323 protein-coding genes, 1 tRNA gene and 2 pseudogenes are annotated in these 378,769 nt (G+C 41.7%); 144 read left to right on the forward strand and 182 right to left on the reverse strand.

The annotated features are described in order from the left end of the window. Positions 1 to 287: 287 nt before the first annotated feature. The 4 genes from P2W71_RS16890 to P2W71_RS16905 are packed head-to-tail and all read right to left on the reverse strand — an operon-like array spanning position 288 to position 4,637. Entirely contained in the window at positions 288 to 1,556 is a 1,269-nt protein-coding gene (locus P2W71_RS16890) for an adenylosuccinate synthase (RefSeq protein WP_276372472.1), read from the reverse strand. 10 nt (positions 1,557 to 1,566) lie between these two features. Then, complete coding sequence (locus tag P2W71_RS16895; protein ID WP_276372473.1) at positions 1,567 to 1,899, reverse strand: STAS domain-containing protein; 333 nt, start codon at positions 1,897 to 1,899, stop codon at positions 1,567 to 1,569. After that, entirely contained in the window at positions 1,896 to 2,378 is a 483-nt protein-coding gene (locus tag P2W71_RS16900) for a transcriptional repressor (RefSeq protein WP_276372474.1), read from the reverse strand. The genes P2W71_RS16895 and P2W71_RS16900 overlap by 4 nt, the downstream gene beginning before the upstream one ends. A 45-nt stretch (positions 2,379 to 2,423) precedes the next feature. Beyond that, on the reverse strand, positions 2,424 to 4,637 hold the full coding sequence (locus P2W71_RS16905; RefSeq protein WP_276372475.1) for a RelA/SpoT family protein: 2,214 nt from the start codon (positions 4,635 to 4,637) through the stop codon (positions 2,424 to 2,426). 237 nt (positions 4,638 to 4,874) lie between these two features. On the opposite strand from P2W71_RS16905, the gene P2W71_RS16910 reads away from it, so the two are divergent. The 4 genes from P2W71_RS16910 (at position 4,875) to clpX (ending at position 8,665) form a co-directional block, all read left to right on the forward strand. Continuing rightward, a tRNA-Leu gene (locus P2W71_RS16910) sits at positions 4,875 to 4,959 on the forward strand. Between the two features lie 78 nt (positions 4,960 to 5,037). Continuing rightward, positions 5,038 to 6,384 (forward strand): trigger factor, encoded by a 1,347-nt coding sequence (locus P2W71_RS16915; protein ID WP_276372476.1) that lies wholly within the window; start codon positions 5,038 to 5,040, stop codon positions 6,382 to 6,384. Between the two features lie 256 nt (positions 6,385 to 6,640). After that, the gene (locus P2W71_RS16920; RefSeq protein ID WP_276372477.1) at positions 6,641 to 7,336 is read left to right on the forward strand and encodes an ATP-dependent Clp protease proteolytic subunit; all 696 of its coding nucleotides are present in this window, start codon (positions 6,641 to 6,643) and stop codon (positions 7,334 to 7,336) included. 93 nt (positions 7,337 to 7,429) lie between these two features. Then, positions 7,430 to 8,665, forward strand: coding sequence for an ATP-dependent Clp protease ATP-binding subunit ClpX (gene clpX / locus P2W71_RS16925; protein ID WP_276372478.1), 1,236 nt, complete (start codon positions 7,430 to 7,432; stop codon positions 8,663 to 8,665). Positions 8,666 to 8,703: 38 nt separating this feature from the next. Here the strand turns inward: clpX and lpxB are convergent, their stop codons facing one another. From lpxB to P2W71_RS16995, 14 genes are all read right to left on the reverse strand, one after another. Further along, a complete protein-coding gene (gene lpxB, locus P2W71_RS16930; protein ID WP_276372479.1) occupies positions 8,704 to 9,810 on the reverse strand; it encodes a lipid-A-disaccharide synthase in 1,107 nt (368 codons plus the stop codon). 55 nt (positions 9,811 to 9,865) lie between these two features. Continuing rightward, positions 9,866 to 10,285 (reverse strand): 6-carboxytetrahydropterin synthase, encoded by a 420-nt coding sequence (locus tag P2W71_RS16935; protein WP_276372480.1) that lies wholly within the window; start codon positions 10,283 to 10,285, stop codon positions 9,866 to 9,868. A gap of 65 nt (positions 10,286 to 10,350) precedes the next feature. After that, on the reverse strand, positions 10,351 to 11,457 hold the full coding sequence (locus tag P2W71_RS16940) for a DUF4249 family protein (protein WP_276372481.1): 1,107 nt from the start codon (positions 11,455 to 11,457) through the stop codon (positions 10,351 to 10,353). A gap of 3 nt (positions 11,458 to 11,460) precedes the next feature. After that, positions 11,461 to 14,118, reverse strand: a complete 2,658-nt coding sequence (locus tag P2W71_RS16945; RefSeq protein ID WP_276372482.1) for a TonB-dependent receptor — start codon at positions 14,116 to 14,118, stop codon at positions 11,461 to 11,463. Between the two features lie 168 nt (positions 14,119 to 14,286). Continuing rightward, positions 14,287 to 15,882: a SusD/RagB family nutrient-binding outer membrane lipoprotein gene (locus tag P2W71_RS16950; protein ID WP_276372483.1), complete on the reverse strand. Its 1,596-nt coding sequence runs from the start codon at positions 15,880 to 15,882 to the stop codon at positions 14,287 to 14,289. 19 nt (positions 15,883 to 15,901) lie between these two features. Continuing rightward, on the reverse strand, positions 15,902 to 19,168 hold the full coding sequence (locus P2W71_RS16955; protein WP_276372484.1) for a SusC/RagA family TonB-linked outer membrane protein: 3,267 nt from the start codon (positions 19,166 to 19,168) through the stop codon (positions 15,902 to 15,904). A gap of 158 nt (positions 19,169 to 19,326) precedes the next feature. Then, positions 19,327 to 21,252: an OmpA family protein gene (locus tag P2W71_RS16960; protein WP_276372485.1), complete on the reverse strand. Its 1,926-nt coding sequence runs from the start codon at positions 21,250 to 21,252 to the stop codon at positions 19,327 to 19,329. Positions 21,253 to 21,431: 179 nt separating this feature from the next. After that, entirely contained in the window at positions 21,432 to 22,028 is a 597-nt protein-coding gene (locus P2W71_RS16965) for an aminotransferase class IV (protein ID WP_276372486.1), read from the reverse strand. Continuing rightward, positions 22,012 to 22,986, reverse strand: a complete 975-nt coding sequence (locus P2W71_RS16970) for an aminodeoxychorismate synthase component I (protein WP_276372487.1) — start codon at positions 22,984 to 22,986, stop codon at positions 22,012 to 22,014. The genes P2W71_RS16965 and P2W71_RS16970 overlap by 17 nt, the downstream gene beginning before the upstream one ends. Before the next feature lie 55 nt (positions 22,987 to 23,041). Further along, positions 23,042 to 23,668 (reverse strand): 7-carboxy-7-deazaguanine synthase QueE, encoded by a 627-nt coding sequence (locus tag P2W71_RS16975; protein ID WP_276373334.1) that lies wholly within the window; start codon positions 23,666 to 23,668, stop codon positions 23,042 to 23,044. A 48-nt stretch (positions 23,669 to 23,716) separates the two neighbouring features. Beyond that, positions 23,717 to 24,610 (reverse strand): bifunctional 5,10-methylenetetrahydrofolate dehydrogenase/5,10-methenyltetrahydrofolate cyclohydrolase, encoded by an 894-nt coding sequence (locus P2W71_RS16980; RefSeq protein ID WP_276372488.1) that lies wholly within the window; start codon positions 24,608 to 24,610, stop codon positions 23,717 to 23,719. 107 nt (positions 24,611 to 24,717) lie between these two features. Next, entirely contained in the window at positions 24,718 to 26,502 is a 1,785-nt protein-coding gene (lepA, locus tag P2W71_RS16985; RefSeq protein ID WP_276372489.1) for a translation elongation factor 4, read from the reverse strand. Positions 26,503 to 26,727: 225 nt separating this feature from the next. Next, positions 26,728 to 28,002, reverse strand: coding sequence for an amidohydrolase family protein (locus P2W71_RS16990; protein WP_276372490.1), 1,275 nt, complete (start codon positions 28,000 to 28,002; stop codon positions 26,728 to 26,730). Between the two features lie 29 nt (positions 28,003 to 28,031). Then, positions 28,032 to 28,430, reverse strand: a complete 399-nt coding sequence (locus tag P2W71_RS16995) for a TerB family tellurite resistance protein (protein WP_276372491.1) — start codon at positions 28,428 to 28,430, stop codon at positions 28,032 to 28,034. 106 nt (positions 28,431 to 28,536) lie between these two features. Between P2W71_RS16995 and P2W71_RS17000 the strand changes: the two genes are divergently transcribed. Together P2W71_RS17000 and P2W71_RS17005 are read left to right on the forward strand one after the other, a co-directional pair. Beyond that, positions 28,537 to 29,124 carry an ACP phosphodiesterase gene (locus P2W71_RS17000; RefSeq protein ID WP_276372492.1) on the forward strand — a complete coding sequence of 196 codons (588 nt, stop codon included), beginning with the start codon at positions 28,537 to 28,539 and terminating at the stop codon, positions 29,122 to 29,124. A gap of 25 nt (positions 29,125 to 29,149) precedes the next feature. Then, the gene (locus P2W71_RS17005; protein WP_276372493.1) at positions 29,150 to 29,515 is read left to right on the forward strand and encodes a hypothetical protein; all 366 of its coding nucleotides are present in this window, start codon (positions 29,150 to 29,152) and stop codon (positions 29,513 to 29,515) included. 53 nt (positions 29,516 to 29,568) lie between these two features. Here the strand turns inward: P2W71_RS17005 and thiL are convergent, their stop codons facing one another. Beyond that, entirely contained in the window at positions 29,569 to 30,600 is a 1,032-nt protein-coding gene (thiL, locus tag P2W71_RS17010; protein WP_276372494.1) for a thiamine-phosphate kinase, read from the reverse strand. A gap of 126 nt (positions 30,601 to 30,726) precedes the next feature. Between thiL and P2W71_RS17015 the strand changes: the two genes are divergently transcribed. Then, a complete protein-coding gene (locus tag P2W71_RS17015; RefSeq protein WP_276372495.1) occupies positions 30,727 to 30,891 on the forward strand; it encodes a hypothetical protein in 165 nt (54 codons plus the stop codon). On the opposite strand, the gene mce is transcribed toward P2W71_RS17015, so the two are convergent. Further along, a complete protein-coding gene (gene mce / locus P2W71_RS17020) occupies positions 30,888 to 31,286 on the reverse strand; it encodes a methylmalonyl-CoA epimerase (protein WP_276372496.1) in 399 nt (132 codons plus the stop codon). The two genes, P2W71_RS17015 and mce, sit on opposite strands and share 4 nt — an antisense overlap. A 72-nt stretch (positions 31,287 to 31,358) precedes the next feature. On the opposite strand from mce, the gene P2W71_RS17025 reads away from it, so the two are divergent. After that, positions 31,359 to 31,769 (forward strand): hypothetical protein, encoded by a 411-nt coding sequence (locus P2W71_RS17025; protein ID WP_276372497.1) that lies wholly within the window; start codon positions 31,359 to 31,361, stop codon positions 31,767 to 31,769. A 17-nt stretch (positions 31,770 to 31,786) separates the two neighbouring features. Next, positions 31,787 to 32,113, forward strand: a complete 327-nt coding sequence (locus tag P2W71_RS17030) for an iron-sulfur cluster assembly accessory protein (RefSeq protein WP_276372498.1) — start codon at positions 31,787 to 31,789, stop codon at positions 32,111 to 32,113. A 32-nt stretch (positions 32,114 to 32,145) separates the two neighbouring features. Here the strand turns inward: P2W71_RS17030 and P2W71_RS17035 are convergent. From P2W71_RS17035 to P2W71_RS17050, 4 genes and pseudogenes are all read right to left on the reverse strand, one after another. Then, positions 32,146 to 32,684 (reverse strand): annotated as a pseudogene (locus tag P2W71_RS17035) (Uma2 family endonuclease). A 103-nt stretch (positions 32,685 to 32,787) separates the two neighbouring features. Continuing rightward, positions 32,788 to 33,201 (reverse strand): Rid family detoxifying hydrolase, encoded by a 414-nt coding sequence (locus tag P2W71_RS17040; RefSeq protein ID WP_276372499.1) that lies wholly within the window; start codon positions 33,199 to 33,201, stop codon positions 32,788 to 32,790. Continuing rightward, a complete protein-coding gene (locus tag P2W71_RS17045) occupies positions 33,201 to 34,001 on the reverse strand; it encodes a DUF4198 domain-containing protein (RefSeq protein ID WP_276372500.1) in 801 nt (266 codons plus the stop codon). The genes P2W71_RS17040 and P2W71_RS17045 overlap by 1 nt, the downstream gene beginning before the upstream one ends. A gap of 90 nt (positions 34,002 to 34,091) precedes the next feature. Beyond that, positions 34,092 to 35,387, reverse strand: a complete 1,296-nt coding sequence (locus P2W71_RS17050) for an aminopeptidase P family protein (protein WP_276372501.1) — start codon at positions 35,385 to 35,387, stop codon at positions 34,092 to 34,094. Between the two features lie 45 nt (positions 35,388 to 35,432). Between P2W71_RS17050 and P2W71_RS17055 the strand changes: the two genes are divergently transcribed. Next, positions 35,433 to 36,800: an alpha-L-fucosidase gene (locus P2W71_RS17055; RefSeq protein ID WP_276372502.1), complete on the forward strand. Its 1,368-nt coding sequence runs from the start codon at positions 35,433 to 35,435 to the stop codon at positions 36,798 to 36,800. 6 nt (positions 36,801 to 36,806) lie between these two features. Here the strand turns inward: P2W71_RS17055 and P2W71_RS17060 are convergent, their stop codons facing one another. Beyond that, a complete protein-coding gene (locus P2W71_RS17060) occupies positions 36,807 to 37,412 on the reverse strand; it encodes a DinB family protein (RefSeq protein ID WP_276372503.1) in 606 nt (201 codons plus the stop codon). Between the two features lie 273 nt (positions 37,413 to 37,685). After that, a complete protein-coding gene (locus P2W71_RS17065; RefSeq protein WP_276372504.1) occupies positions 37,686 to 38,153 on the reverse strand; it encodes a DUF4199 domain-containing protein in 468 nt (155 codons plus the stop codon). A 212-nt stretch (positions 38,154 to 38,365) separates the two neighbouring features. Here P2W71_RS17065 and P2W71_RS17070 point away from each other — a divergent pair, with 212 nt between their 5' ends. Then, positions 38,366 to 38,653: a hypothetical protein gene (locus P2W71_RS17070; protein WP_276372505.1), complete on the forward strand. Its 288-nt coding sequence runs from the start codon at positions 38,366 to 38,368 to the stop codon at positions 38,651 to 38,653. Here P2W71_RS17070 and P2W71_RS17075 read toward each other — a convergent pair. Further along, positions 38,650 to 39,618 (reverse strand): zinc dependent phospholipase C family protein, encoded by a 969-nt coding sequence (locus P2W71_RS17075; protein WP_276372506.1) that lies wholly within the window; start codon positions 39,616 to 39,618, stop codon positions 38,650 to 38,652. The genes P2W71_RS17070 and P2W71_RS17075 overlap by 4 nt on opposite strands. 163 nt (positions 39,619 to 39,781) lie before the next feature. Here P2W71_RS17075 and rpsT point away from each other — a divergent pair, with 163 nt between their 5' ends. The 13 genes from rpsT to P2W71_RS17140 all read left to right on the forward strand — a co-directional run bounded on the left by rpsT (position 39,782) and on the right by P2W71_RS17140 (position 56,177). Next, complete coding sequence (gene rpsT / locus P2W71_RS17080) at positions 39,782 to 40,036, forward strand: 30S ribosomal protein S20 (RefSeq protein ID WP_276373335.1); 255 nt, start codon at positions 39,782 to 39,784, stop codon at positions 40,034 to 40,036. 126 nt (positions 40,037 to 40,162) lie between these two features. Beyond that, positions 40,163 to 40,858: a DNA repair protein RadC gene (gene radC, locus P2W71_RS17085; protein WP_276373337.1), complete on the forward strand. Its 696-nt coding sequence runs from the start codon at positions 40,163 to 40,165 to the stop codon at positions 40,856 to 40,858. A 228-nt stretch (positions 40,859 to 41,086) separates the two neighbouring features. After that, complete coding sequence (locus P2W71_RS17090) at positions 41,087 to 42,277, forward strand: serine hydrolase domain-containing protein (RefSeq protein WP_276372507.1); 1,191 nt, start codon at positions 41,087 to 41,089, stop codon at positions 42,275 to 42,277. Continuing rightward, on the forward strand, positions 42,274 to 42,891 hold the full coding sequence (locus tag P2W71_RS17095; RefSeq protein WP_276372508.1) for a DUF1684 domain-containing protein: 618 nt from the start codon (positions 42,274 to 42,276) through the stop codon (positions 42,889 to 42,891). The genes P2W71_RS17090 and P2W71_RS17095 overlap by 4 nt, the downstream gene beginning before the upstream one ends. Before the next feature lie 124 nt (positions 42,892 to 43,015). Then, on the forward strand, positions 43,016 to 45,430 hold the full coding sequence (pheT, locus tag P2W71_RS17100) for a phenylalanine--tRNA ligase subunit beta (protein WP_276372509.1): 2,415 nt from the start codon (positions 43,016 to 43,018) through the stop codon (positions 45,428 to 45,430). 77 nt (positions 45,431 to 45,507) lie between these two features. Further along, on the forward strand, positions 45,508 to 45,804 hold the full coding sequence (locus P2W71_RS17105; RefSeq protein ID WP_276372510.1) for a hypothetical protein: 297 nt from the start codon (positions 45,508 to 45,510) through the stop codon (positions 45,802 to 45,804). 21 nt (positions 45,805 to 45,825) lie between these two features. Continuing rightward, entirely contained in the window at positions 45,826 to 46,113 is a 288-nt protein-coding gene (locus P2W71_RS17110; protein WP_276372511.1) for a cell division protein ZapA, read from the forward strand. A gap of 69 nt (positions 46,114 to 46,182) precedes the next feature. Then, positions 46,183 to 47,751 carry a ribonuclease Y gene (gene rny / locus P2W71_RS17115; protein ID WP_276372512.1) on the forward strand — a complete coding sequence of 523 codons (1,569 nt, stop codon included), beginning with the start codon at positions 46,183 to 46,185 and terminating at the stop codon, positions 47,749 to 47,751. Between the two features lie 123 nt (positions 47,752 to 47,874). Next, on the forward strand, positions 47,875 to 48,615 hold the full coding sequence (locus P2W71_RS17120) for a hypothetical protein (RefSeq protein WP_276372513.1): 741 nt from the start codon (positions 47,875 to 47,877) through the stop codon (positions 48,613 to 48,615). Between the two features lie 3 nt (positions 48,616 to 48,618). Next, entirely contained in the window at positions 48,619 to 51,381 is a 2,763-nt protein-coding gene (locus P2W71_RS17125; RefSeq protein WP_276372514.1) for a TonB-dependent receptor, read from the forward strand. 3 nt (positions 51,382 to 51,384) lie between these two features. Beyond that, a complete protein-coding gene (locus P2W71_RS17130; RefSeq protein ID WP_276372515.1) occupies positions 51,385 to 52,527 on the forward strand; it encodes a DUF4249 domain-containing protein in 1,143 nt (380 codons plus the stop codon). Positions 52,528 to 52,558: 31 nt separating this feature from the next. Then, entirely contained in the window at positions 52,559 to 54,952 is a 2,394-nt protein-coding gene (locus tag P2W71_RS17135) for a hypothetical protein (protein ID WP_276372516.1), read from the forward strand. A gap of 94 nt (positions 54,953 to 55,046) precedes the next feature. Continuing rightward, positions 55,047 to 56,177 carry an MFS transporter gene (locus P2W71_RS17140; RefSeq protein ID WP_276372517.1) on the forward strand — a complete coding sequence of 377 codons (1,131 nt, stop codon included), beginning with the start codon at positions 55,047 to 55,049 and terminating at the stop codon, positions 56,175 to 56,177. On the opposite strand, the gene P2W71_RS17145 is transcribed toward P2W71_RS17140, so the two are convergent. The 8 genes from P2W71_RS17145 to ssb form a co-directional block, all read right to left on the reverse strand. Further along, positions 56,178 to 57,209 (reverse strand): tetratricopeptide repeat protein, encoded by a 1,032-nt coding sequence (locus P2W71_RS17145; protein WP_276372518.1) that lies wholly within the window; start codon positions 57,207 to 57,209, stop codon positions 56,178 to 56,180. A 129-nt stretch (positions 57,210 to 57,338) separates the two neighbouring features. Then, on the reverse strand, positions 57,339 to 58,304 hold the full coding sequence (locus P2W71_RS17150) for a glycosyltransferase (protein WP_276372519.1): 966 nt from the start codon (positions 58,302 to 58,304) through the stop codon (positions 57,339 to 57,341). 158 nt (positions 58,305 to 58,462) lie between these two features. Beyond that, a complete protein-coding gene (locus P2W71_RS17155) occupies positions 58,463 to 59,494 on the reverse strand; it encodes a glycosyltransferase family 2 protein (RefSeq protein WP_276372520.1) in 1,032 nt (343 codons plus the stop codon). Between the two features lie 6 nt (positions 59,495 to 59,500). Then, positions 59,501 to 60,037: a DUF4199 domain-containing protein gene (locus tag P2W71_RS17160; RefSeq protein WP_276372521.1), complete on the reverse strand. Its 537-nt coding sequence runs from the start codon at positions 60,035 to 60,037 to the stop codon at positions 59,501 to 59,503. Positions 60,038 to 60,049: 12 nt separating this feature from the next. Beyond that, on the reverse strand, positions 60,050 to 60,568 hold the full coding sequence (locus P2W71_RS17165; protein ID WP_276372522.1) for a DUF4199 domain-containing protein: 519 nt from the start codon (positions 60,566 to 60,568) through the stop codon (positions 60,050 to 60,052). Between the two features lie 33 nt (positions 60,569 to 60,601). Then, positions 60,602 to 61,861 carry a dihydroorotase gene (locus P2W71_RS17170; RefSeq protein WP_276372523.1) on the reverse strand — a complete coding sequence of 420 codons (1,260 nt, stop codon included), beginning with the start codon at positions 61,859 to 61,861 and terminating at the stop codon, positions 60,602 to 60,604. Positions 61,862 to 61,971: 110 nt separating this feature from the next. Then, positions 61,972 to 63,966 carry a VWA domain-containing protein gene (locus P2W71_RS17175; RefSeq protein ID WP_276372524.1) on the reverse strand — a complete coding sequence of 665 codons (1,995 nt, stop codon included), beginning with the start codon at positions 63,964 to 63,966 and terminating at the stop codon, positions 61,972 to 61,974. A gap of 180 nt (positions 63,967 to 64,146) precedes the next feature. Next, positions 64,147 to 64,482 carry a single-stranded DNA-binding protein gene (gene ssb, locus P2W71_RS17180; RefSeq protein WP_276372525.1) on the reverse strand — a complete coding sequence of 112 codons (336 nt, stop codon included), beginning with the start codon at positions 64,480 to 64,482 and terminating at the stop codon, positions 64,147 to 64,149. Between the two features lie 167 nt (positions 64,483 to 64,649). On the opposite strand from ssb, the gene P2W71_RS17185 reads away from it, so the two are divergent. Then, a complete protein-coding gene (locus tag P2W71_RS17185; protein WP_276372526.1) occupies positions 64,650 to 65,015 on the forward strand; it encodes a hypothetical protein in 366 nt (121 codons plus the stop codon). A gap of 464 nt (positions 65,016 to 65,479) precedes the next feature. Next, positions 65,480 to 66,052: an NUMOD4 domain-containing protein gene (locus P2W71_RS17190; RefSeq protein ID WP_276372527.1), complete on the forward strand. Its 573-nt coding sequence runs from the start codon at positions 65,480 to 65,482 to the stop codon at positions 66,050 to 66,052. 37 nt (positions 66,053 to 66,089) lie between these two features. Here the strand turns inward: P2W71_RS17190 and P2W71_RS17195 are convergent, their stop codons facing one another. Both P2W71_RS17195 and P2W71_RS17200 read right to left on the reverse strand, forming a co-directional pair. Further along, positions 66,090 to 66,464: an Hsp20/alpha crystallin family protein gene (locus P2W71_RS17195; RefSeq protein ID WP_276372528.1), complete on the reverse strand. Its 375-nt coding sequence runs from the start codon at positions 66,462 to 66,464 to the stop codon at positions 66,090 to 66,092. A gap of 138 nt (positions 66,465 to 66,602) precedes the next feature. After that, positions 66,603 to 69,701: a caspase family protein gene (locus P2W71_RS17200; RefSeq protein WP_276372529.1), complete on the reverse strand. Its 3,099-nt coding sequence runs from the start codon at positions 69,699 to 69,701 to the stop codon at positions 66,603 to 66,605. 381 nt (positions 69,702 to 70,082) lie between these two features. On the opposite strand from P2W71_RS17200, the gene P2W71_RS17205 reads away from it, so the two are divergent. Then, complete coding sequence (locus P2W71_RS17205; RefSeq protein ID WP_276372530.1) at positions 70,083 to 71,777, forward strand: S8 family peptidase; 1,695 nt, start codon at positions 70,083 to 70,085, stop codon at positions 71,775 to 71,777. A 263-nt stretch (positions 71,778 to 72,040) separates the two neighbouring features. Further along, positions 72,041 to 72,955 carry an aspartyl protease family protein gene (locus P2W71_RS17210; protein ID WP_276372531.1) on the forward strand — a complete coding sequence of 305 codons (915 nt, stop codon included), beginning with the start codon at positions 72,041 to 72,043 and terminating at the stop codon, positions 72,953 to 72,955. On the opposite strand, the gene P2W71_RS17215 is transcribed toward P2W71_RS17210, so the two are convergent. The 14 genes from P2W71_RS17215 to P2W71_RS17280 all read right to left on the reverse strand — a co-directional run bounded on the left by P2W71_RS17215 (position 72,952) and on the right by P2W71_RS17280 (position 83,046). Beyond that, a complete protein-coding gene (locus P2W71_RS17215; RefSeq protein ID WP_276372532.1) occupies positions 72,952 to 73,665 on the reverse strand; it encodes a TerC family protein in 714 nt (237 codons plus the stop codon). The two genes, P2W71_RS17210 and P2W71_RS17215, sit on opposite strands and share 4 nt — an antisense overlap. Before the next feature lie 3 nt (positions 73,666 to 73,668). Then, a complete protein-coding gene (locus tag P2W71_RS17220; RefSeq protein ID WP_276372533.1) occupies positions 73,669 to 74,646 on the reverse strand; it encodes an MlaD family protein in 978 nt (325 codons plus the stop codon). Positions 74,647 to 74,656: 10 nt separating this feature from the next. Continuing rightward, complete coding sequence (locus P2W71_RS17225) at positions 74,657 to 75,433, reverse strand: ATP-binding cassette domain-containing protein (RefSeq protein ID WP_276372534.1); 777 nt, start codon at positions 75,431 to 75,433, stop codon at positions 74,657 to 74,659. Then, positions 75,430 to 76,185 (reverse strand): ABC transporter permease, encoded by a 756-nt coding sequence (locus tag P2W71_RS17230; RefSeq protein ID WP_276372535.1) that lies wholly within the window; start codon positions 76,183 to 76,185, stop codon positions 75,430 to 75,432. The genes P2W71_RS17225 and P2W71_RS17230 overlap by 4 nt, the downstream gene beginning before the upstream one ends. Positions 76,186 to 76,324: 139 nt before the next feature. Then, complete coding sequence (locus P2W71_RS17235) at positions 76,325 to 76,840, reverse strand: low affinity iron permease family protein (protein ID WP_276372536.1); 516 nt, start codon at positions 76,838 to 76,840, stop codon at positions 76,325 to 76,327. Positions 76,841 to 76,901: 61 nt separating this feature from the next. Continuing rightward, positions 76,902 to 77,939, reverse strand: coding sequence for a DNA topoisomerase IB (locus P2W71_RS17240; RefSeq protein WP_276372537.1), 1,038 nt, complete (start codon positions 77,937 to 77,939; stop codon positions 76,902 to 76,904). A 288-nt stretch (positions 77,940 to 78,227) separates the two neighbouring features. Further along, positions 78,228 to 78,581 (reverse strand): hypothetical protein, encoded by a 354-nt coding sequence (locus P2W71_RS17245; RefSeq protein WP_276372539.1) that lies wholly within the window; start codon positions 78,579 to 78,581, stop codon positions 78,228 to 78,230. A gap of 238 nt (positions 78,582 to 78,819) precedes the next feature. Continuing rightward, positions 78,820 to 79,392 (reverse strand): ferritin-like domain-containing protein, encoded by a 573-nt coding sequence (locus P2W71_RS17250; protein ID WP_276372540.1) that lies wholly within the window; start codon positions 79,390 to 79,392, stop codon positions 78,820 to 78,822. 161 nt (positions 79,393 to 79,553) lie between these two features. Further along, positions 79,554 to 80,036 carry a pyridoxamine 5'-phosphate oxidase family protein gene (locus tag P2W71_RS17255; RefSeq protein WP_276372541.1) on the reverse strand — a complete coding sequence of 161 codons (483 nt, stop codon included), beginning with the start codon at positions 80,034 to 80,036 and terminating at the stop codon, positions 79,554 to 79,556. 16 nt (positions 80,037 to 80,052) lie between these two features. Then, on the reverse strand, positions 80,053 to 81,258 hold the full coding sequence (locus tag P2W71_RS17260) for an FAD-dependent oxidoreductase (protein WP_276372542.1): 1,206 nt from the start codon (positions 81,256 to 81,258) through the stop codon (positions 80,053 to 80,055). A gap of 69 nt (positions 81,259 to 81,327) precedes the next feature. Then, a complete protein-coding gene (locus P2W71_RS17265) occupies positions 81,328 to 82,020 on the reverse strand; it encodes an OmpA family protein (protein ID WP_276372543.1) in 693 nt (230 codons plus the stop codon). Positions 82,021 to 82,027: 7 nt separating this feature from the next. Further along, entirely contained in the window at positions 82,028 to 82,474 is a 447-nt protein-coding gene (locus tag P2W71_RS17270) for a hypothetical protein (RefSeq protein WP_276372544.1), read from the reverse strand. A 74-nt stretch (positions 82,475 to 82,548) separates the two neighbouring features. Next, complete coding sequence (locus P2W71_RS17275; protein WP_276372545.1) at positions 82,549 to 82,734, reverse strand: CsbD family protein; 186 nt, start codon at positions 82,732 to 82,734, stop codon at positions 82,549 to 82,551. A gap of 39 nt (positions 82,735 to 82,773) precedes the next feature. Further along, positions 82,774 to 83,046, reverse strand: a complete 273-nt coding sequence (locus P2W71_RS17280) for a YtxH domain-containing protein (protein WP_276372546.1) — start codon at positions 83,044 to 83,046, stop codon at positions 82,774 to 82,776. A 381-nt stretch (positions 83,047 to 83,427) separates the two neighbouring features. Here P2W71_RS17280 and P2W71_RS17285 point away from each other — a divergent pair, with 381 nt between their 5' ends. The 7 genes from P2W71_RS17285 to P2W71_RS17315 all read left to right on the forward strand — a co-directional run bounded on the left by P2W71_RS17285 (position 83,428) and on the right by P2W71_RS17315 (position 92,969). Continuing rightward, positions 83,428 to 83,868 carry a hypothetical protein gene (locus P2W71_RS17285; RefSeq protein WP_276372547.1) on the forward strand — a complete coding sequence of 147 codons (441 nt, stop codon included), beginning with the start codon at positions 83,428 to 83,430 and terminating at the stop codon, positions 83,866 to 83,868. Between the two features lie 58 nt (positions 83,869 to 83,926). Continuing rightward, complete coding sequence (locus tag P2W71_RS17290; RefSeq protein ID WP_276372548.1) at positions 83,927 to 84,094, forward strand: DUF1328 family protein; 168 nt, start codon at positions 83,927 to 83,929, stop codon at positions 84,092 to 84,094. Between the two features lie 119 nt (positions 84,095 to 84,213). Then, positions 84,214 to 84,432, forward strand: coding sequence for a hypothetical protein (locus P2W71_RS17295; protein ID WP_276372549.1), 219 nt, complete (start codon positions 84,214 to 84,216; stop codon positions 84,430 to 84,432). Positions 84,433 to 84,479: 47 nt separating this feature from the next. Further along, on the forward strand, positions 84,480 to 89,447 hold the full coding sequence (locus P2W71_RS17300) for a translocation/assembly module TamB domain-containing protein (protein ID WP_276372551.1): 4,968 nt from the start codon (positions 84,480 to 84,482) through the stop codon (positions 89,445 to 89,447). Further along, a complete protein-coding gene (locus P2W71_RS17305; protein WP_276372553.1) occupies positions 89,431 to 91,824 on the forward strand; it encodes a BamA/TamA family outer membrane protein in 2,394 nt (797 codons plus the stop codon). Before P2W71_RS17300 ends, P2W71_RS17305 begins: the two co-directional genes overlap by 17 nt. Positions 91,825 to 91,887: 63 nt before the next feature. Beyond that, on the forward strand, positions 91,888 to 92,343 hold the full coding sequence (locus P2W71_RS17310; RefSeq protein WP_276372554.1) for a response regulator: 456 nt from the start codon (positions 91,888 to 91,890) through the stop codon (positions 92,341 to 92,343). A 164-nt stretch (positions 92,344 to 92,507) separates the two neighbouring features. Continuing rightward, positions 92,508 to 92,969, forward strand: a complete 462-nt coding sequence (locus tag P2W71_RS17315; protein ID WP_276372555.1) for a hypothetical protein — start codon at positions 92,508 to 92,510, stop codon at positions 92,967 to 92,969. Positions 92,970 to 92,986: 17 nt separating this feature from the next. On the opposite strand, the gene P2W71_RS17320 is transcribed toward P2W71_RS17315, so the two are convergent. The 4 genes from P2W71_RS17320 to P2W71_RS17335 all read right to left on the reverse strand — a co-directional run bounded on the left by P2W71_RS17320 (position 92,987) and on the right by P2W71_RS17335 (position 98,364). Beyond that, positions 92,987 to 93,982, reverse strand: a complete 996-nt coding sequence (locus tag P2W71_RS17320) for a glycosyltransferase family 2 protein (protein ID WP_276372556.1) — start codon at positions 93,980 to 93,982, stop codon at positions 92,987 to 92,989. Positions 93,983 to 94,228: 246 nt separating this feature from the next. Beyond that, positions 94,229 to 95,677 carry an ATP-binding protein gene (locus P2W71_RS17325; protein ID WP_276372557.1) on the reverse strand — a complete coding sequence of 483 codons (1,449 nt, stop codon included), beginning with the start codon at positions 95,675 to 95,677 and terminating at the stop codon, positions 94,229 to 94,231. Positions 95,678 to 95,691: 14 nt separating this feature from the next. Continuing rightward, positions 95,692 to 96,135, reverse strand: a complete 444-nt coding sequence (locus P2W71_RS17330) for a response regulator (RefSeq protein ID WP_276372558.1) — start codon at positions 96,133 to 96,135, stop codon at positions 95,692 to 95,694. Positions 96,136 to 96,156: 21 nt separating this feature from the next. Then, positions 96,157 to 98,364 (reverse strand): CHASE3 domain-containing protein, encoded by a 2,208-nt coding sequence (locus tag P2W71_RS17335; RefSeq protein WP_276372559.1) that lies wholly within the window; start codon positions 98,362 to 98,364, stop codon positions 96,157 to 96,159. A 133-nt stretch (positions 98,365 to 98,497) separates the two neighbouring features. On the opposite strand from P2W71_RS17335, the gene P2W71_RS17340 reads away from it, so the two are divergent. Beyond that, positions 98,498 to 99,139: a porin family protein gene (locus P2W71_RS17340; protein ID WP_276372560.1), complete on the forward strand. Its 642-nt coding sequence runs from the start codon at positions 98,498 to 98,500 to the stop codon at positions 99,137 to 99,139. A gap of 56 nt (positions 99,140 to 99,195) precedes the next feature. Here P2W71_RS17340 and P2W71_RS17345 read toward each other — a convergent pair whose 3' ends face one another. Continuing rightward, positions 99,196 to 100,581, reverse strand: a complete 1,386-nt coding sequence (locus P2W71_RS17345; protein ID WP_276372561.1) for a sigma-54 dependent transcriptional regulator — start codon at positions 100,579 to 100,581, stop codon at positions 99,196 to 99,198. 24 nt (positions 100,582 to 100,605) lie between these two features. Further along, complete coding sequence (locus P2W71_RS17350; protein WP_276372563.1) at positions 100,606 to 100,965, reverse strand: response regulator; 360 nt, start codon at positions 100,963 to 100,965, stop codon at positions 100,606 to 100,608. A 436-nt stretch (positions 100,966 to 101,401) separates the two neighbouring features. On the opposite strand from P2W71_RS17350, the gene P2W71_RS17355 reads away from it, so the two are divergent. Together P2W71_RS17355 and P2W71_RS17360 are read left to right on the forward strand one after the other, a co-directional pair. Then, positions 101,402 to 101,554: a lmo0937 family membrane protein gene (locus P2W71_RS17355; protein ID WP_276372564.1), complete on the forward strand. Its 153-nt coding sequence runs from the start codon at positions 101,402 to 101,404 to the stop codon at positions 101,552 to 101,554. A 48-nt stretch (positions 101,555 to 101,602) separates the two neighbouring features. Continuing rightward, positions 101,603 to 103,168, forward strand: a complete 1,566-nt coding sequence (locus P2W71_RS17360; RefSeq protein ID WP_276372566.1) for a DUF748 domain-containing protein — start codon at positions 101,603 to 101,605, stop codon at positions 103,166 to 103,168. A 16-nt stretch (positions 103,169 to 103,184) separates the two neighbouring features. Here P2W71_RS17360 and P2W71_RS17365 read toward each other — a convergent pair whose 3' ends face one another. From P2W71_RS17365 to P2W71_RS17380, 4 genes are all read right to left on the reverse strand, one after another. After that, positions 103,185 to 103,511: a hypothetical protein gene (locus P2W71_RS17365; protein WP_276372567.1), complete on the reverse strand. Its 327-nt coding sequence runs from the start codon at positions 103,509 to 103,511 to the stop codon at positions 103,185 to 103,187. A 104-nt stretch (positions 103,512 to 103,615) separates the two neighbouring features. Then, positions 103,616 to 104,266, reverse strand: coding sequence for a sterol desaturase family protein (locus tag P2W71_RS17370; RefSeq protein ID WP_276372568.1), 651 nt, complete (start codon positions 104,264 to 104,266; stop codon positions 103,616 to 103,618). Between the two features lie 2 nt (positions 104,267 to 104,268). Continuing rightward, positions 104,269 to 105,477 carry a DUF748 domain-containing protein gene (locus tag P2W71_RS17375; RefSeq protein WP_276372569.1) on the reverse strand — a complete coding sequence of 403 codons (1,209 nt, stop codon included), beginning with the start codon at positions 105,475 to 105,477 and terminating at the stop codon, positions 104,269 to 104,271. A gap of 5 nt (positions 105,478 to 105,482) precedes the next feature. Further along, positions 105,483 to 106,460, reverse strand: coding sequence for a YihY/virulence factor BrkB family protein (locus P2W71_RS17380; protein ID WP_276372571.1), 978 nt, complete (start codon positions 106,458 to 106,460; stop codon positions 105,483 to 105,485). Between the two features lie 243 nt (positions 106,461 to 106,703). Here P2W71_RS17380 and P2W71_RS17385 point away from each other — a divergent pair, with 243 nt between their 5' ends. The 6 genes from P2W71_RS17385 (at position 106,704) to P2W71_RS17410 (ending at position 116,688) form a co-directional block, all read left to right on the forward strand. Then, positions 106,704 to 107,783: an AI-2E family transporter gene (locus P2W71_RS17385; RefSeq protein ID WP_276372572.1), complete on the forward strand. Its 1,080-nt coding sequence runs from the start codon at positions 106,704 to 106,706 to the stop codon at positions 107,781 to 107,783. Positions 107,784 to 107,845: 62 nt separating this feature from the next. Then, a complete protein-coding gene (locus P2W71_RS17390) occupies positions 107,846 to 108,091 on the forward strand; it encodes a YtxH domain-containing protein (RefSeq protein WP_276372573.1) in 246 nt (81 codons plus the stop codon). A 23-nt stretch (positions 108,092 to 108,114) separates the two neighbouring features. Beyond that, positions 108,115 to 108,462 (forward strand): phage holin family protein, encoded by a 348-nt coding sequence (locus P2W71_RS17395; protein ID WP_276372574.1) that lies wholly within the window; start codon positions 108,115 to 108,117, stop codon positions 108,460 to 108,462. Continuing rightward, entirely contained in the window at positions 108,449 to 108,781 is a 333-nt protein-coding gene (locus tag P2W71_RS17400; protein ID WP_276372575.1) for a hypothetical protein, read from the forward strand. The genes P2W71_RS17395 and P2W71_RS17400 overlap by 14 nt, the downstream gene beginning before the upstream one ends. 242 nt (positions 108,782 to 109,023) lie before the next feature. Continuing rightward, on the forward strand, positions 109,024 to 115,455 hold the full coding sequence (locus tag P2W71_RS17405; protein WP_276372576.1) for a HAMP domain-containing protein: 6,432 nt from the start codon (positions 109,024 to 109,026) through the stop codon (positions 115,453 to 115,455). A gap of 6 nt (positions 115,456 to 115,461) precedes the next feature. Further along, positions 115,462 to 116,688 carry an ATP-binding protein gene (locus P2W71_RS17410; protein ID WP_276372578.1) on the forward strand — a complete coding sequence of 409 codons (1,227 nt, stop codon included), beginning with the start codon at positions 115,462 to 115,464 and terminating at the stop codon, positions 116,686 to 116,688. A gap of 1 nt (position 116,689) precedes the next feature. On the opposite strand, the gene P2W71_RS17415 is transcribed toward P2W71_RS17410, so the two are convergent. The 4 genes from P2W71_RS17415 to P2W71_RS17430 all read right to left on the reverse strand — a co-directional run bounded on the left by P2W71_RS17415 (position 116,690) and on the right by P2W71_RS17430 (position 121,462). Further along, positions 116,690 to 117,082 carry a response regulator gene (locus P2W71_RS17415; RefSeq protein WP_276372579.1) on the reverse strand — a complete coding sequence of 131 codons (393 nt, stop codon included), beginning with the start codon at positions 117,080 to 117,082 and terminating at the stop codon, positions 116,690 to 116,692. A gap of 243 nt (positions 117,083 to 117,325) precedes the next feature. Further along, positions 117,326 to 117,799 (reverse strand): hypothetical protein, encoded by a 474-nt coding sequence (locus P2W71_RS17420; protein WP_276372580.1) that lies wholly within the window; start codon positions 117,797 to 117,799, stop codon positions 117,326 to 117,328. 48 nt (positions 117,800 to 117,847) lie between these two features. Then, positions 117,848 to 118,825, reverse strand: a complete 978-nt coding sequence (locus tag P2W71_RS17425) for a BON domain-containing protein (protein ID WP_276372581.1) — start codon at positions 118,823 to 118,825, stop codon at positions 117,848 to 117,850. A gap of 477 nt (positions 118,826 to 119,302) precedes the next feature. Further along, positions 119,303 to 121,462 (reverse strand): alpha-glucuronidase family glycosyl hydrolase, encoded by a 2,160-nt coding sequence (locus P2W71_RS17430; protein ID WP_276372583.1) that lies wholly within the window; start codon positions 121,460 to 121,462, stop codon positions 119,303 to 119,305. A gap of 354 nt (positions 121,463 to 121,816) precedes the next feature. On the opposite strand from P2W71_RS17430, the gene uxuA reads away from it, so the two are divergent. Then, a complete protein-coding gene (gene uxuA, locus P2W71_RS17435) occupies positions 121,817 to 122,980 on the forward strand; it encodes a mannonate dehydratase (RefSeq protein ID WP_276372585.1) in 1,164 nt (387 codons plus the stop codon). Between the two features lie 41 nt (positions 122,981 to 123,021). Here uxuA and P2W71_RS17440 read toward each other — a convergent pair whose 3' ends face one another. Then, on the reverse strand, positions 123,022 to 124,053 hold the full coding sequence (locus P2W71_RS17440) for a LacI family DNA-binding transcriptional regulator (RefSeq protein ID WP_346659965.1): 1,032 nt from the start codon (positions 124,051 to 124,053) through the stop codon (positions 123,022 to 123,024). Positions 124,054 to 124,503: 450 nt separating this feature from the next. On the opposite strand from P2W71_RS17440, the gene P2W71_RS17445 reads away from it, so the two are divergent. Then, positions 124,504 to 127,767, forward strand: coding sequence for a SusC/RagA family TonB-linked outer membrane protein (locus P2W71_RS17445; protein WP_276372588.1), 3,264 nt, complete (start codon positions 124,504 to 124,506; stop codon positions 127,765 to 127,767). A 19-nt stretch (positions 127,768 to 127,786) separates the two neighbouring features. Continuing rightward, positions 127,787 to 129,583: a RagB/SusD family nutrient uptake outer membrane protein gene (locus P2W71_RS17450; protein WP_276372589.1), complete on the forward strand. Its 1,797-nt coding sequence runs from the start codon at positions 127,787 to 127,789 to the stop codon at positions 129,581 to 129,583. A 14-nt stretch (positions 129,584 to 129,597) separates the two neighbouring features. Here the strand turns inward: P2W71_RS17450 and P2W71_RS17455 are convergent, their stop codons facing one another. Then, positions 129,598 to 130,953, reverse strand: coding sequence for a hypothetical protein (locus tag P2W71_RS17455; RefSeq protein ID WP_276372591.1), 1,356 nt, complete (start codon positions 130,951 to 130,953; stop codon positions 129,598 to 129,600). Between the two features lie 122 nt (positions 130,954 to 131,075). Here P2W71_RS17455 and P2W71_RS17460 point away from each other — a divergent pair, with 122 nt between their 5' ends. Next, complete coding sequence (locus P2W71_RS17460; RefSeq protein WP_276372592.1) at positions 131,076 to 131,705, forward strand: hypothetical protein; 630 nt, start codon at positions 131,076 to 131,078, stop codon at positions 131,703 to 131,705. Positions 131,706 to 131,754: 49 nt separating this feature from the next. On the opposite strand, the gene P2W71_RS17465 is transcribed toward P2W71_RS17460, so the two are convergent. The 8 genes from P2W71_RS17465 to P2W71_RS17500 all read right to left on the reverse strand — a co-directional run bounded on the left by P2W71_RS17465 (position 131,755) and on the right by P2W71_RS17500 (position 140,689). Further along, positions 131,755 to 132,900: a DUF3179 domain-containing (seleno)protein gene (locus tag P2W71_RS17465; RefSeq protein ID WP_276372594.1), complete on the reverse strand. Its 1,146-nt coding sequence runs from the start codon at positions 132,898 to 132,900 to the stop codon at positions 131,755 to 131,757. A gap of 47 nt (positions 132,901 to 132,947) precedes the next feature. Beyond that, positions 132,948 to 133,496, reverse strand: coding sequence for a peroxidase-related enzyme (locus P2W71_RS17470; protein WP_276372596.1), 549 nt, complete (start codon positions 133,494 to 133,496; stop codon positions 132,948 to 132,950). Further along, positions 133,496 to 134,044: a peroxidase-related enzyme gene (locus P2W71_RS17475; RefSeq protein WP_276372598.1), complete on the reverse strand. Its 549-nt coding sequence runs from the start codon at positions 134,042 to 134,044 to the stop codon at positions 133,496 to 133,498. The genes P2W71_RS17470 and P2W71_RS17475 overlap by 1 nt, the downstream gene beginning before the upstream one ends. A 1-nt stretch (position 134,045) precedes the next feature. Beyond that, positions 134,046 to 135,266 carry an MFS transporter gene (locus tag P2W71_RS17480; RefSeq protein ID WP_276372599.1) on the reverse strand — a complete coding sequence of 407 codons (1,221 nt, stop codon included), beginning with the start codon at positions 135,264 to 135,266 and terminating at the stop codon, positions 134,046 to 134,048. Further along, a complete protein-coding gene (locus tag P2W71_RS17485) occupies positions 135,254 to 138,049 on the reverse strand; it encodes a TonB-dependent receptor (RefSeq protein ID WP_276372600.1) in 2,796 nt (931 codons plus the stop codon). Before P2W71_RS17485 ends, P2W71_RS17480 begins: the two co-directional genes overlap by 13 nt. Before the next feature lie 37 nt (positions 138,050 to 138,086). After that, positions 138,087 to 138,659, reverse strand: coding sequence for a peroxidase-related enzyme (locus P2W71_RS17490; RefSeq protein ID WP_276372601.1), 573 nt, complete (start codon positions 138,657 to 138,659; stop codon positions 138,087 to 138,089). A 551-nt stretch (positions 138,660 to 139,210) separates the two neighbouring features. Then, positions 139,211 to 139,753, reverse strand: coding sequence for a hypothetical protein (locus tag P2W71_RS17495; protein WP_276372602.1), 543 nt, complete (start codon positions 139,751 to 139,753; stop codon positions 139,211 to 139,213). A gap of 324 nt (positions 139,754 to 140,077) precedes the next feature. Further along, positions 140,078 to 140,689 (reverse strand): cadmium resistance transporter, encoded by a 612-nt coding sequence (locus P2W71_RS17500; RefSeq protein ID WP_276372603.1) that lies wholly within the window; start codon positions 140,687 to 140,689, stop codon positions 140,078 to 140,080. A 115-nt stretch (positions 140,690 to 140,804) separates the two neighbouring features. Here P2W71_RS17500 and P2W71_RS17505 point away from each other — a divergent pair, with 115 nt between their 5' ends. From P2W71_RS17505 to P2W71_RS17520, 4 genes are all read left to right on the forward strand, one after another. Beyond that, positions 140,805 to 141,299, forward strand: a complete 495-nt coding sequence (locus P2W71_RS17505) for a GNAT family N-acetyltransferase (RefSeq protein ID WP_276372604.1) — start codon at positions 140,805 to 140,807, stop codon at positions 141,297 to 141,299. Between the two features lie 59 nt (positions 141,300 to 141,358). Next, entirely contained in the window at positions 141,359 to 141,871 is a 513-nt protein-coding gene (locus tag P2W71_RS17510; RefSeq protein WP_276372605.1) for a sigma-70 family RNA polymerase sigma factor, read from the forward strand. Positions 141,872 to 141,937: 66 nt separating this feature from the next. Next, the gene (locus P2W71_RS17515; RefSeq protein ID WP_276372606.1) at positions 141,938 to 142,486 is read left to right on the forward strand and encodes a sigma-70 family RNA polymerase sigma factor; all 549 of its coding nucleotides are present in this window, start codon (positions 141,938 to 141,940) and stop codon (positions 142,484 to 142,486) included. A gap of 50 nt (positions 142,487 to 142,536) precedes the next feature. Then, positions 142,537 to 143,487, forward strand: a complete 951-nt coding sequence (locus P2W71_RS17520) for a phosphatase (RefSeq protein ID WP_276372607.1) — start codon at positions 142,537 to 142,539, stop codon at positions 143,485 to 143,487. A 440-nt stretch (positions 143,488 to 143,927) separates the two neighbouring features. Here the strand turns inward: P2W71_RS17520 and P2W71_RS17525 are convergent, their stop codons facing one another. The 10 genes from P2W71_RS17525 to P2W71_RS17570 all read right to left on the reverse strand — a co-directional run bounded on the left by P2W71_RS17525 (position 143,928) and on the right by P2W71_RS17570 (position 151,956). Then, complete coding sequence (locus tag P2W71_RS17525; protein WP_276372608.1) at positions 143,928 to 144,500, reverse strand: sigma-70 family RNA polymerase sigma factor; 573 nt, start codon at positions 144,498 to 144,500, stop codon at positions 143,928 to 143,930. Beyond that, complete coding sequence (locus tag P2W71_RS17530) at positions 144,497 to 145,648, reverse strand: MFS transporter (RefSeq protein ID WP_276372609.1); 1,152 nt, start codon at positions 145,646 to 145,648, stop codon at positions 144,497 to 144,499. Before P2W71_RS17530 ends, P2W71_RS17525 begins: the two co-directional genes overlap by 4 nt. Then, positions 145,649 to 146,992, reverse strand: a complete 1,344-nt coding sequence (locus P2W71_RS17535; RefSeq protein ID WP_276372610.1) for an NAD(P)-binding domain-containing protein — start codon at positions 146,990 to 146,992, stop codon at positions 145,649 to 145,651. It abuts the gene before it with no gap. Positions 146,993 to 147,062: 70 nt separating this feature from the next. Further along, the gene (locus P2W71_RS17540) at positions 147,063 to 147,524 is read right to left on the reverse strand and encodes a DoxX family protein (protein WP_276372611.1); all 462 of its coding nucleotides are present in this window, start codon (positions 147,522 to 147,524) and stop codon (positions 147,063 to 147,065) included. Between the two features lie 17 nt (positions 147,525 to 147,541). Continuing rightward, positions 147,542 to 147,895 (reverse strand): nuclear transport factor 2 family protein, encoded by a 354-nt coding sequence (locus tag P2W71_RS17545; RefSeq protein ID WP_276372612.1) that lies wholly within the window; start codon positions 147,893 to 147,895, stop codon positions 147,542 to 147,544. A 93-nt stretch (positions 147,896 to 147,988) separates the two neighbouring features. After that, positions 147,989 to 148,567 (reverse strand): Crp/Fnr family transcriptional regulator, encoded by a 579-nt coding sequence (locus tag P2W71_RS17550; RefSeq protein WP_276372613.1) that lies wholly within the window; start codon positions 148,565 to 148,567, stop codon positions 147,989 to 147,991. 206 nt (positions 148,568 to 148,773) lie between these two features. Then, positions 148,774 to 149,355: an HPP family protein gene (locus P2W71_RS17555; RefSeq protein WP_276372614.1), complete on the reverse strand. Its 582-nt coding sequence runs from the start codon at positions 149,353 to 149,355 to the stop codon at positions 148,774 to 148,776. Between the two features lie 141 nt (positions 149,356 to 149,496). Next, positions 149,497 to 149,943, reverse strand: coding sequence for a nuclear transport factor 2 family protein (locus P2W71_RS17560; protein ID WP_276372615.1), 447 nt, complete (start codon positions 149,941 to 149,943; stop codon positions 149,497 to 149,499). 112 nt (positions 149,944 to 150,055) lie between these two features. After that, positions 150,056 to 151,204: a Gfo/Idh/MocA family oxidoreductase gene (locus P2W71_RS17565; RefSeq protein ID WP_276372616.1), complete on the reverse strand. Its 1,149-nt coding sequence runs from the start codon at positions 151,202 to 151,204 to the stop codon at positions 150,056 to 150,058. Positions 151,205 to 151,680: 476 nt separating this feature from the next. Beyond that, a complete protein-coding gene (locus P2W71_RS17570) occupies positions 151,681 to 151,956 on the reverse strand; it encodes a hypothetical protein (protein WP_346659966.1) in 276 nt (91 codons plus the stop codon). A 405-nt stretch (positions 151,957 to 152,361) separates the two neighbouring features. On the opposite strand from P2W71_RS17570, the gene P2W71_RS17575 reads away from it, so the two are divergent. Beyond that, positions 152,362 to 152,772: a hypothetical protein gene (locus P2W71_RS17575; protein WP_276372618.1), complete on the forward strand. Its 411-nt coding sequence runs from the start codon at positions 152,362 to 152,364 to the stop codon at positions 152,770 to 152,772. A 16-nt stretch (positions 152,773 to 152,788) separates the two neighbouring features. Beyond that, positions 152,789 to 153,616, forward strand: a complete 828-nt coding sequence (locus P2W71_RS17580) for an MBL fold metallo-hydrolase (protein ID WP_346659967.1) — start codon at positions 152,789 to 152,791, stop codon at positions 153,614 to 153,616. Between the two features lie 85 nt (positions 153,617 to 153,701). On the opposite strand, the gene P2W71_RS17585 is transcribed toward P2W71_RS17580, so the two are convergent. The 8 genes from P2W71_RS17585 to P2W71_RS17620 form a co-directional block, all read right to left on the reverse strand. Continuing rightward, positions 153,702 to 154,994 carry an adenylate/guanylate cyclase domain-containing protein gene (locus tag P2W71_RS17585; RefSeq protein WP_276372620.1) on the reverse strand — a complete coding sequence of 431 codons (1,293 nt, stop codon included), beginning with the start codon at positions 154,992 to 154,994 and terminating at the stop codon, positions 153,702 to 153,704. A gap of 26 nt (positions 154,995 to 155,020) precedes the next feature. Next, complete coding sequence (locus P2W71_RS17590) at positions 155,021 to 156,139, reverse strand: ABC transporter permease (RefSeq protein ID WP_276372621.1); 1,119 nt, start codon at positions 156,137 to 156,139, stop codon at positions 155,021 to 155,023. Next, entirely contained in the window at positions 156,136 to 157,242 is a 1,107-nt protein-coding gene (locus P2W71_RS17595; RefSeq protein ID WP_276372622.1) for an ABC transporter permease, read from the reverse strand. Before P2W71_RS17595 ends, P2W71_RS17590 begins: the two co-directional genes overlap by 4 nt. 10 nt (positions 157,243 to 157,252) lie before the next feature. Next, positions 157,253 to 157,990 carry an ABC transporter ATP-binding protein gene (locus tag P2W71_RS17600; protein WP_276372623.1) on the reverse strand — a complete coding sequence of 246 codons (738 nt, stop codon included), beginning with the start codon at positions 157,988 to 157,990 and terminating at the stop codon, positions 157,253 to 157,255. 3 nt (positions 157,991 to 157,993) lie between these two features. Next, positions 157,994 to 158,905, reverse strand: a complete 912-nt coding sequence (locus P2W71_RS17605) for an ABC transporter ATP-binding protein (RefSeq protein ID WP_276372624.1) — start codon at positions 158,903 to 158,905, stop codon at positions 157,994 to 157,996. A gap of 3 nt (positions 158,906 to 158,908) precedes the next feature. Next, positions 158,909 to 159,799, reverse strand: a complete 891-nt coding sequence (locus tag P2W71_RS17610; RefSeq protein ID WP_276372625.1) for an HlyD family efflux transporter periplasmic adaptor subunit — start codon at positions 159,797 to 159,799, stop codon at positions 158,909 to 158,911. Between the two features lie 27 nt (positions 159,800 to 159,826). After that, positions 159,827 to 161,089 (reverse strand): TolC family protein, encoded by a 1,263-nt coding sequence (locus tag P2W71_RS17615; RefSeq protein WP_276372626.1) that lies wholly within the window; start codon positions 161,087 to 161,089, stop codon positions 159,827 to 159,829. Positions 161,090 to 161,155: 66 nt separating this feature from the next. Then, on the reverse strand, positions 161,156 to 161,767 hold the full coding sequence (locus P2W71_RS17620; protein WP_276372627.1) for a TetR/AcrR family transcriptional regulator: 612 nt from the start codon (positions 161,765 to 161,767) through the stop codon (positions 161,156 to 161,158). Positions 161,768 to 161,903: 136 nt separating this feature from the next. Between P2W71_RS17620 and P2W71_RS17625 the strand changes: the two genes are divergently transcribed. From P2W71_RS17625 to P2W71_RS17640, 4 genes are all read left to right on the forward strand, one after another. Next, positions 161,904 to 164,150, forward strand: coding sequence for a cation:proton antiporter (locus tag P2W71_RS17625; RefSeq protein WP_276372628.1), 2,247 nt, complete (start codon positions 161,904 to 161,906; stop codon positions 164,148 to 164,150). A gap of 68 nt (positions 164,151 to 164,218) precedes the next feature. Then, entirely contained in the window at positions 164,219 to 165,010 is a 792-nt protein-coding gene (locus P2W71_RS17630; RefSeq protein WP_276372629.1) for a DUF2490 domain-containing protein, read from the forward strand. A gap of 50 nt (positions 165,011 to 165,060) precedes the next feature. Beyond that, entirely contained in the window at positions 165,061 to 165,837 is a 777-nt protein-coding gene (gene pgeF / locus P2W71_RS17635; protein WP_276372630.1) for a peptidoglycan editing factor PgeF, read from the forward strand. Positions 165,838 to 165,887: 50 nt separating this feature from the next. Next, positions 165,888 to 166,760: a zinc-dependent peptidase gene (locus tag P2W71_RS17640; protein ID WP_276372631.1), complete on the forward strand. Its 873-nt coding sequence runs from the start codon at positions 165,888 to 165,890 to the stop codon at positions 166,758 to 166,760. A gap of 83 nt (positions 166,761 to 166,843) precedes the next feature. Here the strand turns inward: P2W71_RS17640 and P2W71_RS17645 are convergent, their stop codons facing one another. After that, positions 166,844 to 167,710, reverse strand: a complete 867-nt coding sequence (locus tag P2W71_RS17645; protein ID WP_276372632.1) for an EamA family transporter — start codon at positions 167,708 to 167,710, stop codon at positions 166,844 to 166,846. 123 nt (positions 167,711 to 167,833) lie between these two features. Between P2W71_RS17645 and P2W71_RS17650 the strand changes: the two genes are divergently transcribed. Then, positions 167,834 to 168,376: an OmpH family outer membrane protein gene (locus P2W71_RS17650; RefSeq protein WP_276372633.1), complete on the forward strand. Its 543-nt coding sequence runs from the start codon at positions 167,834 to 167,836 to the stop codon at positions 168,374 to 168,376. 7 nt (positions 168,377 to 168,383) lie between these two features. Here P2W71_RS17650 and P2W71_RS17655 read toward each other — a convergent pair whose 3' ends face one another. Beyond that, positions 168,384 to 169,703 carry an amidohydrolase family protein gene (locus P2W71_RS17655; protein ID WP_276372634.1) on the reverse strand — a complete coding sequence of 440 codons (1,320 nt, stop codon included), beginning with the start codon at positions 169,701 to 169,703 and terminating at the stop codon, positions 168,384 to 168,386. A 273-nt stretch (positions 169,704 to 169,976) separates the two neighbouring features. Between P2W71_RS17655 and P2W71_RS17660 the strand changes: the two genes are divergently transcribed. After that, positions 169,977 to 170,969 carry a helix-turn-helix domain-containing protein gene (locus P2W71_RS17660; protein WP_276372635.1) on the forward strand — a complete coding sequence of 331 codons (993 nt, stop codon included), beginning with the start codon at positions 169,977 to 169,979 and terminating at the stop codon, positions 170,967 to 170,969. A 119-nt stretch (positions 170,970 to 171,088) separates the two neighbouring features. On the opposite strand, the gene P2W71_RS17665 is transcribed toward P2W71_RS17660, so the two are convergent. Continuing rightward, positions 171,089 to 171,487: an SWIB/MDM2 domain-containing protein gene (locus P2W71_RS17665; protein WP_276372636.1), complete on the reverse strand. Its 399-nt coding sequence runs from the start codon at positions 171,485 to 171,487 to the stop codon at positions 171,089 to 171,091. Between the two features lie 446 nt (positions 171,488 to 171,933). Further along, positions 171,934 to 172,695, reverse strand: a complete 762-nt coding sequence (locus P2W71_RS17670) for a DUF4382 domain-containing protein (protein ID WP_276372637.1) — start codon at positions 172,693 to 172,695, stop codon at positions 171,934 to 171,936. 297 nt (positions 172,696 to 172,992) lie between these two features. On the opposite strand from P2W71_RS17670, the gene P2W71_RS17675 reads away from it, so the two are divergent. The 4 genes from P2W71_RS17675 to P2W71_RS17690 all read left to right on the forward strand — a co-directional run bounded on the left by P2W71_RS17675 (position 172,993) and on the right by P2W71_RS17690 (position 176,315). Further along, a complete protein-coding gene (locus tag P2W71_RS17675; protein WP_276372638.1) occupies positions 172,993 to 173,922 on the forward strand; it encodes a PHB depolymerase family esterase in 930 nt (309 codons plus the stop codon). Positions 173,923 to 173,974: 52 nt separating this feature from the next. Beyond that, positions 173,975 to 175,042 carry a histidine kinase gene (locus tag P2W71_RS17680; protein ID WP_276372639.1) on the forward strand — a complete coding sequence of 356 codons (1,068 nt, stop codon included), beginning with the start codon at positions 173,975 to 173,977 and terminating at the stop codon, positions 175,040 to 175,042. Further along, entirely contained in the window at positions 175,039 to 175,800 is a 762-nt protein-coding gene (locus P2W71_RS17685; RefSeq protein ID WP_276372640.1) for a LytTR family DNA-binding domain-containing protein, read from the forward strand. The genes P2W71_RS17680 and P2W71_RS17685 overlap by 4 nt, the downstream gene beginning before the upstream one ends. 113 nt (positions 175,801 to 175,913) lie before the next feature. Next, on the forward strand, positions 175,914 to 176,315 hold the full coding sequence (locus P2W71_RS17690) for a hypothetical protein (protein ID WP_276372641.1): 402 nt from the start codon (positions 175,914 to 175,916) through the stop codon (positions 176,313 to 176,315). 120 nt (positions 176,316 to 176,435) lie between these two features. On the opposite strand, the gene P2W71_RS17695 is transcribed toward P2W71_RS17690, so the two are convergent. The 11 genes from P2W71_RS17695 to P2W71_RS17745 form a co-directional block, all read right to left on the reverse strand. Further along, positions 176,436 to 176,666 (reverse strand): DUF2892 domain-containing protein, encoded by a 231-nt coding sequence (locus P2W71_RS17695; RefSeq protein ID WP_276372642.1) that lies wholly within the window; start codon positions 176,664 to 176,666, stop codon positions 176,436 to 176,438. 172 nt (positions 176,667 to 176,838) lie between these two features. Continuing rightward, positions 176,839 to 177,042: a DUF2892 domain-containing protein gene (locus P2W71_RS17700; RefSeq protein WP_276372643.1), complete on the reverse strand. Its 204-nt coding sequence runs from the start codon at positions 177,040 to 177,042 to the stop codon at positions 176,839 to 176,841. A gap of 24 nt (positions 177,043 to 177,066) precedes the next feature. Then, positions 177,067 to 177,381: a hypothetical protein gene (locus P2W71_RS17705; RefSeq protein WP_276372644.1), complete on the reverse strand. Its 315-nt coding sequence runs from the start codon at positions 177,379 to 177,381 to the stop codon at positions 177,067 to 177,069. A gap of 11 nt (positions 177,382 to 177,392) precedes the next feature. Next, positions 177,393 to 180,599, reverse strand: coding sequence for an efflux RND transporter permease subunit (locus P2W71_RS17710; protein ID WP_276372645.1), 3,207 nt, complete (start codon positions 180,597 to 180,599; stop codon positions 177,393 to 177,395). 50 nt (positions 180,600 to 180,649) lie between these two features. Then, a complete protein-coding gene (locus tag P2W71_RS17715; protein WP_276372646.1) occupies positions 180,650 to 181,765 on the reverse strand; it encodes an efflux RND transporter periplasmic adaptor subunit in 1,116 nt (371 codons plus the stop codon). A gap of 10 nt (positions 181,766 to 181,775) precedes the next feature. Then, positions 181,776 to 183,095 (reverse strand): TolC family protein, encoded by a 1,320-nt coding sequence (locus P2W71_RS17720; RefSeq protein WP_276372647.1) that lies wholly within the window; start codon positions 183,093 to 183,095, stop codon positions 181,776 to 181,778. 253 nt (positions 183,096 to 183,348) lie between these two features. Beyond that, the gene (locus P2W71_RS17725) at positions 183,349 to 183,981 is read right to left on the reverse strand and encodes a DUF3365 domain-containing protein (RefSeq protein ID WP_276372648.1); all 633 of its coding nucleotides are present in this window, start codon (positions 183,979 to 183,981) and stop codon (positions 183,349 to 183,351) included. A 20-nt stretch (positions 183,982 to 184,001) separates the two neighbouring features. After that, the gene (locus P2W71_RS17730) at positions 184,002 to 184,187 is read right to left on the reverse strand and encodes a DUF6132 family protein (RefSeq protein ID WP_276372649.1); all 186 of its coding nucleotides are present in this window, start codon (positions 184,185 to 184,187) and stop codon (positions 184,002 to 184,004) included. Between the two features lie 90 nt (positions 184,188 to 184,277). After that, positions 184,278 to 185,693, reverse strand: a complete 1,416-nt coding sequence (locus P2W71_RS17735; protein WP_276372650.1) for an MBL fold metallo-hydrolase — start codon at positions 185,691 to 185,693, stop codon at positions 184,278 to 184,280. 89 nt (positions 185,694 to 185,782) lie between these two features. After that, positions 185,783 to 186,580, reverse strand: coding sequence for a sulfite exporter TauE/SafE family protein (locus P2W71_RS17740; RefSeq protein ID WP_276372651.1), 798 nt, complete (start codon positions 186,578 to 186,580; stop codon positions 185,783 to 185,785). 67 nt (positions 186,581 to 186,647) lie between these two features. Next, positions 186,648 to 187,271, reverse strand: a complete 624-nt coding sequence (locus tag P2W71_RS17745) for a Crp/Fnr family transcriptional regulator (RefSeq protein WP_276372652.1) — start codon at positions 187,269 to 187,271, stop codon at positions 186,648 to 186,650. Positions 187,272 to 187,428: 157 nt separating this feature from the next. On the opposite strand from P2W71_RS17745, the gene P2W71_RS17750 reads away from it, so the two are divergent. Then, a complete protein-coding gene (locus tag P2W71_RS17750; RefSeq protein WP_276372653.1) occupies positions 187,429 to 187,941 on the forward strand; it encodes a class I SAM-dependent methyltransferase in 513 nt (170 codons plus the stop codon). Positions 187,942 to 188,006: 65 nt separating this feature from the next. Here P2W71_RS17750 and P2W71_RS17755 read toward each other — a convergent pair whose 3' ends face one another. Continuing rightward, positions 188,007 to 190,271, reverse strand: a complete 2,265-nt coding sequence (locus P2W71_RS17755) for a helix-turn-helix domain-containing protein (protein ID WP_276372654.1) — start codon at positions 190,269 to 190,271, stop codon at positions 188,007 to 188,009. Positions 190,272 to 190,543: 272 nt separating this feature from the next. Here P2W71_RS17755 and P2W71_RS17760 point away from each other — a divergent pair, with 272 nt between their 5' ends. After that, positions 190,544 to 192,076: an ADP-ribosylglycohydrolase family protein gene (locus P2W71_RS17760; RefSeq protein WP_276372655.1), complete on the forward strand. Its 1,533-nt coding sequence runs from the start codon at positions 190,544 to 190,546 to the stop codon at positions 192,074 to 192,076. Positions 192,077 to 192,123: 47 nt separating this feature from the next. Here P2W71_RS17760 and rbsK read toward each other — a convergent pair whose 3' ends face one another. The 4 genes from rbsK to P2W71_RS17780 all read right to left on the reverse strand — a co-directional run bounded on the left by rbsK (position 192,124) and on the right by P2W71_RS17780 (position 194,968). Continuing rightward, on the reverse strand, positions 192,124 to 193,038 hold the full coding sequence (gene rbsK / locus P2W71_RS17765; protein ID WP_276372656.1) for a ribokinase: 915 nt from the start codon (positions 193,036 to 193,038) through the stop codon (positions 192,124 to 192,126). A 128-nt stretch (positions 193,039 to 193,166) separates the two neighbouring features. Next, positions 193,167 to 193,787 (reverse strand): hypothetical protein, encoded by a 621-nt coding sequence (locus P2W71_RS17770; protein WP_276372657.1) that lies wholly within the window; start codon positions 193,785 to 193,787, stop codon positions 193,167 to 193,169. 171 nt (positions 193,788 to 193,958) lie between these two features. Next, complete coding sequence (locus tag P2W71_RS17775; protein ID WP_276372658.1) at positions 193,959 to 194,642, reverse strand: hypothetical protein; 684 nt, start codon at positions 194,640 to 194,642, stop codon at positions 193,959 to 193,961. Next, a complete protein-coding gene (locus tag P2W71_RS17780; protein ID WP_276372659.1) occupies positions 194,639 to 194,968 on the reverse strand; it encodes a T9SS type A sorting domain-containing protein in 330 nt (109 codons plus the stop codon). The genes P2W71_RS17775 and P2W71_RS17780 overlap by 4 nt, the downstream gene beginning before the upstream one ends. Positions 194,969 to 195,309: 341 nt before the next feature. Here P2W71_RS17780 and mgtA point away from each other — a divergent pair, with 341 nt between their 5' ends. Beyond that, complete coding sequence (mgtA, locus tag P2W71_RS17785; RefSeq protein WP_276372660.1) at positions 195,310 to 197,826, forward strand: magnesium-translocating P-type ATPase; 2,517 nt, start codon at positions 195,310 to 195,312, stop codon at positions 197,824 to 197,826. 176 nt (positions 197,827 to 198,002) lie between these two features. Here the strand turns inward: mgtA and P2W71_RS17790 are convergent, their stop codons facing one another. Further along, positions 198,003 to 199,928: a tetratricopeptide repeat-containing sensor histidine kinase gene (locus tag P2W71_RS17790; RefSeq protein WP_276372661.1), complete on the reverse strand. Its 1,926-nt coding sequence runs from the start codon at positions 199,926 to 199,928 to the stop codon at positions 198,003 to 198,005. A gap of 446 nt (positions 199,929 to 200,374) precedes the next feature. Between P2W71_RS17790 and P2W71_RS17795 the strand changes: the two genes are divergently transcribed. Continuing rightward, entirely contained in the window at positions 200,375 to 203,125 is a 2,751-nt protein-coding gene (locus P2W71_RS17795; protein WP_276372662.1) for a sugar-binding domain-containing protein, read from the forward strand. A gap of 116 nt (positions 203,126 to 203,241) precedes the next feature. Here P2W71_RS17795 and P2W71_RS17800 read toward each other — a convergent pair whose 3' ends face one another. The 4 genes from P2W71_RS17800 to P2W71_RS17815 form a co-directional block, all read right to left on the reverse strand. Beyond that, a complete protein-coding gene (locus tag P2W71_RS17800) occupies positions 203,242 to 205,323 on the reverse strand; it encodes a DUF3857 domain-containing protein (RefSeq protein WP_276372663.1) in 2,082 nt (693 codons plus the stop codon). A 34-nt stretch (positions 205,324 to 205,357) separates the two neighbouring features. Beyond that, positions 205,358 to 207,247 (reverse strand): transglutaminase domain-containing protein, encoded by a 1,890-nt coding sequence (locus P2W71_RS17805; RefSeq protein WP_276372664.1) that lies wholly within the window; start codon positions 207,245 to 207,247, stop codon positions 205,358 to 205,360. 334 nt (positions 207,248 to 207,581) lie between these two features. After that, positions 207,582 to 209,948: an ABC transporter permease gene (locus tag P2W71_RS17810; protein ID WP_276372665.1), complete on the reverse strand. Its 2,367-nt coding sequence runs from the start codon at positions 209,946 to 209,948 to the stop codon at positions 207,582 to 207,584. A gap of 176 nt (positions 209,949 to 210,124) precedes the next feature. Beyond that, complete coding sequence (locus tag P2W71_RS17815) at positions 210,125 to 211,195, reverse strand: acyl-CoA desaturase (RefSeq protein WP_276372666.1); 1,071 nt, start codon at positions 211,193 to 211,195, stop codon at positions 210,125 to 210,127. Between the two features lie 421 nt (positions 211,196 to 211,616). Between P2W71_RS17815 and P2W71_RS17820 the strand changes: the two genes are divergently transcribed. The 4 genes from P2W71_RS17820 to P2W71_RS17835 all read left to right on the forward strand — a co-directional run bounded on the left by P2W71_RS17820 (position 211,617) and on the right by P2W71_RS17835 (position 215,170). Next, positions 211,617 to 211,973: a hypothetical protein gene (locus P2W71_RS17820; RefSeq protein WP_276372667.1), complete on the forward strand. Its 357-nt coding sequence runs from the start codon at positions 211,617 to 211,619 to the stop codon at positions 211,971 to 211,973. 19 nt (positions 211,974 to 211,992) lie between these two features. Further along, a complete protein-coding gene (locus P2W71_RS17825; protein WP_276372668.1) occupies positions 211,993 to 212,448 on the forward strand; it encodes a cold shock domain-containing protein in 456 nt (151 codons plus the stop codon). Between the two features lie 127 nt (positions 212,449 to 212,575). Further along, positions 212,576 to 213,568 (forward strand): nucleoside hydrolase, encoded by a 993-nt coding sequence (locus P2W71_RS17830; RefSeq protein WP_276372669.1) that lies wholly within the window; start codon positions 212,576 to 212,578, stop codon positions 213,566 to 213,568. 246 nt (positions 213,569 to 213,814) lie between these two features. Next, positions 213,815 to 215,170, forward strand: coding sequence for a DUF6600 domain-containing protein (locus tag P2W71_RS17835; protein WP_276372670.1), 1,356 nt, complete (start codon positions 213,815 to 213,817; stop codon positions 215,168 to 215,170). Positions 215,171 to 215,300: 130 nt separating this feature from the next. On the opposite strand, the gene P2W71_RS17840 is transcribed toward P2W71_RS17835, so the two are convergent. The 6 genes from P2W71_RS17840 to P2W71_RS17865 all read right to left on the reverse strand — a co-directional run bounded on the left by P2W71_RS17840 (position 215,301) and on the right by P2W71_RS17865 (position 219,306). Next, positions 215,301 to 216,164, reverse strand: coding sequence for an RNA polymerase sigma factor RpoD/SigA (locus P2W71_RS17840; RefSeq protein ID WP_276372671.1), 864 nt, complete (start codon positions 216,162 to 216,164; stop codon positions 215,301 to 215,303). A gap of 28 nt (positions 216,165 to 216,192) precedes the next feature. Then, entirely contained in the window at positions 216,193 to 216,537 is a 345-nt protein-coding gene (locus P2W71_RS17845; protein WP_276372672.1) for a hypothetical protein, read from the reverse strand. Between the two features lie 53 nt (positions 216,538 to 216,590). Further along, positions 216,591 to 216,851: a hypothetical protein gene (locus tag P2W71_RS17850; RefSeq protein ID WP_276372673.1), complete on the reverse strand. Its 261-nt coding sequence runs from the start codon at positions 216,849 to 216,851 to the stop codon at positions 216,591 to 216,593. A 44-nt stretch (positions 216,852 to 216,895) separates the two neighbouring features. Then, the gene (locus P2W71_RS17855; protein WP_276372674.1) at positions 216,896 to 217,966 is read right to left on the reverse strand and encodes a ketoacyl-ACP synthase III; all 1,071 of its coding nucleotides are present in this window, start codon (positions 217,964 to 217,966) and stop codon (positions 216,896 to 216,898) included. After that, positions 217,966 to 218,220: an RNA-binding protein gene (locus P2W71_RS17860; protein ID WP_276372675.1), complete on the reverse strand. Its 255-nt coding sequence runs from the start codon at positions 218,218 to 218,220 to the stop codon at positions 217,966 to 217,968. The genes P2W71_RS17855 and P2W71_RS17860 overlap by 1 nt, the downstream gene beginning before the upstream one ends. Positions 218,221 to 218,580: 360 nt before the next feature. Beyond that, on the reverse strand, positions 218,581 to 219,306 hold the full coding sequence (locus tag P2W71_RS17865) for a carboxypeptidase-like regulatory domain-containing protein (RefSeq protein WP_276372676.1): 726 nt from the start codon (positions 219,304 to 219,306) through the stop codon (positions 218,581 to 218,583). A gap of 180 nt (positions 219,307 to 219,486) precedes the next feature. Here P2W71_RS17865 and P2W71_RS17870 point away from each other — a divergent pair, with 180 nt between their 5' ends. Beyond that, positions 219,487 to 219,771, forward strand: coding sequence for a hypothetical protein (locus P2W71_RS17870; RefSeq protein WP_276372677.1), 285 nt, complete (start codon positions 219,487 to 219,489; stop codon positions 219,769 to 219,771). A 267-nt stretch (positions 219,772 to 220,038) separates the two neighbouring features. Here P2W71_RS17870 and P2W71_RS17875 read toward each other — a convergent pair whose 3' ends face one another. The 3 genes from P2W71_RS17875 to P2W71_RS17885 all read right to left on the reverse strand — a co-directional run bounded on the left by P2W71_RS17875 (position 220,039) and on the right by P2W71_RS17885 (position 223,342). Then, complete coding sequence (locus P2W71_RS17875) at positions 220,039 to 220,884, reverse strand: energy transducer TonB (RefSeq protein ID WP_276372678.1); 846 nt, start codon at positions 220,882 to 220,884, stop codon at positions 220,039 to 220,041. Between the two features lie 114 nt (positions 220,885 to 220,998). Beyond that, entirely contained in the window at positions 220,999 to 222,288 is a 1,290-nt protein-coding gene (locus P2W71_RS17880; protein WP_276372679.1) for an aminotransferase class V-fold PLP-dependent enzyme, read from the reverse strand. Positions 222,289 to 222,487: 199 nt separating this feature from the next. Beyond that, complete coding sequence (locus P2W71_RS17885; protein ID WP_276372680.1) at positions 222,488 to 223,342, reverse strand: energy transducer TonB; 855 nt, start codon at positions 223,340 to 223,342, stop codon at positions 222,488 to 222,490. Between the two features lie 222 nt (positions 223,343 to 223,564). Here P2W71_RS17885 and P2W71_RS17890 point away from each other — a divergent pair, with 222 nt between their 5' ends. Continuing rightward, on the forward strand, positions 223,565 to 223,768 hold the full coding sequence (locus tag P2W71_RS17890) for a hypothetical protein (RefSeq protein ID WP_276372681.1): 204 nt from the start codon (positions 223,565 to 223,567) through the stop codon (positions 223,766 to 223,768). Between the two features lie 178 nt (positions 223,769 to 223,946). Here P2W71_RS17890 and P2W71_RS17895 read toward each other — a convergent pair whose 3' ends face one another. From P2W71_RS17895 to P2W71_RS17905, 3 genes are all read right to left on the reverse strand, one after another. Continuing rightward, entirely contained in the window at positions 223,947 to 224,336 is a 390-nt protein-coding gene (locus P2W71_RS17895; RefSeq protein WP_276372682.1) for a GxxExxY protein, read from the reverse strand. A gap of 641 nt (positions 224,337 to 224,977) precedes the next feature. Further along, positions 224,978 to 227,674: an ABC transporter permease gene (locus P2W71_RS17900; protein ID WP_276372683.1), complete on the reverse strand. Its 2,697-nt coding sequence runs from the start codon at positions 227,672 to 227,674 to the stop codon at positions 224,978 to 224,980. A 4-nt stretch (positions 227,675 to 227,678) separates the two neighbouring features. After that, entirely contained in the window at positions 227,679 to 228,020 is a 342-nt protein-coding gene (locus P2W71_RS17905) for a helix-turn-helix transcriptional regulator (protein WP_276372684.1), read from the reverse strand. Positions 228,021 to 229,581: 1,561 nt separating this feature from the next. Between P2W71_RS17905 and P2W71_RS17910 the strand changes: the two genes are divergently transcribed. The 5 genes from P2W71_RS17910 (at position 229,582) to P2W71_RS17930 (ending at position 241,426) form a co-directional block, all read left to right on the forward strand. Further along, the gene (locus P2W71_RS17910) at positions 229,582 to 236,247 is read left to right on the forward strand and encodes a carboxypeptidase-like regulatory domain-containing protein (protein WP_276372685.1); all 6,666 of its coding nucleotides are present in this window, start codon (positions 229,582 to 229,584) and stop codon (positions 236,245 to 236,247) included. Positions 236,248 to 237,132: 885 nt separating this feature from the next. Next, complete coding sequence (locus P2W71_RS17915; protein ID WP_276372686.1) at positions 237,133 to 237,960, forward strand: sugar phosphate isomerase/epimerase; 828 nt, start codon at positions 237,133 to 237,135, stop codon at positions 237,958 to 237,960. An 854-nt stretch (positions 237,961 to 238,814) separates the two neighbouring features. Then, entirely contained in the window at positions 238,815 to 239,615 is an 801-nt protein-coding gene (locus P2W71_RS17920; RefSeq protein ID WP_276372687.1) for a hypothetical protein, read from the forward strand. Positions 239,616 to 239,626: 11 nt separating this feature from the next. Next, the gene (locus P2W71_RS17925) at positions 239,627 to 240,598 is read left to right on the forward strand and encodes a hypothetical protein (RefSeq protein ID WP_276372688.1); all 972 of its coding nucleotides are present in this window, start codon (positions 239,627 to 239,629) and stop codon (positions 240,596 to 240,598) included. Between the two features lie 282 nt (positions 240,599 to 240,880). Further along, entirely contained in the window at positions 240,881 to 241,426 is a 546-nt protein-coding gene (locus tag P2W71_RS17930) for a hypothetical protein (protein WP_276372689.1), read from the forward strand. A gap of 516 nt (positions 241,427 to 241,942) precedes the next feature. Here P2W71_RS17930 and P2W71_RS17935 read toward each other — a convergent pair. Further along, entirely contained in the window at positions 241,943 to 242,671 is a 729-nt protein-coding gene (locus tag P2W71_RS17935) for a carboxypeptidase-like regulatory domain-containing protein (RefSeq protein WP_276372690.1), read from the reverse strand. A 547-nt stretch (positions 242,672 to 243,218) separates the two neighbouring features. On the opposite strand from P2W71_RS17935, the gene P2W71_RS17940 reads away from it, so the two are divergent. Beyond that, positions 243,219 to 244,430, forward strand: coding sequence for a site-2 protease family protein (locus tag P2W71_RS17940; protein ID WP_276372691.1), 1,212 nt, complete (start codon positions 243,219 to 243,221; stop codon positions 244,428 to 244,430). Positions 244,431 to 244,460: 30 nt separating this feature from the next. Here the strand turns inward: P2W71_RS17940 and P2W71_RS17945 are convergent, their stop codons facing one another. Then, complete coding sequence (locus P2W71_RS17945; protein WP_276372692.1) at positions 244,461 to 245,204, reverse strand: carboxypeptidase-like regulatory domain-containing protein; 744 nt, start codon at positions 245,202 to 245,204, stop codon at positions 244,461 to 244,463. Between the two features lie 274 nt (positions 245,205 to 245,478). After that, positions 245,479 to 245,712, reverse strand: a complete 234-nt coding sequence (locus P2W71_RS17950) for a hypothetical protein (protein ID WP_276372693.1) — start codon at positions 245,710 to 245,712, stop codon at positions 245,479 to 245,481. Positions 245,713 to 246,109: 397 nt separating this feature from the next. Between P2W71_RS17950 and P2W71_RS17955 the strand changes: the two genes are divergently transcribed. From P2W71_RS17955 to P2W71_RS17965, 3 genes are all read left to right on the forward strand, one after another. Then, positions 246,110 to 247,141, forward strand: a complete 1,032-nt coding sequence (locus P2W71_RS17955; protein ID WP_276372694.1) for a helix-turn-helix domain-containing protein — start codon at positions 246,110 to 246,112, stop codon at positions 247,139 to 247,141. A 118-nt stretch (positions 247,142 to 247,259) separates the two neighbouring features. Continuing rightward, the gene (locus tag P2W71_RS17960) at positions 247,260 to 247,748 is read left to right on the forward strand and encodes a (2Fe-2S)-binding protein (protein ID WP_276372695.1); all 489 of its coding nucleotides are present in this window, start codon (positions 247,260 to 247,262) and stop codon (positions 247,746 to 247,748) included. 3 nt (positions 247,749 to 247,751) lie between these two features. Continuing rightward, positions 247,752 to 249,926: a molybdopterin cofactor-binding domain-containing protein gene (locus P2W71_RS17965; RefSeq protein WP_276372696.1), complete on the forward strand. Its 2,175-nt coding sequence runs from the start codon at positions 247,752 to 247,754 to the stop codon at positions 249,924 to 249,926. A gap of 54 nt (positions 249,927 to 249,980) precedes the next feature. Here P2W71_RS17965 and P2W71_RS17970 read toward each other — a convergent pair whose 3' ends face one another. Further along, entirely contained in the window at positions 249,981 to 250,139 is a 159-nt protein-coding gene (locus P2W71_RS17970) for a hypothetical protein (RefSeq protein WP_276372697.1), read from the reverse strand. Positions 250,140 to 251,049: 910 nt separating this feature from the next. Between P2W71_RS17970 and P2W71_RS17975 the strand changes: the two genes are divergently transcribed. Next, the gene (locus P2W71_RS17975) at positions 251,050 to 253,062 is read left to right on the forward strand and encodes a RecQ family ATP-dependent DNA helicase (RefSeq protein WP_276372698.1); all 2,013 of its coding nucleotides are present in this window, start codon (positions 251,050 to 251,052) and stop codon (positions 253,060 to 253,062) included. After that, positions 253,059 to 254,198: a DNA-processing protein DprA gene (locus tag P2W71_RS17980; protein WP_276372699.1), complete on the forward strand. Its 1,140-nt coding sequence runs from the start codon at positions 253,059 to 253,061 to the stop codon at positions 254,196 to 254,198. The genes P2W71_RS17975 and P2W71_RS17980 overlap by 4 nt, the downstream gene beginning before the upstream one ends. A 34-nt stretch (positions 254,199 to 254,232) precedes the next feature. Here the strand turns inward: P2W71_RS17980 and P2W71_RS17985 are convergent, their stop codons facing one another. The 7 genes from P2W71_RS17985 to P2W71_RS18015 form a co-directional block, all read right to left on the reverse strand. Beyond that, complete coding sequence (locus P2W71_RS17985) at positions 254,233 to 254,940, reverse strand: SprT family zinc-dependent metalloprotease (RefSeq protein WP_276372700.1); 708 nt, start codon at positions 254,938 to 254,940, stop codon at positions 254,233 to 254,235. Then, positions 254,940 to 257,972 carry an HsdR family type I site-specific deoxyribonuclease gene (locus tag P2W71_RS17990; protein WP_276372701.1) on the reverse strand — a complete coding sequence of 1,011 codons (3,033 nt, stop codon included), beginning with the start codon at positions 257,970 to 257,972 and terminating at the stop codon, positions 254,940 to 254,942. Before P2W71_RS17990 ends, P2W71_RS17985 begins: the two co-directional genes overlap by 1 nt. Then, a complete protein-coding gene (locus P2W71_RS17995; protein ID WP_276372702.1) occupies positions 257,969 to 259,228 on the reverse strand; it encodes a restriction endonuclease subunit S in 1,260 nt (419 codons plus the stop codon). Before P2W71_RS17995 ends, P2W71_RS17990 begins: the two co-directional genes overlap by 4 nt. Next, entirely contained in the window at positions 259,219 to 261,708 is a 2,490-nt protein-coding gene (locus tag P2W71_RS18000) for a type I restriction-modification system subunit M (protein ID WP_276372703.1), read from the reverse strand. Before P2W71_RS18000 ends, P2W71_RS17995 begins: the two co-directional genes overlap by 10 nt. Positions 261,709 to 261,771: 63 nt before the next feature. Beyond that, positions 261,772 to 262,452 (reverse strand): hypothetical protein, encoded by a 681-nt coding sequence (locus P2W71_RS18005; protein ID WP_276372704.1) that lies wholly within the window; start codon positions 262,450 to 262,452, stop codon positions 261,772 to 261,774. Between the two features lie 217 nt (positions 262,453 to 262,669). Further along, positions 262,670 to 263,803 (reverse strand): PD-(D/E)XK nuclease family protein, encoded by a 1,134-nt coding sequence (locus P2W71_RS18010; RefSeq protein WP_276372705.1) that lies wholly within the window; start codon positions 263,801 to 263,803, stop codon positions 262,670 to 262,672. Between the two features lie 131 nt (positions 263,804 to 263,934). After that, positions 263,935 to 265,749 (reverse strand): ATP-dependent DNA helicase, encoded by a 1,815-nt coding sequence (locus tag P2W71_RS18015; protein WP_276372706.1) that lies wholly within the window; start codon positions 265,747 to 265,749, stop codon positions 263,935 to 263,937. 223 nt (positions 265,750 to 265,972) lie between these two features. Here P2W71_RS18015 and P2W71_RS18020 point away from each other — a divergent pair, with 223 nt between their 5' ends. Then, on the forward strand, positions 265,973 to 266,608 hold the full coding sequence (locus tag P2W71_RS18020) for a DUF6090 family protein (protein ID WP_276372707.1): 636 nt from the start codon (positions 265,973 to 265,975) through the stop codon (positions 266,606 to 266,608). 213 nt (positions 266,609 to 266,821) lie between these two features. On the opposite strand, the gene P2W71_RS18025 is transcribed toward P2W71_RS18020, so the two are convergent. Further along, positions 266,822 to 267,475 carry a Yip1 family protein gene (locus tag P2W71_RS18025; RefSeq protein WP_276372708.1) on the reverse strand — a complete coding sequence of 218 codons (654 nt, stop codon included), beginning with the start codon at positions 267,473 to 267,475 and terminating at the stop codon, positions 266,822 to 266,824. Positions 267,476 to 267,528: 53 nt separating this feature from the next. After that, positions 267,529 to 268,245 carry a hypothetical protein gene (locus P2W71_RS18030; protein WP_276372709.1) on the reverse strand — a complete coding sequence of 239 codons (717 nt, stop codon included), beginning with the start codon at positions 268,243 to 268,245 and terminating at the stop codon, positions 267,529 to 267,531. Between the two features lie 397 nt (positions 268,246 to 268,642). On the opposite strand from P2W71_RS18030, the gene P2W71_RS18035 reads away from it, so the two are divergent. From P2W71_RS18035 to P2W71_RS18045, 3 genes are all read left to right on the forward strand, one after another. Continuing rightward, positions 268,643 to 269,455 carry an AraC family transcriptional regulator gene (locus P2W71_RS18035; protein ID WP_276372710.1) on the forward strand — a complete coding sequence of 271 codons (813 nt, stop codon included), beginning with the start codon at positions 268,643 to 268,645 and terminating at the stop codon, positions 269,453 to 269,455. Positions 269,456 to 269,507: 52 nt separating this feature from the next. After that, the gene (locus P2W71_RS18040) at positions 269,508 to 270,008 is read left to right on the forward strand and encodes a DUF1772 domain-containing protein (protein ID WP_276372711.1); all 501 of its coding nucleotides are present in this window, start codon (positions 269,508 to 269,510) and stop codon (positions 270,006 to 270,008) included. Between the two features lie 842 nt (positions 270,009 to 270,850). Then, the gene (locus tag P2W71_RS18045; RefSeq protein WP_276372712.1) at positions 270,851 to 273,889 is read left to right on the forward strand and encodes a T9SS type A sorting domain-containing protein; all 3,039 of its coding nucleotides are present in this window, start codon (positions 270,851 to 270,853) and stop codon (positions 273,887 to 273,889) included. A gap of 1,160 nt (positions 273,890 to 275,049) precedes the next feature. On the opposite strand, the gene P2W71_RS18050 is transcribed toward P2W71_RS18045, so the two are convergent. Beyond that, complete coding sequence (locus P2W71_RS18050) at positions 275,050 to 276,033, reverse strand: WYL domain-containing protein (protein WP_276372713.1); 984 nt, start codon at positions 276,031 to 276,033, stop codon at positions 275,050 to 275,052. A gap of 692 nt (positions 276,034 to 276,725) precedes the next feature. On the opposite strand from P2W71_RS18050, the gene P2W71_RS18055 reads away from it, so the two are divergent. The 4 genes from P2W71_RS18055 (at position 276,726) to P2W71_RS18070 (ending at position 280,130) form a co-directional block, all read left to right on the forward strand. Further along, positions 276,726 to 277,166, forward strand: coding sequence for a hypothetical protein (locus P2W71_RS18055; RefSeq protein ID WP_276372714.1), 441 nt, complete (start codon positions 276,726 to 276,728; stop codon positions 277,164 to 277,166). A 251-nt stretch (positions 277,167 to 277,417) separates the two neighbouring features. Then, on the forward strand, positions 277,418 to 277,645 hold the full coding sequence (locus P2W71_RS18060) for a hypothetical protein (RefSeq protein WP_276372715.1): 228 nt from the start codon (positions 277,418 to 277,420) through the stop codon (positions 277,643 to 277,645). 242 nt (positions 277,646 to 277,887) lie between these two features. Beyond that, the gene (locus tag P2W71_RS18065) at positions 277,888 to 279,117 is read left to right on the forward strand and encodes a hypothetical protein (protein ID WP_276372716.1); all 1,230 of its coding nucleotides are present in this window, start codon (positions 277,888 to 277,890) and stop codon (positions 279,115 to 279,117) included. Between the two features lie 137 nt (positions 279,118 to 279,254). After that, positions 279,255 to 280,130, forward strand: coding sequence for a hypothetical protein (locus P2W71_RS18070; RefSeq protein ID WP_276372717.1), 876 nt, complete (start codon positions 279,255 to 279,257; stop codon positions 280,128 to 280,130). Positions 280,131 to 280,626: 496 nt separating this feature from the next. Here P2W71_RS18070 and P2W71_RS18075 read toward each other — a convergent pair whose 3' ends face one another. Continuing rightward, positions 280,627 to 281,373, reverse strand: coding sequence for a DUF1080 domain-containing protein (locus P2W71_RS18075; RefSeq protein WP_276372718.1), 747 nt, complete (start codon positions 281,371 to 281,373; stop codon positions 280,627 to 280,629). A 22-nt stretch (positions 281,374 to 281,395) separates the two neighbouring features. Continuing rightward, positions 281,396 to 284,125, reverse strand: a complete 2,730-nt coding sequence (locus P2W71_RS18080) for a SusC/RagA family TonB-linked outer membrane protein (protein ID WP_276372719.1) — start codon at positions 284,123 to 284,125, stop codon at positions 281,396 to 281,398. Positions 284,126 to 285,130: 1,005 nt separating this feature from the next. Here P2W71_RS18080 and P2W71_RS18085 point away from each other — a divergent pair. From P2W71_RS18085 to P2W71_RS18095, 3 genes are all read left to right on the forward strand, one after another. Then, entirely contained in the window at positions 285,131 to 285,547 is a 417-nt protein-coding gene (locus P2W71_RS18085; protein ID WP_276372720.1) for a DoxX family protein, read from the forward strand. Between the two features lie 468 nt (positions 285,548 to 286,015). After that, positions 286,016 to 287,122 carry a DUF2911 domain-containing protein gene (locus P2W71_RS18090; RefSeq protein ID WP_276372721.1) on the forward strand — a complete coding sequence of 369 codons (1,107 nt, stop codon included), beginning with the start codon at positions 286,016 to 286,018 and terminating at the stop codon, positions 287,120 to 287,122. 785 nt (positions 287,123 to 287,907) lie between these two features. After that, complete coding sequence (locus P2W71_RS18095) at positions 287,908 to 288,303, forward strand: four helix bundle protein (RefSeq protein WP_276372722.1); 396 nt, start codon at positions 287,908 to 287,910, stop codon at positions 288,301 to 288,303. Positions 288,304 to 289,075: 772 nt separating this feature from the next. Here P2W71_RS18095 and P2W71_RS18100 read toward each other — a convergent pair. Next, positions 289,076 to 290,359: an MFS transporter gene (locus tag P2W71_RS18100; RefSeq protein ID WP_276372723.1), complete on the reverse strand. Its 1,284-nt coding sequence runs from the start codon at positions 290,357 to 290,359 to the stop codon at positions 289,076 to 289,078. 512 nt (positions 290,360 to 290,871) lie between these two features. On the opposite strand from P2W71_RS18100, the gene P2W71_RS18105 reads away from it, so the two are divergent. Further along, entirely contained in the window at positions 290,872 to 291,801 is a 930-nt protein-coding gene (locus P2W71_RS18105) for a prolyl oligopeptidase family serine peptidase (RefSeq protein WP_276372724.1), read from the forward strand. A gap of 62 nt (positions 291,802 to 291,863) precedes the next feature. Here the strand turns inward: P2W71_RS18105 and P2W71_RS18110 are convergent, their stop codons facing one another. The 6 genes from P2W71_RS18110 to P2W71_RS18135 form a co-directional block, all read right to left on the reverse strand. Then, positions 291,864 to 293,363, reverse strand: coding sequence for a tail fiber domain-containing protein (locus P2W71_RS18110; protein WP_276372725.1), 1,500 nt, complete (start codon positions 293,361 to 293,363; stop codon positions 291,864 to 291,866). Positions 293,364 to 293,606: 243 nt separating this feature from the next. Then, entirely contained in the window at positions 293,607 to 294,683 is a 1,077-nt protein-coding gene (locus P2W71_RS18115) for a kelch-like protein (protein ID WP_276372726.1), read from the reverse strand. Positions 294,684 to 294,888: 205 nt separating this feature from the next. Continuing rightward, positions 294,889 to 295,524, reverse strand: a complete 636-nt coding sequence (locus P2W71_RS18120; protein ID WP_276372727.1) for a response regulator transcription factor — start codon at positions 295,522 to 295,524, stop codon at positions 294,889 to 294,891. 42 nt (positions 295,525 to 295,566) lie between these two features. Next, a complete protein-coding gene (locus P2W71_RS18125) occupies positions 295,567 to 297,543 on the reverse strand; it encodes a tetratricopeptide repeat protein (protein WP_276372728.1) in 1,977 nt (658 codons plus the stop codon). Between the two features lie 250 nt (positions 297,544 to 297,793). Further along, entirely contained in the window at positions 297,794 to 298,327 is a 534-nt protein-coding gene (locus P2W71_RS18130; protein ID WP_276372729.1) for an OsmC family protein, read from the reverse strand. A 110-nt stretch (positions 298,328 to 298,437) separates the two neighbouring features. Further along, entirely contained in the window at positions 298,438 to 298,878 is a 441-nt protein-coding gene (locus P2W71_RS18135; RefSeq protein ID WP_276372730.1) for a helix-turn-helix domain-containing protein, read from the reverse strand. Positions 298,879 to 299,022: 144 nt separating this feature from the next. Between P2W71_RS18135 and P2W71_RS18140 the strand changes: the two genes are divergently transcribed. After that, a complete protein-coding gene (locus P2W71_RS18140) occupies positions 299,023 to 299,907 on the forward strand; it encodes an NAD(P)-binding domain-containing protein (protein WP_276372731.1) in 885 nt (294 codons plus the stop codon). A gap of 629 nt (positions 299,908 to 300,536) precedes the next feature. Here P2W71_RS18140 and P2W71_RS18145 read toward each other — a convergent pair. Beyond that, positions 300,537 to 302,393, reverse strand: coding sequence for a DUF3857 domain-containing protein (locus P2W71_RS18145; RefSeq protein ID WP_276372732.1), 1,857 nt, complete (start codon positions 302,391 to 302,393; stop codon positions 300,537 to 300,539). A 975-nt stretch (positions 302,394 to 303,368) separates the two neighbouring features. Between P2W71_RS18145 and yiaA the strand changes: the two genes are divergently transcribed. Further along, entirely contained in the window at positions 303,369 to 303,767 is a 399-nt protein-coding gene (yiaA, locus tag P2W71_RS18150) for an inner membrane protein YiaA (protein ID WP_276372733.1), read from the forward strand. A gap of 203 nt (positions 303,768 to 303,970) precedes the next feature. Here yiaA and P2W71_RS18155 read toward each other — a convergent pair whose 3' ends face one another. The 3 genes from P2W71_RS18155 to P2W71_RS18165 form a co-directional block, all read right to left on the reverse strand. Beyond that, positions 303,971 to 304,198, reverse strand: coding sequence for a hypothetical protein (locus tag P2W71_RS18155; protein ID WP_276372734.1), 228 nt, complete (start codon positions 304,196 to 304,198; stop codon positions 303,971 to 303,973). A 333-nt stretch (positions 304,199 to 304,531) separates the two neighbouring features. Further along, positions 304,532 to 305,785, reverse strand: coding sequence for a cation:proton antiporter (locus tag P2W71_RS18160; RefSeq protein ID WP_276372735.1), 1,254 nt, complete (start codon positions 305,783 to 305,785; stop codon positions 304,532 to 304,534). A gap of 417 nt (positions 305,786 to 306,202) precedes the next feature. Further along, positions 306,203 to 306,601, reverse strand: coding sequence for a DoxX family protein (locus P2W71_RS18165; protein ID WP_276372736.1), 399 nt, complete (start codon positions 306,599 to 306,601; stop codon positions 306,203 to 306,205). Positions 306,602 to 307,015: 414 nt separating this feature from the next. Here P2W71_RS18165 and P2W71_RS18170 point away from each other — a divergent pair, with 414 nt between their 5' ends. Then, entirely contained in the window at positions 307,016 to 309,430 is a 2,415-nt protein-coding gene (locus tag P2W71_RS18170; protein ID WP_276372737.1) for an ABC transporter permease, read from the forward strand. A gap of 245 nt (positions 309,431 to 309,675) precedes the next feature. Here the strand turns inward: P2W71_RS18170 and P2W71_RS18175 are convergent, their stop codons facing one another. Together P2W71_RS18175 and P2W71_RS18180 are read right to left on the reverse strand one after the other, a co-directional pair. Further along, entirely contained in the window at positions 309,676 to 310,620 is a 945-nt protein-coding gene (locus P2W71_RS18175) for a DUF1080 domain-containing protein (protein WP_276372738.1), read from the reverse strand. A gap of 208 nt (positions 310,621 to 310,828) precedes the next feature. After that, positions 310,829 to 312,067, reverse strand: a complete 1,239-nt coding sequence (locus tag P2W71_RS18180) for a DUF1015 family protein (protein WP_276372739.1) — start codon at positions 312,065 to 312,067, stop codon at positions 310,829 to 310,831. 161 nt (positions 312,068 to 312,228) lie between these two features. On the opposite strand from P2W71_RS18180, the gene P2W71_RS18185 reads away from it, so the two are divergent. The 3 genes from P2W71_RS18185 to P2W71_RS18195 are packed head-to-tail and all read left to right on the forward strand — an operon-like array spanning position 312,229 to position 314,117. Continuing rightward, positions 312,229 to 313,110: a sigma factor-like helix-turn-helix DNA-binding protein gene (locus P2W71_RS18185; RefSeq protein ID WP_276372740.1), complete on the forward strand. Its 882-nt coding sequence runs from the start codon at positions 312,229 to 312,231 to the stop codon at positions 313,108 to 313,110. A 45-nt stretch (positions 313,111 to 313,155) separates the two neighbouring features. Continuing rightward, positions 313,156 to 313,740 carry an NAD(P)H-dependent oxidoreductase gene (locus P2W71_RS18190; RefSeq protein ID WP_276372741.1) on the forward strand — a complete coding sequence of 195 codons (585 nt, stop codon included), beginning with the start codon at positions 313,156 to 313,158 and terminating at the stop codon, positions 313,738 to 313,740. 5 nt (positions 313,741 to 313,745) lie between these two features. Further along, positions 313,746 to 314,117: a nuclear transport factor 2 family protein gene (locus P2W71_RS18195; RefSeq protein ID WP_276372742.1), complete on the forward strand. Its 372-nt coding sequence runs from the start codon at positions 313,746 to 313,748 to the stop codon at positions 314,115 to 314,117. 561 nt (positions 314,118 to 314,678) lie between these two features. Here P2W71_RS18195 and P2W71_RS18200 read toward each other — a convergent pair. The 3 genes from P2W71_RS18200 to P2W71_RS18210 form a co-directional block, all read right to left on the reverse strand. Continuing rightward, positions 314,679 to 315,881, reverse strand: a complete 1,203-nt coding sequence (locus P2W71_RS18200) for a histidinol-phosphatase (protein WP_276372743.1) — start codon at positions 315,879 to 315,881, stop codon at positions 314,679 to 314,681. A gap of 183 nt (positions 315,882 to 316,064) precedes the next feature. After that, complete coding sequence (locus P2W71_RS18205; RefSeq protein WP_276372744.1) at positions 316,065 to 316,778, reverse strand: hypothetical protein; 714 nt, start codon at positions 316,776 to 316,778, stop codon at positions 316,065 to 316,067. A gap of 308 nt (positions 316,779 to 317,086) precedes the next feature. Beyond that, positions 317,087 to 318,865 (reverse strand): M14 family metallopeptidase, encoded by a 1,779-nt coding sequence (locus tag P2W71_RS18210; protein WP_276372745.1) that lies wholly within the window; start codon positions 318,863 to 318,865, stop codon positions 317,087 to 317,089. Positions 318,866 to 319,078: 213 nt separating this feature from the next. On the opposite strand from P2W71_RS18210, the gene P2W71_RS18215 reads away from it, so the two are divergent. The 5 genes from P2W71_RS18215 to P2W71_RS18235 all read left to right on the forward strand — a co-directional run bounded on the left by P2W71_RS18215 (position 319,079) and on the right by P2W71_RS18235 (position 322,967). Further along, the gene (locus tag P2W71_RS18215) at positions 319,079 to 320,122 is read left to right on the forward strand and encodes a hypothetical protein (RefSeq protein WP_276372746.1); all 1,044 of its coding nucleotides are present in this window, start codon (positions 319,079 to 319,081) and stop codon (positions 320,120 to 320,122) included. A 13-nt stretch (positions 320,123 to 320,135) separates the two neighbouring features. Then, entirely contained in the window at positions 320,136 to 320,444 is a 309-nt protein-coding gene (locus tag P2W71_RS18220; RefSeq protein ID WP_276372747.1) for a DnaJ domain-containing protein, read from the forward strand. A gap of 812 nt (positions 320,445 to 321,256) precedes the next feature. Next, positions 321,257 to 321,655: an SgcJ/EcaC family oxidoreductase gene (locus P2W71_RS18225; RefSeq protein WP_276372748.1), complete on the forward strand. Its 399-nt coding sequence runs from the start codon at positions 321,257 to 321,259 to the stop codon at positions 321,653 to 321,655. A 206-nt stretch (positions 321,656 to 321,861) separates the two neighbouring features. Then, a complete protein-coding gene (locus tag P2W71_RS18230; protein WP_276372749.1) occupies positions 321,862 to 322,302 on the forward strand; it encodes a VOC family protein in 441 nt (146 codons plus the stop codon). 176 nt (positions 322,303 to 322,478) lie between these two features. Further along, positions 322,479 to 322,967 carry a DinB family protein gene (locus tag P2W71_RS18235; protein ID WP_276372750.1) on the forward strand — a complete coding sequence of 163 codons (489 nt, stop codon included), beginning with the start codon at positions 322,479 to 322,481 and terminating at the stop codon, positions 322,965 to 322,967. A 100-nt stretch (positions 322,968 to 323,067) separates the two neighbouring features. Here P2W71_RS18235 and P2W71_RS18240 read toward each other — a convergent pair whose 3' ends face one another. Together P2W71_RS18240 and P2W71_RS18245 are read right to left on the reverse strand one after the other, a co-directional pair. Next, positions 323,068 to 324,459, reverse strand: coding sequence for a pitrilysin family protein (locus P2W71_RS18240; protein WP_276372751.1), 1,392 nt, complete (start codon positions 324,457 to 324,459; stop codon positions 323,068 to 323,070). Next, positions 324,459 to 325,835 carry a pitrilysin family protein gene (locus P2W71_RS18245; protein WP_276372752.1) on the reverse strand — a complete coding sequence of 459 codons (1,377 nt, stop codon included), beginning with the start codon at positions 325,833 to 325,835 and terminating at the stop codon, positions 324,459 to 324,461. The genes P2W71_RS18240 and P2W71_RS18245 overlap by 1 nt, the downstream gene beginning before the upstream one ends. A 344-nt stretch (positions 325,836 to 326,179) precedes the next feature. Here P2W71_RS18245 and P2W71_RS18250 point away from each other — a divergent pair, with 344 nt between their 5' ends. After that, positions 326,180 to 326,653: a hypothetical protein gene (locus P2W71_RS18250; protein WP_276372753.1), complete on the forward strand. Its 474-nt coding sequence runs from the start codon at positions 326,180 to 326,182 to the stop codon at positions 326,651 to 326,653. A gap of 80 nt (positions 326,654 to 326,733) precedes the next feature. Here the strand turns inward: P2W71_RS18250 and P2W71_RS18255 are convergent, their stop codons facing one another. The 4 genes from P2W71_RS18255 to P2W71_RS18270 all read right to left on the reverse strand — a co-directional run bounded on the left by P2W71_RS18255 (position 326,734) and on the right by P2W71_RS18270 (position 330,716). Beyond that, positions 326,734 to 327,453: a LytTR family DNA-binding domain-containing protein gene (locus P2W71_RS18255; RefSeq protein WP_276372754.1), complete on the reverse strand. Its 720-nt coding sequence runs from the start codon at positions 327,451 to 327,453 to the stop codon at positions 326,734 to 326,736. A 35-nt stretch (positions 327,454 to 327,488) separates the two neighbouring features. Next, positions 327,489 to 328,505, reverse strand: a complete 1,017-nt coding sequence (locus P2W71_RS18260; protein ID WP_276372755.1) for a histidine kinase — start codon at positions 328,503 to 328,505, stop codon at positions 327,489 to 327,491. Positions 328,506 to 328,726: 221 nt separating this feature from the next. Then, positions 328,727 to 329,230, reverse strand: coding sequence for a hypothetical protein (locus P2W71_RS18265; RefSeq protein ID WP_276372756.1), 504 nt, complete (start codon positions 329,228 to 329,230; stop codon positions 328,727 to 328,729). Between the two features lie 70 nt (positions 329,231 to 329,300). After that, positions 329,301 to 330,716 carry an RtcB family protein gene (locus P2W71_RS18270; protein WP_276372757.1) on the reverse strand — a complete coding sequence of 472 codons (1,416 nt, stop codon included), beginning with the start codon at positions 330,714 to 330,716 and terminating at the stop codon, positions 329,301 to 329,303. Between the two features lie 558 nt (positions 330,717 to 331,274). Here P2W71_RS18270 and P2W71_RS18275 point away from each other — a divergent pair. From P2W71_RS18275 to P2W71_RS18290, 4 genes are all read left to right on the forward strand, one after another. Continuing rightward, a complete protein-coding gene (locus P2W71_RS18275; protein ID WP_276372758.1) occupies positions 331,275 to 331,499 on the forward strand; it encodes a CDGSH iron-sulfur domain-containing protein in 225 nt (74 codons plus the stop codon). Positions 331,500 to 331,798: 299 nt separating this feature from the next. After that, a complete protein-coding gene (locus P2W71_RS18280) occupies positions 331,799 to 332,245 on the forward strand; it encodes a KTSC domain-containing protein (RefSeq protein WP_276372759.1) in 447 nt (148 codons plus the stop codon). Positions 332,246 to 332,587: 342 nt separating this feature from the next. Further along, positions 332,588 to 333,178 (forward strand): type 1 glutamine amidotransferase family protein, encoded by a 591-nt coding sequence (locus P2W71_RS18285; protein WP_276372760.1) that lies wholly within the window; start codon positions 332,588 to 332,590, stop codon positions 333,176 to 333,178. A gap of 990 nt (positions 333,179 to 334,168) precedes the next feature. Next, complete coding sequence (locus P2W71_RS18290) at positions 334,169 to 334,765, forward strand: hypothetical protein (RefSeq protein WP_276372761.1); 597 nt, start codon at positions 334,169 to 334,171, stop codon at positions 334,763 to 334,765. Positions 334,766 to 334,927: 162 nt separating this feature from the next. Here the strand turns inward: P2W71_RS18290 and P2W71_RS18295 are convergent, their stop codons facing one another. After that, on the reverse strand, positions 334,928 to 335,905 hold the full coding sequence (locus P2W71_RS18295; RefSeq protein WP_276372762.1) for a hypothetical protein: 978 nt from the start codon (positions 335,903 to 335,905) through the stop codon (positions 334,928 to 334,930). 168 nt (positions 335,906 to 336,073) lie between these two features. On the opposite strand from P2W71_RS18295, the gene P2W71_RS18300 reads away from it, so the two are divergent. Beyond that, a complete protein-coding gene (locus tag P2W71_RS18300) occupies positions 336,074 to 336,547 on the forward strand; it encodes a DinB family protein (RefSeq protein WP_276372763.1) in 474 nt (157 codons plus the stop codon). 74 nt (positions 336,548 to 336,621) lie between these two features. Here the strand turns inward: P2W71_RS18300 and P2W71_RS18305 are convergent, their stop codons facing one another. Both P2W71_RS18305 and P2W71_RS18310 read right to left on the reverse strand, forming a co-directional pair. Next, positions 336,622 to 337,068 carry a hypothetical protein gene (locus P2W71_RS18305; protein ID WP_276372764.1) on the reverse strand — a complete coding sequence of 149 codons (447 nt, stop codon included), beginning with the start codon at positions 337,066 to 337,068 and terminating at the stop codon, positions 336,622 to 336,624. A gap of 270 nt (positions 337,069 to 337,338) precedes the next feature. Next, positions 337,339 to 337,569: a hypothetical protein gene (locus P2W71_RS18310; protein ID WP_276372765.1), complete on the reverse strand. Its 231-nt coding sequence runs from the start codon at positions 337,567 to 337,569 to the stop codon at positions 337,339 to 337,341. A gap of 536 nt (positions 337,570 to 338,105) precedes the next feature. Here P2W71_RS18310 and P2W71_RS18315 point away from each other — a divergent pair. Continuing rightward, entirely contained in the window at positions 338,106 to 338,648 is a 543-nt protein-coding gene (locus tag P2W71_RS18315; RefSeq protein WP_276372766.1) for a hypothetical protein, read from the forward strand. Positions 338,649 to 338,923: 275 nt separating this feature from the next. On the opposite strand, the gene P2W71_RS18320 is transcribed toward P2W71_RS18315, so the two are convergent. Then, a complete protein-coding gene (locus tag P2W71_RS18320) occupies positions 338,924 to 341,305 on the reverse strand; it encodes an ABC transporter permease (protein ID WP_276372767.1) in 2,382 nt (793 codons plus the stop codon). 297 nt (positions 341,306 to 341,602) lie between these two features. Here P2W71_RS18320 and P2W71_RS18325 point away from each other — a divergent pair, with 297 nt between their 5' ends. Both P2W71_RS18325 and P2W71_RS18330 read left to right on the forward strand, forming a co-directional pair. Next, entirely contained in the window at positions 341,603 to 341,875 is a 273-nt protein-coding gene (locus tag P2W71_RS18325) for a hypothetical protein (protein WP_276372768.1), read from the forward strand. Positions 341,876 to 342,057: 182 nt separating this feature from the next. Next, entirely contained in the window at positions 342,058 to 342,243 is a 186-nt protein-coding gene (locus P2W71_RS18330) for a hypothetical protein (RefSeq protein WP_276372769.1), read from the forward strand. A gap of 152 nt (positions 342,244 to 342,395) precedes the next feature. Here the strand turns inward: P2W71_RS18330 and P2W71_RS18335 are convergent, their stop codons facing one another. Next, positions 342,396 to 342,893: a lipocalin family protein gene (locus tag P2W71_RS18335; RefSeq protein ID WP_276372770.1), complete on the reverse strand. Its 498-nt coding sequence runs from the start codon at positions 342,891 to 342,893 to the stop codon at positions 342,396 to 342,398. Positions 342,894 to 343,217: 324 nt separating this feature from the next. Between P2W71_RS18335 and P2W71_RS18340 the strand changes: the two genes are divergently transcribed. Continuing rightward, a complete protein-coding gene (locus P2W71_RS18340; RefSeq protein WP_276372771.1) occupies positions 343,218 to 344,615 on the forward strand; it encodes a serine hydrolase in 1,398 nt (465 codons plus the stop codon). Between the two features lie 59 nt (positions 344,616 to 344,674). Here the strand turns inward: P2W71_RS18340 and P2W71_RS18345 are convergent, their stop codons facing one another. Continuing rightward, positions 344,675 to 344,944, reverse strand: a complete 270-nt coding sequence (locus P2W71_RS18345; RefSeq protein WP_276372772.1) for a hypothetical protein — start codon at positions 344,942 to 344,944, stop codon at positions 344,675 to 344,677. A gap of 1,039 nt (positions 344,945 to 345,983) precedes the next feature. Between P2W71_RS18345 and P2W71_RS18350 the strand changes: the two genes are divergently transcribed. Next, positions 345,984 to 346,295, forward strand: a complete 312-nt coding sequence (locus P2W71_RS18350; RefSeq protein WP_276372773.1) for a hypothetical protein — start codon at positions 345,984 to 345,986, stop codon at positions 346,293 to 346,295. 82 nt (positions 346,296 to 346,377) lie between these two features. Here the strand turns inward: P2W71_RS18350 and P2W71_RS18355 are convergent, their stop codons facing one another. Beyond that, positions 346,378 to 346,938: an AraC family transcriptional regulator gene (locus P2W71_RS18355; RefSeq protein ID WP_276372774.1), complete on the reverse strand. Its 561-nt coding sequence runs from the start codon at positions 346,936 to 346,938 to the stop codon at positions 346,378 to 346,380. Between the two features lie 435 nt (positions 346,939 to 347,373). On the opposite strand from P2W71_RS18355, the gene P2W71_RS18360 reads away from it, so the two are divergent. The 8 genes from P2W71_RS18360 to P2W71_RS18395 all read left to right on the forward strand — a co-directional run bounded on the left by P2W71_RS18360 (position 347,374) and on the right by P2W71_RS18395 (position 353,064). Continuing rightward, on the forward strand, positions 347,374 to 347,571 hold the full coding sequence (locus P2W71_RS18360) for a hypothetical protein (RefSeq protein WP_276372775.1): 198 nt from the start codon (positions 347,374 to 347,376) through the stop codon (positions 347,569 to 347,571). A gap of 68 nt (positions 347,572 to 347,639) precedes the next feature. Beyond that, entirely contained in the window at positions 347,640 to 347,837 is a 198-nt protein-coding gene (locus P2W71_RS18365) for a hypothetical protein (RefSeq protein WP_276372776.1), read from the forward strand. Between the two features lie 29 nt (positions 347,838 to 347,866). Further along, positions 347,867 to 348,001: a hypothetical protein gene (locus tag P2W71_RS18370; protein WP_276372777.1), complete on the forward strand. Its 135-nt coding sequence runs from the start codon at positions 347,867 to 347,869 to the stop codon at positions 347,999 to 348,001. A 338-nt stretch (positions 348,002 to 348,339) separates the two neighbouring features. Then, positions 348,340 to 348,756, forward strand: a complete 417-nt coding sequence (locus tag P2W71_RS18375) for a BLUF domain-containing protein (RefSeq protein WP_276372778.1) — start codon at positions 348,340 to 348,342, stop codon at positions 348,754 to 348,756. A 363-nt stretch (positions 348,757 to 349,119) separates the two neighbouring features. Further along, the gene (locus tag P2W71_RS18380) at positions 349,120 to 350,004 is read left to right on the forward strand and encodes an AraC family transcriptional regulator (protein ID WP_276373340.1); all 885 of its coding nucleotides are present in this window, start codon (positions 349,120 to 349,122) and stop codon (positions 350,002 to 350,004) included. A 162-nt stretch (positions 350,005 to 350,166) separates the two neighbouring features. Next, complete coding sequence (locus tag P2W71_RS18385; RefSeq protein WP_276372779.1) at positions 350,167 to 351,294, forward strand: acyl-CoA dehydrogenase family protein; 1,128 nt, start codon at positions 350,167 to 350,169, stop codon at positions 351,292 to 351,294. A gap of 153 nt (positions 351,295 to 351,447) precedes the next feature. Then, positions 351,448 to 352,422, forward strand: a complete 975-nt coding sequence (locus P2W71_RS18390) for a hypothetical protein (RefSeq protein ID WP_276372780.1) — start codon at positions 351,448 to 351,450, stop codon at positions 352,420 to 352,422. Between the two features lie 306 nt (positions 352,423 to 352,728). After that, positions 352,729 to 353,064 (forward strand): hypothetical protein, encoded by a 336-nt coding sequence (locus P2W71_RS18395; RefSeq protein WP_276372781.1) that lies wholly within the window; start codon positions 352,729 to 352,731, stop codon positions 353,062 to 353,064. Between the two features lie 17 nt (positions 353,065 to 353,081). Here the strand turns inward: P2W71_RS18395 and P2W71_RS18400 are convergent, their stop codons facing one another. Then, complete coding sequence (locus P2W71_RS18400) at positions 353,082 to 353,312, reverse strand: hypothetical protein (RefSeq protein WP_276372782.1); 231 nt, start codon at positions 353,310 to 353,312, stop codon at positions 353,082 to 353,084. Positions 353,313 to 353,447: 135 nt separating this feature from the next. Then, positions 353,448 to 353,738 (reverse strand): YciI family protein, encoded by a 291-nt coding sequence (locus P2W71_RS18405; RefSeq protein ID WP_276372783.1) that lies wholly within the window; start codon positions 353,736 to 353,738, stop codon positions 353,448 to 353,450. Positions 353,739 to 354,011: 273 nt separating this feature from the next. Between P2W71_RS18405 and P2W71_RS18410 the strand changes: the two genes are divergently transcribed. Further along, positions 354,012 to 354,848 (forward strand): sulfurtransferase, encoded by an 837-nt coding sequence (locus tag P2W71_RS18410; protein WP_276372784.1) that lies wholly within the window; start codon positions 354,012 to 354,014, stop codon positions 354,846 to 354,848. 59 nt (positions 354,849 to 354,907) lie between these two features. Further along, a complete protein-coding gene (locus P2W71_RS18415; protein ID WP_276372785.1) occupies positions 354,908 to 355,399 on the forward strand; it encodes a heme-binding protein in 492 nt (163 codons plus the stop codon). 134 nt (positions 355,400 to 355,533) lie between these two features. Here the strand turns inward: P2W71_RS18415 and P2W71_RS18420 are convergent, their stop codons facing one another. The 4 genes from P2W71_RS18420 to P2W71_RS18435 all read right to left on the reverse strand — a co-directional run bounded on the left by P2W71_RS18420 (position 355,534) and on the right by P2W71_RS18435 (position 359,013). Next, entirely contained in the window at positions 355,534 to 356,541 is a 1,008-nt protein-coding gene (locus P2W71_RS18420) for an aldo/keto reductase (RefSeq protein WP_276373341.1), read from the reverse strand. A gap of 678 nt (positions 356,542 to 357,219) precedes the next feature. After that, positions 357,220 to 357,393 carry a hypothetical protein gene (locus P2W71_RS18425; RefSeq protein WP_276372786.1) on the reverse strand — a complete coding sequence of 58 codons (174 nt, stop codon included), beginning with the start codon at positions 357,391 to 357,393 and terminating at the stop codon, positions 357,220 to 357,222. A 60-nt stretch (positions 357,394 to 357,453) separates the two neighbouring features. Further along, the gene (locus tag P2W71_RS18430) at positions 357,454 to 357,642 is read right to left on the reverse strand and encodes a hypothetical protein (RefSeq protein WP_276372787.1); all 189 of its coding nucleotides are present in this window, start codon (positions 357,640 to 357,642) and stop codon (positions 357,454 to 357,456) included. A 369-nt stretch (positions 357,643 to 358,011) separates the two neighbouring features. Next, entirely contained in the window at positions 358,012 to 359,013 is a 1,002-nt protein-coding gene (locus tag P2W71_RS18435; RefSeq protein WP_276372788.1) for a hypothetical protein, read from the reverse strand. A 412-nt stretch (positions 359,014 to 359,425) separates the two neighbouring features. Between P2W71_RS18435 and P2W71_RS18440 the strand changes: the two genes are divergently transcribed. The 3 genes from P2W71_RS18440 to P2W71_RS18450 all read left to right on the forward strand — a co-directional run bounded on the left by P2W71_RS18440 (position 359,426) and on the right by P2W71_RS18450 (position 360,786). Continuing rightward, positions 359,426 to 359,983: a hypothetical protein gene (locus P2W71_RS18440; protein ID WP_276372789.1), complete on the forward strand. Its 558-nt coding sequence runs from the start codon at positions 359,426 to 359,428 to the stop codon at positions 359,981 to 359,983. A gap of 61 nt (positions 359,984 to 360,044) precedes the next feature. Further along, a complete protein-coding gene (locus P2W71_RS18445; protein WP_276372790.1) occupies positions 360,045 to 360,503 on the forward strand; it encodes an Hsp20/alpha crystallin family protein in 459 nt (152 codons plus the stop codon). A gap of 97 nt (positions 360,504 to 360,600) precedes the next feature. Further along, the gene (locus P2W71_RS18450) at positions 360,601 to 360,786 is read left to right on the forward strand and encodes a hypothetical protein (RefSeq protein WP_276372791.1); all 186 of its coding nucleotides are present in this window, start codon (positions 360,601 to 360,603) and stop codon (positions 360,784 to 360,786) included. A 231-nt stretch (positions 360,787 to 361,017) separates the two neighbouring features. Here the strand turns inward: P2W71_RS18450 and P2W71_RS18455 are convergent, their stop codons facing one another. Next, on the reverse strand, positions 361,018 to 363,438 hold the full coding sequence (locus P2W71_RS18455) for an ABC transporter permease (protein ID WP_276372792.1): 2,421 nt from the start codon (positions 363,436 to 363,438) through the stop codon (positions 361,018 to 361,020). A 500-nt stretch (positions 363,439 to 363,938) separates the two neighbouring features. Here P2W71_RS18455 and P2W71_RS18460 point away from each other — a divergent pair, with 500 nt between their 5' ends. The 12 genes and pseudogenes from P2W71_RS18460 to P2W71_RS18515 form a co-directional block, all read left to right on the forward strand. Next, positions 363,939 to 364,775, forward strand: a complete 837-nt coding sequence (locus P2W71_RS18460) for a polysaccharide biosynthesis/export family protein (protein WP_276372793.1) — start codon at positions 363,939 to 363,941, stop codon at positions 364,773 to 364,775. A gap of 242 nt (positions 364,776 to 365,017) precedes the next feature. Further along, positions 365,018 to 367,303, forward strand: coding sequence for a polysaccharide biosynthesis tyrosine autokinase (locus P2W71_RS18465; protein ID WP_276372794.1), 2,286 nt, complete (start codon positions 365,018 to 365,020; stop codon positions 367,301 to 367,303). Between the two features lie 91 nt (positions 367,304 to 367,394). Further along, positions 367,395 to 368,771, forward strand: coding sequence for an MATE family efflux transporter (locus tag P2W71_RS18470; RefSeq protein ID WP_276372795.1), 1,377 nt, complete (start codon positions 367,395 to 367,397; stop codon positions 368,769 to 368,771). A 9-nt stretch (positions 368,772 to 368,780) separates the two neighbouring features. Beyond that, positions 368,781 to 369,740, forward strand: coding sequence for a methyltransferase domain-containing protein (locus P2W71_RS18475; protein ID WP_276372796.1), 960 nt, complete (start codon positions 368,781 to 368,783; stop codon positions 369,738 to 369,740). Next, positions 369,730 to 370,995 (forward strand): glycosyltransferase family 4 protein, encoded by a 1,266-nt coding sequence (locus tag P2W71_RS18480; protein WP_276372797.1) that lies wholly within the window; start codon positions 369,730 to 369,732, stop codon positions 370,993 to 370,995. Before P2W71_RS18475 ends, P2W71_RS18480 begins: the two co-directional genes overlap by 11 nt. A gap of 121 nt (positions 370,996 to 371,116) precedes the next feature. Then, on the forward strand, positions 371,117 to 372,358 hold the full coding sequence (locus P2W71_RS18485) for an O-antigen ligase family protein (protein WP_276372798.1): 1,242 nt from the start codon (positions 371,117 to 371,119) through the stop codon (positions 372,356 to 372,358). Positions 372,359 to 372,407: 49 nt separating this feature from the next. Beyond that, entirely contained in the window at positions 372,408 to 373,025 is a 618-nt protein-coding gene (locus P2W71_RS18490; RefSeq protein WP_276372799.1) for an acyltransferase, read from the forward strand. Between the two features lies 1 nt (position 373,026). Next, a complete protein-coding gene (locus P2W71_RS18495) occupies positions 373,027 to 374,205 on the forward strand; it encodes a glycosyltransferase family 4 protein (protein ID WP_276372800.1) in 1,179 nt (392 codons plus the stop codon). A gap of 41 nt (positions 374,206 to 374,246) precedes the next feature. Next, the gene (locus tag P2W71_RS18500; protein WP_276372801.1) at positions 374,247 to 375,374 is read left to right on the forward strand and encodes a glycosyltransferase; all 1,128 of its coding nucleotides are present in this window, start codon (positions 374,247 to 374,249) and stop codon (positions 375,372 to 375,374) included. An 18-nt stretch (positions 375,375 to 375,392) separates the two neighbouring features. Continuing rightward, the gene (locus P2W71_RS18505) at positions 375,393 to 376,484 is read left to right on the forward strand and encodes a glycosyltransferase (protein ID WP_276372802.1); all 1,092 of its coding nucleotides are present in this window, start codon (positions 375,393 to 375,395) and stop codon (positions 376,482 to 376,484) included. Between the two features lie 112 nt (positions 376,485 to 376,596). Then, a complete protein-coding gene (locus P2W71_RS18510) occupies positions 376,597 to 378,267 on the forward strand; it encodes a hypothetical protein (protein WP_276372803.1) in 1,671 nt (556 codons plus the stop codon). Between the two features lie 133 nt (positions 378,268 to 378,400). After that, positions 378,401 to 378,769: pseudogene (locus P2W71_RS18515) on the forward strand (asparagine synthetase B); the annotation flags it as partial.

The raw sequence follows: 378,769 nt of genomic DNA on the forward strand, positions 1-378,769 counted from the left end.
GGACTCGTTATTCTTTTCATTCCTCTTTCAAGTTTTATCTCTCAAAAGAATCAATCGCAGAGTCTTGCCATCACTGACAATTCCCCGCAGGTCCGCTATCAATTTCCATCCATTCAATGAACGTGTTTTCCACCCACCGGGCGGACAACTGGGATTTTCAATCTACTTTTTAGTGTTGAGAACCCTAAATTACTTATGCTTTAAACCTTTCCTTCCGAAAGGGGATGCAAAGGTATCTTTTTGAGTATATCGGTGCAAGTACGTTTTTAAAAAAATTTAAAAACAATTTATCGGAGGATCGTTTGCGTGCGATCCGGGCCGGTGGAAACCAATGTAATAGGAACATTTAGTTCTGTTTCTAAGAATTTTATATACTCATTTAATGCTGCAGGCAAATTGTCTTTTGTAAATCCCTTTAAAGAAATATTCCACCCTTTCATCTCTTTATATATGGGAATAATTTTTTCTTTCACTACTTCATAAGGAACCATGTCCGTAACTGTTCCATCGCTCAACTTATAATGCGTACAAATTTTAATTATTGGAAAAACATTCAACACATCTGCTTTCATCATCAGCAATTGTGTCACTCCATTAATCATGATAGAATATTTTAACGATGGCAAATCTATCCAACCACAGCGCCTAGGTCTACCGGTAGTTGATCCAAATTCATTTCCTTCTTTACGCATCAACTCTCCCTGGTCGTCATTAAGCTCAGTTGGAAAAGGCCCACTCCCAACGCGGGTGCTATAGGCCTTAAAAATTCCGTATACTTCTCCGATGTGTGACGGGGCGACACCCAATCCTGTACACGCACCTGCCGTCACGGTACTGGAACTAGTCACAAAAGGATAACTTCCAAAATCAATATCCAGCAGCGCACCTTGCGCGCCTTCTGCCAATATTGTTGACCCTGCTTTCAACTCCTGATTCAAGACATACTCACTTTCAATCAACCTAAAGCCTTTTAAGAATTCAACCGCATCAAGAAATTGTGATTCAAGTTCAGTCCAATTAAATTCAAGGCCGTGTTCCTTCAATATTTTAAAATGAATTTGCGTCAGTTTATCCAATCGCTCCTTAAAGCTATCTGAAAGAATATCGCCTACTCTCAGTCCTTGTCGCCCGATTTTATCCTGGTAGGTCGGGCCAATACCTTTTAATGTGGAACCGATTTTATTTTCTCCTTTTGCTTTCTCATAAGCCTGATCGAGTAAGCGGTGTGTAGGGAGAATAAGCGTTGCCTTTTTTGAAATAAAAAGGTTAGCATGAACGTTGAGGTTATACTTTTTTAATTTCTCTATTTCCGATTTAAAAATGATCGGATCTAACACCACACCATTTCCAATTATATTTTTTGTTTTCTCTCTGAAAATGCCAGAAGGTATTTGATGCAAGACGTGTTTGATCCCGTCAAATTCCAACGTGTGACCTGCATTTGGTCCACCTTGAAAACGAGCAACTACATCATATTTTGGTGCCAGTACATCCACAATTTTACCTTTGCCTTCATCTCCCCACTGAAGACCTAATAATACATCTACCTTAGACATTCCTGATTAATTAACTTTTTAGAACTTCGTCTTCTGATTGAATGATTTGAAAAATGGCGTTAAGCTTAGTGATTACCAAAAGCTTTTGCACGCTCTCAGACGGTTTCATTAAATAGACTTCACCACCTTTGTTTCTGAATTTGGTAAGAATGGTAATGAGCAATCCTATGCCGCTACTATTTATATATCGCAAACCTGAAATATCCACTATACAGTTTTTTACCTTTTGCTGAATAGCTTCGGTTACTACTTCAACTACAGCAGCACTATTATTTTCGCCGATCAAATCACCCGTGAGTCTTACCACAAGTGCATTATTTTTCATTTCGTGCGTAAATATCATGCTACTTGGTTTGTTTGGATGTTCTTATTTTCGCAATTCTCTTTCGTGCACGTTGCGTATAGAATCAGTGAGTGATGCATCACATTAAAATGCAAAATTTCTTCTACAGTATTTTGTATGTTCTGAATTCGCGGATCACAAAATTCGATCACTTTGTGACATTCGGTGCAAATTAAATGATCGTGCTGTTTATATCCGTAGGATTTTTCATACTGCGCCAAATTTTTCCCAAACTGATGTTTACTAACCAGATCGCACTCTACTAATAGATCTAATGTATTATACACCGTGGCGCGGCTAACCCTGTAATTTTTGTTTTTCATGCTGATGTAAAGTGATTCAACATCGAAGTGGCCTTCGCGTGAATAAATCTCTTCCAGGATCGCGTAACGTTCCGGGGTTTTCCTCAGCTCTTTATTTTCCAGGTAAGCCGTGAAAATTTTTTTAACTTCCTCGTATATCTTGGGATTTACAGCCATTCGAATTAACGCGCAAAGATAACAGGATTAAATAATTTATGTAATTTATTCCTTGGAATCGAAGCGACTTACTTTTACTACTCCTTCAACACTTCTCAACTTGTCTATCATCTGTTCCAAATGTCGCGTATCATTAACATACAACATGATTTCCCCTTCAAAAATGCCAGAATCGGTATGAATTGACATCGAGCTCATATTTACTTTCAGTTCCTCTGAAATAATCTTAGTTACATCATTAATGAGTCCTACCCGGTCTGTTCCGCGGATTTTCAATCCCGTAAGGAAAGCTACTTCATGCTGCGATGTCCATTTTGCCTTCACGACGCGATTTCCATGATGAGAAAGCAACTCTGGAGCGTTTGGACAATTTGTTCTATGTATTTTAATTCCTTCATTGACAGTCACAAATCCAAAAACATCATCTCCTGGGATAGGCGTACAACATTTGGCGAGTTTATAATCAACCACATCCATGTCTTCCCCAATCAGCAAAATATCGCCGTAACGCTCTTTTGGTTTACCAATTTCCGTATCCAGAACTCTTGGCTCGGCTGCGTGATTACTATGACGTGCCTTTGATAACAGTGGTTTATTTTCTAAAAATTTTTTAATGTCGGCCGTAGTAATGAAGCCTTTGCCGACGCGGTAATAAAGGTCAAAATTCGCGGCCATTTTAAAATACTCGCGCATCTGCTCCATCAGTTCGGGTGAAATTTCCTCTTTTCCCTGGCGGAGTTTTCTAATGACGATTTCTTTTCCTTCTTCCGCTAATTTCTTCTTATCCTCCTTCAGTTCGTCTTTAATCCGAGCTTTCGCTTTCGAACTGACCACAAAACGAAGCCAATCCTCATGTGGTTTTTGTTTTTGCGAGGTTAGAATTTCAATCTGATCGCCATTTTTTAAAACATAATTGATTGGAACCAGCTTGTTATTTACCTTGGCTCCAATACACTTTGATCCGACCTGAGTGTGAATATCAAAAGCAAAATCCAGGGCTGTCGAACCATACGGCAACGTTTTTAATTCGCCTTTCGGAGTAAATACAAATACTTCTTCACTAAAAAGATTTCCTTTAAAATCATCCACAAAATCAAGGGCGGAGTGATCATTTTGTTCTAAAAGATCGCGTACCCGTGCCAACCACTTCTCTAAATTCGATTCTGCTGTCGTGGCACTGTCTTTATATTTCCAATGCGCTGCATATCCCTTCTCGGCAATTTCATCCATTCGTTTGCTTCGAATCTGAACCTCCACCCATTGGCCATTCTTTGCCATTACCGTAGTGTGAAGTGACTCATAACCATTTGCTTTAGGCGTACTGATCCAATCGCGTAAGCGATTCGGATTTGGTGTATAATAATCGGTTACTATCGAGTAAACCTGCCAGCAGAGCGCCTTTTCATGGTCAACGGAAGTGTCGATGATGATTCGAATAGCAAAGAGATCAAAAACCTCTTCAAAGGGAATATTTTGCTTACGCATTTTATTCCAGATGGAATAAATTGACTTTGGCCGCCCGATAATCTCATATTCTATCTTTAGCTTATCCAGTTCATCCTTGATTGGCACCATAAACTGTTTAATGAACTTGGTGCGAGCAGCTTTTGTAGCATCGATATTTCTAGCAATCGAATCATAAATAGCTCTGTCCGTGAATCTTAAGTAAAGATCCTCCAGCTCAGTTTTAAAGGCATTAAGTCCCAACCGATGGGCTAATGGCGCGTATAGATAAATCGTTTCGTTTGCTACTTTTAACTGCTTGTGGCGCGGCATGCTATCCAGGGTACGCATGTTATGGAGACGATCCGCAAGCTTAATAAGAATCACACGAACATCTTCGGAGAGTGTAAAGAGCATCTTACGAAAATTCTCTGCTTGCTGAGAGGTTCCATACTCAAAAACACCTCGAATTTTTGTAAGACCGTCGATGATGCGCGCGATCTTTTTTCCGAACATGCGCTCAATATCAGCGAGTTCTATGTCGGTATCCTCTACCACATCGTGCATCAACGCAGATATGATAGACGTCGTGCCTAGTCCAATTTCTTCAACACAGATCTCGGCGACAGCCAAGGGATGAAAAATAAAAGGTTCACCGGATTTTCTGCGCATGTCTTTATGCGCTTCTAAGGAAATGGTAAATGCTTTTTTTATGAGTTTCGCATCTCCATCCTTTAATATTGGTTTGGCTTTGCGTAACAGCCGCCTATATCTACTAATTATCTCTCTCTTCTCCTGCTCGGTATCTATTACCATCTTAGTTTTTCTGTTACCTAATAAAAAAATGTGCGCTTTTAAGTTAAAAATGTTCTTTTCTTCTATAACAAACTTAAACTATTTCTTATTTCTGAATAAAGTATAAATTTGCCCCTTCTTTGAGCGGATGTGGTGTTCCCGTCCCGATAAGTATCGGGAGTTATCAGGATGGTAGCCAGCTGGCGGACAGACTCAGAATCTGGTGCCATCGCCCACAACCCAGAAGAATTGTCACATGCGGATGTGGCGTAATTGGTAGCCGTGCCAGACTTAGGATCTGGTGCCGAAAGGCGTGGGGGTTCGAGTCCCTCCATCCGCACCATCGAACCCTCGATGTCCGTGCTTACACGGGCTTTGAGGGTTCTTGGTTTATTTGGTAAAAACAACAAACGTTTGAGCTTTGGAAATAACACTGAACAAAAAAAATAACACTGAAGGTTTAATTAAAATTAAATTAACAGAAGGGGATTATCAACCCCATGTTGAAGAAAAAGTTAAGGACTACGCCCGAAAAGCCAACATCAAAGGCTTTCGTCAAGGCAAAGTACCTGCCGGTGTAATCAAAAAAATGTTCGGTAAATCTATCCTGGTGGAAGAGATCAATCATTTGCTCTCCCATAAGCTATCCGATTATATTAAAGAGAACAATCTTAAAATATTGGGCGAGCCGCTACCCGATCAACAAAAAGCAATGACGATCGATTGGGATAATCAAAAAATATTTGAGTTTGATTATGAAATAGGGATGGTTGAAGATTTTAAATATGAGCTTTCTCCAAAGGTTACGATCAAAGCCTACCCGATTGAGGTCGATTCTAAAGTAATTGATGAGACTGTAACTGATCTGAAAAAAAGATTTGGAAAAGTAAGTTATCCTGAAGTTAGTGACGTTACTGACAATTTGTATGGAGAACTTCATTCCGCAGACCCCGATTTTAAACGCGAACATGCTTTCATCTCCATCGAAAATGTTGAGAAAAAGGAGCAAAAGAAATTTGTGGGTGTAAAAAAAGATGATGAGGTGGAATTCGAAATCAGTAAATTGTTTTCCGACGACGCACTGACGGCTCAACTTTTAGGTCAGTCACCTGAAGAAGCGAAGAATGCAAAAGGCAAGTACATTTTCAAAATCACCACCATTAGTCGCACAGAACCCGCGGAAATGAATCAGGAGCTGTTTGACAGGGTGTTTGGAAAAGATGCCGTTACCTCAGAAGAAGAATTCATTGCGAAAATAAAAGAGACCATCGGCGAAAATTATAAACGCGAGTCGGAACACTTTTTTGAACATCACATTGAAGATTATTATGTCGAAAACACAAACATCAATCTTCCTGACAATTTTCTTAAATCCTGGCTTAAAACGTCCAGCCGTGGAGAGGTTACAGATGATGTATTGGAAAAAGAATTTGAACACTATAAACGTGGTCTGAAATGGGACCTGGTAAAAAACCGGATTGCAGAAGACAACAAAATTTCAGTTGAAGCCGATGAAGTTCGCTCAAAAGCTAAAGACCTCATTATTGCTCAGTTTGGCGGAAAAGCTTTTGCCGATCAGATCAGTGATAAGTTGGATGGTATCGCCGACAACTACCTTCAAAATGAAAATGGTCAGAACTTCATGAAAATCTATAATCAGTTAAGAGCTGAAAAAATCCTGAAACTTATCCGTGAAAAAATTACAGTTCAGGAAAAAAAGGTAACAGTGGATGAATTCAAAAAAATTGTAGAAGAACACAAACATTGATAAAGGAACAATAAGTTGCCATTGGGAGGCTTGGCCAGTTCCTTTTGGTTCTCTGCTTCACTTTTTGGTAAAACCATGAAGCGGACGACAATAAAACCCGCAATACTGCGACTATGGTTTTATCAGATAAACTGATAAAACCATTTTCATTCAATTGCGGTTGTAAGGTTGGAATTTCAATAAAGGATAGCTATGATTGTCACGAAGACCTTATCTCCATTTTACATCATAAACATTAAGACGAAAATTTCACCATATGAATCAAAATAACGAATTCAGAAAGTACGCAGTTCATCATCTGGGCATGAGTGGCAACACGATAGACAGTTATGCAAATAAGATCGATGGTTACGCCAACCAAATACAGGACATGACACAATACGTCATTGAAGAGCGGCCCGGTAACTTTCGTGCCATAGATGTTTTTACGCGACTCATTTCTGATCGCATCATTTTTTTAGGATTGCCAGTAGACGATCAAATAGCCAACCTTATTACTGCCCAACTGCTGTTTTTAGAATCTTCTGATCCAAGAAAAGATATTATTATGTACATAAACAGCCCGGGCGGATCAGTTTACGCAGGTTTAGGCATTTATGACACTATGCAATATGTGAATCCGGATGTCGCTACGATCTGTACAGGGCTAGCAGCATCCATGGCTGCCGTTCTCCTTACCTCAGGAGCACCGAAAAAGCGATCGGGCCTTCCACATTCCCGTGTGATGATTCACCAACCCATGAGTGGAATGCAAGGACAAGCATCCGACATGGAAATCTCGTTAAAACAAACTTTAGAGGTAAAAAAAGACTTATATAATATCCTTGCAAAGCACAGCGGTATGGAATATTCGAAAATCGAGAAGGATTCGGACCGCGACTACTGGATGAGAGCTGCGGAGGCTAAGGCGTACGGCCTCATAGATGAGGTATTAGAACGTCACAAAAGCTAAGTAACGATTAAGGGGTGTCGGGCGTTAAAAGAAAGACTGAAAAATGACTATCTTTGACGTCCATTGTGCTGAAAATTAATCAAATGACAATTTATGGCTGAAGTCACGTGTTCATTTTGTGGAAGAAGTAAGAAGGATGTTGACCTGATGATCTCTGGCATACATGCCCACATTTGTGATAAATGTGTTACTCAAGCCAATCAGATTTTAGGCGAAGAGAAAAAGAGTAAGAATGAAGCTGGTTTCTCTCCTAACTTTAAGTTGATTAAACCGCTGGAGATCAAAAAATTTCTGGATGAATATGTAATTGGCCAGGATGAAGCAAAAAAAATAATGGCCGTAGCGGTGTATAATCACTTCAAAAGATTGATGCAGCGCAAACTAGACAACGACGTTCTTATTGAAAAGTCAAATATAATTATGGCCGGAGAAACTGGTACAGGTAAAACATACCTAGCCCGTACGCTGGCCAAATTGCTGCAAGTTCCTTTTTGTATTGCTGATGCAACAGTGCTGACGGAAGCAGGGTATGTAGGGGAAGACGTTGAAAGCATATTGACAAGATTGCTGCAAGCAGCTGATTATAACGTAGAGGCTGCTGAAAGAGGCATTGTTTATATCGACGAGATAGATAAGATAGCGCGCAAATCAGATAACCCGTCCATTACACGCGATGTTAGCGGCGAAGGGGTTCAACAAGCTCTTCTTAAATTACTGGAGGGTACAGCAGTAAATGTACCTCCTCAAGGAGGGCGAAAACACCCGGATCAAAAGATGATCACAGTAAATACTGAAAATATATTGTTCATCTGCGGAGGTGCCTTTGAAGGAATTTCCAGGTTTATCGCCAATCGTCTGAATACGCGGCCCTTGGGTTTTGTTGCCGGACATGATGGTCCGCATCCGGGGAACATGGACAAGGATAATCTTTTGCAGTTTATCACCGCACAGGACCTTAAAAGCTTTGGGCTAATTCCTGAATTGATTGGTCGTTTGCCAGTTGTGTCTTATCTGAATCCTTTGGATCGTAACGCTCTTCGTAAGATCTTAACTGAGCCAAAAAATGCCTTACTCAAGCAATACAAAAAGTTGTTCGACATGGAAGGCATCGAACTTGAGTTCAAAGATGGTGCTATTGATTTTATTGTGGAAAAAGCGATGGAGTTTAAACTTGGTGCGCGTGGTCTTCGCAGTATTTGCGAGGCCGTTATCAATGATGCGATGTTTGAGTTGCCTTCAGAGAAAAATACAGACCGCCTGGTAATTACCCGCGCCTATGCTGAAGAGAAATTCAATAAATCCCAATATAGCAAACTGAAGGTAGCGTAAACACAACGTTACCAACAACGGATGGTCCATCCCAGTGACTACTTTTTCAGGTAGCCAACCATCAATTTAGCTGTATTTTCAGAAGCCGAGCCTGTGTCTAGGATTTTTATGATCTCTTCATAGCCCGATATTATTTTTGACCGGTAAGTGTCATCCTTTAATAACCGCGTAAGTTCTATGGATACATTGCCAGGACTTGCCTCGGATTGAATCATCTCCTTAATTACTTCCCTACGCGCAATTAAGTTTACCAAGGATATAAACTTTACTTGTACCAGGCGTTTCGCTAACCAATATGAAATAAGGTTCGCCTTATAAACCACTATCTGAGGTACCTTAAAGAGTGCCGTTTCCAGGGTTGCAGTACCTGAGGTAACGATGGCAGCATGTGACTGCTGCAACAGGTTGTATGTGTCCTCGAACACCAATTGTACATTCTGGAGTTTTTCGAGTTCATCATACATTGAACGATCAAAATCATCAACTGCAGCAACAGCGAATTGATAAGTCGGAAATCGTTTGGCAATAGCAGCCATCAATGGGATAATGCGTTTCAATTCCTGTTTTCTACTGCCTGGTAACAAAGCAATCAAAGGCGATTCGACTTCGAGGGGTTTATAGTTTTTACCACCATCAAGGTGCGTTTTTACTGCGTCAAAAACAGGATTACCCACGTATTCCGCTTCCCAATCAAATTGCTTGAAGAATTCTTTTTCAAAGGGAAGGATAATAAAAAGCCGGTCAACGTATGGTTTCAGCCATAGTGCGCGTTTAGGATACCAAGCCCAATATTTTGGAAGGATATAGTAAAAAACCTTAAAGCCATTTTTTTTCGCGAACCTGGCGATTTGGAGATTAAATCCCCCATAATCGATCAAAACAATAACGTCTGGCTTATACGCTACTATATCTTCGCGGCAGAGGCGAATATATTTTTTGATTTTGTTCGCGTTGGTTATCACTTCGGCAAGGCCCATAAATGCCATCGCTCCATAGTGAACGGCCAATTCAACACCCGCTTGCTGCATGTATTCACCCCCAAAACCGCGAAATTCGGACGAAGGATCAGCTTTCTTTAGCTCTTTTACCAGGTTGCTTGCGTGCAAATCACCCGAACGTTCACCAGCTACCAGATAATACCGCATACTTAGACAAGGGAATAGGTTTAACCAAAACAACCGTAAATAAGATTACGGAAGCTTATTCTCCAAAGTACTCAACGTAATTTCGTGGCGTTTCGTAGAGTTTGAGGCAATGGAGCTTGCCATTTGACGTTATAGACGGTAGGTGGGTGGTCAATATTTTCCAGATTTCGACAATTAGATTTTCACAGCTAGCCAATTTGCCACGCATAAAATCTACGTCTATATTAAGATTCTTGTGATCAAGTTTTTCAATCACTTCCGATTTGATGAGCGTGCTGAGTTTCTTGAGATCGACAACGAAGCCGGAATCGGGATCAGGCAGACCTTTTATGGTTACAATCAACTCGAAGTTATGTCCATGCCAGTTCTCGTTGGCACAAGGCCCAAAAACCTCGATATTTTTTTCCCTTGTCCAATTCGGATTATAAAGTTTGTGAGCCGCGTTAAAATGTTCTTTTCGGGAGACGTAAAGCATGAGTGCAAAAATAAGCTTGCTGACGTGACTTTAAAAAGCCGGAGAAGAAAGAATAGGAAAACTGGCTAGTCAATCCACCACGCAGGCCTTACGTTGGAAGGATTTCCGAAAGTGTATTCCCGACAGTCGAAACAAGAAGGGCCGGGTTCCAGGTCTGGCACGGTACAGTCCTTCTTTAATGTGTTCACAACAAAGTATGAAAGCTGATTTTTCTCAAAATACCAACGTCGCGCTTGTTCATGTACCACCCCGAAATATCCGTAAACCTTTCCGCCACCATCCGTTTCTGCAAGATTTGTAAGGAGATTAAATGGCGGCTTGTCTAGAATAGCGCCATCTTGATTTTGCTCCTGCATTTCTTTCCAAAAAGTGAAATAATCCTTTGTCATAGCATACTGGACAATCAATGCCGAAAATCTCTCAAAAATTCTTTCGTTCCTGATAGTCTCCATACGGAACAAATCCTTGGTATAACCTCCCACATTGTCAGTTTGTAGTATATAGTCGCGAAGGTAGTAAGGTGTCGATACCCAGCATCGATAACCCGGAAGAATCGCAGAAGGTGACAATGGTGCAATATAAATCCACGTGGGATAGAAGTTCCATTTGTAAAACAAAGTACTACCAGAATTATTCAAGGGCAGGTCTATTTGTGTCTGGATACCATTTACGGTAACAATCACTTCTTTGTCCGCCTGGATAGCATATTTCTTATATTGAACTTCCTTAAAGCCAATTTCACCCATAGGCGGTTCCACAGCAGAGGGAAGTGTTTGCCAGGTCGACTCATAGGTATGTTCATCGGATAGCTTAACGGTTAGTTTATAATGAACATCTTGCTCGGCTTTAAAATCTTCATCCAGTAATCTATACATACCAGCTTCTTCGGGAGATTCGGCGTATTGCCACGATTTACCCTGATCGTTTTCCAAAAATACAGAAGCAAAGGATACGGGTTCGCTCCTCACATTGGTAACGTCGCCAGTACGCGACAACTTAACCGTAAAATATCTTCCATCCGAAGGGTATTCAACTGTTTCCCTCCACGATTTATCCGATATAAAAGCTTCCACAACGAGAGCGGACTCAACGTCCTTTATCACAAACTTGTATGGTTCAACACAACCACCAATCACATAAAACAAGGTCAAATACATCAACCGCCTCACCATCGCTCAAAAGTTGAAATTATAGGTAATCGAAGGAAAGACACTTCCCAGTACAGACAGTTTACTCGCCGTACCAAATCTGTTAAAGGTTATGGAGTACGTATTTTTTCTTCCATACAAATTATAAATAGAAAAAACCCATTCATCTTTAAATCGCCTATTCTTTCCTGGTCTTTGTTTTATCGTATAGGATATATCAAGTCTGTGGTAATCCGGAATCCGATACTCATTCCGCCTCGAATAATTTAAAACGGAGAGATAAACATCATAACTAAATTTAGAAATCGGTATGGTTATAGGACGACCTGTGCTATAATTGAAATTGGCCGATAAAAATGATCTTTCACCCACGCGATAATTTAATACTAGATTGAAGATATGCGGTTGATCAAAAGCCGCAGGATAGTACTCACCGTTGTTGATGGTTATTTGACCGTTTGTTTGCGCATCGAATTTGCGCAGACTTCTCGAATAAGTATAAGAAAGCCATCCATTAAAACGACCTGTATTTTTTTTGAAAAAAAATTCCAACCCATAGGCTAGACCCTTTCCTTGCGACAAACCAGCCTCTAACGAGGGGTTGAGTGTTATATCGGCACCCTCAATATAATCGACAGCATTGCTTATCTCTTTATAGAATCCTTCAAGAGAAAATTCGTAGAGATTGTTTTTGAAATTTTGAAAATAACCCAGGGAGAATTGATCACCAATCTGGGGTTTTAAATAAGGACCGCTTGCCACCCAATAATCCTGAGGCGTAGTGGATGTGGTGTTTGAAATGAGGTGCATATATTGCAATCCGCGATAGTAGCTTGCCTTAATAGATACGTCAGAATTTAAAAGGTATCGTAGTGAAATCCGCGGCTCAAATCCGTTGTAATTTTTTATAACCTCGTTGCTTGCGTATGAAAGTGTATCGCTAATGGTTGGGTACCGCCCTTCTAAATTATCATAATCAAAAACATAAATATTATCCCTTCCCAGACGCAAAAAATGAGAGTATCGTAACCCAGCGGACATCGACCATTTTTCAGATAATTTAAAATCACTTTGAAAATAAATTGCTCCCTCCATCATTCGATGATCATTCATGTTTTGGTAGGAGATGTTATCAGAATTGATATCCGGGACTAACTTACCGGGCTCTATAACGGTGCTGTTTATGTCGATCCCGCCAATGATTTTGGATTCTTCTCCCAACGTATAATTGACATCGTACTTCAAACCATAACTGTTTATGGCGTTCCGGTAGGTAAAACTTTCTATTTCATTAAAACTCTGCACCTCACTGTAATAATTGCTGTTCGTAAATGCAAGCGCCGACGACAGACGATCGCTAAACGTATGGTCCCATTTTAGCGCAGCGTTTAGTGTCCCCCATCCAAATGTCGAGTCGGTTGCGAAGGTGAAAGCATCATAAGCGTTATATAGCGACAACGTAAGAAAGTTATTTGCATTAATGGTATGAAAAATTTTTCCGGTGATGTCTCTGAACTTGGCAGAACTGTTTCGGAGTTGAATATCATCGGTGGATTTTACCAGCCAATTACAGTAAGATATCCGCCCTCCAACCATGTACGATGACTTGTTTTTTACGATCGGTCCTTCAATTGCTAATCGGCTTGAAACAAGGCCTACGCCACCCGTTACTTTTGTTTTTCCTGCATCACCGTTTTTTAGCGAGACATCAAGTATGGATGAAATACGGCCGCCAAAATTAGCCGGTCCACCACCTTTATACAAGGTTACGCCATTCACCATGTCGGGATTGAAAGCAGAAAAAAAACCGAAGAGATGTGACGGGTTATAAATTGTTCCCCCATCTTGAAGAATAAGATTCTGACCGGATTCGCCACCGCGAACAATAAAACCCGAGGATAATTCACTTACCGTAACGCCGGGTAATGTTGTGAGAATCCTAATCGGATCCACCTCACCGAGAAATGTTGGAAGTGCCTTAATTGTGGTAATGCTCAATTTTTCGACACCCGTAATCTGACCAACAACATTTTCATTAATTCTGTCTGCCGTTATCGTTACGCTTTGCAGTTCTTTAGACTCGGGCATCAGTGTTACCGATATCTTTTCTGTAATGCTATAGGGGCTGAATGCTATGACATACTTTTTTACATCATAGCCAACAAACTGCACATCCATGTTTTGCATTTGATTTGGCAGATTTCCCACCACGAACTTCCCGTTGACATCCGACAAAGTTCCTGCTTTTTTTGCGGGGAAATATACTTGTGCACCTACCAGCGGCTCATCCGTCTTTCCATCGAGTACATAGCCTTCCAGTGATATTGTTGCATCTGCTTTCCTCGCGAGGACAATAAAGCTCTCTTTATTCCAGCCATAAGCATCCGCTTGCGCTTTTTCAACAATAGCAAGTATCTTCTCGTCAACCCTTATTATCCGGTACAACGGAAAGCTTTGTTCAATATAATCTGCGAGGCGCTGTTTGAGGGTTACTCCCGTGATTGTTAAGGCTAACATACTCCTTTCGTCGAAGATAAAATCTACGCCATGTTTTTCTTCCATTTCATCAAGAAACTTAGAAACCGGGATGCCATTATGCGATTCTTCAACGAAAATTTCCCTGATGTTTTGAGCGCGACTTGAAAACGTAAATGTGATAATCAGTAGTACAAGAAAAATTTTCATCGGCCGCAGAGATAAGCAGTGAATCATTAGTAAAAAGACAATGAAATGAAGAAAGAAGTTGGAATCAAGAGAATATAATATTGTCCAGCCTGGGCGTTGCCAGTAATGTAATATAAAAATAAAGGTGTCCTGAAAAGGACACCTCTATCTTGGTTATCTCTGGAGCTATTAGTTTACATCCCAGAATACTTTGGTTTGTACGTCGTCGGAGCCACCGATCATTTCAATCGCTGCTCGCCAGCTTGAAGGATTTAATGTCGCTTCTTCAATCGGGAATATCAGACGACGAGGAATATCAGACTCTGTTAAATCTTCCGGTACGTTGAAGCCAGTGAAATCCAAACGGCGCCACGTGGTCCAGCCTTCAAATCCTCTGTTATACAAAGCAAGCCATTCCTGGATTCCGATTTTTTGTTTCCAGGTTCCTGTAGCTGTTGCATAATCAACGTCTGGTCTATCCAGGTAATCTTCAATGAGAGATTCGCTCACGCCCCAATATTCCATAGAAGCAACAATACCATTTTCATAGTATGTTTCCACAGTCTCCTCAGTTGCTATACCTCTGGCTGCCGCTTCTGCGAGCAAGAATTGTACTTCTGCATAATCAAGAATCACCCCTTCTAAAGAAGGTTCATGGAACAAATCACCAACATGAGAATTTGCAGAATAAGTGTTAGCGGTACCATATTCACCACCTTTGTAAAGTTGTAGGGCCAATAGTGAATCTTTAGCCAACACCGTAAACGGAGCAGTCGTATTCACAATTGAATCCTGGTCAGGATAGTAAAGCATTAATTTGGCTGGCGAGGTAATTGTAGAATCACGTTTTGCACCAGTGGCTTTATTTGTTGGATAGTTGAAATTGCGGCCAGCAGCGTACACGATCAAACGAGGATCATTCAAATCAACCAGCTTGTCTACAACGGTATTTGCAATTACATAATCCGCTCTACCACTTTGTACTAAATCTTCCCATAAAGGGTTTGTATTAGGCGACGTTGCCAGGTAAGTGATGGATGCATTGTCGGCGTTGCTCGAAAACACATTCGGCTCGGCCTCTGTCACCATTGAAGCGGCCTTTGTTGGATTAACATCAGCAATGGTAACAGCCAATTTCAGTTTTAGAGAATTAGCGAACTTCAACCATTTTTCAATATCGCCACCGTAGACAACATCTTGTGTTCCGGAGAAACCTTCTTCATCTTCATCCAAAGTTGCGATAGCTTCATCCAGCATTACGATCAATTGGTCATATACAGCCTGTCCATTGTCATATTTAGGAACCAGAATTTCGTCATTCAGGGCTTCCGTGAAAGGCACAGCACCAAAAGCATCCACCAACACAGAATATGTGTACACCTTACAAATGTTGATCATGCTTAGTTGATTGTCGCGTACTCCCTCAGACATCCCGGTTTGTTCCCAAGTCTCTTCGATTACTTTTCTTGCCTCATCAAGATCCTTCAGCACATCACGGTAAGCATTGGTCCAGAAATTATCTGGAATGCTGCGTCCCACCATGTTATACTGGCTTTCATCAGGATACGTTGTTTGAGCCCAATACTGCGCATAAAGTCTGAAAACATTTTCATTAACATTGGTACTCACCATCATGTCAAACATTCCCCGAACGCCATTCGCAAATAGTGCTTCACCGGAAGGAACTGTTGCGTCTTTACGGGGCTTATTCAAATCCTCCAACCTGTCATCGCAAGAAAATGCCACGCCAGCAATTATCAGTATACTTAAAATTATCTTTTTCATGTTTGTTTCCAGTTTAGGTTTAGAAATCAAGATCTAGTTTGAAACCTACGGTTCTTAAAGTAGGATAAGCACCGGATACATAACCTTGTGCATTACCAGCTCCCAGACCTGATTCCGGATCGGAGTATGGCAGATTTTTGTCGATGATCCACAAATTGCGACCAACCAGAGAAAGGGTTGCGCGTTGGAAAACATTTCCTAAAATTGTGTTAGGCAACGTATAGCCTATTGAAATTTCTCTGAGTTTCACATACGAGGCATCGTACACTGTCATTGCAGCAGGATTTCTTGTTGCATCACCCCAATAGAAGGCTCCACCGTAGTAATCCGCGCGCGCTCTGGTCGTGTTTTCTGATCCATCAGCCTTCACGCCGTCGAAAAGAATCCCACCACCTTCAGCAACTGGATTTCTTATCGGATTTCCTAGCTCGTTGTTACCACCAGTATGCACTGGTATACCAGTACCCTGACCGTAGTGCATGTCTAGCGAGTAAATGTCACCACCTCTTTGCACATCAATCAAGAAACTCAGTGAAAGACCTTTATATGATACAGTGTTTATAAAACCTCCGTTCCAATCTGGATTAGGATTGCCAATTACCTGATCAGCAACCGCTACGTAATAACCAGAGTTGGTAACAACTCTTCTGCCGTTTAGATAAGAAAAACCTGTTCCTCTCAGTGCACCATAAGGTTGACCAACTGTAGCATTAGCAGTAACACCACCTTGGTAGCTTTCGATCACATAGTTTTCAATACCAGCAGGAAGTGATTTCACTTCACTGATGTTTTTAGACCAGTTGATTGCAGCATTCCACTTCAGGTTGTTGTTTCTGATGATATCGAAACCAAATGCTACCTCCACACCTTTATTTTCAATATCTCCACCATTGAGGTATTTGTAATGCATACCTGTTGCTTTAGAGAGTTCGATTTCAGCAATTTGGTTTACAGAGTTTGTTTTATATAAACCTAAGTCAAAAGTAAGGCGTCTGTCAATTCCCGCAAACTCGATACCTGCTTCCCAGCTCTTGGTCTTTTCAGACTTTAAATCAGGGTTGTTTACGTAGGTTGGATAAGACTGCAACACTGTGCTTCCAAAGTTATCAGGTCTTGCAAACGTGGAAGTTGTTCTTTCAGGATCCGTGTCATTTCCTACTTCTGCATAGTTGACTCTGATTTTTCCATAATCCATAAAGTCAGCCTTGATCAATTCGCTGAACACAAAACTCAATGCTTCTGAATGATAGAAGTAAGAATTATTGCCCCGTGGAAGCGCTGAAGAAATATCATTTCTTGCGGCGACATCCACGTATACCATGTTCTTGAACCCAAGGTTTGCGTTAGCAAAAAATCCATAAACCTCTTTGCGTGTTGCATCTTCAACAGGCAACAGAATACCGAGACGTGAATTGTTTAATGAATAAAGATCGCGAACTACTAAGCCGCCATTGGTTGAAGCAAGTGTTCTGTCAAAATTATTTCTACGAATATTTGTACCTAAAATTCCAGTTAAATGAAAGTCGGTTGAGAGTTGTTTATTCGCTGTCAGGAAAAGATCATAGTTGAATTCACTTACCCTAAGCTCTTCTTTTTGATATCCAGAACCTTCGTCATTCTTAGTTCCATCACCTTTAGTGACCCCAAATTCTGTAGGAACACTGCCAACCGCTCTTCTTTCCTCTCTTAGTTCAGAGTAAGTATCAACGGTGATACGACCCATTACATTTAACCATTTGTTCATATCATAGCTTAATGCTACGTTTCCAAAAACTCTGGAACGATTGTCTGTTTGATAATTTTTGTAACGTGTCCAATATGGATTATCCCAGAAGATCGGAGTTTCGGGATCATTATAGTCCCCACCATTCCAGGTAATATTTCTTCCCGTTTGTTTGAACAAAGATTCCAAAGATTTAACATCAACGTTGGTTTGCCACCATTGTCTAAAGTTACCCATTAGATTGTCGCCATATCCAGTTGAGTTCCGTCCCAATGTTTCATTATTCACATAATTCACCGCGATGATTGCTTTAAGTTTTTCATTGATTTGACTTGTAGCATTGAGGTTGAAATTATGCCTTGTCAGATTTTGGTTTGGCAAGTAACCTTTCATTTTATAGTTAGTGTAGCCAACACGAAATGTGTTAACATCTGTTCCGCCGGTTAAAGCAATAGAATTGCTATACTCCATTTGAGTTTCAAAGAAGTCAACAGGCGTATTTTTAGCAGCCATCCAAGGATAAGCCTTACCGAAGTTTGGAGACTCCTTCACGAAAGAATCCCACTGATAGACATTAAGATTGGGATCGAATTTGGCACCATATGAACCATCTTCCAATGTAGGCGCAACCAGATCGGGTGTACCGTCACCGTTGATATCATCTTCAAAGAATCCCTGAGGACCATAATAACCAAAAGATGGAGCAGCATATCCAGCACCATATTTGTCTTGGTATTCAACGAAAGTATCCTTGTTAATCTGACCAGCGGTTACACCGGTAGAAATAGCAATGCCAATTCCTTTTCTTTTAGAACCTTTTTTAGTGGTGATCATGACCACACCATTGGCGGCACGTGAACCGTATAATGCTGATGCAGCAGCACCTTTAAGAACGTTGATGGATTCAATATCCTCTGGGTTAATATCAGACGCTGCATTTCCATAGTCATAACCATACCGTCCGGCTGATTGGAAGGTAGAGTTACCTGTACGGTTGCTGATGGGTACACCATCCACAACAAAGAGCGGCTGATTAGTTCCGGAAATTGACTTGTTACCGCGAATGACAATGTTAGAAGAACCGCCGAAGTTACCGGTAGTTCTGATTTGCACGCCAGCGATTTTACCTGACAAGGAGTTTACAAAGTTCTGTTGCTTTGCAGTTGTTACGGCAGAATTGTCAAGTGTTTGAGTCGAATATCCCAGAGAAGCTTTTTCCCTTGGGATGTTAAGTGCTGTTACAACAACTTCAGTAAGCTGTTGAACATCCTGTGCCATAGCAACGTCAACGGTTGACCTATTGCTGATAGGTACTTCTTGTGTTGCAAGACCAATGAAAGTAAAAACAAGTGTACCATTGGCGGGAGCTGTGAGGGAGTAAGTTCCTCCTACATCAGATACGGTACCAACTGTTGTTCCTTTTACCACAACGTTAACACCGGGCAAGGGGGTCCCATCCTCCGAGGATGTGATCTTCCCCGTTACGGTAAGATCCTGTGCCCATAGTGCGCCACTGGCGAAAATAGACACCGCTGTAAAGCAGATCAGTAGAAATCTCTTCATACTTCTGTAAGTTTTAGGTTAATGATTCGTAAAAAACTAATCAAACTTAAAACAAAATGTCAATTGAAGGAAGCTGTTTACCACAAAAATTAGTATAAAAGTGGCAGTAAAAATACCCCATATAGGGTTATGAAAACGATTCCAGTACTGAAAAACGCTTATTTTATGATCCTGAATTCGATTCTGCGGTTCTGTTGCCTACCTTGTTCTGAGTCGTTGGAGGCTAGAGGTTTATCTGATCCGTGGCCTATTGGAACAAGCCGATCTTTATCAATACCTTTTTGGGTGAGGTAATGAAAAACGGATAATGCACGCTTTTGAGACAATTGTTTATTATACGTTGGCTGTCCTGAATTGTCAGTATGACCGCTGATTTCCACACGGACTTGTTGGTTCTCCCGCATGAAGCGGATAATTTTTTCCAACTCAGGGATAGATTTTGGTTTCAAATCAAACTTATCCAGGTCAAAAAAAACATTGTTCAACACCACCATGGAACCTGCTGTTGCTTTTTCCAGATCGATATTGATAACGATGGGTTCAAAGTCGTTTATTCCGGAATAATTAAAGTTGAAGCTTTTAAAAAGGTAGCCTTTCTTATTAATGTATAGCGCATATTCTGCGCCTTGCGTCAAAACCATTAGATAATCGCCTGTGATGGAGTCAGACTCCACCAATGAAACTCTTTTATTGCGATCGATATTGATTAGTTCCACGCTCGCTTTCAGCGACGCCTTGGTTATCTTATCACGAATAATCCCTTTTACATAATTGCTGCGGAATCGCACTTGATTCTCAGCTGGAATTTGTACTTCGTAAATTTTACTTCGTGAAAGACCACTAGGCAATGTTTCCTCGTGTGAGTAATAGCCTTTCTTGCCGTCGGCTGTGATGAAAAAAGAAAATTGGTCTTCGTGATCGTTGATCAGGTTCCCAATGTTTTGCGGGTTTTCCCATTCGGCCGAATCTCTTTCGGCATAAAAAATATCATATCCGCCAAAACCAGGCAACCCATTCGATGCAAAATACAAAGTCCTGTCGTTCGCATGAATGAAAGGAGAAATTTCATCAAAGAGTGAATTGATCTCGTTACCTGCATTGACCGCTTTGGTCCAGGTATTCGTCTCATCGAGGGTCGATATCCATATATCTCGCCGGCCCACACCTGCGCGGCGATCAGAAACAAAGTAAAGCGTTCTGCCGTCCGCCGAGAGCGAAGGCTGAGATTCCCATTCACTGGTGTTTACATTCCGTCCCAGGTTCTTAGGAGTTGTCCAAACATCTCCCTCCTTTATACTCTCATAGAGATCACAGCTGCCGATGCCATCTCGTCCTGAACAAGATGTAAAGATAAGTCGGCGACCATCTGCGGATATCGAACATGTACCTTCATTGAGGGGCGTATTAATGTTCTTTGAAATGGACTCGGGTGCCGTCCATCTACCCTTATCATCTTTTTTACTCACCATCAGATCTTCGTCATCGTTCGGCCCATCCCCTGCTCTTCGTGTAAAGATGAGTTGCCTTTGATCGGCCGTTAGCACTGGGAAATATTGCATCACAAAGCGATTCACTGTGTCGCTGAGTTCGCGGCGGTGGTATGACTTCGTTGATTGGTTTTTTGAGGCAAATTCAGCGCTTCGAAAAAGGGCAGTTGCACGCGCTAATTTCGGTTTGTTCTGGGATTCATTGTTGATAAAGGCACTGAGAACCTTCATGGCCTTTTCATAGTCTCCAGACAATAGGTAGAGTTCGCCTAAATCATACCAAAAAACTTTCTGTTTCCGCAAATCCGACGTCAGACTCAATCCCATTTCATAATCTGCCTTGGCATTTGCATATTGTTTCAGAGAGAAGTAAGTGAGTCCGCGGCGATAATACGCCTCTACGAAATTTCTATCTTTTGCCAGCGCCTGGCTCAACAAGTTTATTGCTTCTTCAAATTGCCCTCTTACCCTAAAGTTGTCCGCTACCGTATAAAGCTCTATCGCCTTCTTGGATTTGGTGCTTAATTCAGCTTGTGATAATGCCTGAAAGGTAATTGCAGTAAAAAACAAAAATATCAGTATCCGAAATATTGCCACGTGTTATCGACTTGCTTAAAATGTAAAAATAGTAACATTCAGGGTTCCTGGCAGGTCGTGTCACAATATTTCGACCTACGGCCATTTCCAGCTTTGGACCTGGTAAATATGGCCAAGCATGGAGAAGCATGGAGCGTACATGGAGCTAACATGGAGCTAACATGGACAAGGCGCACCGGCTATGTGATAATGTGGTTGATGTCAACTTCAGGGTTGTCGAACTCAACCATCGCATTGATAAGCTTAAAAGAATCGAATGTTTTGATATCCTCTACTCTAATCTCCTCTTCCTGTATAAAGTCCCGTTCCAACAGGTTCGCCCGCATAGTACCTTTTAATAAGGCTGACCATGGCGTGTACCATCGTTTGCCCTTTCGGAAAAGAATGTTAGCAAATGAAGCATCTGTTACAAGGCCTCGTTTTATGATAAGAATGTCATCGCAATCCTTGCGGAGATCGAATAAACGGTTTAATAGTTTCCGGTCCGCATATTTAAATTCATACGAAACCCGGTCGTGTTCGATAATCCTTAAGGAGTTAATGGTTTTATACTGATATGGAATAAACTCGACATCCCTTGAAGTATCATCATATACAATTCTGCATTTGTGCAGCCCTTGTTTGGGTACGTCGATATTTTTTAAAAATTCCTCGAGATAAAAATGATCCTGAACGCCGCATAAAAACTTCAACGCACGGTTCATACGCCGCTCATGGTAAAACAAGTTTCGAAACTCACCGTCTTGTAACTTTATGGATTCAAGCAACAGGGACATAAACTTTATCAATAGCTTCCTGATATTCAGATTCTACAAGGCTCTGCGTAGTAATTCCGCCTCCGCTACGGTAAAAATATTTTCCCGATCTATTTTCGATAAAACGGATCATTACCCCGCTGTCTAATTCATTTCCGTCAAAATACCCAAATACACCCGTATAATATCCCCTGTCTTCCCCTTCAACCGCCTTGATAATTTCCAAAGTTTTGGGTTTTGGTGCACCACTAACGGAGCCGGCAGGCAACAGTTTTAACAAAATAGTGCCTAAGCAGTTCTCATAATCATCACTTAACTGGCCGCTGATTTCAGAACTAACCTGAAATAAGTTTTTAGCCCCGGTACGGACTTCATCGATATACCGAAAGCGATTTACCGTAACATCAGTAGCCACCTGGCTCAAATCATTCCTTATCAAGTCAACGATAGTAACATGTTCAGCCAACTCTTTTTTATCAGATAATATTTTCTGTTTTGCATTCGGTATGGTGGCATCAATGGTTCCCTTCATGGGGAAGGAATAAATTTTACCACGACTGATTTTTACGAATGTCTCAGGCGAGAATACCAGAAATTGATCCTTGTAAAACAGTTTATACTTAGCGTCACATTGAAGAAAAATATTTTTCAGCGTGTCGGGCAGTTTTACTTCCGTTGCCACCGTAAGGTTTGTTAAAAATGTATCGCCATACGAAAGGTGTTTAAAAACCTGATTGAATTTATTTTCATAATCAGAAAGAGACCCGGGTGACTTTTGAATAGCAATGCTGTTTGTGCTCGCTACGGTTTTGTTATTTATATTACTGACACCGTTGATGGCATACAGAACATCCCCAGAGGCAATGGTGCTTAATTTTATAATCTCGGGTTTCCTCATTTCAAAATCCACCATGAAAAAAAACGGGATTTTGTTTTTTCCCCATTGATTCATCTTAGTCGTGAATTCAGAAAGAGTCATTCAATTAATCTATTTCAAAACTCTATAACCTAACATTTAAAGCAGCGGTCGCTACCTAAGGAATATTCATATACTTATGTATCTGCAGGGACACCTGCCACTTCGGATTGGCTTTTACATAGTCAATAATAAGCGGCAACATCTCTTTTTCTTTTGACCATTCAGGTTGAAGAAATAAATGACAGGATGAATTTACCTTTGCTGCAAATTCTTCGGCCCAGGCAAAGTCACTTCTGTTATAAACAATAACCTTAAGTTCATTAGCTTTCCCAAAAATTGAAACATCCGGATTCTTGAATTTTTTAGGAGAGAAGCAAACCCAATCCCACGTTCCGGTCAAAGGATAAACACCTGATGTTTCGATATGTATTCGTAGGCCGGCTGCTTTCAACAGCTGTGTGAGCCTGGATAGATCATACATAACAGGTTCGCCGCCGGTAACAACAACAATTTCGGTACCACTGGCTTTTGCTTTTGCACAAATGTCATTTACATGCACCAACGGATGGGCTGAAGCATCCCATGATTCTTTAACATCACACCAGGCACAACCAACATCACAACCGCCTAAGCGAATGAAGTAAGCAGCATGCCCCTGATAGTAGCCCTCTCCCTGAATGGTATAGAAATCTTCCATCAAGGGAAGTACTTCAGCGGAAATTTTATCTTTCACCTCAACCATTGGATATGAATCTTCTGAAATACCAACCACCTTAACAGTATTTCGATGCTAAGGATTCCTTAATTCCGTCGCACGCAAAGTGTTCAGCAATAATGAGGCGATGGTCATAGGACCCACGCCACCCGGCACGGGCGTTATATAGGATGTCTTCGGTGCAACATTCTTAAAATCGACGTCTCCTTTTATAGCCCAGCCCTTTTGGTATTCTGGTCCCTCCACGCGCGTAGTGCCAATGTCTATTACCACGGCACCTTCTTTCACCATGTCCGCGGTAACTAGACCTGGTTTTCCAACTGCCACCAGTAAAATATCAGCCATCCGGGTGTAGCTGCTCAGGTCCCTGGTGTATTTATGACATATTGTTACCGTGGCGTGGCCTTGTTCTGTAAGCATCATGCTTAACGGAGCACCTACTATACGGCTTGCACCGATAACAACGGCATGTTTACCTTCCGTCGGTATATTATAACGACGCAGCAACTCCATTACACCAAATGGTGTCGCCGGCATTAGCAATGGATGTTTGGAAATTATACTTCCAAAGTTGTGGTTTGTAAAACCGTCGACATCTTTATCGGAGCGGATGTTTTCGGTGATGCGCTCCACTGAAATATGCGGCGGCAACGGAAGTTGTACGATGAAACCATCTACATCGTCATCGTTATTAACATGGTCGATGTGCTTCATCAAACGTTCTTCACTAATGGTATCAGCAAAACGAAGCATGGTGTAATGGAAGCCCACACTTTTACAGGCCTTTACTTTGTTGTCAACGTAAGTCTGACTTGCACCGTCATCACCGATGAGAATAATGGCAAGGTGCGGGATCTTCTTTCCTTGTTTTTTCCTTGCAGCTACTTTCAGTGCAATTTCTGTCTTGATATCGGTGGAAATTTTTTTACCATCGATAATGGTGTAAGTGGTTTGAATGGTATCTTCCATTAACGCAAGTATTTCAAATTTTCTGATGACATACTTTTCGATGTCATTTATTTCCTTTTATACACTCGACATTGCATGCTTGGTAAATGCATGAATTAAACGAGGCATTAATCAATTTTGAGAACAGCCATAAAAGCCTCCTGGGGTATTTCGACATTCCCTACCTGGCGCATGCGTTTTTTACCCTTTTTTTGCTTCTCCAAGAGTTTTCGTTTACGGGAAATATCACCGCCATAACACTTGGCCAACACATTTTTACGAATGGCACTGATGTTTTCACGCGCCACTATTTTCTGACCGATAGCTGCTTGAATAGCAATTTCGAACATCTGACGTGGTATGAGTTCCTTCAGTTTCTCACACAGCTTTCTCCCCCAATCCTGTGATTTCCCTCTATGAACGATGGCGCTCAGCGCATCTACTTTTTCACCGTTTAACATGATATCGAGTTTTACCATGTCTGACTCACGGAAGCCTATTAAATGGTAATCAAGTGACGCATATCCGCGAGAAATTGATTTTAGCTTATCAAAAAAGTCGAATACAATTTCCGACAAGGGCATTTCAAAAGACATCTCTACCCTATCCGTTGTCAGATAATTTTGGTTCTTGATCACCCCCCGCTTGTCCATGCATAATCCTATAATGGGCCCAATGTACTCTGACTTAGTAATGATCTGAGCTTTAATATAAGGCTCCTCTATTCTGGTCATGCGCGTCGGATCCGGCATTTCGGAAGGCGCATTGACAAAGATATGGGAACCGTCTGTTAAGAACGCCTGAAATTGAACCGATGGAACGGTAGTGATTACCGTCATGTTAAACTCGCGTTCAAGTCGCTCCTGAATGATTTCCATATGGAGCATGCCCAGGAACCCGCATCGGAAACCAAAACCAAGGGCAGCAGACGTCTCCAACTCCCACACCAGAGAGGCGTCGTTTAACTGCAGTTTCTCCATTGAGGCGCGAAGTTCTTCAAACTCTGTGGTATCCACAGGATAGATTCCAGCGAAAACCATCGGCTTAACTTTTTCAAAACCCTTCAATGATTCGCCAGGATTTAATGCATTGGTAATCGTATCACCCACGTGTACTTCGCTCGCCACCTTTATTCCAGAGATGAGATAGCCCACATTGCCGGCGCTGATCTCATTTTTAGGTTTTTTGTCTAGCTTCAGAATTCCAATTTCTTCCGCAAAATATTCCTTGGCGGTATTGACGAACTTAATTTTTTCTCCTTTGCGTATAGTCCCATTAAAGACTCTGAAATAGATTTCAATACCTCTGAAGGAGTTAAAAACTGAGTCAAAAATCATTGCCTGAAGCGGTGCTTTCGGATCTCCCTTTGGTGCTTTAACCCGGTGTACTACTGCGCGCAGAATCTCCTCAATTCCTTTTCCTTCTTTCGCACTGGCACGGATAACATCTTCACGCTTACATCCCACCAATTCAACGATCTCATCAGTAACCTCATCGGGCATAGCATGAGGCAGATCTATTTTATTTAAAACCGGTATAATTTCCAGGTCGTGCTCTAAAGCAAGGTATAAATTGGAGATCGTTTGAGCCTCTATTCCCTGACTGGCATCCACAATGAGCAAGGCACCCTCACAAGCAGCAATAGATCGGGAAACTTCGTATGAAAAATCGACATGACCCGGCGTATCTATCAGGTTCAGCACATATTCCTTGCCATCCATCTTATAGTTCATCTGGATGGCATGTGATTTTATGGTGATACCTTTTTCTTTTTCAAGATCCATGTTGTCAAGGACCTGAGCTTCCATCTGGCGCTCATTTAAAGTACCAGTGAATTCTAAAAGCCTGTCTGCCAACGTACTTTTGCCGTGGTCGATGTGTGCTATGATGCAAAAATTGCGGATGTTTTCCATCTCTCTCCTCTATGTTGTTCAGTTCTCCCAAAAAGTGATTGCGTCTTTTCCCGGCTTTTTGAATTTACCAGGTCTCAGCAATTTTTTTAAGACTGCAAAAGTAAGTAATTCTTTGATGGAAAAGTGGTGGGGTGACGCAGTTCGAAGTACCCGAGGGAAGGAATTTCCAAGTTGTTGTTATTTGCAGCCTGAGGTTTACATTAATCGATCTTATGTTATTCAGAACTATTGCTTGTAAACTTTGCCTTCCTTCATAACAAAGCTCACTTTTTCAAGAGCTCGAATGTTTTTCAATGGATTTTCGTCGGTCGCTATAATATCTGCGAGTTTTCCCGGCTCGATGGTACCAATCTTATCCAGCATATTTAAAATTCCTGCATTGACAACGGTTGCAGACTTGATCGCCTCGATGGGAGGCATTCCTCCCTCCACCATAAGCGCAAATTCCTGCGCATTATCGCCGTGGTAATAAACACCTGCGTCAGTTCCGAAAGCAATTTTAACACCGCGTTTGTAGGCTTTTGCATAAGTTTTTTGAATCTGCGGGCCGATCGCCGCCGCCTTGGGAGCAACCAATGGATGGTAGTAACCCGGAATTTTTGCTTGCTCACCTACAAATTTTCCAGCGGTAAGGGTGGGCACATAAAACGTTCCCTTTTGTTTCATTAAATCCATCACTTCTTCCGTCATTAAGGTGCCATGTTCAATAGTGGTAATGCCCGCCAACACTGCACGTTTCATCCCTTCCGCACCATGCGCATGTGCCGCAGTATGCATTCCATAATCCCGGGCGGTTTCAACAATTGCTTTCAATTCCTCGTCCGTAAATTGAGGCCCCGAAGCATCTTTTGCGAGGCTTGTCACACCTCCCGTCGCAGTGATCTTGATCAAATCGGCACCATCTTTATAGCGTTGCCGGACGGCCTTACGTGCATCATCCGCAGAGTTTATCACACCTTCTTTGGGACCGGGATCGCCCATCAAATCTTTCCGGTAACTGTTGGTAGGGTCGGCATGGCCTCCGGTAGTCGCGATTGATTTCCCTGCCGAAAAAATTCGCGGGCCAATTACTAATCCCTGATTAATTGCATTTCGTAAGGACGTATTTACGCCGGTACCACCTAAATCTCGCACAGTGGTGAAGCCAGCCATCAAGGTTTTTCTTGCGTAGACAGTTGCTCGGAACGCAATGTCTGCTTCATTAAATGTAAACCGTTGCAATGACTGATCTTTACTGGTTTCACCCTCTAAGTGCACATGCATATCAATCAAGCCGGGCATCACGGTTTTAGTACTGAGATCAATAAGCGTATCGGCACTCCCTTTCGGAATAAACCCCTTGCTGATTCCCGTAATTTTATCGCCTTCAATAATTACGGTTATTTGCGCTTGCACTTCATTGTTTTTACCATCGATCAGGAAGCCACAATGGAGGATAGTTTTTTGTGCAGTCGCCGAAATAACTATTACCAGGAAAAAAAAAAGTAAAAAATGTTTCATTTGGAATCAATAAGGACGGGTATAATGAACTAACTTTTCAAATGCTTTTGCGTTATTTCTTTCAGGTTTACAACTTCGTCTTTTTCCATCACGCCAGCCTTTACATGTAGAAGAAGTTCGAACATCACATCGTTGCTGTAGCCAAGATTTGCCGCAATTTTAGAACAGAATAGCATTTCTTCTTTGTACATGCGTTCGTCAATTTTCATGAGCTGAACTAATGAAAATAAATAATCAAATTTTTGATCGTCGGTTAAATCACCCGGTATAATCAATTCATGTCGCTGGTCAAAAAGGGGTTCAATCTCATCGGGACGTACTTCGTTTGCTTTACCAATAGCCGTAATAAAATTGCGTTCTCGTTCCGCGACTTTGCCATCAATTTGAGCCAGGCTAATAAGCAATTTTAGTTGGTTCAATGCAGACATAACATTTAGTTTAGAGGGTCTTCAATCATGTGCGTGTGTGTGAAGAACTCAAGGAGATTTTCAACTTAGGAAACTTAATGGCAAATAACCAATAACTTTACAGAGCATGAATTTCCTGGCCCACATTTATTTATCAAATGACGATCCGCAGATTATGGTTGGCAATTTTATTGGTGATTTTGTGAAGGGGAGAAATTTCCCTGACAATTTTCATGCGGGCGTTGCACGGGGCATAGAACTCCACCGAGCCATTGATGAGTTTACAGATCGCCATCCAGTCGTTCAGCAAAGCAAAATAAAGCTGCGACCAAAATACAGGCATTATGCAGGCGTCATTGTTGACATTTTTTATGATCATTTTTTATCCAAGTACTGGACGGCGTATCATGCAACGCCACTTCCGCAGTTTGCTGATCAGGTTTATGGCATCATGCAGGAGTATCATTCCATTTTACCGGCAGCTGTAAAAAACATGTTGCCCTACATGATGCGAGATAACTGGCTTGTCAACTACGGAAATCTTCAGGGAATAGGTCAGGCGTTGAAAGGAATTTCCCGACGAACACGTTATGATTCAAAAATGAATGAATCCATTTTCGAATTGGAACAGTTCTATGAAGAATTTAAAAACGAGTTTGAGACTTTTATGCCTGATTTAAAATTGCATGCTGACACATTCTTAAAACAGAACTAATTTTGTCTAACACTCTTTTTGCACTATGCACAACGATCCTGAATTAAGCGGAAAATACCTTGGCACAATCTCCGAAGATTTTGTAAAAGTCTCCGATACATTAAAAGAAGCCTCTTATCAAATTCGAAAAGCAGGCTTTGATTTTCCAATATTTCCGCTTTGCAAAATGGAACAGCCAATCGGTGAAATTCTTCTTAAGCCCGAAATTAATGGAACAACCTGGTATTACTACGCGTCGTTCCTGAACGAATTTATTCAGCGCGAACTCGTAGCCAAAGACAAGGTAGAGGACTTTGAAAAAGCTTATAAAGATCCTGACGAATTTTGCTGCTTATTTGTAATCGATCCGCAGTTTACAAATTTTGTTTTCATTCCTTATCCTGAAGATTAGCAGAGCAACGGGATGGCTGGGATATCGCTGGTGGTGACCTTGCCTCGTCGAAGCTACTTAAAATGGTCCCAACCTTGCGCTCTTACCGGTACCGCATTTCCCTGTTTGGTTATCAGTACGTTCTCTCCTTTTCGTTCGTGTACATACCCTATAAAATGAATATCGGGATGGTTCTTGATCTTTTCCTGGTCTGATTTGGCGATGGTGAAAAGCAACTCGTAATCCTCTCCACCGTTCAGGGCACACGTTATTGGATCAAGTTTAAATTCAACTGCTGTTTCGTACGTTGCGTGATCGATAGGAATCTTATCCTCATAAATCCTAAAACCAACACCAGAGTTTTTAGCTATATGAAATAACTCCGAGGCAAGGCCATCTGAAATATCGATCATAGACGTTGGCTTTACACCGGCTTCTTCCAGATCAAAAACGATATCGGTACGGGCTTCAGGTTTCAATTGACGACCCACCATGTATTCGTATTTCTCAAGGTTGGGCTGCATATCAGGGTTAGTGAGATAGACTTCTTTTTCGCGGGCCAAAACCTGGAGGCCAGTAAAAGCTCCGCCAAGATCACCTGTAACACAAAGAATATCATTAGGCTTTGCCCCATTTCGATATGAAATCGTTTCCTTCCTAGCTCTTCCAATGGCGGTAATGGAGATTACCAACCCCGAAGAAGATGATGTTGTATCGCCACCAACCAAATCCACTTTATAATTTTCGCAAGCTGCTTTTATTCCTGCGTATAAGGCATCCACCGCCTCCACCGAAAATCGGTTGCTCAAGGCAATACTCACGGTAATTTGTTCGGCTCGTCCATTCATGGCTGCAATGTCAGACACGTTCACTGCCACTGCCTTGTATCCAAGATGATGAATAGGTGTGTAGGAAAGGTCAAAATGGATGCCTTCCACCAGCATGTCAGTTGAAATGAGCACACATTCGTTGCCAGCATCTATCACCGCCGCATCATCGCCAATGCCAGTTAGTGATGACGGATTTCTGAGGCTAAACTTTTCATGAATACGGTCAATAAGACCAAATTCTCCCAGTTGATTTATTTCGGATCGGGTTTCGCTCATACGTTATTTTTATCAGGTCTTTTTGGCGTGCAGAGAGACCATTCGTCCTGCAAAAGTAAGATTATCGGTGAATAAGCACGATTTACATGGTATATTCAGTGTACTTATGCAGTAGAATGTGAGGTTATGAAAAAGTATGTTGGAATACTCTTAGCGCTATTGATGATGAGTGCCTGCAGCTCGCCAAAACCGTATTATAAAACGGCTAAGGGTAAAAAGAAACAAAAGTACTATAACGAAATCCAGTTTGGCGGCAAAAGCACTAGTCAGCTGAGGAAAATTAAAAATTAAATATCCTGGCACAACTCTATTAACACCCCGCCGGTGGATTTAGGGTGCAAAAAACAAATTATTTTGTCGTCAGCTCCGCGTTTAGGAAGCTCGCTAATAACCTCAAATCCCTTCTTTTTATACTGTTCGATGCTTTCGGCAACGTCAGAAACCGAGAATGCCAAATGATGGATACCCTCGCCCTTTTTTTCGATAAACCTGGCGATAGGCGAATCATTTTTGGTGGCCTCCAAAAGCTCGATTTTTACGCCTCCGATATTAAAAAAAGAAGTACGAACACCCTCGGAATCAACCGTTTCGATCTTATAATGCGCCTGGCCTAACAACGATGCAAACAAAGCATTACTTTGTTCCATATTCTTTACGGCGATTCCAATGTGCTCTAGTTTTTCCATATTTGTTAACTTTGCAGTAATGAAGAAACTTTTTGATTAATTTAAAAGTTTACGCAATGAAACTTTAGTATCATGATTGAGACACTCAGTGAGATGCATGTAGAAGCAGCCCGCATACAGCAAGAAATCAAAGACTATTTGGGGTTGCGTACGTCAGATCTGGTGTTTGAATACACAACGCTGGAGGGAAAGGTAAAGCTTGATTTGATCACGATCAATCCCCGTCACAACCAGGCGTTTCTGTTCCATAGTGAGACAGGAGCTGATAAAGTTCATGCCCTTTCAAAAATGCTATCGTATGTGCAAAGCTATAAGGAAAAAGAAAACTCCTATACCATTCAGTGGGTGGCCAAGGGTGATACTGAATTGCACACATCATATTTCAAAGCAGGAAATATTTTAGATGCATTGCAAAAATTGTATTATGGAAGGGATATGAATACCATTACAGTATTCAGCGTTGTATTGAACCCAATTTCTTAGATTTAAGTTTGTATTGTATGATAAGCGTAACTGACAAAGCAAAAGACAAGATTATCTCTCTCCGCAAGGAAGAAGGCAGAGCCGTGCACAATAACGTTCGTGTAATGGTGAAAGGTGGAGGTTGCTCCGGATTAATGTATGATCTTAATTTCGATGACGAAGTAAAACCTGCCGATCAGATCTTTGAAGACAAGGGGATCAAGATTCTCGTAGATAAAAAAAGCTTGTTGTACTTATTGGGTACCACTCTGGATTTCTCCGATGGATTGAACGGGAAGGGATTCCAGTTTATCAATCCAAATGCAACACGTACCTGCGGATGCGGAGAGAGCTTCGCTGTGTAGGCGATTTCCGCCAAAAAAAGAGACTTTGCGATTTATATAAGAGGCGATAAGTCCAGCTGAAATCCTTCTACAGGTTTTTCACCTTTTAACTTACCATCAAATCCGCGGATCGTTTCTATCGATCCATCAGCACGAAATACATAATTGTTTTTTTCTATTGGATCGATGAGCCACCCAAGTTCAGTTTTGTTAGCAATCCATAGGGTCATCTTCTTTTTTAAGTCATCAAGATGATCGGATTTTGACTGACTTCAATTACAAATTCAGGACAAAGCGGTGCAAATTTATTCTTATCATCGTCAGGTATGGAATTCCACTTCCCAATAGAAACCCACGAAGCATCTGGTGAAAATACAGATCGGTCTGGAAGGGTAAAACCTGTGGAGCTGTCAAAAACAACACCAGTTCTATTCTTGCTATTCCATTGGTAAAGCTGACCAAATATTTCAGAGCTATGAAGTCCAGATAACGTGCTAACGGGTGATGTGATAATTATTTCGAGACTGCTATTTCTTTCGATACGAAGGCCGGAGTTTTCGAGACAGAATTTCAAAAACACTTCGTCACTCATACTTCGGGTGATGCTATCTCTTAACACTAGTGCTTCCAATTGCGGAACGTTTTATTAAAGGATTCAAATTTTTAATGACGGCGAAGTAACGAGCTATTGTAATTTAAACAACAGCGATACATTTCAATTCAATAGCAATCGGTGTTGGTAATGCATTCACTTCAACAGTAGTTCTGCACGGCTGATTTGTTTTAAAATATTCAGCATAGATTTTATTGAAGGTTGGGAAATCCGTTTTCATGTCCGTGAGAAAAACAGTAACATCCACTAAGTTTTCCCATGAGGAACCGGAGGCTTCAAGAATGTATTTTACATTTTGAAACACAGCGTGGCATTGTTGTTCAATATCATAACTCACAATATTTCCCCCTTTATCCAACGTAACCCCTGGAATTTCTTTTGATCCTTTCTCTCTTGGGCCCACGCCAGACAAAAAAAGAAGATTGCCTACTTTCTTTGCGTGCGGATAAGCCCCAACCGGATCAGGAGCTTTGTCGGAGTGTATCTTTTCCATCATTATTTTTGAATTCCAAAAATCAAACTTCCCCAGTAGCTCTGCCATTCAGCGGCAGGATCTTTTGAAGGCACCATGCGTACCACACTTACCATCCAGGGACCAGGGTTACTAATATGCACTTCAAACGTCCCATCTTTTTCCGTGTAGATGTTTTGAATGGTGGTGCGGTTATCAAATCGGTTCCAAACTTTAGTTCTCACACCAAACATAGGCTTGCCGTCAAAAAGAATTTTAAACCGAATCGGATCGCCAATTTTTAGCGTGTAGGGATTTTTTTCGGGAACAATCTCCACCGGAAACCCTAAAATCTTTTTAGATACATCCGTTCTTTTCCCTCCAACCTGGACCAACAATTTTGTGTGCCTCGAGTAAAATTCCTTCGCCTGTGCTGTTAATGTATTTGTCTTTTTCCGATGTTCTAAAATATCATCAAGGCCATCTTCCTTTAAATATGTATTAAAATCTTCTCCACTCATTTCAACGAATGCATTTGTGCTTTGCATGGCAACCATATGAGTTCCCTCCTCTTTCAAAGTGTAACTCAAGTTATCTTGCTTCCCTTCTTTTAAGCTATCTAAAAGATTAGTCACATTGGTGGACTGATGCAATTGAAATGTTTCGATACGATCCTTTTTGAGATTCCAAGGCTCACCCATAAAGTTTTCGCCCACTTTAAAACTTAGTACCAGTTTTTCAGCCGCTTTATAAAAGAATTTCGTTGGCTGTATCCAAAATTCATGCGCCTTCGCCAGGGTAAGGAGGACCAGTAATGTTATACTCAGAAATATTCTTTTATACATCTTGGGAGTGTTGGGGTGTTGAAGTTCGGGGTGTTGGAGTTGGCAGCTACGTTCATTTTGTAATGCTTGATTCCATTGGCATAGACTGTCTTACGAATTCATAATCTCTTCAATTTCTTCTACTTCAATGGGTATATTTTTCATCAGATCAATAACACCATTCCGTTGAATCACAACATTATTTTCAATGCGTATACCTAATCCCTCTTCACGGATGTAAATCCCGGGCTCAACGGTCCAAACCTGGCCCACTTGCATTTTATGATACATGTTTCCAACATCATGCACATCAAGGCCAAGTTGATGACCGGTGCCATGCATAAAATATTTCATGAATAAAGGCTTATTCGGATCTTGATTCTTTACATCTTTTTTATCGATCAATTTTAAACCTATCAGTTCATGTTCCATGATTTTCTGAACCTGTTTATGATAATCAAAATATTTTTCACCAGGTTTCAGCAACTTGACGGCCTCACGATGTACACGAAGAACAGCATTGTAGACTTCTTTTTGCCGCTTTGAAAATTTTCCATTCACCGGAATGGAGCGGGTCAGGTCGGCATTGTAGTTCGCATATTCGGCACCTACATCCAGTAGTAAAATATCTCCATCCTGACAAACTTCATCATTTTCGATATAATGAAGTACACAGGAATTTTTCCCAGCCGCAACGATGGGTTCATACGCAAAGCCACGTGATCCGCTTTTTATGAATTCATGAATAAACTCCGCTTCAATTTCATTTTCTCTTACCCCGGGTTTAACAAAATTTAATACACGTCGAAATGCCCTTTCAGTAATATCACACGCCTGTTGCAAAAGTTCTATTTCATATTTCGACTTAATACTTCTCAGCTTATGCATGATTGGCGCCAATCTTTCATAGGTATGAAGCGGATACTTTTCCATGCAGGTTTTCACAAATCGCATTTCTCTTGTGACCACGGATGAATCGGCGCGATAATGATCATTGGTATTCAAATAAACGTGTTGTGTATCGCCCATCACCATCATGGTATTGAACAATCTCCAGAATTCTGAAACCCAAAGCACCGTTTCAATTCCTGTTAATTCACGAGCTTCTTCTTTTGTTAATTTATGCCCCTCCCACGTAGCGATGTGCTCATTGGTTTCTCGAAGAAACAATACTTCCTTATACTTTTTATCCGGGAAGTCCGGGCACAGCACCAATATCGTTTCTTCCTGGTCTACGCCTGTTAAGTAAAACAAATCACTATTCTGACGAAAACGCATGGTGCCATCTGAATTGGTGGGCATGATGTCGTTTGCATTTAATGCCACAAGTGAATTTGGTTTGAGTTCCTTCAACAATCTTTTTCGATTTGACACGAAGAGTTCCTTGTTGATGCTTTTGTATCTCATAATGAATCCCTAATTTTCTGAAGCCGCAATTTAAAATAAATCTCCATGAACATAAGAATACAAAATAACGTCAGGCACGATTGCATTGGTACTACTAAGAAATTCAGAATACTTCTGACTTTTATGCTGTTATTATTTTTGTATATGGCAACAGTTAATCCTTTACACGGCCAGTCATACCAGCCATCGCCTGAAAATCTAAAAACCAGGGAATGGTTTCAGAACGCCAAATTTGGTTTGTTTATCCATTGGGGGGTTTATAGTGTACTCGGTGATGGAGAGTGGGTCATGAACCAACAGCAAATACCTGTAAATATTTACGAGAAAATTCCTTCCTTCTTCAACCCGACAGAATTTGATGCGAAAGCCTGGGTGCAAATGGCAAAGGCAGCAGGAATGAAATATATCACGATTACCAGTAAACATCATGATGGCTTTGCCATGTGGGACAGTAAAGTTTCCGACTACAACATCGTAAAACGTACACCCTACGGAAAAGATGTATTGAAGATGCTTGCAGATGAATGCAAAAAAGAAGGGATCAAACTTTTCTTTTATCATTCTCAACTTGACTGGCATCATCCCGATTATTTTCCACGCGGAAATACAGGCGGAAGCTGGACGGGCAGACCAGAAAGCGGCGATATGAATAAATATCTTGATTACATGGATGCCCAACTCACGGAGTTGCTTACAAACTATGGCGAAGTAGCAGGCATTTGGTTTGACGGAATGTGGGATAAAAAAGATGCTGATTGGAGGTTGCAAAAAACTTATAATCTCATCCATCAGTTACAACCTGCAGCGCTGGTCGGAAGCAATCATCACCGTGCGCCATATCCGGGGGAAGATTTTCAGATGTTTGAAAAAGATTTGCCAGGACACAATACCACCGGTTTCTCAGCCGAGTCTAAAGTTGGCACCTTGCCAAAAGAAACCTGTGAAACCATCAATAACTCCTGGGGTTTCCATTTAAAAGATGACAAGCACAAGAGTAAAAAAGATCTCATTCAATATTTGGTCAAGGCCGCTGGATATGACGCTAACTTTTTATTAAACATTGGGCCGATGCCAAATGGAAAAATCCAGCCCGAACATGTTGCCTTGCTTAATGAGATGGGAGAATGGATCAGGATTTATGGCGAAACAATTTATGGTACGCGTGGCGGACCATTAACGGCACGCGACTGGGGTGTTACCACACAAAACGGAAACAAAGTCTATGTACACCTATTAAAATGGTTCGATGAATCGATTACAATTCCATCTTGGGGAAAGAAAATTAAATCCGTAAAAATCTTTCAGGATAAGACGCCGCTTAAATTTTCACTGAATGATTTTGGCCTAAGCTTTAAAATTCCCAAAGACAAGCTCAATGAGATTGACACTGTTATTGAGATCGAGATCCTTTAACTTTAATTAAATCTTCGGAAAATTACGGTTGGCTTTTACCTCCTCAAGTTGCGCATCGTGTCTGTTGGCATGGGCGACTATCCAAACGAGCCATTGATACGCTGTTAAGTCGCCTACCGCCGGGTGAGGTGCTACATGATTTTTCAGAGGGTCGCTCGTGGTCTTGATATACGTTATGGTCTTTTCGCGAGCTGCTTTAAATGCCGCTATCAATTCAAACTTCGACGTGAATTTCCCTTGCGGCTTTATCGGTTCCGGGGCTTGTGCTTTTGTTGTCCGGTCCATTGCTTTTGCAAGAATCCGCTGCTCATTCCCTTCCAAGTTTTTTGCTTTTTCAGGATCAGGTAGTGATTGTAAGAGTTTTTGTGCGATTGAAAACAAGAAGCCTTCTGAAATAGTAATATGTTCTGCAATGTCACCGACAGACCATTTGTCAGATGATGGCTTGAACCTCCATTGTTCATCGCTCACCTGTTCAATCTTTGTTAAAAATTTTTTTGAGTTTTCTTCTAACAAATCGATCAAAAATTTTCGCTCGCCCGTTGAAAGTGTTTGAGCAAAAGTGGTTTGAAGTGCTGCGAAATAAATTAATACAACGAAAAGTCTTTTCATATAACTGATTTCGGATCTTGATCTTGTTATACTTACACACCCTAAATGTTAGTGTATTTTAAATCAATACTGCGCTAACGCAACATAATTGGCGTAAACTAATCTCACCCGTTCCAAGTCTCTGAGAATGCCCCTCAGCATCGCTTCAACTTTATCCATTCGCTTAAGCGCAGTATTATTAACACAACACCTATGCAAAGGTCTGCATGCTGCATTTAATAATGCACCCAGACTGAAAATATTTATCGGAGCGATGAATCGGTTAACAATCAATTAAGCCTCCGTATCCAATGGAGCGCTTACTTCGTCCGTTGTGATCCAGTTAAGAATAACAAAGGTCACCAGCAATCCGGAGAAGAAACCCTCCAATACTACAATAAAGGCCGCGATGTAAGCATTTAGATATCTTCCCATTGGTTCATTATCGATAATAGATTGCATGAGATCGTTATCGAGTTTCATATACAGGAATAAAAACATTCCGAAAATTAATGAAGCTATCCCAGCAGTAGCCACACCGGTAATAAGTCCTCGGAAATAATTTAAGTGCGTGGCATGAGTGTGCTTGAATTTTTTCAATGCCATAAAAACGCCCACACTTAGTATCACCAGGTTAAAGAGTCGTAATTCCGCATGATGGCTTAATCCAACAAGCTTCATGATTAGGAAAAAGAGTATTAAACTAGCAGCTATGCGCAGACCATAGTTTTCAGGAATGCGGTTCGGGTTATTCAAACTCATAAAATTTGGGATTAGTTATAACTAAATATTTCCAAATTTTCCCAGAAATGCAAACGTTTGTGGAAGTATTAATCAAACGCCGGCTTTGTCCCATTATATCCATCAAGCATCGATGCCTTCATAAATGAGCGCATTTCACAATTGTTATTAAACTATAGCGCTCTCAATGGTCTAGAAAAGTAATAATTTAGGGGACTTATTATAGTACCGCTATGAACTTCGACGACTTTAAATCCTCGTTAACATCTTCGACACCACCAAAAGCTTTAAGCAACAGTCTTCAGGCAATGTGGTATGATGGAAGGGGCGACTGGGAAAAGGCGCATTCTATAGCGCAGGATATTCACAACTTAGAGGGATCTTGGATACATGCGTATTTGCATCGCAAAGAAGGAGACCAGGGAAATGCAGCCTACTGGTATCATCGGGCCAACCAACCTGTTTGTAAAACATCACTACAGGAAGAATGGGAAAATATTGTCAGGACGCTCATACATTAAGAATCCTGTTCGTGATCACGTGTTTTAACACGCTGGTTTTTCCATTCCTCCACTTCTTGCCTTCGTTTTAATAACTCGTCTTCTGAAGGTTTGTGGTCAATTAATGATTTCATATCCGGCTGGCCAGCATCCACCCACGCTGTAAACCAGAAATCGCCAATCAATTTAATGGAAGCTCGCATTTGACGCTCAACCATCCCATCGAGAATCTTGTGAAATGCTTTCGAATATTCTCTCGTATAAACTTTGACCGTTTGTCTGCCCTTGGTTTCAAAGGTGTATTTACGTTCCTTAAACTTTTCGGCAAGCTTTTTTTCCTCACTGAGTACGAATTCAACATCACGATGTGCGGATTCAATCCCAGCCCAAATCGCCAGTTGTGGATTTTCGAGATATGTTGCTTTGCCAACAAAAAAGTCATACTCACTAAAAAACAATTCTGGCAACCTCGATTCCCAAAATCCGTGAATCCCTTCTTGTCCCGTAAGCTGACCGTTATAATTTTCGGTTGTATGCAAAGGCACATGTGCATCGGCAATATAATGTCCCAGGTCAGCCGAGATTCTTAATATCCTGTCTGGGTCTTTCATCAGAAATGCATCTTTCAGCCGATAAAACATAATGTTTACATGCCACGGAACAATGCCGTATGCTTTCAAAGTATCTTCCGTGAATATTTCAATGGCAGCATTCCAAAAACGCGGCATCTTTTGAAGTGCGCTATCGCCGTAATGATCGAGATCAATGTAATGTCTGGGAGCCTCATCGGGTACCGAAAACCGTCGCCGATCAGGGTTAATAGAAGCTTCGGTAATGAAATTGATGTTCGTTTTATAAAACCGAGACATTTCCGGGGGAAGGGTGAATACAGCCAGCCGGTTGATGCGCTGATGACCAAAAAATCCCCACGAAGAAAGTATTATCCATAGCAAAACCAGGGAAAGCAGTTTGAGGGAGGTATTCATAAATTTGGCTAACGGTTATAAATAAATAGCGCCTTAAATTAAAAAATTAGCCAAAACCTTCAAAACAATGTGATTTTTAGCTTTCAATAAATTGATTTCCATTATGGTTTTTGCAATTCCCGTAAATCCCTTTACCTTTGCAGTCCTTATTTTTAAGCACAATATGGCAAATCACAAATCAGCAGAAAAAAGAATCCGTGCTAATGAAGCAAAACGGGTAAGAAACCGCTACCAGGCTAAAACGACCCGTACATCAATAAAGAAACTAAGAACAACAACAGTGAAGACCGAAGCTGAATCTTTATTGAAAGAAGTTTCATCTATGATCGATAAGCTGGCCAAGAAAAACATTATTCATTGGAAGAAAGCAGCGAATCAAAAATCAAAATTGACTAAGTTCGTAAATAAGCTTTCTTAATAAAAGCTACAACTAATGCCCATTAAACCCTGCCTTGGCGGGGTTTCTTTTTTTAAGCCCTTTCATATTTCAATTTTCGACGCATATCTTCGTGCTCAAATCGTTAGCTATTATTTCTATTTTTCCATGAATGAACCAAGATCGCTCAGCATCAAAAGTTGGTCACCTGAGGACCGTCCCCGTGAAAAACTAATTTTAAAAGGAAAATCAGCACTATCCGATGCAGAATTGATTGCAATTTTGCTGGGATCAGGCACCACGACGATGAGTGCCGTGGAACTCGCAAAAAAAGTTCTCCAGCCTGCCGACAATAATTTACACGAACTAGCGCGATTGACCGTTAAGGATCTGATAAAGATTAAAGGAATAGGCGAAGCAAAAGCATTAACCATTGTTGCAGCGCTAGAACTAGGCAGGAGAAGGAAGGACTTGGAAGGAAATGAGAAATTCAAAATCATGGGCAGTCGCGACGCATATGATATCCTTAAAGCTGATCTACTGGATATTGGTCACGAAGAATTTTGGATTCTTTTGTTAAACCGTGCGAATCGTGTGATTCGGAAATCACAAGTAAGCCAGGGAGGCGTAGCCGGCACCGTAGCGGATCCAAAAATTATCTTCAAGATGGCATTGCAGGAATTGGCCTGTGGCATTATCCTCGCACATAATCATCCATCCGGAAATCTAACCGCTAGTCAAGCAGACCTTGATCTTACAAAAAAATTAAAAGAAGCTGGTAAATTGCTCGACATTCAAGTACTCGATCATCTTATCGTTGCAGGGCAAAAATATTTTAGCTTTGCCGACGAAGGGATGATGTGAGCAGTATTGTTATTCGTGAAATTTATCCGTTACAAAAACGGCAATGAGTTTCGATTGCAATAACAAACAACGAAGAAGGTTTGCAGCAAAACACACATGCTTTACTCACCTGATAATGGGTAAGGATTAACGGACAAGGGCACAATGAGGAGAACTAAAACTAGAACTCGATACATCATTTCAGGAATCGTTTTAATTGGTTTATCTTTTTTACTAGCGCAGTTTCTGATGAAAGAAAATAAGACGGCAACCGTCAAAAAAAAGATAGCGCCGACGCCGCCAAAGAAAGCAAACCCCCTCCTTCAAGAATTGTTACAAGATTACAATAAAGAGATTAACTCCTTAGCGCTGGAAACTAATACACCGGGTGCTGCGATCGCCGTGGTTCACGACTCCTCTATTGTGTTTTTAAAATCATACGGAGTTAAACGTGCGGGCTCAACAGACTCGGTTGACGTTAACACCGTATTCCGAATTGCATCGGTCTCCAAATGTTTTGCTGCATTTTTAACAGGTATATTAGTTGAGGATAGCGTGCTGTCGTGGGACAATCATGTTATTGATTATGTGCCCAATTTTAAATTAAGTTCTCCGGAAGAAACTCAACGTCTCAGCATCAAAAATGTATTGTCGCATACAACAGGCCTTCCCTACCACGCTTACACCAACATGGTCGAAGAAGGAATCGCGCTTGATACCATGCTTTCATGGTTAAAAAAAATAAAACTGGTTTCAAAAGTTGGAGACGCTTACAGTTATCAAAACGTTGCTTACAGTGTAATCGGTCCTGTTATGCAAGCGGCAACGGGGAAGACCTATGAAAGCCTTATGCAGGAAAAGGTTTTCGGTCCGTTAAAAATGAATACGGCATCTATTGATTATGCAAGCATCATGCAAAACCCGAATGTAGCAAAACCTCACCTGAGGAGAAGCAGACAATGGAAGCCCGCTAAAATTACGGATACCTATTACAACGTTGCCCCTGCCGGCGGAATCAACGCGAGTATTTCAGACATGGCGCAATGGATGATCGCACTGTTAGGCAATCGGGAAGATATCATTACACGGGCAACGCTCCATCACCTCTATAGCCCCATGGTAAAAGCCCGGTCGAAAAACAGAAACTACGGACGCATGCATCGATTGAGTGACTCATTTTACGGACTGGGCTGGCGCATTCTTTACTATCCCAACGATACTTTGATTTATCATGGTGGATACGTCAATGGCTATCGAAGTGAAGTTGCTATTAATCCTAAAGACAAGATCGCAGTTTGTATTTTAGCGAACGCTCCAGGAGAATTGGCGGATAATGGAATACCTTTATTTTTCGATTTGTTCAATACACGCCGCGACAGCATTAATGCCTGGGAGGAAAAAAACAGAATTAAATTTTTAGGTACACCAGCAATCCCATGAAAACACAAAACATCATTCTGTTGATCGCCGCTGCCGTTATAATTGTAAGCGTTTTTTATTCCTTTATGGGAGGAAGTGATGAATCAGCTTATACCGCTGAAATTAATAAAGAGCGCGAAGAGAAAGATCGCTTTATGCGGACTTCAACCGAGTCGCCATTCGCGGCCGACCCCGATGCATTTAAGGGGTTATCATATTATCCGCCCAATCTGAGATATAAGATCATTGCCGACCTGAGTCCTGTTCAAAACAAAAAACTCGTGACACTTACCACAAACACCGGCGAGGAGCAACAGTATTCGGAATACGCATATGCGGAATTTGATCTAGATGGGTATCACCACAAATTATTAATTCTGGAAGTGATTGCAATGGGGCCTCAACGCGGAAAACTTTTCTTTGCCTTTGGCGATGAAACAAGTGCTGTTGAAACGTATGGGGCAGGACGATACCTGGATGTAGCTAAAGTACCTGGAAGCAATACGATTACATTGGATTTTAACAAAGCATATAATCCTTATTGCGCTTACTCAGATAAATTTTCTTGTCCGCTTCCACCCGCAGAAAACCTCTTGCACATTGCGATTAAGGCAGGGGAAAAAGCATATCATTGACAATTCCCGATTTCAATTGGGCAAAATAATTTAAACACTACGTTTTAGCCTCGTGCAAGTTCCTCTTCTTAAGTATTTTTGCTTCCTTGCGAAACTTTATTTTTGAACCCTTAAAAATTCATCAATGACCATTTCGTATAACTGGCTGAAAGAATATATTGATATTCCTGAATCTCCGGAAGAAATTGGCCATATCCTCACCTCCACAGGTCTTGAAGTTGAGCATATCGAACTGCATGAAACGATCAAAGGCGGGCTGCAAGGTTTAGTTATAGGTGAAGTACTTACGTGTTCTAAACATCCTAATGCTGATAAACTTTCACTGACTACCGTCGACGTTGGAAATAACAAAATCTTACCGATCGTATGCGGCGCACCCAATGTGGCCGCAGGTCAGAAAGTGGTAGTAGCCGTTCCTGGTACGACATTATATACTGCAAAGGGAGAATCGTTTACCATCAAATCAACAAAGATTCGGGGAGAACAGTCGGAAGGAATGATTTGTGCAGAAGACGAAATTGGGTTGGGAAAAAGTCATGAAGGAATTATTGTATTACACACACAACTTCCCAACGGTACGCCTGCATCTCAGTTGTATGATATCCAATCCGATTATACTATTGAAATCGGATTAACGCCCAATCGCGCCGATGCTGCGTCGCACCTCGGTGTTGCCCGCGACATCAAAGCTTCCAAAAAAAGAACGTTGAAGTTACCTTCTGTCGATAACTTCAAAGTTCAAAATAAGAACCTCGCCATTACCGTTCAAGTTGAAAATACGGATGCTTGTCCCCGATATTCTGCTGTCACTATTTCCGGCGTCAAGGTAAGTGAGTCACCCAATTGGCTGAAGAACAGATTGCTCGCTATTGGCCAAACACCGATCAACAATATTGTTGATATCACAAATTTTGTTCTTCATGAGTTGGGTCAACCACTCCATGCTTTTGATGCCGATCAAATAATTGGAAGCAAAGTGATCGTAAAGACACTGCCTGAAGGCACCAAGTTCACTACCTTAGATAAGAAAGAACGAACATTGAAAGCATCAGATTTAATGATCTGCAATGCCCAGGAAGGAATGTGCATCGGCGGTGTTTTTGGCGGTATTAAATCTGGTATCACCGAAGACAGCAAAAATGTTTTTCTGGAAAGTGCTTATTTCTCTCCTGAGTACATCAGAAAAACTTCCATGCATCACCAACTCAAGACAGATGCATCGTTTCGCTTTGAAAGAGGCACCGATCCAAACAACACGGTGTATGCTTTGAAGCGCGCAGCTTTATTGATTCAGGAAATTGCCGGCGGAGAAATTTCTTCTGACATCGTTGATGTTTACCCCAGCAAAATTGAAAACAGGATATTTTCTGTCAAGTATAAAAACGTTGACCGTTTAATTGGGAAAAATATCCCGCGCGAAGAAATGCTTTCCATTTTGGAACGCCTTGACATTCAGATATTGGAAAAAAATGAAACCGATTTTAAAGTTTCAGTTCCTCCTTATCGCGTAGATGTTATGCAGGAAGCCGATATCGCAGAAGAAGTTTTGCGCATTTATGGATTCAACAACATTGAACTTTCCGAAATAGCATCAACAGATTACCTAGCCTCTTTTCCTTCCAAGGACATTAATAAATACAAAAGGACAATTGGTGAGCTGTTGATTTCCAATGGGTTCTATGAGATCTGGACCAACTCACTAACAAATTTTTCTTATCAACAAAAACACAACCTAAGCTTTAAGGGCATCCCGGTAGAGATCTTGAATAAGTTAAGTGAGGAGCAAGGCATACTTCGCCAAACATTGCTGTTCACCGGCCTTGAAGTTTGCGCGTACAACATCAATCGTAGACAAAAAGATTTAAAGCTTTTTGAATTTGGAAAGATCTATTATAAGGAGGCGGATAAATATCAGGAAGAAGAACGTTTGGTATTGTTCATGACAGGTAACGTTCAAACAGAAAACTGGCGTAATCCTTCAAAGGGTGTCGATTATTATGAACTGGCGCAACATGTTCAGCACATCCTGATCAAATCAGGTTGTGTTGATCTTAAACATGAAAAAATAGATGACCAACTATTGGATTATGGAGTTAGATTACTGCGTGGTTCAAAAGAGTTTGGTAAGCTCGGAAAAATAAAACAAGCGTTATTGAAAGATTTTGGCATTAAGCAAGATTTATTTTATGCCGAGCTGAACACATCCTTGCTTTTCCAAAATGCAAACCCTAAGTTAGTAATTCAGGAAGTTGCTAAGTTCCCTGAAGTAAGACGCGACTTGTCACTCATTTTAGACAAGCAAATCAGCTTTGAGGAGATTCACAACCTGATTATGGGGGCGGAAAAGCGGTTGATTCGAAACGTTATCGCTTTTGATGTTTACGAGGGTGAAAATATTCCGAAAGGAAAGAAAGCATATGCACTTGGTTTTACATTATTGGATGAAACCAAGACCCTGACGGATGAAGAGATTGACAAGACAATGGAGCGACTGATGGCAGCACTTGAACAAAAATTGGGGGCTTTAATTAGAAAATAATGAAGGTATAGTGTGGATGGGTGAAGCTAGGTTAACGGATACCTGAACACCATTACACCATACGTAAATAATATTGCATGAATCAGGAACTTCTTAAAACCAACCTCAGTGGGTTGGAACGCAAAATTTTGGTGCTTGTTAACGAGCATAAAAACCTGAAGGAAGAGCTGAAAAGCCTTAAAAGGGAAAACCAGGAACTGAAAACTGCAGTACGCGCACGTGATGAACAAATTGCCGGTTTTCATAATCAATTGAAAATCACTAAAATTGTGGATAGTATTAACCCGGAAGACGGAAGTGTTTCGGAGTTGAAGAAAAAAGTGGACGATTACATTCGTGAAATCGACAAGTGCATTGCCCACTTAAGCAGATAAGAAACCCAGTAAGATTATTTGATGGAGGATCTTTCTATAAAAATCAAAATAGCGGACCGCGAGTATCCTATGAAGGTTAAACTCGCGGACGAAGAGCGGGTTCGAATGGCCGGCAAACTCATCAATGAAAAGATAAAATCTTATCGGGAACAATTTGGGATTGACGATAAGCAAGATTTATTGGCCATGGTTGCATTCGATTGCCTTATAGATAAGATGGCAGCCGATGAAACATACCAGGCTATTGACCAAACCGTGTTTGAAAAGGTAAATCAGCTCAATCATATCGTTTCTCAATCTATTCTTTAAGTCCTTCACTCCTTATTCTCTTCTGAGCCAAGGCGGCAACTCCGGGGTGTTTATAACCTAAATTTTTTTATGTCAACGACCGTGATAGCTATTGTAGCCAGCATCATCGCTACGATTGTGCTGAGCCCTTTGATCGGTTCCTGGCTGTACAAAAGAAAGCTTAAGAAAAATGAAGAAGACGCCGGTGCGAAAGCCAAGCTGATTCTAAAAGAAGCAGAAATTGCAGCTGAGAATTTGAAAAAAGACAAAATTCTGGAGGCGAAGGAAAAACTCCTCAAAATGAAAACCGAATTTGAGGAGGAAGCAAACAAGAAGAAAAGCCTCATCATCAGTAATGAACAAAAGATCAAGCAACGAGAACAGACCTTAAGCAAGGAAATCGAAAACCTGAAACGCAAAGAAGGAGAGCTTGACGATATCCGAACAGACCTGGCCGCCCAGCTGGAGCACACCAAGAAACGAAAAGAAGAACTGGATAAATTCAATCAACAGAAGATTCAGGTTCTTGAAAATATCAGCAAGTTAACGGCAGACGAAGCACGTGAACAATTAGTCGCTTCCCTAAAAGATGAAGCGCAAACCAGGGCGTCAAGCTACATCAAAGACATCATGGAGCAGGCCAAGTTAACCGCTACCAAAGAAGCCAAAAAAATTGTTGTAGAAACCATCCAACGAACTGCGACGGAACACGCCATTGAAAACTGTGTGTCAATTTTTAATATTGAAAGCGACGACATTAAGGGTAAAATTATTGGTCGTGAAGGCCGTAACATCCGTGCATTAGAAGCTGCAACCGGCGTAGAAATCATCGTAGATGACACTCCGGAAGCGATTATAATTTCTGGGTTTGATCCGGTTCGACGTGAAATCGCACGGCTTTCTTTACATCGCCTGGTACAAGACGGAAGAATACATCCCGCCCGTATTGAGGAGATCGTTTCAAAAACAGCCAAAAATATTGACGACGAAATAATTGAAACCGGAGAACGCACGGTAATCGATCTGGGTATTCATGGACTACATCCCGAACTGGTAAGAATGGTTGGTCGCATGAGATTCCGGTCTTCTTATGGTCAGAATTTATTGCAGCACTCCCGTGAAGTTGCCAACCTGTGTGCCATCATGGCAAGTGAGCTAGGTTTAAATGTTAAACAGGCAAAACGCGCGGGTCTGTTACACGATATAGGCAAAGTATGGCCGGAAGAACTTGAGAAACCCCATGCAATTGTGGGAATGGAGCTTGCACAAAAATATAAAGAGCATCCTGTTATCTGTAACGCCATTGGTGCCCATCACGATGAAATCGAAATGACGAACATCATCTCTCCTATTGTTCAGTCATGTGATGCAATCAGCGGGGCCAGACCGGGCGCAAGACGTGAGGTGATGGAGCAATACATTAAACGCTTGAAAGAACTTGAGCAACTCGGACTCAGCTTCGATGGCGTGGATAAATGTTACGCCATCCAAGCGGGACGCGAGTTACGCGTAATTGTTGATGCAGAAAAAGCAACAGACGAACGCGCAGGACAACTTAGCTTTGATATTTCACAGAAAATTGAACGTGACATGCAATATCCCGGACAAGTAAAAGTAACCGTCATTCGCGAAATGCGAAGTGTGGCTTACGCTAAATGACAACCTTATAAATCGATTAAAGAGGCTCCTTTGTCGGAGCCTTTTTTTGTTGTGTCGTTTATTTTTTTAACGGACTGGCTGGCACCAGTTCTTTATTTATCTTTAGTACCTAGAGATCTACAGATGATGCGAAGAATCCGTTTTGTTGCTATTGTCATAATACTTATTCAGTGGTGTGGAATGTCGTCAACGTGTTTGTCTCAAGATACTCATACTGACACTTCCTTTCTTGCCCTTTCTAAGAAGAAGCAAATATCATTGTATACGACTGCTATCGAGTATCAATCAAGACTTTATAACGGAAGCGACTACATTGTTTATCAGTCTCACTATGAAGAACATCCCTACTTCAAAATCGACGATTGGGCGACCGGATCCATTGTTTACTGGAATGAGTTATATGAAAACGTCCCCATTCTATACGACCTGAGCACGGATCAGGTTATAACGGAAAACCGCGGCGGGCACCCCATTAAACTTGTGGCGGAAAAAGTTCAATCCTTTACTGTGTCAGAACACACCTTTGTGCGCCTGACCCGCGACGGCAACAATAAAATTAATGATGGATTTTATGACCGATTGTACGACGGTAATGTAAAGGTATATGCCCGGCTCATGAAATTGTATCGGGAGACCTTGAACAACAAAGAAGTTATCCCAAGTTATACGGAAGGCATTCGATATTATGTGGTGAAAGATGGCATTTTTCACACTGTAAAAACAAAAAAGTCTGTGTTGCAAATCCTCGTTGACCGAAAACAAGAGATGAAGACCTTTGTACGAAAGAATCGCATTCGCTTTAAAAATAACCGGGAGGTTGCTATTGTTCGTGTTATCGAATATTACGATTCCCTAAAACAGTAGCCTATGAATATATTTTACAGGGTATTAGCTCTCTTTTCACTCCTCTTTGCACCCATGCTTACCCTTGCCCAGGCGCCCAGGGTAACCGGGAGTTTCAACGGAACGGCTTTTCAAAAATTCGTAGAAGAGATTGAATCTAAAACTTCCTACCATTTCTATTTTAACCCCGCTCATACCGACAGCCTTACCGTTACAGCATCACCTGAAAACCAAGCGCTTGATGAATTATTGAATCAGGTTTTAGCAGGCACTGGTCTTCATCATGCTATAGATTTAGATCACAATGTTTATATCTCTAAAGAACGTGAGATACTCTCCGACTTACCAGACGATTTTTTCGGCACCGGTGTTTCAACTCCGGGCCGTCCTGCAATTGCATTTGATTATACGCTCTATGAAAAACGAGAGAAGCAGCGAAAACTCGCGGAGACAAGACTTTATTCTATCGGCGTTAAAACCAGCAACCTCGATGGCAAAGCATCATTGGCGGGTTATGTACGCGATGCGGCCAGTGGCTCCCCCGTTATCGGCGCAGCAGTATACGTAGAAAATCCAATGATCGGCGTCGCCACGGATGGATTTGGATACTATTCCATTACGCTTCCAAAAGGCAGACATGAACTTAAGATTCAGAGCATCGGGATGAAAAGTACTGAGCGACAAATCATGCTTTATTCCGACGGTAATTTGAACATCGAACTCGACGAAGAAGTTACACCGCTTAAAGAAGTAGTCGTCCAGTCTGAGCGTGATGTCCGAGTGAGAGGCCTACAAATGGGTGTCGAAAAAATGGACATCAAGACAATGAAGCAAATGCCATTGGCCTTAGGGGAAACCGATATCATGAAAGTTGTTTTGACATTACCCGGTGTTCAAACCGTAGGCGAAGGAACGGTAGGCTTAAATATCAGGGGAGGCGCCACGAATCAAAATCTTATTTTATTCAATGATGCTACAATTTATAATCCATCTCATCTTTTCGGATTCTTTTCAACTTTTAATCCTGATGTCCTTAACAATGTAGAATTATATAAAAGTGGAATTACCGCAGAGTACGGCGGCCGGCTCTCGGCGGTCTTGGATGTGACTTCCCGCGAAGGCAATCTGAAAAAGTTCGCCGGCTCTGGAGGCATAAGCCCGATCACGGGGAGATTATCTTTAGAGGGCCCTATCATAAAAGATAAATTTTCATTTCTCATCGGAGGCCGGTCAACTTATTCCGACTGGATTTTGGGAAAGCTTAAAACAAAATCACTTCAAAACAGCGAAGCTTCCTTTTATGATCTGAATATTCATTTGAGCTACAAGGTCAATGATAAAAACAACGTCTACGTGTCGGGTTATATGAGCAAAGATAAATTCAAGCTCAACAGTGATACACTTTATAATTATAGCGACAAGAATTTATCGCTAAAATGGAAACACGTTTTTAACAACAAGCTTTATGGCGTTTTGACTAGCGGGTATAGCAATTACAGTTACTCCATCACCAGTGATATTAATCCTGTTGAAGCATTCAACATGAAATTTGCGATCCAGCAAACCAACGCGAAATTAGATCTCAGTTATTTCCCTAACACTAAGCATACTATCCTGATGGGATTGGGAACTATACGCTATAAACTTTCACCTGGAAACATGCAGCCGTTTGGCGAGACATCTATCGTGACGCCTGATAAACTTCAAAATGAGCAGGCATTGGAAAGTTCATTATATGTAGGCGATCAATTTGAGTTATCACAAAAATTGGGACTGTATGCAGGAATTCGTTATTCATTTTATCAATTCCTCGGGCCCAAAGATGTTTATACTTATGGCGCCGGCCAGCCGCGGGAATTATCCTCTATGCTTGATACCATTCAGTATGCATCAGGCAAAACCATCGCGAGTCATCATGGACCGGAACCCCGACTGTCCTTGCGTTATTCCTTATCACGAAATGCATCTGTTAAGATCAGTTATAATCGTATGCGCCAATACATTCAGATGCTCTCCAATACCACGGCAATTGCACCGACCGATATTTGGAAGTTAAGTGATAACTACATTCAACCTCAAATCGGCGATCAATATTCTTTTGGTTTTTATAAGAATCTCAAAGGTGGCCTGATCGAATTCTCGATGGAAGCTTACTACAAAACCATGAAAAATTCCGTGGACTTCAAAAATTCTGCTGTTCTGCTCCTCAACCATCACATAGAGACCGATGTTGTCAATGCAACAGGCAATGCCTATGGTATTGAGTTTTTGCTTAAAAAATCAGCGGGTAAGCTCAATGGCTGGATTAGTTATACTTACTCCAGATCGTTGCTAAAGACGCAGAGCATCCATTCTTCCGAAACTGTTAACAAAGGAAAATATTATCCCAGCAGTTACGATAAGCCTCATGCGGTAAATTTTATTGGTAATTATAAATTCAGCAGACGTTTTAACTTCTCCCTCAATACTACATACAGCACCGGACGGCCAATAACCTTACCGTTACTCAAGTATGATCTGGGTGGCAATCCCAGGCTTTTTTACTCTGAAAGAAATCAATTCCGTATTCCCGACTATTTTAGGTTAGATGTGTCTATTAACGTGGAAGGTAATCACAGGATTAAGAAGCTGGCGCATAGCTCCTGGACCTTCGCGGTATATAATTTGACAGGCAGGCAAAATGCTTACTCCATTTATTTTACGTCTAAGGACAACGTAATCAAAGGTTATAAGCTTTCAATTTTCGGAAGACCTATTCCGACGATCACGTATAATTTTAAGTTTTAGGAAATGATGGTTACACGAAAAACTTACGCCCAAATAATACCGCTATTTCTAATACTGCTGGCGAGTTGCATCGAACCTTATAGTCCACCGGAAATTGAAGCAATTGAAAATATATTGGTGGTCGATGGATTTATCAATATTTCGGATAACACGGCAAGCGTTCGGTTGACTCAAGCAGCAGCGTTATCTGATGGCGCGACATCATACGCAGAGCTAAATGCCACTGTCATGGTTGAAGACGAAAACGGTTCAACATTTTTTCTTACAGAACAAGGTGATGGAAATTATTATACATCAGGAACCATAAACCTGGACATCACCAAAAAGTATCGACTGCATGTAACCACCACCAACCAAAAACAATATTTTTCAGATTACATCGAAGTAAAAGCAACAGCGTCGATCGATAGCATCACTTGGCGGCCCACAGATCGGCGCGATGGTATCAACATCTATGTAAACTCGCATGATGACAACCCAGAAAATATATACTACCAATGGACATTTCAAGAGACATGGGAGTATACCGCCGGTAATTATTCAATGTATAAGCTTGTGGATGGCGAGGTAGAATTAAATACGCAAAACCTTTACATGTGCTGGCTTTCCAAGCCATCAACAGAAATTAATATTGCATCAACGGAGCACCTATCCGGCAATTTGGTGCGCGATTATCAATTGGTCTTCATTCCAAAGGGCGCGGAAAAAATTTCCAGGAAATATAGCATTCTAGTTGAACAACGGAATTTAACCAAAGAAGCATTTGACTTCTGGACGCAACTAAAGAAAACTACGGAAAATCTCGGAACACTATTCGATCCTTTACCCTCCCAAGTTCTTGGCAATTTGCATAGCCAGACCGATAGCAATGAACCCGTACTAGGTTACTTTAGCGGGGGTTCTGTTTCAAAGAAACGAATATTCATTGAGATTGGTGATCTTCCTCCTGATCTGAGAAGAAGTTCACCACCGCCGTGCGCCATCGAGCAGATTCCGAATGACCAACTGTCAGGATCACCAGATATGCTTTTAATTGGAACTTACGGCGTTCCTGTTGTGGAAGGATATACTTATTCAACAGGAAAAAATTGTATGGACTGCCGTGATAACGGGGGTGTTACCTCCAGGCCCGACTACTGGGATTAACTATGCCAAACGAAATTAAAACAATAAGCGCGTGACACTCTGCAACCGAACCTGGATCATTGTTGTGATTGTTTTGATCACTTTTGTCGCAAAGGGGCAAGACAAAGGCTTGGATAGTCTGCGAAAGAAGTTTGATCGGTTCAGGATCGAGTTTCCGCAGGAGAAACTATACCTTCACATTGATCGGGATCTTTACCTCACAGGGGAAAACCTTTGGTTTAAAGTTTACAATGTAGATGGTGCGATTCACCATCCGATGGGCATTAGCAAAGTAGCCTACGTTGAAATACTTGATAAAGACAATAAAGCAGTTCTGCAAACGAAGGTCGCATTAAAAAGCGGTGAAGGAGCCGGCGCGTTGTTTCTACCAGCCTCTATTAATTCTGGAAATTATCAACTTCGCGCCTATACACAATGGATGAAGAATTTCAGTGCAGATTATTTCTTTCACAAAAATATCAGTATTGTAAACTCTTTTCGAAAACTCGAGATCGAAAAAGAAAATATCAGCAAACCTTTCACCGCGCAGTTCTTCCCTGAAGGAGGAAATTTGGTTAATGGTTTAAAAAGCAAGGTTGCGTTCCAAGCGATTGGCAGCCATGGCAAAGGAATTAATTTTTCCGGAATACTGCTCAATAATACCAACGATACAATTGCCAGTTTTAAGCCGTTGAAGTATGGTATAGGAAACTTCTCATTTACGCCAAGCGAAAACAATACTTATCGAGTGTTATTAACTGATACCTTAGGGAGAACGCAAACGATCAACCTTCCGGCAGCAAACGCTCTGGGTTATGTGCTGACTGTAAAAGACAGCACAGCTGAATCACTATCGATCAGCATTGCCGCAAGGGACTTGCCTCCATCTGCATGTAACATTTACTTGTTTGTACATGCAAGACAAGTGATAACGAAAGCAATTCACACGAGCCTGGTCAATGGATCAACGACAATCTTTATTCCTAAAAGTGAATTGAGTGAGGGCATATCTCACATTACGCTGTTTGATGGAAATGTCCGACCCCAATGTGAACGCCTGTACTTTAAACCAAGCCAGAAAAAACTTTCAGTTGTCGCGAAGACAAATCAAAGCGAATACGGCATCCGGCGAAAAGTAACTCTTGAAATATCCAATGATAAAAACGACCTAGAGGGGGACGCAAGCTTATCCGTCGCTGTTATTAAGTCAGACTCATTACAACAAGATATCACAGGACATATCTTCAATTACCTTTGGCTAACATCTGATTTAAACGGTAATATAGAATCTCCAGCGTATTATGGAAACACGGGTAGTCCTGACGTTACAAAAGCTTTGGATAACCTGATGCTTACCCATGGATGGAGGAAGTTTGCATGGAATGATGTCTTGTCTGAAAAACGTAGAACTCCTACGTTTCTCCCAGAGTACCGCGGCCATTTAATTCGTGGCACCGTGCAAAATACGGATGGTATTGCGGCTCAAAGCATCCCAGTATATTTATCCACACCGGGAAAAAATGTTCAGTTGTATACTGCCCGCAGCAAATCCAACGGCCAGGTGCAATTCGAAATGAAAGATTTTTGGGGACCAAAAAAAATCATTGTACAAACAAACACAGAAGAGGACAGTACATTTCAGATCAAGATACACAGTCCATACGCCGACGAATTTGGATCAAACAAATTGTCTCAGTTTTCATTGCCTGAGGCCTTGTCTAAAAATTTGTTAAGGCGCAGTATTGCCATGCAGGTACAGGATGTTTACTATGGCGAATCAGTTAACACCAAACCAATGTTGGTTGATAGCACCGCTTTTTACGGAAAAGCAAGTGAGACCTACTATCTTGATGACTATACACGGTTTCCGGTAATGGAAGAAGTAATGCGAGAATATGTTCCTGGGGTGATGGTACGAAAAAGGAAAGATGGTTTTCATTTTCTTGTACTTGACAATGTTCGAAAAAGTATGTTCAGGGACAATCCTCTTGTTCTACTGGATGGCATTCCTGTATTTGATCTCGATAAGATTATGGCCTTTGATCCGACCAGGGTTAAAAAACTTGAAGTAATAACACATCGCTATTTTCTCGGTCCCTTAAATTTTCCTGGGATTGTCAGTTATACTACTTATACGGGTGACCTCGCTGGATTTGAACTTAATCCTAACACGGTTGCCCTGGATTACGAAGGATTGCAACGCGAGCGCGTATTTTATTCACCCGAATATCAAAATCAAAAACAACGGGAGAGCAGATTGCCGGACCGAAGAAATTTATTGTATTGGAATCCGAGCATAACCTTGGACAAAGATGGTAAGCATCAGCTTGATTTTTTTACTTCTGACCTGACCGGCGACTATACGATTGTTGTAGAGGGTTTGACTAACAAAGGATATTCGGGGAGCACGACAAATTCATTCGTGGTTAAAGATTTTAATAATTAACGATTCACTCGATGTCAGATTAGGGAGGAGGCACTTCCCTACTTTTAAGATGTAAAATTTTTCCATCTTTACGTCACCATCTAAATCTGATTTCGTGCTCATCCATCGAATTGCTGTTAAAATAGCATTCTTTATCAACGGCTTTGTATTTGCCAACTGGGTATCACGTTTACCACTCATTCAGGAAATCTATCACGCTGACAATGGTACAATAGGACTTGTTTTGCTCGCTTCATCTATCGGTGCCGTTAGTGCCATGCCTTTTACGGGCTGGGCTATCATTAAAAACGGTAGCCGCAGAATTACTATTTTTGCGGCTCTCTCCTATTGTGCGATTGTGCCGCTGATCCCTTTCATGCCAAATCTCGTTTCTCTGATAACTTTGTATTTCCTAATGGGAATTTCGACGGGTATGCTGGACGTTGCCATGAATGCACAGGCAGTAATGGTAGAGCAAATTTATAAAAAGCCCATCATGACTTCTTTCCATGCCTTGTTTAGCATCGGCATGATGCTCGGCGCATGGTCTGGGTCATTATTTATCGACTTAGGGTATGACCTGGGGCGTCATCTTATCATTGTTTCAAGCGCATCCTTAGTGGCTGTGTGGTGGGCAAACCGAAATTTAATAGTCGATAAACCTGATCCCTTAGCAAAACATGAAGGTCCTTTGTTCCGGTTGCCAAACCAAGCCCTGATCAGTATTGGTATAATCACTTTTTGTGGTATGCTTGCGGAAGGCGCAATGTCTGATTGGAGCGTTAACTTTATGCAGAATGTAGCAAATGCCAGCGTAACCTTAGCACCTATCGGATTATCGGCTTTTGCTACTGCCATGACCATAGGAAGAATTTTTGGTGATCGCATTCGCAGTATGTTGGGAGACAAGCGAATGATTGTGTCAGGAGGACTAATCGCCTGCGCTGGTCTTTCCATGGCGCTAGTTGCCCCACTCCCATGGGTGACAATTGCCGGTTTTTTCCTGGTTGGACTGGGACTATCATCGATTGTTCCGATCGCTTATAGCATCGCCGGCAATACGAAAGACCTACCGCCAGGCGTAGGGTTAGCGATGGTGACAACAGTAGGATATTCTGGTTTCTTATTCGGCCCGCCAATCATCGGATTCATATCAGACGCTTTCACATTGCGTATTGCTTTGTCCGTCGTTGCCTTTCTTTTAGTCTTGATGACGTTACTTGGTTTACGCTACAAAAGCCGCTAGTCATTGTTGCTGTAATTTGACTACCTGAGTCCGATAAAAATTACCTTCCTCATTAGGTAGCAGCTCGCCAAGTCGTTGGTGAATGTTAACTACTGTACTATCATAACTTAAAACCTCTTTATACAGATCGATGGCTTTCGAATAATCTCCTTTAGTATCATAGATATACCCCATGATATGGCATAGATTTACACTCCTTTCTCCACCGTTCTCATATGCGATTTCATACCAGGCAAGTGCCTCATCATATTTCTTTTTAGCGTAGTAACTGTCACCTGCTAACAACATACCATCATAATACTCGGGATTGCTTTCGAGAACAGGATTAAGGACATTGATAGATTCATCATATTTCTGCTGGTTATAATACACCAGCGCCTTATTGTAAGCCGCGGCATTAAAGTGAGGCTCAATTTCAAGCGCCTTGTCAAACATTATCATCGCTGAGTCGTATTGATTACGCATCATCATTACATTCCCGTATCCTACCATGGCTTCAGCGTACTTATCATTTAATGTTAATGCTCTCCTGTAATTCAAATACGCAGAATCATAATTTCCGTTCCAGTATTGCTGTTCCGCAGTTTGAAAATATGCGGTAGCGTCATAACCGTTGTCGGAGTTGCTGAAAATACTTCCGATGAAAAAAATAAGGAAAGTTGCAAAGATAGCCAGTATGACCAGCGTTGTTACCCGGCGATTACTTTCAGATGTTCCAGTTTTAGAAAATGGTTTTACACTTGGACTTGCCGACTGGTGTTGTTTCCGAAATACGTTCTTCAAGACACTAGCGAATTCAGAGTTTTCAGTCCGTGTTTGATAACCCGACGTTTGAAAAGGCTCCTTAGTATTTTTTTTCGGCCATGCGTGGATGCCCAAATAAAAAAAATACACCGCGATACCAAGAAAGATAAAGATGAGAGAATCATCAACGGACCAGAACAACGCCATGGCTATTAAAAACACGTAACCGGTAACGAAGTAAAACCGAGCCTTCTTACGTAAATCAGGTCCTGCGTTTGAATTCTCCATGATTCAATAAAATTCTGGTGTCACCTAAATGATGATCGATTTCTCGATGTACGAGAACCAATTACTGGTTGTACCTAAGTTATTTCAAAACTTTTGATTTATTAAGCATTCCAGGAAATATCGACGAGGCTAACGATGTGCGTTAAATTTTTCCTTTAAAAACCCTAAGCCGTAGCCGCACAACTGACACAAAGCAGCAGGAATAGACAGCAGCGCAACCCCTAAATTTTTATTTTCCTTTAGTGAATGAAAAAAGATTGTCACTAAATAAAATGAAAACAGCCCAAAAGCTACGGCAAATAGTTTAACGCTAATTAAAGGCATAAAAATTAAGGATATTACACCAAGTAAAAAGACGGCGGGGAACCAATGGGTAATCTTTATTTCGGCTGGATGTGCCCGCCCGACGAGCGCTCTGCCTCTGCCAAAATTGTAAACCTGCTGATAAAATTGTTGAAAATTAAGGCGCCGTTTATGATACACAAAAGCGTCGGGTATCAAGCCAACCTTAAAGCCAGCGTTTTTCATCCGAATACTAAATTCAATGTCTTCTGCGTATCGATCGAACTTAAACCCTTCTGTTACTTCAAAGACTTTTCGGGAAATACCCATATTGAAACTTCGTGGTTGAAACCATCCGACGTGTTTTTTTCCGCCGCGAATACCACCCGTTGTAAGAACCGAACTCATGGTATACCCCATCGCCCGCTGCTTAAGCGTAAAATTCTCGTGGGCTCGGTCAGGTCCGCCCCACGCATCCCACTGATGTTCCTTCAGCGATTGAGTGACACTCAAAAAATAATGTGTCGGTAAGATGCAATCAGAGTCAAACACCACAAAATAATTTCCTCTGGCATGTGCAAATCCGAAGTTGCGACTTGGCCCAGGACCAGTATTAGGTTTAAAAAAATATTGAAGACTCAATTGGTCTCTAAAAATATCAACGATTTCTTCGCATCGAACGGAGGATCCGTCCTCAACAATAATCACTTCAAAATCCTTAAAAGATTGCGTAGCCAGACTGGATAAAATTTCTTTTACCTCCTGCGGGCGGTTGTAAACAGGAATAATCACAGAAAATTGAGGCTCGCGCATTACCTAAAATAAAAGGTTGGAAGATAGAGTTTTGATGAAAGAAATAAAAAAGACATGTAGCATGCCTGGGCGTAGATTCTTTGCAAGAGAGAATGTCCCATAGGAATGGGCGAAACGTTAAAGAATAAATAATTCCGAGGGAATAAATGTAAGACAGATTACTTCAACCGGCTTTCAGGATGCGAATAATACGTAACGCCTACTGGCTCGCCAGATAATTTTTCGCCCAGACCGACCTTATCAATAATGAGGTAGTCGCGTCTGCTCAATGACTGCATTGCAAACATCTCTGCCAGAAAACCAGTTACAAAAAGTTGAACACCAATTACCACTGCAACGAGGGCGATGTAGAAGGTAGGTTGTTCTGTGATGTCGCGCTTGATGGGTATTTTTGAAAAAAAGAGTGCATCGAATTTATCCCAAAATAACTTTAACGTAAAAAGAAATCCCACCAGAAAAGACAGGGTTCCAAGTGTCCCAAAGAAATGCATGGGTTTCTGCCTGAAACGACTGACAAAAGTAATGGACAATAAATCTAGAAATCCATTGATGAACCGTTCAATACCAAACTTGGTACTTCCGTATTTTCGTTCATGATGCTCAACCACTTTCTCTGTGATGCGGGTATATCCTGCCCATTTCAGAATGACAGGGATGTATCGATGCATTTCACCATATACCTGGATATTTTTTACAACTTGAATTTGATACGCTTTTAAACCACAGTTGAAGTCATGCAGCTTAATGCCTGACAACATACTCGTGATATAGTTAAAAAATTTAGACGGAATTGTTTTAGATAGTGGATCATGTCTTTTTTTCTTCCAGCCGGAAACCATGTGATAACCATCTTCTACAATCATTTTATACAGCGCAGGAATTTCATCTGGGCTATCCTGAAGGTCGGCGTCCATCGTAATTACTACTCGTCCTTGCGCGGCCCTGAATCCGGTTTGAAGGGCTGCCGACTTACCAAAATTTCTGTTAAAACGAATTCCTTTGAAATGACTGTCAACTTCATTTATTTTTTGAATTTCCTGCCATGTGTTATCTGTGCTTCCGTCATCAATAAAAATAACTTCATACGATAAGTCGTGTTTTTGCATTACACGACTTATCCATTGGCATAATTCAGAAAGAGATTCCTCTTCATCTTTGGCCGGTATTATGACAGTTATTTCAGGATTCATTATTAATTAAATACTTGTTTCAGGATGTGGCTTTTGTGTAAAGATGGAAATAATTAACGCTACTATTACTACAATCAGAACTCCAAAAATGACGCCCATAACTAAAATTGCTTCTGCACTGGTGAACATTTCGACAAACTTCATCGCAGCGTCAATCTGTTCTTGTGATTGACCCTTTGCTTCCATATCCTCAATTGCTTTTTCGCGAATGGTAGAAATAAAAGAGGGATCAATAAATTTCGCATAAATATAAGTGAACAGACTTGAAATCACGGCAGATACCAGACCTGTCCAGAAACCGATCCCAACACCTTGTCCAAACGACATATAACCATCTCCGTTTTCTTTAAAGTACTTATGCGCAAGGAAAACAATTACAATTGTAATAATGGTTCCTCCCCACCGTCCAAAGCCTTTCGACATGTCAATGTCGGCCATAGTTAATATAAGGAAATAAGCGATGCCTATAACACCATTGATAACACCGTAACGAATACCGGTTGAACGGGTAGTGATTGCTGGAGCGGTTACATTTTGTTCCATAAAGATTAGGGTTTAGGGTTGTCTTCTTAATATTACAGATAATACGATATTGACAAAGAATCCTATAATTATGCCTTGCATAAAATAAGTTTGTGTCAGACCGAAGATATTTGTCGCGGGTAACGTCGCCAAATTACGCTCGTAGATTTCTTTTCCAATCCGGTCAATATCCTCTTTCGGAAAAGTTTTCAAATACGCAGTAAACTGAGCAACATAAGAGACAACGAACTCCTTCTCCCAATTTCCAAACAGCCACAAAAGCACAGATGTTATTATCGTTGCGAGCAAAACCACCGACAGCCCACCTAACATCGCCTGGAAGAAATATAAAGCTCCTTGCTGATGATAATCCCTAAATTCTTTTAATGTAAAGAAAATAAATATACCAAACAGCAAAATTCTAAAATCCAAAAAGGGGGAAGTTAACAAGGGATGACGCCCAATATAATACATCACGACCAGCAGGGAAAAAGCCAGAATTCCCGCCACGGTGCCATAGCGCGCTGAAATCCTCAGAAGTATTTTTATCATAGCCACAATGTGTTCGGCAGGTTAATCACCAAATTAGTCTTCAATTTTGTGTCGGCCATTATTGAACACAGCCATTGCTTTTCCGGTAACTTCCCTGCCCAACCAGGGTGAATTTTTGGATTTTGAAAAATTGCTTTTCTCATTGAAAGTCCACAGGTGGGTCGGGTCAAAAAGTGTCAGATTAGCTTTTGCCTCCACTTCTATTTTAGGAATTTCAAGTTGTAAGAGCTTTCGGGGGTTAACAGTGACTTTCTCAATTAACACATCCCAATCAACAGATTTCGACAGGGTTACCAGATTTGCTCCAAAAGTCTGCAAAGAAATCATACCGGGGTCTGCCTGATCAAATTCAAGACTTTTGCTTTCATCTTCGTGAGGCGTATGCCCGGAACTAATTACGTCGATCGTGCCATCTTTCAAGCCTTTGATTAAGGCGTCGGCATCTGCTTTTTCCCTGAGGGGGGGATTGACTTTGTAGTTCGTGTCAAAATCCATTAAGAAACTGTCATCCAGAAGCGGTTGATAAACGGCTATATCACAGCTCACAGCCATTTTCTTTTTCGCCTGCCGCACCAGATCAATGGCTTTAGCAGATGACAACCTGGAGAAATGGAGGCGGCCGCCCGAATACCCGAGTAGTTCGAGGTTCTTTCCAACCGCTATGTCCTCTGCAATGCGGGGCATTCCCTTTAATCCGAGTTTGGTACTATTTATTCCTTCATGCATCTGACCAAACATATTCAACCAAATATCCTCCGGGTGATCGATTAAAAGACCGTTAAACTTTTGAAGATATTGGAGTGACTTTAAAAATATATCGGTGTGCCAAATGGGTTTTAATCCATCTGTAAAGGCGACTGCGCCTGCCTCGTGCAGATCGATCATTTCTGTAAGTTCTTCACCTTTATTATTTTTTGTAACAGATGCCAATGAATGAATTTGAACCAAGCGGTTGTCATTCCCCCTTGTGATATAGCCAACTTCATTTTTTGATTGCACAGACGGCGCTGTATTTGGCAGCATAGCAATTTCAGTGAAGCCACCAGCGGCGGCAGTCCGTGCTGCCGATTCCAAATCTTCTTTATGCTCAAGGCCCGGATCGCCAACGAAAGTGCCTAAGTCAAACCAGCCGATAGACAACTTCATGCCTTCTGCCTTGATTACGCGATCCGCAGCATAGCTCTTGTCGCCAATTTCTGCGATTCTTCCATTGTTGATCAGGACATTTTTAATTTTTTGATGAAATGGAGAACTGCTATCGATGATTTCAGGACCCTGGAGTAAAATTTTCATCTATTGAAAGTATTGAGATGGTTGAAGTTCGCAGTGTTGAAGTTGAGCGCTTCCGTTCGATTTTGTTTCGCACGTATGATTCGTATTTTTCAACGCCAATGTTTCTTCACTTACTTTAAGAAACGAATGAATAGGATCTCCACAAACAGAAAGAACAATGCTAGTATAAGGGCATATTTCCATAATGGAGTGCCCAAATATCGCTCCTTTATTTCGTTGCTGAAAGCCTCTTGAGAACCAACTTTAAAAATTGTAATGTTATCGCCATCTCCTAAAAGTTCTTTCATATCCGCTCCATCGTATTGATCTAACAATGACTCTCTTTTATCAACGTTAAACGCTACCAGGCCTACTGTGTCACGATTTGCCACAATTTTATAAAAACCCTTAGTAATCGAAAATTTAGGCAGATCAAAAATTATCTGTTCGTTTAACTTTCTTTGGGCGGGAACGATTTCTTCCTCACCTATCCAACGTAGAGGCTCTTCGCCCTGGAGACTATCCGCGCGCATTTGAATATAACTTTCTTTCAACGTATAGTACAATTTCGCTTCGTTTCTAATGCTGCTGGATGCAATGCGATACATGACCGGGACAAATAGCGCGTGATTAAAAAAGTCAGTTTGCCCAGGCTGGAGAGCCGTTGCGGCTACATATAATTTACCGCCCTGATCAAAACGAGACAAAAAGGGCTGATCGTTTTTGAAACGTAAAATGGCGGAACGATCGCTCCCCCAATCGAGCAATTTGCTGGCTCTCGGCATCGCGATGGCTACTGATTTTTCTTCAAAAACGTTTTCAAAAAACGGGTTAGAGAAGTCGGGTTTATCGAGTTCCTCTTGGGTAACCTTTTCAGGAACATTAACCAGCGGGAGTTGCAGGAAATTTTTCAAACTCGCAACGTCCGGATTACTACCTGGGAAGAAAAGTATCGTTCCGGAACCTACTAAATAATTCCTCAATGCCTCGCCCAACGGTACATCTATGCTATTTAGTCCATTCAAGACCACCAGGTCGGCCTGACGTAACAGGCTATAATTAAAATTACTTACTGCATAAGAGGAAAAATTAAAAATTTGTTCATTTCCAAAGACCTTTTCTACAACGGTTCGGGTGTCTGAACTACGAATTTCGAGGACGGTAATTTTATCTGTAAAGTTCAGGGCCAGGTAAAAATCATTATCAAACGTGATGGGAAAATCATTGAATGACAGCTTACCTTCATTCAGTCCTGAAAGGCTTGAAGAAAGATCAAAACTGCTTTCTGCAGTACCTTTTGCCGGAATGGTAACTGACGTAGTAGCCGCCTGAATATCGTTTATTGAAAGCTTCAGGTTTAATCGCTCGGCATCTTTATCGCCATCATTTCGGACCTTTATATGCAATATATTTTTTCCGCCTCCGGCGGCAAATGGGTTCTCTAAATGAGCTGTATCCACAAAAACGTTGGATTGCTTGCTGAATTGAATAGGAACCAGATGCAGCTTAGATATACTGTCCCAAAAAACAATTGGACCCTGAGTTGATTTTTGCAAATCAGAAATCCAGAATACCTCCTGATTTCGCGATGTACGAGACTGAGATATCCTGTCAACCACTTCTTTCTGTGTTCGGCTTACGGGCGACAACCGAATTTGAGTAAGCAGATCGAGAATCTCTGGTTTAGTTTTATAAGTATTGGATGTTGGCGCAAAATCGTTCGTTATCAATTTGTATCGTGTATCGGGTGGAAACAAGTCAACAATACTTCGCGCAAATGACGTTGCCACTTCAATGCCCCGGCTCTTATCATCGGTTTGCGCGGACATGCTCTGGGAATTATCGAGGTACAAAATAATATTGCGGCCGTTACCCAGTTGTTCTGCAGCAGGTATAATCGGTTGACAAAATGTAATAACCAGAAAAAATAAAAACATCAACCTGGAGAGCAAAACCAGATAGTGTTTCAATCGTCTTTTCGCGGTGGTGGCCTCTTTTACCTCTCTTAAAAATCTGTTATTTGAAAAAAAGACCTGCGTTGTTTTACGAAAATTGAATAAATGAACAATGATTGGTATAGCGAGGGCTAGCAAGGCCCATAGAAAAGAAGGATATAAAAAACTCATCAGGACAAAACTAATTAAAAAATGTTGCCAGAAAGTCCCCCTTTACACGGTTAAAGGTATCCTTGTTTTAGGCGGCACCTAAACTACAACGCTATCGGCATCAGAAAATTCTTAAAAATCAGATAAATGGAAAAAAACCCGGCTGCTTAAGGCCGGGGTTTCCTTCTAAATAACGTCTGGTTATTTCCGATCGAGCATCAACATTTCGGTGACATTAATTTCAGTTATGTAGCGCTTCTCCCCTGTACCAGTTTCATAGGCGCGGTGTATGAGCTTACCTTCTACAGCAACCTCTTTACCTTTTTTCAGATATTGACCTGCAACATCTGCAAGTTTTCCCCAAATAACCAGGTTATGCCATTGGGTATCTTGCACTTTTTCACCTTTTTGGTTTTTGTAGGAATCGGTGGTCGCAATGGTGAATGTCGCCATTTTCTTTCCACTTTCGAACGTACGGACTTCCGGATCTTTACCGAGGTGGCCAATTAGTTTTACACTGTTTCTTAGATTTGTCATAACGTATAATTTAAAGTTTAACATACAATTTGAAATTCGATCCGGCTTTGATTTTGTGCCCTGCGAACTGATGGAACAAAGGTGGAGGTAGAAAAATATTCGATTTGTATGTTAAACACTTACTTTCGATTATATTCGTTTGTTGTCATTTGTAAATGTTCCGTTGTATGTTATTAAAAGAAGAAAAGAGCTGCCAGGAATGCGGCAGGGTAATTATCGGGCGAATCGACAAAAGATTTTGCTCGGATCAATGTAGAAATTCCTTCAACAACCGGTTAAACAGTGATGTCACCAATTACGTCCGCAACATCAATAATGCTCTGCGGAAAAATCGGCGCATCCTTATGGAGCTTAATCCGGACGGCAAAGCGAAGATGAGTCGCGACCGGCTTTTGTCCAAGGGATTTGACTTTGGACATTATACAAGTTCTTACCGGACTAAGGATGGCGCGCAATACTTCTTTTGCTATGAGCAAGGGTACTTACCTATGGAAAAAGACTACTACCTGCTTGTAGTTAAGAAGGGATTCTAAAAACAACGGTAGGGCCACTTTAAGACACGGAATCCCCAATCATAGGGGCTACACGCTGTTTGGATGCGTATATGATAGCGTTATAGGCTTAAAATTAGGTTTACCACCCTATCCATACCCTATTTTTCGCTTCTACCCAGGCAGTGAAGAGAGAAAGAATTCACAATGCTTGCATTCTAAGGAGGATCCTAATAACTTGTTATAATTATTCCTCGCTAACCGTTAAGCCAACATCCTGGAGCTGCGTTAGGTATTTACCAGATCCCTTATTGGCAGAAACGTACTTAGAAATGAACCTTATGGTGAAAGATGGATTTGCATCAGCCCAACCTCCCTTATGGACTTGTTCCTTAATGGGCACTTATTTATCCAACTGCTACGATACAGAACTTAGTACATCAGAAATATTGGAGCTTTAAAATCAAAAAATCAAAAACAAATCTGAACCTTTACATCTTAAACCTATGGCTAAAACAAGTAAACCAACCAAACTTAAACTTCTACCAGGTGAAACATGGAAGGAGTTGAAATTAAAGAAAGGAACAACCACCAAGCGTTATTCCGTTTCTGACAAAGGACGAATTGTTAGTTTCAAAACAAAATTAGAGGATGGCTATGTGCTTAAGCCCCGGCTCACGCAAGGTTATCCAAGCATAACGATCGGCCGGGAAGAGACAAGACAAAATTATTATATCCACCGTTTAGTCGCTGAATACTTTTGCAAGCAATCTTCATCAAGCCACAATTTTGTGATTCATGTTGACCATAAAAAGGAGAATAATAAAGCATCTAACTTGAAATGGGTTAAGCATGATGATCAAATCCAACATGCGCTGAAAGATCCTAATGTCATTGTAAGAATGAATCCGGACGAAGGACCAAAATTAACTACTGATAAAGTAAAACAAATCAAGGTAGCGCTCTTCAAATCGAAAAAGCAACCTACGCTCAAGGCGCTAGCAAAAAAATTCAAAGTTTCTGACATGCAAATTCACCGGATCAAAACCGGCGAAAACTGGAGTCACGTAAAAGTGTAATAAAAAAGCCCCTTATACAGGGGCTTTTTTATTTGTGCTAATCTCCGCTTGTTTTAATCTTTCTATGATAACCGTTGGCCAGCGCATTGAAAGGTAATGTAATCACCAACGCCTCTCCTTCTATCGATGAATTAATTTTACCTATTTCAATAAAATATGGTAACGTTCGATTGTATATAGTATAGGGCAACCGTATGTGTTTTCCTGCTGAACTAATATTCAGGAAATAGAAAACATTAAGCGTATTATTATTTACTTCCACTTCGATTGAATCCGGATTGATACTTGGCACCTTAATCCGCATTTCGCGAGCATCTTCCCGTTGACTGACTGAAATCTGGGGCTCGCTGATCCCTCCATGCAATGTGTTTAAAACATCCACGGAAGTCAGTATGTCTAATCTGTTTTCCATGTTTTCTCCTTTTTTACTGGAGAATCTCAACGACCATACCATCCGCAAATAATCCTTCATTTCGCGTCAGAATGACATAAAAGCTTCTTTCTGGCGACCGAAACCTGACAAAACCATCAAAAATTTCAGCTTGGTTTACTATCGTTCAATAATGGAAATAGGGAAATCATTACCGGTTATATATCCAGTGGGATACTGCGCCTGTCCGCCATACTGCTTGGTAAGTTCTGGAACACGGTCCTCCATGTAAAATTTCAATTCATTGACGGTTATCTTTCTGTCACCATTATCCGCCTTTCCATCTAATGCTTCGAGTAAGGCGTAGGTAAAGACACCATGTTTCAGCGCTTCAAACTCCGTGGCCAACTGCTTCGTACCACTGGAAGCAATCATCACAACGCCAGAGCTACGCGCTAATTGAACCATTGCCTTTTCGTCGGTAGCGACACCCCGCGTGCTTAATGACTTCAAAGCACCTCCGGAGTGGCAAGCATCCATGAGCACAATTTGTTTTTGCGATTTAATCTGTGTGAGAAATCCTCGGATATCGGTGGCTGAAATTCCCCGCGCATGGAGTTGCTCAGGATCGCCATAAAACTTCGTTATATCTGTGGGCACCAAATAGTATTCCTCATTATTTTCTTCATCCAAGGTACCATGGCCGGCGTAGTAAAACATAAAAACATCCTCGGGCTTCGCTCGCGAAATCATGGCTTTAAATGCTGACGTTATATTTTCCTTTGTCGCTTCCTCGTCATATATCTCTAAACGGTTTACACTCTTGAAGATGCTCTTGCTTCTTTCGTTCAATTTTTCCACAAAAGAAAATGCGTCCGGCTGGGCATAGTTCAGATTATAAGCACTGTTCTTGTATTTATTGATCCCGACAGCTAAGACGTGTAGTGTAGAAGTGGCAATTACCTCTCCGGTATACTCAATCACCAATTCATCGGACCGTGACTCAATCTTTTGAAAGTTCATGACTTTCACACGAAATTCGTTCGTCTCGTTAAACATTTCCACGGCATAGGTTTTCGAACGCTTTTCACCCGCTCGGGAAGTTTTTACATCCTTATCGCTAATAATAAGTTTATCATTTTGATAGATGTTAACTTCTTTAACACCACCCCCGCCATCATAAATATCAACCGTGATCGGTATTGTCCGAGCCTGGGTGAAAAATTTACCTTTATCATACTTCAGTAAATCAGTAGCGCGTGTAGTTACGGTGATGTCAAAAAAAGCAACGGAAGGGCGATGCAATTTACTTAAATCAAAAATACGCTCTCCTGATTCACGCAGGATGTCCTCCACCCGCTTTCCTTCCTTGATACTATTGCTGACTTCCGTTGGCCGGTATAAAATTTCAAAGTACTGTTCCGCTGAATAAAAATCAGCCAACTGGGTAATTCCGCGGTTAATATGCCATCCGAAATATTGGCCACCATCTGAAGAGCAAGAAAAATAGCCCCTTGGTGTCCAGCAAATCCATTCATAGTCTTCTGTGATAAATAAAGAAGCAAAGGGAATTACCTGTTCACCAAGCGTTTTAAAAACCTCCTCAATATTTTTGTATACTTTATTTCCTGACGCTTTCAAAAAAGCAATAACATCCATCCATGCTTTTTTTGTTGGCTCTTTGGTGAGTGAATCAATTGGTAACGAAGTAAAAAACGAAGCCCACTCTTCACCTTCAAAAGTTTGTCTCAGACTCGGCGCGAACCCGCTTTCAGATAATTTCCATAAAATAATGGATTGATCTTCGCCTCCTGAGGCCAAATATTTTCCATCTGCGCTAACGGAGATAGACCGTACCGCCCCATAGTGACCAACAAATTCTTTGCTCAAAAAACCATTTCTATCAAACATTTTCAATGAAAAATCACTGGCGACAATTACGCTGCCGTCAGCTAAGGCATGATAGTCGAGTATGCGGCCATCCTGATTTTCATCCGTTTGAATTTTCTTACCTTTTGGCAGATCTAACGTGTTTGGCCCTGTTCTAGAAATACCTTTAATTATTTCCTTACCTTCCGATTTAAGAGCAGACGGAGTTCTATTGATCGTCAGAGATTCAAAATCAAAACTAGCTTTGTAGAGCGGCTTTTTATCCTTTGCAAGTTCCTGGGATATTAAAAGTTCCATACCAGGTCCGAAGGCAATATCTTGAATGGCATTACCTTTCCCTTTAATTTTTCTAACGGTAAGGCCATTGATCGGATTCCACAAAATGATCTCGTTGTTGACGCCTCCCGCTGACGCAACAACGTAGTTTCCTTTTAAAGAAGGAGCAAATGCAGCACTAAACACAGTGTTATCATGGCCGGTAAAATCAGCGAATTTATTTCCCGCTGGAATTCCCCAGCTTGTTCCTTTGCCAATTACATCGAGCCCTACCATGATTTTTGAATCGGCAGAAAAAGCGATTGCATTGATTGGATTTTCAAGGTTATCAAATTCTTTCACGACAGTTCCATCCGCACGCCACAATATCAATTCATTTTCATAACTGCTGCTGGCCAGAAAGGAACCATCCAATGTATAAACAATTTTATCGATAGCTCCCTTGTGCTTCTTCAAGGTTCGCGCGGTAAATTTTGTTATTCCTTTGTCAATTCCTGCCAATCCATAAATCAGAATATCACTACTCTCATGAGCCACCGCAAGATCCTGCGTAACTTTATTAAATGCTACACACGAAACAGGGGAAGGAACAGTAATGGTAGAAATAACGGATAGCTTAGACGCAGCATCAACTTTCCAGATCTTCACCGTATTATCGGCGCTTCCACTTGCAAGATATTTTCCTGAACCATTGAAGCTCAAACTGTTGATTACATCGGCATGACCTACCGCCGTGCTTACCTGGATTCCTTTTTCAAGGTCAATAAGAATTATATAATTTTCCGTTTCAGATTCGACTTTGTATCCAGCAACAGCCAGCAACTTACCATCAGGAGAAAGTGCTGAAGCATAAAACATACCTTCCGGACCGTCTCCAATTTGCGATTCAAATTTTTTCATCATGGCGCCGGTTTCCGTATTCCAGGTTCGAATTGTTTTATCCTCCGAAACAGAAATAATTTGCGAACCGTCAGGACTGAAAATAACGTTATGAATTTTGGCCGAATGACCTTGCGGATTGACGACAATTCGCGGCGCCTGCGCATAACTATATATAGATAGCGTAATGAGCAGGATAACAGTAATGACTTTTTGGCTCACCGTGGTGGACATAGGTTTATTTAGGTGACATTCAAGTCATCTCAAAAATGAGACTACAAGCTTGTCAGCTTAGGAATTTTGTTACTTATTATTATGTTTCCTTAACGAATTCCGAGCATCAATTTTACATTTATGCTGATGATCGGCATACCAGAAAAGCAAACCATAAAACAAGATTAAAGTGCCAAAAACTATAAACATTCTATATCATGGTTGTTTAACAAATGTAGATCAAAGCCTTGCTTTGTGCTGGTAAGTATGCTTCAACTGGGTACGGAAGTAATGTCGGCAAGACTTTTGTCACATTTGGGCCGGAGCCGTTAGCATAATAACTGAAATTAGTAAACCTAATCACCTTATCTTTAAGCTTTTATAATTGATAAACATAGAATTATGACAATGAGAAAATTGCGGGTTTTGCTAGTCGTTTTGGCTAGTGTGTGCGTTATTGACACATTTGCCCAAAAGGATACGTCTAGCCTGGCAGACACGGCGGATGTTGCGCAAGATTGGTTTTTGAAAGACCCAGAAGTTGATAGATATCAGGGAACCAGTACGGAAAAAACTTACGCTACCTTATTGCAGGGTAAACCTTCAAAAAAGATTCGAGTAGCTGTAATCGACTCTGGTATTGACATAGACCACGAAGATCTTAAGGATGTTATATGGACTAACGATAAGGAAGTGAAAGGAAATGGAATTGACGACGACAAAAACGGATATGTCGACGATATACATGGATGGAATTTTATTGGAGGCAAGTCGGGGTCAGTAAATGCCGACACCTATGAAGTAACACGAGAGTATACACGATTAAAACCCCTTTATGATTCTATCGATGAGAAGAAAATTAAGAAAAAAGACAGGGCCGAATATGAACTTTGGAAAGTGGTGAAAACCGAATACGAAAAAGAATTAAAATCGAACCAGGAACAATTTGATGTATTCTCTCAACAATACAGTTTATATGTTAACGCTTTTCGTACCCTTAGCTATTGCGACAGTATTGTCAGCACCAGCCTTGGTGTAAATTCAGTTTCCAAATCTTCCTTATCATCCCTCACTACAGCAAATGACACTGTTCTTTTTGCTAAGGAAACTTTGTTGAAAGTTTTGGAAAATGTAGAGGGTGATATTATGGTCGCTGATTTTCTTGAAGAGCTGAGAGTTTACATCGACGACTTGCAGGAAGGCGTCGATCACTTTAAGGCTGCCGTTGAATTTGGTTACAATACAGAATACAATTCAAGATTAATTGTTGGCGATAATCCCAATGATCCTTACGAAAAAAATTATGGGAACAACGACGTAAAAGGTGGAGATGCAAAACACGGAACTCATGTAGCGGGCATTATCGGTGCCAATCGAAAAAATGATATTGGAGTTAAAGGGATTGCAGATAATGTTGAAATAATTGCCATTCGTGTTGTTCCACCCAATGGTGACGAACGCGACAAGGATATTGCCAACGGAATAATTTATGCAGTGGATAATGGAGCTCAAATTATTAACATGAGTTTTGGAAAAGACTATTCACCACACAAGGAAGCGGTGGATAAGGCAGTAAAATATGCCGAGCAAAAAGGTGTATTATTGATGCACGCGGCAGGCAATGAAGGAGAAAACCTTGACAATACGGCACAGTTCCCTACCCGCCAGTATAAGAATAAGAAAGTAGCTCAAACCTGGATGGAGATCGGTGCCTCGTCGTGGGGAAAAGACAGTAGTTTAGTAGCATCGTTCTCAAACTATGGCAAGAAAACAGTCGACTTGTTTGCCCCTGGGGTTGAGATCTATTCAACGACGCCCGGCAACACCTATGAAGATCTTCAGGGTACGAGTATGGCCTGTCCTATTGCAAGTGGCGTGGCTGCACTGGTATGGTCATATTTTCCGGACCTTACTGCAACACAAATAAGAGAAGTTCTGAACCAGTCATCGCGTCGGTTTGATGGACTGAAAGTTACCCAGCCCGGCAGTAGTAATACCGTTCCCTTTAATCAGCTGAGCATTACCGGTGGAATGGTCAATGCCTATGAAGCTATTAAACTTGCACAGACCATTAAATTCCAGGCTGCTAAAAAATAACGAACACAAAACGTTCGATAGCGAAACAGAAAAGTCCGGAAGACAATGTCCGGACTTTTTTTGTGCCGAAAATTTCCCACACACTCACGCAAAGTGCGTGATGATTTAGTCTAATAATTACCGACTTCAGTACCGCGTTTCAGTGAAACCCTGCCTTCGCTTCGTACAACGGGTCATTTACACGTCCGAAAAAATCAGCCTTAACGCGTCTTATAGAAATGACAAGGGCGGTGTAGCTTTTCATCTTCTTAGTGATGCGCTACATGAAATCTTTTTTACGGGTTAGCTTTTTGTTCTTTATAGGCCTTAATACTTGTGCCCATGGTGCTGAATCCAAAGCTGGTTTTTTTCTCCCTGAAAATGTTTCCGAGGTCACTTTCAAATTTCAGTCTATTCGAAATTTAATTGTATTGCCCGTCATTATTAATGATTCTATAAAAGTCAATCTAATTCTCGATACGGGTTGCAGGAACCTGGTATTGTTCGGAAAAAAATTTCAAAAGCTATTTAAAACGGAACCTGATAAGAAAATTCAATTTTCAGGCTTAGGTATAGGAGATGCCATTCACGGCAAACTCGCTTTGAATAACAAGGTTTCCATTCATGCGGTACTCGGTGAAAAAATTCCCGTGGTTCTCGTGTCGGAAAAAAATCTGTTCTCTGCGTATTCAGACATCCATGGTGTTATTGGCTATGATATCTTTATCAAGTTTGAAATTGAACTGGATCACATGAGGCAACTGATCACGTTTAGACCAGCCGCTACTGCAACGCTTTCGTCCGATTACGAAAAAATTCCGCTGCGCATTGAAGACGCCAGGCCACTAATTCAATCCCGAATATTTTTAACTGAGGGTGACGGACAATCATGTGATCTCATGTTGGATACTGGTTCATCGCTCGGTCTTTTAGTAAAAACATCCGATCTCAAGAAATTTCCGCGAAGCATCCACCAAAAGATTTTGGGTAAAGGCCTCAATGGTGATGTAATTGGTATAGAAACGACTGCCGAAAGGCTAATGCTTGATACTTTTGAAATTTATGCCATACCCGCCGGCGTCACTTACTCGTCATGGCATAATTATGCCTCTGTCGGCATGGATGTCATGAAAAACTACACCGTTGTATTGAATTATTGTAAAGCTTATGCAGGGTTTAAAAAGTACACCGCGCGTTAAATTCTCTTGGCAGCCTTCTTCCTGATTTTCATATTTAAAATTTCAACTCCAAGCGCAAAGGCCATCGAGAAGTAAATGTATCCCTTGGGCACATGTACATGTAATCCTTCCATTACAAGGACCATACCGATCATCAGTAAAAACGAAATGGCCAGAAGTTTCATTGTTGGGTGATTGTTAATAAAGCTGCTGATCTTTTTCGAAAAGATTAACATCACTCCGAGAGAAATGACAATTGCTATAATAATAATGGCGAGATTTTCCACTAATCCTACCGCAGTTAAGATGGAGTCTAAGCTAAATACCAAATCCAGCAATACGATCTGAATGATCGCAGAGCGAAAGGTAAGCACTTTCACATCCCGGTCTTCGTGTTTACCTTCCAGCTTCGCGTGCATTTCAGAAGTACTTTTCGCCAGAAGGAACAGACCACCAATCACCAATATCAGATCGCGATAGCTCAGAGTAAATTCTTGGATTGTGAATATCGGCGCACGCAGTCCTATAATCCAATTGACACCCAACAGGAGAAGAATCCGCACAATCAACGCCAGGGTTATCCCAATATTACGGGCTTTGCTTTGCTGAGAAACAGGTAAGCGACCACTGACAATTGATATGAATACGATATTGTCAATCCCTAAAACAATTTCGAGGAATGTTAATGTTAGTAAGCTGATTAGACCCTCAGCTGATAATAGTTCTACCATGAATTATTTATTTTGCTCCTTAACTTTTTTTGCCTGTTTCCTGAAATAACCCCGAAACAGAAAGTTGTGACGCAATGCTTCCATATTTTGATCGAGTTTAACGGACGCGGATTGTGCATTGCTTAAAGTATGTCGAAGTTTATTTGCAAATGTACTGTCGGATACTAACACCCCGATAGCGTTATTCTCGTCATTGAATTTCGCAACCACCTCTTTTAGGTCTTCAGACATTACTTTTGCATTCACACCTGCCTCCGCTACGTTTTGTAGTGCACTATTAAATGTGGTGGCGTAGGTTGAATCTTTAATAAGTTTTGTAACAAGACCCTCGCCACTATTTATTTCAGAAACTAATTTTTTCAAGTCTACCGTGGCTTGATTTGTATTTTGACTTGCTAAACGGAGGGAATTAATCGTTTCGCGAAGATCACGAGATAGCTCTCCCTCGTTTAAAAGCTCTCCAACCACGCCTTGTCCCTTGTTAATTTTTGCTGTGATCATTTTTAAGTCGTCAGTTAAGGAACGCGTATTTGATCCAACATCTTTGGCAATATTAATTAAATCTTGGGTATCGGTAGGTGAAAGTGAATTGATTGTATCATTATCCTGGATCGATTCATTTGAAGACCCGGGTCTTATGATCACAATCTTATTTCCAACCAGACCGTCAGATCCTATAAAGGCGGTCGCATCTCCCCTGATGTATTCATTCTGTTTATCTTTTAAGGAAAGGCTCACCACTACTTTTCCTTCTGAAATAATCGTCACACTTTTAACGGTTCCTATCTTTACGCCAGACAACCATACATTATCGCCCTCAGTCAGTCCTTCCACGTTTTTGAAAATAGCAGATACGGTAAAAGTTTTATTAAAAACATTGCGCTCACTGCCGATGTAAAAAATGGCAACGAAAAACAGAATTATGCCAGTGATCACAAATATCCCTAACCTTATATTTTCTCTATATTCTTTGGGTTCCATAGTCGTAGTTTTAATAATTGAAAAACTGTTTTAAGTCTGCGTCGTCACTTTTCTTTAATTCATCAAATGTTCCTTCGATTTTATTGTATCCACCGAACAGGGCGATGATTCGGTCAGAAGTATGGCGTGCACAGCTAATGTCATGTGTGATGATGATTGAAGCGGTGTTATATTTATCGCGAACCTCTAAAATCAAATCGTTAATTTCTCCGGATGTTACCGGGTCCAACCCTGCAGTGGGCTCATCATATAACATAATTTTAGGCTTCAGTATTAACGTTCGGGCTATCCCAACCCGTTTTTTCATTCCACCGGATAATTCAGCAGGAGACTGATTGACAGCTTTTTCTAAGCCCACGTCCGTTAACGCATTCATAACAAGTTCGTTTAATTCGCTTTTATCATAAATACCGCGGTTTCTTTTCAGTGGAAATTCTAAATTTTCCCTTACCGTCATGGAGTCATACAATGCGCTGCCTTGAAAGGAGAACCCCACCTGTTGCCTCAGCTCATCCAGCTTCTGACGATTAAGTGATGGAACATCATATCCCAATACATTTATTTCTCCCTCGTCAGGTTTTAGCAAACCAACCATACATTTTATAAGCACCGATTTTCCTGTTCCCGACCTGCCCAAAATCACCAGGTTTTCACGATCGTACAAATCAAGGTTGAGGTCGCGAAGCACCTTTAGGTCACCAAAACTTTTTTTCAGATGACGTACTTCGGCCACCTTTTCTCTTGTAGAAGGATTCTCGGGGTTTGTGAAAATTGTTTCCTTAGTCATCGTCTGAAGAGATTTATTACCTGTAACGTCACCAAATCCAGTATAAAAATTGAAAGCATCGAAACAACGACAGCGATATTCGCAGCCTTACCTACTCCTGTGGTGCCTTTATCTGAATGATATCCTGCAAAACATCCGACAATTCCAATTGCAAAGCCAAAGAATGCTGATTTTATCAAAGACGAAAATATATCGAGGTATGTAATAGACTCTGCAACCTCATTAAAAAACAAAAGAAAGCTTGAATTATTGATGGAGTTTACCATAAAAAAGGACCCTAAAAGTCCCACCACATCCGTATAAACGACGAGAATAGGTACCATCAAGGTTGTGGCCATTACACGCGTTACGACCAAATAAGAAAACGGTCTGGTCCCCGATACCTCCATGGCATCTATCTGTTCTGAAACTTGCATACTACCTAACTCCGCTCCAATATTAGAGCCCAATTTACCGGCACAGATCAAGCCGGTGATTAATGGCCCGAGCGACCTTACTACGGCTTGAGAAACAAGTGAAGGCAGCCACGATTCGGCGCCAAAAGAGGCTAAGGATGGTCTGGATTGCTTAGTGAAAACTATTCCAGCAATGAATGCCGTAAACGTGATGAGAAACCAGGATTTATTACCCATCGCGAAACATTGTCGCATGATTTCTCTTCCTTCATAAGGTGGAAATATTGCCTCTTTAAAAAATCGACTAATGAATCTGTATATCTCTGCAATTTGTAAAAGAAGTCTTCTGAAGTTCATTCACTTTTAATTTCTGCTCGAAGAAGAGAAATTACGTGCCATCTGTAATCCATTGTTTTAGACACCCAATAACGCTTCTAAGCATGGAAAGATAACCGCGCTGTGGATTTAAATACCCAATGTTACATGGTACAATATTCTACGCTTTGCCAGAACGTTTAGACTTTTTCCGGGTATGGAAGGTGGTAGCCTCGTCCAAGGAATGAGAACTATATAATTCGTTTTCGCTTTCTGCTAGATCGGATAACTTAACGTAAAACTTTTTTAAAACCATCAGTTCATCCTCCGTTAAATCTTCAATATCGATCAACCGGTTACTCGCCAATTCCTGACATGCAATCAATTCATTCAGCTTAAGTTGCAATGCGAGGGTATCTTTATTTTGTGATTGCTGGATAATGAATACCATCAAAAATGTAATGATGGTCGTGCCAGTATTAATTACCAATTGCCAGGTATCGGAAAAATTAAAGATTGGCCCGCTCAGCGCCCAAATAACGATCAGGCTAAAAGCAAGAATAGTAGCCCCAGGCCTGCCCGCCGCCCGTGTTACGGTCGTTGAAATTCTGTCAAAGAAAGTTGCCTTGTTGTGTGGGATTTTTGTGACGGATTGTTGACTTGATTTTCCATTGGCGGGTTTACCATTTCTTTTCATAAATTATTAGCGTTTTGAATAATAGTAAAACGCAAATAAGAAGTAAAATGCTAACCCTCCATTAAAGTTTCTTGAGAATCTTCATTAAAACTTTTTCTTCTTGAGTCAGGTCACTATGATCATCAGGTTTTTCAATTGCATCCAACTCGCGTAAATATTTTTGTAAATTATCCTCTTCGTAGAGGCGAATAATTTCCGGATGAACATAATACTTCTTACAGATGGTACGGGTATTTCCCAACTTTGAACTTACCTCATCCAAAGCTGCGACTATATTCTTCTTTTTTTCTGCTTGCGTATGTGCGTCACCCAGTGCCTTGAAAGAACTTAGAATGGAAAGGGATCCCGCCCACGTGCGGAAGTCTTTCGCCGAAAAATCCTTACCTGTCGATTCGCGGATATAGTTATTAATCATTCCCGAATCGATGCTACAGCGAACCCCATTCTCATCGAGATATTGAAAAAGCTCTTTACCAGGAATATCTTTACACGCTTGAACAATTTTGGCTAACCTTTTATTTTTTAACGTAACGGAATGGTATACGCCTTTTTTACCTTTAAAAGAAAATTTGAGAGTGGCTCCATTGATATCCACATGGCCGTCTTTTAATGTGGTAAGACCATAGGAACCATACAGTCGTTCATACTCGCTATTTCCAATTCTAATGAATGTACGCTCCATTAAACTTACGACGGTGGCAAGAACTTTTTCTTTAGAAAGGTTGGACCTGGAGATGTCATTTTCCATTTTCCTTCTCATCTGAGGAAGTACTTTTCCAAATTCATAGAGGCGGTGAAATTTTGTTTGATTGCGAACCGTATTCCAGTTCGGATGATACTTATATTGTTTTCTGTTTTTTACATCATAACCCGTAACCTGGATGTGGCCGTTTGGGCTTGGGCAAATCCATACTTTGGTCCAGGCTGGCGGAATTACCAGCCTTTTAATCCTCAATAAAGTCTCTTTGTCTTTTATCAGTTCGCCGTTCAAAGAATAGCTAAAGCCTGTTCCACGCTTTTCCCGAATTATCCCTGGGTTGCCATCAGTAACATATTCCAGGCTTGCCAAGGCAGCTGTGCGCTTATAATTCCGATGCATTTTGATTGACTCAAGTCGGGTTATATGCACAGCTCGTACGGTATGTTGATAATACTTAATACTTAATATTAAGATTATTATTGAATGAAAGCAATAGTGTGAATAGTGTAGTCGCTAAAGTACAGCATGACGAGATAACCATGATCCAATCATTGTTAAGGTAACTATAGCATAGTCGGTTAAAGGTAACCGGAGGAAACTCCGGCCTGGGTTTTACGGCACTAATCTTATCCGATACCAGCTTCATCGAGGTAAACATGACACGTACGGTTAAATCAAATGGTTAGACTATTTTTTTGTTTTGTGGATATCCTCAACCTCGCGGATAAAATTGTTCACTTTAACGTCCGCATAAGCGCCATAAGCATCCACCAGGATTCCCTTTCTTCCGTCAGCGGTTTCGATCCAATAAAGAATCGCGTTGTCCTGTGGATCTGAGTACCCTTCGAAGCGATGAAAATTAGGAATGTGCACTTCTGATGCTGAATAAAACTTGTCCCCCATTTCATCTGTAAGTCCTTTGGAGGTAATCTTAAAATTTTCCGAATATCCTTGTTGTAGGGCTTTATTAATCTTCTCGGTTAGCGTGGGCATTTTTTCAGTAGCATCAAATTTATCTCGATCGTTTACGTTGGCTTTCATAATATTTGGTTTACTTATTTATTTTAAAAATCTTGCCAATCGTAAAAACCATTGGTTTTGCCACAAAAAAGGTGGGTAATTGTAGAAACGGTGCCACAGTTTTTGGAACTTGACGGAATTATCTACATAGAAAATTTTAAACTTAAGCTGTTGACAAAGCAGTCTAGATAAATATGGGTATCACCTGTTAAAAAAAAAGCCACCCTGAAGGCAGCTTTTTCAATCACGTCATTTTGGACTAAACCTCTTCTTCATCTACTTCGCAAGCGAGTAAATTTATTTTCTCGGCAAGCTCGGTCAGCTTCACATCCGTTTCAGCCTCCTCATCCTTTATCTCTTCTAACAGTTCTGCACACTGTGTCATGCCTAAAACGTTTGCCATTGTACGAAGTGTTCCGTAAGCAGAAATTTCATAATGTTCCACTTTCTGAGCGGCGCCTATGAGTGCAGCATCGCGGGCATGTCCTTCTTCATGTTCTTCAATTTGTTCCTCACCTTCCTTGATCAAGCCTTCCATGGCTTCACATTTTTTTGCCACAGGTTTCTTCCCCAAAAGTTCGAAGCATTTCTCCAACTTCCCGATTTGCATCTCGGTTTCTTCGAGATGTGTATCGAACGCATCCCTTAGTTCTTCGTTATAAGCCGCCTTGGACATTTTAGTAAGAGCTTTTGTAAGATGCTTTTCAGCCCAATAGATATCTTTTAAAGTTTCTTCAAAAATATCTTCAAGAGTTTCTTTGGAATTTTTTGCACTGCGTGTCGAGCTCTTGGAAGAGCCACTTGTTTTGGAGGATTGTGTCTTAGTTTTCATATCTTCTTTTTTTTGTGTTTAAAACGTATGGTTTTGTGAAGGCTAAAAACATACCAGTGCATCACAATGAAAAATGCATGAAAAAGCTAATTTATCTGAGGCAGATATTCTACAATGAGAATGTGACTACCCACGTTCCTTTCATCTATGCCAATATTAACTTACATCGTTAATCTGCCATGTTCTCCGATGGAGGGTTCTGCACCGGTGATTGATGCAGTGAGTATTTTCATATAGGTTAACACCTTGCTATCGTCGTTGGTCCAATACTCCATCTCGACAGGGTTTATTTCAAGGAGCGCAAGTGAAGGATCTTTTAATCCCTTAGGAAACCAGGCCTTGACAAAGGGATTAAATAATTCTTTCATTCGTTGCTGATCGTCAACCACCCGAGCCATGCCTTCAACGCTTAGATAAATGCTATCATTCTCATTGATGTATATTAGATGAACCATTGGATTATGGTTAATATCGTCAGTCTTAAATGAATCTTTTGAAGTAAAGAACCAGATTCTTCCATTATCATCGATATCTACATGCGACATTGGCCGGAAACGGATCAGTCCGTTTTCTGAAGTTCCTAACATTGCTACGCGTGAGCGGCTTACCAGCTCTTTCAATTTTTCAATATGACTCGCTTCCATATCTTTTCCATTTAGTTTATCGATTAAAACCGAAATACTCTAAAAATTTATTATGCCGCTTTGCCACGGCATCTGATAATATCTCCATTGCCATTACACTAAACGTAATGCCATTTCCCCCAAAGCCCAACGCAAAGTAACTGTTTGGAAAATCGGGATGCAGGCCAATATACGGTAACGTATCCTTCGTCTGACCAAATGTGCCTGCCCAGGTAAAGTCAGGTACGAAATCCATACCAGGAACGCATTGGTGAAACATTGAAACCAATTGGCTCTCTTTTTTTTCAATGAGCGCGTCACGTTTTTCAGGGTCTTTAAAATTTTCATCCTCTCCACCAATCAATATCCGATTATCGGGGGTTGTCCTAAAATAACAATAGGGGTTTCCGGTGTCCCAAAAGATAGCGTCGTTCAACGCCATCGGTAGGTTTGTCAATGGTTCGCTGATGCATGCATAGGTACTAACAAGCTTTCCGATCTTCTTTCCAATTAATTCTTGTGTTTCATACCCGGTAGCATAAACAATAAAATTACTTTCTATCACAGCAGATGTATCAACGGTGACATAATTTTTACTTGCCATATTTTCAACTGAAGCCACTGCAGTGTGGTCAAACACTTTAGCGCCAAATTTCTTAACCGAATGGTCGATTAAAGCATGAGTCAACCTATATGCATCCATACGCGCTGCTGTCTCTGACAATATTCCGCCCTCACTAAGGATGCCGTAACCTTTATAAATTTGATCCGCATTAAGCCATTTCACTGTAAGGCCCGCCATTTTTCTACAGGCTAACTCCCGTTTTAGTCCATCCGCATCCTGCAGATTCTTAGCAAAAAGTAAACTATCTGTCAATTTAAAATCACAGTCGATTTTCAATGTATCTACTATTTTGTCAAGCTTATAAATCGTTTCTTCACATGCTTTATAAACATTTACGGCGGCCTCCTTCCCCACCATCTCAATCAATCCATATAGCGGTTCGTCAATTTCATATTGAACCATAGAAGTATTAGCGCTCGTACTTCCAGTGCCGATATCACGTTTATCTATTAATATTGTCTTATACCCTTCCTTACTGAACTGGTAAGACATCAACGCTCCGGTCAGCCCACCGCCTATTATCAATACATCGCACGACACATTTTTAGTGAGTGAAGGATAAGAGTTTATTATCCCATTCTTCAATAGCCAGTAAGGTTCTTTAGATCTTATTTTCACATCCTTCAAAGAAAATATAAAAGGGTTGGCTCTTTTAAGTCAAAGGGCCAACCCCACGGTACAGCCAGGCTACTCCGACTCTCCTAGCTCGCCCTTTTTTGCCAGTCGTTTCATTTCCTTATTGGCATATATCGCAACCTCTACACGACGGTTCTTTTGTCTTCCAGCCTCCGATTCATTTGAATCCAGCGGTTGACCTTCGCCGTATCCTTTAGTGGTGATTCGTGTGTCTTTAATTCCCTGACCCACTAAAAAATTTTCCACGGCATCTGCTCTATTCTCCGATAGTTTCTGATTGTAAGCGTCTTCACCTTTGTTGTCCGTATGGCCTTCAATAAGAATATTTGTGTCGTCATATTTTTTTAGTGTTTCAGACAAATCTGTAAGATTTGTTTTGGTATTTTCACGAAGACTATAAGATTCTGTGTCGAAAACCAAACCTGATTCAAAAGTGATAAGGATTCCCTCCCCTACTCTTTCTACGTGCGCTCCTTCTAAATCTCTTTTCAATTCTTCCGCTTGTTTATCCATTTGGCGGCCTATGATTGCACCAGCAGCGCCACCTACGGTAGCTCCGATAATCGCTCCTACTACGGTGTTATCGGAACGATGACCAATAGCCCCGCCGATAGCACCACCTACACCAGCACCAATGGCACCTCCTTTTGTTGTATTAGTGGCATTGCATCCCATAAGAATTTGGCTGAGTATAGCGATCAGCATGGTCAGCGCTGCCATGTGTTTTGCTGCAGTATTTCTCATATTTCAATTATTTATCGTTGTCATTATCGTCATCACGAGTGTTTTCCAAAGCCAGGTCGATTCTTTCTCGGAGCTTTTGAAACTCGAGCTTTATTTCTGCCGCCGTATTACGCGACGCTTGTTGAATATCGTCCCAGGTTTCATCAGACGAGTTGCTGATTTCATCTAATGATTTTTCAACTTTATCTCGCTGAACTGTTAGTTGTTTCTTTACACTTTCCAAATCTTCCCGCGCATCAATCTTGCCTTTTTCCAGTTCCTTCGACACTTTGTCCAAGCGGTTGTTAATATCATCGCGAAGCTCGCGAAGTTCCTGAGCCACCTCTGCCTTTTCTTTTTTAATGTCATCAACAATTGCTTCTTGCGTTGCATCAACATTATTCTCAGAAGTGCGCGTACATTGTGTAAAGATTACAGCGCTTGCCAGCGTTGCAACCAACATTACCTTTTTCATAATTTTTAAATTTTGGTGTATACTAATAGCGCCATCTATTCGATGGCGCCGTTTACTTAATTTTGATTAAGCCATTAAAAATTTTCAATTTCCTTTCGGATTTCATCCTTTGTCTTACCTAATTTTTGCTGCAAGCGTCCGTACATCTCCTCTTCTTTTCCCTTAGCAAAAGTTAAATCATTGTCGGTAAGGTTGCCGTACTTCTGTTTCAGTTTACCTTTAATCTCGTTCCAGTTTCCTTCTATGGTTAGCTTGTTCATAATTGTGGTGTTTAAGTTGAACATAGTGAAAGGTCATGGCTAGACCTTTATTTTTTCACTTGTATAATCCGCCTTTTGTTTTCCTTCTTTTGCAATCTGATCAACCTTTGCGTTAAATTGATCTTTCAGCTTTTCTATAGATTCATTTACAGTTCCAACTAAATTATCTTTTAGTTTAACTGAACCGTCGACGATTTGTTGACGTGTTTTCTTTCCATCGCTCGGTGCCAGGAGCATTCCTATTGCAATGCCCACAGCAGCTCCTGCTATAAAGCCACCGATTAAGTTTTTAGGGTCATTTGTGAGATTCATAAATTTTAAGAGTTTTAGTTTTAAATGTTTTAAACGACTTCTTCACTGGCAGTGAAGAAAACATTATGCCAGTCTTAAAAAGATTTCAAAATCATTATTTCACCTATATATAGAAATAACATAATAACCTCGTCGTGCAACATTATCCCCAAGCCGACCGAGAAAGCAACATCAGACTCTATTTCAAGAAGTCGTTGAGTCTCTCAAAAATTTTAGTCTCTGAAAATACGTGTAGCAGTTTGTGGAGTTTATGATTAACATCCGTAGATAATACTCCACAACAAGAAATACACGAAATCACTTTTTAGCTCGAAAAATACGGTTTTGACTCTGGTATGAGATTCATTCAGTAGGAACAAAAGACTAAACCAAACTTAAGATATGACAACCACAACTAGTTATCTATCCATGGAGGAACTCGCAATCAGATTCTTCGGAGAAATTAAAAATGAATTGGGATTTACATCGACACGTAAAATTGTGTACTTGGTTAGATCAGTAATTTCTCAACTGCGGAAAAACTTGTCGCATGAACAGCTGACTAATATTATTCAGCGTACGCCTTCATTGCTTCAATTGCTTTTCATCAGCAATTGGAAATACAACGAAAAAGAAATTGCCAGTAATCACTTGGACGAAATTGTCGAAGGTGTATATCAAGACGGGAAACAATCTCTGTTTGCTTCCGAAATTGAAACGTTGAATGCTGTCATTGTAGTGCTTAGAAAATTGGATAAGTTTTTCAAACTTCTTGGACTAGACATTCTGCATTACTCGCTTAAACAGGAACTCAAACAAGTTGCAATGGAAGATGCGGCATAATCCGCCTTTCATCTAATAAATAAATAGTAAATAAATTTTAACCTTTAAACTGAATCTTATGTTACGCTGGACAGTCACATTTCTAATCATTGCTATTGTAGCCGCCATCTTCGGATTTGGTGGAATCGCCGCTGGCGCTGCTTCCATAGCAAAAGTCTTATTCTTTATCTTCTTAGTGCTATTTGTACTTTCATTGGTATTTGGCGCTAGCATCTTTAAGAGGTGACGATAAAGGATTACGTGAAATCCCGGTTTTCGTTAGGTAAGGCCGGGATTTTTATTTTGAATGCACTTAGTGAACACAACTAATTACACGACATTTTTAAGAAGTTTTAACGTTCGTTTATGAAAAAAAAGATTCATGCGCAACAGCATCCAAATCAGGAAGATAAAAGTGGGAATGCAGTATATGCTTCTCTTACAAGTGTGAACTCAAGCACAAATCAACCATTAGCGCACGATGCTGATATGGCTGAAGGTGCAGAAAGCGATTACAAAAAAGCATTAGCAAATTCGAAAAAAAAGCCATCATCGGCTCTCTCGCATAAATCTTCGAAACAATAAAAAGCGGTTTTTGTCCTTATTAGAAAGGACCTTTCTATCTTACCCAAATGAATTTTCAGTGGAAGCCAAAAAAATATCTGATTACCCTTCTAAAAGTAATTGGTTGGATTTCATTGTCTGTTATCAGCCTCCTGGTATTAGTAGCACTCGCGATTCAAGTGCCCTACATCCAAAATAAACTCACTCAAAAAGCTGTAAGTTTTCTAAAAGGAAAAATAGGTACGGAGGTTACGCTGGAACATATCAGTTTGTCCATTCCAAAAAAAATAATTCTTACCGGTCTCTATGTGGAAGACCAGGAGCAAGACACCTTGCTATATGCCGGTAAACTAGGCATTGACACAGACTTATGGGCTTTGACCCAACACACTATTGAATTGAATGACATAGAGCTTTCAAACGTAAAGGGGAATGTAACCCGTTCAGAACCGGATAGTGCTTTTAATTTTGATTTTATAGTGAACGCCTTTGCAGGCGATACCACGGTAGCGCCAGATACCACTCAAACTCCATGGAGCTTTTCCATTGGAGATATTGCATTAAATGAAATTAACGTTTCTTTTGATGACCAGCTTTTAGGTAACGAGATAACACTAGCGCTGGGTTCCTTAGCACTTTCACTCGAAGAATTTAATCTCACGAATTCCGTCATTAAAGCCGACAACATTGATCTTGAAAATGTAATCATCAGTGTTATACAATCTAAAATCGCACCTGATACAGTTGACATTGTTCCTGACTCGTCAACCTCAAAGCCATTTGATATCGGCGTTAATGAAATAAATTTTAAAAATATTCAGGCACGTTATCAGCATACGGCGAAAGGCCAAAATCTTGCACTGACTCTTGGCGAACTGATATTAGATGCCGAGGACATAGACCTAAACAATCAGCTGATTGACGTTAATACGTTTTCCCTCCATAATACCTTTATATCCTATCATCAAATGGCTGGTTATAAAAAAGCTGTTAAACAAGAGGCTGAACCAAAGAATGTAAGCGAACCGTGGAAGATTTCAGTTGACGAATTAGATCTGTCCGACAATAGCATCCAATACCATAATTTTGATGAACGTGTACATCGTGAACAATTTGATACTAACCACCTATGGGTAACAAAACTTAATACCCAGGCAAGCAATCTGAATTGGAGCGGAGACAATATAAATGCTGAATTGGAAAATCTCTCCTTTTATGAAAGAAGTGGTTTTATCATTGAAACATTGTCAACAACATTTCTGATGACAAAAAATTCTATTGAAATTGACAACTTCAAGTTCATTTCACCGAACAGCAACATCGCATTAAACGCCCAAACTAAGTTTCAGTCCATACAAACACTTTCTGAATCCTACCCGGACGCTTTTGTCGATCTTAACATTCAAAAATCCGTGATAGGACTTAGGGATATTCATTTTTTTGCGCCATCCGTACTAGATAGTCTTCCTCTTAAAATTACACAAAACACAACCTTGCAGCTGAATACGGAAGTGAAAGGTTATTTAAAAGACTTGAGTATCCAACACCTGGCCTTGGAAACTTTAAGCAAAACATCCATCAACCTAAAAGGAAAAATTGCTTTACGAAAAGCCCTCGATCCATTCTTTGATATCCAACTGGAAAAATTTTATACCACGAAATCAGACGTTGAATCCATCCTGGTTGACTCTCTAATTCCTCCGACGTTGGCGCTCCCCGAATGGATAAACCTTCAGGGAAATGTTAAAGGCGAGATGAATTCACCAACCGTTAAAGCAAAATTGACAAGCAACTTTGGTCAGGTAGATCTGGATGGTGAACTGCACCAGGAAAAAAATCCTGATCGTAGCGCATATAGAGCAACCGTAAAATTAGACGAATTTAATATTGGGAAGCTGCTGAAAAAGGAAAACACCATGGGCCCGATCACACTAGCTGTCTCAGTGGATGGATCGGGTCTGGCAATGGAAGAGCTGAACTCCCAAATTAAATTGCATGTCCAAAGTTTTTTATACAATGGTTATACCTATCATGATTTAATGGTAGATGGAAGGCTCAAAAAATACTTTTTCTCAGGTCTCGCGGAGATGCAAGATGATAACCTAAATTTCAAACTTGATGGCGACCTGGATTACAACCAAGAAATACCTAAATATCAATTTACTTTTGAATTAAAAAATGCTGACTTCAAGGCTTTAAATCTTTCAGTACGTCCTCTGAAAGCACGAGGAACACTAGACATTGATTTAGCCACCGCTGATTTTAAAGTTATTAATGGCGACCTGGACATCCGAAAGTTTGCGATTTTTAATGGAAACGATGTATATGCTGTAGACTCCCTCTTATTTGCGTCTATCGACCAAAAAGGACAAAGTGAAATATCTATCCGGTCCGATATCCTGGACGGTAACTTCGAGGGAACCATTAATTTATTTAGCTTGTCCGAAGTGATCCGGAGACACTTCAACAATTATTTCTCCTTGCGTGATACAGCTTTCAAAAAACCGACACAACCTCAAAACTTTAAATTTGACCTCCGGATAAAAAATACGGATCTCCTCACAGAAATTATTGTTCCCGAGTTGGATCCGTTTGTTCCTGGCATCATTCGGGGAGAATTCGACAGCAACGAGGACAAACTTGACCTTTCAATAGCCTTGGCAAAAATTCGTTATGCCGGCGTCGGAACTGATTCAATTAAATTCGATGTTAGATCGGATAAAAAGGCGCTAGCCTATACGTTATCCGTCAGGGACATACTCGTGGATACCTTGCACATTGAAGCCTTGCGGTTACAAGGAAATGTTGCTAATGATTCTATTCGTACAAAATTGATAATTCTTGACTCTTTGCAAAAAGACAAATACGTACTCGGAGGAGTTTTCCACAGCCTTGAAAAAGTCTTTCAATTCAGGTTCCTGCAAAATGAGGTGGTTATGAATTATGCTCCATGGACAACGCCATCAGATAATTCATTACAATTCACTTCCAAAGGAATTCAGGCACATAATTTCTCGATTACAAACATTAATGAAATGATTGCTCTCAAAACGAGTAATGATCAGGACTCAATCGTTTCGATTGTTTTTAAAGACTTGAACTTACAGAACATTACAAAATTGGTGGAGGGAACAACGCCGTTAGATGGCTTGGCCAACGGAGATTTAAACATGATGTCAGCTGAAAAAGGGGCTTTTAATTCCACCCTACGAATTGACGATCTTAAAATATTAAACCAGCAATGGGGTAACCTGTCATTAGCTTTAGGAAAAACATCTTCGGGACCACTGAACATAGACCTGGCATTAGAAGGAGAAAAAACATCCCTCGAAGCTGGAGGATACTTCTCCTCAAATCTCACACCGCCGGAAATAAATTTCGAGGCACGCATCTTAAAATTAGATATGACTACTATCGAGCCACTGACCGGGGGTCAACTAAAAAACACCAAGGGAAATGTCACCGGTCAGTTTGCAATTTCAGGTGCAACATCCAGCCCTGATATTGATGGACAATTAAATTTTAAGAAGGTTTCTTTTACACCTTCCATCATAAATAGTGAATTCACCCTGGAAGACGAAAAAATTTCCATAGAAGATGGAGAAATCGTCTTGACCGACTTTGAATTGAAAGACCTTCAGAATAATGTCGCAAAACTTGATGGAAAAATAACTACAGAGGCATTTAGCAACTTCAATTTAAACCTAAAACTTTCGGCAAAGGATTTCCAGGTTTTGAACTCTACTGAAAAGGATAACGAGTTATTTTACGGTAATGTACAAGTTACCACCCAGGCTGGCATCACGGGGAGCCTAGATCAACCTGTTGTGAATATGAACATCAATTTGAGTGATGAAAGTAATTTTACATATGTAGTTCCACAATCAGAAAAAGGGGTACTGGAACAAAAGGGTATCGTAGAATTTATTGATAGGGATGCGAAGAAGGATCCCTTTCTTCGCGCCATAAATACACGTGATACACTTAAATCTACGTTTAAAGGAATAAATATTTCAGCCAATATTGAATTAAACGATAATGAAACGCTAAACATTATTATTGATCCCGCGACGGGCGATAAACTTTCTGTAAAAGGTAATTCTACATTAACTTTTAATCACGATCCCACCGGCGACATGACGCTTACGGGTCGATACGAAATCACCGAAGGCAGTTACGATCTTTCCTTTTACAAACTCGTCAAACGAAAATTTGAAATCGAAAAAGGAAGCACCATCGTTTGGTCAGGAAATCCACTTGATGCGACATTAAACATTCGCGCGATTTATGAAGTGGAGACTTCCGCTATAGAATTGGTTTCAAATCAAACTGATGATGCACAGCAACTCAATCAATATAAGCAGCGACTACCGTTTTTAGTGTATCTGCAAATTAAGGGTGAATTACTTGCGCCAGAAATCAGCTTCCAACTGGATTTGCAAGAGTCCAAACGAAATGCTTTTGGGGGAACTGTTTATGCCAAGTTAAGGGATATTAATACCCGTGAATCAGAACTCAATAAACAAGTGTTTGCTTTACTTATATTGAAACGTTTCATTTCTGATAACCCTTTGGAAAATCGTGCTGGGTCGGATGTAACCAGTACTGCCAGGCGAAGCGTTAGTAAACTTCTTTCCGAGCAATTAAATCGTCTTTCTCAAAACATCGAAGGTGTAGAGCTTTCCTTTGATGTTAAATCCTATGAAGACTATTCGTCTGGAACAGCCGAAGGTCAAACGCAGGTACAACTAGGCCTTTCAAAGAGTTTGTTTGACGAGCGACTCGTCGTAAAAGTTGCCGGAAATTTTGAAGTAGAAGGGGAAACATCAAATCAAAATTCCGTAAGTGATTACATTGGTGACCTTGCACTTGAATATAAGTTGACGGAAGATGGACGCTTCCGTATAACGGGGTTCAGAAACAGTAACTTCGATCTTATCAGCGGAGAACTTATTGAAACCGGGGTTGGTCTAATCTACATAAAGGATTACGATACGCTCCGCGAACTTTTTAAAGCCAATGCGAAAGAGAAATAACATAGCATTATGTTTTGGCATGTTGCAAGAAGGTCACAAGCTGGTCTTCGCGTTATTTATTTTCATTTTGTGCATGAGTCTTTTTAGCTGCACTGCTACCAAGTTTTTAAAAGAAGGTGAAACCTTTTACGAAGGATCTGAGATCAATTTTGATACACAAGGAAATCGTGTCGGTCGAAAAAAAATACTGAGAAGGGAGCTTGATGAGTACATCAACCCAAAACCTAATAAAAAAATTCTCGGCATGCGGCCTGGTGTCTGGTTTTATTTCATTGCCGGCACTCCAAAGAAGGAAAAAGGAGGACTGCGAAATTTCATCAAGAAAAAATTAGGCAAACCACCCGTTCTATTTTCCGAAGTAAAACCAGACAGGACGGCAAAAACGTTGAATGGCGTACTCTACAACGAAGGTTATTTCCAGTCGGAGGTTAGTTTCACTGTTCAAACAAAGAAGAAAGAAACATCGGTAACCTATGACGTAATTCTACCGAGGCCTTATCGATTAGACTCCATTCAATATCCGAGGGGCAGAGACAGCGTATATGCATCAATATTAACAGGTTTGAGGGAGACATCACTTTTAAAAGAAAACCAACGATATGATCTTGAGCGCATGCAAGCCGAACAATCGCGCATTGAAGAGGAATTGGAGAACGTTGGCTTTTATTATTTCGACGACCGGTACTTGATTTTCCAAGCGGATAGTACCGTTGGTGATAGGAAAGTACATCTAGCGCTACGGTTAGAGAAAGGAATTCCCCCTAAAGCCCGCCGAATTTATAAAATCAATGATGTCAATGTATACTCCAACTATTCTCTTTCGATGGATTCGACAAGACAAACATCCTTTGCGAAAAATGTTGAGGGATATAATTATATCGACTCAGCCGGCAATTTCCGGCCCGAGATAATCACACGGGTAATCAATTTAAAAAGAGGCAATATTTACAGGCGCGAGGATCAGGAGTTTACGTTAAGCCATCTCATGGGCCTTGGTGTGTTTAAATTTGTAAACGTTAAATTTTCAGAAGTCCATAAAGATTCATCGCTATTAAATACGGATATTTTTTTAACGCCTTTAAAAAAGAAATCCTTACGAGCAGAGGTACAGGCGGTATCCAAATCGAACAACTTCGTGGGTCCCGGAATTACTTTTACGTTTACGAATCGAAATTTTCTTAAAGGTGCAGAGTTATTTGAATTGCGGTTAAACTCTGCATATGAAGTCCAGGTAAGTGGTCAAACCGGAGATGGGCCCTTAAATTCGTTTGAAATCGGAATGGAAACCAGCCTAACAGTTCCGCGCTTTATTTCACCCATTCGAATTGATTATGCATCACGCGAATTTATTCCTAAGACGGTATTTACATTTGGAGTTAACCTGCAAAACCGGGTTAACTATTTTCGTTTAAATTCATTTAATCTCAGCGCAGGATACACGTGGCTCGAAGCTGCTTCTAAATCACATGAGCTGTACCCTATTGACATCAGCTTTGTTCAGACTGACAAAAAATCTCCAGAGTTCCAAAACCGGCTGGATAGTAATTCAGTATTAGCAAGTTCATTTCAAGACCAATTTATTATTGGAACGAGGTACTCCTATACGCTCAATACCCAATTAAGCGAAGACCCTATGCGAAAATTTGAAGAGAAGAAATATCGAACGCATAGTTTTTATTTCAATGGCAATGTAGATGTGGCCGGTAATCTTTTTTATGCTATTCAGCGACAATTGAATTCCGAAGAGGAGCCGCTTCAAATTTTTAATTCACCCTATTCCCAGTATGTGAAAGGCGACATCGACTTTCGATACTATTTGCAATTTGACGAACGCAACAAGTTGGCTACACGACTTGTTGTGGGGGCCGGTTACGCCTATAAGAATTCTACCACGCTGCCTTACATCAAACAGTTTTCAATCGGCGGTTCAAATAGCATCCGTGCATTTCCGGCCAGATCTATTGGCCCCGGTACTTATAACATTCGCGAGGAGTCCGACAGCACTACACGATTTATTGATCAACGTGGCGACATTAAGCTAGAGGGGAATATTGAATACCGCTTCGATATCACTAAAATATTTAAAGGCGCAGTGTTTTTGGACGCTGGCAATATATGGCTCCTGCAAAATCCCAATAATGAGAGGCAAGGGGGTACGTTCAAAACAAAAACATTTCTCAACGAACTGGCTGTAGGCACGGGGCTCGGTTTGCGATTAGATTTCAGCTTTTTCGTACTTCGACTGGATACTGCGTTTCCGTTACGCAAACCCTATCTTGTGGATGATCCGTGGGTGATCGACGACATTGATTTTGGTAGGAAAGCCTGGCGAAAGGAGAACCTGATATTTAATATTGCCATTGGATATCCGTTCTAAACGGTGCCAAAAATAGGCACATAACGTCGTTGGTAGCCTTTCACATTCTTTGTATTTTTGAAAATGAATATTCCTGAATTTCATTCCACACATATTTTTGTTGCGGACGACGATGAGGATGACCGCTTGTTTTTTCAGGAAGTAATAAAGGAGTTGCCTTACCTCGTTCATTTAACAATGGCTAAAGATGGGGAGGAGACCATTAAGGCTCTAAATAATCTGCCCCAGTTGCCCGATTTGCTTTTCCTTGATTTAAACATGCCCATTAAGAATGGCCTTGAGTGTTTAAAGGAGATCAAGCATGACAAAAACCTTAGAATTTTACCAGTTATTATTTTTTCGACCTCCTCTTTTCCCAAAACAATTAACCAGGCATATGACGCCGGCGCACATTTATACATTCGAAAACCAAATGATTTTTTAAGCTTTAGAAAATCAATTCAATATGTGTTATCGGTTAATTGGAAGGAAAACCTTGGGCAGCCTCCTAAGGAAGAGTTTGTATTGCAACTTCCCTGATTCCTTTGATCTCCGTTGAACCACAATTTCCCCAGTTGTGGAAAAAATTCAATTCCTTTTTTTATCGATGTTGTAATGGCCAGCCTAATCGTTGGTTGACATTTGGCACAATGTTTTTGGGAAACCAGCTAACAAAATTGCTGTCAAATCTTAAAGAAATTCCTATGAAAGTCAACTCAATAAAAATCTTCCAATATGCCAGAAGAATCCCAGAAATCTACGGGACGTTTATTGCCCTTGGATTAATCTTTTACTTTTTCATTGCGTATTTCGCGGGCTTCCTGCATGTCATCGAGTATCGTCTGCTGAATCTGGTAATCATGTCCATAGGAATATATTATTCGTTAAAACAGTTTAAAAGAACCCACAGTGGAAATCTCGATTATTTCAAAGCATTGATCATTGGGGTATCCTCTGCATTTATTGGTACCTCTACCTTTGTACTGTTTTTATTTCTTTATCTAAAGATAGATACTGCGCTAATGCAGGCTATTATAGAAAACGAACCAATGGGTCCTTATCTCAACACCTACATCGCAACCTTCGCGGTATGGTTGGAAGGAATATTTTCTGGCCTCATCATGACTTTCATTCTGATAAATTTCCTTACCGATCAAAAAGAATAATGTTGTAGACCTCCTGTTCAGTTCATCTGTGCTACAGGTTTTTGACGCGAAGTTTTTAGCATGTTATATAATTTTAGGAAAGGGTATAACAATGGATAAAGCACCAAAATAATTGTCCACGACATCAGGAACACAAAATTTCCTTTCAGGAGTTTAACGAGCGCGAGAAAATATCGAAAGGAAAAATTCTTGACAATGACTAACAACCAAAAGTTCAAACTGATAAATGCCTGCACCCAGAATATAAATAGTTCCTTTAACATTACTAAAGGCTTCGTGCGATAGGCTTTTTTCCGATGAACCATTTGCATTGTAAACATATACATGAAATACTTTATCGGATTATCTTCGAATAAGCGAGGCTGAATTTCTTTTTTAGGCCCTGTAATTAATGTATCAGCGCAAAAATATGCATCATGCGTATGCAAAGCTTCCATCCAAAAATCAACATCCGCGTAGAAGCCATATTTCTTTTTGAAATAACCTTTCTCTTGCAAAAGCTGCTTTTTAACCATCGCCTCACCATATACAGGTGAAAAGAAATTCGGCGTCCTGAAATAGATTTCTTTTAATAAAAAATCTTTGTCAATTACACCCTCCTTTAAATCTTTGTAGTCGAAGCTTGTACTAACGACATTATCGTTGCTGTCCGTTATACCCACAGAATTAAAAACAAAGCCGACAGACTCATTTTCCGTTATCGCTTTATACCATTGGGCCAGGAGATCTGGCTTAAAGCGATCGCCATCATGCAGAATCGCGATGTATGGATAAGTTGCGTTTTGAATTCCAAAATTTAGATTAGCCGGCATTCGTTTGTTAGTCGCATGTCGGAAATATTTTATTCTTTCATCCTTTGCTACGAACTCCCTGCACAATTTCTCAGTAGCGTCAGTAGAACAATCATCACAAATGATCAATTCAAAATTGTCGAATGTTTGATTCAAAATATCCTGCAAGGACAATTTTAATCTTTCCGCTCTATTATATGTAACTAATACTATGCTTATCACGTTGCTTTTTTTATTATCCTTAAATCAACTTGTATATAGACAGTGCGTTGCACAAAAAAATACATTTATCTTGTATCTGTATTTTTTTGTCGCCCAACGTAGTGCATAAACGTTCAATCGAAATTCTACCCACTGATGGTCGGACGGACCACGATGGTGCTTTAAGAACAAGCTGTCAACCGAATGGTTAAAAAAAATCCCGGAAATCGCCGGAAACGTTTCCAATGAAAACGAAAAAATAATTTGCTACTCCGGGAGCTTAAATGAGATGCAGAAGGTGGTTCCTTCGCCTATGGCGCTTAGCACTTCGACTTCCGCGCTATGACTGTTCAATATATTCTTTGTTGATGTTAGACCTAGCCCCATACCCCCTGGCTTCCCAGTATAAAACGGATCAAATAATTTTTCTATTTCTTCGGAAGCAATGCCCTTTCCATTATCACAGATAAGTGCAGCAATAGATCCATTTCTTAATTCCGTACTTACTTTTAAGATACCACTTCCCGGCTGCATGGCTTCGAGCCCGTTAATAATGATGTTCAGCAAGGCGATTTTTATTTTTTCACGATCGAGCAGTACTCTGGGGAGATCGCGTTGAATATTTTTTTCGAGTTTAATTTGATTGAGATTGATTCGATCAATGGACAATGCTAGCGTTTCCTCCAGGATCTCATGAATGGGTGTTAACTCGAGGTTAAGTTCCTTAGGCTTGGACGAATTCAGCATTTCGCTGATAAGCTGTTCGATACGATTTGCATTACGTTCTATAATGTCGCTATACAGTTTAATATCTGGCGTCTCTGTAGGAATTTCCTCTTTCAACTGATCGAAAGCCAATGTCAAGTTGGTCAAAGGATTTCTGACTTCATGGGCGATAGTCCGGGCAATCTTACCAGTCATAGAAAGACGTTCTGCAATGATCATATCTCTTTCGGCCTTCTTGCGCATAGTCTGATCGTGAATTATTCCCTGGTAGCAGCAAAATTCCGAAAGTTGATCAGGAATAAATACGCAATTTACGAGGCATCCTTTCTTAGATCCGTTCTTGTTAATCATGTAGCAGTCGTAGTCACGCACTTGCTCCAAATCCTTCAAGTTCGAATAAAATTTTTCATAGTCACTTTCTTCGGCAAACAAATCTTTTATTTTCAAAGCCAAAGCTTCTTGTTTTGAGTACTGAAAAAATTTCATGAAGGATTCGTTCACATCCACCAGCTTCAAATGTTCGTTCGCAAGGAAAATAGGATCTACTGACCGCTCGAATAGTGATCGATATCTTTTTTCTTTTTCGTCCAGCTCGCGAATTACCTTTGCCTGACTTAAAGCATAACGAATGCTTCGCTCCAGGATTGGACCATTCAATTCGGTTTTAACAAGATAATCTGCAGCGCCAAATCGTGTAGCGTCTAAGTCAACTTTCAAATCTCCTTGCCCTGTAAGTAAAATGCTTGGCGTGATAACCCCTTTTTGTTGGGCAAATTTAATAAGGTCCAATCCTGTTTCACTTCCGAGTCGATAGTCGATCAGGAAAACATCATGACTTCCCAAGACCATTTTTAATCGTGCCTGCTCTGGCTTAGGCTCCCATTCCAATTCAAAAGTAAAATTGCCACTCTCCGCCAGATACTCTCTGACCAACAGCACATCATCTTCATCATCTTCAATCAGCAATACTTTAACCGGCGTTGTCTTCATAGGTGTTAAACTTATTATTGTAACGGTAAGGTTACCGTACGAAACCAATAGTTCCCAAGTTGTCCTGCCATTTCGATAAGGTGGTCGAACCTGACAGGTTTACAAATGAACGAATTTGCGCCAAGATCATAGATTTGAGTTACATCTGTTTCAGATCTTGACGTTGTGAATATTACAATAGGAATGCTTTTTAAACTATGGTCTGACTTGATAAGCTTCAGCGCTTCCCGCCCATCAATCTTCGGCATATTCAGATCCAGTAAAATCAGGCCGGGTCTAAACGTAGGCTGTGTTTTAAACTTACCCTCTTTATATAAATAATGCATGAGTTCTTCGCCATCTTCTACAAAATGTATTGTATTCGACAACTTATTTATATCTAAGGCCTCCTTCATCAGCATTCTATCATCGGCATCATCATCTGCCATGAGGATATTAACGGTTCTTGTGTTCTTCATCGATATTAAAAACGCACTATTTTAAGCCGCAGGTAATATAACTATAAATTCAGAGCCTATGTTTTCCTTGCTCTTTGCGGTTATAAATCCTTTATGATTAGTTACAATTTTTCTACAAATCGCTAAACCAATACCAGTTCCTTCATAATCTGTTCTGCCATGCAAACGCTGGAAAATATTAAAAATCTTATCTATGAATCTTTCGTCGAATCCAATGCCATTATCTTTAACAGTAATCTTCACATAAGCGTTATCCGGCAGGGAAACATTAAATTCTTTTTTTATCTCCTGCCATTTTATTGGCTTTCCATATACTTCAACAATTGGAATTTCATTCGGTTTATGGAATTTTACAGCATTATTAATTAAGTTTTGAAATAAGCGCTTGATCTGTATTTTTTCGCCCGTTACCGAGGGCAAGCCGCCAATCTTAATCACTGCATTTTCCCGTTTAATTTGGATATCAAGATCCTCATAAATTTCCGTCATAATTTGATCCATGTCCAACTGCTGAAAAACTTCGCCGCTTCGTGAAACACGTGAAAATGACAGCAAATCTTCAATTAACGTCTGCATGCGTGACGAAGCAGACTGCATTCGTTTAATATAATCCTCTCCCGGGCCATCTAGTTTCTGTTTATACCGCGACACAAGTCGATCACCAAATGCCCTTATCTTACGAAGTGGCTCTTGCAAATCATGCGAGGCCACATACGCAAACTGTTCAAGATCTTCATTAGAACGTTTCAGCTCCGCAGTGTATTGCTCTAATTGTGTTTCGTACATCTTCTGATCTGTGACATCAATGACAGTACCTAATATATCAACACCCGACTTTACATTTGCCTCTCTAGGTTTAGATGTCATGGACAGATATTTCAATACGCCTTGCACTTCTATCCTGAACTCAAGTGTTTTACCGTCGTGATCATCGACAATTTCATCAATGAATTTTTCTACCGCACCCTGGTCCTCCGGGTAAACATTTTCCTGAAAAGAATTCCACGAAGGGATAAATGTGTTCGGGTCTTTGTCCAGTATTTTATACAAACCATCAGACCACAACAACGATTGATTAGCTGCATCCCATTTCCAGCTTCCCATATTTGCCAGCGCTTCCGCTTCTTTCAGCAACAAACCACGCTCTTCAAGAATAAGACGTTGCTGTTTTTGATTGGTATTATTGGAAAACGTGACCACGAACCCATCTTCCAATTTAACAACGGTGATGTTATACCATCCCACATATGGGTCGCCTTGCCTAAAAAGTTGTTCAACCTGTTTGGGCTGACCAGTCTCCACTACTTCTTTGTAAATATCAAACAAGCCTTCAGATCGCACATTGGGAAAAATAGACAGCAGATTTTTCCCTATAAGATCCTTTTCGGCTCTGCCTGTTGCTTTTGAAGCAATTTCGTTGGATAAAACCAACGCAAAATCTTCTATACCTCTTGTGTTTTTATTGCGAATAGCACTGAAGGCCATAATTCCGTCAAGCGAATTATCAAGAACACTTCGCAATGTCTTTTGTGTAAATTCGCGGATACCGACTTCACTTCTAAGCGTGAGAATATTTTCATTCAATCTCGCTTCCGCTATACGCTGTCTTTCTAACGCGTCCATGACTTTTGAAAATAAAAAGGATACTCCCCCTAATGCAACTAAAGTATAAAGTAACAGCGCAAGGGGTGCAATGTTTCGAAAATCCGTTTCACTCGTTAGACGTGTCTCAAAAATCTTCCCTTCTTCATTTGAAATACGCCGTATGATGTCGCGGATTTCATTCATGTTACTTCTTCCTTGGAATAGCAAGGGCTTCTCTTCGGCAGTCAAAAGCTCGTTTCCTGGATTTTTTATTGCGAGAATTTTATTGATGATGGTGAACTGACGGTTAATTAGAATTTCTAATGTGTCAACTTTCCTGGAAATTACAATGTTGTTGCGCGTGAGGCTGTCGAGTGCGCGGATCTGAGCAGGCAAAACACTTACAGAACTATAATAAGGCGCTAAGTACAAAGTGTCTTTTGTAAGTTGAAAGCCTCGTTGGCCAATTTCAGCATCTTTAATAGTAGAAAGCGTCTGTTCGAGTGATCTTAGAACTTCGCGCGAGTGGCGAATCAGATTTACCTCGGTCATGTAGTTGCTTAAATTTCTGTATGTCATCAGGCTCACTGCCACAAGCACCATCACGATGACCAAAAACATTAACTTAATATAGAAGTTCTTCATATGGGGTTCGTGATCTACAATTGTAGAAAAAAATCTATTGAAAGGAATTCATACCATTAAAATTTCGCTTGATTCGATATTTTTTTCCTGGCTTACTATTTACAATAGCCAATGCAAACAACCCAATATTACTATGACTAAAATATTAAAGATTCTAACAGTATTCTGCTTACTTGGTTCTGCAAGCCTGCTTTCTTCCGATGTATATGCCCAAATCAAAGGTGGAATAAAAGGCGGTTTAAACGTAAGCAATTTGTATGTGGACGAGGTCGATGATGAAAATGCACGGTTTGGATTTAATATTGGATTCTATGGTCAGGTATTATCATCAGATGCTTTTGCGATTCAGCCCGAATTATTATTCTCAACAAAAGGGTCAAAAGTTGAGTATGGTGGAAATTTTTTCGATCAAACCATAAAGTATAATTTAAGTTACCTAGACCTACCGGTATTGGCGGTTTTTAAATTAGGTGAATCGGCAGAAATTCACATTGGGCCTTATGCGAGTTATTTGTTAGGCGCCAGTATTTCTCACGAAGGCAATTTAGGGAATGACGTTGATGAAATTGACAAAGATCACCTTAAATCTTTTGACTATGGATTGGCAGGTGGCTTTGGCCTTAATTTCGGAAACTTCCAGGTGGGAGCTCGATATAATTATGGGTTGGCAAAAATTGCCGACAGCGATGCTGCAGAATTATTAATAGGAGATTCAAAAAATTCAGTCGCTCAGATTTATCTGGCGCTCAATTTGGGCAATAAGAATGATGATTGAGGAGTTTGGTTTTAAGTTAGGGGTAAAAGCATCCGCCGTACGGCGGATGCTTTTTTTTATGCATGAATGTTATAAAGTTTAAGTTTATTGTACAGCGTCTTTCGATCGATTTTTAAGAGTTCTGCTGCTTTTGACTTGTTGTAGTTAACTTTTTCGAGCACATCGATTATTGCTTGCCTTTCCGCTGATCCAGCGATTGACTTTAGTAATCCAACGCTATCGTCTGCCATATCGCCTGGAAGGATAAGCGTCGAATGTGCTTGTATTATTTCTTGAGGTAAACTGTCAGACTGAACTTCGTCACCAACGGTGAGTAACACTGATCTTCTAACGACGTTGTTTAATTCACGGAGATTACCATACCAGAAGTAATTCGTAATTTGTGTAAGGACTTCAGGCGAAAATGATTTAACATTTTTATGCAAAGCCTGATTCGCCTTCTCTAAAAAATAGTTAGCAAAGATCAAGATATCATCCTTCCGCTCGCGAAGTGGCGAAAGCTGGATCTTAAATTCATTCAGACGATGATAAAGATCTTCTCTGAATCTTCCTTCTTTTACAGACTTCGTCAGATCCTCGTTGGTAGCCGCAATGATGCGGACGTCGATAGGAATATCCTTTGTCGCACCAATTCTTTTTATTCTTCGCTCCTGAATTACACGGAGTAACTTGATTTGATTTTCATATGACAAATTTCCAATCTCATCAAGGAAGATTGTTCCGCCATTAGCAACTTCAAAGCTTCCCTGTTTGTCATTAACGGCGCCTGTAAACGCACCTTTAATATGACCGAACAATTCACTTCCGGCAAGTTCCTTAGGAAGGGCGCCACAATCAATGGCTACGAAGGGATAGTTTGCGCGTTTGCTGTAACGGTGAATCGATTGTGCTACAAACTCCTTTCCGGTTCCAGTCTCACCGTTGATAATCACCGACATGTCTGAGGGAGCAATTAATTCTATGTAACGTTGAACCGTTTGAGATTGTACACTCTTGCCAACAATATAGTTGAGAGGCTCGGCATGGACTTTATTTTTTCTTACCTCTGGTGTATTCTCAACTTCCGATGAATTTCTTTTTTCATTCTTAGCAATTGTTTCTCGTATGGTAACAAGCAATTCATCGGGGTATAAAGGTTTCGTGACATAGTCATTTGCTCCATATCTGAATGTTTCGACAGCTGTCCTGACATCGGAATAACCAGTTATGATAATAACAGCGACCGATGGCTGGAGTAATTTAATTTTTCGCAACATTTCCACGCCTGTAAAATCAGGCAGACGATAATCACACAGGATTAAAGTATAGTCATGCGTTCTCAACAATTTAAGTCCTTCATCCCCTCTATGCGCTACGTCAACTTCATAATTGTTTTTCGTAAGAAACTTTGACAATACTGTACAAATATCTTTATCGTCATCAATAATAAGTAGTCTTGGCATATCTGTTAATTTGTGCGATGCTGTTTATTTGGTTAAGAAATTTAATTTTTCGAGCGACTCTGAAATGGATTTTTTCGTAAAAGGTTTCGCCATAAACAAAGTGGCCCCTTTCTGTAAAGCTTTCTGACGTTCGCTGTCATAAGCACTTATAATAATAATCTTTGATGATACGTTTGACTCTTTTAAAGAATGAATCAAATCGTATCCTGATCCATCAGCCAGATTCAAGTCTACAAACAAGAGATCATACGATACGATAGAAATTTTAGTCAGCGCTTCAGAAATGGATAATGCGTATGACGCATCAAAACCCATTTTAGTCAGATAGCGCGTAACCAATAGGCAAATCTCAATTTCGTCATCAACTACTAAGATCTTATTCATGAATTGATTTTTACCCAATCCCTTCCTCTATTTACTGCCGACCACTCAATTCGATGCTTAGTTGGCGCATTGGACATTCTATGTTTTGAATACGTTAAAGTTAATTTGCTTTCAATTGATTTCTTTTTCAATGGAAAAAATATTCTAAACAACACGATTGCAAATACGGCACTTCCCAGGTAAGTGCCCGCAATGAGGCTAATACTGAAAATGAGGTCCCACATAAGAATAATTTATACACCACTCGAAAAAATCATGCCACCAGTAATTTTCACCTTTTGAAGACATTTTAAAAGCAGAGTGCGTACATTATTACCCGAAAAATGGGTAATTTATACTACACTTTTTGTTAAACATCATTCATAATCGTTGTAATCGCCTGTTTTTAATGGCATGAAATTTTACCACCCATGTTCATAACTAAAAATTATATCATATGAGCAATCTACTTTATGCCATTGCAGTAATATTATTAATTGCTTGGGCTCTAGGTTTTTTTGTTTACAGTGTAGGGTCATTAATACATATTTTATTGGTCATTGCTGTAATTGCAATTATTTTCAGATTGATTCGTGGCGAGAGAGTTTAACAAAAGGGGCATCTTAAAACCGGACTTGGACTTAGGATGCCCCTCTTTATGAAAACACAATCGCGCCGCTTTCTTAAATGGGTATTCATCGGTATTGCCGGCCTTACATTAATATTACTGGTAGCCGGCTGGATTCTTTCGTTGTATGCAAGTAAAAAAATCGAGACTGAACTTTATTCTGTTGGTGGAAAATTTGCCTCGCTTCAAATCAATCTATTTCTTCGACGCGTCACGCTTCATGATGTTGAATTTAGCTATCCACCTGGAGATACCTCTACAAACAGGAGTAAAGGGCATATAAAAAAGCTAAGGGTTTCCAACATTGGCATCTTTAAATATCTTAGCGACAAACATTTGGATATTGGCAACATATCAATCGTCGATGGTGAGTTGACCATAAATAAGAATATTGAATTTAAGGATTCGTCCAATGCATCTAAGAAAACGATATTAACGGGAGTAACATTGGGTCAGGTCACCCTCCAAAATCTTAAAACAAGTGTTGTTAACGATTCCTTGCCGGAATGGTCCGCTTCTGTCAATATAACGCTAAAAAATATAGAATCTTCGGACACAGCTGAGATTTCAAACTTAATGGCGTATGCCATAGATGATTTTGAAGCCCATGTAAGCGACGTCGTTATTAACGGTGGGGCTGGATTATATCAAACCCAGATTTCCGCTATTGATGTTAGCAGTGGAGACCAAACGTTGACTGTCGACTCTCTACTTCTTATCCCGCAACATACCAAGTACAAATTCGCTCAAATCGCCGGTAAACAGATTGATAGAATAAATACCTTCATCAGAAAAATTCGAGTCGTTGGTTTTCATTTCGACGATCTTCGAGACAGTGCATTCATTGCATCAAAGGTTTATATCGATTCCGCGGAAATACTTTCTTTTAGGGACAAGCGCATGCCCTTCCGGGAAAAAGAAAACAAACCTTTACCCATGGAGGCTTTGCGCAATTTGCCTTTCGCTATCGAGATTGATACCATCCAGGTCCGGGACGCAAAAATAACCTATGAAGAATTTCCGTCCGAGGGTTTTAAAAGCGGCACAGTTACGTTCGAGAATTTAAATGCCTCGTTCAGCAATGTAGTAAATCGCAGTTATTACAATAGGCCAGCACACTGCACCCTTACTGCTAGCGCCCGTCTTATGGGGAAAGGGCAGATTGAAGCATCTTTTATCCTGCCCTTCGATGAAAAAAAGCCCTATCATGCCGAAGGCAAAGTGCATAGCATGGACCTTCATCATTTAAATCAACCGCTGGAGAACCTGGCGTTCATAAGCATAGAAACCGGAAAACTTAATCAGATAAATTTTAATTTCGATTACACGGAAACATCATCCAACGGTAGGCTTACCATAAACTATGTAGACCTAAAGATTAACGGGTTGAAAAAAGAAAAATCTGCCGTGATAAATGATTTAAAAACGCTGCTGATTAATACAGTTTTAAAAAACGATAAAGACAAAAGTACACCAGTTGAAAAAAGAACTGGAACAATTTCTTTTGAAAGGGACAAGAAAAGGCAAATCTTTAACTACTGGTGGAAGTCGTTGTTCTCAGGGATTAAAAATAGCGTGTTAGATACAGGGAAATAACTGTCGAATGAACTAACTAATTTACCTTGCGGGGCCTGGGATTTACCTCGCTATAGTCATCCCCAGCTTCTATCCTATTTTCGGGTTCAGGTGAGGCAGCACTCGTTGCATCGTTGCTCACCGTTCCTGTTGACTGAGCGTTATCTTCCCTATAGTTAACATCTTTGAGCTGCTCGTCTTCGTTGACGGCGCGATCATGCTGCTTCACATATTCCGGATTCCTCCGTTCAGGCACTGTTCTATTAAATTCTTCATGAGTTTCCGATGGTTTCTTGCGTGAAGGGGGCTCGTTACTGTAAGCCTTCGGTCTCTCTGTTTCAGTGGGGCTTTTTGGTCGTCTCATAGTTTTCTTATTTGTACTTCTAGGACACTGACTAAAATAAGTATGCCAATTTTTGAAACCTCATAATGAAATTAATTCCTGTTTGGAAAAATTAATCTGGAGAATTATTCCATTTCATGAGGAATATTTTCCCGACTTAGATTTTTTACCTCATGACGTTCGCGAACCGTCCCATATACGTAGTCCCACAAGGGAGAGGACACGCCAAACAATAAGTCGCCCTCTTTATAATGATGAATGCTGTGATTAACCCATAATGCCTTTAAAAAGTTTTTCGGCGGTGCGTAAACATGAACGACATAATGTATCAGCAAATAAAATGCATATCCAACCAAAAACCCCGGCAGAAAAGCAAACACATAATCACCTAGCACGAGCTTTAGCAGAATCAAAAGTAAGGTTGCAATGGTAATACTAAGCAATGGAGGCATTGCCAGGCGGTCCTTGTCTTTAGGAAAATGGTGATGGACACCGTGAACCATGTATTGAAAATTTTTCCTCCATGTGGTGTAGGTGTCAAGATGAAAAAGATGACGATGCACTTGATATTCAACCCATGTAAAAGTCAACCATCCTGCAAAGAATAAAACAATGGTAACACCAGCTTGCAAGTCCGTATAACGTACGTTCCATACGCAAAGCCCAAGTGCATACAAGAAAAATATGGTGACGGGAACTGCAATGTGTGTACGTGTTAATTTCTCAAGAACCGGATTTGAAAAAAGTTGTTGGGTGCCCGTGTGTTGTGGTTTCATAGTTATTTTCCTTTTTGATCTTCTTTTTTTCTCTCTTTACGTTCTTCTCTTTTTCGTTCACGTTCTTTGCGTCGTTGCTCTCGTTTTTCTTTTCGAATTTCTTTAGCGCTTTTTTCTTTCTTAACCTCGGCGATGCTATCAGAAAATTTTATCGTATTATCTGTGTTCCGTTCAAATGCTTGTACAAACGCATTTCTGAAAACATTCCAAACAGTAGGCCAAACTCCTGATTCTACGTTATCGAGATTACCCTGAAGCGGGACTTTAGTGGCAAATTGATTTTCTTCTTGATTCTCGAAGAATTCCACAACGACGCCAACAATAGATTGCCAAATCAAATTGATTGGATTTTTTTTGTCTTTTTCCCAATCAACGACTTTAATATTCTGTGCCACAGGTTTTACGTAACCCGTTATCTTTCCATTGTTAATGGCTAGTTCAGTATATAAATTAAAGATTCCGCGTTCGATATCTACCTTGCTATACGCCTTAAAAAAATCATTCAAGGCCGGCATATTAATTTTTTCAAATTTCAAGTTAAGATCCATATCAGGAGTCTCTTTCAAAACATTTATGTCCATATTCAGGTGTAGCTTTCCTCCGCCAACAGAAGTGGCGCTTGCTATAACACTGGATGGAAGCCGTTCTTTTTCATTATCTGCATTATTAAGATTCGTGGCAAGTACATAAAGACTGTCTAAACGAACATCAACTTTTGGCTTGGTGGTAAAGTCATAAAACGCAACGGTTCCATGATTGATCTCCAGTCTATTAATTTGCAGCGGCATTAGTTCCTTGATTGGCTTCGTCCAGTCAACATCTTTGCCGGTTTGGGTGTCATTACCCGGTTTCTTTGTTTCTTTTCCGTCACCTCCTATGAAGTTCAATTTTGGGCGTTCAAAAATTATCTCACCCACAATGGACCCTTTAAAAAGCGCTTGCCATTCCACAGACAAATCAATCGCCGGAACATCAATGAACGGAACTTTTTCATGACCATTTATTTTGAAAAGCCGCAGGTCATGAATTACGTATGCGCCACGGAGAAGATGGATATCAACGTCGCTTATCGACCCTTCATAACCATCGATATCGGCAAGTACTTTATTTACATAACGTGTAACAAAGTACGGTAACATTAACCTAGCAACTATCACCAGCACTAAAATGCTGGCAAGTATGATCCATTTTTTATTTATTTTAACACGCATTATTTCTAAGATTTAACGTCTACGGTAACTGGCTCCTCGTGCCTGACTTGCTGATCGCTAACTACTGTTTTTCCATTCTCCACATCTTTCTCTACCTCCACCATCTGCACCTTAACAGCATGATGATAAGGAGTGATCTCACTTCCCGTCTTTTCTGCATACACTGAAGTAAGTTCAGCACCAAAAAGAAAAATTACCGTTGAATAGTAAACCCAGATCAAAATAATTACAAGTGAGCCTGCAGCTCCGTAAGCAGAATTAACAGAGCTGTTGCCCAAGTAAAAACCAATCAAATATTTTCCCAGCACAAAAAATGCCGTTGTGATGAATGACCCAACCCAGACGTCCTTCCATTTAATTTTGGCGTCGGGAAGCACTTTAAATAACATAGCAAAGATGAACGTGATCAATGCTAACGATAATACAATATTCAACGTGGTGACGAAGTACAATGTCCATCCATCGAATAAGACAGCCATTTTTTTCTGAAGTATCACCAGTACAGTATCAAAAACCAGCGACACCAGCAACAAGAATCCGATGCTGATCACCATTGCCAATGATATTAATCTGTCAATTAGATATTTTAAGAAGCCGCGCTCCGGTTTAGGTTTTATTCCCCAAATCTTATTGAGACTTGTTTGAAGTGAAATAAAAACGGTTGTCGCGCTAAAAATCAATGTAGCAATACCTATTATTTTGGCAAAAGTACCGGTGGAATCTAATGCCGCATTTAATAATATTTTTTCAACTTCTACAGCGCTTTTTTCACCGACTAATCTCGATACCTGACTGACAAGTTCTGCTTGAACTACATCCCGTTCATAAACCGTTGCCCCAACAGAAAGTGATATGATGAGAATCGCAGGCAAGGAAAAAATAGTATAAAATGCTATAGACGACGCATAACTGAACGAATCATCCTGAACGAAATTCAAAACGGTCTGTTTAAGAATATCCCAGCCTTTTCGCAAAAATTTCATGAGGTCTTGTTTTTCTTGTTCACGCAAGAAGCGTTCCTCTGAAATTATCCCACTGATTAGAAGCTACCGAAGACCTGCGTAGAGAAAAATCTATGAAATGTGGAAAATATTCCTCAAAGTATTCCTTAATACTAATGGGTGCCTCGCGAACATCGAAATTTCGTTGGCACGGAAATGTAAGTAGCAAATGAAATACGCAATATGGTGCATCAAGCGCAAACTCCTTTTTATCAAAAGCTAAGTTTGGTTCTTTTATCTCTGGTTATTTTAAGTGTAGGCTTATTTTTTGGGAAAGGAATCATTCTCCCTATTTTATTTGCCATACTGCTTTCGATGCTTTTGCTTCCAATAACGAATTTTTTAGCGCGCAAGAAATTTCCAAAAACGCTTTCCATTGTAATCCCGTTGGTGGTCGCGATACTGGTTATCGCCGCTATTGTATATTTTCTATCGAGCCAGGTCGTAAATTTTCTAGACGATGCGCCAAAGCTTCGGGAGCGAATTTCTGAAGTAAGTGTGTCCTTTCAAAAATGGTTTACCACCAGCACAAACATTTCAGTACCCAAGCAAAATCAATACTTCAATGATACTGTTGAAAACATCAAAGACGAAGCGCCAAAAATAGTTAGCGCAACATTTTTGTCTTTAACGGAGATCCTTACTTATATCGTCTTATTGCCGATTTATACTTTCCTCATATTATACTATCGAACAACCATTAAAACTTTTTTTATAGGCGTGTTTAAAAATGGCGAAGAGGAAAGGGTACACGAAGTTTTATCAGAGTCTGGTACAATTGCGCAACAATATATTACCGGGCTTCTCATCGAGACATCCATTGTATTTACCCTTAATTCAGTGGGGTTTTTAATACTTGGAATCAAGTACGCCATATTTTTAGCGCTGCTTGCCGCCCTGCTCAATCTCATCCCCTATGTAGGAATGTTAGTGGCTAATATTATTTGTATGATCGTTACCCTTATCAGCTCGGAAAATATTAGCGATGTGCTTTGGGTGGGTATTATTCTTGCCGCAGTTCAATTCATCGACAACAACTTTGGGATGCCTTTAATTGTCGGAAATAAAGTGAGAATAAATGCCTTGGTAACGATCATAGGTGTGTTGATCGGTGGCGCTTTATGTGGGATACCGGGAATGTTTCTAGCTATTCCGGGCTTAGCAGTGCTAAAAGTGATTTTTGATAAAGTACCCGAGCTCAAACCGTGGGGTCTGTTACTTGGGGACGAAGTAGAAAACGGCGAAAACAAAACCCGATTTAAACTTCCAAAAATCAAAAATCGATCTAAAGTTGTTAAGGTATAAATCGGTATCGTTCCGAATGACACAATCGATAATAAAAGATTAGAAACGTTAAATACTTAAATATGAAAATCACAACTCAAGTAATTCTCGGATTCGCTGCAGCAGCAGTTGCTGGAGCGGCTATAGGAATGTTATTAGCGCCAGAAAAAGGTAAAGACCTTCAAATGAAAATAAAAGATGGAGCCCAGGATTGGCTGAATCAATTTTCATCGTTATTGAATACGGGCAGGGATGTTGCTGCACAAGTGAAGTCAATAGCTCAGCAAGAAGTTCAACATTTAAAATCTGAACTCAACGAAGTACATTAATTTCACACGATTAGCGAACAACCATGGAAGAGAATAAAAACCCCTCGGAAAAAATAATGGATACCGTCGGCAATTTGGTTCAGACCTACCGCGATCTTATGGCGGTCAAAGCAGTTGAAAAAGCATCTCAAGGAGCCTCTTTAAGTATTTTTGGCATTCTCATGCTGCTTGTTTCAGTTTTTATTCTATTCTTTTTAGGGTTCGGTTCCGCCTGGTGGATGGGCGAGGAACTCGAGAATATGAAAGCCGGATTTTTCATTGTGGGCGGCATCTTCATCACAGTCCTGGCGATTATATTGATGATCGCCAAAAAAACATTAATTCCCGGTATTCGAAACCTCATAATCAAGAAATTCTATGAACAAGATTAGTAATTACGATGAGTTGATCCTTCACAAAAAAAAATTAGAAACCGACCTGGAACATTATAAAAATGTCTTTAATGAGGAGCTTCAAGCGGTCAAACAAAAATTAGAGCCCATTAGCAACGTTGTGTCCTTTTTCACGCCTCCAAAAAATCCCTCTCAAAACAACCTATTACTTCAGGCCGGTACTAATCTTGGTATTGAACTTTTTGTACGACAAAAGCTCTTATCTAAGGCAGGATGGTTCACAAAGCTTGTTGTACCATTCATTTTGAAAAAAGTTTCTTCAAGAGCTTTGGAAAAAGTGCAGGAGATTCGAAAATAACGGAAGTTAGAATTCGGAAAACATTTTTCAGGAAAAAGTTGTTACGCACAAGTCTATAATTTTTTCGCGTACGAAAAATAATTTGAGTATATCCGCGTGACAATGCGTATTTTAGATTCCTTTAATAAGACGTTTATATTGGCTTTTTTTGAGACACCGCCCCTTGTGATTCTAACAGTAAAGCATTGGGTTCTGCTGTCCATATTTCGACATTTCTATTCGACATAATGTAATCCGCCTGCATGAAAACAAAAGCAATGCCTGCAAAAGTTAAGACACCTTTGCCCTCTGACGGTGCAAATGGTGCCGACACAATTAAAAAGAAAGCAAAAAATGGCAATGGCCACTTGATCAGAGAACCCCAACTGCACAACACTACCATCGATTCCCTTGATTTCAAGGAGATGTTAGGCGTTCTAACAGAAGTGAAGAACGGCAACTTCAAAGTGCGGATGCCCTATGACCAGATCGGTTTAAGCGGGAAAATTTGTGATACATTAAATGAAATCATTTCATTAAATGAGGAAATGATGCTTGAGTTTACCCGGGCGGGCAATACCATTGGCAAGCAAGGTAAACTTACCCAGCGCATTGAAATGCCCAGTTCAAAAGGCTCATGGGGCACTGGCATAAATTCCTTAAATGCATTGATCTCGGATCTCGTTCACCCCACCATTGAAATTGCTCACGTTATCAGCTCCGTTGCAAAAGGAAATCTTTCCCAGGAAATGCCCGAAGAAATCGGTGATCATAAATTGGAGGGGGAATTTTTGCGGATTGCGAAAGAAGTAAACTACATGGTGAAACAGCTTAACCTCTTCTCTATGAAGGTGACGCGTGTGGCCAGGGAGGTAGGCTCTGAAGGAAAACTCGGAGGACAAGCAAAAGTTAAAGGCGTAGGTGGTGTATGGAAAGACCTTACCGATTCTGTAAATCACATGGCTGGTAACCTTACCAACCAGGTTCGTAACATTGCGGAAGTAACAACAGCCATTGCCCGTGGAAATCTTTCCAAAAAAATCACAGTGGATGTGAAGGGTGAAATGTTGGAATTAAAAAACACCATCAATACCATGGTGGACCAGCTTAATTCATTTGGATCTGAAGTAACACGCGTTGCACTCGAAGTAGGTACTGAGGGAAGGCTCGGTGGTCAAGCCACAGTAAAAGGTGTAGGAGGTGTCTGGAAAAATCTTACAGATTCTGTAAACCAGATGGCGGGTAATTTAACAGCACAAGTCCGTAACATCGCCGGAGTAACAACTGCGGTAGCCAAGGGAGATTTGTCGAAAAAAATTACTGTTGACGCAAAAGGCGAGTTGCTGGAATTAAAAAACACTATCAACACGATGGTGGATCAGTTGAACTCTTTCTCATCTGAAGTTACCCGTGTAGCCCGTGAGGTTGGATCGGAGGGCCAATTGGGTGGCCAGGCAGATGTTCCGGGTGTTGGTGGAACATGGAAAGATTTGACGGACTCGGTAAATCAAATGGCTGGTAATCTGACAAATCAGGTTCGAAACATCGCGGGTGTTACAACTGCGGTGGCCAATGGTGACTTGTCGAAAAAAATTACAGTGGATGTACGCGGTGAGATGCTGGAGTTGAAAAACACCATCAATACCATGGTGGATCAGCTAAATTCATTCGGATCGGAAGTGACCCGCGTTGCGCTAGAGGTTGGAACAGAAGGTAAGTTGGGAGGCCAGGCAACGGTAAAAGGCGTTGGTGGTATCTGGAAAGAACTTACGGACTCGGTAAACCAAATGGCTTCGAACCTTACCGGACAGGTACGAAATATAGCCGGTGTAACAACCGCCGTAGCAAACGGGGATTTATCGAAAAAAATTACGGTGGATGTGCGGGGTGAAATGTTGGAGTTGAAAAACACCATCAATACGATGGTGGATCAACTTAACTCATTTGCCTCTGAAGTAACACGTGTAGCCTTAGAGGTGGGAACCGAAGGTAAATTAGGAGGCCAGGCTACTGTAAAGGATGTGGGAGGTGTGTGGAAGAATCTTACAGATTCTGTTAACCAAATGGCAGGTAACCTTACCACACAGGTACGAAATATTGCGGGTGTAACTACAGCTATCGCCAAAGGTGATTTGTCAAAGAAAATCACGGTTGATGCGAAAGGAGAACTTCTTGAATTAAAAAATACAATTAATACCACGGTCGACCAATTGAATTCCTTTTCTTCTGAAGTAACACGCGTTGCCCGCGAAGTAGGATCAGACGGTCAGCTGGGTGGACAAGCTAACGTACCAGGTGTTGGTGGGACTTGGAAAGATCTTACGGATTCTGTTAACCAGATGGCCTCAAATCTTACCAACCAAGTGCGAAATATTGCGGAAGTAACAACGGCCGTTGCAAAGGGTGATTTGTCAAAGAAAATCGCCGTGGATGTGCGAGGTGAAATGTTGGAGCTTAAGAACACCATCAATACGATGGTGGATCAGCTCAATTCATTTGGATCAGAAGTTACGCGTGTAGCCCGCGAGGTGGGTTCTGAAGGTAAGCTGGGTGGGCAAGCAGACGTACCGGGCGTCGGTGGTACATGGAAAGATTTAACGGACTCCGTAAATAAGATGGCCGACAACCTGACTAACCAGGTACGGAATATTGCAGATGTAACGACAGCTGTGGCGAAGGGTGATCTGTCAAAGAAAATTACGGTTGATGTAAAAGGCGAAATGTTAGAGCTTAAAGATACCATTAATACCATGGTGGATCAACTTAACTCTTTCGCTTCGGAAGTAACACGGGTGGCTAGCGAAGTAGGTTCTGAAGGTAAACTTGGCGGACAAGCAACAGTGAAAGGAGTCGGCGGTGTATGGAAAGGGCTTACAGATTCCGTGAATCAAATGGCTGGTAACCTGACTGCACAGATCCGAAATATTGCTGATGTGGCGATCGCTGTGGCTAACGGTGATTTATCAAAGAAAATTACGGTTGATGTTCGCGGTGAAATCCTGCAATTGAAAGATACCCTGAACACCATGGTGGATCAGTTGAGAGGTTTCGCTTCCGAAGTTACGCGTGTAGCCCGTGAGGTCGGAACAGAAGGAAAATTAGGTGGTCAGGCCTTTGTACCTGGCGTCGCAGGGACATGGAAAGATTTAACAGACTCAGTGAACCAGATGGCTGGTAACCTGACTGATCAGGTGCGTAACATTGCTGGTGTGACGACTGCAGTGGCGAATGGTGACTTATCTAAAAAAATCACCGTTGATGTGCGTGGTGAAATGCTTGAATTAAAGAACACCATTAATACCATGGTGGAGCAATTAAATTCCTTCGCCTTTGAAGTAACCCGTGTGGCACGTGAAGTGGGTACCGAAGGAAAGTTAGGCGGACAAGCCGAAGTTCGGGGTGTAGCGGGAACTTGGAAAGACCTTACTGACTCTGTGAACCAAATGGCTTCTAACCTAACGGGGCAGGTACGGGGTATTGCCAAAGTTGTGACGTCTGTAGCAAAAGGTAATTTAAAACAAAAGCTTTCCATCAATGCATTAGGTGAGTTGGCTCAGCTGACAGACACCATTAATGAAATGATCGATACGCTAGCTGTATTCGCCGAGCAGGTGACAACAGTTGCGCGGGAAGTAGGTGTCGAAGGTCGTTTGGGTGGTCAAGCTAGCGTACCAGGTGCTTCAGGTACTTGGAAAGACTTAACGGAAAATGTAAACCAGTTGGCTGCTAATTTAACAACACAGGTTCGTTCAATTTCTGAAGTTGCATCGGCTGTAACAAAGGGAGATTTGACCCGAACCATTCGCGTGGATGCTAAAGGCGAGTTGGAAGCTTTGAAAGATACAATCAACCAGATGATCACCAACCTCCGCGAAACCACATTGAGAAATCAGGATCAGGACTGGCTGAAATCAAACTTAGCGAAGTTTACGCAAATGCTGCAAGGACAAAAGGATTTGAATACTGTAACGAAGCGTATTCTTTCTGAACTGGCAGAAGTTGTAACAGCACATTATGGTGCGTTCTATATCCTAAAACAGGATGAAGAAACTCAAAACCACAAACTAAAACTCTTTGCGGCCTATGCGTACAAGGAAGACAAGAATATACCAAAGGAATTTGAAATCGGGGAAGGCCTTGTTGGCCAATGCGCTTTCGAAAAAGAAAGAATTCTATTGAAGAATGTTCCTCAAGGATATGTAAAAATTACTTCCGGATTAGGAAAAGCAAAACCTGCAAATCTTATCATTCTTCCGGTGTTGTTTGAGAATGATGTGAAAGCTGTTATTGAGCTCGCATCTCTTGATACCTTTAGTGAAACACATCTTGACTTCCTGAGCCAGTTGACTGAAAGTATTGGTATTGTATTGAACACCATCGAAACAAACTCAAGAACAGAGGAGTTATTGGCACAATCACAATCGCTGGCTGGAGAACTCAAGACGCAGCAAGAGGAATTGAGAAGAACGAACGATGAGCTTCAGGATAAAGCGCTGCTGTTGGTGAAGCAGAAAGAAGAAGTGGAAGCGAAGAACAAAGAAGTTGAGGAAGCAAGAAAATCTCTGGAAGAAAAAGCAGAACAGCTTACGCTTACCTCCAAATACAAATCAGAGTTTCTGGCCAACATGTCTCACGAATTGAGAACGCCATTAAACAGCTTACTCATCCTGGCCCAGCAGTTATATGAAAACGCAGAAGGTAATCTGAATGAAAAACAGATTCGTTATGCTAAAACGATTCACTCTTGCGGTGACGATTTAATTCAATTAATCAACGATATCCTGGATTTGTCGAAAATTGAATCTGGTTTTATTTCTACCAATATCTCCACGGTACGCATATCCGAAATTGCGTCCTTTGTTGAAACGACATTTAAGCCTATATCAGAAGCAAGAAATCTGCGATTCAAAATTGAAACTGATTACTTGCTGCCGACCTCGATGGAAACGGATATTCAACGGCTCAATCAGATTCTCAAGAACCTGTTGTCAAACGCGTTTAAGTTTACCGAAAAGGGTGAAGTCTGTTTGAAAATAACAGAAGCCCATCATACCTGGAAGCCAGGCAATATCAATCTTGATCGCGCCAAAAAAGTTATTGCCTTTTCAATCACAGATACAGGAATTGGAATTCCCACTGAAAAACAATCCATTATTTTTGAAGCGTTCCAACAAGCAGAAGGTTCTACAAGCCGTAAATATGGTGGAACGGGATTGGGACTTTCTATCAGCCGTGGACTTGCAGAACTTCTTGGAGGAACTATTGAACTTGAAAGCCAGGCAGGTTATGGCAGCACATTTACCTTGTACCTGCCTATAGACAACGTACCTAAAATTGATCCTAAAAATGCACCCCAAAGCATTCAGGCTATTCAACAATTGCGCAAAGAATCGGCCGACGGAGAAATTGGTAACCTCCTTGGAAATCTTCGGATTACCGCTGACGGCATAGAATCCAGAAGCCTGGACATCGTCAGCGAAATGATCAATGAAACTGGAGATGACCGAAGTAACATCTTGCCTGACGATAAAGTAGTTATGGTAGTAGAGGATGACTTGCGCTTTGGAAAAATTGTTATCGACAAAGCACATGAATTTGGTCTAAAAGTGATTGTTGCCACTAACTATCTGGAGGTATTTGACTTCATTAACCGGTTCGCGCCAATTGCCATTACCCTAGACGTAAAACTTCCTGAGACTAGTGGCTGGAAGGTTATCGACTTACTGAGAAACGATCTGACATACCGGCATATACCGATTCATGTTGTGTCTGGAGAGGAAAACCGAATGTTGGCACTGAAACGTGGTGCGAGAAGTTTCTTACTCAAGCCGCTGGACAACGACATGTTGAATGAGCTTTTCAATGACATCGTTACGTGCGGAAACAAAACCAAGCGTAATATCCTGGTCGTCGAAGATAATGAGCTCGACTCATCCCAAATCGCAAAAGTTATTAGCGATGATTTAATTTCAGTCTCTATTGCCTCCACTGGTAATGAAGCGATTGAGCTAGTCAAGACTCAGGAATTCGATTGTCTCATTCTAGATTATACGCTCCCTGATATTTCAGGGGTGGACCTGCTCCATGAGGTAAGCAAAGCAAAGAAAAAACTAACCCCTGTTATTGTATATTCTGCCAAGGATTTTAACAAAATTGAATTAAGTACTATCAATTTAAATTCGAGTTCCCTGGTTGTGAAAGGCGTCAATTCAATTGAAAACCTATTGGAGGAAACAGTATCCCATCTCCATATACCTCACAAAAATCTCGCCCCCGAAAAACGTAGGATTATTGAGAACATTCGGAATAAAGAAGATATATTGACGGGCAAAAATATATTAGTCGTAGATGATGATGTTAGAAATCTATTCGCATTAACAACAGTGTTTGAGCGATTCAATATCAACGTTGTTACTGCTGAAAGTGGAAAAGAAGCCATCAACATCTTGAATGAAAATCCGAAAATTGAAATGGTACTGATGGATATTATGATGCCCGAAATGGATGGTTATGAAACTACCCAGAAGATCAGGCGTGAGCATAAAAATAGCACACTTCCCATTATTGCTGTAACTGCAAAAGCAATGAAAGGCGATCGACTTAAATGCATCGAGGCTGGTGCATCAGATTATATTACAAAACCTGTTAAGATTGACCAGCTACTTTCCTTAATGCGTTTATGGTTCTGTAAATAAAGAAGTATGCACCCTAAAATTTTGTTAGTGGATGATCGAGAGGACAATTTACTCTCGATCGAAACTATCCTTCAGCCAAGTGGTTACCAGTTTGTTAAAGCGAATTCAGGGCGTCAAGCGCTAAAAATCCTGTTGAGCGAATTTGATTTTGCCATGATCCTCATGGATGTAAAGATGCCGAATCTCAATGGTTTCGAAACGGCCTCGCTGATCTACGAACGGGAAAAGCTTAAGCATATTCCCATCATCTTCATTACAGCCAATAATTTTGGTGATGAAAATATGTTTAAGGGCTATCAAACAGGTGCTGTTGACTACATTTATAAACCTATAAATCCAGATATTTTACGGGCGAAGGTGGGCGTCCTTATTGAGCTTTATAAAAAAACCAGACTATTACACGAGCAAGAGCAAAAGCTTATCGCCATTAACCGAAGCCTGGAAAATGAAGTAAAAGATCGCAAGACATCTGAAGAAAAAGTAATACAGCTTAACAAACAATTGATTCAAAACATCAATAGCCTGGAATCAGCTAATAAAGATCTTGAACAATTCGCCTTTATGGCTTCGCATGATCTCCAAGAACCGTTGCGTAAAATTTTGATGTTCAGCGACCGGCTTTACCAAAAATATCATGAAGTGTTGAATGACGATGTTCGGCTGATCAATCGAATTCAAAGTTCGGCCGAAAGAATGCAAGCCCTTATTATTGACATTCTTGCATTCTCCAGAATTTCCATAGATAAATCAACCTACGTTAAAACGGACTTGAACGTCCTCATCCAGGAAATAGTAAATGATAACGATGACGAGATTCAAAGCAAAAAAGCAAAAATTACAATTGAGCAACTTCCAACGTTGGAAGTTAACCCAAGGTTAATAAGAATGTTGTTTTATAACCTGATTAGCAATGCTTTGAAATACTGCAAGCAGAATGTATGCCCGGAGATTAAAGTTCGTGTAGAAAATAACCTGCTCATCAACACACGGGACAAAAAATATTGTCGCATTCTTGTCGAAGATAACGGAATAGGATTCGACCAGAAGTATGCTGAAGAAATTTTCGGCATGTTTAAAAGGCTACATCACGATTCAGAATTTTCAGGAACAGGGATTGGTCTTGCCCTGTGTAAAAAAATTGTTGAGCAACACAAAGGTCACATTGCTGCACTGAGCGAAATAGATAAGGGATCAAAATTTATCATTTCACTACCTGTATCGTCCGGCGAATAATTCACCATCTACGCCTAAGAATTTGATTTAAGGCATTCAGGAAATCTTCAAATTTAGAAGGTTTTGCTAAATAATGGGCGGCTCCAAGTTTTTGTAACTCGCTGTTGTCTCGCTCCGAGATTAAAGTTGAATACATAATGACTGGAATGTCTCTTAATTCAGGATCACTTTTTAGCTCCGTCAAAATCTGCCTTCCATTCGTTTTTGGCATATTTGTATCCAATATAATCAGATCGGGCAACGACTTCTTTTCTCTTAGCATACACAACGCCATCTCTCCATCGTACAGACAAATGCAGTTGATTGTATTGTCGATTTCTCGGACGGCTTCCAAAAAAAATTCATGATCATCCTCATCATCATCGATCAGAAGTAAATTCTTGTAATAAATCATCCGCTTTAGTTAACGCATTATTATTTAGACGGGTTTTTATTTTTGAAATCGTCCAGAGGTCACGCTTCACTTGCCCCAAAAAATTTTCTTAGCATTAACCGCGGACGCATGGTGGATTAGGCCTCAACGAAAAGAAGATGCGGAGAAATGCCTACTACAGGTTACATACAGGCCCTCTCGAAGCCCAAGTATACAATTTTTTTTTAAAATTGTTTATCCTAAAAGATAATTAACGATCAAAAGTCACGAACGGTCTTCCTCAAGATCTTCATGATTATCGCCGCCCAGGCTATAAGAATTATTTTCTTCGTCTTCACTGCCGATTTCTTCCTGTGCATCATCCTGCTCACTTCCTGGGATATCCAAATCGCCGCCGGCGAAATCTACAGGCCAGGGTCTATTTGACAAAATTTCGTCATCGCCTTCCGATTCAATTTCATCAGATGCAAGCGCTTGAAAGTCGTCTTTTGTTAAATCCGAATCCTTATCGCTCGTCCCCAATTTTGGAATCCCTGGAATTGATACTTCGCTTTTTATTGGTTGATTGTTTTCGATAGCGGCCTCGATGTCAACATCGACACGTTTTGCCTGGTTCATTATATCCTCGCTAGCTGGATACAATGGATATCCCGGGAAATCTTCTTCTGAAACATTGGTAGCCTTGCCTGACGATGCCTTGGCATTAGCCTGTATATTTTTTTTGCTGCTTTTTTTCATAGTTAAGGATTAGACAAAACGCCCGGTTTACGCGGGCGTTTAATGTTATTATATAGTTTGTTTTGACGTAGTACGCTCTGTACTTGTGGCACGTTCACTTTTTGAAGAACGATCGCTGCCATATTGTGTAGAGCTTTCGTCAGTTGACGGACTCCAGGTGCTGGCGGTACGTTGGGACGTAAGAACGCGAATCCGATTTTCAACATTTTTCACGCCTGAGACGCCGTCCGCAATATCTTCGGCACGGCGCTTAGAACTACGGTCATTTACGCTTCCGGTCAAAATTACTTCCCCTTGGTTGACACTTACTTCAATATCAGTGGCGTCAACAAACACATCATCGCTAAGCCTATCGTTAATATCTTCTTTAATGCGTTCATCGGAACGGCTGTATCCACGTGGACCTTTACCTTTATGAAGACCTTCTTGTTGTTTGTCCCACATTCTTCTTCGTTCCGCATCTTCGTCCCCAAACCATGAACTTACCTCGTCTGTGGTTTTATCCCACCAGCCTCTATCATCCCTGTCCTCACCCCTTCTATTCCGATTATAATCGTTGCCATAACTGCCACCACCGAAATTTCCTCCACGGTTATAATTTCTTCCTTCGTAATTCGAACGATCATAACTTGAGCGATTATACTCATCATATGCCCGGTCGTTTGCGCCTCGCTCGCTTCCGTAATTCAAATAATCCTTTCCATAGTCGTTACCTGATCCCGGTCTCCAATCGTTGTAACTATTTTCATCACGATTTCTTATGTATCTGGTCCGGTCAGACTGCCGACCATATTCATTTTCTGCATATGCACCCCGTTGGTTATAATAACGGTCTGTTCCGTAATTGTCATAACGCCCTCCGATAGAAGTGCCGTAACCCATATTGCCTTCGTTATAGTTAAAATTACTGCGGTCATTTTCATAACCATGGTTTTGGTATCCATGACCATAGGAGCCCCGGTCTTCCCTCCAATCGGGGTTAGATGTATTCAATACACCACGCCTGTTGTTATTCCTGTTTCTCATAATCTTTCAAAGTTATGTTGCACATTTCAGCAAAAGGGGTCAAAAATAGTGCCCTGCGAATGCAGCACTTGAGTGAAAACTTTAGGTTATAATTTGTAGAAACTGATTCGGTGTCATGCAATTTTTTCCCCATGAAGTTCTTGCCCAAGCGAGAGTTAAAAATGAAAATAAATGCTGAACGGATACGCGATGTCTTGTGTCAAACAGCACCTGTAGATATTTATGGATGTGAGTTTTTGGCGAAGGATAACTTGAATTGAATGTTTATTTATGTAAGCCGGTAGAAAAAAATAGTGTGGATAGTATAGGGAAAAAAATCCACAGTGTGCAAAAATTACACAGAGGCACCCTTGAAAAAAAAGCTTGAGAAAAAGATGAGGCTTTTAAAACCGTCTGTCTTAAAAGCCTCAAGGCTATATTTTCCGTTGAGGCGGATAAGCCAACGTATTTATGGCAAACGGTATACCGAAAATAGCGCTACCACTTTGGCCTTATCCCCGGAGCAAAAGGAAACTGTAAACTTTCATAATAGTTTAAAGACTTCTCAGGTTTCTCAAAGCCCGGTGGAATGTCCTTTTTAGAAAAAGTTTGAAAATACAAGACACATGAATTTCTCCACCATACCGCTTCTTTGTATTGAATAGCCAACAGACTTTTAACTTGCGAAAATCGTTCGTGGTCAACTTTACCTTCCATTTTATTCCATGAATCCTGCATCCACTTCACAGAATCTGCTCCCTGGTAGTATCGGTGGCAAAGTTCGTCCCACAGGGAACGGCCTGATTTCATTTTATGATCCCAGGAGACATGATGAAACCACAGCAGATATTCTTCAGGACAATTTTTGAGGCTTCCATATTTTTCTTGCACTTCCGGCGCATATTGACCTAATGCATTACTTCCTGTTTTTGTTCGATCAAAGCCGATTCCGAAATCATCAGCTTTGTGATAATACACCGATGTCCAATCGGCGCGTGGTTTATCTTTTATCCATGGGCCAGGACCGTAATGATGATCCCACCCCATAATGTGGTGCAGCCCCAATGGAGTCATGTAATTCACTGTTATTTCCCTTGAAGCAAGCATCAGTTCCTTTAACGATTTCACGACATCTTGCTCGTTTGAAAAAGTCATGCGAATCCATTCCTCGGCAATTGCTTCTGAAGTCAACGTAGGGTTCCATGCCAACCTTCCAAATGAATACCAATTGGATTGTGCGAAGGGATGGCCGCACCAGTTACGATCATTCCCAATATTTGCAACGCCTGCCATACCTGTAAGCGCGTGACCATGTAAGGAGCCATCAATGACCTTGTAAACATAAGAGCCTTTTCCACTGGCATAAGTATCTGCATCCAGACATTCCTTAAATAATGGTGCGAGGTAAACAAGATGCGTTGCATAACCGAGATACTCCTGTGTAATCTGGAATTCCATATTAATAGGTGTTTGCGGCAATCCCCCAAACAAAGGATGAAAAGGTTCCCGCGGCTGAAAATCTATGGGTCCGTTTTTCACCTGGATCATCACATTTTTATTAAACTTTCCATCCAGTAGCTTAAACTCATTAAATGCCTGCTTTGCTCTATCTTCAGGAACTTCGTTATCGTAAACAAAAGCACGCCACATAACTATACCGTTGTGAGGCGCGAGTGCCTCCGCTAACATGTTTGCACCATCTGCATGTGAACGCTTGTAATTTTGTGGGCCCGGCTGACCTTCGGAGTTGGCTTTTACCACAAAGCCGCCAAAATCAGGAACGTGTTGATAGATCTCATCGATCTTTTTTTTCCACCATGAGCGCACGTTAGGATCGAGGGGATCAGCAGTCGGCATTCCTCCAATTTCTCGTGGCGCGCTGAATCGTGCCGTCAAATAAATCTTTATCCCGTAGGGCCGGAAGACATTTGCCAGCGCTGCAACCTTTTGCAAATAGGGTTCGGTTAAAATTTGAGCGTTGGAGTTTACGTTTGTTACCACTGAACCATTGATACCTATAGAAGCGTTAGCCCTTGCATAATCATAGTAACGCGGATCGATGTAATCAGGGAGCTTATGCCAGTCCCAAAGCGAAAACCCAGCATAACCTCTTTCAACAGTCCTGTCAAGATTATCCCAGTGATTCAGTATCCGATGTTTAATACGCGGAGTATTTTGAACGTAAATGTTTTGCAGTACTTGATAGGTTTGAATTAATTTAATAAGATGAAAAGTTCCATACAATACACCTACATCTTTGTTACCTGCGACAACAATGCATTTTTTTCCCTTGACAGATGTCGCAAGTATAGAAAACCCTTCATCACCTAATGACCTCAACTTATCATGGAGATTTAATGAAGCAATGATCTTTGAACTTGCGGGAGTACCAAGAATGATGGCACCTGCTTCTTGAATTACATTGGTGGTCGTCAGATTTAAACCAAGTAATCCGTTTAATGCTAGCTTAAGTTCTTTCTCGGCCACATTAAACGTAGGGGAAGTTTGCTCCAGTACGAGATATTTTAATAAAGCAGCGTATTCCTTCCGTTTTGTCACATCAGAAATGGGATCATAACGGAGCCATAGCCTGTAGCCATCCTCGGAATGACCAGCTGAAAAAATAAAAAGAAGTATGATGATTAAAACACTTTTCATTGTTGACAAATTGACCATATGCGAAATATTAATTAATCAATGCCCACCTTCAAAATCGGTTTCGAAGTTATTGATTTGAATCGGTTGCATTACGCTAAGGTACCATTTTTACAAATTCTGGGACGCGTGTCCAACATTTTTACAGCAACCGGTTGCAAAATTTGGGTTGAGTGCAGACCTTAGGCCGCCGTTTGATCAGCAAAAATCGTTTCTCATTGCATACTAAACTTCCATATCGATGATATTGACCGATTGTCTGGCCAAAATCTACCTCGACCCAATTTGCCGAAGTAAAATACTATCGACTATTTTAATTATAAATTCAACCCTCATTTTACTTAACTAATTCAAACTATGGTAATGGAACAAACAATGCGTTGGTATGGGCCCAACGATCCAACTAGCTTATGGGACATTCGGCAGGCAGGATGTACTGGCGTGGTCACCGCGCTTCATCATATCCCGCCAGGACAAGTATGGCCAATCGAAGATATTAAAAAGAGGGTTGCCGAAGTCGAGGCCGCAGGATTGATCTGGACTGTCATTGAAAGTTTACCGGTAAGTGAGGAAATAAAAAAACAAACTGGCCCTTATAAACAATACATAGAAAACTATAAACAAAGTCTGAGAAATGTAGCACAATGTGGATTGAAGGTTGTGACTTACAACTTTATGCCTATTGTAGATTGGATGCGAACCGATATTACGTATGAAATGCCCGATAAGAGCAAGGCTTTATACTTTGAAAAGGCCGCCTTTATTGCTTTTGATTTATTTCTTTTAAAAAGACCTAACGCTGAAAAAAGCTATACCGCTGAAGAAATTGACAGCGCTAAAAAGCGTTTTGCCACGATGACTCAAACGGAAAAGGACACCGTATACAAAAATGCATTATTAGGGTTACCAGGAAGTGATGAGCGATTCACTACCGACCAAATTCTTTCGGCGCTAAAACAATATGAAAGTATAGACGCCAGGAAATTGAAAGAGCATCTCTTTTACTTCTTACAACAAATTGTGCCGGTAGCCGAAGAGGTAGGGCTAAAGATGGCAATCCATCCCGATGACCCGCCTTATTCCATACTAGGACTGCCGCGCATTGTTAGTACTGAAAAGGATGCACAGGAGTTAATTGCTGCTGCGCCTTCGCCGGCCAATGGTCTTTGCTTTTGCACAGGATCATACGGGGTCAGGCCTGATAATGATTTACCTGGAATGGTTCGGAGATTGGGTGACCACATTCACTTTTTGCATTTGCGCGCTACAAAAAGAGATAACCAGGGCAACTTCTATGAAGCGGATCATTTGGAAGGAGACGTGGATATGTATGCCGTTGTAAAAGAAATTGTTTTACTGATGAAGAAGCGAAAAGTTTCTATACCCATGCGTCCCGACCACGGCCATCAGATGCTTGATGACTTGAGAAAAACTACGTACCCGGGGTATACAGCTATTGGGAGACTACGCGGTCTGGCCGAATTAAGAGGACTTGAGCTAGGGATTCGGAGCTCACTGTAAAAATAAATTATGCAGACTTAAGGTTTATCGTTCGTGTAACGTTAAACCTTAGGCTTCCGCAAAGACGATTCACGAACGATCAGTTCGTGGCGAAGAACGATCGTATTTAAGCTTGTTCCATGCTGAAGATCGAGTCGGCGGATCAATGTAGACGCCGCGACTTCACCCATCTCATTTCCGGGATAGTTCACTGTTGTAAGATTAGGTTCTATCACTTTTGACAACGGATCATTGTTGAAACCCGCTACCGCGATGTCCTGAGGTATGCTTATTCCGGCTTGTTTTAACTCGCGTATACAGTTAACGGCAAAAGCATCGTTCGAGGCAAAAATTGCATCCGGGCGCGGCTCCATTTGCAACAACGTTTTGCATACCTCAGTACTCGCTTGCTCGCTAAGGTTATTAATGAAAACTAACTTTTCGTCATATGGAATTCCATTATCACTTAGTGCATGCTTGTAGCCTTTCAAACGGTCGGCATATACGTTTCTCTTCAAACTGGCCGTGGCGTGAACAATCCTTCTGCATCCCTGGCTAATGAGGTGTTGTGTTACTTCATAGCCAGCTTTATAATTGTCTATGACAATACTTGTACAAAGTGGATGGTCGAATACACGATCAAAAAATATTAGCGGTACACCTTTTTCCAAAAGATCTTCAAAGTGTGAAATATCATCCGTGCCATACGCAAGCGATACTAGCAAGCCATCTACGCGGGTATTATAAAGTGTCTTAGCATTCACAATTTCTTTAGCGACAGATTCCATCGATTGGCTGATAATCAGATTATATCCTGCCTGGTTAGCAATTTTTTCCATTCCGGCAATTACAGCAGACATAAAATAGCTGTTGAGCCGAGGGACGATGACACCAATCGTGTTGGTGCGGTTTCGTCGCAGGTTACTGGCAAAGAAATTTTGCCGATAACCCATCTCCTTGGCTTTATCCAAAATCCTTTTGCGCGTGTCCTTTCGGATGGATGGATGTTCTTTCAAACCTCTGCTGACTGTCGCGGGTGATAAATTCAGTGCCTCAGCGATATCATAGATCGTAATGTCCTTGTGAATACTCATGGTTTAAGGCGTTCCGGACGGCTATTATACACATTTCTATTTAATCTTATATATTAAGTATTAAACCGATTGCATTCAATATTCTTCATTTAAACACCAAATTTCGGCATAAATAAAATATTAAGAAAAATTATTTGCAATCGGTTGCATAATTTCTTTCTATCCATGACATTCGTAATCGACTTCTATAACTCGCTCCTCCACTACAGACGTAACGAGCGGGGTATGAAGAAAAACCCTCAAGGTCAGAGCATTACAGTAACCAAAATGGCGGGATGAAACATCAACCAGAGCTGCTTAATCTAAAATCAGTAGGTCGTTGGATGTTTCAGATTGGATTTGTTGCTATTCCCTAATTGAATGACGGAACTCATCAAATCATGGACTAGCCGCCTGTTAGTCATTACAGAAATCGATTTCAACTGCGGCACTTACTTAAAACTAAACTATATGGAAAAAACAATTCTACAAATTGATTCGAGTCCTCAAACGCGGCATCGCCCCTGGCGAGTGATGTCTTTGATGGTACTTATGTTGATGACAACGTTAGGAGCCTATGCTCAGAATGTTGTTAAGGGAAAAATTACTGATGAAACCGGTGTAGGGATGCCGGGAGTGAACGTAATTTTAAAAAACACAACTACTGGTACTACCAGTAACTCAGAAGGTAACTTCACGGTTGATATACCCTCAACAGTTACTCAGCCGGTGCTGGTGTTCTCCTTCATTGGTTATCAAACCGAGGAAATCGTAGTAGGAGATCGTACCGTTGTAGACCTACAATTGAAGCCTAGTACAGAAACCTTAGGTGAAGTGGTAGTTGTAGGTTACGGCGTTCAAACTAAGAGAGATGTAACAGGTGCCATCGCATCTGTAAAATCAGAAACGTTGCGGGAGGTGGCTGCACCGAATGTTGTGAATCAGCTTAAAGGTCGCGCTGCTGGTGTCGTGATTATTAATGCCGGCGCTACACCAGGCTCGGGCGCGCAAATTCGTATCCGTGGAAAACGCTCTCTTTCTGCACCTGTAAGAAATAACAGCGGCGGTGGTGGAGTCGGTGCAAATGCAGCAGAAACTGCTGCGAGAGAAGACGCACTAGATGCACCGTTATTGGTTGTGGATGGAATTCCATACGGCGGTAATATCAATGACATAAATCCTGACGACATCGCTAGCTTGGAAATTTTGAAAGATGCTTCGGCAACGGCTATCTATGGGTCCAGAGGCTCCGGAGGCGTCATCCTTATTTCTACAAAAAGAGGCGTACCTGGAAAAACAACTTTTAGCTATGACGGCTATTATGGTACCTCTACTATCATGGATAAGTTAAGAGTTTTCACCGGACCGGAACTAGCCCAATTTAAATTAGATGCAGCTGCCGGGAATAGTTCTGCACCTGGAACGTCGTCATACGGATTAACCGCAGCAGAACAAGCTGCTTTAGATGCTGGAATAAGCACTGACTGGCAAGACTTAATTTACCAGCATGGTTACTTTTCCAGTCATAACCTGGGGGTTACTGGCGGAACAGAAAACACACAGTATTCTATGGGAGCGTCCTATTTTAAGGAGACTGGAATTATTCCCAATCAAAATTTCGAAAGATTTTCTATAAGAGGAACAGTAGACTCAAAGATAAATGATAGAATAAAAATTGGTTTGAATACCATGAATATGCTATCCTATACCAACACACCAGGTGGTGGTGGGGTTCCAGGTGGCCTAATGAGAATGACGCCGCTTGCAAGTCCGTACAACGCCGACGGTACTGTGAACTTACGTCCTCAGGAAGGACACATCGATCAGGCTTCTGTGAGTCCTTTAACATTGATCACCAAAGCTGACGCAATTTTAGCAAGGACACGCCGCATAAGAACCTTCAATAGTTTGTATGCCGAAGTCCAGCTGTTTAAAGACCTGAAGTATAGGCTCAACGTTGGTTTAGATTTTACTCAAACTCAACAAGACAATTATTCCGGTGCAAACACTTATGTGAATACTTCTGAATTTGATTCTCAAGCCAGCTCAAGCGTAAGAAATTCCGAAGCCTACCAATACACTTTCGAAAACTTGTTGATCTATGACAAGACAATTAAGGAAAAGCATAAACTTAATTTTACGGGGTTATTCAGCGCGCAGAAAAACCATGATCAGGGATCTGGTATTTTCGGATTGGGAATGCCAGCAGATTATTTTCAAAACTACAATCTGGATTTAGCGGCGGATACTTACGCCAAGAATCCAGCCAACACAGCGGACAATCCATTCAATTTTACGGAACGGGGCTTGCTTTCGTATATGGGAAGGGTTAACTACAGTTTTGATGGCCGGTATGTTTTGACAGCCACTGTTCGATCAGACGGCTCCTCCATTCTGGCACCGGGTAATCAATGGTTTACCTATCCAGCGTTTGCACTCGCATGGAACATCTCAAATGAATCGTTCATGCAAAACGTGAGTTTCTTATCAAACTTGAAACTTAGAGCAGGTTGGGGAAAAACTTCTAATCAAAGTTTCCGTGCCTATTCAACGCTGGGCGAACTTGGAAAAAGTGCTTACAATTTTGGGAAATCAACGGCCGGAAATCAAATTGGATATCTCGTTACCGTATTGCCGAACAACAATTTATCCTGGCAATCAACAACGCAGACAAACTTCGGTTTAGATTTTGGCTTGTTTAATAACCGCATCACCGGTGCCATTGAAGTTTATCAGCACCAGACAAAAGATATTATCCTCGATGTGACCTTACCTCAAAGTAATGGCGCAAATTCAACTACCCAGAATATTGCCAAGACGAAAGGTAGTGGGCTTGAAATCACGTTAGGAGCTGATGTTATTAAAAAAAGTAATGGAGGATTTAATTGGAGTGTAGATGTGAATTATTTTTTCAATCGTGAAGAGATAGTTCAATTGACCACGCCTGATGAATTGCGAAACATCGATAACGGATGGTTCGTAGGACAACCGCTTTCTGTTATTTATGATTTGAGAAAAGTAGGGATTTGGCAACAAGATGATGCTGCTGAACTAGCCGCCCAAACTTCCCCGGTACAAGTTCCAGGTCAAATACGCGTTGAAGACGTGGATGGAAATGGAATCATCAATGGAGACGACCGCCAGATAATCGGAAACTTTCAACCTGATTGGGAAGGAGGATTAACAAACCGTTTCACTTTTAAAAATTTCGATCTTTCGGTTGTAACATATGCCCGGATGGGGATGAAAGTAGTAGTACCTTATGTTTCATCTGATGGTGGATTTGCCGGATACTTTGCTTTCATGCAAGGACGGGTTAACCAATTGAAGGTTGACTACTGGACGCCATCTAATCCTACAAATGCTTTCCCTCAACCTGATGCAAGTCGCGATAGACCTTTATTCTCGTCTACACTCGCATACATGGATGGCTCATTCATAAAGTGCAGAAGTATCAATTTAGGTTATACGCTACCATCGGCTTTGGTATCCAGAGCAGGAATAAGTTCGCTACGTGTCTATGTCAGCGCAGTTAATCCTTTCGTAATTTATTCTCCGTTTGTCCAGGATGGTTTCGGGCCTGACCCAGAAGGAAATGGTTATGGTGCGGCTGTCTCAAATCCCGAAGGTGGATACTCCAACGGGAGGACTGGAACACAGCTGGGGCAAATTAGTGTTAACGCTAATAACCCTTCAACCAGGCAATTTATTGTGGGCGTAAACTTAAGATTCTAGAACCTGTAAAGTGATTTTTATGAAACGACTTAAAAAATTTAGTTATATAACCCTAGCGGTAAGTGCGCTTGTGTTCAGTAGCTGCAATGATCTACTGGACGAGCAGCCGAGAACACAAATAGTTCCCTCATTTTTTAGTACGCCGGGCGGCCTGTTGGGCGGTATTGCCGGTGTCTATAATTCAATTCGCGGTTCGTATGGTACAGAAGGTTATACGCTGCAACAAATGGCAGGTACAGACGAGCACCTGCGCGGTGGAGGAGCCGGACCTGATTTCTTTACTTACAACGGTATAGATGGAAATGATTTCAATGGTGGCTTCGGTGTTTATACATCCATTAACACGTTAAATGGTATTCTGGAAATTGGCCCTACTTCAGAACTGCCTGAAGCAACAAAGAATCTTTATCTCGGACAGGCCTTCTTCCTTAGGGCATTCTTATACTTCGATCTTGTTCAAACATATGGCGCGGTGCCGTTGCATACGGAATTTATAACAGTTCCTTCCAAATCAGATAAGAAGGCATCAGTGGATGAAATTTACGCACTGATTATTTCTGACTTGACCGAAGCTTCAAACAGGTTGCCAAACCAAGTTACCGCTCCATTCTTAGGAAAAGCCGCAGCAAAAGGTGCAGCGCTCTATTTGTTGGGGAAAGTGTATTTAACAAGAGGCTGGCTAAACGACAACAACAGCGATTTTCAGCAAGCTTACACTATTCTGAATGATTTGATCACCAATCAGGCTACCTATGGATTTGGATTGTGGCAAGATTACGCTGATGCATTTGCTATCGCAAATGACTATGGAAAGGAAAACATATTTGTAAGCGACCACAGTAGTGATGCAACGTATGGTCTATACCAACTTGGTGCTTCAGGCGGCGCTGCTCAAAATCTCGTGCCATGGTTACATCGTTGGAATTATTCAGGAAATGTGTTAGGTGCAAATTCAACATTTAATCCTGCGACGAAGGCATGGGTTTACGGAAGTACCACAAATCTTTTCAACAGAGATGTTGAAAACGGAAGACCGTACCTTCGGGTTCGTGACAATTCCGCCACGGTTTCGACAGGTCCTAATGCAGGAAAAAAATATATTTACGATCAGGCGTTTGTAAATAGAAATATCGACACACGTTATGACAAGACCTTCAAGACTGTTTGGATTGTTAACAAAACCTCTACCGGATCACGCGGCACATTGGTTCCGGGAGATACGGGTGTTTGGTTTGTGGACTATGAAGAACCAGGTGCGCCACATGCCGTTAATGGAAGACCCTTTAAAGGAATTGTTGTTACGCCTTCGATGCATACAGATCAGGTTTGGCCAGCGGTAAAGAAACAAGATGATAATACGCGCGTTTCAATGAACGACCCTTCTACGAGACCAGTAGTATTGTACCGTTTTTCTGATGTTTATTTACTAGCCGCCGAAGCCGCTTTCAAATTAGGAAATGGTGAGGCTGCAAATCTGATAAATGTGGTCAGACGCAGGGCTGCCTATAAGAAAACAAACACTCAGGCAGAAAATGATGCCGCAGCACTCGCAATGGAAATAACAGAAAATGATGTAACGCTTGATTTTATTTTAGATGAACGTACGCGGGAATTTTATGGTGAAGGGCTGCGCAGAACAGACCTCGTAAGAACGAAGTCGTTACTTGCCAGAGTGTCCGCTTGGAATCCTGTGGAGGCTGGATCTAACATTCAGCCCTTCCATGCACTGAGACCTATTCCACAAGATCAGATAGATCGCGTTACGGAAGGGGATTGTATTGGAACGGATTGCTGGCAGAATGAAGGTTATAAGTGATTCGGATTGTTAATTTAGTTAACAGGGTGTGCTAAGGCGCACCCTGTTTTTTTAAAATAAGGCGTATTTTTTCCAGGCAATCCGTGATTGAATTCATCCTCATAAATCAATTCCCCCGCTGTATTCTTCATTCTTAAAAAATCAACAGAACCAGGGCCAGTAAAGGTGTAAATGAGTCCTTTTATCTTTCCGAAGTCCTTTTGATACTGGAGTTCATAAATAACATTTCCGTTTAAAAAAATAGATACTTTTTTGTTTTCGCTTTTGATCCTAAGAGTTTGCCACTGGTACACCTCTGTACCAAACGCTGATAAGTCGTTGTCTTGACCACTTTTATAAATTTCACCCATAAGCAAATCAAGCTCGCCAACGCATCCCTTACTGGTTAAGGGCATGAAAAAAACATTTTCCTCCGTAATGAACATGATCTCCATCAACGGACAAGCCACTGTATTTGAAATGCTAGAAAGTTTGTCACATTTAAGCTTGGTCTCTAAATCAAAATTATCACTGGTTACGCCATCGAAGTCACGGATATTGTAATAACGCAGATAGAAGTCTTTACTTAAATCCACATTTGCCTTTTGAAGACTGGCATTTGTTATTTGCAGGCTTCCATCCTGGCGAATGGATGCAGTGTCTAGATACAAAGTTCTTTTGTCTCTGAAATCATACTTCACAATCGGGAACCAGCCTTTTGTCTGAATGTGGACCTTCTCAAATTTTAAAATAGAATCATTGGCCATGATTCTGGCAAAATGAAAACCTGGGGTATAATAAATTGCCGAATAATAATTTTTGCCGGGATCAATAGGGACCTTATCCTTTGGATTCCAGGATTGCTGAAGAAAGAAGCTATCAGCTTTAACGCCCGACAAATCATAATGGAAAATAACAGTATTCGGTACGCCAAACATTATCGTCTTGTCGGCCGAAAACTGAACCGCCTTTGAAATAATGACTCCTTTCGCCTTTTTATTAAAACCTTGAAGAATAAAAAAACTTCCAGCTAAAATGGCAACGCCGATAAAAATCAAGACAGGTAATGCAGGAAAGTCGGGCTTTTTTTTCGATTCGTTCCGCGAGGTCTTCTCATTAGTCAAGTTTTGTTTTTTGAAATCCTGCCAGTCTTTGTAATCAAGTATTGACACAAGCGCGTCTAATGTGGAAGGGTGTGGTAACTGCTGGACCTCTTGCCTCCAAATCCTTTTTAAGGTTGAAATACTCAACCTGACTTTGGATTTTTCCTCAATCAGGTTACCCAGATATTCTAACTCACGTTGTTTCAATTTGCCCTCGCCGCTCCCCAACAAGAACTTTTTCTCAACCAATGTCCGATAAAGGACGATGTAGTCATGATCAGCAATCATACACGGCAATTTTAATAATGAACGGGATTTGAACGGCAAAAGATCGGTTATTGATACTGATTCTCTTGGACATACAAATGAATATTGCGTTCAAAATGACAAACATTTTAACTAAATCCATTATGAACAAACAACTATTCATGGCGACACTTTTGCTTACATCGCTTACGTCATATGCTCAAAAACAAAACTTTGATCTTCAGCAACTCCTTAAAGAAAAGAAATTAATTACAAACAACCGGGAAGTAGTCCCACTAACGGACGGTGACAAGAAAGGAATTTCCTTAAGCGGTGTTGTGTGGCTCAAAGGGATAAACTTCTCCACTGGCACCATTGAAGTTGACTTACGGGGAAAGGATGAGTTCCAAAAAAGCTTTATTGGGATTGCTTTCCATGGCGTGGATACCATCACCACCGATGTGGTCTATTTTCGTCCTTTTAATTTCCGGGCGGCAGATCCTGTCAGGAAAATACATGCAGTCCAATATGTAAGTGAACCAGAGTTTCCATGGCATAAGCTAAGAGATGAAAAAAATGGGATGTATGAAAAGGCCGTGGACCCAGCCCCAAAGGGATCCGATTGGTTTCATGCGAAAATTGTCGTGGGTGAAAAAGAGATCGCGGTGTTTGTTAACAATGCATCCACACCTTCTCTCACTGTTGAAAAACTAAATTCAAGAAAAGATGGATTAATCGGATTCTGGAATGGCGGGTTGAATGGCGATTTTGCTAACCTCACCATCACCAAATAAAATTTTCAAATACAGAGGCGCAAAATTCGGCGCCTCTTTGTAATATTTTTTACCGCTCAGTTTCGGGGTGAAACGTCCGCCAGCTATGCCAAAATTCCTGATAGGCATTAATTCTCTTCAATGACTCAGCTTCGGAAGCCAACCGTTTTCCAGCAAAATCATAGACAGCATTTCCCGAACGTAGCGTATCCTGTTGAATAGAAAAAATTTCGGATTCCGATGGTCGTTCGAAAGCAGCAAAGCTTTGATTATCCTCAGACAACACCAGCACAATTGGAACATCTCCAATTTTATCATTTACTATTCGTTTTTCTTTCAATTCATTCCAGTCATAGGCTTTGCTTGTGTTATCGATTTGAATGCCTATTACCCACGATTTCTCTTTCCACGACAGACTATCTGTACCCGTTAATTTACTTTTCCCTTTCCCACGCTCAAACCGCGCCAGTGAATCATAATAACGGGTAGAAGATTGATCGGCCTGCATTATCACACCGAAAGGATACATTAAGAAAAATTTACCGGCAGAAACTTGTATGGATTCAATCTCTGGAAGAACTGATCCCTTTAGCGGTCCGGCGACTGCCTCTCCGGTAGCTTGCCGCCACCAGCTTTTTGTAGAGGTGTCCTCAAACATAGCGTTGAAATGATCCATCCCTACTAACCGGAAATTCTCAGGTTTCCCATTGACTACGGGCTCGAAAACACGGCCGGATCTGCATACACTGCAATACGTCACCATCACAGGTTTTCCTCCGACAGTGTCACGCACCTGATGGTGATACACAATGTAACGGACTGGGTAAGCCTTTGCTTCGCCTTTGTAAGCCACAGCAATGAGCAAGCTAGTGTCGCCCAATAAATATTCTCCTTTGGAGTGAAAAGCAAGTTTTTCCGGCTCGTGAAAGATCGCCTCAGCAGTCATCTTAAAGTTGAAATAATACACAATCACCACAACTACCAACAATGGCAGCATAGGAAGCCACGACCTCTTAATACGAAAGGCAGAAGTAGCGCCTGCAAGGATCATGATCCCAAAAGCAATTCTAAAATACCAACGGTAGGTATGGATAAAATAGGCGACATCGATACTTTCGATCTGTTGACTAATACCTGGCATCGGCATAATGAAATACACCTTCAATATTTCCAACAACCCTAATCCAAGCAAGCCGAAATAAAATAGCTTTTTCATAATGTTCTTAACTCGGGGGGTTCCTAAAAAAATGTAAGTAATTGTAATCAATCATATGGATTATAGTTTGAATACCCTTCTTCCTCACGGGTCTTCGCTCGGTTGATGTAAAATTCGCGGTCTGCAGGCGCCCACGTATTCAAGCCATCTACATAACGATTAAACATGCAAAAAGCAGCTGCTATCAAAACAGTATCATGGATTTCCCGTTCCGTTGCGCCGAGTAATTTTGCCGTTTCAATTTGAATTGGGGTAACTTGTTTACCGCCCTTTTGTACACTTTCTGCTATAGATAATAGCGCTTTCATTTTTTGTGAAACCGGTGCCGACTGCATATCTGCTTTAACCGCATCAATGAATTGTGTATCACATTGATAATAATGTTGCGCCAATCCACCATGTACGTTCTGGCAAAAGAAACAATCATTCAGATAGGAAACATAAGTCGCTATCAATTCACGTTCACCGCGTGTCAGGGAGTTTTCGCTTCTCAAAAGGACTTCCGCCAGATCATTCAAATGCTTCGCGGTGTCCCGTCTGAATGCCATTGGGCCGCGAATGCCCGGCAAACCTTCAGGTAAATTTATATGCGCCATTATTTGGCAGGTTGAGGTAAAACATAGCCGATTGTCGTCATGCGTCTGCCCATTTCTTCATACACCTTGGGATCTGTCGGTGTCAGGGTTGCAAGGCCGTCAACATAACGATTAAACATTGAAAATGCTGCCGCGATCAGAACAGTATCATGAATGTCCCGATCTTCTGCGCCATATTGCTGTGCTTTCAGAATATCATCCGTGGTGACTTCCTTACCGTTTCGCTGCACTTTTCCTGCAATGTTTAAGAGCGCTTTCATCTTATCACTCACAGGTGCTTCATCAAGATTACCGATTACACAATCCACCACATGACGGTCATCACGATAAAGTTCGCGTGCCGCAGCAGCGTGACTACTCATGCAGAATATACAATTATTCCGGGAAGAAACATAAGCTGCAATCAGTTCTCTCTCGGCAGGCGTTAACGGCGAGGGTTCCCTTAACAACACATGTGCGAGGTCATATAAATGCTTACCGGTATCAGGTCGATACATCACCAAACTTCTTATTCCTGGAACACCGTCTGGTACGTTGATATGAGCCATCTTATTTAGAAGTTTTATCTTTTGCGAAATATAATGTTACAAAGCCAATGACAAACACCGTTGAGAATGTGAGTATGGTATTACCATATCCGCCCAAAGCAATGACCAGCGCGCCTACAAAAAACACAGCCACTGCGGTAACTAGCCTTCCTACATTGAAACAAATCCCGGTTGCCGTTGCACGAATGTGTACAGGAAATAGTTGTGGTATATATATCGATAACAGCCCCTGGCTTATACCAAAAAATAACGCTAAGGCTGCTGTTTCAATATAAATGAGTTTTGAGAAGGATGTGTTTAACTTAAATAATAAAATGGCCATACAACCACATCCTAAAAAGCAAAGCATCATCGCTTTTCGAACACCTAACGCATTGGATATCCATCCAGAAAAAAAACCACCACTCAATCCGCCAGCACCGAGTAACATCATCGTCAAACCTCTTTCTGACTGCCCATCAGAATCCGTTAATAGACTTTGAACCCAGGTTGGCAACCAGGAAAAAATCGCCCACAGGCCGATAAGCATCGTACCAAAAATCACAGCCCCTTTAAATAAATCTGATTTGACATCTTCAGTAAATTTCACGTCCATGGATGCCGATGATTTTTTTGATTCCCGCCAGCGCTCCGATTCTTTCAACAACCATATGGAAAGAATTGAAATCGAAAAAGGAATAAAACCCATGAGAAAAGCTTGCCGCCAGTCGGAAACTATATAGTTAGTAAGTCCTGCAGAAAATACGCCGATAGGAAATCCGATTGAAACTATTCCGATCATGATTGATCTCGAACGTTTGGGCCAGATCTCCGACAAAAATGTGGCTGAGATTACAAGCACGCCGCCGACCCCAAAACCAGAAATCAGTCTTAATACAACTACCTGCTCCCAAGTGGAAGCAAAATGAATCAGGCCGGTGAATAGTCCATAACAACCCATGCACAACGTCAGGGCTTTCGCTCTTCCGATTTTATCACTGATCATTCCCCATGAAAAACCTCCCAGCGCCCAGCCCACCAGAAATAATGCGTTGATGTATGCACTAACATAATTCAGTTCGGCTCCCACATCACCCAACAGTGTTTTAACGACGACCGGCAAATAGACTGACATCAAGGTGGAGATCGTTCCTCCGAGAATGTTGCCTAAAAAACAAATTCCAAAAGTGATCCACAGGTAAACACTGATCTTTTCAGTGTTTACCTGATCTACAGCAGCCATTTCCAAGTTGGTCTGTATCTTCGTAAGAATTGGTCGAAAGTGAAACTGACATAATATAACGCTCCGATAGAAGGTGAGCCATAAGCCTGAAACACTTGCTTGTTGAATACATTGTTAGCGCCTAGCTTTACAACGGATTTGATAGACGGCAGCTTGTAACTTACCTGCGCATCTACAATGGAATAAGCATCAATTCTTCCCGGTCTTAATTCAGCAAATGAACCAACCCAGTCAAATGCATCTTGCCAGCGCCATGCTACATTGAAGCCGATATTCTCATAAACGTCACTGTTACCAAATGTAACCGCGGTTCTGAACTTTGGGGTGTTGAACGCAGGAACATTATTCGGATTAGCATCTTTAATATCAAATTCAGCCCACGTGCCATTTGCGCCTAAAGAAAATCCATGCGAAAATAAATAGGTAATGCCCAGTGTCGCGCCTTGTGCAGAAACCTCGTCCTCCGCATTGGTATAAAGCTGATAGGCCTGCACATTTCCATTCAAAATATCACCTGCCGCTGCGGGATTAATTGTACCATCGCCGGCGAGAACGGAACTCTGAGGTTTTAATACTACGGTATTTAAAATAAAATCGGTATAGTTGCTTGTATAATAATTTGCATCGATCAATAATTTGTTAAACAACAAACTTTTATACCCAATCTCAAAGGTCTTGATTTGCTCTGGTTTGATATAGGGAACACTAGATTTCTGAAGCAGTTCTTTATTGTTCATAATAGCCTGATCAGGAGGAGTTCCACTTCCAACAGCAGCGCCAAAGGCTCCACCGAACGCACCCACAGAAGATGCAGTGAAAGAATTTTCATAGACATCCATCCCTCTACTATTATTCGGAACACCACCTAAAATTGTAATAGGGCCTGCATTAAGTTTAATGTATTGATCTACGGGTGTAGGATTTCTGAATCCTGTCTGATATGAGGTTCTGAAATTGTGCAGCTTTGCTATTGTTACAACGGCTGAGGCACGCGGTGTCATACGACCTTTGAAGTTTTCATTTTTATCGTACCTGTCAGAAATGGTCAGCTTCAACTTATCATTGAATAACCTTTTAGAGACTTGAAGGAAAACACCGCCTTCCTTAATGGTAATTTTTTGATCTCGGTCATCGAACAATGTTCCATTTGTAAACATGTCGTACATCCGGTAATTTCCACCCGCCTGCAAATCAAATATTTTTATGAAACGACTAAAGTCGTACTGTCCCTCAACATGATAAAACTTACTGTTGCTAAAAACTCCGGCGCCATTCAGCCCATCGATATTGACCAACCTTTCTTTTTCTGCTTCATAGGCAGTAGAACCCGGCAAATATCTGCCATCATCCGCAAAAGCTCTGGCAGCAGCGTGATTTGCAGCAGTTATACCACCGATATTTCCAGCATATGCTTCGATGTACCTGGTAAACCACATATTATCGGCTTGATTTGCTGGTACAATATTTCCATTCAGGTCACGCACCCACGTTCTGTTGATTTGTTGACCCAAAGCTCTGGCGTTGTAAGAGTCGTGCGAGTTTTCAACGACAGAATAGGCCCTGAGAAAATAATTACTTCCTTTCAACTCTAATCTATGCTGTTGCAAAACAAAATTATTGAGTGAGAATCGATTACTGCCGGTATAGGAAGCTTTACCTCTTCCAACGTTGTATCCATAAACTAATTCCATATTCTCGTTGATACGATAATGCAATGCAGCGTTTAGTTTCAAACTGTTGACATCGTAATCCATGAGTTCACGTTCTTCATAGCCCGTTCGTGAAACCCGGCCTATTCCATTCAACGTGCGGGCTACTTCATCACCATATATATTCAGGGCATTTCTTCCAGGATTGCTATCACCCCGTTGTTCAACAGGAGTTTGACCATCGATGTCTACATAATTTGTAGCGTACCAATCTAACCCAGTTAAATATGCGGCGTTAATTTTAAAAGCAAAACGATTGTTGAATGCTTTAGCGTATCGAACAGCAACGTCATATACGCCATGTGGATTTGCATATTCTTCATTAATGTGATTAACACCGGCTTTGGCTTGAACACTTAACCCTTGATACAGGAAAGGATCTTTTGTCCGCATCATGAGCACGCCGTTAAAAGCAACGGGGCCATATAATGCGGAGGCAGAACCTGGGATAAGTTCAGCACTTTCCATATCCAGGTCAGAAGAACCAAAGAGATTTCCTACGGCAAAATTTAACCCGGGTGTTTGATTGTCGACGCCGTCCACCAGTTGCAGAAAACGCGCGTTACCAGTGCTATTAAACCCACGTGCGTTAATCTGTTTATACGTTAAACTACTGGTGACCATTTCAACACCTTTCAAATTTTGGAGGCCATCATAAAAATTTATTGATGGTGTTTCCCGAATTGCTTTCGTGTCCAGCTTTTCAATACTGACGGGAGATTCTAAAATACTTTCTTCTACGCGCGATGCAGAAAAAACTACTTCATTCATAATTTCCGTGGCCGGAGAAAGGGCCATGGATATTGGATTGGTATCGCTTACTTCCAACTCTTGTTTTTCATAACCAACAACTGAAACAATAATTGTTAACGGTAGCTTTACTACGGTAGTTAAGTTGAATGCACCATTTGAGCCTGTTACCGTTCCGGTTAGTTTTCCTTTGATGATAATGTTAGCACCAGGTATAACTTCTTTCGTTTCAGCGTCAGTAATGGTACCTGAAATTTCAATATTTTGCGCGAATGAAATCCTGAAGAGTGCAAATACAAAGACAAATAGTAAAATTCTTTTCATAGAGTATAGGTTGGTCGGTTTAAGTTGGTTTGATTTTTTAAGAATGCGTCTTCTTTTTCAGATGATCGTAACCTTGTGGCAAGCGTGTATACCCATGGTTAACGATTCGATCAGCAAGCCCTTTGTAAAATGCAGGATCTTGAGGTGCTACAGTGGAAAGGCCATCAACATAACGGTTGTAAAGACAAAATAAGGCAGCGATTAAAACCGTATCATGGATTTCCATATCTGTTGCGCCTGCTTGCTTGGCGCGTTGAATAGAAGCCTCCGTAACATGTTTACCGCTTTGTTGCACTTGACGCGCAATGGTCAGAAGGGCCTTCATCTTTTCGCTTACAGGAGCGCTTTCGATATCCTGTTTTATTTTAGCGGCGGTGTCACTTTCTCCCAGCAATAAATCTGCAGCCGCTGTGTGTGCAGTTGTACAAAATCTACATTCATTGTTGTGTGAAACGATCGTAGCAATAAGTTCGCGTTCACCTTCCGTTAACGTAGAGGGACCACGCAACAGAAGTTGAGTTAATTCACGAATAGGCTGAGCAGAATCTTTTCGGTATTCGAGCAACCCGGTAATTCCCGGAAGGTGCTCTTCAACTGATATATAAGGCATAAGTCAATAAATTGTTAGAGGTGGAATTTAGAAACGGGATCCGCTGGTAACCCAAACCTTTAGCCAGCGGACCGTTTCATTTTTATCAAGTGATCAGAGACATCCGATCTTGAGATGTTGGAGGTTGATCAGGATCCACTGGCAACCCAAATACCAGCGGGTCCTTTTCAAAAGTGAATGAATAAGTGAGATTTCCATCGATGATGGAGTTGAGTTTGAAATTGTCCATCAGCAAACCCAAATGCTGATGGACTTATTCCAATCTCAAGAGCCCATTCTAAAAAGAACAATTACTATGAATGATGATGAGGTTTAAAAGCAATGAGCTTAACCCAAAGCCTCACTACGTTTAGCAGAACGATCGGAATCCAACTGACAAACCCAAACACATGTCAGTTGTCATTTCCTACTACTAACAACCTGATCAAACATCGACGGAGTACAGCTTCAATTGTGTTTCATTGTCAAGACCATGAGGGTAATGATTTGAAACATGAATACTTTCTCAAAATCGTGAACCGAATGTTCTGTCAGAATAGCGTTCTTAGCAATTAACCGCGTTCAGGCGGATGAATAATGGAGGGATAAAAAGAAGATTTTAAAACACTACAAGAAGATTCTTTGACAACGTCCGTTTCCCATCCTGCAGTAAGATGTTGAACTGTGAAGGATTGGGGGATATAGTCCTTAATAAACGAGATTACAATTTTAGAACTTGAGTGATTATCGACGGGCTTATCCGTAAATGTTTTAACAAAGCTAGTCATCGCATCGTCAATACGCTTGTTCTGATGGTCTTTTACACAGACAACATAGAGGGTATCGCTAGACAATTTTTGTTTAACAAGCCGATAGAATTCGCCGTTGTGTTCGAATTTTCCATCTACGCGTTCGAAGCCTTCCGACTCCATTGCGTAAGGAATTGAAATAGGGATCTTAATGGTGACGGTCTCTGAATCTGAATAGTTATTCTCATCAAGTCGCTGAAGCATATCCTGATCATTCTTATACTGAAGACCGAGAAACACGCCGTAATATCCCATCACGTTCAAGAGAAGCAGGATAGTAAACGCTATAGAGAAAAGTTGTCTCAAGGTTTTGGATCGGTAAAATGCTCTACCAAACTAAAGAGAAAATAATTAAAATTCAAAAAAGGATTAGCAACTGTAATAGCTTGGATAGCTTGATTCGAAATAAAAAAGCCGTTTCGGGCCATTTCGAATGAGGAATTTCTGGATATTGGTACTCCAAGATTTTTTTATCTCCTGCTTGGAAGGCCCTCAAAAAATTCCTGTGTGTGCGGTTTGTGCCTCTTTTAATTATCAGGTTTTGTTCTGCATTCTAAAGCCTTTATACCGTCGCGATTATTCTAAAATCTAGGGATACAGAACTGAGGCAAGGGAAAATCAGAATAAAAATTATTTATAAAAAATCAGACTAAATGTATCACTCTCGTACATGATGTAAAGACCCAGAAATATAAAAACTACCGGCGTTACAATGTGGCCGTACTTTTCGACTGATCCTTTGATCATGGGATGCTTGCTTAAGTAATGGGCGATCAAACACCAAAGTCCTGTCATCATTAAAAATATAACCGACATGGCGATTTTGTCGCTGATCGCGAGGGTGGCAAAAAGCGGAATATAAATACTGATGTTATCTCCGCCGTTCGCGATTGTTACACCCGCCACTGAAACTGCTTGTGTATAATCGGCCGCCATATCATTTTGTAATTTGCTTCCCACGTCGGATGTTTCCGCACCTTCTTGTTTTAATAAGCGCATCGTTCCCTTTATCCCGATATAAACTGGAATCAAGCCCAATAAACCGATGTATTTAACATCAATGACAAGACCTATGAATGAACCGACAAAACTTAAAGCGACTAGCAGGATAATTCCAAGATATTGACCTATGACGATATATTTTACTTTGAATTTGGGATTGCTAAAAAACAGCGTGAGGATAAATATGTCATCAATATTGGTGGTTGCAAAAGCAATGACACTGGCTAGAAATATTTCCATAAGTACAAAATCAAAAATACCAATTGCCTTTTGCTTTTAGCCTAACTTGCCTACTAATAATCCGTTTCATTCGCGGTAAGTCATGTCACAATTATAATTTCAAATGAGGAAATGAATGAACATCGAAATAAGAAATTTTGAAGAAAAAGATTGGCCTGTCGTGGCAGACATCTACCGGCTCGGACTTCTTACACGGAACGCTTCTTTTGAAACAGAAGCTCCAGATTTCGACAACTGGATCAAAAAATTTTATCCACAGTTGCTTTGGGTTTCTAAACGCCAAAGTAATGTTGTCGGGTGGGCCGGACTTATGCCTGTTTCTGCACGTCACGTTTATCGGGGTGTCGTAGGAGTTTCGATTTATATACACCCTGAATCTAACGGTATGGGAATCGGAAAATTAATGATGAATCATTTAATTGACGAAAGCGAAAAGGCTGGTATCTGGACTTTGTACGCTTCAATTTTTCCAGAGAATATCGCCAGCTGTAAACTTCATTCATCTGCCGGTTTCAGACTTATTGGGTATCGCGAACGTATTGCGCAGCTGGATGGAAAATGGCGCAACACTTTAATTTATGAAAGAAGAAGTCAAACTGTTGGAATTTAAATGAACCGCTTTCGAAACTTCTTTTTTAGTATATCGTAATATTACGATATAAGATCATCATGACAGACGCTCAGGTCAGCATATTTCATAGGGAACTTAAAGAGTTTGTTTACAAACGCGTAAAGGATAAAGCATTAGCGGACGACATCGTCCATGACGTTTATCTGAAAGCGCGAAGAAATGGCAACCAACTAAAAGATGATAATAAGTTAGTGGCATGGCTTTACCAAATTGCACGCAATAGCATTATTGATCATTATCGCCAAGCGTCAAAAACCATAGAAGTATCAACTATTGATTGGGCAAATGATAGTTCGAATTATAACGAATGTGCTGCAAATTGTTTAAAAGCACTAATCCCTTCACTTCCGGAAAAATATCGGGTGCCTTTTCAGCTTTCCGATATTGACAATCTATCACAAACTACCTTAGCAAAACAACTGGGAATATCATATTCCGGCGTCAAATCGAGAGTCCAACGCGCCAGAAAGATGCTGAAAGAAAAACTAAATAAAATGTTAATCATCAAAACCGATGCTTACGGAAATGTGATCGTTTGTAAAGACCGTTGACATCAAAAAAATCACAAAACTTGCGTCATTTTAGCTTGTTTTCCGTCTGATAAAAAATATCGAAGCATGGAAACAGATGCCTTACTAACGTGGAATCACATTCAGAAGGAACTAAGGGATTTCATTTATCGAAAAGTAAAAGATAAAGCACTGGCCGCAGACCTGGTCCAGGAGGTTTTCATAAAGGTTCAAACTAACCTTCCACAATTAAAGGATAAATCAAAATTATCCGCGTGGATCTACCGCATCACCCGACACGTGGTGATGGATCATTTTAGAAAACGTGCCACTCTTATTCAGCCTGTAGATATCAATTGGGAAAGTTCACAACATGAATTCAATGATTGTGTAGCCCATTGTCTCAATGTGTTGTTAGAAACGTTACCAAAGAAATACGGCGATGCACTTAAGCTTACGGAACTTGAAAACCTATCGCAATATGAAGTTGCTGAACGATTGAATATTTCCTACTCAGGTGCAAGATCTCGTGTGCAGCGTGCACGTAAACTTTTAAAGGAAAAAGTAGAAGCGCTTTATATAATCAAAGTTGATGCATACGGAAACATTATCATGTGTGAAAATCGAATTCCATGTTGCTGTAAGAAGGAATGTTAGTGTTGCGTCAATTTTAACCGTTTTCCGTCAAACGGTTAAATTCACATAACATGAAAAAGATATTTTTTGTATTCGGATTCCTGTTTGCATACTCCTACTTGAATGCTCAATCTGACCAGTATGTAAGGCCCTTATCACCTTCCAGGGGACACTATAAAGATCTCGCTGCATATGATCCCAAAAGTCAAGGGGAAGAAATTGACAAACAAAAATTTCCATTGAATGCTGCGGCTGCCGAACGGGCCCGTAACCTCAAACCTTATTACTTACAAGACGTTGATTTAAGCGATTTTAAAATACCTAACCCTCCCGCAAATAGTTCAGAACAAACCCGCGCGGAGATAAATTATTTACTAAAACTTCAACAACAACGATCAGAAGGATCGATTGAAAGCAGTCTTCATATGGCCGGTGTTTTCTATAACGTTCGTATAAAAGCCGAGGATTCATTATACAGCATCTTTCGTCGGAATCTATTTTTTGTCGGGCGCTCCATAGGAACATGGTTTAATCCGCAAGACCTTCCATTAACTGCCGATCTTATTGCCAACGTTTGGCGCGATGCAAGTTATTTTATTTGGGGATACAAGTATAAATATTTGCGGGTTCGTCCTTATATTCTTGAACCGTCGATCAACAATTTAGAAAACACCAATTGGGCCGCCTATCCCAGCGGTCATGCGGCGAACTCCTATATTAACGCTTATATCTATCAGGAACTTGCGCCAGAATTTACCGACGTGTTTTTAAAAGACGCTTACGATATGGCGCACTCCCGCGAAATCATCGGCGTCCACTATCCGTCCGATGCTGAAGCATCCAGGATTTTAGCACGGCAGGTTGTGAACAAGCTTTTTCAAAATAAAAAATTCTTGAATGATTTTGAAAAAGTTAAAGAGGAGTGGCATAAAAAAGCGCGAGAAATTTTTGCCAGACCTCAATTAACAGAGCAAGTAAAAATCAAATCAACGCCATCATCATGTGCCAAGACATGTCAGTAACTTCATGTGTTGAAAGTTGTACGAGTGCATTAACTTGCACTTGTACAACTATTCTTATTTTATTACTTATTGCAGCAGGCGGAACCATCTACGGGTTGCGCGCAACAAGCGCCGCCATTCTCTTCTGCCGATTGACTTGGCGAACAACAGGCAGTCGTCTCTTTTTTTGGCGTACAACAAGATCCTGAGTTCGCTGTACTGTGTTGATTGGGTTGACTTCCGATCTGGAACTTAGTTACCATTGGAAGGTTCAGTGTTTGAGTCTCCATAATCTATGCATTTAGTTTTGTTTTAAATTACTCGTACCGTCACACTGGATTGTAAAATTTTTTAACACCGGTGCAACGGAATCAACTTGCGATCAGCCCTTCGGTGAATCCTGATCTCAATGTTAAAGACGAATAAATCTTAAAATGATGCAGCCTGGAGGAAAAAATAAGTCAATCTTCTGAACAGAGGCCGCAAGAATTTGCACATGAATTTTTTGAACGACTTTCTATAATATTTCCCCGTATATCTGTTTCAATATGACAACATTCAAGGAACAGCTCCTTTAATCGTTCACGACCGCGCTGTACCCGTGAACGCAAAGATGAATAAGGCATGTTATATTTTACGGCCAGGTCTTTCTGCTTAATGCCGTTGAGTTCCGCATCGATTACAATGTGCTTATAATCATCCGGCAACAAATCAATCATACCATGGAGACATTGATCAAGTCCTTTTGTTGGATCGCTTGATTCTTCCTCAAACAGATTTAAAGCCGTGCCTTCGTCCCATGACAGATTTTTTTTTGAGGCATTGACCCGATAATAATCAATAATCGCATTTCTGGTAACCGTAAACAACCAATGTTGAATGTGATGCTTCTCTGCGAGTGTATTAACGTTCGATGCTATTTTAGCGAATACACTTTGAAGAATGTCCTTTGCATCCTCCTTGGACCGAATTTTACTACTGATATAGTTTAGTAGCGATTGTCGAAATTGATTGTATACCATTCCTACTTTCATATCATCAATTGCTTAAATGCCTTATTTGTGACGTTCGCGTAATACAAAAATAATACAGCCATAAGAACAGTCCCGCTCAGCAATACGGTAATAATAAAATCCGATTCCAATAACAACCCGCCCGTTAACGTTCCTAAGGCAGCACCGATATCACGCCAGGTCGCATTTTCGGATACTGCGTCAAGGGAATGCTTTCCCTTCGCTGAGGCAGCTCCGGGCGTCAAAGCCGATAGAATGCTGTAAAATGCAAAGACGACAATAGCTCCAAGTTCGATAAACCCCGCTGTAAGAAAAGTCATTCCTGCGAGAACCATTACAACCGAAATCACAAATACTTTTTCAAGGCCATACTTATCGGCAATCCACCCACCAAATGGTGAGAATGTGATCAAACAAATTCGTCTGTATCCCAAGTAAGACGCTGCAAGTATACTAGCTGACAATATCGAAATGCTGTCATTGTATTTTAAAAACAACATACCTAACGTTACCACCACTATTCCTTCTACTAAGATTGCCGAACAGAATGTTAAGAGATTAAAAGTAGATGGAATTTTTACAAATCGTTTAAAGGTAAAGGGCGTTGTTTCACTAAACTTTTGCGGAAGGCGAAATGCGAAGTAAAGTCCTGGCAAGGAGGCTATAGCCAGAATATAAAATATTATTTGCGTGTCCAATTGAAATAAGAGCGGTGGTGCAACGATTAATGTAATCATTGGTCCTGCTTCCTGAACACTTTTACTTAAGCCCAACGAAAACCCTTGACGCTCGTGATCCAACGAATATGAAATTGCGCTGATGCGAAGCACCGAATACGAAAGTCCCCAACTTATTCTAAATAAAACCCAGGTAAAAATTCCCGTGGCAAATCCATATCCGGCAGTTGAAATGATGGCAACTGCTACTCCGATAATTGTAATTGAACGAAAACCAAATGTGGCGCATGCACGCGCGATTAACGCATTTGTGAAGATTCGTGCGAACCTGTTGATGGAAAGTAGAATTCCAATCCATGCGACAGACATTCCCAATCGTTCACCATGAAGGGGCAAAAATGGATATAAGAAAGCGTCGCCAAAGCTGGCAAATGCTAAAGCAAGTGCTGAAAATATCGGAGCTTGAAATGTAGAATTCGTTTTACTATTCATTTATGAACAACACGAAACCTGTCGCGCATCATTTTTTTTATTTACACGTTGCTTTGATCGCGTAGCGCCACAACACGAATTATTTTCAAAATCGGTACTGCAAACACCGGTTTCGGGTAGCTCAAGTTCCACTTTCTGTGCTCCTTCCATATCCCCACTAATTGCAGCAACAATAGAACGTACTTGTTCATATCCAGTTGCCATCAGAAACGTGGGCGCTCGTCCATAACTTTTTGATCCTGCAATATAAAAATCCTTATCGGGATGGCGTAACTCTTTTTCGCCGTGAGGTCTCACCGTTCCACAACTGTGAATATTTGGATCGATGAGCTCAGCAATTTCCAAAACACTTTCTAACCCTGGGTCTATGCTTAACCTGACTTCCCGAAGAAACGAGAAGTCCGGCCTTGAACCTGTGCCACTTATAATTTCATCCATGGGTGGCAACATTTTTTGTTCATCCAATTGGTACCCTATAACTGCAAGTTTGTTATTACGAGATAAAATCTGCTGAATTTGAAACGGCGTGTACACGTTCACTTTTTCCTCCAGCACCAAGTTTTCAATTTGCACCCCCAGCGCGCCACGGGCTGCCAATGCATCCTGATCTTTTCCTCCATATACACGATTTAAATCTTTGCGCAGTACCCAGTGAATTTCTGTATTCGGATATTTGTTCTTGAGTTTATCTAACTCAAGAATAGCTTGAATAGAAGTATGTCCACTGCCTACAACCAGTACATTTTTGTTTTTATACCGCTCAGCATACCTACCCATAACGTCAGGGATACCATAGAATATTTTATCGCCGTTTTCAATTTCACCCGCCGCGTAAGTTCCTCCTGAACCGATTGGATTGGGATTTGACCAAGTGCCACTGGTATCAATAATTGCCTTTGCTTCGTATTGTTTTATCAGCTTTTCATCGTGCAACACCTGAATTACAAAGGGCAATGCTTCCCTGCCAGATGTTTTCATCTTATCAAGATTTTTTCTGCCTACGGACACAACGCGACTATCCAAGTGAAGAAAGGGTTTTATGTGTACTGTTTCAGAAAGTGGTTTCAGATATTTCGAATAAATTTCTTCTCCAGTAGGAAGCAATCCTTCTTCTGGGCTCACCCAACCGTGGGCAGAAAGTAATTCACGCGCCGCCTTATCGATGTTATACTTCCAAGGGGAAAATATCCGAACATGTTTCCAGGTAAGTACATTTGATGCCACCGTCTTGCCTGCCTCAAATAAAATAAAAGGCTGATTTCTTAAAGTCAGGTGAGCGGCCGCCGCTAATCCCACAGGTCCTGCGCCAATGATTGCCACAGGGAGGTTTTGTAATGTTTCCATCTCTTTTGTTTGTCATAAAGACGATGGGATTTTAAAAAGACGCAAAGTATTTTTAGAAATTCTTTCCATCCTAACGGATCAAAGGGCTGAATCTAGGAAGCTTTCGAAGAAGCAGGAGATCCATAGAGTAAACCCCAGGGCCATTTAGCACAATCACACCAGACAATGCAATCATCAACAAATGATATTCAATGCCCTCTCCTCCTTGATTATTCGACCAATCCATAAAAAATCCAAATTGCCCATGCATGGTAACAATGGCGCCAAGCATAATCAGAATAATAGCAGTACTTAATAAGCGACTGAATAATCCAGCGAGAAGCGCGATCATCCCTATGCTTTCTGTCAAAATAATTAGAAATGCGAAAATGTATGGTAGTCCGAATGTTTGGGTAAAGAATCCCACGGTTCCTTCAAAACCATAACCCCCAAACCAGCCTAATAATTTTTGAGCGCCATGTGCCCCGACTACTGCAGCTGAAATTATTCTTACTAGCAATAAGGTAATGTCGATTGTGTTTCCTGTCTTCATAATTCGTTTTATCTTAATTAATTGCCATAGAAAAATTGTTCTTTGATGATTTGTCCATCCTGCCAATGCTGAACTGAAACCTGGGTGTAGTTTTTCTCTCCCCATTCCTTGTGTGTATAATCATAACTCCAGATTACGAAAGAGAGATTTCCGTTTGCAGCTACCCCCTTAACTGAAGCATTTCTGAATTCAGAAACATTACTTAAAAATTCAAGTTCGCGTTTTCGATTCGCCACTTTACCGACCACGGGGGGATTGGCATTTTCCTGCATTTGTACATCCTCATGATAAAATTTTTCAAAGGCTTCCATTAATTTCCCACTGGTTACTAATGCGTTTAATTCTTTAATTTTTTGATCGATTGTCTCCATTGTTTTGTGTTTTTGTTACACACAAAATTGAATGACGTTAACTTCCTACACATTGACTTAGCGCAAGAAAGACTATTGATCTAAATCAAGAACTTATTTTGATACCTGATTTCTGCGAATGCGGCTGATTGTTTCGGGAGATAAACCAAGGTACGATGCTATTTGGCTTTGGGGAACACGTTGTTCGATAGAAGGATATCTGGAGATAAAGTCAAGGTATTGTTCTTCCGCTGTTTGGCTAATAGAAGCAAGAATTCTCCTTTGATGGGCTACAAACGCATTTTGCAGGAGCTTCAAAAAGAATCGATTGAACTTTGGAACTTGATCATAAAGCCGGTCCAGATCTGATTTTTCGATTGAAAAAACTTCACTATCTTCTAATGCATCAATGTGCTGGGTGGCAGGTGTGTTGGTAAGAAAACTGTATAAATCTGAAATCCACCAACCTTCTAAACCAAACATCGCTATATGTTCCTGTCCTTGTGCGTCAACAGTATAGGCACGCAGACATCCCTTCGTTACAAAATTTTCATATTGATTGATATCGCCAGCCTGAAGTAAATACTGACGTTTCCGAATCCTTCGATGCTTCAACACAGAAATGAACAATGACGTTTCTTCCCTTGTCAAGTGAATGTGTTTCGAGACATTGGAAAGAATAAGATCGTACATAATACAATATCATGATATTGTACAAATTAGAAAGGCAACTTTAATAAATCAAGGAGATTGAAATCCGGAATTCACAGTCCGGTTGTTTTTGTCAATAAAATCGGCCATGGTTCCATGGGATAAAAACGAGTGGTGAGTTTAATAAAATTGAAACCTGCAGAAGTTTTTGCGTATGTATCAAGGATTTAGACAAACTTGTCTTCTGGTTATTTTTTATACCGCTTCCAAACCTGGTACCAATTTTTGTTTGAAGGATAATCCCGATGATCAGTCAGGTTATTAAACACTAACGCTACGCATAGTAGGATTAGCACCCCTGTTAGCACCGGACTTAGCACATATAAATATCCTAAGCTTTGAATTTTTTCTGAGCCCAGATTGGCAATCAGCGCAGTAGCCCCTCCCGGAGGATGTAATGTTTTGGTAATTTGCATCAAGACAATTGCAAGCGACACAGATATTGCACAAGAAAGCCACAACTCATGGGGTATGATTTTATGGATGGTAACTCCAACAACCGCACTGATAAGATGACCTCCGATTAAATTTCTCGGTTGTGAAAATGGACTGTTTATTATGCCATAAATCAGTACGGAGGAAGCGCCGAAAGACCCGATTAAAAACATATTGTCATGCGCTTTTAAATGTCTGCTGTTTAGCAATCCGATAAGTCCAATACCTGTGAATGAACCTAAAAACGTAAAGAGATGCTCCTTGTAGTCAATTAATGTTTCCCTGTAAACAATGTAGCGCACCCTGCGAAAATGCTTTTTGATTTTCTTTTTCATTAACCCTTAATATTTCGGGGCGCAAAGATATTTTGTCGGAAAATAAAAACGCCTCCGTATAAATACAGAAGCGCTGGATTTTGTCTGTTAGATCGACGAAAGTACCATCTTACCCGTCAAACCACTTTCCTGAAAAATATTTTAAACTTTTGGAGGGACTTTAGCAGCCTGTCTTGCCAATAATTTCCATTCACCGTTTTGTTTCTGCCAAACCATGAGGATTAATATATCGACTTTTCCTGGAACATTGCTGTTGTTGGTATCCGAAGTTAACCGGTGCCTTACAATTGCATCATTTCCCACAATCCGAATGGTTTGATTAGAAAAAGTAAGATTATCTAAGAAGACTGTTTTCTTTGTCAAAAATTGATTAACAAACTCAGATCTGTTTTCTACCAGACCATTGGAATGCCCATAACTTAACTCTTCGGCCGCCAGACCCTCGAGTGTAGTTTTATCTGCGGCAATCATTGCCTTACGAAGTTTTTCAACCGCGGCGGCGACCGCTTTCTCGTCTGCTGTTTGTGCCATTAATAATGTAGAACTCACAAGGCAACATACAAAAAGGGAAAGAATTAATTTCATCATAGGGATAGTTTTGTTTAGCTAAAAATAGTGATTCATTTTCTTTCCCCACAATTATGCTTTAAAAGTAAGAACGGTTTTATACGAACTATCCCTTTCGTGTGTGTTGGAGGCTTTATTCTTCAGTTAATGGTATGCGATTACCGGTCTCCATAGCCTGGTAAATTGCTTGCAATATTTTCACATCTTGCCTGCCCATTTCCCCAGGCACAGGCGTAGGTCTGTTATTCAGGATAGCCAGCGCAAAATCGTCCATTTGCCGAGCCTGCTGATTCACTTGCGGAAAGTCCATTTTCCCACTACTGGTTCTGCCCTTAATGCCGGTGTATTCATAGGCTGGGGACAATTCAAACCACCCTTTATTGGCTTCAGCTCTTAAGAGGTTAAACTCTTCGCTGTAGCTGGTTTTGCATTCGGCAATTAACCCATCCGGAAATTCCATTTGCCAGGTTAACGATTCCTCAATTTCTCTGAACTTCCGGTCATCTTTCTTTACTTCCTGTTGCGCCCTAACGGCAATCGGTTCCATGCCTGTGGTATAACGTGCGCCCTGAACGCAATAGATCCCTACATCCATCAACGGTCCTCCCCCTGCAAGCTGTTTATCCAAGCGCCATCCTTCCACTTCACTCAATCCATTTTCAGCGACCATCTTAGAAATACCGCCAAATATTTTTTGCTGGCCCAATCGCATCATCTCCTGGTTATGTGGTTCAAAATGCAATCGGTATCCAATTGATAATAACCGATCGGCTTTTTTACAAGCTGCAATCATTTCATCACACTCGTCAACGGTTAGCGCCATTGGCTTTTCGCAAATAACATGCTTGCCAGCTTCAGCCGCACGTATTACATATTCACGATGAAGGGCGTTGGGCAGAACAACATACACGATGTCGATATCAGGATTGTTTTTGATGTCATCAAAGTTTATGTAGTTATAAATATTCGTCGTTGGAATGTCATATTTTTTTTGCCATCTGTCTGCCTTTTCAATTGTACCGGTCACCACCCCTGCGAGATAACAGTACTTTGTTTGGCTCAACGCTGGCGCTAGCTGTTCCGTACTATATTTACCAAGACCGACCAGTGCAATTCCTAGTCTTTTATTCTTTTTTGTTTCCATTATTTGAAGGTCGTTTTTATCGGCGGTTTTTTTATTATGACATGATGATATGGCAGGTGAAAAGAGAACTCCTAAGCCAATTTTACTTGCAACGTCTGAAATAAATATTCTCCTGGTGTAACGTTTAGGGACTTTCATAACATTTCTTAAACACAACTTAGCTGAGATTGTTCAGATTCTAACGGTTATCGTTTAAGAACCAGTGAATAAAAAGTATACGCGAACGGTACTTTTTGTTATTCAATTTGGCGCTACAGTCTTAATCCATTTAATTCGGCAAGAAGTCTTTTTCTTATGCCCATAGTCAAAGAAGTTTTCCCGTTCTTTGATCTCACAAAGTATCATTCATAAAAATTGAAACGAAAATAAAAAGAGCTCTTTCAAATTTTCGGCATATCCGATTAGGGCTAAGAAGGTTTATTAGGATATATGCTAACGTAAATGTCAGCGGTTTTGCAAAATTTGCACTTTCAAAATCTGAACAAGAAAATATCCCTGGAGGGAGACTGATTTTGACACCGTAATTTAGATTTAGAAGCTATTTTAAATTAGGGGTATATCATAAACTTAATTACTTAATAATGAAGATCGAGTTGAAAGGGAAGTAAAGGCAATCAATATATTCCGGCAGCCATCTGATCGATCACCAGCTTACTTCCCTTTTTCAAATCAAACATGCTGTTCTGCCATCTTCCGGCATTCTTCAGCGCAGGCCGAGCACTCTTCAGCGCACTCCTGACAATGGTCCACATCATGCATTTCACATTCCCGTGCGCAGGCGTCACAGATATCCGCACATACACTACACAGCAAAGCCGCGTGGCTTCCTCCAATAGACATGAGTTCAGCCGCAGACCGGCATACGGAAGCACATTCGCGATCGAGCTCAATACATCGTGTCATCATTTTTACATCTTCTTCTTTTAAGCATTCCGTTGCACAGTGTTCGCAGGCAATAGCACACGCTATGCATGCGTCAATACAGGTTTCAAATTTTTCGTGACTCATAAACTGAAAGGTTAATGTTGATCTTGAACTGTGGTATTCACAGGCAAAAGTGAGATCAATAATTGTACCCCGACCAGTCAGATTTTAAACCATGACGTAGCTGAAAATATTTGGCTAGACCACGTTTGCCGATATTTAAAAAGTGCTTACAGGGAAAATCGGCCCCAACACTGGTGCACCTGCTACACAATTATTTCTTAAAGCAAGAAAACTAGCCATCCATTGAAATATTGATTCTATGCTTGTCTATTGAACGGGATATTACTTACTTAGCGACCAGAATTCATATGCACAAATTTCCTATTACTGAATATAAAAAATTTACTGACCTTCCTTTTGATAAATTCAATACGCTTAAATTTTCAGTTTATATACTTGACTTCGATTGGAATTACCGTTTTGTAAATGATTTTGCAGAAAAAAATTTAGGCGCAAGAGGAAAAGATCTGGTCGGTAAAAATATGTGGACCGAATTTCCGGAACTTGCTGTGGATCCATCATTTAATCTTTTAAGAAAGAATACGGAACAAAAAATTACAACCAATATCATCGTTACATCTCCGATTAATGGAAAACGTCTGAATATCACAGGTTATCAATTGGAGGACTGTTATTATTTTTCAGCATCCATATTACCAGACAAGGAAGATTTACTCGACGAATTAAGAAATGAGTTAGGGAAATATAAGAACTTATAACTGTATGGGTTTATTCATGGCCTCCTTAAATTCAGGCAGTAACGGAAATTGTTATTATGTAGGTAATGACCGTGAAGGCATCTTGGTGGACGCGGGAATCTCGGGCACGGAAACGGATAAAAGGATGAGGCGAATTGGCCTTGTCCCGGAGAAACTAAAAGCGGTTTTTATTACGCACGAACACGGCGACCATATTAAAGGGTTACGGTCTATTGTTAAAAGATTTAAGGTTCCTGTCTTCATTACTAGTAATACATTAGAACGAGGACGCCTTAAATTGAAGGAACCCTATATAAAACATTTTACACCTTTCGAACCTGTTCGTATTGGTAACCTTTCCATCATACCTTTTCCGAAATATCACGACGCATGCGACCCGCATAGCTTCGTTGTGACCTGCAATCAGGTCAGCGTTGGAATCTTCACTGACATTGGGCTGGCGTGCAAAAATGTTATCCGCCATTTTAAACAATGTCATGCGGCATTTCTTGAGGCAAACTATGATGAGGAAATGTTAGACCGTGGCAACTATTCTTATGTTTTAAAAAACCGCATCCGCGGCGGCCGTGGGCATTTGTCAAATAAACAAGCGTTGCAATTATTTTTGGAACACAGGCCACCCTTTATGAGTCATTTGTTTTTATCACATCTCTCAGAAAATAATAATCGACCCGAACTCGTAAAAAATCTTTTTACGCCTTGTGCCGGAAAAACGGAGATTATTGTCGCCTCCAGATACGAGGAAACACCGGTCTACAGCATTGACAAGCGTTACGGCTATGCTAGCCGCCCTTTCACTTCGAAAATCGTAAGACCCAATCACCAGCTATCGCTTTTCCAATAGCCTTCCCGCCCGGTTGGGTGGAAGCAGATTAGCCATTTGGTTATTAGCGTTTTCGATTTCCGAAATACCACGCCGGGTTGAAACATCAACTTACACTGTAAATTTCAACAGGCGTTCCAATTCCGCGAAGCGGTTCTTCACCTAGAAATTTGATATCCATTTTCCCTTTCACAATCTGATGAAATACCTGTCCCGAGATGAGCAATTGTGTGCGATATTTCTTGTTCAATTGTTCAATTCGTGATGCAATAATGACAGGCGAGCCACTAATTGAGAATTGTTTACGGCTTTCATTCCCAATGTTGCCACTCACAACGAGGCCGCTATGCAAGCCAATTCCGATGGTCGTCGGGGGAATTATCTTTTGTGTGGATGCCTCCTGGACCTGCTTTAAAATTTTCAGACTTGCTTGAAAAGCCATGTCTGCGTGAAGTACGTTTTCGCCCGGCGATCCAAAGCAGGCCATAAGACCATCGCCCAATATTTGAAATACCACACCTTGATGTTGATTAATAATATCGATGACTGGGCCTAAAAATTTGTTTTGATAATCGATAACTTCTTCTGGCGTGTGCGTGTCAGCAAAAGCCGTGAAGTTCCGAACATCAAGAAACATGACTGTTGCTTCATTCCCCTTAGTGACGCCTTTTTCTTTTAACAATGCTTTCGACACTTCCTTAGATACTTGTTGTTCGAACAACAATTCCAACTCATTCTTCTTTTCCTGAAAATCGATAGTACTGGTGATTCGGTTTTTTAATTCGCGGGATACAAAAGCTGCTGCGGCTCCTGAAAATACCAATACAACGGCACGAATATAGTGCGAGTTCTCCGGCGTCGAGCTTGCGTACAATGCATCATAGTCTACATAATTGAATCCATAGTACACCAGAAAGGCATATTGCATGGCAGCAAATACACCGGCAAAAATATTTACCTTAAAATCCAGGTGTAAAATGGACAAGATGATAAACACAAAATATGTCAGGCTCACCGGGGAATCAATAAAAGAAAGCATTCGCAACTCACTCATCATATAAAAGATAATCGTTGTTGGAAAACTGATTTCGATCATGGTGTGGATGAACTTGTAAATAAACGTCGTGCCCGAATTGCGCCTTAGCTTTATCTTCAGGTATTGCAGAACGAGGGACTGATAAAGCAGAAACACGACGATAAAGACTACGAGGGTTAAGAACGTATTTACCCCGCCATAAAACTTTACAACTGAATCGCGAAGCAGAAAAAAATTTACGACTGCAATAACCAAAATCAGGGAAAACAAAGAGATTAAAAGATAAGAGCGCTGAAATTCACTCCTGACTTCTTCCAGTTTAAGGTTAGAAATTGCTTCAGAAAAAAATCTTTTAACACGCATTTGCCCGTTACATAATTGAGGTAATATTAAGTTGTCTTCTTATAGTTCAAAGCAGCCCACGTATTCAATACAACAGCAAATACAAAAGTAATTATCAAGTGAGGCACGATATCATTCAAACTACTTCCCTTCAAAATCACCATTCGCATGACGCTGATAAGATAGCTAACAGGATTTAGCTTCGAAATAATTTGTGCCCATTCAGGCATGCTGTCAATGGAAGTGAATAGGCCCCCCAATAAAATAAATACCATCATGAAAAAGAACATGATAAACATTGCTTGCTGCTGCGTTTCGCAGAATGTAGAAACCAGGAGTCCAAACCCTAACACACTCAACAAGTAAACGCCGATAAATCCATATAGAACAGCCAGATTTCCAACGGGCACAATCCCATAGATCAACCAGGAAATTAACAGCCCTATCGTGAAGACCACATTTCCTAAAATCCAGAAAGGAATTAATTTTCCAAGGATGAAATGATGTTTCTTTATTGGGGTAACATTAATCTGTTCTATGGTTCCTACTTCCTTTTCCTTGACGATATTCAAGCACGAGAGAAAACCACCAATCATGGTCACCAGAAAAGCCAAGATTCCCGGCACCATGAAAACACGATAGCTCAGCAAATTATTAAACCAATTGGAAGACAATATTTCTATGCTTGGATTTCGAGAAAATCGTGTGGCGGGAGACAACTCCAATCGAATACCGTTGTTATAATTTTTAATAATGCTCGTTAGATAAGATCCTCCCAAGTTCGCCTTGACACCATTAATTGCATTTACAGCAATAAACATTTTTTGCTCCCCTTCTCTTATTAAGTTTCTTTCAAAACCCTGGGGAATTTCCAATATCAAGTCGGCTTGATCTTGTTCAATTAAATGAAGGGCCTCTTTAAAAGAATTTTCAAAACCCGTTAATTTAAAATAGCCAGAAGCCGTGATCGTTGAAATAAGATTTTGAGAATAAGATGATCGATCATGATCAACGATGGCGATATTTATATTCTTTATTTCATAATCGGCCGCTAATGGCAAAATCATTAACTGAACGGAAGGCATTACGATGATCATGGCAAGAATTATCTTATTCCTAAATATTTGCCTGAACTCCTTTTGCAATAGAAATCGGATGGTTCTCATGCAAGTCGTATTTTAAAATTTTTCAAACTTAACCCTAATAAAAAAATCGTCATGCCAATTAATATTACCGTTTCCTTCCAGATTTCAGAAAAGCCGACTCCTTTAATCATGATTGATTTTACGATGATATAAAACCATTTAGATGGAACTATATTAGAAAATATCTGAAGCGCCTTGGGCATATTTTCGATTGGAAACATAAATCCGCTAAATAATATTGTGGGCAGCATCATACCCATCAAAGAAATCAGCATGGCTACTTGTTGGGAATTGGTCTTTACGGAAATAAAAATCCCTAACGTCAAACACGTTATGATGAACAAAGTACTTTCAGCAAATAATAGCAGGATACTTCCATTCACCGGCACCTTTAATACAAACACACTCAATAATAAAATTGACGTAACATTAATGAGAGATAATATCAGATAAGGTATTGCTTTTGAAATCATCACCATCATTGGTTTGAAAGGTGAGACAAGCAAAATCTCCATGGTCCCCGTTTCCTTTTCTCGTACGATAGATACGGCAGTCATCATAACACACACCAGCATGAGAACGAGTGCAATAACACCAGGCACAAAATTATGCACGCCCTTTAGTTGTGGATTGTACAACATCCGTACTTGAGGTTCGATGCGATAAGGAATAGCATTAACCTTATCCATTTCTGCTTGATAGTCCTGAATAATTGCTGATACATAATTGGTCAAGGTCGTGGCAGTATTTGGGTCGGAGGCGTCGGCAATGATTTGCACTTGTCCCTTATTTTGATGGACCAGGTCGTGATTGAAGTTAGCTGGAAACACAACGGCCATTCTAATGAGTCCCTGTTGAAAAGATTCTTCAATTTGATTTGCATTCAACATAGCCTCCTCAATTTCAAAATAACGACTGGCTTCGATCCTCGAAATTATTTTGTGGGATGCAACATCTTTTGCATTATCTACCACGACAATTTTTGAGTTCTTTACTTCGTTTGTTAACGCAAATCCGAAAATCAAAATTTGCGTTATAGGCATACCAAATAAAATCAACAGCGTCTTCCGGTCACGAAGTACATGTGCAAATTCTTTTCTAAGAAATATTATGAATTGTTTCATGTTTCGGTTGTTAATCGCCACGTTTAGCGCCGCGAGCTAGCTGATAAAATACTTCATCCATAGAAGTGGCCGCGAAAGTTTTTTTTAGGTGGGATGGCGTATCAAGCGCTTCTATTTTTCCATCCACCATAATGGATATCCGGTTGCAATACTCAGCTTCATCCATGTAATGAGTAGTAACAAAAATCGTCACACCACGATTTGCAGCCTCATAGATCAGGTCCCAGAATTGTCGCCTTGTTACCGGGTCTACACCTCCCGTTGGTTCATCCAGAAATACAATTTTTGGCTCATGGAGTACCGCTACAGAAAAAGAAAGTTTCTGTTTCCACCCCAACGGTAAGGATACAACCAGTTTTTTAGCTTCCTGGTGTAGACCAAGTTGTTCGATCAAAGATTCACTTTTATCTTTTATTTGTTTATTAGATAGCCCATAGATGCCGCCAAAAAACTGAATGTTCTCCAGTATAGTAAGGTCGTCGTACAACGAAAATTTCTGGCTCATATAGCCGATGTTCTTTTTAATTAATTCAGTTTGTCTATAAATATCATAACCCGCGATTGTCGCCTTGCCCGATGATGGAATAGATAAACCACAAAGCATGCGCATCGCCGTAGTTTTGCCGGCGCCGTTCGCACCGAGAAAACCAAATATTTCACCCTTATACACTTCGAATGATATTTCGTTCGCCGCGATGAAATCGCCAAAACGTTTCGTCAGGTTCTCAGTCTTTATCACCGTTTCCATATACTAATTCTTTAAAAGCTTGATAAAACAGTCTTCGATGGTGGGTGTCGTCTGATAAATTTCTATCTCCCGTAAGCCACTCTCGTTTAAAAATTTTACTGGTTCGGCTTCGTCACTTACATTTCTAAAAGAAGCATGCGCATATTCCCCATATGCATAACTGTAAATCGTTTTTTCATATGCACCAAGGTTCTTAAGCAGCAGGAACATGTTATCGGCCTTAACCGCGTACAATGGAACTGGATAAGCAGCGACGATATTTTCAGGAGTATCGATTGACATGATCTTTCCCATTTGAATGAGCGCGATACGATCGCACATGGATGCTTCGTCCATGTAAGGTGTCGATACCACGATGGTAATACCTTCGGTCTTCAATCTTTTCAGCATTTCCCAAAACTCCTTTCGGGAAACCGGATCAACACCGGTGGTCGGCTCATCCAAGAATAGAACAGTAGGTTTATGGATGAGCGCGCAGCATAGCGCAAGCTTCTGCTTCATTCCACCCGATAACTTTCCAGCCCGTCGATCTTTAAACTTTTCAAGCTGGATGTAGATGTCTTTAATGAGATGATAATTTTCTTGAATAGATGTCCCAAATACCGAAGCAAAAAAATTTAGATTTTCTTCGACGGTTAAATCCTGATAGAGCGAAAATTTTCCGGGCATATACCCAACCGTGTTTCTGATTTGCCTGTAGTCTTTTACAACATCGAATCCATCGACAGTAGCAGTTCCATTGTCGGGTAACAGGAGCGTTGTTAGCATGCGGAAGATGCTTGTCTTACCTGCACCATCAGGACCAATCAATCCAAACAGTTCACCTTTCTCAACAGAAAAGGAGACATCATGAACGGCTCTTGTTTTTTCCTTTCCATATACTTTAGAAAGATTAGTTACTACTACCGCTTTCATCGCTTAAAATTTTACCTCGGCGTACATTCCCAGTTTCAAAAAGCCATCGTTCTTCACGCCGATTTTAACGGCATAAACAAGATTCGCGCGTTCATCGTGAGTCTGTATGGTCTTCGGCGTAAACTCTGCTTTATCGCTTATCCATTGTACAGTACCTGGGTATTCCTTGTATTTACCTTCCCTATCATCGATCACTACGGTGACATTTTGGGAGAGCTTAATTTGCGAAAATTGATCCCCGGTTACGTAAGCTCTTAAAATGATATTCGACAAATCAGCGATCTTATACAATGGCTTACCGGCAACGGCAGTCTCATAAGTCTCGGCATATTTCGTTAGTACTGTTCCATTTACGGCATTTATTATTTTACACTTAGCTAATTGATCATCGAGCTGCTCCATTTGTACCTGCAGCGGTAAAGTTTCTTCCCTCAAGCTTGACGTCGTAATCCCCAATACAGATTCTTGGGCAGCGATTTTACGTTTTATGATGGATACTTGCGCTGATGCGTCGTCCAATTGTTTCTGGGTGGCTGCGTCAGACCGAATCAAACTAGCGACCCTTCTTTGCTCTCGTTCCGCCTGCTGCAGTTCTTCTAAAAGCGCCGCGAGTTGAACCGATATATTCGGTTTTTTGCTTAGGACGGCCCGGACCTGTGCCTGCAATTGTTTACGCTTTAAATACAGTTGTGTGCTATCAATAAACCCGAGGAATGCGCCACGCTTCAGGGTTTGTCCTTCCTCAATATTGAAGGAATGAATCGTACCGGTAGCTTCCGCGGATACAATAGTTTCTATCGCTTCAAATGTCCCCGATGCGTCGTAAGCATTTTCATCTGACGAGCATGAGGCAAAAAGCAAGAATGATGTAAAGACGATGATTATAGTTTTCATGATCGGAATAAATTATTCTTTAACATTCTAAATACCAGTTGTTGTTTGCAGGCTGTATTGTGCCAGCAGGAGTTGTATTTCGTGAAGAATCTTGTTTTGCCGTGCCTGATCTTCCGCTGTTACTTCCCGGAGATAATCGTTGGAATCAATTACACCATCCGCCAGCTGAGCCGAAGCTGTATTTTTTATTTTTTCACGGAGAGAGATAATCTCATCATCCGCTGCCAATACATCCTGGATCTTTTTTACTTCGCTTTTTTGACTTCTGACGGCCAAGTTTGTATTATAAAGAAAGGTTGCCCTTTGTAATTCAATATTACTCCGGCTAATATCGAGCAGCGCTTTTTCTTTCTTATGGGTATAGAAAGAAGCGATTGTCCAGTGAAGACGGACGCCACCGATATAATATGTTTCAGCTTCATTCTTCAACATGTTCAAACCAGGCCTGCCATACCCACCCTGAAAAAAAATTGAAAACTTTGGCTTGAGACGGGTTGACAAAAATTTATTCTGCACATCAATTGCCTGACGCTGATAGTCAAACAACAAAAGTTCAGGTCTGCTTATCACTTCATTTGACACAAGCTGTTTGGGTTTTTCTAAGATGGCTGAATCTTCAAGGTTTTTTCCAACCATCAAGCCAAGCATTTCCAGATACGCAGTACGGGCAGCGTTGAGCTCAATCAATTTTTGATTCACTTTTAAGCGCTCAGCTTGCAACACATCCCTGCTACTTTTCAAAGCGATACCATTTGCAATCGCAGCCTCCGTTCGTTGAATTCCTCTTTCAATATCATTCCTCAATAATTGGTTCTGCCGGATTTGAGCATCTAACAACAACGCGCCAAAGTATAACTGGTTAACCCGGTCATTCAATTTGTACAACTCGACCTCCAATTTTTGCTGGTCTATTTTTGCGCCTGCCTGATAGGACTGTTTTTGATTTTTAATAACTCCACCATCATATAAATTCATAGTTACTTCGCCATAGACTTTGTATTGATGTTTACTGAGGGGGTCGATGTTCATTTCAGGAGATTGGAACGGGATCTGCGTAACATCGGATTGATAACTTTCCTGGCCGTTGATAGTCAGTACCGGAAAAATTCCCTTTGCTGCATTGCTAATGGAATAGGCTTCACTCTTTGAAATGAGATCACGTTGGTTGATTTGGGGATAGTTTTCATTTGCCAGGGTGTACGATTCCTCCAATGTGAGTTTCTCCAAAGCTTGCCCCTGGGTTTTATCAAACACCAATAAGAGGCATAAGAAGGTTAGCAATTTTTTCATGGCATTGCTGTTTTGCTGGATTAAACGAACGTTTTAATCATTTGTTTAAATTATGGTCAAAAAAATTTATTTTGCTTTTAGCATCGCATTAATCCACTTTGGAATTAATGCTTTTCGTTCCATCATCCTTGCGGTAAAGGTTTTATCATTCATGATACCTGCCGAATGGAACACCGGTTTCATGATAAACGGAAAAACACTCATTGCCAGTATGTTCATCAGAAAATGAACTGGGTTTATATCTTGTCTTTTCTCATGCAGCTGTTTTAAAAAAAGAGAGTCTGCAATCTTTGCTACCGGCAATTTATGCGCGAACCGATCTGGGTTATACCTGATTTCGCTGAGGATAAAAAGCGGCAATTCCGGATTTTCGATTAATAGATCGATGTAGTTATTTGAAAATAAAATTACCTTCTGGTCTAAGGTCGTTTCTGCGTTATTTAAAACCGGCGCAACCGACCCGAAAAACTTTTCCAATTTTTCGAGCATAATCAGTTCAAATAATTTCTCCTTGCTGCGGAAGTAATAATTTAATAAAGCGAGATTAATACCTGCTTCTTCTGCAATGTCTCGGGTTCGGGTAGCCGCATATCCTTTTTGCATAAAAACGCGCTGGGCGGCATCCTTAATTTTCTCTTCTGTAGAAAGATCCGGTTCCGCTATTTTCTTCTTGGACATCTCAAAAATTATAACCAACTCAAAGATAATTATAATTTCTTCATTAAACATACATTTTAATCATTTGTTTAAAAACGTTCCCTACGTTAAAATTTGAATCTTTGCAGAATAGATGTATTATGAGATACTAATTATCATGGCCCATTTACCCAACATCATCACCGACCTTGGACTTATTCTTGCTGTTGCAGGGCTTACTACACTCATATTTAAGAAAATAAACCAGCCTGTCGTTCTTGGATATATCCTTGCCGGATTTTTAGTTGGACCACACACGCCAATTTTTCCTACTGTAACAGATGAAGAAGGTGTAAAGACGCTATCTGAAATTGGTGTTATCTTCCTTTTGTTTAGCCTAGGTCTAGAATTCAGTTTCAAAAAACTTGTTAAGGTTGGAGGTTCGGCCTCCATTACTGCGTTAGTGGAGATCGTTTTAATGATCGTAATTGGCTACCTGGTAGGAATGGCCTTAGGCTGGTCGTTTATGGATTGCATTTTTTTGGGCGCGATACTTTCAATGTCGTCGACCACGATTATTTATAGAGCCTTCGAGGAAGTTGGAGCAAAAACAAAAAAGTTCGCAAGTCTTGTCTTTGGAATCCTGATTGTCGAGGACCTCGTTGCAATTTTATTGCTGGTTGTCCTCTCTACAATTGCCGTGAGCCAACAATTTGCGGGGGGAGAGTTGATGCTCCAGATGCTGAAACTTGCCTTTTTCCTGATCCTGTGGTTTCTGGGCGGAATATTTTTCGTGCCGACTTTTTTAAAACGGACAATTAAGTTGCTAAATGATGAAACACTGTTAATCATTTCAATAGCATTGTGCCTGCTCATGGTGATGCTTGCCGTTGAAGTGGGATTTTCGGCCGCCCTCGGCGCTTTTATCATGGGATCAATTCTCGCGGAGACAACACAGGCCGAACGCATTGAACATATTATTAAATCGGTAAAAGATCTTTTTGCCGCCGTCTTTTTTGTTTCCGTGGGAACAATGATCGATCCGCGAATTATCGTTGAATATGCCGGACCTATTGTTATCATCACGCTTGTAACGATTGTTGGCAAATTTGCCACGTCGGCTATAGGCGCATTGCTATCGGGACAATCGTTGAAACATTCTGTTCAGGCGGGTATGAGCCTGGCACAAATCGGCGAGTTTTCGTTTATCATTGCTTCTTTAGGGGTTTCTCTTAATGTAACAAGTGAGTTTCTATATCCAATTGCTGTAGCTGCTTCAGCCATTACTACGTTTACCACACCTTATCTGATCAAACTTTCCGGACCGGTTTATAAACGTATAGAATCCATACTCCCTGAAAAGTGGGTATCAACCCTGAATCGGTACAGTTCCGGGACACAGCAATTATCGGGGATCAGCGATTGGCAAACCCTTCTTCGATCTTATATTCTTAATTTCATTATTCACTCCGTAATTCTTGTCGCCATTATTCTTTTATCAAACAACTACTTATATCCTTTTATAGTAAGCAATGTTGGAAAAGATATCAATGCCGCCACCGTTATTACCGTCATTGTTATCCTAATGTTGATGGCACCTTTTATTTGGGCGCTTGCAATCCGCCGTATCCAACGGGAAGCCTATTCACATTTGTGGTTAAATAGAAAAATAAATCGCGGTCCGTTAATAGCGCTGGAGTTGGTACGCGTGGTAGTTGCGATATTTCACGTTGGTGTCTTGCTCAGTATTTTCTTTTCTACGGCTGTAAGTATTTTAGTAACACTTATGGTAATGATATTCACCATCATCCTCTTTAGAAAAAAACTTCAGGCGTTTTATGACCGGCTGGAGCAACGCTTCTTATATAATTTGAATGAAAGGGATTATCAAAAGACAGCAAGAGCGACAATCGTTCCATGGGATGCCCACTTGGTAGAGTTCCAGGTAGCACCTGAATCAAATCTTATTGGCAAGGAACTTCAGGAAATTGCTTTACGCGAAAGGTTTGGGATCAACGTCGCCTTAATAGAAAGAGGAAAAAAAATTATTGTTACCCCGGGAAGGACCGAGAAGCTTTTCCCTGGCGACATGATGTCTGTTATCGGAACCGATGAGCAACTGGGCAAGTTAAAATCGTTGTTAGAACAGTCTGCCATAGCACCTGCCGAACCCCAAGAAGTGAGTATTAAACTAAAAAACTTTACGGTGTTAGAGAATTCGGCCATTTGTAACAAGACCATTAGGGAGTCCGCCATCCGGGAAACTGCGCAAGCCTTGATTGTTGGAATTGAGCGAAACAGCGAACGCATATTAAATCCGGAGTCAACCTTTAAATTTGAGAGCGGGGATATTGTATGGATCGTAGGAAACGAAGATGAAATTGATGCTTTTCTTAATAACATTACATTAAATCCGCCCCACTGAAGCCAAGTGGCATCGGCAACTGAATAATCTGAAATTATCATTACCTTTGATGGCTCAAAATTATTAGTGTGAACCACAGGCTGTTTTTCCTGCTCGTTATCGTTCCATTTTCATGCTTTTCACAACAGAGAAATACACATCATCTTTCCTGGACGCGGCTAACATTCTCTGATACACTTTCGCAAAAGCTGGAATGGGAATTAGGAATACAGCACAGGACCCAGAATAATTATTCCGGTGATCCTAACATTTTCCATTCCTTTCAATTTGAAGGATACACCTTATCTTTTGAATATGCGCTGACTGACAAATTGAGCATCTCAGCAATGCCTTTGGGGTATTACACCAGTCATGTCTTAAATATTGTTCCTTCAGACGTTGAACGGCCGACAACAACGGAATGGAGATCGAACGTGCAGCTTATACATGAAAAATCCTTTCGGCATTTTATTCTTACTAATCGGATTGCGATGGATTATCGACAACGTGAATTTCCCTTCAATGATCATTTTCAAGGGAATTGGAGGTTTCGATACATGCTTAGATTCGAAAAGGATGTAGTTGGGATCTTCTCATCCGTGAAGCCCGTTACTTTCACATTGTTTGATGAAGTGTTTCTGCAATTTGGTCATGCCGTGAAAAACAATCACACGATTTTTGACCAACATCGATTATATCTCGGCGCGACTTATGAAATTGTACGAAACACCTCTCTGACGATGGGATATGCTTATGGATTTCAAATACGCTCATCGGGAGATCAGTATGATGATATCAACTCCTATTATCTTGCACTAGCCTTTGAGAATTTTATCAGCAAGTTTTCTAAACCGAGGTCAAGAATTAAACGAAACGCCTGACCGGTCGATCAATAGAATCATTACATTGGAACGTGGAGAAATTGTGACTTATGAAGAAATTACCTATCAACGGACTACATCTTTGGCAATTTGAAAATTTCACAAAGGAAGAATCGATTCGTCATTTCGTAACGGACAGGAGCTCTCATTCGGAGGAAAGGGAATTTACATTAAGTCTTTCGAGCTCTCCTGATAAGTCCTTCATCCATGAAAATAGGAGTCGCCTTGCGTCTGCATTGGGCATTGAAAACGGCAACTTATTTTTTCCGTCACAGGTCCATAAAACCAAAATCGTTCATGTAACGCAAAGCACTGCAAAAGAATCGCTGGTGGAGACAGATGCCTTGATTACAAATGAAGCAGGCATTTGTATTGCAGTAATGTCGGCTGATTGCGTTCCAATCCTTGTGTACGACAAAAAGAATAACGCCGTCGGTGCTATACATTCAGGCTGGCGCGGTACGGTAGCAAAAATTTTAGAAAAGACATTGCACGAGATGCAGCGTCTATTTGGAACGAAAGGAGAACATGTTTATGCTGGCATCGGTCCTTCGGTTTCTCAAGAATCGTACGAAGTAGGCGAAGAAGTTGTTCAGGAGGTTCGGCAAGCTTTCGGACACGAAAATGAATTGCTCATTCCCACTGGCTCCAATAAAGCAAAGTTGGATCTGTGGAAAGCGAACAAACTTCAATTGATGGAATTTGGGGTTTCTGCTTCACGGATTGAAGTTTCAGATCTTTGTACGGTGAGAAATAATAATCATTTCTTCTCTGCACGAAAAGGAGACACGGGACGATTCGCCGCCGGAATAATGGTGAAGAATTGACAGACCTGTTCCCGTGATTCCGCCACGCAAAAGTTAAAGATCTAAGTTTTATGGTCGCCTTCATCCTTATCATTGCTTTTATAATTTCCTTCTCCATATTTTATTCGCGGCAACGCAAACACAAAAAAGGTTCAGGAGTATTTCCGGGGTCGTGGAAAAAAATACTTGATCAAAAGGTGGTTTTCTATCACAACCTTTCACCAGAAGAAAAAAATCGTTTTGAACAGGATGTTGGACGCTTCTTCAACAACGTTCGCATCACCGGTATCAATACTGATATCGACATAACAGACAAACTACTTGTTGCCAGCAGTGCCATCATTCCTGTCTTTGGCTTTCCGGAATGGGATTATACTTTTTTAGATGAAGTGCTTTTATACCCTGATTCATTCGATAGCAAATACACGATTAATAGTAAAGAAGAAACGATTACTGGTATGGTAGGCAGTGGAACAATGGAAGGTAAAATGATTTTATCCAAACCTTCTCTTCACCGCGGTTTTGATAATTCAACCGACAAACAAAATGTAGGTATCCACGAGTTCATCCACTTACTCGACAAAGAAGATGGAAATATTGATGGTGTTCCATCATTCCTTAATGGAAAAATATATGCCCTCCCCTGGCTAAATCTGATTCAGGAAAAAACGGCGGAAATTATTAAAGGCAAAAGTGATATCAATGAATATGGTGCAACCCACCAAAGAGAATTTCTTCCTGTAATAGGCGAATATTTTTTCGAACGTCCTCAATTACTTCAAAAGAATCATCCTGAATTATACGAATTGCTATCAAAGGCATTCAAACAAGATACAGCCAGTACGTTGAAAATCACCAATAGGCGGAAGTCTGACATCGAACGTAACGATCCCTGCCCATGTGGCAGTGGAAAGAAGTTTAAGAAATGCTGTATTAACAATTAAAAAAGCAATATGTAATTAAGATAGAAACGAGACGATGTGGTCAAATCGTAAGCAGATCATGTTGGACCTAATGGGTCCAATGATTAGCGCTTATGCTGACCAAGGTATAATGCCAGCAGAACTACCGTAGCCCCAATGGCCGTATGCACGGTGAAAGGCTCGTCTAACAAGAATGTAGAAAAGGCCAGTCCAAAAATCGGGCAAAGGAAAAGCCACAAAGAAGCTCGAACGGCATCTTCCCGCAGCAAGCGAAGCCACAGTTGCACAGCAAAAATTGAAACCGGAACAACGAGCCACAACAACGAGAACCAAAAATTTGTGTCATAATTATTACCGCCTTGATGTGAAAAGGCGGCAAATGGCAACAGCACGATTCCGCCGATGAGAACCTGCCATCCATTGATGGCAATACGAGATAGGCTCCATATGACGGAGGAATAAAAAACCGATCCAATAGAATAAACAACCATGGATAACCCGATTAAAATTAAACCATGAACCGATACATGTGCGGAGTGTAATAAAGGATACGTGGCGATTGCTACGCCGGCAATGCCCAGAAAAATACTGATCCATTCCTGCACCATTACTTTACGCTTCATCCAAACCGAAGTAAGCACGCTGATCAATAATGGATTCAATGCAATAGCCAGTGAAGTAATCCCTGCAGCCACGGATTCCAAAGCAAGGATGAATAAACCAAGGTAAAGGGCCGTATTAAATGTACCAAACACGGATACATTGAACCACTCTTTACCAACAGGAAACCGGTGCCTTTTTATGCCATGTACATATCCTAGCAACAACAGGCCAGCAACTAGAAATCGGATACAAAAGAACGTCAGCGCCTCAACAGATTGTAAACCAAATTTTCCGGCTATGGAAGCCGATGACCAAAGGATTGCAAATGTTAGCCCGGTGAGGAAGTAAATGACAGAAGTACGCTTCAAAAAAAGTATTCTTAGAAGGGCGCAATATAATCGATCCTGAAATGCGGCCCCTGTTTTTCTTTTAATAGAACAAAACTTTCCTGGGAGCCTCGACATCAAACGTTGGAAGCACAATAATTCAACATGAAAATTCTTGTTACGCTCGCCCTTATTATCCAGTTTGAGTTTTTACAAGCTCAGCAGCATCAAACCTCAAAAATGGGTTACGCCGATATCGACTATATCTACAAAAAACTTCCGGAATCTAAACAGATTGACGCCGAATTAAAATCATTGCAGATACAGCTGGAAAACCAATTGAAAATTAAATACAAGGAGTTTGAAAACCGATACCAGTACCATATCGGTCGTGAAAAAACAATGACACCCGCAGAACTGCAAAATGCTCAAAAGGAACTGCAGGAGTTAAAGGTCAACCTCCAAAAGACCGAACAAGATTCTCAAACCAAATTTCAAGAAAGACATAAGCAACTAATAGAACCGGTGACACAGAAGATTCACAAAGCGATTGGTGATGTAGCCAGAGAAAACAATTACGCTTTTATTTTCAATGCAGGGGCTGACAAACAAGATCTGTTGTTGCATGCAGATGAAGCCGCGGACGTGTCAGATTTAATTTTAAAAAAAATGACGATGGATACGGTTTCCTTGACTAATAAAAATTAGTCGAAAACTATTTTGGAACTGCACCACTCACCTGTACGCCTTCCTTCCAAACGGCATATATCGACTGCGTGGCCTTAATGTCGCCTTCAGGATTCTCATTTAACACAACAAAATCAGCTCGCATACCTGCCGAAAGGATGCCTTGATCTTTAAGACCTAAAGCCTCACACGAATTGCGTGTAGCAACCGAGATAGCCTGTAATGGCGTTAGTCCGGCGTCTACCATCAACTGTAATTCAAGGTGTTCGGAAAAGCCTTGCGCCCTCACTGGTTGTGCACCAGAGTCCGTTCCCATCACGACCAATACACCGCCATCAAATAGTTTCTTCAAGTTCGTCAATGCCATCGCATAGGCTTCTTTATTTTTTTGGTAACGTGGATTATTGACAATCCGATTTTTGTAGTCCTCTTTTGTTATCATTTCAAAAACACCAGGCTCTAAAGAAGCTTTAAAGAAAGGATCGTTGATCCACGTCGGCGTCGTACCGTAAAAAAATTCGTATCCATCCCGCGTCAGCGTTGGAATATAAATCGTTCCCTTGGCCTTCATCTTCGAGATCAGGGCATCATCCACTTCTTTATCGCGGACGCTATGTGCAAAAATATCAACCCCGGCATCGAGCAAAAGGTGCGCATCCTCCAAATAGTACAAGTGGGCGGCTACGCGTATTCCATGCTTGTGCGCTTCGCTGATAATCGCACGATATATTTCAGGTTTTATTCCGCCTTCATCCACCCAGATTTTAATCATATCGGGTTTGAAAGCTACCAATTCATTAACATTCCTAATAGCTTCCTCTGGAGTAGCAGGCCGATAAATCTTTTCCATTCCATTCTCCGTGGACCCGCCCGCTAAAGGAGGACGAAAACCATATCCTGCTGTATAAACTGTAGCTCCTGGCACTTTGCCCGAACGGGAAGCTTCCCTGATTGAAAAGATCAGTTCTTTATCTGTACCCATAGAAACAACGGTACCGACACCATAAGATTGATATCGTTCGAGCTCCTTGATAATATGGTCCTGATTAAAATTTTCTGCCCCCACAGTAGTACCCTTTGACATCCCCAGGTGACCGTGAACATTGGTAAGCAAGGGCATAATAGTCTTGCCTGCAAGGTTGATCACTTTCGCATTGGGAAAGTTATTTTGTTTTGAAATCGAGCCAATCTTTCCATCCCTAATCAATACGCTCATGTTTCTTTGGGCCGGTTTGCCAGAGCCATCGATCACCGTCACATTTTTCAACAACACAACTTCGGGTGATTGACCTTGGATGGACCCGCCTATCATAAGCAGTACAACAATAAACAACAAAACGGTTTTCATGCGTTTAAAGGGGTAAAGGACTAATTCGAAATAAAATAATCATTATTGGCAACGCCTAACAATGGCTATTGTATAAATAAAACCAGGATGACGTTAAATGGTCTTTAACCGGTTCCCAACAAGTCATCTCGGTAGAAATTAAACTTATAACGGTGTAATTGCGCCATTACCAGGGGTTGATCGCGACAAAAAGCCAACCTAATTTTGAATATGAATTAACAATCACACCCGTTTACCCACTTCAACACTTAGAACTCCAACACTTCAACACTTATGAAACACATTTCTATTATAGTACCACAAGGCGAGGCAGTCATGGGAAGCATTGAAGGACCTCATAAAGTTTTCAACCAAGTCAACGACTTCATGACTAGCAACGGTAAGCCACCCTTGTTCGATGTCAAGCTTGTTGGCCTTTCCAAAGAAACGCACACTTATGAAAAATTATTCACGATAATACCGCAACTCACCATCAAGGACGTGGATCGAACCGACCTTATTATCATACCGGCCATTAAAGGTGATTTCGAAAACTCTGTCAAGATTAATCACGATTTTCTACCGTGGATCGCTAAGCAGTATAAGGGAGGCGCTGAGGTTGCCAGCCTTTGCTTAGGCGCTTTTCTATTAGCATCGACCGGTCTACTGAAAGGCAAAAAATGTGCAACGCACTGGATAGCGGCCAATGAATTTAAGAGAATGTTTCCGGACGTAAACCTGGTAGCTGAAAAAATCATTACCGATGAAAATGGTATTTACTGCAGTGGAGGTGCCTATTCGTTTTTGAATCTTATTTTGTACCTGGTTGAAAAATATGCCGGCCGAAACCTGGCAGTGCTTTGTGCTAAAGTATTTGAAATAGAAATTGAAAGAGGAAGTCAATCTCAGTTTATCATTTTTAATGGCCAAAAAGAACACGAGGACGAACCCATCAAAAAGGCACAGGTATTCATTGAAAATAATTTCATGAAAAAAATAACCGTTGATGAATTGGCTTCGATGCTTGCGCTGAGCCGTAGAAACCTGGAACGCCGCTTTAAGAAAGCCACGGCCAACACAACGGTGGAATATATTCAACGTGTAAAAATAGAAGCAGCTAAGATGAGCCTGGAATCATCGCGTGAGAATATAAATGAAGTGATGTACAAAGTCGGCTATACCGACAGCAAAGCCTTTCGAACGATATTCAAGAAAATCACTGGCCTTTCTCCCCTGCAGTATAGAAGCAAGTATAATAAAGACGCAATGACAGCAAGTTTGGTTTAGTGATGGGACTTGCACGCTGTCTCGATTAATTGTAAGAATACATTCAGCTTCAATTTCTTTAGGAATAAAAAAAACCTGGTCGAGATAGCCAGGTTTTTTTTAAGAAGTTTCTCGCAGAATTACTTCACGTGATTGTTCACGATTTTTGCCAATTCAAACATAGAGATTTGTTCTTTGCCACCGAAAACTGTCTTCAGTTTATCGTCTGCATTAATCATTCTCTTGTTTTGTTTGTCTTGAAGACCATTCTTCTTGATGTAATCCCAGATCTTTTTGATGATCTCCGTTCTTGGAATTGGCTTGGTACCTACTACTGCTCCTAATGATTCGCTAGGAGTAAGTGCAGCCATAAATGCTGCGTTAGGCTTTCTTGCTGACTTCTTTTTTGGAGCTGCTTTTTTTGCGGCTTTCTTGGGAGCAGCCTTCTTTGCTGCCTTCTTAGGAGCTGCTGCTTTCTTCTTAGCAGCTTTCTTTGGAGCTGCTTTTTTCTTAGCAGCTTTTTTCGCTTTTTTTGCCATAGCGTTAATTGATGTTTAGTGTTAATTTTTTGTTTGATCCAACCCTGAAATTTCCTTCCGACGCTTTGCATTTCACAACGTATAACGTCAAAAGAATAATAAAAATCAGGACATACTTTTCGCTAAAATAGCGGTGTAGTTTAAATATTCCTAATACCATGTTTTTCATAGACAAAAATGTCCTTATCGCAGTGGCAATATTTGGTCGTTTTATACTTACATTTTGATCACCGAAAGAACAAGGGTCAATATGGGTAAAGTAACGGTATGTCCTGAAGGGGACCGTCTAACAACCACGAGAAACAAGTAGCCTTGTCCAACTCGCATCCTTGTAAGCAAGCTGACATAAAGTAGGTTTTTCATAGGATAAAATCCTGTGAAAGAGAATAAAACATGAAGAGATTGAACCTTCTCTTCATGTTTTAAATAAGTGTTAAAAGGAAATATTAAGGAAGTGCTATGGCCCCCATATCGGTAACACTTCCAATAGTAACTGCTACACTTTCCTGTTGAAAATCGGTATATCCCTCTTTGGCGTCAAAGCTAACAGTGTATGTTCCAGCCGGTATTCCTCTCAATAAAAATTTTCCTGAAGCATCGGCAAAAGTCGTTGCAACGGTATCACTTGCTACTATGGCAAAGACCGCGGGAGCAGATTCGACGGGGGTCACAGTACCCTTAATGGCACCACTGGTAGCTTCCGTAAGGGAGCGTATCACTGGCTTCAGGTTATACTTACCACTGCCCGTCTCAACGATCGAGCGAGCCGCATCGAAGTCAAGCAGAATCTTGTAGGTCACGCCTTCAACAAGGTCCGCATGAACATTAAGTTTCAGCCCCGAGTGCTGGGCACTAGGTGCTGTCAAGTCAATAACCTGATTATTGATTTTGATCGAATTGTTGTTACCAAGGATGAGTCGTATTTGTGAAATTTTTCCAGCGGGTAACTCCGTTGCCGATAATAACGTGTCTATTCCATTTGATAGCTTCAGGAGGTTGTAGACACCTGTGTTTACGTTGAGCGATTTCCATCCGTTCGCCGCATCGCCACCCTCCGCGTGCACTTCAATCCCTTGGATATCCACATTCACCTCCTCGTAATCGCCAGGCGCATCTGTCAATCTTATTTCCAGACGGGCATTTTGATCATCTGAAGAACATGAGAGAATCGCTAGTGACAATGCTAAAAATCCAATTAGTTTTTTCATAGGTACAGTTTGTTTTTTGAGCCCGTTAGACAAGGCTTGGAGGTGCGGGTTTAATCCGTCATCCTCCATTCAACCCCTTAACGCGGTCGTTCGAAAGAGCAAACTGCGCTTTATCTGCGCTTAAAAAAGCGCCCCCAAAAGCAGCTAAAGTTTATGTCATCCATAGCCTCAAGCCGAAAATTCAGGTCTTAAAAAAGCGAATTCATAATTTGTTTTCGACTGTTGAGAATAGAAACGGCAAATAAATTTCCCAACGAGTATATTCTTTACCGGAAAGTCTATAACGCTTAACATACAATGATGCACACTATTCTTAACGCACTTTTTCTTTTTACCGTGCTCGCACTTACAGCTTGTGACGACAATGATGCGCCGGAGGAGAAACCCTATCGCTTTCATGCAACAATGATGATTGATGGATATGCCCGGACGTATGTGTTAACCCTTCCTCCTGACTATTACGATACGCCGGAAAAAGATTTTCCTTTGGTTATCGGGATGCATGGCACGGGTGGAAGCGCCAGTCAATTTGAATCCGACTACCGTTTTGCGGATTTTGCTAATGAATCGAACTTCATTGCCGTCTATCCGGAAGGCGTTCAAAGCAATGGGTTTTTAGGATTGCGAACGTGGAATGCGGGGACATGTTGTGACTATGCCCTGGACCATCAAATTGATGATGTGAAGTTTATTCGAGAACTCATTGATGACGTGGTGGCCCGTTACAACGTGAATCCTAAGCGTGTTTATGCAACAGGCATGTCAAACGGAGGTATGATGGCTTACCGGCTAGCCTGCGAAATCCCTGAGAAGATTGCAGCCATTGCCACTGTGAGTTGTTCTATGGTGGTTTCTGAACCTTGCCATCCATCACGGGCGGTACCGATCTTACACATTCATTCCATGCTTGATACGAAAATTCCGCATGAAGGGGGAATTGGTATTGGCGGGTATCATTTTCCTCCAATTGATTCTGTGTTAACTGCATGGGCTGTCGAAAACTCATGTGATACGCCATCGCAGATCATCATCAACAATGACAAGTATTCCTTTAAAAAGTGGTCGCCGTGCGAGGGAAACTCAGCAATTGAATATTACTTAACGAAAGATGGCGGACACGCATGGCCGGGTGGATTAAAAAGTCGAGCCAAAGCTGATACACCCTCTGTGGCGATTAATGCCAATGAATTGCTATGGGAATTTTTTCAGCGATTTGAATTACCTTAAGAATTTTAAGTTTTTCAATATCAAAGTTGATTTGAATCCGTTCATTAGCACGATGAATCCATCAATCAAATTACTCCTTTTAGGATTGAATTCAATACGTGAACGAACGAATGGCCGGTATAAAATAATCTTCAGCCTTTCCGTTGCACTGGCGATATTCTATTCGCTTCCTTGGATCGCATTAAGTGAACAGTCACGGATTGCCGGAAATAATATTCAACCAGCACCCGGCGGAAGGGTTTTGTATTTATTTATTTCCGTTTTCCTTACCAGCATATTGTTCTTTCAATACAATTTGTTTTGGAAGGGCAAAGTATTAGCGTTGACTGGCCGTGTGCGCCCTGTTCTTAATTTGCTGATCAATCTCATGCTGATGATTGCTGTTTCAGGTGTGCTAATTTTAATAGCAACTATCCTTTTTAACATCAATGCGCCGCGGGCATTCTTTATCTTTTACTTATTCCGAAATACGGGAATAATGCTGATAGTAATGCTGGTGACTTATGTCATAGAATTGGTCGACAAGTCTCGAGTCGATAAGATTGAGATATTAACACTGCAGAATAAGAATTCTGAAACCGAGCTATCGGCACTTCGATCACAGATTGATCCGCACTTTCTGTTTAACTCGCTTACTTCATTAAGTGGTTTGATTCGTGCCAATAGCAAGGAGGCACTTGAATTTGTTAATCATCTGTCTGAAACCTTTCGTTACATTCTTGAAAAACGTGAACATAAATTAGTGACTGTTCAAGACGAACTTCGGTTTGTAGCATCGTACATTTTTATGCTTCAAAAAAGATTTGCTGATAGCTTTCGAATTGAGATCAATATTGAGGAAGCGCATCTCACTAAAAACATACCTCAATTTGCACTCCAGATCATGGTCGAGAATGCAATTAAACATAACCTCCTATCTGCCAAAAATCCGTTGACGATTGATATTCGGTCTTTAGGAAACAACTTACGTGTACGAAATAATTTACAGCTCAAAAAAACTGTATCCGGTTATGGTATCGGACTTACAAATTTATCAAAGCGATATCAACTCATTGGTCGAAACGATATCATCATTAGAAAAACACCTGAATATTTTGAGGTAGAATTGCCACTTTTATGAAAGACATACGTGCCATTCTTGTAGAAGATGAAGCAGGCGCTGCTAAAAATCTTCAATTGTTATTGACCGACGTGGCGCCTGAAATCAAAATAGTCTCAGTGCTATCCAGCATTGAACAAACGGTAGAATGGCTTACACTAAATCCACATCCTGCGTTAGCGTTTTTTGACATTCAACTCGAAGACGGATTATCATTTGAAATCTTTAGAAAGATAACAGTAGATTTTCCGGTAATTTTTACGACAGCATTTAACCAATATGCCATCGACGCATTTAAAGTTAACAGTATAGATTATTTACTGAAGCCTATCAAAGAGGAAGATCTTCTCTTCAGCCTCCAAAAATATCATAAGCTTAGCAAAGAAATCATTAACCCTGATGTAATAGACAAAATTATCAATGCAATTCCCCGACATGATCATTCATCAACGTTTCTCATTCATTACAAAGATCGACTACTGCCCATTCCAGAAAAGGAATTCGCATTCTTTTACATTGACAATGGATTGGTTCATGGATGCACGCATAAGCATCAAATCTATCCCATCGATCATAGCATGGAAGACCTTGAAGTAAAACTATCCTCCACACAGTTTTTCAAAGCAAACAGACAATTCATTGTTAATCGGGAAGCCATAAAAGAGATTGAGTTCTACTTTAACAGTCGGCTTTTACTTAAGCTTTCACCACCCCCCAAGGATGCTGTTCTTGTGAGTAAAGCCAGAGTCCCGATATTCAAGGAGTGGATGAAAGGATAAATTTCATTGCAGGAAGTTTCAGCTTCACAATCAGTTTCTTCAGGTTAAACCATATTCTCCCTCCACCCCTCTTTGGGTTACCGTTAATTTGATCAGAAATTAAATTCATACTTATGAAAACAGTATTCTTAACAGTCAGCATTCTTTATTTAACATCTTTCGGAAATCTCATTCACGCACAGGAAAAATTGGAGTCCCTCATGAATGAAAGCACACCGGAAGAAAGAGCTCAGCTCCAAACAGACTACATGAAAGAAAATCTGGCATTAACGCCCGAGCAGGAACCAAAAATCCATGACCTCAATCTTAAGTACGCGAAAAAAATGCAAGACGCATACAACACTACCGATCGAAGGTTTCAAAAATTAAAAAAAATGAAAAGCATTGGTGACGACAAAGACCAGGAATTGAAAAGCGTTTTAAATCCTGATCAATACGCAACATACGAGAAAAATAAAGAATTGATGAAGGAGAAAATGCGCGCACGTGCGAAGGAGCGGCGAAAAGAAAGATAATAATTATGAGCCAGTTTCAGTGCAAGGCGCTGCTTGCCTAACAACGTAAAGCATATGCGACAAGGCAAAGAAGTTTGACGGATAAGATTTACTTCCCAGCCTTGCTCGCATTTGCCAGTTCTAGCTCCGTTGTTGATTCTTCGCCGTAAGGTTCTTTCGAAGTGTACTAATCCCAAATGGAACATATAACGGGCAGAAACCTACTACGCTGGTGAGCAGAAAAATAAAGGCGAAAGCGATTAGCACGCCACCTAATATTCCACCGATAACACCAGTTGCATACATTGTTACCAGAATTGCTGCGACTATCACCCGGATAATTCGATCAGCAGTACCCATGTTTTTTTTCATGTTTAAAGTGTTGAAGTGTTGAGGTTCGAAGTGTTGAAGATGCTCAAATCAATCGCTCGTGGCTCACAATTCAAAACTATGAGCCACTTACGAAGACAACATAAAACTAAAAGGCGCATGTTCTTAGAACCATGATAACCGTCAGCATTGCTGCTGATATTATTCAGAGTTTTTATCCACAGGTCTTGCCGCCACCTTCCACCCCTACTTTGTCCAGTATTTTTTCCAACGGACAAATTTGGGTGAAAGAAGATTGTAAAAGATTCAGTCCCACAAAGGCTGTAAGGCCAAGCCAATAAATGCTTACAAAATAAGCGAGTGTAATGCTGATCAATACCATTGATCCTGCAACAGCTCTAACGATACGTTCTCTCATTTTTTTTATTCTTTATGTTAATATTTAAAACTCATAGGTCGATTTCTCGACCGGCAGGACAAACGCCCGGATGGGAAACCCGTTTTTGTTTTGCGCATTATGATGACGAATTAAATGCAGCGCCTCCTCAGTCTTTGACTCATCGGTGAAACTGAATAAGAATATAGCGTCAGCCTGCTCATCACCACTCCCGAACCAGTTATCTAGTAAAACAGGCTTACGGTGATTTTTAAACCCCACCGCATTCGAGAGACTGAAGGCATCGACGCCAGCAATGTTCATGATGTCAATTACTTTTTTTTGATCCTCTTTCAAACTTGTTACAAGCAATAATTTCATACAGTTGAATTTTAATTTACAGACTGTTCAACATATTCCTTTCGTTTCATTTTAAAGTAAAGTAGCGGCACTACAAGCAAGGTTAAGAATGTAGATGTGATCGTGCCGCCCATCAATGAAATGGCCAGTCCCTGAAAGATCGGGTCAAACAAAATGACCACAGCACCTAATACTACCGCACCTGCTGTTAACAAAATCGGTGTTGTGCGAACAGCACCAGCTTCAATGATCGCTTGCTTCAAAGGAATACCTTCCTCTAACCGGATGTTAATGAAGTCGATTAGTAAAACTGAATTTCGTACCATCACGCCAGCCAGGGCAATGAACCCAATCATGGAGGTCGCTGTGAAATATGCATCCAACATCCAGTGACCCAACACAATTCCAATCAGGGATAATGGAATCGCTGCAAGCATCACCACAGGAACTTTGAAATCCTGGAACCAGCCTACAATGAGCATGTAAATAATAATCAGCACCGCTGCGAAAGCTATTCCAAGATCACGAAATACTTCATAGGTGATCTGCCACTCGCCATCCCATTTCAATGTGAAATTATCTTCAAACTCCGGTTGTTCGTTGTAAGATTCTTCCAGCGTATAGCCCTTTGGTAATTCAATGGTTTTCAATTTATCGGAGATGTCTGAAATCGCATAAAACGGGCTCTCAAGATCCCCAGCCATATCCGCCAGTACATAAACCACCCTTTTTTGATTCTTTCGATAAATACTTTTGTCCCGTGTCTCTTTTGTTATGGTAACGAGATCACCTACAGGTATTGCATTGCCTTGCTGGTTGATGATTTTCAGATTTCTGATATCATTTACACTCGCCTTATCCCCATCGTTCACTTGCAACATAATGTTAACCGGATCGAACGTCACTGGATTGTGTAAAACCCCTGCAGGCATATTTGATAAAGCTGCGTTCACAGTGGCGACGACCTGGGCGGGGGCGACACCTGAGCGCATAGCCTTTTCCTTGTCTACTTCGAATCGATACTCGGGCTGACTCGCTTCAGTCATCCAATCGACATCGACAATACTCTCTGTGTTTTGCACCAGGCCTTGTATTTCCTTTGCAATCCGAATTTGATCTTCATAATCCGGACCATAGACTTCAGCTACGATGGTCGATAGCACTGGAGGTCCAGGTGGAACTTCCACCAATTTCACATTTGCATTGTACTTCGCAGCAATCTTTTGAATCGCAGGACGAAATTCCTTTACGATATCATGGCTTTGAATACTCCTGTCTTCCTTGTCAACCAGATTTACTTGTATATCAGCAACATGATTGCCACTTCTCAAATCGTAATGTCGTACCAATCCATTAAAACTTATTGGTCCTGCAGTGCCAACATAGCCCTGATAGTTTGTAACCAATTTTTGTTGGGAAATATATTGCGAGATTTCCTTCGTCACCGCAGCCGTACGTTCCAGCGTAGTGCCTTCAGGCATGTCGATGACAACCTGAAATTCATTCTTATTATCGAATGGCAGCATCTTTACAGCAACCCATTTGGTGTAAAAGAACGAAACTGACCCCAACAAGATGACAACAGTTCCTACAATAAAAGCCCACCGTTTCCAGCGTGTTTCAAGAAGCGGATTAATAAACGATTTGTATAGTTTATAGATCTTGGATTCCTCTAGCGTAGGAGCAGGTTTTTCGTCGTCATGCTCTTTGCCTCTCAAAAAAAGGTAGCCGAGGTATGGCGTCAATGTTAATGCCACCACGAGGGAAAGCATCATGGCAATAGAAGCACCTATCGGCATCGGACTCATATACGGTCCCATCATTCCAGATACAAACGCCATTGGCAACACGGCTGCTATCACCGTGAATGTGGCAAGTATTGTAGGGTTACCCACTTCATTGATCGCGAATATGGCAGCCTGTAAGAATGGCAACTTCTTCATTTTAAAATGACGGTGCATATTCTCTGCGATGATAATTGAATCATCCACAACTATACCTGTGATAAACACCAAGGCGAAAAGTGTGATGCGGTTAAGTGTATAGTCAAGAAAATAATAACTAAACAGTGTTAACGCGAAGGTTACTGGTACGGATAAGAATACCACCAAGCCTCCTCTCCACCCCATTGCTAACATCACAAAAGCTGTTACTGCTACTACAGCGACAAAAAGGTGTAACAATAGTTCTGAAACTTTTACTGAAGCTGTTTCACCATAGTTTCTGGTTTCCGTCACGTGGACTTCATCAGGGATCAATTCTTTTTTCAGATATTCTACCTTAGAAATGATGCGCTCGGAAAGCTTCATAGCATCTGCACCTTTCTTTTTTGCAATCGAAAGTGTTACAGCGGGATAGTCTGACCGATACTTTTCAGCACTCTCCTGGTCATGCTGGCCGAAACCATAGAACACATATTGTGAAGATTTCTCAGCACCTTCTTCGATGGTAGCAACTTGCTTCAAGTAGACAGGTTGTCCATGATTAGCACCAACTACCAGATTACCCACTTCTTCCGGATGCCTAAGGAAATTTCCTGCATCCACCGCAAAAACAGTGTCTCTACGGATGATATTTCCGGCGCTAAGCTGTGAATTGTTTCCCTGAATTTGATTGTTGATACTCAGAAAGTCGACATGGCTTTCTGCCATCTTATCAGCATCCAACGTTACGCTTACCTGACGGCCTCTTCCCCCGAGAATGTTAACCACAGCAACATCGGGAATCTTCTTAATTTCATTATTAAGTGCCTGTGCAATTTGTTTCAGTTCATAGTCGCTGTATTTTTCGCTCCACAAGGTCAATCCCAAGACGGGGACATCATCAATCGCGCGTGTCTTTACCAGCGGCATGGATACACCCGGAGGCATACGATCCATATTCTTCATCAGTTCATTATACAATTTCACCAATGAACGTTCGATATCTTCACCGACGTAAAACTGAACGATCAGCATGGCCTGACCTTTCATTGACGTGGAGTATACATGTTCCACACCTTTGACGTTGGAGATAATTTTTTCCAATGGCTGAGATACACGTGCTTCTACTTCTTTTGGCGAAGCGCCGGGATAACGCAAAAATATATCTGCCATCGGCACATCGATCTGTGGCTCTTCTTCGCGCGGAATAAGCATCGTGCTATAGCCACCAATCATCAGGAAAGCAATCATCAACAGAATGGTGAGTTTCGATTGTATGAATGCTTTCGCAATATTTCCTGACAAACCTTCTTTCATGTGTTTATGTGTTTGAGTATTTGGGTGTTTTTGTTGCCGGGCTCAACAGCCTACTCAGCATTAGCGATGTTTTTTTGAATGGTAACAGGGACACCGTTATATAATTTGCCGTCACTGGTGAGAATAAATTTCTCTTTCGGGCTCAATCCGGAAAGAACCTCGACATTATTCCCGTATGTCTTACCTAATTTTACCCAGCGCAAAAGAGCCGTTTCACTTTCACTGATGGTATACAAGCCCGTCAGCTGATCTTTGTGAACCAGAGATGATGTTGGAACCAGAACAATATTATCAGTGTCATTTGCTTTGCTGGAAGAAGTAATCGCAACATTCACATACATGCCCGAATACAAATCGTTCTTTTCGGTGTCGGGAATGTTTACGGTAATCAAATATTGTCCTCCGCTGAATTGTGAGGATGGACTTACTTCAGATACCATTGCTTTTATGGATCTACCAGAAGACTTGATTAAAATTTCAGCATCAGCGCCTTCTGCTATTTTTGCGATGTCATTTTCAGAAACAGAGATACTGGCCTTATAACCGTCACCCTGCTCCAATACGAGGATGGGCATTCCGGGATTTGCCATACTTCCGGCATTAAGATGTTTTTGAGTTATAACACCGGCGAAAGGTGCGGTTAGGTTTGTGTACGCAAGCATAGACGCTGCCTCCTTTTGCATTTGTCTTGCTGCTTCAGCTTTTGCCTTCACGGAATTGTAGTGTAACGTCGCATTTTCAAATTCTTTTGCCGATGCACTATTTTGTTTGTACAGTTCTGCAAATCTTTCCTGATCTTTTTGTGCATCTTTCAATGCAGCTTCAGCTTCGCTAACCATGGCTTGTGCCTGCGCTTTCTTTGCTTGAATATCATCACTACTGATGGTCGCGAGCAGTTGACCTCTTTTAACATGATCGCCTGCCTTTACCGGTATGCTGGTAACGAAACCCATAACACGGGTACTGATCACAGCAGTTTGTTGGGATTCAATTCTACCACTTGCATGAATGGTATTGTTGAGTTGACTTCCGGCAGAAGCTACTGTAACGGGAACTGACGTTTTTGTTGAGACTTCAGTTTCTTGGTGATCGTTTGAACAGGCACTGAGAAAAACACCTGCGGCGATGAACAACGAAAGGACGGATAGATGGGTATGTATTTTCATAAGTTTCATTTTACTTTTCTGACGTGATTGTTAAAAACTGGAGATAAGCTTGTGTTGTATTGAATTGAAAAACTGTCTGCGCCTGATAGAGCTTTTGTTGGGACAATAAGGTTTGTGATTGAAGTATATCATTGGTCGTTACCAATCCTTGGTTGTACCTGTTCTGTAAGATGCGTAATGCCTCTGATGCCTGGCTTACTGCAAGTTCTTGCTGTTGCAGTGCGATGAGAGCATCTTCCCATTGGCGAAGGGTTTTGTTCAACTCCAGCTGACTTTGCTCTTTCTGATATTGAAGTTGTTCTGCCGCTTTATTTCTTTCCGCCCTGTGTTCAGCGATTTTATTGCGTGTAGCCGTTCCATTAAATATTGTCCAGGAAAGCTGGGCACCCACGAGATATGAATTAGCTCCGAATCCAAAGGCATCTTTATCGTTAATAAGATATTCTCCAAAGGCATTAAGCTTAGGGAGATATGACATCTTGCTTGAACTAATCATCATGTCGTGGGCTGTTACGGCTGATTGCAGCGCCCGGAAATCTGCACGATTTTCCGGTACTTGCGTTTCCACGCCTTCAAGCTTGGTGACCAGCGCTACAGGTTCAACCTGATAAACAACACCGGATTGCTTACCCATTAATAGGCTGAGATAATCAGAAGCATTGCGCACATTGCTTTTTGCTTCAGCCGATTGACGTTCCATGTTGGTAACTTGCACCTGCACTTGAAGCAGATCAGATTTTTGAAGAAATCCCTTTTCGTACCGATTAGCCGTTGCTGTATAAATTGAATTAACAGTTTTTAAAGCTTCTCCCAGAACACTGTTAGCCTGATGAGCCAATTGTAGCTGTGCGTATGCTTTTTGAACTTCAAATACCAGGTAGTCTTTTGTACGTTTTGTTTTGAAAGTATAAACATCCACTTGCTGTTGCGCGGCCTTTCGCATGTGGAGCATGTCCATGTTTAAAAGAGGTTGCTGAAACTCCGCTTTTGTCATGAAGTTTTGCGTAGACGCAGGGTTGTTAAGCAACTCGGGATTAAAATCGCTTTGTGCGATGGACTCCTGCTGCAGCTTAAATCCAAAAGCATTCAACGGGTTGTTGGTGCTTAGCGCGGTATAACTTAATTTGACCTGCGGCAGAAATACAGCGTTAGTCTGGTTGAATCTGGCGCTGGCACCTTCCTCCTCCAGCCGGGCTATCACAATTTCTTTATTATTGTTAAGGCTTGCATCCAGCGCTTCCTGCAATGAGAGAAGGACAGTATCTTGCGCAAGTAGGGATGCCGAAAATGTGATGGTGAAAATCAGTAACAATGGAAATACCTTTTTCATTGGCGTTAAATTTTATACAAAGGTATGGCAGTCTGAAAGGCTATACTGTGACTTGAATCACGCAGAGAAAAGTTTATGAGGAAATTTGAATAAGATCAAAAAGTTTTGTTGATCCTCCAGGTCTAATTCGCGTGAAGCAGAAATTATGGGCGTGAGTTTTACGGAGCGTAGTGCAAACGCGTGTTCTTAATCCATCTCTAGTCCCCAGAAACTAGTGTTGTGAAAAGCTTTAAAAAAAATCGGTTAGTGATGATTATTTCTTTGCGAAAATGATGTGCCACACGCCTCGCAGATCGCCCTCGTGAAAATTTACTGCTTGATCGGTTGGATATAATTCCTGAATACGTGCGAGCGTCTCAGGTTGAATTTGCTTATCGGCGGTACCATGACAATTGAGGCATAACGGTTGCAACATGATCGGCTTAAAGAAATGTATTTCCCCAGTGGCAGAATTTCTAACGAGTCGTGTATCCGTCTTTTTAATAGACTTCATTTCCTCCTCCATCACCGTCAGGACTGACAATTCTAAACTGTCGGGTTGGTTGTTTGAATTTCTATATCGCAGAGACGTACGCCTGATCTTTACACTATCTGCATAAATATCTGTTATCGGATATGCATTTTCATTGCAAAAGCTAATCGCATCCGCGAAACCTTTGGCCTTGATGGCTGTAAGCAACGAGCTTCGGAGTGTATCAAAGGTTTTAGCAACGAGCTGATTGCCGGCTTTGACATAAACAGAATCGGGAATAATAGCCTCAACGTCCGGGCCCGTTTGCTTATGGTCCTTCGTCGTGCAGCTCGCGAATATCACCGCAGTAATTAGTACTGCTGCGAACTGAATTGTAGTCCGAACAAGGAACGCCTTTTGACCTGGATTCTTCACTTTGATTGAAATTAAAGTCGTTATGTCTTCGAGCTCTTAAAAGCATTGACCAACAAACCTCCCATGAGCCCGCCGTACAAGGAGCTATTTACCGGAGAAGATGTGATGGCGCAACTTCCACTTAAACAACCCACATAATACCAATATAAGTATCCTGCTGTTGCGCCAACCACGATCCCTAAACCCCATATCATCCACTTCTTCATGTAGCTTTCAATTATTTGATGCAATTTCACTCGAAGAACTGTCCTTATCTGTGACTTACATCACAAAACACGGAACGATTCATTGCTTCATCATTTTGTTAATGTTGTCGGACATGCATTTTCCGTGCGAGCCAGTTTTGTTTCTGACAAAGCTTTGTACCCACCAGCGATGTCAATCACATTGTGCCATCCACGAGCCTTCAGAATCGAAGCAGCAATCATGGAACGATAACCTCCCGCACAATGAAGGTATACTTCGCCATCTTTTGGAATTTCCGTTAAATGTTCATTTAAGAAATCCAGGGGCGTGTTTACCGTGCCGTTGATACGTTCAGCATTAAATTCACTCGGTTTTCTAACATCAAACACCCGCAGTTTTTGATTTTTAAATCGTTTCGCGAATTCAACTGCATCCACCGACTCGACGGTATCAATTTCTTTGCCTGCCTGAAGCCATGCCTTAATCCCATTCTTGAGGTATCCCAGCGTGTTATCAAATCCTACTCTTGCCAGACGTGTCACCACTTCCTCTTCCCGGCCTTCATCGGAAACAATTAATAACGGTTGGGATACACTGGGTATAAGTGCACCAACCCAAGGAGCGAAACTGCCGTCGATTCCGATATTAATTGAATTGGGTATAAATCCCTTGCCAAAAGCCTGTGCGTCGCGAGTGTCCAATACAAGCGCACCGGTTTCATTAGCCATCAATTCAAATTCGTCAGCGGTAAGTGCTCTTGTTCCTTTGTCCAGAACTTTATCAATACTTTCGTAACCTTCTTTGTTCATTTTAACATTTTCCGGGAAGTATGCTGGCGGTGGCAGTAGACCTTCCGTCACTTCTTTTATAAATTCTTCCCGTGTCATATTGGCCCTTAAGGCATAGTTCCGTTTTTTCTGGTTACCAAGGGTGTCAACGGTTTCTTTCATCATATTTTTTCCGCATGCAGATCCTGCGCCATGTGCGGGATAAACAATGACATCGTCTGCCAATGTCATAATCTTTGAACGCAGCGAATCATACAATAATCCCGCTAATTCTTCTTGTGTCATGTGAGCGGCTTTTTGAGCCAGATCGGGTCTTCCTACATCACCCAAAAAAAGCGTATCGCCGCTAAAGATGGCGTAGTCTTTTCCTTTTTCATCTCTCAGCAAATACGTGGTAGATTCCATCGTATGCCCAGGTGTATGCAACACTTTAATGGTAACTTTTCCGACTTTCAATTCTTCACCATCTTGTGCTATGTGTGCCTTGAATTTCGGCTGCGCGGTGGGGCCGTATACAATCATTGCACCTGTTTTCTCAGCAAGATCCAGATGGCCCGATACGAAGTCGGCATGAAAATGAGTTTCAAGAACATATTTAATTTGTACATCATCATGTATTGCTTTTTCAATATAAGGTTCTACTTCACGAAGCGGATCAATGATGACGGCCTCATTTTCTGAGCGGATATAATATGCTCCTTGCGCAAGACATCCGGTGTAAATTTGTTCTACTGTCATTTCTTATTTCAGGTTAATGTTTGTCAATTTGTTATGCAAAGATAGAGCGCGTTTCGCTGCCTATCAGTGATAAAAGTCACCTTTCTCCTTCATATTATAATCTCCTTTATCAGGATATATACTGACATCGTTAATGCAAACCAGCCAAATCCTGACTTTAAGTTGTTTCCCTGGATAAACTTAGTCAGATAGGTGCCGAGGAAAACACCTGCAACAGCCAGCCCGGAGAGCAACATCATCAACTGGAAATTAATTTCTTTTACGAGTGTCATATCGCCGATAAAACCTATTAAGGAGTTAACAGCTATAATGATCAATGACGTTCCAATCGCTTTTTTCATAGGAAGACCAGCCATAAAAACCAATGCTGGTATAATGAGAAATCCACCCCCTGCTCCAACTATCCCCGTGATAATTCCAACAATTATACCCAACCCAGTCATCATCACGGATCGATGACGTGTACTGCTACTTTCATGGTTATCTGGTTTCTTATCACGAATCATTCGGACAGCAGCCGCCAGCATGATGATCGAAAAAAATACCATGATCGCAGTATCCTTAGTAACCGCAAAGGAAGATATCGTAAGAATGTTGTCGGGTATGTGCGGTAATACTGTATGACGTGTGAAGTAGACCGCTGCGGTCGACGGGATTGAAAATAATAACGCGCTTTTTACATCCACCGTTTTATTGATGACGTTTCGTACGCCACCCACCAGCGATGTTGTTCCAACAATGAACAAAGAATAAGCAGTGGCCAATGTCGGTTCAATATGGAACAAGTAGACTAGTACAGGTATAGTGATGATTGAGCCTCCTCCACCGATAAGTCCGAGCGATACTCCAATTAAACCCGACGCCAGATAACCTGCAAAATTTTCCACTGTCTCTGAATTTCGATACAAAGGTCGAGACAATAGCTTTGGTAGTCGGTGACTACAATCACACACGCTATAAATTTAGCCGGGTTATTTCATTTCTCGAAATCGAAATCCGTTTTTGGGATTCAAGCTTTTTAAGTAATCTCGAAATTACTTCCCTTGAAGAATTCAAATCATCAGCGATCTCCTGATGGGTAATAGAGATCTTTTTTCCTCCAAAGGAATCGAACTGACGCTTCAGATAAAACTCTAACTTCTGATCCATCGAATGAAAAACGACTTGATCAATCACTTCCAGCAACTCATTAAAACGTGCACGATAAGTTTCCAAAACAAAATAATACCATTGGCGATAATCCTTCATGAGTCCATCCATGTGTTGTATTGGAATAGCCAACGCTTTTACATGCGACAGCGCCTTGGCTTTAATGGCACTCGTTTCATTTTTTGTAGCACAGATCATTGAAAGGGCGCATGCATTTCCTTTTTCCAGGTAATACAAAAAGAACTCTTCTCCATCGTCGCCCTCGCGATATAGTTTTACCATGCCATCCAGAATTATTAAAGAGCTTTTAAAATACTGACCTGGTCGCATCATCATTGCTCCTTCTTCAAACTCGACCACCTCGCCTATTTTTTCAAGGTGGGCGATCAGTTCAGGATCGAATTGTGGAAAAATTTGATTGAGTTGCATGAATTATATTTTATAACAACGTTGAATTTAACACCTTATAGGTTAATCCCAAGTTTTGCTCGATGCCGGGTACAAACAGCACTTATGAGCTGCCCAACATCAGTAACACTTCCTGTTGATTCCCGTTCAGTAAGAATTAAATATATTAATTCAAATCATGGAAAAACATGCTCGCTTTTCATGGGCCGCGAAAATAATGAACATAAAATCTAACGATTATCTTTTGGAAATTGGATGCGGCGTTGGAATGGCAATAGAAGAGATTGCACCGCTTCTTAAGCAAGGAAAGATTATCGGTATCGACCGGTCTGATAAAATGATCAAGACTGCAGAACAACGGAATGGCCGCTACATCGATGAAGGTAATGTTGAGTTATTAAAAACGGATTTGCTCCATTTGCCCATCAGGCAGCAGCAATTTAACAAGGTATTTTGTTTTAATATTAATCTCTTCTGGACACAGAAATCAGTCGAAAAAGAGGTTGCCATGATCAAAAGTGTACTTAAAAAAAACGGATCGTTATTTATCTTCTACGGCCCTATGGTCGCAAGTGGCCTGGGAAAAATCAAGGAACCGATGATTCAGAATTTAAAGAAAGAAAAGATTAAAGTTGAACAAGATTTTTATGATAAAGCATTGAATTGTTGTGGTTTCAAATGCGCGATATAAGTGCCATTAAAGAAGTACGATCAATTTCCTAACGTTGACGAAATTGACTTAGCGATGTTAGAATATTATTCTATTACCCCCGAAGCACGAATATGGGTCATCACCGCCCTCAGTTTTCCGTAGCTGAATTTACCTGCTAAAGCTTCGAACAAATCTTTTGAAGTGAAATCTTCCGGCATTCCTGCTAAAGCTTTCTCAATTGATAAAACTTCTTCCGGTGTAACAAACTTAAAAATGCTGATGCGACCGGACTCCACAGCTTTAGCAAGATGACCCTCGATTGTACTGGGCACCAATTCTCTTTCCTTTGCAATTTCTTCGATGGTCATTCCAGATTCGAGCATACATAAGGTAACATCATATGTGCTAGGCTCATCTTTTTTCTTCTTTCCTTTTTTCTTTTTCTCCGGTGTTACGCCTATTGCATTCTTAATTTCTTCCAGCATCGTCGAGCGTACAGCAGCACGTTGCTTCGTTAAGGATGAAAAATCAAATTCATGTTTACCATTCAAAATTGATTCAGTGAGGTACAACGACTTATCCAGTTCTTCAAGCTTCTTGCAAAAAAGCTGATCCAGATCTGATAAACTATTAAGATAGGTTTTCATCCTTTTCTTCTGCTTGGTTTCCTCCATGTGCAATAATAAAACACGGACTTCCTGCTGAAGAAAATTCCTATAGTATTCACTTCCTTTTTTAATGCGCGCCAGTAACTGTTCAGTATCTTCATGGTCGAGCAATCCCAGCAACTGCCTCCTGAATTTTTCTGTGTTCTCTTTTTCTTTTAACAACGACTGGCCAACTTGTTCCACTACTGGCTTTGCAACATCCTCTTCAAAGCCAATCAAATCTTTTCGGCCGCGTTGAATATAAACGCATTCTTTTACAAGGGCTTCCAGGTCAAATGTCTTGCTCACCAACTGCCGGATGTATTCCCGTTGTTTCACTTTCATTTTCTCCGGCAGTGCTGATGGTAAATTGTTTTCAGACGTGAATGCTACAATTTGTTTGTCTGTACTAATCACCTCCGGATCAATTCTTGTTCGCATGATCAGTCCATCAATTGAACGTAAACGTGAAAGTGCCACGTAAACCTGTCCATCAGCGAAGGCTTGCCCTACGTCAATAATGGCTTTGTCAAACGTAAGGCCCTGACTTTTGTGAACTGTAATAGCCCATGCCAATTTGATAGGGTATTGCTCGAAAGTGCCGATCACTTCATCGTCAATTTCCTGGGTGTCGGCACTGATGGTGTATCGTTTATTTTCCCAGATTGCTTTCTTCAATGTATAAGGAAGATGTGACTCCGCTAATTCTACTTTAATTTCATCACCGGCAATACTTTTAACCGTAGCAAGCTTGCCATTAAAAAAAACCTTCTCCTCACTCGTGTCGTTTTTAGTAAACATTATTTGAGCGCCAACCTTAAGCTCCAGATGTTGCTGAACCGGAAACATGCTTTCGGGAAAATCGCCCTCAATGGTTGCGTGTAAAACATGAGCGGAGCCTTCCAACTGGCTCAGGGCGCGCGCATTTAATTCATCGGCTTTATAATTGTGTGTAGTCAGGGTGATGACTTCACGAAGACTCCGGATCTCCTCAGCAGATTTATAATGTCTGTTTAATTCTTCAATGTCTGCTTCTGTGGGGTGATTGTTTCTAAGGTTGTTAAGCAGCCTGATAAAGACATCATCATTCTGTCGAAAAATCTTATCAAGTTCGATGTAAACAAATCCGTCTTGCTTCAATGCCTTCGATTCAAAGAACCAGGCACTGTTGTAATACCGTTTCACAATCGTCTCTTCGTCACGCTTTACGACGGGAGGCAATTGATACAAATCACCAATCAACAACAGTTGAACACCACCAAAACTTTGGCTGAAATTTCCACGCGCCGCCTTCATCCTGTAATCAATAGCATCGAGCAAATCGGCACGAAGCATACTTACCTCGTCGATGACCAGCAGGTCGATGGAGCGTAACACCTGCTTTCGTAAACTATTCATCGGGTGCTTTTGCGAAAGCGTATGGCCCGTATAAAAATTTCCACCGTGATTTAAATCGAATGTTGCATTCTTGTCGGGCAGAAACATTCCAAACGGCAAAAGAAACTGTGAGTGTATCGTAACACCTCCGGCATTTAATGCGGCAATACCCGTGGGAGCCACAATGGTAAGTTGCTTATGTGTACGTGCCGCAAGATTTTTTAGGAAGGTTGTTTTTCCCGTTCCTGCTTTTCCTGTTAGAAAAATGTGACTTGACGTGCAGTTAATGAACTGGATCGCCGAAGTCATACTGTCTCGTTCTTCTAAAGTATCTGTGGTGTACATCACGCGTAAAGATACACAGCCCCTCGCATAAGACTTCACGAAAGCAATCTGATTTTCCTGATAAATTGCATTGCACAAACCCCAATGAGTTCCAACGGTTATCCATGGACGTTTAAAATCAGGGTACTTTACGATTTTGAATAGAAAGGCCAGGTCGCGATGTTGCGTCCAGCGTTTCTGTGTTTGAATATAAACTAAACATCCCCCGCTTAAACAGGATGCATTTCTACGCTGCTTTTACTTACTTGTGTTGAATACTCAGATTTCAACCCATGAAAAAATTCTTCATCGCACTCGTCAGCTTGGGGTTAATCCTCCAGGCACACGGTCAGGAAAACCGGCTTGCAAAAAATCCAACCATTCCTTCAACCATCACACTTACCAAAGAGGTATTAAAAGATAAGATTATGGGGGGATGGGCGGGCCAGACAATCGGTGTGACCTTTGGAGGACCAACAGAATTCAGATTCAACGGAACAATGATTCAGAACTACCAACCCATTGCATGGTATGATGGATACATCAAACATACGATGGAAAACAATCCGGGGCTTTATGATGACATTTATATGGACCTGACGTTTGTAGATATTTTTGAAAAGAAAGGATTAGATGCTCCGATCGAAGACTTTGCCAACGCTTACGCTACTGCGGGATATATGCTGTGGCATGCCAACCAGGCAGGACGGTATAACATTCTTCACGGCATACCAGCGCCCCAATCCGGGCATTGGATGAACAATCCACATGCGGATTGTATCGACTATCAAATTGAATCTGATTTTGCAGGATTGATGTCCCCCGGTATGCCAAACGTTGCCTCAACGATCAGTGACAAAATTGGTCACATCATGAATTATGGAGATGGATGGTACGGAGGCGTTTACATGGGCGCGATGTATACCCTGGCATTCACGTCTGACAATATTGAATTTATTGTAAATGAAGGTTTGAAGACAATTCCATCACAAAGCAGATTTTATAAGGTGATCCGGGATGTGATCGACTGGCATAAAAAATATCCCAGCGATTGGAAACAAACCTGGTTTGAAATTGAACGTAAGTACACGGAAGATATAGGATGTCCTGACGGTGTTTTTGTTCCCTTCAACATTGATGCTACCGTAAACGCCGCATACGTGGTGTTAGGCCTTCTTTATGGCAATGCTGATTTCACTAAAACAATGGAGATCACGACGCGTGCGGGGCAGGATTCAGATTGTAATCCATCGTCTGCAGGAGGAATTTTAGGAACAATGCTGGGCTACAAAAATATTCCAGCATATTGGAAAATGGGATTAAAAGAAGCTGAACCCCTTGATTTTAAATACACAACGATATCGCTGAACGATGTATATAATTTAGGGCTGAAACATGCCTTGTTGAATATAGAACGGCATGGCGGCAAAATACAGCAAAACAATGTGATCATCCCCGTTGAGCAGCCCAAACCAGTAAGATTCGAACAGAGTTTTGAAGGTCACTTTCCTATTGAAAAAAGGCCCGTGAGAAAATCGTTAGCGGATGAATTCAGCTTTGATTTCGAAGGAATCGGATTTGTAATTCGTGGACGGGTGGATGAAAAAATTTCTGATTATGTTGGAAAAGCAGAATTGTACATCGATGGAAAACTTATAGAAACAGCTGAACTCCCTGCCAGCTTTACCACGCGGAGACATGAGTTATTCTGGAAATATCAGCTTACAAATCAAAAGCACACAATACGCATCAAACTTTTAAATCCTCATGCTTCCAGCAAAATACAAATTGAAGATATTATCATCTATTCGGATAAGAAAGGTTGATAGCAAAATGCAGTAAACAGAGGATAATAATGAATAAAAAAACAACATTATCTGCTAGGAGTGCTGACTTCGTGTTTGTAAGGCATCGAAGATTGAGCACCCATCCGGGTCACAGAAATGGAGGCTGCCGTACATGCGAACTCAACCGCCTTGTCGATGGCTAAGTCCGAGGCTAATGCTACTGCAAGTGCACCATTAAAACAATCACCACCGGCCGTAGTATCAACAGCCGTTACCGCGGGTGCTAGAATTAATTTATTGAATGACGCTGAATAAAGATATGCTCCTTTGGCACCAAGCGTGATGACTACATTTTTTATACCTGACTGAAATAAATGTGTAGCCGCTTGCTCTGCAGCAGATAAATTTGTGATGGGAATACCAGTAAGCATTTCAGCTTCCGACTCATTGGGTGTAATCAAGTACAAGTGTCCCATCACCTTACCATCAATGGGCTGAACGGGTGCAGGATTAAGAATAACATCACAACCGATTTGCTTACCATACGTGATGGCAAATTCAACCGTTTCTATTGGTATCTCTAGCTGTATCAAAATAATGGCGGGCTCTCGAATGGAGGTCAATGCCGTCCTCACATCTTCGACCGATAAATGACGATTTGATCCAGGCGCAACAATAATCGTATTTTCGCCATGCGCATCCACGCCTATTAATGCAATACCTGAAGGATGTTCATGGTCTTGCAGGACGAACGTTGTATTTATTTTCTCGCGCTGAAATTGTTGAAGCATTTGTTCCCCAAACAGGTCGCTTCCAATTTTACCTACAAAGCTAACCTGACCACCTAGACGCGAAGCGGCTACCGCTTGATTCGCGCCCTTTCCCCCAGGGTTCATAAAGAAAGTGCCTCCTATCACCGTCTCACCCGGCATGGGTAATTTTTTTGTCATCACTACCATGTCTGTGTTGGCGCTGCCGATAACATAAATGGGTTTGTGCATTGTCTTTTAGATGGTGATTAATAGATCAGATGTTCAAGTAAACATTATTACCATTAAAAGGAAACGTATGAATAAAGATAGCTCCTGAAATAAAAAAGCCCAGTCACCCGGGCTAATTAAGTTTTAGTTTAGAGTCTTCTCCGTTTTCGTTCTGCCTTTTGCTCTTCCCATTTCTTAAACTGTTCTTCTGTCAGAACAGATTTTGTTTTAGAAATGTATTCTTCGCGAAGCTGCTTTGCTTTCTCTCGAGTCACATCGCGCGCGGTTTCGCTTTCATTTCGCAGTGCACGAAACTTTTCGGCAAACTCTTTGTCAATCGCCTTGATCTTAGACGCCTGGTCATCGCTTAGCGAAAGATTTTTCTGCATTCGCTGAGCGTGTTCACCGGTATGTTTCGCCATTGATCCTTTGCGTTTCTTAGCATGTTCGGAACGGTGGGTCGCCCATTTCGCTTCTTGCTCGTCTGTCAGCACCTTTTTTACTGCTTCCTCCCGCTCCTGATGCAAAGCCTTCATTTTTGTTTGCTTTGCTTCACGCGAAATAGCAGAATCGTTTTTCACTTTGGATAGTCCACTGGCAAAGTCCTCATTAATCGCTCTTATTGCTTTATGCTGAACATCGTCCAGTGACAACTCAGTTTTCATTTTGTCCGCCTGTCTGGCAGCGCGCTCCATGGCATCACTCTTATGCTGGGCAAAAATGATAGTGCTCACCATCATCAGCCCGAAAATCACTACACTTTTTTTCATAACCTTTTTTATTTTTCGTCCTTAGACAAACAGAAAGGGTCCAGGATTAATAGCATGTGTGAAAAACCTAAAGAATTAGACTGACTCGTTTTTTTTATCTATCGAACAGAAATATGAGTCGACGAAATCAACACTGACTTACAAATCGCCATTCGATTTTTTTATGAAAGATTATTTAATGCGAAATCCGAATTCAAAAAATAACAGTCCGTATGTTTCGGTTTTGTAGTCAGCCAAATCTTTTTTCAATCGGTCAAGCAGCGCATATTCATATCGAAGGTTGACAAAAAACTTTTCCAATTTCACAGTGAACTCAATCGGTATTATTGGCATAACTGTTTTATAATATCGGTTCCTGCCTAAATAACCGTTTCCTTCCATTCCTATCGTTTGCGCATTTCGCAAATACAAATAGGAACCCAATAACACTTGCGCACCTAGCCCGGTGCCTGCTGCAATGCGTGGCGTAAGGTAATAATGCATTGTACCCGTTAACCCGAATGTATAATCTGCTGATGATGCAACTGCCTCACCGGTTATGTCTGATGGCAATGGTCCATCATTAAGTAAAAAAGATTCCCAGTAAACAGAACGCGAAAGATTTGTCTGCGCCTTCATGCCAACTTTCGCGTTCAGCTTTTTCCATGCGGTAAAGCCAGCACCAAATCCGCCAATTAACAGTTTTGGTTTTGTTTCCTTATTAAATCCGACAATCGGATACATCCCCTTTTCTGACTTTAATGGGGTGTAAAGGTTGGCGTTAGCAACAATAAAATATTGCCAGGAATCCTGTGCATAACCTGGGGCACAAAAAAGAAAATAGGCCAACAAAAATTGGATGAATGCACGCTTCATATCTTTAACAGGTCTTTCGTGTAAGTTGTAGCGCCAACCTTACAGATTATTTGAAATTTTCCGCCAGGTTTGTTTGTAACATCAATACCCAACTGGTGCGAACCAGGCGGCAAAGTCATGTCTAGGATAACTTCTCCAGCCGGATCAAATACCACTAGCGTTGCAGACTCACCTGTGGAATTATTAACGTTAATAAGCCCCCGATCTCTCATGGGATTTGGGTAGGCCGCGAGGATATTCGTTTTTGAAATTTCGATTTCGACCGGGTCACTGCAGCTAAAGATAATTGCTAACCCTAAAACTGCGGGAATAAATATTTTTCTCATTACAACGTTTGTATTTTTTAAGCTATACAAATACGACATTTTTTTTATTAAATATTGAGTGCCTATTGAAATCATTCCTTCAACAAAAGTGAGAAACTATGCATTTCATGTTACGCTTAATCCATTCCTTCTTCACAATCTGTTCGATTAAATGGCGCATCTGATAAGACGATACATCACCAGACAGAGGCTTAGGCTTCACCTTGGTCATGCTGCCATTCTTCTATAATCCGTTCTCCGGGATGACTTTCGTCATGTTGATTTATAAACCTGATTTCTATTTTTAGCAAACGTGCTTGCTGGAATGAAAAAGTATTTAGTGCATATTAAGTCCTACGGGAATGATTGAACCTGATGCTTATTGGGGCGTTCCCGTCAACGAACTATTGATACGCCTGGCGTCTAGTGCTACAGGGCTTACTCAGGCAGAAGCGCTAAAGCGAAAAAACAAGCCCGGCCGCCAACGGCAGCCAGCCTGGGTAAAAGATTTCTTACTTTTTACCGGGCAGTTTAGAAACCCGCTGATACTTATCTTAATCTTTGCTGTTATCCTCTCTGCTATTCTTGGCGAGCATACCAATACCATTATTATCCTAGGCACAATTCTACTAAGTAGTACGCTAGGCTTCTGGCAAGAAAGAAACGCTGGCCGCGCGGTTGAAAAACTGCGTGCTATCGTGCAAGTGACTGCAACGGTAGTCCGCGAAGGCATCACCATAGACATTCCGGCAGGAGACGTAGTGCCTGGGGATTTTATCGTATTAAATGCGGGTGATATCATTCCTGGTGATGGCGTGCTCCTCGAGGCTAATGATTTGCATGTCAACGAGGCCACACTTTCAGGTGAATCATTCCCTGCCGAAAAGCAAACCGCTATCCTGCCGATAGATACACCGTTACCTCATCGCAAGAACTGTATTTTTCAGGGTACAAGCGTTGTGAACGGCTCCGCCAAAGCGTTGATGGTTATGGTGGGGGAAAATACGGAGTTTGGAAAAATAGCCAAGACACTGGAGGGGCATCTTCCAGAGACGGCTTTCGAAAAAGGAATTCGAAAGTTTGGATACATGCTCATGCGCATCACCCTGTTGCTTTCATTATTCATCCTTGTTCTCAATATCTTTCTTGGAAAGCCGGTCGCGGAATCAATCCTGTTTGCATTGGCCCTTACTGTCGGAATGGCTCCGGAATTATTGCCCGCCATCGTAACCATTACACTATCTGCAGGAGCAAAAAGAATGGCGGAGAAAAATGTAATTGTTAAAAAGCTTTCATCGATTCAAAATCTGGGTGCTGTAGATGTTTTCTGCTCCGATAAAACGGGGACGCTAACAGAAGGGGTTATTGAAGTACAGGAAACCGTTGACATCAGAGGGATTCATAGTGACAAGGTTCGTCAATTTGCTTTTCTCAATGCCAATTTTGAAACAGGATACACTAATCCTCTGGATGAGGCTATCCGGAAACTGAAAGACGTTGTAGTTGATGATTATAAAAAATCAGATGAAGTGCCGTATGATTTCATTCGGAAAAGAATTAGCATCGTGGTGGTTCACAACGGTAAGCACATCATGATTACCAAAGGTGCTGTAAAGACAGTTCTGGATGTGTGCGATACTGCAGAGATAATCGAAGACAAAATTATTCCACTGGAAGAAATAAGAAAACAAATAGAAGAAAGTCACCAAACCTACAGCACCCAGGGACTTCGGACGTTGGGCGTTTGTTATAAAGATGTAACAGAAGATCCAATCATTAATAAAGATGATGAGACGGAAATGACATTTATTGGCTTCATAATTCTGACAGATCCGTTAAAGCCAAACATAACGGAGACACTATCTGACTTAAAGCATCTCGGGATTACCTTAAAATTGATCACGGGTGATAATAAATTGGTAACTACCCACCTAAGTGATCAGATAGGATTACGCTCGGACAACATCCTAACAGGGAGCGACCTCAGACAAATGAGTGCTGACGCACTCTCAATAAGAGTTAAAGATACCGAGGTGTTCGCTGAAACAGAACCGGATCAAAAGGAACGATTAGTAAGAGCACTTCAAAAGAACGGCAATGTGGTTGGATACATCGGCGATGGTATTAACGACGTGACCGCACTGAAAACAGCGGATGTGGGTATTACCGTCGACTCGGCCGTGGACATCGCTAAAGACACGGCGGATATTGTCTTCCTCCAGAAAGATCTGAATGTACTTAAGGACGGCATTTTGGAAGGTCGAGAAACTTTCATCAATACCTTGAAGTATATTTATATTACTACAAGTGCCAATTTCGGGAACATGTTTAGTATGGCGGGCACGTCCTTGCTTTTGCCATTCCTGCCCCTGCTACCCAAACAAATACTACTTACTAATTTGTTGACAGACGTTCCCGCGATGGGCATCGCTTCCGATCGTGTCGACAATGAACTCATACAAAAACCACAAAAATGGAATGATAAACTCATCAAGAATTTCATGATCGTTTTCGGTTTACAAAGTTCGATTTTTGATTTTCTCACCTTTGGAACCTTGTTATGGTTTTTTGAGGCGGACGCCGGGCTCTTCCGAACGGGCTGGTTTTTGGAATCGGTGCTGACTGAAATCCTGATACTTCTTGTTATTCGAACGCAGCGACCGGTATTCAAAAGCCATCCAGGAAAATTTTTGATCGTTGCATCATGTTTTACCGCTGCTATAGTTATAATTCTTCCTTATACTTCATTATCCAACCCATTAGGATTTGTTCCCATTCCTTTACCTGTCCTAATTGGTATGGCAAGTATCGCACTGATATATGTTCTTGCCACTGACATAACGAAACGAATGTTTTTTAGGAGCACGATCAAACAATAAGCTGGTCGTTAGCATCAATGGCTGCCGCTGTTATTGTAATTCCTGTGACGTTCTATTTCCCATAGAAGGATGCGCAGTGTGGCTAAACCAGGACTTCAGAACCGGAGTAAAATAAATTTTCCCGATCCCCTTCCGTCAATCTAGATTACTGGTTAAAAGTGCCTGATACGCTTATCTTAAGATGCCAGCGGTAACGTAAACGTAAAAATCGTACCCTCATGCTCCTTGCTGTTGACCCAAATGTTCCCACCGTTCTTGGAAATCATTTCTTTGGTAATGATCAACCCGAGCCCACTTCCCATTTCTTTGTTGGTACCCACTTTTGAAAAATGCTTTCCGGGTTCGAAAAGATTCCGGAGCTCGTCCTCGCGCATGCCCAGTCCGTTGTCTTCCACGTAAATCTCAAGACTATCCGCATTTACTTTTCCGGCTATTCTTATCACACCGCCGATAGGGGTAAATTTTACCGCATTAGCCATCAGGTTACGAAGTATTATTTCCAATTGTATTTTATCACCCAACGCTATCAGGTCAAAATTTAGATCATTTCGAAGTTGGATGCCTTTATCATCTAAAACGCTCTTCAATTGCAGGGCTACATTGTTAACGAGGTTTGCCATGACCAGCCGTTGCATTTCCACCTTGGTTTGGCTTAATTCAGCTTTTGCCCACTGCAACAAACTCTCCAAAATATTGTCTGAAACCTCCAGCTGCTGCCGTAGCCCTGAATACAACGCCCGTACATCATCATGCTTTACTTTTCCATCCGCAAGAAATATAACCATCGATTTTAGGGTAGCGATCGGCGATCGTAAATCATGACTTAAGACGGAGAATAATCTTGCCTTGACACGGTTGAGTCTTTCAAGCTCTGCATTACTTTCCGATAATTTACTATTAAGTTTTTTGCGTTGAAGACCAGTGTTATACGCGTTCACTGCCCAAATAGTCATTAAAACGATAATGATTCCAAAGGCAATTGCTATATACCGTTGCTGCTGAATGACCAACACATTCGCTTCATTAATTTTGGTTAACAGCTCGACTTCATGTTGTTTGCGCTCGAAGGTATAAGTTGATTGCAATTGTTTTAAACTGCGACCATTTAGCTTTAATTGCTTTTGCTGTGCAATCTCATGGAACTTTGTATAATAGTCGAACGCTTTTTTGTGATCACCCAATGAGGAATATATCAATGCGTAAGTTTCGTTAATATAATCCATGGGATTAAAAAAGTCGTTAAATCTAATCTGCCTGTCCTCTACGATCTGCGTGGCGCTGTCCAAATACAACTTTGCGAGTTCGTAGTCTGATTTTGACCAATAGATTTTCCCCAAGTGCGCGTATGTTTCTATCTCATTTTCAAATTCCAGCGTGTTTTTTACGAATTTTAGGTTCCTGGAATAGTAGTATAAGCTGCTGTCATAGTTTGCCGTCTTCATGTGAATGCTACCAATATTGCCTGCAAGTATTCCCATCCATACGGTATCCCTATACACTTGGGCGATGCGGTATGCCTTTCTGAATTCTATGGTAGCTTTCGAAAAATTTTCTTTATGTCGCTCAATAAGTGCGAATCCGTTGTAGCAATTGATCTTCATCCGGTGACTAAGAGAATCACCCCCTAGCGCCAACGTTTGGAGATAAAATGTTTCAGCCTCTTCATAATTTTCAGCCTTATGATGTATCAGTGCGATCTCAAATGACGCTAGTGCCTGCGCATGCTTTTTATTTTGTTTACCATACAGATCGGCACTTTCCATAAAAAAAAGCAACGCCTCATCTACCCTGCCATCACCAAACAGGGTGGCTGCCCATCCATAGACGCCAGGCAAAATGGCGTCGGCATAAGGCTTTGATCGTGCAATTGTAACAATGCGCATGACATCTTCGTCCTGAAATGAAATGGGTTTGCCGGATTTGAAATCCTTTACCATTGTACCAAAAATCTGGTCGAATTGCTGAGAGGTCGAACTTTCCTTGAGCTTTGAAATGTAATGAGAAACATCCTGCGCGGATACCTGAAATGACGATAAAGCCAGTAGCAGAACAGTTGTGTAGGAATAAATCCAATCTCTGTAGGGGATAGAGATACGAAACATGTGAGAGTTTTAATCAAAGTTAAATTTCCACTCAATGGTTTACCGGTGTTTCAATTCGGCTTCCTTAGGCTTGCAAGATTTTTAACGAATATGTAAGTTTTACTAACGTTAGCAGACCCGCTGTCAGCTCCTCAAAAAGTCATCTTTCTGTATTGAGCGGCAAAGGAATCATGCTAACGACTACTGATGTCTACATTTTATACTACATCCTCGGTTCCCCGTTGCCGAGTCCTTCACACGCTACAAGAGGAAAGAAGCATTCGCGAAATTATGCTCTCAAACTTCGCCAGTATCTTGGTCTATCAGCTACTTTTGTGGTAAAATGGCCATGATTCTTCAACGATAAGAGCAGCGATTCGAGCGAATCTGATATTTAAACACGCAACAAAACCTTATTGAAGATAGGCCAACCGATAATCGATTCATCGAAAATACTATCTTCGATCATGAAAAAATCCCTAACTATCCTATATCTATTCGTGTGTTTTTCACACGCTGTTCATGCTCAAACCATTCCGCTACCGGAGCACCCTCGACCCGATTTTGAAAGACCTTTGTGGCAAAATCTAAATGGCGCCTGGCAATTCGAATTTGATTCGCTGGATGAAGGTTTAAATAAAAAGTTTCACGAAGGAAATGCATCTTTTACCCACCGGATAACAGTACCTTTTCCGTGGGGTTCTGCCTTGTCGGGTGTAGCAGATAAATCGGACATCGCCTGGTATAAACGTGAAATCCGTATACAACCGGAATGGCAAAATAAAAGAACCTTTGTTACCATTGGCGCATCTGACTGGGAAACAACGGTTTGGCTGGATGGAAAATTGCTAGGGAAGCATCAGGGAGGGTACACGCCCTTTTCTTTTGAACTAACACCCTTTGTAAAATACGGCCAGGCTCAACAACTAATTATTCGTGTTGACGATAAACGCCGGGAGTTCACATTATACGGCAAACAAGGATATGGAAATGCAAGAGGCATTTGGCAAACAATATTCCTCGAGGCGCGCGGGAAAGAATTCATCGACGTCATTCATTTCAGACCGGATATTGATAAGGGAAATGTTACGGTAACTGTGTACGCCCCAGAAGAAACGACAGCAGATCAAAAAATCAATGTTTCTATTCAAACACCAACCTCACCCATTGTAAAAGAAGTCACACTTCCCAAGGGCAAAGATAAAGTCAGTTTAACCATACCACTTCCGCAGCCACGCCTTTGGTCATTAGAAGATCCTTACCTCTATCAGGCAGAAGTAAAATTGAACGACGATGTTGTGAAGACATACTTTGGAATGCGAAAAATTTCCGTAGTCAATCTTCCCGGAACAAATTTCCCCTATGTTGCGCTGAACAATAAACCCGTTTACCTTCAACTAACACTCGATCAATCCTATCACCCGGAAGGTTTTTATACGTTCCCCAGTGACGCGTTTATGCGGAAGGAAGTCGAGTTAGCGAAGTCCATCGGACTGAACGGAATCCGTCCGCACATCAAAGTAGAGATTCCACGAAAATTATATTGGGCCGATAAACTAGGTGTGCTTGTCATGGCTGACTTGCCTAATAGCTGGGGCGATCCGGATGCAAAGATGCAACACGAAGCAGAACAAACGCTTCGCGAAATGATCAAAAGGGACTTCAATCATCCGGCGATTTTTACATGGACCATCTTTAATGAGACCTGGGGACTTCGTACCCGCATGGAGGAAGACGGAAAACGTGTAGAAAAATATTTACCTGAGACGCAACAGTGGGTTGCATCGATGTATTATCTAGCCAAGTCGTTAGACCCTACCCGTTTGGCGGAAGACAATTCAATTTGCTGTGGCGCCGGCCACACACAAACTGATATCAATTCTTTTCATGACTACCTGCCTGGGTGGGAATGGGAAGATCACTTAAAAGATCTCACAGAGAAATCTTTTGAGGGAAGTACATTTCAGTTTGAAGAAGGATTTAAACAGGGGAAGCAACCTAAAATTAATTCAGAATGTGGAAATGTGTGGGGATATGAAGGAAGCACCGGCGATGTGGACTGGAGCTGGGACTACCACCGTATGATCAATACCTTCAGAAAATATCCAGAAATGGCAGGCTGGCTTTATACAGAACATCACGACGTGATCAACGAATGGAATGGCTATTGGAGATTCGACCGTACAAATAAATTTACCGGTATCGAAACGCTGTTTCCAGGCATGAAGCTGAACGATTTGCATGCACCCGTATACATTTCCACTGGGAACGAGATCAGCAAAACCGTAAAAGGAGGAGAACAAATATCTATCCCGTTGTACATTTCTTCCATGACGGAAACTGATTATGGAAGTCAGTTGAACCTTTCGTATCAGCTACAGCTTACCAATGCAATAGGCGAAACGATACCTGTTGCAAAGGGATCTCAGGTTGTGAGTTACCAGCCCTACATTCAAAAACAATTAGAGTCACTTTCATTAACAATGCCTGATCAGCCCGGATTAGCTATACTCACTTTACAACTTGAAGACAAGAATGGTGCGGTGCTTCACCGGAATTTTATGCATCTCGAGATACTTACAGATAAAAAGTTGCCTAAGACAGAAATCATCACTGTTGCTCCTGGTGCATTCACCAACGCGTCCTTTAGTAAAAAGCAATGGAACATCTTAGAGGGTTTAAAAGTAAATGGCGCGGGCGAAGGATATTTCGAATACACGATTCCATTGGATAGTAAAATGGATATTGGCGCTGTAAAGGAAGCATACTTTCTGATTGAAATATCTGCCAAAGAATTGTTTGTGAAAGATCAGGATGTTAAGGAAAGAACCGACGTCAATTTTATGTTAGGCGCAAAGGCATCGCCTAGCGGAAATCCCAATTCCTATCCGATGACGGACGAAACATTGTATCCTTCGAAGGTCACTGTTTTAGTTGATGGGAAGACAGCACTCACGACCACATTGCCAGATGATCCAGCTGATCACCGGGGTGTGTTATCATGGCATTATCAGTTAAAAGACAAAAAATTAAGAGAGGCCGGATCGTATGGATACCTAACAAAAGTGCCGGTCTCGAAGGCGCAATTAAAAACTGCTGTTCAAAACGGAAAGCTTGTCATTCAAATTAAAACGGTGGGAGATGGTGGCGTTGCTGTCTACGGTAAGTCCTTCGGTAGGTATCCGGTAGACCCTTCGTTAGTTCTTAAAAAGCGTTGACAGTTTATAAATCAGAAATCACAGGTCATTGCAACCATGAAGAGACACAACATTATGCTGGAGAAGTCGACCTTGACGCAAAAGCTTATTGTTGTGTCCTTTTGCCTTACAGCTGACTAAGTTTTCTTTAATAAGATCTTCGCCGTATAAAAATCATTGGCGGCTGTCAGGAAAGGTGTTAGTTGTTTCCATTCCGCCGCTGTGTATGCATTTTTGTTATAGACTTTCTTTGTCTTAATGGTAACAACACCATTGGCAACTGTAGCAGATGAAATAAATGCTCCCGTGCTGTTCTCCGTCTTTTTATTCAAGTTCTCAAGACCTTCAACTCGATAACCGGGCGGCACTGTCAGCGTTATCTCATACTGGAACGAGCGCGCAAACGGCATGTAGATATCCCTGGTTCTGTTTTTCTGATCGTCTTTGATTTCAGTTTGCTTTTCGATAAGTTTTCCGATCTCGATGATCATATTTTTACCGGCCTTCTTCGTCAGGTTCTCCAATGTAAATTCGTCAGCATATTCCGTATTCGGTTCAGTATCCCACATACCGATGGTCTTGATGTTCAGGTTTTTGTAGTCAGCTACCTTCACTTCCATCTGGGTTTCCAAATCCTTTTTTATGCGCTCATCTCTATCGTGATAATCCTGCGTCAGTCGTTGCTCGTATTTTGTTTTCTCTTTATTAAATTCCTTGAGAATACCCTTCATGAGATTTGAGCTCTGTACCTGGTATTTGGGCAGGTCATACGCCTTCATGTAATCATAATTAGTGAAGATGAGATATTGATGAGACATTTTATTATGTCCCTTCGCAACGACATTTCGTGATACATTTAGCTGACCCATGTCATTGGGATTAAAAGCGAGCTTCAACGCGGTGGCTGTGCTATTATCGTCTGCCTGAGATACACCGATCGGGTATTTCGTTGAAACTTTGGAAATGGCTTCACTGCCCTCATAGAGATATGGGATTTCATTAGGCAAAGAGAATGGCGTTGGCCGCATCATATAAACCGCGGGCGTCGTATTGATACGGATAAAGAATTCGCATGAACTCATGTTCACAAGACTCTCCCAAGGTGCTAGATCACGTGATGGCGCGATTACAATATCATGCGGTATCTTCGCCTTTTCAAGGTATTTATCTACTAGCAGAAAAAACCGGTTGCCACTCAACGGTGCGTCTAATGGATTACCTAATTCTATATCGTAATAGGCTTTCATATAGATGGGATTGCGTAGCAGGAAATAAATTTCTTTGAGGATTAGCTGCGGATCTTTATTCTTCTTGAAATTCCCTTCCATAAAATCGGCCATGTGACCAATGTCAGAAATGTTACGGCCAATGCTGGACAATAAGTTCTTTGCTTCAGTAGCAACAACAGGTTTTACATCCTCATTTGTTACACGATACCGGAAATGCGGCGCCGACTGATAGGGATAATGCCACAGTAATTCAGGCGTTTTGTCACGCATGTCATCCTTCATTGTATAAATTACATCCCTGTCTTTTTGTTCCTTTGTAAACGCCGGCGCGCCATTGTAACTATCGTAATAAAAATTCAGCTGATGAGGAAGTGAGAATGAAATGGTATGGGAAACAACCGGGTATTTTAACTCCAGTAAGTATTCGTCACCAAAATTTGGCATAGTCATGCTTTCATCTCTTATCGCGACAAAATAATCTACGATATCGCCAGTCTCAAGATTGGGGATCGGAATTTTCAACTCTCTATTGCTTGTAATGTCGGTTTTCACGGCCTGCGACAAATCAACTTCTTTCGCAGTGCCATCGGGTTTAACGACCTTAATACCGATAACCCTATACGCTGATGCCTTTCCAAACAAATTACTTTTGATCGTTTTACTATTAAATGACAGTTCCGAAAAATCTGCGATGGCCGCCTTATCAATAAGCTTAATACGGTAATGATAATTCAGCTTCTCAATATAGAACCGGGAGACACTTGTAAGACCTGTCACCTTTGTTGTGAAATCCATGACGTACTCACGGTGGAAGGCAAGCAATACGGCAGACTCATTCTTCCATTTGTCCGGAATGGTCAGCGATTTAAATTCCTTCGGACAGTCAACCCAAAGATCTTGTTTAATTTTCTTTTCAATCTCCGACGATTGTGCCAGCGAAATGGCTACTGAAAGCAAAGACAATCCAACAGCAAAAAGTATTTTCCTCATAACAGCTGAATAGAAATAGAATTAATAATGACGACTATTTTGATTTAAGAATGATTTGATTCTCGTAGGCAGTAGCCAATTGCTTTACAGCTTTATTCCATCTTGGAAATGCGTTTTTATTGATAATGCCTTCCGGGATTTTTAATTCTTTCGTATAAATAATATTATTACCTGCCAGCTTGTACTGAATATTGAATGAAAATTCCGGCTCACTTACGGTAATCTGTTCAGGTAGATGCGCCACTGTAAATCCGGTAGGAATCTGTAATTCAACAGAAGTCTTTTTATAAATCCGCTCGCCGAAATCAATATCGCTTTGACGGGTATCTGCAATGATCCAGTCTTTAAAGTTTTTTGCCGGATCAATATCAATGTAATACTCGTTATTGAAAGAACTTACCGCCCCGGTATAAAGCATATCGCACTCGAGATCCAGTGGACCTCCCCGCTCTTTTAAGTCGGGCATTTTCAGGTTCGAGGTCTTCACATTTTTATTTCCGTGAGAAATGAAATCTTCCATGAATTCATCTTTACGATCATTCTTGGTGTAGTTATATTCGTAAAGAAAATTTTTCTTCGCCTCCCCTTTCAGGTTGATAACGTACTTACCGCGCAAGTCTTCACCTTGTATGGATGCTTTGATTTTACGGGAATCGATGTCCCTGTTTTTCTCGGTCTCCGTGATTTTATCGGCAATAAATTTATCACCATCTTCTATCATCACGGGACGATCTAATATACGCTGTGCGTTCTGTCCGAAAGGAATGTATTTCTCAGTAGCATCCAGGTAAAACTTTTTTCCATTCAGCAATAGTGTACAAATCATGTGATTGTTAACGGCAAGGCTGGGGATTGATTGATCATACAGGATGCGTCGCGTACCAATCCAGGTAAGACGAGCGTCGTAGCCCGCTACCTTAAGCATCTCCTTCATCAGATTGGCCATTCCTTTACAATCGCCGTAACGTTTTTCAAATACCGCATGCGCCTCATCAGGTTTGAATGCAGCGATTCCATCCTCAAAGGCAATGTAACGCACGTTGTCCTGCACCCAATAATAAATTGCTTTTACCTTCTCTTCGTCGGTGGTTTTATCCTTGATCAGTTCTTTAACGGTAGGCGCAAATATTTGTGTGTTTGGTTTTAACTGACGGGTAAGGCTGCTGTACCATGCATATAAGTCTTGAGGTGTTGCAAGTACATTGACTTTCTTGTCGGCAACCATCATTGATTTCACTAAAATCAACAGGTGGGGTTCACTGAATTGCATGCCACGATCGTATGAATCCTTCTCCAGGCCACGAAGATCCTTTACAACATATTCAATGATTTTTTGGTTAGCTTCTGTTTTCTCAGATTTAGTTATGGAAAATCGATCCAGGTTGAACTCCTTGATATCAAGTGTTACCTCGGCGGGAACAACAAAGGAAATTTTCTTTTCCTGTACGGGCAGATTCTCTGAGAAGTAAACAGATGTGAGATATTTCACATCATCGATTTTCTTGACGTTGGTCACATCCCAGACCTCACCTCGCTCCTTGAGCTTCAATGCGACGGTGCAAAATTTACTATCATCGTAGAAGAGACCATCCTGCGTGTAGCTGCCACATAACTTTGAATAGTCGGCAACCTTTTGTTTTAGATTACTTTCCGCAAAAAACTTTTCGACCCTCGAGTTCTGATCGTAATACTGCGTTCGGTAAATAGAAGAGTTGTATCTGAGAGATAGTAGTTTCTCGTTGGTGGACACAGTGATCTTCGCACCGACTTTAGCGTCTTTAACATACTCGTAGCGAATGTTGGATTGAAGAACCACGGCTTCTTTATCCTTGTATTGCTGTTGATATTTTTCAGCAAGTTTAGGATAATCCTGTGCCACTGCAAGGGTGGACAATGTTAGTCCAAGGAAAATAAGAATTTTCATAAAAAATAATGATGTTAATCCAACGATAAAGCCATCAAAATCAAAAAATGCGTTCTGTATATACAAATAAGTTAGTAGGAGGAACCGAAAATCGGCGGTACATGTATGATTTTGGCCCAAATAGTAATGGCGTTGGAACCGCAACGATCAGCGGATTACACACGTTGGGTGTTCCGTGATGTCTAAAGGGCGTTCAGGGCCTCACGACGAAGGATCGTGCTTCGGAATGCAACATGATGGAGCTCCTTCACACTTCAAAGTTGCTTCCGAGCAGCATTGTTAGGAAGCTGAATATTTTCTGTAGTTCACAATGGTGTTTCCGTTCTCGCAATTCTTACTCGTTTCGCAAAGATGTGGCCGGATTAGCATGCGCTGCACGCAGCGCCTGTGTACTCACAATAATCAGTGCAAACGCCAAGGCGATGAAGCCCGTTACAGGAAATACCCACCACGCAATATCCGTACGAATGGTGTAACGCTCGAGGTATTTTGTTAACAACCACCAGGCTGCCGGCGAAGCGATGACAAACGAAATAATTACCAGCAATGAAAAGTCTTTGGAGATCAATTGCACGAGGCTTGGAACAGAAGCACCTAGTACCTTTCTGATGCCAATCTCCTTGGTCCGCTGTTCGGCCGTGAAAGCTGCTAAGCCAAACAAGCCAAGTCCGGTGATGATTATTGTGAGCGTAGCAAACAAACTAGCCAATTGGCTGGTCAGGTTAATCGTCGTGAATTTTTTCTGAAACTCTACATCGGCAAAACGATATTCAAACGGGTAAGCTGGAGCATGTTTTTCAAAAATACCTTTTACTGTTGCGACAGATGCTTGCAGATCTTTGGTTTTCTTTAGCCGTACCGTTACAACATCGATCCACTCTGGATCAAGAACAATAAACATTGGTTTAACCGGATCATAAGGTGAACCCATCAGCACGTTTTCGGTAATACCGATCAATTTGCGCTTGCCTCCCCACAGATCCAGCTCTGTGCCGATAGGATCTTTAAGGTTCATCAGTTCGAGTGCCGCTTTGTTAATAATGATAGCCGATGTATCACTCTTGAAATCTTCAGAGAAATCGCGGCCTTCCAGTAACTTAATCCCCATTGTCTTGATGTAGTCGTATTCTGTGGCAATGGTTGTAAAAATGACGCGAAGATCTTCGGGTTTGCCAGGCCATCCTAGAAAATTATTGGAATTGATATCGGTAATCTGGCTATTCGATTTCGTCACAGCCTCGACTACACCAGACGCTAGCAAATCTAATTTAATGGGCCTGTAATTCTTTGACACTTCATTCGTGTAATTGACTGCCATGAGATTTTCCTGGTCATATCCAATTTCACGGTTTTTCACCAGTTGGATTTGCTGATAGATAACAATCGTTCCGATGATGAGAAGAATTGAAAATCCAAACTGAAGTGTAACCAATACCTTTCTTGGCGTGCTGGCACCTTTTCCAATGGTTGGTTTTCCCTTCAATACTTTAACTGGCTGAAATGATGATAAATAAAAGGCCGGATAACTTCCCGAGACAAAACCCGTGATAAATATCAATCCAAAAGCAAAAAGCCAAAATTCGCCTGACGTATAATCGATGAAAAGCTTTTTATCGACAAGCTGATTATAGTAAGGTAATACCAATTGTGCTACCAATACTGCCACCACAAATGCGAGGAAGGCAATGAATGTTGACTCGCCAATAAATTGCAGGATCAACTCTATTCTTCGGGAACCAACACTCTTTCGAACGCCCACTTCACGTGCCCTCCGTTCCGACCGTGCAGTCGCGAGGTTCATAAAGTTAATACAGGCTATTACAATGATGAAAATGGCAATGATCGTAAATAGCTGAACATAGTCATTCATGCCACCAGTCTCCACGCCATTATCGAAAGATCCATGCAAACGCCAACGTGAGAGTGGATAAAGAAAAAATTCAGGTTTTGTCTCTGTTTCTCCGTGCTCCTGGAGGAGCATACGGATATTCTTTTCCACCGCCAATTCGTTCTTGGGATCATCTAGCTCCACAAAGACTTGAAAAGAGTAGTTACCCCAGTTCGTCGTATTTTTCCTGACCCATTCGCTAACCTGTTCACGAAATTTCCAAGTCATGAGAAAATCAAATTCAAACGATGAGTTGGTGGGGATATTCTTTAAGACACCTGTTACTTGTAAATCATTTTCGTTATCGATGCGGATTACTTTGTTGATCGGATCTTCATTACCAAACAACGCCTGGGCTGTTGCTTCGGTGATAATCACTGATTTTGGATCATCCATTACCTGGGTAGCATTGCCTTTGAGCAATGTGAACTCAAACATTTCCAAGAACTCTTCACTGGCGAAATATCCTTTTTTCATCAGTCGGTTATCGCCAACCGTCAATAAATGTGTGCCACCCCAATCGGTCACTGCAGCACGTTTGATGCTTGCATCAGCTGTTTTCATGGCTTCATAGGTGGGGAGCGGCACGGAAGTCCACGAGCTGATCTTTCCGTCGAACTTGGCGTTCACCCATACCTGGTAAAGGCGATCATACTTCGGGTGAAATTTGTTAAAGGAGGTTTCGTCAAACACCCACAACAGTATCAAAATACTACAGGTGATACCGATCGCTAGACCCGTGATATTGATAAAAGAATAAAATCCATTCTTGCGCAGGTTCCGGATGGTAACCAGAAAGTAATTTTTGAACATGAGCTGAGCGTTATTATTAGCTTATACTCATGCCAGGGAAAAAGGTAACAGTTGGACGCTATTTTTTTCCATAGCAGGTTGAACGGCCGTACTAAACGCTGAGAACATCCCAGCGATCCGGCGCCAAGCCAAGCTTGAAGATGATGATCTGGCTTAATTAAGTCTCTCAGCAGGCTTTATGCGTTGCCTAGCCTTCGCAAATGAACGATGTGGGATACCACTGCTTTGAACATCGAATTGTATTCATTATAAACGATATTCGATTCACGGCATGCCTGTTTTACCAGCTTACTTATTGCCGGATAATGAATGTGACTGACCCGTGGAAACAGATGATGCTCAATCTGAAAATTCAAACCTCCTAGCAACCAATGCAATGTCTTGCTTGACGTGGCAAAATTCGCCGTGGAGTTGAGTTGATGTATCGCCCATTCCTGCTTGTCATTTTTGTCCGGACCCTCGACCACATGAAAGTGCGTTCCTTCGATAACATGAGCCAATTGAAATACGACGCTGATAGCCAGTCCACATGTAAAAGTGATAATCAAAAATCCGATGAGCCATGGCAGCCATCCTACCATAATAATGGGCACGACCATGTAAACAACGATGAACATGATTTTCGAAAACCAGAAGATGAAATGTTCCCTGGTAGCTAATTTCTTCCTTTCATTCATGGCAGAAACTTTCCCGGTGAAATATTTTTCAAAATCTTCATAGAAGATCCACGCCAGGTACGAGATGCTGTATAGTACAACCCAATAAATATGCTGGAAGCGATGATAGGAATGCCGTGGCTGACCTTCGTGCAATCGCATAAACGGTTTCACATCGATATCAGAGTCCATTCCTTCAATATTGGTATAGGTATGATGGTTGATATTATGTTTAATCTTCCAATAATAAGTGTTGCCACCCAACACATTCAGGAAATAAGCCGATGCCTGATTAATCCATGCGTATTTGGAGAAACTTTGGTGACCGCCTTCATGCATCACATTAAAGCCAATGACGGCGAGATTTAACCCTAAAATAACGGAAAGAAAAATCGCAACAGGCGCAATTGGTGTAAAGAACACCAACACAACATAAAGCGCTGCTGCTGAAAAAATCTGTAAAGCACCTTTGTAATACAATTTTTTGTTTCCTGCCGGATGTAATTTTCTTTCGGCAAAGTAGTGATCTACTTTTCCTTTAAGGTTTTTAAAAAAAGAACTTTGGCTGTTGTCGAATGTATATTTAATCATTATTAAGGGTTACTGTAAAGGTAACGTTATACAGCACATATTTTGTTCATTGCGAAGGCGAATATCTTGCTTTGCAGCCCCCATCACACCATCGCCCGCATTTAAGCTGACCCGGATGACATTGAGAAACCAATAATAAAGTGTATCTTTGTAGACTTTATTGAACAATCCAATTCATTCGCGATTATCTCCCTTTTTAGGCCTCCATCCTGAGATAATCATGGTTTTCGAAAGCTTGATAAAGCACTTGACCACTTTGATTTATACCACTATTAAGAGTATGAAAATATTGATGAGAGACTATTCACTATCCAACGTGCTTTAGAAATCCAGTCTGCATCAACATGAAAAGCTACTTTATATATCAAACTTTGGAAGGCGTATCGTTGGCGACTTTCTCTAAATTTTAAATTCACAATCTATGGACAAAATGAATGGCACGAGTGTAAAAACTTATATTCCTATATGGAGCAAATACCGCCCTGTCATCCTTAAACTGATGCTTGATTCCGCCGAAGAACCTCAGCATTATCAACTTTCAGGTCATGAATTTAAAGCTATGAATGCAAGACAAAAAGGCGGCTATCATTTTGTATTGCAAGTCATGAAAGGAAAAGCCATGAACAACATCAGAGAGTCACAAGCCGCGAAGGAATTACTGGAGATATTGCAACTGTCCCGAAAGGCGACTGAACTCACTGAAGTTTCACCATACGAGATCACACTCGACAAACAATTTGTTTTACATATTAGCAAAATGAGTCAACCCGCACTCTAATTAATCAATTCAATACTGCATGGCAAAATCACAAAACCGGTCTATTAAAAACGAAAAGGAAAAGAAAAAGCTTCAAAAACGACAAGAGAAAGAGCATCGGAAGGAAGAGCGCAAAGCGAATGCTAGAGATGGCAATTCCCTGGATGATATGATGGCATATGTTGATGAATATGGTAACATCAGCACCACGCCTCCAGATCCTATGAAGAAGATCAATGTCAAAGCGACTGATATTGTTATTGGCGTTCCGACACAAAGCGAAGAAAAAACCAATTCCGTTAGAAAAGGGCAGGTTACATTTTTCAATGCAGCGAAAGGTTACGGGTTCATTAAAGACAACATGACGGGCGATAGTATTTTTGTCCACGCAAATAGTCTAACGACATCTATTGACAAAGACGATCACGTCGAATTCGAAACACAGCGCGGTCCTCGCGGACTTTCAGCGATAAACGTTCAGAAAAAGAAAGCCTAAAGTTATTAAAAGAAGAAGCGCAGCCCCTGAAGTATATACTTTGAGCGCTGCGCTTTTTGCTTTTTAGGTTAACTGATTTTTATTTTTTCTTCTGCTGCCATATCTTTCATTTCCTGAAAATAATGGCATGAACCACTTCCCTACTAAAATAATGCTTGCTTGCTGCTTAGTCGTTGTGGGCTACGCAGCCGCCTCTCAACAAATACGTAAACCTGTGTCTGTAATCTTCGACACCGACATGGGTCCGGATTACGATGACGTCGGCGCGATAGCGATGCTGCATGCCTTTGCCGATAAAGGTGAAGCTAACATCCTGGCTACCATAGCAAGTACCAAATATGAGCATGTCGGTCCCGTGCTTAGTGTTTTGAATACATATTTCAAAAGATCCATGCTGCCCATCGGTGTTCCTCATGGGGAAGCTTCCGTACTTCGCGACACACAACATTGGAGTGATTCCCTGGTAGCAAACTATCCGCATCTTTACAGGCGAAACGAAGACCTGATGGATGCTGTCGAACTCTATCGAAAGATACTCTCAGCGCAACCCGACAACAGCGTCACCATTATCACGGTAGGTTTCCTTACCAACATTTCGAATTTATTACAATCCAAACCAGATGATTATTCACCCTTGTCGGGTGCAGACCTTGTGCACAAAAAAGTTCAGAAGATGGTGAGCATGGCAGGGAGATTTCCAAAGGGAAAAGAATTCAATGTGCAAATAGATGCGCCCGCCTCGCGATATGTCTTCACCAATTTTAAGAAACCGATAATTCTGAGTGGCTTCGAAATTGGAGCCAAAATCAAAACCGGGATACCATTGATCAACAATGCGAATATTACGAATAGTCCAATAAAAGATGTGTTCCGGATTTCCATTCCATTGGCAAAAGAAGATCAGCAGGGCCGCATGAGCTGGGATGAAACAGCTGTGTTGGTCGCGGTGCGTGGTGTCGAACCTTACTACAAATTACTCTGCGGCGCCATGGTTGTGGCACCCGATGGCAGTAATACCTGGAATCCCAATGGAAGAGGACACTGCCGGTTAGTAGAGGTTCAACAACCCCTGGTAGTACAAAAATTGATTGACGATCTGATCATGCATCAACCCAAATAAACCTGAGTTCAAGCCTGGACCAGGTAAGTTTGTCCCGATTCACTTTTTGAAGAAAATTCACGCGTCAGTCCTCGAATAACAAACGTGATTGAGGATCCACAGCATTTATTAATGACTCACATGCTGTTGTTTTTCGTTATTAACGGGCACCGTCGCCGCGCACAACCTCGAACGTCCTGGTGCAGTATGAAACAATAATATGTGGCATATTTTTCGTTTATAGTTTAACGTTAAATATAGACGGCCATGAAAAAATTATTGAATAGAGGATGGATGGTGATGTTGGTGGTAATGCTGAGTGCCTTTAGCATTTCGGATACCAAAGCGCAAAGCAGTGTGTCGCTACAGGTTTTTTATGATGAGCTTCAGCCGTATGGCACGTGGATGGACCATGGCCAACATGGTTATGTTTGGATGCCGCGTGTGGGGCCTGATTTCGTTCCGTATGCAACCAATGGTTATTGGATTCAAACCGAGTACGGAAATACCTGGGTCTCCGACTATAACTGGGGATGGGCACCGTTTCACTACGGCCGTTGGTTCTTCGATGACTTTTACGGATGGATGTGGGTACCCGATACAACATGGGGTCCTGCCTGGGTTGCCTGGAGAAGTGGCGGCGGCTATTATGGATGGGCACCCCTTATGCCCGGGATCGGTGTACACTTATCGTTTCATTATTACGACCGCATTCCACATCACTATTGGAATTTTGTTCCTTATCAATATGTCACATACCGCCACGTACAGAGACATTGTCTGCCACGGCCGCGCGTAGTAAACGTCATTCATCATACTACCATCATTACACACAATCATATTGACAACAGTAGAAATATTTATTTCACCGGACCGGACAGAAGAGAAATTGAGCGGCATCGCGGGGGAAGAGTTGAGATGCATTCAATAAGTGATCAGAAACGTCCCGGAAGAACTGAAGTGTCGGAGCGTACTGCTAACTTTTATAGACCAAACATAGACGGTACACGCGAGTCACGTTCAACATCAGTACCGTCTACCTACGTAAGGAAAGATCGCAGTGGAAATTTGGAACAGATTCATACACGGAACCAAAGGAGCTATGTGTCTCCCGAGAATAAAAATACTGACGCTGTTAATCCTTCACGGACGGAGCAAAGACAATCCAGCAATGGGTTTCGTTCTTTAGAAAGAGAAAGGTATAATCCCAGCCGCGAATCCGTTCCTACCCGCGACATGCAACGGAATGAATACACGCGACAACGGAATCAGGTAACCGAAAATGAAATGCCTGCACGCAACTACCGGCAGGTGGAACGTCAGCCAGAGAATAATGCACGCGACCGTTACGAAGCACCGCCTATTGAACGTGCTCCGGCGCAACGGCAGCGACAACAGCGAAACTATGAGTCGCAGCAGCAACAATGGCAGCAACCAAGTCAAAGACAAAATACCACCAGGCAACGCGAAAATGTAAATATCCAACGAGAACGCTTTCGCGAAAACACATCGCGCAGCCAGATGAATCAATCCCAGGGAACGCGGGAATATCGTAAAAGTGATTCCGGTAATTCAAACCGGCAGCCCAGCAAAAACACTAATGCAGGCAGGCTAAGGAATTAGAAATTTATCTTCAAATTTTGAAATACTACGAGCGTTTACTTGTGGTATTTTTTTTTTATTATCCTCATTAATACATCGATCAATAAGAACATGTTAACTAGGGGATCATTCTGAAAATTAACAAGTCGGTTTACTTTAAATAAGATCGCAGCGCATTCCCCTTCGTTCGGCGTCGCATTTGATTGATGGCTTTTTCTTTAATTTGCCTTACCCTTTCCTGCGTGATCGAAAACTGGATCCCGATTTCTTCAAGTCCCATGGCAGCTTTTCCTTTTAATCCATAAAATAACGTAATGATATCTGCTTCTCGACCGGAAAGCGTAGCGAGCACACGTTCAATTTCGGTTTGCAAGGAATGATAATTCAGCACACCATCCGGCGCCATGGATGAATCGTTTTGAAGAACGTCAAGCAGTGTAAGATCTTCACTTTGACGAACAGGCGCATCAATAGAATAATGTCTGCCGACCAAAGAAAGATTCAGGGTAACTTCTTCTTCATTGATATCCAAGGCATCCGCTAATTCCGAATCAGACGGTTCACGCTCAAGTCGCTGTTCCAGGACCGCCTGTGTTTTATAAATTTTATTGAATGAGCTTACCCGGTTTAAAGGCAAACGTACCACCCTCGTTTTTTCAGCGAGCGCCTGAATGATTGACTGACGAATCCACCATACCGCATAGGAAATAAATTTGAAGCCACGGGTTTCATCAAAACGCTGACCGGCCTTAATTAAACCAACATTCCCTTCGTTGATCAGATCATTCAACGAAAGACCATGGTTCTGATATTGTTTCGCTACTGAAACAACAAATCGCAAGTTTGCTTTCGTTAACTTCTCCAAAGCAATAGGATCACCAGCCCTGATTTTACGAGCAAGTTCAACTTCAGTGTCCGCACTTATCAAATCTAACTTTCCAATTTCCTGTAGGTATTTATCCAGTGATTGACTCTCTCTGTTCGTGACTTGTTTTGAGATGGTAAGCTGCCGCATGAAATAAAAGTAGTTTTAGAGGTTATGATTATTGATTTGATTGATTGCTATAGTCCTTCCACAATGCATACAATTGTTCATCCGCGATCAGATCGATCGCCATCAAATTTTCATTGACAAAAACAACGTTGTGCATCACTTGTAGCTGTCCACCACTTTCCCAGCGTACGTCACACGCAGTCTCTTCGCCCAGTATGCGTGTCGGAACAATCAGGGATAAAGCCGCCGGAATCATATAATGGTCCACGTATAACTTATATTTATCGGGAACGATCTTATAAGGTTTATTCAATTCCACCTTCGCAGATAGATTTTTTGACGTGTGGTCAGTCCGTCCAAAAACCAGGTTATTAATATGATAGGATTCCGCCATGACAGTTTATTTGTTTATGCTGATAAATTACTCATTATACAATAGCCATTCCGTTAATGGTGATCATCGGACTGAAAATTTGTTCTCCACCAGCTGGCAAAGCTGGAAACAGGATACTCTTTTGATAACCGGGAACAAAGATCCGTCACAGCTTCTTCAATGGTAGTACCCTGCAGCGGGGCATTTTTTTCAGCAAGCCGAATCTTAAAATACCCTCCCTCCGAAAATAAGGTCAGCTGTATATTTAAACCACTTGAATAGATGTGCTGCAACACCTCACCCACATTCGTCCTGTCAATAATCCGCTGGGCCATAGTTAAAGTTGTATACGTTTATATACTTAACACTATTAACGTTATTAAAATTGATATACTACTGCATTTATATTCATACCCGCCCCCACCGATGCCATCACAACTGTATCTGGATTCGTAATCGTGTGGCCTTTCAATTTTCCTTTTAAGATAAGATCCAACAATGTTGGAATTGTTGCAACGGAACTGTTCCCAAGCCACCCGATAGACATGGGCATTATCCCTTGCGGGATGTCGTCCTTCTCATACAATTTGAAGAGTCGTTCCAATATTCCGTTATCCAATTTTTCGTTTGCCTGGTGAATTAAAATCTTGCTGACGCTCTCAATTGAGACGCCGGCTTTGTCAAGCACGCTTTTTATTGCAAACGGCACATGTTTCATTGCAAACTCATATACTTTTCGGCCATTCATTTTAATGAACAAATCATCTTTGTTTGAGTTATAGGGCGAATAAGAATATGCCATATTTAGCAGTGCGGAGTGTTCTATGGCATGCGTTTGTGTCTTATGGGAAATAATTCCTTTATTATTTTCTAGCGATGCCTGGAGAATGATAGCGCCGCTCCCGTCACTGTAGATCATGGAATCGAGATCGTGCGTATCGGTAACGCGTGATAATGTTTCGGTGCCGATTACCAAACAACGTTTGGCATCTCCTGACTTGATGTAGTAATTCGCCTGTATAACACCTTCCAACCATCCCGGACATCCGAATGATAAATCATAGGCAACACAATCCGGGTTTTGAATGCCGAGCATCGCCTTGACACGTGAACCTAATGAAGGCACAAGACTAACGCGGTTGCTATCGTATGACACATCACCAAAATTATGTGCCACGATAATATAATCTAAGGTTTCGCGATCTATACCTGAAGTCTCCAATGCATCGGAGGCGGCAAGAAAAGCAAGGTCGGAGGCATTTTGTTCAGGCCTAGCGTATCGTCGCTCCTCAATGCCTGTAATTTCCTGAAACTTATCGATGATAGACCTGTTGCTTTTATACATCTTGGTCCCATCTTTTTCAAAAAACTGAACATTGGAGAAAGCTTCGTTCCTCACCCTTACTTCCGGAATATAACAACCGGTGCCAACTATCGTCGAGTTTATCATTAATAGCCGCTTGTTCTCTCTCTGGCTTTACTTACTACTAACCGTTTGCCGCCAACTTCGGCATTGGTCAATTTCTTAATTGCTTCTAACGCATCGTTGTCGTTGCTCATGTCAACAAAACCAAATCCCCTGGACTCGCCAGTGTATTTATCGCCGATGATTTTAACGGAGGTTACATTGCCGATGCCTTGAAACAGTGACCTTAGATCATCTGCTTTGACAGTCTGGCTGATATTGGAAACATATAAGTTCATAATAAATAGTTTTAAGATATTGAATCAGTAGTAAAAGGATCTCGTCTGGTCATTATAAATACTGAACAAGCACATACTATGGAACGGCTTACTCCTGATGTTACTACTAATTTTTAAATGCGATGAAAAGAAGCGATAAATGCGTTTAGTCTCCTGAAATAATTGAGGAGAGAATTAAGAGACTGAGCTTCCAAATGGAAATTAGTGCAGTGTATTAAGTGAATCCGCAATTGATAACTAAAGGTAGTGTTATTTGGGGTGGAAACCTAGTGAACGTAAAGGTGATCGGTATTCGGTAGTAAGGTAATCAGGTAAAGGGTAATCGGGTGGTCGGTAATGGGCGACGAAACGCGATTGTAGTTATGAAAATATGTTTTTGATCTTCCACCATATTCGCCGGGGACTAAACCGGCGGTAGGATATGGCGCCGACAACTAAACCGCCTAACTGAATGTCTTCCGATAACATCTGCATAGAAATTTCCTGATGCTGTTTTGTTATGTCCACAAGGTGTTCGATGCTTTTAAAACCGATAAAGGAAAATAGCAATAGCGGATTTGAAATTGAATCTTTCAACTCAATAAAAAACTGTCCTTCGGCGTTTGTTGTCGTGCCATTCACGGTCCCGCTTTGTAACACGTTTACACCCGGCATTACCTGGCCATCCTCTGACGAGCGAACGATTCCGGTTATGCGAATAGTTTTAGACAGTACCTGTGCAGGCACCTCACCATTTACAAAGGGTTCATATTGTTCAATCGGTGTTGATAGTTTTTCACTGACTTGCCCAGTTGCTTGCCGCGAAGAAAACAATAATAGAAAACTTCCGAATAAAACTGATACCCATGTTATTGGTTTCTTTCGGGTGGTATTGTACGTATATACTTTTAATTGATCTTGCCTGAAGCGACCACAAGCATTCGTGGGACGTGTTTTGAAATATAACTTAAGCTCGTCTTCTGTCCACTTGGTAAAGTCAATGACTTCTTTCTGACACGAAGAACAAAAGCCACCTTTTGCAGTAGTCGTAAATGAACTCCATTTCTCCTGACAAGGCGTTGGAATTTGGATTCGGATATTTTTCATGACCCATGGGGTTTAATATCCTTACGATGTTCCGAAGGTCAATTTTCCATAAACTGTAAGTGCATTTCTGATAACTCGATCCCATAGTCTCAGAAACGTATCCGATCTTCACGTATGAACTATACTATATGTTGCAACATGAATATTATGTGTAATTCTTTATAAAAAAGTTCGTGTTTGATGGAACGATTCGAACAATTTCCAGTTATACTTTTTATGACTACAACTACAACCCAACCAGAAATCGAGCAAATGGAGGCACTTATTGATGAGATGAGCATCACAATAAAGAACTTGGCTTCCCTTGCGACTGCGCACGGGCTGATGAGCCCTTACGTCAACCATCATCTTCATGATGTTGTAGACGGTGATCTTTCGACAAAATCTATTGATGAAACCCTGTCCAATCTAAAAAAAGTGAATGAAGGGTCTATTCCGGAATGGTCTTTTTTAAATGTCGGTTAGTTAAAGGTATAAGGAACGAAGAATAACTAACCAGGATTTACCGCAGCGGCACGGAACAACAGAGAAAAAATCTGAGTTCCGTGCCGCTTGGTTTATGCGTCAACAGAAAGTGCGGTTTGTACTATGAACTTCTAGGCGAATGCCGCAGTGCTTTTTTAACGGCCACGGTTTATATAAAATGCATTCTTCGATATACGCTGACGTTACTTTGATACACAAGTATGCCGCGCTGACAAGCATGGCACAGGATCAATTTGTTGCATACCACTACCCCAACTTAAACGCTATGGGCAAAACCAATCTCTGAAGAACAGGTTTTCCCTTTACTTTCGCCGGTGTCCAGGTGGTTTTTGTTCTCAATGCTTCGAGAGCAACTTCATCGCAGCCACCACCAATTCCTTTCAATACCTTGAGATCGCGGAGGGTACCGGTTTTATCTACTGTGAATTCGATAAAGACTTTTCCTTCAATCCCCGACCTTCGTGCCATTCGGGGATATTTCAAATCTCCTCTGATATCCTGATACAAACGTTCCATACCACCCTTATAAGCCGCGATTTCCTGAGCGACCATGTGAATGCTGTCACCGCTTATTTCGTCGATTAAAAAAGAAGCAATTAAAATAGAATCCAGGATCTCAACATGTTGTTCGCCATAATCAAACTTTTTCACATACCTGCCTGTACCGTTGACAAGCAATGGGGTTCCTGACTCATCGAATCTTTGATGGTACAATGTTTTCTCTTTACCATGAAAAACTTCTTCCGCCAATTGCCCATTCTCATAATATTCCTTACAAAGGCCGTTCGCAACCCCCTTAACATAATCACCTTCCTCCTTTATCCTACCATTTTCAAAGTACCACCGTACTGTTCCCTCAAATGTTTCACTTGGATATAATGTCGAGCAGACCGCTTCCATTTGAACCTGATCGTTAGATGCATAATAGTCGCGCACCAGGAAATGTCCATCGGGTTTATTTTCGACAATGCGGTAATACATCGCTCCTTCAGGTCCTGCAATTTTTGACCAATGCTCATCCATATATTGCTTTTCCTGCGCAAGCGCTGAACAGGACCATACAACGAAAACAATAACAAATAACTTTTTCATAGCTAAGGGTATAGGTTAAATTATAAAAATTCCTGATGTGTAAATTGCTTCTCCGCGAAGATAAGTAACCGGGCATTCATGCATTCTTGTCGCTTGGAGTTACTCACATGACCATCAACTGTTCGCAATTCTGGTCACTGCTTCTACCAAACGGTCCAGGTCTTTCGTACTGGTATATACATGGGGCGTTACTCTGACACCACTGATATTTTCCCATTTAATCGCGGTCGTGTGGATTTGATATTCAGTGAATAATTTGGAAGCAATTGTTTCAGGTTCAATACCATCAATAGAGAAATTACCCAGAGCACAAGCGTATGTTGGATTGAGTGAAACATTTAGTTTTACACGCGGATGCTTCATCACTTTTTCACACCAATAATTTTTTAAGTAATGAAGGCGTGACGCTTTGCGCTTGGAGCCGATTGCATGATGAAAATCAATCGCCTGTGCGATCGCTTGTTCAGGTGCAAAGGATCGGGTTCCCAGCGTTTCAAATTTCCGGATATCGGCCGCTTGAGGTTTATCATTTGGAAATAATGGCCAAAGGGATGCAATGTTTTCCTTCCTGACATACAACATGCCGGTGCCGAATGGTGCACATAACCATTTATGCAGACTGGTGCCGAAATAATCTGGATTGAAATCTGAGACTTTAAAATCGAGATGTGCAAAAGTATGAGAGCCGTCGACAATAGAAATAATATTTCGCCGCCGGGCTTCCTCGCATAGTTTTTTCACAGGCAAAATCTGGCCCGTCCAGTTAATCATGTGCGTGATATGCCAGATCCTGGTTTTTGATGTTGTCGCGTCTACAAAAGCTTTCACGATTTCATCATCATTCTCTATGGGCAGCTTAAAGTTTAACCATTTGATAACAATTCCATCGCGAAGTTCTTTCTGTTTCCACGCATGGATCATGTTGGGATAATCCTGTTTAGTCATCACGATCTCTTCACCTCTTCCTACTGATAGCCCCCACGTTACCGTAGCAAGCGCCTCCGTCGTATTCCTGTTAATCGCGATTTCTTCCGCAGATGTTCCTGCAAGGTCTGCTAATTTTCTCCGTACCGATTCACGACCTTTATCAAGAATTTGCCACATGTAGTAGGTAGGCGCTTCATTGCTGAGATGATAGTAACGGTCGACGGCATCTTGAACCACTTTCGGCTGCGGACTCACGCCGCCGTTATTCAAATTTAAAATGGATGAAGAAACCGTATACGCCTGTGCGATTCGAGCCCAAAGCTCTTCATCATTGACAGCATGCTCAGATGTCTTTTTACTAAGTTGAAATAAAGCGTCAGAGATATCTTCTGCCATTGCGCTGGTAGCCATGGATGTCATAGACAATGGCGCAGTCAGACTAAATGCCTTTTTTACGAACGATCTCCTGGTGGACATACGAGGAAAATTTGTTTGGAGTGGAAATTACGAAAATTGAACCGGGATTTGCTTGATTAACGGATTTTCAGGATTTGGAATTTCACGCAATGCCTTTGCGCGCATTAATTTTTAAAAAAGTTGTGATTCATCACCTTCAACCCTTGTTCCGATATTGGATACTAGTCCGATTGTCAAATCACTCCACAAGTCACTAACATCACCCCCGCGTCAACTTAAACGCTATGGGCAGCACCATTTTCTGCAGTACCGGTTTTCCTTTCACCATGGCTGGTTTCCAGTTGTTCTTTGAGATCAACACATTCAACGCTTCCTCATCACAGCCTGCACCTATCCCTTTTACAATTTTTACATCCCGAAGATCTCCGGATTTGTCCACGATGAATTCAACATATACCTTTCCTTCAATTCCCATTCGCCTTGCCTTTTTCGGATACGTTAATTCTTCACCGATACCTTTATAAAGAACCTCCATTCCAGGCTTGTACTCAGCACCTTCCTGTACGACCAGGTAAATACTGTCGCCACTCACCTCATCTATGGTGAATGCAGCAATCAGAATCGAGTCCAGAATTTCAATATATTGTTCGCGTCCCGCCAGACCTTGCAATGTGTATCTACCCGTACCGTTAATAAGCATCGGATTTCCGGCCACATCCCAATGTTGATATAGTAAAGTTTTATCTTCAAGATGAAATTCTTCATCAGCAATTTGTCCATTGTCGTAATACGCTTTCCATAACCCCACCTTCCGACCATTTACATACTCCCCTTCTTGCCTTAACTTACCATTCTCATAAAAGAAAATGAACTGCCCTTCTTTTTTCCGGTTTATTCCTTCTCCTACAAAAGTTCCATCCATCTCAAGTTGATCATTGGAAGCATAGAATTGGCGAATCCGGTAGATACCATCCCGCAGTTCCATTCTGCTATAATAATAAGCACCTTCCGGGGTTGGAAGTAACCGGCGTTCTTCATCAAAAAAATTCACAGTCTCCTGGGCAAAAACTGAAAACGACCATCCAACAAACAAAGCGACGAATAATGATCTCATGATATCTGTTAAAGTCAAAAATGATTTAGAGCAATATCCTCATAGATACGGAGGATCGGACGGTTAAAAATGACGGAAGAATGCGCACGTAAGAAAACGTGGATTTACTTCTGTAAACATTGGCTTCCATAGCGGCAGACATGATTTACCCCTTGACGGCACACCCACGCTTGAAACCTCCTGAATATTCTTCCGTTTAGACCAAATGAAAAACTCACCATCATGAAAAAAATTGATATTCTGAATTTCATTACCGACTTCCGGCGAGCGCCAAACAGTATAAAGACACACCGTGATCTTATCAACCATCTTGGCACATCACACGAGCCTTCCATCATCGCCATGCTCGACGAACTTACGAAGTCCAAAGTAGTAAAGCAGACAGAATTAAATGGCGAGAAAGCCTACCAGGTAATTTCGAGGTAACGCTTGTCCGATTTCGCGCAAAGCCGCCAGGGCCTTTAGATGCGGCTCTCTTTCTTAAAATTACCACCCCTAAAGAGAACGGGTGAAGAGTTTTTTGGCCCCTGCAGCGATGAGTGTGCGGTTTGCTGAGTCTAACGATCCGGTAGGCCGGTCGTGCCAATACACCAATGTAGGCCGCTCAAGTCGCCTCTTGAAAACTATTTGCAACCCGCCTTAGCCCTGCCATCAATCGAATGACGTTGAAGTTTATCAGTAACCCCACTCTAACGTCCGAAAGTTTAAGGTGGGTTAGCGTTTGCATAAGATGGATTTCGTTTAATGCTTCAACGGACTTTACTTCAACGATTACTTTTCTTTCAATTACCAAGTCTGCTCGATAACCGCAGTCAAGCTTTACTTCTGCATAAATAAGGGGAATGGCTTTTTGACGTTCAACAAAAAGACCAGTCTGTACAAGCTCATAGTAGAGGCAAGATTCATAAGCCGATTCGAGTAACCCTGGTCCTAGGGTTTTGTGAACTTTTATCGCGGCACCGATAATTTGTTCGGTAATTTCATTTTCTAACACAACGGATAACTTTAGTTTCTCCCTAAAACTAAAAAATCAAATCAAAAATACCAATAAACGTAAAGGGTCATCTATGTTTCGCCGCGCGCTCAGGAATGCAAATAACCGCTGAGGCGCGCTGAGCTAATACCCGCTGAGAGGCGCAGAGGCTTCATCGCGCTTCCTCTGCGTGCATTCTCTCTGCGTGTATTCCTCCGCGTTCACTGCGGTAAAAAAAACCCTAAGACGTACGTCAGAACTTTATAGTACCGAACGCCGAGCCAGCAATGCAAATAACCGCTGAGGACATGACGGAATACCCGCTGAGAGAAGAGCATAGCTCATCCTCTGCGTGCATTCTCTCTGCGTGTATTCCTCCGCGTTCACTGCGGTAAAAAAAACTCTAAGACGTACGTCAGAACTTTATAGTACCGAACGCCGAGCCAGCAATGCACATAACCGCTGAGGACACTGACGGAATACCCGCTGAGAGAAGAGCATAGCTTCTTCCTCTGCGTGCATTCTCTCTGCGTGTATTCCTCCGCGTTCACTGCGGTAAAAAAAACTCTACGACGTACGTCAGAACTTTATAGTACCGAACGCCGAGCCAGCAATGCAAATAACCATTCATCATGCAGTATATAAACCCTGCCACTACCCGCTCACTCCGACCTCAAGCTCTTGACAGGATTCGACATCGCTGCCCTAAAGGCCTGGTAGCTTACCGTTAGCCAGGCGATCATCGACGCGAGGATGGCCGCCAACAGAAACACCCACCATTGTAGTTCAATGTGATATGCATATTCCTGCAGCCACCTGTTCGTGGCCCACCACGCGATGGGAAAAGCTACGGCATTTGCTATTAAAACGAGCTTGATAAAATCCATCGAAAGCAGTGACACCAGATTTACCATCGTCGCACCCAAAACCTTGCGCACACCAATTTCCTTTACCCGTTGTTCAGCGGAATATGTCGCGAGGCCAAAAAGTCCAAGGCAGGCAATAAAAATAGTCGACAGCGCAACCCACCCCAGCAACGTCTGTCGCCGCTCGTCTTCGACATAAAACAATGCAAGCTGATCGTCGAGAAAATGATATTCGAATGGCTCGCGTTCATCATTTTTAACCATGATGGTTTTTAATTTGTCGAGCGTTCCGGGAATGTCTGTGCTGGCGATTTTTACAGAATAATAATCAATATCATGAATGGGATTTTCATTGTAGGCAAGAATCAGGGGCTCTATTTTGTTACGCAACGATTGAAAATGAAAATCTTTCACGATACCGATCACCCTTGGTTTAAATGGAACATTATTTTCATTCAAGGGAGTAAAAGTTCCTCCAACAGAAACTTGACCGATCTCAACCATTTGTCCGGCAGCTTCACTGATGTTCAGCATCTTCGCAGCAGTTTCATTGATAAGAACAGTGGAAGAGTCGGCGCGAGTGTCGAAGTTGCGGCCTTGCAGTAATGCCACTTCATACGCCCTCAAAAAATCCTTATCGACTCCAAAGAAATAGGCTGTCCCATAGTCCGAAGCACTGCCTATTGTTTTTAGTTTGACCTGCCGGAATGTTTTCCACTCACCGGGTACACGCGACGTTACGGAAACATCTTTCACTGCAGGTATCTTCAACATTTCATTTTTCAACACTTCAAAATTCGTCCGCGCTTTACCCACGTTCACATCGATCACTACCATCAGGTCTTTATTGAAACCGAGGTCGGTATTGTTTAGGTAGTTCACCTGCATGAAAAGCACCATGGTGCCTATGATCATCACCGTTGATATCGTAAACTGAAAAATCACCAGCCCTTTTCGCACCGACAGATCGCCGCCGTTTCGAATCTTCATTCCTTTCAATAACGTCACCGGCTTTAGGCGTGATAGCAATAAGGATGCATAACCGCCCGACAGGAATCCCATGAATACTACCAACAAAACAGCGATGAGCCAAAAGCTATAGCCCGTCGTGAAACCCAGTGAAAGTTGTTTCCCGGCAAATTGATTGAACGGAGGAAGCAGCAGCTTGACAATGATAACGGCCAATACAAAAGAGATCATGGTCGTCAGCAATGATTCAATAAGAAATTGTCCGACAAGATTACTTTTAATAGCACCAATCGTTTTACGGACGCCGATTTCCTTGACCCGGCCCGAAGCTCTGGCGGTTGTTAAGTTCGTATAATTGATGCCTGCAATGAGCAGCGCAAAAATAGCAGCAAAAGAAAATATTTTGATGTACAATGGGTTCCCCTGCGGAATAGCCTCTACGTTAGCGTTCCTTCCCCCGTCGGTGATGCCTTCCGAGCGCAGGTGCATATCCTTTAAGGGTTGAAGGGTGTAAGCAAGCGTAGTACCTGGTTCGGGTGAGATGTTCGATAGCACAAGCCGTGTCATTTTGTGGGCAGCTGAATCTGCGTTTGATCCTGGCCGCAGCAATGCATAAACAGCAAAGGCGTTTGACGCCCAGTCACTCGCCATGGTTTCTTTGAAATCATCTCCATTGTAGGCGGTCGCCTCCGACAAGAGAGAATTAAAAGTAAAACTTGAGTTGTACGGATGATTCTTTAAAATGCCGGTAATCTTTACCGGCGTCTGCATGTGACTGAACTGCAAATTTCTGCCTAACACATCGGTCGTGCTAAAAAGCCTTTTGGCCAGCGCTTCATTGATGATAATGGTGTTAGGCTCCGTTAAGGCTGTATGTCTGTCGCCTGCGATTAACGGGAAATCGAATATGTCCAAAAAATTTTGATTAGCAAGTGTTACCGTCTCCTGGAAAGGGACTGGCTTTTCCGGATCCACGAGGTTAGCTCTCCCGATCCGCCATAAGCGCCCTGTATTTTCTACTTCCGGAATAGCATTCTTTGACTCCTCAGCAAGTTTAAATCCGGCAGCAGCAATAGTAGTTGCTTCACCGTTTACATTTTTATGTTCCACCACACGGTAAATTCTTTCTGCATGGGCATGTTGCCGGTCGAATGTCAGCTCATCAAAAACGTAAAGGCCGATAAGCAGGAAACAGACGATGCCAAACGTCAGGCCCATAACGTTTAGGGTGGAGTACAATTTATTCCTCCAAAGATTTCTCCATCCCGTTTTAAAATAACTTTTTATCATACCGTAATTAGTTGCATGTTGATATTCTGATGTCGGCTTAATGATACCGGGCCTGAACAGCAGCAAGACATCTACCATAAACAGGGTGTCTGCTTTTGCTTTTCCAAATTTCTTGAGACGTCTTTCAAATACCTCCATCAGGTCACCTTCGATGTAGTCGCGCATGGTGGCATCACAATACCAGCGGAAAAATTTCAAGAACAGGCGAGGCGGATATGGTTTACGTTGTGCCATACTTTCAACGCGACGGTTTAGCATCCCATACCGTTTTTGGAATTGCCTTCCAAAGCGCATCGCGGGTATCCTTTGTATACTGCATCGCTTTCTTGCCCATAGCAGTGATTTCGAAATAACGCTTCGGTCTGCCAGCCCTTTCCTCGGTGCCTTCTCCCGCGAATGATTTCAAAAACCCTTTGTCTTCCATCCGCTTCAGCGCAGTATGTAGCGCGCCCATGCTGACGGTGCGTGACAGTCGCGATTCAAGCTCATCTTTTATGGAGACGCTGTACGCTTCGTTATTTAAAATTCCGATGGCGAGCATCACCAGCTCTTCAAACTCCCCGAGGTGGTATTTTTTCATCAAGTCTAATATAATCTAAATGTAGGAATAATTGTGCCAGAGTGAAAAAGGCGCGTTAGCATGATTAAAATACATCTGACGAAAAGCATGCTGTACGAATTCGATCAATGTGCGAACGCGTTCGGTCGGAACAGTGCCTGGAAATAATTGTCAGTTTTAAACTTCAATTATCATCGTCTTAAGATCCTTCCCCGATAGTTCCGCTTTGTTAAGCTTGCCTGTCGGAAGGCAGGCCGCAGCTCTCTTCCTAAAAGCTCACCCTTTCAGCGAAACAAATCATGTGAGAGATTTGAACCATGATTCGCTTGATTATAGGGATCTAAACATATTTATTTACCTATAGCCCCAGCGGGGCGACATATCGGTAGCGCCGGGTGGTAGCCCGGCGAAATAGCCCATGCACCGGGAGCGCGCCACAGAAAACCTCCATCGAGCTTCACATTTTCTGGCGCGCAACAGATGCACTGTACTCGACCTACCTTTAGCGTTCATTTCTGTCATCGATTACCTCCTTCAGCCACACACATACCAACAAGCATTTTCCTATTGCGTCTTTCCGCCCTTCGTTGAAAGAAAAGCGGCGCCGCTGTTGGTGTTGCGGGGAGGCTGCGCGTGAGCTCCACCAACAACTGCACACACTCGGATAACAGGTAAAGGGTCATCCATGTTTCGCCGCGCGCGCAGGAATGCAAATAACCGCTGAGGCGCGCTGAGCTAATACCCGCTGAGAGGCGCAGAGACTTCATCGCGCTTCCTCTGCGTGCATTCTCTCTGCGTGTATTCCTCCGCGTTCACTGCGGTAAAAAAAAACTCTAAGACGTACGTCAGAACTTTATAGTACCGAACGCCGAGCCAGGAATGCAAATAACCGCTGAGGCGCGCTGAGCTAATACCCGCTGAGAGGCGCAGAGGCTTCATCGCGCTTCCTCTGCATGCATTCTCTCTGCGTGTATTCCTCCGCGTTCACTGCGGTAAAAAAAACCTTTAAGACGTACGTCAGAACTTTATAGTACCGAACGCCGAGCCAGCAACGCAAATAACCGCTGAGGCGCGCTGAACCAATACCCGCTGAGAGGCGCAGAGGCTTCATCGCGCTTCCTCTGCGTGCATTCTCTCTGCGTGTATTCCTCCGCGTTCACTGCGGTAAAAAAAACCTTTAAGACGTACGTCAGAACTTTATAGTACCGAACGCCAAGCCGGCAATGCAAATAAGCGCAGAGGACCTGACGGAATACCCGCTAAGAGAAGAGCATAGCTTCATCCTCTGCGTGCATTCTCTCCGCGTTGCATTCCTCCGCGTCCACTGCGGTAAAAAAACCGCTCAGCCGCACACCTTTCCTACCCTGCACACACTCGGATAACAGGCTTCGGATGCAAACTGTCCAATTAAAAACTTCTAGGTTCAGACAATTATTATTACTTAAGAAAATCCTTACAACGCAAGAACATTTACAAACAACGCCAGACCTCCTTCTGTGTATTTTAAGAAAAAATCTTAAACTTATTCTATGGAATTATTCCGTTATGTGCATCTCAGCAATAGATCCCAACCCTAGAATCTATGAGATACCTATTACTTGCACTCATCGTTATCGTCACCACTTCAACAGTCTTCCCGCAAAAGAATGACTTTTATTCAAAACACTGGAGCAATGTCTATAAGCACGAGCTAAGAGAGCTACCAAAATCTGCGCAGGCCGTTGTCGACTCGATCTATGTCAGAGCCAAGAAAGAAAAGAATACCCAAGAACTGATCAAGGCATTAATTTATCAATCCAAGTTTGCGGTTCACCTGCAGGAAAACGCAGAAATAAGCATTGTAAAAAAATTCAAAGAAGAAATTTCACAAAGTAAAGGACCGCTTAAAAATCTTCTGGAATCAGTGCTGGCTAATATCTACTGGGAATACCTCAAGCAAAATCGCTATAAATATTATGGAAGATCGAGAACGTCAACAGTTGTAAATCAGCAGGATTTCACGACATGGGATGCTAATGCCATGTTCAACGAAATTCATCAACGCTTTCAGAACTCGCTGAAAAATCGAAACTCGCTTCAGAATATCCAACTCGAATTCATCAATGAAATTCTGATCCAGGCAGATGATTCGAAAAAGTACAGGCCCACGTTGTACGATTTTCTTGTTCACAACGCGCTCGACTTCTACAGCACAAACGAAAGCACAATCATCAAACCTTCGAATGAGTTTAGGATTGACAATGACAAATATTTTTTCGATTTCGAAGAGCTTACAATTGAAAGTGCTGACAGCCTTTCCCCTTTGCGGCAGACCCTGCTTTTATATCAGGATCTGTTGGCGTTTCATAAACAGCGGCGCGACACGAACGCTTACGTGAACCTGGAAATTCAACGCCTCGCGTTCGTGGCTGGTCAAAATCATCTAGATAATTCCTCAGCATTACAGAAAGAAGCACTCACAAGGTTAAGAAACAACTTCCTGTCTCACCCGGCTTCCACGTTAGTTGCCTTTGAGCTTGCAGCATTGCTTAACAAAGACGGCAATGATTTTAACGCAAATAAAAATTCCGATCATCAATTCAAAAAAGCTGAAGCGATCGATCTTTGTAATCAGGCCATTGCGGCCTTTCCGAACAGTGACGGTGCAGAAAAGTGTGTGGCACTCAGGGAACTCATCCTTCACCAACAGCTATCCATTACCGCAGAAAAATACATTCCCGTCAACACCCCAGCTTTTATTTCCATACGCTACGCGAATGTCGACAGTCTGCATTTTACTGTCTGCCGAATTACCAAAGAACTTGAGGGTCGGCTGATGGGTGGTGGTCTCACTTTTTCACAAATCTCAGCATTGCCAACTGAAAAAAAATGGAGTGTTCAATTAAAAAACGTCAACGATTACCAATTACATAGCACGGAGGTTGTGCTGCCGGGTCTGACCGTCGGAAGATATGTATTGCTGGCTACAACAAAGAACTTGAATGAGTATGACGAGCAGATCTTCGGTTATGCAACACTACAAGTAACAAATCTTTCCCTATTGGAATTTTCATCCAACGACCAACATCATTACCAGGTTCTCGATAGAAATAGTGGAAAGCCTCTTGAAGGGGCTAACATTCATCTTGAAAGGTTCAATACAAATTACGGTACGGCTATTGACGAATTTCTTACAACAGGGAAACATGGTGTCGCTATTCTTAAGCAAAGACCACATCTTTACGCTTACGCGGAGGCTACCGTGCGTTATGGCGGAGACGAGGCTACGTTTGGTGACTACTACATCAATGCACTTTATGAAAAAACACGTGAGGAAGAAGTTTATACAGCACGTTCTTTTTTATTCACAGACAGAAGTATCTACCGCCCGGGACAGATGGTCTTTTTCAAAGGTATTCTCATCCAGACAAAAAACGGTAAAAGCTCCATTGTGCCAGGCGAGTATGTCACTGTTTACCTTGATGATGCAAATGCAAATGAAGTCGGCTCACTGCGCTTGAAGACCAACACATATGGCTCGTTCAGCGGTGAGTTTAAATTACCTGCTTCGGGACTGACTGGCGAATACGCTTTGTACGCGGAAGAAGATGATGAAGAGGACAGCAAATTTTATGATAACCTCGAGGATTTTTATTATGATGAATTAACGATATCCGTGGAGGAATACAAGCGTCCTACCTTCGAAGCGACATTTAAGCCCGTTAAGGGAACGTTCATACTCAATGACACGGTCGTCATCAAAGGTACTGCAGAAGCGTTCAGTGGTGCGAAACTTTCTAAAGCACAAGTGAAGTACAAGGTAACGCGCAAAGTACGGTATCCCCGTTGGTACTACTGGTCATTTCGTGAAGATCATTCCAGCGCGGCGGAAATTTCACACGGGGAAACTTTAACTGACGAGCAGGGCGAATTCACCATCGCCTTTAAATCCATTCCCGATGACAAGGCATCCCCCAAAGATAAACCAGTGTTCATCTATGAAATCACGGCTGATGTAACGGATATAAGCGGAGAAACCAGAAGCGCTACAGCTGAAGTTAAAGTTGGTTATCACGCCATCACAGCAACGATCACCGCTCCCGCACGGGTCGACTTATCAAAACCGGAAAACGCCATCACGCTCACAACAGAAAATCTGAATGGTCAATTCGTCGGAGTTAGCGGCAAGGTCGAGATCTTCAAACTCAAGGAACCTGATGCACCGGTACGCGCGCGGCCATGGGAGGCACCGGATCTTCCAATGTTAACGGAAGCGGAGTTTCGTGAACTGTTCCCGCACGATACATATTCAACCACTACCGAACCGAAGCACTGGCCAAGACAAAAGCTGATGGTGGAAATACCTTTTAATACCAGGATGTCACGAGAAATTAAATATCGTATTGGCGCGAATTGGCCGGCCGGCAATTACGTCATGGAGTTGACCGCCCTTGACTCATTGGGTCAAACTGTGAAAGATCTTTATCACTTCACTGTTACGAACGCAAAAAGCAAAGCGGTCGCTGACAATGCTTTGCTGGTATTTGAACTGGATAAACCCTCGTACAAGGTTGGTGAAGTGGCAAAGTTGAAAGTAGGATCCGCTTCACCGGATGTTACGTTTTTCATTCACATTGAGAGAGACCATAAGATCACAAAGACGTACACGGAAAAGCTCTCGGCTAGCACAACGGTGATTTCTATTCCTATAACAGAGGAGCAGGAAAACGGATTTTCAGTGAGTTGTCGGGGAGTGATGTACAACTCATTTGTATATAAAACCATTAACATTCCTGTGATCTCGCCTTCGAAAGCATTCGAAATCGAAACGATTACTTTTAAAGATAAACTGCAGCCTGGAGCGAAAGAAACCTGGAGTTTCTCCATTAAGGGAGATGATGCAGGAACACAACAAGCGGAAGTCCTCGCATCGATGTACGACGCCTCTCTCGATCAGTTCAAGCCGCACCAATGGCAGTTTGAACCTGTTGTGGAAGAGCCGTATTTCGCTACTGTGATAATTAACGGAAATCAAAGTTTTGGCGAAGCACATTTTACTATCAGGAATCTTGCTGGGCAACAACCCTTGGGAAGATTTCAGTACTACGACAAACTAGATTGGTTCGGATTTACACTTACGCGTAGCTCGTATGTGCAACGGGCTTATCTGAATAGACTGTACTCCACTGGCGCTGCCGCCGATACTCCTTCCAAGGTTATCATGCGGAACAACAAGAATGCCAAGGACGGATTCATCTACGGGCAGATTATTGACAACGACGGCCAGCCCATGCCGGGCGTGAATATTATCATCAAAGGAACAACCATCGGAACAACCACAGATATGGAGGGAAATTATGTGATAGAAGCCGATAAAGATGATGTACTGATCTATAGCTTCATTGGGTATGCAAGTGCAGAAACACATGTGGGACGAAAAAATACAATAGACGTAATCATGGAACCCGACATCACGGAGCTGTCGGAGGTAGTAGTAACGGGCTATGGCGTTCAGACGAAAAAAATGGCATTGGGCGCGTCTGTTCATTATGTTGTTGCGGATAGTAGTGATAGTGATGTTGAATTTGACCAAGCGCTGGCCGGACGCGTTGCGGGCGTTCAGATAAAAAGCGATGGCGTGAATTATTTACTGAGGATTCGTGGCGCTAGTTCTTTGTCAGGTGCAGCGACACCGTTGTATGTAGTCGACGGGGTAATCGTTGAATCATCCCTTATTGACCAGACAGATCTTGCCGACGTTCAGTTGTTGAAAGGCGATGCAGCGGTATCTCTATACGGGGCGAAAGCAGCAAACGGTGCAATCATCATCACAACGAAATCCGGCCAGAAGAAATTGGACGAAGCACTGGCGAAAGTTAATGCGCGGAAAAATTTCAATGAGACTGCCTTCTTCTTCCCGCATCTGTCGACCAACGCTGACGGCGACATACGCTTTACATTTACAACCCCCGAATCGCTAACCCGCTGGAAACTACAACTGCTGGCGCACACCAAAAATCTGCTTACCACGACCAAGACATTACAGACTGTCACGCAAAAGCAATTGATGATTACACCAAATGTGCCGCGGTTCGTGAGGACGGGCGACCAGGTTATGTTTACAGTCAAAATTACAAACCTCTCGGCAAAGATACTCGACGGCAAGATCGGTCTCCAGCTTACCAATGCTGTTACAGGTACCAATGTCGACGCAGTGTTCGGCAACGCCATACGCAACAAAACATTCAGGATAAATGCCCGCGAAAACACATCCGTGTCGTGGACATTGAAAGTCCCGGAAGGGGTAGACGCGCTGCAATATAAAGTTGTCGCGAAAGCCGGAGCGTTCAGCGATGGCGAACAAAATGCACTGCCCATATTATCAAACCGCATGCTGGTAACGGAGACGATGCCATTATTCGTACGCTCGTCACAAACCAAAACATTTACACTTGAAAAACTCCGCGATTCCAAATCAACAACATTAAAGCATCATCAGCTTACACTTGAGGTAACATCCAATCCCGCTTGGTATGCCGTGCAATCTCTGCCTTACCTCATGGAGTTTCCGCACGAATGCGCCGAACAAATGTTTTCGAGGTACTATGCTAACGCCATGGCTACGCACATTATCAAAGCAAATCCAGTGATCTCTCCTGTATTTGAAAAGTGGTCGTCACTCGGAGAACTCGAAAGTAATCTGGATAAGAATCCTGAGTTGAAATCCATCATCATCGAAGATACGCCCTGGTTGCGTGACGCCCGCGGTGAAGCCGAGCAAAAGAAAAGATTGTCGCTGTTGTTTGACCTGAACACCATGCGTGATCAGCTCACGTCGGTGTTGAACAAAGTCGAGCAAATGCAATTTCCCGACGGCGGATTCCCCTGGTTTGCAGGAAGCCGTTATCCCAATCGCTACATCACACAACATATTGCCTGCACGTACGGGCATCTTAAAAAACTCCAGGTAGCTGATTATGCAAATGAAAAGGAAATGATGACGAAGGCTGTGCGATACCTGGATCATGAGTTTTTAAAAAACTATGGCCTGCTATTGAAGAACGCTGCGCAAGCAAACCCAGGTGTAAACGATCAGGATAAGAAACGAACTTCGAATGAATATCTTTCAAAGCATCAGCCCAGCGATCATGATGTTCATTATCTCTACATGCGCAGTTTTTATAACGACATTCCCGCAGAAGGACAATTGAAGGAAGCGATCGACTATTATCAAAAACAGACAGCGAAATTCTGGCAGGATTATAATCTGTACGTTAAAGGAATGATTGCTCTCGTACATCATCGTGATGGAACCATTGCAGTAGCAAAGGCGATCCTTGCATCCCTCCGCGAAACAGCGATCACCAGCGACGAGCTAGGAATGTATTGGAAAGAAAATACGGGAGGTATGTACTGGAACCAGGCCGACATTGAAACCCAGTCGTTGCTGATAGAAGCCTTTGCGGAAATTGAACAAAATGACAGCACCAACACTACAACGCAAAAAACCATCGATGAACTACGGTTGTGGCTGCTGAAGAACAAGCAGACCACACAATGGAAAACCACCAAAGCAACAACCGAGGCGATATATGCGCTACTGATGAATGGCACCAATTGGCTGACACTTGACGACGCAGTCGATGTAACTGTAGGGAAACAACACGTGCTCGCCGATGTAAAACAAAATCCCGAGGTGGCTACCGGCTATTTCAAAACATCGTGGCAAGGCGAAACCATTACACCCGACATGGCAACCGTCACCTTCACTAAGAAAGGCGAAGGCGTTGCCTGGGGCGGATTATACTGGCAATACTTCGAAGACCTGGACAAAATCACACCGGCAGAGACGCCGTTAAAACTCACAAAAAAAATCTTTGTTGTGACCAATACTGACCGCGGCGAATTGCTGACCGACATCACTACCGTTGCCTTAAAAGGCGGCGACTTACTTCGCGTGCGCATTGAGCTGTCATCCGATCGGGCAATGGAATTTGTACACATGAAAGACATGCGTGCTGCCGGACTCGAACCTGTCGATGTACTCTCTGAGTACAAGTGGCAGGAAAACCTCGGTTACTACCAAAGCACCCGAGATGCAGCCACGCACTTCTTCTTTGACTATCTACCGAAAGGCACCTACGTATTCGAATACGACCTCCGCGTAAACGTCAAAGGAAATTTCTCCAACGGCATCACTAGTATTCAAAACATGTATGCCCCGGAGTTTGGTAGTCACAGTGAGGGGGTGAGGATCGAAGTTAAGTAAACGATATCGCTGTTCGATATTTTGAGCCTATCGGTCGGCTCTCAAATGTTTAAACACAGCTTTTCAGCCCTGCACTTTGGTTCGCTTGATTCCTGAGGGAAATGAGGGTTTCCTGTGGTTACAAACGCCTTTTCACCACCGATAATTTGTTCGGTAATTTCATTCTCTAACACAACGGTTAATTTTAGTTTCTCCCTTAAAACTAAAAAATCAATTCAAAAAATACCAATAAACGTAAAGGGTCATCATGTTTCGCCGCGCGCAGGAATGCAAATAACCGCTGAAGCGCGCTGAGCTAATACCCGCTGAGAGGCGCAGAGGCTTCATCGCGCTTCCTCTGCGTGCATTCTCTCTGCGTGTATTCTCTCTGCGTGTATTCTCTCTGCGTGTATTCCTCCACGTTCACTGCGGTAAAAAAAACCTTTAAGACGTACGTCAGAACTTTATAGTACCGAACGCCGAGCCAGAAATGCAAATAACCGCTGAGGCGCGCTGAGCTAATACCCGCTGAGAGGCGCAGAGGCTTCATCGCGCTTCCTCTGCGTGCATTCTCTCTGCGTGTATTCCTCCGCGTTCACTGCGGTAAAAAAACCTTTAAGACGTACGCCAGAACTTATAGTATCGAACGCCGAGCCAGCAACGCAAATAACCGCAGAGGACCTGACGGAATACCCGCTGAGAGAATGACATAGCATCATCCTCTGCGTGCATTCTCTCCGCGTTGCATTCCTCCGCGTTCACTGCGGTAAAAAAAGACCGCTCAGCCGCACACCTCTCCTACCATACCGACAAGACAAGCACTATTGAAAACGAATGATTATATTTCAACTAAAATAAAATAGCCCATCGCACCTAACTTTTAATAAGCATTAAAATTCATTCATTATGAAGATCCTTTACGCATGCATCATCCTTTTCTTTTTCCTTGAAAAGAATGCTATAGCACAGGAATACGGATTGCAATTGTATTCCCTGCGCGAACAATTTAAGAAAGACGTTCCCGGCACATTGAAACAAATCAGTCAGTGGAACATCCGTGAGATCGAAGGTGGCGGTACCTACGGACTGCCACTGGAGGAATATAAAAAGATGCTCGCCGATAACAAGCTGGTGATGGTAAGTGTCGGGGCAGACTATGAGACGCTGAAGACCAATCCACAGGCCGCGATAGATGAAGCCAAAAGATTCAACGCCAAGTATGTGGTGTGCTTCTGGATTCCGCATGATGGCGATAAGTTCGATATCACCAATACCAAAGAAGCGGTTGAAGTTTTCAACGCTGCTGGAAAAAAGCTAAAAGAGAATGGAATTTCCCTTTGCTATCATCCGCATGGATATGAATTCCGTCCATACGAAGGGGGAACGTTATTCGACTACATGGTAAAAAATACCAATCCAGACTATTTCAACTTTGAGATGGATGTTTTTTGGGTAAAGCATCCCGGGCAAGATCCAGTCGCATTATTAAAAAAATATCCAAACAGATTTCTCTTACTGCATTTAAAAGACAGAAAGCCTGGAACACCGGGAAATCAAAATGGTCATGCTGATGTAGAGTCCAATGTTACATTAGGAGCCGGTGATGTTGGCATTGCAGACATCATCAGACAAGCAAGAAAGATCGGCGTTAAACACTATTTCATCGAAGACGAATCTTCCAGGTGTGAGACACAAATACCAGAAAGCCTGAAGTTTTTAAGAGCGATTAAGTAACGGGTTTGATGTTCAAAAAAAAATTGAACACCGAATATCGAACAAGCCTGCCCGCCGGTAGGCCGGGAGCAGGGAATGATGAAGGTCGGGCTTAACGTTCTGATTTCTGATTTTAGTATACAGGTTTCTCCAGGCAGATCTAATAAGCACGCCTTCGGCTCGAAGCCTCATTCCTCATTTCAGTCCGTGAGGAGAAACCAAAGTAGATTTCCCGAAGATTTTATGTTTGAATTGACGCAAGAAGAATTCAACAACTTGAGGTCACAAATTGTGACCTCAAGTTGGGGCGGTCAGCGATACCCTCCATTCGCATTCACGGAGCAAGGGGTAGCCATGCTTTCTGGCATTCTGAACAGTCCACGCGCTATTGAAACCAACATTGCGATTATGAGAACGTTTGTCGCATGACGAAGGATGATGCAGTCACATGAAGAACTCGCCTCGAGAATACGGAAGCTTGAGAAAAAGTACGATCAACGTTTCAAAATTATTTTCGATACCATTCAACAGTTGATAAACGCGGAAAAGAAAGCACGACCAATAGGTTTTGAAATTGGCCAACAAAAGAAAAAATAATTCGGATTAGACCACCAGCCCGCTCCCAAGCCACTGAAATAATGGCAAATTCAGAATAAGATTTTTTAATAGCTATTGCAAGGAGGACTTTCCCTTCGCCCCTTCCCTATTTCTAAGGATCTTTTTTTTTCTTCATGGAAAGTTTAACTTCGGGAAGCCCATCCACTGCTCCTTGAAAAAGGAGATAGCGGTGGGCTTTTTAATTTTTGTTATTCGATCAAAATTTATTGCTCCCCGCTATAACGGGAATAATTATATTATGATAACCTGTTTCAATCATGGCAACTAACCACACCACTTCCATTGCGATCAGGCATGGCTCCAATAGTCAGGGCTTTTTCAGTTACGATCCACCCGATGTCCTGGTTGTTTTTGTACATGGCTTCGGAGGCAATGCCCTCGGGACATGGACAAACTTCCCTTCCCTCGTTCTCCTCGAAGAAAAGTTCAAACACGCCGACGTCATTTTTTATGGCTACGAAACTTTGAAAGGGCAGGCAGGAGATCATGCCGCGATGTTGTACGACTTCCTTGACCTTTGCCAGTCGCCCTTGAAAAACAACATCTTGCCACGCGAACAAAACTTACCCGAACGTACATACAAACGAATTTTGTTAGTGGCGCATTCGCTCGGTGCCGTGCTCGTGCGACAGGCACAACTACTCGCCTTTACCGCGAAAAAGAAGTGGGTAGATAAAACCGAGATGGCTTTGTTTGCGCCTGCGCACAACGGTGCCAATATTGTTCCGCTGGCGATGGCTGCTCTCCCTGGACTCTACAGCCTAATCGGCGTGATCGCCAAATTTAGATTTCCGATCCTGATCGACCTCGATGCCGACAATTCCAATACCATCTGGAACGCCGTGAAAACAGAAACTCAAAAACTGCAGGATAAAGGAAAAGGAAATTTCACGAAAGCGAAACTCGTGGTCTCGGCAATGGGTGATAAGGTGATCCGCAGTTATCAATATCTCGGCGACGAACCTGCCAAAGTGGTGACCAACACCTCACACATGAAAGTATGCAAGCCCTTAGACGCTGCACACGAATCCATCACCCTTCTCAAATCCATCCTCTAACGTTCACTGCTATGGTAAACCTGCAACGAAATCTACATTCACTAAAAGCGGAATTTCACGACAAAGGTGATGCTGCCAAAGGGCACAAGACGCTGATGAAATTGATCGAGGCTGACAAGAAAAAAGAACTGGCACATTTACTACGCAACCACGAAGAGGAGGTGGTGTATGGCAGAGAGCTGCAACAGCGTTTTGAAGTCGACACCTTGCTCGAGACCTACAATCTATTGTTGATCGCCATTCTTGCAGGTTATGTCCCGCCGGCATTGGATGAGGAACTGTCGGCAGAGATCCAAAAAATTCTGTCCCATGATTCGGTAAAACCATACTATGAAAAATATTACCGGTACAAGCTCACCGACTACACCCTTCAATATGTGACCGAGAAAAAATATTTTACCAACATCGAGCCCGATTCCAACATCAGTCCGCTAAATGTTTTTATCGCTCTCAGCCGACTTCTCGATGAAGATGAAGACCTCGAAGTATTTCTGGCGATGCTCGACTACGTGAAGTACGGCGATATTGGTCTCGACGATGTGATTGAGATTTTGTCATCGTACGAGAAGTTGAACAAAGCATTCACCACGAAACGCAAGACCGACGAGATAAAAAGCATCTGGGGATTTTTCAAGTACACTACCTTCTTAAGTCAGCTTCGCGAAGTCATCGAATCCGTTGACAACAATCCACTATTACAATCCGCGATGTGGCTCTACCACGGCTACTTCCTCGACCGCATGAACACCCGGATGAAATCCATTTTCGTCACGGCCTTCAAAAACCTGAGCCATGTATTGGCTTCCCCCGAGGTCTTCCAAAACCTCACCGCCGATTTCTCCGCCACCGACAAAACCAACGACTACGACGAACAAGAACTAAAAGACACCGCCCACCAAATCATGGAAAAGTCAAAAGAAGATGTGCTGTTCATGCTGGATGCAAAATGGAAGAAGCCGATGATGGAGTATTTTGGGAATTAGTAGAAGTACTACCTGAATGTTAATTAGGACGCGCCCCTCCCCTTCGAAGGTGCCCCACTTTCGATCCGATTTGTTGAGCACATGCCGCCCTATTTTTCAACTTACTCATCACGCCCGCGAAACATCCCGAACATCGACGCACGCTAGTGGCGCTCTGCTCACCCTGTACACTAAAGCAAGTGCTTCAGCTAAAAACAGACAGACCTCAGCCTAAATCAAACAGTGTTTAAACGAGTTACTTTCCAATCACCAATTCGTATATATCGAACCTAAATTTTCCCTATGACCATCAAAACAAATGAATACTGGACCGAAGAGTCTTTTGATGAAATAGCCTTAAAAATTAAAATAGATACGCGCCAAGTGAAGTTCGGGATCTTCAATGCCTTCGAGAAGAGCTTTGAGATGTATCCGCGCCCGTGGATCGGAGAAATCAATCAAGAAAAGAAAACATTCAAATTATTCCGGACGAAAGGAACTGAGAACACGTCTGACCTATCTGTTACTGGCCAGTATACCATCCGTGGCGCGAAACCGGTAGTGGTGGTAAAACACAAAATACATTTCACCGTTATTTTTGGAGCGGTAGGTTTACTTGTTTTCGCGATTGCAATATTCTATCTTCTTCGGACAAAAGGAATCATTGTCCCGCCGGTGATACAAGCGGTTGCATTCTCATTGGTGATTCTGTATTACATCTACACCATTGGAAAAGACCTTCGACAGGATGAAAAACAGATAGAGAAAACTTTAACACGCGTGCTCATTGACGAGGAAGAGCTGGACGAAGAAGAAGAAGAGGAGGTCGAAGATGATGACGAAGGCTAACTACAGCCGTCGTTCCTTCCGGTTTGTGCTACCGCCTCACATCATTGTTCCGATGTTGATCGCATAGCACTCTATCTTCAACGTTCTCATCACACCCGCGAAACATCCCGACCCTCGACGTACACAAGTAAAACACTACACACCATGTTAGCCGTCAGCTCAAACGATTAAACCTTTCTGTGTGGATGTACTGGGATTAGAAAAGATCAAATGATTTTCATGATTCTTGCTATCGCAATTCACCACATTTATTCCGACTCATCCATCTACAAACGGACACCACTTTACCTGCACATAGTCCGCCAGTGGCGGACGACATTTTGGTAGGCGGGTTCCAACCCGCCGTATGCAAGATCAACATACACGCGCGCCACAGAAAATCTAAATCGATCTTCGCATTTTTTGGCGCGGAACAGATGCATTTCCAATCGTCCGCATTCGACGACGTAAAAAGTATGAAAACGCGCCGCTTTTTTTAAGGGGCACTTGCCCTATTTGATACACCCACTTTAACATCTAAAACAAACTCTTAATTTTCAACCACCACGTCCGCGGATGATACCACCTCATTGCATAACATCCACCGACAACAATCTTTTCGTTTAACGCTTCCTGGTCCATCAACATCTCGACATACACTGGCTGTCCCATCACTACCGTCGAAACTGGTACCTCTACATCTTTAAACCCAATAAAGGAAAAACTAATGACAGCAGACGGTCCTGGATTTGTCAACGTGATCGAAAACTTTCCATCACCATCAGTTACCGTACCCTTGTTTGTACCCTTAAGGATCACATTAACACCTGGCATTGACATGCCTTCTTCCGGTGACGTCACGATACCCTTGATCTCCAATATCGATGGAACGCTGATAACACTTTCGGTGCTGTCGGCCTGATCATGTCTTTCGGTTGGATGATGGGCAAAATCATGTCGCTGTTGCCCGAGAGTTTGGCGGGCAGAAAACAATAACAGACCACTTGCAAAGAAAACCGGCAACCAACCATACGGCTTTTTTGAATCGTCGAACGTATATACTTTAAGTTGATCCTGCCGGAAGCGACCACAAGTATTTCCCGTCACGTTTTTGAAATACGATTTAATGCGTTCGTCACTCCACGATGTAAAATCAATGACTTCCTTTTGGCACGACGAGCAGAACCTACCATTGGAGGTTTTGGCAAACGATCCCCATTTTTCATGACAGGGCTTTGGGATAGCGATCTCGATATTCTTTTTCATAGAAATATGGTATATCCCTGAGATGCACCAAACACATCTTTTCCATATTAATTATTGAAAATTAATCTTGATTTGTAAGATTAAAGGATTGTCTTAATTGTTGTTTTAGTTCGATGGCTGCCTCCCTTATGCCTCCCCCCTTTCGATCCGATTTGTTGAGCGCGTATCACCTATCTTCAACGTTATCATCACGCCCGCGAAACATCCCCAGCCTCGACGTACCGCCAGTAAAGCACTGCTTACAACTGTTTAATCTTACATCAAACTTTCACTTGGGTAATACATTTTACTTTTCATTAAAATATTGGCGACCCGCTTGACAACAAGCGGAAGGGCGCAATGTAAAATTACTGCAACAAGAAATTGTTTCATGCTATTTTTTAAACCTCAAATAGAATAGTAAACAAGATATTCAAATATCTATTGTCGTATAAAGTCTACGTGCCATTTCCATAAACTATTCAATTTTTTTCAGAAGTACACTTTTTATCTTTAGCGATTAGCCGCTTGCCGCATAGCAATGCAATCGTTACGCTTTATGCAAAAAATGAAAATATTTTTCCGTTTCTATCATCCTTGCTGGTGGGTATTAATTCTATTGGCTGCCATCCTTCGTATAGCAGTTCCTGACGCTTTCAAAACTTCTGGCTTCGTTATCAATTTAGCCTCGACTGTCCTCTTATTCAAATTAGCTACTCTCATTCATGAATGCGGCCATCTGCTTGTAGCCAAAATGTGTGGTGCCATTCCTAAGAGAATGATACTTGGAATTGGTTACGAGATATTCAGGACACACGTGCATGGCGTTAGAGTGGTAATAAATTCTCTCCCAGTCGGCGGACAAGCTTGGGCCGACTTTGCGAATAAAGATTTTACAAAGTGGAAGTTTGGAGCGTATGTTGCCGGAGGCGTAATATTCAATGTGCTTGTAGCATGCATCGTTTATTTGTCGTTCGGGTTTAATCCATATTTTTTAACGGGCAGCTCTGGAATAGACATTCCTTCTGCGATCATTGCTACCAATATGTTTGGTGTCATTAGCCTTATCCCATTTTATACCAAGAGTTATGGGAGTCGCGGTGCCACCGATGGAATGATCCTTTTAAAGTTGTTGTTCGATTTTAAAGGAGAATTTAGAAAACATGCGTCGACGATCGATATTCATGAAGCCGTCGAGTGTTATGAAAGGCGTGACTATGACAAAGCCTATACAATTTTCCAGCAATACCACGAAACGTTTCCGAGTGATACCACCTCATTGTTAAACATGGCTTCCATTCACATTCGGCGTGGCGAAATCGACGAAGCGTTGAACATACTACAGGCGCTGGAAAAGGATGTTCATACACAAAGGTTTAAAGGTTATAGAGAATATTTCTACAGCGGCATGGCATCGATTTACCTTATTAAGAACGATATCGATGTCGCGTTTCACTATGCCTCATTGGCGCTCAAGGAATCACCCCGAAGCAACTACATCTGGGTCATCTATGGTGCTGTGTTAATTGAGAAAGGAGATGTTAAAAATGGAATGAGGTGGTTATTCAAGATCATGGACTTTGAATATCCAAACCCGCTGGCAGTGGGTGCCTCTATGTATCTAATGGTTGCTTTTCACCAGCGCGGGGATATGCGATCGCGCGAATTGCATTTGAATTTTGTAAAAAGAAACATCGGGTTGCTAGACGCGGACGGTCGGATAATTTTAACCCGGAACCTGGAAAAGATTGGCGAGCCGGCGATGATCGGCAACATGTAGTATTTCGCAATATCGTGACCTTCTCGCACCTTACCTTCCCGTCAACCACCACCACAGATCCCTTGCACTTACTTTCGGTTCATACCGCCTACCCACTACAACTCCTCCAATGGTTCCGCCTAAAATATGTTGAACGTTCATCACCTCGTTTCGCGTCATGTCAACTGCAATCTCGCGCCCTGGTCGCATGGTGTTGTGCATATATTCTTTAATTTTAAATCCCTGCAGCGAGAAAACAATGAACTGTGATGAATCCTTATTCGGCATATCCAGTGAAAATTTGCCGACGGCATCTGTGACGGTTTCGATGGATGTCCCTTTCAAAATTACACTAACGCCGGGCATCGCTTGTCCATCTTCTGTGGATGTAACCGTTCCTATTATTGTCACAGTGGCCGATGGATCCCTCGGAATAATTTCTTTCCGATGATCAGTCATATAGTGCTCCGTTGTTTGCTGCGGTGTATTCTGCGCAGCCACCTGGCGTGAGCTAAACAATAGGAGGAAGGCAGCAAACACAAAAGAGATCCAACTCGCTTCAGGACGACCGGGCTCGCAATAAATATTTACATTCAATTGATCCTGCCGGAAGCGACCGCAGGTATTACCCTTTAGATTCCTAAAGTACGATTGAATACGCTCATCACTCCACGATGTAAAATCAATGACTTCCTTCTGGCAGGAACCACAAAACCCTCCATCAGTAGTTTTGGTAAACGAACTCCACTTTTCATGACAAGGTTTTGGTACAGCTATTTGGATAATTCTTTTCATAGGGCTTCAGGTTTTGATACACCCATGATGCATCGAGCTGACATTTTCCATAAGGCTTTTAAAATTGTTCTTATGGATGGTGTAAATCCCTAATAAGCTCAACCTCCGATCCGCCGCTGGCGGATACAAGTCCTGCCACGGACAAAGCTATCGCGCTTTCCATCACTATCCCTCACGCGCGCGTTTAAGAAAGGGCGTGGGTAGATATCTGAACTGTGATTAAAGGGATTAAGGGATTGGGTTGACTGTGTTTTAGTTCGATGGCTTCCTCCCCTTATGCCTCCCCTCTTTCGAAATGGTAATGATTGGTTCGCACATGAATGCCTACTAGAAAATCTGGTAGAGCATCTTTCAAATTATTTCCAAGTGTCTCTCGATAACTCGTGATGTTTTTGCCGAAGATCAATTGTAGTTTTTTCTCTCGAGGAATACACTTGATCTCTTCAATGGAAGGAATTGAATCAAGGGTTTTACATTTCAGTGTTTCTGTAAATCTTTCGTCTTTCATCCCAACCTAAAGGGAATAACTATCCGCTGTGTAACCGGCTTTCCTTTTACTTTTCCGGGAATCCACGTGTCCATCATCTTCACGACCCCGTTCCGCCTCTTCGTTCCAACCGCCCTTCAATTATAGATATAATGAACACGATATTCAGGTCAAGACTGTTAACTTGAATTCGAATTGGAAAATAATTTCTGCGCGTTTGAAAGAAAGGTCGGGCTTCAGACCTAACATGATAGCTATGATCTTTTCCATTACCATACGAAAGGTAGACCCTGCAGCCTGACTAGCACACCCTGCTGTTTACCATGCCATAGAAACGAATTCCAAGAAAATTAATATAAAATTAGTACAGCACCCCAGTCTTGAGAATCACTTTCATGTGCCTTATCCAACTTGCAGTATGGACATAAAACTTCAAATCCTCTTAATCACCAGCACCTTCGGTGCTCTCCAAAGTTTCTTCTTCGGCATCTATCTGTTCACGATCAAAAAAGGAAAAAGTCTGGCAAATGTTTTCCTCGCGCTGCTGCTTGTCGTGTTTGCTGCGCGGATTATTAAGTCGGTGGGGTATTATTTTGCCAGCGGGCATGTTATTCCGGATCTGTTGATGAACATCGGGTTCGGCTGCAACCTTGCCATTTTTCCGCTGCTGTGGCTTTACCTGAATGCATTCCTTAGAAAAGATTATCAATTCGATTGGAGATGGGAATGGGTTCATTTGCTTCCGGCGGCCGCGGCGTTGATGTTAAGCACCGTTCTAACGGATGAATTTTGGATAAGGCAGTGGGGTTATACGGTCTCGCTGCTATGCATGCTGATCTATCTCCCGTTTTGCATTCGCGTTGCTGTAAAACATTTTGGCTCGCTTGGCACCATCAGGAGGGTTTGGGTAATAAGCCTCATCGGCGGAATCGCCGCGGTCTGGATGGGTTATCTGGCGAATTATATTTTTGGTCTGGTTCCTTATATCACCGGCCCGGTACTTTTTTCAATCCTTGTCTTCCTGCTTAGTTTTTTGGGTTTGAAGCGGTCGTCGTTATTCACCAGCAATATCGAGCAACATCGGTCATCGTACCGACCGGTCCAGGTGGAAAGTTGTTACAAGCAATTGATCCATGCCCTGGAGACATCCAAGGTTTTCAAGGATGCATCTTTAACCTTGCCAAAGCTGGCGAAAATATTGAATGCTTCTCCAAACCTGCTTTCTGAGGCAATAAACCGGAAAGGGGGTTTAAACTTCTCCGACTTCATTAATTCTTACCGCATCAAGGAAACGCAACGCTTGCTTCAGTCGCCCGAATGGCAGGATCAAAAGATAGCAGCTATCGCTTACGAAGTTGGGTTCAATAGCCTATCGGTATTCAACACCGCATTCAAAAAGTTTACGGGCCAGACGCCTTCCGCTTATCGCAAGAACATCCTGAGCGCTTAGTGCTGTTTTTCGCTTTCTGATTTACACTTCCGTCACTCTTAAAGTGATATCCGGTAGAATTCTGTCTGGTCTTTCCAGATTTTGTGCGCTGATTATTGATAACGTCAACGACTAAAATATGGCAAGCTATAAGATCAACGTAAACCAGAAGGTGTACAATCTGAAAGCGGACCCGGATGTTCCGCTGGTCTGGATTCTCAGGGACTACGTAGGATTAAAAGGCACCAAGTTCGGATGCGGTATTGCAACGTGTGGCGCCTGCACGGTTCACCTGAATGGGAAACCGGTGCGCTCGTGTCAGCTTCGCATATCGGCCGTTCCGGCCAATGCGGAATTCACGACGATTGAAGGTATCGGAGAAAAATCGTTGCATGCGATCCAGCGCGCGTGGAACGAACTACAGGTTCCGCAATGCGGATATTGTCAATCAGGACAGATCATGTCGGCGGTGGCGTTGCTAAAAAAGAGTCCCGATCCCTCGGACGAAGAAATCGACGCAGCCATGAACGGAAACCTTTGCCGCTGCGGAACATATGATCGCATCAGGAAGGCCATTCATCTGGCTGCCAAACTTGAAAACAATCTGCAATCCTCCATTAAAAAATAGTTTATGTCAGTACCCACCATTAAAACAGGACGCCGCGATTTTCTCAAGACTTCCGGACTGGCAACGTTGGGCTTGCTGATCGGTCTGGATGCCGAGGCAAAACCAAAGAATCTGTCCAGGTCAAAGGCGATCCCTTCTGATATCGAGATCAACACGTTCATCCTTATCCGGCCGGACAACTCCATCACGATCATCAACCCCAGACCGTGTATGGGTCAAGGTACCATTCAATCTGTGCCCGCGATGATTGCCGAGGAATTGGAAATTGATCTTGCCAGCGTAAAAATTATTCAAAGCGACGGGAAGCGTAAATACGGCGCACAGACTTCCGGTGGAAGCACATCCATCAGAAATCTCTGGCTGCCTTTAAGAAAAGCGGGAGCAGCTACAAAGGAAATGCTTGTCCGGGCCGCGGCTAACCGGTGGAATATTGCGATAGACCTCTGCTACGCATCCAATGCAAAAGTATTTAGGAAAGACACCAACGCAAGTCTCACGTATGGCGAACTGGTAGAAGATGCGTCGAAACTTGATATGCCAACGGAACCCATACTGAAGAAAAAACACGAATTCAAAATCCTGGGCAAGACAACAAAGCGATCGGATCTCGCCGAGAGAACAACGGGCAAAGCTGTATACGGACTGGACGTCGAGGTTCCCGGAATGGTTTACGCCTGTATTTTACATAGTCCAATGATTTTCGGGAAGCTCATTTCCTTTGATGACTCGGAGACGAAGAAAATCCCTGGTGTTCTTCATGTACTTCGATGCGAGCGAGCGATGATCTACCGGACTACTGATTCCGTGGCGGTCATCGCATCCAATTGGTGGGCTGCAAAAAAAGGGCGCGATGTACTCAAGGCGACATGGGATCATTCGGGGTTGGATAAAACACTTCACAACGAAGAATACTTCGGCCGCTGTTACAAGGCCGCACAATCTGAGGGGATTCGATTTGAAGAATCAAACGACTTCAGTGCAAAGTTCAATGCAGCAACGCAAAAGCTAGACGTCAGTTATGAAACACCGTTTTTGTCGCACGTGCCGACAGAACCCGAGAACGCTACCGCACATGTAAAACCAGATGGCACCGTAGAACTATGGGCGCCACTGCAAGGTCCGGGCGAGACCTTGGAGGAAGTTTCAAAGTACCTCGGTATCCCAACGGTGAAGATAAAAATTCATGTTGTGTTGATGGGCGGATCTTTCGGAAGGAAAGCGTACATGGATTTTATTAAGGAGGCTTGTTTCCTGTCCAATAAAATCAAATTGCCCGTCAAAGTAATCTGGACGCGGGAGGATCATATCCGGCAGGGTCCATATCGCCCGGGAATGGTGAGTCATATGCAAGGGTTTGTCGAGGAGGGAAAGATCGTGGGTTATCATCATCATGTGATCGGTGAGTCGATCCTGGGCCAGGTGTTCCAGGGACTTGAAGACGATCAGCCTGAGCCGTGGATAGGCGGTGAAGCCAGTGTCCAAACCAATAAGTATCGATTCAAGGAGGCGCATAAAGTAAGTTGGACGAACGTGAAGACTGAAATACCAATCATGTGGTGGCGATCTGTGAACGCTTCAAACCTGGGTTGGGGACAGGAGTGCTTTATTGATGAGCTTGCTCATCTGGCAGGGAAAGATCCGTTGCAGGCAAGAATGGAGATCATCGAGGATGAACGTTTCCGGAAAGTTTTAAATACACTTGCTGAGAAGACGAACTATGATCAGAAACTTCCGGAGGGAAGCGGGCGAGGGATAGCTATAGTGAACTCTTTCGGATCTACCGTTGCATGTAGCATCACCGTTTCAAAATTCGGGACGGGTGTGAAGATTGATAAGGCAGTCGCCGTGATCGACTGTGGGATGTATGTCAATGCAGATACGGTGAAAGCGCAGACGGAAGGAAACATCATCATGGGGATAACAGCAGCCATCAAGCCGGGGATTGTTTTTAAGAACGGTGTATGCCAGCAAAGCAACTATGACAACTATCCGATCATGAGAATAAGCGAGGCGCCCGAAATAGAAGTTTTTGTTATGGAAAATGAGGAGGCTCCGGGTGGCGTAGGTGAGGCAGGCCTTCCTCCGGTAGCGCCTGCGTTGGGCAATGCTATTTTTGCAGCGACGGGAGTAAGGGTGAGGAAGCTGCCGGTGAATATTGGTGATGTGAACAGTAGGTGAAATTTCGCATGAATGCCCAACGCTGCGAAATGGCGCAAGTCTTCCTACGTGGGCCTAGTGGTGCAAGACTTGTGCCCGCTCATCACTCCATGATGTAAAATCAATCACCTCCTTCTGGCATGAACCACAGAATCCTCCATTGGTAGTTTTAGTAAACGAACTCCATTTTTCATGACAGGGTTTTGGTACGGCGATTTGGATAATCTTTTTCATAGGCTTCAGGTTTTGATACAACCATGATGCATCGAGCTGACGTTTTCATAAGGTTTTTAAAATTTATCCCTCACGCGCGTTTAGGAAAAGGACGTGCGTAGATGTCTGAACCGCGATGAGAAGGATTAAGGGATTGGCTTGATTGTGTTTTTGATTTCGATGGCTGCCTCCCCTTTCGATCCGATTTGTTGAGCGCGTATCAACCTATCTTCAACGTTATCATCACGCCCGCGAAACATCCCGAAGCTCGACGAACGCAAGTAAAGTACTCCTTGCCCTTGTTCACTTACAAATCATTGATTACAAAAGTTTTCTTCGTATTACTAACCAGCACATTTCTTATCTTCGTTGCAATGCGCATAATCTTAATCTTATTGTCCCTCTTGTTTTTCACTGCCTCGTCCGCGGAGGTCGCGAACTCTCTTTCTAAAAATAAAACTGGCTTTACGGACATGCACTGGATTCAGTCATTAGCATTATCAAATAAATAAACCACTTCGCGCCGTTTATGTAGGCGGCAAGGAATGTGTCAAGTCCTACTAGCCAGAACACGCTTCAAGGTGTTATCGTGAAATGGAAGCCTCCCGGAAAGTCGAAAAAAGAAAAACTGAACCTAAGAAATGATGAAATACTTGTGGCAATTTCCTGCCTCTCAATTATCCATGATGAGGTAATCGTCGTGATTTCTACCCCCCGCGAGGTGATCAGATGTACAAGTTTCAGTACTACTACCAACCCGACACGATGGACTACGAACTAAGTAGATTGATAGGGGAATGAGACTGTAGGTGCGTTTTCGTGAACTATTCCGTTTTTTTCTTTTAAGATAAATTATAACTTTCGTTTGTTCCATCCACCGCTCTGACTGAAGAGTGAGTGAGCTGTTTATTTTTTTATCAACGTTAACTGAATGAATCGTCAACAAGCAGAGGCAAAACTTCAAGCACTTTTCAAGCTCGATAAGTTCTACGATGAGCAATGGGATACAATCGATCGAATGTTTAAAGGCGAGAGGGTTTTATTAATTGAACGGACCGGTTTTGGTAAATCCCTTTGCTATCAATTCCCAGCTACTCAATTTTCGGGTATAACGGTAATTTTTTCGCCATTAATAGCTTTGATGCGAGACCAAGTTAGTAAGTTGAACGCTCTGGGAATTAAAGCACGATGTATCAATAGTGAGCAAACTCCCGAAGAGAATTCAGCGATAATTAAGGACGCAACCCAAAATTTAATTAAGATTCTTTACATCGCGCCTGAAAGACAGGAAAATGAGGAATGGATCACGGCAACCCAGAAAATGAAACTTTCTATGGTTGTGATTGATGAGGCACACTGCATATCGGTCTGGGGCCATGATTTTCGGCCAGCCTTCAGAAGAATAGTTAACCTTGTAAATCTTTTGCCGAAGGACATGCCCATTTTGGCAACCACCGCCACTGCGACAAAAAAAGTTGAAGACGATATTTCGACGCAAATTCACGGAAGCCTTAATGTAATTAGAGGGAATCTTCTCAGGGAAAATTTGCAGTTGTTCGTTCTCAACGTTCAATCTGAAGATGAGAAATTGGTTTGGCTAGGGCAGAATCTGTTGAACGTATCTGGGTCCGGCCTTATTTACACAGGCACTAAAGCAAATACAAAAATATACAGTCAATGGCTAGAATTTTTAAAAATTCCATCAACTTGGTACAACGCAGATCTAGACGCCGATTCCAGAATAGAAATTGAAGAGGGTTTAAAGAAGAACAAATGGAAGTGTGTTGTTTCGACGAATGCTTTGGGAATGGGGATTGATAAGTCGGATATCAGATTTATTATTCATACACAGGTTCCCCAATCTCCTATTCACTACTATCAGGAAATTGGAAGGGCCGGCAGAGATGGTAAACCTGCGTTAATTATTTTATTTTACAATGAAGACGATAAAGCCCTTCCTGAAGCTTTTATCGATGGAGGAAGACCACCAGTTTCAATGTATGAGAAGGTAATTAATGTAATTAAGCAGGAATTAGTTGGAGAGCAAGAGTTAATGAAGAAAGCTAACATGAAGCAGACTCAAGTACGGGTAATTAAAGCTGATCTAATTGACCAAGGTATTATTCGAGAAGTTTTATTTGGAGGTCGTAAGAAATATGAATACATAGTTAATGCTCCAAGTTTGAATACGAAGGCGTTCGAAGAATTAAGGGCATGGAAAAAAACTGACTTGGATAACATGTTACAATACGTACACACCACTAAATCACGAATGAATTTTTTATGTGAGTATTTAGGTGATGTTGAAAAGGGTTCATATAATAATTGTGATAACAGTGGGCTTGAAAAACTCGTTGTTAAATTGGATTCGGAATGGAAGGAACGACTTCAGCGATTTCGTGAGGAATATTTTCCGGAATTGGAAGTGGAAAGTAAGTATTCCAATTTGGTAAACGGTGTTGCTGCCTCCTACTACGGAGTTTCGAATGTGGGGAGGGCTATTCATAGATCAAAATATGAGGCGGGCGGTGACTTTCCTGATTTCTTGATTAAGCTTACATTGCAGGCAATTAGAAAGACGTTCGGATCGCAGAAGTTTGATTTAATTTTGTTTATGCCCCCAACGAAATCTGGAGATCTGGTAAAAAACTTTGCTACTAAAATATCGGGCATCCTTAAAATACCGATATCGAATTCATTAGTCAAGGTTAAGACGACCCAAGAACAGAAAGTATTCGAGAATAATTTGTTAAAGGAAGAAAACGTGAAAGATGCTTTTACCTTTAAGGGCACCGAAACAATAGCTGGCCAAACTATCCTCCTAATCGACGACGTATTCGACAGTGGAAAATCCATTCGAGAAGTAGGTAAATTGTTGACGAAAATGGGTGCTGCGAAAATTGTTCCTGTGGTAATTGCAAAAACCGTCGGAGGTGATTTATGAAGGATGCTGCTTATTGGATTGCTCTCAGCCATTTGCCCAGATGGGGATCTCAAAAAATTAATAACCTCATTATAAAATTTTATCACAATAGTGGCATCTCCATCGAAGAGTTTTTTAATCTACCCAAAGGAATTTGGGAGAAACAATACGAATTGGAGGCGAAGGATGTAAAGGATTTGGTAAATGCGAAATTGGAGGTGCCGAATTATGCCTTTCTCGCTGAGTCTTTAATTAGTCAAGGATTTGAAATGATTCCTATTACGTCAAAAGTCTATTCGCAAACGCTGAAAAATAATCTTAAAACTTCTTTTGCCCCTCCTCTCCTTTATATCAAGGGAAACACTAAACTGCTCCATGAAAATTCCGTCGCGATTGTTGGGTCTCGTGATGCTTCTGAAATTGCTCTCAAATTTGCGGATGTAATTGCAAAAAAATCTACTGAAAGCTATAAAGTAATTGTAAGCGGGTTCGCAAAAGGAGTGGATAGGCAAGCACTTGATTCCGCAATAAAGTATAAGGGCCAAAGCATAATTGTCCTGCCGCAGGGCATTCAGACCTTTACCTCCGGTTATAAAGAATACTATAGACAAATTGTTAATGGTGATGTTCTTGTGCTCAGTACATTCTTCCCAAAGTCTCCTTGGAAAACGGCGTTGGCAATGGCTCGAAATCCCATTATTTACGGACTAGCAAATGACATTTATGTTGCCGAATCCTCAGAGAAAGGAGGTACATGGGAAGGCGTTCATGACGGTTTGAAGAAGGGAAGGAAAATCTTTGTTCGAATGCCGCAACCAGGTGAAAAAAATGCTAATAAACTCCTGATTGCATCGGGCGCAATACCAATCGATGATGTAGGTAATGTAATTTACGTAGCTCCCAAATCGGTTTCTGGATCATCAAAGATTACAGTTGTGAACGAACCTTCGGACACATTCGATGAAACCATCAGGAATCTCGTTAGAAGTAAGCCTATGACTGCTAGTGAGATTCTAGAAAAACTTAAGCTGGACTACTCTGTTAGAAAACTAAGTACGCAGCTTAAAAAGATGGACTTCCTGGAAACCAAAAAAATTAAAAATAAAATACACTACAAAGTGAAAATTAATAGTAGCGTGCAGCCTACACTTTTTTGACAATTACCAACGACCATTCATTGAAACGTTAATTCTACGTCAAACCCTTACCCATCGGCAAACTATTTAACTCTTGCCTATACATCTTCCACTTTGGCAAATACCTATTCATGTACGCGAAGAAAATCTCATTATGTTTTCTTTCGAGCAAATGAACCATTTCATGCACTATAATAAATTCCAAACATTGAATCGGTTTCTTGGCGAGTTCAAGATTCAACCGGATCCGCTTTGCTTCAATTTTACATGTACCCCATTTGGTCTTCATGTGTCTGATTCCCCAGTCCTCAACAGAAACGTCGAGTATCCTTTCCCATTTTTCGATTAGGGGAGGGATTAATTGTTTTAACTGCTTACGATACCAGGCATTCAGTATCTTTTCACGTTGTTCGGCAGAGGTGACAGGTCGGACCTGCAATGTGAGGTACTTATTAGTTAATGTAATTAAAGGCGGCGCATTTTTTTCTTCCAGTCGAAGTAAATAGCGCTGCCCAAGAAAATAGTGGCTTTCACGCGGAACATAGTCTCTACGCGGTTCTCGGTCTTGCTTTTCGAATTTTCTCTGTTGTTTTCTGATCCAACCAATTCTGGAAACGAGATATAACCTGATTGTCTCATCATTTACGTTTCTTGGCGATGATAAACGAACGCTTCCCTTCGGCGGATAAACTGCCAAATGAATATTTTTTATGTCCTTCTTGACGACTTGTACTTTTAATGAGCCAATCTCCATCTTTCCCATTACTTATAATCTCGCTGGTTCTTTATGATTTCAAAAATCGTTTCAACTTTCTCGGGGTCTTTAACATATTTCCTGACAACATTTTTTACTTCTCTTTCTTTGATGGTGTTACCAACCCAGTTATCCTTTTTTGTGTATTGGATATCAGCATCCATCAACACTGAAAGTTTTTCATCCTTTTCGAGGTTGTCGTAAAGAGCACGCAAGGCTTCGGTACTAATCTTATCAGGATAATCTATACTCGTACCTTTAGGTTTAATTTTCTTTGCAAGTTCTTCGTATTTCTTCAGCTGTTCTTCGTACGCAATTGAACCTTCTTTCCGGAGTCTAATCAATTCAGCAAGTAGCACACTCATCTTTTCATAATACGCGGGATTGATAGGCATTTCCTGGATGATCGCTTTGCGCATGTTATTTTCAATCGTCTCTGCCATGGCAGATTTGCTGGCCTTGATACCTTTTGGAAGCTTGTCGATTGCTCCTCCGATGCCTTCCTCGACGATCAATTGCAACAGCGACATATCATCGAAGTTAGATAGCATGCGACTGGGATCTGCGCTTAAATACATGTCAAGCATCTGACGCATTTCAGGTTCATATTTCTTGAGGTCTATGTAATCGTTGCTGGCAATCTTGATCGAGTTTCTTAATTCAGTATAGTCACAGACTGTCTTTTTGATCTCCTCGGCTTCCCTCTCAGAATATCCTGCTTCAGTCATTTCGCTGGCCAGATTGTTATAGGCTCGAATTAAGGATACTGTTTCCTTGTATAAGGCAAGTCGTTTTTCTTCGGTTGATTTTAGGATATCCGGATCCTGGGTATTGCCACAGAAATAAGCGATGTGCTGATCCAGCTGTTTCGGAAAACTAACTGGCTCCAGTAACTGATGCATGGTCTCAAGGGCATCGTCCAATCGTTCCTTCGCTATTGTCAGTCGGTCTTTTAACAGTCCGTCGATATCAGACTTGTCAAAATTTTCAAAGGCATCGGATGTGTAATCATTGATGGATTTATTTAGACTATCAAAGAGATTTTTATAATCGACGATGTAACCAAATTCTTTGTCTTCTTTCTCCGTTCGGTTTACGCGGCAGATCGCTTGAAACAATCCATGGTCCTGCATCTGTTTATCGATATAGAGATACGTACATGAAGGTGCATCAAAACCCGTTAGAAGTTTATCAACCACAATGAGCAATTGCATGTTGGCAGGTTCGTCTTTGAATTTCTTCTTCGCTTCTTTTTCAAACGTTTCGCGATCCCTGCCATTCAGCATCTTTTGGTAGATCTCGTATTGTTCTATCTTTTCCGTATCGCCATCTCCGGTGGTTTCACCTTTAGTGCTGTTGGCGTTAGGTTCAAAGGATGTGATGATGGCACATTTTTTAAAGCCCATATTCTGAAAGATCTCATAGTAGCGGCAGGCTTCATAAATGCTCCTAGCGACGAGCATGGCGTTTCCATTTCCGGTGCGTAGCCGAGGTTTAATTTTGAAATCTTTTATTATATCAAAAACAATTTTTTCAAGGCGACTCTTGGTACTCAAGACCTTTTGCATAGTACCCCATTTCTGTTTTAGTTCAGCTTTCGGGAGATCGTTCATGCCTTTGGTTGTCATTTCAAACCAGTCATCGAGACCTTTTTGATCGAGCACGTGTTGATCTACATCACGGGCCTCATATAACAAATCAAGCACTACGCCATCGGTTACAGCCTCATCAAATTTGTAGGTATGTATGTAACGGCCGAATATTTCAATACTTTTTTTCTTATCTGATTTTAATAAGGGAGTGCCAGTGAAACCAATAAACAACGCATCCGGTAAAATCTTTTTCATCGCCTTATGAAGTTCCCCACTTTGCGACCGGTGACATTCATCGATAAAGACAAATAGATCTCCTTTTGGCTTAAAATCCTGCGGGACTTTAAGTTCTGTGATGAATTCATAACTGTCATCGTCCGAACCACCAAACTTATGGATGAGAGAGCACAGCAGCCAGGGCTGAGTTGCATTGAGTTTTTCTATCAAGTCTCTTCCACTTTTTGTACGATAAATTTTTTCCTCAACACCAAGAAATACCCCTTCGATCTGCTCATCCAGTTCTGTGCGATCGGTAAGAATTAACAAACGGGAATCCTGTACATTTTCCCTGATCCATTTCGCAAGCCACACCATGGTAAGACTTTTTCCGCTGCCTTGTGTATGCCAGATGATTCCGCCTTCTTTCCTTTGAATAAACTTCTGTGATTCCTTAACACCAAAAAATTGATTAGGACGACACAACTTCTTAATGCCCCCATCAAAGAGAATGAAGTTGTGAATCATTTCAATGAGACGCTCCTTCTCACACATTTGAAGTAAATGTGTATCTAAAAGGTTTTCTTCAGGCTTGTAGGTATAATTTTCCTCTTTCCATTTCAGGAAGAATTTTTCTGAAGTTTTGGTAGTACCATATTGAATGCCTTGCGTGTCATTGCCCGCAAGCACCAATTGTACCGTGCTATAAAATCTTTTGATGAAACGATTCTCCTGGTTATCGAGGTTTTGGCGGATGGCTTCGCTTACCGGTATACTTCCTTTTTTTAATTCAATAACGCATAACGCAATACCATTTACATAGAGAACAAGATCAGGGCGTTTGATACGTTCGCCTTTTACAGTGACCTCTTCGGCGATGGCAAAATCATTTTCCAAAGGATTATGCCAGTCGATTAAAAACACGGTTTCTTTTTGGTCACCCGTTTCGCCTTTTACTTTGATGCCATAGCGAAGTAGTGAATAAACAGATTTATTTACATTGTAAAGATCGTTGCTCTGATCGCTCGCAGCCTTTTTGAAATCAAAGATGGCTTTGTTGATGAGTGTTGGATCGTATTTCTTTTTATCTCTGAGAAAACTGATTAAAATATCTTCTTCAATGTTGCTATTGTTTTCCCGCTCGTACCAGTTTCCCAAATACCGATACTTCAATTGTTTTTGAAACAAATTGATTATCCTGTTTTGGGTATCGCGTTCGGACTTGACGATCATACCAATCTTATTTTGCCTGTGAGCAGATTCTGCATCATGCCAAATTTTAGTTTCTTAAACTTTTCAAGCTTGGCCTCAAGGCTAGTAATTTCCATATCCATGTCGTTAAGAATCATGGCGATGGCATTTTGTTCAGTCTTCTCGGTAGGGAAAGAAAGGCGTATTCTCTTAAGAGATTCTTGGTTGATGTTTGTGTTGGCGCTTACCGTGCTAGCATCCATTATTTTTTGCCGAAATCCTTCTTCGTAGAAACAATATTTTTTAAACAGGTGGTCAAAAACGTCGAAGTCCCTATATCGAATTAAAAATCCACTATACACTGTGTCTGATAAATCTTCGTCGACCAAAGATGTCAAACCAACTCCCGTGGGTTTAACAGATGACCTAATAAATAATACATCTCCTCGTTTTAAATTGTAGGTACTTCGATCAACTGGATTTGAATTCACTAATCCTAATTTGCTCTTCGAATTTATAGTTGGTATTCCAAAAACATCCATAAGATTTACAAACGGGAAACCAAAACCAAAATCCTCTTTACCTTTATTGATGCCGTTCCTAAATTCACCTATTTCACCTAGACTAAGATCTTTCCACAAACCAGAAAATCCTGCCAGCCTTTCGCGGCCGTTCAACAACTCCTGCATTGCGCCTTGTTTGATGTTGCGTTTTTTGGCAATGAGTTTTTCTAAACTAGTGATGAGTGCATCTGTATCGGATAAGGCAGTGGCAATAGCCGTTTGTTCGGCTTTGGTCGGTGGGACCGGAATGGGTAACATTTTATATTCCATTCCATTTATTCCTGGCTGGCCACTCCTCATGGAATTGGCCCGAATCCAATTGCTATAGATATTCGTTTGTGTCCAAAATTTCAAATAGTTTGAATCCAAAATATTTTTATTAGCCTGAACCCTAATTAGAAATCCCGCAAATACTAACTCTCCATCGTTCTTGTCATACAAATATGTTTTTCCTACGCTAGCACCAGTTCGCGCAAATACCAAATCACCCTCCTCTAAATAATAGAACTTGGATAAAGGGTGATCAACGGAAACCTTGTCAGACTTTAGGAATTTGCCATCTTCTGATATATCTGTAATACGTAAGTATGTAGGTAAGGAATTTTTGAAAGATGTTGCTGCAGCATTTAAGCCATAATTGGGATTTCTAAACAAACATTCACCTAGGATTTTTACTTGCCAGTCAATTGGAATGTTTCCGACATCTGTTTGCTTAAAACCGTTTTCTAACCCCATACAAATCCCATTTTCTTAAGATGTATCTTTACTTTTTCTTCCATTTCTCCAACTTCATAAGAAAGTTTAGGTAAAGGAGTTTCGTAACGTTCTGCGAGTTCCTTAATGCGCTGTGTTAGCGCCTGGCTTACGCGTTCCATTTCTGATTTAATATCCTTTTCAATAACAGCCATCCATTTGTCATCTACGACCAAGGTTTTTATTTCATTTTCAGAAAGTGTCTTATAACGAGCGATCACTTTCATATCCAAATCAGCTGTAGTCTCACTTAGCTTCATCTTAGCTTTGGATTCAGTTTCCGTTAAGTCCAGATATTTTCTCAATACATCGAGTTCTGTTTCCAGCTCTTCAACTTCGGCTTCAGCTTTCGCTTTGTATTTGACTTTCGGCTCAGCAGCAATTTTGTATTCTGTTTTATCTTCAGCTTTTTCCAATTCCTTCATACGCTTCTGCACTGAAGCTTTGTTCACTTTTTCAATGGTTGCAAAGTATCCTTCTTCGCCCGAGTGTTCTTCCACTAAAGCTTCAATTTCTGCCGCAGCAGCTTCACGGTAAGTTTCGAATGTTTCTATCGCTTGTTTTTCTTTTGCAAAGAATCGGTCAATAACCAACTGCGGTGGAACGAGGTCGCACGTCCAGCCTTTGTCTATATCTTTTCCCTGTTTGTTCTTTACCAGAATTCTGTACGGTTCTGCTTTCCATCCGTCCACTGCTATAAGGTAAACATCATCCTGCATGGTCTCATTCCAATAGTTCATCAGGTGCTGATAGATATCGTACTTATCCAGCAAGTCTTTGTCAGTATATGCTTTCAAAATATCCTCCGATATCTGAAAGATCACCTGCTTGGGCTTTACACCTGGCTTGATGTCTTTCAGGAGTTTTGAAGTCTTCTTTTTCCAATCTGCAAACACATCATCCATAAGCTTACTGAAGGATACAAATTCCTTGTGGTTGAAAATCGTCGTGTTAATCTGATCAGCCGGAACTTTGAGCATAAAGTACTGTGCACGCTTGCCCTTCGAGAACAAGTCATTCTTTAATGTAGGATACACTTTCCAGTATTTCTCCAGCGCTTCAATATCTGCATTTGGAATATCTCCATTTAGGTGTGCATCAATATCCTGTATGTCCTCTGGCTCCTGGCTGTCAATGTACCTAGGAATATTCAGGTTGTAATAGTTCTTCTCATCACTGATCTCCTTGAACTTAACCAACCTGCTGTATTTCGGAATCTCAAGTTGCTTGTTAAACACATCCACAATCTTATGGATGTCCTGCTCGCGCAAACGGTTTTTGTTACCGTCTTTCATAAAACCTTTGCTGCCATCGATCATGAAAATGCCTTCGCGCTTCTCTGAGTTTTCCTTGTCAACCACAATAATACAAGCAGGAATACCAGTGCCGTAAAATAAGTTTGTCGGCAACCCTATGATTCCTTTAATATATTTCTTTTCAATAAGATTTTTTCTGATCTGCCCTTCAGCACCACCTCTAAACAAAACCCCATGCGGGAGAATGCATGCCCCTTTACCAGTACTTTTCAATGAACGCACAATGTGAAGCAGAAAAGCGTAGTCACCATTTTTCTCAGGTGGAATGCCATAACCAGTGAAGCGATCGTACAGATCATCGGAAGGATTAAAACCATTGCTCCAGTTCACCAAAGAAAACGGAGGATTAGCTACGACGAAATCAAAGGTCTTTAGATTACCGTCTTTATCCTCAAACAACGGATTAGAGAGTGTACTTTGTCCTTTCGTTATTTCGGCAGTAGGATGATTATGTAAGATCATATTCATCCGCGCGAGGGCAGCAGTCGCTACATCTTTTTCCTGACCATAGATTGTCACGGCATGTTCCGCTTCATCCACGGCCTTGAGTAGGAGGGATCCCGAACCACACGTAGGGTCATAAATTGTCTGGCTTCTTTTTGTTGCATTATTAATCCCAATAACCTTAGCGATTACACGGCTTACTTCGGCTGGTGTATAAAATTGTCCTTTGCTTTTTCCGCTCTCTGTTGCGAAATGCATCATGAGATATTCATAAGCATCGCCCAAAATATCATCACCACTTGCCCGGTTCTTACTAAAGTCAAGCGCAGGATTTTCAAAGATTGAAATTAAGTCGGTAAGCTTGTCGATCATCTCCTTACCTTTTCCGAGCTTATCTTCATCATTGAAGTCAGCCACGTCGATTACACCTTTGAGATCATTCGCATGGGCAAGCTTACCAATGATTTTGTTAAAGCCATCGCCAATCTCCTTTTTACCTTTCAGTTCGGCCATGTCTTTGAATCCACCACCCTTCGGTATCTCAATCAACGCATCAGCCTTACCAGCATATTTATCAGAAACATATTTTACGAACAACAGGGTGAGTACATAGTCCTTATAAGTTGAAGGGTCCATACCGCCACGGAGTGCGTCGCAGCCGGCCCAGATATGAGAGTAAAGTTCAGATTTCTTAATTGCCATAGGGAATCAAAGGAAAATCACAAGTTTAAAGAAAGTTTAAGTCATATGCGACTGCACGTTGGATTAGATGAATTTTGAAAGCGCTGTTCGCAAAACTTCGGAATCCTTTGAACGATTTCGCCTTAACCGTTTTGATGAAGTATGATCGAACTTGTCATAATTAAACTCTATAAGCGAAATGCCTTGTATGGGTAATACAGTTCTTCTGCGCTGGTCATAGAGTTTTCGCTGCTCACCTCTTCCGACACCACTCACTGTATCCCGTCGATCGAAAAATTTTGCTGGCTCAGTATGCTGCCGTTCTTTGTATTCGATAACCAGTTTAATATCAGAATAATATGCATCTACCGGTAGTCTCGTACCTGCATCTCCAAGCAAGAAATCAAAACGGTGTTGTCGCGAAGCTTTCCGATTAAGCACTTGATCGCATAGGTCAATGATGTAACATTCGTCGCTGCTATCAGCTTTGTTGCTGGATTGGGATAAACCTGACTTGGCTTTATTTATGGGTGCGACAGCATCGACTTTATGCGCTTTTTGGCTACCACCAATAATTTTGACAACGCGCAAAAAATCTCTTTCAGTATAGCCACCTGATAGACCAAAATCAGATGCATAAAAACCAAGAACCCGGATTTTTGCCCTAATACCCTTCTGTTCGGCCGTCCCAGCTGAAAGCTTCTTTTTGATAAGTTTTACAATCTCATCTGCTTCTGCTTTTGTAAAAGTAGATCTGCCTTTCATGGTTGTATTAATCTAAAAATGACAAAGCCCATCCCTGGCCACATTATATGACCGAGGATGGGCTCCTTGGTTCCGAAATTATAAATATTATATAAGAATTCAATCGACTCCACAAAGTCTGATCTAAAACTATGCAATTACAGGATAACTCCCCTTCTCTTCTAAAATCAAACGTCCTGCATACTTTTACCGCTGGCGCTAGACGTTGCCTCAGCTCTTAAGGCTTTGCCCCGGTATTGCTTATATCGCTACCATGTAAATATTTGCGAACCATTTCATAAGCATCAGAAAAGTCTACCACAATTTTTTGATGTAATGTTTCAGCAAGATGTTCTAGCTCCGGGAGACTTAAAGTGTAATCTTTAAATGCTAAGTGAGCCCACGACTTGTTTGATTGGTGGTCATCAGCAAGCGTGGAGTAAAATCCTTTTTCGTTTAACAGGGTTCTTAAATCTACTTCTTTTGACAATCCTTCACTATATATTTCCAATATCACTCTTATAGATGGTTCATTTGTTAGTATGTTTTCAATCCCGAAAACATAATAAACCCATGACTTTTCATCCCAGATGTGACGCCATGAGACACTATTTCCCAGAAGTTTCATTTGTAGTTTCTCGCTTAGAATTTGGAGTTGAGTAATTACATGGGATCGAGCTGCATCATAAGTGTCTTTTGCCCTCAAAACTTTCGAAGTATACTCGAAGAAAAACTTTGCATCAGGACTCATTGTATTACCTTTTTTTATTGTTTCCATATTCTTAATAAAGTCAGTTAAATAGACATATTCATTGGACGTTAGATCATGAGGGAGTCCTCTGGACTTGATTCCGTTAATCCATTCTTCATGTGTAATGTTGAGGTATTCAAGATGAGCATATTCCTTTGGTGTGTTAGTCGGGCTGACCGTAAGTAAAATTCCAACTTTATTTTCTGGTATTGATTTGATGCTATCCCAATAATCTTCCAAGTCATTATGTATGCCGCTAAATATTTTATTCTCAACGATAATGGCAGAGTCTTCAGCCCTGCATATATCATCGCCACTTTTAATTAACAAATCAATCCTGTTCCCCTTGTTTGTAAAATATTCCGTGTAACAACGATAATTATCAAATTGAAATTTCTTATCGAATGATTTAGCTTGGACTATTTCTAAGAGTGTAGAGAAAAATAAATCCGCAATCGCTTTATTTTTTTTGGGATTTAGAAAATATGCATAGATCATGGTGATGGTATTCTCATGATATTGAACTTCTACGATATCCATAAAACCATCGTCTCTTTGCTTCGGAATTGGGATTTCCAATAGTAAAAATTTTAGTAAATCATCGTCTAAATTTAATGGCATATATTTTTTGGCCGTTTAGAATGACTTAAGGCGAATCAACTTGATTTCCATTTTACATAATGCAAATCGACTGACTAAGGCATTCGCACATTACATAATCGTTAGCGTATATGCGTAATTGCATATAGTTCCTATATGTGTAAAATGTTTTGGCATGTTTTATAAAATTCAATCAATCTGATATCTTGGATAATGTCATCCTTTTTTATTTTCCTTTTCAATATTATTCCGCTCAATTTTTTGCAGCGACTCAATGCAGTGTACAACTGACCATTTATAAACGCACCAGAACCTAAATCTATGACCACATTACTAAATGTTAGCCCTTGGCTTTTGTGTATGGTTATAGCCCAAGCCAGTTTGATGGGATATTGTGTAAAAGTTCCTTTGGCTTCGGATGTTATTCGCCCTTTGCCTCTGTCGTATTTGTATCCTCTATAGTCCCAAGTTTCTTTCTCTATACTATGGACGCTTCCATCCGGAAGCTTAACTTCAATTATATCATCCGCTACAAATTCGACTTTGCCAATTGTTCCGTTTACCCACCTTCGATCGCCGCTTAAGTCATTTTTAATGAAGATTACTTGGGCTCCCTTTTTTAGATACAAAGTACCATTCACGGAAAGCTTTTCTTCATCGAAGTCACCCTTAACATCACCTTTGAATGTATAAAGCATTAATGAAATTTCTCCCAATCGTTTCGCGTTCTCGGTATTCGCTATCGAATTGTTTGTTGTCAGCGTTATCACATAGTCGTTCTTTTTTGGAATGTAGTTTGGATCATATCTCTCATTAAGCTTTCTTAGAATACCGTCGTCTACATCGCAATTCCTCACTTTGTCCAATAGCTCAACAAATTCTAGATCTTCTCGCTGACGCTGCGATTTGGTGAATTCAAAAAAAATTGGATCGAGTTGCTTATATGCGTCGCAATCAAAAAAGTAGGGACTGTTGTATAACTCATTAAACAGAAAACGGTCGACATCATCACTATCCTTTGTGACTGGAGGGAGTTGAAATATGTCGCCAACAAATATGATTTGTTTCCCCCCAAACAACTTTTCAGGATCGCCTCCATTATTTCGGAGAGAATAATCTATCGCTTGTAATAGATCTGCACGAAGCATTGAGACCTCATCGATGATTATGATATCGAGGTCTTCAATAATTTTTCGCTTCGGGTCATTTTCCAGAAACACCTTAATGTCTTCATCTCCTGGCAACAAAGCCCTCGTAGGAAATTTAAAAAATGAGTGTAGTGTAACTCCACCTATATTCATCGCTGCAATTCCTGTGAACGCAGTGAGTATGACCTCTTTCTTTGTTTTCTGTGTAAAGAAATGAATAAATGTAGATTTTCCAGTTCCAGCCTTTCCGGAGATAAAAAAGCTCCTGCTGGAATTTTCTATTGTATCAAAGAGTTTCTTTACGACCGGATCGTCTTCGTATCCATCCGGAATTTTAAAGTCTCGCTTGGAAATATCTCTCACTTCTGAATCGAATATTGCCAATTGCTTTTGGCCATTCTCGATACGTATGAAAAAATATATGTCTCCGATATTCTCGGAAAAAGGATTGTTAAGGCTAAGGCTGTCCCGATGATGCGCTAACGTTCTTAATAAGAAAAAACACTTTTGCATAAATACATGGAAGTCGCCTGGCGCTAAATCGAAGTGCGATATAACCGCTTCCTTTCGTAGTCTTACACCGATAAAGTGTAAATATCTAAGAGCAGTTTCAATACTAATTGATCGGTCAATTTCATAATGTCCATTGTAGAAGGTTTGGAAACCTGCTGGATACTGCTTTGGATAATCTTCTTCGGTTCTTCCGTAGAACAACTGCCGTGCGAACTTATTCTTAAAAGTGCTGGATGCTTTATCAACGAGTGGGCACTTGTTGAAATTCTCAATCCATTTTTTATGAATACTATTGTTACTCGCCATATGCTATCCGAAAATATTTTAATGATTCCAGGTGGGCTATGGATCAGAGCGGATCAGGTGGGTCAAGGAATCGATGAAAGATAATTATTAAGACGGAAAGAGCAAAGCCGTTGTTCAAACCCATGTTGTCAGATGAATTTGCATTTACTATATTTAAAACGGAGCCCATCCCGAGAACAGAAAACTGTTCTTAGGATGGGCTTTTCCTTTAAATAAATCATATATGAGAAATAATGTAATTAAGCTTTTAACAGAATTCGTTTTGGTGTTCTTGGGCGTTCTCCTCGCGTTTCTTACCAGCAATTGGGCCGAACGGAAAAGAGATGAAAAATACGTAAAGGCCATTTTTGACAACCTAATTCAAGATGTGCGCAATGATAGCAGTCAGGTGATAGAAGCGATTTCTTCTTTAAAAATGCAACATGATAGTTTACAAATACTAATTGACCATTTGGGCTCAATGAATTTGGAAAAAGCAGATCGTCATATCTATTGGACTTACTTTTCTTACAATGTATTCGATCCTACTACAAAGAGCTTCGAGTCGATGGTGTTTGGAGGAGATATGAAATTGGTAAACGATTTAAACGCTGTTAGAAGGATGAAAGAACTAGATCATCTGAATAAAAAGTTAGGCGAAATCCATGAGAAGTATTACTTAGCAATTGAATCTTTTAGAAATAGTTTTATATGTCATTACAATATGGATCAGTTTACATTCGAATCAATTCCGCGTGAGAAAAGGATTGAGTTTTGGAACAGAGTTAATTTCCTTAAAGCGAATGTTAAATACTACTATGAAGCGCTGGTACTGGCGCAAACAAAATACAATTCGCTTTTAAAGGAACTTGAATCGTAATGTAATAAGCTTGGCATGTTTGTTACCATACCATACAACGTCCAGCCCAGCGCGGTCCCCGAATTGGTGCAAGTCTTCCAACGTGGGTTGAGCGGTGGCGCGAGACCTATGTTGCAGTCTTGCGGGCCGCTGCCGCAAAAAAACTTTTAGTTATTCACTAAATTTATTTCCTCAATATGCTTCCTTCCAACAACTCGTTCCATCTTCTGATTTTTAATCCAGGGCCAATACAAAGAGAAATACGATTGTTACTATGAGTAGTCCGGGAAGGAGGAGGTTTAAAATAGCTTTGCCTATAGAGAATTTTTGAACTTCTGAAATACCCACAACCGCAAAACAAATGGTCCAAATGCCGAAAACTACTTGAATGATTAAAGCGACATAATAAAATGCTTGCATAAACAGACTGCTGTCGTCCAGATTTACTTCACTTTGAAACATACGGTTTCCGAAAAATGCAATTTGTAAAATAACCACTAGCAATGATAATATGGTAGGGAACATCGCGTAGGCTAAAATTCTGAGCACCATCGCGGTGCTGGCAACACCGTTCAGCGCTTTGCCCATCCAGCTTACCAGCGCTGCATAAATATAATAGGTCATCCATCCAAACGCCCCACCTACAAAGATGCTCATGACAAGTACAGTGGGCAAAGACATCGTATCACCCATGTTTTTCGTTGATGCCCTGTCGAGCCCTCTTCCAATTGATGCAAGTACTAGTAAAATGTGCGTATACTTATCATGATGATAATCGGTAATGTATCTAAAAACTAAGCGGGGTTGGGACCATAGTTTTGTAAAGATTTCTTTGTCGGCGTATTCCACCGGTTTCTTAGCCGGGTCAAGATTGCTGGCTTCTGGCATTTGTTCTGAACGGTTGGTACAACAAGTATTTTAATGGATACTGCTTCAATGCTTCAGCTACCTCCAAACTTTTTGAATAGGCTGAAAATAATAAGCGCTACAATGAACAATGAAAAGTAAGCTACCCCTTTCGTCCGGGAATCGATATTCTTGTTGGTAACGCTTATGTAAAAGCTTGACACTAAAATTAAAACCAAAAGAATTCCACAGGCAATGGAGAATATGTTGTTGGTTATATAAAAATGACCCACAAAAAGTCCCGGCACAATCAATACAATCGGAAATACCATTTGCTCAACAAAAGATTTTTTGGTGTGCACAATTATCGGTTTGATAGCATTCAATGCCTTTTCCAATTGTTCATAATTGTCTACCTGCGACGGTACACCTATTGCATTCAGCTTACTGTCACCTTCGATACAAAAGGTTCCAGACGAACGCTTAGTAATTCGCTGCACATCCTTTCTGTAGATGACCATAACTGGTGTATTCAAGCGCTCACGTGTGATCTTCTCATCGTCAATGACAAGTTTAAAGCTTTCAAATAACGCTTTTTGTCTCTTCACGGCATTTCTTATGCTGAACGCAAAAATGCCACCAAACAAAACAATCATATAAGGTGAGCTACCCACGTTTGCAGGGTCATCTGAGATCAGCATCGGCAACCCGATTACAAAAAAAAGAACGACGCAAAAAATAAAGGCTGTAACCTTTATTATCTTATTCTGAATGTCCTTAAAGCTATCGGGTCTGACGGTGAATTGTTGCATTTTACATCGGTGTTAAGGAGGGTAAATTACTAACCCGATTAACAATATCATAATTCTGATTCCGCAAACTGGAGCAAGTCTTGCGGCGTTGGCTTATGAGCCCGGGAGACTGGGTACCTACTTTGATTGTCTTCCAGACTGCGGCTTCCTCGATTAAATTTGAGTCCGATACGCCCGATCAAATGCATCTGTTCCGCGCCAAAAAATGCGGAGGTCGATTTAGATTTTCTGTGGCGCGATGTGCGTTGACCATTAGGCGGCGGGTTAACACCCGCCGCTAGTGATGACGCCCCGTTGGGGCTATCGCAGATAAAACAGGTGTCCGATTTTATTGACCTGGCGTGGAAATAACCATTTCCCGTCTTATCCGTATACCCGGAAATCGATTGATTGATCCATGGAATTCCAACGCGAAACTGCCGTGCATCCGGCGCTCCGAAATATCATACGCCACTTCTGGCAAGTCAATCGCCACAACGGAAAACTGATTAAGGAAAAAATTATCCCAAAAGGGAGTGTTGAGATTATTTTCAATTTGCACGACGATTCCAATGCAATTCCTGGCGTCATCGGTGACCGCCATTTCACTGTACCACGTTGTTTTATTTCAGGTTTCAATACCGTGCCAATCCACCTACAGCTACCAGGGCACCAATTCTTTTTTGGCGTATACATGAATCCCACGTCGCTGCCTAAGATTTTTCGTATCCATGGAAAAGACTATGCTAATCAGTGCGCAGACTTAACCCTGCTCGATGCCTCCATGCATTCGCTCTGGCACCAGTTGGCAGAACAAAAGACATTCACCGAACGGATCACGGTATTTACATCCTGGATGATGAAGCGACTTCCGGAAATCTCGAAGCATGAAAAGATGTTCGACAACTTCCTGACATCATCTTTGGATCGGTCACTTTCCGCTGATGATCTGTCGAAAATGCTGTGCTATTCCCCGCGACATTTGTCGCGAAAGCTTTATGCGCTAACCGCCATGAACGTCGAACAGACCCTTGTATTCAAGCGATACAATCGGGCCATCGACTTGATGCATCACTCGTCACTACTGCTTACCGAAATAGCGCATAGCTGCGACTTTTCTGATCAGTCTCATTTCACGAAGACATTCAAATCTTTTGCCGGCATGAAGCCTACGGAATATCGGGCGGCTAAAAGTCACGTGTCGGGTCATATCTTTGATGTTGTCCGTTAAATACAATTCAGACTGATTGCGTTGATGCACTTTTGCATAAAAAAAACGCAACATGAACTTCAGAAACATTCTTTACGCTTTAACCTGTTTGTCATTTTCAGTAATTGTTGGCGCTGCCATTTATGAGCACACTGCCCTCTGGCCTGCTGCTTTTTCGGAGATCCCAAAATCGCTGACGGTATTCCAGGGAGCTTACCATTTAAATGCCCCGGCTTTCTGGATGCCGGTACATCCTGTCACACTGTTGTTGTTTGTGATCACCTTGTTCCTCAATTGGAAAACAGATAGAAAGAGAAATGTGCTGATTGTTTTCGGGAGCTATGTATTTATTTTATTGGTAACATCCATATATTTTGTCCCCGAACTAATCGACCTGACAGGAACACCATATAGTGATACGATAGATGAATCATTGCAAACCCGCGGAGATCGGTGGGTAGCTTTAAGTCTGGTGAGAATGGTATTCATGATTGTATTGGCCATGATACTTTTGTTGGGATTAACGAAGCCGGAGAAGGCCGAAGGATTGCAAGGAAAATTTCAGAAGGAGTAGTATTGTGCGGGGGACGATGATTTTAAAATTCCGGTTAAACTGTAGAGCCGCTGGGGACAGAGAGAGAGCTACGCAAAGGTTCGTCGTTCATCTTCTCTGCGATTTCTCTCAGCGGGTATTACCTCAGTGTGTTCTGCGCTTATTTGCATTAATGGCGCGACGTTCGGTCCTTTAAATTTCGCAGGTTCGTCTTAATGTTTCTTTTTACCGCAGTGAACGCCGAGAAATGCACGCAGAGAAAAATGCACGCAGAGAGAGACTCGATTAAAATCTCTGCGATTTCTATCAGCGGGCATTCCCTCAGTGTGCTCTGCGCTTATTTGCATTAATGGCTCGACGTTCGGCCCTTTAAATTTCTCGGGTTAGTCTTAATGTTTCTTTTACCGCAGTGAACGCCGAGAAATGCACGCAGAGAGACTCGATTAAAATCTCTGAGATTTTCTCTGCGGGTATTCCCTCAGTGTGCTCTGCGCTTATTTGCATTAATGGCTCGACGTTCGGTCCTTTAAATTTTTCAGGTTCGGCTTAATGTTTTTTTTACCGCAGTGAACGCCGAGAAATGCACGCAGAGAAAAATGCACGCAGAGAGACTCGATTAAGACGAGCGCACGCACGTTGAACTAAACGAACATACATCAAGACCGACCCTTCATCATTCCCCGCCTATCGGCGGGCAGGCTTGTTCGGTGTTAGATATTCCTGATTGCCGTCAGGCAGGGCTGTGATATTTAGTCGATTATACAGCTCCTCTAACGTATTATATATTTTTTTGTAACTTTTAAAAGAAATTCCGTTTCTGAATTTATAATACTTCCTGTCAACACGTTTAACCAACCCACGTTATGAAATTTTTACAAAAGACACAATTCACGCTCGGGATTGTAGCGCTACTCTGTTTTGTTTTTCAGGAAGCAAGCGCGCAAGCCCCTTCCTGGTCGGAAGACTTTCCTGTAGCACTCCCGGCGTTCTCTGGTCCCCAGCAGCCGAACGGTGCCTATCGTTCGAACCTCAAAATACGCGTTAGCGCCGATCAGCCCGGGACAGCGTTCTTCGTCACGTATCAGACACCGCCTGCCAACGCGCCCACCGCGAGTGAGCTGGTGACGCTTGCACAAAGTCCTAACCTGCCGCCGGGTGCTGTCGGTAAGAACTTCATCGACCTTGTGCTAGCAGATGCTACGTATTCGAAAGATGTCCCCGGACTTCCAATGCTGGCAACTCCCTATACCACGTATGTCGTCGTTCGTAATGGAGCCGGACAATTCAGCGATGTAAGAACGCTGGTATGCTATCTCAAGGTGTCCGGGAGACAAGTAACGAGCTCTTTTTTTTACCTCGAATATCTGCCGCCCGATTACAACACGACCACCAATGATTATCCCTTGATGATCTTCCTTCATGGACTCGGTGAACGCGGCGACGGTGTTAACGCGCTGGTGAACGTTTCCAAACACGGCCCTCCGTTCGAGCTTGCCAAAGGCCAGGATCTTCCGTTCATTATTATATCACCACAATGCCCGACTACAACTGTGTGGGAAGATCAAACAGAGAATCTTCATACATTCATTGAGTCTATCAAGACGGCCTATCCACGTGCGGACCCTAATCGCATTTATTTAACCGGACTGAGTCTTGGAGGAATTGGAACCTGGAAATATGCGCGAACCTATCCGGGAGAACTCGCAGCGATCGCGCCAATTGCAGGACGAGGGTCTACCAGCGGAATTTGTGTTTTAGACGATATGCCGATCTGGACTTTTCATGATGATCCTGACGATGTCGTTTTATCAAGTTATACGAAGAATCTCGTGGCTGCGATAAAAGCTTGTCCCGATTATAGCAACAAACTCCGTGTTACATACTATAAGAATAAATTTCCTAATGGTAGCCCTGAGAACAGGCACGACGCATGGAAGACTGCTTACAGCCAGGATCCATCACCCCCAAACACGACCATCCTTGAAGTCGACGAGTCACCCGCAGTGCCTGAGGGCATGACACTCTATACGTGGCTACTACAACATTCACTGAATGCCGCCCCAACGGCAAATGCTGGAACTGATATCGAAATAACACCACCTCCCAATAGTACCTTCCTGAGCGGCTCAGGTTCTGACACCGACGGGACCATCATCACATATGCCTGGACACAGCAAAGTGGTCCCAATCAAGCAACGATTCAGAACGCAACTTCCCCCACGGCCACCGTCGGCAACTTGATCACCGGTACGTATTCGTTCAGGCTTACCGTTACCGACGACGATGGTGTTACCGACACGGACGACGTACAAGTTGTCGTAAACCCCGCCAACCAGTTGGTCTGGCATTCGTACCACATTCAGATGCAGTCCGATGTAAACCAACAGGCAGTGGTGACGAGCACCAACGGTACGGTTAAAGCAACGCTGGAATTTTATCAATCCAGCGACGACAACGGCGTACAGAAAGGCACTGCATTTACCACATATGTACCCGGCACGCATCTTGGCACCGGTGAAGCGAATCAGTATTGGATTACGAGTGCCGGCGTAAATTATCCATTCGCCGGGAAAAGTATCCATGGTAGAGGAGCGGAACTTGGGGAGGGGAATGTACCAGCGCCAACGGGGGTTCTTGACCTTCAGCTTCATCCACCGAGCACGGCGAAGTCGGTGGTATGCGCGTTTACCGCGCCGGCAAAAGGAACCTATACAATCAACGGACTGGGTGTACGACGCGTATTGTCGCAAGCCGGAACCGTCGTGTACCGGGCCATGAACCAAGAAGGTCAACAGCTCCAATCGCTTATTGCTACACCTGATCAGGATTGGGTACTCGATCCCGCAAGCTATTCGTTGGGCGAACTGGATGCCGGCGAGAAAATATACTTCGCGGTCGGCCGTGATGGAGTTTACTATTATGATTTCACCGAAGTAACCTGGTCGATCTCCATGATTCCTTCCGCTTCGACCCACACCTGGAATTCGTACGATATTGCGATGCAATCCAATCCGCTGCAGCAAGGGCGTGTAACCAGTGACAACGCGCTGACAGCGTCCCTGGAATTTTACCGGTCGTCCAACGATTATGGTGTCAACAAAATTTCCAACTTCACCACCTTTACTCCGGCCAATCATACAAATTCTAACAGCGCAGCATCGCACTATTGGGCGGATGGCACAGGCGATATTTATCCGTTTGCCGGAAAAAGTATAGTAGGCCGCGGACTGGAATCGGGTGAAGGCAATGTGCCACAACCTCCCAACGTGTTCGACTTACAATTGCACCCACCGAGCAACGCTAAGTCTACTGTATGCGCTTTCATCGCGCCATGGGATGGCACCTATACGATTTCCGGGTTGGGGGTCAGGCGGGTTAGTTCGGAAGCTGGCACAGCGCGCTATCGCGCCTTCAGTCCTGCAGCACAACCGCTCGCATCCCTCGTCGCTACACCTGACCAGGATTGGGTACTCGATAACAATTCCTATTCGCTTGGGACATTGACCGCTGGCCAAAAGATCTACTTTGCAGTCGACCGCGATGGCGTGTATTACTTCGACTTTACAGAAGTAGCGTGGAAGATTACCTATACGTCATCTAACGGTAATGCTATGGGACGGATCGTCACTAATACACCACCCGCCACCGAAGTAGTGGGTGAAAACGAGGAAGAAGTCGTCTTATTTCCCAACCGGGTGAAACACGAGATCCATTTATCCGGTCTCCGAAACTCAACCGAAGTGGTGCTCTACGACATGACCGGGCGCCAAGTCGACAAACGAACCCTTCCCGATCCCAACGGCACAGCTGACCTGGATGCTACTGCACTCCGGTCCGGCATGTACTACATGATCATCCGTACCGATGGCCGTGTGTTGCACAGGAAATTTCAGAAGGAGTAGTAACGTGCATGGGGGCGATGATGTTAAATGCAGGTCAAACTGCAGCGCCGCTGGGGGGCGCAGAGAGAGAAAGAGCTACGCAAAGGTTCGTCGTTCATCTTCTCTGCGATTTCTCTCAGCGGGCATTCTCGCAGTGTGCTCTGCGCTTATTTGCATTAATGGCTCGACGTTCGGCCCTTTAAATTTCTGAGGTTCGCCTTAATGTTTCTTTTACCGCAGTGAACGCCGAGAAATGCACGCAGAGAAAAATGCACGCAGAGAGACTCGATTAAAATCTCTGCGATTTTCTCAGCGGGTATTCCCTCAGTGTGCTCTGCGCTTATTTGCATTAATGGCTCGACATTCGGTCCTTTAAATTTCTCGGGTTCGTCTTAATGTTTCTTTTTACCGCAGTGAACGCCAAGAAATGCACGCAGAGAAAAATGCACGCAGAGAGACTCGATTAAAATCTCTGCGATTTCTCTCTGCGGGTATTCCCTCAGTGTGCTCTGCGCTTATTTGCATTAATGACTCGACGTTCAGTCCTTTAAATTTCTCAGGTTCGTCTTAATGTTTCTTTTTACCGCAGTGAACGCCGAGAAATGCACGCAGAGAAAAATGCACGCAGAGAGACTCGATTAAAATCTCTGCGATTTTCTCAGCGGGTATTCCCTCAGTGTGCTCTGCGCTTATTTCCATTAATGGCTCGACGTCGGTCCTTTAAAGTTCTCAGGTTCGTCTTAATGTTTCTTTTTACCGCAGTGAACGCCGAGAAACAAGGAATATCGAATATCGAATGATCGGAGACTGCTTCGGGATTTTTATCTTAAGAAAAAATTCTGACAATTTGATGATAACTGATGCTCTAGCGTCAAACGTGCATACGTTAAGACCGCCCCTTCATCATTCCTTGTTCCCGCCTACCGGCGGGCAGGCTTGTTCGATATTCGGTGTTCATTTTTTTTAATTATCACAGGGCAAAAGAATATTGAACAAGGAATATCGAATGATGAAGTACAATGCTCGAGCTAAACGCGATGTTTCTCAAAATTCGCAGTCATATCTACATTGAACCTGGCACTGCACATCAAGACCGACCCTTCATCATTCCTTGTTCAGTGTTCGATATTCGGTGTTCTTTTTAATCGATTATCCCCTACCCCCCTCCGCCCTATTCATATTCACTTATACCGCTCCCCCATCTTTCCCACCATCTCTTTCATTTGCTCCCTCAATTTCTCCGGACCCAATACCTCAACCTCCGAACCAAATCCCAATAGCAATTGAAGCAACTCATAATTGGGTATGATCATGAGTTTAATCACCAACCCATGCGCATCATCCTGTACAACTTCCTGCGTGTGATGCAAGAATTGCGTCTTGATATAATTGGCCTGCATAGGCGAAAAGTATAACCGCACTTCTTCAGGACTTCCTTTTCCCAACGTAATGCCTATCGTATGTTTGAAGTATGCATCCTGATCAGTCTTTTTATTGGGTTTATACATCACACTGGCGGGCTGAAAGTTTTCGATCCGGTCAAGGCCCAGCGTAGGATAAAAGCGGATCTTCTCGCTGTAACCGCGTACATACCAACGGTTCTTATATTCTTTCAGGAAATAGGGATGAAACGTATGAACATCTGATTTGCCTGTGAATTTTTTGTACTCCAGCCGAAGAGGTTGTTTGTCCAGGATCGCATTGATGAGCGGATCAAGGTGTTCGATACCTTTTTGATACGGCACCGTCTCGAACGAAATGATCGATTCATGCTGCTGCGAATCCACCACCCTCCCAAGCTTTTCGACAAGACCTTGAAATTGATGCACGAGCGGAAAATCTTTATACTTCTTCAACGTGTTGATAGCAAAGGTCAGCGCACGTTGATCTTTGGCGTTGAGTGGAACGCGTTCAATGGAGTAGTCGGGATCGGTATAATAATAGCCTAAATTCTTGCGGCAATATTTAATCGGCGCATTGTATCCCAGTCGTTCATCATGTCGCATCGTATGCAAGTCAGCCTCCACAGAACGCTTGCTGACGACAAGATCCTGTTCCATGAGCTTTTCCATCAACTCTTCGATTGTCCAGTGCGTTTTGTGTTTACTTGCTAAACAAGCATGAATAATCCGGTATCGGAAATAAGGGAATTTGCCATTTGCCATGGTACAACGTTTTGTGTAGAAAGGGTAAGGTTTTTCTCGAGGGTTAAGGATTTATGTCTCTAACAATGCTGGTCAGGCATTGAATTAAAATTACAAAAAAAGGAGATTTCACAAAAAGGACGATTTTAGACTAAACCTACAGATATCAACGCTTCCCGGCACCAGCCATACGGCCACCCTTTTGAAACGACCTGAATTTAACCTTTGTGAATCGCTGACAGCAAAAACCTGTATCCAGCATAAAATGAAGTCGCTCACTAATTTCCATCCGTACCATCCCCCATCCCTCGCACCTTCAACCTCCCGCAACTTCAACACCCCAACACTTCAACACCTCAACACCTAAACACTTAAACACCTAAACACTTAAACACTTGAACACCTCTCGAACTGCCATCGAATCATGATCGAATCATGATCGAATCAATAGTCAGACTTTTTTGGAGCCCTGCTATTTTGTCAGCCCTCTAAAAAAAAATAATTGAAAATATTTTTAAGAAAAATAAACACCGAAAGTTGGCTGCGGTGTGCTGCGATACTTTTGAAGTATTAACTAAAACAAATAAATACTTATGGGAATTGTAAAAGAAAACCTGGCTACTAAGGGATTTAGTGGCGGGCTCGGAGACGAATTCGTCTACCGTCAAATCAAGAACAGGACGCATTTCGCAAAGCGTCCTAAAAAGCGTTCGGTGGTCACTCCTAACCAGGAGGCAGCGCGTAAGCGTTTCCAGGATGGAGTGTACTATGCAAAAGCAGTGTTGATGGATCCAGCGATCCGCGAGGATTACACAACACGTGCTAAAGAAGCAGGAATTGCAAGTCCGTATCAAGCGGCATTGCAGGATTTCCTCAAACCACTCAAGATTGCATCCATCAGAACAGACGGATACCTGGGTGTTGTCGGCCAGCCGATCTTTATCGTCGCTGCCGATGATTTCAAAATTCAATCAATGACGGTCACGCTACAGCGCGCTGACGGTACGGTGATTGAATCAGGGTCAGCAGTCAAGGATTCAAGCGGCTGGATTTACCTTGCCACGCAGGCTAACGCTACCCGAGCGGGTACGAAGGTCATCGTGCAGGCGAAAGACCGTCCCGGCAAAGAAGCTACGGAGGAGCAAATTCTGTAGGTTCTGAGGTTGGTTAGGAATTGGTTCATCACGCTCGTAAAGTCAGTTGACTGCTTTGCAACCTATCTATAATGATCAAAAGCATTTTCAACCGGACTGCACCAGCCTGAGGCTCGATTTGTAACGAACCAGCACACCTCGCCATGCACATTCATCCGATAACTGCAGGTATCGGGTGAAATGCTTGAGAGGAAAAATTAGACGGTAAAACTGTCAAGTAAAATTATGTTAAACCTTAAATCAAAAATGGTATGAGTATCATGAATAGAATGCAGGCGCCAACGCCAAAGTTCTTCAAGATTCTTCGGACCGTAGGCATTTCGTTAGCCGCCGTTGGCGGGACATTGCTTACGGCGCCGCTTGCGCTTCCTGCTGCTGTTCTCACGCTTGCTGGCTATGTTTCATTAGCCGGTGCAGTGATCACAGCGGTCAGCCAGACAGCAGTAGAATCTGAAGAAAGGCCTACGAAGGCTGAGTAATTACATATGGGATAATTTTAAATTCGCTAAGAACATGGGTCAATATGACTGCAAGTCACGCCAGTGTGCGTGACTTTTTTTTGTTCGGAAGATTTTATGTTCGCGGAAATTAACCACCATTTTAATAGACGGTCCGTTGGGCTCGAATTAGCGCAGCTTATTATTTTGCAATCATAATAAATGGTTACTAACGATTACTTACCTGTATTGATCTCGAATTAGTTGTCTAAAACATTTAAAAGATGAAGATTAAAAGCATACTTGCTGTAGCGTTGTTGGTTATTTCGTTTGCCTGTGATGATGATAATGATAATGTTATCCCTGAAAAAACATCTCTGCTCACGCTTACTGTTGATGCATCATATCTCGATGATGATTCTGACGATTGGATCATGGTTCATGGGGAAGACGGGGCTTTGCTTGCGTCCGAAAGTTTTCAGCCTGATCAACAATTAGAAATTGTAACGGACAAACCTGTGCCAGGAAAGATCATGGTTACTCACTTAAAATATGTTTCGTCTAACGGCGGGGGTAAGTGGTACTTTGCAAACAGCCATTCTAATATCGATAAAGGAAAACACATGGTTCTCAAGGGCTCCAGCCCACCACCGGCGTTAACAGGAAAAATCAATGTCTCTGTGAGTAATGTGAATTTTTTTGACTACTTCTGGTTGACTAGCCGTGTCGGCGCTGTAGTAAGTGGAGGCTGGAGTAGCGCCACGGATATTTTAGAGCTTCAATCGTACACATACACTGGTGTTTCGAAGTACATCGTCACGGTCTCTGATGGATTTTCATTGCGATACAGGGTGTTGGATAACGTGCACGCTGATGATTCCTATAGTTTTTCTTTTTACGATATGGATCGCTTCAACCAGAGGGTAGACTTCACTTTTCCACAATCTAGTGATGTTATGCTTCGCGTAACAGGAAGCGAACCGGACGCCACGCTTACTCCGAATGCCTATACGCTTATGACACGTTATCCTTTGAATACACAAACCACTATTGAGGCGGGATACTTAAATATTCTCACGAATTATAGAACAGTGTTGAACATCGGCTATCCGGGCTATGCCTACGAATTCAAAAACATTGGTTCTATCCCTGACGGCAACATTGCATGGCCTCAAAAATCAGATTTCAACATCACTGAAAATTCTTTCACCAACTTTTCCGCGACAACTTCGAAGTCATACGTATGGCGCCTAAGCACATGGGGTTATTCTGATGCGCCGAGCAAAACCTCTGTCACATGGAATGTTTCGACATCATCGGGACATCAGTTCATCAAAGAATTGCCATCCGAAATCACGAGCATTCATCCGGCGCTTTCTCTTGAGAACATGAAACATAGTTCAACGACTTTCTACACGCAGTCGCCAACATATGAATCGCTTGTCAATAATAAATTTGAAAGTGGTCCAGAGCTCGCTGGAGTACAATTAGGAATTAAGATCATAACCGACTAGAAAAAATCCGGACATGTTGAGGATAGCTTAAGAAAAATTGAATATTGAATTCGGATGGTCTGACTTTAACATGAACTAGCTCTTAAGATGCATTGATAATAACATATTCTGCAAACTCGTTTTATAAAATAATCAACATGAAAAGCTATCTGCTCTTTTTAACATTTATTATCATGACACCTTCCTTCGCGCAGGACACAGGCTATTTGCACGGTTATATCGTTACGAACGAAAATGATACGATACTCGGTCTAGTGAAAAATAAGAATTTTACGCCCTACCGCGTTTTGCAGGATATCAAGTTCAAAAAAGAAAAAAGTGGTGAGATGGAGACATATGCTCCCAAAGATTTAAAGTCTTTCCAGGTTGGGTCAAGCCGTTATGTTTCGAAAAAGTTCGGCGAGGATGACCTATCGTTTTTCGAAGTTTTGATTGAAGGCGATTTGAACTACTATGAATTGAGGGTGACAGGATTTGGCACAGGCAACGAGACCGTTTATCAAATGTTGCAAAAGAAAAATGAAGATGCTTTTTTTAGTGTATATGGGCCAAATTTTCAGGAAAGATTATTGGCATATTTTGCCGACGAACCAATCTTAAGCGAAAAGATAAAAGCGGGTACTTATAAAAGAAATAACATTGATAAACTGGTGAAAGAATATAACCTGATGAAGTATATTCCACAGCCGAGCAAAACCCGTAAGACAGCAACGGTCAGCTTTTATAAGCGACTTAGCAAGACAAATGCTGAGCTATTCCTGGTATTCAATGACACGCTTGAATATCGTATACCGGACAAATATTTTTTTACGCTGAATGTTCCGGTTGACGTTAGAACAAAAGTGTGCTTTGGAACGAAGGATAACAAGTCATGCACACTGATATCAATGTTACCACATTATCCATTCCCCGACTATTACGAATTACAAACCGGAGGCGCTAAGCTGAAATTTAATATTGAAAAAAGACTTCAGAACCAAGCCCAACAGGATATAGCGGAGCTGGGTAGATGATACAAATAGCATGTCCCATACGATGTTCATGCATTTGCAATTTAATCCTATGAATCGTGCCTGCCGGCAACTGTGATTAAAAAGATTAATTGATTTTCTTGATTTCGGTTATCACAATTCAATACATTGTTCCAACTCATTGCATCTACAAGCTAACACTACTTCATTGCGCCTAGCCCCAACGGGGCGCCAATCAATAGCGGCGGGTTTTAACCCGCCGCCTAAATGATTAACGCACACCGCGCCACAGCAAATCTAAATCGATCCTCACATTCCTTGGCGCGGAACAGATGCATTTTAATCGGGGACTTTCGAAGACAAGAGTTCGAACCTTGCCGTTGGATGTGATGATGCTCGGGATCTATCGTTAGTGTAGCATGACATCGGCTGGAAACCTTGGATAACAATGACCTTAACTAACAAAATGGAATAACGAGACCAGCGGTTAGCATCCTGCCATTCGTTTAGGATGTCTATTAAGATATGATGTTAAAGTTCACTTAAGTTCTTTAATATAAATGTTTTTGAACTGAACCAAACTCGGAGGGCTATTCCATTCTCCATCCTTTTTCGATCCATGATGTTGTAACCCGATGGGTCCCGACATGGGTATTTCGGGTAGCAGTGCGTCTTCGATCACAACAATTCCATTCAATTCCACGGAGAGCCGATTACCTTTCATGGTGATCTTGAAGGTATTCCACTCGCCAATGTTTTTGTCTGCATTTACTTTTGGCGTAACTCCGCGCCGTACTTCCGGTGGCATTTTTTCATCCATTCTATAGCCGTACACTTCGCCTGATCCGATTGGCCAATTCCAAATATTGGCCTGACATTTTCCGACGCCGCGCAGCAGAATTCCGGAATCTGAATCAGGTACCACCATGGTTATGGGTTCACCCTTTTCGTTTTTCTTATGGAGACCACTGGGTAAAATAAGGGGTACGTTTGGATTTCTCCACGGTGTTTCCTTGATGCGCCAATCTACATAAAGTTCAAAATTCGCATATGTTTTTTCCGTCCACAGATTTTTATCTTCGGCCGCTTCGCTTTCAGCATCGTAATCAATGACGCCATCCACAATTTTCCAGTGACCGTTATCTCCGGCTGGTACTTTCCATTGGGTAAAATCTTTACCGTTGAATAGTGAAACAAATCCCTTAGGTGCCGTCGTTGTACTCCCTTGCGCAAACGCTGCTAGCGTCATGATCAGGAGAAGGAATATGACATAAATCGATTTCATAGCGTAGATGGTTTTTAAAATGTTACAATTTCACGTTAACGTCAAGGGAGAAAATCCGAGACGGTAAATAGTTTCCTCTTTGATCTATTCCACTAACGAGTGGGCTGGTGTTAACCGGAAAAGTTGTTGCACCTTTCAGGATCGGATTTTCATACGCCACTCCGGGATCAGGTCCGGAGTACTTCGTTATCGTAAAAAGATTTTGAATTGTGACTGCAACTGAGAATTTGAAAGCTGAAGGAAAATGATAACGGAGGGAGATATTATCCAAATTCAGAAAACTTGCATTTTCAACGTACCGGCTGGAGAAGGGCGCATTTCGTAAGCGTGGATCGAAATAGGAAGTTTCTACAAGATTGGACCAGGCGATTGCTTCCGTACCTTCCTGATAAAGTCGATAGGAATTAATTTTATCATGACCGAATGCTCCCCGCAGCAGAAGGTCCATTTCAAAATTTTTATAGGAAAGGTGATGACCAAAGCCGAGCAAAACTTTAGGAAGTCCATTTCCCAATACAGCGAAGTCATCGGGGCAATTACAGTATCCACCATCACCATTAAGATCCGCATGCTTTGGCCGTCCATCCGGATCCACACCTGAGAAAATCGGACCATGGATCTGTCCTAAAACTGCACCTTCCTGAATCAGATTAGCGGCGGAACAGCCGCATCCAGCAGATTCTGTCAAAGTTCCTATGTATATTTTCCCATCTGATCCCAGGGCATATCCATTTCCTTGCAGGCTGTTTACTTTTGTTTTAATGCGTGATATGTTAAAATTTAAGTCCCAGCTGAACTGCATCGTTTTTCGCATCGCTATATTCAAGTTAAGCTCTACACCACGGTTTTGGATTTCGCCGAGGTTTGCAAACTTGGTACTACTTAAATTCGGTGGGGTGGCAATCGAAACGGAAGAAATCAAATCCTCAACGTTGTTATTGAACCAGTCGATATTGCCGCTAACCCTGTCATTGAGCAATCTAAAATCAACGCCAATATTCAGTTCTGATTTCCCCTCCCATTTTAGATCTGGATTTGCATCTCTCGTTGTGTAATATGCTGGGATATAATTACCCTCGTAGTACATGTAATCCGAGGGGCTCATTAACGCGCGTGAAAGATTCGATTGTTGAGGAATGTTGCCAGCTTTTCCCCAAGATGCCCTGAGTTTCAAATGGCTAAAGAAAGATAGGCCTTCTTCCCATTGGATGCCACCGCCCAGGGAGGGGAAAAGCCCCCATTTATTATTTTTACCGAGACGAGATGATCCGCTGGTGGTAGTAGTAGCATTTAAAAAATATTTGTCATGGAAAAGCATGGAGGCCGTATTCGTCCAGGAAATAACCTTATAGGAATCGCGTGCCGAGGAAACCATTCCAATTCCATTTTGAAAATCCAATGATGCGCCGATATTATTATATCCAAAAGCATCCGTCAGGAAATTGCCCCCTTGCATATGGATCGACCCGATGTCATAATCCAGAAATTGATAGCCAGAAGAAATTTCAAAATGAACATTTTTTAAATCCTTAAAATAGGTAATGGAAGTACCGGCTTGTTGTGTACGGCGAGTGTCGGTATTTCGGATGGCCATCCCGTTGGTGCTGGCACCTCTGTAGTAACTGTTTTTTGAATAATAGCTACCATTGAAATACTGATCATGCAACAACTGATAGGAAAATTTGATACCGAGGCCTTTCAACCGGGCGTCAAATTGGTATGCTCCATTGAAGCCAATGGATGAGGACCTTTCTTTCCCCTCGTTCTTGTTTTGTTCAATGATAGCCACCGGATTAAAGTCATCGAAAAAATGACTTTGACTATAACCGCCATCGTCAGGCTCCGCAGGATCGTACACCGGCATTGTGGGGTTAGCGCTGAAGGCATACTTGATGGCCTCCCGAAAACCAAAATCGGAGTTTCTTGAGGTGGAGGCCAATGTTACCTCCATAAGAAGCCTGTCTTTCAATGCTCGTTGCTGAAAATTAATTCTAAAATTTAATTGGTCGAATCCAGAGCCAGACAGCGTACCCCTAGCGATACGGTTGTTGATTGAAGTTCTCAGTGAGAAGGTCTCCGTACTTTTTGAAATTGTCAACGCGTTAATACTTGCAATACCCGTCCGGGTAACAAGATCTGGCCAATCTTGAGTGCTCCCCATGTCAACTGAGCCCGGAAAACTTCTATATTTTGATGCAGAGAATATGTTCATATTTCGGATCGGCTGATCCAACCCAAGCGTAGATCGGAAAGAGACTAAAGCGTTTTCATCACCACCTTTTTTTGTGGAGATCAGCAATACACCATTGCCTCCCTGAACTCCGTAGGCAGATGCAGCTGCAGCATCTTTGAGCAACATTACTTGGCCAATATCGTTTGGATCGACCAACTGAAAATCATTAGTAATGAATCCGTCAACCACCAGAAGCGGTCCGGTTTTATTTTGAAATGTAGAAAGTCCCCTGACGCGAAGAAGAAATTCACCGTTAGGGTCATGGCCTGCCGTTGACATTCCCAGGCCCGTCATGTGTCCATTAAATAATGGATAAGGGGTATGTATTACACCCTGATTAAAATTAGCATAATCAAGTTTTGCGACAGCGCTAGAAGCTATTACCTTAGTTTCTATACTATCCTGTTGAACATGCTGACAGAAGGAGTTGAAGCTCCAAGTCAACACCACACAAAAAATCAAACTTGTTTTCACTGTCGCTAATTTGCGGGGATAATTTTGGATAACTAATTTAACCATGTTTCAGGCAATTCCAACGATTTCACCGACTTCACTTTTGTATTGGAATGCGACTGGCTCAACCGGGTGGTGTATAGAGAGTATGCTGGAGCTGCGCGAATTCTTGTAGTGTCATCTGCAAATTTAATTTGTAAGGCAATGGGGTTAGCCTAATGGTAGCGCTGACGTCGGTGGTTTTTCGTCACTATGCTACACGTTCAAGTTTAATCATGTCGGAATCCCAACCCCGCGAATTGGCACGAGGGTCAGCATACGGTTGGGAACCCGTCGCCATTAGGTCATCCCACTGGGCTTATTCAAGGAATAAAATCAGATTGTAGATGGCCCTGAGTTGAAATAAATTGTTCTTGTGACCGCCAAAATCAGGAAAATCATTTAATCTTTTTAATCACAGTTCAGACATTTTACGTCGACGAATGTACCTGCTTGAAATGCATCTGTTCCGCGCCAAGGAATGTGAAGATCGATTTAGATTTCCTTTGTCGGGGTGTGCGGTGATCGTTATTGCGGCGGGTTGGAACCAGCCGCTAGTGATCGCGCCCCGCTGGGGCTAGGCGCATGGCAAGTGGTGGCTGATTGTAGATGGCATGAGCCGAAATAAATGTGGTGAATTGCGATAGCCAAAATCATGAAAATCTTTTAATCCTTCTAATCCCAGTTCAGACATTTGCGCTTCCAAAGATTTAGGCGGCGGGTTAGAATCCGTAGGTACTGCTGACGCCCCGTAGGGGCTACGCGAAATAAAGATGATGTACATAGACTCAATCAAAAGCCGAATCATCCGTCACCGTTGCCTGCAGCTAGGATACCATTAGAGTAAATCACACCACACCTCCCGGCTGGGCCAGAAGAAAATTCAATATTTGTCGCATTCTGCCAGTTACAATGCCGCATTTACACATCCTTCGAACTAAAATTTTCATCCAACTTTGTTTTATCAAACAGGACAAAAAGTGAGGACTGTTTGCAAAAATTTAAATTAAAAACCATTAACACAATAACACCATGACAACAATGCAAGCAACATTACCGGCATCAGCACCATCAACAGCAAAAATTTGGATTGGTCGAATAATGGGTGGGCTCGTCATCCTCTTTATGCTGATGGATAGCATCTTCAAATTTATTGTTAACGAAGAAGTAATTAAAGGAACTACGGAACTTGGCTTCCAGGTTCATCACCTTCCAATTTTGGGCACACTAGGATTGGCTGCTACACTACTGTACATTTTTCCACGCACAGAAATCTTAGGAGCCATTTTATTGACGGGCTACTGGGGTGGTGCCATTGCAACGCATGTGCGTATGGACAATCCGTTATTTTCTCATATCCTGTTTCCTGTATATCTGGGCATCCTCGCCTGGGGAGCGCTGTGGATAAAGAATGAGACGCTACGTAAATTGATCTTGAATAGGGAATAATAATTTCATAGCCCTTCTAATAAAGTTCCTGGTCATACAGGGACTTTTTTGTTTTGCAATATGAATATTTATTAGAAGTAAAAATCCGTCCAAGTAGAATACGATTGTTGTCGATGTTCGGTGTTCGATATTTAATTAGAACACCGAATAACGAACAAGCCTGCCCGCCGGTAGGCCGGGAACAAGGAAGGATGAAGTGTCGGTCTTAACATGCGATGCCAGATCCAAATTTTTTTCGTTCGCCGCGAATTACAGATTAACACCTACGCCTTAAAATCGAGCATAGTTCATCATTCGTACGTGGTGTTCCTTGTTCGACATTTACCTACGACTCTGTCGCCAGCGGACGTTTTTGTCCTGAAACGGACGCTACGCCGCTTTGAATGTGTATTAAACAATGGTTTTGATAACATAGACAAACATTGTTCCTTGGCAAACTATTTGACTTAATGCGTCAACAATATGCCTATGAACAAAAAATTACTCATTACCGCCTGCTTAGTCTTTGCTGCTACGATTGCCTTTTCACAAATCACTTTTCCTCCCGGAGGTCCAAACCGGAAAGCTTCCGTGTCACAACAGATAGGCATTACCGATGTGCGCATTGATTATAACCGTCCCGTTGTGAATGGCCGTGAAGGCAAGATCTGGGGCGAATTAGTTCACTATGGTTTTGCAGACCTCCACTATGGCACCAGCAAAGCTGCGCCGTGGCGCGCAGGCGCAAATGAAAACACGACTTTCACTTTTAGTACTGATGTCTTTATCGAGGGCAAACCACTGAAGGCTGGAAAATATGGATTCTTTATTGCCATGGGACCTGAAAAGGCGACTTTAATTTTCTCTAACGTCAGCACAGCTTGGGGAAGCTTTTATTACGACAGTAAAGACGATGCACTTCGAGTCGATGTGCCAGTGGTAAAACTTTCAGAGAGCATAGAACGCTTAACCTATGTTTTCAGTGACGAAACTGATGATGCAGCAATTGTTTCATTGCAATGGGAAAAGGTGAAGATACCGTTCAAAATTTCAGTCGATCTTGACAAAGAAATGATCGCCGCGTACAGGAGAGAATTTAATTCGGGTATCTTTTATCGTTATTGGCAAAACATGCAAATGGCAGCGAATTATTGCCTCACGCACAATATCAACATTGATGAAGCAATCGGCTGGGCGGAACGATCCATCAATACTTACTTCGGGGAAAAGAACTTTTCCACGCTTTCAACCTATGCCGGCTTGCTGGAAAAAAAGGGAATGAAAGCAAAAGCCGATTCTGCTATGCAGTTAGCCTACCCGTTAGCTACCACCCTTCAACTATATTCATATGGCAGAGGGCTGGAAAACCAAAAGCGAAATGCTGAAGCGATAGAGGTTTATAAAAAATCGTACGACAAAAATCCCAGTGATCTTTATTCGTTGATGGCTATTACGCGTGCCCATTCATTGCAAGGAAAAAACAAGGAAGCGCTGAAGTATGCAAACCAGACACTCTCGTATGCGAAGGATACTTATTTCGCCAAATATGCGGAGGAAGTGCTTGCTAATCTGAAAGAAGGAAAGCCAATTAACTAATTAAAAATCCATCGAAGCAGTATCCGATCATCATTCGATATTCGGTGTTCCTTGTTCGATATTCCCAATTCATCAAGAAACGGCCAAGAAAAACCTAAGGAACACCGAATATCGAACACCGAACAAGGAATGATGAAGTGGCTGTCTTAACGTATGCACGTTTGACGCTATAACATCAGTTATCATCAATGTGTCAGAAGTTTTTCTTAAGATAAATATCCCGAAGCAGCATCCGATCATCATTCGATATTCGGTGTTCCTTGTTCGATATTCTTTTGATCCAAGTTCAATCTTCAAAAAAATGAACACCGAATATTGAACACCGAACAAGGAATGATGAAGGAGCGGTCTTAACGAGTGTACGCTTTGCGTTAGAGCATCATTTCTCATCAACGTGTCAAAAGTTTTTTAAGATAAAAATCCCGAAGCAGTCTCCGATCATCATTCGATATTCAATATTCCTAGTTCGATATTCTTTTCATTGTTCAATTTTTCAAAATGAACACCGAATATCGAACACTCCTGCCCGCCGGTAGGCCGGGAACAAAGAAGGATGAAGGGGCGGTCTTGACGTGCCAGGAGTTTTCTTAAGCTAAAAATCCCGAAGCAGTCTCCGATCATCATTCGATATTCGGTGTTCCTTGTTCGATATTCTTTTGTTCCTTGTTCGATATTCTTTCTCTTGTTCGATATCCCATTTCATCTGGTTTTCCGGACAATGATATTAATTGTCAAAAGTCGCATTTGTCTAGTTTTACAGCTGTGCACAAAAATTCTTTGCCGTTATGAAATTTGACTTAGAAGAACGACTAATAATCTTTGCAGTTTTGATTCTTGAGATTACGGAAAAACTTCCGGAGACAAAAGGAAGCAATCATCTGTCAAGTCAACTTGTACGAAGTGGTACAGCTCCTGCTTTGCATTATGGCGAAGCTCAATCGGCAGAATCTCGTAAAGACTTCATTCACAAGATGAAGATTGCGTTAAAAGAAATGAGAGAATCATTAATTTGTTTGAAGATCATCGAGCGGAAAAAATATTTAGGCGATCAGTCTATTCTGCATTCGCTCACAGAATTAAATGAACTCATTTCAATATTTGTAAAAAGCATAGAAACCGCCAAGAAAAACCTAAGGAACACCGAATATCGAACAAGCTTGCCCGCCGGTAGGCGGGAATAAGGAATGATGAAGGAGCGGTCTTAACGAGTGTACGCTTTCCGCTAGTACATCGGTTATCATTAAAGTGTCAGAAATTTTTTTCTTAAGATAAAAATCCCGAAGCAGCATCCGATCATCATTCGATATTCGGTGTTCCTTGTTCGATATTCTTTCCCTTGTCCAATGTCAAAATGAACACCGAATATCGAACACCGAACAAGGAATGATGAAGTGGCGGTCTTAACGTATGCACGTTTGACGCTATAACATCAGTTATCATCAATGTGCCAGAAGTTTTCTTAAGATAAATATCCCGAAGCAGATCCGATCATCATTCGATATTCGGTGTTCCTTGTTCGATATTCTTTTTATCTAAGTTCAATCTTCAAAAAAATGAACACCGAATATTGAACAAAGCCTGCCCGCCGGTAGGCCGGGAACAAGGAAGGATGGAGGATCGGTCTTGACGTGCCAGAAGTTTTCTTAAGCTAAAAATCCCGAAGCAGCATCCGATCATCATTCGATATTCGGTGTTCCTTGTTCGATATTCCCAATTCATCAAGAAACCGCCAAGAAAAACCTAAGGAACACCGAATATCGAACAAAGCCTGCCCGCCGGTAGGCCGGGAACAAGGAATGATGAAGGATCGATCTTAACGTATGCACCCTTGCGTGAGCATCATTTATCATCAACGTGCCAGAAGTTTTCTTAAGCTAAAAATCCCGAAGCAGTATCCGATCATCATTCGATATTCGGTGTTCCTTGTTCGATATTCTTTTCCTTGTTCGATATTCAATTTTTCTTTCCTTCCATCAACCTTTTTAATACCAGCAATGCCACGATACTAATTGCTGCTCCAACCGATAAATAATATCCGACATACTGTAGGCCATAAGTTGTGGCAAGTGTGGTGGCCAGGTAAGGCGTGAGCGATGCACCTAAGATACCGGCAAGTGTAAAGCACAATGACGCGCCCGTGTAACGAACTTCTGCTGGAAAAATATCGGCCAACGCCGTGCCTACTGTACCATAGTTCAGACCCATCAACAACATGCCGGTAGACTGGAACACCACGATGATGAGAAGGCTGCCGGTGCTGAAGAACGGCGCGAAGAACAAACCAAAGATGAAAATGCCGATGCTCGAAAAAAATAGCATATTGTTTCTTCCTTTGCTGTCGGCTAACAGGGCGGAGAGCGGAACACCTAATGCAAAGAATAGCATGGAGATCATCTGTGCGATCAGAAAACTATCTTTCGGATAGTGCAACGCGGACGTTCCCCAGCTCAATGAAAACACGGTGACGATATAAAATAACTGAAAAGTAGTGATAGTCGCAGCGGTGCCCAGAAGGATTGCTTTTGTATGGTTAGCAAAGACAGCAACAACGGGTACTTTCACACGGGCTTGACTGTTCATAACTTTAATAAAATCCGGCGTCTCGGTTATTTTCAGTCGTATGTAAAGTCCAACCCACACAAGCAGTGCGCTGGCTACAAAAGGGATACGCCAGCCATAGCTCAGAAATTGTTCATCATTCAGTGTTTTGCTAAGAATAAAAAATGTTCCGCTCGACAATAGAAAACCAATTGGAGCACCTAACTGTGGAAACATGCCATACCATGCCTTCTTATGTGCGGGCGCATTTTCTGTCGCCAGCAAGACGGCACCTCCCCATTCGCCTCCTAGTCCAAGTCCTTGTCCAAAACGAAACACTGCTAACAAGATTGGCGCGGCAATTCCGATGCTGTTGTAAGAAGGTAGAAGTCCGATGGCTACAGTGGAGGGCCCCATCGTCATTAACGCAGCCACAAGCGTGGTCTTACGCCCTTTGCGGTCACCAAAATGACCGAAGATTACGGCGCCAAGCGGTCTGGCAAAAAAGGCCAAGGCAAAGGTAGCTAATGATGCCAGTGTGGAGGCAACGGGGTCGCTGGCCGGAAAAAACAACTTTGGAAATACCAGGACCGCAGCGGTAGCGTAGATATAGAAATCAAAAAATTCTATTGTGGTTCCGATTAGGCTGGCGGCTAGAATGCGGGTGGCTGGATTGGTTGGGGGTATTTGTTGATTCATAGAAGCCTTTGAGATAAGATAAAGTTGTGTGCAAGATTTGAAAGATAGCGATAGCAGGCAAGAGGTTTATTAAGAAGAAGGGTCATTTCTTTTTCGATGTATCCAATTGAATATTGAATATCGGACACCGAACAAGCCTGCCCGCCGATAGGCGGGGAATGATGAAGGACCGGACTTAACGTGTGCACGTTTTGCGATAATGCATCAGTGATCAACGCGTCAGAATTTTTTTTAAGATAAAAATCCTGAAGCAGTATCCAATCGTCATTTGATATTCGAAATTCCTTGTTCGATATTGTTTTCCTTGTTCGATATTCAATTTGAACACCGGATATTGAACAAGGAATGAATGACGGGGATACGATGCTGAAGCCCAGAAATGGCGCAAGCTTAAAACGCAGGGTTGAGCGAAGGAAGGACTTCGCCTACCCCTCCTCTCCCCCACCTTGGCTGATTTTCATTCGCACAGGTAACAAAATCCGCAGCCCGGTCGTCGTCAGAAAAAAATGTCAATGAAAAAATATTTATTAGTAGTCTGCACCTTTTCAATGTTCCTCAACACGTCTCGCGGCCAAAACAATGGCGACGTCGTTTCGCGCTCGCCGGTAGCATTTCCTTCCTATGCAGAGGTGAAAGATATTTCGTGGTATTATGAAAAGAGCACCTATGAAGATGCCATAAAAGACAGATCGATTGCGTATGAAAAATTGACTTACTATAGCAACGGGCTGAAAGTGATCGCAATTATCACCAGTCCCCTGCAAAAGACGAATCAAAAACTTCCTGTGATCATTTTTAACCGGGGAAGTTTCATTCGCAATGATATCGCCTATGTACACGCGCCGCTGTTTCAAAAGTTAGCACACGAAGGATTTATGGTGGTCGCACCTGCGCTGCGGCAAAGCGAAGGTGGAGAAGGAAAAGATGAACTCGGTGGGGAAGATCTTCATGATATCATGAACATTTGGCCGCTGTTGGAAAAGCTGCCAGGTGCTGATCGGAAGAATGTCTTTATGCTGGGTGAATCACGCGGTGGCATGATGACATACATGATTTTGAAGAAAGGATTTCAGGTCCGTGCTGCAGCGACGATCGGCGCTATTACTGACCTACAGGCCTACATAACGGAGCGGCCATGGGGCGAAAATAATCTAAAAAAATTGTGGATTGATTATGAACAGCAAAAGAAGGTGATCCTTCAGGATCGCTCCGTGATGGCGTGGCATGACAGTATTCAAACGCCTATGTTAATCTTGCATGGCGCAAAAGATCCGCAGGTAAAACCCCAACATGCGCTACAACTCGCTCAGGCATTTTCAAATACAGGAAACGTTTATGAGTTGCATATTTTCAGCGAAGGCAACCACATTTTGTCCGGCGCGGTGTCGGAAGCAAGGGATGAAATGGTGATAGCATGGTTTCGAAAATTCATGGCGAAGTGAATCCTTGGTATTCGAAGGGATTGGGTTGAACACCGAATATCCTTGTTCGATATTCAAATCGGTTAATAACCAGTCAAAATCATTCGTTTGGTATCTATGACTTTGTTGTCAACGATCAACGTGTAAAGGTACATCCCTGCGCTCATCTCATTGCCTTGAATTTTTACAGCGATATTACCGCGCTCACGGATCGGGATAACTTTTAATTGTTTGCCTTCCAGCGTATAAACAATAATCCTGGCTTGTAGCGTTGTTTCTGGTAATGATACCTTTATTTCGGTGTCCCTGGAAAAAGGATTCGGATTATTCTGAAAGAGAATGGCTTCCACACGCGGCTCGTTACTGACGATTCTTTCGGCGTTTGCGAGCTGATGCTTTAACACCTCTACTTCTTTTGATAACTCCTGCACAGCCTTGACCAATGGCACGACAAATTCTGCATAACGAATGGCATAGTGATCGCCCTCATTTTGGGGAGCTTCTACGCCATGAAAAACATATCCGGTTTTGTTGACGACTGCTTCTACTTCCTGTGCGATAAAGCCTGTGTGACGAACACCCGATTTTCTTGATGCGGCGTTGACGGTTTGCAGACTATCGGGAATCCGTAAAAACTTATCAATCGCATTATCATCGAGGGCATAGCTAACGGGTCTCAGCTGATTAATGAATGCTAAGCCAGACACATCCTCCTTTACTTCTCTCTTAAAACGACCATCTGAGAAAGTGGACCACGATACCTTTCCGCCGATACTTGTTACAGAAGTATTTCCTATGCGAACTTGATTTGACGCGGTAGGCGTTGCGTTGTAACCCAGCGCCGTTGTATTCGTGAGATCAGTAGCATTCGGACCCGCATACGCACCGAAAGCGCTATTTAATGAACCTGTCTCATTATCGATCAAGGATTGAACACCAAAAGATGAATTGTAATGTCCCGAAACATTTTCGTACATGGACTTATGACCTGTCACGGTATTATAAGTCCCCGCTACATTTTTGTAATTTGCCCATCCGCCAACCGCGGTGTTGTTTGATCCTGTATTGTTGCTTAAAGCAAAATATCCAACGGCTGTATTCTGACTGCCGGATCGATTTTCATTCAACGTAAAACTCCCGAGCGCACTATTTCCGCTACCGATATCATTAAGATACAAACTTGACGAACCTACAGCTGTGTTGGTTGAACCTGTCGTATTATTGTTTAGCGCAAAAAATCCAACGCCGGTGTTATTATCGGAGCTGTTGTCTTGAAGCGCTCGATATCCAATCGCCGTGTTCGCACTCTGTGTTGTCGTGCTATACAAAGCTTTAAATCCCATCGCTGTGTTCGCGATGCCAATGGTGGTGGCTTGCCCACAAAGTTCACCGAAGAAAGAGTTGTAGCTTTCTCCTCCTTCACCAGCTTCGGTCACGGATTTTCCCGCCTGATAACCGAAGTAGCTGCTTCCTTTTCCTAGTGTACCAACACCAACCCCGTAATATGTTGGTGGATTTAGTTGTGCTTGCGCGGCCGAAAACAAGCTGACGATGAACGCAAAGGACAGTAGATGTGATTTCATAATGATTAAGTTAAATGCCAAAGTTTGTTCGGTCTTGATATGATACATCAAATAATTGCGCTTTAAACATGGCGCCTCCAGTGGTGACCGTGTGTTCGCGAGACTTGAGCTCGTCATGTGTGCAGTCCTCTCCGAAGAATTGCTCCGGAGAGACTGCTAGATTAAAGCCCACATTTTAATTATTTCTTGACTGGAGTCAATCAACTTCTCGGTAAGTACCCATTCACGAAAATGTTTCTGAATTCAATTACTTGCTGCACTGACCGGATCTTTAATAACGTTACTTGCAGGGATCATTGAGCTGGTGCTGTATCTCCAGAATTCGTCGATGGCTCCTACGACCATGTATCCTACATTACCGATTGAGAAAAAATTAGCCTCATAGTCATGCTGAGGAATGGATTTTTTCAACCATTTACCTGAAGCAATAGTATATTCCCATAACACATTACACCCGGCATCGTTATCATCGCAATAGTTGTATCCTATATATAATTTATCGTTGATGTAAAATCCTCGTATAGCGTCCTGAACTGTGCCGGGAAAATCTGGCAGACTTGATGCGTATGTCCCTGAGGTTGGATCAAACGACAACCAATCTTTTCGGTAGCGTTTAATGGTTTGTCCATTCATCGTCATTAAACTATATCCCAATCCGAAATACAGTTTATTACCGACAACGAATCCTACACCACCTATCCGCGATCCGCCTGGCATAGTTCCTTTGTTTGTCCATTGATCCAGTCCAAAATCGTACTCCCAAATCTGGTTCAAAGGTATGTTAGTATCCTTTCTGCGACCACCTATCAAATACCCTTTATTTCCGATAACAAATGAAATGTATTCTTGTGGAGGATAAGGTCCAATTGGAAGCGATGCTCTTTGTTGCTCGATTGACGTATTCATATCGTATGCACCAACGTATCCCAGTAATTCGCCACCTACAGCATCATAGTAATTGTAATAAATTTTAGATCCGTAAGAAAAAAGATATCGTTCTGAGAGATTGTGAAAATCAAAATCGCTATCGAAGCTTTCCCATCGCTTCGTACGGCTGTTTAACTTAAAAGGTAAATACTCCATATAACCTGCCAGACAGTAGGTGCTACCATCTACAATAAAAGGAAAGTTTTGGTGGTAGTAGTCAAATTCACCAAGGTCTTGATCAGGCAGACGGGTCCATACATATTCTCCCACCTCACCTATCCCACCACTGCCTCCACCATTCATAATCTCCTTTTTTACAGCCGAAAGGTTAACGGGATCGGTACATGCAAACAATAAATAGCAACTCAGAAAAAAGACGATGCTGTTTTTCATATGTATAATTTTGATTTTTTCCGGTATTCAAGAAATCGATGAACGTGCTGTAAATGTCAAGACATTTGTTATTATTGAAAATCACATGAACATGGGAGGACTTTATCACCGATTGCCTGCCGCTGATTACCGATTACCGATAACTGATTTCCTTTTTACTAATACTACTCCTTGTAATCGGTCATCGGTGCGCGGTGGAAAGCAGTCAAACCAGCTTTTCCTTCAGGGCTTTTGCTACGGCTTCAGTTTGGGAGTGAACGTGAAGCTTCTCATATATTTTCTTAATATGTGTTCTAACGGTATCAATGCTGATGGCAAATTCAGCGGCAATAAGTTTATAGCTGTTCCCGTTCGATAACGAACTTAGCATTTCACGTTCGCGCGGCGTTAATGAATATGGATTTGGATCACGCGCTCCTTGCTGCATAGAACTAATCACCATGCGCGCAATACTTGGAGACATCGGCGCTCCTCCAGACATCATTTCATCGATAGAATCAAACAAACGCGTTGATATGTGTTTTTTTAGCAAATACCCCGAAGCGCCAGCACAAATGGCATCAAAAACATGATGGTCATCGTCAAATACCGTAAGCATCAAAATAGCAACATGGTCATTAAACACACGAATCTTTTTAACCGCCTCGATTCCATTCATGCCAGGCATATCAATGTCCATCAACACAAGATCCGGTTTATCGTTTTTAATTTGTTCCTCGATGGCCAACACATTTTCGTAGGCATCCACGACTTGAACACCTTCTTTCAATCTCAACAGGCTTGTTACGCTTTCCCGTAACAGGGCGTTGTCTTCGTATACCGAAACGCGCACATTAGTCATCTTGCAACTTCTTTATAATTGTTGATTGTCACCATGCCCTGATCATGTGATATCCTTTCCTTCAAGGACTATACGCGTGCCTTCACCAGGACCGCCAAAAAACTTTAGCGTGGCATGCATAGCTTCTGCCCTTTTGCGTATGTTGATTATCCCATTACCCAAGTTAGCGGACTGTGGGTCAAAACCTTTTCCATTGTCTGAAATATCCATGACCCACCCCATGTGATTTTTACTGAACAGAATTTTAAGCGCGGTAGCTTCGCTGTATTTTGCGGCGTTATTAATGATCTCTTTGAAAATAAGAAAAAGATTTTTTCGCGATTCAATATTTAATGTCATCCCGGAAAGGACTTCTGTATTTTCAAATGAATAAACAATATCCATCGGTTCCAGAATTTCGCCGCAAAATTCTTTCATTTTTGCTGCTACCTTTTCCATCGAATCATTGCCTGGTTGTATAGACCAGACGATGTCAGCCATACTTTCCATGATGCGGCCCGAGTGATCATAGATGCGTTGAAAATGCGGGCTAAGGCCACCCTCATGTTCCTCTTTCATAGCAAGCTGGCTTATAATATTGATGCTGGATAATGTTGACCCAATGTCATCGTGCAAATCACGGGCAATTTGATTTCGCATGCGTTCAATTTCTATTTGTCGCTTCGTTTTATTGAGTAGTCTGAATCTATTAAGGAGTAATCCGGCAATAATAATTACTGCTACAAGTGATATAACGGTACCGGTTTGTATGATCTCCTTTCTCGCTATGGAAGCTGCTTTTATTTCCTGATCCTTACGCAACAATTCTATAGCAGCATTCTTTTTATCATTTTGATATTTCGCCTCCATTTCTTCAATGACAGCTCGGTTCTCAGCCAACCTTAGACTATCGCTTATAGCAATGTACTTTTCCCGATAAGCCAAAGCTTTCTTATATTGATGCTGTTCCTTTTCAATATCAGCAAGCACCTCGTATGCATCCCGAAGTAAAATGGAGTGCTTAATTTCAAAAGCTAGCATGCGTGTTGAATCCATGTAGCTGGAAGCGTTTTTCCATTGCTTCAAAGAATAATAGGTATATCCTAATGCCGAATAATTATAAGCACTCAACGATTTGACTCCGATCTCCTTAGCCAGGTCAAGTGATCTCTTGTATTCGGTCATCGCTTTTTGAAAATCTCCTAGATCATAATATAGGTTACCCATATTATTGGATACTTCGCTCATATTAAATTTGTCACCGCTCCTGTTATACAGGGTATGGGCCAGATGATATTCCTTCAATGCCTTTTCCGGTTCCTTTTTTTGTCTGTAGATTCTTCCTGCCAGTCGATGGTTATAAGCGATGCCGCGGAAAAAAGAAACCTTCTGGGCTATGGGATTGCTTTGCCGTATATACTCCAATGCTTTGTCATGATTGCCAAGTAAATAATGAAGATTCGCGATATTGGACAATGCTGTACTAAATCCAACCGGATCATTCAGAAGGCTATCATAAATATCTGCCGCTTTGATATGATGCGACAGTGATTCTTTTAGGTTGTTTGCTTGCGAATAAACGTTGCCTAAATTACTATATGCCCGGGCTTCTTGCGCATAAAGCTTTTTATCCCTCGCTAACAATATTGCTTTTTCAAGATAGAATTGTGCCGAATCTCTTAGCGACAGATTCGTAAAATTCTCAGCGAAACCCTGGTACGCGCCAACCACCTCTTCCGGGTAGTTAGCTGTCATTGCAGTTAACAATCCTCTCCGATAGAAAAACAAAGAAGAATCATAATTACCTTCATGATGGTATAAGTCTCCTATCTCATTCAGTAGCCACGCTATTTTTGTTGCCTCTTTACCTTCACTGATGCTCCATGCCGCGATATAAAAAGCTTTAGATTCTTTTGGCAAAGAGTCACGTACAGATTTTGCATGATCGATCAATTCGTTGAAGCGCAAACTATTGACCGATTGGGCATGGAGCGATGTAAAAAATACAAATCCCGATAGGCAAGCAATAAATAATCTCATGAATTTTGTATCAAGGGTACGGAAAATCAAGAGGGCACTTCCGATGCTTGTGATTCTAACTTACGAAAAAGGATAGTAAAGCCAAATTGGTGGTGATAAGATGGCAATATGGTAGGCGTATGTTGTGGCGGGCAGCTTGTAGGAGGTAATCGGTAAACAGTAATGGGTAATCGGATTGTGAGAGCAAAGGTCGGATGGGTGGGATGGTGAGCCTCGATACTTAACATGAGTTGACCACCTACGCCGAATGCTAGCTGCTTGAAGAGGATTTGAAATCCGGTGTTGAGATTGTCACATTCACCGGCACTCCCACTTTTAATGTTTGGAATACAACGCAATACCTTTCGGTCAATTTCAGCAAGGCGTCCACACGCTCCCCAGTCTCCCTGGTATCTAACTCAAACGTTAAGCGAATATCTTTAAATCCAACGTTAACATCTTTTGAAACGCCTAGGGTACCACGGAAGTCAAGATCACCTTCTGCGCAAACAACGCCCCCTTCAAGTTGAAAACTGATCGCTGTCGCAACTGCGGATAATGTTACGCCCGCACAGGCAACAAGAGCTTCCAGGAGCATATCGCCGGAACAAGCTAGCGCGCCACTACCGCCGGTGGCAGGATGTAATCCTGCTTCGACCATCCTTTTCCCGGTTTCAACATTGCATGATATTTCTTCTCCTATTTTGCCAATGGCTTTAAGGGTGACGAATGCTTTATCAGGAGCTGTCTTGTACTTTTCCTTGAGTGGCGTTTGTATCTTTTTTAAATCGTCGGATGATATCATGGTTCCAAACTATTTAGGTAATCTGTTAATATACTCTCAAACCGTAACTCTATTGATAGAACTTTTGAACTAAGGAAGTCTTCCTCTGGTTCAAGCATCGATTCGTTCCATTAACAGATGGAAATCATCTCGACATCATTCCGTCTAAAATTTCCTTTGGTATCATGTGACGTAGTGACGGGATTTTCATCGGATCCCTCCAGAACCATCGCCATTTGTTGCTTTACAAATTCTTTATGCGTCTCGCCCCATTGGGCCATTTGTGCCAGCACCGGCAAGATACTTTCTCCAAAGGGCGTCAGATAGTATTCGACATACAAAGGATATCCCGATTGATTTGTCCTGGCAACAACCCCAAAGTCTAGCAACTCTTTTAGCTGCATATCAAGTACCCGTGGACTCGTCGAGGTGATCTGTTTGTGGATTTCACTTGGACGCTTCGCTCCACGCGCAATGGCATCAATAATACAGGGTTTCCATTTTGCGCCAAATATTTTCATTGTCACATACAAGCCGCAGTCCAGATCTTCTTTTTTCTTTCTTTTGTACATGCTTTTTATTTAAAGTTAACGAATTCAGCCGGGACTCGTTGACTTCGGTGATACCGAATAATTTCTCGGTACCTGAATAAGTTTTCGGTTATTCTTCATCGCCATATCGATGTACAACTTTGCACCTCACTAAAAGTAAAGCGTATGTCGAAAAATATTTCACAGAAAAAGGTCTCGGTAATAGGGCTGGGCCAAATGGGCAAGAAGATAGCAGAAATGTTATCCCAAAAAGATTATGAGGTAACAGTGTGGAATCGTACCGAAGAAAAAACAAGGCAGGTAAACGCGTCGAAAATTACGAAGCGTGTCGAAGATGCCGTGGCGCTAAGTACAGTCAATATCATTTGCGTACTCGATAACCTAGCGGTGATGGAAATTCTTGAGGGTGTTAGTGACAAAAAAGTATTCGCCGGCAAGACGATCATCAATTTTACTACGGGAACTCCTGCCGAAGTTAAAAAACTGGAGGCATGGTTTAGGGATTTAGGTGCTGTGTACCTGAACGGGGCTATACAAGTAGCGCCAGACCAAATGGGATTGCCAGATACAACCATTCTTATGGGAGGAAACCGTGAAACGTATGGCTCATGTAAAGAGATGCTTGATATTCTTGGTGGCAATATTAAATTCCTGGGCGAACATGCTTCGGCCTCTCCGGCAATGGACATGGCAACGCTTTCCTGGGTATATGGATCTTATGTTGGACTCATGTACGGCGTAGCATTTTGTCAGATGGAAGGCATCAACCTCGAAGATTATAGCACCATCATTGGTGAGATTGCCCCCGGTTTTTTGGAGTTTTACAAATATGAAATCAATACGATACGTGAGGGTAATTTCAATGTTACACAAAGCCCCTTGTCCATCAGCATTGGCGCTTCACAGCGAATAGCAGACACCGTTAAATCGATGGGATTAGATACGGAATTCACAGATGTGATTGCTAGTCTGCTTCGTAAGGCGAAAGAAAAAGGATTTGAGCACGAGGAGGTATCCGCACTTATCAAAGTAATCAGGAACCAGTCATGAGATGATTTGAGATAGATGGAGAGACAAGATCGGATTAAACATTAGGCGCATACCTATAGCGTTGTTTTCAAGGTAATGGATTATGCGCAAGAAAGAATTCTATTTGCTCCTATCGGTTCTGGTCGGGATAAGCGCGTTATTAGTTTTAAACATGAGCTCATTCGGCAACGGTGACATCCTTGGAGAATGCTATTGTTGACCCTTCAAAGAGAATTTTGCTCCAATCTTATATACGCTTTTTTGTTAAGGGTCTTTTAGGGTGGATGTCATTTGTGACGATTCATTTTAGCCGTGAGCACCGCGCTATCCACGATCTCGCGGGATCATCATTCAATTTCATAATAATCAACTAAAAAGATTCAGAACAATAAAAAAATGAAGAGCGTAAGACCAATCACTTTCCGCTGACCTGGGGTAAGATTCATTCGGCAACGACACGTTTAAGAGCAGTTCAAGAAATCCATTTCCGGGGATGAATACAATAAATGTTCAGTCTTGAAAAAACTTGCGTGATGTCGCTCTCCGCAGCATATCTGACTACAACAGTACGGCTATGGCATGGCTACAGAGCAATGGAAACTCTCGTTTCATCTTTCAAATGACCTCGCATAGGAAATCGTTTTGTTCCACTATTTCTTCTTCAACACAATTTGCTCTGCTTGTTTGGCAACGATACGATTATAGAATTCTTTTAGTATAGGATACTCGTCAGGCATAAAAACTCTTTCGTTGATGTGTATGTTGCTTACAACAGTTAACCGATTACCTATTTGACTTGTTGCGTAGGTGAATTTTCCTTTGTTGTCAGGTAGCGTTAACACAAGTGTCTTCGGGATCTCATCTACCAGGTACCCATCAGGAATTGTGATGTTAGTGAGATAGACTTTTTCATTGAGTACCACAAAGTCAATCGAGAATTTTCGCTGATCAACTTTGAATGGGTTTTCCTCTTCTTTCAAAGCGATAAACGGATCAATATAAATGAAGCCACCAGCATCGTTGCCATGTTGCTTAATCAGGATCTCGTGCGTCTCAATAGCAGGTTTTTCAACATCGTCTAAATTTTGAAATTCACTTTTTAGAACACTCCATGGCCGGTTCTTTACAAAGTCTTCCATGTAAGGCGTTTTTCCTTTTCTCGCAAAATCATCGCGCATTTCATAGGCTGCATACCCTTGTCTTGTGTACGTAAGTCTGCCCTGTAGGTCCCCTTGACCATTTAGTGTGACATCCGCGGTCACCACGGTTCTCGATTTTACTTTTGTATTTACATCTATCCAAGTGTAACCCTTGTCAGAAACCACAAGGCCTACGCCATTCAGACATCGTTTCGGTAATACATTCCATGGTAAATGTTTTTCCGTGGCATCCAATAGATAGGCTGTGGTATCCGCGTAGGCAACACAGATTGTATAATTAAACTGCCGTGTCGTTGGATAATCCATACGGACAAAGCCATTCCCCCTGGTACTTAGCAACACCATTTCAACGCGGATGCCCGCCTTGTGGAGCATTGAAGCCATCGCTAAATTGATGTCTGCGGCCGTTCCCGCTTTTCTTATGAAATTATCCTTAAGGTTGTCGGCAGCATAAATATCTTCTGTTCCATCCCAGGTGAAATGATTCTTTATATAATGTTGAATAGCAATGATTTTTTGTTTCGGATCTGTCAATTTCGCGGTGACCTCCTGTGCCTCTTTTTTTAAGAAAGGAAATCCATTGATAGTACCCCAAAAATTTTCATCATGCAACATCCTAGAGTTTATGCCATCCCAGGTGCCCAAAGAATATAAAAAGGATATCGCAGATACGTAGTCGCTTTCGTTTGGCATAAGTGGTTCGGCTTTGAATGCGGGAACATTGTTTAATGTCCATTTTCTCACGCCCTTTTTTTCTAAGAGCTGCGGAGAAAGCAGACCTGTAATAGAATGACGAAGTATAAAAGCTACAGGCACATCAACTGTATACTCACTCCGTATTACGGGGATACTATATTGAAATTGCCACGGCGGCAAACCATCTCCCTTTATAGCATAACTATATTCAATGACCGATCCTTCTTTGACCTGAGGCAGGGTAAATTTGATCTCATCAATATGCTTGTTGAAGCGTTTTTTAAAGATTGAGTTATCGTCGATTTCAGATTTTACAACCCTCCCATTTTCAAGATTATACGTGACACCTTTCAATTTTGAAAATGCTCCGCGTTCCACTAACAACGCCACATTGGCCCATTCATCAAATGCGTCTTTCCTAAAAATCTTAATCTTAACATTCCGTTTGTAAGTAAGGGCACGTGCGCCCACCGAGGCAAGTGTCGAAGAGCCATTATCAAAAATAATTACAGCTCCTGCAGTACTATCCGCCGAATACCGTCGCATCGAGAGTTCTTGCCATAGGACATCGTCGGGCTCTACAGCATCTCCCTGTGCCACAGTAACAAAGTAAGTTGTGAGCAGAAGAGGGATAATAAAAAGATACTTCATGAGCTATAAAAATTACTAAAATTTTAAAGCTTTTATTTAGCCAACGGTTTGCAAATTTGATGAGGAATGAACAGTTGCGCACCATACATTCTTTTTTGACCGTGTTTGTAACCTTTTTTTATTTTCAAATTGGTACATCGGGCTCACGAAGTTTGACACCAACTTCAGAATATGCAATGTGCTGGTTCGTTTATTAAATAACACCCAAAAATTGCCGAAACAAAAGTGCTTTGACTTCAGTCTTCAGGAAACGCCGTTCACTGATTAAAGTTAAATCTTAATAAATTTTATAAACTAACTCAATTTATCAAAACCAGTTGCTTACCACAGTTCGCAAAACCGTATTTACTTGGTCGAAAATAATTTGTTATGCGCAAGAAAGAATTCTATTTGCTCCTATCGGTTCTGGTCTGGATAAGCGCGTTATTAGTTTTAAACATGAGCTCATTCGGCAACGGTGACATCCTTGGAGAATGCTATTGTCGACTCTTCAAAGAGAATTAATTTGCTCCAATCTTATATACGCTTTTTTGTTAAGGTCTTTTAGGATGGATGTCATTTGTGACGATTCATTTTAACCTTGAGCACTGCGCTATCCACGATCTCGCGGAATCAAGCGCGATGATTAGAGCGAAGTAGAAAATGTGCACGATAACAATTCACTAGCAATTAAGCTCGGATTCAGAGTATCAGATTAACCGCAGTTGTGAATTGAATCCACCACTTGTTTATAAATTGGCCAGGCGCAGTCGGACTGTGCAGCGAACATAATCTTCCATGTTGTTCAATGTTTACTAATCTATTCAAGCGGCAAACAATATAATACAATTCAATCCGTTTAATTCCGAAACCCATCTCAATAACGACTTATAATAAGTCATCAGCATTTTCTTTTTTTTAAACAACATTCATTTCGATGTTGACGGTAGTAACATTTTCATGGTTAGGATTTATTCACATAAAACAAAAATGAATATGAATTGCAAACCATCACCAGCCTTCGTGGGCGCATCATGGGTCGCCCTGGGAGCAGGAATGATCGGATATTTCATCGGCCTCTGGCGCTCCGAGATGCAGCTCAATGAGAAAGGGTATTATTTCACTACACTGATGTATGGACTTTTTTCTGTTGTCTCCCTTCAAAAAGCAGTACGAGACCGACTGGAAAATCTTCCGGTAACCGATGTCTATTATGGACTGAGTTGGTTCTCAACAATTCTGTGCATTGTACTCATGACCATCGGACTTTGGAATGCGGAACTGCTACCAAGTGAAAAAGGGTTTTATGCCTTTGCTTTTTTACTCGCCATGTTTGCGGCGGTTGCTGTACAAAAAAATGTAAGGGATACACAGGCCGCTGAAAAAAATGATTAATTGATATCTCCGCAGAGTCCCCGTTTTTTTCCGGGGACTCTGTTTGAGGAAAGGCTGGGCTGGTAGCTCTTGGGTGAATGCTCCAGCCACTTCGTTGTTTTTTTTAAGTTAAAACAATAGGAGTCTTGACAAGGTTTTCGGGTTGTGTACCTTGAGAAAGGTTTGTAGGCTCAACATACCGTTTCGCTGATGGGAAACGAAAACTAAAACCAGATTTTAATGGCACCTACTAAATCAGAGAACATTATTTTCGGCGTTTCTAAAAGATGAGGTACGCTGGCCTGAAAGAGATCTGCAGCGTGAACATCGTCATGCATCAAAGTAATCGCACAAAGAATAGCAGTCACTATTCCAACAAGGGCAAGTATGAAGCGAACGCGCACATGGCTAATGGTAACGTTGGCTGGTGTGATTGTATGGAACGTTTTCATAGGCTTGCAATTATGATGTAAATAACGGCGCCCGAATGGAGAAGGGCTATCACAAAAAGGCTGGCTCCGGCAGCTTGTAGGTGAACGACAGCAATCAGGCGGTGAATAATTCTAAGCCGGCGCAACATCCAACCCCCGTTAAACGGTAGTCGCGACTCACACTTGATAGCATTTAGGTTGAAGGGAAATCGAACTCTGAAGGCCAACCTAACATCATTTCAACGTTAGTTTTTTGTTGTTCGATATTACTTTCATTCCTTGTCAATAATAATCTGGACACAGCGTGTCGAACACCGAGCAAAGAATGATAAGTGCCGGCTAAAACATACAGGCTTACCGTTGATGTTCGTCAGTGGGTTTATTCGGCGTCAGGAATCTATCACCTAAGCGTTTCATTATATAGGACGCGGTTGACCCATGGATGACCAGGGAAAATAAAACTACGGCCGAAACGATCGACCACAACAATTTTTCGTCGACGAAATCTGCATGTTGCAACGCAAAAGCAAGATAGAAGAATGAACCGATTCCCTTGATTCCAAAAAAACTAATAGCGAGTCTTTCTTTTGGATGAAGCTCCGTTGAATAAAGGGACGCCCACGCTGTAAACGGGCGAATAATAAAAATACAGGCAAGAGCAAACAATACCAACCTCCACGAAAAATTTTCGATCACGCCATGTACCAATGCACCACCAAATAAAATAAGGACAATCGCCAGTAAGATGCGCTCAATTTGGTCTGTAAAGGAATGGAGTTTACGATGATACTCGTGATCAAGCTCGTAATTGCGGATGGTAATTGCGGCCACAAACACCGCTATGAAGCCATACCCATGTAGCATCTCCGTAACACCGTACGTGACCAGCGTTGCACAAATCGCCACAAATCCATCGCGTATAAATATTTCTCTTTCTTTCGAAACTTTAAACACAGCATAAGCCAATGCTTTGCCTATAAAATAGCCACCCGCTATACCAATGGCTATTTTCATCAACAGTTCTTTCAATACCCAATCATGCCAGACAAATCCTTCGCGTGCCGACAAGGCCACTGCGATCGCAAGCCAGGTGAATGGAAAAGCCATTCCATCGTTCATACCCGCTTCCGCAGTGAGTGAGAAACGAATGTTATCTTTGTTCTTTTCTAACGGAGGACCTACCTGTACGTCGGACGCCAATACAGGATCTGTCGGCGCAAGCACGGCACCCAACAATAACGCTGCTGCAAGATCTAAACCAAACATCCATTGACCTAATAGGGTTACAACGGCGATACTCAAAATCATTGTAAGGGTAACTAATCTAAAGGGTACTTTCCAGGAACGAAATGAAAACGGCTGATCTATCTTCAGCCCTGTTCCCATGAGGGATATAATGACAACTAATTCCGTAAGTCTCAATGTGGTTTCGGGTGCCTGTATAGGATCAGGAAATGGCAACCGATCCGTTACTGCATAGATTATTGCCCCGCCTGCAACATACGGTAGCGCGTAGGAAATATTCGTCCGTTCTGTAAAGTAAGGCATCCATGCCATGCCCAACGCAGCAATACCAATCAATGTAATCAAGACCAAATATGAATCCATGCAAGTCCGCGGAAAACAAATCCCGGTAGTTTCGTCTATCTGATAACACCTTTGGTATGCAGTGGTTCAAAGAAAAAGGAAATAGCGGGAGCGTTAACTCAACAACTATCTAGCCGACGAATGAGTAAGCACGCCTTTAGATCGAGCGTCATTCATCATCAATATTCCTTGTTCGATATTCTTTTCCTTGCTCAATTTTTCAAATGAACACCGAATATCGAACAAAGCCTGCCCGCCGGTAGGCCGGGAACAAGGAAGGATGAAGGAGCGGTCTTGACGTACCAGAAGTTTTCTTAAGATAAAAATCCCGAAGCAGTATCCGATCATCATTCGATATTCGGTGTTCCTTGTTCGATATTCTTTCCCTTGTTCGATATTCTTTCCCTTGTTTGATATTCTGAATTGTAACGTTAACCTCTACGCCGTAATTGGGATTCCTTCTTCCATACGTTTTTTATGATAGTAAATGTAGGATAGAACACCAGGCGCAATGAACACGAGCATACCCAGTTGCGCTGGATGAAACCCATCTACTACAATACCTGAGACAGTTGCGGCAGCGAGGTCGAAAAACAGTCCGGCATAGGCCCATTCTGTTACCCGTGGATAACCGGGAATGAGAATGCCAATTACTCCCAGTATCTTCACGATACCGATAAACATAATAAAATACTGGGGATAGCCGAGCCTGGTATGGATAAGGTCTATCGAATCCTGTGACATCAGCACGTTCGGTACCGCGGTGGAAAACATGATCAGTGCAAATAGTATAGTGAAGATCCAGTATAAGGTTTTGGTCTTTTTCGTAGCAGCCATTGGGTAGAGTTTTAAATTTAATTTAGTGATTGGTTTTCTAATTGTACAAATGTGCAGTATATAATTCATACAGACAGGTGGTGAACCCGACATTTGATATGCATGATTGCGCCACATCAGCAAGGCGTATCGGCAGCGTGGATTAGAAAACCATATTTACCACGATTCAACTGAACGCCGAAATAGATCCAGGAAGAACGAAAATCGGATTGAGATCCCTGTTCTGGACTCGGGGTTAAATCCCGTTCAATATTCTTTACCGCTTCATTATCCCCCAGGTAGCTAATCACACTCATTCGCCCGCTTGCGAACACGGTTGCACCAAGGTGGACACCCAAAACCGTTAATCGCGGCAAATTCCAGTCTTTCGCCTTGTGGCATTGTTTTCGTCGTGCTCGATGGAAACCTTTACAGATGATAAAAAACTATCTCCGAATTGCATGGAGAACGCTCCTGAAGAACATCGTCTTTTCGTATATCAATATCCTTGGCCTTGCGATTGGGATTGCGGCTTTTTTATTCATCGCCCAATACGTCAGATTTGAGAGAAGTTATGAGGATTGTCATGTCAACGCTGACAACATATTCCGGCTTACGACAGATTTCTACAACGGGTCTGAGTATGTGATGACGGACTGTGAAACGTTTGCACCGCTGGGTCCCCTTGTCAAAGAGAAAATGCCAGAGGTGATTGACTACGTGCGATTTTATGGACACGATGGATTTACCAATGTAAAAACAGGAGAACGCAATTTCCTGGAGTCAGGTGTATACTGGGCCGATCCTTCTGCCTTTAAAATATTTACCTACGAGATTTTGGATGGCGATGCGAAAAAAGCTTTGATCGCTCCATTTGAAGTCGTGCTGACCGAGTCGATGGCGAAAAAATATTTTGGGCGTACCAATGTCACGGACGAGTCGATCGAGATTGACAAGAATATCTATCGCATCAAAGCGGTGATAGCAGATATCCCCCCGAACACACATCTCAAATTTTCTTTCCTGCTTTCAAGGCTTTCGTTGAAGACGCTTAAGCCGTGGTATCCGGATGATCGGTGGAATAACAACAATGAGTTTACTTTCGTACTCACAGTACCGGGCATTGACCTTCCAACGTTGAATACGAAATTGGCTGCAGTGACACAACCAATAAAAAGTGTTGTCCCAGACGCAGTATTTCTGGGCGAACGCATCAAAGATATCCATCCCTACTCTACCAAGTCGTATGAACCGGAGCCAACAGGTAATGGCAAGGTTGTATATTATTTTTCTCTCATTGCTTTGTTTATCATCGTCATTGCGTGGGTAAACTATATCAACCTATCCACTGCACGTGCTGTAGAGCGTGCACGTGAAGTCGGTATCCGTAAAGTGATGGGATCGCTAAAAGTGCAGCTCGTTATACAATTTCTTCTCGAAGCCACAATCCTTAACGTGGTGGCTGGTGTATTGGCGCTGATGTTGTTTCAGCTTGCGTTCCCATTCTTCCGCGATCTTTCCGGACAACCGTTACCATTCAATCTCATGGAGGATCGGTCGTTCTGGATTTTACTGGCAGGCCTCGTCAGTGGCGGTGCGCTGCTATCCGGTCTTTATCCGGCGTTCGTGCTGGCCTCACTCCAGCCCGCCTCCGTACTAAAGGGAAAATTTTCTTCTTCAGGCCATGGCCGGTTTCTGCGCAAAAGTTTAGTGATATTTCAATTTTCTGCAACGGTCGTGCTACTGATTAGCATGGGCACTGTCTATCTCCAGGTAAAGCATCTGCGAAAACATGATCTCGGCATGAACATCGACCAGACACTGGTCCTCACTGGGCGGCAATTGAATATGCCTGACTCGTTGTTCAGGCTTACAAGCCGCACGTTAAAGACCGAGTTGTTAAAAACTGCTGACGTAAAATCGGTATCGCGTTCCGCGAGTCTGCCGGGCGTCGATATGCAAGACCTTAGCACCACTTCGATTACGCGACTCAGTGCGTCAAAAGCAGATGAAGGAGGATATATATATTACTATTTCCCTGTCGATGCAGACTTTATTCCTACGCTTAACATGACATTGCTTGCGGGCCGTAATTTTGAACATGATGTTCCCAATCACGACCAGATAATCATTAATGAAGAAGCCGCGAAGGCGCTCGGGTTTTCTAACGCAGAAGAGGCAGTCGGGTCGCGCGTTACATTCCGGACACGCGGCGATACAGATGGATCAACCATCATAGGTGTGTTGAAAAATTTTCATTTCCGCTCGCCCAAAGAAGGACATTTGCCGATGGTAATCTACTACCAAGAACGCTCTGATTATTTCGCGCTCCAGGTGCAGTCAAACGAAATGTCAAAGACGCTTGCAACAGTGGAGAGCATCTGGAGAAAGGTATATCCCAATACCGTGTTTAATTATTTTTTCCTCAACGAAAAATACAACCAGCAATACCGCGCCGATACGCAATTCGGTAAGGTGATGGCAGCTTTTTCCGGGCTGATCATCTTCATTGCCTGCCTGGGATTATTTGGCCTCTCCTCATACACGATCACGCAACGCACCAAAGAGATAGGTATACGAAAAGTTCTGGGATCTTCCGTTATGGGCATTGTTAGGTTGCTGACATTCGATTTTACAAAAATAGTATTGATTGCTGCACTGTTGGCGCTGCCAGTTGCTTATCTGGTAATGGAAGAATGGCTTTCGAGCTATGCTGTCCGGATCAGCTTGAACGCCTGGATATTTGTTTTGGCGATCATCGTCATACTGCTTATCGCAATCATTACCGTCAGCTTTCAAACTATCAGGACTGCCGTGGCCAATCCCGTAAATTCTTTGAGGCAAGAGTGAGGTTCTGGTCCAAGTAGCTTACATTATCGGGAGATTGCCGGTACCTCCCTATCCAATTTTTTCGACCTCGCACAGTGGGTTATTTTGCGATTTTGCGATCTCATTCCTAAACCAAGGAGTATATCCCACTGCCCAGATACAACGGGTGGGATACCTAGTAAATAAGTGGCAAAGGGAATGTATACAAACACGACCAATCGTAACAGAACGGCATTTGCCGCAAAGTTTCTAGGTGGTTTTAGTACTCACTTCGCAGGCGTAATCACCACGCTTCTAAAATCAATTGGACCATGATCGCCTTGGAAATAGATTGGGCCTGGTTCACCTTCTTTACTGTCAAGCGCACCGCCGGTTATACCAGGAATTTCTTGATTTGAAATAACGGTCTTGCCATTAGCGACTACCGTTACCATTCTTCCAATGAGGGTGATGTCAAATGTCTGCCATTCGCCAGCATCTTTTGCAGCCATTTCACTTGGTGGTAAGAAACCATAAATGGCGCCAAAGAATCCTTTCCATGGATCTTTCCCTTTATCATCTGCAATCTGTACTTCATATCGTCCACGAAGGTAAACACCACTGTTGCTTCCTTTCTCGTAACGAAATTCAACATGCAGTTTAAAATCGTTAAAGGTTTGATCGCTTACTAAATTGGAGCCTGATTTCTTACTCCGCAGAATTCCATTTTCCACTACCCATTGATTTTCTCCAGTTGCATGCCATCCCTTAAGATCAACACCGTTGAAAAGTTTAATGGGTTTGCCCCAGGTGGGTTCGTTTGTTCTTTTCAAACTTGGTGCGCGTTGAGCCGTCCAGTTGTAGGTTTTTCCGTCAACAAAAACCATGGTACCTTTTAACTGATCACCAACTAATTCAAATTCAAAGTCCAGATTGCGTGTGCTTTCTTCCCATTGCGGCGGAATGGAGAAACTATATTTTCCGTTGTTTGAATTGATGACTGATATTGGTCGGGCACTGCCTCCGGCGTAAACAAAGCGTCCTACCAATGTTTTGATTCCGGAGTGTTCTATCTCAAGCCAGGATGGAAGAGATTTTCCATTCGATTCAATAACCATATCCCAGCGGCCTTCAACTGCTTCAGCACTAGATGCTTTTATGGAATGACTCATGACCAACAGCAGCAATGCGCCGGTAAAAAAAAGATATCTGTGCGTGTGTATTTTTTTCATAACTTTTAGAATTTGACGATGATGCAAGGCAATATGAGAAATAAAATTAAATGCAGCGCATTGGAATTTCCTGGTCGGTGAAAAAAATAAATGAATAGAACGAATGGAACAGAATGTCGAACAAAAAAATTATTGCCTCATTATTTCTGTAAACGACATTAGTCTACCGCCACCTCCTATGGTCAGGTCCATGTCCTCTTTTCGATACTCAGAATTTATGTACCACTAGTCCGCTTCTCAACTTGGGTTCAAACCAAGTAGTTTTGGGCGGCATGATTTTACCGCTGTCGGCAATGTCAATAAGTTGCTTCATGGAAACCGGGTAAAGCGCGAACGCAACAGCCATCTCACCGCTGTCGACCCGGCGTTCCAATTCCTTGAGTCCGCGCATACCACCAACGAAATCAATTCTTTTATCAGTGCGCAGGTCGTGGATATTGAGAAGCGGTTTTAAGACTTTCTCCGAAACGATGGTGACATCAAGCACCCCAATAGCATCATGATCATCATACATACCCGGTTTTGCCTGGAGGGCGTACCACTCACCCGCCAGGTACATGCCAAATTCATGGAGGCGTGAGGGCCGATACGCTTCGGTTCCCTTCTTCGTGACAACAAAACCAGCGGTTAATCCGTCGAGGAATGATTTCGGCGTGTGGCCATTAAGATCTTTCACCACGCGATTGTAATCCAGGATCGCCAGTTGGTTATCAGGAAAATGAACGGCAAGGAAATAATTGTATGATTCCTCGCCGGTATGACCGGGATTTTCCTTTCTCAGATCATTGCCCACCAACGCAGCGGCTGCTGTACGGTGATGTCCATCGGCAACGTAGGTCGCTGGAATTTTTTCGAATGCATTGATAATGCTTTCTATTTGCTCAGCTTTATCGACCACCCAGAAACGGTGTTGGATATTATCGTCCGTTGTAAAAGAATAAACCGGTTTGGTTTGCTTGATGGTCTCAACAATATTATCAAGTGATTTATTGGCAGGGTAAGCAAAGAAGACGGGTTCTGCATTCATCATGGAAATACGCACATGATTTTTCCGGTCAGCTTCTTTGTCGGGACGGGTGAGTTCGTGTTTCTTAATACGTCCCGCCATATAATCGTCTACCGACGCACAAGCGACAATTCCATTTTGCGACCGTCCGTCCATGATCAACTCGTATATATAAAGACATTCTTCTTTGTCTTGAACAAATACACCCTCTTTTACCAGCTTTTGAAAATTATTTTTACCGGCTTCATACACATCCATGCTGTAATGGTCAGTTGCCGGAGGAAGCGTTATCTCTGGTTTGACAACATTCAAAAAGGACCATGGATTTCCCTTTGCCTCTTCACGAGCCTCCTCTGAATCCAACACATCGTACGGACGAGAGGCAACGCTTTTTACTTTTGACGCTACCGGCCGAAAGCCTTTGAATGCTTTGATTTTCATAAGTGGGTGATAAGTGAGTTTCTTATTATCGTTTAATTATGTGGCTGCAATAACGAAGTCTTGAAATTATTCTCCAAGAAATTGATAGAAGATATCCGCAATGTATGGCAAGAATAAAGATTATCGTTACGCACTATAAATAAGAAAATTCAAAAAAAGGTGTGCATCTTGTCACATTCTGGGTAGCCTCATTTGTCATTGCTGGAAAAGCACCTATGGACGCAGCGTATCGGAAGTTATTGACATACTCATATAATATTCTTGGCTCTTTTGAAGATGCAAAGGATGTCGTGCAGGATGTGATGGAGAAATACATTCACCTGGATAAAACCAAAATCGAAAACGAAGTACATTACCTCACCCGAATGGTTATCAATCATTCGATTAATTTTAAAAACAAGTTTGGCAAACAAGCCGCGTATGGTGTATGGTTGCCCGAGCCTGTCTCAACAGAAACAGCTGAAACACATTTGATACGCGAGCAGGTTGCACACTATACGCTACTGGTCCTTATGGAGACGCTGAATGCAAAGGAACGGGCGGTGTACATGCTTCGGGAGGCTTTCAATTATTCGCACGAAGAGATCGCAGCTGCTCTTGATATTACGTCCGATAGCGCCCGACAATTATACAGCCGGGCAAAGAAAAGTTTGAGTCAGTACGTGCCCACAGCCCAATACCATCATAGGGATAAACTGCCACAGTATATTGATGCCGTTGTTAATGCTGATATGAAAACCCTGGAGAATCTTCTTGCTGGGGACATCAAAATCATGGCGGACGGTGGAAATAAAATCCGCGTGGTTAAAGATATTGAGATGGGGGCTGCGTCTACTGCACAACTTGTCCAACATGTTTACGCGCTTTTCCTGGAAGACAAACAATACACGTTTACACAAATCAATCACCAGCCTGCTATTTGCTTCTGGCAGAATAAACGTCTTTACAATTGTCAGGTGTTTTCATTTGATGAGGCTGGTAAGATGAAATTCATTTATTCCGTCGTTGATCCCGACAAATTAAAATCAATTAAGTTCATATAGTCTGTCACATTTGAACCATCCTTATCTGTCTTTAATCAAAAAAACATGAAGACATTATTAAGGATCGATTCAAGCATTCGACTTACGGACTCGTTCAGCCGGGAAGTGGGAAATCATTTCGTATCCCGCTGGCAAGAAAAGCATCCAACGGGAAAAATTATCACCAGAGATTTACAAGTAAATCCGATTCCACATTTAACACAACAAACGGTTCAGGCTTTTTTTGGTGGTCAACCCACCGGCGATGAGCTTGAACTCTCCGATGTATTAATTAATGAAATCACAGTCAGTGACGAACTACTCATCACCTGCCCAATGTATAATTTTCAGATCCCCTCTACGCTAAAGGCGTATTTCGATCACGTGGTAAGAGTTAACAAAACCTTTCAGCATAAGCGTGGAGAATACGTGGGGCTTCTCAAAAACAAGAAGTGCTCCATCCTTGCTACGATGGGCGGAAAGAAAGAAGACATAAACCGGGAGACAGGTTTCGAAAGTTATCTTAGAAATATCCTCGGCTTTATTGGCATAACTGACACAGAAATATATTGCATTGATGGCACTGCGAACCCGGAGCACGCAACGGAAAGAATGGTAGAGATTAAAAACAAAATCATAAACTCAATTTAAATACTATGACTACACTGGAAGAAGTAAAGAAAACTGTCGCGGATTTTGTTCGCGCCGGTGATACCAATGATGTTACCTTACTCGAACAGGTTCTGCATACCCATTTTCAAAATGTTCAGGATGGCTTCTTTGAAGAAAATGGTGTTTTCATTTTCTCGAAGGAAGATTATAAAACACTTGTAAAAACAAAACGATTTGGAGGAGCCGCAAGAAAGATTGAGTTTGGACAAATCGATATTTCAGGAAAGATTGCTCACGTGAAAGTTCGACTGGAAAGCAATTTCCTAATTTTCAACTCGATTCTGCTTTTGGGTTATGAAGATAAACGCTGGACTATCATACACAACATTCCGAAAATCGAGAAAAAAGGACAATGATTTATGGGATTAAAGGATGGACATGATTACGAAATCGCATATCATCCCTAACGGGATTAAGGATTTGGATAGAAAACATTTTTCTACCACTATCATCCCCAACGGATTTCGCAGTGCAGGAATGCAAGAGAAGTGACATTGTAATTTCCATACTCATTCGGCGTTCCATTCGTTACAGCATCGAGATCGATAAGATCCACAACCCGGTGCCGTAGGCATCAAATATCGGTAGCCCTAGTGTGTGGATTCTGGATGGGAATGCCGTAGGCATGATATATAACAGCAGCGAAATCGGTTAAACAACAATCATTTCCGTTCTACTGGACTAACAAATACAATTAATCCGAAAATTTGAATCTGAGTTGATCGTTGAACTGTCATATGTCGAATGCAGGCATTGTATACTTATTTTCGAAGTCTATAAAAGACTTGAAAACGTATTGTACCTATTGTTGTTTGTGAATAGTCTATGTTGCAATGGAGCGGCGGCGACACTGGGGTACGTTTATTACAGTCTTACGAATTTAGCTGACCGAATAGTGACTAAAAAGGAATATCTAATTATTCCTTAAACAAAACAGGCTGTGTCCAAGCCATTTCAAATTCCCCTGCTTTATATGGATTGGATTTTATTTTGTCAGAAATGATGCGCGCACGTACAAAGTTATAACGCGAGGTGAGCTTAAAGTTTCCGTTAGTACCATGGATACGCTCCAACACCGTGGATTGCCCGGAGCCTTTGATTACACCTACGAATTCAATAACATAGTTTACACCAGGCTCCGGTTTTACTTCAACGGACAACTCGTTATTCGACAACGTCACGCTGCTTAACGTAACTCCTGACGACGCGTAAAAATCACCTTCTTCCATGGCATTGATCAGTGCATTCGGGTCAAGCGTTGCGGCATAGACCATTACCCAACCACGACCCGCATTGCTGAAGGAAGGGCCAAACTGATGATAGTTGTGACTGTCATCGGTGGCCAGTCCGAGCAACAGTGGCTGACCCTTTTTCAAGTAAGCCACGTTGATCATATCCCACATCTGCTCGCTTCCGGGACGCGTTGAGTCACCTTCATTGTGTACCATGGGGTGACCGTTGTAAACTTCAAAAAATCGCTCGCCGTGCAAGTTCATCATATCCTGGGCAGTGATCGCATAATAAAAATTTGGATGATTGATGTGAGGAAACATGGGGACTCCCGTTTCCTTTCGTTGCTTCAGGACAGCATCAACATTCCGTTGCATCGTTTCTACGACGCTCCCGCCACCCTGCGGCTGAATCTTTGCCTGCAGATTGATTCCTCCAAGGTGAACCGGTTTTCCTTCAAATTTATCCGTTATCTCTTCCGCAGGGATGATAAGAAAATTCTTGTCCTCCATTTTCTTTTTGTATTCAGGGTAGGTCTTCAATTTTACAAGTGTCCTTCCCGAATCAGTTTTATAAGTCACCCAGTCTTTCCCGAATTTTTCTAGGTACTTGTTGAAAGCAGTTTCATACATGCCACTCTTGATAACTTTCACCCACTTCTCTTCGCGGGCCATTGTATTGTGATCAGAAAGCGCAACGAAATCGTAGTCACGTGATTTATACCAATCCAGCACCATTTCCGGGTATTCATCTCCGTCGCTCCAATACGTATGGGTGTGAAGATTTCCTTTGTACCATCTTTTTGTTTTCTGTTCTAGAGGTTCAGTCTGAGGTGCTAGCCAGTCAAACAAAAAACCCAACAGGATGAGGACGCATGTTTTGTAAGCCATGGAGCTAAAATAGGAAACTGTGGAGATCTATGCTGCATAAAGTTATTGTTAAGCCAGCATTAATCGACGGTGAGGTAATATATTCTTATGCGATATGGGATGCAAAAATTTTGACCGGTGGAGATCTTTTTTATCTGATTGTTGACGTCTCAAAATAAATCAGGATTAAAATGCATCTCGTCATTATCCATGCATCAGCCACTCACAAAACGTTTCCCAAAAATCATACAGGTAGAACATATTCACGCTAAACTGATACAACAACACCAATAGCAAGGCGAGCGGGAAAACATTCAGACGCCTGTGCGATTGCCAATCCCAGATGCAAAGCGCAATCAGAATAGTATCGGCCAACGCAAATCCAAATAACATGACATTGGGATGACCATTGAGCAGCGGAAAATACTTTAGTGTGCCGGGAAAATAGATCGATATAATTCGATCCGTAGCAGGGGTAAAAAAAGGAAAAATGGTACATAACATGTAACGTGCATGGATGGTAGGCTTTTTTCGATAATAAATTGCGAGGCCATATAATATTACAAACACAATCAGCGCATTAAAAACCAGTGCTATAAAAGCATAGTCGAGCGCGGGTTGACTTTTAACCCGATAGCGTAGTAAATCGAACGTCGTGAGCACCAGGACGGGTACAAGTACATACGAAAATCTACCTATCCAGCGGTGCGCAATGTTCATTTTTTTCTTAATCAGCAGCGGTTGCGTGATCAGCATGAAGCACCATAAAAATAGCGTAATACCGTGCAGGTGCATCCGGTAATTTTCCTGCTCGAAGACTCGCGTGATGTACGTCAGCCAAAAGGCAGCACTTACAGTTACAAAGAAAACCAAAAAGAAAATATGACTTCTTTCAAAAATGGTTCGTTCCAGTTTCATGCGATATAGTCTTGATCAATTTATCAACAATTGCTCAGCCATCCAACACATCTCTCTACAGTTTGATTTGTAGTAACACATTTAAGTCGGCGCATGTCGTCGAAAGAAGTATTACGATGATGCTTAGCACTAAATCATCGCTTAAATGATTCGAGAAAAAATAATGGTGATCGGACGGAAATTTGACTTATACCAATGCCATTATTTTCCTGTTCATCATTATGTAGCTGAGCTGCTTCTGAAAACTTTTCGGTCGTAAACTTAGCCTTATCGCTCGTTGGTATGCTGTCACTGATCATTATAATCCCTTATCGTTCCACTCCCACCGGGTATACCAAATACCTGTTATCATAGAAATCAGATCGCTCATAAAACCAGGCGTACACCTTCATTTTATCCTTCACAAATTCAGGATCTTCCTTTTTCTTCATCTCAAATTCCTTCCGCAGGTTCTCGTCTTGTTCAAGCATCCAACGAGCCAGGGGCTCGATGGCGTATTCCTCAATGTATTCCGTGCGACTAAAAATCTCCGGAAAAAATCCCCACGCTAAAAAGCTGTCAGGGCTTTCAGGTTCAAGCAGGTAGACTATTAAGTCGCCGAGCACCTGGTCGGTAGGGATGCGAATGGAACCAGGATAAAATGTTTCCTTGTGTTTCTTTGACTGAGCTTTAGCCGTCACGCTGAAATGGCCTTCAAATGGTTCGGTGGAAATTTTCGCATCCTTGAGATGATACAGGTCAACATCTACCGTTGTAGGCTCTGTTATCTTCTCGATCTGAATACCATGCTTCATCAGCCGTTCAATCACATTCTGATAGGTTGCTGGCACCCAATACGCTTTGGATCGCTTTGCGGCTATGGCGGGTTTATTGAAACGTCTGTACGGAATCTTTTGCGTTATGGGTTTGCCGGTCCAACGCACATAGTCGGCAGCCGTTACCGATGATTTCTCCAATGTTGACGCTATGCCGAGAAATGTTACCGTGTCCGCCTTTTCCGGCGAGGCCCATGTTATGACCACGTCATCACCGCGCAACTTCGCATCCGACTGGATGGCCTGTTTCAAAGAAGTGCTTTCCTTTCCAACAATTTGAAGCAGTGCTTCCAGGAAAACATAAGTACCCAACACCCGTTGCTTGAAAGGTTTGAGTGAATGATTTTCCACAAGGATGGAAGGAATACGGCGTAGGTCGCCATAGTTGGTGGAGAATCTTGGGCTGTAAGGATATTCCATCATTCCCTGTGTGAAATCCCGGTCGTTGGTAGCAAACACCAACGGGCCGGGTATATGCCCGTAAGCCTTCAGCCCCTTGTCAATGGCTGGCCGAAATGTCCGTGTCAGCCATTGCCCAATGGCCGGGGAGTATTCGTTGTTCCCATACGTGATGTCGTACTGGTAGTCTGCGCCATCCGTCACGTGCAAGTCCACATAGAAGGAAGGGTTGTAATCATTCATCACTTTCACCAGCGTGCTGATTTCTTCCGAATCCAGCTTGGTATAGTCGCGGTTCAGGTTCAGGTTGCGCGCATTGGTACGCCATCCCATATTCACGGGACCTCGTTGATTCGGACGGTTGAAAGGAGATACCCGTTCATGACCATCAACGTTCAGTATAGGAATAAACAAAAGATTTGCATTTTTTAACAGCGCGCGCTTGTTACCGAAGGCAATATCCCGAAGCAACATCATTCCCGCATCTTTTCCATCTATTTCGCCCGCATGAATTCCAGCTTGAACAAGCAGTAGTGGTTTAGACGACGACTGCAAAGCAGCCTTATCAAATGTTTTATCCTGTGAGACGATAACCATTTGAATTTTTCGTCCATTTGCGCTTTGCCCTACCGTTATCATTTCCATCACCTCCGATGCTGCACAAAGTTTATCAAACCAGCCCATCGTTTCAACGTAAGATGGCGTCCTCACGAAGTCACTTTGTTCAGTGGGCGTTATCCATGGATTATTTTTGTCGGCAATCAATTCGAGGCTTTTTCCTTTCCAGGGAAGAATGGGCGGAAGAATCTTTTCTTGTTGTGCTATCGTGACGCACGGGAGAAAAAAGCAGAAGACCACGAATAAACGGTTCATATGACAGGGTTTTGGAAAACAAAAATAATAAAAATGAAATGGCTTCATCTCCAGTGGCGCAAATCTGTTCTGACGTGTGCAAAGGAGGTATCCATGAAGCGATGGATTTCACCAAGTTTGAAGGATCAATTATACCCTTGTGTAAGATATTGCTTGTATTTGCGCTTGGCGGGATTAACAAATCTTATACCTTCGTTCCGCTATTAAAATGTTATGCGAATTTCTTTTTTGATCACATATTTTCTTGTCAGCTTTCTTTTTGTTGTGACCAGCAATTTCGTCCAGGCACAGCAACAACGCCACGAAGCAGTCGGCCCCGAACCGGTGAATGGCCTGAACCGGTTAGGTGTTGAATATTTGAAAATTGACTTTACCCAGGACCAACGTGCGATGTTGGATGGTGTTGAGTTGGAATTGATCTTTTCTATTGATACCCTAGGCCAGGCGTTATTGGAGGATGTCAATGGAATCAATGACGCCGCCATTATCGATAGCTTGAGAAAGAAAACTGTTGAGGTCGGCAAATTTAAACCAGCTTATGCAGACGGTCAGCCTGTTGAAGGTTTTTATTCAATGCTGCTTCGGTATCCTACTTACGAAAAAATGAATGTTACACGCCGAGTGCCACCTATGAACTATCGTCGTTTGAAACGTGAAGATTTCGAATCATTCGAACTCGGTGAACGCATGGATGTACTCATTGGTGGAATGATGAATGGTTTTGTCGGGAATGCGCAAGATTATCTTAGCGTTGGCGGTGGAATGAAAGTTGACCTCGCTTTCGCTGGCAAGCGTGGTTATGGATTTGGTTTCACCATGAGCTTCTTTGGTAACAACCGGAGAAAAGATTTTGCGATCGATCCGACTCGTGAACAGCTTCGTGCTCCCCTAACATTGGTAATGGGTGCCCTTGCGAATAAAACCATATTAAGAAAACCCAAATCTTCCATTTTGCTTCAGTTAGAGCCGGCTTATATGGAACTTACTATATCACCAAAGAACAATAACCAGGACAAGAACGATGTCAAATTCAGGGGATTTAGTCCTGGGGTTACGTTACACTATGTGCTGAAATTGGGAAGAGATCGTTTTACCGATTCTTATATGCCTGCAATCTTTAACCATTGCCTCAATTTGCATGCTGGAATTCGACCGGTATTTTATAATTCTCGTGAAGCCTCCGGGGTATTATATGAGGTGGGTATTTCATACAGGATGATATATCATTTCTTCGAGTCATATACATTAAAGGAATGACGAATCAGTGAGTATGAATCCTTATGAAGTATTGGGCCTTACGCCTGCCGCATCGGATGCTGAAATTAAGGCGGCATACCGGGAGCTTGTCAAGATATATCATCCAGATATAACCAACTCCCCAGATCCTGATCGCATCAGAAATTTAAATGAGGCATATGATATTTTGTCCGATCCAGTACGGAAGTATCATTATGACAGTAGATCAAAAATTGAACCTCCCATTCCGTATGAGGAAAGCCCCATCGAAGCTTACGGGAATACCTCAACCGAAAAAGAGAAGCGGGAAGAAAAAAGAGGGCAGCCGAAAATCTTAAGTTGATAAAGTTTGAATCGAGAATAAAAATCTTTTACCGTTTTTGCCGGATACTTTGTTTCCCGATTTCCCTATTTGCAGCACTCGTGGTTGGGGACATATTTTTACCGTCAAAGGAATATAAAGAAGTGGCTGAGACAGGTTGGCAACGACGTTTCGGAAGAGGGAAATTTCGTAATCATTACAGTCCTGGAGAGCTTGTGAGTTTTATGAAGACCAGGCATTTTACAATCGCCGTTCCTAACGAAATCCATGTCGGTTACGACTATTTCGCAACAAACAAAGAACCGTTGACCATCATGGTGACGCCGATCTTTAAAGTACCATCAAAGGTATCGCTTATGCAAAATGGTCATCACTACACAGCACTGATTGAAAGAACGATTTATAGTAACCATTATGGAGTGCATTATTTGTTACTGGTCACGTCGTTGTTTGTCGTAATAAGAAAAGAATATTCTCATTTTAATTTCTGTGTCTCGGTTTTTCCGCCATTGTTTTTGATTGCGGTTTATACGATAATGTTTGTCGTATAAATTGGACTTTGGGTTCTGAACAAAGTTATTATTTGTTATCAAGAAAAATTCCGAAACATATCCGAATTTCTTTTTAACTTGATTCTGGCAATCAGTTTTGCGGTTCCATCAAAATCGCAACATCACACAAAATAAACGGCTGGTCAATAGCAGTCTTCTTCGATAGGAAAATTTGGAGCTTCTTTAGATTTTAAAGGCTATCGCCAACACTTTATTTCGGCAGTTAAGGATATAAAAAAATCTATTTCCTTTTATAAATAATTTAACCCTAAAGAATTTCTTATGGAAACAATGACCCGAACGGCTTCTAACATCCAGGAGGAAATTAGAAGCGCCAATCAACATTTTGAACAAAATTTTGCAAACGGAGACGCTAAGGGAATGGCCGCACTGTATACGAGTGACGGGATGCTCCTTCCCCCAGGAGCTACAATACAACAAGGCTCTAGTGCTATACAGAATTTCTGGCAAATGGTAATGGATACGGGCATTAAGAGCGCACACCTGGAGACATTAGAACTGGAGCAGGAAGGAGAAACAGCCATTGAAGTGGGGCAATATGAATTGAGTGGTGCAGAGGGCAAACGTATGGATCAAGGAAAATATATCGTCGTCTGGAAAAAACAAGTAGGCCAATGGAAACTCCACAAGGACATCTGGAATACAAGCCTAAGTTCTTGAGTTTAGAAAATTCCATGCAAGTAAAAAAGCCGTTCATCAATAGGACGGCTTTCTCTTTGCTGCTTAGCACCATATCAATTTAATGGATACCATACGGAGTATTGAACGTACATCGATACGTGATTGAACTTTTTATTATAACAATTCCTATTCCTGCATGTTGTAAACAACATCAACGATCAATTTCACACTTAATATTTGTGACTATGGAAACACGACAAGAATTAAAAGGAATGGCGACGGTAAGTTTCTGGGCGGATGATGTCAAGGCAGCACGCAAGTGGTACAATGAACTTTTAGGGGTGGCTCCATATTTCGAACGGCCTGATAGTGAAAATCCTGCATACATCGAATATAGATTTGGTGACTTTGCGGCGGAGTTAGGAATCATTGATCGGAAATTTGCACCAAAAGCAGCTCACCACGGCCCAGGAGGCGCGGTACTTTTCTGGCACGTCGAAGATGTGAAGGGCACATTACAAAGACTCCTCACGATGGGCTGTAAAGAGTATGAAGGACTCACGGAACGGGAAGCAGGATTTGTAACTGCTTCTGTCATCGACCCGTTTGGTAACATTCTTGGTGTGATGTACAATCCGCATTACATTGAGATTCTGGAGTCATTAAAATTCCAAAGCGCGGGATAAGAACAATTGTCTACCATCAACAGTTTGTCTTTATTTAGTTCACAGCGTTTACATTCTTTAAAGATCGATTATTTTCATCTGCATAATTTGAAACGAACATCGTTGATTCAGAGCCGCCTGTAAGTACATTTACTTGCTGTACTTGCGTTCAAGATTCTGGCGGGTTAACTTTCGCCATGAAAGATCAACTCATCATTAAAATGGTCCTCGATGCTTGGAACCAATATTTAAAACGCACCGATGATCTCTTCCTTCAATTCACCGACCAAGATTTACTTAAACAGATTGCGCCGGGAAAGAACACTGCTAAATATCTGTTAGGTCATCTTACAGCAGTTCACGATCGCATGCTGCCATTGCTCGGACTAGGACAGCCTTTGCATCCTGCCATTCACGAAGATTTTGAACGACGACCAGACGGCGACCACGTTAACAAATATTCCACAGCCGACCTGCGCCGGCAATGGTCTGAGGTAAATACAGCATTAAATAACGCGATGGCTACGTTGACCTTGGATCAATGGTTTGAGAGACACAATGCTGTATCACCCGAGGATTTTAATAAAGAACCGCACCGGAATAAATTGAATGTTATCATCAACCGGACGAATCACGTTGCATGGCACTATGGCCAGCTTCTTTTAATTAAAAACAAAGAAGAATAAAGCTAGCGCTCGGGAATAAATAATTCAAACTTACTTATGATTGATCTATGAATAAGTAGATCATGTGGACGATCGTTGAGGTTCAACACATGCCTTTTCCTTACTTCACCTTCCTTGCCTCCTGATATGTTTTCATTTGCTTCTCTAACAACTTTTTATCCCCTACCAATACGAGTGTCATATCTTCATACTTAAAATGTTCTTTCGCAATAGCAGAAACTTTTTCCGGGGTGACTGCATAGATATTTTTTACCCGGTTGGTGAGGTATTCGTCGCTTAGACCATGGGTTTCAATAAAGTTTAATTGTCCGATGATACCGCCAGGTGTAGAATTCTGAAGGACAAAAACGCCAGCCATGTAGTTCTGTATTCCGGCAAGTTCTTCTTTTCCGGGCGCCTCTTTTTGAAGGGTGCTTACTTCCTTGGCGATCTCCTGCAACGCATCCCCTGTGTGCTCAGTTGTTATGTCAGCTTGTTCGTACCAGACCGAAGTGTTCTTATAATTTTGAATGGCACTGAATGGCGAATAGGTGTAGCCTTTATTTTCGCGAATGTTCGACGTAATGCGTGAGCCAAACGATCCTCCCAGCAACGAATTAGCCACTTGTAATGCAACGTAGTCGTCATGCTTTGGTGTTAGGGTCGGCAGGCCCAGAATGACTGTTGTCTGTGGTGCTGCGGGCCGGTCAATCATCGCTATCTCCGCCGACTTCGTTGGTGTCGCAGGCGGGTAATTTATTTCGGGACCTTCCTTCCACCCTTTAAAGGCTTCTTCGATTGATTTTTGTGCGGCGCTTTCATCAAATTTCCCCACTACGTAAATCACACTGCGCTTGGCACCAAAATTCTTTTCATAAAAACTTTTCGCCATATCAATGGTGTAGGAGCTCAGCATTTCCTGCGTCGGAAAAGTCCGACCGTAAGGATGGTCCTTATAAATAATACTGTTGAATGACTCGATAGCCTGCGACTGAGGTTGTGCTTTTTGTACACTGAGCTGCCGCTTCAGATCGCTTTTAAGCCGTTCGATTTGCGAGGCCGGAAAAGCTGGATTCATCACAACATCAGCCATCACCTTAATAAGATCGGGAGCAAACTCCGAAAGCACAGCGCCGGATATTGTCGTGTTGTCCGGTCCTACACCGATGTTTATCTCTCCACCCATCGCTGCCACCTTTCTTGAAATCGTTTTGAAGTCCATAGTCGTCGTACCTTCCTTCATTAATTCGCCCGTAAGATCAGCCAGCCATACTTCATTGGGGCCTTCATTTACATTTCCGGTTTTGATGACGAGGCTAATATTCACCTTAGGAATAGATCCATATTGTACCAGGGTAGACTTCAATCCATTTTTCAGCACATTCACCTTCTTTGCGGGAAGTACAAAATCTTTGGGATTACCGCCTGGAGGTGGTGTCTGTTTCTGAGCGCTTGTAGCAAATGTGATAAATACAACGGGGAGGATGGTGAAAATAAGTTTTAACGTCTTCATTATTCTGCTGCTTTAGGGTCAACAATCAATATCGTTCTATTCGTTGGACGAAGGTATTCTTCCACAGTTCGTTTGATCACTTCTGGCGTGACCGCACGAAATTCTTCTTCAAGTGTATTGATGCGTGACGGATCGTCGTCAAACAAAGCGAAACATGCCAGCAAATCCGCACGCCCGATGCCATTCCCTCCTAAGGTGGAATACAGGTCTGAACGCAATTTTACAATCGCCAGCTCTGTATCTTCTTTTGAGACCTTCGAGATTTCGTTTATAGCTTCGTCAAACTCAGCGACTATGGAATCTGCAGGAACCGTCGAATCATGAATAAGGTCGGCCATCCATACCATAGGACCATTATAGTTAAACATGTTGCCGAGGTAATTGATGCCGCCACTCACATTTCCGGTATAGCCTTTCTCCTGGACAAGTTTGTTGTACAACTTACTATCCTGACCTTGCAGCAGGATCTGATCAATCAGACCCATAGCATAATATTCAGGTGTGCCACGGTCGGGCATTTTATAAGCAATAGCAATGGCAGGTTTGTTGGCCAGCTTGTCCTCCTTGATTTTTCTTTTTTCGTTTTCCTGACGCGGTTCGGAAATGTCAGGCTTGGGCGGAAGCGTCGCTGATGGAATTGAATCGAAATACTGCGCGACCCATTTTTTAGCATCTTCAATTTCAAAATCACCGACTACCGCAAGGGCCGCGTTGTTGGGTGCATAATACGTCTTAAAGAAATTATCAACGTCTTCGAGTTTAGCTGAATCAAGATCTGCAAGATCGCCATAAAAATTATGAGCATTGAACCAGTTTTCATTGGCATACTGTGGCATGTCGAGCCATGGAAATCCGCCGTAAGGCCGATTGAGCACGTTTACCTTTACTTCATTTTTTACAACTCCCTGCTGGTTGGTAAGATTTTCCTGGGTAATAACCAGTCCTTTCATTCGATCAGCCTCCGCCCACAGGGCAGTCTCGAGTTTATGAGAAGGCATTACCTCAAAGTAGTTCGTGAAATCGAAACGAGTGGATCCATTCAGGATGCCACCATTTTGCTGCACCAGCTTAATAAACTCCATTTTACCAAGATTCTGTGAACCCTGAAACATCATGTGCTCAAACAAGTGCGCAAACCCTGTTCTGTCTTTAGGTTCAATCCTAAACCCAATGTTGTAATAAACCGCAACGGCTACGGTAGGGGCGGTTTTGTCTTGTGATAAAATTACTTTTAAACCGTTGTTTAACTTGTAATAAACAACAGGAACCTCGAAGGTATCCCCGGGTTTCTCGGTTTTATCATTGGAGCAGGCAAACAGAGCGACCGCCATCAGCAGACACAAAAGTTTACGGGTAATTGAAGTATACGTATGCATGATATATAATAACATTTATCGGATAAGAAAGCGGAAGCTAAGTTAAACGATAAATGGATGTGTAAAATATTGCAGGCCGATAATTTGTGGAATTACCTTATCCAGCCTTCCCAGAACGTCGAAGAGTGTACCCCAGAATGCGGTAAGGTGTTAGCGTGCTGAGTTCGACGTGTGGAGCTATGTCGCGAGCAGCTGGTTTATTAGTGGCGGCACGGACACGCCGTCGCACGCAGTTCATCAAGTAATATCCGCCGATGATCAGAGTTGTTACACGCAGGGAGGCTGTTTGCGTTTCTTTAGGTATCAGTTACAAAGTCCTAATTCACAATAAAATTTTAAACAATATGAAAAAGATCATCAGATTTTCATGGATCAATGCCCTGGTTGGCGTTGTCTTGTGTACCATTCTTTTTTCGTTTTCAAGCATCACCGGTGCACATAGCGTGCAGGTTTATCTCGACGACAAACTTATGATCGACCACTACGTGGACACCCGGGCGGATGCACCCACTTTGCGCGTAAATCCTACCGAAAACCATCGTGACGTTATCGTGAAGTACAGCGAATGTGGGCGGACAGTGACGGGCCGAACGATCACCATTAAAGACGACAACAATAAAGTATTGAAGGATTGGAAATTTGAAGGTGCAGCCGCGGGTTTTGAAAAGCCGATGGCATGTTCGATGAAAGACATTGCAGCATTGCAGTCAAAGGGAGGAAGTGCTCTTAAGCTATACTACTCTTCCAATGAATTTCCTGAAGGCCAACAAATTGCCAAGCTGATTATCGAAAGTGATCCGAAAACGGCTTTAAAATAATGAATGATCTCGTTCCCCTGTCTCGCGGCAGAGGAGCGAGGTTTAACTCCGACTATGGAATTAAAAAAAGAAAAATGAAACTATCGTTTGAAAAGGCTGTTGCCTAAAATCTGCTGCATCAACTGTTCACGGAGATTCCGACTCATTGGAATACGGGCATTCTCCAGAATGATTTCATCACCTTCGATGGCCTTAATGTGGGGAACGGATATCAAAAAAGATTTGTGAACTTTTAAAAACTGATCTTTAGGTAACTGCTGCTCAAGACTTGTCAGCGTGATGTACGTAATTAATTTTCGATTCTGAACATGGATAACAGCATAGTTCTGAAGTCCTTCGACATAAGAGACGTCTCGGAAATATACCTTTTCAAACTTCCGGTCACAGCGAACAAAAAAATAGTCTACGGGTCCGGAATTATGGTGTAAGGCCGCAGTTTTCAATTGAAAGACATCCATCGCTTTTAAAGACGCTTTCAAAAATCTTTCAAAGGTGATAGGCTTAACGAGGTAATCGATTACATCAAGTGAATAACCTTCCAGCGCATAATCAGAATAGGCTGTTGTGAGAATGGTTAACGGTGGATGTTTTAAGGTTTTAAGAAAATCAATACCAGTAACTTTAGGCATGTGAATATCCAAATATATCAAATCCACCTTTTGTTCTTTTAAGCAAGTCGCGGCTCTCAATGCATTTTCACACGACGCAATGCAATGAAGAAATTCAATTTCCTGTACATGTTCTTCCAGACCTTTGCGTGCAATGGGTTCGTCATCGATGATAAGGCAGTTCAATTTCATAATCAGCGGCTGTAAAGTTTTGGCCTGTGACGCACTCAGGAAATTTGCAAAGAAAGATTAACCTCGTAACTATCCGGTGCGTCATCAATTACCAACTGATGACGATCCTTATATAATAATTCGAGCCGGCGTTTTGCATTTTTTAATCCGATGCCTGCGTGACCTTTGGTCGCGGTTTTATTTTCTTTTGTATTCAGTACAGAGAATTTGAGATTGTTCTGATGCTTACCGATTGCTATCCGTACCTGATTTTTATGCGGATAATGTGATACATGTTTGAACGCATTTTCAACAAAGGGAATTAACAACAAAGGCGAAATAGTAAAACCTTTAAGATTATCATCCACAATAAAAGAGATATTATAGTTTTCATCTTTACGTATCCGTTGTAACTCCACGTAATTCTCCAGATAGATAATTTCTTTCTCTATGGGTATTTCATGGCCATTGCATTCATATAACTGATACCTGAGCATTTCAGAAAAAGCCGACAAAGATTCGCGCGCATGCGTGTTTTGTTTGTCAATTTGAAAATAAATGGTATTGATAGAATTAAACACAAAGTGAGGGTTGATTTGTGCTTTCAGATATTCAAGTTCGGAACTTAGTTTCTCAACCTCCATTTTCCGGATAAGCTCTCGTTGAAAATACCAGGCTTTACTCAATGCCAAAGCGACACTGAACGCGAGGTAAAATATGGCAATTGAAAAATTGTAGTAAGTACTATAAAACAATGAACTACGACTCTCATCGCCTAAAACATAAGCATATAAATATACATCGTGAGCATTCTTTAGAAACACATATAGTCCAAGGGCAGTGAATAGTAAAAAAGCATAGGCAATGATTTTTTTCTGTTGTGCATACTTTGGAATCAGAACAAGTAAATTAACATAAATCAGTAGCGCCAGCAGCCCATTACGGATAACAACCTCCAAGGCGAATTGATCGAATCCGGCGGCGTCGATCAAATTGATTTTTGTGAACATATGGAACCCAACGGTAGCAACCCAAAAAATCACGTGATCCATCTTGTACCTCCAGAAGTTCATAGATGGAATTTAAGGATTTTCACGCAGCTAAGCCTAAACAAAAACAGCATTTCGTCAAGGAAATTATACATTCTGTCATAAACAGGGACTGGATTAGGAGGCTTAGAGGATCAGTTGAGTACGGTGATTAACAAGTCTGAATTTTAGAGATGAATGACGGTCGCTATAGGAATTTCTATTGGTCGTATAAAAAAGAAGTCTCACCAAAAGGCGAGAACTTCTTACAAGCTAAAAAATAACATTATTCTTTTTTTACGGCATCGCTTGATGCCGGCCACCAGGTTGCTTACCTCGTACTCTGCCACTGAAGCAGACATTGCATCCCTGTACACCTTGATTGCCATACGCCAATCTTTACGCAATTCATATGCATAGGCCAGATTCTGGAGCAGTCCTACCCTATTGCCTTTGGTTTTAATCAACCCCGATTGCGAGCATGCAATGGCATCGCTGTAACGCGCTTGCCTGATGTATAAAGAACCCAGGTGAAGGTATGGTGGCGCATAGGTTTCATCGAACAGCACCGCCATTTTCAAGTGGAGCTCTGCACGTGCCTCATCTTCTGTGTAGTAGAGGTATGCCCATCCGAGATCGTTGTGCAGTCTTCCATAGCCCGGTTCGTCATACAACAGGTTGTTTAACAATGCTAACCCTTCGTCTACAAGACCCTCGAGAATCATACGCTCAGCGTCCACCAGGTATTTTTCTATCCAATTAATTTTCATCGTCATTTCAAGTTTAATCATTCAGGTGAAAGGTCTCGCTCAACCTGAATGTCGAACTCGAAACCTTCCACTAATCTTCCGTGGCTGTCTTGTCACCACACATCCGCACAATCTTCGGAACAAATGTTCCAACTACTTCCACAAGATCACTTTGATAGTACATCACCTTCTCGATGTCTTTGTAGGCCATCGGCGCTTCGTCCAATCCACCACCGATCAGATCCACACCATGCTTTATCAATTCCTGCCTCACCATCTTGTTGGTGATGCTTTGCTTGGCAGCACTTCGTGACATCAATCGTCCCGCACCATGTGACGCAGACTGAAGTGAGTCGGCGCTACCTTTTCCTTTTACAATAAATCCCTGCGTAGTCATCGAGCCGGGAATGATGCCAAACACTCCTTTGCCCGCTGACGTCGCACCTTTGCGATGTACAATGACTTCGGTGCCATCACCAAAAGTTTCTTTCCATGCAAAGTTGTGGTGGTTCTCCACACGCAGCAGCGGCTGCTCTCCCAATGCACTGGCTATACGCTCATGAATCTGAAAATGATTTGCCGATGCATAATCACCTGCGAGATTCATTGCAAGCCAATATTCCTGGCCGGCTTCAGTATTCAAGTCGAGCCAAGCGAGTTCCGCAGCTTCACGGGGAAGCAGGCATACTTGTTTTGCTACCCTCGTATAGTGTCTTGCTATCTCAGCACCGAGTCCGCGTGAACCGGAATGTGACAGCACTGCCAGGTAATTACCGGCAGCAAGGCCCCACTCATTTTGTACCCCCAATTCAACCAACCCGAATTCAACGAAGTGGTTGCCACTTCCAGAAGATCCGATCTGCATGGCGGCTCTTCCCTGCAGCGGCCGTAGAACGGTGACCTCTTTGAAGAGACTGCTATCCAAAACTTCATGTTCCTTTGGACGCCTGAACGTTTCCGACCCAAAGCAGGTGTTGTCAAGGAGTATCTGCTTAAGGCTGCTTCGATTTCGGTCAAGGAAAATTTCATTCAATGGAAATACCGACAGGCTCATACGGCAGCCGATATCAACACCTACACCATACGGGATTACCGCATTACGTGTAGCAAGCACTCCACCAATAGGCAATCCATATCCCTGATGCGCATCAGGCATCAACGCACCGCCTACTGTCACTGGCAGCTTCATGGCAATCTCCATTTGATTGCGTGCGCCTTCTTCAATTCCGCTGGCACCATAAGTACAATATGCGATGCGCGTTTTATTGAGCTCATGCACCAGGGACTTTTTTTCCGTAGGAATGAGTTCGAGGGCAACGTTACCCCAGATGGAATCGTTGATAAAATTCTTTGGAGCTGCCAACACATTGCGCAGCATGGAATAGATCTCTTCCTTTTCACTTCTGCGAAAATGTTTGAGAACAGTATTGATAGCGGTCCCAACGGCTCTTCCTTCCGGGTAACCGAGCTTCATGACATCTTTTCCGCTTAATATTTTCCTTTTCATTGCTTTCCTTCTCGCGAGAGAAGTTTTTGTTTACTGCATGCTATGACGAGTTGCATCCGTTATGATGCTGGTGTCATCAAAGCATAGTGATTCCACTCGCTTACGCGACCACTTTTTAAAACATTTATTATCGGGCTATAAATAAAAAACCCGGACATTGCCCGGGCTTTCAGTGTCGTATCAGAAATTGATCAACTGAAAATCCGCGGGGTAAACAGAATATTACGATCCTGTTTGTGACTAAAATTATATGTTGTTTCCTTCAGCATGGGCACAAAGGTAGCGAAGATTGTTTTTGAATTCAAAGTCGTCTTACAAAAAAAAATTTAGTAAAGTTAATTCGCCAAAAATGTCTGCACGGTGATTAAAGGGATTGTGATTGATAACTACATTTAAAAGATCGACAGTACGAGCGAGCACGTTGTAGAAAGTTTAACGTAGTTACCTTTCGTGCTATTAATCAAAATCAAACTTATCTACTGAATGCTTCGCCTAAGCAGCGTACGTTACCGAATATGTAACGTACCTTCGCCGCTCACATCATAATAGAAACAAGAAATGAGCAAGACAAAAATAACGATCAACAATAATGGTTCTGTTAAACTCGACGGCGATTTTGAAATCGTTGATATGAATGGCAATGTCTATGGTTTACAGGGTAGGACCATCGTGTCTTTATGCCGTTGCGGGCGATCTGCCAATAAACCCTTTTGTGACGGATCGCACAAAGGTCATTTTGAACATGATGCAGTAGCATTTGATTTGCCACCGAAGAAGGGGTAGATGGAAAGGTGACCGGTAAACGGGGTAATCGGGTAATCGGATGGAAAGGTGATCGGGTGATTGGGTAATCGGATCGAAACGGGGTTGGCGGGATGCAGGGGTTTGGGTGAGAAAGGGTGATCGGTGAGGAATTACGCGGTAAGGCGGTTTGCTGAATGTGTGGGTATAAGAGGTGAGGGGTTAATGAGAAAGTTCTTTGAGAAAATTTAGCTGCCGGTTTTCAATTGAAAATGGGTCATTAATAGCGCCATGAGTTTCAGGAAGACATTTGAAACAAAAAGACTATTTTTGCACCCGAAATGAAAAAGATAATTGAATCAAGGAAGCTTTTAGGGATCGATAAAGCTGCGGATCTAAAGGAATTAAAGGTTATTTACAGGAATTTCATGAAGGAATGGCATCCGGATAAATTCCAGGATAATCATGATAAAAAAATAGAAGCCGAGGAGAAAAGCAAGGCATTTATTGAAGCATATCATTTTTTGGTTAGTGTGGCTCCCGAAACACATGAACAACAATTAGAACAATATAAAGACGTTGTAAACTCTTCCAGGATCGCGGACTTTCAATATAAAGATCAGACTTTACGCATAAACTTTCTTGACGGTAGCATCTATGAGTATTTCGGTTTACCCAAAAACATCTATATCAAATTAACCAATTCAGATGCACCGGACCGGTTTGCACGAAGGCATATATATTATTCTTTCCTCTATCGGAAGGTAACAAAGGCAATGGCGGATTAGGAATTGGCAAAGCCTGTTGTGGGAGAAAAATCTAACTTATGTATTGATTTAAAAAGATACATAACGCCTGGACTACACTAAACGCTGATGCTTGCTGAAAGACTGGTTAAGTTCGTTTGTAATGCTTTACTATTGCAGTCTCACAGTTCGGTATATTTCGCAGATCGCCCAGCAACTTTGCGAGAGGTTTGATTATTAGCTTGATGAAAACTATTTATTTTTTAAAGAAAGTTAGACTTGAACTGCGAGCATAAGCGACGAACAACTCGTCATTTCTAGTGTATCACGGATAACCAATTTTATCGACCAGTGTTTGTATAGTATTACTAAACAAATATCATCATGCAAAAATCAAAAGTGTATGTATTCATCTTCGATGGATATTCTGATTGGGAACCGCCTTATGCGATGGCGGAGATAAGCAAATCGAATCGATATCAACTGCTGACGGTTGCTATGAATAACAAACCAATTAGGTCTGTTGGCGGACTTACCATCATTCCGGATTTACAATGGAATGAATTGGAGTGGAGTGATGCCGTGATGATCATTGTGCCCGGCGGAAACGCCTGGGAGGAAAAGAAACACAGGGAGATGATTCCGATGCTGAAAGACTACATTCAACAGAACGGAAAAGTTGCTGCGATCTGTAGCGCCACAACTTTATTGGGAGACATGGGCGTTCTTGATACTGTAAAGCATACCAGCAACGCTAAATTTTATTTACAACACTATGTGACTGATTATCAGGGTGGCGACAACTACATCGAAGAACCTGCCGTGAGCGATAAAAATATTATTACTGCAACGGGCACGGCACCCGTAGAATTTGCACGTGAAATTTTTAAAGCACTTTCTCTCATGAACGAATCCAAGATTGAGGAATGGTTTCAGTTATTTAAAAATGGTATTTGGGAAAAGTCGGACGCTTGATTTTCCAGTCACGATTGCCCGCCGCTGTTTAATGACAAACGCCGGCAAGTTGGGTACTGTGCCATGGACAGGACGGCTAGACTCTTTATATAAGGCACTCAATAGCAATTTATCACGGCCTAGCGCCCGGCAATTCACACCGCCATCATTGATATTGCCAACATCTCCCGCTACCGTCCTTCGTGCTGCTTGAACACTGATTACCTGCCTTCGTCGTGGCAGTGCATTGTGAGCTGTCGAGGGACTTCACGGAGGTAGTTTCTGCTTCTACAATGCCCTTGTACTGAAGGTGAAGCAGCAGAAGGTTTACAAACCGAACATGCGGTATATCCTTTAATTACATCATCCATCTTCATTGCGATTTTACTCTTGCTAAGGTATCGGCAGTCGTTCATGTGATATTTGCTTTCAGTATTTGTTACATAGACCGTTTGACTGAACGAGCAAATAGCGATCAACAGCAAGATGCAGATCAATACGCTCGCCCTTATCAAAAATTCCGAATGAAATGATTTAAGCCTCATCGCGATAAGTTTTAACTGTGATTAAAAACGTGTTGCATTCTTGTGGGCTAGTGATCAGAATTGGATCGGGTGGGGCAAGGAGTATATCTAAATTAAAAAAAATGTCGCCTTGTTACAACGGCTGGTGTGAATGAATCGACAAAGCGCGGAGGATGCTGACCAGCATAAATATTTCAACGTTGGTTTAGTTTTTATGCCCACCCGAAATGATGGCATTTCGTCCGACGCCCATCACACGAAGCGGTTCACAACGTAGCCACTATTCTAGCGATGTATTCAAGTAAATATTGCACCTCGCGGACTCATCGTTTGGGTTGGTTCCTTTATATACCTGTGTAAGATTTGGTCGCAAACAGCATTGCCCGCAATGCGCAACATGATCAAATTTGCCCTGTAAACTTGTTAGCAGATAGAATCTATCGTTGAAATAGTCATCTACGTTTTAGCTTCCATAATCTTTACCCATATGAAAAATACCATCCTAATTCGTACAAACGCAGCCAGGCTACTGGTCTTTGCATCGGCTTTTGTTTTTACTTTCTGCAGCAAAGATGATGAAGTAAGCAAGCCTCAGTTCGCTTTCTCAATAGATGGAACAGCGCAAAAGGTACAGGTCACCAGTGGTGTGCTTTTATCCCAAATTCAATATGACCATGAAGGTCGTGCGTTGTACATCACAGCCGTTGGCGAAAATAATAAAACACTGAGCGTTGGGGTATCTAATTGGGATTTTCAAAATCCACCAGACAACGGAATTCTCACCGGTGAGTATGACGCAACCTTTGATTTTGAAGATACCCAGGAAGAAAACCCATTCGGTGATTGCCTTGCCGTTGAAGGTGCAGTACTGTGTGACGGTGGTCTAGTTACTTTGATGTTGGAAAACAATTCTTACTTCTCGGCTTTTGATGGCGCCACTGATGCAACGATCACTATTACCAAATGCGATGCGGGCAAACGCTTAGTATCGGGTACATTCTCTGCTAAAGTAGGTAGCTTCGATGGCGTTCAGCAGTATACTATTGCAGGTAGCTTTGATAACCTGACCTACCTTGTTCAGTAAAACGAATTTAACTTCTCACTGTATCATCTTTATCGACGTATGCATAACGACTAGCTGACCACGCATGGTCAATGGCAACCATCATCGATGATGTGTACATGGTCTTGAAAATTCATTCGTCTAAAAAATTATTAGCGCCGGTAAGTCTTGTGGCTTCAAAAATTATTCAAACAACTTAACTGCCTGCTTGAAATTCATAATGTTCGATGTAATTCCGAACGATAGGTTGGATAGCTCATGCTTGGCAAAATAAATGTTATAATAATCCTGACCGCTATAAAAACGGACGAAGAATGCAATCTCATCAAACCATGCCGGATAATATTTATAGTATACGTCCACGATCAAACGATTTGAAGCTTCAAGTGGAGCCGCTCCATTCATTCGCCCAAAAATCCACCCAACTTTCATTTCCAGACTAGATCGTTGCAACCACTGCATTAGCCGGGGCCTTTGGAGGTTTCTTTGTGGTCCCACAATTCCAACATGTGTAAAAACTCTGTAAGATCCATAACGATCTTTTAGTCCCTCACTGTACCAGGGACGGGGATAATACTCAAGGGAAGCCTTAATGCCGCGGATTGAAAAGTAATTCTTTGAAATAGACTTCGCACGATATGTATACACGCCGAACTCCAGGAAATCAGTTGAAAAATTGCCATCATTGAAATTGACTTCCCGCGTTGTGTCACTTACAAAAAAGGCACCGGATTGCCCGTTGGAATGATGTGCGTACGAGCCATACCATAAAGCATTGTCGTAAAACAGTTTGCCGAGAAAGCTCTTTTTCCAGAATTTGAGCTCCTGAAAAAACGTAGCATACACACGATAACTTGGATTGCGGATGGGTAACGATTTTTCATTGAGCATCCGCAATTGAACTTGTGGATTGATCATCACGGCCCACAACTTCTGGTTGCGTGAAAAAAAATAGCTCGGTGAAAACTTAGCTTCCATTATCAAAGGTTCCATGTTGCCAATGCCCGACCCAAAAGTCATATAACTCTGTTCGCGGTTTGCATTCACCATTGTGAGAAATTTTTCATACGCCAGTGAATCGTCCTCCGGCATAGCATGCTGAGCGTATAGAATTGACGAACGTATGAGAAAAACTGAAACGACAAGGAGTATAATTCGCATGGCTGAATTGATTCACTACCTCAACGCTGAAGCACGTCAAGTGTTCACCTTCCTGGGGGTAACCAGGTCGTTTATTCAAACGCCTTAAATACCCCAGGCCTTAGCCTGATATCAATGACTTCAGGTTTAGTGATGTTTGTTTAATTTTATAGTTTAAAAAATTTGGGCATGGATATCATCAAACTGGTGGCTTATAACAATTGGGCGAACCGCCGGATCGGCAAACAAATCGAATCATTGCCTCCGGAATTATTCCAAAAACAAATTGGTGGAAGTTTCGGCTCCATCAAAGCAACGGTTGTTCATCTCCTGGAATCCGACTGGCTGTGGGTACAACGCTTCAAGCAAACGCCCGTCGCACAAGTACCCGGGTGGCAACTTCTTGAAGCTGCAGATATTTACAGACATTGGAAACAGATACAGGAAGATATGGAAAACGCTGCCCAATCGCATGCCACTCATTTAGATAAAAGGATTGAATTCGTAACGCGAAAAGGCGTGCATTATGCCCTACCGTTTGAAGATCTAATCACTCACATCACTCACCATGGAGCCTATCACCGCGGACAATTAACGGATATGCTACGGGTTGTGGGAGCACAGCCAGTAAGTACAGATTATTTTATATTTTGTACGCAGTAGCGCGCGAGCGATTGCCTCGGTAATTCTATTCAACGCTGAAGGTTTAATTCAGCGCTGCTTTAGTATCCGGATCATCATCGCTGTTTCTTCTCCAGAATTTTTCCGTTGGAATCGATGGATAAAGTTAAGTCTTCATCATCGGAAGATGCATCCACGGTGTAGTAAGGTGATTTGTCGGGGGAAGTGACATAAAAGAAGTTGTCCAGTTCATATCCCGGAAAGTCTTCGGTAGCCGTCTTCATTACAGCGGCTGGCATTTTGCCTGGGAGGACACCGGCGGTTGTTTCAATCCATTTTCCGTCTAGACTTATCTCTATTCCCATTACAGCGGTATTGCTAATCACACTAGCGACGTACTTACCACGTTTCTTATCAAGAACCCACATGGTGATCGGCTGATTGTTCGTTTGCTTTAAGGCTACTGATTTTACGTTGGCCGGAACTTCAGCTTCCTTAATTTGTTGTGCAGCACATGTAAAAGAAAGTGTGAGAAAAAACAGGACAGCGGGAATGAATTTCATGATAAAAATTTTTCATAATTGAACGGCAGCAGTACGGGATAGGTTGCGTGACTGATTCCGGTTTTCATGCAGTTCACATCTGACAATTAGATTAGCCAACGTCAACTTTACTCAGATACAGATGACACATGGAAGATCTAAGGCGAAAAAATCCGAACAATGGTTTGAAGTGCATTTGGCGGATGCCTGGCTAAACAAGTGGTGTCGCTTCGGTTTATTCTACATTTTTATAAATCTACTTACCTCGTCAGCGCAAAGCAATCCAGTGTTCTAGTTCGCCCAGGGATTTTTCTTTCGGTAGAGCGGTGCTGTTTTTGATTTTCTCTTCGGTGACTTGCGCTGTTTTTTCTTCTTCTTTACGTTGGGTTTAGATTTAGTTGAATAACCATAGGCTGCCTGAGCCGATCCACTCCTGGAGTCCCTGCCCTGTGCAAAAAGATTGGTACAGGATATGGCAACTAATAAAACTGTCAGGAGGGTTACGAATTTGAGATTCTTCATAAAGAAATTAAAGCAAACAAGCTGCGCTAAGCATTTAAGCTTGTAACGCTGGACAAAGGGATAAAAATATGCGAACTGTAATGAATTAAGAATTCTCCGATTAAATTTATTATCATAATTTACAACACCAGTCGCACGGTGGTATGACTTAGGTGGCCGGCAACGGAACTCCTCGGCGATTTCCCATCCATGCACATTTTCACGTGAGCTTTTAGCGGGATCGTGTTAATTGGTTTTTCACCCCTTGATTCCTGCCACCTTGAATAGCCATCAATATGGATGAATTTGAATTTAAGGACGGTGTCCCGTCAATGTCGTGAATAACATATATTCCAATTTTTGACCTTTACGGCTGCCGCCCTCTTCCACCATTATTTTCTCATATTCCGTTGTCAGAACTTACCAGGGAAAGAAAAGATAGAATCGTAATCATTTCGTGAAGTTTGGAATAAGTAACTAGTGTGGCATCAAGACATTAGCTACCATAGACTGAATACAAAATAACTTTAATAGTCACAACAAATTAAAATACCGTTATGAAAAAAACCATCTTAACAATTTCAATGGTGTACTTATCAATGCTGCTTGTTCACGCACAAGGCAGTATGCCTTTATTGGAACTTAAACTTGCCGGTAACTGGCAAATTGATTCAGTGAGTTTCGGAAAACCCGTAGATATAAATAAGGACGGGGTAAAAAGCGCAAACGCCGTTAAAGAATACAGTGCTTGCTTACGCGTGCAGCAGCTTACGTTCGCTGGTGATTATACAGCAAACGGTGCCACAGGTACAGGCGTGGACGGATGCAAAGAGAAAGTTACAAAATATTCTAAATGGGCACTGGAAAGAAAAGTAGATGAAGATGAACAGAGAAAGTATGATAATGCCAAAGATAAAAAGTCTCTGAAAAAACCAGAAAAGAGAACCTTTCTGACATTAGCGTACGAGGACGATCCGGATGAAAAAGAGGAGTTTGAAGTGGTATCACTGACCAAAGATGTCTTGCAGGTGATGGGCTATGTTTCGTTTGATGACTCAAGCGCACCTGCGATGATCTTCTGGAAAAAAGTTAAGAAATAAGGGCATCAATTGAAGTCGATGAATTGAGCAGATTACTTGCTTTAAGGGGTTGTTTGATTCACGATCTTATCCAATTGTTATTATAACTTCATCAAAGGCTCAGACTAATATTAATTTAGCACAAGCGCTATTTCTAGGTTGTCCACGTGGGCAATTTTATGGCATGAAAGAAATATTTGAATCCCCAATAAATAAGACCTTTTTTTAAGAAATGTCCCAAAAACGAATTGATTAAGAACCGCCGAGACCTTTACAGTGCTGGACGGCGATCTAACCTATTCTGTCCGTAAACTCTTAACTGGATTCATCAATGATGCTTTGATCGCCTGATAACTTACCGTGAGCAACGTAATCAATATTGCACCAAAAACAGAAATCATAAATATCCACCAGGACACTTCGGTGCGGTATTCAAATTGCTTCAGCCAATTACTGATGAAGTAGTAAGCGAGTGGTACTGCCAGCAGGCTGGAGATAATTACCAACACCACGAAATCCTGCGAAAGCATCCTCCACAGATTTGTTACAGACGCGCCTAAGACCTTGCGGATACCGATTTCTTTTGTTCGCTGCTCGGCAACAAACGAAGCCAATCCAAACAAACCGAGGCAGGATATAAAGACAGCAAGGATGGCAAAAAACGTGGCCAACTCACCAATACGTTTTTCGTTACCAAATTTGCGCGCATATTCTTCATCCACAAAAGTTGCGTCGAAGGGAAATGCCGGATTTACTTTTTTAAACACTTCTTCAATTTTGCTCAAAGCATCTTTTGCAGTGGCCTTGGGGTTGATCTTGAGTAGTAAAACATTTGATTGTTCATTGGTAAGGTGCCACATAGCCGCGCGAACTGGTTGATAAGGTGACTGCACCAATAAATCTTTGACCACGCCGATAACCGTATAGGGTTTTTCATCCCAATGAATAACTTTTCCGATCGGATCTTTGAACCCGATGAACTTAACAGCAGCTTCGTTCAAAATAAATGCACTTGAATCGGAAGCAAACTCCTCCGAAAAATCCCGACCTTCTATAATAGTCCAACCAATAGTCTTACCGTAATGCGTGCTCACAGCATTATTCGGAAAATCGACACCTTGCTCAGGGTCTTTGCCTTCCCAGTCAAAACCTCCATTGGTGTTCCATACAGAAGTTGTAGGACTGCCAGACTCAGCCATCTCAACAATGGCACCGGCATTTATCAATTCCGTCCGCATTGCATCAAAATGCTTATGGATTTCTTCTGTCACCTGAATACTAACCAAGCCATCCTTGCTATAACCGATTGGTCTGTTCTGTGCATGGTTGATTTGTTTGTATACCACCATTGTTCCAATAATCAATGTAGTGGAGATGGTGAACTGCAGCACCACCAATACTTTTCTAGGGATCGCAGCGAAACGTCCGACCCGAAACGTTCCCTTCAACACCTTTACAGGTTGAAAAGAAGAGAGAAACATGGCCGGATAAAAACCAGCGAACATTCCTGTCACGATGCTGAAGGTAAAACCAAATATCCAAAAGCCAGGATTTAACCATGGCAAACTTATTTTCTTATCTGCCACTGAATTAAAATACGGCAATATTAAAAACACCAAGAGCACTGAAAAAATAAATGCCAGCGCAGCAATCAGAATAGATTCGCTGAAAAACTGCGCGACCAGTTGCCTACGCACAGATCCAATCGCCTTTCTTATTCCTACTTCTTTCGCTCTCTTTTCGGAACGGGCGGTGCTTAAATTCATGAAATTAATACAGGCAAGTATTAACACAAAGACGCCAATGGTTGCAAATAACCAGACATTATCAATCCGACCTCCGGTGTTTATCCCGTTCTTAAAATCAGAATACAAATGCCACTTGCGCATAGGGTGCAGAAACACGGCCGGCTTATACCGCCGTTCATCATCGCCAACTTTGTTCAGCTTTACATCCTTTATTTTCACCGACACCTTTTCCATATCTGCTTGTTCATCAATCATGGCAAAAGTGCGCGTATAATTGCTTCCCCACGGATTCTCCATTTTACGAATCCATTCATTCTGGCTCAGGTATAACGACCATGGGAGAATGAAAGTCATGTCTTTGAAAGATGTATTGAACGGCAGATCTTCATACACGCCAGTCACTTTTACATCTACCTCATTATCGATTCGAAGTACTTTACCAATAGGGTCTTCGTTGTCGAAGTAGGTTTTAGCCACGGATTCAGATATCAGGATCGAATTCATTTCATTTAATCCTGTGCGGGAGCCCTGCAGCATTTTTAGACTCAGCATGTCGGGGGCTTCAGGCTCGAAATAACACCCTGGTTTTAGAAACATCTTGTCACCATAGGTAAGGGTATGATTAAAATTCCAGGAGGCCTGGAGAACGTACTTAAAATCATTTGCGTACAGGTTGCGAATTTCTTCAGCCATTTGCGCGGGATTGGCTTCTTGTGTTCCAATTTCTCCGTTCCAGGTCTGATGCTGCATCACCTGCGCAATGCGGTCGTAATGCTGATGGTATTTATCAAAACTTAACTCATCGTAGACCCACAACGCAATTAAGATTGCCACCCCCATACCGACCGCCAGCCCACCAATGTTGATAAGCGAAAAAATTTTGTTTTTGGAAAGATTTCTCCAGGCAATCTTTAAATAATTTTTGATCATAACGAGGTTATTTTGGTTGCGGCCTTAGCAAAAGTTTCTTTATTGATGGATATACTGTCGATGTTGATAGAAGTTACCGGAAATTCGTTTAAATTTTTAAGCATCTCTCTATTTGAGGCAGATTTTGTGTACTAAACCAGTGGTAATATCTTAAGCCCTCCTAATAGATATGCGACCAATCTAAAAGGCTGCATCGTCGCCAAAAAATAATTATGGTATACGCTATGAGGTTAGATCTTTTCGCCACCGTAGCGGTGAATTTAAAAGTGTACTTTTGCCAAACCTTAATGTCATCCTATGTATTCAAAATTTTGGTTAATAATAAAAGATGATTCCAAAAGGACGTTTGAAGTATGCGGACAGGCATCGAGCGATAACGCGTTTACAAATAAAACCTATGCGATGCAGCGGGCGGGGATGAACGTAAGCAGCGTCACACCGCCGGTAACAAATAAAACTTCCAGTAAAGGACTTATCAAGATTACCGGTTACACACAAGAAGACGGACTGCATGAAAGGCTTCTGAATGAGTTCAGAACCATAACCATGCGGTCTGCTGACGAATGGTGATGTATCGAATGTTTAGTCGTGGAAACCAAATATATTTCTACCCATGCTGTATTCTTCATGGATGTTAATTTACCAGAGATATGTTTTCGTCATAATAGTATACTTTTTTGCATTCTAAAATGTTTCTGGAATTATGACCGCTTGCCGAAACACGCTCGTGTTGATTCTTTAAATTGACAAACATGAATAAAAAGTGGGGCCTCTTAATCATTGTCTTATTTACTGGCGTGGCTTTAATCGCGTCAACACCGGAACAGCGTCAGGCCGTTGCGCAGTATATCTTTATTTGTATCATCACCGGCATTGTACTTCGGTTTATTGGGTTAGCGATCGGTAAGCTGATTAGAAAGCTGATCAAAGAAGATTAGAACATTGGAAGAAATTATCGCTAACGTGACGGCTGCCGCCCGAAGTACATGCCGTTTACCAAGCAGCTTCCAGAACTCACGCTTATGAGCAAAAAAAAATGCCCGGGAATTTTCCCAAGGCACTTTTATCGGTTAAGAGTTATTTAAGCGAATTAGTTTTTATCGAAGTAAAGTGTTGCTTTGATGGTTGCATCGAAAACAAATCCAGTGTCGGGATCTTCAAATGAACCTTCCTTCTCAATATAAAGCTTCAATTTTGAGCCACTCAGTTCCTGGATCGTGTAAACACCTGACATATCAAGCTCTTGGGAATCATCCGGAATAGTTAAGGTCAACTTATTGTTATTTTGTGACCAGGTACCGATAATTTCGTCTCCATCCTCCGTATAAACCGCAGTTCCATTACTCTTGAATTCAACTTCCCCTGCAAAGGAATCATCGGTTTCATTTATTGGAGTAGGTACGCCTTCAACTAAAATTGTTAATTCAGTTTTGTTTCCACGCCAGTTACCTGCTACAGATCCGATACCATTATCATCGTCATCATCGCAAGCGGTAAAGACAGTAGCTGTAATCACAAACGCTGCTAAAAAACTCATACGGGTAGCTGCATTCAACACCTTGTGTTGAAAATCATTAATAAGGTTCATTGTGTTATATGGGTAAATTTTAATTACACACCATAACGGGAGCCCAAGCGGACAAGTTTCAAAAAAAACCTATACGATGCCGCTATTTAGCTATAACTAAAGTTATAGCGCTAATGTAGTATTCTACAAAACCTTAATGTGCACTAACCGTATAGCAAAAATTGTCTCGGAGTAAAAGTGACTTCAACACTGCGAGGAGTGGAACAGGGCGAGATCCAAAGATTCGCCTTCCACCTGCTGATTGGTAATTAGAAATTCTGAATTAAATTTATCTGAGTGCATAGCGTTGGATAATAGTGTACGAAATGAGGTAAATCATTTTTAATGAATCGACTATTCATCGTCTCTTTAGGGTTGCTGTTAAGCTGCCATCCACCGTCATCAGCGCCGATAGGTGATTATTATGGCAGGTTGGAAATAGATGGTTTTACATACAGACTATACCTGAACTTATCCCAGTCGTCACTCACAGCGGTCTCACTCCGCGGAGAAGAAATTCCTCTTGATACATTATATTTTAAAAATGATTCACTGCATTTTAGCCGCGCAGATTTTTACTCGGAGTTTAATGGTTACTATGATGCAGAGGAAGGAGTGATCAGCGGTAACTGGATTTCAGAAGACAGGCGTGTCTTTCCTTTGATCTTTGTGCCCGTTCAATCCGATACGATCGTCGGGTTTCGACCGCGAGCCACTAAAGAGTATACTTATCAACTTCCTCCTTTAGAGAATGATGACATAGAGGTTTGTTCACTGAAAGAACAACAGCTTCGAACCGGTCCGCTAGATAGTCTCGTGCATGCTATCATCGATGGAAAATATCATTATGTACATAGTCTGCTAGTTGCAAAAAATAATTGTCTGGTATTGGAAGAATACTTTTATGGCTTTAAGCGGAAAGCACATTTTGGAATACAATCGGCCACTAAAAGTTTTGTTTCCGCGCTAACGGGAATCGCCTTAGGAAAAGGTGAAATTAACAGCGCGCAGGCCTCGCTATGTGAATACTTTCCGATCCATCAAGACCTGATTTGTAATGAACAAAACAAAAGCATCACAATGGATCAGGTGCTGAGCATGACCACCGGTTTGGCATGGGACGAAATCACTTACGATTATGGACACGAAAAAAATACTGCCGAGATCGCCGCGAATCAGCCTGATCAGTTCAGGTATCTTTTATCACAACCAAAAAGTGAAGAGAAAGTGTTTGCCTACAATTCGTTAAATCATTTAATGATGAACCACGTGCTCCAAAAATCTACGGGACTGGACAACAAACGGGAAATGGAGGAACGATTGCTAAAACCTCTCGGCATTAACAGCTATGACTTAGGGGCGGTAAACAACGGCATTATCGGTGATATTTTTCTCCGGCCACGGGATATGCTGAAGTTTGGTCTGCTCTATTTAAACAATGGCCAATGGCAGGGTAATCAAGTTGTACCTTCAGCATGGGTGAAGGAGTCTACCACAACAAAAATTCAATTGGCACCAGGTTTTGGTTACGCCTATTTTTGGTGGACAAAGGAATTTCCCTGGAAAGGAAAAACTGTGGATAGTTATTTCGCCTGGGGATATGGAGGCCAATACATCTGGATAGTTCCTGAATTGCATTTGGTGGTTGTATTCAACGGCAGCAACTGGTCCACTGATCCCGCCAAATACTATTTTGAAATCATGGAGAAATACATTTTACCATCGTGCGAAAGCCTGAACTAACTCGACTGAAATTTAGAACGATTATGCTATAAATTAGTAACCAAAAGTGAGTGCCCTTGCTAGAGCAGATAAATAAACGATTGCGCGTTCATGCTGAATTTATTTCTAGTAAGGTTCTTTTCCTTTGTGAAATAGGAAATCACAGCCTCGGAATACTCACGCTTGCAAGGGAAAAATTTAGGTGTCTTATCAACCTTAGCGGCTTGCAAAAGGCCAGCTAGTATTTTGCGATCCCTGGCCCCGATCTGTTGATTTGGTTTTAGCTCCTTCTCGACGGCGCTAATTACTTCATTAATTTCCTCTATTTGTTTGTCTGAAAATTTAGCCATGGTTATTAATATCCATATTATTCGGCTGCAAGATGGATAAAATATGCTAATAATTTCAGAATAATGCCTTTTAATGAAGCGTAAAAGGCATTATGGGCATAAAGATGTTTTTGTATCGACACAAAGAATCCGATCAGAAAACAGGATTCATTTTTTTGAAATCAGCCCGTAATTGTGCACGTCTACTTGACAATTCGTCAGGATACGCTGAGCCGAATCGATACAACGGATGGGCTGTTCCATTCTGCTGCTGCGAGATAGCCTACCAGGTGGTACTGGCCGTTAATTTTGTCGAAATTTTCTTATCAAGCAGGTGGCCCCATCTGGGTCAATCCAGCTGTTGTTGAAAAACACATTCTTAATGAAGGCGCAACATTGACGGAGAAAGTATTATCGAATATTCTTAAAGCCCGATGTTCATTGTTGATATGGCTATGGTTGCATTAGTACCTTTATAGCGCCGTCTTCAATAGGATGAAGTTGCCTTTGCAACGGTACGCCTGACAGGGATAAATGACGTCATTTCAATACTTGTCGCCTTACAAAGGTCAAAACAATCAGCCGGTATATGAATCCTTGGTGGTGTTACTGAAATTAAAGGCTTAATCAGGAAAAATCTTTATTGTAGGAGACCTTCTAAACATTCTTGTTCTGTCTCCACTTTCGGCGGCCTCTGAATGTTTCAGGGGTTAAGGGTTTGAGAATGTTTAATATGGTAACGGCGCTTCTCCCGTCGTTCGCACACAAACACGCCTCAAAAAAAGGTCGGATTTAGCACACATGGAAAAATTAACCTGTTGGTATATCCAGTTGCTGTAGTGGCCAGCGAACCCAGGGATAATTGTTGCACCCCGCCAAATGCATACGTTTGAACTGTACCCATTCGTTATTTCTCAAAATTGTTCGTCGGCGCAAAGCCATCCCAAGTGTGCCTCTTATCGATAATATCCGTAGCTCGCCGAAAAAAAATTTGCCCAAGGTTAACCGGCTCACACAATTTTTATTTTACATTAGCCATTCTCGACTAACCCCTAACATCATGAAAAGTCTATTAGTTGCTGCTTTCACAATCTGTGTTTGTGCCTTTGCGCATGCACAACAATCCCAACCTCAGGAAGAGGCCAGTCTTGTTCAAACTGCACAAGAAGTATTACCTCCAGAACCTCCCGATCCTCTTTATTTACTTTCCGATGGCGAAGTGAATTTGGAAATAACCAAAGAGGATCTTGCAAAACTTAACATTACTGAAATCGAGTCCCTTGAGATCGTTATGGACGAAGCATCCTTAAAGGAATATGGAGAAAAGGGAAAGAATGGGGTGATGATTATTTCCTTAAGAAAGGAAAAATAGCAAAATCATTCTAGGCGCAGTTATACAATGGAATTAATAATCCATTGTATACTATTTTATTATTTCCTACCGACAACTTGTATTAGATATTTTCCAAGTTACTGTTACGTTTCTGTTTAAGCTTTTTGAAGAAAGACGGCGACAATCCTGTGACTTTTTTAAACTGATTCGATAAATGTGCTACACTGCTATAATGCAGTTTGTAAGCGATCTCAGTAAGATTAAGCTCGTTGTACAATAATAATTCCTTCACCCTCTCTATTTTGTTTTCGATGATAAATTGCTGAATCGTTATTCCCTTTACCTCCGAAAAAACATTCGACAAATAAGTATAGTCATAATCAAGCTTCTCACTCAGATAGTCGGAATAATTAAGCTTTGGCACTTCGTCACTGTAATGAATCATTTCAATGATGAGATTTTTTATTCGCTCAATGAGGATGCTTTTCTTGTCATCCAAAAGTTCTAGACCCGACGAAAGCAGATTACGTTTTAGCTGCTCACGTTGAGTTGAAGTCATGTCGCCATAGACCTCTACCATCCCTAGTTCGACTACCTCATGCTGTAGCCCGAGCTTCTTCAGTTCTGCTTTCACCATCATCTTACAGCGAAGGCTCACCATGTATTTAATGTACAGTTTCACTTTAAAACGCGGTTAAAGGTGGTTGAGGCACATGGTATACCTGGATCATTTTTAACAATGGTAACCCAAATCAGTGAATAATGTAACATATTTGACTGCTTATGTAATTCCCCCCTGTCTAATAACCGTACATTCGTGTATAAAGATCATCTCTTTTTGAAATATTCTCTCTATCAAACACATTTCAAAAGGCTTCTGATTTTCGATCGTTTATAATAACGGTCAGAATGCAAACAACACACAATTTATATGTCAGAGAAAAACATCATTTTGAATCAGTGGCGCAATAGACATAGCGTTATGCCGCCACAACAGGCTGAGAGTACAAATCCTGTAATTAGATTTCTTACACACTACCTCGAATTGCTTTCGAAGTTGTTCAGCAAATGGGTAACTCCTTAGGTTAATCACCACATACACAAAAACTACATCTGAATGATAGCTGCAAACTTCATAAAATCTCCTAAGACAAATTGGGAGGCTCAAAAGGCAAAGTTGAAAATGAGATTCCCGAAACTAACGGATGAAGATTTGAATTTCGATGAGACTCATAAAGTTGAAATGTTCAACCATCTGGAACCTAAGCTAGCATTAACTGCCAGCGAGCTCAAACTGATCATCGAGGCTCCTTAACCTAATATAAGGTAACGCAGTGTGAAGGTTTTTGATTTTGGCACTCAACATCTGATAATGAACATCAAATGAAAGATAGAAATAAGAGGGATAACCTCTATGCGGAAGGGACGATCATTACAGCAAAAGAGAATCCCGATTTAGAATTAGTAATTACAAAATATTGTCAACGGATTTATTATTGTGAATTGCCTGGTGAAACATCCGGTCAACGGTTCGCTTACTTTGAGCGAAACTTAATACCTCCAACGGCCAAAGAAATGTGACCTTCTATACAACATTAAACACCAACATTATGAACCGAATAAAATTCTTAATAAAGCAACTCATCGCTGTTTTTACGGGCGACATTACATCACTTGTTAAATATGCGCGCGTACCCAATCGCATTACTAACAAGAAGCACTACGACATTCGCGATGGCTTTTAGTCATCAACACTAATATTTGTTATAGTCCTTAATCCATGCAAGTGAACATCGTTTCACTTGCATTTTTTTTGTTAGGTATAGCCGGCTTCTGCCCATCCCCTGTCACGACACCGATGACTAAGAAAATTTATTTATTAGATTCGTATAATGGATTTTGACGTTCAAAGGCTTGGAAGCTTTAACATTATCTTTTCCATGTACACTTTTATAAAGATTCAATTATAGCCATTTAAATATTTGTGATTGGCGATGGTTCTCCTATTTCAATAAGTATTAGATGCCGTATAGAAAACAAGTTGGGGATGTACCTGTTAAACGTAAACTAAAACCAATCAAGTATGCTATCTCATCTAGTCTACGTAAGCAATCGGAAGCCAAACTGTACGGAGGAGGAAATTCAGAAAATTTTAGAATCGTGTAAAAAAAATAATCCCGCCTTAGGAATCACGGGTGTGCTGCTTTATTCCGGGAATAAATTTATTCAGTTGGTTGAAGGCGAAGCCAAGGTCATCATGGATCTATATGAAAAAATTAAAAAAGATCCTCGACATACAAGCCCGATGATGATCTCTTACGGACCCATAAAAGAAAAATCATTTCCAAGCTGGCATATGGGAACTAAAAATATTTCCAAAAATGCAATGGAGTATAAAACTGATATTACCAGCGAAGATAAAGCTGTGTTTAGCAGCATTCTGAATGGCAAAGAAGAAAGCGGGCAAAAGGTACTGAATTTGTTAAAAAAGTTTTTTTGAGAGCCAGCAGTAAGTTTTAACAATGTTCAGAGACAGAACTGAATTGCCCCGTCCGTAAAGGCCGTCTTAACCATCTCATATTTTACCTGACATAATTTCAGGTTTGCCACTAAAACCTGACGCTAGCTAAGGGGTAGCTAAGGGTTAGCTCCGCTGTCAGAATAGTTACGAAAACCCCACAAACCGGAGTCAATAATTTGCTTGAAAAGCGGTTGGCGATCGTTTTGTAAAAGAACCGATGTATACCTGCTCCCAACCCAAAGCCACAATTACCGTACACATGCACATAAGATCAAAGGACGACCTTTCCATTTAGTTTATTAACTTAGTATAGCCTCTAACCAAAGCACCAGTTTGCCGAATATGATCTTCAACGTCTACGATAAACTCAAGGAAGACCGCACTATCAATAAGGTGATAGGCAGCGACTACATGATTCTGGAATATAAATGTCCTATCGATGTGGAAAAGTTTCAGGTTTTACTGGACATGCATTTCATCACTTACGTCATTAGTGGAAAGAAAGACTGGATTGTTTCTGATAAAACATTCGAAGTAAATGAAGGTGATGCCATCTTTCTGCGAAAAGGAGTTTATACGACAAAGCAATATTTTGATGTTGATCATTGTATACTCACATTTTTTCTCAACGATGAGTTTATTTGTAATTTCCTGCGAGAGAATAAGAACATTGGTTTAACCCAAACGACTGCGCCTGTAACGGACCAAGCTTTTCCATTGGACGTGGACGAATCTTTGAAGGCGTTGTTTTACAGCATATACAACTACCTGCAAATGGGTAGAGAAGTACCTCAAAATCTTGTTGAGATAAAGTTCAAAGAGTTGTTGTTTAACTTGATACTTAACCCAAGGCACAAAAAACTGGCGCAATTTTTCGCCACGTTAAATCAAACAAGCAAAACAGGTTTGCATGATATAATGATGAAAAATTTTCAATACGATCTTCCCTTAGACGAATTTGCAAGACTGTGCGGCCGGAGCTTATCGGCGTTCAAACGGGATTTTAAAACAACTTACCGGCAGACACCTGGAAAGTGGATTAATGATAAACGTCTTGAATACGCCAGCACGCTGCTGGTTAGTTCGGACCTCAACGTCAATGAAATTTGTTTTGAAAGCGGTTTTAGAAATTGCTCACATTTCAACAAAGCATTTAAGGACAAATATCAAATCACACCCAAACAGTTCCGCATGGCCCGCAAGGATGTTGATGTCGTTACCGGATAATTTCCCTAACACGATTCTTATTTAGAATCAAGAAGCCGTATCAGTGACACGACAAGCGTTCAATGAACTTGGACTTTAAAGCACATAACTTGAACTTTAGAGCACATCATATTTTCTAAGGATGGTGAATATTTGTGATCTCTCTATGATAAAAAAAATGATATGGAAACCATGACACAAACCCTAACAAATTGGAAGGAACTAACGCACGAACTTGGTAAATCTTTTGAGGCACGCGCTGAGCAGCACGATAAAGATGGTAAGTTCGTTTTTCAGAACTACGACGAATTAAAAAAGCATAAATATTTCTCAGCGGCCATTCCCGAAGAACTCGGCGGCGGTGGAGCGAGCCATTCTGAAATGTGTGATATCATTCGCATCATGGCGAAGTATTGTGGGTCTACTGCGCTCGCATTTTCCATGCATCAGCACCTTGTCGCTGCGGCGGTATGGAGATACAAGCACAAAGGCGAAGCAGTGGCCATGCTTCAAAAAGTTGCAAAAGATCAGTTGGTACTTGTCAGCACAGGTGCACGGGATTGGCTGGACTCCAATGGTGAGATGATAAAAACAGATGACGGCTATCTGCTGTCCGGTAAAAAGCATTTCGCCAGCCAGTCGATAGCAGGCGACTTGGCTGTTACGAGCGCACCCCATTTACATCCAGAAAATGGTTGGCAGGTGTTACATTTTGCAGTGCCCTTAAAGGCAAAAGGTGTGTCTGTCTTAGATGATTGGGACACGATGGGAATGCGTGCCACGGGCTCCCAAACTATTGTATTTGATCAGGTGCTGATTCCGGAAACAGCGATAGTGCTGGCCCGGCCAAGAAACGGATATCATCCTGTGTGGGATATTGTTCTCACTGTAGCCATGCCACTGATCATGTCGGCTTATGTTGGTATCGCAGAAAAAGCGAAGGAGTTGGCACTTTCAATTGGCAAAAAATATCAACGTCAACAGCCCCATCTTCCTTACATTATCGGCAAAATGAACAACACTTTTTTGAGTGCCCGCGTACAGTGGGAAGCCATGACAAAACTTACCAATGACATTGACTTCAAACCATCTTCAGCCATAACAGTTGACATTGTAAGTCTCAAAACAAATGTTGCATCAGCCTGTATTGAAACAGTTCAGCAGGCAATGGAGGCTACTGGCGGACAAAGCTTTTATAGGAAAAATTTATTGGAGCGTCTGTTTCGTGACGTGCAAGGAGCACAGTTCCACCCTATTCCTAAGTGGGATCAATACGTTTTTACCGGAGAGCGATTAATACAGAACGTGTAGCTTAAGTTTTTTTCAATTTATTGTATACCCCTTGCAAACGCCTGGGGTATATTTTTTTATCCACAGGATAGATGCTTAACGGTTAACGCAATTTACTACCAATAGGGTGATCCTTATGTTTAGCGTTTCGTGTAGTTTCGATTCTTCTTTTCTATGAACTCAAAAATCTACCAACGAATCGCATTGCTTGCAACCTGTTTCATTTTTCTTTCTTTCTACACCGTTGATGTTACGACTACCCCGCCAAAGCGGGCACATCACGCCATGATCTATCATGAGAAAGAACAAAAAGTTTTCATGATTGGCGGTAGCACCCCGGAGCATGGTGGAAGCGATTTTATTTTTTATAATGATGTATGGAGTTTTGAGAGAACAAGGTGGACTCAAGATGGATTGTATGGTGATAAACGGAGCGGATTATCGCTTGCCTATGACCCTTTGACTAACCACATTGTCTCCATGGGCGGATTTTCTAACAATCAATCATTGTCTGATCTAAGAATCCTCCGCGGCGACAAATGGGTAACGCTCATGAATGATTCAGCAACAGCAACTACCGACGGCGGTTTTATCTACGACATTTTACGCGATAAATTCGTTGCTTTTGGAGGAAGCTTTTCCCGCGAAAAAATCAATTCTGATACATGGGAGTGGGATCGGCAATCATGGATAAAAAAGAATATAAAAAATCCTGACCCTCGAATGGCTTTCGCGATGGTGTATGACACAAAGCGTAAAAAGACTGTTTTGTTTGGCGGGATGGGTGACACACCCGATAAAATATTTGGAGACACCTGGGAATATGACGGAGAAAGCTGGATTAAAGTGGCAACGGAGGGGCCATCCGCCAGAATGGCGATGGGTTATACTTACGATACAAAGAGGGGACTATTTTTAATATTCGGAGGCACCTCCGGTTCAGCTATCCTGGCAGACACCTGGGGATGGGATGGCATTGCCTGGCAAAAACTTGCAACGCATGGCCCGTCGCCACGGATGATGGGGTATATGGCGTATGATCGAAAACGGGATAAGGCTGTACTGTTTGGTGGGAGATCAAAATGGCCAGTAGACATCAATGATACATGGGAATGGAATGGTACTACCTGGACGGAAGTCAAGTCATAAAGTTCTATTAAAGAATGAATTACTTTTTCTAACATTTTCAAATCTCCTCTCACGTTTCTCCTTGTAAAATCTTACGCTCAATGGCGCCTAAGAGCAGGATCCGTTGCTGACTTGCAATGGGATTTAAGTATGAGAACGAGACCATGTTTTGCAAAGACGCACTTTCCCAGGATGAACTTTATTGAACATTTCATCCCAATGGCTTATGCAAAATATCAATTCCTTATTGGGAAAGTAAACATGAAAACTTCAAAGATATTTGATTCTTAGAAGAATTACCTTAGCTTTAGTCTATAACCCCCCTTTATGAAGTATTTATTGATGGTTAGTGTTTGGGTCGGCACTTGTTTGCTGGCAGTGGCGCAGGATGATCCATCGGTTGTCACTTCTGATCCAACGACTTTGGAAAGCAGTGTCCTTGAATCAGATCAATTGTATGTGCGTTCTTATAAAAAAATCGCAAAGATTATTACCAAAGAAGAATTTGAGAAGATCAATACTGAAAGCATTCAATACATCAGTGTCATCAAAGATCCGTCTTCGCTTTATATTTACGGTGACAAAGGAAAAAATGGTGTTGTGCTGATCGTAATGAAAGACGATTCGGGCAGGCTATCAGGCAAAAAACGGAGACATAAATAATCTAAAAGATAATTTCATTACTCGTTATTTCGGTACTCTGCATCCTCATAAAAATACTCATCGAAGGTTCTTCCGCTAAGATTGGTTGTGTCTTTTAAAACAGTAATCACCATCCATATCAGCCCAGCCGTTGTCAAAAGGAAAAGCCAAAACACGATAGCAAAAACCATCGGCAAACTGGCGGCCACAAGGTATATCAATAACATTCCAGTAACAATACTGATCGCGTTCTGTGATTTATTTCCCATAAATAATTATTCGTTTTTTACATCAAGTGCAAAGTTTATGCCCTGTCGGTAGTCAACCATTTATGTTAAAAAATAGTGAATGATGAGGCAAGGCCTCCCCAGAGAGTAGCATCTAACACCTTAGACATCCACAGTTCAACTTTTTAAAAGGTCTTTCAACGCCGGATGATGCTGGGAGGTCATAAACTCCGTGATGGTGAACGCTGCAAGTTTATGAACGTAAAAAGGATCTTCACTGATAATTTGCTGTATCTCGTCCATTGAATCTCCTAGTGCGAGTATAATTCCGCCGGTGCGTGGCACCTTGCGCCCTGATGCGACAAAGACATTTTGTTTATAATACTTTCGCAAAAACTTTACATGATCATTCATGTGAGCATCAATTTGCTCTAAAGGGACGATATACTTAAGGTCGACAATGAACATAATACAGTCTTCGATTACATGGCGTAATCTAAAAACTCTTCATGAATACTCAGAGACCCTCTGACTTATTTAGTTCGCCGCATCGCTCCGACCTCATCTCGTGATGGTGATAACAACTATTAAGCAAGGCAGTTTTAGTGAATCACCACATCGACCAAAAAATCTTGAGATCGATTGAGATTGTTTAAGGCTTAATTTGTTACCCTTTTGATAAACTGTCGGGTTTTTTTAAACTAAATCGTTTATCTTCCCTTTACTATTTTTATTACGTCCATGATAGCACCGCTAATAAATACGCAAGACATTCCATCCAAAAACGACACGATAATCATTGATGCACGCAGTGGCCCTGATGCATACTCACGTTATCTTCAAAGTCATTTGGAAGGTGCCTTTCATGTCGACCTCGAACGTGATCTTTCCGAAAAACCGAAAGACCCTGCATATGGTGGCAGACACCCATTGCCACCAATAAAAAGTTTTGTGGCATTGCTCGGCAACTTGGGGATCACGCCTTCAACCCGCGTCATTGCATACGATGACAAAAGTGGCGCCAATGCTGCGGCGCGTTTCTGGTGGATGCTGCGGGCACTTGGCCATGAGAGAGTTCAAGTAGTCAACGGTGGCCTGGATGCCCTGGTTCGCGCCGGACTGCCGATGACAGAAAAAAAGCCTGAGGCTAAACGTGCATCTCCCTACCCGGCGAATGCATGGAACCTTCCAACGGTAACCATAGATGATGTTGGTGCCGCTGCTGCCGACCCTGATTCGCTGGTCATCGACGTACGGGAGGCATACCGATACCGGGGAGAACGCGAACCCATTGACTTGGTTGCAGGACATATTCCTGGTGCTATTAATATTCCTTACCTTAATAATTTGTCGGAGGATGGAACATTCCGCAGTGACGAACAGCTTGCTGAACTGTACAAGGAAGCTTTGGACAAACGTGATCCAAAAAATGTGATTGTCCATTGCGGATCGGGTGTAACGGCATGTCATACGTTGTTGGCCTTGGAAGAAGCCGGAATCAAGGGAGCAAATTTGTATGTAGGCTCATGGAGTGAATGGTCAAGAAGGGATTTGCCTATCGGAACAGGTGATCAATAATGGTGGTCACGCGACTTATAAACGATTTATAAATAAATGGTAGCCTTAAAAAAATGGATATGAAAATCAAACTCGTTCTTATTCTAACCCTGATCTCTGTTTGCACTATGGCACAAAATCAACCTTCCACAGCACCTCCTGTACCGATGTATGGTGAATCGATAACTTTAGAAAATGCCAGAAAAATTTTAAGTGCTGCCGAAGCATTCGCGAAAAGTAAGCAATGGCCGGTCGCAATTGCTATTGTTGATATCGGGGGAAACCTGGTGGCTTTTGAAAGAATAGATAACACTCAAGTTGCTTCTATAGATATAGCAATCGCAAAGGCGAAGACAGCGAATAATTTTAAGAGAACCACAAAAGTTCTTGAGGACGCTGTTGCGGGCGGTGGGGCAGGACTCCGTGTACTATCAATCCCTGGGGCGTTGCCTTTAGAAGGTGGTGAGCCTATCTATGCGAACGGAAAAATTATCGGTGGCATTGGTGTGTCCGGCATGCAGTCGGGCCAAGATGCTGAGGTTGTGAAAGCAGGCCTGGCAGTGGTGAAGTGACCGACATTTTTTTAAAAGCAAATGGCCCGTACGTTTTAAACTTTACACATAAGTTTTTGATAACGAATTCCTTACCAAAACAAAAACGCACGGGCTAAAGGGCATCTATTCACCGACACGAAGGGCGAGCAATTTTAATTATTCACCAACTTTAATGCGCCTTCACTATAACGCTGACCGACGTTTGGATATTTGCTAACCACAGCCTCAATGCGCTGCAAGTCCGGCTTGCTCAACACGATGTCGACGGCTGCTGCATTTTCCTCAAGATATTTCCTCCTTTTAGTGCCTGGAATTGGAATCATATCAGGACCCTGCGCCAATACCCAGGCAAGCGCTAACTGCGATGGCGTACAATTTTTATCACGCGCAATCTCGGCAAAATCGTCAACCAACTGTTTATTGTTAGCCCAATGTTCTTCATCAAACCTGGGAAGCGTCCGACGGAAGTCATCGGTTGGCAATTCAGATGCAGCGCTTACCGTGGCAGTGACCAGCCCTCTGGCTAGCGGGCTGTATGGAATGAAAGTAATTCCTAGTTCCCGGACCGTGTCAAGGATCCCGAACTCCGGATCTCTCGTGAGCAACGAATATTCCGTTTGCAATGCGGCAACCGGATGAACAGCATGCGCCTTTCGAATAGATACACCCGACGCTTCGGATAATCCGATATAACGTATTTTTCCTTGCTGCACCAAATCGTGCATAGCCCCCACGGTATCTTCAATCGGGATGTTGGGATCGACACGGTGGGCGTAGTACAAATCAATCGTATCGATCTTCAGGCGCTGCAAACTTTTATCAACAGCAAGCTTCACATAGGCCGGTGAACAGTCTACATATGTTGCAGGAGTACCCGCAAAACTGCTGGAATAACCTTCACGAAGTCTGAATCCAAATTTTGTTGCTATAAATATTTTATCACGGTTGGGTACGAGAACCCTTGAAATCAATTCTTCATTATGTCCCCATCCATACATATCGGCAGTGTCCCAAAAATTAATTCCCAGATCGAGTGCGCGATGAAGGGTGGCGATAGATTCTTCATCGTTGCGTGGGCCATAGGCAAAGCTCATTCCCATACAACCAAGTCCAATAGCTGATAATTCTTCTCCTGTGTTTCCAAGCATCCGGTATTTCATATTCTTCAAAGAGGTTTAGTTAAAGATGAATGTAATGTATGAACAAGTCTATTGTAGTGAACGCGAAAGGTAAATGCTTGTTTACTATTAATCCCGATTCGTAAATGTCTTATGATGTAGATTTTTATTCCCAATATCTACGAAATGCAACAAATCTATTCAACTTCATTTGACAAAAATCCTTTTATACGGCTTAAATTTTTAATTTTTTATTTATACCGCCTCGCCCTTTGTGTAAGCATAGATTTTGCAAAACATGAGGCGGAGCTTAAAATAAATATGTATGACAGTCGATAAAAAAATTATTTTGGCAATTGCAATTTATGCAGCGGCGATGGTTACGATTCTTCACAGCCTGCCACTGAATGTATAATGGCGAGGTAATATGTGAATGATTTGCTGTGAATCGCTCAGGTAGGTGCTGACAAGGCGTGCTACATCGGATTATATTTCCTATTCTACGATCACTGCAAGTTTATTTTGTAACCCACTATCTTCAAGGGGCACACGGGTAGCCATTCGTTCAGCCCGTTGTAATCACTCATAAAACAAATTTTGATCAGCCTCTCTGAAAAAAAATGACCAGCGATGCTGCGTAGAAAAACTTTCAACCCTTTTGTGCTTAATTGCAGTCAAGGCAACACTTCCTACTTAACAAGCGACGAATTCTTTTAAGACCTAATTCATTCTCCAGAGCAGCGAGTACAGCATTCGCAGTCGCAGCAGATATTGTTCTGCATTCAATTGGTTTAGCTGTCTATAATAATTTTCTTTATAGAAGGGAAAGAAAATAAATTCTCTATCGGCGGAAAATTCTTTCTTCGTGTCATCGAAAGGGGCTGTTCTTTCCACACTTGTGTGGTCAAGTATCTGCTTTATTATTCTATGGTCAATCATAATCTTCGAACTTTATTATAACTCCTCTCGTGGTGCTAAGGGTTGTCCTGATTTCTTGTCAGTGTCCTTTTTATTCGGCTGAGCATTGCTCTTTCCCATTTTGTCTTTCTGTTTATCTGGAGGCGCCGAAGGGTTCATTACTTGTGGTGGCGTTGGCGTTTCGACACCATGCTCGTTCGATCTATTTTCTTTAGCTTTTTTCATGACATTTAATTTTATGTGGTTAATGATACATCATCATTTAAACGAGTGAGGCCAAAAAACATGCCTATGGTAGGACATTCAGTAGGGCGCTGAAACATGATTTCTTGAAAAAAATGAGAAAATTTATCTACACCGATTGAGGAAGTACTCTTAATTCTTTTATGCTTGCACGTGTACAGCGTGGGAACCTTAAGAAGTTACCTTGACAACACTCAATTGATGCAATTCGAAACACAGAATTTTAGGAAAATAATTTTTTCACCGGATGCTTACAAAAATGCGCTCCACTCATGAGAGAGAGGAGCGCATTTAGTTTAGTCAAGGTGGTCAGTTTAAAATGCTACTGCTTTTAATCTATTTAATCGAAAGTCAATTCCATGGCCAACTTCCCCATGCTTCACAATAATTTCCTTTATCATTTGGCCCCAGAAAATTTCTACGTTCACCGATGTATAAGGCATTCATTGTATTTACTGGCTGATACACATATCGTGTGGTACCATTTGTTGTAAAGGCCTGAAGAATTCCAAAATGTCCAAGGTTAAGTGTGTGACCAAACTCATGCAAAATCACCGACTCCAGATCAATTTTTCCGGGCGCCGCACCCATGGACCAAGTAAATCCATCATTGAACCATACTTCAGTAAATGCTTTATCTTCCTTTCCCCTCGTCGTTTTTATCGGTTCACCAGTTTCAGGATTAATAAACACAAAGGAGAATGCAACGCCCAATACATTGGGTGATCCAAAAATAGCATTAAAGATATCCGCCGGTAAAAATCCGATAACCGACACATCAGCCAACGGTTGCTCTGCTGGCGGACCACCGATGCCAAGGATGAGGCTGGGGTTTCCCATCGATGATGCATAAGGTGTTTGGTCGATGTTTAAGGTTTTACACGTTCCTCCTGTTTCCCACTTGTTATACATCGCCTGATAAATTGGCGTTGCATTGAAGGTTCCGTTCGCAACAGAAAAAGGAGTAAAAGAAAGCCAATCCAAATCATTCAGGTCATCATCGCCGTTCCAATTACGGCGATCATCGTTGGTGACCCACCGCGAGGGTAGTGTACTTTCAAATTGTTTATCAACGGTCGTCACGGTAGTCGATGCATTTGCACTGTTGAGCATGCATACATGAACTTCCGAGATTTTGAAGTTTGATTTTGCGAATAATGTACTGTTAAGCGTCGCTGCCAAATCCTCTTCCATTCGTCCTGTGGATGCTCTGTTTTTGCTCTTCAGCGCATCAGGAATCGTAATGGCTGGTTTTTGGTTTTCTGCTAACGCTGGTACGTCTTTTAATTCTGGTTCGCTGCAGGAGCCGAATAGAAACATCCCGACCATGATTAATAGGAGTGTCTTTTTCATAATGTTTAGGTTAATTGTTAACGATTGTAAAAATTAATTGAACCTGACTACTTACCCAACAAAATATGTCGCTTTAAAGGAGAAGAAATGGAACAGAATTCAGGGAGAACTTTGTACGGCCATGGCTGTTAGCGAGGGCTCCGGTGATTTTTATATCAGAATTAGCTGCGTGAACAAGAGCGGTTATATATCAGATTGGAAAAATTCGTGGCTTGATACTTCCTGAATTTTTTTCCCAGTTCAGGGGTGATGACGCGCCCTGAAAATTTTTCTTATTAGCCGACGATCTGACATTTTTGAGCCATAAAAATGGCAGTTTCCATAGGTAAAAATGATGCGCACCACCGATACCTAAGGTTTTGCATAATTGTTGTTTAGCGAAAAATGTTCTTCAAATCAAAACACTAAGACCATGAACTGCGGATTTACACGAAGTGGTCTTTCTGCCAGGCGGAAGACCTTCACATTTATAAATCTCAAATCTTTTTCGGTATTGCTATTGGCGGTGGTGTCATTACTTGTTACTGCTTGCAATGAAAAAACAAATGGGCAGAACCCCAAAGGCAAAGAAACTACGATGGCCAAGGATAGTTTGAAGGAGCCCAAGGTGAGCATTCAAGTGAACAAACACTACGATGATAAAGGCAATGTGATCGGTCTGGACTCTACCTATACTTCTTACTATTCGAATATTCAGGGTGATACTACACGCATGGACAGCCTGATGAATTCTTTCGATAAGTTTTTTAAACGAGACTACGCTTTGGACTTTAATAACCGGTTTAACTCACTTTTCTTTAAAGACTCCATTCGCTATCCGGATTTTTTTCATAACGATTTCTTCATGAAACGTTATGAGTTAAACGATCACTATTTCAGGGACATGATGTCAAGAATGGATTCAATCAAAAATCAATTTTATAAGCAACATAGCTTGAAGGAAAAAGATAAGGATTCAAATGATCTGTAACCATAACTAGCGAGGCTTCAATACTTAAAATATATTTAACAAATCTAAAAAAGGAGGAATTATGAAAAACTTAGTAAGAACAAATGGAAACTCATTTTCGTCCATTCCATCTTTGTTAAATGATTTTTTTACTGATGACTGGTTCAATTCATCGCTCGCCAACTGGAGACCGGCAGGGGCAACTCTTCCAGCTGTAAATGTGATGGAAACTAACGAAGACTTCCGAATTGAAGTGGCTGCTCCCGGTATGAAACGCGATGACTTTAAAGTTGAGTTGGACAATAATCTACTTGTAATTTCTTCCGAGCTGGAAGATAGCAAAGAGGAAGTTGACAAAAATGGAAAATACACCCGTAAAGAATTCAGTTATCAGTCATTCCAGCGCAGCTTTTCCCTGCCGGAAAATAAAGTCGAAGGAGGAAAAATTACAGCAAAATATAGCGATGGCATTTTGCATGTAACCGTTCCGAAAAAAGAAGAAGCTAAAGTTAAGCCTGCAAGACAAATAACTGTAGGTTAAGCAATGGACGCTTAGTCCGGTCTCATCGTTCATCATGTTTCCCGGTTTCCTAATTTAAACCGGGAAACGTTTATTTTAAAAAAAAATATACTACGCCATGACCTATCTGGATTATTATAAAATAATACTAGGCAAAGTAAGTTTTGACCCTCAATTGTTTTCCAAAGAGTATCTTAAAGCGAAACAAATTTTGAAGTCGAATGAAGTTGGAGATCTTAACAGCTGGATTCAGGCAAAGGGTCTTTCAAGCCATCTTGGCAACCAAACATCATTAATTAGTTAGCACTTTCTACGCTTCTCCTAATACTTAAAGGAAAGCGTAGATTTATTCATACAAGCTTGGAATTATTGCCGAATTATAGTTGGTTAAGAGGTGTCGAACGCCACCTCTTTTTTTGGTCTTAATCGACACCGATCGAAATCTGTTTAGGCTGCATATTTAATTCCATGAAAGATTAAATCGGTTTTCCGAACTGCGGTACATCATCGTTAAAATGCCAATACATCTTTGGCATTATTCATACTTCAATGAATCTACCGGATTAGTTCTGGCTGTTTTCCATGAATGAAATGCTACTGTAAGAAATGCAAATACCAATGCCATTACAGCAACCCATATGAAAGTTGAATAGTCAAGGGCAGTTTGGTATGCAAAGTTCGCCATCCAATAATCAATTACATAATAAGCAGGCGCGATAACAAGGATAGCAGCGAAAATAACGAGATACATCACATCCTTATAAAGAAGATATATAATTCGCGGGATGCTCGCCCCATGAACTTTTCGGATACCGATCTCTTTGGTCCGTTGCGCTGCCGTAAATGCTGAAAGCCCTAACAATCCAAGAAGGGAAATGAAGATACAGATATAAGAAAGATTGGATAACAACTTATATTGTATTTCATCCGCCTTGTATTGTTCATTAAAGCGCTGATCTAAAAAGAAGTATTCGAACGGATGATTCGGATCGTACCCAGTCCATTTACGCTTAACGTAATCCATCGTTTCCGGAAGATTTTCACTCGAAACTTTTAAATGAAGAAAGCCACCTTCTTCGGGCCTTTTGATGATCAGCAGGGGTTCAATTTTATTATGCAATGAACTATAATTGAAGTCCTTTACCATACCAATTATTCGCCCTTCCGTTTCTCCATGAAACCACTTCACTTTTTTCCCCACGGGGTCGTCGCCCCAGTTCATTAACTTCGCGGTGGCCTCATTGCAAATAAAGATATTTTCGACATCACCATTTGTGCCCGGTTCAAAATCCCGTCCGGCTACGATCTGAATACCCATTGTTTTGAAATAATCATCACCAACGGAAATCATTGAGAAGGATTGTTGCTTCATACCATCTTCACCTTCAGCCCACATTACGGGTCCGCCAGCGCCCATACCCATAACGTTATAAGATGTGGTGGCTGAAGAAATTCTTGGGTTTTGCAACAATTCATGTTTGATGGCAGTGATCTGGTTTTGAACGAGCGTATCCTGGATCGGAAGGACAAGTATATTTTCTTTATTAAAACCAAGATCCTGATTGCGCATAAAATCAATTTGGTCTTGCATGAATAAGGTACAGACGACTACAAAAATGGAAATAGAAAACTGCAACGTAGTCAAAACCTTTCGTAATGCTTGACCGGATGAGCCGCTCTTAAAAGTACCTTTTAATGCTTTGATCGTTGGAATGGACGGAAGATGAAATGCTGGATACAAACCCGAGAGCAACCCTATGCCTATCGTAATAGCAAGCGAACCAAAAATGAGCAGGGGATTATTCACAAAATCGGCTGTAAGCTTGCGCCCAATCAATTCGTTAAAGGAAGACATATTCACAACAACCTGAACAATGGCAAAGGCTACGAGCATCGACATAAACGAAAGAAAAACAGACTCGCCAAGAAACGAGACAATCAGAGAAACCCTTCCTGAGCCCAGCGTTTTCTTCATCGCGATTTCTGTTGCACGTTTAGCAGACTTGGCCGTTGACAGATTCATGTAGTTAATGCAAGCCAACAGCATAATAAAAATACCAATGGCCGTAAATGCATATAAGTACGCTATGTTACCTAAAGGCTCATCGCCTTCAAGGTCCGAATGAAAATGAATGTCTGCTAATGGTTGAAGTATCGCAGCGTATGTGCCTCCTACCTTATCGCCAAACGACTTGTAGTATTTGTCGAAGATGGAGGGAAATTTGGCGTAAAAATTCTGGGGATCATAATTTTCAGGCATTAACACATACAGGTAAACATCAGGATTCCAAAAAGCTTCGGATCTTATCTGCCCGCCTTCTTCGAGCGTCCATGGGCGGGTTCGCGGCAATCCAGACAGCAGAATATCAAACTTGAGGTGTGTATTGGCAGGAAGATCTTTGATCACAGCTGTAACCCTCCAAAGCTCTTCACCAATGAACAACGATTTATTGAGAGCATTTTCGTCGCCAAAATATCTTTTTGCTGTTGACTCAGAAATAACTACGGAATTAAGAAGATCAAGGCATGTTTGTGGATCACCCGCGATAAAATCGCTTTTAAAGACCTGGAAGTAGGTTGAATCTGCACGGACAACATCTTCTTCATAATAGGCAATATCCTCACCGTTGCGTTCGTATTTCACCAGCACATGGTCCCAAGCATTAGCGCGTGTGAATGTCTGTATTTCAGGAAATTCTTCTTTGAGTATTTCACCTAACTCACGCGCCGATCGGGCACCGCGAAATTCAACGCCAGTAGCCTTCAGGTGCCCTCCCACCCTGAAGATTCTTTCATGGTTTGCAAAATGTTTGTCATACGTAAGATCATGCTGCAGGATGAGCAACAGGATAATACTGACAGCAATGCCAAGCGCCAGCCCAAGAATATTCAACACGGAAAAGAACTTGTCTTTTAAAAAGACACGAATGAAAAATTTTAGGTGGGTTCGTAGCATGGATATTGACGTTCGACTTTTCAGCAATTGTTAACTACTTTAGATTTCAAGAATGATGCCGTCAACACAAAAAGGCGTCAATCGACTCGAATCCTTGATTTTTTTGATCTTGACGTGGCCAGAATCGAACGTTACTGTTCGAAATCGTGAAAAAATATTAGCTGGCATAGACTAATTCAAAATCTTCAAGACCTTGCAAAAGACGGTAGAAATAGCGGAAGCCTTTTTCGTATGCTGTGATTAACCGGAAACCAGCCTTTCATAACATCGGTATTTGATTACATAACACTATATTCTTCTAAGGCAAATCACCCTGAAAGTCGATGCTGTTCACTATGAACACCTCCAACATAAGCAATAGGCCAACCGTTACTATATAAGGGCGGCATTGCCGCTTTTAGTGCTAAAAAATAACATAGCCAATTTGGCAACGGAAAAGATACTCCCCACATACGCTCCCAAGACACCGTAGATTTACCTCCATTTTTTTTAAAAGAGGTTTGTTTTTATTTACCTTTAAAAACTCCTATCAAGTTATGGTGCTAGCTCAAATCAAGCCTCGATTAATAATTCTGCTATTATCGGCAAGTCTTTTTACTTTTTGCAGTTCCTGTGTAAATACAAAAAAAGCAATATACTTTAATAACATCCAGGATGCTGAGCTGGTAGTAGATGATGTGCCCTTGGAGCCTTTAATTAGGCCTAATGATCTGCTGAATATTACCGTCAGTAGCTTGAATCCGGAGGCTTCGGAAGTTTTTAACAAACCGAGTATTTCCCAGGCTACATATGCCGGAATAACCCCTACTACCACGCAATCCACTGGATACCTTGTAAGCCAGGAAGGTTTTATTCAGTTCCCAATACTTGGCAATATTAAGGTGGAAGGCTTAACAAAAAAAGCGCTCAAAGATCAGTTAACGAAGACGCTTTTAGATAGAAAATTATTGGTTGATCCTGTAGTAGACATTCGTTATCTCAACTTTCGGGTGGCTGTTATGGGAGAGGTCGCTCACCCAACAGTCGTGACCGTTCCTAGCGAAAAGATCTCTTTGCTTGAAGCATTGGCTTTGGCTGGAGATTTAACAATATACGCGCGTCGTGATAACGTAATGTTGATTCGCGAAAATAATGGCAAACGTATTATTAAGCGCATTGATTTGAACTCAAGCTCCATACTCACCTCGCCTTATTATTATTTGCGATCAAATGATATTGTGTATGTGGAGCCGAACAAGTCGAGAGTGGCAAGTACTGGCCGAGCGACTCAATGGTTGCCGGTTGTTTTTAGTGTTTTGTCCTTCGGAATAATAGCGGTTGACCGGATTAACAGGTAACTTTAAGCTTGCGAAAATTTTCTGGTGCTAGTTAACTGCAAGTGTTAAATTAGATTTATGTGAGTGAGCAAATTGTCCTATGTTGTTCAAAGCAGCATTATCAGCTCATGAGCGTTGTTGATTCTATTCGTGAATGCTTCAAAAAGTGAGTTAGTGAAGGCTAACCGTATGGCCTGTACTATTCCGATGACGAAAATTGTGATATCGGGACGTATGGCAGCCCTCAGTTTTAAAGTACAAATATGAAAACATCAGCGAAGAAAGAGGATAATTTAATTATCATACTAATAAATAAATTCCTCCCCTATTGGCCATTGTTTTTGGTTCTGCTGGTAATTTGTTTGATCGTTGCCAGGGTTTACCTTCAATACACCACACCATTATTCGAGGCTTCGGCCAGTATTCTCATAGATGATGCCAAAAAAGGGTCGGATGAATCTAAACTCAGCGAATCCCTGGATTACCTGTCATCCAAAAAAATAGTTGAAAATGAAATTGAAGTATTGAAATCAAAGTCACTTGTTAAGCAGATAGTAAACAAATTGAATCTATATGCTCCGGTTTTTGAAGAAGGGAAGTTAAAAGCTAAGCTATTGTATGAGAACGGTCCGATCACCGTAGAATATCAGCAAATTGACACATTAACTAAAAAAAGAGAGATTAATTTCAAATACAGTCGGGAGACGCAGGAGGTTATTATCGACGCAAAAGTTTACCCTACAAATGAATGGGTTAAAGTCCAGTCTGACGTATTTAGGTTTACTCCCAATCCAAACTATAAATCATCAGATAAACCCCTGTTTTTTACTATAATGTCTCCCAGAAGCGTTGCGAACCAATTAGCCGGGAGACTAAACGTAGCTTCCGTCAGCAAACTTTCTTCAGTTGTACGGATTAGCATTATGGACCAATCACCTAAAAGAGCAGAAGATATACTGCGCGAACTTTTAAATGGGTATAACAGGCTCTTGACTGACGAGAAAAATGCACTGGCAGCACACACTTCAACCTTTGTAGAAGAAAGGTTAATGGATATAAAACAAGATCTGGATTCGATTGAGCAGAAAATTCAGCAGTATAAATCGTCGAACGGTGCACTCGATATAAGCTCACAGGGCCAACTCTTCTTAGAAAATGTAAGTTCGAATGATCAAAAGCTTTCGGAGATAAACATGCAATTGGCGGTATTAAAACATCTACGGGCTCAATTGCTGTCAAAAAATAATGTGGGTGGAATTGTGCCTTCAACCTTAGGCGTTAGTGACCCTCTCCTGTCACAGTTGCTCAATAAACTTTATGATGCAGAAATGAATTATGAAAAGCTAAAAAAAACGACGGCAGAAAATAATCCTATACTCGTGAGTATTGTAGACGAGATCAATAAAATTAAACCAAGTATCTTAGAAAACATTGACAGTCAAACAAAGAGTTTACAAGCTAGTAAGAACAACTTATATGCAACGAACAACTCTTACTCCACAATCATGGAGGCGATACCGCAAAAAGAAAGGGACCTTGTAGATATTAGCCGGGAGCACAGCACGAAAAGCAACATCTATAATTTCCTTTTACAACGACGTGAGGAAGCTGCACTTTCGTATTCTGGGAATACCCTTACAAATAAAGTAATAGACGAGCCAGAGTCGTCGACCGGTCCGGTTAGTCCTAATCATAAATTGATTTACGCATTCGCGGTTTTTTTTTCATTGGGAGCTGGCGCCGGATTAATCCTGGGAAAGGAGTTGTTAAGCGGAAAGATCTTGTACCGCTATCAGATTGAAAATCTAACCAATTTTCCAGTTGTCAGTGAAATAAGTTATGAAAAGGAAAAAAAAGAACTCGTGATTTCCAACAGGAAAAATGGTGTCATTGCAGAACAGTTCCGGAAATTAAGGGCATCACTTTCTTACATTGGCATTGTCGGTAATAGAAAAAAATTACTCATAACCTCCGCCATTCCCGGAGAAGGAAAAAGTTTTATCTCGGCTAATTTAGGCTTGACCCTCGCATTAGGAGGGAAACGGGTGATCTTGCTGGAACTAGACTTGAGTAACCCTTCACTTAGCAACAAATTAGGAATTCCAAAAAAAGAAGGAATGACCAGCTTTTTAGAAGGTAAAAATAATCTCCAGGATATTATTGTAAGAACGCCGGCCCATAAAAACCTTTTTATTATTCCTTCCGGAACGCTTCCTGAAAACCCAACGGAGCTAATCATGAATGGACGAGTAGAAAAACTTTTTGAGTATCTGGAAGAAAACTTCGATTACATCATCGTTGATACGGCCCCCGTTTGTGCCTTATCAGACGCTTACATTCTATCTCCACTTTGTGATGCTACACTTTACATTGTGCGTCATAATTATACGCCAAAGGCGATTCTGGAGAGATTGGATGAGAATAACAAAATAAATGAATTAAAAAATCTAACGATTTTATTTAACAGCATTCAATCAAGAGGCTTTAGTAAAAACACTTATGGATACGGTTATTCATACAGCTATGCGAATAAAGCCAAACTGACATAGTACAATTGAGCGCGGATTTTGCGCGAACAGGATAAAGTTTCGATCTCTTTGTGATGTCCCTTAAGGTGTGTATTATATTAAACCAATTGTCATGATCGATCAAATTAGGAAACCTTATTCGTTTCTTAAAAACTATATAAATCAAGGGCATTCGCGCAGTGTAAATGCAAAAAAGAATATTCTTCTGTCGTTGGTTGTAAAAGGACTAACCATTGGCGTGAGCTTCCTGGTGGTACCCCTAACGTTATATTATTTGGACACAACCAACTATGGAATTTGGCTTACTTTAACATCATTTGTAAGCTGGCTTAGCTTTTTTGATATAGGTCTTGGTAATGGTTTAAGAAACAGATTTGCAGAAGCGCTATCTAAGGGCGACACAATACTCGCCCGGAGGTATGTGAGTACAACATATGCAATCCTTGGAATCATCATATTAGCTGTATTCATAGTTTTTATTTTTGTGAATCCATACATCAATTGGATATTTGTGTTCAATGCACCACCTGAACTGGCGAAGGACTTGACGACAGTAGTGTTATTTGTATTTACTTTCTTTTGCCTTCAATTTCTTCTTAATCTCATTGGCGTGATACTTACGGCAGATCAGAAAACGGGGTTTAAAGACCTATTAGGATTAATTGCAAGTGTACTTTCGCTTATTGTCGTGTATCTCCTTTCGAAGACTACGCAGAGCTCACTATTACTTTATGGGATTACGTTTTCCGGATCTACGGCACTCGTATATCTTATTGTAAGCATAGTTTTATTTAACAGCAGCTATAAAATGTATGCGCCTCGTTGGAAATTTGTTTCGTTCACGTTTGCAAGGGATCTATTGAATCTGGGGGTACAATTTTTTATCATTCAGATTGTCGGTATAGTTATGTTCTCAACAGACAATATCATTATCTCTCATTTGTTTGGGCCTGCCGAAGTTGGAGCTTACAACATTGCATTCAAATATTTTGGAATGTGTACGATGGCCTTTAGCATTCTCTGTGCACCCTTTTGGTCCGCATATACGGAAGCATATGCCAAAGGTGATTTTGATTGGATCCATAAAATAAATCATAACTTAAAAATTAGCTGGGTATTTCTCGTTTTAGCAAGTGTAATATTGTTAATCATCTCACCCTATTTCTATTCGTTTTGGATTGGTGAAAAACTTACAATTCCATTTGTACTTTCACTTTCAATGTTTGTTTATGTAGTTACGATTAACTGGGGAGCCATCTTTGTTACATTCATTAATGGGGTTGGCAAAATCAGATTACAATTATACATATCGATTATTGCTGGCGTTCTGAATATACCTTTATCGATTTTGTTTGCAAAGACTTTTAATCTTGGACCAGCAGGAATTATTCTAGCAACAACTCTTTGCTTATCGTATGGACCAATCCTGGCTCCCATTCAGTACAAAAGAATAATCAGCAATACAGCAAAGGGAATATGGAACAAATGATAACGTTATATGAATAACAAAAACAATACTTGCCCCCTTTGTAAAGGAACCAACATTTCAAAACTCGAACGGATCCACGTTACAGATTTGAATAATATTTACCTCACCAATTATCAAATAGATACTTCCCATTTGTTTACCTCGGATACGATCGACTTCTGTATGTGTGAAGATTGTGCATTAAAGTTTTTTGAACCGTCGGCGATTGGCGACGAAGGTTTCTATGCTGCACTTCAAAAAATGGATCTTTACTATATGGAGGATAAGGAGGAGTACAACATCGCTGCAAATTATATCCTACCATCGCATGATATTCTGGATGTTGGTTGTGGTAAAGGGGCCTTTTCTAAAAAAGTTTTTTGCAATAGTTTTACCGGACTTGAATATAGCAACAGTGCAAAGAAGATGGGTGATCAGGATGGAGTAAATATCATCAACGAGTCTATCCAGGAGCATTCAATTCATAACAAAGACAAATACCATGCTGTTTGCACATTTCAAGTACTGGAGCATGTTGAAACAAACATCTTGTTTGATTTTATAAAAGCTATGGTTGATTGCATTAAGACGAATGGATTGCTGATCATCAGCGTGCCCAGTGACGACTCCTTCATTTCAAAGGGAGTTAACAGTGCACTTAATATGCCCCCACATCATCAAACACGTTGGCCCGACCGAACACTAAAAGAAATTGCCCAAATATTTAACCTTGATATCGTAGATCTACATCATGATAAACTTGCTGACAGGAATAAGGATGAATATTTATACCTAAACATCAATCATATACTCAGCAGAAATCATCAAATTGTTACCACAACGGTACCCATTATGCAAAAAATAATTCAAAAGGCCTCGGTCAGTGCTGTTCATTTGATGGGTAACAAATTAAAAGACACACTTATTGATCGAATGAAACCTTATGGACACTCGGTAACGGCAGTTTATAAAAAATCGTATGTTGGATAGGCCTATCAAAGTTTTGTGGTTTACAAACACGCCTTCCTTAGCATCTGAGTTTTTGAATGTTCCGTCCATCGGAGGAGGTTGGATATATTCGTTGGAGGAAAAAATCAAAGAGGATCAAAACATTAACCTAGCCATAGCTTTCAAACACGGACAAGAAAAGTTAAACAAATTCACTAAAAAGAATTGCACGTATTACGCTATACCGAATTGTCATTCTAAAATCAAGAGACTGGCACAAAGGCATTTTGCTATCTTAGATGACGACGAGCTTATAGATTATTGCCTTAAGATTATCCACGATTTTAAGCCAGACATTATCAATATTTTTGGCACCGAAGAAGGATTTGGATTGATCGTTGATAAAATCAACTTACCTGTAGTCATTCATTTGCAAGGTATCTTGACCGTTTATAAGTTAAAATGGTTTGCTGCCAAAATAAACAAATTCGATCTGATAAGTTCTTCCGGGTTTAAAAGTCTGTTAACGGCAAACACATTATTTCACTTTTATAATTATTTCAAAAAAACCGCGTACAGAGAACAACAGATTTTTAAGCGTTGCAAATATTTTATGGGACGCACCGATTGGGACCGAAGAATTACGTCGGTATTGTCACCACAGTCAAAGTATTTTACCTGTAACGAAGTATTAAGAAAACCCTTTCGCGAAAATATTTGGAGTAAGAAACCTGGAAGCAAAAAAGTATTGATTTCTACCATTCAAAGTAATGTCTATAAGGGCTTAGAAACAATCTTAGAAACGGCTGTTATTTTGAAAGAAGCAAACCAATTCAACTTCAATTGGATTGTAGCGGGAATATCACCTCAAGATGTTATTGTAAAAATCTTTGAAAGGAAAACAGGATTAAGATTTAACGACTATGATGTGACCTTAGCCGGAAAAGTAGGTGTAGAGGATCTTGTTAAGCTGGAGCTTAACGCAGATATTTTTATTCATCCCTCTCATATCGATAATAGTCCTAACAGTTTATGCGAAGCTATGCTCCTTGGTATGCCCATCGTTGCAACATGCGCGGGTGGTAGCGGGTCGATGTTAATGGACGGAAAAGAAGGAATACTAATACAAGATGGTGATCCATATTCTTTGGCAGGTGCAACGCTGGAATTAATCAAGGATCCTGTTAAGGCCGCGGAATTCGGAAAAAATGCACGCGCACGGGCCATCGTCCGTCATGATTTGGACGTTATCGTTCGGAATGTCGTAGGTATCTATTCGGAAATACTTGGTGGGTAAAGTAGTTCCTCAGATTTAACGTTGGTTATACTCACACACAATTACGGAAAAAATGAACTAGCTGTACAAGATGGTGAATGATACTTTTTCAGCTGTGAATAAATTTGTAAAACAAATATTCATGGTCCTTTATCCGTTTCACCCAATATTGGCCTGGATGATTTATTCTGCTACAAAAAAGCCCATCAACTTTTTTTTAAGCATTTTATTAATTCCGATTGCGATGTATTTCATCATTGACTCCAACAGGAAGTTGCCAAGGTATTTAATCTACTTCATCATCTTTACCCTTTACCATTTATGCAGTGCGTTTATAAATGATACAATTCCGAAGGATACCACCAAGCTGTACTTTATCCTTACTGATCCCAATGTATTGGCTGTCCTCTTTTTTATAGCTGTTGAAAATACAAATTTTGACGGGAGATTTATGGACAAGATGAGTAACCGCATCTTTGTTATTGTGTTAGTCTCTCTTGTAGTAAGTCTTATTCAAATAAAAATACCTACATTTTTTTTTAATACAAATACAGATGAAGACCTACTTTACATTGGAGAAAGTAGAAATTTTTCTATCTACAGTTGGACCGGCTTAAATTCCCTGGGTATTACATTTCCAATTTTGGTTTCCATTTTATTAAGTACGTACGAGTTAAAAAGACCAGCATTGCCTTTGGTGGCTCTTTGTGGAATTGTTGTTTCTTTTTTAACCCGGACCCGATATGTTATGTTATCCATGATCGTGGTGTTATCGCAATTATTCTTTAATACCAAAACTTCTATTAAGAAAAGAGTATCGTTGGTGTTGATGTTTGCAGCGGGTATATTTTTAATTGTGGCAGTGGGTTACAATATGGGATATGATATCAATGAAGTTATAAATACGAGGGTACTTGAGAAGAATTCAGATATGGCCTCGGCAAAAGCGAGAGTTTTATCTTATGAAGTTTTTCTGGTAGTGTTTCCTGATAGCCCTTGGTTTGGGGTTGGGCCTGAAACCAGAAAAGATGTGATTGATCTATTGGGAGGCGAAGCACCTATTATACACGTAGGGTACCTCTCCTATTTGTATTTTTATGGAATAGTAGGTTGCCTTCCACTTTTCCTTGCTGTATTTTTTTTATTAAGAAATGCATGGATGATTGGCAATCGATACAATTTTTGGGGCAGCTACTATGGTTTGTTAGCTTTTTGTGTAGCCAACATTACCATGGTTTATTTTAATTTCAGTGAAATGGGGATCGTCCTTGCCGTAATTTATTTAAGGTACTTCAATCACAAATCCTCATTAATTTTAAATGATCAAATACCTTTGAGGGAAGAGCCTGAAGATAATATTAAAATAGAAATTCAAAATCAATAGTATTATTGTTCAATCTTTTATGCTTCCCCTATTTCTAAAATGTTTGTAGATGAAAAAAAACTTATACACACGACTAACAGAAGATAACGGAAGTTGGTGGATTCATAAGATTGACAACTTTACGATGTCGTGCTACCAATTATATTCAACAACTTTGATGAGGATCATTTCTTTTTTCAGAGGAGTATCGATAGATGTTGGTTGCCGTTTTTTTGGTTTGACTCACTTTCGACGTTTCCCTTCCTCAACTATACACGTTGGTAAAGACTGTGTTTTCAGATCAGATCAAACTTCAAATCTAATTGGTGTCAACCATCCATGTATTCTATCAACGCATTTTGAAAAATCTGAAATAAGGATTGGAGACCATTGCGGGTTCAGTGGCGTTACTATAGGCGCTGCCCGCGAAATAAGAATCGGCAACAATGTTCTATGCGGCGCTAATTGTGTAATTACCGATTTTGACTGGCACCTTGATCTCCGAAACACACCACCTGCACCTGTGATAATTCATGATAATGTTTGGATAGGGCTGAACACGGTAATACTTAAAGGCGTTGAAATAGGAGCGAATTCAGTCATTGGAGCAAACAGCCTGGTGGTTCACAATATTCCCTCAAATGTCATTGCAGCTGGAAATCCCTGCAAAGTAATTAAAGCCCGGTAAAATGAGCATCGTAATCTTTGGCGATCTTTTTACTTTTCCCGAAGGTAGCGCCGCTACTAACAGAGTATACACCTATGCCAAAGGTTTTATTGCAAATGGAATATCTGTTCATGTAATTTGTCTCACTAATGTCGCGGATCCTAAACAAGGGGTTGTTGATAGCATTCATTACTATCATCCCCTCGCACAAGAAACAAGAAGTAAGAATCTCCTAATTCGCCGTTGGAAAAGATTAAAGGAATTTTACGAAACTTATCTTCTGATCAAGAAAATCAATCAGGCAGATAAGATTATAGCGGTTAATAGTTGGAGTAATGCCATTGTTATACACCTCTTTGGATATCTTTTTGCCAGATCGGTTCGTACCAAGTTTATTATTGAATGCAGCGAGCATCCTTTAAGATTTTACCAATCAGGCTTCCTGAAAAAAAAACGCGGGCTCGCTAATTTTTTTATTGAATCATCTATTGCAGACGGGATATTTTGTATATCACATTATTTAATGACCTTCTACACCGAACAACGCATCGATACGCGTAAATTATTTCTCGTACCCAGCACGGTAGATCCTGACAGATTTAATAAAGTTAAAAATAAACCTGTCGACTATGATTATATCGGTTATTTTGGATCATTAACATTTTCAAGAGATAACGTTGATCTGTTAATTGAAGCATTCGCTGAGTTTAGTAAACTACATCCCAACGTCAATCTTATCCTTGGAGGGTTTTGTTCAGAGAGTGAAAGAAATGACATTGAAAAATTAATTTCAACATTGAATATCAAAAGCAGGGTGTTGTTGTTAGATTATTTAACGCGAGAAGAAATTGTACAATATATAGCGCATGCAAATATACTCGTAATGGTTAGAAGTCATGATTTCCAATCACAGGCCTCCTACCCTTCTAAGCTCACTGAATTTCTGGCCAGTGCCAGGCCTGTAATTTCAGTCAATGTCGGCGAGATCCCTTTATATTTGAAAGACGGCGAAAACGCTTTCTTGATTAATCCAGGAAATGCAAAGGAGCTTGTGGAAAAATTAGATTTTGTTTACAGCAATCCACTCATCGCAAAAAGCGTCGGACAAAGGGGAAAACAACTAACAGAAACAATCTTTAACTATAAATACCAGGCGGAAAGAATGATTGGCTTCATCAACCATCTTTCACATGCTGATTAGATTTAAAAACGATGAGTGAGATTTGACACATAAAAAATTTAATGAAAATTTGTTTTTTTGGAGACATAACATGTGCAATTAAAGGTCAGACCATTGGTGGCGGAGAACTTCAGGTATTTTTACTTGCTAAATCTTTAGCATTACATGGACATGAAGTTTTTATTATAGATCCGTACGCAGACGAAGCTTTAAAGACACCCGAGGGAATTAATGTTATTACTGTGCCTAACTGGAATAAAGGCGTAAAAGGTCTTCGAATGTTTCTATATCGGATTCCGGCCTTGTTCAGAACTTTTGCTTTGCTGAATGCCGATTACTACTATGTGAGGATGCGAAGTTATTTGCACCTCATACCATACCTGGTCGCCAAAAGGAAAGGGAGAAAATTCATTCAGGCCATTGCATCGGATATCGATGTCTTGAACGCTAAAGAAAAATTCAAATATTTATACAAATCCAATTTCCATGCACTAAGATTTCTAACGGAAAGTCTACCCAACGATTTGGCGTTTAATTTTCTTGTAAGAAATTCCGATCATGTGATTTTGCAGCATATTGGGCAAAAGTTCGTATCCAAATCCCTAAATCAAGTTGTCTTCTCCAATATTATAGATTTGACCAATCTTCCGGTGAATAATAATCCTTCCAAAGATTATTTTATCTATGTCGGATCCTTAACCATGATAAAAGGTGCCGACAAACTACTCACACTCATCAACAGTATTGATCTCTCCATTAAGGTTTTAATTGTCGGGTCTCCGAAGGGAGTCGAGCCTACAGCTATTTATGAGAAGTTAGGCAAAAAAGAAAATGTGATTCTCAAAGGGCGAAAGAGCCACGCTGAGACACTCGATTTAATTTCAAATGCAAAGGCAATCATCAATACCTCTTATCATGAAGGCTTTCCTAACATTTACTTAGAGGCCTGGGCAATGGGAGTACCCGTCATCTCACTTTCAGTTAACCCTGGCGGTGTTTTTGATCACAATAGATTAGGAGTTTGTTGCAACGGCAACTTACAGAGGATGCAATTGTGCATGCAATCAGATGAGATGAATTCATTTAAAGAAGATGAATTAAAAGCGTACGTTCAAGAATTTCATGATCTAAGAAGTGCGGCCGACAGATTTCTAAATGCTATCTCCACCCACCATCAGGTTGCTGAATAGATTGTTAAACACATATAAATGAAAATCCTTTTTTCCATAGATTCCTTTTCTGCAGGCGGCAAAGAACGCAGATTAATGGAACTGATGAAAGGCTTGAAATTAAATGGAGAGAATGACTTTCAATTAATAATTCTCAGTAACGACATCCATTTCAAAGAAATTCATGATCTCGATATTACAATTCATCATTTAATAAGGACTACAAAAAAAGACGTAACCATCTTCAAAAAAATTTATACGATTTGTCAAAGCTATAAACCAGATCTAGCGCATTGCTGGGATAGTATGTCAGCGGTCTACGTACTGCCCGCGCTTAAACTGTTGCAAATAAAATTTGTCAATGGAATGGTTACAGATGCTCCTGCTAACGCCGGTTCACTTAATAAGTATTGGTTGCGAGCCCGATTAACTTTTCCTTTTTCAGATCTTATTATCGGAAATTCTAATGCTGGTTTAAAAGCATATAATGCACCCAGATCGAAAAGCATTTGCATCTACAACGGATTTAATTTTGACCGATTAAAATCAGTCATTAGCACCAGTGAAATGAGAGCTCAGTTGGGTATTAGATCCAAGTATGTAGTTGGGATGGTTGCTACTTTTTCCGAGTATAAAGACTATGCAACCTATTTTTCTGCATGTCAAATGATCTTAAAAAAACGGGATGATGTGACGTTCCTGGCGATCGGTAATAGGACTGACAGCTGGGAATCGACACAGTTGATCGACACGCAATACATAGATTACTTCCGGCTGTTGGGAAGCAGGTCGGATGTAGAGTCGTTAATAAATTGCATGGACGTTGGTGTCTTAGCAACATTTACTGAAGGCGTCTCTAATGCCATCCTTGAATATATGGCGCTAGGTAAACCCGTTATCGCCACTGCAGGTGGTGGCACGGTCGAGATCATTGAAAATAATAAAACCGGCTTTTTGGTAAACGCTATGGATCCTATAAGCCTTTCTGAAAAAATTGAGTTGCTGTTAACAAATGAAGGTTTAAGACTCCGCATGGGAGAAGCTGGAAAACAAAGGGTTCATACTCACTTTTCGATCCGCAAAATGGTAGACGAATTCCTGCTCAACTATCAAAGAACAATAGCCCAATAGTAGTATTCCTAAACAAAGGATGCGCTTTTGTCATTTGTAAAATATCTTTATCACTTTAATAATTAAAGTGTTATCATTAACCTATATAATCTGATTTTTGGATCAAGCCCTCATGAGCACAAAAAAGAAAATAAGAGTTGGTCTCCTCATTGATGATTTTCTTATTCCATTTTGGGCCTTTAGAATGATTGAAAACATAAGCTCAAGTTCATTCGCAGAAGTTGTTTTGATAGTCAAAAAAAAAAGTTCCAGTAATAAGCGATCATCATTCATTCGAAAAATCCAGAAGAATTATCACTTATTCTTCTACAAGCTTTATAGAAAGATTGAAGACAATCTATTTAAAATTACACCTAATGCGTTTGAGTATAAGGACCTGAAACCACTGATCAAAACATCACAAGTTTTAGAGGTCACTTGCATTGAGAAAAATTTTTCAGATTATATTCAAGAAAATGATATCCGTCAAATTAAAGGGTTGGATGTAGACGTTTTCGTCAGGTTGGGATTCAGAATATTAAGAGGTGAAATTTTGAAGGCATCTAAGTTTGGTGTCTGGTCTTATCATCATGGAGACAATAAAGTAAACCGTGGAGGTCCGGCAGGTTTTTGGGAAGTGTTCGGCCGGAAAAGAGAAATAGGTTCTGTGTTACAGATTTTGACCGAAGATCTGGACGGCGGTAAAGTTCTGTATCGTTCATGGTCAACCGTCCACAGGCTTCTCAATCACAGTTTGAATATTTTTTATTGGAAGACTTCGCTTTTCATTCCCCGAAAGCTTAAAGAATTGTTTGAATCCGGAGAACACGCTTTCAGGCAAAAGTTAACTTCCGAAAACGAAAAATTAGAATTTTATTCTCACCCCCTATTCACCGCTCCACGTAATTCCAAGTTCCTAGTTCTTTTCTTCTCTCATTATTGGGATTGGCTTAAACTCAACGTTTGGAAACTTTTCAATTTTGAGCAATGGATTCTTTTATACGCTTTTAATAAGAGAGGTATTGCGACGTCTGTTTTTACCTACAAAAGACTAATCCCTCCAAGAGACCGTTTTTGGGCGGATCCTTTTGTGATCTATGAAGAAGGTAAGTATTATATTTTTCTTGAAGAGCTGATCTATAAGAAGCAAAAAGGTCATCTCGCAGTAATGGAAATCGATGCAAACGGAAGTTACAAGTTACCCACGGTAATACTTGAAAGGTCTTACCATTTGTCTTACCCTTTTATATTCAAATATGAAGGTGAATACTATATGATACCCGAAAGCACCGAAAACTCAACAATTGAACTTTACCACGCGGTGGGTTTTCCCTTTAAATGGGAGTTTTGTATGAATCTGATGGAAAATGTTAGCGCCGTCGACACAACATTATTTATAAAAGACAATAAATTCTGGCTGTTCACATGCATAAAAGAAATTGAAGGCGCGGCCATGAGTGAAGAACTGTTCCTTTTCTGCGCAAATGAATTGTTTACAAATACCTGGGAGAGCCATCCTCTTAATCCGGTCATTTCGGATGTGAAATATGCAAGACCTGCGGGCCGCATGTTTTATCATAATGGAAAACTATATCGACCTTCTCAGGATTCTTCTTATAAGTATGGCTATTCTACTGTCATTAATGAAGTATTGGTTTTGAATGAACGCGAATATCAGGAGTGTAAGGTCTCGGAAATATCACCCAATTGGGCGACGGATGTTAAAGCGACCCATACCCTATCCTTCGATCAGAATTTAACAGTAATAGACGCTGCAATAAATCGGAAAAAATGGTTTAATTAGCAATGGTTTTTTTCCTCTCAAAAAATTCCAACCAACGTCTCTCTGGAATCTATTAGTGTTATCAAAGTAAAGCTGCGATAAGAGAACATTGATTTCACTTTGTCCCGATGTACAATACGTTTAAATTTAATTTATGTGTGGCCTTACAGGATTTTGTGATTTCAATAGACACCTCACTGAGGAGCATCTTGGTAAGGCAACCGACATATTGAAACACCGAGGTCCCGACAGTGGAAATGCAGTCTTCTTTTCCACTAGCCAAGCCAACATCGGTTTGGGCCACCGCCGCTTATCCATCCTGGATGTATCATCTAATGGAAACCAGCCCATGTATAGCGATGATAAAAGTGTGGTGATCATTTTGAATGGTGAAGTCTACAACTTTAAGGAAATACGAAAAGATCTTATCGCCTTAGGCTATTCTTTTCATTCAGATTCCGACACCGAGGTCATTATTAAGGCGTATCAACAATTCGGAATAGATGCTGTTCATAAGTTCATC

It is taken from the genome of Chryseolinea sp. H1M3-3, from assembly GCF_029360725.1.
In the GTDB taxonomy this organism is placed as follows: Bacteria; Bacteroidota; Bacteroidia; order Cytophagales; family Cyclobacteriaceae; genus Chryseolinea.

What these genes read in the sequence shown, in the direction of transcription:
- P2W71_RS17810 (WP_276372665.1), bottom strand. Translation starts at nt 209,948, where the DNA reads ATGTTCAAAAATTACTTTCTGGTTACCATCCGGAACCTGCGCAAGAAT.
- P2W71_RS17980 (WP_276372699.1), top strand. Translation starts at nt 253,059, where the DNA reads ATGAAGGATGCTGCTTATTGGATTGCTCTCAGCCATTTGCCCAGATGG.
- P2W71_RS18020 (WP_276372707.1), top strand. Translation starts at nt 265,973, where the DNA reads ATGAGAAATAATGTAATTAAGCTTTTAACAGAATTCGTTTTGGTGTTC.
- P2W71_RS17800 (WP_276372663.1), bottom strand. Translation starts at nt 205,323, where the DNA reads ATGAGGAAAATACTTTTTGCTGTTGGATTGTCTTTGCTTTCAGTAGCC.
- P2W71_RS18015 (WP_276372706.1), bottom strand. Translation starts at nt 265,749, where the DNA reads ATGGCGAGTAACAATAGTATTCATAAAAAATGGATTGAGAATTTCAAC.
- P2W71_RS17795 (WP_276372662.1), top strand. Translation starts at nt 200,375, where the DNA reads ATGAAAAAATCCCTAACTATCCTATATCTATTCGTGTGTTTTTCACAC.
- P2W71_RS16980 (WP_276372488.1), bottom strand. Translation starts at nt 24,610, where the DNA reads ATGGAAGATACCATTCAAACCACTTACACCATTATCGATGGTAAAAAA.
- P2W71_RS18250 (WP_276372753.1), top strand. Translation starts at nt 326,180, where the DNA reads ATGAAAAAGATCATCAGATTTTCATGGATCAATGCCCTGGTTGGCGTT.
- P2W71_RS18125 (WP_276372728.1), bottom strand. Translation starts at nt 297,543, where the DNA reads ATGAGATTATTTATTGCTTGCCTATCGGGATTTGTATTTTTTACATCG.
- P2W71_RS18240 (WP_276372751.1), bottom strand. Translation starts at nt 324,459, where the DNA reads ATGAAGACGTTAAAACTTATTTTCACCATCCTCCCCGTTGTATTTATC.
- P2W71_RS17650 (WP_276372633.1), top strand. Translation starts at nt 167,834, where the DNA reads ATGAAAATTCTTGTTACGCTCGCCCTTATTATCCAGTTTGAGTTTTTA.
- P2W71_RS16935 (WP_276372480.1), bottom strand. Translation starts at nt 10,285, where the DNA reads ATGCTTTACGTCTCCCGAAAAGAACATTTTAACGCGGCTCACAAACTT.
- P2W71_RS17860 (WP_276372675.1), bottom strand. Translation starts at nt 218,220, where the DNA reads ATGAACTTATATGTTTCCAATATCAGCCAGACTGTCAAAGCAGATGAT.
- P2W71_RS17215 (WP_276372532.1), bottom strand. Translation starts at nt 73,665, where the DNA reads ATGGTAGAACTATTATCAGCTGAGGGTCTAATCAGCTTACTAACATTA.
- P2W71_RS17665 (WP_276372636.1), bottom strand. Translation starts at nt 171,487, where the DNA reads ATGGCAAAAAAAGCGAAAAAAGCTGCTAAGAAAAAAGCAGCTCCAAAG.
- P2W71_RS17405 (WP_276372576.1), top strand. Translation starts at nt 109,024, where the DNA reads ATGAAAACAAAAGCAATGCCTGCAAAAGTTAAGACACCTTTGCCCTCT.
- P2W71_RS17915 (WP_276372686.1), top strand. Translation starts at nt 237,133, where the DNA reads ATGAAGATCCTTTACGCATGCATCATCCTTTTCTTTTTCCTTGAAAAG.
- P2W71_RS17995 (WP_276372702.1), bottom strand. Translation starts at nt 259,228, where the DNA reads ATGGGGTTAGAAAACGGTTTTAAGCAAACAGATGTCGGAAACATTCCA.
- P2W71_RS18195 (WP_276372742.1), top strand. Translation starts at nt 313,746, where the DNA reads ATGACTACACTGGAAGAAGTAAAGAAAACTGTCGCGGATTTTGTTCGC.
- P2W71_RS16970 (WP_276372487.1), bottom strand. Translation starts at nt 22,986, where the DNA reads ATGACTCTTTCTGAATTCACGACTAAGATGAATCAATGGGGAAAAAAC.
- P2W71_RS17760 (WP_276372655.1), top strand. Translation starts at nt 190,544, where the DNA reads ATGAAAAAATTCTTCATCGCACTCGTCAGCTTGGGGTTAATCCTCCAG.
- P2W71_RS18060 (WP_276372715.1), top strand. Translation starts at nt 277,418, where the DNA reads ATGAGTATCATGAATAGAATGCAGGCGCCAACGCCAAAGTTCTTCAAG.
- P2W71_RS17120 (WP_276372513.1), top strand. Translation starts at nt 47,875, where the DNA reads ATGATGCGAAGAATCCGTTTTGTTGCTATTGTCATAATACTTATTCAG.
- P2W71_RS17965 (WP_276372696.1), top strand. Translation starts at nt 247,752, where the DNA reads ATGTCAGTACCCACCATTAAAACAGGACGCCGCGATTTTCTCAAGACT.
- pgeF (WP_276372630.1), top strand. Translation starts at nt 165,061, where the DNA reads ATGAAGAAATTACCTATCAACGGACTACATCTTTGGCAATTTGAAAAT.
- P2W71_RS17875 (WP_276372678.1), bottom strand. Translation starts at nt 220,884, where the DNA reads ATGAAAAAGTTATTTGTTATTGTTTTCGTTGTATGGTCCTGTTCAGCG.
- P2W71_RS18400 (WP_276372782.1), bottom strand. Translation starts at nt 353,312, where the DNA reads ATGGGAAATAAATCACAGAACGCGATCAGTATTGTTACTGGAATGTTA.
- P2W71_RS17830 (WP_276372669.1), top strand. Translation starts at nt 212,576, where the DNA reads ATGAACCACTTCCCTACTAAAATAATGCTTGCTTGCTGCTTAGTCGTT.
- P2W71_RS17680 (WP_276372639.1), top strand. Translation starts at nt 173,975, where the DNA reads ATGAATCCATCAATCAAATTACTCCTTTTAGGATTGAATTCAATACGT.
- P2W71_RS17700 (WP_276372643.1), bottom strand. Translation starts at nt 177,042, where the DNA reads ATGAGAGAACGTATCGTTAGAGCTGTTGCAGGATCAATGGTATTGATC.
- P2W71_RS18270 (WP_276372757.1), bottom strand. Translation starts at nt 330,716, where the DNA reads ATGAAAAGGAAAATATTAAGCGGAAAAGATGTCATGAAGCTCGGTTAC.
- P2W71_RS17625 (WP_276372628.1), top strand. Translation starts at nt 161,904, where the DNA reads ATGGCCCATTTACCCAACATCATCACCGACCTTGGACTTATTCTTGCT.
- P2W71_RS18325 (WP_276372768.1), top strand. Translation starts at nt 341,603, where the DNA reads ATGTATTCAAAATTTTGGTTAATAATAAAAGATGATTCCAAAAGGACG.
- P2W71_RS16965 (WP_276372486.1), bottom strand. Translation starts at nt 22,028, where the DNA reads ATGTCCCTGTTGCTTGAATCCATAAAGTTACAAGACGGTGAGTTTCGA.
- P2W71_RS17000 (WP_276372492.1), top strand. Translation starts at nt 28,537, where the DNA reads ATGAATTTCCTGGCCCACATTTATTTATCAAATGACGATCCGCAGATT.
- P2W71_RS17525 (WP_276372608.1), bottom strand. Translation starts at nt 144,500, where the DNA reads ATGAAAGTAGGAATGGTATACAATCAATTTCGACAATCGCTACTAAAC.
- P2W71_RS18375 (WP_276372778.1), top strand. Translation starts at nt 348,340, where the DNA reads ATGCTATCTCATCTAGTCTACGTAAGCAATCGGAAGCCAAACTGTACG.
- P2W71_RS17145 (WP_276372518.1), bottom strand. Translation starts at nt 57,209, where the DNA reads ATGGAGAATTCAAACGCAGGACCTGATTTACGTAAGAAGGCTCGGTTT.
- P2W71_RS18140 (WP_276372731.1), top strand. Translation starts at nt 299,023, where the DNA reads ATGTCGAAAAATATTTCACAGAAAAAGGTCTCGGTAATAGGGCTGGGC.
- P2W71_RS17185 (WP_276372526.1), top strand. Translation starts at nt 64,650, where the DNA reads ATGTTATTAAAAGAAGAAAAGAGCTGCCAGGAATGCGGCAGGGTAATT.
- pheT (WP_276372509.1), top strand. Translation starts at nt 43,016, where the DNA reads ATGACCATTTCGTATAACTGGCTGAAAGAATATATTGATATTCCTGAA.
- P2W71_RS17560 (WP_276372615.1), bottom strand. Translation starts at nt 149,943, where the DNA reads ATGATGAAATTAATTCTTTCCCTTTTTGTATGTTGCCTTGTGAGTTCT.
- P2W71_RS17060 (WP_276372503.1), bottom strand. Translation starts at nt 37,412, where the DNA reads ATGAAAAGACTTTTCGTTGTATTAATTTATTTCGCAGCACTTCAAACC.
- P2W71_RS18435 (WP_276372788.1), bottom strand. Translation starts at nt 359,013, where the DNA reads ATGAAAAAGACACTCCTATTAATCATGGTCGGGATGTTTCTATTCGGC.
- P2W71_RS17015 (WP_276372495.1), top strand. Translation starts at nt 30,727, where the DNA reads ATGAAAAAGTATGTTGGAATACTCTTAGCGCTATTGATGATGAGTGCC.
- P2W71_RS18275 (WP_276372758.1), top strand. Translation starts at nt 331,275, where the DNA reads ATGAGCAAGACAAAAATAACGATCAACAATAATGGTTCTGTTAAACTC.
- P2W71_RS18410 (WP_276372784.1), top strand. Translation starts at nt 354,012, where the DNA reads ATGATAGCACCGCTAATAAATACGCAAGACATTCCATCCAAAAACGAC.
- P2W71_RS18075 (WP_276372718.1), bottom strand. Translation starts at nt 281,373, where the DNA reads ATGAAATCGATTTATGTCATATTCCTTCTCCTGATCATGACGCTAGCA.
- uxuA (WP_276372585.1), top strand. Translation starts at nt 121,817, where the DNA reads ATGGTAATGGAACAAACAATGCGTTGGTATGGGCCCAACGATCCAACT.
- P2W71_RS17420 (WP_276372580.1), bottom strand. Translation starts at nt 117,799, where the DNA reads ATGAAAAAAAGCAGCAAAAAAAATATACAGGCTAATGCCAAGGCATCG.
- P2W71_RS17900 (WP_276372683.1), bottom strand. Translation starts at nt 227,674, where the DNA reads ATGGCACAACGTAAACCATATCCGCCTCGCCTGTTCTTGAAATTTTTC.
- P2W71_RS17400 (WP_276372575.1), top strand. Translation starts at nt 108,449, where the DNA reads ATGAACAAGATTAGTAATTACGATGAGTTGATCCTTCACAAAAAAAAA.
- P2W71_RS18300 (WP_276372763.1), top strand. Translation starts at nt 336,074, where the DNA reads ATGGATATCATCAAACTGGTGGCTTATAACAATTGGGCGAACCGCCGG.
- P2W71_RS18485 (WP_276372798.1), top strand. Translation starts at nt 371,117, where the DNA reads ATGGTCCTTTATCCGTTTCACCCAATATTGGCCTGGATGATTTATTCT.
- P2W71_RS17550 (WP_276372613.1), bottom strand. Translation starts at nt 148,567, where the DNA reads ATGTACGATCTTATTCTTTCCAATGTCTCGAAACACATTCACTTGACA.
- P2W71_RS18345 (WP_276372772.1), bottom strand. Translation starts at nt 344,944, where the DNA reads ATGGCTAAATTTTCAGACAAACAAATAGAGGAAATTAATGAAGTAATT.
- P2W71_RS18490 (WP_276372799.1), top strand. Translation starts at nt 372,408, where the DNA reads ATGAAAAAAAACTTATACACACGACTAACAGAAGATAACGGAAGTTGG.
- P2W71_RS18475 (WP_276372796.1), top strand. Translation starts at nt 368,781, where the DNA reads ATGAATAACAAAAACAATACTTGCCCCCTTTGTAAAGGAACCAACATT.
- P2W71_RS17685 (WP_276372640.1), top strand. Translation starts at nt 175,039, where the DNA reads ATGAAAGACATACGTGCCATTCTTGTAGAAGATGAAGCAGGCGCTGCT.
- P2W71_RS18225 (WP_276372748.1), top strand. Translation starts at nt 321,257, where the DNA reads ATGGAAACAATGACCCGAACGGCTTCTAACATCCAGGAGGAAATTAGA.
- yiaA (WP_276372733.1), top strand. Translation starts at nt 303,369, where the DNA reads ATGAATTGCAAACCATCACCAGCCTTCGTGGGCGCATCATGGGTCGCC.
- P2W71_RS18430 (WP_276372787.1), bottom strand. Translation starts at nt 357,642, where the DNA reads ATGAAAAAAGCTAAAGAAAATAGATCGAACGAGCATGGTGTCGAAACG.
- P2W71_RS17855 (WP_276372674.1), bottom strand. Translation starts at nt 217,966, where the DNA reads ATGATAAACTCGACGATAGTTGGCACCGGTTGTTATATTCCGGAAGTA.
- P2W71_RS18130 (WP_276372729.1), bottom strand. Translation starts at nt 298,327, where the DNA reads ATGATATCATCCGACGATTTAAAAAAGATACAAACGCCACTCAAGGAA.
- P2W71_RS17050 (WP_276372501.1), bottom strand. Translation starts at nt 35,387, where the DNA reads ATGAGATACAAAAGCATCAACAAGGAACTCTTCGTGTCAAATCGAAAA.
- P2W71_RS17300 (WP_276372551.1), top strand. Translation starts at nt 84,480, where the DNA reads ATGAATTTTCAGTGGAAGCCAAAAAAATATCTGATTACCCTTCTAAAA.
- P2W71_RS17840 (WP_276372671.1), bottom strand. Translation starts at nt 216,164, where the DNA reads ATGCGGCAGCTTACCATCTCAAAACAAGTCACGAACAGAGAGAGTCAA.
- P2W71_RS18005 (WP_276372704.1), bottom strand. Translation starts at nt 262,452, where the DNA reads ATGAAAGGCAGATCTACTTTTACAAAAGCAGAAGCAGATGAGATTGTA.
- P2W71_RS18165 (WP_276372736.1), bottom strand. Translation starts at nt 306,601, where the DNA reads ATGGCTGCTACGAAAAAGACCAAAACCTTATACTGGATCTTCACTATA.
- P2W71_RS17295 (WP_276372549.1), top strand. Translation starts at nt 84,214, where the DNA reads ATGAAAAAAAAGATTCATGCGCAACAGCATCCAAATCAGGAAGATAAA.
- P2W71_RS17265 (WP_276372543.1), bottom strand. Translation starts at nt 82,020, where the DNA reads ATGAGAAATACTGCAGCAAAACACATGGCAGCGCTGACCATGCTGATC.
- P2W71_RS17755 (WP_276372654.1), bottom strand. Translation starts at nt 190,271, where the DNA reads ATGTACACCACAGATACTTTAGAAGAACGAGACAGTATGACTTCGGCG.
- P2W71_RS16895 (WP_276372473.1), bottom strand. Translation starts at nt 1,899, where the DNA reads ATGATATTTACGCACGAAATGAAAAATAATGCACTTGTGGTAAGACTC.
- P2W71_RS17425 (WP_276372581.1), bottom strand. Translation starts at nt 118,825, where the DNA reads ATGAGAAACAGGAATAACAACAGGCGTGGTGTATTGAATACATCTAAC.
- P2W71_RS17355 (WP_276372564.1), top strand. Translation starts at nt 101,402, where the DNA reads ATGAGCAATCTACTTTATGCCATTGCAGTAATATTATTAATTGCTTGG.
- P2W71_RS18235 (WP_276372750.1), top strand. Translation starts at nt 322,479, where the DNA reads ATGAAAGATCAACTCATCATTAAAATGGTCCTCGATGCTTGGAACCAA.
- P2W71_RS17780 (WP_276372659.1), bottom strand. Translation starts at nt 194,968, where the DNA reads ATGAGAAAAATATTTATTCCCGCAGTTTTAGGGTTAGCAATTATCTTT.
- P2W71_RS18500 (WP_276372801.1), top strand. Translation starts at nt 374,247, where the DNA reads ATGAAAATTTGTTTTTTTGGAGACATAACATGTGCAATTAAAGGTCAG.
- P2W71_RS17730 (WP_276372649.1), bottom strand. Translation starts at nt 184,187, where the DNA reads ATGAAGAAGTGGATGATATGGGGTTTAGGGATCGTGGTTGGCGCAACA.
- P2W71_RS18145 (WP_276372732.1), bottom strand. Translation starts at nt 302,393, where the DNA reads ATGAAGTATCTTTTTATTATCCCTCTTCTGCTCACAACTTACTTTGTT.
- P2W71_RS17255 (WP_276372541.1), bottom strand. Translation starts at nt 80,036, where the DNA reads ATGGAAGCGAGTCATATTGAAAAATTGAAAGAGCTGGTAAGCCGCTCA.
- P2W71_RS17090 (WP_276372507.1), top strand. Translation starts at nt 41,087, where the DNA reads ATGAAAGAAAATAAGACGGCAACCGTCAAAAAAAAGATAGCGCCGACG.
- P2W71_RS17445 (WP_276372588.1), top strand. Translation starts at nt 124,504, where the DNA reads ATGGAAAAAACAATTCTACAAATTGATTCGAGTCCTCAAACGCGGCAT.
- lepA (WP_276372489.1), bottom strand. Translation starts at nt 26,502, where the DNA reads ATGGAAAACATCCGCAATTTTTGCATCATAGCACACATCGACCACGGC.
- P2W71_RS17250 (WP_276372540.1), bottom strand. Translation starts at nt 79,392, where the DNA reads ATGAAAACTAAGACACAATCCTCCAAAACAAGTGGCTCTTCCAAGAGC.
- P2W71_RS18395 (WP_276372781.1), top strand. Translation starts at nt 352,729, where the DNA reads ATGAAGTATTTATTGATGGTTAGTGTTTGGGTCGGCACTTGTTTGCTG.
- P2W71_RS17280 (WP_276372546.1), bottom strand. Translation starts at nt 83,046, where the DNA reads ATGAATCTCACAAATGACCCTAAAAACTTAATCGGTGGCTTTATAGCA.
- P2W71_RS18260 (WP_276372755.1), bottom strand. Translation starts at nt 328,505, where the DNA reads ATGAACTTCTGGAGGTACAAGATGGATCACGTGATTTTTTGGGTTGCT.
- P2W71_RS17960 (WP_276372695.1), top strand. Translation starts at nt 247,260, where the DNA reads ATGGCAAGCTATAAGATCAACGTAAACCAGAAGGTGTACAATCTGAAA.
- P2W71_RS17235 (WP_276372536.1), bottom strand. Translation starts at nt 76,840, where the DNA reads ATGAAAAGAAATGGTAAACCCGCCAATGGAAAATCAAGTCAACAATCC.
- P2W71_RS18280 (WP_276372759.1), top strand. Translation starts at nt 331,799, where the DNA reads ATGAAAAAGATAATTGAATCAAGGAAGCTTTTAGGGATCGATAAAGCT.
- P2W71_RS17360 (WP_276372566.1), top strand. Translation starts at nt 101,603, where the DNA reads ATGAAAACACAATCGCGCCGCTTTCTTAAATGGGTATTCATCGGTATT.
- P2W71_RS17845 (WP_276372672.1), bottom strand. Translation starts at nt 216,537, where the DNA reads ATGGCGGAATCCTATCATATTAATAACCTGGTTTTTGGACGGACTGAC.
- P2W71_RS18230 (WP_276372749.1), top strand. Translation starts at nt 321,862, where the DNA reads ATGGAAACACGACAAGAATTAAAAGGAATGGCGACGGTAAGTTTCTGG.
- P2W71_RS18010 (WP_276372705.1), bottom strand. Translation starts at nt 263,803, where the DNA reads ATGCCATTAAATTTAGACGATGATTTACTAAAATTTTTACTATTGGAA.
- P2W71_RS17070 (WP_276372505.1), top strand. Translation starts at nt 38,366, where the DNA reads ATGAACTTCGACGACTTTAAATCCTCGTTAACATCTTCGACACCACCA.
- P2W71_RS18495 (WP_276372800.1), top strand. Translation starts at nt 373,027, where the DNA reads ATGAGCATCGTAATCTTTGGCGATCTTTTTACTTTTCCCGAAGGTAGC.
- P2W71_RS17065 (WP_276372504.1), bottom strand. Translation starts at nt 38,153, where the DNA reads ATGAGTTTGAATAACCCGAACCGCATTCCTGAAAACTATGGTCTGCGC.
- P2W71_RS18315 (WP_276372766.1), top strand. Translation starts at nt 338,106, where the DNA reads ATGAAAAAAACCATCTTAACAATTTCAATGGTGTACTTATCAATGCTG.
- P2W71_RS17935 (WP_276372690.1), bottom strand. Translation starts at nt 242,671, where the DNA reads ATGAAAAAGAATATCGAGATCGCTATCCCAAAGCCCTGTCATGAAAAA.
- P2W71_RS17565 (WP_276372616.1), bottom strand. Translation starts at nt 151,204, where the DNA reads ATGAAAGTCCCTAAACGTTACACCAGGAGAATATTTATTTCAGACGTT.
- P2W71_RS17440 (WP_346659965.1), bottom strand. Translation starts at nt 124,053, where the DNA reads ATGAGTATTCACAAGGACATTACGATCTATGATATCGCTGAGGCACTG.
- P2W71_RS17490 (WP_276372601.1), bottom strand. Translation starts at nt 138,659, where the DNA reads ATGCCTTATATATCAGTTGAAGAGCACCTTCCGGGAATTACCGGGTTG.
- P2W71_RS16950 (WP_276372483.1), bottom strand. Translation starts at nt 15,882, where the DNA reads ATGAAAAAGATAATTTTAAGTATACTGATAATTGCTGGCGTGGCATTT.
- P2W71_RS17160 (WP_276372521.1), bottom strand. Translation starts at nt 60,037, where the DNA reads ATGGAACAAAATGTAACCGCTCCAGCAATCACTACCCGTTCAACCGGT.
- P2W71_RS18330 (WP_276372769.1), top strand. Translation starts at nt 342,058, where the DNA reads ATGAATAAAAAGTGGGGCCTCTTAATCATTGTCTTATTTACTGGCGTG.
- P2W71_RS16990 (WP_276372490.1), bottom strand. Translation starts at nt 28,002, where the DNA reads ATGAAACATTTTTTACTTTTTTTTTTCCTGGTAATAGTTATTTCGGCG.
- P2W71_RS17530 (WP_276372609.1), bottom strand. Translation starts at nt 145,648, where the DNA reads ATGAATAGTAAAACGAATTCTACATTTCAAGCTCCGATATTTTCAGCA.
- P2W71_RS17480 (WP_276372599.1), bottom strand. Translation starts at nt 135,266, where the DNA reads ATGGCTGCTGTAGATCAGGTAAACACTGAAAAGATCAGTGTTTACCTG.
- P2W71_RS18320 (WP_276372767.1), bottom strand. Translation starts at nt 341,305, where the DNA reads ATGATCAAAAATTATTTAAAGATTGCCTGGAGAAATCTTTCCAAAAAC.
- P2W71_RS16975 (WP_276373334.1), bottom strand. Translation starts at nt 23,668, where the DNA reads ATGGTTGAGGTGAAAGATAAAATTTCCGCTGAAGTACTTCCCTTGATG.
- P2W71_RS18180 (WP_276372739.1), bottom strand. Translation starts at nt 312,067, where the DNA reads ATGAAAATCAAAGCATTCAAAGGCTTTCGGCCGGTAGCGTCAAAAGTA.
- P2W71_RS18290 (WP_276372761.1), top strand. Translation starts at nt 334,169, where the DNA reads ATGAAAAATACCATCCTAATTCGTACAAACGCAGCCAGGCTACTGGTC.
- P2W71_RS17130 (WP_276372515.1), top strand. Translation starts at nt 51,385, where the DNA reads ATGATGGTTACACGAAAAACTTACGCCCAAATAATACCGCTATTTCTA.
- P2W71_RS17670 (WP_276372637.1), bottom strand. Translation starts at nt 172,695, where the DNA reads ATGAAAAAACTAATTGGATTTTTAGCATTGTCACTAGCGATTCTCTCA.
- radC (WP_276373337.1), top strand. Translation starts at nt 40,163, where the DNA reads ATGAATGAACCAAGATCGCTCAGCATCAAAAGTTGGTCACCTGAGGAC.
- P2W71_RS18265 (WP_276372756.1), bottom strand. Translation starts at nt 329,230, where the DNA reads ATGAAAATTAATTGGATAGAAAAATACCTGGTGGACGCTGAGCGTATG.
- P2W71_RS18030 (WP_276372709.1), bottom strand. Translation starts at nt 268,245, where the DNA reads ATGCAACAATTCACCGTCAGACCCGATAGCTTTAAGGACATTCAGAAT.
- P2W71_RS17485 (WP_276372600.1), bottom strand. Translation starts at nt 138,049, where the DNA reads ATGAAAAGAATTTTACTATTTGTCTTTGTATTTGCACTCTTCAGGATT.
- P2W71_RS16955 (WP_276372484.1), bottom strand. Translation starts at nt 19,168, where the DNA reads ATGAAGAGATTTCTACTGATCTGCTTTACAGCGGTGTCTATTTTCGCC.
- P2W71_RS18450 (WP_276372791.1), top strand. Translation starts at nt 360,601, where the DNA reads ATGACCTATCTGGATTATTATAAAATAATACTAGGCAAAGTAAGTTTT.
- P2W71_RS17150 (WP_276372519.1), bottom strand. Translation starts at nt 58,304, where the DNA reads ATGCGCGAGCCTCAATTTTCTGTGATTATTCCTGTTTACAACCGCCCG.
- P2W71_RS17230 (WP_276372535.1), bottom strand. Translation starts at nt 76,185, where the DNA reads ATGAACTTCAGAAGACTTCTTTTACAAATTGCAGAGATATACAGATTC.
- P2W71_RS17170 (WP_276372523.1), bottom strand. Translation starts at nt 61,861, where the DNA reads ATGAAAATTTTACTCCAGGGTCCTGAAATCATCGATAGCAGTTCTCCA.
- P2W71_RS18175 (WP_276372738.1), bottom strand. Translation starts at nt 310,620, where the DNA reads ATGAAAAAAATACACACGCACAGATATCTTTTTTTTACCGGCGCATTG.
- P2W71_RS18035 (WP_276372710.1), top strand. Translation starts at nt 268,643, where the DNA reads ATGGAATTCCAACGCGAAACTGCCGTGCATCCGGCGCTCCGAAATATC.
- P2W71_RS17005 (WP_276372493.1), top strand. Translation starts at nt 29,150, where the DNA reads ATGCACAACGATCCTGAATTAAGCGGAAAATACCTTGGCACAATCTCC.
- clpX (WP_276372478.1), top strand. Translation starts at nt 7,430, where the DNA reads ATGGCTGAAGTCACGTGTTCATTTTGTGGAAGAAGTAAGAAGGATGTT.
- rbsK (WP_276372656.1), bottom strand. Translation starts at nt 193,038, where the DNA reads ATGCACAAACCCATTTATGTTATCGGCAGCGCCAACACAGACATGGTA.
- P2W71_RS17345 (WP_276372561.1), bottom strand. Translation starts at nt 100,581, where the DNA reads ATGCCAAGACTACTTATTATTGATGACGATAAAGATATTTGTACAGTA.
- P2W71_RS18080 (WP_276372719.1), bottom strand. Translation starts at nt 284,125, where the DNA reads ATGGTTAAATTAGTTATCCAAAATTATCCCCGCAAATTAGCGACAGTG.
- P2W71_RS18085 (WP_276372720.1), top strand. Translation starts at nt 285,131, where the DNA reads ATGACAACAATGCAAGCAACATTACCGGCATCAGCACCATCAACAGCA.
- P2W71_RS16940 (WP_276372481.1), bottom strand. Translation starts at nt 11,457, where the DNA reads ATGGTGAGGCGGTTGATGTATTTGACCTTGTTTTATGTGATTGGTGGT.
- P2W71_RS18170 (WP_276372737.1), top strand. Translation starts at nt 307,016, where the DNA reads ATGATAAAAAACTATCTCCGAATTGCATGGAGAACGCTCCTGAAGAAC.
- rny (WP_276372512.1), top strand. Translation starts at nt 46,183, where the DNA reads ATGTCAACGACCGTGATAGCTATTGTAGCCAGCATCATCGCTACGATT.
- P2W71_RS17200 (WP_276372529.1), bottom strand. Translation starts at nt 69,701, where the DNA reads ATGTCCACCACGGTGAGCCAAAAAGTCATTACTGTTATCCTGCTCATT.
- P2W71_RS17430 (WP_276372583.1), bottom strand. Translation starts at nt 121,462, where the DNA reads ATGAAAAGTGTTTTAATCATCATACTTCTTTTTATTTTTTCAGCTGGT.
- thiL (WP_276372494.1), bottom strand. Translation starts at nt 30,600, where the DNA reads ATGAGCGAAACCCGATCCGAAATAAATCAACTGGGAGAATTTGGTCTT.
- P2W71_RS17880 (WP_276372679.1), bottom strand. Translation starts at nt 222,288, where the DNA reads ATGTCCACCAGGAGATCGTTCGTAAAAAAGGCATTTAGTCTGACTGCG.
- P2W71_RS17985 (WP_276372700.1), bottom strand. Translation starts at nt 254,940, where the DNA reads ATGGGAAAGATGGAGATTGGCTCATTAAAAGTACAAGTCGTCAAGAAG.
- P2W71_RS16905 (WP_276372475.1), bottom strand. Translation starts at nt 4,637, where the DNA reads ATGGTAATAGATACCGAGCAGGAGAAGAGAGAGATAATTAGTAGATAT.
- P2W71_RS18090 (WP_276372721.1), top strand. Translation starts at nt 286,016, where the DNA reads ATGAACAAAAAATTACTCATTACCGCCTGCTTAGTCTTTGCTGCTACG.
- P2W71_RS18065 (WP_276372716.1), top strand. Translation starts at nt 277,888, where the DNA reads ATGAAGATTAAAAGCATACTTGCTGTAGCGTTGTTGGTTATTTCGTTT.
- lpxB (WP_276372479.1), bottom strand. Translation starts at nt 9,810, where the DNA reads ATGCGGTATTATCTGGTAGCTGGTGAACGTTCGGGTGATTTGCACGCA.
- P2W71_RS17415 (WP_276372579.1), bottom strand. Translation starts at nt 117,082, where the DNA reads ATGATTTATTACAAGAATTTACTTCTGATCGATGATGATGAGGATGAT.
- P2W71_RS17825 (WP_276372668.1), top strand. Translation starts at nt 211,993, where the DNA reads ATGGCAAAATCACAAAACCGGTCTATTAAAAACGAAAAGGAAAAGAAA.
- P2W71_RS17190 (WP_276372527.1), top strand. Translation starts at nt 65,480, where the DNA reads ATGGCTAAAACAAGTAAACCAACCAAACTTAAACTTCTACCAGGTGAA.
- P2W71_RS17885 (WP_276372680.1), bottom strand. Translation starts at nt 223,342, where the DNA reads ATGAGATCATTATTCGTCGCTTTGTTTGTTGGATGGTCGTTTTCAGTT.
- P2W71_RS17395 (WP_276372574.1), top strand. Translation starts at nt 108,115, where the DNA reads ATGGAAGAGAATAAAAACCCCTCGGAAAAAATAATGGATACCGTCGGC.
- P2W71_RS17600 (WP_276372623.1), bottom strand. Translation starts at nt 157,990, where the DNA reads ATGGAAACGGTGATAAAGACTGAGAACCTGACGAAACGTTTTGGCGAT.
- P2W71_RS17820 (WP_276372667.1), top strand. Translation starts at nt 211,617, where the DNA reads ATGGACAAAATGAATGGCACGAGTGTAAAAACTTATATTCCTATATGG.
- P2W71_RS17540 (WP_276372611.1), bottom strand. Translation starts at nt 147,524, where the DNA reads ATGAAGACAGGAAACACAATCGACATTACCTTATTGCTAGTAAGAATA.
- P2W71_RS18100 (WP_276372723.1), bottom strand. Translation starts at nt 290,359, where the DNA reads ATGAATCAACAAATACCCCCAACCAATCCAGCCACCCGCATTCTAGCC.
- P2W71_RS17315 (WP_276372555.1), top strand. Translation starts at nt 92,508, where the DNA reads ATGAAAGTCAACTCAATAAAAATCTTCCAATATGCCAGAAGAATCCCA.
- P2W71_RS17040 (WP_276372499.1), bottom strand. Translation starts at nt 33,201, where the DNA reads ATGATGGAAAAGATACACTCCGACAAAGCTCCTGATCCGGTTGGGGCT.
- ssb (WP_276372525.1), bottom strand. Translation starts at nt 64,482, where the DNA reads ATGACAAATCTAAGAAACAGTGTAAAACTAATTGGCCACCTCGGTAAA.
- P2W71_RS17055 (WP_276372502.1), top strand. Translation starts at nt 35,433, where the DNA reads ATGAACATAAGAATACAAAATAACGTCAGGCACGATTGCATTGGTACT.
- P2W71_RS17655 (WP_276372634.1), bottom strand. Translation starts at nt 169,703, where the DNA reads ATGAAAACCGTTTTGTTGTTTATTGTTGTACTGCTTATGATAGGCGGG.
- P2W71_RS18310 (WP_276372765.1), bottom strand. Translation starts at nt 337,569, where the DNA reads ATGAAGAATCTCAAATTCGTAACCCTCCTGACAGTTTTATTAGTTGCC.
- P2W71_RS18445 (WP_276372790.1), top strand. Translation starts at nt 360,045, where the DNA reads ATGAAAAACTTAGTAAGAACAAATGGAAACTCATTTTCGTCCATTCCA.
- P2W71_RS17465 (WP_276372594.1), bottom strand. Translation starts at nt 132,900, where the DNA reads ATGAAAAAGCTATTTTATTTCGGCTTGCTTGGATTAGGGTTGTTGGAA.
- P2W71_RS18255 (WP_276372754.1), bottom strand. Translation starts at nt 327,453, where the DNA reads ATGAAATTGAACTGCCTTATCATCGATGACGAACCCATTGCACGCAAA.
- P2W71_RS18135 (WP_276372730.1), bottom strand. Translation starts at nt 298,878, where the DNA reads ATGTACAAAAGAAAGAAAAAAGAAGATCTGGACTGCGGCTTGTATGTG.
- P2W71_RS18220 (WP_276372747.1), top strand. Translation starts at nt 320,136, where the DNA reads ATGAATCCTTATGAAGTATTGGGCCTTACGCCTGCCGCATCGGATGCT.
- P2W71_RS17720 (WP_276372647.1), bottom strand. Translation starts at nt 183,095, where the DNA reads ATGAAAAAGGTATTTCCATTGTTACTGATTTTCACCATCACATTTTCG.
- P2W71_RS17275 (WP_276372545.1), bottom strand. Translation starts at nt 82,734, where the DNA reads ATGAACAAGCTAACCATAGAAGGAAACTGGAACGAGATTAAAGGTAAA.
- P2W71_RS17940 (WP_276372691.1), top strand. Translation starts at nt 243,219, where the DNA reads ATGAAAATATTTTTCCGTTTCTATCATCCTTGCTGGTGGGTATTAATT.
- P2W71_RS16890 (WP_276372472.1), bottom strand. Translation starts at nt 1,556, where the DNA reads ATGTCTAAGGTAGATGTATTATTAGGTCTTCAGTGGGGAGATGAAGGC.
- P2W71_RS17925 (WP_276372688.1), top strand. Translation starts at nt 239,627, where the DNA reads ATGGTAAACCTGCAACGAAATCTACATTCACTAAAAGCGGAATTTCAC.
- P2W71_RS17585 (WP_276372620.1), bottom strand. Translation starts at nt 154,994, where the DNA reads ATGCGTGTTAAAAGATTTTTTTCTGAAGCAATTTCTAACCTTAAACTG.
- P2W71_RS18415 (WP_276372785.1), top strand. Translation starts at nt 354,908, where the DNA reads ATGAAAATCAAACTCGTTCTTATTCTAACCCTGATCTCTGTTTGCACT.
- P2W71_RS18340 (WP_276372771.1), top strand. Translation starts at nt 343,218, where the DNA reads ATGAATCGACTATTCATCGTCTCTTTAGGGTTGCTGTTAAGCTGCCAT.
- P2W71_RS18120 (WP_276372727.1), bottom strand. Translation starts at nt 295,524, where the DNA reads ATGACTAATGTGCGCGTTTCGGTATACGAAGACAACGCCCTGTTACGG.
- P2W71_RS18505 (WP_276372802.1), top strand. Translation starts at nt 375,393, where the DNA reads ATGAAAATCCTTTTTTCCATAGATTCCTTTTCTGCAGGCGGCAAAGAA.
- P2W71_RS17500 (WP_276372603.1), bottom strand. Translation starts at nt 140,689, where the DNA reads ATGGAAATATTTCTAGCCAGTGTCATTGCTTTTGCAACCACCAATATT.
- P2W71_RS18070 (WP_276372717.1), top strand. Translation starts at nt 279,255, where the DNA reads ATGAAAAGCTATCTGCTCTTTTTAACATTTATTATCATGACACCTTCC.
- P2W71_RS17910 (WP_276372685.1), top strand. Translation starts at nt 229,582, where the DNA reads ATGAGATACCTATTACTTGCACTCATCGTTATCGTCACCACTTCAACA.
- P2W71_RS17715 (WP_276372646.1), bottom strand. Translation starts at nt 181,765, where the DNA reads ATGAAAATACATACCCATCTATCCGTCCTTTCGTTGTTCATCGCCGCA.
- P2W71_RS17750 (WP_276372653.1), top strand. Translation starts at nt 187,429, where the DNA reads ATGGAAAAACATGCTCGCTTTTCATGGGCCGCGAAAATAATGAACATA.
- P2W71_RS17375 (WP_276372569.1), bottom strand. Translation starts at nt 105,477, where the DNA reads ATGCGTGTTAAAATAAATAAAAAATGGATCATACTTGCCAGCATTTTA.
- P2W71_RS18385 (WP_276372779.1), top strand. Translation starts at nt 350,167, where the DNA reads ATGGAAACCATGACACAAACCCTAACAAATTGGAAGGAACTAACGCAC.
- P2W71_RS17790 (WP_276372661.1), bottom strand. Translation starts at nt 199,928, where the DNA reads ATGTTTCGTATCTCTATCCCCTACAGAGATTGGATTTATTCCTACACA.
- P2W71_RS18110 (WP_276372725.1), bottom strand. Translation starts at nt 293,363, where the DNA reads ATGAAATCACATCTACTGTCCTTTGCGTTCATCGTCAGCTTGTTTTCG.
- P2W71_RS17515 (WP_276372606.1), top strand. Translation starts at nt 141,938, where the DNA reads ATGGAAACAGATGCCTTACTAACGTGGAATCACATTCAGAAGGAACTA.
- P2W71_RS17125 (WP_276372514.1), top strand. Translation starts at nt 48,619, where the DNA reads ATGAATATATTTTACAGGGTATTAGCTCTCTTTTCACTCCTCTTTGCA.
- P2W71_RS18190 (WP_276372741.1), top strand. Translation starts at nt 313,156, where the DNA reads ATGAAGACATTATTAAGGATCGATTCAAGCATTCGACTTACGGACTCG.
- P2W71_RS17340 (WP_276372560.1), top strand. Translation starts at nt 98,498, where the DNA reads ATGACTAAAATATTAAAGATTCTAACAGTATTCTGCTTACTTGGTTCT.
- P2W71_RS17410 (WP_276372578.1), top strand. Translation starts at nt 115,462, where the DNA reads ATGCACCCTAAAATTTTGTTAGTGGATGATCGAGAGGACAATTTACTC.
- P2W71_RS17110 (WP_276372511.1), top strand. Translation starts at nt 45,826, where the DNA reads ATGGAGGATCTTTCTATAAAAATCAAAATAGCGGACCGCGAGTATCCT.
- P2W71_RS17225 (WP_276372534.1), bottom strand. Translation starts at nt 75,433, where the DNA reads ATGACTAAGGAAACAATTTTCACAAACCCCGAGAATCCTTCTACAAGA.
- P2W71_RS17505 (WP_276372604.1), top strand. Translation starts at nt 140,805, where the DNA reads ATGAACATCGAAATAAGAAATTTTGAAGAAAAAGATTGGCCTGTCGTG.
- P2W71_RS17905 (WP_276372684.1), bottom strand. Translation starts at nt 228,020, where the DNA reads ATGAAAAAATACCACCTCGGGGAGTTTGAAGAGCTGGTGATGCTCGCC.
- P2W71_RS17450 (WP_276372589.1), top strand. Translation starts at nt 127,787, where the DNA reads ATGAAACGACTTAAAAAATTTAGTTATATAACCCTAGCGGTAAGTGCG.
- P2W71_RS18510 (WP_276372803.1), top strand. Translation starts at nt 376,597, where the DNA reads ATGAGCACAAAAAAGAAAATAAGAGTTGGTCTCCTCATTGATGATTTT.
- P2W71_RS17390 (WP_276372573.1), top strand. Translation starts at nt 107,846, where the DNA reads ATGAAAATCACAACTCAAGTAATTCTCGGATTCGCTGCAGCAGCAGTT.
- P2W71_RS17470 (WP_276372596.1), bottom strand. Translation starts at nt 133,496, where the DNA reads ATGGCGCATATAAATTTACCTGAAGGTTTGCCGGGCATTCGCGGCCCA.
- P2W71_RS17710 (WP_276372645.1), bottom strand. Translation starts at nt 180,599, where the DNA reads ATGAAAGAAGGTTTGTCAGGAAATATTGCGAAAGCATTCATACAATCG.
- P2W71_RS17520 (WP_276372607.1), top strand. Translation starts at nt 142,537, where the DNA reads ATGAAAAAGATATTTTTTGTATTCGGATTCCTGTTTGCATACTCCTAC.
- P2W71_RS17975 (WP_276372698.1), top strand. Translation starts at nt 251,050, where the DNA reads ATGAATCGTCAACAAGCAGAGGCAAAACTTCAAGCACTTTTCAAGCTC.
- P2W71_RS17605 (WP_276372624.1), bottom strand. Translation starts at nt 158,905, where the DNA reads ATGAAAGCGGTAGTAGTAACTAATCTTTCTAAAGTATATGGAAAGGAA.
- P2W71_RS18000 (WP_276372703.1), bottom strand. Translation starts at nt 261,708, where the DNA reads ATGGCAATTAAGAAATCTGAACTTTACTCTCATATCTGGGCCGGCTGC.
- P2W71_RS17950 (WP_276372693.1), bottom strand. Translation starts at nt 245,712, where the DNA reads ATGAAAGACGAAAGATTTACAGAAACACTGAAATGTAAAACCCTTGAT.
- P2W71_RS17220 (WP_276372533.1), bottom strand. Translation starts at nt 74,646, where the DNA reads ATGGAACCCAAAGAATATAGAGAAAATATAAGGTTAGGGATATTTGTG.
- P2W71_RS18105 (WP_276372724.1), top strand. Translation starts at nt 290,872, where the DNA reads ATGAAAAAATATTTATTAGTAGTCTGCACCTTTTCAATGTTCCTCAAC.
- P2W71_RS18405 (WP_276372783.1), bottom strand. Translation starts at nt 353,738, where the DNA reads ATGTTCATTGTCGACCTTAAGTATATCGTCCCTTTAGAGCAAATTGAT.
- P2W71_RS17690 (WP_276372641.1), top strand. Translation starts at nt 175,914, where the DNA reads ATGAAAACAGTATTCTTAACAGTCAGCATTCTTTATTTAACATCTTTC.
- P2W71_RS18050 (WP_276372713.1), bottom strand. Translation starts at nt 276,033, where the DNA reads ATGGCAAATGGCAAATTCCCTTATTTCCGATACCGGATTATTCATGCT.
- P2W71_RS18360 (WP_276372775.1), top strand. Translation starts at nt 347,374, where the DNA reads ATGATAGCTGCAAACTTCATAAAATCTCCTAAGACAAATTGGGAGGCT.
- P2W71_RS17890 (WP_276372681.1), top strand. Translation starts at nt 223,565, where the DNA reads ATGAAAAAAATTGATATTCTGAATTTCATTACCGACTTCCGGCGAGCG.
- P2W71_RS17945 (WP_276372692.1), bottom strand. Translation starts at nt 245,204, where the DNA reads ATGAAAAGAATTATCCAAATAGCTGTACCAAAACCTTGTCATGAAAAG.
- P2W71_RS18380 (WP_276373340.1), top strand. Translation starts at nt 349,120, where the DNA reads ATGATCTTCAACGTCTACGATAAACTCAAGGAAGACCGCACTATCAAT.
- P2W71_RS17330 (WP_276372558.1), bottom strand. Translation starts at nt 96,135, where the DNA reads ATGAAGAACACAAGAACCGTTAATATCCTCATGGCAGATGATGATGCC.
- P2W71_RS17775 (WP_276372658.1), bottom strand. Translation starts at nt 194,642, where the DNA reads ATGAAGCGTGCATTCATCCAATTTTTGTTGGCCTATTTTCTTTTTTGT.
- P2W71_RS18205 (WP_276372744.1), bottom strand. Translation starts at nt 316,778, where the DNA reads ATGAAACTGGAACGAACCATTTTTGAAAGAAGTCATATTTTCTTTTTG.
- P2W71_RS16900 (WP_276372474.1), bottom strand. Translation starts at nt 2,378, where the DNA reads ATGGCTGTAAATCCCAAGATATACGAGGAAGTTAAAAAAATTTTCACG.
- P2W71_RS17475 (WP_276372598.1), bottom strand. Translation starts at nt 134,044, where the DNA reads ATGGCTCATATCAACGTACCAGACGGTGTTCCAGGAATAAGAAGTTTG.
- P2W71_RS17335 (WP_276372559.1), bottom strand. Translation starts at nt 98,364, where the DNA reads ATGAAGAACTTCTATATTAAGTTAATGTTTTTGGTCATCGTGATGGTG.
- P2W71_RS17240 (WP_276372537.1), bottom strand. Translation starts at nt 77,939, where the DNA reads ATGCATCGGAATTATAAGCGCACAGCTGCCTTGGCAAGCCTGGAATAT.
- P2W71_RS18160 (WP_276372735.1), bottom strand. Translation starts at nt 305,785, where the DNA reads ATGGATTCATATTTGGTCTTGATTACATTGATTGGTATTGCTGCGTTG.
- P2W71_RS17155 (WP_276372520.1), bottom strand. Translation starts at nt 59,494, where the DNA reads ATGAATCCTGAAATAACTGTCATAATACCGGCCAAAGATGAAGAGGAA.
- P2W71_RS17510 (WP_276372605.1), top strand. Translation starts at nt 141,359, where the DNA reads ATGACAGACGCTCAGGTCAGCATATTTCATAGGGAACTTAAAGAGTTT.
- P2W71_RS17640 (WP_276372631.1), top strand. Translation starts at nt 165,888, where the DNA reads ATGGTCGCCTTCATCCTTATCATTGCTTTTATAATTTCCTTCTCCATA.
- mgtA (WP_276372660.1), top strand. Translation starts at nt 195,310, where the DNA reads ATGATTGAACCTGATGCTTATTGGGGCGTTCCCGTCAACGAACTATTG.
- P2W71_RS18455 (WP_276372792.1), bottom strand. Translation starts at nt 363,438, where the DNA reads ATGCTACGAACCCACCTAAAATTTTTCATTCGTGTCTTTTTAAAAGAC.
- P2W71_RS17105 (WP_276372510.1), top strand. Translation starts at nt 45,508, where the DNA reads ATGAATCAGGAACTTCTTAAAACCAACCTCAGTGGGTTGGAACGCAAA.
- P2W71_RS17350 (WP_276372563.1), bottom strand. Translation starts at nt 100,965, where the DNA reads ATGAATAAGATCTTAGTAGTTGATGACGAAATTGAGATTTGCCTATTG.
- P2W71_RS18045 (WP_276372712.1), top strand. Translation starts at nt 270,851, where the DNA reads ATGAAATTTTTACAAAAGACACAATTCACGCTCGGGATTGTAGCGCTA.
- P2W71_RS17455 (WP_276372591.1), bottom strand. Translation starts at nt 130,953, where the DNA reads ATGATTGCTGATCATGACTACATCGTCCTTTATCGGACATTGGTTGAG.
- P2W71_RS17460 (WP_276372592.1), top strand. Translation starts at nt 131,076, where the DNA reads ATGAACAAACAACTATTCATGGCGACACTTTTGCTTACATCGCTTACG.
- P2W71_RS18115 (WP_276372726.1), bottom strand. Translation starts at nt 294,683, where the DNA reads ATGAAAAACAGCATCGTCTTTTTTCTGAGTTGCTATTTATTGTTTGCA.
- P2W71_RS18370 (WP_276372777.1), top strand. Translation starts at nt 347,867, where the DNA reads ATGAACCGAATAAAATTCTTAATAAAGCAACTCATCGCTGTTTTTACG.
- P2W71_RS18480 (WP_276372797.1), top strand. Translation starts at nt 369,730, where the DNA reads ATGTTGGATAGGCCTATCAAAGTTTTGTGGTTTACAAACACGCCTTCC.
- P2W71_RS18295 (WP_276372762.1), bottom strand. Translation starts at nt 335,905, where the DNA reads ATGCGAATTATACTCCTTGTCGTTTCAGTTTTTCTCATACGTTCGTCA.
- P2W71_RS17030 (WP_276372498.1), top strand. Translation starts at nt 31,787, where the DNA reads ATGATAAGCGTAACTGACAAAGCAAAAGACAAGATTATCTCTCTCCGC.
- P2W71_RS17705 (WP_276372644.1), bottom strand. Translation starts at nt 177,381, where the DNA reads ATGAAATTATTGCTTGTAACAAGTTTGAAAGAGGATCAAAAAAAAGTA.
- P2W71_RS17970 (WP_276372697.1), bottom strand. Translation starts at nt 250,139, where the DNA reads ATGAAAAAGATTATCCAAATCGCCGTACCAAAACCCTGTCATGAAAAA.
- P2W71_RS18390 (WP_276372780.1), top strand. Translation starts at nt 351,448, where the DNA reads ATGAACTCAAAAATCTACCAACGAATCGCATTGCTTGCAACCTGTTTC.
- P2W71_RS17745 (WP_276372652.1), bottom strand. Translation starts at nt 187,271, where the DNA reads ATGCAACTCAATCAAATTTTTCCACAATTCGATCCTGAACTGATCGCC.
- P2W71_RS18285 (WP_276372760.1), top strand. Translation starts at nt 332,588, where the DNA reads ATGCAAAAATCAAAAGTGTATGTATTCATCTTCGATGGATATTCTGAT.
- P2W71_RS18335 (WP_276372770.1), bottom strand. Translation starts at nt 342,893, where the DNA reads ATGAACCTTATTAATGATTTTCAACACAAGGTGTTGAATGCAGCTACC.
- P2W71_RS17620 (WP_276372627.1), bottom strand. Translation starts at nt 161,767, where the DNA reads ATGTCCAAGAAGAAAATAGCGGAACCGGATCTTTCTACAGAAGAGAAA.
- P2W71_RS18040 (WP_276372711.1), top strand. Translation starts at nt 269,508, where the DNA reads ATGAACTTCAGAAACATTCTTTACGCTTTAACCTGTTTGTCATTTTCA.
- P2W71_RS18215 (WP_276372746.1), top strand. Translation starts at nt 319,079, where the DNA reads ATGCGAATTTCTTTTTTGATCACATATTTTCTTGTCAGCTTTCTTTTT.
- P2W71_RS17575 (WP_276372618.1), top strand. Translation starts at nt 152,362, where the DNA reads ATGCACAAATTTCCTATTACTGAATATAAAAAATTTACTGACCTTCCT.
- P2W71_RS16995 (WP_276372491.1), bottom strand. Translation starts at nt 28,430, where the DNA reads ATGTCTGCATTGAACCAACTAAAATTGCTTATTAGCCTGGCTCAAATT.
- P2W71_RS18155 (WP_276372734.1), bottom strand. Translation starts at nt 304,198, where the DNA reads ATGAAAACGTTCCATACAATCACACCAGCCAACGTTACCATTAGCCAT.
- P2W71_RS17310 (WP_276372554.1), top strand. Translation starts at nt 91,888, where the DNA reads ATGAATATTCCTGAATTTCATTCCACACATATTTTTGTTGCGGACGAC.
- P2W71_RS17870 (WP_276372677.1), top strand. Translation starts at nt 219,487, where the DNA reads ATGGAACGATTCGAACAATTTCCAGTTATACTTTTTATGACTACAACT.
- P2W71_RS17835 (WP_276372670.1), top strand. Translation starts at nt 213,815, where the DNA reads ATGAAAAAATTATTGAATAGAGGATGGATGGTGATGTTGGTGGTAATG.
- P2W71_RS17695 (WP_276372642.1), bottom strand. Translation starts at nt 176,666, where the DNA reads ATGAAAAAAAACATGGGTACTGCTGATCGAATTATCCGGGTGATAGTC.
- P2W71_RS18025 (WP_276372708.1), bottom strand. Translation starts at nt 267,475, where the DNA reads ATGCCAGAAGCCAGCAATCTTGACCCGGCTAAGAAACCGGTGGAATAC.
- mce (WP_276372496.1), bottom strand. Translation starts at nt 31,286, where the DNA reads ATGGAAAAACTAGAGCACATTGGAATCGCCGTAAAGAATATGGAACAA.
- P2W71_RS17195 (WP_276372528.1), bottom strand. Translation starts at nt 66,464, where the DNA reads ATGGAAAACAGATTAGACATACTGACTTCCGTGGATGTTTTAAACACA.
- P2W71_RS17535 (WP_276372610.1), bottom strand. Translation starts at nt 146,992, where the DNA reads ATGGAAACATTACAAAACCTCCCTGTGGCAATCATTGGCGCAGGACCT.
- rpsT (WP_276373335.1), top strand. Translation starts at nt 39,782, where the DNA reads ATGGCAAATCACAAATCAGCAGAAAAAAGAATCCGTGCTAATGAAGCA.
- P2W71_RS18210 (WP_276372745.1), bottom strand. Translation starts at nt 318,865, where the DNA reads ATGAACCGTTTATTCGTGGTCTTCTGCTTTTTTCTCCCGTGCGTCACG.
- P2W71_RS17615 (WP_276372626.1), bottom strand. Translation starts at nt 161,089, where the DNA reads ATGAAAAAATTGCTAACCTTCTTATGCCTCTTATTGGTGTTTGATAAA.
- P2W71_RS17285 (WP_276372547.1), top strand. Translation starts at nt 83,428, where the DNA reads ATGACAACCACAACTAGTTATCTATCCATGGAGGAACTCGCAATCAGA.
- P2W71_RS17290 (WP_276372548.1), top strand. Translation starts at nt 83,927, where the DNA reads ATGTTACGCTGGACAGTCACATTTCTAATCATTGCTATTGTAGCCGCC.
- P2W71_RS17175 (WP_276372524.1), bottom strand. Translation starts at nt 63,966, where the DNA reads ATGAGTTTTTTATATCCTTCTTTTCTATGGGCCTTGCTAGCCCTCGCT.
- P2W71_RS17865 (WP_276372676.1), bottom strand. Translation starts at nt 219,306, where the DNA reads ATGAAAAATATCCGAATCCAAATTCCAACGCCTTGTCAGGAGAAATGG.
- P2W71_RS17595 (WP_276372622.1), bottom strand. Translation starts at nt 157,242, where the DNA reads ATGAAACAATTCATAATATTTCTTAGAAAAGAATTTGCACATGTACTT.
- P2W71_RS17210 (WP_276372531.1), top strand. Translation starts at nt 72,041, where the DNA reads ATGAAATCTTTTTTACGGGTTAGCTTTTTGTTCTTTATAGGCCTTAAT.
- P2W71_RS17610 (WP_276372625.1), bottom strand. Translation starts at nt 159,799, where the DNA reads ATGAAAACTATAATCATCGTCTTTACATCATTCTTGCTTTTTGCCTCA.
- P2W71_RS17270 (WP_276372544.1), bottom strand. Translation starts at nt 82,474, where the DNA reads ATGAAAAAGGTAATGTTGGTTGCAACGCTGGCAAGCGCTGTAATCTTT.
- P2W71_RS17025 (WP_276372497.1), top strand. Translation starts at nt 31,359, where the DNA reads ATGATTGAGACACTCAGTGAGATGCATGTAGAAGCAGCCCGCATACAG.
- P2W71_RS17075 (WP_276372506.1), bottom strand. Translation starts at nt 39,618, where the DNA reads ATGAATACCTCCCTCAAACTGCTTTCCCTGGTTTTGCTATGGATAATA.
- P2W71_RS17590 (WP_276372621.1), bottom strand. Translation starts at nt 156,139, where the DNA reads ATGAGAACCATCCGATTTCTATTGCAAAAGGAGTTCAGGCAAATATTT.
- P2W71_RS18440 (WP_276372789.1), top strand. Translation starts at nt 359,426, where the DNA reads ATGAACTGCGGATTTACACGAAGTGGTCTTTCTGCCAGGCGGAAGACC.
- P2W71_RS18470 (WP_276372795.1), top strand. Translation starts at nt 367,395, where the DNA reads ATGATCGATCAAATTAGGAAACCTTATTCGTTTCTTAAAAACTATATA.
- P2W71_RS17365 (WP_276372567.1), bottom strand. Translation starts at nt 103,511, where the DNA reads ATGAGACGACCAAAAAGCCCCACTGAAACAGAGAGACCGAAGGCTTAC.
- P2W71_RS17660 (WP_276372635.1), top strand. Translation starts at nt 169,977, where the DNA reads ATGAAACACATTTCTATTATAGTACCACAAGGCGAGGCAGTCATGGGA.
- P2W71_RS17370 (WP_276372568.1), bottom strand. Translation starts at nt 104,266, where the DNA reads ATGAAACCACAACACACGGGCACCCAACAACTTTTTTCAAATCCGGTT.
- P2W71_RS18245 (WP_276372752.1), bottom strand. Translation starts at nt 325,835, where the DNA reads ATGCATACGTATACTTCAATTACCCGTAAACTTTTGTGTCTGCTGATG.
- P2W71_RS17920 (WP_276372687.1), top strand. Translation starts at nt 238,815, where the DNA reads ATGGCAACTAACCACACCACTTCCATTGCGATCAGGCATGGCTCCAAT.
- P2W71_RS17555 (WP_276372614.1), bottom strand. Translation starts at nt 149,355, where the DNA reads ATGAAAAAGAAAATCAAAAAGCATTTTCGCAGGGTGCGCTACATTGTT.
- P2W71_RS17095 (WP_276372508.1), top strand. Translation starts at nt 42,274, where the DNA reads ATGAAAACACAAAACATCATTCTGTTGATCGCCGCTGCCGTTATAATT.
- P2W71_RS17955 (WP_276372694.1), top strand. Translation starts at nt 246,110, where the DNA reads ATGGACATAAAACTTCAAATCCTCTTAATCACCAGCACCTTCGGTGCT.
- P2W71_RS17735 (WP_276372650.1), bottom strand. Translation starts at nt 185,693, where the DNA reads ATGACAGTAGAACAAATTTACACCGGATGTCTTGCGCAAGGAGCATAT.
- P2W71_RS17305 (WP_276372553.1), top strand. Translation starts at nt 89,431, where the DNA reads ATGCGAAAGAGAAATAACATAGCATTATGTTTTGGCATGTTGCAAGAA.
- P2W71_RS17580 (WP_346659967.1), top strand. Translation starts at nt 152,789, where the DNA reads ATGGCCTCCTTAAATTCAGGCAGTAACGGAAATTGTTATTATGTAGGT.
- P2W71_RS18365 (WP_276372776.1), top strand. Translation starts at nt 347,640, where the DNA reads ATGAAAGATAGAAATAAGAGGGATAACCTCTATGCGGAAGGGACGATC.
- P2W71_RS17675 (WP_276372638.1), top strand. Translation starts at nt 172,993, where the DNA reads ATGATGCACACTATTCTTAACGCACTTTTTCTTTTTACCGTGCTCGCA.
- P2W71_RS17770 (WP_276372657.1), bottom strand. Translation starts at nt 193,787, where the DNA reads ATGAAAAAAAGTGTAGTGATTTTCGGGCTGATGATGGTGAGCACTATC.
- P2W71_RS17545 (WP_276372612.1), bottom strand. Translation starts at nt 147,895, where the DNA reads ATGGAGACAATCGATCAAAAAATTAAAGAATTAAACGCATTAGTAACC.
- P2W71_RS18305 (WP_276372764.1), bottom strand. Translation starts at nt 337,068, where the DNA reads ATGAAATTCATTCCCGCTGTCCTGTTTTTTCTCACACTTTCTTTTACA.
- P2W71_RS17805 (WP_276372664.1), bottom strand. Translation starts at nt 207,247, where the DNA reads ATGAAAATTCTTATTTTCCTTGGACTAACATTGTCCACCCTTGCAGTG.
- P2W71_RS18200 (WP_276372743.1), bottom strand. Translation starts at nt 315,881, where the DNA reads ATGGCTTACAAAACATGCGTCCTCATCCTGTTGGGTTTTTTGTTTGAC.
- P2W71_RS17930 (WP_276372689.1), top strand. Translation starts at nt 240,881, where the DNA reads ATGACCATCAAAACAAATGAATACTGGACCGAAGAGTCTTTTGATGAA.
- P2W71_RS16920 (WP_276372477.1), top strand. Translation starts at nt 6,641, where the DNA reads ATGAATCAAAATAACGAATTCAGAAAGTACGCAGTTCATCATCTGGGC.
- P2W71_RS17850 (WP_276372673.1), bottom strand. Translation starts at nt 216,851, where the DNA reads ATGGCCCAGCGGATTATTGACAGGACGAATGTGGGTGAGGTGTTGCAG.
- P2W71_RS18350 (WP_276372773.1), top strand. Translation starts at nt 345,984, where the DNA reads ATGAAAAGTCTATTAGTTGCTGCTTTCACAATCTGTGTTTGTGCCTTT.
- P2W71_RS18420 (WP_276373341.1), bottom strand. Translation starts at nt 356,541, where the DNA reads ATGAAATACCGGATGCTTGGAAACACAGGAGAAGAATTATCAGCTATT.
- P2W71_RS17205 (WP_276372530.1), top strand. Translation starts at nt 70,083, where the DNA reads ATGACAATGAGAAAATTGCGGGTTTTGCTAGTCGTTTTGGCTAGTGTG.
- P2W71_RS18465 (WP_276372794.1), top strand. Translation starts at nt 365,018, where the DNA reads ATGAAAACATCAGCGAAGAAAGAGGATAATTTAATTATCATACTAATA.
- P2W71_RS16945 (WP_276372482.1), bottom strand. Translation starts at nt 14,118, where the DNA reads ATGAAAATTTTTCTTGTACTACTGATTATCACATTTACGTTTTCAAGT.
- P2W71_RS17380 (WP_276372571.1), bottom strand. Translation starts at nt 106,460, where the DNA reads ATGAAATTTTTGCGAAAAGGCTGGGATATTCTTAAACAGACCGTTTTG.
- P2W71_RS17245 (WP_276372539.1), bottom strand. Translation starts at nt 78,581, where the DNA reads ATGAAAGCCAACGTAAACGATCGAGATAAATTTGATGCTACTGAAAAA.
- P2W71_RS18095 (WP_276372722.1), top strand. Translation starts at nt 287,908, where the DNA reads ATGAAATTTGACTTAGAAGAACGACTAATAATCTTTGCAGTTTTGATT.
- P2W71_RS17325 (WP_276372557.1), bottom strand. Translation starts at nt 95,677, where the DNA reads ATGAAGACAACGCCGGTTAAAGTATTGCTGATTGAAGATGATGAAGAT.
- P2W71_RS17165 (WP_276372522.1), bottom strand. Translation starts at nt 60,568, where the DNA reads ATGATAAAAATACTTCTGAGGATTTCAGCGCGCTATGGCACCGTGGCG.
- P2W71_RS17815 (WP_276372666.1), bottom strand. Translation starts at nt 211,195, where the DNA reads ATGATTAAATATACATTCGACAACAGCCAAAGTTCTTTTTTTAAAAAC.
- P2W71_RS17045 (WP_276372500.1), bottom strand. Translation starts at nt 34,001, where the DNA reads ATGTATAAAAGAATATTTCTGAGTATAACATTACTGGTCCTCCTTACC.
- P2W71_RS17990 (WP_276372701.1), bottom strand. Translation starts at nt 257,972, where the DNA reads ATGATCGTCAAGTCCGAACGCGATACCCAAAACAGGATAATCAATTTG.